General features: G+C 28.5%; 378 protein-coding genes, 4 tRNA genes, 1 other RNA gene, 33 pseudogenes and 1 riboswitch (2 of these 417 cut by a window edge). Of the genes and pseudogenes, 200 read left to right on the plus strand and 216 right to left on the minus strand.

Annotated features, from left to right (window positions below; genetic code table 11):
• Positions 1–790 carry the 5' portion of a serine hydroxymethyltransferase gene (gene glyA, locus N5A56_RS06395; RefSeq protein WP_265724744.1) on the minus strand. The gene continues 485 nt to the left of window position 1, outside the view, so the window shows 790 of its 1,275 coding nt (coding positions 1–790); its start codon is at positions 788–790; its stop codon lies off the left edge, out of view.
• 192 nt (positions 791–982) lie between these two features.
• Between glyA and fahA the strand changes: the two genes are divergently transcribed.
• The 4 genes from fahA to N5A56_RS06415 all read left to right on the plus strand — a co-directional run bounded on the left by fahA (position 983) and on the right by N5A56_RS06415 (position 6,815).
• Positions 983–2,260, plus strand: coding sequence for a fumarylacetoacetase (fahA, locus tag N5A56_RS06400; protein ID WP_265724745.1), 1,278 nt, complete (start codon positions 983–985; stop codon positions 2,258–2,260).
• Between the two features lie 109 nt (positions 2,261–2,369).
• Positions 2,370–3,572, plus strand: a complete 1,203-nt coding sequence (locus N5A56_RS06405) for a hypothetical protein (protein ID WP_274270274.1) — start codon at positions 2,370–2,372, stop codon at positions 3,570–3,572.
• 143 nt (positions 3,573–3,715) lie between these two features.
• A complete protein-coding gene (locus tag N5A56_RS06410) occupies positions 3,716–5,554 on the plus strand; it encodes a WG repeat-containing protein (protein WP_274270275.1) in 1,839 nt (612 codons plus the stop codon).
• A 394-nt stretch (positions 5,555–5,948) separates the two neighbouring features.
• Positions 5,949–6,815, plus strand: coding sequence for a YkgJ family cysteine cluster protein (locus N5A56_RS06415; RefSeq protein ID WP_265724747.1), 867 nt, complete (start codon positions 5,949–5,951; stop codon positions 6,813–6,815).
• Between the two features lie 369 nt (positions 6,816–7,184).
• On the opposite strand, the gene msrA is transcribed toward N5A56_RS06415, so the two are convergent.
• On the minus strand, positions 7,185–7,835 hold the full coding sequence (gene msrA / locus N5A56_RS06420; protein ID WP_265724748.1) for a peptide-methionine (S)-S-oxide reductase MsrA: 651 nt from the start codon (positions 7,833–7,835) through the stop codon (positions 7,185–7,187).
• A 305-nt stretch (positions 7,836–8,140) separates the two neighbouring features.
• On the opposite strand from msrA, the pseudogene dnaX reads away from it, so the two are divergent.
• Positions 8,141–9,666: pseudogene (gene dnaX, locus N5A56_RS06425) on the plus strand (DNA polymerase III subunit gamma/tau); the annotation flags it as partial.
• 176 nt (positions 9,667–9,842) lie between these two features.
• On the opposite strand, the gene N5A56_RS06430 reads toward dnaX, so the two are convergent.
• Positions 9,843–11,657 carry a cation:proton antiporter gene (locus tag N5A56_RS06430; protein WP_265724749.1) on the minus strand — a complete coding sequence of 605 codons (1,815 nt, stop codon included), beginning with the start codon at positions 11,655–11,657 and terminating at the stop codon, positions 9,843–9,845.
• 128 nt (positions 11,658–11,785) lie between these two features.
• Here N5A56_RS06430 and N5A56_RS06435 point away from each other — a divergent pair, with 128 nt between their 5' ends.
• The 4 genes and pseudogenes from N5A56_RS06435 (at position 11,786) to N5A56_RS06450 (ending at position 15,902) form a co-directional block, all read left to right on the plus strand.
• The gene (locus tag N5A56_RS06435) at positions 11,786–12,619 is read left to right on the plus strand and encodes a universal stress protein (RefSeq protein WP_265724750.1); all 834 of its coding nucleotides are present in this window, start codon (positions 11,786–11,788) and stop codon (positions 12,617–12,619) included.
• 2 nt (positions 12,620–12,621) lie between these two features.
• Positions 12,622–14,819, plus strand: a pseudogene (locus N5A56_RS06440) (SulP family inorganic anion transporter).
• Between the two features lie 5 nt (positions 14,820–14,824).
• Positions 14,825–15,406, plus strand: a complete 582-nt coding sequence (locus N5A56_RS06445) for a MiaE family protein (RefSeq protein WP_265724751.1) — start codon at positions 14,825–14,827, stop codon at positions 15,404–15,406.
• 61 nt (positions 15,407–15,467) lie between these two features.
• Positions 15,468–15,902, plus strand: coding sequence for a DUF4268 domain-containing protein (locus N5A56_RS06450; RefSeq protein WP_265724752.1), 435 nt, complete (start codon positions 15,468–15,470; stop codon positions 15,900–15,902).
• Between the two features lie 89 nt (positions 15,903–15,991).
• Here the strand turns inward: N5A56_RS06450 and N5A56_RS06455 are convergent, their stop codons facing one another.
• The gene (locus N5A56_RS06455; protein ID WP_265726100.1) at positions 15,992–16,330 is read right to left on the minus strand and encodes a DUF4870 domain-containing protein; all 339 of its coding nucleotides are present in this window, start codon (positions 16,328–16,330) and stop codon (positions 15,992–15,994) included.
• Between the two features lie 89 nt (positions 16,331–16,419).
• Between N5A56_RS06455 and mnmE the strand changes: the two genes are divergently transcribed.
• The 13 genes from mnmE (at position 16,420) to N5A56_RS06520 (ending at position 26,008) form a co-directional block, all read left to right on the plus strand.
• Positions 16,420–17,814 carry a tRNA uridine-5-carboxymethylaminomethyl(34) synthesis GTPase MnmE gene (gene mnmE / locus N5A56_RS06460; RefSeq protein ID WP_265724753.1) on the plus strand — a complete coding sequence of 465 codons (1,395 nt, stop codon included), beginning with the start codon at positions 16,420–16,422 and terminating at the stop codon, positions 17,812–17,814.
• Between the two features lie 171 nt (positions 17,815–17,985).
• Complete coding sequence (locus tag N5A56_RS06465) at positions 17,986–19,134, plus strand: site-specific integrase (RefSeq protein ID WP_088355045.1); 1,149 nt, start codon at positions 17,986–17,988, stop codon at positions 19,132–19,134.
• 3 nt (positions 19,135–19,137) lie between these two features.
• Positions 19,138–20,115, plus strand: a complete 978-nt coding sequence (locus N5A56_RS06470) for a hypothetical protein (protein ID WP_088355046.1) — start codon at positions 19,138–19,140, stop codon at positions 20,113–20,115.
• 109 nt (positions 20,116–20,224) lie between these two features.
• On the plus strand, positions 20,225–20,581 hold the full coding sequence (locus N5A56_RS06475; RefSeq protein ID WP_088355047.1) for a hypothetical protein: 357 nt from the start codon (positions 20,225–20,227) through the stop codon (positions 20,579–20,581).
• Positions 20,578–20,775, plus strand: coding sequence for a DNA-binding protein (locus N5A56_RS06480; protein ID WP_337994773.1), 198 nt, complete (start codon positions 20,578–20,580; stop codon positions 20,773–20,775). Before N5A56_RS06475 ends, N5A56_RS06480 begins: the two co-directional genes overlap by 4 nt.
• Positions 20,776–20,963: 188 nt before the next feature.
• Entirely contained in the window at positions 20,964–22,121 is a 1,158-nt protein-coding gene (locus tag N5A56_RS06485; protein WP_088355049.1) for a VapE domain-containing protein, read from the plus strand.
• 87 nt (positions 22,122–22,208) lie between these two features.
• The gene (locus N5A56_RS06490) at positions 22,209–22,505 is read left to right on the plus strand and encodes a CHC2 zinc finger domain-containing protein (protein ID WP_274270276.1); all 297 of its coding nucleotides are present in this window, start codon (positions 22,209–22,211) and stop codon (positions 22,503–22,505) included.
• Between the two features lie 167 nt (positions 22,506–22,672).
• A complete protein-coding gene (locus N5A56_RS06495; RefSeq protein ID WP_274270277.1) occupies positions 22,673–23,065 on the plus strand; it encodes a toprim domain-containing protein in 393 nt (130 codons plus the stop codon).
• Between the two features lie 129 nt (positions 23,066–23,194).
• Positions 23,195–23,542 carry a plasmid mobilization protein gene (locus tag N5A56_RS06500; RefSeq protein ID WP_088355051.1) on the plus strand — a complete coding sequence of 116 codons (348 nt, stop codon included), beginning with the start codon at positions 23,195–23,197 and terminating at the stop codon, positions 23,540–23,542.
• On the plus strand, positions 23,543–24,235 hold the full coding sequence (locus tag N5A56_RS06505) for a hypothetical protein (RefSeq protein ID WP_088355052.1): 693 nt from the start codon (positions 23,543–23,545) through the stop codon (positions 24,233–24,235).
• A 145-nt stretch (positions 24,236–24,380) separates the two neighbouring features.
• Positions 24,381–24,902 carry a relaxase/mobilization nuclease domain-containing protein gene (locus tag N5A56_RS06510; protein WP_274270278.1) on the plus strand — a complete coding sequence of 174 codons (522 nt, stop codon included), beginning with the start codon at positions 24,381–24,383 and terminating at the stop codon, positions 24,900–24,902.
• A gap of 245 nt (positions 24,903–25,147) precedes the next feature.
• Positions 25,148–25,738: a ParA family protein gene (locus tag N5A56_RS06515; RefSeq protein ID WP_088355054.1), complete on the plus strand. Its 591-nt coding sequence runs from the start codon at positions 25,148–25,150 to the stop codon at positions 25,736–25,738.
• Positions 25,739–25,780: 42 nt separating this feature from the next.
• The gene (locus tag N5A56_RS06520) at positions 25,781–26,008 is read left to right on the plus strand and encodes a hypothetical protein (protein ID WP_088355055.1); all 228 of its coding nucleotides are present in this window, start codon (positions 25,781–25,783) and stop codon (positions 26,006–26,008) included.
• A 9-nt stretch (positions 26,009–26,017) separates the two neighbouring features.
• Here N5A56_RS06520 and N5A56_RS06525 read toward each other — a convergent pair whose 3' ends face one another.
• From N5A56_RS06525 to N5A56_RS06535, 4 genes are all read right to left on the minus strand, one after another.
• Entirely contained in the window at positions 26,018–26,224 is a 207-nt protein-coding gene (locus tag N5A56_RS06525) for a hypothetical protein (RefSeq protein WP_088355056.1), read from the minus strand.
• Positions 26,225–26,290: 66 nt separating this feature from the next.
• Positions 26,291–26,473 (minus strand): WG repeat-containing protein, encoded by a 183-nt coding sequence (locus N5A56_RS17705; protein WP_420793198.1) that lies wholly within the window; start codon positions 26,471–26,473, stop codon positions 26,291–26,293.
• The gene (locus N5A56_RS06530) at positions 26,470–27,327 is read right to left on the minus strand and encodes a WG repeat-containing protein (protein WP_265724755.1); all 858 of its coding nucleotides are present in this window, start codon (positions 27,325–27,327) and stop codon (positions 26,470–26,472) included. Before N5A56_RS06530 ends, N5A56_RS17705 begins: the two co-directional genes overlap by 4 nt.
• Positions 27,328–28,097: 770 nt before the next feature.
• A complete protein-coding gene (locus N5A56_RS06535) occupies positions 28,098–28,871 on the minus strand; it encodes an XRE family transcriptional regulator (protein WP_088355059.1) in 774 nt (257 codons plus the stop codon).
• 53 nt (positions 28,872–28,924) lie between these two features.
• On the opposite strand from N5A56_RS06535, the gene dinB reads away from it, so the two are divergent.
• From dinB to N5A56_RS06615, 16 genes are all read left to right on the plus strand, one after another.
• Positions 28,925–30,139, plus strand: coding sequence for a DNA polymerase IV (gene dinB, locus N5A56_RS06540; RefSeq protein WP_265724757.1), 1,215 nt, complete (start codon positions 28,925–28,927; stop codon positions 30,137–30,139).
• 6 nt (positions 30,140–30,145) lie between these two features.
• Positions 30,146–33,097: a DNA polymerase III subunit alpha gene (locus N5A56_RS06545; RefSeq protein WP_088355061.1), complete on the plus strand. Its 2,952-nt coding sequence runs from the start codon at positions 30,146–30,148 to the stop codon at positions 33,095–33,097.
• 90 nt (positions 33,098–33,187) lie between these two features.
• Positions 33,188–34,006 (plus strand): hypothetical protein, encoded by an 819-nt coding sequence (locus N5A56_RS06550; RefSeq protein WP_274270279.1) that lies wholly within the window; start codon positions 33,188–33,190, stop codon positions 34,004–34,006.
• Between the two features lie 76 nt (positions 34,007–34,082).
• A complete protein-coding gene (locus tag N5A56_RS06555) occupies positions 34,083–36,563 on the plus strand; it encodes a hypothetical protein (RefSeq protein ID WP_274270280.1) in 2,481 nt (826 codons plus the stop codon).
• Positions 36,564–36,595: 32 nt separating this feature from the next.
• A complete protein-coding gene (locus N5A56_RS06560; protein WP_274270281.1) occupies positions 36,596–36,913 on the plus strand; it encodes a hypothetical protein in 318 nt (105 codons plus the stop codon).
• Positions 36,914–36,953: 40 nt separating this feature from the next.
• Positions 36,954–37,253: a hypothetical protein gene (locus N5A56_RS06565; protein WP_265724758.1), complete on the plus strand. Its 300-nt coding sequence runs from the start codon at positions 36,954–36,956 to the stop codon at positions 37,251–37,253.
• Positions 37,254–37,453: 200 nt separating this feature from the next.
• Positions 37,454–37,816 (plus strand): hypothetical protein, encoded by a 363-nt coding sequence (locus N5A56_RS06570; RefSeq protein ID WP_088355064.1) that lies wholly within the window; start codon positions 37,454–37,456, stop codon positions 37,814–37,816.
• Positions 37,817–37,874: 58 nt separating this feature from the next.
• Positions 37,875–40,259 carry a type I restriction-modification system subunit M gene (locus tag N5A56_RS06575; protein ID WP_088355065.1) on the plus strand — a complete coding sequence of 795 codons (2,385 nt, stop codon included), beginning with the start codon at positions 37,875–37,877 and terminating at the stop codon, positions 40,257–40,259.
• The gene (locus tag N5A56_RS06580) at positions 40,259–41,527 is read left to right on the plus strand and encodes a restriction endonuclease subunit S (RefSeq protein WP_088355066.1); all 1,269 of its coding nucleotides are present in this window, start codon (positions 40,259–40,261) and stop codon (positions 41,525–41,527) included. The genes N5A56_RS06575 and N5A56_RS06580 overlap by 1 nt, the downstream gene beginning before the upstream one ends.
• 1 nt (position 41,528) lies before the next feature.
• Positions 41,529–42,407 (plus strand): hypothetical protein, encoded by an 879-nt coding sequence (locus tag N5A56_RS06585; protein ID WP_088355067.1) that lies wholly within the window; start codon positions 41,529–41,531, stop codon positions 42,405–42,407.
• A 183-nt stretch (positions 42,408–42,590) separates the two neighbouring features.
• Positions 42,591–46,820: a sacsin N-terminal ATP-binding-like domain-containing protein gene (locus N5A56_RS06590; protein WP_265724759.1), complete on the plus strand. Its 4,230-nt coding sequence runs from the start codon at positions 42,591–42,593 to the stop codon at positions 46,818–46,820.
• The gene (locus N5A56_RS06595; RefSeq protein ID WP_265724760.1) at positions 46,799–47,134 is read left to right on the plus strand and encodes a protein NO VEIN domain-containing protein; all 336 of its coding nucleotides are present in this window, start codon (positions 46,799–46,801) and stop codon (positions 47,132–47,134) included. The genes N5A56_RS06590 and N5A56_RS06595 overlap by 22 nt, the downstream gene beginning before the upstream one ends.
• Before the next feature lie 3 nt (positions 47,135–47,137).
• Positions 47,138–50,191: a type I restriction endonuclease subunit R gene (locus tag N5A56_RS06600; protein WP_088355069.1), complete on the plus strand. Its 3,054-nt coding sequence runs from the start codon at positions 47,138–47,140 to the stop codon at positions 50,189–50,191.
• Positions 50,192–50,220: 29 nt separating this feature from the next.
• On the plus strand, positions 50,221–51,804 hold the full coding sequence (locus tag N5A56_RS06605) for a hypothetical protein (RefSeq protein ID WP_088355070.1): 1,584 nt from the start codon (positions 50,221–50,223) through the stop codon (positions 51,802–51,804).
• Entirely contained in the window at positions 51,794–52,411 is a 618-nt protein-coding gene (locus N5A56_RS06610) for a hypothetical protein (RefSeq protein ID WP_274270282.1), read from the plus strand. The genes N5A56_RS06605 and N5A56_RS06610 overlap by 11 nt, the downstream gene beginning before the upstream one ends.
• A gap of 113 nt (positions 52,412–52,524) precedes the next feature.
• A complete protein-coding gene (locus N5A56_RS06615) occupies positions 52,525–54,489 on the plus strand; it encodes a hypothetical protein (RefSeq protein WP_274270283.1) in 1,965 nt (654 codons plus the stop codon).
• Between the two features lie 10 nt (positions 54,490–54,499).
• Here the strand turns inward: N5A56_RS06615 and N5A56_RS06620 are convergent, their stop codons facing one another.
• The 7 genes from N5A56_RS06620 to N5A56_RS06650 form a co-directional block, all read right to left on the minus strand.
• Positions 54,500–55,057, minus strand: coding sequence for a hypothetical protein (locus tag N5A56_RS06620; RefSeq protein WP_088355072.1), 558 nt, complete (start codon positions 55,055–55,057; stop codon positions 54,500–54,502).
• 21 nt (positions 55,058–55,078) lie between these two features.
• Complete coding sequence (locus N5A56_RS06625; RefSeq protein WP_088355073.1) at positions 55,079–56,419, minus strand: DUF2779 domain-containing protein; 1,341 nt, start codon at positions 56,417–56,419, stop codon at positions 55,079–55,081.
• A gap of 48 nt (positions 56,420–56,467) precedes the next feature.
• On the minus strand, positions 56,468–56,653 hold the full coding sequence (locus N5A56_RS06630) for a hypothetical protein (RefSeq protein WP_088355074.1): 186 nt from the start codon (positions 56,651–56,653) through the stop codon (positions 56,468–56,470).
• A 150-nt stretch (positions 56,654–56,803) separates the two neighbouring features.
• Positions 56,804–58,189, minus strand: a complete 1,386-nt coding sequence (locus N5A56_RS06635; protein ID WP_088355075.1) for a PcfJ domain-containing protein — start codon at positions 58,187–58,189, stop codon at positions 56,804–56,806.
• 25 nt (positions 58,190–58,214) lie between these two features.
• Entirely contained in the window at positions 58,215–58,481 is a 267-nt protein-coding gene (locus N5A56_RS06640) for a hypothetical protein (RefSeq protein ID WP_265724764.1), read from the minus strand.
• 20 nt (positions 58,482–58,501) lie between these two features.
• Entirely contained in the window at positions 58,502–60,244 is a 1,743-nt protein-coding gene (locus N5A56_RS06645) for a P-loop NTPase family protein (protein WP_265724765.1), read from the minus strand.
• Positions 60,245–60,556: 312 nt separating this feature from the next.
• Positions 60,557–60,883 carry an HIRAN domain-containing protein gene (locus N5A56_RS06650; RefSeq protein ID WP_088355078.1) on the minus strand — a complete coding sequence of 109 codons (327 nt, stop codon included), beginning with the start codon at positions 60,881–60,883 and terminating at the stop codon, positions 60,557–60,559.
• Positions 60,884–60,980: 97 nt separating this feature from the next.
• On the opposite strand from N5A56_RS06650, the gene N5A56_RS06655 reads away from it, so the two are divergent.
• The gene (locus tag N5A56_RS06655) at positions 60,981–61,889 is read left to right on the plus strand and encodes a helix-turn-helix transcriptional regulator (RefSeq protein WP_088355079.1); all 909 of its coding nucleotides are present in this window, start codon (positions 60,981–60,983) and stop codon (positions 61,887–61,889) included.
• A 237-nt stretch (positions 61,890–62,126) separates the two neighbouring features.
• On the opposite strand, the gene N5A56_RS06660 is transcribed toward N5A56_RS06655, so the two are convergent.
• Together N5A56_RS06660 and N5A56_RS06665 are read right to left on the minus strand one after the other, a co-directional pair.
• Positions 62,127–62,477 carry a hypothetical protein gene (locus N5A56_RS06660; RefSeq protein WP_140422773.1) on the minus strand — a complete coding sequence of 117 codons (351 nt, stop codon included), beginning with the start codon at positions 62,475–62,477 and terminating at the stop codon, positions 62,127–62,129.
• Between the two features lie 10 nt (positions 62,478–62,487).
• The gene (locus tag N5A56_RS06665) at positions 62,488–63,060 is read right to left on the minus strand and encodes a J domain-containing protein (RefSeq protein ID WP_088355081.1); all 573 of its coding nucleotides are present in this window, start codon (positions 63,058–63,060) and stop codon (positions 62,488–62,490) included.
• Positions 63,061–63,802: 742 nt separating this feature from the next.
• On the opposite strand from N5A56_RS06665, the gene N5A56_RS06670 reads away from it, so the two are divergent.
• The 21 genes and pseudogenes from N5A56_RS06670 to N5A56_RS06765 all read left to right on the plus strand — a co-directional run bounded on the left by N5A56_RS06670 (position 63,803) and on the right by N5A56_RS06765 (position 93,304).
• The gene (locus N5A56_RS06670) at positions 63,803–66,727 is read left to right on the plus strand and encodes a SusC/RagA family TonB-linked outer membrane protein (RefSeq protein ID WP_274270569.1); all 2,925 of its coding nucleotides are present in this window, start codon (positions 63,803–63,805) and stop codon (positions 66,725–66,727) included.
• Positions 66,728–66,739: 12 nt separating this feature from the next.
• The gene (locus tag N5A56_RS06675) at positions 66,740–68,170 is read left to right on the plus strand and encodes a RagB/SusD family nutrient uptake outer membrane protein (protein ID WP_088355083.1); all 1,431 of its coding nucleotides are present in this window, start codon (positions 66,740–66,742) and stop codon (positions 68,168–68,170) included.
• Between the two features lie 20 nt (positions 68,171–68,190).
• Positions 68,191–69,555, plus strand: a complete 1,365-nt coding sequence (locus N5A56_RS06680) for a glucoamylase family protein (protein ID WP_088355084.1) — start codon at positions 68,191–68,193, stop codon at positions 69,553–69,555.
• Between the two features lie 34 nt (positions 69,556–69,589).
• Positions 69,590–70,945 (plus strand): glucoamylase family protein, encoded by a 1,356-nt coding sequence (locus tag N5A56_RS06685; protein WP_088355085.1) that lies wholly within the window; start codon positions 69,590–69,592, stop codon positions 70,943–70,945.
• Positions 70,946–70,960: 15 nt separating this feature from the next.
• Complete coding sequence (locus tag N5A56_RS06690; protein WP_265724767.1) at positions 70,961–71,911, plus strand: glycoside hydrolase family 3 protein; 951 nt, start codon at positions 70,961–70,963, stop codon at positions 71,909–71,911.
• Between the two features lie 68 nt (positions 71,912–71,979).
• A pseudogene (locus N5A56_RS06695) lies at positions 71,980–72,737 on the plus strand (glycoside hydrolase family 3 C-terminal domain-containing protein); the annotation flags it as partial.
• A 174-nt stretch (positions 72,738–72,911) separates the two neighbouring features.
• The gene (locus N5A56_RS06700) at positions 72,912–73,145 is read left to right on the plus strand and encodes a fibronectin type III-like domain-contianing protein (protein WP_274270570.1); all 234 of its coding nucleotides are present in this window, start codon (positions 72,912–72,914) and stop codon (positions 73,143–73,145) included.
• A 39-nt stretch (positions 73,146–73,184) separates the two neighbouring features.
• Positions 73,185–75,713, plus strand: coding sequence for a T9SS type A sorting domain-containing protein (locus tag N5A56_RS06705; protein WP_088355086.1), 2,529 nt, complete (start codon positions 73,185–73,187; stop codon positions 75,711–75,713).
• A gap of 27 nt (positions 75,714–75,740) precedes the next feature.
• Positions 75,741–75,920, plus strand: coding sequence for a hypothetical protein (locus N5A56_RS06710; protein WP_088355087.1), 180 nt, complete (start codon positions 75,741–75,743; stop codon positions 75,918–75,920).
• A gap of 560 nt (positions 75,921–76,480) precedes the next feature.
• Positions 76,481–78,781, plus strand: coding sequence for a helix-turn-helix and ligand-binding sensor domain-containing protein (locus N5A56_RS06715; protein ID WP_274270284.1), 2,301 nt, complete (start codon positions 76,481–76,483; stop codon positions 78,779–78,781).
• Between the two features lie 197 nt (positions 78,782–78,978).
• Positions 78,979–79,776, plus strand: a complete 798-nt coding sequence (locus tag N5A56_RS06720; RefSeq protein ID WP_140422774.1) for a T9SS type A sorting domain-containing protein — start codon at positions 78,979–78,981, stop codon at positions 79,774–79,776.
• 6 nt (positions 79,777–79,782) lie between these two features.
• On the plus strand, positions 79,783–81,753 hold the full coding sequence (locus tag N5A56_RS06725; protein WP_140422775.1) for a carbohydrate binding domain-containing protein: 1,971 nt from the start codon (positions 79,783–79,785) through the stop codon (positions 81,751–81,753).
• A gap of 285 nt (positions 81,754–82,038) precedes the next feature.
• Positions 82,039–83,921, plus strand: a pseudogene (locus tag N5A56_RS06730) (MFS transporter).
• A gap of 42 nt (positions 83,922–83,963) precedes the next feature.
• A complete protein-coding gene (locus N5A56_RS06735) occupies positions 83,964–84,158 on the plus strand; it encodes a hypothetical protein (protein WP_265724769.1) in 195 nt (64 codons plus the stop codon).
• Positions 84,152–87,322: a GH36-type glycosyl hydrolase domain-containing protein gene (locus N5A56_RS06740; protein WP_420793199.1), complete on the plus strand. Its 3,171-nt coding sequence runs from the start codon at positions 84,152–84,154 to the stop codon at positions 87,320–87,322. The genes N5A56_RS06735 and N5A56_RS06740 overlap by 7 nt, the downstream gene beginning before the upstream one ends.
• Before the next feature lie 163 nt (positions 87,323–87,485).
• Positions 87,486–87,710, plus strand: a pseudogene (locus N5A56_RS17710) (galactose-binding domain-containing protein); the annotation flags it as partial.
• Between the two features lie 75 nt (positions 87,711–87,785).
• Positions 87,786–90,389: a discoidin domain-containing protein gene (locus N5A56_RS06750; protein WP_274270286.1), complete on the plus strand. Its 2,604-nt coding sequence runs from the start codon at positions 87,786–87,788 to the stop codon at positions 90,387–90,389.
• Between the two features lie 78 nt (positions 90,390–90,467).
• On the plus strand, positions 90,468–91,916 hold the full coding sequence (locus tag N5A56_RS06755; RefSeq protein WP_265724770.1) for a hypothetical protein: 1,449 nt from the start codon (positions 90,468–90,470) through the stop codon (positions 91,914–91,916).
• Positions 91,917–91,928: 12 nt separating this feature from the next.
• Positions 91,929–92,051 (plus strand): annotated as a pseudogene (locus N5A56_RS17715) (T9SS type A sorting domain-containing protein); the annotation flags it as partial.
• An 801-nt stretch (positions 92,052–92,852) separates the two neighbouring features.
• Positions 92,853–93,035 carry a two-component regulator propeller domain-containing protein gene (locus tag N5A56_RS06760; protein WP_265724771.1) on the plus strand — a complete coding sequence of 61 codons (183 nt, stop codon included), beginning with the start codon at positions 92,853–92,855 and terminating at the stop codon, positions 93,033–93,035.
• A 32-nt stretch (positions 93,036–93,067) separates the two neighbouring features.
• A complete protein-coding gene (locus N5A56_RS06765; protein ID WP_265724772.1) occupies positions 93,068–93,304 on the plus strand; it encodes a two-component regulator propeller domain-containing protein in 237 nt (78 codons plus the stop codon).
• A gap of 79 nt (positions 93,305–93,383) precedes the next feature.
• Here the strand turns inward: N5A56_RS06765 and N5A56_RS06770 are convergent, their stop codons facing one another.
• The 19 genes and pseudogenes from N5A56_RS06770 to N5A56_RS06860 all read right to left on the minus strand — a co-directional run bounded on the left by N5A56_RS06770 (position 93,384) and on the right by N5A56_RS06860 (position 111,132).
• Positions 93,384–93,881, minus strand: a complete 498-nt coding sequence (locus N5A56_RS06770; protein ID WP_337994831.1) for a glycerol-3-phosphate dehydrogenase C-terminal domain-containing protein — start codon at positions 93,879–93,881, stop codon at positions 93,384–93,386.
• Complete coding sequence (glpK, locus tag N5A56_RS06775) at positions 93,833–96,601, minus strand: glycerol kinase GlpK (RefSeq protein ID WP_337994832.1); 2,769 nt, start codon at positions 96,599–96,601, stop codon at positions 93,833–93,835. The genes N5A56_RS06770 and glpK overlap by 49 nt, the downstream gene beginning before the upstream one ends.
• A gap of 529 nt (positions 96,602–97,130) precedes the next feature.
• Positions 97,131–97,841, minus strand: a complete 711-nt coding sequence (locus N5A56_RS06780) for a LytR/AlgR family response regulator transcription factor (RefSeq protein WP_265724774.1) — start codon at positions 97,839–97,841, stop codon at positions 97,131–97,133.
• Positions 97,842–97,852: 11 nt separating this feature from the next.
• Entirely contained in the window at positions 97,853–98,170 is a 318-nt protein-coding gene (locus N5A56_RS06785) for an Hpt domain-containing protein (RefSeq protein ID WP_265724775.1), read from the minus strand.
• Between the two features lie 2 nt (positions 98,171–98,172).
• The gene (locus N5A56_RS06790) at positions 98,173–100,155 is read right to left on the minus strand and encodes a PAS domain-containing sensor histidine kinase (protein ID WP_265724776.1); all 1,983 of its coding nucleotides are present in this window, start codon (positions 100,153–100,155) and stop codon (positions 98,173–98,175) included.
• A gap of 6 nt (positions 100,156–100,161) precedes the next feature.
• Positions 100,162–100,694: pseudogene (locus N5A56_RS17390) on the minus strand (heme NO-binding domain-containing protein); the annotation flags it as partial.
• Positions 100,694–101,101, minus strand: coding sequence for a response regulator (locus tag N5A56_RS06800; RefSeq protein ID WP_265724778.1), 408 nt, complete (start codon positions 101,099–101,101; stop codon positions 100,694–100,696). The pseudogene N5A56_RS17390 and the gene N5A56_RS06800, both read right to left, overlap by 1 nt.
• Positions 101,102–101,280: 179 nt before the next feature.
• The gene (gene hisIE / locus N5A56_RS06805; RefSeq protein WP_265724779.1) at positions 101,281–101,880 is read right to left on the minus strand and encodes a bifunctional phosphoribosyl-AMP cyclohydrolase/phosphoribosyl-ATP diphosphatase HisIE; all 600 of its coding nucleotides are present in this window, start codon (positions 101,878–101,880) and stop codon (positions 101,281–101,283) included.
• Positions 101,880–102,341 (minus strand): GNAT family N-acetyltransferase, encoded by a 462-nt coding sequence (locus tag N5A56_RS06810; protein WP_265724780.1) that lies wholly within the window; start codon positions 102,339–102,341, stop codon positions 101,880–101,882. Before N5A56_RS06810 ends, hisIE begins: the two co-directional genes overlap by 1 nt.
• 16 nt (positions 102,342–102,357) lie before the next feature.
• On the minus strand, positions 102,358–103,113 hold the full coding sequence (gene hisF, locus N5A56_RS06815) for an imidazole glycerol phosphate synthase subunit HisF (RefSeq protein WP_265726104.1): 756 nt from the start codon (positions 103,111–103,113) through the stop codon (positions 102,358–102,360).
• Between the two features lie 81 nt (positions 103,114–103,194).
• The gene (gene hisA, locus N5A56_RS06820; RefSeq protein WP_274270288.1) at positions 103,195–103,932 is read right to left on the minus strand and encodes a 1-(5-phosphoribosyl)-5-[(5-phosphoribosylamino)methylideneamino]imidazole-4-carboxamide isomerase; all 738 of its coding nucleotides are present in this window, start codon (positions 103,930–103,932) and stop codon (positions 103,195–103,197) included.
• Positions 103,933–103,975: 43 nt separating this feature from the next.
• Entirely contained in the window at positions 103,976–104,254 is a 279-nt protein-coding gene (locus N5A56_RS06825) for a GIY-YIG nuclease family protein (RefSeq protein WP_265724781.1), read from the minus strand.
• 46 nt (positions 104,255–104,300) lie between these two features.
• Positions 104,301–104,882 carry an imidazole glycerol phosphate synthase subunit HisH gene (hisH, locus tag N5A56_RS06830; RefSeq protein ID WP_265724782.1) on the minus strand — a complete coding sequence of 194 codons (582 nt, stop codon included), beginning with the start codon at positions 104,880–104,882 and terminating at the stop codon, positions 104,301–104,303.
• Positions 104,883–104,960: 78 nt separating this feature from the next.
• A complete protein-coding gene (gene hisB / locus N5A56_RS06835; protein ID WP_265724783.1) occupies positions 104,961–106,097 on the minus strand; it encodes a bifunctional histidinol-phosphatase/imidazoleglycerol-phosphate dehydratase HisB in 1,137 nt (378 codons plus the stop codon).
• A gap of 45 nt (positions 106,098–106,142) precedes the next feature.
• Positions 106,143–106,346, minus strand: a pseudogene (locus tag N5A56_RS06840) (GIY-YIG nuclease family protein); the annotation flags it as partial.
• A 128-nt stretch (positions 106,347–106,474) separates the two neighbouring features.
• Positions 106,475–107,524 (minus strand): histidinol-phosphate transaminase, encoded by a 1,050-nt coding sequence (gene hisC / locus N5A56_RS06845; RefSeq protein WP_265724784.1) that lies wholly within the window; start codon positions 107,522–107,524, stop codon positions 106,475–106,477.
• Positions 107,525–107,686: 162 nt separating this feature from the next.
• A complete protein-coding gene (gene hisD, locus N5A56_RS06850; protein ID WP_265724785.1) occupies positions 107,687–108,967 on the minus strand; it encodes a histidinol dehydrogenase in 1,281 nt (426 codons plus the stop codon).
• A 107-nt stretch (positions 108,968–109,074) separates the two neighbouring features.
• A complete protein-coding gene (hisG, locus tag N5A56_RS06855; RefSeq protein WP_265724786.1) occupies positions 109,075–109,932 on the minus strand; it encodes an ATP phosphoribosyltransferase in 858 nt (285 codons plus the stop codon).
• A gap of 321 nt (positions 109,933–110,253) precedes the next feature.
• Positions 110,254–111,132 (minus strand): FKBP-type peptidyl-prolyl cis-trans isomerase, encoded by an 879-nt coding sequence (locus tag N5A56_RS06860; RefSeq protein WP_265724787.1) that lies wholly within the window; start codon positions 111,130–111,132, stop codon positions 110,254–110,256.
• A gap of 79 nt (positions 111,133–111,211) precedes the next feature.
• On the opposite strand from N5A56_RS06860, the gene N5A56_RS06865 reads away from it, so the two are divergent.
• The gene (locus tag N5A56_RS06865) at positions 111,212–111,592 is read left to right on the plus strand and encodes an RNA-binding S4 domain-containing protein (RefSeq protein WP_265724788.1); all 381 of its coding nucleotides are present in this window, start codon (positions 111,212–111,214) and stop codon (positions 111,590–111,592) included.
• Positions 111,589–112,092 (plus strand): phosphoribosyltransferase domain-containing protein, encoded by a 504-nt coding sequence (locus N5A56_RS06870; protein ID WP_265724789.1) that lies wholly within the window; start codon positions 111,589–111,591, stop codon positions 112,090–112,092. Before N5A56_RS06865 ends, N5A56_RS06870 begins: the two co-directional genes overlap by 4 nt.
• Here the strand turns inward: N5A56_RS06870 and N5A56_RS06875 are convergent.
• Positions 112,084–112,599 (minus strand): shikimate kinase, encoded by a 516-nt coding sequence (locus N5A56_RS06875; protein WP_265724790.1) that lies wholly within the window; start codon positions 112,597–112,599, stop codon positions 112,084–112,086. The genes N5A56_RS06870 and N5A56_RS06875 overlap by 9 nt on opposite strands.
• Positions 112,600–112,693: 94 nt before the next feature.
• Between N5A56_RS06875 and N5A56_RS06880 the strand changes: the two genes are divergently transcribed.
• The 3 genes from N5A56_RS06880 to N5A56_RS06890 all read left to right on the plus strand — a co-directional run bounded on the left by N5A56_RS06880 (position 112,694) and on the right by N5A56_RS06890 (position 113,773).
• A tRNA-Lys gene (locus tag N5A56_RS06880) sits at positions 112,694–112,766 on the plus strand.
• A 46-nt stretch (positions 112,767–112,812) separates the two neighbouring features.
• A tRNA-Leu gene (locus tag N5A56_RS06885) sits at positions 112,813–112,896 on the plus strand.
• A gap of 73 nt (positions 112,897–112,969) precedes the next feature.
• On the plus strand, positions 112,970–113,773 hold the full coding sequence (locus tag N5A56_RS06890; RefSeq protein WP_265724791.1) for a carboxypeptidase-like regulatory domain-containing protein: 804 nt from the start codon (positions 112,970–112,972) through the stop codon (positions 113,771–113,773).
• A gap of 461 nt (positions 113,774–114,234) precedes the next feature.
• Here the strand turns inward: N5A56_RS06890 and guaB are convergent.
• The 13 genes and pseudogenes from guaB to N5A56_RS06955 all read right to left on the minus strand — a co-directional run bounded on the left by guaB (position 114,235) and on the right by N5A56_RS06955 (position 131,827).
• Positions 114,235–115,709 (minus strand): annotated as a pseudogene (gene guaB / locus N5A56_RS06895) (IMP dehydrogenase).
• A 56-nt stretch (positions 115,710–115,765) separates the two neighbouring features.
• Entirely contained in the window at positions 115,766–116,269 is a 504-nt protein-coding gene (locus tag N5A56_RS06900; RefSeq protein WP_274270289.1) for a hypothetical protein, read from the minus strand.
• Positions 116,269–116,805, minus strand: coding sequence for an FMN-binding protein (locus N5A56_RS06905; protein ID WP_265724794.1), 537 nt, complete (start codon positions 116,803–116,805; stop codon positions 116,269–116,271). The genes N5A56_RS06900 and N5A56_RS06905 overlap by 1 nt, the downstream gene beginning before the upstream one ends.
• A gap of 94 nt (positions 116,806–116,899) precedes the next feature.
• On the minus strand, positions 116,900–118,087 hold the full coding sequence (locus tag N5A56_RS06910; RefSeq protein WP_265724795.1) for a porin: 1,188 nt from the start codon (positions 118,085–118,087) through the stop codon (positions 116,900–116,902).
• A gap of 160 nt (positions 118,088–118,247) precedes the next feature.
• Positions 118,248–120,518: an aconitate hydratase gene (locus N5A56_RS06915; RefSeq protein WP_265724796.1), complete on the minus strand. Its 2,271-nt coding sequence runs from the start codon at positions 120,516–120,518 to the stop codon at positions 118,248–118,250.
• Positions 120,519–120,804: 286 nt separating this feature from the next.
• On the minus strand, positions 120,805–123,582 hold the full coding sequence (locus tag N5A56_RS06920; protein WP_265724797.1) for a bifunctional aconitate hydratase 2/2-methylisocitrate dehydratase: 2,778 nt from the start codon (positions 123,580–123,582) through the stop codon (positions 120,805–120,807).
• 232 nt (positions 123,583–123,814) lie between these two features.
• An RNA gene (gene rnpB, locus N5A56_RS06925) (RNase P RNA component class A) lies at positions 123,815–124,122 on the minus strand.
• A gap of 187 nt (positions 124,123–124,309) precedes the next feature.
• Positions 124,310–125,449, minus strand: coding sequence for a molecular chaperone DnaJ (gene dnaJ / locus N5A56_RS06930; protein ID WP_265724798.1), 1,140 nt, complete (start codon positions 125,447–125,449; stop codon positions 124,310–124,312).
• A gap of 65 nt (positions 125,450–125,514) precedes the next feature.
• On the minus strand, positions 125,515–126,060 hold the full coding sequence (locus N5A56_RS06935; protein WP_265724799.1) for a nucleotide exchange factor GrpE: 546 nt from the start codon (positions 126,058–126,060) through the stop codon (positions 125,515–125,517).
• Positions 126,061–126,171: 111 nt separating this feature from the next.
• A complete protein-coding gene (locus N5A56_RS06940) occupies positions 126,172–127,371 on the minus strand; it encodes a hypothetical protein (RefSeq protein WP_274270290.1) in 1,200 nt (399 codons plus the stop codon).
• 42 nt (positions 127,372–127,413) lie between these two features.
• The gene (gene murA, locus N5A56_RS06945; protein WP_265724801.1) at positions 127,414–128,724 is read right to left on the minus strand and encodes a UDP-N-acetylglucosamine 1-carboxyvinyltransferase; all 1,311 of its coding nucleotides are present in this window, start codon (positions 128,722–128,724) and stop codon (positions 127,414–127,416) included.
• Between the two features lie 5 nt (positions 128,725–128,729).
• On the minus strand, positions 128,730–129,383 hold the full coding sequence (locus N5A56_RS06950; protein WP_265724802.1) for a DUF4290 domain-containing protein: 654 nt from the start codon (positions 129,381–129,383) through the stop codon (positions 128,730–128,732).
• A gap of 122 nt (positions 129,384–129,505) precedes the next feature.
• Positions 129,506–131,827, minus strand: coding sequence for an ATP-dependent helicase (locus N5A56_RS06955; RefSeq protein ID WP_265724803.1), 2,322 nt, complete (start codon positions 131,825–131,827; stop codon positions 129,506–129,508).
• A gap of 267 nt (positions 131,828–132,094) precedes the next feature.
• Here N5A56_RS06955 and N5A56_RS06960 point away from each other — a divergent pair, with 267 nt between their 5' ends.
• The 3 genes from N5A56_RS06960 (at position 132,095) to N5A56_RS06970 (ending at position 134,017) form a co-directional block, all read left to right on the plus strand.
• Positions 132,095–132,706, plus strand: a complete 612-nt coding sequence (locus tag N5A56_RS06960; protein WP_265724804.1) for a SatD family protein — start codon at positions 132,095–132,097, stop codon at positions 132,704–132,706.
• A gap of 7 nt (positions 132,707–132,713) precedes the next feature.
• A complete protein-coding gene (locus N5A56_RS06965; protein ID WP_265724805.1) occupies positions 132,714–133,433 on the plus strand; it encodes a DUF3307 domain-containing protein in 720 nt (239 codons plus the stop codon).
• An 86-nt stretch (positions 133,434–133,519) separates the two neighbouring features.
• A complete protein-coding gene (locus N5A56_RS06970; protein WP_476445310.1) occupies positions 133,520–134,017 on the plus strand; it encodes a DUF7935 family protein in 498 nt (165 codons plus the stop codon).
• Here the strand turns inward: N5A56_RS06970 and N5A56_RS06975 are convergent.
• Complete coding sequence (locus tag N5A56_RS06975) at positions 134,014–135,963, minus strand: TonB-dependent receptor plug domain-containing protein (RefSeq protein WP_274270292.1); 1,950 nt, start codon at positions 135,961–135,963, stop codon at positions 134,014–134,016. The two genes, N5A56_RS06970 and N5A56_RS06975, sit on opposite strands and share 4 nt — an antisense overlap.
• Before the next feature lie 81 nt (positions 135,964–136,044).
• Positions 136,045–136,270: riboswitch (cobalamin riboswitch) on the minus strand.
• A 356-nt stretch (positions 136,271–136,626) separates the two neighbouring features.
• On the opposite strand from N5A56_RS06975, the gene N5A56_RS06980 reads away from it, so the two are divergent.
• Positions 136,627–137,457, plus strand: a complete 831-nt coding sequence (locus N5A56_RS06980; RefSeq protein WP_265724807.1) for an ABC transporter substrate-binding protein — start codon at positions 136,627–136,629, stop codon at positions 137,455–137,457.
• A gap of 148 nt (positions 137,458–137,605) precedes the next feature.
• On the opposite strand, the gene N5A56_RS06985 is transcribed toward N5A56_RS06980, so the two are convergent.
• The 5 genes and pseudogenes from N5A56_RS06985 to N5A56_RS07005 all read right to left on the minus strand — a co-directional run bounded on the left by N5A56_RS06985 (position 137,606) and on the right by N5A56_RS07005 (position 144,551).
• Positions 137,606–138,934: a LuxR C-terminal-related transcriptional regulator gene (locus N5A56_RS06985; protein WP_265724808.1), complete on the minus strand. Its 1,329-nt coding sequence runs from the start codon at positions 138,932–138,934 to the stop codon at positions 137,606–137,608.
• Between the two features lie 93 nt (positions 138,935–139,027).
• On the minus strand, positions 139,028–139,540 hold the full coding sequence (locus N5A56_RS06990) for an aspartate/glutamate racemase family protein (RefSeq protein WP_265724809.1): 513 nt from the start codon (positions 139,538–139,540) through the stop codon (positions 139,028–139,030).
• The gene (locus tag N5A56_RS06995; RefSeq protein ID WP_265724810.1) at positions 139,525–139,713 is read right to left on the minus strand and encodes a hypothetical protein; all 189 of its coding nucleotides are present in this window, start codon (positions 139,711–139,713) and stop codon (positions 139,525–139,527) included. The genes N5A56_RS06990 and N5A56_RS06995 overlap by 16 nt, the downstream gene beginning before the upstream one ends.
• Complete coding sequence (locus N5A56_RS07000) at positions 139,710–142,478, minus strand: DNA gyrase/topoisomerase IV subunit A (RefSeq protein WP_265724811.1); 2,769 nt, start codon at positions 142,476–142,478, stop codon at positions 139,710–139,712. The genes N5A56_RS06995 and N5A56_RS07000 overlap by 4 nt, the downstream gene beginning before the upstream one ends.
• A 208-nt stretch (positions 142,479–142,686) precedes the next feature.
• Positions 142,687–144,551, minus strand: a pseudogene (locus N5A56_RS07005) (DNA topoisomerase IV subunit B).
• A gap of 258 nt (positions 144,552–144,809) precedes the next feature.
• Here N5A56_RS07005 and lysA point away from each other — a divergent pair.
• The 8 genes and pseudogenes from lysA (at position 144,810) to N5A56_RS07045 (ending at position 153,260) form a co-directional block, all read left to right on the plus strand.
• Complete coding sequence (gene lysA, locus N5A56_RS07010; protein ID WP_265724813.1) at positions 144,810–146,054, plus strand: diaminopimelate decarboxylase; 1,245 nt, start codon at positions 144,810–144,812, stop codon at positions 146,052–146,054.
• 80 nt (positions 146,055–146,134) lie between these two features.
• On the plus strand, positions 146,135–146,650 hold the full coding sequence (locus N5A56_RS07015; RefSeq protein WP_265724814.1) for a GNAT family N-acetyltransferase: 516 nt from the start codon (positions 146,135–146,137) through the stop codon (positions 146,648–146,650).
• Positions 146,651–146,792: 142 nt separating this feature from the next.
• A pseudogene (locus N5A56_RS07020) lies at positions 146,793–148,915 on the plus strand (Tex family protein).
• Positions 148,916–148,940: 25 nt separating this feature from the next.
• Positions 148,941–149,087 carry a hypothetical protein gene (locus N5A56_RS07025; protein WP_265724815.1) on the plus strand — a complete coding sequence of 49 codons (147 nt, stop codon included), beginning with the start codon at positions 148,941–148,943 and terminating at the stop codon, positions 149,085–149,087.
• Positions 149,088–149,120: 33 nt separating this feature from the next.
• Positions 149,121–149,492 (plus strand): hypothetical protein, encoded by a 372-nt coding sequence (locus tag N5A56_RS07030; RefSeq protein WP_265724816.1) that lies wholly within the window; start codon positions 149,121–149,123, stop codon positions 149,490–149,492.
• Positions 149,489–149,791: a type II toxin-antitoxin system RelE/ParE family toxin gene (locus N5A56_RS07035; protein WP_265724817.1), complete on the plus strand. Its 303-nt coding sequence runs from the start codon at positions 149,489–149,491 to the stop codon at positions 149,789–149,791. Before N5A56_RS07030 ends, N5A56_RS07035 begins: the two co-directional genes overlap by 4 nt.
• Positions 149,792–149,836: 45 nt before the next feature.
• Positions 149,837–152,233, plus strand: coding sequence for a type IA DNA topoisomerase (locus N5A56_RS07040; protein ID WP_265724818.1), 2,397 nt, complete (start codon positions 149,837–149,839; stop codon positions 152,231–152,233).
• Positions 152,234–152,331: 98 nt separating this feature from the next.
• Positions 152,332–153,260 (plus strand): annotated as a pseudogene (locus N5A56_RS07045) (sterol desaturase family protein).
• Positions 153,261–153,518: 258 nt separating this feature from the next.
• Here N5A56_RS07045 and N5A56_RS07050 read toward each other — a convergent pair.
• Complete coding sequence (locus tag N5A56_RS07050) at positions 153,519–153,740, minus strand: VF530 family protein (RefSeq protein ID WP_265724819.1); 222 nt, start codon at positions 153,738–153,740, stop codon at positions 153,519–153,521.
• Positions 153,740–155,366: pseudogene (locus N5A56_RS07055) on the minus strand (aminopeptidase P N-terminal domain-containing protein). Before N5A56_RS07055 ends, N5A56_RS07050 begins: the two are co-directional and overlap by 1 nt.
• 132 nt (positions 155,367–155,498) lie before the next feature.
• On the opposite strand from N5A56_RS07055, the gene gcvT reads away from it, so the two are divergent.
• On the plus strand, positions 155,499–156,584 hold the full coding sequence (gcvT, locus tag N5A56_RS07060; protein WP_265724820.1) for a glycine cleavage system aminomethyltransferase GcvT: 1,086 nt from the start codon (positions 155,499–155,501) through the stop codon (positions 156,582–156,584).
• A gap of 54 nt (positions 156,585–156,638) precedes the next feature.
• Here gcvT and N5A56_RS07065 read toward each other — a convergent pair whose 3' ends face one another.
• From N5A56_RS07065 to N5A56_RS07075, 3 genes are all read right to left on the minus strand, one after another.
• Positions 156,639–158,141 (minus strand): bifunctional metallophosphatase/5'-nucleotidase, encoded by a 1,503-nt coding sequence (locus N5A56_RS07065; protein ID WP_265724821.1) that lies wholly within the window; start codon positions 158,139–158,141, stop codon positions 156,639–156,641.
• Between the two features lie 53 nt (positions 158,142–158,194).
• Positions 158,195–158,701 carry an HNH endonuclease gene (locus N5A56_RS07070; RefSeq protein ID WP_274270293.1) on the minus strand — a complete coding sequence of 169 codons (507 nt, stop codon included), beginning with the start codon at positions 158,699–158,701 and terminating at the stop codon, positions 158,195–158,197.
• Between the two features lie 414 nt (positions 158,702–159,115).
• Entirely contained in the window at positions 159,116–159,973 is an 858-nt protein-coding gene (locus N5A56_RS07075; protein ID WP_265724823.1) for a beta/alpha barrel domain-containing protein, read from the minus strand.
• Positions 159,974–160,056: 83 nt separating this feature from the next.
• Here N5A56_RS07075 and N5A56_RS07080 point away from each other — a divergent pair, with 83 nt between their 5' ends.
• Together N5A56_RS07080 and N5A56_RS07085 are read left to right on the plus strand one after the other, a co-directional pair.
• A complete protein-coding gene (locus N5A56_RS07080; protein ID WP_265724824.1) occupies positions 160,057–161,226 on the plus strand; it encodes an MFS transporter in 1,170 nt (389 codons plus the stop codon).
• Between the two features lie 116 nt (positions 161,227–161,342).
• A complete protein-coding gene (locus N5A56_RS07085) occupies positions 161,343–161,852 on the plus strand; it encodes a DUF3124 domain-containing protein (protein WP_265724825.1) in 510 nt (169 codons plus the stop codon).
• A 4-nt stretch (positions 161,853–161,856) separates the two neighbouring features.
• Here the strand turns inward: N5A56_RS07085 and N5A56_RS07090 are convergent.
• The 3 genes and pseudogenes from N5A56_RS07090 to pheT form a co-directional block, all read right to left on the minus strand.
• Positions 161,857–162,470: pseudogene (locus N5A56_RS07090) on the minus strand (LysE family translocator).
• Positions 162,471–162,542: 72 nt separating this feature from the next.
• Positions 162,543–163,580, minus strand: coding sequence for a quinone-dependent dihydroorotate dehydrogenase (locus tag N5A56_RS07095; protein ID WP_265726106.1), 1,038 nt, complete (start codon positions 163,578–163,580; stop codon positions 162,543–162,545).
• A 43-nt stretch (positions 163,581–163,623) separates the two neighbouring features.
• Entirely contained in the window at positions 163,624–166,050 is a 2,427-nt protein-coding gene (gene pheT, locus N5A56_RS07100) for a phenylalanine--tRNA ligase subunit beta (protein ID WP_265724826.1), read from the minus strand.
• Between the two features lie 134 nt (positions 166,051–166,184).
• Here pheT and N5A56_RS07105 point away from each other — a divergent pair, with 134 nt between their 5' ends.
• Entirely contained in the window at positions 166,185–167,402 is a 1,218-nt protein-coding gene (locus tag N5A56_RS07105) for a peroxiredoxin family protein (RefSeq protein ID WP_265724827.1), read from the plus strand.
• A gap of 25 nt (positions 167,403–167,427) precedes the next feature.
• On the plus strand, positions 167,428–169,422 hold the full coding sequence (locus tag N5A56_RS07110) for an LTA synthase family protein (RefSeq protein WP_265724828.1): 1,995 nt from the start codon (positions 167,428–167,430) through the stop codon (positions 169,420–169,422).
• On the opposite strand, the gene N5A56_RS07115 is transcribed toward N5A56_RS07110, so the two are convergent.
• The 7 genes and pseudogenes from N5A56_RS07115 to N5A56_RS07145 form a co-directional block, all read right to left on the minus strand.
• Positions 169,419–169,979: a phosphatase PAP2 family protein gene (locus N5A56_RS07115; RefSeq protein WP_265724829.1), complete on the minus strand. Its 561-nt coding sequence runs from the start codon at positions 169,977–169,979 to the stop codon at positions 169,419–169,421. The two genes, N5A56_RS07110 and N5A56_RS07115, sit on opposite strands and share 4 nt — an antisense overlap.
• Position 169,980: 1 nt before the next feature.
• Positions 169,981–170,208: pseudogene (locus N5A56_RS07120) on the minus strand (FKBP-type peptidyl-prolyl cis-trans isomerase); the annotation flags it as partial.
• Between the two features lie 50 nt (positions 170,209–170,258).
• On the minus strand, positions 170,259–171,137 hold the full coding sequence (locus N5A56_RS07125) for a peptidylprolyl isomerase (RefSeq protein ID WP_274270294.1): 879 nt from the start codon (positions 171,135–171,137) through the stop codon (positions 170,259–170,261).
• A pseudogene (locus N5A56_RS07130) lies at positions 171,138–171,308 on the minus strand (FKBP-type peptidyl-prolyl cis-trans isomerase); the annotation flags it as partial.
• A 52-nt stretch (positions 171,309–171,360) separates the two neighbouring features.
• Complete coding sequence (locus N5A56_RS07135; protein WP_274270295.1) at positions 171,361–171,846, minus strand: FKBP-type peptidyl-prolyl cis-trans isomerase N-terminal domain-containing protein; 486 nt, start codon at positions 171,844–171,846, stop codon at positions 171,361–171,363.
• A 6-nt stretch (positions 171,847–171,852) separates the two neighbouring features.
• Complete coding sequence (gene gldI, locus N5A56_RS07140) at positions 171,853–172,359, minus strand: gliding motility-associated peptidyl-prolyl isomerase GldI (RefSeq protein WP_274270296.1); 507 nt, start codon at positions 172,357–172,359, stop codon at positions 171,853–171,855.
• Between the two features lie 12 nt (positions 172,360–172,371).
• Positions 172,372–173,400 (minus strand): DHH family phosphoesterase, encoded by a 1,029-nt coding sequence (locus N5A56_RS07145; protein WP_265724832.1) that lies wholly within the window; start codon positions 173,398–173,400, stop codon positions 172,372–172,374.
• Between the two features lie 123 nt (positions 173,401–173,523).
• Here N5A56_RS07145 and N5A56_RS07150 point away from each other — a divergent pair, with 123 nt between their 5' ends.
• On the plus strand, positions 173,524–173,943 hold the full coding sequence (locus tag N5A56_RS07150; protein WP_265724833.1) for a nucleoside-diphosphate kinase: 420 nt from the start codon (positions 173,524–173,526) through the stop codon (positions 173,941–173,943).
• Positions 173,944–174,004: 61 nt separating this feature from the next.
• Here N5A56_RS07150 and N5A56_RS07155 read toward each other — a convergent pair whose 3' ends face one another.
• Entirely contained in the window at positions 174,005–174,301 is a 297-nt protein-coding gene (locus tag N5A56_RS07155; protein WP_265724834.1) for a DciA family protein, read from the minus strand.
• A gap of 38 nt (positions 174,302–174,339) precedes the next feature.
• A pseudogene (gene recF / locus N5A56_RS07160) lies at positions 174,340–175,418 on the minus strand (DNA replication/repair protein RecF).
• Positions 175,419–175,533: 115 nt separating this feature from the next.
• Between recF and N5A56_RS07165 the strand changes: the two are divergent.
• The 7 genes from N5A56_RS07165 to N5A56_RS07195 all read left to right on the plus strand — a co-directional run bounded on the left by N5A56_RS07165 (position 175,534) and on the right by N5A56_RS07195 (position 181,695).
• Positions 175,534–176,298: a tetratricopeptide repeat protein gene (locus N5A56_RS07165; RefSeq protein WP_265724836.1), complete on the plus strand. Its 765-nt coding sequence runs from the start codon at positions 175,534–175,536 to the stop codon at positions 176,296–176,298.
• A gap of 69 nt (positions 176,299–176,367) precedes the next feature.
• Positions 176,368–176,874, plus strand: coding sequence for a 6,7-dimethyl-8-ribityllumazine synthase (gene ribH / locus N5A56_RS07170; protein ID WP_265724837.1), 507 nt, complete (start codon positions 176,368–176,370; stop codon positions 176,872–176,874).
• Between the two features lie 129 nt (positions 176,875–177,003).
• Positions 177,004–177,279, plus strand: coding sequence for a riboflavin synthase subunit beta (locus N5A56_RS07175; RefSeq protein WP_265724838.1), 276 nt, complete (start codon positions 177,004–177,006; stop codon positions 177,277–177,279).
• Positions 177,279–179,087, plus strand: a complete 1,809-nt coding sequence (gene mutL / locus N5A56_RS07180) for a DNA mismatch repair endonuclease MutL (RefSeq protein WP_265724839.1) — start codon at positions 177,279–177,281, stop codon at positions 179,085–179,087. The genes N5A56_RS07175 and mutL overlap by 1 nt, the downstream gene beginning before the upstream one ends.
• Positions 179,088–179,091: 4 nt before the next feature.
• Positions 179,092–179,817 (plus strand): rhomboid family intramembrane serine protease, encoded by a 726-nt coding sequence (locus N5A56_RS07185; RefSeq protein ID WP_265724840.1) that lies wholly within the window; start codon positions 179,092–179,094, stop codon positions 179,815–179,817.
• A gap of 4 nt (positions 179,818–179,821) precedes the next feature.
• Positions 179,822–180,676, plus strand: a complete 855-nt coding sequence (locus N5A56_RS07190) for a rhomboid family protein (protein WP_274270297.1) — start codon at positions 179,822–179,824, stop codon at positions 180,674–180,676.
• Positions 180,677–180,891: 215 nt separating this feature from the next.
• Entirely contained in the window at positions 180,892–181,695 is an 804-nt protein-coding gene (locus N5A56_RS07195) for an endonuclease/exonuclease/phosphatase family protein (protein WP_265724842.1), read from the plus strand.
• Positions 181,696–181,712: 17 nt separating this feature from the next.
• Here the strand turns inward: N5A56_RS07195 and N5A56_RS07200 are convergent, their stop codons facing one another.
• The 3 genes from N5A56_RS07200 to N5A56_RS07210 form a co-directional block, all read right to left on the minus strand.
• The gene (locus tag N5A56_RS07200) at positions 181,713–182,246 is read right to left on the minus strand and encodes a DUF4442 domain-containing protein (RefSeq protein ID WP_265724843.1); all 534 of its coding nucleotides are present in this window, start codon (positions 182,244–182,246) and stop codon (positions 181,713–181,715) included.
• Positions 182,247–182,252: 6 nt separating this feature from the next.
• The gene (locus N5A56_RS07205) at positions 182,253–182,570 is read right to left on the minus strand and encodes an antibiotic biosynthesis monooxygenase family protein (protein WP_265724844.1); all 318 of its coding nucleotides are present in this window, start codon (positions 182,568–182,570) and stop codon (positions 182,253–182,255) included.
• A gap of 124 nt (positions 182,571–182,694) precedes the next feature.
• Positions 182,695–183,063 carry a GNAT family N-acetyltransferase gene (locus N5A56_RS07210; protein ID WP_274270298.1) on the minus strand — a complete coding sequence of 123 codons (369 nt, stop codon included), beginning with the start codon at positions 183,061–183,063 and terminating at the stop codon, positions 182,695–182,697.
• 39 nt (positions 183,064–183,102) lie between these two features.
• Here N5A56_RS07210 and mtaB point away from each other — a divergent pair.
• The 4 genes and pseudogenes from mtaB to N5A56_RS07230 all read left to right on the plus strand — a co-directional run bounded on the left by mtaB (position 183,103) and on the right by N5A56_RS07230 (position 186,819).
• Positions 183,103–184,418, plus strand: a pseudogene (gene mtaB / locus N5A56_RS07215) (tRNA (N(6)-L-threonylcarbamoyladenosine(37)-C(2))-methylthiotransferase MtaB).
• Positions 184,419–184,549: 131 nt separating this feature from the next.
• Positions 184,550–185,149 (plus strand): DUF6438 domain-containing protein, encoded by a 600-nt coding sequence (locus N5A56_RS07220; protein WP_265724847.1) that lies wholly within the window; start codon positions 184,550–184,552, stop codon positions 185,147–185,149.
• A gap of 61 nt (positions 185,150–185,210) precedes the next feature.
• Positions 185,211–185,867: an alpha/beta hydrolase family protein gene (locus N5A56_RS07225; protein ID WP_265724848.1), complete on the plus strand. Its 657-nt coding sequence runs from the start codon at positions 185,211–185,213 to the stop codon at positions 185,865–185,867.
• Positions 185,868–185,916: 49 nt separating this feature from the next.
• On the plus strand, positions 185,917–186,819 hold the full coding sequence (locus N5A56_RS07230; RefSeq protein WP_265724849.1) for a lytic transglycosylase domain-containing protein: 903 nt from the start codon (positions 185,917–185,919) through the stop codon (positions 186,817–186,819).
• Here N5A56_RS07230 and N5A56_RS07235 read toward each other — a convergent pair whose 3' ends face one another.
• The 7 genes from N5A56_RS07235 to N5A56_RS07265 form a co-directional block, all read right to left on the minus strand.
• Positions 186,820–187,017 (minus strand): YwbE family protein, encoded by a 198-nt coding sequence (locus tag N5A56_RS07235; RefSeq protein ID WP_265724850.1) that lies wholly within the window; start codon positions 187,015–187,017, stop codon positions 186,820–186,822.
• A gap of 83 nt (positions 187,018–187,100) precedes the next feature.
• Positions 187,101–187,292: a cold-shock protein gene (locus N5A56_RS07240; RefSeq protein ID WP_265724851.1), complete on the minus strand. Its 192-nt coding sequence runs from the start codon at positions 187,290–187,292 to the stop codon at positions 187,101–187,103.
• A 114-nt stretch (positions 187,293–187,406) separates the two neighbouring features.
• On the minus strand, positions 187,407–188,348 hold the full coding sequence (locus tag N5A56_RS07245) for an NAD(P)H-dependent flavin oxidoreductase (protein WP_265724852.1): 942 nt from the start codon (positions 188,346–188,348) through the stop codon (positions 187,407–187,409).
• Positions 188,349–188,388: 40 nt separating this feature from the next.
• Complete coding sequence (locus tag N5A56_RS07250) at positions 188,389–189,183, minus strand: toxin-antitoxin system YwqK family antitoxin (protein ID WP_265724853.1); 795 nt, start codon at positions 189,181–189,183, stop codon at positions 188,389–188,391.
• Positions 189,184–189,199: 16 nt separating this feature from the next.
• Entirely contained in the window at positions 189,200–190,387 is a 1,188-nt protein-coding gene (gene mnmA / locus N5A56_RS07255; protein WP_265724854.1) for a tRNA 2-thiouridine(34) synthase MnmA, read from the minus strand.
• 79 nt (positions 190,388–190,466) lie between these two features.
• Positions 190,467–190,913: a toxin-antitoxin system YwqK family antitoxin gene (locus N5A56_RS07260; RefSeq protein ID WP_274270299.1), complete on the minus strand. Its 447-nt coding sequence runs from the start codon at positions 190,911–190,913 to the stop codon at positions 190,467–190,469.
• Positions 190,913–191,182 carry a hypothetical protein gene (locus N5A56_RS07265; protein ID WP_274270300.1) on the minus strand — a complete coding sequence of 90 codons (270 nt, stop codon included), beginning with the start codon at positions 191,180–191,182 and terminating at the stop codon, positions 190,913–190,915. Before N5A56_RS07265 ends, N5A56_RS07260 begins: the two co-directional genes overlap by 1 nt.
• Positions 191,183–191,225: 43 nt before the next feature.
• Between N5A56_RS07265 and N5A56_RS07270 the strand changes: the two genes are divergently transcribed.
• The 8 genes from N5A56_RS07270 to N5A56_RS07305 all read left to right on the plus strand — a co-directional run bounded on the left by N5A56_RS07270 (position 191,226) and on the right by N5A56_RS07305 (position 197,883).
• Positions 191,226–191,813: an adenylosuccinate lyase gene (locus N5A56_RS07270; protein WP_265724856.1), complete on the plus strand. Its 588-nt coding sequence runs from the start codon at positions 191,226–191,228 to the stop codon at positions 191,811–191,813.
• A 44-nt stretch (positions 191,814–191,857) separates the two neighbouring features.
• On the plus strand, positions 191,858–193,201 hold the full coding sequence (purB, locus tag N5A56_RS07275; protein ID WP_265724857.1) for an adenylosuccinate lyase: 1,344 nt from the start codon (positions 191,858–191,860) through the stop codon (positions 193,199–193,201).
• Positions 193,201–193,428 carry a hypothetical protein gene (locus tag N5A56_RS07280; RefSeq protein ID WP_274270301.1) on the plus strand — a complete coding sequence of 76 codons (228 nt, stop codon included), beginning with the start codon at positions 193,201–193,203 and terminating at the stop codon, positions 193,426–193,428. Before purB ends, N5A56_RS07280 begins: the two co-directional genes overlap by 1 nt.
• Positions 193,401–193,571, plus strand: coding sequence for a hypothetical protein (locus N5A56_RS07285; RefSeq protein ID WP_274270302.1), 171 nt, complete (start codon positions 193,401–193,403; stop codon positions 193,569–193,571). The genes N5A56_RS07280 and N5A56_RS07285 overlap by 28 nt, the downstream gene beginning before the upstream one ends.
• Position 193,572: 1 nt before the next feature.
• Entirely contained in the window at positions 193,573–194,340 is a 768-nt protein-coding gene (locus N5A56_RS07290) for a TerC family protein (RefSeq protein ID WP_265724859.1), read from the plus strand.
• Between the two features lie 49 nt (positions 194,341–194,389).
• Positions 194,390–194,662: a hypothetical protein gene (locus N5A56_RS07295; protein ID WP_265724860.1), complete on the plus strand. Its 273-nt coding sequence runs from the start codon at positions 194,390–194,392 to the stop codon at positions 194,660–194,662.
• A 107-nt stretch (positions 194,663–194,769) separates the two neighbouring features.
• The gene (locus N5A56_RS07300) at positions 194,770–197,058 is read left to right on the plus strand and encodes a TonB-dependent receptor (protein ID WP_265724861.1); all 2,289 of its coding nucleotides are present in this window, start codon (positions 194,770–194,772) and stop codon (positions 197,056–197,058) included.
• Between the two features lie 90 nt (positions 197,059–197,148).
• On the plus strand, positions 197,149–197,883 hold the full coding sequence (locus N5A56_RS07305; RefSeq protein ID WP_265724862.1) for a hypothetical protein: 735 nt from the start codon (positions 197,149–197,151) through the stop codon (positions 197,881–197,883).
• Between the two features lies 1 nt (position 197,884).
• Here N5A56_RS07305 and N5A56_RS07310 read toward each other — a convergent pair whose 3' ends face one another.
• Both N5A56_RS07310 and N5A56_RS07315 read right to left on the minus strand, forming a co-directional pair.
• Entirely contained in the window at positions 197,885–199,180 is a 1,296-nt protein-coding gene (locus tag N5A56_RS07310; protein WP_265724863.1) for an MFS transporter, read from the minus strand.
• A 66-nt stretch (positions 199,181–199,246) separates the two neighbouring features.
• Positions 199,247–200,071 carry a M48 family metalloprotease gene (locus N5A56_RS07315; protein ID WP_265724864.1) on the minus strand — a complete coding sequence of 275 codons (825 nt, stop codon included), beginning with the start codon at positions 200,069–200,071 and terminating at the stop codon, positions 199,247–199,249.
• Positions 200,072–200,188: 117 nt separating this feature from the next.
• On the opposite strand from N5A56_RS07315, the gene N5A56_RS07320 reads away from it, so the two are divergent.
• The 6 genes and pseudogenes from N5A56_RS07320 to N5A56_RS07340 all read left to right on the plus strand — a co-directional run bounded on the left by N5A56_RS07320 (position 200,189) and on the right by N5A56_RS07340 (position 203,791).
• The gene (locus N5A56_RS07320; RefSeq protein ID WP_274270303.1) at positions 200,189–200,836 is read left to right on the plus strand and encodes an alpha/beta hydrolase; all 648 of its coding nucleotides are present in this window, start codon (positions 200,189–200,191) and stop codon (positions 200,834–200,836) included.
• Positions 200,837–200,895: 59 nt separating this feature from the next.
• The gene (locus N5A56_RS07325) at positions 200,896–201,063 is read left to right on the plus strand and encodes a hypothetical protein (protein WP_265726108.1); all 168 of its coding nucleotides are present in this window, start codon (positions 200,896–200,898) and stop codon (positions 201,061–201,063) included.
• Positions 201,060–201,534: pseudogene (msrB, locus tag N5A56_RS07330) on the plus strand (peptide-methionine (R)-S-oxide reductase MsrB). The gene N5A56_RS07325 and the pseudogene msrB overlap by 4 nt, the downstream one beginning before the upstream one ends.
• A 30-nt stretch (positions 201,535–201,564) precedes the next feature.
• Positions 201,565–202,443, plus strand: a complete 879-nt coding sequence (locus N5A56_RS17395) for an SLC13 family permease (RefSeq protein ID WP_337994774.1) — start codon at positions 201,565–201,567, stop codon at positions 202,441–202,443.
• Between the two features lie 20 nt (positions 202,444–202,463).
• Positions 202,464–203,060, plus strand: coding sequence for a hypothetical protein (locus tag N5A56_RS17400; protein WP_337994833.1), 597 nt, complete (start codon positions 202,464–202,466; stop codon positions 203,058–203,060).
• A 128-nt stretch (positions 203,061–203,188) separates the two neighbouring features.
• On the plus strand, positions 203,189–203,791 hold the full coding sequence (locus N5A56_RS07340) for a hypothetical protein (protein WP_265724867.1): 603 nt from the start codon (positions 203,189–203,191) through the stop codon (positions 203,789–203,791).
• On the opposite strand, the gene N5A56_RS07345 is transcribed toward N5A56_RS07340, so the two are convergent.
• The 8 genes and pseudogenes from N5A56_RS07345 to N5A56_RS07380 all read right to left on the minus strand — a co-directional run bounded on the left by N5A56_RS07345 (position 203,792) and on the right by N5A56_RS07380 (position 208,008).
• The gene (locus N5A56_RS07345) at positions 203,792–204,544 is read right to left on the minus strand and encodes a LytR/AlgR family response regulator transcription factor (protein ID WP_265724868.1); all 753 of its coding nucleotides are present in this window, start codon (positions 204,542–204,544) and stop codon (positions 203,792–203,794) included.
• Between the two features lie 2 nt (positions 204,545–204,546).
• Positions 204,547–204,747 (minus strand): hypothetical protein, encoded by a 201-nt coding sequence (locus N5A56_RS07350; RefSeq protein ID WP_265724869.1) that lies wholly within the window; start codon positions 204,745–204,747, stop codon positions 204,547–204,549.
• A gap of 192 nt (positions 204,748–204,939) precedes the next feature.
• Positions 204,940–205,098: pseudogene (locus N5A56_RS17405) on the minus strand (histidine kinase); the annotation flags it as partial.
• The gene (locus tag N5A56_RS07360; protein ID WP_265724870.1) at positions 205,094–205,567 is read right to left on the minus strand and encodes a hypothetical protein; all 474 of its coding nucleotides are present in this window, start codon (positions 205,565–205,567) and stop codon (positions 205,094–205,096) included. The gene N5A56_RS07360 and the pseudogene N5A56_RS17405, both read right to left, overlap by 5 nt.
• Positions 205,564–206,310, minus strand: coding sequence for a sensor histidine kinase (locus N5A56_RS07365; RefSeq protein ID WP_337994834.1), 747 nt, complete (start codon positions 206,308–206,310; stop codon positions 205,564–205,566). The genes N5A56_RS07360 and N5A56_RS07365 overlap by 4 nt, the downstream gene beginning before the upstream one ends.
• On the minus strand, positions 206,271–206,576 hold the full coding sequence (locus N5A56_RS07370) for a hypothetical protein (protein WP_265724871.1): 306 nt from the start codon (positions 206,574–206,576) through the stop codon (positions 206,271–206,273). Before N5A56_RS07370 ends, N5A56_RS07365 begins: the two co-directional genes overlap by 40 nt.
• Before the next feature lie 89 nt (positions 206,577–206,665).
• The gene (locus N5A56_RS07375) at positions 206,666–207,646 is read right to left on the minus strand and encodes a hypothetical protein (protein WP_265724872.1); all 981 of its coding nucleotides are present in this window, start codon (positions 207,644–207,646) and stop codon (positions 206,666–206,668) included.
• A gap of 59 nt (positions 207,647–207,705) precedes the next feature.
• The gene (locus N5A56_RS07380) at positions 207,706–208,008 is read right to left on the minus strand and encodes a hypothetical protein (protein WP_265724873.1); all 303 of its coding nucleotides are present in this window, start codon (positions 208,006–208,008) and stop codon (positions 207,706–207,708) included.
• A 319-nt stretch (positions 208,009–208,327) separates the two neighbouring features.
• Between N5A56_RS07380 and N5A56_RS07385 the strand changes: the two genes are divergently transcribed.
• The 17 genes from N5A56_RS07385 (at position 208,328) to N5A56_RS07465 (ending at position 222,939) form a co-directional block, all read left to right on the plus strand.
• Positions 208,328–208,849 (plus strand): T9SS type A sorting domain-containing protein, encoded by a 522-nt coding sequence (locus N5A56_RS07385; RefSeq protein WP_265724874.1) that lies wholly within the window; start codon positions 208,328–208,330, stop codon positions 208,847–208,849.
• Between the two features lies 1 nt (position 208,850).
• A complete protein-coding gene (locus tag N5A56_RS07390) occupies positions 208,851–209,537 on the plus strand; it encodes a hypothetical protein (RefSeq protein WP_265724875.1) in 687 nt (228 codons plus the stop codon).
• Positions 209,538–209,548: 11 nt separating this feature from the next.
• Positions 209,549–209,977, plus strand: coding sequence for a hypothetical protein (locus N5A56_RS07395; RefSeq protein ID WP_274270304.1), 429 nt, complete (start codon positions 209,549–209,551; stop codon positions 209,975–209,977).
• Positions 209,910–210,689, plus strand: a complete 780-nt coding sequence (locus N5A56_RS07400; RefSeq protein ID WP_274270305.1) for a hypothetical protein — start codon at positions 209,910–209,912, stop codon at positions 210,687–210,689. Before N5A56_RS07395 ends, N5A56_RS07400 begins: the two co-directional genes overlap by 68 nt.
• 84 nt (positions 210,690–210,773) lie before the next feature.
• Positions 210,774–211,484, plus strand: coding sequence for a hypothetical protein (locus tag N5A56_RS07405; RefSeq protein WP_265724877.1), 711 nt, complete (start codon positions 210,774–210,776; stop codon positions 211,482–211,484).
• Between the two features lie 93 nt (positions 211,485–211,577).
• Entirely contained in the window at positions 211,578–212,477 is a 900-nt protein-coding gene (locus N5A56_RS07410) for a hypothetical protein (RefSeq protein WP_265724878.1), read from the plus strand.
• 4 nt (positions 212,478–212,481) lie between these two features.
• Positions 212,482–214,569: a hypothetical protein gene (locus tag N5A56_RS07415; protein WP_265724879.1), complete on the plus strand. Its 2,088-nt coding sequence runs from the start codon at positions 212,482–212,484 to the stop codon at positions 214,567–214,569.
• 117 nt (positions 214,570–214,686) lie between these two features.
• Positions 214,687–215,211, plus strand: coding sequence for a DinB family protein (locus N5A56_RS07420; protein WP_265724880.1), 525 nt, complete (start codon positions 214,687–214,689; stop codon positions 215,209–215,211).
• Positions 215,212–215,762: 551 nt separating this feature from the next.
• Positions 215,763–217,091, plus strand: coding sequence for a signal recognition particle protein (gene ffh / locus N5A56_RS07425; RefSeq protein ID WP_265724881.1), 1,329 nt, complete (start codon positions 215,763–215,765; stop codon positions 217,089–217,091).
• A gap of 76 nt (positions 217,092–217,167) precedes the next feature.
• Positions 217,168–218,043 (plus strand): bifunctional methylenetetrahydrofolate dehydrogenase/methenyltetrahydrofolate cyclohydrolase FolD, encoded by an 876-nt coding sequence (gene folD / locus N5A56_RS07430; protein WP_265724882.1) that lies wholly within the window; start codon positions 217,168–217,170, stop codon positions 218,041–218,043.
• 9 nt (positions 218,044–218,052) lie between these two features.
• Positions 218,053–218,217: a YitT family protein gene (locus N5A56_RS07435; protein WP_265724883.1), complete on the plus strand. Its 165-nt coding sequence runs from the start codon at positions 218,053–218,055 to the stop codon at positions 218,215–218,217.
• Positions 218,218–218,394: 177 nt separating this feature from the next.
• The gene (locus N5A56_RS07440) at positions 218,395–218,685 is read left to right on the plus strand and encodes a helix-turn-helix domain-containing protein (RefSeq protein ID WP_265724884.1); all 291 of its coding nucleotides are present in this window, start codon (positions 218,395–218,397) and stop codon (positions 218,683–218,685) included.
• A 3-nt stretch (positions 218,686–218,688) separates the two neighbouring features.
• On the plus strand, positions 218,689–219,318 hold the full coding sequence (locus N5A56_RS07445) for a DNA methyltransferase (protein ID WP_265724885.1): 630 nt from the start codon (positions 218,689–218,691) through the stop codon (positions 219,316–219,318).
• A 35-nt stretch (positions 219,319–219,353) separates the two neighbouring features.
• The gene (locus N5A56_RS07450; RefSeq protein ID WP_265724886.1) at positions 219,354–219,746 is read left to right on the plus strand and encodes a hypothetical protein; all 393 of its coding nucleotides are present in this window, start codon (positions 219,354–219,356) and stop codon (positions 219,744–219,746) included.
• Positions 219,739–220,551, plus strand: a complete 813-nt coding sequence (locus N5A56_RS07455) for a DNA-methyltransferase (protein ID WP_265724887.1) — start codon at positions 219,739–219,741, stop codon at positions 220,549–220,551. The genes N5A56_RS07450 and N5A56_RS07455 overlap by 8 nt, the downstream gene beginning before the upstream one ends.
• Positions 220,552–220,565: 14 nt before the next feature.
• Positions 220,566–221,822 (plus strand): hypothetical protein, encoded by a 1,257-nt coding sequence (locus tag N5A56_RS07460; protein WP_265724888.1) that lies wholly within the window; start codon positions 220,566–220,568, stop codon positions 221,820–221,822.
• Positions 221,823–222,180: 358 nt separating this feature from the next.
• Entirely contained in the window at positions 222,181–222,939 is a 759-nt protein-coding gene (locus N5A56_RS07465; RefSeq protein ID WP_265726110.1) for a YitT family protein, read from the plus strand.
• Positions 222,940–222,976: 37 nt separating this feature from the next.
• On the opposite strand, the gene N5A56_RS07470 is transcribed toward N5A56_RS07465, so the two are convergent.
• The 18 genes and pseudogenes from N5A56_RS07470 to N5A56_RS07555 form a co-directional block, all read right to left on the minus strand.
• Positions 222,977–223,543, minus strand: a complete 567-nt coding sequence (locus N5A56_RS07470; protein ID WP_274270306.1) for a hypothetical protein — start codon at positions 223,541–223,543, stop codon at positions 222,977–222,979.
• Positions 223,544–223,651: 108 nt separating this feature from the next.
• Positions 223,652–224,521: a LytR/AlgR family response regulator transcription factor gene (locus tag N5A56_RS07475; protein WP_265724891.1), complete on the minus strand. Its 870-nt coding sequence runs from the start codon at positions 224,519–224,521 to the stop codon at positions 223,652–223,654.
• Between the two features lie 5 nt (positions 224,522–224,526).
• The gene (locus tag N5A56_RS07480; protein ID WP_265724892.1) at positions 224,527–224,892 is read right to left on the minus strand and encodes a cupin domain-containing protein; all 366 of its coding nucleotides are present in this window, start codon (positions 224,890–224,892) and stop codon (positions 224,527–224,529) included.
• Positions 224,889–225,287, minus strand: a complete 399-nt coding sequence (locus N5A56_RS07485) for a hypothetical protein (protein WP_265724893.1) — start codon at positions 225,285–225,287, stop codon at positions 224,889–224,891. The genes N5A56_RS07480 and N5A56_RS07485 overlap by 4 nt, the downstream gene beginning before the upstream one ends.
• Positions 225,288–225,293: 6 nt before the next feature.
• Positions 225,294–225,857, minus strand: coding sequence for a hypothetical protein (locus tag N5A56_RS07490; protein ID WP_265724894.1), 564 nt, complete (start codon positions 225,855–225,857; stop codon positions 225,294–225,296).
• A 46-nt stretch (positions 225,858–225,903) separates the two neighbouring features.
• Positions 225,904–227,453 (minus strand): annotated as a pseudogene (locus N5A56_RS07495) (helicase HerA-like domain-containing protein).
• Positions 227,454–227,530: 77 nt separating this feature from the next.
• A complete protein-coding gene (locus N5A56_RS07500; RefSeq protein WP_265724895.1) occupies positions 227,531–229,579 on the minus strand; it encodes a fibronectin type III domain-containing protein in 2,049 nt (682 codons plus the stop codon).
• A 46-nt stretch (positions 229,580–229,625) separates the two neighbouring features.
• Positions 229,626–230,627 carry a DHH family phosphoesterase gene (locus N5A56_RS07505; protein ID WP_265724896.1) on the minus strand — a complete coding sequence of 334 codons (1,002 nt, stop codon included), beginning with the start codon at positions 230,625–230,627 and terminating at the stop codon, positions 229,626–229,628.
• Positions 230,628–230,880: 253 nt separating this feature from the next.
• Entirely contained in the window at positions 230,881–231,348 is a 468-nt protein-coding gene (locus N5A56_RS07510; RefSeq protein ID WP_265724897.1) for a thioredoxin family protein, read from the minus strand.
• A gap of 122 nt (positions 231,349–231,470) precedes the next feature.
• The gene (locus tag N5A56_RS07515; RefSeq protein WP_265724898.1) at positions 231,471–232,211 is read right to left on the minus strand and encodes a LytR/AlgR family response regulator transcription factor; all 741 of its coding nucleotides are present in this window, start codon (positions 232,209–232,211) and stop codon (positions 231,471–231,473) included.
• On the minus strand, positions 232,211–233,461 hold the full coding sequence (locus tag N5A56_RS07520) for a sensor histidine kinase (protein ID WP_265724899.1): 1,251 nt from the start codon (positions 233,459–233,461) through the stop codon (positions 232,211–232,213). The genes N5A56_RS07515 and N5A56_RS07520 overlap by 1 nt, the downstream gene beginning before the upstream one ends.
• A complete protein-coding gene (locus tag N5A56_RS07525) occupies positions 233,461–233,676 on the minus strand; it encodes a hypothetical protein (RefSeq protein ID WP_265724900.1) in 216 nt (71 codons plus the stop codon). The genes N5A56_RS07520 and N5A56_RS07525 overlap by 1 nt, the downstream gene beginning before the upstream one ends.
• 131 nt (positions 233,677–233,807) lie before the next feature.
• Positions 233,808–234,563 carry a LytR/AlgR family response regulator transcription factor gene (locus N5A56_RS07530; RefSeq protein ID WP_265724901.1) on the minus strand — a complete coding sequence of 252 codons (756 nt, stop codon included), beginning with the start codon at positions 234,561–234,563 and terminating at the stop codon, positions 233,808–233,810.
• A 40-nt stretch (positions 234,564–234,603) separates the two neighbouring features.
• Positions 234,604–235,215, minus strand: coding sequence for a 2TM domain-containing protein (locus N5A56_RS07535; RefSeq protein WP_265724902.1), 612 nt, complete (start codon positions 235,213–235,215; stop codon positions 234,604–234,606).
• Between the two features lie 4 nt (positions 235,216–235,219).
• On the minus strand, positions 235,220–235,543 hold the full coding sequence (locus tag N5A56_RS07540) for a 2TM domain-containing protein (protein WP_265724903.1): 324 nt from the start codon (positions 235,541–235,543) through the stop codon (positions 235,220–235,222).
• An 11-nt stretch (positions 235,544–235,554) separates the two neighbouring features.
• Positions 235,555–235,881 (minus strand): 2TM domain-containing protein, encoded by a 327-nt coding sequence (locus N5A56_RS07545; protein ID WP_265724904.1) that lies wholly within the window; start codon positions 235,879–235,881, stop codon positions 235,555–235,557.
• A gap of 10 nt (positions 235,882–235,891) precedes the next feature.
• Positions 235,892–237,253 carry a 2TM domain-containing protein gene (locus tag N5A56_RS07550; RefSeq protein WP_265724905.1) on the minus strand — a complete coding sequence of 454 codons (1,362 nt, stop codon included), beginning with the start codon at positions 237,251–237,253 and terminating at the stop codon, positions 235,892–235,894.
• A gap of 38 nt (positions 237,254–237,291) precedes the next feature.
• Positions 237,292–237,708, minus strand: coding sequence for a DUF2141 domain-containing protein (locus N5A56_RS07555; protein ID WP_265724906.1), 417 nt, complete (start codon positions 237,706–237,708; stop codon positions 237,292–237,294).
• 607 nt (positions 237,709–238,315) lie between these two features.
• Here N5A56_RS07555 and N5A56_RS07560 point away from each other — a divergent pair.
• The 10 genes from N5A56_RS07560 to N5A56_RS07605 all read left to right on the plus strand — a co-directional run bounded on the left by N5A56_RS07560 (position 238,316) and on the right by N5A56_RS07605 (position 247,893).
• Entirely contained in the window at positions 238,316–238,939 is a 624-nt protein-coding gene (locus tag N5A56_RS07560; protein WP_274270307.1) for a GNAT family N-acetyltransferase, read from the plus strand.
• On the plus strand, positions 238,936–240,114 hold the full coding sequence (locus N5A56_RS07565; protein WP_265724908.1) for an argininosuccinate synthase: 1,179 nt from the start codon (positions 238,936–238,938) through the stop codon (positions 240,112–240,114). The genes N5A56_RS07560 and N5A56_RS07565 overlap by 4 nt, the downstream gene beginning before the upstream one ends.
• Before the next feature lie 2 nt (positions 240,115–240,116).
• Positions 240,117–241,094 carry an N-acetyl-gamma-glutamyl-phosphate reductase gene (gene argC, locus N5A56_RS07570; RefSeq protein WP_265724909.1) on the plus strand — a complete coding sequence of 326 codons (978 nt, stop codon included), beginning with the start codon at positions 240,117–240,119 and terminating at the stop codon, positions 241,092–241,094.
• Between the two features lie 87 nt (positions 241,095–241,181).
• Positions 241,182–241,982 carry a pyrroline-5-carboxylate reductase gene (proC, locus tag N5A56_RS07575; RefSeq protein WP_265724910.1) on the plus strand — a complete coding sequence of 267 codons (801 nt, stop codon included), beginning with the start codon at positions 241,182–241,184 and terminating at the stop codon, positions 241,980–241,982.
• A gap of 97 nt (positions 241,983–242,079) precedes the next feature.
• A complete protein-coding gene (locus N5A56_RS07580; protein ID WP_265724911.1) occupies positions 242,080–243,222 on the plus strand; it encodes an aspartate aminotransferase family protein in 1,143 nt (380 codons plus the stop codon).
• A gap of 66 nt (positions 243,223–243,288) precedes the next feature.
• Complete coding sequence (locus N5A56_RS07585) at positions 243,289–244,227, plus strand: N-acetylornithine carbamoyltransferase (protein ID WP_265724912.1); 939 nt, start codon at positions 243,289–243,291, stop codon at positions 244,225–244,227.
• 72 nt (positions 244,228–244,299) lie between these two features.
• Complete coding sequence (gene argB, locus N5A56_RS07590) at positions 244,300–245,076, plus strand: acetylglutamate kinase (protein WP_265724913.1); 777 nt, start codon at positions 244,300–244,302, stop codon at positions 245,074–245,076.
• A gap of 1 nt (position 245,077) precedes the next feature.
• Positions 245,078–246,145 carry a M20 family metallo-hydrolase gene (locus N5A56_RS07595; protein WP_265724914.1) on the plus strand — a complete coding sequence of 356 codons (1,068 nt, stop codon included), beginning with the start codon at positions 245,078–245,080 and terminating at the stop codon, positions 246,143–246,145.
• 99 nt (positions 246,146–246,244) lie between these two features.
• Positions 246,245–247,522, plus strand: coding sequence for an argininosuccinate lyase (gene argH / locus N5A56_RS07600; RefSeq protein WP_265724915.1), 1,278 nt, complete (start codon positions 246,245–246,247; stop codon positions 247,520–247,522).
• A gap of 146 nt (positions 247,523–247,668) precedes the next feature.
• On the plus strand, positions 247,669–247,893 hold the full coding sequence (locus N5A56_RS07605) for a hypothetical protein (protein WP_274270308.1): 225 nt from the start codon (positions 247,669–247,671) through the stop codon (positions 247,891–247,893).
• A gap of 184 nt (positions 247,894–248,077) precedes the next feature.
• Here the strand turns inward: N5A56_RS07605 and N5A56_RS07610 are convergent, their stop codons facing one another.
• The 9 genes from N5A56_RS07610 to N5A56_RS07650 all read right to left on the minus strand — a co-directional run bounded on the left by N5A56_RS07610 (position 248,078) and on the right by N5A56_RS07650 (position 254,778).
• Entirely contained in the window at positions 248,078–248,674 is a 597-nt protein-coding gene (locus tag N5A56_RS07610) for a hypothetical protein (RefSeq protein WP_265724917.1), read from the minus strand.
• Between the two features lie 6 nt (positions 248,675–248,680).
• Positions 248,681–249,472 carry a metallophosphoesterase family protein gene (locus N5A56_RS07615; RefSeq protein WP_265724918.1) on the minus strand — a complete coding sequence of 264 codons (792 nt, stop codon included), beginning with the start codon at positions 249,470–249,472 and terminating at the stop codon, positions 248,681–248,683.
• A gap of 369 nt (positions 249,473–249,841) precedes the next feature.
• Positions 249,842–250,372: a CIA30 family protein gene (locus N5A56_RS07620; RefSeq protein WP_265724919.1), complete on the minus strand. Its 531-nt coding sequence runs from the start codon at positions 250,370–250,372 to the stop codon at positions 249,842–249,844.
• Between the two features lie 31 nt (positions 250,373–250,403).
• Entirely contained in the window at positions 250,404–250,667 is a 264-nt protein-coding gene (locus N5A56_RS07625; protein WP_265724920.1) for a lycopene cyclase domain-containing protein, read from the minus strand.
• 8 nt (positions 250,668–250,675) lie between these two features.
• Positions 250,676–251,077 carry a lycopene cyclase domain-containing protein gene (locus N5A56_RS07630; RefSeq protein ID WP_265724921.1) on the minus strand — a complete coding sequence of 134 codons (402 nt, stop codon included), beginning with the start codon at positions 251,075–251,077 and terminating at the stop codon, positions 250,676–250,678.
• Positions 251,077–251,526, minus strand: a complete 450-nt coding sequence (locus tag N5A56_RS07635; protein WP_265724922.1) for a sterol desaturase family protein — start codon at positions 251,524–251,526, stop codon at positions 251,077–251,079. Before N5A56_RS07635 ends, N5A56_RS07630 begins: the two co-directional genes overlap by 1 nt.
• Complete coding sequence (locus N5A56_RS07640; protein ID WP_265724923.1) at positions 251,526–252,368, minus strand: phytoene/squalene synthase family protein; 843 nt, start codon at positions 252,366–252,368, stop codon at positions 251,526–251,528. The genes N5A56_RS07635 and N5A56_RS07640 overlap by 1 nt, the downstream gene beginning before the upstream one ends.
• A 1-nt stretch (position 252,369) precedes the next feature.
• Positions 252,370–253,836, minus strand: a complete 1,467-nt coding sequence (locus N5A56_RS07645; protein ID WP_265724924.1) for a phytoene desaturase family protein — start codon at positions 253,834–253,836, stop codon at positions 252,370–252,372.
• 48 nt (positions 253,837–253,884) lie between these two features.
• A complete protein-coding gene (locus tag N5A56_RS07650) occupies positions 253,885–254,778 on the minus strand; it encodes a MerR family transcriptional regulator (RefSeq protein ID WP_265724925.1) in 894 nt (297 codons plus the stop codon).
• 117 nt (positions 254,779–254,895) lie between these two features.
• Between N5A56_RS07650 and N5A56_RS07655 the strand changes: the two genes are divergently transcribed.
• Genes N5A56_RS07655 through N5A56_RS07665 form a run of 3 tightly spaced genes read left to right on the plus strand, consistent with a single transcriptional unit; the run spans position 254,896 to position 256,526 of the window.
• Positions 254,896–255,390 (plus strand): RNA polymerase sigma factor, encoded by a 495-nt coding sequence (locus N5A56_RS07655; protein ID WP_265724926.1) that lies wholly within the window; start codon positions 254,896–254,898, stop codon positions 255,388–255,390.
• Positions 255,391–255,392: 2 nt separating this feature from the next.
• The gene (locus N5A56_RS07660; RefSeq protein ID WP_265724927.1) at positions 255,393–256,034 is read left to right on the plus strand and encodes a hypothetical protein; all 642 of its coding nucleotides are present in this window, start codon (positions 255,393–255,395) and stop codon (positions 256,032–256,034) included.
• Between the two features lie 9 nt (positions 256,035–256,043).
• Positions 256,044–256,526, plus strand: a complete 483-nt coding sequence (locus N5A56_RS07665; protein WP_265724928.1) for a hypothetical protein — start codon at positions 256,044–256,046, stop codon at positions 256,524–256,526.
• On the opposite strand, the pseudogene N5A56_RS07670 reads toward N5A56_RS07665, so the two are convergent.
• Together N5A56_RS07670 and N5A56_RS07675 are read right to left on the minus strand one after the other, a co-directional pair.
• Positions 256,523–257,540: pseudogene (locus tag N5A56_RS07670) on the minus strand (threonine aldolase family protein). The gene N5A56_RS07665 and the pseudogene N5A56_RS07670 sit on opposite strands and share 4 nt — an antisense overlap.
• Positions 257,541–257,557: 17 nt before the next feature.
• Positions 257,558–259,984 (minus strand): zinc-dependent metalloprotease, encoded by a 2,427-nt coding sequence (locus N5A56_RS07675; protein WP_265724929.1) that lies wholly within the window; start codon positions 259,982–259,984, stop codon positions 257,558–257,560.
• An 87-nt stretch (positions 259,985–260,071) separates the two neighbouring features.
• On the opposite strand from N5A56_RS07675, the gene prfB reads away from it, so the two are divergent.
• Entirely contained in the window at positions 260,072–261,175 is a 1,104-nt protein-coding gene (gene prfB, locus N5A56_RS07680; protein ID WP_265724930.1) for a peptide chain release factor 2, read from the plus strand.
• Positions 261,176–261,345: 170 nt separating this feature from the next.
• On the plus strand, positions 261,346–261,687 hold the full coding sequence (arsC, locus tag N5A56_RS07685) for an arsenate reductase (glutaredoxin) (protein ID WP_265724931.1): 342 nt from the start codon (positions 261,346–261,348) through the stop codon (positions 261,685–261,687).
• 66 nt (positions 261,688–261,753) lie between these two features.
• On the opposite strand, the gene N5A56_RS07690 is transcribed toward arsC, so the two are convergent.
• Complete coding sequence (locus tag N5A56_RS07690; RefSeq protein WP_169835736.1) at positions 261,754–261,927, minus strand: hypothetical protein; 174 nt, start codon at positions 261,925–261,927, stop codon at positions 261,754–261,756.
• A 205-nt stretch (positions 261,928–262,132) separates the two neighbouring features.
• Between N5A56_RS07690 and fumC the strand changes: the two genes are divergently transcribed.
• The 8 genes from fumC (at position 262,133) to secA (ending at position 271,266) form a co-directional block, all read left to right on the plus strand.
• Positions 262,133–263,533 (plus strand): class II fumarate hydratase, encoded by a 1,401-nt coding sequence (gene fumC / locus N5A56_RS07695; protein WP_265724932.1) that lies wholly within the window; start codon positions 262,133–262,135, stop codon positions 263,531–263,533.
• A gap of 68 nt (positions 263,534–263,601) precedes the next feature.
• Positions 263,602–264,075 (plus strand): nucleoside deaminase, encoded by a 474-nt coding sequence (locus tag N5A56_RS07700; RefSeq protein WP_265724933.1) that lies wholly within the window; start codon positions 263,602–263,604, stop codon positions 264,073–264,075.
• Between the two features lie 157 nt (positions 264,076–264,232).
• Complete coding sequence (locus N5A56_RS07705; RefSeq protein WP_274270309.1) at positions 264,233–264,625, plus strand: hypothetical protein; 393 nt, start codon at positions 264,233–264,235, stop codon at positions 264,623–264,625.
• 204 nt (positions 264,626–264,829) lie between these two features.
• Complete coding sequence (gene hutI, locus N5A56_RS07710; protein WP_265724935.1) at positions 264,830–266,065, plus strand: imidazolonepropionase; 1,236 nt, start codon at positions 264,830–264,832, stop codon at positions 266,063–266,065.
• Entirely contained in the window at positions 266,065–266,532 is a 468-nt protein-coding gene (locus N5A56_RS07715; protein WP_274270310.1) for a hypothetical protein, read from the plus strand. Before hutI ends, N5A56_RS07715 begins: the two co-directional genes overlap by 1 nt.
• A gap of 284 nt (positions 266,533–266,816) precedes the next feature.
• Positions 266,817–267,389, plus strand: a complete 573-nt coding sequence (locus N5A56_RS07720) for a cob(I)yrinic acid a,c-diamide adenosyltransferase (protein ID WP_265724937.1) — start codon at positions 266,817–266,819, stop codon at positions 267,387–267,389.
• 171 nt (positions 267,390–267,560) lie between these two features.
• Complete coding sequence (locus N5A56_RS07725; RefSeq protein WP_265724938.1) at positions 267,561–267,782, plus strand: DUF2795 domain-containing protein; 222 nt, start codon at positions 267,561–267,563, stop codon at positions 267,780–267,782.
• 145 nt (positions 267,783–267,927) lie between these two features.
• Positions 267,928–271,266: a preprotein translocase subunit SecA gene (gene secA / locus N5A56_RS07730; RefSeq protein ID WP_265724939.1), complete on the plus strand. Its 3,339-nt coding sequence runs from the start codon at positions 267,928–267,930 to the stop codon at positions 271,264–271,266.
• A 98-nt stretch (positions 271,267–271,364) separates the two neighbouring features.
• On the opposite strand, the gene N5A56_RS07735 is transcribed toward secA, so the two are convergent.
• Together N5A56_RS07735 and N5A56_RS07740 are read right to left on the minus strand one after the other, a co-directional pair.
• The gene (locus N5A56_RS07735; protein WP_265724940.1) at positions 271,365–272,180 is read right to left on the minus strand and encodes a lysophospholipid acyltransferase family protein; all 816 of its coding nucleotides are present in this window, start codon (positions 272,178–272,180) and stop codon (positions 271,365–271,367) included.
• Between the two features lie 52 nt (positions 272,181–272,232).
• On the minus strand, positions 272,233–272,862 hold the full coding sequence (locus N5A56_RS07740; protein ID WP_265724941.1) for an NUDIX hydrolase: 630 nt from the start codon (positions 272,860–272,862) through the stop codon (positions 272,233–272,235).
• Positions 272,863–272,954: 92 nt separating this feature from the next.
• Here N5A56_RS07740 and N5A56_RS07745 point away from each other — a divergent pair, with 92 nt between their 5' ends.
• Positions 272,955–273,227 (plus strand): hypothetical protein, encoded by a 273-nt coding sequence (locus N5A56_RS07745; RefSeq protein WP_265724942.1) that lies wholly within the window; start codon positions 272,955–272,957, stop codon positions 273,225–273,227.
• Here N5A56_RS07745 and N5A56_RS07750 read toward each other — a convergent pair.
• The 8 genes and pseudogenes from N5A56_RS07750 to N5A56_RS07785 form a co-directional block, all read right to left on the minus strand.
• Positions 273,224–273,535: a DUF6787 family protein gene (locus tag N5A56_RS07750; RefSeq protein WP_265724943.1), complete on the minus strand. Its 312-nt coding sequence runs from the start codon at positions 273,533–273,535 to the stop codon at positions 273,224–273,226. The two genes, N5A56_RS07745 and N5A56_RS07750, sit on opposite strands and share 4 nt — an antisense overlap.
• Before the next feature lie 9 nt (positions 273,536–273,544).
• Positions 273,545–274,371: pseudogene (lgt, locus tag N5A56_RS07755) on the minus strand (prolipoprotein diacylglyceryl transferase).
• 25 nt (positions 274,372–274,396) lie between these two features.
• Entirely contained in the window at positions 274,397–274,684 is a 288-nt protein-coding gene (gene yidD, locus N5A56_RS07760) for a membrane protein insertion efficiency factor YidD (RefSeq protein ID WP_265724945.1), read from the minus strand.
• A 1-nt stretch (position 274,685) separates the two neighbouring features.
• A complete protein-coding gene (cysS, locus tag N5A56_RS07765) occupies positions 274,686–276,164 on the minus strand; it encodes a cysteine--tRNA ligase (protein ID WP_265724946.1) in 1,479 nt (492 codons plus the stop codon).
• Positions 276,165–276,265: 101 nt separating this feature from the next.
• Complete coding sequence (locus tag N5A56_RS07770; protein WP_265724947.1) at positions 276,266–277,666, minus strand: hypothetical protein; 1,401 nt, start codon at positions 277,664–277,666, stop codon at positions 276,266–276,268.
• On the minus strand, positions 277,647–278,048 hold the full coding sequence (locus N5A56_RS07775) for a hypothetical protein (RefSeq protein ID WP_265724948.1): 402 nt from the start codon (positions 278,046–278,048) through the stop codon (positions 277,647–277,649). Before N5A56_RS07775 ends, N5A56_RS07770 begins: the two co-directional genes overlap by 20 nt.
• A 25-nt stretch (positions 278,049–278,073) precedes the next feature.
• On the minus strand, positions 278,074–278,208 hold the full coding sequence (locus N5A56_RS07780) for a hypothetical protein (protein WP_274270311.1): 135 nt from the start codon (positions 278,206–278,208) through the stop codon (positions 278,074–278,076).
• 24 nt (positions 278,209–278,232) lie between these two features.
• Positions 278,233–278,748: an RNA polymerase sigma factor gene (locus N5A56_RS07785; protein WP_337994777.1), complete on the minus strand. Its 516-nt coding sequence runs from the start codon at positions 278,746–278,748 to the stop codon at positions 278,233–278,235.
• Positions 278,749–278,840: 92 nt separating this feature from the next.
• Here N5A56_RS07785 and meaB point away from each other — a divergent pair, with 92 nt between their 5' ends.
• On the plus strand, positions 278,841–279,908 hold the full coding sequence (gene meaB, locus N5A56_RS07790; RefSeq protein WP_265724950.1) for a methylmalonyl Co-A mutase-associated GTPase MeaB: 1,068 nt from the start codon (positions 278,841–278,843) through the stop codon (positions 279,906–279,908).
• Positions 279,909–279,985: 77 nt separating this feature from the next.
• On the opposite strand, the gene N5A56_RS07795 is transcribed toward meaB, so the two are convergent.
• From N5A56_RS07795 to N5A56_RS07830, 8 genes and pseudogenes are all read right to left on the minus strand, one after another.
• Positions 279,986–281,638, minus strand: a complete 1,653-nt coding sequence (locus tag N5A56_RS07795; protein ID WP_265724951.1) for an alpha-amylase family glycosyl hydrolase — start codon at positions 281,636–281,638, stop codon at positions 279,986–279,988.
• A gap of 12 nt (positions 281,639–281,650) precedes the next feature.
• Positions 281,651–283,525 (minus strand): alpha-amylase family protein, encoded by a 1,875-nt coding sequence (locus N5A56_RS07800; protein WP_265724952.1) that lies wholly within the window; start codon positions 283,523–283,525, stop codon positions 281,651–281,653.
• Positions 283,526–283,635: 110 nt separating this feature from the next.
• Positions 283,636–287,055, minus strand: a complete 3,420-nt coding sequence (locus N5A56_RS07805; protein WP_274270312.1) for a TIM-barrel domain-containing protein — start codon at positions 287,053–287,055, stop codon at positions 283,636–283,638.
• Between the two features lie 2 nt (positions 287,056–287,057).
• Positions 287,058–288,910: pseudogene (locus N5A56_RS07810) on the minus strand (glycoside hydrolase family 13 protein).
• 98 nt (positions 288,911–289,008) lie between these two features.
• Positions 289,009–291,315 (minus strand): glycoside hydrolase family 65 protein, encoded by a 2,307-nt coding sequence (locus tag N5A56_RS07815; protein ID WP_265724954.1) that lies wholly within the window; start codon positions 291,313–291,315, stop codon positions 289,009–289,011.
• A gap of 84 nt (positions 291,316–291,399) precedes the next feature.
• Positions 291,400–292,053, minus strand: a complete 654-nt coding sequence (pgmB, locus tag N5A56_RS07820) for a beta-phosphoglucomutase (RefSeq protein WP_265724955.1) — start codon at positions 292,051–292,053, stop codon at positions 291,400–291,402.
• 12 nt (positions 292,054–292,065) lie between these two features.
• Entirely contained in the window at positions 292,066–293,439 is a 1,374-nt protein-coding gene (locus N5A56_RS07825) for an MFS transporter (protein ID WP_265724956.1), read from the minus strand.
• A 185-nt stretch (positions 293,440–293,624) separates the two neighbouring features.
• The gene (locus N5A56_RS07830; protein ID WP_265724957.1) at positions 293,625–294,647 is read right to left on the minus strand and encodes a LacI family DNA-binding transcriptional regulator; all 1,023 of its coding nucleotides are present in this window, start codon (positions 294,645–294,647) and stop codon (positions 293,625–293,627) included.
• Positions 294,648–294,844: 197 nt separating this feature from the next.
• Between N5A56_RS07830 and N5A56_RS07835 the strand changes: the two genes are divergently transcribed.
• The 6 genes from N5A56_RS07835 (at position 294,845) to N5A56_RS07860 (ending at position 304,819) form a co-directional block, all read left to right on the plus strand.
• The gene (locus tag N5A56_RS07835) at positions 294,845–297,769 is read left to right on the plus strand and encodes a SusC/RagA family TonB-linked outer membrane protein (protein WP_265724958.1); all 2,925 of its coding nucleotides are present in this window, start codon (positions 294,845–294,847) and stop codon (positions 297,767–297,769) included.
• Between the two features lie 11 nt (positions 297,770–297,780).
• Positions 297,781–297,942: a hypothetical protein gene (locus N5A56_RS07840; protein WP_274270313.1), complete on the plus strand. Its 162-nt coding sequence runs from the start codon at positions 297,781–297,783 to the stop codon at positions 297,940–297,942.
• Between the two features lie 5 nt (positions 297,943–297,947).
• Positions 297,948–299,390 (plus strand): RagB/SusD family nutrient uptake outer membrane protein, encoded by a 1,443-nt coding sequence (locus N5A56_RS07845; RefSeq protein WP_274270314.1) that lies wholly within the window; start codon positions 297,948–297,950, stop codon positions 299,388–299,390.
• Positions 299,391–299,409: 19 nt separating this feature from the next.
• Positions 299,410–300,516, plus strand: a complete 1,107-nt coding sequence (locus tag N5A56_RS07850; protein ID WP_265724960.1) for a SusE domain-containing protein — start codon at positions 299,410–299,412, stop codon at positions 300,514–300,516.
• Positions 300,517–300,543: 27 nt separating this feature from the next.
• Positions 300,544–302,223 carry a SusE domain-containing protein gene (locus N5A56_RS07855; RefSeq protein ID WP_265724961.1) on the plus strand — a complete coding sequence of 560 codons (1,680 nt, stop codon included), beginning with the start codon at positions 300,544–300,546 and terminating at the stop codon, positions 302,221–302,223.
• A 67-nt stretch (positions 302,224–302,290) separates the two neighbouring features.
• Entirely contained in the window at positions 302,291–304,819 is a 2,529-nt protein-coding gene (locus tag N5A56_RS07860) for an alpha-amylase family glycosyl hydrolase (protein ID WP_265724962.1), read from the plus strand.
• A gap of 42 nt (positions 304,820–304,861) precedes the next feature.
• Here the strand turns inward: N5A56_RS07860 and N5A56_RS07865 are convergent, their stop codons facing one another.
• The 9 genes and pseudogenes from N5A56_RS07865 to N5A56_RS07900 form a co-directional block, all read right to left on the minus strand.
• A complete protein-coding gene (locus N5A56_RS07865) occupies positions 304,862–305,584 on the minus strand; it encodes a DMT family transporter (protein WP_420793200.1) in 723 nt (240 codons plus the stop codon).
• A gap of 215 nt (positions 305,585–305,799) precedes the next feature.
• Positions 305,800–306,564, minus strand: a pseudogene (locus N5A56_RS07870) (SDR family NAD(P)-dependent oxidoreductase).
• Between the two features lie 45 nt (positions 306,565–306,609).
• Complete coding sequence (locus N5A56_RS07875; protein WP_265724964.1) at positions 306,610–306,903, minus strand: MFS transporter; 294 nt, start codon at positions 306,901–306,903, stop codon at positions 306,610–306,612.
• Positions 306,904–306,917: 14 nt separating this feature from the next.
• Positions 306,918–307,940 (minus strand): MFS transporter, encoded by a 1,023-nt coding sequence (locus tag N5A56_RS07880; RefSeq protein WP_265724965.1) that lies wholly within the window; start codon positions 307,938–307,940, stop codon positions 306,918–306,920.
• A 122-nt stretch (positions 307,941–308,062) separates the two neighbouring features.
• Positions 308,063–308,764, minus strand: coding sequence for a FadR/GntR family transcriptional regulator (locus N5A56_RS07885; RefSeq protein WP_265724966.1), 702 nt, complete (start codon positions 308,762–308,764; stop codon positions 308,063–308,065).
• Between the two features lie 60 nt (positions 308,765–308,824).
• On the minus strand, positions 308,825–309,172 hold the full coding sequence (locus N5A56_RS17410) for a polysaccharide lyase family 7 protein (RefSeq protein ID WP_337994778.1): 348 nt from the start codon (positions 309,170–309,172) through the stop codon (positions 308,825–308,827).
• On the minus strand, positions 309,166–309,669 hold the full coding sequence (locus tag N5A56_RS17415; protein WP_337994779.1) for a polysaccharide lyase family 7 protein: 504 nt from the start codon (positions 309,667–309,669) through the stop codon (positions 309,166–309,168). Before N5A56_RS17415 ends, N5A56_RS17410 begins: the two co-directional genes overlap by 7 nt.
• An 81-nt stretch (positions 309,670–309,750) precedes the next feature.
• Positions 309,751–310,701 carry a PKD domain-containing protein gene (locus N5A56_RS07895; RefSeq protein ID WP_265724967.1) on the minus strand — a complete coding sequence of 317 codons (951 nt, stop codon included), beginning with the start codon at positions 310,699–310,701 and terminating at the stop codon, positions 309,751–309,753.
• On the minus strand, positions 310,679–311,698 hold the full coding sequence (locus tag N5A56_RS07900; protein WP_265724968.1) for a chondroitinase-B domain-containing protein: 1,020 nt from the start codon (positions 311,696–311,698) through the stop codon (positions 310,679–310,681). The genes N5A56_RS07895 and N5A56_RS07900 overlap by 23 nt, the downstream gene beginning before the upstream one ends.
• Before the next feature lie 116 nt (positions 311,699–311,814).
• Between N5A56_RS07900 and N5A56_RS07905 the strand changes: the two genes are divergently transcribed.
• The 3 genes from N5A56_RS07905 (at position 311,815) to N5A56_RS07915 (ending at position 313,298) form a co-directional block, all read left to right on the plus strand.
• Positions 311,815–312,171, plus strand: a complete 357-nt coding sequence (locus N5A56_RS07905) for a hypothetical protein (protein ID WP_265724969.1) — start codon at positions 311,815–311,817, stop codon at positions 312,169–312,171.
• A 2-nt stretch (positions 312,172–312,173) separates the two neighbouring features.
• Positions 312,174–312,539, plus strand: coding sequence for a YchJ family protein (locus tag N5A56_RS07910; protein ID WP_265724970.1), 366 nt, complete (start codon positions 312,174–312,176; stop codon positions 312,537–312,539).
• A gap of 108 nt (positions 312,540–312,647) precedes the next feature.
• Positions 312,648–313,298, plus strand: coding sequence for a peptidoglycan-binding domain-containing protein (locus N5A56_RS07915; RefSeq protein ID WP_265724971.1), 651 nt, complete (start codon positions 312,648–312,650; stop codon positions 313,296–313,298).
• Positions 313,299–313,320: 22 nt separating this feature from the next.
• Here the strand turns inward: N5A56_RS07915 and N5A56_RS07920 are convergent, their stop codons facing one another.
• The 14 genes from N5A56_RS07920 to N5A56_RS07980 all read right to left on the minus strand — a co-directional run bounded on the left by N5A56_RS07920 (position 313,321) and on the right by N5A56_RS07980 (position 324,112).
• The gene (locus tag N5A56_RS07920) at positions 313,321–314,073 is read right to left on the minus strand and encodes an acyl-CoA synthetase family protein (protein ID WP_337994780.1); all 753 of its coding nucleotides are present in this window, start codon (positions 314,071–314,073) and stop codon (positions 313,321–313,323) included.
• Positions 314,048–314,344, minus strand: a complete 297-nt coding sequence (locus N5A56_RS17420) for a hypothetical protein (protein ID WP_337994781.1) — start codon at positions 314,342–314,344, stop codon at positions 314,048–314,050. The genes N5A56_RS07920 and N5A56_RS17420 overlap by 26 nt, the downstream gene beginning before the upstream one ends.
• Complete coding sequence (locus N5A56_RS07925) at positions 314,331–314,630, minus strand: hypothetical protein (RefSeq protein WP_274270315.1); 300 nt, start codon at positions 314,628–314,630, stop codon at positions 314,331–314,333. The genes N5A56_RS17420 and N5A56_RS07925 overlap by 14 nt, the downstream gene beginning before the upstream one ends.
• Positions 314,630–315,307, minus strand: a complete 678-nt coding sequence (locus N5A56_RS07930; RefSeq protein ID WP_274270316.1) for a CPBP family glutamic-type intramembrane protease — start codon at positions 315,305–315,307, stop codon at positions 314,630–314,632. Before N5A56_RS07930 ends, N5A56_RS07925 begins: the two co-directional genes overlap by 1 nt.
• Before the next feature lie 34 nt (positions 315,308–315,341).
• On the minus strand, positions 315,342–316,382 hold the full coding sequence (locus tag N5A56_RS07935) for an o-succinylbenzoate synthase (RefSeq protein WP_265724973.1): 1,041 nt from the start codon (positions 316,380–316,382) through the stop codon (positions 315,342–315,344).
• A 9-nt stretch (positions 316,383–316,391) separates the two neighbouring features.
• Entirely contained in the window at positions 316,392–316,640 is a 249-nt protein-coding gene (locus N5A56_RS07940; RefSeq protein WP_274270317.1) for a hypothetical protein, read from the minus strand.
• A gap of 277 nt (positions 316,641–316,917) precedes the next feature.
• On the minus strand, positions 316,918–317,835 hold the full coding sequence (gene menA / locus N5A56_RS07945; protein ID WP_265724975.1) for a 1,4-dihydroxy-2-naphthoate octaprenyltransferase: 918 nt from the start codon (positions 317,833–317,835) through the stop codon (positions 316,918–316,920).
• A complete protein-coding gene (locus N5A56_RS07950; protein WP_274270318.1) occupies positions 317,826–318,134 on the minus strand; it encodes a PH domain-containing protein in 309 nt (102 codons plus the stop codon). Before N5A56_RS07950 ends, menA begins: the two co-directional genes overlap by 10 nt.
• Positions 318,135–318,340: 206 nt before the next feature.
• Positions 318,341–319,123: a PH domain-containing protein gene (locus N5A56_RS07955; RefSeq protein ID WP_265724976.1), complete on the minus strand. Its 783-nt coding sequence runs from the start codon at positions 319,121–319,123 to the stop codon at positions 318,341–318,343.
• 191 nt (positions 319,124–319,314) lie between these two features.
• A complete protein-coding gene (locus N5A56_RS07960) occupies positions 319,315–319,641 on the minus strand; it encodes a PH domain-containing protein (protein ID WP_274270319.1) in 327 nt (108 codons plus the stop codon).
• Positions 319,642–319,828: 187 nt separating this feature from the next.
• A complete protein-coding gene (locus N5A56_RS07965; RefSeq protein ID WP_265724978.1) occupies positions 319,829–320,608 on the minus strand; it encodes a (Fe-S)-binding protein in 780 nt (259 codons plus the stop codon).
• Between the two features lie 75 nt (positions 320,609–320,683).
• Positions 320,684–322,000 carry a 4Fe-4S dicluster domain-containing protein gene (locus N5A56_RS07970; protein WP_265724979.1) on the minus strand — a complete coding sequence of 439 codons (1,317 nt, stop codon included), beginning with the start codon at positions 321,998–322,000 and terminating at the stop codon, positions 320,684–320,686.
• Positions 322,001–322,031: 31 nt separating this feature from the next.
• Positions 322,032–322,985 (minus strand): MlaD family protein, encoded by a 954-nt coding sequence (locus N5A56_RS07975; protein ID WP_337994835.1) that lies wholly within the window; start codon positions 322,983–322,985, stop codon positions 322,032–322,034.
• A 65-nt stretch (positions 322,986–323,050) separates the two neighbouring features.
• A complete protein-coding gene (locus tag N5A56_RS07980; protein WP_265724980.1) occupies positions 323,051–324,112 on the minus strand; it encodes an N-acetylmuramoyl-L-alanine amidase family protein in 1,062 nt (353 codons plus the stop codon).
• Between the two features lie 181 nt (positions 324,113–324,293).
• On the opposite strand from N5A56_RS07980, the gene N5A56_RS07985 reads away from it, so the two are divergent.
• From N5A56_RS07985 to N5A56_RS07995, 3 genes are all read left to right on the plus strand, one after another.
• Positions 324,294–324,632: a hypothetical protein gene (locus N5A56_RS07985; protein WP_274270320.1), complete on the plus strand. Its 339-nt coding sequence runs from the start codon at positions 324,294–324,296 to the stop codon at positions 324,630–324,632.
• Between the two features lie 131 nt (positions 324,633–324,763).
• Positions 324,764–326,926 carry a putative LPS assembly protein LptD gene (locus tag N5A56_RS07990; protein ID WP_274270321.1) on the plus strand — a complete coding sequence of 721 codons (2,163 nt, stop codon included), beginning with the start codon at positions 324,764–324,766 and terminating at the stop codon, positions 326,924–326,926.
• A 43-nt stretch (positions 326,927–326,969) separates the two neighbouring features.
• The gene (locus N5A56_RS07995; protein WP_265724982.1) at positions 326,970–327,350 is read left to right on the plus strand and encodes a Rid family detoxifying hydrolase; all 381 of its coding nucleotides are present in this window, start codon (positions 326,970–326,972) and stop codon (positions 327,348–327,350) included.
• Here N5A56_RS07995 and N5A56_RS08000 read toward each other — a convergent pair.
• From N5A56_RS08000 to N5A56_RS08025, 6 genes and pseudogenes are all read right to left on the minus strand, one after another.
• Positions 327,343–327,704 (minus strand): annotated as a pseudogene (locus tag N5A56_RS08000) (methylglyoxal synthase). The gene N5A56_RS07995 and the pseudogene N5A56_RS08000 sit on opposite strands and share 8 nt — an antisense overlap.
• An 89-nt stretch (positions 327,705–327,793) precedes the next feature.
• On the minus strand, positions 327,794–328,795 hold the full coding sequence (gene gap / locus N5A56_RS08005) for a type I glyceraldehyde-3-phosphate dehydrogenase (protein ID WP_265724984.1): 1,002 nt from the start codon (positions 328,793–328,795) through the stop codon (positions 327,794–327,796).
• Positions 328,796–328,812: 17 nt separating this feature from the next.
• The gene (pfkA, locus tag N5A56_RS08010; protein WP_265724985.1) at positions 328,813–329,796 is read right to left on the minus strand and encodes a 6-phosphofructokinase; all 984 of its coding nucleotides are present in this window, start codon (positions 329,794–329,796) and stop codon (positions 328,813–328,815) included.
• Between the two features lie 150 nt (positions 329,797–329,946).
• On the minus strand, positions 329,947–332,583 hold the full coding sequence (locus tag N5A56_RS08015) for a translocation/assembly module TamB domain-containing protein (RefSeq protein ID WP_274270322.1): 2,637 nt from the start codon (positions 332,581–332,583) through the stop codon (positions 329,947–329,949).
• 218 nt (positions 332,584–332,801) lie between these two features.
• Positions 332,802–333,491: a hypothetical protein gene (locus tag N5A56_RS08020; protein ID WP_265724988.1), complete on the minus strand. Its 690-nt coding sequence runs from the start codon at positions 333,489–333,491 to the stop codon at positions 332,802–332,804.
• A 164-nt stretch (positions 333,492–333,655) separates the two neighbouring features.
• Complete coding sequence (locus N5A56_RS08025) at positions 333,656–334,342, minus strand: hypothetical protein (protein WP_265724989.1); 687 nt, start codon at positions 334,340–334,342, stop codon at positions 333,656–333,658.
• A gap of 226 nt (positions 334,343–334,568) precedes the next feature.
• Here N5A56_RS08025 and tsaD point away from each other — a divergent pair, with 226 nt between their 5' ends.
• The 3 genes and pseudogenes from tsaD to N5A56_RS08040 all read left to right on the plus strand — a co-directional run bounded on the left by tsaD (position 334,569) and on the right by N5A56_RS08040 (position 338,143).
• Positions 334,569–335,594 carry a tRNA (adenosine(37)-N6)-threonylcarbamoyltransferase complex transferase subunit TsaD gene (gene tsaD, locus N5A56_RS08030; protein ID WP_265724990.1) on the plus strand — a complete coding sequence of 342 codons (1,026 nt, stop codon included), beginning with the start codon at positions 334,569–334,571 and terminating at the stop codon, positions 335,592–335,594.
• 627 nt (positions 335,595–336,221) lie between these two features.
• Positions 336,222–337,453: pseudogene (locus N5A56_RS08035) on the plus strand (LTA synthase family protein).
• A 117-nt stretch (positions 337,454–337,570) separates the two neighbouring features.
• The gene (locus tag N5A56_RS08040; protein WP_265724991.1) at positions 337,571–338,143 is read left to right on the plus strand and encodes a hypothetical protein; all 573 of its coding nucleotides are present in this window, start codon (positions 337,571–337,573) and stop codon (positions 338,141–338,143) included.
• A 117-nt stretch (positions 338,144–338,260) separates the two neighbouring features.
• Here N5A56_RS08040 and N5A56_RS08045 read toward each other — a convergent pair.
• The 3 genes and pseudogenes from N5A56_RS08045 to N5A56_RS08055 form a co-directional block, all read right to left on the minus strand.
• Positions 338,261–338,875 (minus strand): annotated as a pseudogene (locus N5A56_RS08045) (thioredoxin family protein).
• A 6-nt stretch (positions 338,876–338,881) separates the two neighbouring features.
• Positions 338,882–339,310, minus strand: a complete 429-nt coding sequence (locus N5A56_RS08050) for a TlpA disulfide reductase family protein (RefSeq protein ID WP_265724992.1) — start codon at positions 339,308–339,310, stop codon at positions 338,882–338,884.
• A gap of 205 nt (positions 339,311–339,515) precedes the next feature.
• Positions 339,516–340,256 (minus strand): S1/P1 nuclease, encoded by a 741-nt coding sequence (locus tag N5A56_RS08055; protein ID WP_265724993.1) that lies wholly within the window; start codon positions 340,254–340,256, stop codon positions 339,516–339,518.
• Between the two features lie 164 nt (positions 340,257–340,420).
• On the opposite strand from N5A56_RS08055, the gene N5A56_RS08060 reads away from it, so the two are divergent.
• The 9 genes from N5A56_RS08060 to N5A56_RS08100 all read left to right on the plus strand — a co-directional run bounded on the left by N5A56_RS08060 (position 340,421) and on the right by N5A56_RS08100 (position 349,308).
• Positions 340,421–341,281 (plus strand): SPFH domain-containing protein, encoded by an 861-nt coding sequence (locus N5A56_RS08060; protein ID WP_265724994.1) that lies wholly within the window; start codon positions 340,421–340,423, stop codon positions 341,279–341,281.
• A 55-nt stretch (positions 341,282–341,336) separates the two neighbouring features.
• Entirely contained in the window at positions 341,337–341,495 is a 159-nt protein-coding gene (locus N5A56_RS08065; protein WP_265724995.1) for a DUF4177 domain-containing protein, read from the plus strand.
• Positions 341,496–341,996 (plus strand): hypothetical protein, encoded by a 501-nt coding sequence (locus N5A56_RS08070; RefSeq protein WP_265724996.1) that lies wholly within the window; start codon positions 341,496–341,498, stop codon positions 341,994–341,996.
• 2 nt (positions 341,997–341,998) lie between these two features.
• Positions 341,999–342,922: an alpha/beta hydrolase family protein gene (locus tag N5A56_RS08075; protein ID WP_265724997.1), complete on the plus strand. Its 924-nt coding sequence runs from the start codon at positions 341,999–342,001 to the stop codon at positions 342,920–342,922.
• 1 nt (position 342,923) lies between these two features.
• Entirely contained in the window at positions 342,924–343,148 is a 225-nt protein-coding gene (locus N5A56_RS08080) for a type II toxin-antitoxin system antitoxin (RefSeq protein ID WP_265724998.1), read from the plus strand.
• A gap of 213 nt (positions 343,149–343,361) precedes the next feature.
• A complete protein-coding gene (locus N5A56_RS08085) occupies positions 343,362–346,568 on the plus strand; it encodes a WD40/YVTN/BNR-like repeat-containing protein (protein WP_265724999.1) in 3,207 nt (1,068 codons plus the stop codon).
• An 8-nt stretch (positions 346,569–346,576) separates the two neighbouring features.
• The gene (locus N5A56_RS08090; protein ID WP_265725000.1) at positions 346,577–347,251 is read left to right on the plus strand and encodes a DUF2490 domain-containing protein; all 675 of its coding nucleotides are present in this window, start codon (positions 346,577–346,579) and stop codon (positions 347,249–347,251) included.
• Positions 347,252–347,257: 6 nt separating this feature from the next.
• Positions 347,258–348,565 carry a DUF819 family protein gene (locus tag N5A56_RS08095; RefSeq protein WP_265725001.1) on the plus strand — a complete coding sequence of 436 codons (1,308 nt, stop codon included), beginning with the start codon at positions 347,258–347,260 and terminating at the stop codon, positions 348,563–348,565.
• A gap of 38 nt (positions 348,566–348,603) precedes the next feature.
• Positions 348,604–349,308, plus strand: a complete 705-nt coding sequence (locus N5A56_RS08100) for a DUF4369 domain-containing protein (protein WP_265725002.1) — start codon at positions 348,604–348,606, stop codon at positions 349,306–349,308.
• A 5-nt stretch (positions 349,309–349,313) separates the two neighbouring features.
• On the opposite strand, the gene N5A56_RS08105 is transcribed toward N5A56_RS08100, so the two are convergent.
• The 16 genes and pseudogenes from N5A56_RS08105 to N5A56_RS08180 all read right to left on the minus strand — a co-directional run bounded on the left by N5A56_RS08105 (position 349,314) and on the right by N5A56_RS08180 (position 379,356).
• Positions 349,314–351,425 (minus strand): thioredoxin domain-containing protein, encoded by a 2,112-nt coding sequence (locus N5A56_RS08105; protein WP_274270323.1) that lies wholly within the window; start codon positions 351,423–351,425, stop codon positions 349,314–349,316.
• Between the two features lie 135 nt (positions 351,426–351,560).
• Positions 351,561–353,945, minus strand: coding sequence for a T9SS type A sorting domain-containing protein (locus tag N5A56_RS08110; protein WP_265725004.1), 2,385 nt, complete (start codon positions 353,943–353,945; stop codon positions 351,561–351,563).
• A gap of 298 nt (positions 353,946–354,243) precedes the next feature.
• Entirely contained in the window at positions 354,244–355,158 is a 915-nt protein-coding gene (locus N5A56_RS08115) for a glycoside hydrolase family 17 protein (protein WP_265725005.1), read from the minus strand.
• Positions 355,159–355,161: 3 nt separating this feature from the next.
• Positions 355,162–356,589, minus strand: a complete 1,428-nt coding sequence (locus tag N5A56_RS08120; protein ID WP_265725006.1) for an MFS transporter — start codon at positions 356,587–356,589, stop codon at positions 355,162–355,164.
• 32 nt (positions 356,590–356,621) lie between these two features.
• Positions 356,622–358,076 carry a glycoside hydrolase family 30 protein gene (locus tag N5A56_RS08125; protein ID WP_420793201.1) on the minus strand — a complete coding sequence of 485 codons (1,455 nt, stop codon included), beginning with the start codon at positions 358,074–358,076 and terminating at the stop codon, positions 356,622–356,624.
• Between the two features lie 47 nt (positions 358,077–358,123).
• A pseudogene (locus N5A56_RS08130) lies at positions 358,124–359,412 on the minus strand (glycosyl hydrolase family 17 protein).
• Between the two features lie 31 nt (positions 359,413–359,443).
• A complete protein-coding gene (locus N5A56_RS08135; RefSeq protein WP_274270324.1) occupies positions 359,444–361,246 on the minus strand; it encodes a glycoside hydrolase family 3 protein in 1,803 nt (600 codons plus the stop codon).
• Complete coding sequence (locus tag N5A56_RS08140) at positions 361,247–364,705, minus strand: hypothetical protein (RefSeq protein WP_265725010.1); 3,459 nt, start codon at positions 364,703–364,705, stop codon at positions 361,247–361,249.
• Positions 364,706–364,772: 67 nt separating this feature from the next.
• The gene (locus N5A56_RS08145) at positions 364,773–366,074 is read right to left on the minus strand and encodes a glycoside hydrolase family 2 TIM barrel-domain containing protein (protein ID WP_265725011.1); all 1,302 of its coding nucleotides are present in this window, start codon (positions 366,072–366,074) and stop codon (positions 364,773–364,775) included.
• Positions 366,075–366,180: 106 nt separating this feature from the next.
• Complete coding sequence (locus N5A56_RS08150; RefSeq protein WP_265725012.1) at positions 366,181–367,863, minus strand: glycoside hydrolase family 16 protein; 1,683 nt, start codon at positions 367,861–367,863, stop codon at positions 366,181–366,183.
• A gap of 18 nt (positions 367,864–367,881) precedes the next feature.
• The gene (locus tag N5A56_RS08155; RefSeq protein WP_265725013.1) at positions 367,882–369,918 is read right to left on the minus strand and encodes a PKD domain protein; all 2,037 of its coding nucleotides are present in this window, start codon (positions 369,916–369,918) and stop codon (positions 367,882–367,884) included.
• Positions 369,919–369,929: 11 nt separating this feature from the next.
• Positions 369,930–371,360 carry a RagB/SusD family nutrient uptake outer membrane protein gene (locus tag N5A56_RS08160; protein ID WP_420793202.1) on the minus strand — a complete coding sequence of 477 codons (1,431 nt, stop codon included), beginning with the start codon at positions 371,358–371,360 and terminating at the stop codon, positions 369,930–369,932.
• A gap of 61 nt (positions 371,361–371,421) precedes the next feature.
• The gene (locus tag N5A56_RS08165) at positions 371,422–374,424 is read right to left on the minus strand and encodes a SusC/RagA family TonB-linked outer membrane protein (protein WP_265725015.1); all 3,003 of its coding nucleotides are present in this window, start codon (positions 374,422–374,424) and stop codon (positions 371,422–371,424) included.
• A 202-nt stretch (positions 374,425–374,626) separates the two neighbouring features.
• Positions 374,627–377,428 (minus strand): helix-turn-helix and ligand-binding sensor domain-containing protein, encoded by a 2,802-nt coding sequence (locus N5A56_RS08170; protein WP_265725016.1) that lies wholly within the window; start codon positions 377,426–377,428, stop codon positions 374,627–374,629.
• Between the two features lie 234 nt (positions 377,429–377,662).
• Positions 377,663–378,796 carry a cysteine desulfurase family protein gene (locus tag N5A56_RS08175; RefSeq protein WP_265725017.1) on the minus strand — a complete coding sequence of 378 codons (1,134 nt, stop codon included), beginning with the start codon at positions 378,794–378,796 and terminating at the stop codon, positions 377,663–377,665.
• Positions 378,797–378,811: 15 nt separating this feature from the next.
• Positions 378,812–379,356, minus strand: a pseudogene (locus N5A56_RS08180) (Smr/MutS family protein).
• A gap of 60 nt (positions 379,357–379,416) precedes the next feature.
• Here N5A56_RS08180 and N5A56_RS08185 point away from each other — a divergent pair.
• Positions 379,417–380,049, plus strand: a complete 633-nt coding sequence (locus N5A56_RS08185) for a low molecular weight phosphatase family protein (protein ID WP_265725018.1) — start codon at positions 379,417–379,419, stop codon at positions 380,047–380,049.
• On the opposite strand, the gene ppk2 (N5A56_RS08190) is transcribed toward N5A56_RS08185, so the two are convergent.
• A complete protein-coding gene (gene ppk2, locus N5A56_RS08190) occupies positions 380,046–380,831 on the minus strand; it encodes a polyphosphate kinase 2 (RefSeq protein ID WP_265725019.1) in 786 nt (261 codons plus the stop codon). The two genes, N5A56_RS08185 and ppk2 (N5A56_RS08190), sit on opposite strands and share 4 nt — an antisense overlap.
• A gap of 3 nt (positions 380,832–380,834) precedes the next feature.
• A complete protein-coding gene (ppk2, locus tag N5A56_RS08195) occupies positions 380,835–381,695 on the minus strand; it encodes a polyphosphate kinase 2 (RefSeq protein ID WP_265725020.1) in 861 nt (286 codons plus the stop codon).
• Positions 381,696–381,788: 93 nt separating this feature from the next.
• Between ppk2 (N5A56_RS08195) and N5A56_RS08200 the strand changes: the two genes are divergently transcribed.
• The gene (locus N5A56_RS08200) at positions 381,789–382,742 is read left to right on the plus strand and encodes a lipid A deacylase LpxR family protein (protein ID WP_265725021.1); all 954 of its coding nucleotides are present in this window, start codon (positions 381,789–381,791) and stop codon (positions 382,740–382,742) included.
• Here the strand turns inward: N5A56_RS08200 and N5A56_RS08205 are convergent.
• A pseudogene (locus tag N5A56_RS08205) lies at positions 382,732–384,155 on the minus strand (ATP-dependent DNA helicase). The gene N5A56_RS08200 and the pseudogene N5A56_RS08205 overlap by 11 nt on opposite strands.
• Before the next feature lie 106 nt (positions 384,156–384,261).
• On the opposite strand from N5A56_RS08205, the gene N5A56_RS08210 reads away from it, so the two are divergent.
• From N5A56_RS08210 to rsmD, 3 genes are read left to right on the plus strand one after another with little or no spacing between them, the layout of a single operon-like run.
• Positions 384,262–384,996 (plus strand): hypothetical protein, encoded by a 735-nt coding sequence (locus tag N5A56_RS08210; RefSeq protein WP_265725023.1) that lies wholly within the window; start codon positions 384,262–384,264, stop codon positions 384,994–384,996.
• Positions 384,965–385,798: a DUF3822 family protein gene (locus N5A56_RS08215; protein ID WP_265725024.1), complete on the plus strand. Its 834-nt coding sequence runs from the start codon at positions 384,965–384,967 to the stop codon at positions 385,796–385,798. The genes N5A56_RS08210 and N5A56_RS08215 overlap by 32 nt, the downstream gene beginning before the upstream one ends.
• On the plus strand, positions 385,798–386,361 hold the full coding sequence (rsmD, locus tag N5A56_RS08220) for a 16S rRNA (guanine(966)-N(2))-methyltransferase RsmD (protein WP_265725025.1): 564 nt from the start codon (positions 385,798–385,800) through the stop codon (positions 386,359–386,361). Before N5A56_RS08215 ends, rsmD begins: the two co-directional genes overlap by 1 nt.
• Here the strand turns inward: rsmD and N5A56_RS08225 are convergent.
• The 6 genes from N5A56_RS08225 to N5A56_RS08250 are packed head-to-tail and all read right to left on the minus strand — an operon-like array spanning position 386,358 to position 391,430.
• Positions 386,358–387,311 (minus strand): AAA family ATPase, encoded by a 954-nt coding sequence (locus N5A56_RS08225; RefSeq protein WP_265725026.1) that lies wholly within the window; start codon positions 387,309–387,311, stop codon positions 386,358–386,360. The genes rsmD and N5A56_RS08225 overlap by 4 nt on opposite strands.
• Positions 387,312–387,314: 3 nt before the next feature.
• On the minus strand, positions 387,315–388,694 hold the full coding sequence (locus N5A56_RS08230; RefSeq protein WP_265725027.1) for a peptidylprolyl isomerase: 1,380 nt from the start codon (positions 388,692–388,694) through the stop codon (positions 387,315–387,317).
• Positions 388,660–389,508, minus strand: coding sequence for a hypothetical protein (locus N5A56_RS08235; protein WP_274270325.1), 849 nt, complete (start codon positions 389,506–389,508; stop codon positions 388,660–388,662). The genes N5A56_RS08230 and N5A56_RS08235 overlap by 35 nt, the downstream gene beginning before the upstream one ends.
• A complete protein-coding gene (locus N5A56_RS08240) occupies positions 389,508–389,876 on the minus strand; it encodes a hypothetical protein (protein ID WP_274270326.1) in 369 nt (122 codons plus the stop codon). Before N5A56_RS08240 ends, N5A56_RS08235 begins: the two co-directional genes overlap by 1 nt.
• Complete coding sequence (locus N5A56_RS08245) at positions 389,813–391,144, minus strand: peptidylprolyl isomerase (RefSeq protein ID WP_274270327.1); 1,332 nt, start codon at positions 391,142–391,144, stop codon at positions 389,813–389,815. Before N5A56_RS08245 ends, N5A56_RS08240 begins: the two co-directional genes overlap by 64 nt.
• A 4-nt stretch (positions 391,145–391,148) precedes the next feature.
• Positions 391,149–391,430, minus strand: coding sequence for a DUF493 family protein (locus N5A56_RS08250; protein WP_265725030.1), 282 nt, complete (start codon positions 391,428–391,430; stop codon positions 391,149–391,151).
• Between the two features lie 144 nt (positions 391,431–391,574).
• Here N5A56_RS08250 and N5A56_RS08255 point away from each other — a divergent pair, with 144 nt between their 5' ends.
• The 6 genes from N5A56_RS08255 to N5A56_RS08280 all read left to right on the plus strand — a co-directional run bounded on the left by N5A56_RS08255 (position 391,575) and on the right by N5A56_RS08280 (position 396,056).
• Entirely contained in the window at positions 391,575–392,126 is a 552-nt protein-coding gene (locus tag N5A56_RS08255; protein ID WP_265725031.1) for an AAA family ATPase, read from the plus strand.
• Complete coding sequence (locus N5A56_RS08260; protein WP_265725032.1) at positions 392,123–393,718, plus strand: RecQ family ATP-dependent DNA helicase; 1,596 nt, start codon at positions 392,123–392,125, stop codon at positions 393,716–393,718. The genes N5A56_RS08255 and N5A56_RS08260 overlap by 4 nt, the downstream gene beginning before the upstream one ends.
• 54 nt (positions 393,719–393,772) lie before the next feature.
• On the plus strand, positions 393,773–394,009 hold the full coding sequence (locus tag N5A56_RS08265) for a hypothetical protein (RefSeq protein ID WP_265725033.1): 237 nt from the start codon (positions 393,773–393,775) through the stop codon (positions 394,007–394,009).
• A 6-nt stretch (positions 394,010–394,015) separates the two neighbouring features.
• Positions 394,016–394,960 (plus strand): methionyl-tRNA formyltransferase, encoded by a 945-nt coding sequence (gene fmt / locus N5A56_RS08270; RefSeq protein ID WP_265725034.1) that lies wholly within the window; start codon positions 394,016–394,018, stop codon positions 394,958–394,960.
• A 188-nt stretch (positions 394,961–395,148) separates the two neighbouring features.
• Positions 395,149–395,421 (plus strand): HU family DNA-binding protein, encoded by a 273-nt coding sequence (locus N5A56_RS08275; RefSeq protein WP_265725035.1) that lies wholly within the window; start codon positions 395,149–395,151, stop codon positions 395,419–395,421.
• A 77-nt stretch (positions 395,422–395,498) separates the two neighbouring features.
• Positions 395,499–396,056: a YqgE/AlgH family protein gene (locus N5A56_RS08280; protein ID WP_265725036.1), complete on the plus strand. Its 558-nt coding sequence runs from the start codon at positions 395,499–395,501 to the stop codon at positions 396,054–396,056.
• On the opposite strand, the pseudogene N5A56_RS08285 reads toward N5A56_RS08280, so the two are convergent.
• Together N5A56_RS08285 and N5A56_RS08290 are read right to left on the minus strand one after the other, a co-directional pair.
• A pseudogene (locus tag N5A56_RS08285) lies at positions 396,053–396,885 on the minus strand (aminotransferase class IV). The gene N5A56_RS08280 and the pseudogene N5A56_RS08285 sit on opposite strands and share 4 nt — an antisense overlap.
• Positions 396,886–396,988: 103 nt before the next feature.
• Positions 396,989–397,372 carry an START-like domain-containing protein gene (locus N5A56_RS08290; RefSeq protein WP_265725037.1) on the minus strand — a complete coding sequence of 128 codons (384 nt, stop codon included), beginning with the start codon at positions 397,370–397,372 and terminating at the stop codon, positions 396,989–396,991.
• A 108-nt stretch (positions 397,373–397,480) separates the two neighbouring features.
• On the opposite strand from N5A56_RS08290, the gene N5A56_RS08295 reads away from it, so the two are divergent.
• Positions 397,481–397,554 (plus strand) — tRNA-Met (locus N5A56_RS08295).
• A gap of 164 nt (positions 397,555–397,718) precedes the next feature.
• On the opposite strand, the gene N5A56_RS08300 is transcribed toward N5A56_RS08295, so the two are convergent.
• The 5 genes from N5A56_RS08300 to N5A56_RS08320 all read right to left on the minus strand — a co-directional run bounded on the left by N5A56_RS08300 (position 397,719) and on the right by N5A56_RS08320 (position 402,082).
• A complete protein-coding gene (locus N5A56_RS08300) occupies positions 397,719–398,753 on the minus strand; it encodes a DUF2130 domain-containing protein (protein ID WP_274270328.1) in 1,035 nt (344 codons plus the stop codon).
• Entirely contained in the window at positions 398,728–399,090 is a 363-nt protein-coding gene (locus tag N5A56_RS08305; RefSeq protein WP_274270329.1) for a hypothetical protein, read from the minus strand. Before N5A56_RS08305 ends, N5A56_RS08300 begins: the two co-directional genes overlap by 26 nt.
• A gap of 373 nt (positions 399,091–399,463) precedes the next feature.
• The gene (locus tag N5A56_RS08310) at positions 399,464–400,729 is read right to left on the minus strand and encodes a nuclear transport factor 2 family protein (protein ID WP_274270330.1); all 1,266 of its coding nucleotides are present in this window, start codon (positions 400,727–400,729) and stop codon (positions 399,464–399,466) included.
• A gap of 17 nt (positions 400,730–400,746) precedes the next feature.
• Positions 400,747–401,442 carry a LytR/AlgR family response regulator transcription factor gene (locus N5A56_RS08315; RefSeq protein ID WP_265725041.1) on the minus strand — a complete coding sequence of 232 codons (696 nt, stop codon included), beginning with the start codon at positions 401,440–401,442 and terminating at the stop codon, positions 400,747–400,749.
• Positions 401,432–402,082, minus strand: a complete 651-nt coding sequence (locus tag N5A56_RS08320) for a sensor histidine kinase (protein WP_274270331.1) — start codon at positions 402,080–402,082, stop codon at positions 401,432–401,434. Before N5A56_RS08320 ends, N5A56_RS08315 begins: the two co-directional genes overlap by 11 nt.
• A gap of 655 nt (positions 402,083–402,737) precedes the next feature.
• On the opposite strand from N5A56_RS08320, the gene N5A56_RS08325 reads away from it, so the two are divergent.
• The 3 genes from N5A56_RS08325 (at position 402,738) to N5A56_RS08335 (ending at position 404,976) form a co-directional block, all read left to right on the plus strand.
• On the plus strand, positions 402,738–403,646 hold the full coding sequence (locus tag N5A56_RS08325; protein WP_274270332.1) for an alpha/beta hydrolase: 909 nt from the start codon (positions 402,738–402,740) through the stop codon (positions 403,644–403,646).
• Between the two features lie 95 nt (positions 403,647–403,741).
• On the plus strand, positions 403,742–403,960 hold the full coding sequence (locus N5A56_RS08330) for a tetratricopeptide repeat protein (protein ID WP_274270333.1): 219 nt from the start codon (positions 403,742–403,744) through the stop codon (positions 403,958–403,960).
• Positions 403,961–403,980: 20 nt separating this feature from the next.
• Positions 403,981–404,976 (plus strand): DUF6624 domain-containing protein, encoded by a 996-nt coding sequence (locus N5A56_RS08335; protein ID WP_265725044.1) that lies wholly within the window; start codon positions 403,981–403,983, stop codon positions 404,974–404,976.
• A gap of 116 nt (positions 404,977–405,092) precedes the next feature.
• Here N5A56_RS08335 and N5A56_RS08340 read toward each other — a convergent pair whose 3' ends face one another.
• Both N5A56_RS08340 and N5A56_RS08345 read right to left on the minus strand, forming a co-directional pair.
• Positions 405,093–406,679: an AraC family transcriptional regulator gene (locus N5A56_RS08340; RefSeq protein ID WP_274270334.1), complete on the minus strand. Its 1,587-nt coding sequence runs from the start codon at positions 406,677–406,679 to the stop codon at positions 405,093–405,095.
• Positions 406,636–407,094 carry a helix-turn-helix domain-containing protein gene (locus tag N5A56_RS08345; protein ID WP_274270335.1) on the minus strand — a complete coding sequence of 153 codons (459 nt, stop codon included), beginning with the start codon at positions 407,092–407,094 and terminating at the stop codon, positions 406,636–406,638. Before N5A56_RS08345 ends, N5A56_RS08340 begins: the two co-directional genes overlap by 44 nt.
• A gap of 233 nt (positions 407,095–407,327) precedes the next feature.
• Between N5A56_RS08345 and N5A56_RS08350 the strand changes: the two genes are divergently transcribed.
• The 4 genes and pseudogenes from N5A56_RS08350 to N5A56_RS08365 all read left to right on the plus strand — a co-directional run bounded on the left by N5A56_RS08350 (position 407,328) and on the right by N5A56_RS08365 (position 410,700).
• On the plus strand, positions 407,328–407,927 hold the full coding sequence (locus N5A56_RS08350) for an ankyrin repeat domain-containing protein (protein WP_265725046.1): 600 nt from the start codon (positions 407,328–407,330) through the stop codon (positions 407,925–407,927).
• Positions 407,928–407,951: 24 nt separating this feature from the next.
• Positions 407,952–409,040: an acyltransferase family protein gene (locus N5A56_RS08355; protein ID WP_265725047.1), complete on the plus strand. Its 1,089-nt coding sequence runs from the start codon at positions 407,952–407,954 to the stop codon at positions 409,038–409,040.
• The gene (locus tag N5A56_RS08360) at positions 409,037–409,282 is read left to right on the plus strand and encodes a hypothetical protein (RefSeq protein ID WP_265725048.1); all 246 of its coding nucleotides are present in this window, start codon (positions 409,037–409,039) and stop codon (positions 409,280–409,282) included. Before N5A56_RS08355 ends, N5A56_RS08360 begins: the two co-directional genes overlap by 4 nt.
• Positions 409,283–409,681: 399 nt before the next feature.
• A pseudogene (locus tag N5A56_RS08365) lies at positions 409,682–410,700 on the plus strand (serine hydrolase domain-containing protein).
• Between the two features lie 47 nt (positions 410,701–410,747).
• Here the strand turns inward: N5A56_RS08365 and N5A56_RS08370 are convergent.
• The gene (locus tag N5A56_RS08370) at positions 410,748–411,458 is read right to left on the minus strand and encodes an MBL fold metallo-hydrolase (RefSeq protein WP_265725050.1); all 711 of its coding nucleotides are present in this window, start codon (positions 411,456–411,458) and stop codon (positions 410,748–410,750) included.
• A gap of 245 nt (positions 411,459–411,703) precedes the next feature.
• Between N5A56_RS08370 and N5A56_RS08375 the strand changes: the two genes are divergently transcribed.
• Positions 411,704–412,150 carry a GNAT family N-acetyltransferase gene (locus tag N5A56_RS08375; RefSeq protein WP_265725051.1) on the plus strand — a complete coding sequence of 149 codons (447 nt, stop codon included), beginning with the start codon at positions 411,704–411,706 and terminating at the stop codon, positions 412,148–412,150.
• Positions 412,151–412,212: 62 nt separating this feature from the next.
• Positions 412,213–412,285, plus strand: a tRNA-Gly gene (locus N5A56_RS08380).
• A gap of 38 nt (positions 412,286–412,323) precedes the next feature.
• Here the strand turns inward: N5A56_RS08380 and N5A56_RS08385 are convergent.
• On the minus strand, positions 412,324–412,980 hold the full coding sequence (locus N5A56_RS08385) for a rhomboid family intramembrane serine protease (RefSeq protein ID WP_265725052.1): 657 nt from the start codon (positions 412,978–412,980) through the stop codon (positions 412,324–412,326).
• An 82-nt stretch (positions 412,981–413,062) separates the two neighbouring features.
• Here N5A56_RS08385 and N5A56_RS08390 point away from each other — a divergent pair, with 82 nt between their 5' ends.
• The gene (locus N5A56_RS08390) at positions 413,063–413,983 is read left to right on the plus strand and encodes a lysophospholipid acyltransferase family protein (protein ID WP_265725053.1); all 921 of its coding nucleotides are present in this window, start codon (positions 413,063–413,065) and stop codon (positions 413,981–413,983) included.
• Here the strand turns inward: N5A56_RS08390 and N5A56_RS08395 are convergent.
• Genes N5A56_RS08395 through glmM form a run of 3 tightly spaced genes read right to left on the minus strand, consistent with a single transcriptional unit; the run spans position 413,961 to position 417,664 of the window.
• A complete protein-coding gene (locus N5A56_RS08395) occupies positions 413,961–415,463 on the minus strand; it encodes an aminotransferase class V-fold PLP-dependent enzyme (protein WP_265725054.1) in 1,503 nt (500 codons plus the stop codon). The genes N5A56_RS08390 and N5A56_RS08395 overlap by 23 nt on opposite strands.
• The gene (locus N5A56_RS08400) at positions 415,438–416,280 is read right to left on the minus strand and encodes a hypothetical protein (protein WP_274270336.1); all 843 of its coding nucleotides are present in this window, start codon (positions 416,278–416,280) and stop codon (positions 415,438–415,440) included. The genes N5A56_RS08395 and N5A56_RS08400 overlap by 26 nt, the downstream gene beginning before the upstream one ends.
• Positions 416,273–417,664, minus strand: coding sequence for a phosphoglucosamine mutase (glmM, locus tag N5A56_RS08405; RefSeq protein ID WP_265725056.1), 1,392 nt, complete (start codon positions 417,662–417,664; stop codon positions 416,273–416,275). The genes N5A56_RS08400 and glmM overlap by 8 nt, the downstream gene beginning before the upstream one ends.
• Before the next feature lie 215 nt (positions 417,665–417,879).
• Between glmM and N5A56_RS08410 the strand changes: the two genes are divergently transcribed.
• A complete protein-coding gene (locus N5A56_RS08410; RefSeq protein ID WP_265725057.1) occupies positions 417,880–418,656 on the plus strand; it encodes a DUF6090 family protein in 777 nt (258 codons plus the stop codon).
• An 84-nt stretch (positions 418,657–418,740) separates the two neighbouring features.
• On the opposite strand, the gene rpsA is transcribed toward N5A56_RS08410, so the two are convergent.
• On the minus strand, positions 418,741–420,552 hold the full coding sequence (gene rpsA, locus N5A56_RS08415; protein WP_265725058.1) for a 30S ribosomal protein S1: 1,812 nt from the start codon (positions 420,550–420,552) through the stop codon (positions 418,741–418,743).
• Between the two features lie 242 nt (positions 420,553–420,794).
• Here rpsA and N5A56_RS08420 point away from each other — a divergent pair, with 242 nt between their 5' ends.
• Positions 420,795–421,424 carry a 7-carboxy-7-deazaguanine synthase QueE gene (locus N5A56_RS08420; RefSeq protein WP_265725059.1) on the plus strand — a complete coding sequence of 210 codons (630 nt, stop codon included), beginning with the start codon at positions 420,795–420,797 and terminating at the stop codon, positions 421,422–421,424.
• Between the two features lie 196 nt (positions 421,425–421,620).
• On the opposite strand, the gene cmk is transcribed toward N5A56_RS08420, so the two are convergent.
• From cmk to porQ, 3 genes are read right to left on the minus strand one after another with little or no spacing between them, the layout of a single operon-like run.
• Positions 421,621–422,313: a (d)CMP kinase gene (gene cmk, locus N5A56_RS08425; RefSeq protein WP_265725060.1), complete on the minus strand. Its 693-nt coding sequence runs from the start codon at positions 422,311–422,313 to the stop codon at positions 421,621–421,623.
• Positions 422,314–422,326: 13 nt separating this feature from the next.
• Entirely contained in the window at positions 422,327–422,557 is a 231-nt protein-coding gene (locus N5A56_RS08430) for a PorV/PorQ family protein (RefSeq protein ID WP_274270337.1), read from the minus strand.
• 5 nt (positions 422,558–422,562) lie between these two features.
• Positions 422,563–423,348 carry a type IX secretion system protein PorQ gene (porQ, locus tag N5A56_RS08435; protein WP_274270338.1) on the minus strand — a complete coding sequence of 262 codons (786 nt, stop codon included), beginning with the start codon at positions 423,346–423,348 and terminating at the stop codon, positions 422,563–422,565.
• A gap of 175 nt (positions 423,349–423,523) precedes the next feature.
• On the opposite strand from porQ, the gene N5A56_RS08440 reads away from it, so the two are divergent.
• Together N5A56_RS08440 and N5A56_RS08445 are read left to right on the plus strand one after the other, a co-directional pair.
• A complete protein-coding gene (locus N5A56_RS08440; RefSeq protein ID WP_265725062.1) occupies positions 423,524–423,871 on the plus strand; it encodes an ISAon1 family transposase N-terminal region protein in 348 nt (115 codons plus the stop codon).
• A 43-nt stretch (positions 423,872–423,914) separates the two neighbouring features.
• On the plus strand, positions 423,915–423,973 hold the 5' end (the start) of the coding sequence (locus N5A56_RS08445) for an ISAon1 family transposase (protein ID WP_420793184.1). The gene runs 877 nt beyond the window's last position; 59 of the gene's 936 nt are visible here — the first part of the coding sequence; the start codon lies at positions 423,915–423,917; its stop codon lies off the right edge, out of view.

The raw sequence follows: 423,973 nt of genomic DNA on the forward strand, positions 1-423,973 counted from the left end.
GAAAAACTGCCGAGTTAATTAACGTAGACATTTTCTTTAATTTCCCTGATTTTAATTTCAATCCAAACGGATTTTCGAAATCTTTACCAATCATAATCATTCCTCCTCTTGGTCCACGCAACGTTTTGTGAGTTGTAGTAGTAACTATATGACAATGTGGTAAAGGATCGTTTAAAATACCTTTAGCAATTAAACCTGCAGGATGAGAAATATCTGCCATTAAAATTGCACCAACACTATCAGCAATTTCCCTAAATTTTTTAAAATCTATATCTCTAGAATATGCAGAAGCACCAGCAATAATTAACTTAGGTTTGTGTTCCTTAGCTTGTTGCTCTAAATGGTTATAGTCTATTCTCCCAGTTTCCTTTACAACACCATAGAAAACTGGATTGTATAATTTACCAGAAAAATTTACAGGAGAACCATGAGTTAAATGACCCCCATGAGATAAATCAAAACCTAAAACTGTATCTCCAGGATTTAAACAAGCTGCATAAACAGCTGTGTTTGCCTGAGAACCAGAGTGTGGTTGAACATTTACATATTCTGCACCAAATAATTCTTTTGCTCTATCAATTGCTATTTGCTCAATAATATCTACAACTTCACAACCTCCATAATATCTTTTCCCAGGATATCCTTCAGCATATTTATTGGTTAAAACAGAACCTTGAGCTCTCATAACTTGATCACTTACAAAGTTTTCTGAAGCTATTAATTCTAATCCGTTTAATTGTCTTTCGTTTTCTTCCTGTATAAGGTCAAAAATTTGATTATCTAATTGCATAGTTATTATTTTAAAACAAGGTTCAAAAGTAACGAAAAACAATTATCTATATTCTCGTTTTTATAAAAGTTAATAACTTTTTTAGAATTTTATAGTATTAAAAAAAGTGGTGTTAAAATTGAATTTTTCATTGATTTTTTGTTGAAAAGTGGCAAAAAATTATGTACGTTTGAAGAAATATAAAATTATAAAATGATTATAACAGCAAATAATCCTAATAGAAAATCTTGGTTAAAAGTTAATGAAGATTCAGACTTTCCTATACAAAACATTCCTTTTGGTGTTTTTATCACTAGAGATGATATTATTACAATTGGTAGTAGAATCGGTGATTTTGCTATAGATTTAGGCGCTTTCCATCAATTAGGTTATTTTGAAGGTATCCCTTTAACAGATGATATTTTTTTACAAGATAATTTAAATGATTTTATAGCTGATGGTCGTAAAACTTGGCGATTAGTTAGAAATAGAATTGCTGAAGTTTTTGATGTAACAAACGGATCTTTAAGAGATAATGCAAACCATAAAGATAAAATTATCTTTAGAATGGAAGAAGTAGAAATGCTACTACCAGTTTCTGTTGGTGATTATACAGATTTTTATGCAAGTAAAGAGCATGCTACAAATGTAGGATCTTTATTTAGAGATCCAGAAAATGCATTGTTACCAAATTGGTTGCATATACCTATTGGTTACCATGGTAGAAGTTCATCAATAATACCTTCTGGCACACCAATTAGAAGACCTTATGGACAAACAAGACCTGTTGAAGGTAGTAATACTCCAGGATTTGGACCAAGTAAGTTATTAGATTTTGAATTAGAAATGGCATTTATTACAACAGATGCTAATGTTTTAGGCGATAGAATACCTATTGAAGAAACAGAAGAGTATATTTTTGGATTAGTACAATTTAACGATTGGTCGGCTAGAGATATTCAAGCTTGGGAATATGTGCCTTTAGGCCCTTTCTTAGGTAAAAATTTTGCTTCTACTATTTCTCCTTGGATTGTTACTTTAGATGCTTTAGAACCTTTTAGAGTAGATAACCCAAAACAAGTTCACGAACCTTCACCTTATTTAAAACAAGAAGGAAAAGGAAGTTATGATATTCATTTACAAGTTGGAATTCAGCCAGAAAACGGAGAAGAAACTGTTGTAGCAAATTCTAACTTTAAATATATGTATTGGACTATGGCTCAACAATTAGCACATCATACTGTAAATGGTTGTCCGGTTGAAGCTGGAGATATGATGGGTTCTGGTACAATTTCTGGGCCTACAAAAGATAGTTATGGTTCTATGCTAGAATTAACTTGGAGAGGTCAAAATCCAATTAAATTAAAAGATGGTACAGAACGTAAATTTATTAATGATAACGATACTGTAATTATGCGTGCACATTGTAAAAATGATAAAATTCGTATTGGTTTTGGTGAGTGCGTTGGTAAAGTTTTACCAGCAAAATAATTTATTTATACAAAATACAAAGCTTCACAAATTGTGGAGCTTTTTTTGTTAAAAGAAATACCCAAAATTAGTTATTGACTTTTATGTTATAAAAAATTACTTTTATAAGATGAAAAATACAATCCCGTTTCTATTCCTTTTTTTAAGTTTAATAAGTTTTGGACAAGGAAGAATACAGTCAAAATCAATTAATTCAGTTTATATTAATAATAATGTAAGCTGCAACTACTCTACAACTTTTAAATATCAATTAGTAGATGCTGGTTATGGAGAAAGCCCAACTGCACTTAAAATGGGTTTTGTAAATACAACAATTACAGAAATAACCTTTAAAGGATATAAAGCAACAGAAATTTTAAATGAATTAAGTTTCCCCATAAAGGCTAAATTACAGGCTAATGTAAATGGAAGTGTATTTATAAAAAAAGGAAGTATAAATATTTCTACAAACTTTAATGAATCTGCTGTTAGTGATGGAGGTTTAGATACTTTTGATTTTACTAAGAATTTTACACAGCAAATATTTTCTTCTTTTGGAAAAGAAGTAACCTATAATGATGTAACACCAAAAGCTACTAATATTAAACTTTCTAATATTGCTTTAAATAAATTTTGGGACATAAAATTTAAAATGGACACCAAAATTAGAGCGTTAGAAAAAGAGAAAGCAAATAAAAAGAAGAAGCAAAAAAATGAAGTTACTAAAAAAAGATTAGAAAATAAATCTACTTCAAATAGTAAAGTAACTGAAGTATTAGCTACTAATAATAAGAATTCTTTTAAAAATACACCTAGAGAAACAATTTATCAAAAGAAACAACGATTAGCTAAAGAAGCAAGTGATAGAAAGAGAAAAAGAGAGAAAGAAAACTTAGATACCGCAAATAAATTTATTGAAGGGCAAAATAGGAAAATGGAAATAATGGAAAAAGGATTTGATGACTTACAGACTAAGTTAACCAATCAAATTGAAACCATATTTTCAAACATGGAAAAAGAAAGAAACTTTAATTCTAAGATTAGTTCTTTAACTAGTATTAAATCTACATCTATATCATCTATTATTTCGGAAAGCAAAGAAAAAAGTAGGGCAATAAATTCACTATATAATAAAAGATCTAATGAATCTTTAAATGACGTTGCTCAAAAAGGAGCTCAATTAATTGGAAGTTCTAAAAATGAAACTGAATTAGCAATTAGTACTGGAGCAACATTATTGACTTCTGTTTTAACAAAAAATAAAATTGAAAAAGATAAAAGAGAAGCTCAAAAGAGATTAGAAGCAGAAAAAAAGCAAAGATTAATAAATTAGTTACTTTATTTAAAAACAAAATAATACCAGTTAAAAATAAATATAAAAATTTAGCAGCTTATGCAATTTCTGCAGAGAATGAAGAATACTATGTAAAGCAATACAAGTACTATAGTTGTATTATAAATAATGCATATTCGGCAATGCAAAGTAAAGCCGATTGTATAGAACCAAATAAAAAATCAATTAATAGTTATAAGAGCTATACAGGTGTAAATTATTACAATACTTATAAGAGAAAAGCTAAAAGTAATATAGATTTTATAAAACCAAATGCTGAATATTTTTTAGATCTAGCAATAGAAAAAGAGCCTGAAAATGCTGAATGGATTTATGAAAAAGCAAAATTCGCTGAGTTAAGTTTATATAATTATGAAAAAGCAATTATTTTAAAAAAAGCAAATCAAATTGCTCCTAGTAACTTAAAAATTAAAAAAGCTTATGATAATGCTTTTAAAAGAGTTCAGTTTTTTGAAAAAGCAAAAATAATGGCTATTAAAAATCATATTGAAAAAAGGACTGATTATAACTGGAACTCTCACAGTAATTTAATGAGATATAGTTATAACAATAAACAAGTTTTTTTAGATTCTATAGGTAATGTTGTTTTAGATTTAGGAGATAAATATTACTTTTCAAATAATAGGTTTTACAATAATAATGATGAATTTAACAATGGTTTACTAAAAGTTAGAACACAAGTTAATCAAAAGTCAAATAATAACAGAAATGGCACTTCTATAGTTCAATCTAGTTATTATAGTTCAAAAAATTCTAGGTACGGTTTTCTAGATACAAACGGAAAAATGAAAATCGAAAACAAATATCACGATGCTAGTAGTTTTTCTGAAGGTTTAGCTGCCGTAAAAGATCCAATTACTAACAATTGGGGATACATAGACAATAAAGGAAATATTAAAATTCCGTTTACATATAATAAGGCGCAAAAATTTTCTGAAGGTTTAGCATTTATTAAAAAAACAATAAGAGATGAAAAATATATTTTAGGAGGTAATTTACTACGAAAAGGAAAATACAAAGCTGCATACATCAATAAGAATAATGAAGTTATAATTTCTGAAAAATTTGATACAGGTACACCGTTTAAAAATGGATTAGCAAAAGTTACAAAATATGCAACCAATGATTCTTTTATGGGTGGAGGAAGTGATAAAACTTATTATATAGATAATACTGGAAAAAGAATTAATAAGAAAAATTACGATAGAGTAAAACCTTATAACAACAAAGGTTTTGCTGTTGTAGGGAATGAAAAATTAGCAAGAGGAATGAGATGGTTTATAGTAAACCGAAATGGAGAAAAACAACATAAAGGAACTTTTGAAAATGAACCAAAATTTATAAATGGTATCGCAAAAGTTAATATTGGAGGTTTAATTAATAGAAAATATGTAAATATTGATGATACTGGAAAAATAATCATTGAAGAAGAAAAAGATAATATTGAAGATTCTAAAAAAATAATAAAAGAGCTAAGTAAAACACAATCTGTAAGTGAATTAGAAACGTTACTTAAAAGTAATTTTGATATTGTAAATAAATCTGGAAATGGTTATAGGATTAAAAAAGGCGAAAATTATGGTTTTATAAACAATAAAGGTGATATAATTATTCCTGTAGAATATAAAAGACTTGGTTTTTTCCATAACGGTCTTGCTGTTTATACAAAAAAAAGTAAAGGAGCATTTATGAAGTGTGGTTATATTAGTGAGATTGGTAATGTTGTTGTAAAAGAAAAATATGGCGAATGTGGAGATTTTTCAGAAAGTACAGCAGTTGTAGCTAAAGTTAGTCTTCTTGGTAGAAAAGTTGGTTATATAAATATTAATGGAAAAACGATAATACCTTTTAAATTTTATACTGGTACCTCTTTTAAAAATGGAAGAGCCCAAGTAAATGATGGTAATTTCAATAAACCTAATGTGTATTTTATTAACACTAAAGGTCAAAAGATTAATTAATTTGTAATAATTAAAAAATAAATACACCTAAGAAAAAACAAAGATTATATTGATAATTACGGCACTTTCTAAAATAAATTAAGTTATATCAATATATAGTTTCAGAAAGTAATTTTCTAATTCACAGTGTTCATTCATACGAAACATAACTTACTGTTGAATCTAAAATCTTGCTGAAAAATTTTCAAAATGATATTTCTAGTTTTTCTTTATTTAAGTGTATATTATTTTTTATAAAAAATTAAAAAAAACGATAAATATAAAAAAGTAGAATTATCACCTCTTTAAAGTAAAATTAATTTTAAGATTAAAAAAATAATACCTTTACAACTCAATTACACTTTTAGCGTTATAATTATTTTACATAAACTTTATTTATAATTTACCCAAATACATGCAAACTACAAAACTAAGTGACGAAAGCATTTTACCACTTACCTGCTCTAGATCTGGATCTTGTTGTTTTGGTAAAGCTGTTATGCTAAACCCTTGGGAATTGTTATGTTTTAGTAAAGAGAAAAAAATTACAGCTAGAGAATTTAGAGATTTATATACCGATTTTGGTGGTATTCGATTAACTTTTAACGGAAAACCAGATAAAAAAGGACAAAATGCATGCAGCCAATATGTAGATGGTTTTGGTTGTAGTGTACATTTAGGAAGACCTTTAGCATGCAGATTATATCCATTAGGTCGTCAAATACAATTTAATAAAGCTGCATATATCTACGAAGGCAAAACGTTTCCTTGTTTAATAGATTGTGCAGAAGTTTTAGATTTACCTAAAATGAGTGTTGGCGAATATCTAGATGGACAAAAAGCAGGTTCTTTTGAGAATGCACAAGACGAATATTTAATAGTGATGCAAAACATTGCAGATATTGCTTTTGAGTTATTATTAGATGCTGGTTTAGCAGCTTCTGGAGACACAAAAACATTAGCTACTTGGAGAATAATGGGCAACGAACCACCAGAAAAATTAGCAGAAAGAATTGGTACAACTTGGATAGACTATTTAATGCTACCTAAAATAATAGATAAAGCTGAAAACCCACAAACTTTTGCTCAAAAACATAATGATTTTTTACTTTTAAAGGCACAAGAAGCATTTGGTAACATCCAAACTACTGATGAATTACACGAAGCTTGTGTTTTAATTATGGGGCTTGCATTACATTTATCTAGAGGTTTAGGCGCAGATACAAAAGGTATTGCAGAACATTGGATTGAAACAGCAAAAAACCATGGAGCTTTGGAATAGTTTTTATAATCTTAAATAGAGTTTTTCCTCTTTTTTTAGACTCAAAAAAACTAACTTAGTTAAACGTAATGAACTTGTTTCAGTTACAAGAAAATAACTATATCTTGTTTTATTTTCTTAATATGAGTAGAAAAATTACTATATAAGGAGTTGTGCTTAATGTAATAAAAATAGAAGAACAGACACGTGAGTTTCATCATAAGGCAACCCTGATTTTACTTATGTAAAACTCTGTTTTAATAATTTATTAGACACTACTATTAATACTAACTTTTTCCTTTATTCAAAATTCTTCAATAACAAATAGAACTTATACTATTTTAATAAAAGATTATAATAAGTTACTATTTTCAAGCGCAAACTATGTACCTAATGCTCACCACTTTTCAAAAGTTCAGGAAACTTCTTTTTAAATTTATTTAATCTCGGTACAGAAACTGCTTTCACATAACCTTGGTTTGGGTTTCTACGTTCAAAATCTTGATGATACTCTTCTGCCTCATAAAACTTTGTATGTTTTGTAACTTCAGTTACTATTTTACCATTGTACACTTCTTTGTTTAATTTGGCAATTGCGTTTTCTATAATTTTCTTTTCGGTATCATTACTATAAAAAGCAATTGATCTATACTGTGAGCCATAATCTGGATGTTGCCCATTTACAGTTGTAGGATCATGAGAACCATAAAACACATCTACTAAGGTTTTAAAACTTACTTTTTTAGAATTGTAATACACAGCAACGGTTTCTGAATGCCCAGTTCTACCAGTTCCTATAGTTTGGTACGTTGGGTTTTTAGTATGACCACCTGCATAACCAGAAATAGCTTCCTCTACCCCTCTTACACTCTCAAAAATAGCTTCTACACACCAAAAACAACCACTAGCAAAATAAGCTACTTTCGTATCTTTAGAAGGTACAAAAGGTATTTTAGTTATTTCTTCTTTCTTAGAAAAACTCATGCAAGAAATTAATAGAATAACTACGCTTAGTGCAAAAACTGATTTTATATTTTTCATATTTCTAAATATATTTTTGGTTAATTTTAATCTTGATTCATCATAAAATTGACTCAAAATTATTTTGTAATAACAAATTTAAGAAGAACCAACATATAAAAAGAATTTGCACTAAGAAAACCAACTTAATTCTTAGTACAAATTCCCGAACTTTTAACTCGATTAAAAAAATCGAATTACTATAATAGTCGTATCAAATAAGAACTCCATACAATTTGTTTACAACTTTAGCATTTTGTTAAGAAACCAAGTTGTACAAAAGCGATTAGATAATTACTTTTGTTACTCAAAATTTAAAAAATTAAATGGAGCATTTTATAGTTTCTGCACGTAAGTATCGTCCACAAAATTTTGTGGATGTAGTTGGGCAACAAGCCATAACCAATACGTTAGAAAATGCTATAAAAAACAATCATTTAGCACAAGCCTTATTATTTACAGGACCTAGAGGAGTTGGTAAAACTTCTTGTGCAAGAATCTTAGCAAAACAAATTAACCAACAAGGTATTGAAGTTGCAGAAGATGAAGATTTTGCTTTTAATATTTTTGAACTCGATGCAGCTTCTAACAACTCTGTAGATGATATTAGAAGTTTAACAGACCAAGTTCGTATTCCGCCACAAACAGGTAAATACAAAATATATATTATTGATGAGGTGCACATGTTATCTCAAGCAGCTTTTAATGCATTTTTAAAGACTTTAGAAGAGCCGCCTGCACATGCTATTTTTATTTTAGCAACAACAGAAAAGCATAAAATAATACCAACTATTTTATCTCGTTGTCAAATTTTCGACTTTAAAAGAATTGATGTTTTAGATGCTAAAAATTACCTTAAAGTAATTTGCCAAAAAGAAAACATTACTGCAGATGACGATGCATTGCATATTATTGCTCAAAAAGCAGATGGCGCTATGCGAGATGCTTTATCCATTTTTGATAGAGTTGTAAGTTTTTCTGGTAAAACGTTAACACGTGAAGCGGTTACAGAAAATTTGAATGTATTAGATTACGATACGTATTTTAATATGACAGATTTAGTGATAGCAAACAAAATACCTGAAGTTTTAAATGCTTTTAACACCATTTTAGGTAAAGGATTTGAAGGTCATCATTTTATAAACGGATTTGCAAGTCATTGTAGAGATTTATTAGTTGCCAAAGACAAAGTAACTTTAGATTTATTAGAAGTTGGCGATGTTGCAAAAAAGAAATATTTAGAACAAGCAACAAAAACAAGTATTCCGTTTTTAATGCAAGCTATTAATAAAGCAAATGATTGTGATTTAAACTACAGAGCTAGTAAAAATCAACGATTACTGGTGGAATTAACATTAATGCAGATTGCCTCTATCACTTTTGATGGAGAAAAAAAGTCAGCTAACTACATAATTCCTGCTACTTTTTTCCAAGCACTTTCTCCTGCAGTTAAAGAAATTGCAAAACCAATTCAGAAAAAACCAGAGGTTCCTAAACATCAGAAAGCTGAAGAGCAAAAACCAAAACTTGAAAAAACCATATTAAGATCTGCTCATAAACGTACTTCTTCACTATCATTAAAAAGTATACACCTTAAAAAAACAAAAAAAAGACTGAAGTAGAGGAAAATTTTGATAATCATCCTAAAGACCCTTTTGATGAGAAGAAGTTACAACTACTATGGAAAGAATATGTCGCTTTTTTAATTAAAAAAGGGGAAAGAAGTATGGCTTCTATTGTAGGTACAGATGTACCAAAGTTAGGAGAGAATTTTAAAATTCATTTTACGGTTCCTAATAAGTTAATGGAAGATCAGATAAAAAAAGGTAGATTAGGCTTATTAAAATTCTTACGTTCTAAATTAAATAATTACGGAATCGATATTATTGTAACTCTAAATGAAACTATAGAAAAAAAGTTTGCCTACACTCCTAATGAAAAGTTTAATAAACTAAAAGAAAAAATCCTCTTTTAGAAAAATTACGCCAAACTTTTGAATTAGATCTGTAATTTAAGTTAAATAAAGTTTTAAACACTTTTACCTAAGTACATTATTGTGCAATTATCTTTCGTTTCATTGCTGTTTTCAAATTCTGGTATTAAAAATAATTTATTCCCTTTTTTAACAAACAAAGGAATAGATTTTAATTCGTTAAATAATTTAGAAAGCATATTCGTATATGCTTCTTCAGAGGTTATTTCTAATTCATATATTTTAGGATTATCCCTAAATGCTTCACTTAAATTTATATAATCATCTTTAGGTGTAAAAAACTTGTTTTTATCTTCTTGTTTATAATTTACAGCTTCTTTAGAAGTAGCTAACCTATAAGAGCCATGTTCTCCAAATTCATTTGAAAAACTATTTACAGCAAACTCATTAACTTCATCACTTCCTGTCATTGCAATTAAATAACCAACATCATTTAACTCTATATTATCGGTTAAATCATCATCATAAATATTTACAGAAAAAGCCTCTAATCCATCTGTTATAGCTTGTTCTATATATTTTTTATTAGAATCTATTAATACTACTCTCTTTCCTTTTTCTTTTAAGAATTGAGCAATTAATCTTGCAGGGTTTGAAGCTCCAACAATTAAAATGGCATTAGAACTCTTTAAAAACACTCCAATTAACTTTGCAAAAAACCTTGCAGTTGTTGCATTTAAAAGTACTGTACCTAAAACAATCATAAAAACTAAAGGAGTTATATATTCTGCTCCTTCTACTCCCTGTTTTAATAATTTACTTCCAAATAAAGAAGCAATACCAGCTGCAACAATACCTCTTGGACCAACCCAACTAATAAATAGTTTTTCTTTAAACTCTAGGTTAGATTTATACGTACTAGAAAACACTGCTAATGGTCTTATTATAAAAACAACAATAGCAAACAAAACTGCTGTTTTCCATGTATACAACAACATTAAATCTTCTATATTAATATTTGCTGATAGTAAAATAAACAACATCGAAATTAATAAAACACTTAAAGACTCTTTAAAATATAATAATTCTTTTAAGTTTTTTAATTTTCCGTTTCCTAATACCATTCCCATAACCACAACCGCTAAAAGACCAGATTCATGTGCAAAAATTTCTGATAAAACAAAAACAAGTAATACAGAAGAAAGTGAAACTACGTTTAGTAAATAATGTGGAATTAATTTTTTGTTGATTGAAAAAGCCAATGCATGTGCAAAAGTAAAACCGAAGGTAGTACCAAATAATAAAATTTTCCCAAATTCCATTAACGCAGTTTTGGTAAATCCGCCACCACCACCAACACTAATAAACTCAAAAACCAATACTGCTACTAAAGCTCCAATTGGATCTATTAAAATACCCTCCCATTTTAAAACAGTAGAGATATCTCTTTTTAAAGGAATATTTCTTAATATAGGAGTTATAACAGTTGGACCAGTAACAATAATTAAACCCGAGAAAAGCAATGATAAATCCCAACCAAGACCAAAAACAAAGTGGGCTACAATACCTGCCCCAAAAAACGTAATTGCAGAACCTAAAGTTATTAATTTAGTTATAACAGGTCCAACATTTTTAATCTCTTCTCTTTTAAGAGTCAATCCACCTTCAAAAAGAATTATACTAATTGCTAAAGAAACAAAATAATACAATCCATCACCTGGAAATAACCCTTTTGTACCATTCCAGATAGGTTCTATCCATTTTGTACCGTCTTCACTTAAATATTCTGCAGCTATTGGACCTACTAATAAACCGATTAAAATTAATGGTAAAATTGCTGGAATTTTAAATTTCCAAGCAACCCATTGTGCTAATATTCCTAAAATAATAATTCCTGCTAATTCTAACATAAAAAATAATAAACGTTTAATTGTAAATTTAAGGATGTTTACGCATGTTAAAAATTAAATTTATACTTTTTTTCTTTCTTACAAAGTTTCCTATATTGTGCCAATAACCAATTATAAAGACATTACTATTGCAAAAAATAGACAAAATACTTATTGGTATTGCCTTTTCTCCGAACCTAAAACCAAATATTTTTGAAGCTGTAAGATTAGCTAACATGTTTAACGCTGAATTAGTTGGCGTACATGTTGGTGAAAAAAATGATCAAAAAATAGCTGATTTAAATTCGCTTTTAGGTGAAGCAGATACTCTTAACAAGCCAATAAAAACAATTTGGCAAGAAGGTAAACCTGTAGATGTAATTTTACAGACTTGTACAAATGAAAATATAGATTTACTTATTTTAGGAGCATTACAACAAGAAAATATTTTAAAATACTATGTTGGTTCTATTGCAAGAAAAATAACTAGAAAAGCACCTTGTTCTGTACTTTTATTAATTAAACCTTCTATTGAGAGAGTCAATTGTAAACACATAGTAGTTAACGGGTTAAAAGACTCAAAAACTGAAGAAACAATTAAAACATCAATCTTTGTAACAAAAAAGCTCAAATGCAAAAAATTAACCATTGTAGAAGAAGTTACACAAGAAGAATTACACGTTAAAGTTAATGATGATAAATCTTTAAGAAGAGCTAATATTGCCAAAGAAAGAATTAAAAATAGAGAAGACAGACGTGTAAAAAAATTTTTAAAAGATGTTGATTGCTCTAGCTTAACTATACAAACACAGAGTATTTTTGGAAAAAGAGGATATTCCATCGGTCATTATGCAAAAGTAAAAAGAGCAGACTTATTAGTGATGAATGCACCCTCTAAATTAGGTCTTTTGGATCGAATTTTCCCACATGATATAGAATACATCTTATCAGAGTTACCAACCGATGTTTTAATTGTTAGATAATAATGAAGAAGAAAAGTACATTTAAAACATTTTTATCAGAAATTCCACAAAACTTATTTTCTGGTTTCGTAGTATCATTAATAGCACTTCCTTTAGGATTAGGTTTAGCTCTAGCATCTGGAGCACCACCAATTTCTGGAATTATTGCAGCAATTGTGGGTGGAACGGTTGTTTCTATTATTGGAGGCTCTAACGTTACAATTACAGGTCCAGGAAACGGATTGGTTGTGGTAATTCTAGCAGCTATTACTACCCTTGGAAATGGAGATATGCAGCAAGGTTTTTTATATACCTTAGCAGCTATTGTTATTTCTGGAATTATTATGATAATTCTTGGTTTTCTTAGAATGGGGTCTTTGGGCGATTTCTTTCCATCTTCTGCAATACAAGGTATGTTAGCCGCTATTGGAATTGGTATTTTTGCAAAACAAATACATGTTATGTTTGGTAATACTTCTGCTAAAGGAAGTATTATTGAGCTACTTATACAAGTTCCTGAAGGTCTTATAAACCTAATAAAAACAGATAATTCGAGCATGTTCTATGCAGGACTGGTAGGAATTGTAAGTTTGTTAATAATGATTTTTTACAGTAAAATTAGAAATAGATACTTTCAATTAATTCCTGCTCCAATGTGGATTGTTGTTTTAAGTGTTGGAATGTATTATTATTTTGATCTATTTTCTACTACAGATTATCCAATCGATAGAAGTTTACTAATTAATTTACCGAATGATATTTTATCAAATTTTGCATTTCCAGATTTTAGTAAAGTTTATGATTTAAGTTTTATAAATGCAGTAATTGGTATTACTTTAATAGCAAGCATAGAAAGTTTACTTAGCATTAAAGCAGTTGATAAACTAGATCCTTTAAAAAGACGTTCTAACGTTAATAAAGATATTAGAGCCTTAGGTTTAGCTACTGTAATTAGCGGTTTTTTAGGAGGGCTTAATGTTGTTACGGTAATTGCTAGAAGTTCTGTAAATGTTAATAATAAAGGTTCGAACAGGTCTGCCAACTTTTTTCACGCTTCATTTTTAGTTTTATTTATTTTATTATTTGCTTCAGAATTAAGAAAAATCCCTTTACCTGCTTTAGCTGCAATTTTAGTTTTTACAGGATATAAATTAGCTTCACCAGATAATATAGCAAAAGTATTTAAAGTAGGTAAAGAGCAGTTAATAATTTTCTTAGTTACTTTACTAACAACAATTGCTACGAGTTTAATTACAGGTATTTTAGTAGGTATTTTTATCACTTTTGTAATTCATATAATTATTAATAAAAATGCTAGTTTATTCTTTAAAAACATGTTAAAACCAAATGTTTTAATGTTTAAAGAAGATGGTAAATACTATGTTAGTGTAAAGAATTTTTCTAGTTTTTTAAATTATACAAAATTAAAATCAAAATTAAACCAGATTCCAGAATCAGAAGAAGCTATTATAGATTTTTCTATGTGTGATTTTGTTGATGATTCTGTAATGGAAAACTTAAATAATTATGCTGAATCTTTTACTAGAAAAGGTGGTCATTTTGAAGTTATTGGATTAGATGACTCTAAATCTGTAAGTGATCATCCTTTTGCATTACGTAAAATTATACCTAAACAAATAAGCCCTAAAAATCAAAAAAACAAAGCTTTAACAAAAAGACAGAAATCCATAGAAAAAATTAGTCAAGAAATGCATTGGAAATACGATGCATTTTCAATTCAAGAAATGGAAGAATTACCAACTTTTGGTTATTTTAAAACAAAAAAATAAAAAAAGTTTCTAACGTGCTTTCTAATGAAGATTGCACCATTTTTGACGCTCAGTTCTCTGAAGGAGAAATGATAGCAAAACAAGTGGTAAAAGCAACAATGTTGCACATTCATTCTAAACAAGACATTCCTTTTTTTACTTTAGATAAAGAAGGAATTTTTGAATCTATAATGGAACTGGCAGGGTATAAAGATATTAATATAGATAATCATCCAGATTTTAGTAAGCGTTTTTATCTTTTAGGAAAAAATGAAGAAAAAATTAGAGATTTTTTTACAGATGAATTAGTTTTGTTTTTTGAATGTAATAAGCAATATCATATTGAAGCTTCAGAAAATGGCCTTTTAATAATTGGAAACGAAAGATTATCTAGTGTTAAAGAAATGAAAGCTCTCGCCTATTTTGGTATTGGTTTACAAAAAATAATATAATAAGAATGTTAGGTTTACAATTTGAAACAGAAACTTCTTGGGCAGATATTGCTAAAGATAACTTACAACAAATACTCACAGATCATGCTTTTTTAGAACAAAAAGCTGCTTCTAATGCAGTATCCATTATTATTAATTACTCAGAAGAAACAGAGCTTGTAAAAGAAATGAGTAATATTGCTATAGAAGAAATGCAACACTTTAAAATGGTACATTTGCTTATGGTAAAAAGAGGTATGGTTTTAGGACGTGAGCAAAAAAACGATTATGCAATAAAATTGCAAAAATTCTTTAACAAAACAAAAGATAGAACCAATGCTCTGGTACAACGTTTATTAGTTGCTGCATTAATTGAAGCTAGAAGCTGCGAACGTTTTAAAGTATTTTCTGAAAATATGGAAGATGAAGAATTGTCTAAATTCTATAATAATTTAATGATTTCTGAAGCAAATCATTATACCACTTTTTTACAATTTGCACGTAAATACCAAGAAAGAGAAATTGTTGATGCAAAATGGAATGCTCTTGTTGCTTTTGAAGCTGAAATGATGAAAGAACGTGGTAACTTAGCTAAAATTCATGGGTAAAATCATTGAAAAATTACCAATAAACAACTATCATTGAAACTGATAACTGATAACTAAATACATGTTTTCAAAAGACGAAGCGGCACTTTTACGTAAAGAATTCTGGACTAGTTTTGGAAAATCTTTTCCAAGAAAATGGTTATTATACGACACAAAAATAAAGGGGTTTTCTTTTAAATTTGTTGCTGATAGAAAAAAAGCTTTGGTTTGTTTAGATATTGAACACCCAGAAGATATTGCGAGTGAATTATTATACGATCAAATGCTTTCTTTAAAGGTATTATTAGAAACTGAAATACCAGAAGTAATTTTTGATGAAACGTATGAATTAGAAAGCGGAAAAATAATTAGAAGAATTTATGTTCCGTTAGAAGCCAAATTTAGTATTCATAATAAAAATTCTTGGAGAGATTGTTATGAATTCTTTGTAGAAACGATGCCTAAGTTCGAACTCTTCTTCTATGAATATGAAGAATTTATAAATCAGGCTATATAAACAAACACTATATTTAAAAGTAAAAGACGTAAATATTTATAGCAAAAAAATCGCCAAAATATGGCGATTTCACTTCTACTCTTTCTTTTTTATTTTATGATATTAATAGAAAATGGATAACTAGGTGGTTCATTATTACTCGCTTTTATTGCATTTATAATAGGGAAAATTAGGTAAAAAATTCCAATTGCTATTAAACCAATTACACCTAAACCTAGTAACAAAATTAATGGAATACAGATTAAAATGTAAATAAACATAGAAATTCTGAAGTTTAAAATTGCTTTACCGTGAAAATCCATTCCTAAAACTTCATCTTTTTTGGTAAGCCACAGAACTAAAGGTACAATAAAGCCTCCAATACCGGTTATAAAATCTAGTAATTGGCTTAGATGTGTTAGCACTAATAGTTGATTGTCTTCTTTCATTTGGGTGGTTAAGTTTAGTTTCATACTTATTTGACGCAAAATGATTTGTTTTGTTACAAAAAACCTATATATCCTTTTATATTTGCAGCATGATATACAAAGATACAATTATTGCTTTGGCTACTCCTGCTGGTGTAGGTGCTATTTCTGTAATTAGACTTTCTGGTAACAGTGCTATAAGTATTGTTGATGGTTTTTTTAGATCGATTAAGAAAGGAAAAACCTTAAAAAGTCAGCAGTCGCATACCATTCATTTAGGACATATTATACAAAATAATTTATTGTTAGATGAAGTTTTAGTATCTGTTTTTAAAAATCCGAATTCGTATACTGGCGAGAATGTTGTAGAAATTTCTTGTCATGGTTCTAGCTTTATTCAGCAAGAAATTATTAAATTATTCTTACAAAATGGTTGTAGAATGGCAGATAATGGCGAGTTTACCATGCGTGCTTTTTTAAACGGTAAAATGGATTTAAGTCAGGCAGAAGCTGTTGCAGATGTAATTGCTTCTAATTCTGCTGCAAGTCATCAAATGGCAATACAACAAATGCGTGGTGGAATCACTAATGAATTGAAAGATTTACGTATTAAATTATTAGATTTTGCCGCTTTAATTGAGTTGGAACTCGATTTTTCTGGGGAAGATGTTGAGTTTGCTGATAGAACAAAATTTAAAGAATTGGTAGTAAAAATTACATTTGTTTTAAAACGATTAATAGATTCTTTTTCTTTTGGTAACGCTATGAAACATGGAATTCCTGTTGCCATAATAGGTGAACCTAATGTTGGAAAATCTACTTTATTAAACACTCTTTTAAACGAAGAAAAAGCCATAGTTTCTGATATTGCTGGTACAACACGAGATGCAATTGAAGACGAAATTATTATTGATGGTGTTGCTTTTAGATTTATAGATACTGCAGGAATTAGAGAAACGGAAGACGCTGTTGAAAGTATTGGAATTAAAAAGGCGTATGAAAAAGCAGAAAAAGCACAATTAATTATTTTTTTGATTGATGCTTCTAAAAACCTAGAATCTAAAACGAAGAACCAAGAAGAAATTGATAACATTAAAAAGCGTTTTCCGAATAAAAGATTATTAATAATTGCTAATAAAATTGACACACTATCTAAAATTGATGCTACAGCCCTATCCTGTAGTATTGAAAATTTAATTTTATTATCTGCAAAAAATAAAACCGGTATTGAGGAGTTAAAAAACGAGTTGACTTCTTTAGTAAATATAGGTGCTTTAAGTAATAACGAAACTATTGTAACCAATTCTCGTCATTTTGAAGCTTTAAATAATGCTTTAACAGCAATTAATTCTGTGCAACATGGTATAGATTTAGAAATATCTACAGATTTGTTTTCTATTGATATTAGAGAGTGCTTACGCCATTTAGGTAATATTACTGGTGAATATGACGTTGACAAAGACATACTTGGACACATTTTTGGAAATTTCTGTATTGGGAAGTAAAAAAGTAAAACAAAGGTAACTAAAGGAAAACAAAATACTTAAAATCAGTATTTTATCTGTTTTTTCTTTGATTTCATTTTCTTTTAATTTACTTTTGGAGGACAATATTGGACGCTAAAATCCACCTCAAAACTACTAATTTCCATTGAGGTGTAAAAAAATCCACCTTTTATGAAAATTACTCTAAAAAAGAAAAAACTAAATACAGGTAAATATAGCCTCTTCATAGAATACTACAAAGGTACTTTTACTGATGAAAAAGGAAAATCCAAACACAATAGAGAATTTGAATATTTAAAGAAATATTTAATTATTGACCCTAAATCTAAAAAGGAAAAAGACACTAATAAAGAGACTCTTGAACTTGCAGAAAAAATACTTTCAATTAGACAAGCTGATTATTATCAAGGGAAGTTTAAAATTCAAAACGGAAATAAAAGTAAACATAGTTTTCTTCAATTTTATAAATCTAAAAAAGAAGAACGCTATCAATCTGAAAAGAATTATGATAATTGGGAAGCTGCTGGAAAACATATTGAAAAATTTTGTTCTATTAGCACAACCTTTGAAGATGTAAATATAGATTTTGTTAAAAATTTTCAAAAATTTTTACACACTAAAGCTACTGCCAAGTCTGGTGCTCCTTTATCTCAAAACACAAAACACACTTACTACAATAAATTTAAAGCCTGTTTAAGCGCAGCTTTTGAAGAAGGATATCTTAATGAAAATATTGTAAGTAAGGTTAAAAGCATTCCAATGGGTGAAACTCATAGAGAATATTTATCTATTGACGAGCTTCAAAATCTATCTAAAACTGATTGCAAAATCCCAGTTTTGAAATCTGCATTTATATTCAGTTGCTTGAGTGGTATTCGTTGGTCAGATATTAATAAAATGATATGGAGTGAAATTAGAGACGAAGGAAAAGATGAAGACGGAAAAGACATTCATCGATTAGTTTTTTCTCAAAAGAAAACTAATGGAGTTGAATATTTATATCTATCAAAACAAGCCAGAGAATTATTAGGAGAAAGAAAAGATGAAAACGACAGGGTTTTTGTCAATTTACATTATAGCGCACAAATGAACTTGATTCTTTTACGCTGGTGCATGTTTGCAGGTATTACAAAACACATAACTTTTCATTCTGCCCGTCACACCAATGCTGTACTTCTTTTAGAGAATGGAGCAGACATTTATACAGTCTCTAAAAGACTTGGACATAAAGAAATTCGCACCACAGAAATATATGCAAAAATCATTGATAAAAAAATGAAAGAAGCTGCAACTTTAATACCTGAATTAAATATTTTATAGATTATGAGTAATTTCGAATACAACAAAAATAGAAATCTAAATGATAAAGAATTAGAATTACTTATTTCTAAAGGACAATTTGTAGACTTTCAATCAGATTTTAACACCAGATATATTTTAAATGCATTTACAAAATTGAGAAATTTTGATAGAGATGAAATAAAATTTAGAATTTCTGAAACTTCATTAATTCAGTTTATGGGTATAATTTCATCTTTATTGCGAAAAGATCCAGGCTTAATACTTTCCCAAGAAAATTGTAATTTATTTTTTTCATTTGGTGATTATAGAAATTATGAAGATTTTAGATTTAATTGTTCCAATCAAGATCTACATGAAAGTCAAAAAGAAATATGTGAAATTATTATTAATAATTTAATTAAGTCAATAGTACAAGAAAAATTAGAAAAAGAATCTTCAATAAACTTTGAGAGTAATACTTGGAAAAAATTTGAAAACACTAACTCTATATTTAGTAGATCCTCTATTTTAGATTATTTAGAAAATAGTTTAATTTATAAAATTAATAATTGGAAAGGTTTAAAAAAAGAAAATGAAATTTTAATTTCTCAAATAGTAAATCTTGAAAATAATATGGATAATAATAGTTTCAAGTTAAATATATTAGAAGAAGATCTAACAAAATTATATAATGTTTTAAAAATTGATTTTATAAATACCGAAACAACTAAAGTTGAAGACTTTATTAATGTTCTATTAAAGCCTTGGAACGAACATGGTTCTTTGATATATTTAATTATGGACCACTATCAAACTTACATATTTCAGAAATGGTTCTGTAAAAGGTATAAAGTATCATTAACATTAAAAGATATTGAAAAATCAAAACTCTTTAAAAACACGTCTGGTATTAAAGGTTTTTTTACCGCTGGCTCAATTTCAGCATCTCAAAGAAGAGAAAGAACGAATGACAAAAAAGATGAAGATCAATTAATGTACAAATTGTTAAAATCTGTTTAGATATATACAATCTAAACACTTCTACTATTTACTTTCCTTTACTTTGTTTCAGAATTCTTAATCAAGGAAGACAAAAACGTTTTTGTTCAAAATTAATATACAATTAATTATGAATACAATAATAAAAAAGGAATTATCAAAAGATGAACTATCAGACATCTTTTTCCAAACTTTAACAGATTATTCTACCCTAAAACAAAAAGAGGCAGAATTAAATCAGAATGATATCGAAAAATTAAGCCTTTTTTTGGCTTTAATGGATGATGCTAAAATAATTTTTAGTAAAAAAATGCCAGATATTAATGATTTTTTTGAATGGTTTCACCACATATACGTGGAAAGAAATTATGACAAAAACATTGAAAATTGGACATTTATTGAGTCGTTAGAAAATATTATAAAATTTGAAATAGAAGAAATTCAAACTTCTAAAACCATTAATAATCTAAATTCCAAAACATTATGAATATAATAAAATTATATGAAAGATTGGAAAGGATTGAAAGACTTTTACTCTTTAAAAAGAAAGTTTTAAATATTGAAGAAGCCTCTGAAGTAACTGGATACAAAATAAGCTATTTGTATAAATTAACGAGTTTGAAAGAAATTCCTCATAGTAAGCCTAATAAAGGTAGCATTTTTTTGAAAAAGAAAAGTTAGAGTCTTGGATGCTTCAAAATGAAGTTAAATGTAAGCAGGATATAGAATCTGAAGCTCTAACCTATACACTTCAAAACAAAAGAAAAGCATAAAAGAACTGCAATTCTTTTATGCTTTTTGTCTAACAAAATTATAGTCTAACTTAATATTGTATATGCAAATATACAGTTTCCAACTTATCTAATAAAATGGATGAACAAAAACTTTATGTGAACATTAAATTATCTAATAAAACGGTATTTGATTTAATTGATAATTATTTAAAACAAAGATATGATATAGTATTTAATATAATATCTCATGAATATCTTATAAAATTTAAAGATTCTAAAAAATGGAAGGTTCTAAATGAAAATTCATTAAGAATTGAACTAACAAAAAAGAAAATCAAATTTAAAAAAGATGATTTTTATACCTATTTAGGCTCTAATTATATAAAACAATTTAACCCTTTAAAAGAGTACTTCAAGAACCTTAATAAATGGGATGAGATTGACCATATTAAAAAACTAATCTCATATATTCCAACTGATGATAATATCTTTTTTGAATATCATTTAAAAAAGTGGCTTGCAAGAACTGTAAAAACTGCATTGGAAGAAGATTTCTACAACAAACAATGTATTGTATTTGTGCAAGTAGAACAAAATTCTGGAAAAAGCACACTATGTAGGTTTTTATGCCCTCCTGAATTGAAAAAACATATAGCAGAAAACATCAGTGATGATAGAGATGGACTAGTCCAACTATGTAAAAATCTTTTAATCAATTTAGATGAAATAGATAAACTTTCGGCAAAATACATAAACGCCTATAAATCTATGTTTTCAAAAACACATATAAACATTAGGTTACCATATGCAAAACACAACTCTCACCAGACCCGGAATTGCTCCTTTATCGGCTCAACTAACCTTATAAATTTTTTAAAAGACGAAACAGGCAATGTTAGATGGGTCTGCATAGAGCTGATAGGTCAGATTGATTTTAATTACTCAAAAGACATTGATATCAATAAAGTTTGGGAGCAAGCTTTTCATCTAGCCTACAAGGATGAAGCATTTAATTGTGATTTAACTGTAAATGACATAAAAGAAAATGAAAAAAGGAATGCAAACTATAAACAGTCAACTATCGAAGAAGATTTAATAAATCAACTATTTGAAAAATCAGATAATAGAGATCATTTCATGACAACCACAACAATAACAATGATAATTAAGAAAGAGTACTCGTCTGTAAGTCACATAGCGATTGGTAAAGTTTTAAGAAAGTTAAAATTTAAAAGAATCAACAGCAAAATCACAGGAGTAAAAGGATACTTAATCAAGTTACGAAAAAAATAAAAGTTTTCCTTAAATGATCTTACCCATCTTACCTTTTTTATAAAAAAGGTAAGATGGGTAAGATAAAATCACCAAAAGAAAAATAAAATGAATTGTAAAAAAGCAAAACAAATAGACCTAGCTTCATATCTAAAAAAACAAGGATTTAAAACTGGTAAAACTTATACAAAAGATATTTGGTTTTACTCACCTTTTAGAAATAATGAAAAAACGCCATCTTTTAAAATTGATATTAATAAAAATGTTTGGTATGACTTTGGTGAAGGAATCGGAGGAACTATTATAGATTTTATAATGAAATACAATAACTGTTCAATTAAAGAAGCTTTAATAATTTTATCAGAAAATACTTTTCCTGTTCACCAGCAAAAAAAACTGTTATAAATGAAACTATTCCAACTTATTCTATAAAAAAAGTAACAGAACTTAACAATCAGAAATTATTAGATTATGTTTCTAATCGGAAAATCAATTTACAATTTGCTAAACGATTTTGCTTTCAGGTACACTATTCTTTTTCTAATGGTAACGAAATATTTGGAATTGGATTTATGAATGATTCCGGCGGATTAGAAATCACAAACATTATCAGTGAAAATTTTAGAAAAATTTGCCTGGGGAAAAAGGAAATTACAACAATTAATAACAATTCTAAAATTGTTTCAATCTTCGAATCTTGGTCTGACTTCTTATCGTATTTGACAATTAAAAAACAAATCCCAAAAGAAAATTTCATCATTCTTAACTCTACTTCTATGGTAAGTAAAGTAACCAACTTATTAATCGATTACGATACTATAAAATTATTTTTCGATAATGATAACGCAGGAAATAAAGCTACTGCATATTTAAAAATGAAATTCAAAAACTCAATTATAGATAATCGTATACACTATAAAAATTATAATGATCTAAATGAATACTTAACAAATATAAAACAATAGCAACAGTGGCTTTGCCAGGAGTGCATTCAGTTTCCATTTAGTGCCTACTTCGTGCACTAAATAAAAACTGAATACACCTGGCTTATTCACATAAAAAATGTTCATAAGAGTAAAAAAATAAATTTAATTATGATTAAAAAAGATAAGACAAACCCTAAAGTAAAAATGGTTTTCTATATAAATTTAAAAGATAAAGAACTCATAAAAAATCACTGTGAGTTACTACAAATAAAACCATCTTTTTTTATAAGAAATATAGTTTTAGAGAAATTAGGAAGACCAATATTTGAACCTAAAAAAATGAAAATTGAAACAAAACAATACAATTCTCAACTTAATAAAATTGGCGTGAATTTAAATCAGATTGCTAAAAAATTAAATTCTGGATTACAGTTTCAAGTTGGAGATCAAATAGAAGTTTTGAAAAGTATAGAGTTATTAAATGAACATATTTTAGAAATTAAATCTCAATTATAAATGTCAGAAAACGAAAATTACCTTTTAAAATTAATGCAAAATGTGGTTGATAATTTAGATCGTATTTCTAACAAAATTGATCAATTAAATAATGATAATAATGAAGATAAATTAAATAGTATATCTAATAAAATAGACATAGTAAATAATAAAAATCATGGCATTAAATTAGAATCTTTAAATAAAAAAATATTAGAAATATCAGAAGAACTTAAAAGAATCTTTAAAAATTCTAATAACGAAGTTCTGAATAAGAAAAAATTAGAGGTTAGTCTAGAAAAAATATCGAAGAATTTAGAAAAAACTATTCAAAATCATAAAACTCCAATTAATAACTCTATAAAAAAAGAGATTATAATTTTCGGTAAAGATTCACCATTTACTTCAAAATTATTATTAATATCTATAATATGCTTACTTATATTTTCTTATGGTTTTAAATACATCCCTCCTTACTTGAAAGAAAGGAATACTAATCAGTTAGAAATTAAAAACTATCAAAACTTTTACAATTATCTCTATCTTCTCTATTATAAAGATGATGGTAAATTAGATAATCAATACTCTAGACTTCTAAATAAAATTAAACAAAATGATTCTGCAATCACAAAAGAATATAATCAATTATTTAACATGTATAATAAAAGTATTAAAAAGAAAGAATTGGAAAAACAATTAAAAGAACTTGAATGATAATTCAACTAGAAACTATTGATTTTTGCCATAATGCTCTTAATTATTGTCAAAAAGGAGGAGAATTTTTGCATGCTAATGAATGTTTAGGAAATGCAAATCAAATTTATCAGCAAATGAAACAAATCGAGCAGATAAATGAAAGGTGTTTAAAAAAACTTTTCATATTAAAATGAGAATAGCCCCAGAGGATAAAGGAATTTTAAATAATCAAAATTGGATTGACATCTCTAAATCTTACGCAAAAAAAATTGGATTTGAGAATAATTTATATGCTGTATATATACATATGGAAAACACGGACAAAGAACATATACATATTGTTGCTAGTAGAATTAAAAAAAACAATTTAGCTGTAAGAGATAATTACACCCATTATAAAAATATGGATTTTGCAAGAATGGTAGAGCAAAAATATAAATTACGTAAAGTTAAAAGAAGATTAGAAGCTATAAGAAAAGAAGAAGATTTTATTTCTCAAGACAAGCGAACTATATTATTAAAAGACAAAATACTCAAAGCAGTTACATTTTCAGATAACTTAGATGACTTAATTTTTATACTTAAAAATCAAAACATTAAGGTAAAAGTTGGAAGAGGCATTTCATTTACAGATGAAAATGGGATTAAAAAAAGGTTCTGCAATAGACAGAAAACTCTCTCTTAATAATATAAAGCGAATGTTTAGCTATGAAAGTAAGGAGAAAGAACAGCATAAGAACCAAATAATAACAGAATCCTTAAAAAATAATAGCCAAAAATTCATTTCAAATAAGACAAAAAACTCCGCAGATAACTTTATTGATAATTCAGATAGCTTAATAAGTGATGTAGATAGAAATAAGAAGCGAAAAAAGAGAAAAAGATAATGATGAATGCTAAAAAATTAAACCACTTAAAAAAGCAATATAAATGCCTAAAATAATCCTTGTAACCCACCAAAAAGGTGGTGTTGGAAAAACAACACTAACCTTTAATCTTGCCATTTCTTTATCTAAACACGCAAAAATATTAGTCATTGATTTAGATTTACAAGGTAGTTTAATCAGTTTGAAAAAAATGGTTACTGATTTTGAAATTATTACATATCAGAAAGAAATTATAAATATCAAAAAAATGGACTTTGATTTCATTTTGATAGATACTCCACCATATTTATCCAATCAGTTACCAAAATTGATAAGTTTAGCCGATTTAATTTTGATACCAACGAAAGCTGGAATATTAGACTTACTTGCTGTTAAAAGTACAATTGACTTAATTGAAGCAGAAAAAAAGCTCCATAAGGCATTAGTGATATTTAATATGATAAAGGCGAATACCACATTAACATTAGACATTTTAATAGGTTTAGAAGAGTATAATGTACCAATTGCTAAAACACATATTTCTGATTTAGTCGCTTTTACAAGGTCTGTTTTGGTAGGTGGAGTTCAAAAAGATAGAAATGCGCAAAAACAATTAAATAATTTAACAAAAGAGGTGTTAACAAAACTTATATAATTATATAAATCTACATTTATATAAAACTATAATTATACTATTATGGAAAAACAAAATATTAGTGATTTAATAAACAAAGTCAAGTCTAATGAGCAGAACAAGACAACCCAAAAAGTATTGCCAATAGCTGAAAAGAAAGATGATGTTCAATTCTCTTTTTACATTGAAAAGTCTTTATTAAAAAAGTTAAAGCAAAAAGCTTTAAATAATGATGTTAGCATTAAAAGCATAATTATAAATGCAATTGAAAACTCCTTTAAAGCCAATTAATAAAGGTTATTAGACTGGAAATAACGGAATCTGTTCAATAGTATCAGAAGATTTAAAATTTAACCTAAATGCTTTATCTTCCTTGAAATTGGATAAAGCATTTTCGTTGTTATATTCTTCTAAAATTTTAGAATCTATCTTCTCGCTTTTCAAACCCTCAGAATGATTCATTAAAAAATCAATTTCTTCTGAATTTAATTTATTTATGTAACTCATGTTTTTTAATTTTTTATAATAGAATATTATTTACTGTTGCTATGATTGAATAAAGAATTTATTAAATTAAAATTTATTCCTCACTTCTTTCATGATTTTCAGTTCTCCTTTTTTATCTATGTAACCGTAAGTCATTTTTTTATTTTCATTAATAAATTCGACAAGGGCTAAACCTGAATTAAATCTATAAATTCTTCTATATTTTGTTTCAATAATTTCACCTGATTTAATATCTAAAATATAATTTATAGGAAACCCTTTTTTTGATTTATTTTAATTCTAACAACTCCTTCGTTTTCAATAGCATTTATAGATTTTAAACTGTGAAATGTTGCAGGAACTGCATCTTCCAAATCACGAATAATTCTACCATTAACGTCTATAACTCTATAACCGTAATTATACTTTTTTGACTCTTTACTATATTTTTTCTTATGGAGTTTTACCATAGCATAACCATTCACAAAATGCTTTGCTTCTAAAAATTTTGCTTCAATAATTAATCTACCTCTTTTATCTATAAATCCGTATTTTCTATCCTTTGACTTTACTAAAATTCTATTATCATATAAATCTCCTGGTTTATTTGTGTAAATAAAACCAATAGCAGTTTTAAAATTTTCGTCTAAAAAACCCCATTTTCCAGCTCCTTCTTTCTCATTATATCTATAAGCCTTAATAAGTCCATTAACTTCTGGAAGAACACTACTGAAAACTCTTTCTGTAACTTTACCTGTTTTAATGTTTTTTATTTCTGAATATCCATAATTATTTGCTACATATGAGTTATTATTTTTTTGATATCGAATTGCAAAAATTTCATCATTAATTGGAAAAACTTGCTTTTTAGAAGTGTTTTTTTCTTTGTAAATTATTTTCCCGTTTTTATTTATGATAATAAAATCATCTTTTTTGGAGTTTAAATTTGGATTGAGAATAAAATAACCATGAAAGCTTTCTATATTATAGAAAGGTTCGAAAAGAAATTCTCCTTTAGTATTTTTAATACCAGAACCACTTTGCTCTTTAGTGATATAGATATTATTTCCTTGCATTCCATAATCTGTAGAAGTAATATATTGAACGCTTTGATTTACTTTCATTTCAGGTATGATATTCCCTAATTTGTCAATAAATCTTAAATCATTTCCTTTTTTTACAAGTGCATAATTATTAGTAAAGCAGTAAAAGTTCTCTGCATCTACTTTTTTTGAGAGTATATATTTACATAGCACAAAACTACTAACATTAAAATTTTTATTTTTTTCATTTCAATCATTTTTTTTATTTATAAACTATGTAATTTTTCAATGAACTTGTTATTTAGTAGAATAGAAATGTTACGCCTAACTACTTTTGGATTTTTACTTTCATCTTCAAACGTCTCAATTTGTTTAAGTATACTATCTGCATTTTCATCTTCAAAAAAAAGCGGTAAATACATCTTGAATACTAACGAGGTATCAAAATTATATTTGACTTCAAGGAGGTGTAAAATTTTTAATTGTCTTTTGGAAAAGTTATCGTTCATAATTTTGGGCATAAAAAAACGTGGAACTGAATCTTATCGGTCTAAGTGGTCTCGCCAGAAACCTTCCCTCCAAATAAGAACAGCCCACGCAGAACGTGGGCGTCTTAACTTTGAAATTGGAGGGTTGTAAAACTGGCGAGTTTCTTAAAACCAAATCAAAAGCTATTACGCTTTATATGTTAATATTTTAATTCTTTATATAATCATAAATTTATTTGTATCAAATTTAAGGAAACTTTTTATGAAATTAAACTAATTACTAAATTAAACCAAAAGAAAATTGAATAGTATACATTTATATAATTCCTTAAATATATAATTATAGAATATTAGTTTTATAGCTTACTGTACTGCCTTCTTCAAAGCTTCCAACTCCACTCCTAACCCAGTAAACATTTGAATAATACTACTCATTTTTAGTTCGTGTTCCTCGTATTCTTGTGTATTTATACTGCAAGTAAAACTCCAAAGTTCTAAAACTTCAGAAACAGGAATTTCATAAGGTTGGTAAGATGGATTATCTGGTTTTAATAAGAAAGATTGATTCTCTTCAATTTGATTTTCTAATCGCTTATAAGTCAATCCATCATTTTTTGTAATTACGATATAAGAGACGCCACTTTTTGCATTTATGATATCTTCTACAAATTCTGCAACCACATAAGAACCATCTTTCATTGGTAACATAGAATCCCCTTTAATTGGAAAAGCTCTATGTTTTCCAGTTGGTAAAAAAGGTAGTTTTATTTTTTCTAATTGTTCTATAAATTCAGGATCATCATACCCTAATAAATATCCTGCAGATGCTTTTACAGAAACTACTTCTATTAAATTTTCATTATCTACATCAACAGTAATTGGAAATAAAACTCTCTTATCGCCAACTTCTATAAAAGAAACATCTGTAGCTTTGGTCAAATCTTTTTTTACCAAAATATCAATGGGAAGTCTAAAATATTCTGAAAAGTCTATCAAAAACTCTATGGTTGGCGATGATCTATTCTCTTCATAAGAACTTATTCTTGATCTTGTTACAGCCAATTCTTCTGCCAAAACCTCTTGACTAAATCGCTTTAAACCTCTTAAATGTTTGATATTTTTTGCTAAAATTTTCATATTGCTACAATTACAAGCAACAAATGTATGTATTTGTAGCTTAATTTTGTGTTATGAAAAAGAATATTTTACATTTAGATTTAGATACTTTTTTTGTCTCTTGTGAAAGACTGATAGACAGCAAACTAAAAAAGAAACCTTTATTAGTGGGTGGAACTGGAGACAGAGGTGTTGTGGCAGCTTGTAGTTATGAAACCAGACGTTTTGGTGTGCATTCTGGCATGTCTATGAAAATTGCTAGAAAGCTGTGTCCTGAAGCCGTTATTATTCGAGGAAACACAAGTATTTATTCTAAATATTCTGATATTGTTACTGAAATTATCAAAGAAAAAGTACCCATTTTTGAAAAAGCAAGTATTGATGAATTCTATGCTGATTTGTCTGGAATGGATGCTTTTTTTGGAAGTTATAAATATGCATCAGAATTACGCCAACGCATTATCTCTGAAATTGGATTACCCATTTCTTTTGGAATGTCTCAAAACAAAATTGTTTCTAAAGTAGCGACTGGCGAAGCAAAACCAAACAATCAATTATTGATTAATGATGGATTTGAAAAAGCCTTTTTAGCACCTTTATCAATCCGTAAAATTCCTTCTGTTGGAGAAAAAACATATCAAACTTTAAGAAACCTTGGGGTTGACAAAGTTCGTGTAATTCAAGAAATGCCTTTAGAAATGATGATTAGTGTTTTGGGCGCTAATGGAAAAACCATTTGGAAACGTGCAAATGGAATTGACAATCCTCCAATAATTGCTTTTCATGAACGTAAATCTTTATCCACAGAAAGAACATTTAATAAAGATACCATTGATATGGAAAAACTAAAGAATACCATTTTTGCAATGGCAGAAAACTTGTCTTATCAGTTAAGAAAGGGAGATAAATTAGCTTCTACAATTAGTGTGAAAATTCGATATTCGGACTTTAATACGTACAGCAAACAAGTCAAAATCCCCTATACAAGTGCCGATCATATTATCATTCCTGCAGTTTTAGAACTCTTTAAAAAATTATATCAACGTAGATTATTAATTCGATTGGTTGGCGTAAAAATTTCTGATATCGTTAGTGGAAATTATCAAATAAACCTTTTTGATGATACTGAACAAATGTTGCATTTATACAATGCTATGGACAATGTTCGTAATAAATATGGTGAGTTGAGTATTATGAGAGCAGCTTCAATGGGTGCGAAATCTATTGGGCGTTTCAGTAACCCCTTTAATGGCGAACCTCCTTTAGTTTTAGCACATAGAAAACAATAATGCGTTATGTATTTGAATTGTCATTCTTATTATTCTTTACGTTTTGGAACTTTTTCGGAAGTTTCATTGTTAAAACTTGCGCAAGAAAATTCAATTGAGATAATTGCATTAACTGATATTAATAATACTTCTGCTTGTATCAATTTTGTACAACAGGCTAAAAAAGCAAATATTAAGCCAATTATTGGTGTTGATTTTAGAAATGGAAATCAGCAACAATTTGTAGCATTAGCAAAAAATAACAAAGGTTTTGAGAATATCAATCGATATTTATCTCATTTTTTAGAAAATAAAATTCCTTTTCCAGATAAACCGAAAAATTTGGAAGATGTATACATTATTTTCCCTTTTGAAAAAGTTTTAGAGCTGAATCTTTCCACTTTCAAAAGCAATGAGTTTATCGGAGTTTCTGTGGGAGAAATTAAGAAACTTCGTTTTTCCTATTTGAATAATTTTACTGATAAATTAGTCATTCAACAACAAGTAACTATCAGAAATAAAAGAGATTTTAATGCGCACCGGTTATTACGTGCGATAGACAATAATACTTTATTAAGTAAATTGTGTACTTCTGAAGAATGCAAACAAACAGATATAATGTATTCAAATTCTGAAATTTTAAAGCATTTTGAAGAGTTTCCAAACATCGTAGAAAACACAAAAGCAATTCTAAATACTTGTAATATTGATTTCGGTTTTGATGATGAAAGAGTCAATCAGAATCAAAATTTATATTTGAATTCGTTTGAAGAAGATTGTAAAATGCTTTTAGAATTGTGTGATGCTAAAATTTACAATCGCTATAAAAACCCGAGTGAAAAAGTGTTAGCTCGTTTAAAAAAAGAGCTAGATGTTATTGTGGATTTGAAGTTTGTTTCTTTCTTTTTAATCAATTTTGATATTATTAGTTATGCCAAAAGAAACAACTTTTTTCATGTTGGTAGAGGATCTGGAGCAAATAGTATAGTCGCTTATATTCTTGGAATTACAGATGTAGATCCAGTGGAATTAGATTTGTATTTCGAACGATTTATAAATCCATTTAGAGCTTCTCCTCCCGATTTTGATATTGATTTCTCTTGGAAAGACAGAAATACAGTCACTCAATATATATTTAATCGTTTTGATAATGTTGCATTATTAGCGACTTACAATACCTTTAAATACAAAGCTGTTGTTCGTGAACTGGGGAAAGTATTTGGTTTGCCAAAAGAAGAAATTGACAAGTTAAGTAAAGGCGTAAAATCTAATCAATTGGATGATATCTCTAAATTGGTTTTAAAATATGGAGAATTGATTGAAGGTTTTCCAAATTATGTGAGTGTACATTCTGCAGGCGTTTTAATTTTAGACAAACCCATTCATTATTTTTCAGCTACTTCTATGCCTCCAAAAGGATTTCCTACTGTTCAATATGATATGAATATTGCAGACGATGTGGGTATTTTTAAGTTTGATATTTTAGGGCAAAGAGGTTTGGCAAAAATTAAAGATGCTTTAGAAATTATCAAAATAAATAATCCAGATCATCCGCCAATCAATATTACAGATATTGAAAGTTTTAAGAAGGATAAAAAAATAAATAACCTTTTAAAAACTGGTGGCGCAATTGGTGCGTATTATGTGGAATCTCCAGCAATGCGTGGATTGATGCAAAAACTACAAACGCAAGATTATTTAGGTTTGGTTGCAGCAAGTTCTATCATTCGCCCTGGTGTTTCTGGCTCGGGAATGAAAGAAGAATTTATCAAGAGACATCGTTTTCCTGAAAAGCGAAAAGAAGCGCACCCAATTTTATTAGAAATTATGCCTGAAACCTATGGAGTTATGGTATATCAAGAAGATGTGATGAAAGTTGCCAATAAATTTGCAGATTTATCTTTGGGTGAAGCTGATGTTTTAAGACGTGGAATGAGTGGAAAATACAGGTCTTTAGCAGAATTTAAAGGAGTTGAAGATAAATTTATTTCCAACTGCAGAAAAAAAGGGTTTAAAGATGAATTGACATTTGAAGTTTGGAATCAGATTAAATCTTTTGCAGGTTATGCTTTTGCAAAAGGACATTCAGCTTCTTATGCAGTAGAAAGTTATCAGAGTTTATTTTTAAAATGCTACTACCCTATTGAATTTATGGTTGCAGTTTTAAATAACGGTGGTGGCTTCTACTCAACTGAACATTATATTCACGAAGCTAAAATGTGTGGCGCAACCATTGAATTACCTTGCATTAATAAAAGTGATCACGCTAATTCTGTTATTGGAAAAACAATCTTTTTAGGTTTTGGATATTTAAAGAATTTGGAAGATATCACAGTTAAGAAACTCTTAACAGAACGTCAAATCAACGGACTTTTTCTTTCTATAGATAATTTTATAGATCGAATTGCAATTTCTATTGAACAGCTAACGATACTTGTTAAAATTGATGCTTTTCGATTTACAAAGAAAACAAAAACTGAATTATTATGGCACTCAATTTTTAAGACAAATGCCACGAAACAAAAAACGAAACAATCACAATTATTTAAAATAAAAACTACAAAATATGAGATTCCGAAATTAAAATTTCATTGGTTGGAAAATGTGTATGATGAGATGGAATTATTGGGTTTTACAATTCATAATTATTTTAAGTTGGTTACAGAACCTTTTTTACCAAGCGTAAAAGCCAAAGAAATGAATGCTTTTAGCAATAAAAATGTATTGATTTATGGAATGCTTGTAAATACTCGCTACAATAAAACTTCGCAAGGAAAACTAATGCGTTTAAGCACATTTATAGATGAAGATGGACATTATTTTGATGCTGTTCATTTTACAGATGTGGTGCATCAATATCCAATAAACGGAATGGGAATTTATGGTTGTTATGGAAAAATCACCAATAGATATGGGTTTTGTAGTATGAATATAATTCAATCTAAAAAAATGAGTATTGCTGTTGATCCGAGAAATTAATTATATAAACATATAATTATAGAAATCCATAATTATATTTCAACTGGTTTCACTATTTTTATCTAAAAGATATATTTAACTTAACTATTAATGATTCAACTCTCCAGCATTAAAGAAAGACTTAAAAATTTAAATGATACTGAATTCCAAGAATTGTGTGATTCTTTTTTGAGTTTAAGGAATAGAGATTATAAAGCATATTCTCGAAATGGAGCTCATGAGATTAAACAGAAAACTACCAAGGGAACACCAGATTCTTTTATTCAAATGCCCAATGGGCTTTATTTATTTGTAGAATCTACAACAACTGAACATAAAGGAAAAAGATTACTAAATAAGCTGAAAGATGATATTTCTGGATGTTTGAATACTGATAAAACAGATATTCCAATTAATAAAATTCAAGAAATAATTCTATGCTATAATTCAAATTTAAGAGCTGTTGAAATTGAAGAAATTAACAAGGAAGCATTTGAAGTTATGGAAAAACTCCCTATGCATTACAGTCTTGATGCACTTGCAAATGAAATATTTTTTCATCATAAAAACATAGCATCAGATTACTTAAATCTACCATTAGATACAGGACAAGTTGTTTCGTTAGAAAAGTTTGTAGAAGAATACGACAATGGTAAACAGAAACTTGCTACACCTTTAGCTGGTCTGTTTTTACATAGAGATGAAGAACTTAAAAACCTGAAAAGCAAGTTGTTTACTGATGATATTATAATCATTTCTGGTCCTGCAGGTGTTGGCAAATCAAAATTAGCATTACAATCTATTCATGAATTTATTCAATCAAATTTAGATTATAATGCTTTCGCTATTTCTCCAAAAGGAGCAGATTTAATAGGAGATTTAGGAGCTTATTTTAATGGAGATGATAATAGTATTTTATTGGTAGAATGATGTTAATCGTGTTGATAAATTTGATCAAATTTTAGGGTTCTATAAAAGCTTAAATCATAACAATTTAAAACTTATTTTGACAGTACGTGATTATGCTTTAGATAATGTTAGTGAATGGTTATACTTGTATAAAAATTCTATTGTAAAAATTAATGGTTTTAATTTTGAAGAAATTAAAACCATTATAGAAAAAGAGCCTTTTGGTATTTTAAATGGAACATATCAATATAAAATTTATGATTTAGCAAAAGGAAATGCTCGTCTTGCAGTTATGATGGCGATGATAGCAAGAAAAACAAATAATCTTGATTCTTTAAATAATGTAGCCGATTTATTTGAGCAATATTTTGAAACTTTTGTAAGTGACCAAGGCGCATTTAAAGATAAAATAGTACTAAAAGCGTTAGGAATTTTATCCTTTTTTTACACGCTACCTTATAATAACCAAGTATTAGATTCAGTTGCCAATGCGTTTTCAATTCCTGCTGACAAGTTAAGAGAAACTTTTGATAGGTTACATAATTTAGATTTAATAGAACTGAACTATGAGCATGTAAGAATTGGAGAACAGAATCTTTCTACCTATCTTTTTTATAAAGTGTTTGTTAAAGATAAACTATTATCGTTTGAAGCTCTTTGCCACAATTACTTTGAACAACAAGAATATCGTTTTAAGGATACTGTTTACCCAATGCATCAAAATTTTGGAAAAGAATTCATCTCTAAAGAAATAAAACCTGCGCTTATTTCTTATTGGTCCACTATTAAATCTGACAATGAAAAAGCTTTTCGTTTTTTGAAGTTTGCTTGGGAGTTTTTGCCAGACGAAACTTTAATTTATTTAGAAGAGCAAATTAGCTCTATTAATACTTCAGAAAATAAAGAATTAACAACAACATATGAAACGAATGATTTTACCAGTAATTCCAGTCGTGAAAAACATTTAAACTTACTTTCAAATTTTCTAAAAAAACCAACATTCTTTTTAGATGCTCTTGAATTATCATTTCTGTTTGTCAAACAGAATAATCAGCACCTTTCACAATTAATATATAATATAGATAGTAACATAATATTTACAGAAGAAGACTACATAGATCATTTTAAAAGACACTCACAGCTTGTAGATTTTTTAATTGACGAAGCTAAAAATGGAAAATTAGAAGCTCTTGCCTTTTTTGCCATATCAAGAAAATTATTAAAATCTTTGCGTTGGAGCTACGAGAATAAGAAGGAAGCTAAAAAAGATGATTTGAATATAGCTTCTGTTAAAAAATCTCGTATAAAAATTTTAGAAACTCTTTTTACTCTTTATAAGAATTATCCTGAAGAAACATTTTCTGTTGTACTAAACTTTTCAATGGCAGGTGATAACAATAACAAATATACGTTTGCTTTTGATTTAGTTTATCTAATTCCATGGATAGATAAAAATATGAAAGCTAAATCCTTTCGCCATTGTTATTATATTCAAGAAATGATACGCTCTTCAAGAGAAATAAAATATAGTAACCCTGATTTTAAAAGACTCAAAACAACTTTTAAACATCCTACTTACAATTTATTTGAGCTTGTTAATTGGGACAGACGTAGAGGAAAAGAAGAATACGATTTTGAAGATTACGATGAGTTTGAAAAGTTAAAAACTTCTGATATTGCTAAAAAATTAACCTTCAAATCAAAAAAAGAACTTAATTTATTCATAAAACAATATTATAAAATATTGGAATGGAAAGAGGTTAATATGTATTCGCAGTATAACGTTTGCGATAAAGTAATAGAAGCTAATCTTAAAGCAAATAGTGAAATTGGATTGTTAACATTTATAGAACTCGCAAAATTGCAAGATATAAATAAGTCTAACTCTGATTTTTATATATCACGTAAATCAATAGATAACTTAACAAGTTATCCAGAATTAAGAGAAAAATTCTGGAAAGCAATTAGGTTGAAAAAATTAAACGAAATATGGAAATTAGAATTACTTTTTAGCCTTCCTCCCCAAGCCATAACTAAAAAGCATATTAACAGACTTTTTATCGTATTAAATACTATTAAAGTGAATTTTGGAATTAGAATCGAACGAGTAGAAAAATATGAAACTATTGAACCTGAAATTCTTTTTAAAACTCTTCAAATCGTTGTAAAAAGACTTGAAACTGAAAATATAAAAATTTGGTTGTGGAATGAATTTTTAATTTCAGCAGTAAATTCATTTGATAATATAAACCTAATAAAGAAAGCCTATATTCAGCAAGATCAACTTACTAATAGTTTCGATTATTCAGGTAAAGGTTTATTAAACATACTTGAAAAGGATAATAGCTTTTTGTTACAATACACAAAAGTTATTTTTGAAAAAAACACAAGAGAAAGAGCAAAAGATCACAAAGAATTATCGGTAATTTGGAAATTGCCAAGAGTGGAAAATATTTTGGATGAAGTAATCGAATATATGGCTGATAATTTAGATATTTTTTTATTTCAGAGCATTTTGCCAATGCTTTCTTTCAGAGCCCTAATGCCAACACAGAAAGAGCAAATAATTATTTATTAAGATTTATTGAAAAATACAATAAGCAACCAAAAATGATTCTGATTGCATTTGATATAATTCACTGTAATAAAAAGGAGTTATTTAATAAGGCATTTGAGATTTATATTCATAGTAATCAAGAATTAAACTGTTTCAAAAGTATCAAATGGACAGATAATCAAATAACATTTCCAGGAGATGCAATCGTTGGAGCTATTCGAGCTACTAAATGGGAAAAAATATTAAAATTAGTTATTGATATGAAATTGGGTACTAAAACACGAGCGATTCGAAATTATGTTAAATCGAGAAGAGATAGTGAACTCTTGTATGCCGAGCATGAAAAAAGAAGAAAATTTTTACGTAATTAAAATTATTCAACCTTTTATCACCCGTTATAAATCCATAAAAATGAGTGCTTTTAAAAATATAAATTTATTTATTTATTTATTTATTTATTTATGGAAAACTCATAAATACTGGCTACAATACAACATCTCAAAAAATAAATTAGTGAAATTGATTACTTTTATTGACGAAGATGGATATTATTTTGATGCTGTACATTTTACAGATGTAGTGCATCAATACCCAATAAACGGAATGGGAATTTATGGTTGTTATGGTAAAATCACGAATAGATATGGGTTTTGTAGCATGAATATAATTCAATCTAAAAAGATGGGGATTGCTGTTGATCCAAGAAATTAAAATTTACACAAAGTACTTATATTTAAAACTTTATATAATTCTATAATTATAGATTTATATAATTATGGAAATCCATAATTATATATCAAATGGTTTACTTATTTTTAAAGCTCAAAAAAATTGCATTAAATATATTTCTACGTCACTATTTGTCGAACCTATGCTTATATTTTTGTAGAAATGTATAAATATATAATTATATGACTACCATTGAGTACCACTTACAATCTTTCAAAGAACTTAAAGAAAAAGTAAAAGAAGATGATACTAATTTTGACGATACAGAATTCCACTATCTTATTGAAGAAATTGAACAAGAAATAAGTGATGTTTCTGAAAGGGTTTTTGATCATCCAAAATATAATTTAATTCCAACTACAGAAGTTCCTGAATCCATAACACTTGATGCTTTAGAGAAATTAGTAATTGAAATTAAAAGGTTTATAAAGAAAACACAGCCTTTTGATAAGGAAGAAATTTTAGATTATATGTTTCCTAATAGACATGATGACGATTTCGATGAAGATTCCATGAATTACGATAGCGTATTTGGAAAAGATTAAATATTCTGTTCAACAACAGAGTTATATATTACACACTACCCAATTAAGATAAAAATACATGAATAAATCATCCCACAATAAATTAGTATCCTTTATTTGGTCTATTGCAGACGATTGTTTACGAGACGTTTATGTTCGAGGTAAATACAGAGATGTTATTTTGCCAATGATTGTATTACGTAGATTAGATGCACTTTTAGAACCTACAAAAGAAGCTGTTTTAAAAGAATTAGCTTTTCAAAGAGATGAAGCAGGTTTTACAGAATGGGACGAATCTGGTTTGCGAGAAGCATCTGGCTACGTTTTTTATAACACAAGTACCTGGACACTTCAAAAATTAAAAGATACTGCAACCAATAGTCAACAAATATTACAAGCAAATTTTGAAGATTATTTAAACGGTTTTAGCCCGAACGTTAAAGAAATAATAGAGAAGTTTAAATTAAGAAATCAAATTCGTCATATGGCGAATAAAGATGTTTTGTTAGATGTTTTAGAAAAGTTTACATCCTCAAATATCAACTTAACCCCTTTTGAGAAATTAGATCCAGAAGGAAGAAAATTGCCAGCGCTTTCTAATTTAGGAATGGGGTATGTTTTTGAAGAATTAATTCGGAAATTCAACGAAGAAAATAATGAAGAAGCTGGAGAACACTTTACGCCTCGTGAAGTAATCGATTTAATGACACACATTATTTTCGATCCAATAAAAGATAATTTACCACCAGTTATGACTATTTATGATCCTGCTTGTGGTTCTGGTGGAATGTTAACAGAAAGTCAGAATTTTATAAAAGATGAAAAAGGCTTGATAAAAGCAATGGGCGATGTTTATCTTTTTGGGAAAGAAATAAACGACGAAACGTACGCCATTTGTAAAAGTGACATGATGATTAAGGGAAATAATCCCGAAAACATTAAAGTGGGTTCTACCCTATCTACAGATCAATTTGCAGGACAAACGTTTGACTTTATGCTCTCAAATCCGCCTTATGGAAAATCTTGGAGTAGCGAACAAAAATATATTAAAGATGGTAAAGATGTTATAGACCCTCGTTTTCAAATAAAACTGAATAATTATTGGAATGTAGAAGAAGATGCAGATGCAATTCCACGTTCTTCAGATGGACAATTGTTATTCTTAATGGAAATGGTTTCTAAAATGAAATCTTTACAACAAAGTGCTGCAGGAACAAGAATTGCAAGTGTACACAATGGAAGTAGCTTATTTACTGGAGATGCTGGTAGTGGCGAAAGTAATATTAGAAGATATATTATAGAAAACGATTGGTTAGAAGCCGTTGTACAATTACCAAATAATTTATTTTACAACACTGGCATTACAACCTATATCTGGTTATTAAGTAATAATAAACCAACACATAGAAAAGGAAAAGTACAATTGATAGATGCAGGACAATTGTACAGAAGATTACGTAAAAATTTAGGAAATAAAAACTGCGAATTCACTCCAAAACACATTACTAAAATTGTAGAAACCTACACAAAAATGAGTGTAGCCGAAAAAGAAGGCAATCACGAAATCGCAGCTAAAGTTTTTGACAATACCGATTTTGGCTATTACAAAGCAACCATAGAAAGACCCAAAAGATTAAAAGCACAATTTACAGCAGAACGAATAGAAACCTTACGTTTTGATAGAGTTTTACAAGAACCGATGCAATATGCATTTGAAACTTTTGGAGAAGACGTTTACACAGGTATCAATAAACACCAAAAAGAAATTATAGAATGGTGTGAAAAAAACGAATTGAATTTATCTTCTACCAATAAAAAGAAACTGATTAAAATAGATACTTGGCAGAAACATTTACGTTTGGTAAATAGTGCAAAGGCATTACAAAATGTATTTGGAGATAAATTGTACGACAATTTTAATGAATTTAGAAAAGAAGTTGACGATGAAATTAAAGCACAAAAATTAAACATTTCTGCAAGCGATAAAAAAGCCATTTTAAATGCAGTTAGCTGGTACTGTGCAGATGCAGAAAAAGTAATTAAAAAAATAGAAAAACTTTCAGGAGATAAATTATCAAAACTCTTAAAACATTTAGATTGCAAAAAAGAAGATTTAGCCGACTTTGGCTATTTCGGTAAAATTCAAAATGTCACCTTGAGCGCAGTCGAAAGGTCTCTAAAAAAAGACGAATACATTGTTTACGAAACAGAAAGCGATATAAGAGACACCGAAAATGTGCCACTAAAAGATAACATTCATAGTTACTTTTTAAGGGAGGTAAAACCACACGTAAATGAAGCTTGGATAAATTTAAATGCCACCAAAATTGGATACGAAATTAGCTTTAATAAATACTTCTACAAACACAAACCTTTGCGAAATATAGAAGAAGTAACTAAAGATATTATAGATTTAGAAACAAAAAGTGATGGTTTAATTGCAGAAATTTTAAATATTGTATAATGTTTAAAGTAAAAAACAAAACACAACGTTATAAAGGCTACAAGGATTCTGGTGTAGAATGGTTGGGAGAAATCCCTGAACACTGGGAAGCTACTCGTGTAAAGAATATATTTCGATTAGTTGTTGAACCTGCACCAAATAATAATGATTTTGAACTATTATCAGTTTACACAGAAATTGGTGTAAAACCTCGAAAGGAATTAAAAGAAAAGGGAAATAAAGCATCTACTACTGATGGTTATTGGTTAGTTAAAAAAGGAGATATTATTGTAAACAAATTACTTGCTTGGATGGGAGCAATTGGTGTATCAAATTATAATGGTGTCACAAGTCCAGCATATGATATTTTAAGAGCTAAAGTTGATATCGAAAGTAATTTTTATCATTATTTATTTAGAAATTCAGCTTGTATTTCAGAACTCAAAAAACACTCTCGGGGAATTATGGATATGAGGCTTCGATTATACTTTGATAAATTTGGAGATGTTGTAATTCCTTACCCAAGTTTTGATGAACAGAAAATCATTGTAAGCTTTCTTGATGATAAAACAACTAAAATAGAAGATGCAATTGCCATAAAAGAACAACAAATACAATTATTAAAAGAACGTAAACAAATTTTAATACACAAGGCTGTTACTAAAGGTTTAGATAAAAATGTTGCTTTTAAAGATTCTGGTGTAGTTTGGATTGGTAATATTCCAACGCATTGGGAATTAAAACGATTTAAGTTTATAGCTAAAGCGAATAAAGGGAAATTACCTAATAAAATTGTATCAAATCCTTATAATAACTTACCTCCATATATGAGTATGGAATATTTGCGTGGCGGAATAGAAAATCAATGGGTTTCCGATAAAGATGCTATTGTAATAAATTCTGGTGAAACTCTTTTATTGTGGGATGGCTCAAATTCTGGTGAGTTTATAAAAAGTAGAAAAGGAGTAATATCATCTACTGTTGCACATATAATTTTCAAAGGAATTAATGAAAACTTTGCATGGTATTATTCAACGGTTTTAGAAAGGGAAATTAGAGGTAATACTATTGGAATGGGAATACCTCACGTAAACGGAAAATTTTTAAATAATTTATCTGTTTTACTACCAACTATTTCAGAACAAAAAGAAATTTCGGCATATATAGAAAACGCATCACAAAAAATAGAAACTGCTATTGGTTTAAAACAAGAAGAGATTGCCAAGTTAAAAGAATATAAAAGTAGTTTAATAAATGGGGTTGTAACTGGTAAGGTAAAGGTTTGTTAATATGACAGAAGCAGAAAAAAATTTAATAGATTCAGGTAGATGTGAGTTATTCGAAGAAATCGCAAGTAAAGTTTGGAAAAGAATAACTGATGCGCATGATGTAAATGTAAATTTAAGAGAAGAAGGAATTACTTATGATATTTTAGTAGATATTTTAAGATTTAGTAAATATCGAAATGGCAATTTTGATGTCTCTGCTAAACCTGGTTATGACGAGAATAAGTATGGAAGTGATATTGATGTATTTGTAGAAACTACTAAAAACCAATATCGATGGTTTGCATTGCAAGCAAAAATATTAAAAGCAAATAATAGATATAATACATTAAGAGACGGTTATAGTCAAACTAATCCAACATACCAATGGGATAAATTAAAACTTTTAGAAGCTGCCAGCGGTTGCACAGCCTTCTACCTTCTTTATAATGGTAAATACAGATCAGAAGATTATAACTTTAAAAAAAACGATTCTTGTAATAGACCTTACACAGAAGATCAATTAGGTTGTTCATTGGTTTCTGTTCCAATTATTGAGAAATTAGGGTTAACACGTAATGCAAGAGGAACAAGATTTGTAAATCCTACTTATGAAGATATACATCCACATAATAGTGAACCATGGAGAACTTTAGTTTGTTGTATGTTGGATAAAGCAGATGGCACACTATATGCTAAAGCAGAAATAGATAATTACAATTCTAAATTCTTACCTATTTCAGAAGTTTCTTTAGAAGACGATTCTCTAGATATTGAAAAGGACAAAGATTCAAATAAAGATATAGAAATTAATAATGACAATAAAATAGCACTGGCTTCTCAAAAGGCTGGATGGAATCCGACATTTAAAATTATTATAAATAGATCTGATAATATTGATTAAAAAATTATAAACTGATACTCATAAGTCGCAATAAAATAATTTGTTTAGAATTGGGTATTGACTACAGCTATAGTAAAAAGTAAAGTTATTAGAAAAGAAAAAGCAGAAAATTGAAATGTTAAAAAAATATAAAAAAAGAATGAAAAATGGAAAGTTAGTTATTAATGTAAAGTCTTGTTAAGTATGGAAAATACTACAACTTTAAATTATGAAACAAGCATTCTAAAGGATAAGTTAATTAAGCTCCGAACTAAAGTTCTTTCTAATTACAAAGATCCTCAATTAATGTTTAGTGCTTTCAAAACAGAAAGCGACACTAACAAAGGGTATAATGGTAGACAAGTATTAGAATTATTTCAAAACTGTGATGATGAAAATTCACCAGAAGTTCTAATTAAAATTAATAAAGAGCGTAATACTTTTAGTATTTCTAATATTGGAACACCCTTTTCAGAAAAAGGGTATAACTCATTATTTTACGCCAGTTTATCTTCTAAAGTTTCAGGTAAATTTATTGGTAATAAAGGACTTGGTTTTCGTTCTATAATAAATTGGGCAAATGAAATTAATATTTATAGTAATGGTATATGTTTAAAATATGCGCCTCATTTTATTGAAAAAGCGTTTCACACTTTACACCCTTCTAAAGAAAATCGTTTGGCGTTGTTGCAAGAAAGAGGTTTAGTAGAAAATGTTGTACCATTACCCTTACTGTCGTATCCTGATATAACTGAAAAACAGTTGGATAACGGTTACACAACTACCATAGAAATATCTTATAAAGATGGTTTTTATGATAATATTGTGGAGCAAGTAGAAAGTATTACAGAAGAAACTTTATTGTTTTTAAATACAATAGAACACGTAAAGTTTGAAGGTTTCAAGAATCAAAAAGATATTTTAATTAATCAAAAACAGGAATTAGAAATTATTCCTGCTACTGTAGCACCAACCTCTGTAATTACCATAAATAATAAAACTTGGAATATTGTAGAAGAATCAAATCCGTTAGATGATAAATACCAAAATAAACAATCCACTAACAAAGATTTTTATCAACTTAAATTAGCTTTCCAAAATGATTTCTCTGATAATGTAAATAGATTGTTTTCTTATTTTTTAACAGAAGAGCCATTAGCGTTTCCTTTTTTAATACACGGTACCTTTGAATTAGACCAGAACAGGAAAAGAATCTCAAACGATAAAAATGAGAATGGTATCAGTAGAAATGAATTTATTCTAAAAAGATTAGCAACATTAATAATAAATACAGCTAAGCATTTTTCTAAAGAAACAATTAAAGCAAGTTGGAAACCTTTATTGTTTTTAAAACATAATAAAACCAATACGTCGTTAAATGCTTTTTTTGAAATTTTAGAAAGTAAAATTTTATCAGAAAAATTATTTCCTTGCGTCGACAATAACTACTATAAAAAAAGTGATGCTATATACATTAGTGATTCATTTAGTAAAATGATTCAAAGACTGTCTTTAGAGCGTTTCTTCCCTAACCATCTTATCTCTGTTGAAGAAAGGGTGAATTTATTAAGTTATAATCTCAACGGTTCTATTACAAATATTATAACTATTGTTAATACGATTTCAAAGACAAGATTAAGTATTGAAAATAGAGCGCTTTTTATTTATGAAATAGTAAAAGCTTTTCCTTCATTACAATTTGATTTTTTAGTAGATGAAGCTGAAAATCCAATTAAAGCAGACGAATATATTTTTACACCTAAAACGACAGACAAAAATTTAATAAGACCTGACGACACCAAAATTCAATTTTTGAATGAAAAATTGTATCACAAACTTTCAAATTTATTTGGTTACGACGGCAAGAAAAGTTTAGGTAGAAGTCGTTTTGTAATGCAACAACTTAATGATAATTGCAATATAAATGAATATGAACCTAATAGGTTAGCTTTAAAAATTATATCTGAAACTAATAAAAAGTTAAAACTTACTGGAGCAAATAGTTTTTCATTAATTCAGGAAATGAATAGGTGTTTGTACCATAATTTTTTACAAACCGATGACGTAAGTGAATTTAGTCAAGAAGTTTCTGTTCGGACAATTAATAAAACTGGAGATATAGCAATTTGTAAAGACTTGTATTTGTCAGCATATTACCCAAAAGGGAAATTAACCGAAGAAATCTTTGAAAGCATATACGACCAACCAGAGTATATTGCCTCACCAGAAAAATTAGGTATAGCTACTAATGCAGAAGATTTTGATATAAACAAATTTGAAGAGTTTTTGGTATGGTTACAAACTAATATTTATGCAAAATATAACTCACAAGTTTCAATTTCAAGTGGTTTGGATAGCTTTATGCAGTATGTCCAATTCTATAATAACTCAAATATAGATTATAGAGCTTATATTATTTCTTATAAGGAAATAGTAGATTTTGAAAAAATATTAAATCAAATTTCTATAGAAAAATTATTACTGTGGATTAATGTAGATGCTAAGCTCAAGAAACAACTTAACGATGAAGAAAACGAGAATACGTATAAAATAAGAGAAGTTAACTATCGACATTTTTATAGCATACCAAGTAAGCCTTCTTATATTAAATATAAAATATTATCAAATAGTAAATTTCAGTTTCATAATCAACTAATTGAGGATAAAACTGAGTGGCTAAACGATATAAGAGTAAACTACACACATTCTTTATTTACAGAAAATGAAATAAGTAAAACTAAGATTAACAGTAGTTTACTTTTATTAAATGCAAAAGAAGATTTTAATGATTTGTCTATTGAATACGTTACAAATCTCTTTGAAAAATTAAACAAATTTGCCAAAGAAAAAGAAGGTAAAGGAAGTCAGGATTTTTATCAAAAAGTATATAAACATTACAGAAAAAATAATAAAGAATTAACTAAACCAGTAAGTCTATTTGCAAAAAGTAACGGAGTTTATAGTTTATATAAGCAAGAAGAAGTTTACTTTAGTGATAATATAAAGTTACCAGAAAACCTTACGAATAAATACCCTATTTTAAATTACCCGCCTAGATCTGGTGGTGCAACTGCAATAAAGTTATTTAATATAAATGATATTAAAGATTTAGATTCACAATTGGAAGAGGCTATTATAAATAAAAACTTATCGGCTGATTTTAATGAGATTTTTAAAAACCTTAAACCTTTTGTGCTTTCTTTTAGATTAGATAGTTTAAATACACAGAAAAGCAAAGAAGCTGATGCTTCAAAACTAAAAAATATCATCATAGAATTATGCGATAAAATAGAGTGTTCAATTGAGAACAATTTATTTGTAATCGATAATTTTGAGTTTTATTACAAAGGTAATAATCACTATTTAATAGCTGTCAACGGGACAGATATTGATAAAATAATTTCAGAACCTAAATTAGCAGATGTTTTTGCAGAGATATTAGCCAACACCTTTGATACTAATAACGAGAAAGATGATTTTAGATATTTAATAAGAAATACCGAAAATTACAATACTCATTTAATTGAGCAAAAGTTTGGGTTAAGTATACTAGATGAAGCTAAAATTCTATTAGGACAAGCTAATGAAAAGACTAGTTTTTGGAAAAATATCTACGAAATAAGAGACTGGAATTCTTCAGACATAGATAAGAACGATTATTCTCGGATTTTAGAAGTTTTGAACCTAGAGTTATTGCCGAATATTGGTTATTCTTTTATAAATACTATTGAGAATTATAAGATTATTGAAAAATTATTTGACACTATTAATATTGATATAACAACCTACAATAAGAAGGCTTTTGATAAAATTGATTTATATAATTTAAACTATAAAAAAATTGAGCAAGCAATTGAAAAAAAATCTAGTTTAATTAAATCTTCTTTATGGAAATCTTTAGAAAATTTAAGTATCAATGAACAATCGAAGTATTTAAGCTTAATAGGTAAATATAAAAACAAAGATAAATTCACTTCAGAAAAAGCAAATCAGTTGAAATTTCAATTTGATTTTAGTTTGGATGAAATTGTTAAGGAATATATCGAAGAAAAGTATACCAATTTAGAATTAGTTGAAATTTTAAATTTAGACAAAAAAAGAATTTTAAATCTAAAGCATTTTAATTCAGAAGAAGTTAGGTTAATTGAAACTAATTTAAAGCTAATGAGTTTAATATTTTTTGAATCTGCAATAGAAAACATCAAAGTAGAATTAAAAGAAAATCTACGGGTTCAGAAGAGTGAAGAGGATAAAATACTTGAATCAAATTCTTTAGAAGAAAATATTCAACCTACAATTTTAAATAGTAATACCTTAAAATCAAGAGAGGTTTCTGAGTCAAAGAATAAAGGTGGTAGAGGTGTTTACATACCTTCTTTTGATGATGATAAAAAGAAAAAAAGAAAGGTGATGTGGCAGAAAAAGTTGTGTTAGATTATTTTATAAATAACAATTACAAGGATATTGACCCTGTAGCTATATTTGATCCATATTATCATTATGATATTCAGTATACAAATGAAAATGGAGATGTAAAGTATGTTGAAGTAAAATCTTTTGACTTTGGTAGTTTTCATTTATCAAAATCAGAATACGATTTTGGCTTAAGCAAAAAAGAAAATTATGAAATATGGTTAGTAAAAGATAAAAATATCATTATTCCAATTTATGACTTCTTTTCAAATCCAAAATATAAAACAACTGTAAATGAATATTTAGTTCATTTAGAAATCGTTAATAATAAATAAACTATGCATAGCCAAACAAACGAACAAGCATTAGAAGCATATATAGAAAAAATATTAACAGGTACTAATTTAGAAGAATTAAAAGCCCAAAATATTTCTATAGATGCAGTAAATGAAAATGCAGAAATCTACAGAACTGGCAAAGGATATTATATTGGGCAATCTGCTAATTTTAATGCACAGTTTGCGATAGACGAACAATTCTTTTGGTCTTTTTTAGAAAATACGCAGAAAGAAGAATTAGAAAAACTACAAAAACAAAGCGATTGGAAGTTGAAAATTCTAAATCGGTTTGATCGATTGGTAAAGAAATATGGCATTCTCTATTTACTGAAAAAAGGTTTGCAAGTAGATGATGCTCATTTTACATTATTTTACCAATTGCCATTAGCAAGTAGTAGTAAAACTGTAAAAGATAATTTTGAGCAGAACAAATTTAGCGTAACAAGACAATTATGTTATTCAGTAGATAACCCAAGAGAAGAAATAGATTTGGTGTTCTTTTTAAATGGTTTGCCAATAGTTTCTATGGAGTTAAAAAACCATTGGACAGGGCAAAATGCAAGAGTGCATGGGCAACAACAATACAAAACACAAAGAGATAACAAACAACCTTTATTACAATTTGCACGCTGTATTGTTCATTTTGCAGTTGATACAGATGAAGCGTATATGACCACTAAATTAGATGGAAATAAAACTTTTTTTCTTCCATTTAACAAAGGAAATAAACACGGAAAAGGAAATCCAGAAGTTGCAAAAGACGAAATTGGTCACAGAACCAATTATTTGTGGAATGAAGTTTTTACGAGGGAAAGTATTGCGAATATCATTCAGCATTTTGTGCGTTTAGATGGTAAAAAGAAAGACGCTTTACAAAGTAAAACCTTGTTTTTTCCACGTTATCATCAAATGGATGTGGTACGAAAAATTATTAAAGACGCAAGTATAAAAGGAGTTGGAGAAACCTATTTGATTCAACATTCTGCAGGTTCAGGAAAATCGAATTCTATTACTTGGGCTGCTTATCAATTAATAGAAACCTACCCAGCAAACGAAAAAGCAGCAGGAAATAAAGGAAGTACGCAACCATTATTCGATTCTGTAATTGTTGTAACAGACAGACGTTTATTAGACAAACAAATAAGAGATAATATTGCAGATTTTTCTGAAGTAAAAAATATTGTTTCACCAGCATATTCATCCAAAGAATTAAGAGAAAGTTTAGAGCAAGGGAAAAAAATCATTATTACTACGATTCAGAAATTTCCTTTTATCATTGATGGAATTGCCGATTTAAGCGAAAAACGTTTTGCAGTAATTATAGACGAAGCACACAGTAGCCAAAGTGGAACAGCTCATGATAATATGAACAGAGCTATGGGTACAAAAGTAAATGAAGATGAAGAATTAGATGCCCAGGACAAAATAATAAATGCGATGCAGTCTCGAAAAATAAGAGATAATGCAAGTTATTTGGCATTTACAGCAACTCCAAAACCAATTACTTTAGAGAAGTTTGGTACAAAACAAGAAGATGGTACTTTTAAACCTTTTCACTTATATTCTATGAAACAAGCCATAGAAGAAGGTTTTATTTTAGATGTATTAGCAAATTACACCACCTTAAAAAGTTATTACGAGATAGAAAAATCAGTTGATAACAATCCGTTTTTTGACGGTGCAAAAGCACAGAAAAAATTACGAGCTTATGTAGAGCAACATCAGCAAACCATCCATACCAAAGCAGAAATAATTTTAGATCATTTTATTCCGAATATTGTCAATAAGAAAAAGCTAAAAGGAAAGGTAAAAGCGATGGTAATTACCCAAAGTATCGCTTCTGCCATTAAGTATTACAAAGCTTTGCAGAAAATATTAAAAGAGAAAGGAAGTCCTTTTAAAATTGCTATTGCTTTTTCTGGAACAAAAGAAATCAACGGAATTGAATATTCTGAAGCTGAAATGAATGGTTTTCCTGAAAAAGATACCCGCCATAAATTTGATGAAGATGCCTACAGAATTTTGGTTGTTGCTAATAAATACTTAACAGGTTTCGATCAACCAAAATTAACAGCAATGTATGTTGATAAAAAACTACAAGGCGTTTTAGCTGTCCAAACACTATCAAGATTAAACAGAGCTGCAACTAAATTAGGCAAGAAAACAGAAGATGTTTTTGTATTAGACTTTTTTAATTCTTCTGCAGAAATAAAGGCTTCTTTTGATCCATTTTATACAGCAACTTCTTTAAATGAAGCAACAGACGTAAATGTACTCCATGAGTTAAAAGAGGTTTTGGACGATAGAGGTGTTTATGAATGGATAGAAGTAGAAGATTTTAATATAAAATTCTTCAACAAAGAAAAAGCGGAAGTTATTGGTAAAATTATTGAAAGAGCAGCCGAACGCTTTAAACACGAATTGGAATTAGAAGATGATGAAAAAGCTGATTTTAAAATTAAAGCAAAACAGTTTGTAAAAATTTACGGACAAATGGCTTCAATTATTGATTTTGAAGTTTTAAACTGGGAAAAACTATTTTGGTTTTTAAAGTTTTTAATTCCGAAACTTCCAATAAACGATACAGAAATAGATGCTTTAGATGAACTATTAAATTCAGTTGATTTATCTACTTATGGATTAGAAAGAGTTCGCTTAAATGAAGCGATAGAATTAGATGCAGATGAAACCGAAGTAGATCCACAAAACCCAAACCCAAGAGGAGCTCATGGAAATGGAGAGGAACATGATCCATTAGATTTAATTGTAAGTAGCTTTAATGAACGTTGGTTTCAAAATTGGGAAGTTACTCCAGAAGACCAAAGGGTAAAATTTATTACGTTAACAAAATCGATTCAAGCGCATGAAGATTTTCAATCTAAAGTACTTGAAAATGGAGATGAACAAAATAAAAATTTAGCATTCAAAAAAATATTAGACGAAGTAATGTCTAAACAACGTAAACAAGAGTTAGATTTGTACAGATTGTATGCTAAAGATGATGCTTTTTATAAAGCCTTTTTTGATACCATGAAACGAATGTCACAGATATAAGTTTTTTCTAAAAAAAACAGCGATTTATAATGAGTATAAGAGAATTTGAAAAAGAACTTGTAAAAGCACCTTTTTTGGGCAAACCTCACTACCCTATTTCTGGGTTAGATCAGTTAGGTTTAAACTTAACAAGCGAACGTGTTTTTGATTTACTATTACCAGGTTTAAATAACGTTACACAAAGAATAAGATACTATTCTTTTTACTGCTGGTTTTTTGATTGGTACGCAACTTCCATAAGAAATACATCAAAGAAAAATCAAAATAAATTTTTAAGAAGAGCCGAATTTTTATTGGCATTAATTAGTGCCCATAAAAAGCAAAGTGGTGTTCCAGGAATATCTAAAGCATTAACTATTTATGAGTTAAATAATGATGTGATAAATCTAATTGAAGGCACACAAGAGGGAAAAAGTAGTGAAGGTTCTTATTGGAAGAATCCAAGAGGCGTGCTTGGTCAGTATTATATTAGCTCGATTAAAGAACTGGGTATTTTAAGAGATCAAGGAAATATTGAAGGGTTATATATCCGAACAGATTTTAAACACGAAAGCAAAATTTCAGGTAAATTATTAGCAGACTCCTTTAAAAAAAACACCAAAAATACGTTGCCTATTTTTATAGAAGCGATAGAAAGCAATAGTGTATCTAAAAATGATTTAGAAAAATTATCAAACGACTTTAATATGGTTATTGTGCCATTTAATAGTGATGAGCAAGAACTTTTATGGAAATTATTTTCTGGTACAGATAGACCTAAAGAAAAAAAGGATGTTTTTTTTAGAAAGGCTACAATACAACTATTATTAGAAAGCAGTAACTTACAAGAACCTACTGAAAAATTTAATCAATTAGATGTTCCATTAACCATTTATAGCAAAGGTTGGAATGAGGATAAAATACTCGCTGAAAAATTATGGTATTTCTTTATAATGGAACAATTCTGGAGTGTTGCAAATACTGGTTGTTTAGATGCTTTTTTGGAGATTTTAAATGATAAATCTAACAATAGTTGGATAAGTGAAGTAACATTTACAGAAAATTTAATTCAAGAAATAGAGAATTATTTTGAAAAAGAAAATATCGATATAGAAAAAGATCTATTCTTTAAAACTGAATTATCAGACTTAACCATTCAGCATTTAGTAGAGTTGTCAAAAAAAGAAAAAGATGCTTATCAAAAAATTATCTACGCATTATTGGCTATTCAAAAACTATTTGTTGAAAATAATAGTATTCAAGATGAACTTTTAAAAATTTCAAATTCTTTTAATATCCATACGTCTGGCAGTTTTCTTCAAACAATGACAGAGTTTAAAGACAAAGAAAATATTTCAATTAAAAAATTCATTACCTATTTCCTTACCAATAAAATAATCAACAGACACTATTTTGTTGCTTTAAAGAAACTTAATGACACCCAAAATAGCGCAAAATTCTACAGAGATGAAGGTTTAATTCGCTTTGTAGATTCATTTATTTATGATTATTCATCTCCAAGAATTCATACTTTGTATGGTTTTATGCAAGATCTTAATATAATTGAAAAGGAAAAAATTGAGTTAACAGTATTGGGGAAAGAAAAATTAAATTCTTTGACTTATGAGAATTGAAAGAGCTAATATTTTAGAATTAATAGGTACAGGGAAAAACAAATATCATAGCTGTGTAATTACAAGCTATAGTATAGATTTAGTTTTTTTCGAGCATCTAATACTACCTAAATTAAGAAGTGCAGGTGTAACAAATATTAATCTATTTGTAGACGCAACTATGTTAGAGCAATATTTGTCCTCTCATTTGGGCACTTCTCACAAAAAATTTAAAGCTAATTACAGTATAACTCCCATAAAAACATCTGGAGCTTTCCACCCAAAAACACTTTTTTTAGCGGGAAAAGAAAAAGGTTATTTAGCAGTTGGAAGTGGAAATATTACTTCAAGTGGTATGCTTTACAATGATGAAATTTGGTCATCATTCTATTATACTAAAGATAAAAATGATACGAAATCAATTTTTAAATCTGCGTGGAGTTTCATTGAAAATTTAAAAAACTACACTCATGGAATTAATAAATTAAAAATTTCTTGGGTAGTACAACACGCACCTTGGATATTAGACCTAAAAGAAGACACTTCAAAAGATTTCTTTATTAAAGATATTTCTTATTTTTTTCATATACAAACAAAGATGAATCTCTATATAATAGAACGTTTGTAAATTTCCCCAAAAACCCACAATCTATAAAAATCATTGCTCCCTACTATAATTCAGATGGCGCTTTTATAGATAAGTTAATAGAAGAATATAAAACCAATAATATTCATTGCGTTGTGGATTCCGAAAACGGATTACTTCCCTATAATTTCAAAAATAATTTTGTACAATTTTCTGATTGGTCTGATGTACTCGAAAAAAACAATAAAAATAGTATTCAAAGATTACACGCAAAAGCTATACAAATAGAATATGACGAAGAAACCATTTTTATTTTAGGAAGCGCAAACGCTACTTTAGAAGCGTTTGGAATAAGTAAAAGAGCTGTTGTAAATCAAGAAGCTATTATAATTTTAAAATCGAAAAAAAGAACAGATTTTTTTAAAGATTTGGGTATTAATTTTCCGAAAATTGGATTTTTAAAACCAACACAATTTATTAAAAGAACTTTAGAGGATAACGTAAAGCAGTCAAATTCAATAAAAATAAAACACTCCGAATTAGAAGAGGATAACTTAATTATCAACTTAAAGGAAATAAAATCAGAAAAATTTTTATTACAAACCTTCGATAATAATGAAAACATACTAGAGCAAATAAATATTCTAATAGATAAGTCAGTTTTAAAATGTAAACTTAAAAAAGTTGAAACAGTTTTCAAATTTGCCTTTTATGAAATAAATTCACTAAAAAGAGTTTCTAATTTTTCCTTAATTCAAAGAACATCCATTCTCAAAAAATCAAATCCAGATGAGCGGTTAGCAAAATTACAAAGTTTTGAATTTTTAGATATTTTTAATACTCTAAACTATGAACTCGTTTTAGATTTTTTAGATTCTGAAAAAGTGTTTCAGAACCAAAGTAAAACGATGTCAATTCTTCCTTTAAGTGATAATGATGAAGATGATGATGGAGAAGTTATAACTGAATCTGAATATAACACAAATGCTATGTTAGGCATAGATGAATTTGTTACTAAAGATAACATTACATCTATGATAGAAGAGTTTTTAGATGTTTTAAAGATTAGAGATACCCAAATAGATGAATTATCTAACAATAATGAAGAATTAGCTATAGAAGCTGGAGATGATGGACTAAACAGTCAAATTAATTTAGATAACCAGCGTAGAAGCATAAACACCAAAGAAGGTCAAAGAATACAAAATAAAATAGCAAATACCGTAAAATCTGTAACCTGTTTAATTGATGAAAGGTTTCAAAAGAACATTCAGCAAGATGAAAGGTCTATAAAAGCACTTTTTATTGGATTCCACATTCTATTGCATTTTTGGAAAGAAGGCTATTCTGAAGATATTTCTGTGATAAAAATTAAATATAGAAATATTGAAGAATTAAGTGTTTTAGAAAAGAAATTTAGTTTGGTGCGATTGGAATCTCAAATTACTGCGATTAGAAATGAGGTTTTGTATAACATAGAATATTTAAAATTACACTTGTTTGAAGATTTTGTTAAAAATCAGAAACACGTTAATATAACTTCCACTCCTACTGAACCTATTTCTAATTTTAATTCTTTTATCAATGATAAATTTATAAATTCATATTTAGACACTTCTTTAATCGCTTCTTTTCTGAATAAAGGGTTACTCACTATTTTATGGTCGATTAAAACTGAAGAATTAAAGATTAATAAAGAGGAAACTGTTAAACTAATAATCTTAACAAATAAATATTTATCTGAAATTAAAGGAAGTAAACACTTTGTCAATTTTAGGAAACTTATACTACTAAATATGTTTGATTTATTTAATTTAGAAACATTCGAGTTGAATAATGCTTCAGAGGACATGAAAGAAGTTTTAAATAGTGAATTATTTATTTATTATAAAGCTTTCAAAGAGCAATTAAAATTAAAACAAATTATTTCGAAAAAATTAGAATCATACTTAACCAATTCGATAATTTATAGCACTCGATATGGTTTTTGTAGGCTAAAAATGGTTAGAAAAAATTTCTATATAGATATTGAAAATCCTTTAGGTGAATATATTAAACATGGAGATTATTTAGGCAGTTTTAAAGTGTATGTTGGAGAAAACGTAAAAATATTTGGTTAATTTTTTATTACTACTGCTTTCCAATCCAAGGCATTAATTTGTTTCTTAATTTCTTTTCCAGCTCTGTAATAATAAATTGCTTGAGAGTTTTTGGATGATTTTCTAATTCTTTAGGTAATTTCCAATAAGCAAAAGTGATTTCATTCTTATCAAAAAGAGTTCTATCTTTTAACTTTAAACTATATGTCGAAGTTGTCCCTTTATGTGTAAAGTGTTCTGTAATTCTACTACCTAATTTTTCAGATTTACCAATATAAAAAGGATAGACCTCATTAATATTTATGTTTTTGTAGCTGTTAAATCTTGTTTTAGCAACTTTTGGGTAGTTACTGTAACTTGGTTCTCTCCAAGCTGCTAATAAAGAATCATTTGTGAAATTTTCATGAGGTTTAATGAAGAAAACATATACTCCAAAATCATTTTCAATTGTTGTATAATCCTCATTTCTTTCTGATTTTAACTTCAATTCATTTATAATTTTCTCTATTTCGAAGTCAGAAAAAATAGTTTTATCAAACTCTTCCCATAGGTTTTTAAAATCGTCTGCAAATTTTATCAGTTTTTTCATATTTTTTTTAAATTCTTAAGTCTAATTTAAGATTCTATAAAGTTCTAAAACTGCCAAAGTATCCAACTTGCAATACTCTAACATATTCCTTCGAGCTTCTATTAGATCTAATTTCGATAAATCCGAAAGGTTTCTATAAACATCCATTGTTGCCATTCCGTCTTGAATATCTAAATTTTCATAAGAAAATTGAGGTAAAAACGTAGGCAAAACTACTTTTAAAGACCATTTTTTCTGGGTCTGTTCTGTTTTAATATGTTTTCTATAAATAGGTGCTAAATCTACTAATCTATTGGCAATAGCTGTTAATTCATTCTCATATTCAGGAAAATCTCTTATGAGTTCATAAATTCGAGTTCTCTCAAATGTTATCGAATAGACTAAAATAGAACCTTTCTTGCCGAAATTTTTAATCATACTCTTAATTAACTCTTCTCTTGGATCATCAACTCCGTTCCCCAAAAACTCAAAGTGTTCTGGTTCAGTATTAGCATCTTTTTGGAAATGTAAACTGTATTGAAAAGGAATTTGTTGATAAGGGCGAGATTGATTGAATTCAGGAATACCATACATAATGGTTTCAAAATCGAAAGAATAAATTGGGTATGAATGTTGATTTAGAAAATGCTGAATTTCTGTATCATCTTTATAATTTACGTCCGTTGATTTTGGTGTTTGCTCAACATTAATTAAATCTTTATTTTCTTGTAATTGATGGCAATAATTAGCAAACTCACATTCATAAGGTTCTTTACAATGCGCACCAATTAAAACAGTAGGTTCTGCATTTTTATAAACGGCTAAAAAACGATCAATATTTGCAGGAATATCTGCTAAAAAAGGTTGAATTCTATTGATTACACTTTCATAAGTAAATAATTCCTTTGAGTTTAATTCCCCATTTCTAACATAGGTTCTATCAAAATGCATTATAGAAATATCTTCAATTTCAATTCCAGAATTCGTCATTACATAATATTGAATAGCTGCATCTCTAATATGTTCATTTTTTGTTGAATTAGTGCTTTTCACTTCAAAAGCATGCCATTTTCCATCAATTTTATGCAAAATATCTAAAGCAACTAAAGTATTTTTAGCTGCAAATGTAGCTTCGTAAATTGTGGTTTCTCCTGAAGCAATTAATTCTTTAGTTTTTGCAATAGCTTTGGAATCTGGATAATTAGAAACCAAAGCCAGTTGTCCATTTGGGAAATATTGCTGTGCTAAATCGCCAGCAGTATTTCCTTGACTAAATACTCTTTTTGTGCTGTCAGAATAAAAAACTTCTTCTTTTTTAAACTTGTTTAACCACAATGCTTTTGTGCATTTTAATCCTTTTAAATATCTTGATTTTGATAACATACTTTTTCTTTTTCACAATTTACATTAAGTAACTAAAGTTAACCAATTTTAAACATCTAATAAGTGTTTTTTAGTAGGACTATGAGTGCAATGTCTTCCTACGTGAAATGGTTTTCCGCAACAAACACAATTTACACCATCTGTTAATGCTTGATGTTTTTTTGTTGGACTATGCAGGCAGTGGTTTCCTGCTCTAAAATCTTTTCCACAATGCTTACATGTTAGTTTACTCATTTTTTATTTTTAATTGATTATCATGCAAAAGTAAAATCTGGGTACGCCAAATTGTGACGCCTCTTTGATAATTAAGTTTTTTTATAAAACTTAAAGCAATATTGCAAATTAACTACCAAAGTTAATTTGTGTACAAATACTTACTTTTATTTATGCTAACATTTTATAACCAAAATTTGTAGCCCATTCATTTAGAATTATTAATTCTTCTTTTATCGCAATTCTATTATATTTTCCTCTTGCCTGTATAATTTGTTTGTCTTTTAGTTCTATTGTAATACTATGCTTATAGTTAGATTTACAAAATGTTTTTAAGCTAAAAATTCTAATTCTTTTAGAAATACAATCATTTAAATATAAATAAACACAATGTTTTAAAGTAACAGCTTCGTGATAGAGCATATCTGAATCCGAAATTTCATTAATTTGATACTTTATATTTGCTAAATCAAAAACCCATACTTCAATGCTTTCATTTTGCCAAGAAATGGTTTTATTAGGTTTAGAGATATTCTTATGTGAGAAAAAATCCCAGTCCTGTACGATTCCACAAAGTTTTAAGAGAGAACGTTTTTTAATGTGAACAACCTTAAGTTCAGTGTATTTTTTATAAGTAAGATAATCTAAAATATCTCGAATTGAAATATGACCTAATCCATATCTATTATATGTATTTATTTGAGGTTCATTTTGAGTTAAAAATAGATATACTTCTTTCCAATAGACAAAATCTCGAATAAAAAAAATATTAATTTTGTGATCTAAACGCAAACCGTGATAAAAATCTAAAAAAAATTGCTCATCACTATTAATCGAAAGCAATTTAGACAAGTACCACCCTTCTTTAAAAACACCACACTTCATCTTTAAAAAGCGAGGAATTCTATGCAACATAATATCTGCCTGCTTTTTAGAATATTGTAAAGGCATTTCTTTTATTTTTCGAATGCTTTTACCATTTATAATTTTTATAAATATTTTCATGTCGTTAAAGTTCATATATAGAAAATTCTTATATAATATTAAATCACACGAGTTTGAATAAGAACTAAAAAGAGTTCTAAAAAATATAGATTGATTCTCAATATTAGGATAAGGAAGTAACACTTTAGAAGCTTCAATAATAGGAACTTTAATTAATCCATAGAAATAGCTGTAAACAATGCTTGTTTTTAAGAAATAAAACACATCATTCTCATCTTGAAAATGAGTTAAATTTCCTGAAGTAAAAACTAAATGATAAAATTTTTTGCTAATATTAAATTCGTGATTCGTCTGTGAAAACCACTCTTCATCCAAAGACAGTTGAAAAATTGCGTTTACAGTATCATTAAAAAGGCTACGAGTTTGATAATCATTATATTCTGTTTTTGAATCATCAATATTATCAAAAAATAATATCCACTCATAGATTCTTTTTTTATAATTTTCATTAAACAAATCCTTTATTTCTATCCACCATTCTATTAAACATGGATCACATTTATTCACTATAAATATTTCTAAAATAGCATCATTATTTTTTGTTTGAGTCATTAGTTCTAATAAATTAAAAAATAAATTACTCTTTATTTAAACAAATTTGTACCTCGTTTTCTTGGCTATTTGTTGCTGAAATTTGCTTATGTAGTTGTTTTAAATGACTTCTGTAATAAAGATGATCTCCATTCTCTATAAAAACAGTTTTTTCTGTTGCAAAATCTTGAATTAAAAGTTCTAATTTGTTTTTATAAATAACTCTATTATCACTTAAATAATTTGCTAACTCTATTAATAGTTTTTGTTCTTTTTCTAATGTTGATTTTGCCAGTTTAAAGGCTTTCTCCATCAAGGTATTTGCTTCCTTTTCTATAATTCTTTTACTGTGTATATGTAAGTTGGTATTTGGAGAAGGAATTTCATAAGATAAATTTGTGCTTCCAAATCCGCTTTTTTCAACATTGTTAGTATCATCTCTGTTGCTTTTTCAATATCATTTTCTGAACCTGCAGTTTTATTTTCCTCTCCAAAAATGAGTTCTTCAGCAGCAATTCCTCCAAGAATCATTGCAACACGTGGTATTAATTCTTTTTTAGAAAAATACTTCCATTTAAATTGGGTTAATACAAAGCCATTAAAATTATCGTCTACAGAATTTGAATACACATATTTCGGAACAGTTTTCATAAGCAAAGCAGCTAAAATTGCATGTCCGCTTTCGTGCACTGCAACAATGCTTTGCATATCATCTTTTTTGTTCGACTTATTTTTCTGGATATTTAATTCGATGGGAAACTCTTGATGAAATAGAACTGTTTTTTCATACTTGTAATCACATTTTAAAGAATCGGCTTCTTCATAATTTATTTGAATCCTATTTACATCTTTGTTCTGATTAAATATTTCAGAAATAATAACCGAAATTTTACTTTTAATTAGATGATTAATTGTGGTTAAAACAGGTCTAACTCCCATTGTTGGATACACACCTTCATTATATATTAGTTGAATAATTGAAGTACCAAACTCTAATTTGATATCTGTCATTTTTAGAATGTTATCGCTAACTTTTACAAGCTCATTTTCTATGATTTTTTGATATGCCTTTTTATGAAGTGAAGGATAAATAACATGAATATTACCTAATCGTGCAATTTGTTCATCCCTAAATCTTGCTTTTAAAGCTTTCTTTATCTTAAATATTGTAATCTTTTTAGAGCTTTTATAGAAATCATCTGCATCAATATCCATCGCATAATCTCCACTCATTGTAAATGCTTCATCTAAATTTCCTAAAACAAATATTAATGCTTTAGAAAAATCTTTTTTCACAGGTTTTTGCGCATTAGAAACCACTTTTTTCAAAAACTGAATTGTTTCTTCTCCATTCATCTTTAATACTACCTTTTCTACATCCGATTTTAGATGAAACCCCATAACATTTCCTGCTAATTCTATAATAAACTCGTAATTGCTTACGTCTAAAAATAAATTAGATTTACTTTCTTTAGTATCTGTTTCGTCAAAAAATAAGTCCTTGCCATTTGTTACTTTTCCATTTTTCACTGTAATTCCTGCGGCTAAAAGATGCTGTAATTTTTGTGCAGTTTCTTGTAACCTCCAAACACCAAATCGAAACATATCATGTTGAATAATTCCAGAATCTAATAATTCCCAAATAACTCGATTTTTATCCTCTTTCTCTTTTCTAAAAGGCCCTTCTAAAGTTCTTGTGTGCTGGAATTCGTCTAAAGCAATAATAACTGGCGCTGAACTTGAGTTTTCACAAAGATCACTTAAAGAACGTGTTATTGAGTTTTTTCCTTCAGTTTGTCCTAAATCTAATCGATAAAAAATATTTTCTAAATCAATTAATTTTATCAACCTTTTAATAAGAGAAGTTTTTCCTACTCCTGTTAATCCCCATAAATTAATAACCAAAGGTCTTTCTTGAATTTTAGAAAGTGTAAACCAAGAATTCATATTATCTATAATGGCATTTATAGGTTCATCTATGCCAATAAACTCTTGTTTTAAAGTAATTCTTGCGTTTTCTAAAACTGCTGTTTTAGTTTTAAATTCATTTTTAAGTTGTGCTAAATTCGTTTCCATCTTTTATCTATTTTTAAGTTGATACAAAGAACTAAAACAGGTTCGCCATTTAGTGACGTATTAAATAAATTTATAATTTTATCTAAAAATTAGAGATTAGACTTTTCTTTTCTCATAATAGACAACAAAACAAATAAGAAAAATTAAAAAGATTGCAGGAAAATAGAATCCTAAAATAATAAGTGTTATTAAAAGAATTCCTAATAATCCTAAAATGGCTAATACTCCCAAATACAAAAAAACTCTAATTCCTAAAACAATAGTTTTAGGAATTAGAAAAAGTAGTAATAGAAATATGATTACTGTCATGTTTTAACTTTCTTTTTTAGGAGTAAGTAAATACAAAATTACTTCAACTTGAATTTCTGGATGTTCGTTTTCATTTACTTTTTGAACTCTTGCATCAAATTTTACACCTCCGTTTTTAAGAAGTAAAGAAAGATGTCTGTTTTTATCTCTTGGAATGTAACCTAATTTTAAGCCTTTTCTGTACAATGCAACAGCGTGCTTATCATATTTATTTCTAGGCTCTCTTTTCAGTTTTAGCTTTTTACCAATTTTTAATTTGTTGAATGCAATTGCACCTTCGTAATAAGAAAAGCCAGCAATAGCAAATCGTAAAAAATAATCTCTTTTCATTTTATTTTTGTTTTTAAGATTCTTTTACAAAGGTCTAATGTGGGTTCGTCAAAACATGACGTAGTTGGTTTTTAATTTTTATATTTGATAAAAAAAGATGGCTAACTATTTTATTTCCTTAAAAATTCAATTACTAATACAATATGTTTACGATTATAACTTTCCACCCAAAGAACAAATTATAGATTATTTGGCTGATAAAGATTTAGAGGTTTCTTCGAGAACATTAGACAGATATTTTGCAAGAATTAGGGCAGATTTTGGAATTGAAATTTCTTATAATTCTCTGAAGAAAGGGTATTTTATTGATGAAGAAAAAAGTGTAAAAGTAGCGTCTTTCTTTAAGTTTTTAGAGATTATACAAGTGGCGGATATTTTTTCTAATAGCTTAAAGGACAGTAATAAAATTTTAGAATACGTAAGTTTCGATGATTCTACAAACTTTAAAGGAATAGAAAATTTAAAAGATATTTTATTAGCAATTAAGCAAGAGAAAGAAATAGATTTTATTCACGAAAACTACGAAAAAAACTCAAAAAAGAAGTACACAATTACCCCATTAATCTTAAAAGAATATTTGAATAGATGGTATGTTGTTGGCGCTATTAATGAAGGTAATGAAATTAGAACTTTTGGTATCGATAGAATATCAAAAATAGAAATAACCAATTTATCAACCAAAAAAAGAGAAAATTACACAGAAAAATTAGAGAAATTTAAACACACTGTTGGGTTAACTTACTGGGAAGGAGATCCTGTAAATGTAAGTTTGTTAGTAGATGAACTGCATGTAAAATATATGCGAAGTCTTCCTTTGCACCAATCGCAAGTAATCTTACCTAAAAATAAAGATAATAAACACCAAGTAAATTTTTATATTTATCCGAATTACGAATTTATGACTCAAATTTTAAAAATTGGAGCAGAAGTAGAAGTTTTAAGCCCAAAACATTTGAGAGATGAAATTATTAGTATGTTAAAAGCAAGTTTGAAAAATTATAATTAGTTTGTTTTTATTTGCTTTTCTTTGCCAAAATCAACTAAAAGAAGTTAAAATCTTACACCTATACTCCACCCCAACGTCACTAATACCTTTATTTAAAAGGAATAATACATATTGTATTGGCAAATAGATTTGTTTTCCTTTAGTTTCCTTAAGTAGTACTTTCTTTTCTTTTAGAAAATAAACTACTACTTAAGGAAAAAAAGTATAGTCTATTTTAGTATTGTCGTATAAATTTGTCTATTTGAAAAACTCACTCAATAGTTTCACTTGAAAATCTCCAACTACTTTTAAATTAGAACTTGCATTCATCAATACCAATCCATAGCCTAAATGCGATAATTTACAATCTTGAATAATTTCTTGTTGTATGGCACTGTACACAAGTTTAAAATGCTTTCGAATCTCAATTCCTGATGATTTTGCTATTTTAATTGCTAATGTAACTGCTTCGGAAATTTGTGTTGGTGTCAATCCTTTTTGTAAAAAATCACTTGCTAAATGATTCATTTGTAAATTGTAGTAAAAATCCATAAAATTACGTATGCTATTAGCTGTATCATATTCTTTGGTGTATAGAATTAGTTCCATAATAATTGTTTTATTTATTTACAGTTTGCTTTTCCCTTAAAAATTGTAATTTTTTGAATAAATCTTCTTCTTCCTTTGTAATATTTTTTGGAAGATTTATGGTTAGTTTTACTAACAAATCTCCATATTGTAAAGCCTTTCCATAAATTGGCATTCCTTTACCTTTCAGTTTTAAAGTTTTACCTGTTTCACTTTCTTTAGGGACTGTAATTTTCACAATTCCTGTAAGTGTTGGAATCTCAATTTTGCCACCAAGAATAGCTGTGTATAAACCTATAGAAGTTGTGTATAATAGATTGTCGTTTTTTCTTTCAAATCGATTATCTGGTTCCACTTTTAAAATGATATGCAAATCACCTCTGTTTCCGCCTTTAAAACCTGGTTGTCCTTTTCCTTTTATTTTTAATTGTTGTCCATCATAAGAACCAGGTTTTATAGTGATTCTTAAATTATCAGTATTAATTTTAAACGTGCGTTTACTTCCTTCGTAGGCTTCTAAAAGTGTAATTGGCATTTCTGCCTGAATATCTCCTCCAGATTGAGTTCTTTGTTGACCTCTTGCTGATTGCCCACCACCAAACATATTTTCAAAAAAGCTTGAAAAATCTTCTTCAGAACCTTGTTGACCATAAAAGTTGGGTTCGTTTTGATTGTAACGTTTTTACTGATTTTTCTGTTTTGCATATTCCTTCCAATCATCTCCTGTATGCTGATATGCTTTCCAATCTGAACCTAAAGCATCGTACTTTTCTCTTTATTTCGCAACACTTAAAACACTAATTGCTTCATTAATTTCTTTAGATTTTTCTTCAGCACTTTTGTCATCAGGATACAAATTAAAAAAGCTAAAAAGTATCAATAAAACTTTAAAACAAAGAATTTTAATATTTACTGCTCAATATTTAAAAAAGTCAAAAGTCCTACCAATTCAATATTAAATTTATTGACTGTAAATAAATCTATAAGACTTTAATATAATATGCTTAATTGAATGAATTAACTTTGAGTGCAAAATATAATTTTTACATATTTATAATAGTAGTAATCCTTTTTTAGCCTCATATTTATCAAAAACATAATAAAAATACACACATCAATTATACATCAATTTGTTAAATACGAATATAAAATATTTAGTTAAATATCTAAAAATCAAATTATTAAATTAAAAAAATACTTTCCACAAACTACTACACTCTTATTTTTAACATAACAGACTATATTTACAAACACAAATAATATCAAATTATATTTCAATATGAAAATAAAGATTTTTTGCTTGTTTTTTTGTTTAACTATAGGACAAGTTGCTTTAGCTCAAAAAAATAGAAGGAGTTGTTACCGATAAGAATAGCATCCCTTTACCTGGTGCTAGTATTATTGTAAAAGGTACAACAACAGGAGTACAAACCGATTTTGATGGTAATTTTTCTTTAAAAGCTAAAAATGGAGAAGTAATAGTTGTACAATATCTAGGTTACGCCACAAGAGAAGTTCTAATTACTACAGAAACAAAGTATAAAATTATACTTCAAGAAGAACAGAATAGTTTAAGTGAAATTGTTGTAGTTGGTTATGGTACTCGTAAAAAAGCAGTTCTTACTAGTTCTGTTGTAAGCATTAAAGGAGAAGAATTAGCAAATGAACCGGTATTAAATGCTACACAAGCATTACAAGGCAAAGCGGCTGGTGTGCAAATTATTGCTTCTGATGCTCCTGGCCAAGCTTCTAAAGTAATCATTAGAGGATTAGGAACTGTTTTAGGAAATGAAAACCCATTATATGTTGTCGATGGTATTTTAACAGATAATATTAACAATATTAATACATCTGACATTGCTACAATGAATGTATTAAAAGATGCATCTGCCTTGGCTATTTATGGAAATAGAGCTTCAAACGGAGTTTTAATAATTACAACTAAAAAGGGAAAGAAAGGGAAAATTAAACTAACGTTTGACACTTTTACTGGTGCAAGAACTATATTAAGTAACGTGAAGTTAGCGAACTCAAATGAGTTTATTACTTATAGTAACGAAGCTATTTTAAGAGATTTACAAAGAGATGGTGACCCTACCAATGATAACGATAAAAGTGATTTTATTTTATCTGGCCAACCATATAATACAAACTGGCTAGATGCAATAACAAGAGTTGGTAGAGTATCTAATTATAATATATCTGCTTCTGGTGGGTCTGAAAAAATTAGAGGTTTTTTTAGTGCCGGTTTTAATAAAGAAGAAGGTATTTTAAAAGGTAATGATTTTAGTAGACTAACGCTTCGTAGTAATATAGATTATGATCTTAATAGTAAGTTAAAGTTTTCTAATAGTATAAATGTACAGTTAGCGAATTCAGTTCCTAAAAGTTTTGGAGCTTTTACAACGGCTTATAAACAATCTCCAATTGTACCTATTAGAGATGAAAATGGGGCTTATGGTTCTTCTATTGGAATTAATAATGTTGGTAATCCTGTAAAAGATTTAGATTTTCAAGATGAAAAGCAACGTTATTTTAAAGTACAAGGTTCTTTTAAAGTCGACTATAAAATATTAGAATCCTTATCTTATACTTCTGCTTTCTCAATAGAAACAGAATATGCACGTTTTCATAATTTTCAAGATAGACTGGGTTCTTTTTTAGCAAATAACCCATCAAATTCAGAACAACTTTATTTTAACGGAAATGCAGATAGAGAAAAAACATTTTTATCTGTAACACATACTAACTTCTATCATTGGTTTATAGACAATTACTTAACCTACACTAAAACATTTAATGAAGTGCATAATGTAAATGCAACTTTAGGAATGAGTTCAGAAGAAGATAGATCTGAATTTTTATCTGGTAGCGCTGTTAATGTGCCAACAAACAATAGTTTAAGGTATAATTTAAGCACTGGTGATGATAATGAAACAAGATCATCTTCTGGTGGTTTTAGTCCACATAAACGATTAAGCTCCTACTTTGCAAGAGTAAATTACGATTATGATAATAAATATCTCTTAAGTGCTTCTTACAGAAGAGATGGTTCAAGTCAATTTAAAAAAGGTTTTAAGTTTGGTAACTTCTATGCTGTAAGTGCAGGTTGGGTGTTAACAAATGAAGCTTTTATGAAAAACTCTTCTTTCAATAAGTTAAAATTAAGAGCTGGTTATGGAGAATTAGGAAACCAAAATGTGCCTTTACAAATTGTAACTTTATCTACAGGTGCTGGAGGTTTCTATCCTTTTGGGGCTAATCAAAACCTTAATCAAGGTACAACTATATCTTCTACTTTAGCAGAAAATTTAAGTTGGGAAACTACAAAAGAATTGAATTTTGGTGCTGAATTCACTTTATTTGACTACAAGTTAAGTGGAGAAGTAGATTTTTACATCAAAAAAACTTCAAACGCTATACTTCAAATAAAATTACCAGACGTTTTTGGAATAGACCCATATTTAGATCATATAGGTGAAATAGAAAACAAAGGAATAGAAACTACTCTTAATTGGCAAGACGAAATTAATGAAAACTTAAAATATAATGTAGGCTTAAATTTTGCTTTGAATAAAAACAAATTAACAAAGGTTACCAACCCATATTTTAATGAGTCTATTGGAGGAGATTTAGGAAACGGGCAATACACAAAAAGAGTTAGAGTAGACCAACCAATAGGTAGTTTTTTCTTATACGATGTAATAGGAATAGATGATAAGGGAGAATTTGTATATGATGATGTTAATAATAACGGAATTACAGATGAAGGAGACAGAAAGTTTATGGGATCTTTTATTCCTAAATACAATATCGGTTTTAATTTTGGTTTAAACTATAGAAATTTTGACTTGGCAGTGGATACATACACAAGTTTAGGAGCTAAAGTATATAATGGTAAAAAAGCACAACGTTTTGGAAACGAAAACATAGAGCAATCTGTATTTAATAATCGCTGGACTTCTGGTAGACCAAGTAATACTGGATCTAGAGCTTTTAATGAAGTGCCTTTATCTTCTAATTACTATTTAGAATCAGCAGATTTTTTTAGAATCAATAATATAACTTTAGGATATACATTAAAAGAAAATACTACTAATTTCTTTAACAGAGTAAGAATTTACGCTACTGCAAAAAACCCCTTAATTATTAAGAAATTTTCTGGATTTACACCAGAATTACCTGGAGGAGCATTAGGAAACGCTGGTATAGAATTAGGTGCATACCCTACATTAAGATCATTTTTTATAGGAATTAACACATCATTTTAAAAATTAAAAAAAATGAACAATAAAATAAATAAAAATTTAAAATACGTTGCTTTTGCAATCTTATTACTATCATTTTCTTGTAGTGAAGATTTTTTAGATGTTGAAGCAACAGCAGAAACTGAAGAGGCACTAACAGCAGAAAAATCTGTTGAGCTTGTTAATGCAGTTTACAATAGATTTCTGCAATGGCAAATGAGTTCTTTTTCCTGGAATGGTTTAACAAGCATTACTACAGATGATGCAGATAAAGGAAGTAGCACTGGAGACACTGGAACTGATAAAGACATTTTAGATGCAATTGCTTTCGATCCAACAACAATTTCTATTGGAGAAGTTTGGAGTGAACATTACAATGCAAACCAGCGTATTACACAAGCTATAACTCGTATCCCAGAATTTGATATCGATGAAAAACTAAAAACAAGATTAATTGGTGAAGCTAAATTTTTAAGAGCATTAATATATTTTAGATTAGTAAAAACATTTGGCGGAGTACCTTTAATTTCTGATAAATCAGATTTTTCCAGCCCAGATATTTTAAAAAGAGCATCTAAAGAAGATACTTATCTTTTTATAGAAAATGACTTACAAGATGCTATAAACTCATTACCAGAAAAAAATGAATACGCGGCTGCAGATCTCGGTAGAGCAACAAAAGGCGCAGCAAAAGCATTATTAGCTAAAGTAAGCATGTATCAAAATAAATGGCAAGAGGTACTTACATTAACAAATGAAGTTATTACATCAAAACAATACGATTTAACAACCAACTACGAAGATATTTGGAAAGAAATTGGAGAAAATAATACAGAATCTATTTTCGAAATTCAAGCTAAAGGAGGAGATGCTCCTACTGCAGGAGTTCAAGGATATAGTGTAACTCAAGGAGCCAGAGGCGATGGTGGCTGGGGCTGGGGCTTTAATACACCTACAGAAGATTTAGCCAACTCTTATGAACCAAATGATGCCAGAAGAGATGCCACTATTATTTTTAGAGGAGAAACTTTATTTGATGGCAGGTTAGTACCTAATACTGTTACAAATGCAATGTATAATCAAAAAGCATATTCAAGCGCAAATTCAGATGCTTGGGAAACAGGAAAAAACATAAGAATTTTACGTTTTGCAGAAGTTTTATTAATGAATGCTGAAGCCGCTTTAGAAGTTGGTGGAGATGCTGCAACACCTTTAAACAGAGTAAGAAAAAGAGCTGGTTTAGATGACGCTACTGTTGTTGATAAAATGACAGTTTGGAAAGAAAGAAGACATGAATTAGCTTTTGAACACGATCGTTATTTCGATTTAGTTAGACAAGGTCGCGCAGGAGTAATTTTAAGAGCTCACGGAAAGAATTTTATTGATGGGAAACATGAGGTTTTCCCAATACCACAAGAACAAATAGATAAAAGTGGAGGAATTCTAACTCAAAACCCAATGTATTAAAAATTAAAACTGATAAAATCATGAAATTTACAGAAAACATAAAAGTACAATATATAATAAGCTGTTTTTTATTTTTAGCAGTAGCTTTAGGCTGTACAGAAACTGCTATTGATCCACCACCACCAGATGTAGAAGCCATATTTGAGCGTCCTGTAAAAGAAATTCCTTTTGAGGAGTTATTAGATGAAGTACAACAACGTACATTCAATTATTTTTGGGATTTTGCAGAACCAATTAGTGGTTTAGCAAGAGAACGCTCACAAGAAGAAGCTTTAGATGGGGAATCTAAAAGAGTTATTACAATGGGAGGCTCTGGTTTTGGTCTTTCTGCATTTCCAATTGCAGTAGAAAGAGGTTGGCAAACAAAAACTAAAGTAATCGAACGTTTACAAAAAGTGCTTACCTTTTTAGAAGGAGCAGAAAAATACCATGGTGCATTTTCTCACTGGTATTTTGGTGATACTGGTATTACTCGTCCATTTAGCGCACAAGATGATGGAGGAGATCTTGTAGAAACTGCATTTTTAATACAAGGTTTATTAATTAATAGAGAATATTTCTCTGGAAATAATGACGATGAAAAAGATATTAGAGATAGAATTACCGCTATTTGGGAAGGAGTAGAATGGGATTGGTATGCAAGAAATGAAAAAATAATAACATGGCATTGGTCTAAAACTCACGAATTTGCAATTAATTTAAAAGTAAGAGGTTGGAACGAAGGATTAATAGTTTATGTTTTAGCAGCCTCTTCACCTACACATTCAATTGATAAAGAAACATATATAAATGGCTGGGCTTCTAATGGAGCTATGAAAAATGGAAATACTTATTTCGATATAAAACTTCCTTTAGGACCACAAAAAGGAGGGCCTTTATTTTTCTCTCAATATTCTTTTATTGGTCTAAATCCAACAAATTTAACAGATCAGTTTGCTAATTATTTTGAACAAAACAGGGCACATTCATTAATTAATTACAATCACTGCAAAGAAAATCCAAATGGCTACAAAGGTTATGGAGGAGATAGTTGGGGATTAACTGCAAGTGATGATTTTAATGGTTACGCAGTGCATGAACCAGAAAATGACATTGGCGTTATAACACCAACAGCAGCATTATCTGCTTTTCCATACACTCCTGTAGAATCTAAAAAAGCGATAGAATACTTCTATTATAAACAAAATGCAAAACTTTGGGGAGATTATGGTTTTTATGATGCTTTTTCAGAAACCAACTCATGGTATTCAGATGGTTATTTAGCTATTGACCAAGGACCAATTGTTTGTATGATAGAAAACTACAGAACTCAATTACTTTGGAATCTTTTTATGCAAAATCAAGAAATTAAAGATGGTTTAACAAAATTAGGTTTTACATATTAATATTAATCATCATTTAAATTTTAAAACGTAAAATATGATTTTAAGTAAGACTTTCTTTTTTTCAAAATTGAATATTATAATCGTATTTATCGGAATAATATTATCTGTAAGTAGTTGCAAACAAAACGAGAAAAAAAGTGCTGTTAGTCAAAAAATTTCTTTTGAAAACTTATTAGATACTGTTCAAAAGAAAACGTTTAATTATTTCTGGGATTTTGCAGAAGAAAAAAGTGGTCTTGCAAGAGAAAGATCTCATGAAGATGCTTTTGATGGAGAGTCTAAAAACATAGTTACAACTGGTGGTACTGGTTTAGGTATTGCTTCTTTTCCTACTGCAGTTACAAGAGGTTGGATAACAAGAAAAGAAGCTATAAATAGATTAGAGAAAATCTTAACATTTTTAGAAAAGTCAGAAAAATATCATGGCGCATTTTCTCACTGGTATTTTGCAGACTCTAATAAAACACGTCCTTTTAGTGATTTAGATGATGGTGGAGACATTGTGGAAACCGCACTTTTATTGCAAGGGCTTCTTATTAACAGACAATATTTTTCAGAAGAAAATACAACTGAAAACCAAATTAGAAATAGAATTACTGCTATTTGGGAAGCTGTAGAATGGAACTGGTATACACAAGGTAAAAAAAGTATTTCTTGGCATTGGTCTGTAAAAAATGGCTTTAAAGCGAACCTACCTGTGAGTGGATGGAATGAAGCATTAATTGTCTACGTGTTAGCAGCTGCATCCCCAACTCATTCCATAGACAAAGAAACCTATACAAATGGTTGGGCAAGAAACGGAAACATGAAAAACGGAAAATCTTTTTATGACTATAATTTGCCTTTAGGAGAAGATTTTGGAGGCCCACTATTTCTATCTCAATATTCTTTTTTAGGTTTAGACCCGAGAAATTTAAAAGATGATTTCTGTGATAATTATTTCGAGCAAAATAAAACTCATTCATTAATCAATTATGAATATTGTAAAGAGAATCCTAAAAACTTTAAGGGATATAGTGAAAACTCTTGGGGGTTAACAGCCAGTGATAATTACAATGGATATTCTGCACATAGCCCAACAAATGATTTAGGCGTAATTACACCAACTGCAGCTTTATCTTCTTTTCCATACACACCAAACGAATCAAGAAAGGCTTTAGAACATTTTTATTACAATTTAAATGATAAAATTTGGGGTAAATATGGTTTTTATGATGCTTTTTCAGAACAACAAAATTGGTTTTCTAAAGGATATTTGGCCATTGATCAAGGACCAATTGTGGCAATGATAGAAAATTACAGAACACAACAACTTTGGAATTTATTTATGAGTGACACAGATGTAAAATCTGGATTAAAAAAGTTAGGTTTTTCAAGCCCGAAAATTTAAAATCATTTTATTCTAATGACTAAAATCAGCAAAAAAACAGAATCCACCTCTCCTACTTTTATCAATTCTAACATAGAAGAAAAAGTAAAACAACTAATGTCTGAAATGACTTTAGATGAAAAAATAGGGCAAACAGTTATGTATGCTAGTGAAATGGATGTTACAGGACCTGTTTTAGATGCAAATTATTTAGAATATATTAAAAAAGGAGAAGTTGGAGCTGTACTAAATGCTTCAGGAGTTTATTACGTTAGAAAGATTCAAAAATTAGCCGTAGAAAACTCTAGATTACAAATTCCATTACTTTTTGGTTTTGATGTAATTCATGGTTACAAAACTATCTTTCCAATTCCGTTAGCAGAATCTTGTAGTTGGGATTTAGATTTAATGGAAGAAACTGCACAAATAGCAGCTACAGAATCTTCAGCAGCAGGTCTACATTGGACTTTTGCTCCTATGGTTGATATATCTAGAGATGCAAGATGGGGCAGAATTGCAGAAGGAGCTGGAGAAGATGTCTATTTAGGAAGCCTTATAGCAAAAGCAAGAGTTAGAGGTTTTCAAGGAGATTTAGAGTCAACCAATAATATTTTAGCGTGCGCAAAACATTTTGCTGGTTATGGTGCAGCACAAGCTGGTAGAGACTATCATACTGTAGATATGTCTGATATTGAATTAAGAAACACACATTTACCCCCTTTTAAAGCTGCATTAGATGAAGGTGTTGCAACTTTTATGACAGCTTTTAACGAATTAAATGGAGTACCAGCAACAGGAAATAAATATTTGTTAGATACAATTTTAAGAAAAGAATGGAACTTTAAAGGTTTTGTAGTAACAGATTACACCTCTATTACAGAAATGATTGCTCATGGTTATGCAGAAAACTTAAAGCATGCTGGAGAAATAGCAATAAATGCAGGTTCAGATATGGACATGCAAATGGCGCTTATAAAAATCATCTAAAAGAATATTTAAACGAAGAAAAGTTAGATGAAGAGCGATTAAATGAAGCTGTTAAGAGTATTTTAAGAATGAAATTTAAATTGGGTTTATTTGATGATCCATATAGATTTTGTGACGAAAACAAAGAAAAACAACTCATTTTATGTGAAGAACATCTAAAATCGGCTACTGAAGCTGCAAAAAAATCTGTTGTATTATTAAAAAATAAGGACAGGGTTTTACCATTAAAAAAAACTTCTAAAATAGCACTTATTGGCCCTCTTGCAAATGACACACATCATATTTTAGGTACCTGGGCAGCATTTGGTCGAGAAAATAAAAACATCATCAGTATAAAAGAAGAGCTCGAAAATAAAAACATCGACTTTAAATATGCAAAAGGATGTGAGGTTTTAGAGGAAAACAGAGAAGGTTTTCAAAATGCAATTACTATCGCAGAAAAATCTGATGTGGTAGTAATGGTTATGGGAGAAACTGAAAATATGAGCGGAGAAGCTGCTTGTAGAACCAACATAAAACTACCAGGCTTACAGCAAGAATTAATTGCTGAAATAAAAAAACAAGAAAACCTATAATATTAGTTCTAATGAATGGAAGACCATTAGATCTTTCTTGGGAAGATAAAACTGTAGACGCCATTTTAGAAACTTGGTTTTTAGGTACAAACTGCGCTACTGCAATAACAGAAGTACTTTATGGTGCTTACAATCCTTCAGGAAAATTAACCGTTACTTTTCCAAGAAATGTTGGTCAAGTTCCTCTTTTTTACAATCAAAAAAATACTGGTAGACCCACCAATGTTCCAAATGCAGACCCAAGATATACCTCTAAATATTTAGATGTAGCAAACAGCCCCTTATACCCTTTTGGCTATGGATTAAGTTACACAGAATTCACATATAGCAAAGTAACATTAGACTCCAATACTCTTTTTTCTAATTCATCTATAAAAGCATCTGTAACAATTACTAACACTGGTGATTATGATGGAGAAGAAATAGTGCAACTTTATATAAAAGATGTAATTGGTAGTATTACAAGACCTATAAAAGAACTGAAGGGTTTTAAAAAAATAACTTTAAAAAAGGGGGAAGCAAAAACGGTTCAATTTGAAATAACAGCAGAGCTTCTAAAATTTTACAATCAAGAACAAGCTTTTGTTTGTGAAGAGGGTGAATTTCAACTTTTTATTGCAGGAAATTCTGATCATCAATTTACAAATACATTTTTTTAAATAATTAAACTCGAATATTAACCATTAAATTAGATACTTATGAAAAAAATAGTACTTCTATTAGCACTTATTTCTTACAGTGCTTTTAACGCACAATGTGCAGACCCAGTTATTACAAATTTTGAATGCTCACCTCCTTCTTACACATCTTTTGGAGCATTAACTTCTGTAATAAACCCATTTTCTGAAGATATTAATACCAGTGCAAATGTTGGTCAATACACAGATGATGGTACAGCAGCTTTTGATAATTTAACTTTTGATAAAGGAGCTGCCATCGATTTTTCAACAAATAATATCTTAAAATTTAAAATATATTCTACAAAATTAGTTCCATTAGTAGTAAAATTAGAAGGTGGAGCAACTTCAACACCTTTAGAAACACCTATAACAATTGATGTAACTGGTTCTTGGGTAGAATATACCGTAGATTTAAGCAGTCAAAGTGCAGAAGATCATCAAAAAATAGTTTTCTTTTTTAACTTTAATAAAACTGATGGAACTGCTACTGACATTTATTATTTAGATGATATTAGATGGGAAGCAGCTACTACAAGTACAGACCCAATTGTAACAGATTTTGAAAGTACGAAGCCTTCTCAAGGAGGTTTCCCTAACAACAAGTTAACCATAGTATCTAACCATGTTTCATCTGGTATTAATACTACTGCTTCTATTGGTAAATATAAAGATGATGGTACTAATGGTTTTGATGGTTTAATTTTCGACTATGGTTCTGCTATAAATTTAGCTACAAATAATATTTTAAAAATTAAATTATATACTCCTACATCTATTCAAATTTTGGCAAAATTAGAAGGTGGATCAACTGCAAGAGAAATATTTTCTCCTTTCAGTATAGATAATGGGCCTGTTAATTCTTGGATAGAATTTACTTTTGATTTTAGTGCATATGCAAACAACGCAAGTGGAGGCGATGGAAATACAAAAATAGTTTTATTTGTAAACGCAGCTGTAACTAGCGGAACACCTTCAGACATTTATTATTTAGATGATATTATTTGGACTAACAAAACCACTTGGACAGGAACTGCGAGTACAGATTGGTCTTCTCCAGGAAACTGGAATGGAGGTGTACCATCAGCAACATCTGAAGTAGTAATTCCCGATGTAGCAAACGACCCAATTATTGGTGAATTTACTTCTACTGGAGCAGTAACAGGTAACATAACAACTAACAATGTACTAACAATTGCTAGTGGAAGTTCTTTAATTGTAAACGGTATTGCTACAGGAGAAGTAACTTATAAAAGAAATCTTATAACGCCTGCATTAACTGGTGATGCTGCTGCAGATAAATTAGCAGGTTGGCATTTGGTAGGTTCTCCAGTAAACGGACAAGCCTATAATAACTCGTACGCAAATACAAATATTATTGCAACTTCTGGAACAAAAAGAGGTATTGCAACGTATAATAATGCTCTAGCATCAGGTAATTGGTCTTATTTAGAAAATAATGATAGTAATAGTGGAACTTTTGCAACAGCAACTGGTTATACAATGAAAACTACTATGTCTTCAGATGTATCATTTACAGGAACAGTTAATACTGTTGGAGTCGATAAAGGAATTACTGTTGGCGCTGGTACGCCCTTCAATTTATTGAGCAACCCTTTTACTTCTTATATAAATAGTGGTTCTTTTTTGAATTTAACTGCAAATTCAGATAAACTTACAAGCAAAACAATTTGGGTTTGGAATTCTTCAACAAAAAATTATGATGCTAAAGTTTCTGGTGATGCTTTTAAATTAGCTCCAGGGCAAGGATTTTTTGTAAGCAGCTCTGCTACTGGAGATGTAACTTTTGAAAAAAGTATACAAAGTCATGAAAGTACAGGTATATTTTTAAGATCTGAACCTAAACCAAAAGTTGAATTGAATATTACAGATGGAACTCTTAACAGGTATGCAAAAATATACTACAATGCTTTAGCTACTAAAGGTTTTGATAATGGTTTTGATGGCGAAACTTTTGGGGGTGCTAAAAATAAATTTGATGTATTTACACAATTATTAGAAAATAATCTAGGCAAAAATTATCAAATTCAAGCTTTACCTAATACTAATTTAGAATCTAATATAATTCCTGTAGGAATTAAAGCAGAAGCTGGAAAAGAAATTACTTTTTCCGTTAAAGCATTAAGCTTACCTTCTAATATTAAAGTGTTTTTAGAAGACAGAATTACTAATACATTTACACGTTTAGATGAAGATAATAGCAATTACAAAGTTACTTTATCTAATAATTTAAACGGAATTGGTAGGTTTTATGTTCATACAACTCAAAGTGCGTTAAGTGTTGCTAATGTAACTTTAGAAAGTATAAGCATCTATAAATCTGATGCAAGTAATTTAAGAATCGTTGGTTTACCAAAAGGAAATACAAGTATTAAACTGTTTAATATTCTTGGGAAACAAATAATGAATTCTTCATTTGAATCTAATGGAGTAAAAGACATTACTTTACCAAAAACAGCAAATGGAATTTATATTGTTCAGTTATTTACAGAAGCTGGTCAGTTAAACAAAAAAATTATTTTAGAATAATTAACGAGAATTAAAAGACAATATATCATGAAAAAACAAACAGAACTTACACAAGATACAGCTCAAGAAATTACTCGTAAAGATGCTATTAAAAAAATAGGAAATTATGGTAAATATGCTGCTTTAACAGCTTTAGGAACGTATCTAATTTTAAACCCACAAAAAGCACAAGCTGCAAGCCCCGAAGCTCCTGGCACAGGGTTTTAATAAAATAATATTTAATTACTTGAACGCCTCGATTTTATCGAGGCGTTTTATTTTAAAAAAAACTATATATTTATAACTTTCAACAATAAATTTCTTAATTTTTATATGCATAGATACCTTCTATTAATCTCCCAGAAAAATATTTTTTTATTTTACTTCTTTTTTTAAGCTTTTGTACAGTAGCACAAACGTTACATTCAGATGTAACTAATTATTCTATTAACCAATACAATGCAGAGAATCAAAATTGGGGAATAGACATAAACGATAAAGGTGTAATTTTTGCAGCAAATAACAAAGGTCTTTTAAAATACAATGGGCAAATCTGGAAACTTTATCAACTGCCCAATAAAACTATTATTAGATCTGTTCTATGTTCTAATGATAGAATATATACTGGTTCTTATGAAGAATTTGGATTTTGGAAAAAAGATGAATTTGGCGATTACAAGTACACTTCTTTAATTCCTCTTTTTGATAAAAATCATCAATTTGCAAATGATGAATTTTGGCAAATTATAAATTATAAAAACAATATTATTTTTTGGTCATTTAGTGGTTTGTACATTTATGATGGAGAAAAAATAATTACAATTAATGATAGTGAAAACATTTTAAACTCTGTTGTATACAAAGGCAAACTAATTGTTACGAGCTTGCAAAAAGGATTAAGAGAATTAAAAGGAAATAAGCTAATACCACATAAATTATCTGATGATTATAAAAAAATAAATCAGTTAGCTACAATTAACGATAAGTTGTTTTTATATGATGAAGATAAAGGAGCTGTAATATATGCTTCTAATAAAAAAACAAACATCTCTAAAGAGTTGAATAACCTATTAGAAACATCTGTTTTAAATAAAGTTTCTTTTATAAATAGTAATCAACTTTTATTGGGTACTATAAAAAATGGAGCACTACTCTACTCTATTAATGACCAAAATATTGAGGTAATAAATGTAAAATCTGGCTTACAAAACAATACAATTCTAAATCAAAAAGTAAGAAAAAATAATATCTGGTTGGCATTAGATAATGGTATTGCCAAAATTAAAGTGAAAAATTCTAATAAATTCTATAAAGATTTTTCAGGCACAATAGGTACTGTTTATGATATGGCATACCTTAAAAGTAAATTATATATAGCAAGTAATACTGGTCTCTATACTTTTGTTGATAATAAGTTAGAATTGGTAAAAAAAACAGAGGGGCATATATGGGATTTATTTATTGTTGATGATTACTTAATTTGCTCACATAACTTTGGAACATTTATATTTAAAGATGAAAAATTAGTTTTCAGAAATTCTAACAATGGAGGTATTTATACTTCCAAAAAGGCAAAAAAAATTAAAAATGCATTTCTTCAAGGCACATATATTGGGCTAAATCTCTTAAAAAAAGAAAATAATATTTGGAGTTCTCAAATTGTTAAAGACATATCATTCCCTGTTGAAAATATCGAATTTGAATCCGATTCGATAATCTGGGCAACACACCCATATAAAGGAATTTTCAGAATTAAATTAAATAACGATTATAGTGCTGTTACTAATATTGAATCGTTTGGGGAAAATGAAAATTTTAAAGATTATAAAACAAAAATTTTTACAATTCATAATACTATTGCCTTCTATAATAATAAGAAGTGGTTTACTTACTCTAAAGAAAATAATAGTATAGAAGAGTTTAAAGAACTACAACAATTCAATGGTAAAAACTTTATTGGCAATGACAAAAATGGTTTATGGTTTATAGACCAAAACAAAGATGTTTTATACATAAATAAAGACAATAAAAGAGTTTCTTATATTAATTCTTCTCAAATAAAGGAAAGACTACTTATTAATTATGAAAAAATAATTATAAGAAACGATTCTTTAAGATTAATTAATTTGAATGATGGTTTTACGCAATTCAATTTAAAAAATTACAGTACCAAAAAAGAGGAAATAGAGATACCAGAAATAGAGAGAATATATACTCAAAAAAATAGTTTTTCCACTCAAGATAGTATTTTAAAAATTCCTTACAAAGAAGCAAAAATTATTTCTTTAGATTTTTTTACACCTAATTCTTATGAGAATAAGAACTCTTTTTCTGTTACTGGGAGAATTAATTCTAATGGAACTGTAGATAATGGGCAAATTAAGCTTCAAAATTTAAAATATGGTAATTATACCATCAATATAATAAATGAAAATAGTGATAGTACTAATGACAATCAGAAATCAAGAAAAATATTTTTAGAAGTTTTACCTCCTTGGTATTTGTCTATTTGGATGAAACTTTTATACTTTTCATTATTAATAGCTTCTTACTTTATTTTTAGAAAAGTAAATAATTTAAAATTTAGAAAAAAACAAATTAAAATTCAAAAAGAACTTGTAAGAGATACACAAAAGAAGATTCATAAAATTGAAAAAGAGAATCTTAAAAAAGAAGTAAATAGTAAAAAAAGAGTATTGGCAGCAATAACAGCTTCAATTATAAAAAAGAACGAAATTATTATTATTTTAAGAAATGAACTAAATAGATTATCGAAAACATTCCCAGATCAATATATATCAAAAAAGTTATTAAAAGTAGCAAATGAATCTATCAGCAACAACAGAGATTGGAAAATGTTTGAAGACAGTTTTAATGAATTACATGAAGATTTCTTTAAAAAATTAGTTTCAGAATACCCTAAACTAACAAGTAAAGATTTAAAACTTTGTGCATACATTAAAACTGGGCATACTTCTAAAGAAATTGCTCCTTTAATGGGAATTAGTTTAAGAGGTGTAGAATTGCATAGATATCGATTGCGAAAAAAATTAACCTTACAAAAAGTAAAAGCATTTTTGATTTTCTAATTACCATCTAAAAGCTAAAAAAACAACGTATTTACAACACATCAACAATACATCATTATGTTAAAAATAAAATAATTACTATTTTTAAAACACTGTGAAACAGTGTTTTAGATACTATTTTTATTTACAACCAAGTACTACAGTTTAATTTTAAAACACTTACTATAAATTTACGAGATAATTTAAAAACTCATCTCATGAAAAAAATTTTACTTATAGTTCTATTCATTTCTTATAATACTTTTGCACAATGTGTAGACCCTACTCTTACAGATTTTGAATGTTCTGGCCCATCTCATGGAGCCTACCCAACAACTTTAACCAAGGTAGCAAACCCATCTGCAACAGGAATTAATACTAGTGCAAATGTTGGTAGATATGTAGATAATGGAACAGAAGGTTTTGACGCTTTAGTTTTCGATTATGGAACTGCTATAGATTTATCTACAAATAACTTTTTAAAAATAAAACTTCATACTCCTAAATCTATTCAAATTTTGGCAAAATTAGAAGGTGGCACATCTGCAAGAGAAGTTTGGTCTCCATTTAGTATAGATGAAGGTCCATTAAATTCTTGGATAGAATTTACTTTCGATTTTAGTGGTTTTTCAGATAATTCTACTGGAGGAGATGCTAACACAAAATTAGTATTATTTATAAATGCTGGAAAATCTGACGGAACAACTTCAGATATTTATTTTTTAGATGATATACAATGGACTTCATCTGCAACAGCTGGCATTAACGATATTGCTTTAGAAAAAGAAATAGTAGCATTTCCAACAATTACAAAAGATCTAGTGAACATTAAAACAACTGGTAATAACATTCAAAATGTTAATGTATATAATATCAGTGGTCAAAAAGTAATTCAAAATAAAAACATTAACAAACAAGAATATTTATTAGATGTTTCTAAATTAAGTAAAGGTATCTACTTTGTTAAAGTAAAATCTAATAACAATGTTAAAGACATTAAAATAATTAAACAATAACAATTTATGAAAAACGTACTGTTGCACCTTAAAAAATATACTGTTTTATTGTTAATAGTATTTAGTTACTCTTCTTGTGAAAATGAATTAGAGAAATTTCCAACAATTACCTTTACACCATGTGAAGATACTAATGTTGTTGTAAACCCTAATATTATTAATGACTTCGAGTGTCAGTCTAATATTGTGTTAGCAAACGTAGAAGTTGTTAGAAACCCTGCTGAAATTCAAATAAACAAAAGTCTTTTTGTAGGTAAGTATGTAGATTCTGATGTTGTAGGTGAAGATATTTCTATAGATTTAGGTACAGCAATAGATTTTGCAAATTTTGCTATTTTTAAAATTAAAATTAGAACAAAAGAAGAAAGTAAAATTAATGTAAGATTAGAAGGTGGTAAAACAGGCGCAACTAGCCTAGAACAAAATATCAATGCAGATAACGGCTGGCATGAATATACATTCGATTTTAGTGCTTTTTCTAAAGAAGAACATAATAAATTAACTTTAAGTTTTAACGCAACCAATAATGCTGCAGTTTACTATTTAGATGATTTATTTTTAGACACCTCAAAAAATATTTGTGAAGGTGTAGATAAAGATAAAAGTATTGTTAACGATTTCGATTGCCAAAAAAATGTAGCTATTCCAGAAGTAGAAAAGATATTAACACCTAACAAATCTACAGTAAATGAAAGTGATTTTAGTGGGAAATATGTAGATGAACTTGGTGCTTGGGATGCAGTAATAATAGATTACGAAGAAGCGATTGATTTATCTACAAACAACATCTTTAGCATAAAAGTATATGCACCTCTTGCTGGAACCTTAAAAGTAAAATTAGAGGGAGGAACATCTGGCGCAGTTGAAAAAGACCAACAAGTTGTTGCTGGAGAATGGAAAGAATATACATTTAACTTTTTAGATCAAGCAACAGAAAATCATACTAAAATAGTACTGTTTTTTAATGCTGGTGTAGATACAAATGGTACAGATGAATACTTTATAGACGATTTAAGGTTTACAGAAGATCCTTGTGCGAATACAATTTCAGATGCATCAATTTTAAATGATTTTGATTGTCAAATTAATAGAAACCCTGAAGGTAATGTAACAACAAAAGTTGTAGAAAACCCAAATAACAACGCCAATAACAAGAGTTTAAACGTTCTTAAAGTAATAGATGATGGAACAGCTCCTTTCGATTTTTTAATTTTTGATAATACAGAAGCAATAGACTTAACATCAAAAAATATCTTGAAAATTAAAGTTCATTCATCTAAAGCTGTCCCATTATTAGCTAAATTAGAAGGAGGAACTTCTGCAGCAAGCGAAATTTGGGGAACAATAGATGTTGTTGGAGATTGGAAAGAATATAGCTTCGATTTTAGTAGCCAAGCAAACAAGAAACATAACAAAGTAGTTTTCTTTTTTAATGGAGGACAAAATGATGGAACAACAGAAGATATTTATTTTATAGATGATGTAAAATTTGTAGAAGCAAATACAATATCTTGTACTGGTGTTGTTGCAGATGAAACAATTGTAAGCGACGCAGAATGCCAGCAAAATTATTCTATTGAAGGTAACGCTGCAACTATAGCTGTAGATAACCCAAACAAATCTGGAATTAATAACAGCGCAGCCGTTTTAGAAGTAAGAGATGATGGTACAAATGCTTGGGATCATTTATTATTTAACTTCGGTAAATCTATAGATTTATCTACAAAGAACATTTTAAAAATTAAAGTCTTATCAACCAAAAACGTGCCTCTTTTGGCAAAATTAGAAGGTGGTACTTCTGATGTAAACGAAATTTGGGGTGCAATAAATACAACAGGAGTTTGGACAGAATATACTTTCGATTTTAGTTCACAAGCATCAAAAGATCATCAAAAAATAGTTTTCTTTTTCAATGGAGGAGAAGCAAATGGAGCCAACCCAGATATTTATTATGTAGACGATATCAGATGGGAGTAAAACCATTGCCCTTATAATACAACCATTACATAACTTTTAATTAAAACAAGTTTTTACTTATCTACAATAAGATAAAGCGATGTAATGGTTTATTATACCCAAAAGAAAACAAGTTTAGATACAAAAAACATAAAAATGAGTAGTTCTCCACAAAATCATCAACCTGTAAAAAAAGATAGCAAAATTCCTTTTTTACAATTAGCAGCTTATGGTTTTGGCGGAATTATACCCATAGCATTATTTAACATTGCAGGGCAGTTAATGGGGCTTATTGGAAACATTAGCATGGGTTTAAGTGCTCTTTGGCTTGGAGTTATTCTAATTATACCTCGTTTATGGGATGCTATTTCAGACCCAATTGTTGGGCATTTTTCAGATAATATTAGAACACGCTGGGGAAGAAGAAGACCTTTTTATTAGTCGGTGGAATTGCAGTTGCCATTAGTTTTGTATTAATGTGGTGGATTCCTGATGGTGAATTGGTTCATGAATGGTTTCCTACAGATGAGAGTTTTAAATGGTTTCAATTAGGTTATATCCTTTTTTGGCTTTTAATATTTTTTACAGCTTGTACAATTTTTGAAATTCCTCATGGTGCTTTAGGTATGGAAATGTCTAATGATTACCATGAAAGAACACGGTTATTTAGCGCAAAAAGTTTTTTAGGAAACCTTTTTGCAATGAGTACTCCTTGGCTTTTTGCATTAGCAAATATGGAGTATTTTAAAGGTGCTGATGGAAATGAAGCAGATGGAATGAAATATGTTTCTATGTTAGTAGCTGTTATCTTAATTCCGCTTTCTTTTTGGTGGTTTTTTACTGTAAAAGAACCTGGATTTAAAAAAGTTGAAAAACAAAAAAAGACGCCATTTTGGGGAGATATTAAGCATACCTTTAAAAATAAAACATTTATTAGATTAGTAGCTATTGTTTTTACCTTGGCAATGGGTTTTAATTTTGTGAATTTACTCGGCTATTATATTCCTATTTATTACATTTTTGATGGAAACAAAGAAGTAGCTGCTACCCTATTAGGAATCAATGGAACTGTATGGGCAATTACAGGTTTACTTGCAGTTTTTCCTTTAAATTGGTTAAGTCCTAAAGTAGGTAAAAGAAAAACATTACTGATTGCAATTGGTTTAATGTTTTTGGCTCAATTGTCTAAAATTGTGTGCTACAACCACGAATTTCCTTATTTAATAGTAATTCCAACCATTTTATTATCTATTGGAATGTTGTTCTTTTTTACTTTAGGTTCTTCTATGGTAGGTGATATTTGTGACGAAGATTATTTGAAAACAAATAGAAAATCTGAAGGTAGTTATTATTCCATTTTTTGGTGGTTTATAAAAATGGGAACTGCATTAGCAAGTTTTGTGGCAGGTTTATTAATTGTTTTTACTCAATTTGATGAAACACAAGTGATAAAAGTAGATGATTTTAAAGGTTCCATTAATAAGATTGAAAAAAATATCGCATTCGTTAAAGAATCTCAAGATTTAACTTTTTTAGAATATCAGAAAAACTTAAATACACTTTACAATGAAAATTTAACTGATGTTGATGATTATCTAATAACTCTAAATAATTTAGAAAATAAAATAGCAGAAAATCCAGAAGCAAGTAAAAGCGAAAAGAACTTCAAAAAAGACCTTTATGTAAATGCTTCAAAAGATATAGTAAAAATAAAAACTACTTTAGAAAACCAGCATTCTATTTTAGATTATAAAGAAGTAAATTCAGAATTTAAAAGGGTTGCTAATCAAAATATTTCATCTTTTTCAAAAATTGAGCTTACCAAAGCCAAATTAAATGGTGCATTATTATTAGACCATTTAGAGAAAGAAGCTACAACAAATAAAAATAGTACAGAACACTATAAAAATCTGGTTACTAATTTATCAGAAATTAATCATCAACTTAAAAATTTACAAACAACCAATTTAGATGAGTTTTACGCAGCAATTAAAGATATAAAACTGCAAGTAATGCCTCTAAACCAACAATCTCCTTACACACTTTTAATGATGAGAGCTGTAGAAATTGGGTTGCCTTTAATTCTTTGTATTATTTCATTCTTATTCACTTTAAAGTACCCATTAACAGAAGAAAAGTCTTTTGAAATTAAAGCTGCAATAGAGAAAAGAGAGCTCGAACAAGAATAAATGAACATCTAACTTTAAAAAAAATACACAACAATACAGGTTATGGCTTTAAATAATTATTTAAATATAGAAAACTCAAAAGGTCTTTCTTTTCAGTTTTTAGAGAACGGTTTAGTTAAAAGTGTAAAAGCGGCTCCCATAAGAATTAGCTTGAAAGAAACATCATTATTTTCTAAAGCTGGCGCAAATTTATATTTAAGAAAAAAACAAACGGTTATTCATATAAAGCAATTTTAGGACCAGAAAGCAATAGTACTTTTACCATAAATGAGAACACTTTTATTGCGGAAGGTACTTGGGATACTATTTCTTATAAATGTACTTTACAATTATCTTCTAAAAGCTTAAGCTGGCAGTGGTCTTTAGAAACTAAAAACACTTCTAACACAGTTTTAGAATTAGATGTAATTTACATTCAAGATGTGGGTTTAAAAGAAGTATCTGATGCTTTGGTAAACGAATATTATGTTAGTCAATATTTAGAAAGACGTATTTTAGAAGACACTAATTATGGCACTGTTGTTTGTTGTCGACAAAACTTTAAAGCAAGCACAGAAACGCCTTGGTTACTCTTAACCTGTAAAAATACTGCAGAATCTGCAAGTACAGATGGTATTCAGTTTTACGGAAAAAGCTACAGAGAAACTGGTATTCCTGAAAGTTTATTGAAAGAAAAATTAGACGGAGAATGTTCTGGAGAATTAGCTATTGTTGCTTTACAAGAAAAACCATTTCTGTTAAAAAAGGATGAAACTCACCATAGTGTTTTTGTTGGTAAATATGTTTCAAATCACCCAGAATCTACAACCGAAAAAGATTTAGATCTTTTATCTGATGTTATAAATGAGTTTGAAGAGAATACCATTCATCAAGAAAAAGAGGGTTCTTTTAAACCCAGCAAAAATATTTTTAATGCGGCTACTTTTTTACCTGTTCATAATTTAGATTTAGAGGAATTAGACCACTATTTTAGTAAAGAAAAACGTCATTTAGAATATAAAGGTGATCAATTGCTGTCTTTTTTCTATGAAGAAAATAATCATGTTGTATTAAAAGAAAAAGAAATTTTAGTAGATCGACCTCATGGACATATAATGCAAGCAAAAGCTGGTTATACTCCAGATGAAAGTATCGTTTCTACAACTTCTTATGCATGTGGTGTTTTCAACTCTCATATAACGCAAGGAAACACAAATTTTAATCGTTTTTTATCTCTTTCTTCGAGTCAATTTAATTTAGAAGTAGAAACCGGACAAAGGATTTTTATAGAAATTGAAGATAAAAAATATCTTTTAGGCATTCCTTCTGCCTTTGAAATGGGCTTAAATTATTGTAGATGGATTTATAAATTTAAAGAGCATTGTTTTCAAATAAGAACTTGGACGTCTAAAGATGCTCCACAAGTAAATATGGACTTTAAAGTTCTGAATGGTTCAAAAGTAAATATATTAGTTACCAACAATTTAGACGAAGCTATAGATTGGAAAATTCAGGAACTGAATCCACAAGAATTTGTAGCAAAACCAAATAAAGAAAGCCAAATAGCTAATAAATTTCCAAGCTCTCAATTTAGAATTCGCCTACAAAGTAACGAAGTAAATTATAAAATTACTGGTAATGAAACGCTGTATGATGATGGAAAAAAACATGGTGGTTCTTTCTTTAATATTTCAGTAAAAGAAACTTCGAATTTTTGCATTAGTTTTTTAGGTGAAGTTGTTAAAGGTTCTAACTTTGTTGCAATAAAAAACACAGATATACAATTTGCTTTAGATTGTAAAAACGCTAAAGAAGATTGGAATCATTTATCTTCTAACCTTTCTCTAAAAGGAAATGACAAAGATATTTCTGTACTACAAGAAATTTTACCTTGGTATGGAGTTAATGCACTTACACATTTATTAACACCACATGGTTTAGAGCAATTTGACGGTGCTGCTTGGGGAACAAGAGACACAACACAAGGGCCTTTTGAATTGCTTTTATGTACAGAAAAATACGATGAAGCAAAAGAAATATTAAAAATTATATTCTCTAATCAAAATACAGATGGTGGTTGGCCACAATGGTGGATGTTTGATAGTTTTTCTGAAATTAGAGCAGGTTCTTCTCATGGAGATATTCATCATTGGTGTATTATTGCTTTAGGAAACTATATTAAAGCAACAGGAGATGCAGAAATTTTATCAGAAATACTTCCTTATTATAATGAAAAAGGGACAGAAACTGTTGAAAAAACATCACTTTTAGAACATATAGAAAGGCTTATAGATATGCTGGTAGATTCCTTTATTCCTAATACTTCTTTTGTGCCTTTTGGTGGTGGAGATTGGAATGATTCTATGCAACCTGCAAGCAAAGATTTGGCAGAAAAACTAATTTCTAGTTGGACAGTTGAATTGAATTATCAAGCATTTTCAAACTTTACAGAAGTATATCAATTAATTGGAGACCACAAAAAGGAAACACGTTTAAAAAATATTTGCGCTAATATAAAAGCAGATTTTAATAAATACTTAATTAAAGATAATATTGTTGCTGGTCATGGTTTAATAGAAGATGATAATAGCATTAGTTTATTATTACATCCTTCAGACACAAAAACGAATATTCAATATCGTTTGTTACCAATGATTAGAGGAATTATCAGTGGTATTTTTACAAAAGAACAAGCTCAATTTCATTTGAATTTGATTGAAAAACATTTAAAAGGACCAGATGGCGCACGTTTAATGAATCGTCCTCCGAAATACAATGGAGGAATTCAAACCATATTTCAAAGAGCAGAAAGTAGTAGCTTTTTTGGTAGAGAAATAGGTATTATGTACATGCACGCACATTTACGTTATGCAGAAACTCAAGCAAGAGTTGGTAATGCTACAGCATTTGTAAAAGCTTTAAGACAAGCAAACCCAATTGCTTATAATGAAATTGTTACTTGTGGAGATTTTAGACAATCTAATTGTTATTATAGTAGTTCGGATGTTACGTTTAAAAACAGGTATGAAGCTGATGAGCGTTATGAAGAACTAAAAGAAGGTAAAATAACTTTAAAAGGTGGTTGGCGAATTTATTCGAGCGGACCAGGAATTTATATGGGCCTTTTAGTTTGGCATTTATTAGGTCTTCGAACTGAATATGGAAAAACAATTATAGACCCTGTAATTCCTAAAAACTTTGACGGATTATCTGCCTCTATTCAGTACAAAGGATATCCTTTAACTATTCATTTTTCTGTAAAAGAAGAGGAATATCATCCAAAGAAAATAACAGTAAATGGTAAAAATATTGATATTATTTATCAAGAAAATCAATATAGAAAAGGTGGTGTATTAATTAATACTTCTAAATTTATAGAACTACTAAAACAAGATAAAAACGATATAAACATTCAGCTTTAACCTTAAAAAATGTCATCAACAAAAACCAATTTCTACTTTAGACTATTATTGTTACTATGTATTATTTGGGGTTGTAAAACAAAAGAAAATCCACCTCAAAAAGATCAATGGACTGTTACAGCTGTCTTCTTCACAAGAAGAAAGGTTTAAGCCATCTAATGCAATCGATGAAGACAAATCTTCACGCTGGGGATCTAATTGGAGTGATGAACAATGGTTAGAAATAAATACACACGAGAATTTTATTTTTACAGGATTACAAATTATTTGGGAATCTGCGTATGCAAAATCTTTTGAAATTTTAACCTCTGTTGATGGAGATAAATGGGAAAAAGGATATGCTACAGAACAAGGTGAAGGTGGCATACAAGATATTTTTACAACTCCCAGAAAAGCAAAGTATATTAAAATAAATCTGCATACAAGAGCAACTGGTTGGGGTTTTTCTATTCTTGATATCAGTTTGAAAGGAACATCAGAAGTACCTATAATAATAGAAAATGATGTAGTTGTTAAGGACGCTATTAATTTGTTAGATGGCAATAGTAATACTGAATGGAGTTCGAGTTCTGAAAATGAATCTGAATTAGTTTTAAACTTTTTAAAACCAATAGAAATTGGTGGAATTCGTTTAGATTGGGCTGCTAATTATGCTCAAGATTTAGACTATTTTACTTCTTTAGATGGTAAAGATTGGGCAAAAACATCAGAAATAAAAGAAGGATTAGGAAGTTTTGAGATATTAAAACATCAAAAAAAGAAATTACAATACGTAAAATTAGTTTTAAAGAATCCTATCACAAAAAACATAGGTTTTACTATTAAAGATATTACACTTTACGGACCTAATAAGCAACTTTCTAATTTAGTAAAGTATGAAATTTTAGCTCAAAAAATGCCTTTGGGTTTATACCCAACTCAACTTAAAAACAGGCAAGTTTACTGGACGCTTTTAGGTGTACCTAATGACACAGAAGAATCTCTTTTTGATGAATATGGAAATATAGAACCTTATGCTGGAGCTCCAACATTAATGCCTGTTTTAAAAATAAATGGCAAATTGTTAACAGCTTTAGATGCTATAAAAATAGAAAACGATTTGGCTGAAGGTTATCTGCCTTTACCTTCTGTAAAATGGATTTTTAAAGATTTTGATGTATCGATAAACGGTTTGTCTTATGGAAAAACTCAAAAATCGGTAAGCGAAGTTTCTTACAGTTTAGAAAATAAAACTTCAAAAAAATTAGATGCTACATTATTTTTTGTGATACATCCTGTTCAAATTAATCCGAAATGGCAACATGGTGGTTTGTCTCTAATTCATAAATTAAAAATAGACAATACTCATCAACCTAAAATATATGTAAATGATAAAGCTTTGTATATTCTTAATAAAAAGGGAGTAAAAGTAGGAGCTACAACATTAAATGAAGGTACAATTATTCAACAATTATATAAAAATAGATTTCCTTCTAATTCTTCTTCTGAAAGTGAAGATGGTCTTGCTTCTGGAGCTATTGAATATCAACTTTCTGTTGCCCCAAATAAAAATCAAGAAATTAGAGTTGGTGTGCCTTTACACGAAAATATCACGGATGTAAACTTCAATAAAAGTTTTAAAGAATTAAAGGATGAACAAATTCAATTATGGAAAAACAAAATTGATAAAGTTGGATTTTCACTTGGAAATGTTGAAGTAGAAAACACCGTAAAATCTCAAATTGGTTATATTTTATTGAATCAAGATGGAATTGTAATTCAACCTGGTTCAAGAAACTACAATAGAACTTGGATTAGAGATGGCGCTATGACGTGTTCTGCTTTAATGAGAATGGGCTTGTTAAGTGAAGCTAAAGATTATATGGAATGGTATGCAGAAAGAGTAAGAGAAAATGGACAAGTACCACCAATTTTATCTAACAAAGGAGAAAATTTTACAGGTTATGGAGCTGATATAGAATATGATGCGCAAGGTGAGTTTATCTATGGAATGATGGAGTATTATCGATTTACAAAAGACAAAAAATTTCTTAAAAAGCATTTTAAAACCATCAAAAAAGCGATGGATTATATGATAACATTAAGAAATGTTACTTTAGAAGATGGTTATATGAGTAAAGAAAATAACAGCGAGCGTTTTCGCGGAATAATTCCAGCATCTATTAGCCATGAAGGTTATGATATTCCAAGACATTCTTATTGGGATGATTTTTGGGCATTAAGAGGCTGGTTAGATGGCGAATATGCTTCTAATGAACTTCATGAAGTTGATATTGCAAATTGGGCAAATGAAAATCATAAAATATTTGCTTCGAGTTTAAAAAAATCGATAGAATTAACTGTTGACCATTTTAAGATAGACTATTTACCTTCTTCTGCAGATTTAGGAGACCCAGACCCAACATCAATTGCTATTGCTTTATTTCCTTGTGAATCTACTTCTATACTTCCAGAAAAATTATTAAAAAACACATTTACATCTTATATAACATCTGTAAAAGACAGAGTTTCTAACGGAAAAACCTATAGTTACACTCCTTATGAAAATAGAAATATTTTGGCATTGGCTAAATTAGGAATGAGAAAAGAAGCACAAGAATTACACGAAATGATGTTTAATGATAAAAGACCTTTAAAATGGAATCATTGGGGAGAAGTAGTACACAGTAGACCTCGTTTAGGCAGTTATATTGGCGATATGCCACATACTTGGGTTGGTTCTGGTTATGTAAATTCAGTTAGAGGTTTAATAATTTTAGAAAACGATGCCGAGAAAAGAATAGAATTATTGAATGGAGCACCTTTAGATTGGTTAAAAAATGGTGGTATTTCTTTAACAGATTTTCCTACACATTTTGGGGATGCAACTATTAAGATGAAGTATCAAGATAAAAAATTATCAGTATTAATTAATGGAAAATTTGAAGATCTAAAAGAAATAAAATTGTTTTGGCCAACTGACAGTATGCCTAAAAACGTACTTATAGATGGTGTTAAAGTTGAAAAATACACTAATGACAGTATTCTATTAAAAGCCAATACTAAAAAAATTGTAGCTTTTTGGTAGTGTAAAATTATTGCTTTAGTAATGTATTGAAGTAAGATCGTAACTTTTAAAAAATAACTAAACTTAAATATTAAAATTATGAAAACATCATTCTACAGTAAAGTTTTAATTATCGTTATACTACAATTTTTATTATCAAATCAAAATTCACAATCACAAATTACAACTGACCAATTATTAGAAAACACATATACGCTATACGAATCTATGAGGTTATCAAATGGAATGTATAGAGATGCAAAAATCATAAAAACTGGCTGGTCTGATTACCATCCAATTTCTGCTGCAAATGTAGGGACTGGACTTATTGCATTGTGTATTGCAGACAAAGCAGGTTATATTACAGATGCAGAAACAAAAGTTATAGAAACATTAAAAACAATTTTAGGATATACCACAGGTTTTACTCCAGATAGAAACAATAAAGGTTATTATAGGCATTTTTTAGATATAAGTTCAGGTGCACAAGCTTGGAATTCTGAATATAGCACAATTGACACTGCATTATTAACAACAGGTACTTTATTTGCAAAGAAGTATTTTAGTAATAATACACAAATTGCTGCTTATGCTGATGAACTTTTTTTATCTGTAGATTGGGTTTCTGCTATAGACAATCCTACAACTGGTTCTATTTGGTTAGAGCAAAATGCATTAGGAAATGGGCAAGGTTCTTCTGCTAAACCATTTAATGAATATATGATTGTAGCCTATTTAGCAAAAAAATCAGAAGGAAACACTCCAGGAAATGGAACAACTGCTTGGAATGTTTGGACTCAATTAAATAATTTTGCATATGCTAATTATTGGGGATACCAAATATTATCAGATTACAACTCAACAAATAGTTTTCGTTCAAATTTCGTAATTCAGTTTCCTTTTTATTTAGTTCCTTGGGCACATAACAGTACTTTATACAAAACCTACATGTCTAATACTTTGGCAGCAGATAAACTATATTATACAAACATTCAAAGTTCTTACCCTACAGGTCACATTAGCAGTTATGAATGGGGATTAGGCGCTGGAAGTTCTCCTACAACAATTGGTAATACATTTTATACAACTATTGGTTATCATGCAGATGACATAAATAATCACCCAGCAAGAGTAGTTTCTCCTCATATTATTGCAGGCTTTTTACCAACAGATGCAACTGTGAAAAATGATTTAATTCAAATGCTATCTGGCACAAGAGGTTTATACAATTTACCAACAGGTGAAACTCTTTTATGGAGATATAGTTTGGACGAAACAACTTGGAAACCTAACGAAATTCAAGGAGTAGATTATTCATCTATGTTATTTGGTTTGGCTGCCAACAAATTTGGAAGCACATTTTTCTCTACCTATAACAATTATGATTTTCCAGCAGCTACTAATACAGCCAATAAGGTAAATGTTCTAAATACTGAAACTAAAATAGGAATCAGTAATTTTAATTTATATCCTAATCCAGTATCTGCAAACTTAACTTTGGTACTACCTAAAAATAGATCAAACACGTCTGTGAAAGTTTATAATTAATTAGGAAAATTAGTTATTGAAAAAGATTTAAATAACTCTAATAAAATAGAAGTAAAAAACTTACCAAAAGGAGTTTACCTTTTAAAACTTAAAGTTGATGATAAAATTTACATCAAAAAGTTTGTAAAGAAATAATTATAATTATCTAAAAGGGTGAACATTTTGTTCATCCTTTATTCTGTTGAATATTTAAAAAAATATTTTATTCCCAAGATAAATATACACAAGTAGAATTAAACTACGTAAATATGCTTTTAGCTTGTTTTGGAAATGATGGTCCCTAAAACGATTACAAACTTGTGATAAAAAAAGAAATTTAAACTTAACTTATTCGTTAAATAATCTACCAATAAAGATTGAAGAATTGATCAAGTATAAAACATCTATTTAAAATTAAAGCTCAAGTTTTGAATAGTTGGAATTTTTATAGAAGTTTTAAATCCAAAGCTTTTAAGTGATAATATTTTTAGAATATTGAAAGTAAGTTTGAAAAATTATAATTGATTTGTTTTTATTTGCCAAAATCAACTAAAAGAAGTTAAAATCTTACACCTATACTCCACCTCAACTGCCTTAAACCCTTTGTTTAAAATAAAAATTACATATTGTATTGGGAAGTAGATTTGTTTTCATTTGATTGCCTTAAACAAAAGAAAATTGAATTAAAAAAAGAGCAATGAATAAAATACAATTCTGAAAATAATTGTTTTAAACCTGGTTAAGTTCCAAATAAATTATTTAGCAACAAAAGATTAAATTCTAAAAACAAATGAGTTTAAATTAAGCATAAATGGTTTTTTATTAGGTAAAACAAAGTACATTAATTAATATTGGATGAAATCTAATTTTATAAATTCATTTTACAGTATGTGTTCAAATATTTTAATTTTTTGGAAAGCAATTATCTTTATACTAATAATTGGATTTTATCAAAATTTGATAAGTCAAAATTCTATAATTTTTGATCAAATATCAACAAAAGACGGCTTATCTCAAGGTGATGTTAACTCTATATACCAAGATAATAAAGGGTTTATGTGGTTTGGAACTCATGATGGTTTGAATAAATATAATGGTTATGTATTCCTAATAACCCAAAAAGTATTAATAGTAATTTAATTTATACAATTACAGGTGATAATAGTGGGAATTTGTGGATAGGAACTACCGGAAACGGTTTAAATTATTACAACAAAGCTACTGGAGATTTTAAACATTACACTCATAATAAAAAAGACAGTAATTCTTTAATCAACAATCATATAAATATTCTTTTTAAAGATAAAAAAGAAATGCTTTGGATTGGTACTTCTAACGGTCTTGACCTAGTAGATTTAAAGAAAACCAACCAAAAGAAAGAAAAAGACTACACCACTACTCGACCTTAACATACCTAAACTACTATTAAATAAAGAAAAGTTAGATATTGTATTCGAAAATAGAATTATTATCCTTTTTTATAGTAATTTACTTAAACTCTTCTGAATAATAAGTAGTTGCATCAGCTAATAATAAATTCATTTTTTTTGTTTCTAGTTGACCCCTTTTATCGTCCCAGTCTAAATACTTTATAAAATCATTTAAAATAATATCGAAATATAAAGTTATACTAGAAATATTAAAATACAATCTACCTGTTCTACGTACAAAGAAATCTGTTAAACTATTTGTCATCTCATGATGTATACAATACCAAAGTTCTGCTCTAATTAAATTTTCTATTGGTGTTCCTTTTATAAAAAAGTCCATTTTATCAACTATTAAATCTGCTTTTTTACCGTAAGTAGTTGCTAAATACCAAGCATAATACTCCTCAGAAATTCCTTTGGTTATTAGCTTCTTATCAACTTCCTCGAAATAAAGTTCTACTTGATAAGAAGAATGTAAAGTTGGTGTAACTAAATAAATTTCTTCTGTTATCGATTTTTTAAACTTCTTTTTCCTTTTTCTGGTAATGTTTTTAATACAGTATCAATAACTCTATGTGCCATTTTTCTATAACCTGTTAATTTACCACCTGCAATAGAAATTAAGCCACTATCAGAAATAAAAATCTCGTCCTTTCTAGATAATTCTGATGGATCTTTTTCTTCTTCATGAATTAAAGGACGTAATCCAGCCCAATTAGACTCTACATCTTCCAAGGTTAAATTTACATTTGGAAATGTATTATTTGCTGCTTTTATTAAATACTCAGCATCTTCTTTTGTAGCAACAACTCTATTTAAATCTCCACTATAATTTGTATCTGTTGTACCTACATACGTACATCTTCCTCTAGGAATTGCAAAAATCATTCTACCATCTTCTACATCAAAATAAACAGATTGCTGAATTGGTAATTTCTCATGAGGAAAAACAATATGAACACCTTTGGTTAAATGCAAATATTTATGATTGATGGAATTGTCTTTCTTTCTAATTTTATCTACCCATGGTCCTGCAGCAGAAACATAATTTCTACCTCTTATATTTATTTTTTTACCAGTATTATGTTCTAAACAATTTAAACTTTCAATTTTACTATTACTATCATAGATTATAGATTCCATTTCGCAATAATTAATAATTGTTGCACCAAATTCTGCCGCTTTTTTTAATAACTCAATCGTTAATCTAGCATCATCTGTTCTATACTCTGCATAATATCCACTTCCTAAAACTGTTTTCTTGTCTAACAAAGGTTCTTTTTCAAATGTATCTGCTTTATTTAGCATTCTCCTTTTATCGACTCCACCAACATTGGCTAGCATATCATAGACTTTTAAACCAATAGAAGTCATCATTTTACCATAAGTTCCTCCTTCAATTAAAGGCAGTAACATTTTTTCTGGCAATACTAAATGAGGCGCTAATTTATGTACAATTGCTCTTTCTGAACCTGATTCTCTAACCAAACCTATTTCTAGTTGTTTTAAATATCTTAAACCTCCATGAATTAGTTTTGTAGATTTATTACTTGTGCCAGAAGCAAAATCATTTTTATCTATTAAACAAACTTTTAAACCTCTAGACGAGGCATCTAAAGCAATACCTGCACCAGTAACTCCACCTCCAATTACAATTAAATCGAACTTTTTAGAAGTTATTTTTTTAAGTTGTTTATTTCTATCTAAAACAGAAAAACGAAGTGTTTTATCAATCAGTTTAGTTTTGCTTGTTGTTTTGGTTTTATCAACAGCATTTAACCAACCTTTATATTTTTTATTTCTTACTTTCGGCTTCATTTCCGATTTAAAAATAGTATCAACTTTTCTTAAATTTTCAACATTTTCTTTGGTCCAAAAGTTAGCTTTAATTCCGGCTAAAAGTGCCGCTCCAAAAGCAGTAACTTCAATCATTTTTGGTCTATCTACCTCAACATTTAAAATGTCTGATTGAAATTGCATTAAATAATTATTTGCACTTGCACCACCATCAACTTTTAAAGTTTTCATTTCTTTACCAGAATCTTCTATCATTGCACCAATTACATCTCTTGTTTGATATGCTAATGCTTCTACAGTTGCCTTAATTAACTCATTTTTTCCTGTATCTAAAGTCATTCCATAAATACTTCCTTTGGCTTTAGAATCCCAATAAGGAGCTCCTAAACCAGCAAAAGCTGGTACTACATAAATATCTTTTAAAGGCGGAATGCTTTTACAAATTTCTTCTGTGTCTGAAGCTTTTTCTATCAACTGCATATTATCTCTTAACCATTTTATAGAAGCACCTCCAACAAAAACACTTCCTTCTAAAGCATAATTTATTGGTTCGTTTTCTAAGCTACAAGTAAGTGTTGTTAATAGTCCTTTTTTAGATACAACTTGCTCTTTACCTATATTTAATAGCATAAAGCAACCAGTTCCATAAGTGTTTTTGGCTATTCCTGATTTAAATCCTCCTTGACCAAATAAAGAAGCTTGCTGATCTCCTGCAACACCATAAATTGGAATTTCTACTCCATTATACGTTATATTACCAAAATTAGAAGAAGATTGCTGTACAGAAGGCAATATACTTTTAGGAATATCTAATGCTTTTAATAGCGTTTCGTCCCAGTCTAAATTTTTAATATTATAAATTAAAGTTCTAGAAGCATTTGTATGATCTGTTACATGTTTTTTGCCATTTGTAAACTTATAAATTAACCAACTATCTATGGTTCCAAAGCATAGTTGGTTTGCAGTAGCTTTTTCTCTAGCTCCTTCTACGTTGTCTAGAATCCATTTTAATTTTGTTCCAGAAAAATAGGCATCAATTACCAAGCCTGTATTTTCTTTTACGTAATTCGTAAGTCCTTTTTGTTTTAGATCTTCACAAATTTCTGTAGTACGTTTATCTAACCAAACAATAGCATTATGAATTGGTTTTCCTGTATTTCTATCCCAAACAACAGTAGTTTCTCTTTGGTTTGTAATACCTATAGAAACAATTTCTTCAGGATGAATTTTAGAGTCTTCTAAAACTTTATGGAAAGTTTCTAGTTGATCATTATAAATATCTTCTGCATTATGTTCTACCCAACCAGACTGAGGATAATGCTGTGTTAATTCTTTTTGAGAAATGTTTACAATTTCACCTTCATGATCGAAAATAATTGTTCTTGTACTTGTTGTACCTTGATCGAATGCAATTACATATTTTTTTCCATGACTATAAACTCTTTTATTATTATTTAAAAAATTAAATAAATACTTAATACAAAATAGAAATAATTAAATACTTTTTGCATTACTAAATAGTGCTTCTATATTACGAAAATAATATTATTTTTTAATGAGAATAATAAAATTTTTAAAACCAAATTACGGACTAAATACAGTTCTGAAAAAATAGAATTATATTAAAAATTTCTGATACACTATAAAGAAAAATAACCTGAATAGTTAAATAATTCTTTTAATGTAAATAAAAAAGGCAAAAGAATTCTCTTTTGCCTTACAGATTAATTAGGTAATTTTAAATAAATATTAAATCTTAATAATCTTAAAATCAGAGTTAATAACTTATTTTCAAATTAAAATTGAGTTATTTGTTGATTATCTAGTATCGATTATATCATACTAGCAGCATCTTTATGTTTTGTTTTCGGCAAGGTACTATTGAGTAATGACGATTACCATTCGTCAATATTAGATAAAAGCAATCTATAGTTAAGAGGTAAAATAAAACCCCATATTAAATAAATAATATGGGGTTTTAATTCCTTTTGCTTAGCAAAACTGTTTACTACAATAAATCCAATCTACGTTTTAGTTCGTTTCTGTTAGATCTACTAACCGGAATAACATCTTGCTTAATTAATATACTATTATCTTCAATATCTACAATTTTATTAAGGTTTATGATGTAAGATCTATGAACCTTTAAAAAAGTATCTGTAGGTAATTTTTCTTCTATCTTTTTTAAAGGACAATGAACTACATGATTTTTATCATCTGTTTTAATCTTAACATAATCACCTCTTGCCTCAACTACATATATACTAGGAATATCTATTTTAACTAATCTTCTATCTATATTTACATAAAAAGAATCTTTAGATTGTTCTACGTTTGGTTTTTGTTGTGAAGTTGAATCAGAAGTTAATGCAAAAGATTTCACTTTATCAATTGCTTTTTCAAAACGATCTAACTCTAAAGGTTTTACTAAGTAATCTACAACAAATTTATATTCAAAAGCTTCTACTGCAAAATTTCTATCTGAAGTAGTTAGAACAATTTTTGGTGGTTCTTTTAAACTATCAATAAAATCAAACCCCGTAAAATCGGGCATATGAATATCTAAAAAAATAACATCAACTTTATTTTTATTTAAAAACTTAATAGCCTGCATTGCGTTAGAAAAATCACCAACAATATTTAAATCATTAACATCTTCAATTATCTTTCTAATAATAATTCTAGCAGTAATTTCATCATCAACTATTATACAATCCATCTTTTAATTTTTTATAATGTTTTTATAAAATTTACCATAATTGGTAACATGCTTTCAAAATACGCTCTATTTTCTAAACTATTTTCTCGTAAATTATTTTCATAATCATTAGTAATTTCGTAACTTTTTACAAGTCCTAAAATACTCATTTTATGTTTTATCTTATGAACGTTTTCTTTCGTTTTTTTTAAATTATTCTCTTTTATATAGAAATGATAATTTTTGATATCATCTAATAAATCTTCTTTAACAACTTGAATAAAACTTTTTTCAAAATCTTTATCTCCTTTAGATATCTTAGTTATATATGATAAATTTGGTTGTTCCATAATTATTTTTTAATTGTAAAATAAAATGTTGTTCCTTTATTAATTTCAGATTCAAGCCAAATTTCACCTTTATATAAGCTAACAATCTTTTTAACTATTGATAATCCTATTCCGCTAGAGTTTTTTGCTTTTTTAAGAGATTGAAAAATTTTGAAAATCTTATCAAAATGCTTTTTTTCAATTCCCATTCCATTATCGGATACAGAAAACTCATAAAAAGAAGAGCGTTCATTTACCTTTATATTTATAATTCCTTTTTCTTTATTATTAAATTTAATTGCATTACTAATTAAATTTTGAAATAATTGTTGAAACTTAACCTTATCTCCTTTTATAACTGGTAAAGTGTTTAAAATATTAACAGAAATATTTTCAGGTATATACAATACTGTTTTTAATTCTTTAATTAAAAAATTAAAGTCCACTTCCTCATTAACTTCCTCATTACCAGATGTTATACTTGAATATTCTAAAATACTAGAAATTAAATTATCCATAACTTCTAAGGTATTTTCTATATCATCAAAGTTTTGCAAACTAAAATCGTCAAACTTTTCTTTGTTATCTGTTTTAATCCAATTGGTTAATGCAGAAATACTTCTTAATGGAGATTTTAAATCGTGAGATACTATATGAGCATATTCTTGAAGTTCACTATTACTTTTTTCTAATTTATTTAATAAATTACCTTTTTGTATTTCTAAATTTTTTAAATCTGTTATGTCTAAGTAAATTTCTACAGCTCCAGTAATCTTTCCGTTTACATTATAGTTAGATGCTCTACTCACTAACCAAAACCTTTTTTCACCTTTTTTTGTTTTTGCAGTAATTTCAAATGATTTCGATTCTTCATTAACTTTCATTAACTGCTCTTGCTTTACCCTTTTTTCCAAAACATTTAAAGGAAATAGTTTAATCGCTTTTTCACCTATTAATTCTTTTTCACTATAACCAGACATAGCACTAAAACTCTGGTTTACTAAAAGAATTTCTCCCTCATTATTTACTTCCAATAAACCTAGGTTCATATTCGCAATAATATCGCCGTACTTTTGCTTTTGGGCTTCTATATTTCTATAAAAATTTCTTTCTAAAGTTACATCGTTAAAACTCCATAACTGACCTTTAAAAACTCCATTTTTATAAACAGGTATGTAGTTTCTCTCAAGAATTTTACCATCTGCCATCCTTATTTCTTCTCCTAAAACAACTTCTCTTTTTTCAATAATTTCTTCATATCGAATTACAAATTCATTTGGGTTTTCAAAAAGAAGTTTACTTTGCTCAGCTCCATTTGACATATCTTGTCCAATGTACTGCTCTGGTGATTCTGGCATATAAAATAAATCACATAATTTTTTATTTACTAAAAGTGCAACTCTATTTTCATCTTCTAAAAAAATAGCGTTATTAAGGTTTAAAATTAAATTTTTTAGTCTATTCTCAGATTCTAATAGTTTGTTTTTATCTACGTTTTCAATAGTAATATCTCTTGCTATTCCTTGAATAGCGAAAACATCACCTTCGTCGTTTATTACTAAACTTGCATTTATATTGAGATCTTTAATAATATTGTCCCTAGATATTATTTGAATTTTAAAATCTTTAAGTTCCCCTTTTTCTTTAATTAAAAGAAAATCACTTAAAACTTCATTTATATTTGATTGAAATAAAAAATCTTTTAAGTTTAGTTCTTCTTCATCATTATTGCACCCTAAAAGTTGAATAGTAGAGTCATTCATTTCAAGAATTTTTCCTGAAAAATCTATAATACAATAAGCATCATTTATATTTTTAAAAACACCTTTTAATTGAGAAGTTTTCTCTACCAAAAGGTGTTCTAGTTTTGTATTGGCTTTTTCTAACTGTATTGTTGTGTTAAATAATTCTAACGATTTTACTTCAAGAATTTTTTCAGCTTGTTTTCTCGCTTTTCGTTCTCTTAAAAGAGCTCTTTCTAATATGTTTACTTTCTCTTTATCCACTAATTCTTTATTGATAAAAAATCTTACTTCTGTACCGTTTTCATTAATTTTTTCTAATACTATTTCTGCAGAACTATTAAAGTGTTCAAATGTTTTATTCATTAAACCCAACCCAAAATGATGCATAGCTCTATTAGATTTATAAACCATTATTAATGAGTTTTCATTTTTATGCTCTACAATAAAAGTGGGCAACTCTGCATCTGGATATATTTTTCTAACTTCAACATGAATATGATCTTCAATTGAAGCTAACATTTCTATTGGGTCTTTATAAGTTTCTAATAAACCTGGATAACTATCTCTTAAAACCGAAAAAAATGTTCTGCATAAATTAATAATAAATTATCAATTGAAATTTCTGTATTTGAACTTAAGTTCTGAAGTAACTGTAACATTTCTGAGAAACTATAAGTTCCTATAGAAGTATAAGCTCCTTCTGAATCTAAATTAGATTGCATAATTATTTTATCAACCATTTCAATTCCAAATTTGTCTTCGACTAAATCTAAAAACTCTGTAAAAACTATTCCTTTCATTATAATATTTTAAATTCGCTTAAACTCCAATATTTTAATATTATTGCTATTTTCTCCTCATAATCTTCATATTTCAAAGGTTTAAGATAATATCCTGCAATTCCTATTTTATAGCATTCAGAAATATCATTATTGTTATTAGAAGTAGTTAAAACGATAGTTGGTATGTGTTTTAAACTTTCATTGTTTTTTAAAATAGATAAAAACTCTATCCCATTAGTATCGGGCATATTTAAATCTAATAAAATAATATTCGGCTGATAATTTTTTAAAAGGTCTAATGCTTCAGAACCATTTTGAGCAATAGTTATAGAATGATTACTTTCTGGCCCCAAAGCCCTGTTAAGTTTCATCACTTCAATTCTATCATCATCTATTAGTAAAATTTCTAACTCTTTTGTCAACATAATAAACTATTACTGTTGAGTAAATTTACTATTATAATGTTTTATTGTTAAAAAATTATATTCAATAGCTTTTTTCTACCGACGAACAGTAATTTAATATAGATGAATTGGTTAATTATTAAAAACAAAGAATTATAGTTAATAATTATAGAGAATTATTAACTAAAAAGTTAAGGTAATTATTTCTGCCTTTTCTTTAATTCTGCTTCAATATCTTTTAAAGTGAACCCTTTTGCTTGTAACAACATTAAATAATGAAATAATAAATCTGCCGATTCATATAAAAACAGCTCGTCGTTATTATCCATGGCTTCGATTACAGTTTCAACTGCTTCCTCTCCTACTTTTTGTGCTACTTTATTAATTCCTTTTGCAAATAAACTTGCTACATAAGATTTTTGAGTGCCTTTATTGGCAACTCTTTCTGTAATTACATTTTCTAAAGTAGAAAAGAAACCGAAATTTGAATTGTTTTCTTCATTCCAGCAAGTGTCTGTTCCTTTATGACATGTTGGCCCATTAGGATTTACAGAAATCAATAAAGTATCATTATCGCAATCTAATTTAATATCAACTAAATTTAATACATTTCCACTTTCTTCGCCTTTAGTCCACAAACGTTTTTTAGTTCTAGAAAAGAAAGTAACTAACTTTGTTTCTTGAGTTTTTTTGAATGCTTCCTCATTCATATACCCTAACATCAATACATTTTTTGTTGTTGCATCTTGAATGATTGCTGGCACTAATCCGTCGTTATTTTTATTGAAATCTATTGTCATTATTTTAATTTTAACTCCATTTTTACATCAGCAGATTCAAAATGTACATCTACTATTTCTACATGTTTAAAACCTAACTTTTCGTATAATTTTAAAGCGCTTTCTAACTTACTACTAGATTCTAATGTAAGTATTTCTATATTTTTCTCTTTACAAATATCAATACAAGTTTGCATTAATTTATTTCCTATGCCTAAACCTTTATATCCATCTACAACACCTAATTTCAGAATTTCAAAGGTAGTATCATTAACAGGAACTAAACTGATTGTTCCAACAATTTTAGAATTAAAATGTGCTAAAAAGATAAAACTTCCTTTATCTAAAAATTTTTGAGGATTATCTAATAAATCATCATCTGCTTTTTCATACAAATTGTGTGCATGCAACCAATTTAAAGAAATCTCTTTAAATTGCTGATGGTATTTATCTTCGTAGCTTTTAATTAGTAATTCTTTCATATCTTATTATTTAATACTAAAGTCTAACAAGAATATTCTGCTTTTTCAACTCTTTTTTCAACTCTAAAATTTGTATTTCTCCAAAGTGAAAAACACTTGCTGCTAAAGCTGCATCCGACTTTCCTGTTTCGAAAGTATCTATAAAATGTTGAACTGTTCCTGCGCCACCAGAAGCTATAATTGGTATATTTAATTCTATTGATAATTTAGCTAAAGCTTCATTTGCAAAACCTGCTTTTGTTCCATCATTATTCATGGATGTAAATAAAATTTCTCCTGCACCACGTTTTTCAACTTCTTTTGCCCAATCAAATAGATTTAATTCTGTTGGAATTGTTCCACCTGCTAAATGCACAATCCATTCTCCATCTATTTGTTTTGCATCTATAGCTACCACTACACATTGATTTCCAAATTTTTCTGCTAATTCATTCACCAACTCGGGTCTTTTTATAGCAGAAGAATTTATTGAAACTTTATCTGCACCAGATTTTAATAATAAATCTACATCAGCAACAGAAGAAATTCCGCCACCAACTGTAAACGGAATATTAACTTGTTCTGCAACCTTTAAAACCATTTCTAACATGGTTTTTCTTCCTTCTAAAGTAGCTGAAATATCTAGGAAAACCAATTCATCTGCACCTAATTCAGCGTATTGTTTTGCTAAAACTACTGGATCTCCAGCATCAATTAAATTAACGAAATTTACACCTTTTACAGTTCTTCCGTTTTTAATATCTAAACAAGGTATAATTCTTTTTGTTAACATTTTTTTATTTGTCTTCGTCATTGCGAGGTACAAAGCAATCTCTTTATAAGTAGCAGATTGCTTCGTACCTCGCAATGACATTTAATTATTTATTATAAATTGTTCTAATTGTTTTAAGCTGATTTTATTCTCATAAATAGCCTTCCCGATAATAACACCTTCACAACCATTTTCTGCCAACTTTGGCAATTCATCAAACGTTGAAATTCCACCTGAAGCTATTAGTTTTAGAGGTTTTATTTCTGATAAAATAGTATTATAAGTATCAAAACTTGGTCCTTGTAACATTCCGTCTTTAGAAATATCTGTGCAAATTACATATTGAATTCCCTTTTGCTGATAATCAGAAATAAAAGGAATTAATTCTAAAGTACTTTCTTCTTGCCAACCATTTGTAGCAATTTTCCCACCAGAATTATCTGGGTAAAAATCTGCTCCTAAAATAATTTTTTCTGAACCATATCTTGAAATCCAACTTTCGAAGATTTCGCTATTTTTTACAGCGATACTACCACCAGTAATTTGATTTGCTCCAGAATTAAAAGCAATTTCTAAATCTTTATCAGATTTTAAACCACCACCAAAATCAATTTTTAAATTGGTTTTAGAAGCAATTAGCTCTAATACTTTATAGTTGATAATTTGGCTTGCTTTTGCTCCATCTAAATCTACAACATGTAAATACTCGATTCCTGCTGCTTCAAATTCTTTGGCAACTTCTAACGGATTTTCGTTATAAATTTTCTTTGTGTTATAATCTCCTTTTGTTAAACGAACACATTTTCCGTCTATAATATCTATTGCTGGTATTATTCTCATTGATTAATTTATTAATCAACCCTGAACTTGTTTCAGGGTCTTTTTATTCAATTTCTAATGTTATTAAGTTTGGATTAGACTTTTTTATTAAATTCCATTTCCATTCTTTATGCCAATTCTTTAATTGTTTTTCTCTTTTTCTTGCATCCTTTAAATCTTCAAATTCTTCAAAATATAATAATTCACAAACACTATACTTTTTTGTAAATAATGCTCCTTTACCTTTTTTATGTTCAGAAACTCTTCTACTTAAATTTTCTGTATATCCTACATATAATACAGTTCTGTTTTTATTTGATAATATGTAACAATAGTAATTCATGGTAAAATTAAAATTTAAAAAATTCTGAAACAAGTTCAGAATGGAGTTATAGGTTCAAAAAATTCTCAAGAATTTTTGAACCTATAACTCCACTTTTCTCTGGATGAAATTGAACTCCATAGAAATTATCTTTTTGTAATGCAGATGCGTACTCAATTTCATAATCTGTTGTTGCAATAGATTCATAACACTTTTCTGCATAAAAACTATGCACTAAATACATGAATTCGTTTTCTTTTATTCCATTGAATAAATCTGATTTTAAATCAGAAATAACATTCCAACCCATTTGCGGAACTTTAACAGAATTTGAAAATCGTTTTATAGCAACATCAAAAATCCCCAATCCTTTTGTGTTTCCTTCTTCTGACGAATTACACATTAATTGCATTCCTAAACAGATACCTAAAACGGGTTGTTTTAAAGTCGGAATTACTTTATCTAATCCGCTTTCTTGCAACATTTTCATTGCAGAACTTGCTTCACCTACTCCAGGAAAAATTACTTTATCAGCCGCTTTTATTTCATCAATCTTATTTGATAAAACAGCATCAACACCTAATCTTTTAAAGGCAAATTGAATACTTTTAATGTTTCCTGCTCCGTAATCTATAATTATGAGTTTCATAATTCAGTTGTTAGTGTTAAGTTATTAGTGTTTAGTTCGATTCACTCAAAACTAAAAATTAAACATTCAAAATTTAAGTTAAAGCATTCCTTTTGTTGATGGTAAAAACATCTTATTAGCATCTCTTTTTACAGCCATTTTCATTGCTTTTGCAAATGCTTTAAAAATACCTTCAATTTTATGATGTTCGTTTATTCCTTCAGCTTTAATATTTAAGTTGCATTTTGCACCATCTGTAAACGATTTAAACAGGTGGAAAAACATTTCTGTTGGCATGTCACCAATTTTTTCTCTTTTAAATTCTGCAGCCCATTCTAACCAATTTCTTCCTCCAAAATCAACAGCAACTTGCGCCAAACAATCATCCATTGGTAAACAAAAACCATAACGTTCTATTCCTAGTTTATTTCCTAATGCTTTGTTGAATAATTCACCCAAAGCAATCATTGTATCTTCCACAGTGTGGTGTTCATCTACATTTAAATCACCATTTACCTTAATTGTTAAATCCATGTTTCCATGTCTTCCAATTTGGTCTAACATATGATCGAAAAATGATAAACCTGTATCAATATCATTTTTACCAGAACCATCTAAATTTAGTTTGATGTAAATTTTGGTTTCATTGGTGTTTCTAGTAATTTCAGAAACTCTATCTTCTAATTTTAAAAACTCATAAATAGTTTTCCAATCTGTAGAAGTTAATGCAATTGAATTTAAAATTTCTTGTTTAGAAGTTTCAATTTCATCAGCACCTAATTCTGGATCTTCAGATAAATAAATACCTTTTGCACCTAAATTCTTGGCTAATTCCATATCTGTAATTCTATCGCCTAAAACAAACGAGTTTTCTAAATCATAATCTTCAGAAAAATACTTCGTTAATAAACCTGTTCTTGGTTTACGAGTTTCAGCATTTTGATGCGGAAACGTTTTATCTATATGAACTTCTGTAAAAACAACACCTTCTTTTTCGAAAGCAGACATCACTTTATTCTGTGCAGGCCAAAAAGTATCTTCAGGAAAAGAATCTGTTCCCAATCCGTCTTGATTTGTAACCATTACCAATTCGTAATCCAATTCTGAAGCAATTTTTGCCATATATTGAAACACTTTTGGATAAAACTCTAACTTCTCTAAACTATCTAACTGATAATCTACTGGTGGCTCTAAAACCAAGGTTCCGTCTCGGTCGATAAATAATACTTTCTTCATGATTAACTTGTTAATCAACCCTGAACTTGATTCAGGATCTGTTTATTAAATTTCTAAAATCTTTAAATCAGGATTATTTTCTTTTACTAAATCCCATTTCCAATCTTTTCTCCAGTTCTTTAACTGTAATTCTCTCTTTTTTGCTACTTTTTTCTCATTAAAACATTCAAAATAGACTAATTCAATTGCATTATACTTTTTCGTAAATAACGCACCATTTCCACTTGCATGTTGAGTAATTCTTCTCTTTAAATTATCTGTTTAACCAATATGTAATACTGTTCTGTTTTTATTACTTAAAAAATAACAATAGTATTTTTGATTACTTTCCATATTCTAACTTTGTATTAAAAGTTCCTGAATCAAGTTCAGTATTTCTAAATTGATAAAAGTTCTTTTATCAATTTCTCATTTTCCAATTCAATTCCAACTGTAAAACGCAAACAATTTTCGCACAAAGGTTGTGTTGTTCTATTTCTAATAACAATTCCTTTTTCGATTAATTGGTTGTAACGTTTTGTTGCATCATCAACTTTTACGAGTACAAAATTACAATCTGTTGGATAAATATTTTCAATAAATGAAACCGCTTTTAAACTTTCAATTAACAATTGTCTTTGATTGATAATTTCTGTAACTTCCGATTGAACTTCATTTATTTTAGACAATCTTTCAATTGCTTTTTGCTGCGTTAATTCGTTTACGTTATAAGGTGGTTTTATTCGGTTTAAAATTGAAATTATTTCTTTTGAAGAATAACAAACCCCTAATCTAATCCCAGCTAAACCATAAGCTTTTGATAAAGTTTGTGTTATTACTAAATTCGGAAAATCTGCTAACTTATCTAACCAACTTTTTTGTTCAGAAAAATCAATATATGCTTCATCAATTACAACCAAACCATTGAATTTATTTAATAATTCTTCTACAATTTCTACCGAAAAACTATTTCCAGATGGATTATTAGGTGAACATAAAAATAAGATTTTACTATTTTTATCTACAGCATCTAAAATCTGATTTACTTTTGGCTGAAAGCTCTCGGTTAAAAGAACTTTTTTGTTCTCAATGGCATTGATATTCGCTAACACATCATACATTCCGTATGTTGGTGGTAATGTGATTATATTATCTTTATTTGGTTCACAAAACGCCCTAAAAATTAAATCTAAAACTTCATCACTTCCATTTCCTAATAAAATGTTTTCTTTTGAAACTCCTTTTATGTTGGACAACAAATCTTTAACTGAGTTTTGTTGTGGATCTGGATATCGATTTACACCATTTTCAAACGGATTCTCATTCGCATCCAAAAAAACCATTTCATCTGTAGTTGCGTCTTTATATTCATCTCTCGCTGATGAATATGGCTTTAAAGACTTAATGTTTTCTCTTACGAGATTATTTATATTGAAATTTGTTTTCATTTTCTATTTGTCATGCTAAATTTATTTCAGCATCTTTTTTGTCATTTCGAAATGAGCATTTTTCGGCGATTGGGAAATCTTATTATGAGATTCCTCCTCATTCTTCGTTCGGAATGATATTTAGTTGTTTTTATAGGTGCTGAATCAAGTTCAGCACAGTAACTATAAGTCTTTTAGCCTTATAGTTACTGCATTTTTGTGAGCATCTAGACCTTCTGCTGCTGCCATTAATTCAATAGATTTTCCAATTGATTTAATTCCTTCTTTAGATATTTTCTGAAACGTTATACTTTTAGTAAAACTATCTAAATTAACTCCAGAATATGATTTTGAAAATCCGTTTGTTGGTAAAGTATGATTGGTTCCAGAAGCATAATCTCCTGCACTTTCTGGCGTATATTCTCCAATAAAAACTGATCCTGCATTTTCTATATTATCAACGAAAAAAGCATCATTTTTAGTTGAAATAATTAAATGTTCAGGTCCATAATTGTTGATTAAATTGAATGCTTCATCTACATCTTCTATTAAAATTGCTTTCGAATTTGCTAATGCTTTTTTAGCAATTTCTTTTCTTGGCAAGTCTAAGACCTGTTTTTTTATCTCACTTGTAACGGATTCGATAAAATTAATTGAATCTGAAACCAAAATTACTTGGCTGTCCGCTCCGTGTTCTGCCTGACTTAATAAATCTGAAGCAACATAACTTGCATTTGCAGAATTATCTGCAACTACTAATAATTCACTTGGTCCAGCTGGCATATCAATTGCAACACCGTGTTTTGTTGCAATTTGTTTTGCAACAGTAACAAACTGATTTCCTGGTCCGAATATTTTATAAACTTGCGGAATTGATTCCGTTCCAAAAGTCATACCTGCAATTGCTTGAATTCCTCCGACTTTAATAATTTTAGTAACGCCACATAAATTTGCGGCATATAAAATAGCTGGATTTATTTTCCCTTCTTTATTGGGTGGAGAACACAATACAATTTCTTTACAACCAGCAATATTTGCAGGAATTGCCAACATTAATACTGTTGAAAATAAAGGTGCTGTTCCACCAGGAATATACAAACCAACTTTAGAAATTGGTCTTTTTTCTTGCCAACATTCAACACCATTTGTAGTTTCTACAAATACCTTTTCGGTTTTTTGTGCTGCATGAAATTTTGTAATATTTTCTTTAGCAACTGAAATAGCGGTTTTTAAATCATTAGAAACTAAATTAATGGCTTCTTTTATTTCTTTTTCTGAAACAATTGTATTTTCTAAAGAAACACCATCAAACTTTGTTGTGTATTTAGCAATTGCAGCATCTCCATTTTGTTGAATATCTGCAAAAACCTCATTTACGATACCTTCTATATCATCAACCGTTTTTGTTGGTCTTTGAAGAATTTGAGTCCAGTCTTTTCTTGATGGATTATTTATAATTTTCATTGATTAACTTGTTAATCAATCCTGAACTTGATTCAGGATCTTATATTTTATAATTTAAATGAAGCTGAATCAAGTTCAGTATGCTTTAATAGATTTTTAAAAATCTATTAAAGCACCATTTTTTCAATTGGACACACTAAAATTCCTTCTGCTCCATTTGCTTTTAATTCATCAATAATTTCCCAAAAATCGTTTTTGTTAATTACTGTGTGAACCGAACTCCAACCTTTTTCTGCTAAAGGTAAAACCGTTGGACTTCTCATTCCTGGTAATAAATTTAAAATTGCATCTAATTTATCGTTGGGTGCATTTAACAACACATACTTAGAATTTCTTCCTTTTAAAACAGACTGAATTCTGAACTGAATTTTCTTTAAAATTGCCATTCTTTCATCAGTAATTGCTGGTGAAACTGCTAAAACTGCTTCTGACTTTAACAAAACTTCAATCTCTTTTAAACCGTTTTTAAATAATGTTGAACCACTAGAAACTATATCGCAAATTCCGTCTGCCAAACCAATATTTGGTGCAATTTCTACAGAACCATTAATTTGGTGTAATTGAGCTTTAATATTTTGTTCTTTTAAAAATTTCTGAACCGTTTTTGGATACGAAGTAGCAATTCTTTTACCGCTTAAATCTTTTAAGGAATTAGCATCAGAGTCTTTAGGAACTGCAATTGAAACTTTACATTTAGAGAATCCTAAACGTTCTATAAACTCAATATCAGCTCCTTTTTCAATTAAAACATTTTCTCCAATAATGGCTGCATCTACTACTCCATCTTTTAAATATTGAGGAATATCTCCATTTCTTAAATAGAAAACTTCTACAGGAAAGTCTCTTGCAGATGCTTTTAACTGATCTTTTCCATTGTCTATAGAAATACCAATGTCTTTTAAGATTCTCATTGAATCTTCATTTAATCTTCCTGATTTTTGTACTGCAATTCTTAATTTACTCATTTTAGTTTTTTTTATTTTAATTATTCTTACAAATATTAGAACAATCAAACTTGTTTTTTAAGATTCTGAATTTCTTCAGAATTATTTATAATTTTCATTTAAAATTATAAATAAAAAAACCCGTTTGATTTGCTCAAACGGGTTTTTAAATATCTTGATTTTATTCAATACATTTTTAAATCGCTTGACTGCAATTGTAAAAATGATGATGATGTTTTTGAATAAAGTTCATGTCTTTTTTTTGATATGCAAATATTCTAAAATTATTTTTAATTAACCAAATAAAATGATAAAATTAATTATTTATCAAATTTTAAATATTTATTTAATATCCGGGTTTAAATAATCTGCTAAAGTTGGATTATTGGGATCACTAAAATCATTAGCAGGATTTCCGTCTCCATTAGCATCTTCATCTTTCGTTAAAACTCCATCTCCATCATCATCAGAATCGAAAAAATTTGGGACTCCATTAGAATCAGTATCATCATCTCTAGGGTCATTATTATCGTTAGGGTCTTCATTAATAGACGCTATCCCATCATTATCATGATCTGTATCTTCAACAACATCAAATAAATTAATATAAAACATTAAATTTTCATTAGCCAAAATATTTCCATTTCCTACATTTCTATAAGCAATTCCAGAAGGGATAAATAAAATACCTTTACCTCCATTTTCATAAGTAATAGGCCCGTTATTTGTAATATTTTTTCCTCCTTTAAATTTTGTAAATCCATAAGACCAACCTCTGATTACATTATTCAAACCAAACCAGCTTCCGTTTACATTACTATCAAAAGATGGACTTATACTATCTGTATCAATAATTCTTTGCCCATAATATTTTACATAAACAGAATCCATAACGGTAGGATGCCCTTTAGCAGGATTTGGATTACCTACACTATTTACATAATAATATAATGTATAATCAATTTCATTTTCTGTAACAACCATTGAGTTTAAATTATTGTCTTCAAAAAGTGGTGTTTCTCCTAAGGCTAGAGCTTTAACAGAATCTAATGAAGTATTGTAATAATGGTTCTTTAAAAACTTGATTAAAGAATCGCTATCTATTAAAGCCTGACCTTCGTGGTCAAAATTATCGACTATAATACCATTATTATTATCGTCACAAGAGTAAATTAGCATTGTAAAGATTACAATTGCAACTAAATTTTTTATTTTAATCATTTATGCATAAATTTTGAGCGCGCAATTTACCAATTTTATACCTTTGTAAAAAGACAATAGTTATATTTTAACTTTTTTTATGAGAATTGATAAATATTTATGGTGTATTCGTGTTTTTAAAACAAGAAATATTGCTACTACTGCATGTAAGAAAGGGCAAGTTAAAATTGAGAACTCAAATGTTAAACCCTCAAAAGATATTTATGGAAATGAACTTATTACTGTTCGAAAAAATCAAATAAATTATCAAATAAAAGTTTTAGATTTACCAGAAAGTAGAGTTGGTGCTAAAATAGTAGATTTATATAGAAAAGATATAACACCAAAAGAAGCTTTTGAGAAGAATGAACTTTTAAAATTTGCGAAAGATTATTATCGCAAAAAAGGAACAGGAAGACCTACAAAAAAAGACAGAAGAGATATAGAAGGCTATCAAGAAGATACAACAGAAAACTTATGACAACAGAAAACAATATTATACTAGATACAATTCAGATTAATCAAAAAATTAAAAGAATTGCTTATCAAATCTATGAAAGTAATAGCAGCGAAAAAGAAGTTATTATAGCTGGTATTGTAGGTAATGGTTATATTTTTGCTGAAAAATTAGTTAATACTTTAAATGAAATTTCTTTATTAAATGTTACTCTTTGTAAGGTAAACATTAACAAGAAAAAGCCTTTAGAAAAAATTACCACTTCTATTAATGTTAAAGAGTATAAAAATAAATCTTTAGTTTTAGTTGACGATGTTTTAAATTCTGGTACAACTTTAATTTATGGTGTTAAACATTTTTTAGATGTACCTTTAAAAAGATTTAAAACTGCTGTTTTAGTAAATAGAAACCATAAAAAATATCCAGTAAAAGCAGATTTTAAGGGCATTTCTTTATCTACTTCTATTAAAGAACATATACAAATTGATTTTTTTGAAAAAGAAGCTAAAGCTTATTTAGTTTAAGAGAATTTGTAACTCTTTAGTTACTTCTTTTTTCGTTTTATTATCAATTTTAACTTTCATTTTTGCTTGTTCATAGTAAGGACGTCTTTCAAATAGATGTTTTGCTACAAATTCTGGAATTTTATCATCTGATAAAGAAGCTATTAAAGGTCTTTTTGCCTTTTTTCTTATTAAACGTTCAATCATTGTAGCAGTGTTTCCTTCTAAATAAATAGAAATCGTGTTTTCTTTGTTAATTTCTTCCATGTTATTTGCATAACAAGGCGTTCCTCCTCCTAAAGAAAGGATAAAATTTTCATTATTTTTTAAAATTTCTATCAAATATTTGTTTTCTATCAACCTAAAATACACTTCTCCTTTAAATTTAAAAATATCAGAAATAGACATTTTTTCCTTGTCAATAATATAGTCATCTAGATCTATAAATTTAAAAGACAGCTTTTTAGAAAGTCTTTTTCCTATACTAGATTTACCAGATGCCATATAGCCTAATAATACAATTTTCACTTTTTTTGATTTTCTACAAATATCGATAAAAATTATTCATTTTTTTGTGTCTAATTTAAATGATTGATAGTATATTTGCACCTCAATTAATTTTGACCTGGTAGCTCAGTTGGTAGAGCATCTCCCTTTTAAGGAGAGGGTCCTGGGTTCGAGCCCCAGCCCGGTCACAAAGAAAGTTAAGCATTTTGCTTAACTTTTTTTTAATTCTATTAAGCGCGTATGGCGGAATTGGTAGACGCGCAGGCTTGAGGGGCTTGTGTTCGTAAGAACGTGCTGGTTCGACTCCAGTTACGCGCACTTTTTTAGAATTATTTGACTTCTTCACAAAATATTAACCTTTCTATACTGTTTTATACTTAATTTTGCATTTATGCAAAGAAATCTATTTATTCTGTGTTTATTCTTAAGTTTAAGCACATTTTCTCAAAAAGACAGTATTAGATCTACTATATTAAAAGGTCAGATTATACATGCCGAAAATAAACGCGTTTTAAGTGCTGCTCACGTTTTAAACTTAAACTCAGTTCAAGGAACTATAACAAATGATAAAGGTTATTTTGAATTGGCTACAAAAGCTAATGATACTATTTTAGTCTCTTATTTAGGTTATTCTTCCATTAAATTAAAAATAACAAACGATTTATTAAAAGGAAATGAATTAGAGATTGCTCTTTACGAAAAACCTGAAGAAATAAAGGAAGTGGTTATAAAGTCGACCAAATTGATTGGAGTTTTAGAAATTGATATAAAGCAAGTTCCTAAAGATAGATTTACTAGAATTCATATAAATGGATTACCACAAACTTATGAAGTAGGTAAACCTAAGAGTAAAAACTTCTCCTCACCTATTGCTGCTTTATTTCAGCCTGTAGATTTTTTATACAGTATGTTTGGTAAAAAACCAAAACAACTTAAAAAACTTCAAAAACTAAAAAAAGAAGATGATTTACGTAAAATGTTAGCAGGTAAATTTGATAGAGAAGTAATGATGGAATACCTAGATATGGATAGACAAGAGTTAACAGAACTTTTAACAGATTGTAATTATTCTGAATATTTTATAAAAAAAGCATCAGATTTACAAATGATTGAGGCCATTTTAGATTGTTATGAAAATTATAAGGCTCTTAAAAAAGGTAAAATTGAGAGAGATAAAATTCCTGTAAAAAACTAACAATTCTTAAAATTGAAAAGAGCCAAAAACAAATTGCTTTTGGCTCTAATCAACTATTAAAAACTAACTAATTTCTAACTATTTACCTTTTCTGATATTCTAGTTATATAATTGTAAGACGCACATCTTTTATTTTAGTTACAATTTATTTAAGTCTTTAACATAATTTTAAGTAAAGTTTTTTTATTAAGGATATTTTATGAAAATTATATTCTATTTCTCACTGATTTTTTTTCTGTAAATCAATATTTTACACAAAAGGAATTGCAACTAACAAAACTTAAGAATAATAAACTGATAAAACTTTTGAATAATTCTTAACTTATATCAAAAAATAGAAATGAAAACTTATAAATCAAAAAAACTGAACAATGATGTCATTGTTCAGTTTTGATTATTAAATTTAATCCTTTATTAATCTGTATCAATTATTCAGAACTAGACAATAGAATTTAAATTACTTACCTTCTACTATAATTTGGTGCTTCTTTAGTAATTGCCACATCATGTGGATGACTTTCATTAATTCCGCTAGCAGTAATTCTTACAAATTTACCTGTTTCTTTTAAAGTTTCCACATCTTTTGCTCCACAATATCCCATTCCTGCGCGTAAACCTCCAATAAATTGGTGAATACTTTCAAATAATTCACCTTTATAAGGTACACGACCTACAATCCCTTCTGGAACTAATTTTTTAATATCATCTTCTACATCCTGAAAATAACGATCTTTAGACCCTTTTTTCATAGCTTCTACAGACCCCATACCTCTATATGACTTAAATTTTCTTCCTTCATATATAATCGTTTCACCTGGAGATTCTTTAGTTCCTGCTAAAAGAGAACCTAACATAACAGAATCTGCACCCGCTGCAATTGCTTTAGGAATATCACCTGTATAACGAATTCCTCCGTCTGCAATTACTGGTACACCACTTCCTTTAATTGCTGCAGCCACTTCTAAAACAGCAGAAAACTGAGGAAAACCAACACCAGCCACAACTCTCGTTGTACATATTGATCCAGGGCCAATACCTACTTTTACAGCATCTGCTCCAGCTTCCACTAAGTATTTTGCGGCTTCCGCAGTAGCAATATTACCTACAACAACATCTAATTCAGGAAATTTATTCTTAACTATTTTAAGAACTTCTACAACACCTTTAGTATGACCATGTGCAGTATCTATAATTACAGCATCTACTCCTGCTTTTACTAAAGCTTCTGCTCTTTCAACCGCATCTCCAGTAACTCCTAAAGCGGCAGCAACTCTTAATCTACCAAAAGAATCTTTATTAGCAATAGGTTTTTGTGTAACTTTAGTAATATCTCTAAATGTTATTAAACCTTTTAATTTATAATCTTTATCTACAATTAAAAGTTTTTCAATTTTATAATTTTGAAGAATCTTTTCAGCATCGCTTAACGATGTTCCAACATCAGCAGTAACTAAGTTTTCACTTGTCATTACTTCAATAATTGGCCTATTATTATCATGTTCAAAACGAAGATCTCTATTGGTTACTATACCTTTTAGAATTCCATCTTCATCAACAATTGGTATACCACCAATACTATGTTCTTTCATAAACGCCTTAGCATCTATAACTACTGCTGTTAAAGGTAAAGTTACTGGATCTAGAATCATTCCACTTTCTGCACGTTTTACACGTCTTACTTCATGAGCTTGTTGTTCTATAGTCATGTTTTTATGTAAAACCCCAATACCACCTTCCCTTGCAATAGCAATAGCCAGTGCAGATTCTGTAACGGTATCCATAGCTGCAGAAGCTATTGGTACATTTATAGTAATATTTCTAGTAAATTTTGTTTGAATACTTACTTCTCTTGGAAGTACTTCGGAAAAGCTGGAACTAATAAAACATCATCATATGTTAATCCTTCTCCTAAAATTTTGTTGTTGTGTGCTGTCATGTTGCAATTAAGGTATAATTGCGTGCAAATTTACAATTAATATATGAAATTACATATTAAATGAATGCTAGTTTTTTTGAAACTAAAACCTGCTTGAAAATTATAAATATCGATATGGTATATGACATCGTCATTAAAAAACCTGAAATCATAATTATATATTTCATCCAATGTATTTCTTTCCATAAAAAATAAATACCTCCGAAAGTTAAAACTAGAGAAATAAAAGGTTCAACCATTAAAAAAAGTTTTAATTTTTGATTAATTTCTGTTGTAGATAATATTATAGCAATTAAAAAGAAAACAACAGAAAGCGATAGAATATGGCTATGCACAGTAGTCATAATTTCGCCTTCAGATTTTTTAAACATCATTTTTGTAGCGCTTTCATCTTCTTCGTTACCTAAATAACGCTGTTCAATTCCTGTAGGATTTGCGTTAGTTGTAGATTTTACAAAAGAAATTCCACTATAAAAACCAATACTTAATGTACAAACAAAAGCAATAATTAGAAATTTTATTTCTTTTGGGAATTGATAAATAACACCAGAAAAATCCATTATATAGCATTGTTTTTATGTAAAATGGCTAAATCAATTAAAAAAGAATTAACAGATTTGGTCATAGATAGTGCAGAAATAGTTGCTCCAGAAATAGCAATAATATCTTTTTCATATTTTAATTTATCAGAAGAACTTTTACCTATAAATTGCTTTAACCAACGTTTGCTGCCTATTTCTCCTCCATAATCTTCTCTATATATTAAGATTTTTGTTTTAGCAATAATTAAGTTTCTATCCAATAGAATTAAATAATCAAATTCATCCGTTTTACTAGGAGCTTTGTCAACAAAAGCGTAACCAATAATAGAGTTGTCTTTTTCTATTTTATAAAGATGATCTATTTTTGTAGTTTTAGATAATTTTTTTAATATAGAATCATTTACAGAAACTAATTTTAGTTTAAAGTCCTTTATATCAAAAGTTTTTTCAATTTCTTTATTTACTTTTTTTAATATTTTATCTGGTAAAGTAAATGATAGAAAAAGGAAACATAGAGCTATAATTGAAAAAGAGAAACATCGTTTTAAAATCATATTGCAAAAATAATTAGAATTAGTCTAAATAAAAAGAAAAGTCGATTCAAATTAATATTGAACCGACTTTACTCAAGTTAACAAATAATATTTTTTAAAACCAAACTCCTAAACCTAAGTTTAATTGGTTTACAGTAGAAGCTCCTACTACAGCATTATTTTTAATCTGATAATCTCCTTTGATAACTGCTCCAGGTGCAATTTTATAGCTTAAGCCTAAAGTCCATTCTTGTCTATCATAGCTTAAGTCTTTTGTTAAATTACCATCTACAGATGCATGAGTATCAAAATCTTCATATCTAACAAAACCAAAAAGTTGTTGTCTTTTATTTTGAGGTAATAAATTATAAGTAGCTTCTAAATAATAACCTTGTAAAGCACTTCCTAATTTAGAATTAGTAGCATTATTATAAGCTTCTGTATCTGTTAAACTACCATGAATAAATTGTCCTCTAGCAGTAAATCTTTGATAAGCATAACGTGCATCTACACCAAGCATAGATAATCCTACATCTGCTCCAGCTACATCCTCTATGTCTGCAGGTGATTGAGTTCTTCCAAAATACCCAGACAAACCTAAACGAAGTCCAGGTAAACCATAATAATCTAGTTTACCAGAAAAATTAAGATTATTCATAGTAGACTTAGCTCCTTTTTGCCTTCCGCCTCTTAAACCTTTACTTCCTCCAATTTTACCTCCAGTAATATTTCCGTTTCCATCTGAAGTTGAAGATAAGAAACCATTAAATATATATGCTTGATAACGTAAAGAAGCCTCATTATATCTACCAGAAACACCTACTCCTAATTCTCTCCATGTAGTTGGAATAATAGAACCATCTACACTTGGTCTTTCTACTCCATTAAAAGTAGTAGGTTCATGATATTCATTTACGATTCCCATAGGAACTAACATTAAACCAGCTCTTAAATTTACATTATCGCTAACTGAATATTGTAAAAAAGCTTGTTCTACATATACTTCTTTTACATGTTCAAATTCAACTTCAGTAATAAATTGTGTTCTTTCATCAAACTTATATCCAAATAATAAAACTAAACGTTGTACATCTACTTCTGCATTTTCTCCATTTTTTCTATTATAAGTTAATTCTCCATAACCTCCAACTGTAACACCTTTTGTGTTTATATTTCCGTTTAAAATACGTTGAGCAGTATTTACTTGGTTATTTGGATTATTAATTGAATCTCTTTGACTGTTTTGTGCTGAAAAACTTATAGTTGAAGCTACAGCAATTGCAAAAGTTAAAAATTTTCTCATTTTAAATTAATTTAGATTTAATATAAATAGTTTGTAATTCGGGTGCAAATATACACTCTAAAATAAACTAAACAAGTTTATTTAGATTAAATTTAAATAAAATAATTTATTAGTATAAAAAAAGGATAGAATTTTAGTTCTATCCTTGGAAATTATTAAATTAAATAACGTTTTCTTTTTTTATTAGATTTAAAGCAGAACCCTCATTATACCATTCTATCTGACTAATATTATAAGTATGATTAGCTATTACAATGTCTTTGTTTCCGTTAGAATGAACTACTTCAATCGTTAATGGAGTATCTGGACTAAAATCATTTAAATCAACAAAATTAAAAGTATCATCTTCTTGTATCAAGTCATAATCAGATTCATTTGCAAAAGTTAAACCTAACATTCCCTGCTTTTTAAGATTAGTTTCATGAATTCTAGCAAAAGACTTTACTAAAACTGCTGCTACACCTAAATGACGTGGTTCCATTGCTGCATGTTCTCGAGATGATCCCTCGCCATAATTATGATCTCCAACTACTATAGTGTTAATTCCAGCGGCTTTGTATGCTCTTGCTGTTTTTGGTACTGCGTCATATTCTCCATTCAACTGACTTTTAACAAAGTTCGTTTTCATATTAAAAGCATTTACTGCTCCAATTAACATATTGTTAGAAATATTATCTAAATGCCCACGATAACGCAACCATGGCCCTGCCATAGAAATATGATCTGTTGTACATTTTCCATGTGCTTTTATTAATAATTTAACTTCAGATAATTTATTTCCTAAAGGTTTAAATGGAGTTAATAATTCTAATCTTTCTGAATTTGGATTCACTATAATTTCAACATTACTTCCATCTTCTTCTGGTGCTAAATATCCATCGTCTTTAACTTCAAAACCTTTTGGAGGTAACTCCCAACCGGTTGGCTCATCTAACATTACTTCAATTCCATCTTTATTTATTAGTTTATCCGTCATTGGGTTAAAATCTAAACGACCAGCTATAGTTACAGCAGCAACTATTTCTGGTGATGCAACAAAAGCGTGCGTATTGGGGTTTCCGTCTGCACGTTTTGCAAAGTTTCTATTAAATGAATGAATTATAGAGTTTTTAGGAGCATTCTTAGGATCATCATAACGAGCCCATTGACCTATACAAGGGCCACAAGCATTTGTAAATATTGTAGCATCTAAATCTTCAAATACTTTTAAAATTCCATCTCTATCTGCCGTATATCTAACTTTTTCAGAACCTGGATTAATTCCAAACTCTGCTTTTGTGCTTAATCCTTTATCAATTGCTTGTTGTGCAATAGAAGCGGAACGAGATAAATCTTCATAAGAAGAATTTGTACAAGAACCTATCAATCCCCATTCAACTTTTAAAGGCCAATCATTTTTATTAGCGATATCTGTCATATCAGAACCTACTTTAGTAGATAAATCTGGTGTAAATGGCCCGTTTAATAACGGACTTAATTCTGATAAATTAATCTCAATAACCTGATCAAAATATTGCTCTGGATTTGTATACACTTCATCATCTCCAGTTAAATATTCTTTTACTTTATTTGCCGCATCGGCAACATCTGCTCTATCTGTGGCACGTAGGTAACGCTCCATAGATTCGTCATAACCAAAAGTAGAAGTTGTTGCTCCAATTTCTGCTCCCATGTTACAAATGGTACCTTTACCTGTACAAGACATATTTTTTGCTCCTTCACCAAAATATTCTACTATGGCTCCTGTACCTCCTTTTGCTGTAACAATTCCGGCTACTTTTAAAATAACATCTTTTGGTGCTGTCCAACCAGAAAGTTTTCCTGTTAACTTTACTCCTATTAACTTTGGAAATTTAAGTTCCCAAGGCATTCCAGCCATTACATCTACTGCATCTGCTCCACCAACTCCAATTGCCACCATTCCTAATCCACCTGCATTTACGGTGTGAGAATCGGTACCAATCATCATTCCTCCTGGAAAAGCATAATTTTCTAATACTACTTGATGAATAATTCCTGCTCCTGGTTTCCAAAAACCTAATCCGTATTTATTTGAAACCGATTCTAGAAAATTAAAAACCTCATTACTGGTATTTAATGCAGTTTGCAAATCTGTACTTGCACCATTTTTTGCTTGAATTAAATGATCACAATGTGTTGTTGTTGGAACTGCTACTTTATTTTTACCCGCTTGCATAAATTGCAATAAAGCCATTTGTGCAGTTGCATCTTGTAATGCAATTCGATCTGGCGCAAAATCTACATAATCTTTGCCTCTAGTAAAAGCTGTTGTTGCTTTACCGTCCCAAAGGTGATTGTATAAAATTTTCTCTGAAAGTGTTAATGGTTTACCAACGACTTCACGAGCAGCATCTACACGTTCTGCCATTTGGCTGTAAACTTTCTTAATCATGTCAATATCGAATGCCATACTTTTTTTGTTTTAAAATTTTAATTTTATTTATCCTAATATACAAAATATGGCATGATTATAAAAGTATTTCCCTAAGTGATTTATATATAATACGATTTGTTACTTGCATGCTGCGTTAGGGATTGTAGTGGAAATCCTTTTTGTGAGGCACGAGCAAAAAGATTGGGAACGTAAAGCCCGACCCTTGTGGTAACGCCCAAATTAATTTTTAAAAAAATGTTATGGTATAAAAAAGCCCGAGTAGAAAACTCAGGCTTTTTAATATAATTATGATATCTATATATTATCCTACTAATTGTTTTGTTGAAGGTTTAAACTTTGTTAAAACAATACCTTCTACTGCTGCTTGATATTCCTCTAAAGTTGGAGTTCTACCTAAAATAGTTGATAAAACTACTACTGGAGTTGATGATAATAAAGATTCTCCTTTTTTCTCATCGGTATCTCTAACAACTCTTCCTTGGAATAAACGTGTTGAAGTTGCCATTACAGTATCTCCTGCTTCTGCTTTTTCTTGATTACCCATACATAAACTACAACCTGGACGTTCTAAATACAACATGTTTTCATATTTAACACGAGCCGCTGCTTTAGGCGCTTTATCATCGAATTCAAAACCTGAATATCTTACTAAAACTTCCCAATCTCCTTCTGCATTTAACTCATCTACAATATTATATGTTGGTGGTGCAACAACTAAAGGTGCTTTAAATTCAACTTTACCGTGTTGTTTCTCAATGTTTTTAAGCATTTGAGCTAAAATTTTCATATCTCCTTTATGAACCATACAAGATCCTACGAAACCTAAATCTACTTTTTTAGTTCCTCCGTAAAAAGATAATGGTTGAATATTATCGTGCGTATAACGCTTAGATACATCTTCATTATTTACATCTGGATCCGCAATCATTGGTTCAACAATCTTATCTAAATCGATAACAACTTCTTGATAGTATTTAGCGTCTGCATCTGGTCTTAATGCCGATTTAATTCCTGTTTTTATTTCTGTGATACGGTTATTTGCTTTATCAACTAACCCTTTAAGATCTTGTTTAGGATTATCCATCCCTTTATCAATCATAATTTGAATACGATCTCTTGATATTTCTAACGACTCAATTAACGTATCATCTTCAGAAATACAGATAGATGCTTTTGCTTTCATCTCTGCAGTCCAATCTGTAAATGTAAAGGCTTGATCTGAAGTTAATGTACCAATATGTACTTCTATAATTTTTCCTTGAAAAACATTCTCTCCTTCAAATTGATCTAACATTTGAGATTGTGTAGCATGTACCACATCACGGAAATCCATATAAGGTTTCATTTCTCCTTTAAAAGTAACTTTTACAGATTCAGGAATTGGCATTGTAGCCTCACCTGTAGCTAATGCTAAGGCAACGGTACCAGAATCTGCTCCAAAAGCAACTCCTTTTGCCATACGTGTGTGAGAGTCTCCACCTATAATTACATCCCAATCATCTACTGCAATATCGTTTAATACTTTATGGATAACATCTGTCATTGCATGGTATTTTCCTTCTGGGTGACGTGCAGTAACTAATCCGAAGTCGTTCATGAACTTCATTAATCTTGGAATATTAGCTTTTGACTTATCATCCCATACTGAAGCGGTATGACATCCTGATTGGTAACCTGTATCTACAATTGGAGAAATAACTGTAGCAGCCATCATCTCTAATTCTTGAGAGGTCATTAAACCTGTAGTATCTTGAGAACCTACAATGTTTACTTCAACCCTTACGTTAGAACCAGCATGTAAAATTTTACCAGGAGTTGATCCTACCGCGTTTTTGTTAAATATTTTTTCTACAGCAGTTAAACCTTGTCCTTCAATAGAAACTTCTTTTGCTACTGCATACACTTGAGGAACATCGATTCCTAAAACTTTACAAGCAAAAGTTTGTAATTTCTTACCGAAAACAACAGCGTAAGAACCTCCTGCTTTAATAAATTCTTGTTTTGGTGGTGTTAAAGCTGTAGAAATATCTTTTACTGCTTTACCGTCTCTTAATAATTCTTTTGTTTTTGTATTTATAGTAAATACAGTACCTGTAGCTACAGAATACTCTTCTTTTAATATAGCATCACCTTCTGCATCAACAATAGTGTTACCGTTAGCATCTTTTTGCTTTACCCAGTTTTTTAAGTCAATACCAATACCACCTGTTACACCAACTGTTGTTAAGAAAATTGGTGCGATACCGTTTGTACCAGCAATTACTGGAGCAATATTAATAAATGGTACATAAGGACTTGAAGAAATACCTGTCCACAACGCAACGTTGTTTACACCAGACATTCTTGAAGATCCAACTCCCATTGTTCCTTTATCGGCAATTAACATTACACGCTTATTAGGATGTTTTTCCTTTAAAGCCAATAATTCTTTTTGCATTTCTTTATTATGCTCAAACATAGATTGACCATGTAACTCACGATCTGATCTTGAATGTGCATCTGCACCAGGAGATAATAAATCTGTAGAGATATCACCAATACCAGCTACAAAAGTTACGATTTCGATTTCTTCATCGATCTCTGGTAATTTTGTAAAGAATTCTGCTTGCGCATAACTCTCTATTAATTCTTTAGCAATTACATTTCCAGCTTTATATGCTTTTTCTAATTGCTCTGTATCTGCTTCATATAAAAAAACTTGAGTTTTTAATACTTTTACAGCTTCATTAGCTAAAGCAGCATCACTACCTAAAGCAATATCTAAAAGAACTTCTACAGAAGGTCCTCCCTTCATGTGCGATAATTGTTCGAAAGCGAAGGCAGGAGTAATTTCTTTAACTACTGCTTCACCTAAAATAATTTCCTTTAAAAAATTTGCTTTTACACCAGCAGCACTTGTTGTTCCTGGTAAAACATTATAGATAAAAAAGTTTAAAGATTGCTCTCTGTACTCATTATCTACATCTTTAATTTGGGCAATAATTGCACTTGTTAATTCAGCGCCATCAATTGGTTTAGGATGAAGACCTAATTCTTTTCTATCTTCAATCTCTTTTAGGTAATCTTTATATATGCTCATGAAAGAATTCTTTATATACAATTGATAAATGACCAATTAAAAGACCAAAAAATAAATTGTATTTTTTTGTTAATTATTAGTTTGACAAAATTACATTTTTTATCTTAAAATTAAAAGATAAATAATAGATTGCTCAAATTTCTGAATAAAAAAAGTTATTTGATTTTTTATTGAATATTATTCAACATAAAAGGGGTAATTGTAAATTTTAATGAAGACTTCGTAATAAAATAAAAAAAGCAGACTAATAAGCCGAATCCTGTACCTAAAAAAAGGCTCTTATCATTTATCTAGTTCTAAAATTACTCTTAGAATCTATCTGCCTACCCTTTAGAATCGAGCGAGTAGCTCTCAAGCTCTAATTTACATGGCATTGCACCTCATAGAGTTTACCCGGTTTCACTACAGCCGAACTGTACTTGCTTTCTGTTGCACTTGTCCTCAACTTACGTTGGACGGATGTTATCCGCTATGAATACTCTTTGGTGTCCGGACTTTCCTCTTTATAATTAATATAAAGCGATAAGATAAGTCTGCTAATATTATTTTATCTTTTATCTCTTTTATTTAGAAAACCCACTCAAAATAAATCTTGAGTGGGAAAAATTGCTATGAAAAAGAAAAAGTGTTATTGATTAATCAATAACACTTCAAATATATATTAAAATGTTTTACAAAAGACATTTTTTTAAAATAAATTTTATCTTTTTATTATTATAAAATAATATTAAGAAAACATATCTTTTACTTTTTCAAAAAATGATTTATCAGATGTATTTGGATTAGGTGAAAAATTTTCGTCATCTGTCATTTTTTCAAAAAACTGTTTCTGTTCTTTATTTAATTCTTGAGGAGTCCAAACATTAATATGAATTAAGAAATCACCAGTACCATATCTCTCTATGCTTGGTAATCCTTTTCCTTTTAACCTTAAAATTTTACCAGATTGTGTACCTGCTTCAATTTTAATTTTAACTTTACCTGTAACAGTTTCAACTTCTTTACTAGTACCTAAAACCGCTTCAGAAAAGTTAACATATAAATCATAATGAATATTAGTTCCTTCTCTTTTTAATGTTTCATGTTGTATTTCTTCTATCAATACTAATAAATCACCCGAAATAGAATTTTTACCAGGAGCATCGTTCCCTTTTCCTCCAACTTTTAGTTGAACTCCTTCTGTTACACCTGCAGGTATATTAATAGGTACAGTTTCTTCTTTTATTATTAAACCTTGAGCATCTGCTCCATTTGGTTTACTACTAATTGTTTCTCCAGCACCAGAACAAGAACTACAAGTTGTTGCTGTCTGCATTCTACCTAATATAGTATTAGTTACACGCATTTGCTGACCAGAACCATTACAAGTTGAACAGGTTTTGTATTTTACGCCATCTGCTTGTACTTTTCTTCTAACTTTAACCTTTTTTTCTACTCCATTCGCAATCTCTTCTAAAGTAAGTTTTACACGAATTCGCATATTACTACCTTTAACTCTAGCTTGTCTTTGACCGCCTCCGCCACCAAAACCGCCAAAGCCGCCACCGAAGCCGCCGCCGCCGCCAAAAATATCTCCAAACTGGCTAAATATGTCATCCATATTCATTCCACCACCGCCGAAGCCGCCGCCACCTTGAGGTCCATCAAAAGCTGCATGACCATATTGATCATAACGTGCTTTTTTATTTTCATCGCTTAAAATTTCATAAGCTTCTGCAGCTTTTTTAAAACTCTCTTCAGCTCCTTTATCATCTGGATTTTTATCTGGATGATATTTAATTGCCATTTTTCTATATCCCTTCTTAATTTCTGCTTGAGAAGCTGATTTAGAAATCCCTAATACCTCGTAATAGTCTTGTTTTGCCATTTTTGTTCAATTATCAATTAACAGTAATCAATGATCATTGGTAATTGTGTATTGTTAATTGTAATTTACTGTCCTATAACTACTTTTGGATAACGTATAATCTTATCACCAAGTTTATAACCTTTTTCTACACAGTCAATTACTTTTCCTTTTAAATCTTCTGTAGGAGCCGGAATTTGTGTTATAGCTTCATGAATTTCAGCATCAAATATATCTCCAGAATTAACTTCTATTGGTGTTAATCCTTTTTGAGTTAATGTATTTTTTAATTTATCATTAATTAATTGCATCCCAGTAATAGACTCGTTGTCTTCGGTTTTCTTCATTTCTGCCAAACCTCTATCAAAATCATCCATAATTGGCAGTAAAGATGTCATTAATTCTTGACCTGCAGTTTTAAACAATTCGATTCTTTCTCTTGTTGTTCTCTTTTTATAGTTTTCAAACTCTGCAAAAAGACGTAAAAACTTATCTTTCTCTATTTGAATTAATTCTTCTGCTGTTGGTTCTTCTTTAACAACTTCAGCTTCAACCTCTTGATTTTCTTCAACTTGAATATTTTCTTGTTCGTTGTTAATTTCTTCTTCTTTTATATCTTCTTTATTACTCATTATCTTGTAATCGTTAAATTGTCTACAATTTATTGGCAAAAATGTTGCCAACAAAAAAATAGTGTCAAACTGACACTATTTTTTTTATTATTGCCTAAAACCTGCCGTATTTTAGAGCTTAACCACAGATTTATCTAGTTTATATAAATATGGAATATTTACACCTTTTTCTGAAATAAATTTTATTAAATCTCCACTTTCAAGTTTAATAGAATGATTAATTCTAGCGTAAATAGTTTTTAATAGTTTACCGTCTTTGTATAATTTCACCTTTGGTTTTTCATGAACAACACTTAATTTTAAGGAAATTATTTTTTCATTCCTATTTGTTCTTGGTAATAATTTTTGAACTATAATTTGATCAAATTCTATTTCTTCATCTACTTTTAAATATTTCCCTTTTTTTATAAATACACTTTCATATAAAAAATTACCTACTGTATCGAATCGATTATTTGTAGTAATTTTAAATTGATTTGAAATATTTTCATCTCTAAATAAATTATCGATATTTAATGTATAATTATTAAAAATACTAGAGTTCTGATATAATTTACGATGATACATTTTTGCCTTATCAAAATCTTTTAAAAGAATACTAATAGAGGTAAGGCTAGAGTATATTAGTCTATTTTTGTGCTTTTGTTTTAATTTTTTTCCTAAATCTATCTTTTTGTGATTTTCCCAAAATACTAATGCTTCTTTTAAAACTTCTTCTGAAGGGGTATTTCTTAGTTTATCAATAAAAATTTTAGATTCTCTGGAATAATTAATAGCATTTATATTTTTTCCTTTAGATAAAATACCAAATGGTAATTTATAGGATTTTACTGTAAAGAGAAAACTAATTTCATCAATATACTTTTGAACATTCTTAGTTAAGACAATTGCTCTTTCTTTGTTTAAATTAGATAAAAAACTAGATGAATCTGGATAATCATCAATATCTATATTAATTTCTTTTTCATAAATCAAAGAATCTTTATTGGTTAAGAAAACAATTTTCCCAGTACCTCTATGAAAATCTTTATCATTTTCATTAACATCTTTTCCTAAATAGCCAACAATAATTTTTAAATCAGCATTTTCTTTTACTGGTTTTAAATTATTAATAAAAATTCCTTTTGTAAAAGATTCTAAAGTAGGAAACTTATCTTTATTCTTATTATGATTCCAATAATCACCGTCATCTTGAATTTGATAGCTATATGTCGTTATATTTTTAAAAACATCTAGGTTTCTGATATCAATATCAAAACTAAAATTTTTAACTTTTACTTTTTGAGCAAAATTTATTACTGACAAAAACATAAAAAATAAAAAAATATTTTTTTCATAATCAGAATTCTATTATTACCTCTCTATTCTTTCAATTTTTGCGCCAATAGATTTTAAACGAGCTTCTATGTTTTCATAACCTCTATCTATTTGCTCTATATTATTAATAACACTTGTTCCATTAGCAGAAAGTGCAGCTATTAATAAAGAAATACCAGCTCTAATATCAGGAGAAGTCATCTTTGTAGCTTTTAATGCACTTTCAAAATTATGACCTATAACTGTTGCTCTGTGTGGATCGCATAAAATAACTTTTGCGCCCATATCTATTAATTTATCAACAAAAAACAACCGGCTTTCAAACATTTTTTGATGAATTAAAACAGTTCCTTTGGCTTGTGTTGCAATAACTAATACTATACTTAAAAGATCTGGTGTAAATCCTGGCCAAGGAGCATCTGACACTGTTAAAACAGAGCCATCTATATAATTTTGAATTTCATAAGATTCTTGTTCAGGAATATAAATATCATCTCCCCTTTTCTCAAACTTAATTCCTAACTTTCTAAATACGTTTGGTATTTGCCCTAAGTTTTCCCAACTAACATCTTTTATTGTTAACTCAGAACGCGTCATTACAGCAACACCTATCCAAGAACCGATTTCTATCATATCTGGTAAAACTCTATGCTCGCAACCTCCTAAGTTTTTTACACCTTCTATAATTAATAAATTAGAACCAACTCCAGAAATTTTTGCCCCCATTGAATTCAACATTTTACATAATTGTTGAATATAAGGTTCACAAGCTGCATTATAAATACTTGTAGTACCTGTAGCTAGAACAGAAGCCATTAAAATATTAGCCGTACCAGTAACAGAAGCTTCATCTAACAACATATCTGTACCAAACAACTCATCTGCCTCTACACCATAAAAATACTCTTCTTTATTATACCTAAACTTAGCTCCAAGTCTAATAAAACCTTCGAAATGTGTATCTAATCTTCTTCTACCTATTTTATCTCCGCCTGGTCTTGGAATATAACCTTTACCAAAACGTGCCAATAATGGCCCAACAATCATAATTGAACCACGTAATGAGCTTCCGTCTCTTTTAAAATCTTCTGATTCTAAATATTCTAAATTAAGGTCATCTGCTTGAAAAGAATAAGAATTTTTACTTAATTTTTCTACTTTAACACCTAATTCTCCTAAAATAAAAATTAATTTATTTACATCTATAATATCTGGAACGTTGTTTACTATTACTTTTTCTGGAGTTAATAATACTGCACAAAGTATTTGTAAAACTTCATTTTTTGCTCCTTGTGGTGTAATTGTTCCGTTTAATTTATGTCCTCCTTCAATTTTAAATGATGCCATTAATTTTATCTTTTTCTATTTTTATGTTGATTGTTATGGTGGGGTTTCTTGTAATTATTTTTTGAATTATTTTGCCCCTGAGTTCTTGGTTTTCTCAACAAATTTTTACTTTCTGAAAGTACTTCTTCAGACTCTCTTAAATCTATCTTACCATCTGAAAGATTGAATAAATGTGTAAAAATAACCTTATCATCTACCGTGTCTTTATTCCAATTTAGATAACACTTTTTCATATGATTCGCTATCGTAAAAACCAATGCTTCTTTTTTATCGCCTTCTTCCCAACTTAAAGCAATATCTATCATGGTTTGAATATTGTTACCATAATAACGGTATCTTGATGCCGATTTTGGATATGCTAATCCTTCTGGTTTTTCTTGTAATTCTTCTTTGGAAGGAACTGGATAAGGAGATTCTACATCTAATTTAAAATCTGCCATTATGTATAATTGATCCCATAATTTATGCTTAAAGTCTGGAACATCTCGTAAATGTGGCTGTAAATTACCCATAACATCTACTATGGCTTTTGCCATTTCATCTCTTTCTTCTTTTGTTTCAAGCGCCAAACAATGATCTACTAATTTTTGAATATGTCTACCATATTCTGGAATTATCATTAGCGGTCTTTCTGAATTATATTCTAAATCGAATGTCATCTGTGTATTTTTGAAGTATCTTGATAAAAATCAAGGTTTAAACTATATTCTATTGAAGTTTTTTAACGTTGCAAAATAAATAATTATTGCCAATTATAGATTACTTATTGAAATTTAATTTTTTATCCAATAACTTTTAATTTTGCAAATTGTAGTAATAACTTCTTTTTACCAACTGTACCAAATTTAATTTCTGCTTTTTTATTAGGTCCACTTCCTTCTAAAGCCAATACTTCTCCTTTACCAAATCTATTGTGTTCAACAAAATTACCAACAACAATATTACCATCAAATAAATTTGATTTAGAGCTAGTTTGAGAAACTTTCTTTAAATTTTTAGGAATAATTATTTCTTTCTTTTTAACCAAATTACGTTCCATTTTTTTACGCTGAATTGGTTTCTGAAAACGTATTCCTTTCGGTGCATCATCAAAAATACTCTTATCAACAAAGTTATTTATCGACGGATTTGTACTTTTTGGTGTAATGTAATTTAAATATTGATCGTCTATTTCTTCTAAGAATCTACTAGGTTCTGCATCTACTAATTTCCCCCATCTATAACGCGTTTGTGCATAGGTTAAATAGGCTACTTTTTCTGCTCTTGTTAACGCAACATAAAATAATCTTCTCTCTTCTTCTAATTCACTTCTTGTATTCATACTCATAGCAGAAGGAAATAAATTTTCTTCTAAACCTACCACATATACGTACATATACTCCAACCCTTTAGATTGGTGAATTGTCATTAAAGAAACACTTGGCTTGTTTTCTTCTTTATCAGAATCAAAGTCGGTTGCTAGAGCAACATCTTCTAAAAAAGTTGTTAATGATGCATCTGCACCTTCTTCTATCTTATCTGTTATAAAATCTTTTATTCCGTTTAAAAGTTCTTGTACGTTTTCTACTTTACTAACAGCTTCTGGTGTACCGTCTTTTTCTAAATCTTTAATTAATAAAGTCTTTTTAACTACAATTTCTGCTATTTCAAATGCATTTTTTGTTTGCGATTCTATTTGCAAACTTTGCATCATATTCATAAAATTCTGAAGTTTATTCTTGGTTCCAGAATTTATTTTTAAATCAATTTTATCAATATATTTAATTATATCAAAAATTGATTTTTTATAATGGTTTGCTGCTATTGTTAATTTATCTATAGTAGTAGCACCTATTCCTCGAGCCGGATAATTAATTATTCTTTTTAAAGCTTCTTCATCATTTGGGTTGATTAAAATTCTTAAATAAGATAAAAGATCTTTAATTTCTTTTCTTTGATAAAAAGACATTCCACCATAGATTTTATAATCTATTCCTTTTTTACGTAGTGCGTCTTCAATTGCTCTTGATTGTGAGTTTGTTCTATATAAAACACAAAAATCATCTGAACTTAATTGATGATTCATTTGATTTTCCCAGATAGATTGTGCAACAAACCTACCCTCTTCTCCATCAGAAATTGTTCGCATTACATTTATTGCTTCTCCTGGATCATTAGAGGTCCAAACTTCTTTATCTAACTTTGTTTTGTTTCTTGCTATTACAGAATTTGCCGCGTTTACTATATTACTTGTAGACCTGTAATTTTGCTCAAGTTTAAATGTTTTTACGTCTGGATAATCCTTTTGAAAATTTAATATGTTCTGAATATTTGCTCCTCTAAAGCTATAAATACTTTGCGAATCATCTCCAACAACACAAATGTTCCCAAATTTATCTGCTAATGCTCTCACAATAATGTATTGAGAGTGATTTGTATCTTGATACTCATCAACCATAATATATCTAAAACGATCTTGATATTTTGCTAAAACATCTGGAAAGCGAGCTAATAATTCGTTTGTTCTTAATAATAAATCATCAAAATCCATAGCTCCAGCTTTAAAACATCGATCTACATATTCTTTATAAATTTCACCTACTTTTGGCCTACTTGCTTCTGTATCTTGTTTTAAATATTCTGGATTATTATGGTAAGCTCTAACCGTAACTAAACTATTTTTAAAAGACGATATTCTTCCTAAAATTTGTTTCGGTTTATAACGCTCTTTATCTAAACCTAATTCTTTTATTATTGAAGAAATTAAACGAACCGAATCTTGAGAGTCGTAAATTGTAAAGTTTGTTGGAAACCCTAACTTATCTGCTTCCGATCTTAAAATTCTTGCAAAAACAGAATGGAAAGTTCCCATCCATAGATTTTTTGACTCACTATCTCCTACAACACCACCAATTCTAGCTTTCATTTCTTTTGCAGCTTTATTGGTAAAAGTTAATGACAGTATATTAAATGAATCTACACCTTGTTGCATTAAATGTGCAATTCTATATGTTAAAACACGTGTTTTACCAGAACCTGCACCAGCAATTATAATCATAGGTCCATCTTTTTGTAAGACAGCTTGCTTTTGAGCTTCGTTTAAAGTATTTAAGTAAGTATTCAATAGTTTGTTTTAAAAGAATTTAAAAACGTGAAATTAGCCAAACTATTCGTTTTTATTATAGAAGATGATTATTTTTTATTCACAAGTTATCCATTATTAACCTTTTTCATATTCATCTGTAAAAGAGATCTTAAATTATCTGCCTATAAGCAGATAAACATAAATATCTGCTCTTAACCCTATATTACAACTTATCTGCTCTTAACCCGATAATTCTGTAATTTGATAAATAAAAATACTATATTTGTTAAAACAGATTCAATTATAATGACAAGTATATTAACAGCAGATATTATAAATTCTAGAAGTACTAAAGATGTATCTTGGCTAATAAATAACCTTAAAAAAATATTAAGTTTTTATGGTGAATCTCCAAAAAATTGGGAAATATACAGAGGAGATAGTTTTCAGTTAGAAATAAATAATTCTGAGAATGCTTTTTTTACAGCTTTACAAATAAAATCAGCATTAAAATCAATTGAAAATATTGATGTTAGAATTGGCATAGGAATAGGTAAAAAAGAATTTAGTACTTCTAAAATTACAGAATCTAATGGTGAAGCTTTTATAAATTCTGGTTTTGCTTTTGATAACTATCTTAAAAGGCAAAATTTAGCAATTAAAACTCCATGGAAAGAAGTTGATGAAGAATTAAATATTGCTTTTAATTTAGCTTTATTAACCATAGATTCTTGGACACAAAACTCTGCAGAAGTTTTTAAGCTTTCATTAGAAAATATAGGTGCTACACAAAGAGAAATTTCTAAAATTTTAGGCATATCGCAAAGTAGTGTTAGCGAAAGACAAAAACGAGCTGGTTTTGAACCTATTATGAAATTAGAAAAGCGTTTTAGAAAATTAATTTTGCAGAAAATGTAATAATAAAATGATCTTATTTTTAAAATTATTATTGGCTCATATTTTAGGTGATTTTGTTTTTCAACCAGAAAAATGGGTAAAAAACAAAGAAGAAAAGAAAGTAAAATCGATAAAATTATACTTTCACATTGGTTTACATGTACTATTTTTAGTACTAGTACTTAAATTTAGTTTAAAAGAATATTGGCAAGGGTTTCTGTTTATTATAGGTTCTCATTATATAATAGATTTACTAAAATTATACCTTCAAACAAAAAACACAAAACGAATTTGGTTTTTTATAGACCAAATTTCTCACCTCCTAATATTAGCTATTGTCGCTTTTTTTTATGCAAATTTTTATTTTTCAATAGAAAACTTTATAACAGATCAAATTTTATTGCTAATTATCTTTTTATTGCTGGTTATTTTTGTTTCTGCTATAGTTATTAAAATAATTATTACCCAATGGAACCCAGAAAATAAAAAGGAAAATGATGAATCTTTAGCAAAAGCAGGAAGATATATTGGTATTTTAGAACGTTTATTCGTTTTTACCTTTGTAATTACCAATCACTGGGAAGCTATAGGTTTTTTACTAGCAGCAAAATCTGTTTTTAGATTTGGAGATTTAACATCATCTAAAGATCGAAAACTTACAGAATATATTTTAATTGGCACTTTGTTAAGTTTTGGTTTTGCTATCTTTTTAGGAGTATTATATTTACACTTATTAAGTTTACTATAATATATGGAAGATAAATTACTAGAAAGTATAGCATATGTATTACCTGCTGTTGTTACAGGGTTTGTAGCATACTATATGTTTAATGGATTTACAAAACAACAAAACGTAGAAAAAAATTAACCCTTTTAGCACAGAAGAGAAAAGAATCTTTACCAATTAAATTACAAGCTTACGAACGAATGTTATTATTCTGTGAACGAATTAACCCGGTAAAGATGTTGGTTAGAATTAAACCTATTTCTGATACTACAGATGATTATTTGAAATTATTAATTGCAAATATAGATCAAGAATTTGAACATAATTTAGTACAACAAATTTATATTTCTGATGAATCTTGGACCGCTATAGTTGCTACTAAAAACGGAATAATAAACAAATTAAAACATGTTGCCGAAAAATCTAAAACAGCAAGTGAGTTAAGGGAAACTGTATTAATAGATTATACTGCAAAATTACCTCCAACAGAAACTGCAATTGCTTTTATAAAGAATGAAGTAAAAAAATATTATAATAATAATAATAAAGACCATCTATTAAGATGGTCTTTTTCCTTTTTCTTTATAACAACATTCCCTAATTAAAACTGTAATCTTAGTCCTACTTTAAAGTTTCTTCCACGTGTAGAATATCCTAAAATATCATCATAATCCTCATTAAGTATATTTGTTACAGCTCCAAAAAATGTAACCGTTTCATTTAAAACTTTATAATTTACAGCAAAATCTAATACTTGATAACTTGGTAAAATAATATCACCTCCAAAATTACCAAAAGAACCGTATCTATCAAAATAAGTTCTCTCTCCAACACTTCTATACGTAAAGTTAAAATATGCATTTTCTAATGCAGTAATATCTAAGCCAGCAACGAATTTATTAGCAGGAATATAATCGTTAAAATCTTCTAAATTATCCTTATCAACATAAGTATAAGATGCGTTAATTGCTAGAAAATCTGTTGGTATAATTTTTGTATTAACTTCAAAACCATTTGCGTCAGAAGAGCCATTTGCATATTTATAAGTAGTATTACTATAAATTATAGCATCTTCTTCTTTTCTACTAAAATAAACAACATCTAACTGTAACCAATCTTGGTAAGTAGCATCAAAACCAGCTTCAAAAGTTTTATTAGATTCTGGTTTTAAATCTAAATTCCCAGAAAAACCATCGTATAATTGATATAAACTTGGAGCAATAAATGCAGTACTATAAGACGTTAATAATTTAACAGAAATATCTTCACTCTTTAAAGCTGAATAAGCTAAATTTCCGTCGTAAACAAAATGATTTCCATACACATTGTGTATATTTAACCTACCACCAACATTAACACTTAAACCATAGTCTGAAATATAAACTACACTTGCATAAGGATCTACAGTGTTAAAATTAGCAACCCCTTTTTCTATTAAAGCAAAAGGAGTAACAGTATTATTACTATGTATTTGATAATTTACACCTATAATTAACTGTATATTATTTTCTTTAAAATCATACTTATTTACTAAATCTAAATTTACACTTCTACCAACAAATTCATAACTATCTAAAGTACCTGCAAAAGAATTAAATTGTTTTAAATCTCTTTCAACAACATTAGCTGAAGCTAATAAATATATCAAACCATTTTTATAACTATATGTAGGTTTAAATCCAACTCTAAATTGCTCTTGATTACCTTTATTTACATCACTATCTAAAGAAGCTCCACCATCAAAATCATAATTAAATTCATCATAATTTAAAAATGTTTCAACACTAAAATTTTCATTTAATTTATATCCTAATTTTAACAATCCGTTTTTAGAATAAAAGGCATCGTTTTCAAACTTAGAAGCTGTGTTGCTTTTTGCAGAAGACATACCATCTACTCCTGTTAAACTAAAAGATCCTAAAAAATTAACTTTCCCTAAGGTTCCATTTACAGTTACATTTTGATTCTTGTCAGATAAACCACTACCAGTTTCGTTAGCAGTATTATTTGTACCTACACTTGTTTCAAAAGAACCAGAAATTTTATCTTTAGAAGCTTTCTTTAAAATTACATTAATTACTGCTGTTGCAGCACCAGAACCATAAAGTGTAGAAGAAGCACCCTTTAAAATTTCGATAGATTCAATTTGATTTACTGCCAATAAACGTAAATCAAACTCCTGATTAATTGCAGATTGATCTGTTACAGGAACTCCATCAATTAATACTAACACTTGCCTAGTTCTTCCACCTCTAATATTAATACCTCTTGGCTCAGAAGCATTAGAATTTACACCTCTTACATCTATACCTGCAATGGTATTTAAGATTTCGATAACAGTTTTACCTGCATTTTGTTTTAAGTCTGCTTGAGTAATCTTGTGGATTACTTTACCAGTATTTTCCTTTTTAAGATTAAATTTTGTTGCTGTTACAACAACTTCATTTAATGTTTCAATTTTCTCTTTCTGCGTTTTATTTTTTTGTGCAGAAAGATTTGTGCTGACTAAACTACAAGCCAAAACACCAACAATTAATAATTGTTTTTTCATTTTAATAAATTTGATTTACAATAAATCAGGTAAATTTTGTGTACAGAATTGATTAGTACATAAACTTTTATCCCGAAAGTTTTTAACTCGTGATTAATGGCAGGTCTCCTGACTTGTTTTTAAGTTACTATACCTTCCCAACAAAATGTCAGTGGTTAAAGAGTTAATAACTTCCTCTAAAGAGGTATTGAATAAAATTCAACATTAAACTTACAGTTGCGGGAACAGTTCTGGATTTAAACCAGATTCCCTTTTAATTTGATGTAAAAATGAAAATTACATCAAAACCGAAAATCGGCACAAATGTAGTTTATAAATTGATATTACAAAACAATTTTGTAATCTTGTTCTCAAATTATTTAAGATGAATAAATCAATATTTATAACTATACTTTCTATTTCAGCATTTTTTTCTCTTGTAAAAAAGATATAAATCAAATTGAAAAAAAGGAGAAAATAAAAAGCATTATAAAATATGCAAAAGGTTTTGATATTATTAATGAAAATGGAGATAAAAAATTAATAATTAAGTCTGCTTATAAAGATTCTGATGAAACTTTTAAATACATCATTAAAAGCAATAAAAATTCTATTGATAAATCGACAAATACTATTTATACTCCTATAAAAAGAATTGTTGTTACTTCTACTACTCATATTCCTATGGTAGAACTATTAAAAGAAGAGGCTTCTATAATAGGTTTTCCGTTTTCAAAATACATTTCTTCAGAAAAAACTAGAACTTTAATAGATGGCGGTAATATTAAAGAAATTGGCAAAGAAAACTCACTGAATACAGAAATACTACTAGACTTACAGCCTCAGTTGGTAGTTGGATATAGTGTTTCATCTGCAGTCAAAAGCCTAACTACAATTAAAAATGCTGGTATAAATGTAATTTATAATGGAGATTGGCTCGAAGAAACTCCATTAGGTAGAGCAGAGTGGATTAAATTTTTTGGTGTATTATTTAATAAAGAAAAGCAAGCTGATAGTATTTTTAATGTAATTGAAGCAAACTATATAGAAGCTAAAAACATAGCTTTAAAATCCTCTAATAAAGCTACAATTTTATCTGGTGCTATAATGAGTAAAGATATTTGGAATCTACCAGCTGGAGAAAGCTTTGTAGCTCAGTTTTTAAAAGATGCAAATGTTAATTATTTATGGAAAGATTCTAAAGGAACAGGAAGCTTATCTTTAAGTTTTGAAAGTGTTTTTGATAAAGCTCAGAGTGCCAAATTCTGGATAGCTCCAGGTTATTTTTCTTCTAAAGAACAAATGTTAAAGAGTAATAAAATCTATTCAAAATTTAATGCTTTTAGAGAAAATAAAATTTTTACTCCAGCTACAAAAAAAGGAAAAACTGGAGGTATTATATATTATGAACTAGCTACTACAAGACCAGATCTAGTTTTAAAAGACATCATTAAAATTACGAATCCAAAATTAGTACCAAATTATAACCTTACTTTTTTTGAAGTAATGAAATAAAAAAACCTTCATCTAAAAAAAGATAAAGGTTTATAAGAAATAAATTGGGGAATTTATATAAGTACAAAAATAGCAATATTAAACAGTAAAATAATTATTAAAAAGGGTAGTTTTAGGGTAGTTTTTAGGTAGTGCGCCATTAACAAACTCAATGTTTAAGGCTGTTTTTAATTATTAACACTTCTTTTCTATTTTTTATATTTAATTTCCCATATATTTTTTTTACATGATATTTTACTGTGTTTACAGAGATATTTACTTCGCTTGCAATTTGTTTGTTAGACTTACCTACAACAATTAAATTAAATACTTCTCTTTCTCGAAGACTTAAATTTTCTATACTTTCATTTTTAGGCTCTAAATTTTTCTCATTTGTAAGTTCTTCTATTTCTTTAGAGAATTTTATAATTTCATTTTTCATAAAAAAATTATACTTTCTTAAACTTTTTTCTCTAAATAAAACAGCAAATGATAAAGCAATTATCTGTACAAAACCTCCAACTTTAATTGTAGATGAATTACTTTCAAATAATGAAATTCCAAAATTCTTAAACACAAAAAAATCTAATCCACTAAAAAGGAGAATTACATATCCTATAGTAAATATTTTATTATGAACACTTTTTTTAAATAATAGAACACTGATAAAATAATACATAAATAAAATAGTAAAGACTAAAATATTTAGAATAATATATAACTCATTACTCCTAAAGATTAAATATAAAATAACAAATAAAATAATTCCTAAGCCCAATACATAAGCATACCTTTTTACTTTAGGAAAATAGTTATCTACAAGAAGAAATTTATTTGAAAATTTAGACGAGCAAAAAGCTAAAAATATATAATCAAATAGAATTAAAGTTTCTATAATTTTATCATCAACATTAAAATAAGTTAACATACCGTCTGTAATAACAAAACTAAAAGTTAAACTCATTAATAAAAAAGCATAATACAAAAAAGCTTTATCTTTAAAAAAATAGAAATAATTAATACTAAAAAGAATAACCAAAAAAGCAATACCATAATAAAACCCGTTTATTAGGTATTTAAAATTTTCTTTATAAAAAGATTCTTCAACCGTCTTTAGTTCAATAGGGAAATGTGGACTTAAATTTGATTTTAATTTTACGTAAGTTGGGTGTTTTCTAGAAAATTTAAATGAAGAATAACGTTGAAAACCTAACTTCTTTAATTCTCTATTATAATTGTAAGCTATAGCATTATTAGCTCTAATTGAGTTAATTCTAAAAACATACCTTAACTTTGTTGTACTATCTGCTGGTATTTTAAACCAAATTGTAGAATTCGTATATTTTTCTAGAACTCTTTTCTTTACAAGAATAAACTCTTTGTTTTTTACAGTTTCTAATGTTAAGTTATTAGTAGTATCTTTAAAATAATAAACATCTGATTGCGCAAAAATATTACTAACAAAAAATAAAAGAATAAAAAGAAGCTTATTTTTCATTTTACTAAATTTTTATAGCAATTTTCATCACTTTATAAAAACAAAAAAAATGAAACTTTAACAAACTCTTCATAACTCAAAGTTAATAAAAACTTATTTAACTAATTCAAAAGCAGCATTTGCATGAATTTTAGTTGTATCAAATACAGGTACAGAAACATCTCTTTGTTGAATTAATAAAGGAATCTCTGTGCAACCAAGAATAATACCTTCCGCTCCACTTTTAATTAATTTATCAATTATTATTAAATATTTCTCTTTAGAAATAGAATCAATAATTCCAGAAGCCAATTCATTATAAATTACGTTATGAATTAAATCTCTTTCTTCTTGTTCTGGAATAATTGTTTCTATTCCAAACGAAGTTAAAATATCAATAAAAAAATCTTTTTCCATTGTATATTTTGTTCCTAATAAAGCAACCTTTTTAATGTTTTTTTCTAGAATACTATTAGAAGTAGCTTCAGCAATATGAATTACAGGAATATTAACCACTTTTTTAACCGCATCTATACACAAATGCATTGTGTTTGCACAAATTAAAATACAAGTTGCGCCAGCATCTGCTAAATTTTCACCTGCTTCAGCCATTAATTTATCAAGCAAATCCCATCTCCCTTTTTTTGAAGGTTAGCAATTTCTCCAAAATCAAAAGAATTCATAATAATTTTAGTAGAATGAGGTGCTCCTAAAAGATTAGAATTTAATTGGTTTAAAATTCTGTAATACAAAATGGTAGACTCTGGTGTTATTCCGCCAATTAATCCTATTTTTTTCATCTATTAATATTAAAACAATTTTGTCTGACTTTCATCATCTCTTTTTTCTCTTCTGCTTTCTTTTTCGCTATTGATTTTTGTAATGCATTTTTAGCTTTTTCTTCTGCAGATAATTCCTTCAAAATAGGTTTCTTGGTTTCTATTTCTGGTACTTCAATTGGCAATTTATCATTAATTATTTCCTCTTCTATCACTTCAATTTCTTCAGAAGGTTTTTCCTCTGGTTCTTCAAAAGGTAAAGATTCTAATAAATTTACATTTTTTATTTTATCTGTAGTTAATTGATTTCCTTGTGCTTTTATACCCTTTACAGCAATAAACTCTTCAAAATTTACCTCTTCATTTTCTAAACTTCGTTTAGAGTATTGTATTTCTGCAATTGGTCTATAATCTGTTGCTACAATTTCTAATTGACTCTTTGGATGATCAGAAATAAAAACCTCTTCTTTTTCTGATGTTTCAATTAGAAAACGTTTTACATAATAACGCTCTTTCTCTCCATCAAAATAAATAGCAGAAATTGGTTTATTTGGTTTCCACTTTTCTAAAACAATCATATCATCTTCAAAATGCATTGCTAAATTTGGTTTTACCGCCTTTGCTTTTCCACTTTGTGTAACAATTAATAATTTATCTTCTGCTCTAAATTCCCCAAGCAACTCACCTCTTTCGTCAACGTTTAAACGTTGAACGGTATCATCAAACCAAATTTTACGTGGTTTTAATGTAGAAACTCCTTCAGATTTAAAATCTACAGATTTTATGGAATACTTTGTAATCGTATTACCTCTTACCGCTCTACCTTTTACTGCTAAATCTGCAAAATCTATATCCCATTTTAGTTTTTTAACACTACCTATAGCTCTTAAGCTTATGGTAACAACCTCAGCTTCTCCATTTGGATTAGCTGTAAAATATAAGACTTTAGACCCTTTATTTCCGTTTGCTAAATCATACTCTTTATCTCTTGTAACAGATGTTACGTTAAATCTTTTCATGTAAGAAGCTCCTCGAGTACCATCTTTATACATAAAATTATAAACTGTTCTTTTATCTTTCTTTTTAAAAATAGCAACATGTATAATATCTTTTCCTACAAAAGTTTTAGAATCGATTTTTGTAACCATCATACCACCATCTCTTCTAAAAATAATAACATTATCTATATCTGAACACTCAGTAACAAATTCATCTCTTTTTAATGAAGTTCCAATAAAACCTTCTTCTCTATTTACATACAATTTAGCGTTGTTCATTGCTACTTTAGAAGCAACGATATCATCAAATATTCTAATTTCTGTTTTACGCTCTTTTCCTTTTCCATACGTTTCTTTTAAACGTTTGAAATAATTAATAGCAAACTCAATTAAATTAGCTAGATGATCTTTAACGATTGCTATTTTCTCTTCTAAACCTTCTATAAATTGTTTTGCTTTATCTATATCAAATTTTGATATTTTCTTAATTCTAATTTCTGTTAAACGTGTTATATCATCTACAGTAATAGCACGTTTTAAATGTTTAATATAGGGTTTTAAACCACTGTCTATTGCATCAATTACACCTTGCCAAGTTTCTTCTTCTTCAATATCTCTATAAATTCTGTTTTCTATAAAAATACGCTCTAATGAAGAAAAGTGCCATTGTTCTTCTAACTCATTTAATTGAATTTCTAACTCTTGTTTTAACAAATCAACCGTTAAATCTGTAGAATGTTTTAGCATTTCAGACACACCAACAAAAACAGGTTTGTTATCTTCAATTGTACATGCTAATGGCGAAATAGAAGTTTCGCAATTTGTAAAAGCATACAAAGCATCTATAGATTTATCAGGAGAAACATTTGGTGGTAAATGCACTAATATTTCTACCTCAGCAGCAGTATTATCTTCAATCTTTTTTATTTTAATTTTACCTTTATCATTGGCTTTTAAAATGCTATCAATTAAAGAAGTTGTTGTGGTAGAAAACGGAATTTCATTAATCACCAACGTTTTTTTATCCAATTGAGAAATTTTAGCTCTCACTCTAACTTTACCTCCTCTTTTACCATCATTATAATTTGTAAAATCGGCAATTCCGCCAGTTAAAAAATCAGGAACTATTTTAAAACTTCTTCCTTTTAAATATTTAATAGAAGCATCTATTAATTCAATAAAGTTATGTGGTAATATTTTGGTTGATAAACCAACTGCAATCCCTTCTGCTCCTTGAGCTAATAAAAGCGGAAACTTTACCGGTAAATCTATCGGTTCTTTTCTACGTCCGTCATAAGACATTTTCCACTCTGTCGTCTTCGGATTAAAAACAACATCCAAAGCAAACTTAGATAAACGAGCTTCAATATACCTAGATGCTGCTGCCCTATCTCCTGTTAGAATGTTTCCCCAGTTTCCTTGCATATCAATCAGTAATTCTTTCTGACCAATTTGCACCATTGCATCAGCAATAGAAGCATCTCCATGAGGGTGATATTGCATTGTATGACCAACAATGTTTGCTACTTTATTGTAACGCCCATCGTCTAAATCTTTCATAGAATGCATAATTCTACGCTGTACAGGTTTTAAACCATCTTCTAAAGAAGGCACTGCTCTTTCTAGAATTACATAAGAAGCATAGTCTAAAAACCACTCCTTGTACATGCCAGTAACTTTGGTAATAGTCTCTTCTTGGACGGAGTCCGTCTGATAATCTGAATCTAACTGTTCACCTTCGTTTGTTAATTCTTCTTCGTGTTCGTTATCGTTTGTTTCTTCACTCATTTAAAAAAACGTTTATTTGTTTAAGCGTTTATTTCTTTATTATTTGGGCGTTTTAACGGGCTTTTCATTATATCTTTTTTATAAAAAATAAAAAAGGATGCCATTTCAATCCCTAACGCAAGCCTATTTTCCAACTAATTACTTATATATTTTTTCAATTATTAACTAGTATTATAAACTAACCAAAGTCCTTTTCTTTGGAAAGGATTTAGGATAAGCTTTCCTTTTCAACATAATCCAATTCAACCTTTAAATTCTCAATAATAAATTTTTGTCTATCTGGTGTATTTTTACCCATATAAAATTGCAACATTTGCTCAATAGACATTTCTTTATCTAACATTACAGGATCTAATCTGATATCATCACCAATAAAATGTACAAATTCATTTGGCGAAATCTCCCCCAAACCTTTAAATCGAGTTATTTCTGGCTTACCTCTTAATTTATCTATTGCATCTCGTTTTTCTTCATCAGAATAACAATAAAAAGTTTGTTTCTTATTTCTAACTCTAAATAATGGCGTTTCAAGTATAAACAAATGACCTTCTTTTATCAATTCTGGAAAGAACTGTAAGAAGAACGTAATTAAAAGTAAACGAATGTGCATACCATCTACATCGGCATCTGTTGCAATTACAATGTTATTATAACGCAAATCTTCTAAACCATCTTCTATATTTAATGCTGCTTGCAATAAATTGAATTCCTCATTCTCATAAACTATCTTCTTACTTAACCCGTAAGAATTTAAAGGTTTTCCTTTTAAACTAAAAACGGCTTGTGTATTAACATTTCTAGATTTTGTAATAGAACCAGATGCAGAATCTCCCTCTGTAATAAACAATGTCGTTTCAAGGTAGTTTTCTTTTTTTATATCACCTAAATGAATTCTACAATCTCTTAATTTTTTATTATGCAAACTGGCTTTTTTAGCTCTATCTTTAGCTAATTTTCTAATACCAGAAAGTTCTTTACGCTCTTTCTCTGCTTGTACTATTTTTTTATGAAGTTTTTCTGCAACCTCTGTATTTCGATGTAAAAAATTATCAAGTTTTGTTTTTACAAAATCATTTATATAGGTTCTAACTGTTGGTAAACTCCCTCCCATTTCTGTAGAACCTAACTTTGTTTTGGTTTGACTTTCGAAAACAGGTTCCATTACTTTGATTGCAACTGCAGATATAATAGATTTTCTAACATCTGAAGCTTCAAAATTTTTACCATAAAACTCACGAATTGTTTTTACAATAGATTCTCTAAATGCTGCTTGATGTGTTCCTCCTTGTGTTGTATGTTGCCCGTTTACAAAAGAATGATATTCTTCTGAATATTGTGTTCTACTATGAGTAATTGCCACTTCTATATCATCTCCTTTTAAATGAATTATTGGGTACAACATATCTTCTTTGTTATTGTTGTCTTCCAATAAATCTTTTAAACCATTTTCTGAAAAGAACTTTTCTCCATTAAAAATTATGGTTAAACCTGGATTTAAATACACGTAATTTTTAAGCATTTTTGCTACATATTCATTTCTGAATTTGTATTTCTTAAAAATACTTTCATCTGGAATAAAAGAAACTTTAGTTCCTTTTCTTCGAGACGACTCCTCTAAAAACTCTTCTTTTTCTAAATTTCCTTTACTAAACTCAGCAGAAGCAGATTTACCCTCTCTAGAAGATTCAACTCTAAAAAAGAAGAAAGTGCATTTACTGCTTTTGTACCAACACCATTTAAACCAACAGATTTTTTAAACGCCTTGGAATCGTATTTACCTCCTGTATTCATTTTAGAAACTACGTCAACTACTTTTCCTAACGGAATTCCACGACCGTAATCTCTAACAATAACTTTGCTTCCTTGTATAGATATTTCTATAGTTTTACCAGCTCCCATCACATACTCATCAATCGAATTATCTAATACCTCTTTAACAAGTATATAAATTCCATCATCTGCAGAAGAACCATCTCCTAATTTACCAATGTACATTCCAGGACGCATTCTAATATGCTCTTTCCAATCTAAAGACCTGATATTATCTTCTGTATATTTTGTTTCTTTACTCATGAAATGTCTTACTGTTGTTAGGTTTGAAGCCTTGCTAAAATAACATTAAACTTGATAAAATGAAATAGTCAAATGAATTAGTTATTAACAGGATTTCAACCATATTTCTTCCTTTTTTTAACACTAAATACCTATTTAAAAATAATCGTTTTTAATGTAAAAATCACAATAAAAAACAATTTGTTGTATTTTTAAACAAATCTGTTTTTATTCAACAATTAAGTTACTTTTGAACTTCAGTAATTAAATTAAATAACAGTGAATACTACACAACTTTTAGAAATAGCAAACAAATATGGGAGTCCTGTATATGTTTACGATACAGATAAAATAGAATTTCAATACAACCGATTAACGAATGCCTTTAATGGTGTTAAAAACTTAAAACTAAATTATGCTGTTAAGGCATTATCGAACATTAATATTTTAAAGCTCTTTAAAAACCTAGGTGCAGGCTTAGATACGGTTTCAATTCAAGAAGTTCAATTGTGTTTAACTACAGGAATTGATCCTAAGAAAATAATATATACGCCAAATGGTGTTTCTTTAGCAGAAATTGAAGAAGTAGCAAATTTAGGAGTTCAAATTAATATTGATAACCTTTCTATTTTAGAACAATTTGGACAGAAACATCCAAACATTCCTGTTTGTGTACGTATAAATCCACATATAATGGCTGGTGGAAATTCTAAAATTTCAGTTGGTCATATCGATTCTAAATTCGGAATTTCAATTCACCAAGTACCACATATTAAACGTGTTGTAGAAAATACAGGCATGAATATTAACGGAATTCATATGCACACTGGTTCAGATATTTTAGATATCGACACCTTTTTACGTGCTTCAGATGTTCTTTTTGATGTAGCTAAACAATTTGAAAATATCGATTTTATTGATTTTGGTAGCGGATTTAAAGTACCTTATAAAGAAGGAGATATTTCTACAGATATAGAGCAATTAGGTGTTCAATTATCAGAAAGATTCAATGAGTTTTGTACTAATTATGGTAAAGACATAACATTAATGTTTGAACCTGGTAAATTTTTAGTTTCGGAAGCAGGTTCATTTTTAGCAAAAGTAAATGTTGTTAAACAAACAACTTCTACAGTTTTTGCTCATGTAGATTCTGGTTTTAATCATTTGGTAAGACCAATGATGTACGATTCTTATCATCATATTACAAACATTTCTAACCCAGAAGGTAGAGATCGTTATTACTCTGTTGTAGGTTATATCTGTGAAACAGACACCTTTGCTTCTAACAGAAGAATTGCAGAAATTTCTGAAGAAGATGTTTTATGTTTTCATAATGCTGGTGCATATTGTTTCTCTATGGCTTCAAACTATAATTCGCGTTATATACCTGCAGAAGTAATGGTACATAAAGGAAAAGATTACCTAATAAGAAAAAGGCAAACAATTGAAGATATTTTACACAATCAAGTAATTGTTGATTTTTCTAAAAACAAAGTAACAAAAGAAGAGGTAATTACGGTATAAAAAACTAAAATTAATTATTTTAGCCACGAATTCTCGAATTTTTATATTTGTGAATTCGTGGCTTTTAATTTATACTAAAAATGAAAATAAGACTTTCTACTTTTGATGATGTTCCACAAATTGAAGTAATAATTAATGATGCTAAAACGTATTTAGCTTCTTTAAGTATTGATCAATGGCAAAATGGTTACCCAAATGCAGAACAAGTTAAAAGTGACATTGAAAAAGGTGAAAGTTATGTTGTTGTAAATGATGATAATATTGTGATGGCAACTTCTATGTTTACACTAAGGAAAGAACCAACTTACAAAGAAGTAATTGATGGAAATTGGTTAATTTCTGAAGATAAAATTTATGGCGTAATCCATAGAATGGCAATCAAAAAAGAATTTAGAAAATTAGGTTTGGCTACTTTTTTGTTTGATGAATTTCATCAGCAATTAAAAGACAAAAAAATAGAAAGTTTAAAGATTGATACACATGAAGACAACATCGGAATGCAATCTTTAATTAAAAAATTAGGCTACTCTTATTGTGGAATTATTTACACAGATTATGGTGCGAAAAGAGTGGCTTTTGAGAAAGTAATTTCTTAAAAATCACAAATATCAGTTCGAGTGCAGTCGAGAACTTTTAACCTTTCGACTGCGCTCAAGGAGACAAAAATCTACTATATTTACAACCTCATAAATTCATTTTTATGAGGTTTCTTTTTTCTTATAAAATTTAAATAAAAAAATGCAATTACTTTCATATATAATTCGGCAAACACAACTTTCTGCTAAATCTGTAGAAAACACCATTTCATTATTAAATGAAGATGCTACAATTCCTTTTATCAGTAGATATAGAAAGGAAATGACTGGTAATTTAGATGAAGTTCAAATTGGAGAAATTGTTAAGTTTAAAGAACTTTTTGAAGCTTTAGAAAAGCGTAAAAAAGCCATTTTAAAAACGCTTGAAGAACAAGGTGTTTTAACACCCGAATTAACTCAAAAAGTAACAAACTCTAAAGATTTAATTTCTTTAGAAGATTTGTATTTACCGTTTAAGAAAAAAGAAAAACCAAAGCAGAAACCGCTCGTTTACAAGGTTTAGAACCGTTAGCAAAAATGATAATGAGTCAGCGTGTAAATGACTTAGAATATACTGCTTCAAAATACACATCCAACGAAGTTAAAACCATAGAAGATGCTTTAGAAGGTGCTCGTTTTATTATTGCAGAATGGATTAATGAACGTACAGATATACGTGGAAACATTAGAAGGGAACTAGAAAGACATGCTACAATTTCATCTAAAGTTGTAAAAACGAAAAAAGATGATGAAAAAGCTCAAAAATTTAAAGATTATTTTGATTGGAGCGAGTCTTTAAGTAGAATACCATCACACCGTTTTTTAGCAATTTTAAGAGCAGAAAGTGAAGGTTTTATCAGAGTTAAAATAGAAATTGACACAGAAAGGATTCTTGAGAGAATGGAAAATAGAATTATCCGTTCTCAAAACGAATGTTCAAAACAAATTGAATTGGCTATAAAAGATGCTTTTAAACGTTTATTATATCCTTCTTTATCCAATGAAAGATTATCAATTGCAAAAGAAAAAGCCGATGAAGCAGCTATAACCGTATTTTCTAAAAATCTGAAACAGCTACTTTTAGGCGCTCCTTTGGGAGAAAAAAGAGTTTTAGCAATCGATCCTGGATTTAGATCAGGCTGTAAAGTTGTTTGTTTAAATGAACAAGGCGAATTAGAACATAACGAAACTATTTTTCCGCATGCGCCACAAAATCAATCGATTGAGGCTATTAAAAAAATAAGTTCTTTAGCAGAATCTCATCAAATTGAGGCCATTGCTATTGGAAACGGAACTGCATCAAGAGAAACGGAACAATTAGTGCAAAAAATTCAGTTTAAAAATAAGGTTGCTATTTTTGTGGTAAGTGAAGCTGGTGCTTCTATTTATTCGGCTTCAAAAATTGCCAGAGATGAATTCCCTAATTACGATGTTACCGTTCGTGGTTCCGTTTCTATCGGAAGAAGATTGCAAGATCCTTTGGCAGAATTGGTAAAGATTGATGCAAAATCGATTGGAGTTGGGCAATATCAGCATGATGTTGATCAAACTAAGTTGAAAAAATCTTTAGACACCACTGTAGAAAGTTGTGTAAATACCATTGGTGTAAACATAAATACTGCAAGTGAATCTTTATTGAGTTACGTTTCTGGAATTGGTCCAAAACTGGCAGAAAACATTGTAAACTATAGAAATGAAAATGGTTCTTTTTCTTCTAGAACTGCCATTAAAAAAGTGCCTCGTTTAGGCGGAAAAGCATATGAACAAGCTGCAGGTTTTTTAAGAATTAAGAATGGAAAAAATCTGTTAGACGATTCTGGTGTGCATCCAGAAAGCTATAATTTGGTTGATAAAATTGCCAAAGACAACAACATTAAAGTTGCTGAATTTATTGGTAATTCAGAATTGATAAAACAAATCAATCTTAAAAACTATATTACAGAAACCATTGGTTTACCTACGTTAGAAGACATTGTTAAAGAGTTAGAAAAACCAGGTTTAGATCCAAGACAAAAAGCAAAAGTCTTTTCTTTTGATAAAAACATAAAATCAATTTCCGATTTAAGAATCGGACAATTATTACCCGGAATTGTAAATAACATTACCAATTTTGGTTGTTTTGTTGATGTTGGAATTAAAGAAAGTGGATTAATTCATGTTTCTAACTTGTCGGATACTTTTGTTAAAGATGTAAATGCTATTGTTACTTTACAACAACAAATTATTATAAAAGTATTAGAAGTTGATGTAGTTAGAAAGCGAATTCAATTGGCTTTGGTGAAATAAATTAATAATTTCTTATCTTTATAAAATGAGTACTAAAACAGAAAAAAATGATTCTTGGGATGACTTAAGTGATTCTCAAAAGAATGAAATACAACAAGAGGTTAGCGAATCAAACAAAAAGAAAAAGACAACTTGGGAAGATGTTAAAAAAGAACTTTCTAAATTGAAATGATAATTTCGTCCCTTTATAAAAAAGAAAAATAAAATGGATATTCATACACAAAAACTAGCATTGATAAAAGAAATTTTGGATATTGATAATCCAGTAACTCTTTTAAAAATAAGAAAACTATTAGATGAATCTAATTTTGATTCAGAGGTTGTTAATGAAGAAAACATAAATTATGATACTCTAAAATCTTCTCAAGAAAAGAGAAAACTAACGTTTATTAATGATTTTATCAATTTAAAAAACGAAGAAACCATTTCTAAACTTGAAAATTTACTTTGGAAAAATAATGATTTTTGGAATGATTTAAGTTTTTCTGAAAAGGAAGAAATTGAAAGAGCAGATATAGAAATAATTAAAGGCGAAACTTCAGATTATGAAGCTTTTATAGCTCCTCACATAAAATGATTAGAAGTATAACTATTTCTAAAACTGCTAAAAGAAAAATTGAAAAATTATTTGGTTATTTAGTAAAAAATTGGAACTTAAAAGTAAAATTTGATTTTGTAAAAAAACTAAATAGAAGTATAAAAGTAATTCAATTAAATCCTGAACTTTTTCCAGAATCTAACATTAAAAAGGGTTTACATAAATGTGTAATTACAAAACAAACTACTTTATTTTATAGGTTCAATTCTAAAAAAATAATAATTGTTGCAATCTTCGACACTAGACAAAACCCTAATAAGTTAAATAAAGATTTATAAAACTTCTCAAGAATTTCCTTACTTTCGAGCTTGAAAAAATAACCAATGAAAGTCTGTATTGCCGAGAAACCAAGTGTAGCAAGAGAAATTGCTAGTATTCTAGGAGCCAACACAAAGCGTGATGGTTTTTATGAAGGAAACGGTTATGCGGTTACTTATACGTTTGGGCATTTATGCACACTTTTAGAACCTAAAGACTACAAACCACATTGGAAAAGTTGGGATTTAAACAACTTACCAATGTTACCAGAACGCTTTGACACGAAAGTTACTGGAGATGCAGGAATAAAAAAACAATTCAATATTGTAAAAAGTCTTTTTGAAAAAGCAGATGTAATCATTAATTGTGGGGATGCGGGAACAGAAGGAGAACTCATTCAGCGTTGGGTAATTAACCAATGTAATTACAAAGGAGAAGTACAACGCTTATGGATTTCTTCGCTTACCGAAGAAGCTATTAAAGAAGGTTTTAAGAACTTAAAACCTGCTGAACAATATGACAACTTATATTACGCGGGATTCTCTAGAGCAATTGGAGATTGGCTTTTAGGCTTAAACGCAACACGTTTATATACTGTAAAATTTGGTGGTTATAAACAAGTTTTATCCGTTGGTAGAGTACAAACTCCTACCCTAGCAATGTTGGTAAATCGTTTTAAAGAAATAGAAAATTTTAAACCACAACCTTATTGGGAATTACAAACAACGTACAGAAATACACTTTTTAATTACGAAGATGGTCGTTTTCTAAAACAAGATGATGGACAAGTTTTAGCTGATAAAGTTGCTCAATCTGACTTTGAAATTGTTTCTGTTACTAAAAAGAAAGGAAAAGAATACGCACCTAAACTATTCGATTTAACAGGTTTACAGGTTTATTGTAATAATAAATTTGGTTTTTCTGCGGATGAAACCTTAAAAATGGTTCAGAAGTTATACGAAATGAAAGTTGTTACGTATCCTAGAGTTGATACTACTTTTTTACCAAATGATGTATATCCTAAAATTGCAGGAATCTTATCAAAATTAACCAATTATAGCGAATTAACGCAACCTCTTTTAGGAAGTAAAATAAAGAAATCGAAACGTGTTTTTGATGACAAAAAAGTAACGGATCACCACGCAATTATTCCAACAGGAATTCAAGGTAACCTACAATACAATCAGCAACAAGTTTACGATATCATTACAAAACGTTTTATTGGTGTTTTTTATCCAGATTCTGATGTTTCTAACACTTCAGTTATTGGAAAAGCAGCTGATGTTCCTTTTAAAACAACCGGAAAAGAAATTATAAACAAAGGTTGGAAAGTAGTATTTGAATCAAAAAGCGATAAAGATGAGACTCTGAAACAAGTTCAGAGTGACAAAGGAAGTTTACCTTCCTTTGTCAAAGGTGAAAAAGGATTGCACGAACCTTCGTTTTTAGAAAAAGAAACCAAACCACCTAGAAATTTTACAGAAGCAAGTTTATTGCGCGCTATGGAAACTGCTGGCAAGCAAGTTGATGATGATGAAATGCGCGAGTTGATGAAAGAAAACGGAATTGGAAGACCGTCTACAAGAGCGAGTATTATTGAAACTTTATTCAGAAGAAAGTATATAGAACGTAAGAAAAAACTAGTTTTACCAACACAAACTGGTATCGATTTAATTAATATTATTGACAACGAATTATTAAAATCGGCAGAATTAACAGGACGTTGGGAAAAACGTTTAAAAGAAATTGAACGAGGAGATTTTAATGCTGGAACATTTATCAATAATATGAAAAAAATGGTTGATGAATTGGTTTATGAAGTCCGTTCTAATACTTCTAAGAAACGAATTTCATCAAACGTCATTGCGAGTAAAACGAAGCAATCTGCTAATAAAAATGAGATTACTTCGTCGAAAAGTCCTCGTAATGACAAAAAAACCAAAAAACAAGTTGCAGGTAAAACATGTCCGAAATGTAAAAAAGGACAAATATTAAAAGGTTCTTCTGCTTTTGGGTGTTCTGAGTATAAGAATAATTGTGATTTAAAAATTCCGTTTGAAATCTATGGAAAAAAGGTTTCTGAAAATCAGATTATAAGATTGATTGACAAAGGTTGTACAACCAATTTAAAAGGATTTACTACAGAAACTGGTAAAGTTGAAGGGTTAATAAGGTTTGATGAAAATTTTAAACTGAAATTAGAGCCAAAAGTCATTGCGAGTAAAACGAAGCAATCTGTTGATAAAAATGAGATTACTTCGTCGAAAACTCCTCGTAATGACAGTGAGAAAATATCTTGCCCAAAGTGTAAAAAAGGTACAGTTTTAAAAGGGAAATCTGCTTATGGCTGTTCTGACTATAAAGCAGGTTGTAATTTTGTTTTTACTTTTGACAACATCAAAAAAATAGCCAACGGAAAACCATTAACTAAAGATTTGGTTTTAAAAATTATAAGTAACTAATTTTTAAAACTATAATATATTTTTTTTTTAAAACTTATTTAAAAACCATTTGTTTTTCTCTTATTTTACCTTAGTTTTATCAAAATATAAAATTGTAAATGGATTTTACGAACCCACTAGTTTACGGAGTACCTTGCTTTTTAGCTCTTATTTTAGTAGAATTAACTTATAGTAAAAGTCATAAAAAAGAAAAAAATCGGAAACTTTATAAATGGAAAGATTTAGCTGCAAGCCTAACTATGGGTATTGGCTCTACAATTTTAGCTCCTTTAACTAAAACAATAGCAGCCATTGTACTTTTTAACTTTGTATTCGATTTTTTTAACCCAATTATAGATGGTGTTCGTACTAATATAATGGGGTATGAATCTTTTGGTTATGCTTGGTATGTTTGGCTAATATGTCAGTTATTAGACGATTTTAGTTACTATTGGTTTCATAGACAAAACCATAATATTCGTTTTCTTTGGGCAGCACATATTGTACATCATTCATCAGACAATTTTAATTTAGGTACTGCTGTTAGAAATGGTTGGTTTACTATTTTTTATAAACCTTTTTTTATATGTGGATTCCTGCAATTGGTTTTCCCCCAGAAATGTTGGTAGTTTGTTTGGGAATAGAGGCTTTATGGCAATTTCAATTACATTCTGTTTACGTTCCAAAGTTAGGTATTATTGAAAAAATTTTTAATACACATACTATGCATCAAGTTCATCATGCACAGAACTTAGAATATATGGATAAAAATCATGGAGGTTTCTTAAATATTTTTGATAAGATTTTTGGTACTTGGAAAGAATTAGATGAAAGTATTGATATAAAATATGGCGTTACACATGCTCCTAATTCATACAATCCGCTTGTAATTTTAACACATGAATATAAAGATATTTGGATTGATATGAAAAAATCTAAAAACTGGTATCATAAATTTATGTATGCATTTGCAGCTCCTGGTTGGAGTCATGACGGAAGTACGTTAACCATAAAACAATTAAGAAAAAGTATGAATAAAAACGATTAACATTTAAATACTTTTAACTTCATAAAAAAATTAGGTTCAAACTTCAGAAATTGAAATTTGAACCTATTTTTTTTTTAGATATTATTTTTTAAAATGCTGTTTTTTTTAATCAGTTACTAGAAAGCGAAGAACTAATTTTAAGTTCTCTATATTTAGAAGTGTAAAAGCACTTATTACAATTTTAGCCCTGATTGAAACGGCATCCTTTTTTTCTTTTAAAAAAAGATATAGTAGAAAGCAGGAAACAGCTTTTAAAAATTAATCAATCATATTTTTTAAGTAAAAATTTTCTACCTTTTCTCTAGCCCATGGTGTCGTTCTTAAAAACTTTAAACTAGATTTATATGTAGGATTATTTTTAAATGCATTTATATTTAAGGCATCTCCTAGTTCTTCCCAACCATATTCTAGAAACAATTGTTCTAACATGGTTGCTAATTTTATTCCGTGTAACGGATTGTTTGGTTGTTCTTTGCTCATTATTTATCTAAGTCTGGTAAAACAAATTCATCTAAAACAGATTTCTTAGCCATCATCTTTTCAATTTCGTCAGATTTTCTTGGTGCTTCTCCAGAAAGGTTTCACCGGTCCGTTTTCTGTAATTAAAATATCATCTTCAATTCTTACTGCAATTCCCCACCATTTTTTATCGCAATTACTACCTTCAGGAATATAAATTCCAGGTTCTACAGTAATTACAGAGTTTGCTGCAAATGGTTTATACGTTCCGGGATCGTGCACATCTAAACCTAAATAATGAGAAACACCATGAGGTAAATAAGGGTGTCTTTCATCTACAGATTTAATAATTCCTAATTTAAACAACCCCTCGTTTATTACTTTTTTACACGCAACATTAGGATCATTAAATGAACCACCAACAACGGTTGCTTTTATACCTGCTTCTTGAGACGCATACACAATATCGTAAATAGCTTTTTGCTCTGGAGAAAATTTACCGTTTGCAGGTATTGTACGTGTAACATCTGCACTGTAACCTCTATATTCTGCTCCTAAATCCATTAAAACTAAATCGTTACCAACTTTTGTTCTATTGTTTTCTATATAATGTAAAATACAACCATTGCTACCTGCACCTACAATTGAGGGATAACCTTCATACTCTGCTCCGTACTTTTTATACACAAATTCATGAATACCTTGTAACTCTGTTTCAGACATGTGAGATTTCATCGCTTTCATTACTTCTATTTGACCAACTGCAGAAATACGAACTGCTTTTGTTAATAGTTTTAATTCTTCGGCAGTTTTAATTTCTCTCATAGCTCCTAAACTTCTAGCTAAAAAAGTAAGATCTATATTTGTTTTAGGCTTTAATGCTAAGGTAATTTTTTGCTTTACCTCATTTTTTAAGACATCAGAATCTGCAGATTTGTATTGCCCTATTAAGTTATCATCTTTTATTTCTGCGAAACGACCTTCTATTTGACTTATCATTTTAACAACATTAGCACTACTCTCAATTGGAGTTTCTGCAATGTTCTTATACACATATTGTTTTGCTCTAGATAAATAAATACTAGGATCGTAACCGGCTTTCTTTTTAAAGGTTTTTACTAAATCAAAAATATCTTCAGATCCGTTTAAATCTCTATAATCATCTTTAAATTTTACAATAAATACTTTGTCAAAGCTTTTAAAATTAACATTCGATTTTACAAATTCCTCTGCATTCATAGCATTTACAAAACCTAATTCTGTTTTTGCACCTTCAACACCCAAACGTTTTCCGTTCCATTGTTCTGCGCTTTTATTACGTTTTTGTACATATAAAATTTCATTATAAGTAGTTCCGTCTTCATTTGTTTGATCTTCTGAAAACAATACTAAAACCGCATTTGGCTCTCTATAACCTGTTAAATAATAAAAATTTGGATCTTGATGAAAAACATAATCTACATCATTTGCTCTGTTTCTAATTGGGTTAGCAAAAACTACAGATACAGAATTTGCTGGCATTTTAGAACGTAAAACATCTCGTCTATCTTTATGGAATTCTTTTGATAAATAATCTGTTGGTGTTTGCGAAAATCCATTGAAAGTAAAAGCTAATAAAGCTACAAATAGAAATTTAAAAATCTTCATTACAATAAGTTTATTGGTTGTTATATCAAATGTAACGTTAATTCTTTTTTGATAAAAAATATTAACAAAATATTAGTGATTGATTATTGCAGATTTTTCAATAATTTAGCCAAAATTTAAAGAAATCTACAAATGAAGAATATAGCACTACATTCAATTCACGAAAGTTTAGGAGCAAAAATGGTACCTTTTGCAGGTTATAACATGCCTGTACAATATGAAGGTGTTACTGCAGAACACCTTACTGTAAGAGACTCTGTAGGAGTTTTTGATGTAAGTCATATGGGAGAATTTTTAGTTAGCGGAGAAAATGCTTTAGCATTAATTCAAAAAGTAACTTCTAATGATGCTTCTAAATTAGAAATTGGCGATGCACAGTACAGTTGTTTCCCAAATGAAGAAAACGGAATTGTAGATGATTTAATTTGTTACAGAATTAAAGAGAACACTTATTTATTGGTTGTTAACGCTTCTAATATTGAAAAAGATTGGAATTGGATTTCTAAATTTAATGCAGATTTTAATGCAGATTTAAGAGATTTATCTGACGATTACTCTTTATTAGCCATACAAGGCCCAAAAGCTGTTGAAGCAATGCAATCTTTATCTTCTTTAGATTTAGCAGACATTCCTTTTTATAAATTTAAAATTGGTGATTTTGCAGGCATCGAAAATGTAATTATTTCTGCAACTGGTTATACTGGTTCTGGCGGATTTGAGATTTACTGTAAAAATGATGAAGTAGCACAAATTTGGAATAAAGTTTTTGAAGCTGGTGCAGATTTTGGTATAAAACCTATTGGTTTAGCGGCAAGAGATACTTTACGTTTAGAAATGGGTTATTGTTTATACGGAAACGATATTAACGACACAACATCACCAATTGAAGCAGGTTTAAGTTGGATTACAAAATTTACAAAGGATTTTGTAAACCATGAAGCATTAGCGAAACAAAAAGAACAAAAACCAGAAAGACGTTTAGTTGCTTTTGAATTGGACGAAAGAGGAATTCCTAGACAAGGTTATGACATTGTAGATGGTAACGGAAACATAATTGGAAACGTAACTTCTGGTACAATGAGTCCTTGTTTACAAAAAGGAATTGGAATGGGCTATGTACCTAGAATTTTATCTAAATCAGGAACGCAAATACACATTCAGGTTCGTAAAAAAGCAATACCTGCTACAATTGTAAAACTACCTTTCTATAAAGGATAATCGTTTACTGGATTAAAATAATAATATTATAAAAACCTTACGAGAGTAAGGTTTTTATTGTTTTAAGTAAGCAACAACGGCTTTTCTAATATCGAAAGCCAATTCGTTTTCTTTAGGCTTATAAACAGCAATTACTTCTTTATTTTCTGATGATAAAAAAGGAATATCGAATCCTTTTAAAAGGTAATCAGAAAAAGCAACGGTATATATTTTATTGTTATTTAATTCTTTGTTTTTAAGCATCCATTTGTCATTTACTTTTTCAGCATTAAAGCGTTGTAAATAAGCGCCAGTTCCTGCAGCTAAAAGGCCATAATCTAATACACGTTTTAGTAATCTTCCTTTAATTTTTACTTTTAAAATAGCGCCTCCGTATGGTAAAACTCTAAAAATATCTACCGCATTAATATCTCCCGCTAATTGATCGTCTATACGAATAGAACCACCGTTTACCAAAGCACAATCTACCGAATCGTCAAAAGAAAAAGACATCGATTTTGTAATAATTTCTCCTAAATTTGTTTGTACACTTCTTATTGGTGTATCTCTACCGTCTAAAGGAATTTTAGCTGTGTAAATTACTTCATTCGGGTTTTTAATAATGTCTTTTATTTTTGATGTTAAAATAGTTTGCCATTTATCTACAATTGCGCCTACTTTTTCATCAGTTTTTATAGATGAATTTATTTCTTTTAATTCTGATGTTACTATTGCCTTTTTTGTTTTTTTATCAAAAGAAACTCTATGAATATAAGCCGTTTTTGCATTTGCATCTGCTTTAGCAATCAACACCTCACCTACTTTGTCATAAGAATTTGTATGCTCATGACCACCCATAATTAATGGTAAATTGGGTATTAATTTGGCAATTCTTTTATCATTCGTAAGTTTTACATGTGTTAAACCAAAAACAACATCTACAGAATCTTTTATGGCTGCATAAGATGTTCTTGCTTTTACAAACATATTACCATATTCTACAAATTCTTTTGGGTTAGATGGTATACAAACACTTATAAAACCTACTTTAATTTTTGTACCATCTTCGTCGGAAAATTCTTTGATAAAAGTTTCTTCTAAGGGTATTTGTTTTCCTTCTTTCTCTTTGTAAAAAGGAATCGACTTCTCTTTTGTTTTTAATTTAACATTGGCAGAAATCCAAGGAAAATTACTTTCATTTAATCGTTTTTGTAAATCGTTTTTAGAAACATCAAACTCATGATTACCAAAAGCAACCAAATCTGTGTTCATAGCATTTAGCACTTCTACCATTTGTTTACCACGAACTCTTTCTCCATCAACTTTAATGGTTCCTAATAAAGACGGATTTAAAAAATCACCAGCTAAAACCAACATTGTGTTTTTATTCTCTTTTAATAAATCTTGATGTACCGTTTCTACTCTTGCCATTCCTCCAAATTCTCCTCCTTGGATTGGAGCAATCTCATAAACATCGTTAATTTGTAAAAATGTAAAATCTATTTTTCCATCATCTTTGTTACAAGAAAATAAAAGTGTGATTGATAAAATGTATAAAAGTGATTTTGTTAATTTCATTTCTGAATTATTTTTATTTTTTAATAATTAAAGAGTAATTTATTTTGTGATTTTTAATTATTTTGATATTCAAATTTTAATCTATGATGAGTCATATAAGACTCCATTTTTTCTGTATATCTATTTAATTTAATACCTGTTTCAATTCTTAATGACTTTTTAGTTTCAATACTTAATTTATTTGAAATCACAAGATCTCCTTCAGAATCAAAAGTAATAAGATAATTATCGAAAAGTTTATGCAAACAAGATGTTAGAATTATCCCATTATTTAAATCATAGTATTCAGTAAATTCACATTCACTAAACGGTTTTATATGACAAGCCTCAAGTAGTTCTGTTTGTGTAATTTTTGATATACCACATTTAAATAACCAAATTTCAAGTAGCTTGTTTCTAAAACTAGATTGTTGAGTTCTAATTTTAGTTAAAATCATCTTATATGATTCTTTATTAGCTAAATTAATACTGTTTTCTTTTACTTGTTCTTCAAATTCATTTGATTTATTAAGATGAATTAAAGGAACACTTATTTTTAACTCAAATTTTTCAATAAACAATATTTGAAATAAGTCAAGAATATCTTTAAACGAAGTAAGTTTTATACTTAATTCTTTATTAGATTTTATTTGTTCTATTACTTAATTTAAACCTTTGTTTAAAATCTTCATTTATAATCAAAAAACAGTTTTTTCTAAAATAAAATAATAAATCTTCATTATTAATAATATAAGAAAATGGAACTTCAAATATTGAGCTAAATTGTAATTCCTGTTTAAGTTTTCTGTCAATTATTTTAATATTAACTTTAGATTTTGAATTTTCATATTTTTTTGATTCATACGAAAATTCATTGTTTATAAATTTAAAAGATTTGAAAAAATTTGATAAAATTAATCCTTTTTTCATTTTTTTAAAACACGTTATATTATAATCTTGTTTACAAATATTCTTAAAAAAAGAAAATCTAAACTTTAAACAAAAACCTCTAATGCTTTATTATAAGCACTCTCAAAACTCATCGGTTTAATATTTGTATTTGCTTTTTCTGTAGTAAAATAGCTTAATAATTTTTCCGTTGGCATATTACCAGTTAAATCGTCTTTTGCCATTGGACAACCACCATACCCTTTTATAGCACCATCAAAACGATTGCAACCAGCTTTAAAAGCTGCGTTTACTTTTTCGTGCCATTTATCTGGAGTAGTATGTAAATGTGCTCCAAATTCAATTTCTGGATATAACGGAATTAAGTTAGAAAACAAATAATCAATAACATCTGGTGTAGAGCTACCAACAGTATCTGAAAGCGATAGAATTTTTACACCCATTTTAGATAATTTCTCTGTCCAGTTACCAACAATATCTACATTCCAAGGATCTCCATAAGGATTTCCAAAGCCCATAGATAAATATGCAACAACTTCTTTATTTGTTTTATCAGCAATGTTCAAAATTTCGTCTAATGCAGTAATAGATTCCGCAATTGTTTTGTGTGTATTACGCATTTGAAAATTCTCTGAAATAGAAAAAGGATATCCTAAATAATCTATTTCTTCAAACTGAGAAGCATCATTTGCGCCTCTTACATTTGCAATAATTGCCAATAATTTACTTTCTGTTTTAGACAAGTCTAATTTTGCTAAAACATCTGCTGTGTCTCGCATTTGAGGAATTGCTTTTGGCGATACAAAGCTCCCAAAATCAATGGTATCAAAACCAACTTTTAATAAAGAATTTATATACAATGCCTTTTTTTCTGTGGATATAAAATGAGATTTTATTCCTTGCATTGCGTCTCTTGGACATTCTATAATTTTGACATTTTTCATCAATTCAAATATAGAGAAAGTAAAGTAGTTCTAAAATTATTTTTAATGATTATTATTCTCTTTTTGGTAGATTTGTTTTCTAAATGAATAAGACAAAAATAATATTACCTACCATTGTAATTTCTCAGTTTTTCTGTACCTCGTTATGGTTTGCAGGAAACGGAGTAATGAGTAATCTTGTAGAAATTTTTAACCTACAAGAAAATGCTTTAGGTCATTTAACTTCTGCTGTTCAGTTTGGCTTTATTTTAGGAACCTTAGTTTTTGCTTTATTCACAATTGCAGATCGGTTTTCGCCTTCTAAAGTATTTTGTTTTAGCGCAATACTTGGTGCTATTTTTAATGTTGCATTGGTTTTTGAGAATCAAACATTATTTAGCTTACTAGGTTTACGTTTTTTAACAGGCTTTTTTCTGGCAGGAATTTATCCTGTAGGAATGAAAATTGCTACAGATTATTTTCAAAAAGGTTTAGGAAAGTCTTTAGGATTTTTAGTTGGCGCTTTGGTTTTAGGTACTGCTTTACCTCATTTATTAAAAGATATATTAGTTAATTATTCTTGGAAAAGTGTTTTAATTACAACTTCTTCATTGGCTGTTTTTGGCGGATTATTAATGTTTTTATTAGTAAAAAATGGTCCTTATAGAAAAGAAAACACGACTTTAAACTTAGCCGCTTGTTTTAATGTTTTTAAAAACATTGATTTTAGAAAAGCCGCTTTTGGATATTTTGGTCATATGTGGGAATTGTATACTTTTTGGGTATTTACACCAATATTGCTCTTAAAATACCAAGAATTACATTCAGAAGTTTTTTTTAATATTCCCATATTATCTTTTATAATTATTGCCGCAGGTAGTTTTTCTTGTGTTTTAGGTGGTTATATTTCGCAAATTTTAGGTGTTAAAAAAACTGCTTTTAGTTTTCTTTTAGCATCCTGTTTGTGCTGTATTATATCACCTTTTATATTTAATTTTTCTAATGAATATCTTTTTATAGCCTTCTTAGTTTTCTGGGGAATGGTTGTAATTGCAGACTCTCCTTTATTCTCTACTTTAATTGCTAGAAACGCACCTTCTAAAGACAAAGGAACTGCTTTAACCATTGTAAATTGTATCGGTTTTTCAATTACAATTATTAGCATTCAACTTGTTAATAGCTTTATGAATTTAACAGATTCTAATTTCATTTTTATGATTTTAGCTGTTGGTCCTTTTTTTGGATTGATTAGTTTGAAAGAAAAACGCAACTAAAAATTGTTATTAAACAATACTTCTAATTACGAAAAATAGTAATTAACCAATAGAATTAACTTGATTTTCAGTCCTTTTTATAGTAAATTCGTTATAATATGTAAAAAAGTTAAAAAATGAAGAGATTTGTGTTTTTTTTAATTGTTAGTGTATTTATTTTTGGTTGTCAAAAAGGAAAAGAAATTAGCTCTTTTAACTCAGAGAACTGGTCTAAACGATTCATAAATATTGATGCTAAAGATTCTCTAGAATATGGTAAATCTTATCTATCTGTTTATTCTCAAATTTATAGTGTTTCTGAGCATAAAACGCACAATTTAACTGCAATGATAAGCATGCGAAATACAAGCGATTTAGATACCATCTATTTACTAAAATCAAAATATTATGATACGCATGGTAAATTGGTTCGCACCTATTTTGATACACCTGTTTTTTTAGCGCCTATGGAAACTACAGAAATTATTATTGATGAAGTAGATGTAGAAGGCGGAACGGGTTCTAATTTTATTATTGAATGGAAAATACCTGCAAATTGCCCAGAACCTTTGTTTGAAGGCATTATGAATTCTACAGTTGGGCAACAAGGTTTATCGTTTTCTACACAATCTAAAAGAATACAGTAATTTTTTATAGTAATATTAAAGCTGCAATGGCAACAAAAACAACTATTTGCATCCATTTTAAATAGATTGCTGCTTTTTTATTTTGTCTGATATAAATAGAAATACTACCCGCTAAAAAAGCAATTGAAGAGAATATTACAAAAGACGTAAGTATAAATAAACCTCCTAAAATGTAAAACTGAGCAATCGTAGAAATTGTATCAGAAAATAAAAACTGAGGAAAAAAGCTAGAAAGAAAATAGTAACTTTCGGATTTAAAACATTCATCCAAAAACCTGTTTTAAATAATTCTACAGTAGATTTCTTTTCTACATTACTTGTAGAAAATGTAATTTCTGCATCACTTTTATACACTTTATAAGCAAGATAAAGTAAATACAACGCTCCAAACAGTTTAATAATAAAGAATACAGAAGGATTCTCTTTTATAATTGTAGAAACCCCAAAAGCGACTAAAGTAGTATGAATAATACAACCAGACATTAAGCCAAATACAGTTGCTAAACCATATTTTTTTCCATTTACAATACTTTGTACTAAAACAAAAATATTATCTGGCCCTGGCGAAAAAGCCAATACACAAGTTGCCAGTATAAAAGAAATTAGAGTTTCTAACATTATTTATTTAGTTATTAGGAATATAGTGAAGTAATCTAATGGTTAAAAAAGAGATTACTTTGTCTTTTTTACTTATAATGAATCTGCTAAAATCGCTTTGTTTATTCGTTTTACCAAACTTGGTCCTTCATAAATAAAACCAGTATAAATTTGTACTAAATCTGCACCTGCTTCTATTTTTTCTAAAGCATCTTTTTCTGAATGAACACCTCCTACTCCTATTATTGGGAACGATTTATTAGAATTGTCTGCTAAATATTTAATAACCTTAGTGCTTTGATTTTTAATTGGCAGACCGCTAACACCACCATTTCCAATTTCTTCTAATCGTTCTTTAGAAGCTTTTAAATTACTTCTAGTTGTAGATGTATTAGATGCAATTACACCATCAATTTTAGTTTCTGCAACTAATTCTATAATTTCATCTAATTGTGCATTATTTAAATCTGGAGCAATTTTTAATAAAATAGGCTTTTGTTTTTGCTCTAAGTTATTTAATTCCTGACAAGCAGAAATCAATTCTATTAAATAACTTTTGTCATTCAGTTTTGCATGACTACCAACATTAGGGCAACTTACATTCAATACAAAATAATCTACATATGGATGCAAACCTTTAAAACACTCTTTATAATCTTCTGTATAATTTTCTGGTGCTGTTTGTGTATTCTTACCAATATTACCACCAATTAATACGTTGCCTTTGTTCTTTTTTAATTGCTCTATGGCAATTTGCAAACCTTCGTTATTAAAACCCATTCTATTGATAATCCCTTGATCATCTTTTAAACGAAATAATCTTTTCTTAGGATTACCAACTTGTCCTTTTGGAGTTACAGTACCAATTTCTATAAATCCGAAACCAAAATTGGCTAATTCATTATACAAAACAGCATTTTTATCGAAACCAGCTGCTAAACCAACAGGGTTTTTAAAGGTTAGCCCAAATAAATTACGTTCTAATTTTTTATCATTTACTTGATAAATACCTCTAAATATACTAGAAACTAAAGGAATTTTACACATAAATTTTACCAATGAAAATGTAAAATAATGAATCTTCTCTGGATCGAAAAGGAAAAATATTGGTCTTATTATAAGTTTGTACATCATTTAATAAATATAAAAAAAGCTCCATAAAGGAGCTTTTAGATTATCTTAAAACAGCATCTAAGTTTTTCTCAAAACTTTGCTGTAATTTTTGCATTATTTTATCTATTTGTTTGTCTGCTAAAGTTTTAGTTTCATCTTGTAATACAAAACTTACTGCATAAGATTTTTTACCTTCTGGTAATTTATCACCTTCATACACATCAAATAAATCTACTTCTTTTAAAAGTTTTCTTTCTGATTGAAAAGCCAAATTATACACTTCTTTAAATTCAGTTTTACTATCAATTAACAAAGCTAAATCTCTTTTTACAGAAGGGAATTTTGACAAATCTGATACTTTAATATTTTTTTTGCTTGATAGTTTTAAAACATTATCCCAATTAAAATCTGCAAATAAAACTTCTTGCTTAATCCCGAATTCTTTTAAAATAGAACGTTTTACAACTCCAAAATCTACCAATTTAATTTTACCTAAACTTAAAGTAATTCCTTCAGAGAAAACATCATTTTTAGTTGGTGTACTTTTTAAGTTATTTATTCCTAATCTTTCTAATACAGCAGTAATTATTCCTTTTAAATAAAAGAAATCTGAAGTAGTAGCATTTGTTTTCCAAGACTCTTTTGTTCTGTTACCAGTAACAAATAATGTTAAGTGTTTATCTTCTTGATATTTCTCATTGTATTTATGATATGTTTTACCAAATTCATAAAATTTTAATGAATTATTTTTTCTATTTAAATTATAAGAAACAGACTCTAAACCACTAAATAACAATGATTGACGCATTACACCTAAATCATTACTTAAAGGATTTAACATAGCAACATCTGCATCGCTATTTATGTTTTCAGACAAAGCAGTATAAGATGCTTTTGTTAATGAATTTGCCATTGTTTCATTAAATCCTAAAGAACTTAATTGGTCTGCAACAACGTTTTCAATCTTTGTTTGCTTGTTAGAATCGAAAGAAATTGAGGTATTTAATTTATGAGAAAACTCAATATTATTGTAACCATACACACGTAAAATTTCTTCAATAATATCGGCTTCACGTTGTACATCTGTTCTATAAGATGGAATTGTTAAACCTAAACCACCTTCTGTTTCGCTACTAATTTTAATCTCTAAAGAAGCTAAAATATTCTTAATTGTTTCTTTTGGTATTTCTTGTCCAATTAAACGATAAGCACTTTCGTAAGAGAAAAACACTTGAAAATCTTCTACTTTAACAGGATAAAAATCAGAAACATCAGAAGCCATTTTTCCGCCAGCATATTCTTCTATTAACAAAGCAGCTCTTTTTAAAGCATATTCTGTCATGTTTATATCAATTCCTCTTTCAAAACGGAAAGAAGCATCTGTATTTAAAGCGTGTCTTTTAGCGGTCTTTCTTACAGAAACAGGATTAAAATAAGCACTTTCTAAAAATATAGAAGTTGTATTTTCAGTTACACCAGATTGCAATCCTCCAAAAACCCCACCAATACAAAGCGGTGTAGATTCTGCATCACAAATCATTATATCATCAGCAGATAGTGTTCTTTCTACTTCGTCTAAAGTTGTAAACTTAGTACCTTCTTTTAAAGTTTTAACAATAATTTTATTTCCTTTAATTTTCTGAGCATCAAAAGCATGTAACGGTTGCCCTAACTCATGTAAAACATAATTTGTAATATCTACAATATTGTTTTTTGGTGTTAAACCTATTCCTTTTAATTTATTTTGAATCCATTCTGGAGAATCTTTTACAGTTATATCTGTAATTGCAATTCCGCAATAACGAGGTACTAAATCTTTGTTTTCTACTTCAACATCAAAACGTAACGTTCTTTCATCTACATGAAAATCACTAACAGATGGAGAAATTAATTCTAATTTAAGATCTTGCTGCATTAAACCCGCTCTTAAATCTCTTGCAACACCATAATGGCTCATTGCATCAGATCTATTAGGTGTTAATCCTATTTCGAAAATAGCATCTGTTTCTATATTAAAAACTTCTGCAGCTGGCGTTCCTTCTTTTAATTTATCTTCTAAAACTAGAATTCCATCATGTCCTTTACCAAGACCTAATTCGTCTTCGGCACAAATCATTCCATGACTTTCTTCACCTCTAATTTTACCTTTTTTAATTTTAAAACTATCTCCTTTATCATCATACAAAACAGTACCAACAGTAGCTACAGGTACTTTTTGACCAGCTGCAACATTTGGAGCACCACATACTATTTGTATAGGATTTCCATCTCCTAAATCTACAGTTGTAACTTTTAAACGATCTGCATTAGGATGCTGAATACACGTTAAAACTTTACCTACAACAATACCTTTTAAACTTCCTTTTATAGACTCTTTGGTTTCAATTCCTTCTACCTCTAAACCTAAATCAGTTAAAAGTTCACCTGTTTTAGTAGGTTCCCAATCTATCTGTAAAAATTGCTGTAACCAATTGTATGATATTTTCATATACTCTTTTTGAATATTTTAATGACGGCAAATTTAACATTTAAAAAGATTTTTATCAACTTATTTAGCACAAAAAACTATTTAAAAATGTTAGTAATTTATTGTAAATTCGATTATAATTTAAAAATTAAAAAATGAAATATCTTATACTGATTATCAGTGTTTTATTTTTATTTTCTTGCCATAAAGAAACAATTAAAACACTAGAAAAAGGTAGTTATAGAGCCGTTTTAAAAGTACAAGACAACCAAGAGTTGCCTTTTCTTTTTGAAGTTAAGAATGATTCTTTGTTAACCATTTTTAATGCTAATGAAATTATAACTGTAGATGAGATTACTTACAAAAACGATTCTGTAAGAATACAAACACCTTTTTTTGAAGGATATATTATTGCTAAAATAGAAGACGAAACCATAAACGGAAGTTTTATAAAATCCAGTTTAGATAGAATTGTACCCTTTAAAGCGGTAAAAAGTAACAATCGATTTTCTTCAAATACAGCTTCAACCCAAAATATTACTGGAAATTGGGAAACCGTTTTTAGTAAAGGATCTGGTTATGACGAATATTTAGCAAAAGGGATTTTTAATCAAAAAGGAAACAATGTAACAGGTACTTTTAGAACTACTACCGGAGATTATAGGTATTTAGAAGGCATTGTAGATGGAGATTCTTTAAAACTTTCTACTTTTGATGGCGCACATGCTTTTCTTTTTAAAGCAAAAGTTACAGATTCTACAATGAATGGTTTTTTCTATTCTGGAAACCATTGGAAAGAACCTTTTACTGCTAAATTAAATAATAAGTACGAGCTACCAAATGAAGAGAATTTAACTCAGATTAAAAAAGGATATGAAGAATTCGATTTCTCTTTTCCTGATACTAGAGGAAGAATTATTTCTTTAAGTGATCCTGAATTTAAAAACAAAATTGTTATAATTCAGATTATGGGAACTTGGTGTCCTAATTGTTTAGATGAAAGTAAGTTTTTAGTAAATTATTTAAAGGAAAATCCGAACAAAGACATTAAAATTATTGCGCTTGCTTTTGAAGTTGCAAAAACTAGAGCAATAGCTTTTAATAGAATTAAGCGTTTAAAGAATAGAATTGGTAATACATATCCTATTTTATTGGCGCAATTTGGTAACTCTGCAGATAAACATTTAGCACAACAAAAATTACCAATGCTAAATAACTTTATCTCTTATCCTACAACAATTTTTATTGATAAAAAAGGGAGTGTAAGAAAAGTGCATACAGGTTTTAATGGACCTGCAACAGGAGAAAAATACATGAATTTTAAAAAAGAATTTGAATCTTTTATAGATACTCTTGTAAACGAAAAAGAATAATATTTTTACAATTTAATTAAAAATAATGCTGAAAAAAATACCTAATTACATAAAATATATTTTTAGCAATTTCCTACTACTAATTGTTTTTAATTTTATTTTTAGAGTACTCTTTTATTCTTTTTTTGCTGAATTAAATACGGCAATTTCATCCGAAATTCAAAGAGCTTTTTGGTTGGGTTTACGTTTTGATATTAAACTTGCTTCCATAGCCATTTTTCCTTTAGCTTTTTTAATACTAATAATAAACAGACGGTTTTTTGAATATAATTTTTATAAAAAATTAGCGAACACTTATTTAGTGATTGCGTATATAGCTTTAACACTTGTATATTTAATCGATTTTGGATACTATGATTACTTATCTATTAGATTAGATGCAGCTTCTCTTCGATTTTTAGAAGACTTAAAAATATCATCGCAAGTTTTATTGGAGAGTTATCCTGTTTTTAAAGGTTTACTTGGTCTAATTATTCTTGCTTTTTTAGTTTTTAAACTTTCAAAACTTGTCTATTTAAAATTTAAAAACTCTCAAAAACAAATTTCTAAAAAATTAAAAGCAGTTTATTTTATAACCGCATTTTTAATATTAGCTTTTAGTATTTATAATAGTTTTACTCATTACCCTTTAAGGTGGAGTGAAGCTTTTTTCTCAAAAAACAACAAGGTAAATCAGTTTGCATTAAACCCTGTTTTATACTTTTTTGATAGTTTTAAATTTAGAAGTGAAGGTGTAAATATGGATGAGTTTAAAAAATACTATCCGGTTATTGCCGAGGAATTAAACTTACCTAAAGACAAAATTTCTTTTGAAAGAAAAACAGTTTTTAAAGACTCATTACAAAGCAAACCAAATGTAGTTTTTGTAATGCTAGAATCTGTGGGTGTTAAACCTTTAAGTTATTATGGAAATGCTATAAATAGCTCTCCTAAAATAGACTCTTTAATTCCAAAAAGTTTAAGTTTTTCTAACTTTTATGTTCATAAATCTGGAACAGCAGCAAGTGTTTTTGCAAGTGTAACAGGTTTACCAGATATAGATGATGTAAAAACAGCTTCTAGAAACCCAATGATTATAGATCAGCGTATTTTGTTTGATCAATTTAATGGTTATAAAAAATTATATTTTTTAGGAGGAAGTGCAAATTGGGCAAACATTAGAGGGATTTTTCAAGCAAATATAAAGGGCTTAAAAATATTTGAAGAAGGAAGTTATAACACAGAAAATAGAGCAGATGTTTGGGGTATTGATGATTATGAACTTTTTAAGGAATCTGATAAGGAACTAAAAAAGTTACATCAACAAAACAAACCTTTTGTAGCTTATATACAAACCGCATCTAACCATATACCTTTTACAGTTCCTGATAAAAAAGAAAGCTTTACTCCTCTTTCTAAAGATGCAATTTCAGAATCTTTATTAGAAAAATCTGGTTTTAAATCTGTTTCTCAATTAAATGCTTTGCGATATTTAGACTTTAATGTAGGTCGTTTTTTAGAAAGAGCAAAAACTGCAGGATATTATGACAACACTGTATTTGTTTTTTTTGGCGATCATAATACAGCTATGAATAGAACCGATAAATATACAAATGAATATGATTTAAACATTCAATTACAACATGTTCCTCTCTTAATACATGCACCAAAATTTGTAAAACCAAATGTAATTGCTAAAAACGGTAAATTAATAGATCTATTTCCTACTGTTATGAGTTTGCTTAAAATGAATCATACAAATTATACTTTAGGTAATAACCTTTTAGATTCACTAAAAACTAAAAATTCATCCTTTGTTTATCTTAAAATAAAAGGAGAACCTGCAGTGGGTTTATTACAAGATAGTTTATACTACTCGCAAACAAACCTTACCAAAATAAAAGGTTTATATAATTTAAATAGTGATAAAATTATTGATATAAAAAAAGAATACCCTAAGAAAGCATCTGAAATGGACAGTCTTTTAAATGCTTATTATCATGCAACAAAATATTTATACTTTAACAATAAAAAACATTAAGAAAAAAGTTTATTATCTAACTTTTTAAATAAGTAATAATAAATTTTAGCTAAGACAACACCTGTTAAGATACCTACAGATATATCTAACGGAAAGTGTACACCTAAATACAACCTACTATATGCAAAAATTAAAGGAAACAATAAGATAAAGTAAGTATACTTATATTTTTCTCTTAATAAAAGAATTACAAATACAGAGAAAAATGTAGATGTTGTTGCATGACCAGAAATAAAACTATGACTTTGCGGATTTATTAACGTTCTTAATAAATGCTTAATTTCTAAATCATTATTTGGTCTAAGTCTTCCAACAGTGTCTTTAATTAGATTTGTGAACTGATCTGAAAAAGCTACTAATAAAATTAGAGCAAAAATCACAAATCCACCACGTTTCCAACCAAAACTTTTAATTACAAGATAGAAAACAAAAAGAAACAATGGGCTCCAATAAAATTGATTGGTAATTACCAACCAAAATGAATCCCATTGCTCATTTCCTAAATTATTTAAGAAAACTAATAACTCTTTGTCTTTTTGTATTATTGAATCGAACAAATTATTTTGCTATTTCTAAAATTTCTACTTCAAAAACTAAATCAGATTTTGCAGGAAAAGGGCCATATTTTGTTTCTCCAAAACCAATATAATAAGGTATAAATAACCTTGCTTTTTCTCCAACTCTTAACGTTGCTGCACCTTCTTTAAAACCAGTAATCATAGGTCTCTTAGCATCATCTAACTGAAAAACAAATGGCTGACTACTATCTTCTGTAGATTGTATTCTATTACCATCTGCAGTATATAAAGTAAAATGAGATTTTACAGGTTTATTTGCTACAACTTTTTTACCTGAAGGATTTTTTTAAGCATTAAAATTCGCAAACCGGAATCTGTTTTAACAGCTTTAGATTCGTCCATTTTATTTAAAAATATAGTTTTATCTTTTAAGTATTTAGAATACCTAGCTTCTTCTTCTAATGCCGCTTTCTTCTTTAATTCTTTTTCCGTTTCACTAGATTTTAATAATTCAGATTCAAAAACCTTAGAAGCATTAAACGCTTTCGCTTTAGCTCCTATTCTAATAATTTTAACAGTATTAATAGTATCACTTTTTCGAATACTATTAACCGCTACCATTCTTATAGAATCGATTGCCTTAACTAACTTTAAAGAATCTTTAATTTTAGTTTTTAATGCTGTCAATTGTAATGAATTTACAACCGTTTTTCCAAAAACAGTGTGTTTTGCATCTAAATAAGGTATTTCTTTATGCGTGATAAAAAACTGACTCCCATTTGCATTCGGACCAGGATTTGCCATAGATAAAACACCTGCGTCATCATGACTGTTAATCAACTTACCGTTCTCGTCTTTAACAAATTCATCTGCAAATGTAAATCCCGGACTACCTGTACCAGTTGCCGTAGGATCACCACCTTGAATAATAAAATTATCTACAACTCTATGAAAAGTTAAACCATCATAGTATTTTACGCCTTTAAACTCTTCAGAAACCTTGGTATTCGTTCCTTCTGCTAAAGAAACAAAACTAGCAACCGTCATAGGAACTTCTTCTACAAAAAGCTCTAATAAAATATCGCCTTTATCTGTAACTATTTCTGCATATAAACCCTCTTCTAAATTTTTATATTTAGCAGGTGTACAAGCTATTAAAAGCGTAAAAGCGATTAAAACGAAAACATTTTTCTTCATCTACTTTTTTGTAATCTCTAAAATTTCTACTTCAAAAATTAAAGCCGAATAAGGTTTAATTAATTGACCTCTTTGTTGAACTCCATAACCTAATTCTTGAGGAATAAATAATCTATATTTAGCACCCTTATTCATTAATGTTAATCCTTCATTAAATCCTTTAATAAATTGATTTGCATTAGACTCATAAGGTTTATTTTTTTCAACAGTACTATCAAAAACCTTACCATCTCATAGTAGTACCATGATAATGAATTTTAATTTTATCTGTTGGTAAAACTTTATCTCCTTTACCTTCTTTTAAAACGATATATTGTAAACCACTATCTGTAGTTACTACACCTTCTTTCACTCCGTTTTCAGCTAAAAAATCTTTTCCTGCTTTTTTAATATCTCCAAATTTAGCCTCAGCATCTTTAGTTCTTTTTGCTGTTTGTTGTCTTTGGAAAAAACCTCTTAGAAAAGTATTTAATTCTTTTTGATCAATTAATAAATTAGTAGAATCAGTTCCGTTTCTATAACCTTGTAAAAACAAATCAGTATTAGCGTTTTCTAAATTAGCTTTTACCTTAATAGCCATATCCATTCCTAAAGCATAACTTGCAGAATCTATTTCCGTTTCTAATGATTTAACATCTGCTTTTTGATTTCCACATGAAATCATTGTTGCTGTAACTGCGAAAATTGCTAACGTTTTTAATACTCTCATTTTTAATTATTTAATATTTATTAATGTTACTGTACTCTTTATTGATTTGTTAATTCCAATCTTATTACCATCTCCAGTTATACCAAAAGCACTGTACGAAGGTATCACAAAGGTAATTGTTTCTCCTGTTTTCATCAACTTTATTCCTTTCTGTAAACCAGAAATAAAATCTTCTTTATCTACTAAGTACTTTTTTATACCTAAACTTTGTTTACTATATATAACAGAATCGTTTAAATCTGTAATATTATATTCTATTGTTACTTCATTTCCTTTTACAGGGTTTTGCAACTCGTTTTCTACTTTATGTTTGTATGTATACCAAAATCCATTTGAAGATTGTATATAAACATTTGTAGAGTCTTTTTTAATTAATTCAATAATTTTATTGTCTTCAACTTTATTTAAAGCAATAGATTCTTTAATAGTTTCCTTATAGAGTGTTGTAGATGTTTTAGGGTTAATTGGTCTTCTAGGTTCTATTTTAGAACAAGAAAAACAAATAACTAACAAAAAAACAAACAACTATTTCTCATAAGACACTTCTAATTCAGTTTTATAAGTTGGTAATAAACTTGTAAATCTTGTTATTGTTTCTTCCATTGATAAATTAGACTTTCCGCCAGCAGCATTATCATGTCCTCCTCCATTAAAATGATTTCTAGAAAACTTATTTACAGAAAACTCTCCTTTAGATCTAAAAGAAATTTTAATTATATCTTGATCATTGTCCTCAATAAAAATAGCAGCAAAAATAATTCCTTTTAAAGAAAGTGCATAATTTACAACCCCTTCTGTGTCTCCTTTTTGAAAATCAAATTGCTTTTTTTCTTTGTCTGATAAAGTAATAAAAGCTGTTTTATACTCTGGTAGAATTTGTAAATTACTTAATGCTTGTCCTAATAATAAAAGTCTATTATAAGAATTAGCATCATAAACATTATTATGAATTCTATCGTTTTGAGCACCTTTATCTATTAAATCTGCTATAATTCTATGTGTTGTACTCGATGTAGATCTAAATCTAAAAGAACCGGTATCTGTCATTATACCTGTATATAAACAAGTTGCAATATCAGCGTCTATTAAATCTAAATCATTATTTAATTCTATAAACTGATACACCATTTGACAAGTAGAGCAAATAGTAACATCAGAATACATATATTTTACTTCATCTGGTTGTTGATGATGATCTATCATGGCAAAATCATTAGGGTATTTTTCTAAAGTATTTTGCATATCATTACCTACTCTGTGTAGTGCATTAAAATCTAACAGAAATATAATATCTGAATTTCGAATAGCTTTTTGAGATTGATTATTTTGCCAATCGAACCTATAAGTAGTCTCAGAACCTGGTAACCAATGTAAAAAATCTGGATACTCATTTGGTACAACAACAGTGCACGCATGTCCTTTTTTATCTAAATAATGCTTTAAAGCCAATGTAGAACCCATAGCATCACCATCAGGATTTCTATGCCCAATTATAACTATGTTTTTAGGTTTTTCTAAAAAACCTTTTAATTCTTCAAATCCTTTTAAAATCATAATTGGCGAATATACAATTTAATTAAAAAAATTATGTAATTTCGCGCCGAATTTGTGAAACGCTTTTATTCTTAAAAGTTAATTTATAAAGTTTAAATAATAAAATTTAAAAATCAAAAAAAGATGGCAACAAATAGAACATTTACAATGCTTAAACCAGATGCAGTAGAAAACGGGCATACTGGAGCAATATTAGAAAAAATGAACGCTGCAGGATTTAGAATTGTAGCTTTAAAGAAAACTCAAATGACTAAAGCTGATGCTGAAACTTTTTATGCTGTGCATAATGAGCGTCCGTTTTTTGGTGAATTAGTTGAGTTTATGACTCGTGGACCAATTGTTGCTGCAATTTTAGAAAAAGATAATGCTGTAGAAGATTTTAGAACTTTAATTGGTGCTACAAACCCAGCTGATGCTGCAGAAGGAACTATTAGAAAATTATATGCTACTTCTATGGGAGAAAATGCTGTACATGGTTCTGATTCTGACGAAAATGCGGAAATTGAAGGAAATTTTCACTTTTCTGGTAGAGAGCAGTTTTAAGAATTCTTAAAAGAAATATATAAAAAACTCATAACTTATTTGTTATGAGTTTTTTAGTTTATTAGACTAACATTATTTTATTTATCAACTTATCTCCCATTTCTTCATTCATCATTTTAATTATTTTATCTTTACCATAACTTAATTCTTCTCTTAAAACAGAAGATTTTAATTGAATAATTAAAGTCTTGTTATGTAACTTTACAGAAGTTGTATGCGTTGCTACTCCTGGCCCCATCATTTTTGCCCAAGTTTCTTCAACTTTTATTTTCTGCATTCCTTTACTCAAGTTATTTTGCTTGATAAAAGTTTTCATTAAGTCTTCTATTGAAAAAGAATCATTTTCTCTCTTTGCCATTTATATTTAGCTTTTCTGTAATGGATTACTAAGTAAGTTTATAACTTAAAAATCTGATAAGGGTTATTACTTTGTTTTACTATATTTTCTGTTCTCTCTGAGTGTGTATCTGTTATAAAAATTTGACCAAACTCATTTTTATTTACCAATTCAATAATTTGTAAAACTCTACTTTCATCTAGTTTATCAAAAATATCATCTAATAATAATATGGGAGTAACTTTAGATTGCTGTTTTATAAATTGAAATTGTGCCAATTTTAAAGCGATTAAATAGGATTTTTGCTGTCCTTGAGAACCAAATTTTTTAATTGGATAGTTTTGAATTTCAAAACTTAAATCGTCTTTATGTATACCAGTTGTTGTGTATTGTATAATTTTATCTTTTTCTAATGATTTCTGCAATAAATCTATTATAGAAGCATCATGTAATTGACTTTTATATTTTAAATTAACACTTTCTTTATCACCAGAAATAATTTGATACTTCTGGTTAAAAATAGGAATAAACTCTTCTAAAAAAGACTTTCTAATCTCAAATATTCTAGTTCCATATTCTGCTAGTTGATCATCATAAACACTTAAATTTAAAGCATCAAAAGTTCTATTAGCTGCAAAATATTTTAACAAAGCATTTCTTTGACTTAATACTTTATTATATGAAATTAAATCTTGTAAATATTTTTTGTTCTGTTGAGATATAACTCCGTCTATAAATTTTCTACGAGTATCACTCCCTTCTGTTACTAAATCTCTATCTGCAGGAGATATAATTACCAAAGGTATTTGACCTATATGCTCAGAAAATTTATCGTAACTCTTTCCATTTCTTTTTAAAACTTTTTTTGTCCTTTTTTTAAACTACAAACTATTTTCTCATTTCTATCATTTAAAACATAATCTCCCTCCACCATAAAAAAGGATTCACCATGTTTTATATTCTGAACAGCTATAGAATTAAAGTAACTTTTAGCAAAAGATAAATAATATATTGCATCTAAAACATTGGTTTTACCAACACCATTATTACCTACAAAGCAATTAATTTTCTGCTGAAAATCAAAAGATTGCGATTCTATATTTTTAAAATTGACTAAAGAAATTTTTTGTAAATACATGAATTAAACCCAAGTTTGAAAATGAATTGCAAATTATTGAAAATTTAGCGAATTAACCGCTTTTAAAATCCAATTAAAAAAACTATTTTTGTCGCCACTAATTTTTAAGGAAAATATGGCAACATACAAGAAAAAATATAAACCAGAAGGTAAAAAAGCAGAACAACAAGTTGAAGAGTTAGAAAGCACAACGGCTGAAGTATTTAATACTTTAGATGAAACTGCTTCTAAATCTGAACAATGGATAGAAAAAAACAGTAAGCCTTTATTTACCGCATTAGTGGCTGTTGTAGTAATATTTTTAGCTTTTTTAGGGTATAACAAATATGTTTCTGAACCAAACGAATTAGAAGCATCTAATGAATTAGCTTTTCCTAGAAAATATTTTGATGAGGCTGCAAATGCTGGATCTGGAATAGATTCTCTTTTAAATTTAGGTTTAGAAGGAGCAGATGGTAAATACGGTTTTTTAGACATTGCTAACTCTTACAGTGGAACAGATGCTGGAAACTTAGCTAACTATTACGCTGGTGTTTCATATTTACAAATGAAACAGTATGACAAAGCAATAGAATTTTTAAGTAAATTTAATTCTGATGATGAAATTTTAGCTCCTGTATCTTTAGGCGCTATTGGTGATGCTTTTTCTGACATTGACCAACAAGAAGATGCTTTAGACTATTACGAAAAAGCTGCCAACAAAAAAGCTAATGACTATACCACTCCTTTATTTTTATTTAAAGCAGGACAAACAGCCTTAAGTTTAAAAAAATATAGTAAAGCTGAACAATTATTTACTCAGATAAAAGAAAATTATTCTAAATCTGACCAAGGTAAAGACATTGAAAAATTTATTAACGCTGCCAAATACGCAAATTAGGAATTAGTGTACAGGTTTTAGGAATTAGTAAAACCTAACTACTAAATAACTATCACTAAAAACTAAAAAATGGCTACAACCAATTTATCTTATTACGATAAAACAACAATCCCAAATGCGAAGACTTTTCGATTTGGGATTGTTGTTTCTGAATGGAATCCTGAGATTACTCAAAACTTAAAAAAGGGAGCAATAGAAACATTCTTAGACTGTGGTGCTTCGAAAGAAAACATCATTTCTTGGGACGTACCTGGGAGTTTTGAATTAGTATATGGATGTAAAAAAATGATTGAATCTCAAAAATTAGACGCAATTATTGCTATTGGTAATGTAATACAAGGAGAAACTAAACATTTCGATTTTGTTTGTGAAGGGGTTACTCAAGGAATTATTGATTTGAATGTGAATTATGATGTACCTGTAATATTTTGTGTTTTAACAGATAATACAAAACAACAATCTATTGATAGATCTGGTGGTAAATTAGGTAACAAAGGTATTGAATGCGCTGTTGCTGCAATTAAAATGGCTGCTATTAAAAATTTAGACAGAACATCAGAAAGTATTGGTTTTTAATAAGAATTTAAGAATTCTTTTAACATCAATCTTTGATGTATTCCATTAAATTCTTTAAATTTGAATTCCTTAAAATTGGTATAATAATTGATTTTATAGATTATTATTCATCAATTCATTTCTAAAACTATGGGATTCTTAAAAAGAACAAACAAAAAATTTGATTATCAGCCTCGTTATTATAAAGGAGAAGGAAATCCTTTTAAAATAGAGCATAAATTAGATCAGTTTAGAACTACAGCAGGAAAAAACAAAGGTTTAAAGTCTAAATTTTCTGACGCTATTGATGAGTTAAAAACCTCTGATAAAGGCGTTAATAAAACAATTTTATATATAATATTTATTCTTGTTTTTATCTTCTTGTATATTATTGATTTTGATTTATCAATATTCTTAAGTAAATAATGTCAGACATCATTCAACTTTTACCAGATCATGTAGCAAATCAAATAGCTGCAGGAGAAGTCGTACAACGACCAGCTTCTGTTGTTAAAGAATTATTAGAAAACGCTATAGATGCAGGTGCTACAAGTATAAAATTATTATTAAAAGATGCCGGAAAAACATTAATACAAGTTATTGATGATGGTAAAGGTATGAGTGCAACAGATGCTAGAATGAGCTTTGAAAGACATGCTACATCTAAAATTCAAAAAGCTGAAGACTTATTTAACCTTTCTACAAAAGGTTTTAGAGGCGAAGCTTTAGCTTCTATTGCAGCAATTGCACATGTAGAGTTAAAAACAAAACAAGAAAACGAGGAATTAGGTACTTCAATAAAGATTGAAGGAAGTAAAATAGTTTCTCAAGATTTTATTTCTACTTCCAAAGGAACAAGTATTGCAGTTAAAAACTTGTTTTACAATATCCCAGCAAGAAGAAATTTTTTAAAATCTGATACTGTAGAAACAAGACATATTATAGATGAATTTCAAAGAGTAGCATTGGCACACCCAACGATTTCTTTTTTATTACATCACAATAATAACGAAGTTTATAATTTACGAGACGGTAATTTAAGACAACGAATTGTAGCTGTATTTGGTTCTAAAATGAACGAAAAACTGGTTCCAATTAACGAGCATACAGATATTTTAAATATTCAAGGTTTTATAGCTAAACCAGAGTTTTCTAAAAGAAAACGAGGAGAACAATTCTTTTTTGTGAATGATCGTTTTATTAAAAGTTCATACTTAAATCATGCTGTTGTAAATGCTTTTGATGGTTTATTAGAACAAGGCTCACATCCTTCTTACTTTTTATACTTAAAAGTACCTGCAAGTACAATAGATATTAACATCCACCCTACAAAGACAGAAATTAAGTTTGATAACGAAAAGGCTTTATACGCCATGTTAAGAGCTACTGTAAAACACAGTTTAGGGCAATACAATGTTGCTCCTGTTTTAGATTTTAATAGAGATGCTAATTTAGATACACCTTATCATTTTAATAAAAGCGCAGTAAAAGGATCTGTTCCAAAAATTACGGTAGATCCAGATTTTAATCCTTTTAAAGAAGCTTCTAATAAGGAAGTTACATTACCCTATAAAAGAGAACAAAATACTCAAAGTTGGAAATCTTTATATACCTCTGTTTCAGATGAAGTAAATCAAGAAGAATTATTTGATCATCAGCAAGAAACAAAAACACAAAAAACGTTTCAAATTCAGCGCAAATATGTAATGAGTTTAATAAAGTCTGGTGTGGTATTGATACATCAAACTTCTGCGCATCAACGAATTTTATATGAAGAGTTTTTAGAAAGTATTACTGTAAAAGAAGCCAATAGCCAACAATTATTATTTCCTGTAAAAATTTCTTTTACTTCACAAGAGATCGAAATGATTTACACAATGAAATCTGAATTAGAAAATGCTGGTTTTTCTTTTGATGAATTCACTAAAGACAGTGTTACCATAAAAGGAATACCCGTTTCTGTAACAGAAAGTAAAATTACCATTATATTAGAAGAGCTTTTAAACGATATTAATTTAGAAGTACCAGATGCCAGTTTTAGTCATTTTGATGTAATGGCAAAATCTTTTGCAAAAACATTATCTTTAAAAACAGGAACTAAACTTTCTGAAAAAGAACAAGAAAGTTTAGTAAATAATTTATTTTCGTGTAAAGAACCAACAATTTCTCCTTTTGGAAAAGCAACTTTTAAAACGTTGACTTTAAACGAAATTGACAATCTGTTTAATAGTTAAAAAAATGAATAAACTCACAGATGCCATAAAACATCTTATAATTATTAATATAATTTTATTTGTTGCTCCGCAGTTACTAAAATTAGATTTAACAAATATATTAGCTTTACATTTTCCTAAAAACGAACACTTTGGTTTTTGGCAATATGTTACGCATATTTTTATGCATGGTAGTTTTTCTCATATTTTATTTAATATGTATGGTTTATACGCTTTTGGAACTCCATTAGAGCAAATGTGGGGAAAAAAGAAGTTTATTTTCTTCTATTTTTCTGCCGGAATTGGCGCTGGGTTAATCTATTCTTTGGTAAATTATTATCAATTTAATGGCATATTTGAGCTTTTTATAAACGCAGGTTTAACAGATTCAGAAACTTTATCTATCTTAAAAACCGGGAGTACAAATGATGCTAGAGTAATAACTGCAATAACACAAGAACAATTTAATAAGATAACATCTCTTTATAGTACTCCTGCTGTTGGAGCTTCTGGAGCTGTTTATGGTGTTTTAGTAGCGTTTGGACTTTATTTTAAAGATGCCAAATTAGCACTAATATTTTTCCCAGTTCCAATAGCTGCTAAATACTTTATTCCTGTAATGATTTTAGGGGATTTATTCTTTGGTATGACTAAATATTCAGTTGGTAACATTGCTCATTTTGCTCATATTGGTGGCGCACTAATTGGTTTTATTATAGCTTGGTATTGGAAAAAAATCAATTTAAAATAAGCTAATGAGTTTTATTAACGAAATAAGAACAAGATATGCAAACGGGAACATTGTAGAAAAATTAATCTATATAAATATTGCTGTATTTGTATTAACATTGCTAATTAATGTATTACAAGGTTTATATGAAGGTCAGATTAATTGGCTAATGGATTGGTTTTCTTTAGATAATGAAATAAATACTCTTTTCACAAAACCCTGGTCTATAATTTCTTATGGCTTTTTACATGCAGATTTTTTACATATCCTTATGAACTTGATGGTTTTGTATTTTATCGGAAATTTATTTATCCAATATTTTACGCAAAAACAGCTTCTTAGTTTTTATATACTAGGTACAATATCTGGAGGTTTATTATATTTATTTAGTCAGAATTACTTCCCTTTATTTGAAGGAAAAACCTCATTATTAGTTGGTGCTTCTGCTGGAATTTCTGCAATTTTAATTGGTATAACTACATACATGCCTAATTATCAATTAAAATTAAGATTTATAGGCTTTGTAAAACTATGGCACATAGCTCTTTTTTGGATAGGTTTAGACATTATTAGCCTTGTTGGAAACAATGCTGGAGGACATTTTGCGCATTTAGGAGGTGCTTTATTTGGTTTTCTTTATGTTACAAAAGCAAGTAATAAAAAAATAGAGTTTGTTAGTAAGGTTTTAGCTTTCTTTAAAACTAAAAAATCACCTTTAAAAACAGTACATAAATCTAAAAATAAGCAAACTAAATCTGTAAAAAAAACTGATATTACACAGCAACAAGTAGATACTATTTTAGATAAAATTAGTAAGTCTGGTTATGATACTTTAACAAAATCGGAAAAGGATTTTTTATTTAAACAAGGAAAAAAATAACATTCATATTGAAAAAATTATCCCTCTCTAATAAAATAATATATTTTCTAAACGCTATTTTAGCTACATTATTATTACTTTCTTATTTACTACCTTTTGTTTCTCCAAGGTCATTATCTTCATTTGCTATACTTAGTTTATTTGTACCAATTTTAGTTATTATAAATATTTTATTTGTTATTTATTGGATTTTAAAACTAAAAAAACAATTTTTAATGTCTTTAATAATTTTATTTTTAGGTTGGTTTTTTTCAACTCCTATTTATAAGTTAACTGAAAATAAATCATCTTTAAATGATGATTTAAAAGTAATGAGCTATAATGTAAGAATGTTTAATCACTGGAAATGGCTTGAAGTAAAAGATGTTTCAAACAAAATAAAGAATTTTGTGTCTGAAAAATCTCCAGATGTTTTATTATTTCAAGAATTTTACACTTTAGAAAAACAACAGTTTTCTTTCCCCTACAAATACATTAAAACTAAAAATGAAAAAGCAAAACTAGGTTTAGCTATTTTTTCTAAATTTCCTATTATAAATAAAGGTTCTTTAAATTTAAAAAATACTTCTAACAATATCATTTTTGCTGATATTCTAAAAAATAAAGACACAATTAGAGTTTATAATTTACACTTACAGTCTTTACAACTTAGTACAGATAAGGAAAATTTTGGTCAAGAAAATTCAGAAAAATTAATTGCCAGATTAAAACAAGGCTTTACAAAACAAGCAGAACAAATAGAAGTCTTTTTAGATCATGAGGCAAAATGGAAAGGAAAAAAAATAATTGCAGGAGATTTTAATAATACAGCATATTCTTGGACTTATAATCAAATATCAAAAAACAAAAAGGATGCTTTTATTGAATCTGGTAAAGGCTTTGGTAAAACTTTTAATTATTGGTTTCCTATGCGAATAGATTTTATTTTAACAGATGAAAATGCAATTATTAACAAGTTTACGTCCTATTCAAAAAAATTATCTGACCACTTCCCTATTCAAGCTAAAATTAACTGGTAATTTTTTATTATAAAAAGTTAAATAGAAGCCATTTTTAGCTTTTTAAGTTTACTTTTTTCTTTGTAAAAAGATTTATCCGCCACATAAATTGTTTTAGAAACTTCGGCAAAAACTATTGTTTCGTCTTTATTTGTAATTTTTATATTCTTAATTAAATCTATTTCATTTTTAGCTTTAACATCAATTTTAATTTTTCCTATTTCTTCTTTTGAAAAAACAAAATTCACAAAACAATTTTCTCTTGCAGGCTTTTTAAACTTTATAGTTGCTGCTTTATCCCAAACAACATAATTACTATCTAAGATATTCATTAACTGAATCATAAATATTGGATCTGTGGCAGAAAATAAACTACCTCCAAAAATAGACCCTACATAATTACTATTTTTATAAGATAATTTCAACTTTACTTTTACAGTTAATAAATCGTCTGAAACTTCATAAATTCTACCTGTAGATCTTCTATACATTGGAGATAAGTTAAAGCCATATTTATAAATACTGCTTTTACTCATAAATTTTTGTAATATTTTTGAAATAGTTGCGTACATTATTTTTTAATTTTTAAAATCATATTCTCTTTCTACTTTGCAAATTCTTAATTGGTATTGTTTATACCATTTTTGCCTTCCTAAATTTCTAGCCTCTATATGTTCTAAATTATTTTTCCAAGCTATAATGGCTTCTAAATCTTGCCAATAAGAAACAGTAATACCAACTTCACTCCTAGCCGATTCAATACCTAAATATCCTTTTTGAAGTTTTGCTAATTCTTCCATCCTCTCTGCTGTTTCTTTATAACCATCTAAATTTTCTGTTACAATGGTTGTAAAAATTACAGCATAATAAGGAGTTTTCAAATTTTCTACTATCATAAAATTAATTCGTATTTAGTTTCTGGCAATTGTATATCATCACTTATAAATCTATTTACAACTTTAAAATTATACTTTTCTAAAATCTTAGAAGAAGCAATGTTTTGGTCTATAACATAGCCAATTATTTTTTTATTCCTATTTGTTTGCAATATAAAATTAAAGCCTCACATATTTCTGAAGCATAACCTAATTTCCAAAACTCTTCAATAAAACGGTATCCAATTTCATCCTCTAATTTATCTTTTACCAAAGCAACAGTGCCAATAAACATTTTATCCGATTTTCTTTCTATAGCATAAATCCAAAAATCATTATTTAAAACGAAGTATTTAGCAATTAAATTATTTAATTCCTTTTCATTTTCTTCTAAAGATTTTATTTCTCCTGTAGCATACTTTAATACATTCGGATTACTCTCTAAGTTATGAAAAGCTTGTAAATCAGCTAAAATCAACTTTCTAACAATTAATCTTTGTGTTTCAAAAATCATGAATAATATTGTAAATTTGCAGTCCTTAAATGTACATGAATGATTGCAGATAAAAAAGTGGCTTTTTATACTTTAGGATGTAAGCTAAACTTCTCTGAAACATCTACTATTGCTCGTAATTTTGTGAGTGAAGGTTTTGAACGCGTAGAATTTGAAGAAAAAGCAGATGTATATGTTATTAATACATGCTCTGTTACTGATAATGCTGATAAACGTTTTAAATCGATCGTAAAAAATGCTTTAAAAAAAATGATGATGCTTTTTTAATTGCAGTTGGGTGTTATGCCCAATTAAAACCAGAAGAATTGGCAGCTGTAGATGGTGTAGATTTGGTTTTAGGAGCTACAGAAAAATTTAATGTTACTAGCTATATTAATGATTTAACAAAAAATGAAGTTGGCGAAGTGCATTCTTGTGAAATTTCTGATGCAGATTTTTATGTTGGTTCTTATTCTATTGGTGATCGAACTCGTGCTTTTTTAAAGGTACAAGATGGTTGCGATTATAAATGTACATATTGTACAATACCTCTTGCAAGAGGTATTTCTAGAAGTGATACCTTACAAAATGTTTTAGATAATGCTATAGAGATTTCTTCTAAAGGAATTAAAGAAATTGTTTTAACAGGTGTTAATATTGGTGATTATGGAAAAGGAGAATTTGGTAATAAAAAACATGAACATACTTTTTTAGAGTTAGTTAAAGAATTAGATAAAGTTGAAGGAATTCACCGTTTAAGAATTTCATCTATAGAACCAAATTTATTAAAAGATGAAACAATTGAGTTTGTTTCAAAATCAAATACTTTTGTACCTCATTTTCATATTCCTCTTCAATCTGGAAGTGATGAGTTACTTAAGAAAATGAAACGTAGATATTTATCTGATACATATACCAATAGAGTTTCTAAAATTAAAAAAGTAATGCCAAATGCTTGTATTGGTGTAGATGTTATTGTTGGTTTCCCTGGTGAAACGGATGAATTATTTTTAGAAACATATAATTATTTAAACGAATTAGATATTTCCTATTTACACGTTTTTACGTATTCTGAAAGACCAAATACAGAAGCTGTAGATTTTGATGGTGTAGTCCCTAAAAAAGTACGAGCTAAACGTAGTAAGATGTTACGTGGTTTATCTGCAAAGAAAAGACGTTCTTTTTATGAAGCTCAATTAGGAAATACACTAACTGTTTTATTCGAAAGTGAAAATAAAGAAGGTTATATAAATGGATTTACTGAAAACTACGTAAAAGTAAAAACACCTTGGAATCCTGAGTTAATAAACACTTTACATACAATTACTCTTACTGAAATTGATAAAGATGGCTTAGTTAGATTTAATTTTTCTTAACCTAGTTGTTTTTATAGAACTTGGCATTAAAATTGCTTTCATCTTAATAAATCTATTATAATGAAATATTTTTTTAAGCCTTATCTTTTTGGCGGTAAACTATATTTAAATAAAATTTTAAGAATAAAGAGTTGAAAAAAACTATAGAAAATACTACCAAAATAATTAAAAATAAAAATATATATGCAAAATTTATTGCTGTTATAAAAGATGTGTCCAATTTAGAAGACACTAAATCATATATTGTAAATAGTGGTTTAATATGGGATAAATTAATTTTAGATACAGTTGTTTTAAAAGTTGTATATATTAAAGTTCTTATAGATAATAAAGATTTCTGGCTTAAAAGATTACAACAATCTAATGTTTTTTCTTTTGTAGCAATTAATAGTAAAGATGCTTTAGGAAACATAAAATATATTACAGAAAATACAATTGTAAAATTAAGAAAAACTCATTGTCATGGACTTTGTGCTGTATATGATGTTATTTTTTTAAAAGACGGAAAAGTAATTTTTAATGGTATAGAAAATGTTTTAGTTAAAGGAAATAAAGAATTTAAAATTACAAAAAGACAAATAGAAAAACTTAATTGTTTATTTAAAAAAACTTCTTTTAAAAATTATAGTAATGCTTTTAAAAGTAGATCTATTGTGGATTTACCAAGCACATTTATAACTTATAAAAACAAACAAATTGAAATTAAGCTTTGGAAAAAATGTTCCAGATGAATTAACATCTGTCATCAAATATTTAGAAAAGCTTTTAATAGAACAAAAACTAATTGAATAAATGACAAAAATCCCTATATACTTTATGCCAGGTTTAGCTGCTGGACCAAAAATATTTGAAAATTTAGACCTTTCTAAGGAGCATTACGAATTGTTTTATTTAGAATGGAAAAAACCATTGGCTATAGAAGAATCTATTACTAATTATGCAATGAGGATGTCTGAAGACATAAATCATAAAAATCCAGTACTGGTTGGTGTATCATTTGGAGGTATAATAGTACAAGAAATAAGCAAGTTTATAGAAACAAGAAAAGTAATAATTATTTCTAGTGTAAAAACAAAACACGAACTACCAACTAGGTTTAAAATTTCAAGTATGAGTAAGTTATACAAGCTTTTCCCAACAAAAATTGTAAACAATTTTGAATCTTATGCCAAGTTCTTCTTAGGAAAATCTCTTAAAAAAAGAGCTGATATTTATAAAAAATATTTATCAGTTAGAGGTACAAAATATTTAAAATGGTCTATCCATAATGTACTGCATTGGTCTCAAGAAAAACCTTTAACAGATATAATACATATTCATGGTACAGAAGATCACGTTTTCCCTTATAAAAACATTAAAAACCCCATCAAAATTGAAGAAGGTACTCATGTAATGATTTTAACTAAAGCTAAAAAAATATCTCAAATTATTCACGAAAGTTTAACTTAATTAAAGTTTTTTATTGTTTACTTTTAAGGCCTAAAAAAATGAATTAGCTATGAATAAATCTTTACGTTTTTTATCTTTTCTATCTGTAGTTTTTATTACACTTTTATTTATAAATGCAGTAAATAAAGCAGATGTAGACCCTAAAACAAACACACATAAAAATTATAAAGTAAAAGCTCTAAGCTTGCCTAAAAATTTAAATTTAGCAGGAGAAAGAGTTCCATTAGAAATTGCTGATGTTAGAGAAAGAATGGACAGAGAGTTATTAGTAAATACTTATTGGCAATCTAATGGGTTATTACTTATAAAACGAACCAATAAGTACTTCCCTATTTTAGAACCTTTATTAAAAAAATACGGATTACCAGACGACTTTAAATATTTAGCTCTAGCAGAAAGTGGTTTTACTGATGAAACTTCTACAGTTGGTGCTGCAGGAATGTGGCATTTTATGAAAGCTACTGGAAAAGAATATGGATTAGAAATTAATAGTAACGTAGATGAAAGGTATAATATTGAGTTAGCTACAAAAGTTGCTGCTCAATATTTAAAAAAATCTAAAGATCGCTTTGGATCTTGGACTTTAGCTGCTGCTGCTTATAATGCAGGTAACTACGGAGTTTCAAGAAGATTAAAATCTCAAAAAGTTGATAATTATTATGATGCAAAATTAGCAGATGAAACGGAGAGATACGTATTTAGAATATTAGCCTTAAAAGAAATAATTAGCAACTCAGAAAAATATGGTTTTGTTTTTAAGAAAGAAGATCTTTATAAAACACAAAAAACTTATACTATTAAAGTAGATAGTGCAATTGCTAATATTACAGATTTTGCAAGAGGTTACGGAATGAATTATAAGGAATTTAAAATTTATAACCCTTGGTTAAGAGAAAATAAATTGAATAATAAAAGTAGAAAAATTTACGAAATTCAAATTCCAATTAAATAGTTAATCTAATATTGTTTTTACCCTACCTACAATTCCACTTTCTAAAAGAACTTTTATTCCATGAGGATGATTTGATGATTTAGTTAAAAGTCTGGCTATTATACCTTCTGTTAATTCTCCCGTTCTTTGATGTGGTTTTTGAATAACTTCAACTAATAAACCAATTTTTACATTTTTTCTTTGCCTTCCATCTTTCATATTATATATTTAAAAAATAAAAAAAGCCTATCAAATTATTTTGATAGGCTTTTCTTAAAAAATTAACTAGTAATAGATATATATTATAATACTCTTACGTTTACTGCGTTTAATCCTTTTCTTCCATCTTGTAAGTCAAATTCAACTTCATCGTTTTCACGAATTTCATCAATTAATCCTGACACGTGTACAAAATGTTCTGTGTTTGATCCTTCTTCAGTGATAAATCCAAATCCTTTAGATTCATTGAAAAATTTTACGGTACCTTTATTCATTATAAAAATTATTGTGTTGTTAAATTCATTCCTAACAACGTTTATTAAAATACAAAGATAGTGCCATTAATTCAAAATGACTCAAAAACATTCATTTTCTTTAAAACAAAATCATTAAACACTAACAATCAATCGTTTAACATCATTAAATTCTTCAATTATTTCATTTAAAACAGTTTTAGCAGGTTTTATTTCATGAATTAGTCCTGCAATTTGACCAATTTCTAACTCACCATTCTCTAAATCTCCTTCAAACATTCCTTTTTTTGCTCTTGCCCTACCAAGTAATTCTTTAATATCTTCTATTGATGGATTTTTCTGATATAACTCTTGAACTTCATTAAAAAACTTATTTTTAATCAATCTTACAGGTGCTAATTCTTTTAATGTAAGTTGCGTATCGCCATCTTTTACATCAACAATTGTGTTTTTAAAATTAATGTGGGCAGAAGATTCTTTAGTTGCAGCAAATCTACTTCCAATCTGAACTCCATCTGCTCCTAAAACCATTGCTGCAAGCATTCCTCTTCCTGTTCCAATTCCTCCTGCAGATATAACAGGTATTTTAACTTGTTCTTTTACCATTGGTATTAAAGCAAAAGTTGTTGTTTCTTCTCGCCCGTTATGACCACCTGCTTCAAAACCTTCACAAACAACTGCATCTACACCAGCAGCTTCAGCTTTTAGAGCGAATTTTACAGAACTTACAACATGTACAACTGTAATTCCTTTTTCTTTTAAATATGAAGTCCATGTTTTAGGATTACCAGCAGATGTAAAAACAATTTTTACCCCTTCCTTAATAATTATATCCATAATTTTTTCAATATCTGGATATAACATTGGCACGTTTACCCCAAAAGGTTTATCCGTAGCTATTTTACATTTTTGAATATGCTCTCTTAAAACATCTGGGTACATAGAACCTGCGCCAATTAAACCTAAACCTCCTGCATTTGAAACTGCAGAAGCTAATTTATAACCAGAAACCCAAATCATTCCTCCTTGTATAATTGGGTATTTAATATTAAAAAGTTGTGTTATTTTATTTGTCATTTTTTTATCTTTAAAATAAAATCGATACGAATCAAAAAAATCAGTTAAAAATAAATGGTAACTCCAAAGGAAATTTAACCTTCATATTTGCAATAATCCCTGGTTGCATACCATCAAATTTTAGAAAATAAGATATAATTTTTTCTTTGTATTGATCTCCAATATTTGGAGTTATTGATATATCTTCTACTTTACCCTCTTTACTAATTGAACACTTTAAAAGAAAATTGGTATTTAAACCTTCATTTTTTAAACCCTTTACCAATTCTTTATTTAATCTAGTTCTTAGGCTCTTATTTCCTTTTTTATAATGAGGACTTCTAGATATTATTAATTTCTCTTTTATAGTAATCCCTTCTTCATTCCAAAGATTATAATCTAAAATATTTCCTTTTTTATATACAATTCTTGCTCTACTCTTTAAGTTATTATCTAGGTATTTCCAAACTCCTTCTTTTTTCCCATTTAAAAAATAACCTTTAGTTATAAGTGCTCCTTTAGTATTAAAATAAGAGTATCTTCCATTTTTTTTACCTTTAGAGTTGTAGTTTTGAGTAGATTTTAAATTTCCACTCTCATCATATACCTTAAAAACTCCAACTCTAGTTTTTAATTTTTTATTTTTAAAATTTCCTTGAAATTTTACTTTTCCATTTCCAAAATAAACAGTTGCCAGCCATAAAGAATCTTTCTTAACAATAGTTTGAATATAAGTAGCTTGTTCTTTTATTACTTTCTTATAATGTCTATCTAAATAATTTACAACAGAATCTTTCTGTGAAAAACACGAGAATGAAAGGAAAAAAGTAAATACAATTAAAAAAATATTTTTCATTAAAATAAAAGAATATTTATGAGATTACGCCAGAGCCTAAAAGTTCTTCATTTTTATACCAAGCAACAAATTGCCCTTCTTGTATAGCAGATTGATTATTCTCAAAAGCTACATATAAACCTGATTCTACTTTATGTAATGTTGCCTTTTCTAATACTTGTCTATACCTAATTCTAGCATCTACTTGCATCGTTTCTCCTACTTTTAACGTTAAATCTTCACGTATCCAATGAATTTCTTCATTAGAAACAAATAAAACTTTTCTGTATAAACCTTGGTGATTTTTACCTTCTCCAGTATAAATAACATTTTCTACAACATCTGTTTCTATAACATATAAAGCTTCTTTTGTACCACCAACATTTAAGCCTTTACGTTGCCCTTTAGTAAAATAATGTGCTCCTTGATGTTTACCTACAGTTTTACCATCTTCTTTTGTATAATAAAACTTCGTAGACAAGAATTTTAGTTCTGCTTCTTTGTTTTCGAATTTTGGAAGAGAGTTTGTATACTGCTTATAATCTGAAGGAATTGTTACAATTTCACCTTCTTTTGGTTGTAATTTTTGTTGTAAGAACTCTGGTAATCTAACTTTACCAATAAAACATAAACCCTGAGAATCTTTTTTCTCAGCTGTAATTAAATCTGCTTTTTTTGCAATCTCTCTAACTTCAGGTTTTGTTAATTCACCTATAGGAAATAATGCTTTCGTTAATTGTTCTTGAGATAATTGACATAAAAAATAAGATTGATCTTTATTATTATCTAAACCTCCTAATAATTTATAAACAGGTTTACCATCTATAATTTCTTCTCCTTTTCTACAATAATGACCCGTTGCTACATAATCTGCACCTAATTTTAGGGCAATGTCCATAAAAACATCAAACTTAATTTCTCGGTTACAAAGAACATCTGGGTTTGGAGTTCTACCTTTAGAATATTCATCAAACATATAATCTACTATACGTTCTTTGTATTGCTCACTTAAATCTACAACCTGAAATGGAATTTCTAATTTTTCTGCAACAATCATTGCATCATTACTATCTTCTAACCACGGACATTCATTAGATATTGTTACAGAATCATCATGCCAATTTTTCATAAAAAGACCGATAACTTCATACCCTTGTTCTTTTAATAAATATGCAGTTACACTAGAATCTACACCACCTGAAAGACCTACTACTACTCGTTTCATTTTTTAATTTTGAGGATGCAAAGTTACAACTTTGATACTGATTTTTTGATTGAAAAAATTGATGAATAGATTGGCTAAATTAATTCTTTTTAGGTTTACTAAAAGTAGCTTTCTTTTTCTTGAAATCATTATCTGTAGCAACCTCTCCATCTAAATAATATTCCCATTCTCCTATTCTTTTACCATCTTTATACGATCCTGTTTCTTTTATCATACCATTAAGTTCAAAATATTTAGCAATACCGTTTTGTTTACCGTTTCTAAAAGTAATTTCTTCTATTAATACTCCTTTACTAGAATATTTTTTTGATAAACCTTCTTTTAACCCCTCTTTATAAACAGAAACTTCAGTAGGTTTTCCATTAGGATAGTAATTAATAAGATTTCCGTTTAACTTACCATCTTTATAATATTCTTCTGACCTTAATTTGCCATTCTCAAAATAATAAATCCAATGCCCTATTCTTTTTCTACCCAAGTAATATCCTCTACTTTGTAAAACGCCGCCAATAGAATAAAACTTCACTAAAAAGGCATCGTTTTTTTTGAATAGGTTTTTACAATTATTGGATGTTTAGAACTAGAAATGTCATAAAATTTAAAAACTCCAATTTCTTTTCCCTTTTCAAATGTACCTGTATAACGAACTTTATTATTTGCATGGTACTTTATCCAAATACCAGTTCGTTTTTTATTCTCATCAAACTGATTGATTTTTTGAGCATAAAAAAATGAACTCGAAAAAAAACAAACAAAAAAGGTAAAAACAAAAAACAGTCTTTTTATATTTATCATTCTAAAACAATTTTAAGGTAAATATACATTAATCGATCTAAAAATGAGTATACTTTATTTAACAGAGCAACTTAATAATATGGAAAATCCTAAAAGGGAAAACCGACAAAGAGTTGCTAATGTTATATTAGAAAATAAAAAATTATTTAAAGATTTAGTTTCCATTACTTTTGATGTTGAAAATAAAGTTTCTATAAAAGCTGCTTGGATTTTAGAATGGATTTGTACACATCATCATTTGAATTGGATAATTCCTCACTTAGATGAATTTACAGAAAAAATTTCTAAAGTAACTTTTGATAGTGCTACAAGACCTTGTGCAAAAATTTGTGAGCACATAGCAACTGCGTATTATTCTAAGAAAGAAAATCATATTAAAAAAAACTTAACTGTACAACAAATAGATAACATTGTAGAAACTGGTTTCGATTGGTTAATTACGCCACAAAAAATTGCTGTAAGAGCATATACAATGAATGCTTTATATTTTTTTGGTTTAGAGAAAGATTGGATTCATCCAGAATTAAAACACTTAATTGAGACTAAAATTATTCATGAAAGTAAAGGTTGTAAAGCAAGAGGTAAATTCATTTTAGAATTGATAGAAAAACATAAAAAATCTACTTTATAAATCTGTTGAATTGCCTATTTTTGCAATTAACAACAGAACTAAAAATGGAATTAACACAATTAAATGCTATTTCTCCTATTGATGGGCGTTATAGAGGTAAAATATCAAAACTTGCAAACTATTTTTCTGAAGAAGCTCTTATAAAATATAGAGTTCGTGTAGAAATTGAATATTTTATTGCTTTGTGCGAAATTCCTTTGCCACAATTAGCAGATTTTAATTCAGACTTATTTGACGATTTGCGTAAAATTTATACAGATTTTACTGCTGATGATGCCCAAAAAATAAAAGATATTGAAAAAGTTACTAATCATGATGTAAAAGCGGTTGAGTACTTTATCAAAGAAAAATTTGACAAGCTAAGCTTGACTAAGTATAAGGAATTTATCCACTTTGGGTTAACTTCTCAAGACATAAATAACACTGCAGTTCCTTTATCTATTAAAGAAGCTATGAATGATGTTTATGTACCACAATATTTTGAAGTTTTAGAAAAACTACAAGAATTAGTTATTGAATGGAAAGATATTTCTATGTTGGCTAGAACTCATGGTCAGCCAGCATCGCCAACAAGATTAGGTAAAGAAATAGATGTTTATGTAGTACGTTTAAAAGAACAATTTAGTTTATTAAATGATATACCAAGCGCTGCTAAATTTGGTGGAGCAACTGGTAACTTTAATGCTCACAAAGTTGCGTACCCAACAATTGATTGGAAAGATTTTGGAAGTAAGTTTGTACAAGAAAAATTAGGTTTGTACCACTCATTTCCAACAACTCAAATAGAACATTACGACCATCTTGCAGCCTTATTTGATACTTTAAAACGTATTAATACTATAATTATAGATTTAGACAGAGATTTCTGGACCTATGTTTCTATGGATTACTTTAAACAAAAAATTAAAGCTGGTGAAGTAGGTTCTTCTGCAATGCCACATAAAGTTAATCCAATCGACTTTGAAAATTCTGAAGGAAATTTAGGAATAGCAAATGCAATTTTTGAGCATCTTTCTGCAAAATTACCTATTTCTCGTTTACAACGTGATTTAACAGACAGTACAGTTTTACGTAATGTTGGTGTACCTTTTGGTCATACAATTATTGCTTTTACATCAACATTAAAAGGTTTAAATAAATTATTACTAAACAAACAAAAGTTTGAAGATGATTTAGAAAATAATTGGGCAGTTGTTGCAGAAGCTATTCAAACAATTTTAAGACGTGAAGCTTACCCAAATCCTTATGAAGCTTTAAAAGGATTAACAAGAACTAACGAAAAAATTAACCAAAACTTAATTGCTAATTTTATTGATACTTTAGAAGTATCAGCAGAAATTAAAACTGAATTAAAAGCAATTACTCCATCAAATTATACAGGAATTTAATGAAAAAAGTACTCTTTATTTTAGCAGGAATTTTACTATTTACTTCTTGTAAAACTGATTTTGAAGATAATTCAGATCGTTTTAAAGTTGGTGTTTTTAAAATTCCTGCTGGTAAAGGCTTTGTAGAAGAAACCATTATTAGAAAAGATAGTATTCAAATTAGTAAACATGGTAATCATGTAGATACTTTGTCTATTAAATGGAAAAACAACTTTTTTACACCTTAAAATATATCAACCCAAAAACAGAATTACAGAAAGATCCAATGTTTATTCAAATTAATAAGATTCATAAAGAATCTTATGATTTTACTGTAAAGATTGGTTTCTCTAAATTCTCTAAAAAAGCAACTATTTTTAAAGTAGAATAATATGGAAATATTTTTACACTTTGATACTTGGGTTGCACTTTTAACATTAACTTTTTTAGAAATAATTTTAGGGATAGATAATGTTATTTTTATTTCTATATCTGCAAATAAACTACCTGAAGATAAGGTTAGAAAAGCTACTTTATTAGGTTTAGCTTTAGCAATGATTACAAGAATACTATTATTGTTTAGTGTGTCTTACTTAATTGCTTTAAAAGAACCTTTTTTAACCTTAGATATTGGCTGGTTTAAAACAGCTATTACAGGACAAAGTATTATTTTACTATTAGGAGGCATTTTTTTACTCTACAAAAGTACTAATGAAATTAGGCAAAAAGTAGAAAACACAAATGAAGAACAAGTATTAAAAACACCAAAAGTAATTTCGTTTAAAAGTGTAATTATTCAAATTATATTAATTGATATCGTCTTTTCTTTTGATAGTATTTTAACTGCTGTTGGTATGACAAATGGTGTAGACGGAGCTTTATTAATTATGATATTTGCCGTTATTATTTCTATCATAATTATGATGATATTTTCTAAACCTATTAGTAATTACGTAAACAACAATCCTACAATACAAATGTTGGCATTGTCTTTTTTAATCTTAATAGGTTTTATGTTAATTACAGAAGGAGCACATTTATCGCATACCGAAATTTTTAACAAAACTGTGGGAGTTATTCCTAAAGGATATTTGTACTTTGCCATCGCTTTTTCTTTAAGTGTAGAAATGATTAATTTAAGAGTTAGAAAGAAAAAATAATATCGAATATTTAAAAAAACATATAAGTTTATTTTTCTTAATTCTATTGATGTTACCTACATCTATAGAAATTATTCATGATTTAGAAAATCATGAACACATTGTATGTTCTTCTCAAAACGATCATCATATACATATTGAAGATTTAGATTGTAACGAATTTCATAAGCAAATAACTTTCTTTTCTTTAGATTTTCCTGCCAATTTAGATGTAATACCAAAGCGTTTTTATACTTCGTTATTTATTGATAAGCCTCAAATAGAAAAAGAGATTTATCAATCTATAAAAACTACAAGAGGTCCTCCTCATTTTACTGTATAACTTAACATAGTCATTAATAATATAAAGTTATCTATTTAAAAGAATAGGTACGTTTTCTATTATATAAAAGAATGGCAAATATTTAATAAAACAGTAAAACTATTTCAATGAAAAATTTTATAAAACTGCTATTTTTTATAGCAGCATTTTCTATGAATGCACAAAATAGCATTTCAGGAAAAATTACAGATACAAACAACAACCCTTTACCACAAGTAGAAATTTATGCACAAGAAATTCATAAAGGAACAATTTCTAATGAAGATGGGTTATATATTTTAAATAATATTCCTAACGGAAAGATAAAGTTAACTTTTAACTACTTAGGTTATCAAACAATTACAAAACAGATAGTTGTAAATTCTAAAGAATTAATTATTAATATTCAATTACAAGAATCTTCTTTTGAAATTGATGAAATAATAATTTCTACACCATTTAATAAATTACAATCAGAAAATGTAATGAAAATAGAAAGACTGTCTGCTAAATCTTTACAAAAAACTGGAGCTTCTACATTATCTGAAGGGATTACCAATATTGCAGGAGTATCGCAAATATCTACAGGTAGTTCTATTGGAAAACCTGTAATCAGAGGCTTAAGTGGCAATAGAGTTCTTGTATATACACAAGGAATAAGGTTAGAAAATCAGCAATTTGGAGGTGAACACGGTTTAGGTATTAATGATGCAGGAATTAGCAGTATTGAAGTAATTAAAGGGCCAGCTTCTCTATTATATGGGTCTGATGCTCTTGGAGGTGTTTTATACTTAAATCCAGAAAAATTTGCTATTGAAAACAATAATGAATTAAGTCTTAATCAGCGTTACTATAGCAATACGCTAGGTAGTAATACTTCTGTGGGGTTAAAATCATCTAAAGAAAATTGGAAGTTTTTAGCAAGAGGAACTTTTTCTTCTCATTCTGATTATAAAATTCCAACTGACCAAAGAATAACAAACACAAGATTTAAAGAAAAGGATTTTAAAACCGGTATAGCATTTTCTAAGAATATATTTACCTCAGAAATTAGATATAATTTTAATAATTCTGAATTAGGATTAACCGAAGGGATAAATGAGCAATCAAGAAGCACATCACTTTTAGAACCTTACCAATCTATAGATAATCATATTATAAGCGCTCATAATCATCTATTTTTAGGAAATTCTAAATTAGATATAGATTTAGGCTACACTGTAAATGATAGAAAAGAATTTGAAGAACACGAAGAACACCATGAAGATGAACATGATGATGATGATGAACACGAAGATGAGCATGAAGACGAGCATGATGAAGCAGCCTTAAGAATGAAATTAAAAACATTTACTTATAATGCAAAGTTTCATTTCCCTAAAGTAGGAAACTTAGAAGTTTTATCAGGAATTCAAGGTTTACATCAAACAAACACAAATTATGGAGACGAATTATTGATTCCTAATGCTAAAATAAATGATTTTGGAATTTTTACAACCGCAAATTATAGTTGGAATAATAATAATAATAATAATACGTTGCAAGCAGGAATCCGTTTTGATAACAGAAATATTATAACAGAAAGACATGAAGTTGCGCATGAAGACGAAGTACATATTTTTAATGCAATAGATAAAACATATAATAGTTTTACAACATCATTAGGTTTTAAAACTTCAATATCAGAATCTATTACTTCTAGAATAAATTTTGCTTCAGGTTTTAGAGCTCCAAATTTAGCAGAATTAACATCGAACGGAGTACATCATGGAACAAATCGTTTTGAAGAGGGAAATAATTATTTAACCAATGAAAAAAACTCTCAAATAGATATTTCTCTAGAATATAAGACTGATCATTTTGAACTTTTTACGAACGGGTTTTATAATCATTTAAATGATTATATATATTTAACTCCTACCGGTGAAATTGAAGACGGAAGTCCTGTTTATACTTATATACAAGAAGATGCAAAATTATATGGTGGAGAATTTGGTTTTCATTTACACCCTCATCCATTAGATTGGTTACACTTAGAGAGTACTTTTGAAACTGTTATTGGAAAACAAAATAATGGTAATTATTTACCTTTAATTCCTGCTAATACTTGGAAAAACACATTTAGAACAGAATTCCAAATCAATAATTGGCTACAACATGGTTATTCATCTATAAGCTTACAAAGTACCTTTTCTCAGAAAAAAATTAGTCAATTTGAAACAGAAAGCCCTTCTTATAATTTATTAAATTTAGGTTTTGGTGGCGATATAAAATTAGGAACAACAAAATTCTCAACATCTGTTTCTGTAAATAACTTATTAAATAAAAAATACATAAATCACTTATCTCGTTTAAAAGCAGATGGTCTTTTAAATCAAGGTAGAAATATTGTTTTAGGTATAAATTTTATTTTATAAAAGTAAATCATAATTAAAAGCAACTATTTAAAATAGTTGCTTTTTAATTTAAAGTCTTATTTTTATAATATAATTCGATTTAAAAATTAAATGACAAGAAACAAAGTTTTAAATGAAATAATTTTAGGTTATAGAAATGTTATTGAAGAAAGGTATCAATATAATATTTTAATAAAAAAATACAAGCTTCCTAATGCTATTGATGATAAAACGATAAATGACATTAAAATTTACTTTTTAAATTATGTTTATCCAGATTTAGAACAGAGAGCTGAATTAGATGATGCTTTTAGCACTTTAGATGGTTTTGTAAAACAACCAGAAAAACTTTTAAATCTTGTACTAAAATCTTTTAAATTAATTTTTTCTCATGGTAAACACCTGCCTAAAATTTTTGGCGCAGGTTTAAAAGCAATGAAATCTTTTAGAGGAGCTACAAAATTCGAAAATAGACTTGTGGATATGGCTTTAGAGAAAAAAATAACTTACCCTTATACTACCAACAAAATAAACACTTTAACAAAACTACTTCCTTACTCAGAAATTGAAGATTTTATTAAAAATACAGAGTCTTTTTTTAACATTATTCATGATAAGAAATTAGTAATAAATGTAAAAGAAATTATATCATTTCTAATTGATAAAATGGAAAACAAACCAAAAATTTATACAATAAAAGAAATTTCTGGTTTAGCATTAGCACTAAAAACTATTAGTAAAGGTGAAGAAATGCTGGATAAATTATCAGAAGAAAATCAAAAAATTTTAATAGATTATGTTGTTAAAATTGAAAAAGACAACTTAATTGAAATCTTTTCAAGATAATTTATTGCACATATTTTGTCTTTTTAAGTGTATTTAAAATAATAAATGAAGCTAAAAAGAATATAGCTAAACATAATACAGACCATTGCATAGAATCTGTAATTGCATATAACAAGCCATAGACAAACGTTCCAAGAACAATCGCTATTTTCTCTGTAACATCATAAAAACTAAAATACGTTGCATGATCTTCCGTTTCTGGTAACAGTTTAGAATAAGTAGAACGTGTTAAAGATTGAATTGCTCCTTGTACAAACCCTAATAAAACTCCCAATCCGTAAAAATAATATTCTACATTTTCTTGACTTTTATCTAATAAAAATGCTGTAAAACAAACTACCATCCAAGTTACTATAGTAACTTTAAGTGCTTTAATATTTCCCCATTTTTCTGACAATCTAGAAAACACAAAAGCACCTACAATAGCTACAATTTGAACAAGTAAAATGGTAACTATTAAATTCATAGCAGGTAAACCTAACTCCGTTGAGCCAAAAATTGCTGCCATTAAAATAATTGTTTGCACACCAATACTTAACAAGAAAAAAGAAATTAAAAACTTTTTTAATGTTGGGTAATTCATTACCTCTTTAGCTACAATTTTTAATTCTCTAAAACCTTTCCATATATAATCATTATCGGGTTGTTTATTATAAATATCATTTGGTAAACGTTTAAAGGTTATTTGTGCAAAACCAATCCACCAAATCCCAACCAAAACAAAAGAAATTCTTGAAGCCATAGAAGCATCAATACCAAACAAATCTGGTTTCTGAATCATAATTAAGTTAATAATTAACAAAATTACAGATCCTGCATATCCATAAATAAATCCTTTTGCACTTGCTCTATCTTGTTGTTCTGGATGTGCAACTTCTGGTAAATAAGCATTGTAAAAAACTAAACTTGCCCAAAAGCCAATACTTGCTAAAATGGTAAATAAAATACCAATCCAAACAGTATCTACTCCATCAAAAAAGTATAAACTAGTTACTGATAAACCACCCATCCAACAGAAAAATCTCATAAACTTTTTCTTACTTCCCGTATAATCTGCAATACCAGATAATATAGGCGATATAAAAGCTACAATCAAAAAAGAAAACGATAAAGCATAACTATATAAACTATCTGGGTGCTCCCATTCCATTCCTAAAAAACGAACAATTTTGCCATCTGTAACAGCACTATAATACAAAGGAAAAACAGCTGTACTAATTACTAAAGAGTAAACTGAATTAGCCCAATCATAAAATGCCCAACCATTAATTAATTTTTTATCTCCAATTTTTAACATAAAAGTATATTTAAAAAAATGCCATTCAATTTCTTGAATGGCACACAATATAGGAAAACTATTCCTTTATTTTTTCATTTGAGCATTAGCTTGCGTATTAAACTTCTTTGCTAAAACTTTAGCTTCTGGTAAATAAGCTCTTAGAGTTTGTATTCTGCTTTGGTTAGATGGGTGTGTACTTAAAAACTCTGGCCCTTGTTTACCATTAGATTTTTTACTCATTCTTACCCAAACTTCTGCAGCTTCTCTACCATCATAACCTGCCATTATCATAAAAACCAAGCCAAGTTTATCTGCTTCGGTTTCATGAGTTCTACTAAAAGCTAACATTCCAACTTGTGAACCAGCTCCATAAGCTAAATTCCAAATTTGAGAAGTTTTAGGGTCTTTATTAGAAGTTCCTAAAGCTACAGCTAAACCTCCAATTTGTTGTAATTGACCAGAAGACATTCTTTCTTGACCATGTTTAGCAAATGCATGAGCAACCTCATGCCCCATTACAGCCGCTACACCATTTTCATTTTCACAAATTGGCATAATCCCTGTATAGAAAACAACTTTTCCTCCTGGTAAGCACCATGCATTAACCGTTTTATCCTCAACTAAATTAAACTCCCATTTATAAGATTCTGCTTCTGTAACCATATTATTAGCACGCATAAATCTATCTACAGCAGCAGCTACATTTTTACCAACATTCTTAATTTGATTAGACATTTCTCTATTAGAAGAAAGCTTATTTTCTGCTAAAAACCCTTTGTATTGAGCAAAACTTGCTGGTAAAACTTGGGCATCGCTTACAAAGTTTACACGCTTTCTACCCGTAATAGGAACAGTACTACATTCAGAAAAAAGGAAAACTGCAACTATTAAAACTATTATTTTTTTCATTTTATTACTTTTTGGTTCTTTTTATAAGACACTAAACACGTAATTTAGTCACTTATAAATTGATATCAAATTTTTATTAAAATTACATATTCTATAATTATTAAAAAAATATTTTTAATGCAGTTTTTTTCTAAAAATAAGTTATTTCCTACTAGTTTAAAAATCCCCAGATTTGTAAAGTGGTTTATACAGATAATTCACTTTTTTTCTACCCGACTTACTCTTTTTATTACTTCAAAAATTTTTGCTACTCCACCTCGCTTTACAACACCTAAAGCAGAAAAAGGAATGGAAAATAGCTCACAAGCTAAAACCCTAATGGTAAAAGCTATTAACAAAGAAGTACATGTGCTAACTTATGGCTATTCCGATAAAAAAGTATTGCTATGTCATGGTTGGGCTGGAAGAAGCACGCAACTTTACATGATTGCAAATAAACTTTTAGAAAATGGTTATATGGTGGTTTCTTTTGATGGACCTGCTCATGGAAAATCTACCGGTAAAGAAACAAACTTAATAGGCTTTATAGAAACTATAAAAAAAATTAATGAAGAATTCGGACCTTTTGAAGCCGCAGTTGGTCATTCTTTTGGTGCAATGGCTGTTATAAATACGCAAGCTGAAAAAGAAATTTTTAAATGTATTGTTACTGTAGGTTCTGGAGATAAAATTTCTGATGTTTTAATCAACTTTTCTAACAATTTAGGTCTAAAAAATAAATTTGGTAAAAGAATAATTGATTTTTTTGAAAAAAATGGAACTTAAATTTTAAAAACTACGATGCAAATAGAGCTGCTAGAAAGGTTAAAACCCCAGCTTTAATTATACATGATGTAAATGATGGAGATGTACTTGTAAGTTGTGCTATTAATATTCGTCAAAATTTAGAGAAAGGTTCACTTTTAATTACTAACGGATTAGGGCACACAAAAATTTTACGTGATAAAAGTATTGTGAACAAAATAATAAATTTTATAAAACAACACACATGAAAAAATTAGCAACAACACTTGTTTTATTATTGATGATAAGTTGTACTACTAAAGCACAAAATACATCCGAAGAAAAAAACATATAAAGTTGAGAAAACAAAAAACGAATGGAAAAAATTACTTTCTCCAATACAATATAATGTTTTAAGAGAAGCAGGAACAGAAAGAGCTTTTACAAGTGAATTAAATAAGAATTATAAAAAAGGTACTTATGTTTGTGCAGCTTGCAATACTGCTTTATATAAATCTGAACATAAATTTGATTCTGGTTCTGGTTGGCCTTCTTTTGATAGAGCTATAAAAGAAAATGTAGAATTAGATGTTGATTTTAAAATTGGTTATGCAAGAACGGAATTAAAATGCAATACATGTGGTAGTCATTTAGGGCATTCTTTTAATGATGGCCCAAAAACTACAGGAAAACGTCATTGTATTAATGGAGTTGCATTAAAGTTTATCCCCGAAAAATAGTATCTTTAAATTCTATTACAGATTTTAAAAATGAAAAAAATAAAATTTCCAAGCGCACAAACTGTATTGCTTATTATAGCTGCATTTGTAGCGCTTTTAACTTGGTATATTCCTTCTGGACAATACGATAGATTATCTTACAATAAAGACAACAATACTTTTGTAAAAACGAGTAAAGACAGTTCTATAATTTTGGAAGCTTCACAAAAAACATTAGATGATTTACAAGTTAAAATTCCTATTGAAAACTTTACATCTGGGGCAATTTACAAAGCCATTAGTATACCCGGAACTTATCAAAAATTAGAATCTAAACCTCAAGGTTTTAAAGAGTTTATTTTAGCGCCATTAAAAGGTATAATTGCGGTTTCTGATATTATTATTTTAGTCCTATTTATTGGAGGTTTAGTAGCAATTGTAAACTACACAGGTGCTTTTGAAGCGGGTATTACAAGACTTTCTGTTCTCTTAAAAGGAAAAGAATTTATTTTAATTATTGCAGTAACTTCTTTAATTGCATTAGGAGGTACTACTTTTGGATTAGCAGAAGAAACAATTGCCTTCTACCCTATTTTAATTCCTATTTTTATTGCTGCAAAATACGATGCAATAGTTGCATTAGCTTGCATTTATATAGGTTCTAGTATTGGTACAATGATTTCTATAACAAATCCGTTTAGCACAATAATTGCTTCAAACTCTGCTGGTATAAATTGGACAACCGGAATTGAAGGAAGAATCATAATGCTTTTAGTTGGACTAATAATTTCTATACTATATATAATTAGATATGCTCAAAAGGTAAAAAATGACCCAAGTAAATCTATTATTTTTGATCAAAAAGAAAGTATAGAAAAATTATTTTCTTTTCAAAACTCTACAAAAAAATCAATTTTTCTCTTAGATTAAAATTAGTTCTTAGCATTTTTATAATTTGTTTTATTGTAATGGTTTATGGAGTAATTAATTTAGATTGGTGGTTTTTAGAAATGACTGCAGTATTTTTTGTTGGTGCTCTAGTAATAGGTTTTATATATAAAATAAATGAAACTGTTTTTGTTGAAACTTTTATAAAAGGCGCTAATGAGCTATTAAGTGTGGCTTTTATTATAGGTTTAGCTCGTGGTGTAACCATTTTAATGGAAGATGGTTTAATTAGTGATACACTTTTATTTTACGCAAGTTCATTTACAGAAGGAATGCATAAAGGTCTTTTTATAAATGCTATGATGTTTGTTTATAGTGGTCTTACTTTTTTTATACCATCTTCTTCTGGTATGGCAGTATTAACAATGCCAATTATGTCTCCTTTAGCGGATACAGTGTCTTTAGGTAGAGAACATGTAGTAAATGCCTATCTTTTAGGTATAGGTCTTTTTAACTTTATAAACCCTACTGGTTTAATTTTAGCTTCTTTAGCAATGATTAAAGTTGGTTACGATAAATGGTTAAAATTTGTAATTCCGTTAGTTCTAATTCTTACTTTACTTTCTATAATTTTCTTAACAATTTCAGTTTATTTATAATGGATAATTCTTATTTAAAAAGTACTAGAGAAAAAAGGAGTTCATTTTACAAAAGATTTATAACTTTAAGTAACAATATTAAATTTGTTTCGTCATAAAAGTGAGTAAATTAATGAAACCAACTTTAAATGAAACAAAAAACTTTGCCACAATTATTTGTTATTTACCTTAGGTATTTAATTGGTTTTGCATTTATTTTTGCAAGTTTAGTAAAAATACAAGGGTTACGTTTTACTTCAGAAAGTGGTGCAGAAAACCCTATAAATTCTGCTTGGCATTTTTTTGAAACGTTATATGAATCTGGTATTTATTGGCGTTTTCTAGGAATTGCACAATTTATAACTGGCTCTCTTTTAGTAACACAACGTTTTGCAAAATTAGGCGCAATTCTATTTTTACCAATAATTGTAAATGTTTTTGTAATTACAATTTCTTACGATTTTAAAGGAACACCAATTATAACATTTCTTATGTTATTATCAACTTTATTTTTAATTTATTGGGATTGGGATTCTCTAAAAATATTGATTAATAAAACACCTACAAACTCTACTAAAAAAAGGTTAGAAAACGATAATATTTGGATGTATATAGGTTTATCTTTTATAATAATTACAACCATTACAAAACTATTTATCTTTAATCAATACATTGTATTTGCATTTTTATTAATGGCAATAATTGGCTTTGTAGGATTGATTATTGCGTATAGAAAAAGGAAATTATATTAATTACACACCTTCTAACCAAGTTTTAAAAGCATTCACTTTTTCTCTACTTACAATTATTTCTTTTTCTAAAACCATCGTAGGAATCACTTTTAACCGACTGTTAGAATACACTATAACATCTTTAAATGCATTAATGTTAATAATAAACGAACGATTAACTCTAAAGAATAATGATGCACTTAAAACTTTGTGCACATCTTCTAATTTAAAATCTATTATATATTTTTTGTTTTCTTTTGTAACTAAATACACGGTTCTTCCTTCTGCATAAAACAAGGCTATTTCTTCTGTTTTAATAGAATGAATATGATTGCCCAAACGTACTAAAAACCGATCTTTTTCTTTCTTTATTTTAATTTTATCTACAACTTTAGAAACAGTTTCTGCATTAAAAATTGTTTCCATAATTTTTAATTTATTCATTGCCTTAGATACATCTGTAAACGTAATAGGTTTTAAAATATAATCTATACTATTAACTTTAAAAGCATCTACAGCAAATTCATCAAAAGCAGTAGCAAATATTACTGGTTTGTTAATTTTAACATGATTAAATATTTCGAAACTTAAACCATCTGTTAGTTGAATATCCATAAAAATAACGTCGTAATTTTGGTTACATTCAAACCAATTTATACTTTCAGAAATACTAGACAATACTTTTAAAATTTTAATATTAGTATCAAATTTTAATAAATATCTTTCTAGTTTTTCAGCTGCTAAATGTTCATCTTCAATAATAACAATGTTCATAATTATGATATTATATTTAATTTAGGAATTATAATTTTTCTACTTCTTTCAGTTTCATCAACTTTAATTTTTGTTGAACTGTAAACATTATAACTTCTTACAATTTCTTTGATTTTATCTAAATTAAACTGAGTGGTTATTTTATCATTTTTATGGTAAGAAATATCTAAACACTCATCTGTTTCGTTTAAGTTAATTTGCAATATCGATTCTGAAGTTACAATACTCGTTCGTACTATTTGTTCTATTATAAAAAGTAAGCTTCCAGGAACTATTAAAAATGTGCTTGTACAATTATTTTTGAAAGAAACATTTCTAAAAGCTAAATAATTAAAAAGGTCTACTAATTCTTTAACAACAATAATTTCTTCTTTAAAAGAAATTAATTCTTTTTCTTGACCTGATAAAATATACCTATAAATTGTAGCTAAATGATCTATAAAATCATCTGATTTGTCTTTATCCTTTTTTATCAGAATTAATAATGATTCTAAACTTTCAAATAATAAATTAGGATTTATTTCTCTTTTAAATCGCTTAAAAACGTGTTCAATATTTTTTTATTAATGCCTCTTGTAGTAATTTTTCAGAATTGATTTTAAATAAATATTGATGACTTAAATAGAGTACAATATAAATAAAAGTAACACCACAAAATATCGTATCAAAAACATAAATTTCTTCAATAGAAGCAGAAAAATTTAATAAATATTTAAAATATAAATTAATTGCAACTGTAGAAATAACTAGACATAAAGCCATAGAAATAACAACTTGTAAAAAGATATTAAACCTAGATAATTTATTAAATAAAGTTTTTTTAAATAATAATAAAAGTCCTCTAGAAAATTCTTGAATTAAGTAACTTAATGCAATACAAAAATATAATTCTTCGTTAAAAAACTGTTCTTGAATTTGCTCTACATTATTGTTTAATAGTAAAACCAATAAATATATAATTACACCACTAATGATAGGGCTTAAAAGTCGAAAAAGTGGTTGATGTATAAATAACTTTTTCATCTAATTAAAGGTAATTTAACTATGAATTTTTCGTCCTTTATTATAGAAACGGTTTTATCAGCAATCAATAAATATCGTGCTTCAATATTTTTTAATCCGATGTTAAAAGAGGTAATATTTTTTGGTCCTTTAGTAATGTTGTTTTCTACAATTACCTCAAAACCATTAGATTTAATACTGATAAGCAATGGTGTATTAATAGCCATTTGATTATGTTTTACTGCATTTTCTACTAACATTTGTAAAGTTAAAGGTGGAATTTTCGTTTCTAACACATCATCTTCAATAGAAATAATACATGAAAACTTATCTTTAAAACGAGTTTGTATTAAATAGATATAAGCATTTACAAAATCAATTTCTTCTTGTAAAGTAATTAGTTTTTGATGATAACTTTTTAAAGTAAAATCATACATTTTTGCTAGTCTTCTAATAAAAACCTCAGCACTACTTTCGTCCTTATAAATTAAAGAAGAAATTGTATTTAAACTATTAAATAAAAAATGTGGGCTTAATTGAGATTTTAATGCATTTAATTGTAATTCTATTTGCTTTCTTTCTTGTTTAACTGTTTCAATTTGAAGTTTTGAATATGAATAATAAGAATAAAATGCGAAGTAAATTACTTCAAAAACAATTGTTAAAATCAGTAAAATGATACCTAATTTAATAATTGAAGAATAATAGATTTTTATGAAATTTTTTATCTCAAAAAAATAAACTTTGTATAAATAGAAAAAAATACAGTTATAAAAAAAGAAATAATAAAATGAGTAAGAACTCCTATAAAAAGTCTAGTTCCAGTTTTCTTTTGATAAGATAATATTTTGTTTAAAATTTTAACTGTTTTAGAAATAACAACAGTAATAAAAACACCTAATAATGATGCTAGTAAAGCATCCTTTATAAGATAATTAGTATATTCTACTTGTTCACTAAAAATTAAAAAATAATTAATAGAAACACCTAACAAAACACCTAATAAAGATAAAATTATATATTTTTTCAAGAAAATAATGTTTGTTAATTTTTCTACTAAATGCATAATAGCAAGGTAACAATTCTAAATTTTAGTATTGCTACCTAATTTTTCTTATTTTAATAAATAGCTTTCATTGCTCTTCCAAAATAAGTTTCAGAATTAATTGATTTTGCTGTTTTCGTATACGCTTCTTTAACTTTACTTGAAGCATTTTTTACTTTGGGTGCAAATGTTATTAACACTTGCGATAATTCGTGACTAGATTCTATAGACGCTACAGCATTTAAAAGGTTTATTAATTGTGTTTCATTTAAGTCTTTATTTTTAGCAATTCCCTTATAAATTGTTGCTGCGTAATGACTAGAACTTATATTTTTTGTTATAATCTCTAGAACATTATTAAAATTCTCATTGTCCAACTTATTCTTAACTAATTCCTTAATTACTTCTGATGCATAATGATCTGAATTAATATCATTTAAAGAATTCATAAAACTATTGTAAGCTTGTTTAGATAAATTTTTATTTCTTAATGCTTTTTTAAGGGTATTTGTTTTGTAATGATCTGAACCTATATTTTTAGATAGCTTCATCACTTGTTCCATATTATTCTCGTTAAGTTTTCTCTCATCCATAATATTTCCTAAAACCTCACTCAAATAGTGGTCTGAATTTATATTTTCGGAAATTGTTAAAAGACTAGCTAATTGAGTATCATTTATTTCTTTGTTAGATATAATTGATTTTAAAATTTGAGTTAAATAATGATCTGAACCAACTGTTTTTGCCGCAGAAATATAAGCATCAATTGAGCTTGAATTTTTCAAAAATAATTCTTGATTTTTTCTTAAAATATTAGCTAAATAATGGTCTGAGCTAATTACTTTCCCAACAATTTTTAAGGTATTTGCTACTTCTTTAGAAGATAATGGTTTCTTTAAAAGCAATTTAAAATATGCACTTTGCACATAATCACTTTCCATTTTTTTTATTTCATTTAAAACATCATTAGCACCACCTTTTTTATAAAAACGATCTACTCTACTCTCTGCTCCAATTGTTGTAGACCTTAGAATTTCTGGTAAAACATCAGACAACCACTGTTTCCCTCCAGGGTAATAATCTTTTTCACTCCAACCTATATAAAATTTTCGAATTAACTTACTACCTTCTTTTTGTATAATAATTTTTCTTTTTTTCCAAAACTAGATTTTTTAATTTCAATATATCCTCCTCTAGATATATCTATAATATCTGTATCTGTTTCGTTTAGTGTAATTTCTCCTTCATATTCAATTTTAAAATCATTTTTATTATTACTAATACTTATTTTACTTCTTCCATTATTACTATTAAAAGAAATTGAATTTTGAGCAAAATAATTTATCGGACTAAAAATAAATAAGATTAATAATATAGTTAGTAAAGATCTTTTCTTGTTTATATTTGATGTTCTCATTATGTGTAAAAGTTTAAAATATTTGTATAATTATTTATTGATACAACAAATGTATGTTCGTAATATCATTCAAAAAAATGAAATGTAATGAACTGTATAAACAATGTATTGAACTGTAAAAACAAAATAAACTAATAATAAAAAAAATGTGACTTATAAATCTTAAATGGTGTCTAAAAGAATAAGTTAGTATATCAAGTAATCTTTTTGTTTAAAATTTTAAACAAAAAAAACAAGAAAATAAATTAAAATGCATATATTAGTACATAATATTTTATTAACGAAATTAAATTTTCAGAACTAACCCCCCATTAGTAAATTGAAAAAAATAATTATAATATTTATACTAGTATATCAGTGTTTTGCTTTTTCTCAGCAATCAACAAATAAATATACTGTACTAAAATCTACAATAACTTCTGTAGGTTCATCTACCATTTATACTTCTAATAATAAATATAGTATTCAACAAAGTGTTGGTCAATCTAGTATTATTGGTCAAAAAGAAATAAACGCTATTACTGTACAACAGGGTTTCTTAACAAGTAATATTAGTTTTAAAATTAACAATTCTAACAATAATAATTTTAAAGAAGATTTAGAATTTGTAATTTCTCCAAACCCTTTTATAGATCATATTAAAATTGATTTTTCTAAAAAAACAATTTATGATATCTATATTAAAATTTATGATATAAACGGTAAAGTTTATACAATACAAAAATATCCGCCTTCTATTAAACTTATTATTCCCATGCGAAGATTTAGTATAGGAACTTATTTAATTCAGATTACGAGCGGAAAAACGATAAGTACTAATAAAATTATAAAAATAAAATAGAATGTTATATAAACAAGTAACATATAGCTTCTTAATGTTTTTCACAATTTTATCAACTGTGGCAAAAGCTCAACAATTATACATAGAATCTGGGGTAGAAAGTGCTTTCTTTAAAGATTATGTAAATAATCGAGGAGAAAATTCTTTAGACTTAAGTTACCCTAAATCTCAAGAGTTTTTTATTGAAAGTGGACTTCGTTTAAATATTTATAAAGAAAGATTAAAATTGAATTTAGGAGGCAGTTATAACACATATAAGATAAATACCGGATTTTTTTCGGGAGAATCAAGTATACCTTTAACTTATAATTTAACTTATGTTAGTATTAAATCTGGTTTTATTTTTAACATAATAAATGAGCCTAGATTTAAATTTCAAGCACATACACACCTCTCTTACGATTGGCTTTATAAAGGCACAAGTACTTTTAGAGGAGTTGTTAATGATTTATATAATGATAATACATACGATAAAACTCTAATTCGTTTTCATAAAGGTTTAAGCGTAGAATACAATATATCAAATAAAATAGCAACTTATATTAGTTATAATATAACAGATAGTTTTAGAGAAAAAAATGAAGATAGTAACATCGAAGAGAGTTATGTATTTCATACAAATGCAATTTCCATGGGTATGATTTTTAATATTCTTAGTCGAAGAGAAATTTGTTACGGAGGATTTTAAATAACAAGAGTATGAAACTTAAACATAAAATATGTTTTTTCTTTTTATTATTGACCAGTGCGATAGCATTAGGTCAAACTCCTGGTTTTAACTATCAAGCACTTATTTTAAATAATGAAGAAGTACAGATTCCGGGAACAGATGTTACAGAAAATAAAATTCCGTTAAGTTCAGAAGATATAATTCTACGTTTTACTATAACTAATGAAGCTGGCATAGAGTATACAGAAGAACATAAAATTACAACCGAAGAAAATGGAATGGTTTCTATTATTGTTGGTGAAGGAACGCCTATAAATTTTAGGTTTGAAGATATTTTATGGGATGGAAAACTAAAGTATTTAAATGTAGAATTAAATATTCTTAGTAATAATGATGGTTTTGTTTTTAGATACTCAAAAGATACTTTACATTCCTCACCCAACAAATGGAACAGGTAACGTAAATATTGTAAATACTTTAGAAGAATTAACTCCACCATATACAACTGGAGATTTAATTTGGATTACAAGTTATGGTGAGAATAATAATACTTCATTATTAATTTGGAATGGTAATAGTTGGGTACCTGTAAATGAAGATTTTGATCCAACAAACGAATTAGGTCTTATAGTAGTTTCAAGTAATATTGATCGTGATACGCAATTTACTAACCCAAAAAACGGAGATCAAGTTTGGAATAAAGAATGTAAATGCATACAAGTTTTTGACGATACTATTTGGGAATCTATAAACTCAAAAGCAATTAATGGACTTCATACTAATAATAATACCATAAAATTAGGAGGAGAACTAATAGAACCTACTACAATAACAGTAAATGAATTAAATACTCTTGCCATTAAAGGTTTAGAAACAAGTTTAAATGATGATGATAAAATTATAGTTGTAGATAAAGACACAGGTGTTTTAATGCAAAAAACTTTACCTGCTATTACTTCAACTTCACAAAAAACTGAAGTTGTTATTTATGCAATTGATGGTCAAATAGAATTTAAAACCCCATTAAATATTACTAATGTAGAAAAAATCAATGTTTTTAGAAATGGAGTAAATATTAGCTTTACAGCGTTAAATGATAAAACAATAAAATTAGAGCCAGAAGCAGTATGCTATGAAAATGATAAAATAAGAATTGTTCAATTATACTAATACTACCCCCCTAAATAAAATTATAAAATGAGAAAAACTAACAGTAAAATCAAATTATTAACACAACTATTAAAATTAAAAAAAATGAAAAATAATTATTTAAAATTAGCCGTTTTAGGCCTTATGATGTTTGCAGGATCTGCAATTAATGCGCAAACATCAGACACAACAGATGCAAACTTAAATAAAGGTGCTGGAGATGGTGTTTCAGTAAGAGTTATAGACAATAAAGGTACTATAAAGTATTTACAAACTAATAATGGTATTACTTCTATTACTTCAACTTCTGCATCAAATAGAACAACTACTACATGGCAGTTAGGAGGTACACTTACAGATAGTACATATATAGATGTAAGCAATAGAATATTTGCTTTAGATGGAATAAAACTATTAACTCCTACTCTTTCAGCTGGAGATGCAACAACAGCAGCAATAGCATCTACAGCCTCAAATGCATCTTCACATGGAGGCACAGGAACTGGTTGGACTGTTTTAATTAGAGATGAAGAAACTGGTGAAACAAAAAAATTGTTAGCAACAAACTTAATTACAGCTGGACGACAAGAATTCCCAATAGTCACAGATGGTGATACTGCAATAACTGCTACTGGTTTAGCAATGGGAACATCAATTAATAAAATATCTGTTTATAGAAATGGGGCAAAATTGAGAGCTGGAATAGATTATACACTTACTGCAGATGATACAATCACTTTAGACATTTCTGCTGCTGATCCTAATGATTGGACAACTTATGCTGGTGATATTATAGAGGTTCAATGGATTTATTAAATTTATAATATTGTTTAGAGAGTTGAAATTAAAAGAAATCAACTCTCTAAACAATTAAGAATTAAAACATATCTTTTAAGAAAGAATTAATTAATGTTTTATAAAGGGCTCATAAAATTATTATTATTTACATTTTTTGCAAATTGCATACAACATACTATTGCTCAAGAGATTAGAGTTATAGATAATAAAGGAACCTTAAAAATAGCAAATAACAATAGTGTAACTTCCTCAAATACATCCCCATTATTACCTTTAGAAAACGATATTTGGTACGATACAACTTCAAACCCTACTTTAATCAAAATTTATAATGATGGTAATTGGGTAAATTTATCTAAAACAGGTATAGAAGGATCTATTTTTTTTGCAGGTGCAGATGGCACACTTACAGAAGATAATGCTCAATTATTTTGGAATACAACTAATAACAGACTTGGTGTAGGAACAGATGATCCTCAAACAAAATTTCATGTAACAGGAGGTGTTAGAGCAGAAGGAGTATTAAACTCTGCAGGAACTTTTGGTATACCTGCATATCGATTTAGTGGTGATATTGATACTGGTATTTTTAATCCTTCAGCAGATTATATGGGTTTTAGTGCTGGCGGAATTGAGGCTTTTAATATTAGTGAGATAACTAATACAACAACTGTAAATATTAAAGAAACGTTAAAGTTAGATGGTCAAATATTAGATGAATTAGGAGTTGCAGGTACCGTTGGACAAGTTTTAACCGCAACAGCTACCGGTACAAAATGGGAAGTTGTTATTAATGATGTTGATGATGAATTAATTTTTGACGGTAATGATGATGGGATAAATACTAATGATAATTTCTTATATGTTTCCTTAATAGTAAATGGAGCTTGGAAAGTAATTAGATATAACAAAACAGATGTAAACGTAGAGGATACAGCTACTGTTTTAACAAACTCAGGACAAGTAGCACAACCAACAACCTTAGCAGAATGTACCGCATTAACATTTTAATTAAATGAAAAAAGCAATACTTATTTTTTTATTTTTAACATTTACAATTTATGTACATGCAACATTTACTTTATCTGGTTCTACAATAACACAAACAAATACAGACACCGATTTATCAGGAATTATAGGAATAGCAGGTGTAACAACTGTTCAAGTAGGCGTTGGAACGGATAGGGAATATATAGTTTATGATATTGGTAACTTACAATTAGTAATAAATGGAAATTTAACTATTGATGCTTCTAAAGAAATGTTGCTTATTGGTATTTCTTCTCCTTCAAATGTAATTTCTGTAAACGGAACTTTAAATGTTCAAGATCAAGAAATAAGAAACGGATTTACTTCTTATCAGCAAAGAACAGCAATTAGAACTTCTTATAATATCGTTAATTGTTGTGGTAATTTTTCAATAGATGTTACTAATTCTGGCACACTTAATATGCAAGGTGGAGGTATCGAAAGTTCTTCTTCAATTCAATTTCAAACAAATTCAACAATTAATATACAAGATGGTAGAATCGAACTTTTATCAACTCCAGATCCAGAATACCAAATTCGACAATTCTCTAATAATTTAACTGCTATAAATTTTAATTTAGTAAAATACGCTATGACTATGGTTGGTACTCCAATTAAATTTGAAGGATACAAACCAACGCATGCAGAAAATGGAATTAGCTTTAGTAGTTCTTCTGCTAGTACACAATATGATTTTAGAGACTATTCTGGGGGTGGTCGAGGAAATAGATTAGATCTAGGTTTATGGGCAAGCAAAAAAGGAAAAGTTATCAATTCTTCGGATGGAACAAATGTAATTATAGAAAGGCATAAATCTGGAGATATTAGCTCTCAAGGAACTTGGCAAATTACAAAAGAAATTGAACCTAGAATAGTAGATGAAGATGGTGTTCCATTACAAAATACCAAAATGTTTATTAGAGATAACGATAACGGAAATCGAGTTGATGGAAATGGTTACACTTTTTCTAATGATTTTACTTATTTCAATACCTCAAATGCCAGTGGTCTTATTCCAATAACAGAAGTTCTTACAGGTGCCGTTAATCATTTTAATGGTTCTATTGCTACAGTATTTGATAGAAGAAGCAAAAACGATAATACAGATGATGAGTTCGATATTCATTTTTATCATTATAATAAAGTAATTACTAGATCTATTCAAAAATTAAAAGGTGTTGGAGTTTTAAATTTTGATTGGACAATGTTTGATGATACCAATATAACTGAATCCGACCCTACAATTGTAGCTGCATATACCACTTTAGACAATTTAGGGCAACTTTATGATTATGCTAAATATTGGAAACAATTAAATCAAACTAATTTAGAAATTCCTAGTATTAACGAACTATTAATAGATACCGAAAACTCTTTATTAAACCTTGGTGATTATAATTTAATAGTAGATGCTACTGCTGCTGCTGTTTTTGCAATTGACACAAACACCAAAACAATTACTATAAAATCTACTACACTCCTAACTTCCACAAAATTTATTGGAATTAAAACAACAGCTAGTATTACTTTAAATAATGGTGCAACTTTAGAGCATGGTTATATAGATAATACTGGAACTAACAAATTTGTGCATTTAAAATGGAACTTAGGAACTACAAATGATGTAAAAATTGTAAACCAAGATGATTTATCTGTAATTTCATATACATCACCAGTTAATAGTGTTTTTAAAGGGCATATTTTAGTTCCTAATCCTGTACCAACAAATGGAATTGAAGTTCAGGTTAACTTTTTATCTTATGGACCCAACCTCTTTAAAGAATTAATTCCTGAAGAAGATATAAATTTTGTTAGATTAGATATAGATTTGATTGACGTTGGTACAGAAATAAATCAAATGAAAATGCTTCAAATATCAGAAAGACTCTTAGTTAAAATTGAAGCTATTAATAATGCAATGAATAATTCTGTAACACCTACATTAACTATAAACCAAACTGTTACAAATACTTTTGATGACGGAACACTTCAAAATCAAGAAGCTATTTTAGTTATTTTAAAAAGATTATTAAGTAAAGTTAGTGCTGCTAGAGAGGCTTTAAAGAAAGATTAAAAAAGAAAAGATAAAGTAACTTAAAATAATACTCAATTACACTCTTTAAAATCCTTATCAGATTAAATATATTACCTTTAATTTTCTTACATTTAAAACCTGAAAATTAGTATTAATATGAAGAAGGAGAAAATTGTAGATTTACTAGAAGAAAAGCATTCCAATTTATTTAAATGGTTAGAAGAGCAACCTAAAGAGAATTGGGAAAAAGGACCTGTAGAGAAATGGTCTACAAGTCAACATATTTTACATTTAGTAAATAGTTTACAATTATTAAATAAAGTATTAAGCTACCCTAAATTCTTATTAAAATATAAATTTGGAATTTGTAATCGTAAACCAAGAGATTATGAGGCTGTAGTAAAAAATTATCAGCAAAAACTATTAAAAAATCAAGAGAAGGCAAAAATATTTAATCAAAGTTTAAAAATGCCAACTTTAAAAGAAAGAAAAAGGTTAATTATTAAATATCAAATACAACAAAAGAAACTACAGTATAAAACAAAAAAACTAGATGATAAGAATTTAGACACTTTATTAATTCCTCACCCTTTAATGGGTAAAATGACTATTAGAGAAATTATTATGTGGACTGCTTATCATACAGAACACCATACAGTAACTTTAAAAAAGAATTATTAATTGAAAACTATAATTAAAAAACCGCATCTATTTTTTTTAGTATTGTACCAATTTTTATCATTGTTGGTTTTATTAAAAGAAATGAAATTATTGATGTAGCTCTATACGATACTCTTTTTGCAGTTAAAGTTCATTTTTGGTGTTATTTTTCTGCGGTATTCTCAGGTATAATAGGCTTAAATTATTATTTAATTCATTGGCTTCAAAAACCACTTGTACAAATATTATCACTTTTTCATGTAATTTTTCAAATTGCAGCAATCGTTCCTTTTATATTTTGCATTTTTTTTATTAATGAAAAAAGAAGCTATAATTACGATTCCTTTTTAAATGGTGTAGACTTATATAGCGTTTTATCTACCTCTTTTTTATTATTTTTAGTTTCATTTTTATTACATTTATTAAACTTTTTTATTAGTTTAATTTCAAAAAAATAAACTCATTCTTAATATACTTTTTTTAAAGTCTAATTTTAAAACATAATAAGTATTTTATCTTTTATAAGCGAACTGTAATTTTTATATTTGTAGTTCCAAAAAAGAATACAAATTATGTTTAATAATTTAAGCGATAAATTAGATAAAGCCTTACATACTCTAAAAGGGCATGGTAAAATTACAGAAGTTAATGTTGCCGAGACTTTAAAAGAAGTTCGTAGAGCACTTTTAGATGCCGATGTTAACTTTAAAATTGCCAAAGAATTCACTAAAAAAGTTCAAACTGAAGCTTTAGGACAAGATGTATTAACTACATTAAATCCTGGGCAATTAATGGTTAAATTGGTAAAAGATCAATTAACTGAGTTAATGGGAGGTGAAACTGTTGGTGTAAATCTTGGTGGCTCTCCAACTGTAATTTTAATGTCTGGTTTACAAGGTTCTGGTAAAACAACATTTTCTGGTAAACTTGCCAACTTTTTAAAGACTAAAAAATCTAAACAAGTTTTATTAGTTGGTTGTGATGTTTACAGACCCGCAGCAATAAATCAATTACAAGTTGTTGGAGAACAAATTGGGGTAGAAGTTTACGCAGAAGTAGGTAATAATAATCCTGTAGAAATATCTGAAAACGCTATTAAACATGCAAAAGCAACAGGAAAAAACGTAGTTATTATTGATACCGCTGGTCGTTTAGCAGTAGATCAAGAATTGATGATCGAAATTTCAAATATTCATAAATCTGTTAATCCGCAAGAAACTTTATTTGTTGTAGATTCTATGACGGGGCAAGACGCAGTAAATACTGCTAAAGCTTTTAATGATATTTTAAATTTTGATGGAGTTGTTCTTACTAAATTAGATGGTGATACTCGTGGTGGAGCTGCATTGTCTATTAAATCTGTTGTAGATAAGCCAATTAAGTTTATTGGTACTGGTGAAAAAATGGATGCGATTGATGTTTTCCATCCAGATAGAATGGCAGACCGTATTCTTGGAATGGGAGATGTTATATCTCTTGTAGAGCGAGCTCAAGATCAGTACGATGAAGAAGAAGCTAGAAAACTACAAAAGAAAATTGCTAAAAATCAATTTGGTTTTGACGACTTTTTAAGTCAAATTCAGCAAATCAAAAAGATGGGAAGCATGAAAGATTTAGTGGGTATGATTCCTGGAGCTGGTAAAGCAATGAAAGATGTAGATATTGATGACGATGCTTTTAAAGGTATAGAAGCTATTATACACTCTATGACTCCTTCAGAAAGAAGCACTCCTACTTCTATAAATGCAAGTAGAAAAAAGAGGATTGCAAAAGGTTCTGGAACAAGTATTCAAGAAGTAAACCAATTGATGAAGCAATTTAATCAAATGAGTAAAATGATGAAAATGATGCAAGGTGGCGGCGGCAAAAAGATGATGCAAATGATGAAAGGAATGCAATAAAAGTTTAAAAAAGAGGTAGACAATGTTTATCTCTTTTTTATTTATCAAAATACAACAATACAACAACACAAATTAAATGATTTTATTAGACGGTAAAAAAACTTCAGCAGATATTAAAGAAGAAATTGCTTTAGATGTAAGAGAATTAAAAAATAGAGGAAACAAAACACCCCACTTAGCAGCAGTTATAGTTGGTAACGATGGTGCAAGTATTACATATGTTAACGCAAAAGTAAAAGCATGCGAAAGAGTTGGATTTGAATCTACTTTAATAAGATTACCCGAAGAAACAACTGAAGAAGATTTACTAAATGAAATTGCTGTTTTAAATGTTGATAAAGATATTGATGGCTTTATAGTACAATTACCTTTACCAAAACATATTAATGAGCAAAAAATATTAATGGCTGTAGATCCAGAAAAAGATGTAGATGGTTTTCATCCTACTAATGTTGGTAAAATGGCTTTAAACTTACCTACCTTTATCTCTGCAACACCGTTTGGTATTTTAGAATTATTAGACAGATATAATGTAGAAACTTCTGGAAAACATGTAGTAGTTTTGGGTAGAAGTCATATAGTGGGTAGCCCAATGAGTATTCTTTTATCACAGAAAAGAAAAGTTGGGAATGCTACAGTAACAATGTGCCATAGTAGAACGCAAAACTTAAAAGAAATTACCTTACAAGCAGATATAATTGTAGCCGCTATTGGAATACCAGAGTTTTTAAAAGCAGATATGGTAAAAGATAACGTTACAGTAATAGATGTTGGTATTACTCGTTTAGCAGATTCTTCTAAGAAAAGTGGTTATAGATTAGTAGGTGATGTTGCTTTTGAAGAAGTGTCTAAAAAATCTGATTTTATTACGCCAGTTCCTGGAGGTGTTGGCCCTATGACTATAGCAATGTTACTAAAAAACACACTGTTAGCCTGCCAAAGAAAAAACTAAAACAACTTTATGGAGGGTAAAAAAGTTACTAGTTATTTTTCTGAATACTTTCAAATTTTTGTAGGTATCGTGCTTACTAGTCTTGGATTAAAAGCTTTTTTACTTCCAAATGGTTTTTTAGATGGTGGTGTTACTGGTATTGCTTTGTTGTGCATAATGCGGAAATCGAGCTAAAATTGAACATTTGAACTAAAAAAGCCAACCGCATATTTTAGCACATTCGGTTTTTGCCTACGCCTACTTCCAACGCTCTAAAAACCAAAAGAGCTAAAATTTCCCACCGCAAAAAATTGTATTTCAAATTAAATTAATTACATTTGACCATAATTAGTCAAGTCTAAATTTGGTAAAATGACACTTGGACAGAAAATCAAGGAATTAAGAGAATCGAATGGAATGTTTCAGAGGCAACTTGCTTCAATACTTGAAATCGGAGATGGTTTTTTAAGTAAGGTTGAAAGCGACCAGAAACCTTTAAAACGAGAACACTTAAAAACAATTAGTGAAACTTTCAATTGTTCGTTTTCGGAATTAGAAGCTTTGTGGATTGGCTCAAAGGTTTATGACATAGTTAAAGACGAAAAAGAAGGAATGAATGCCTTAAAAGTTGCAGAAGAACAAATGAAATACGAGAAAAAATAATTGATGAAATACCAACTATATAAAAAAGATAGAAAAGAAGTTGTTCCTGTAGAAGAAACCAAACTGAACAAACTTGCAAAAACTAAACTGAACGAGATTTTTGAAAAGAGAGTTGAGTTAAGAATACCAAGTAGATTTATTGAAGATTGGGAAAAAGTTGCATTATTTCATTCAAAAGGAGATGTTGAAAAAGCAAACGCCATTCTTTTTCCAAACGAGAAATCAGCTTTTGCTTTGAATAATAACTTAAATGATTTAACAGCAAAAGAATGGTTGCCAGAAACTATTACAGTATTTAGTCAAAAAGGATTAGGTGCTGGAAATAAAAATGCACAAATTGAAAAACAACATCCAGCACCTTTTTCATTTCAAGATGTTGGGAGACTTATTCAATTCTTTTCTAAAGAAAATGACAAAGTTCTCGACCCATTTTCAGGAGTAGCTTCAACTGTAAAAGCTTGTGCATTCAATAATAGATATGGTTACGGAATTGAATTAAATTCTAAATACCACGATTTGGGCTTACAACGAATTAAATTGGAAGTTCCTGACGATTTCCCTTTAAAAACCGAACAAAATTTAATAAATGGAAATAGTCAGAAAGAAATTAAAAAGTTCAAAAAAACGAAATAGATTTTATTGCAACAAGTCCACCATATTGGAACATATTGGAAACTGTTGACCATAAAGGAAAAGAAAGAATTGACAATGATTTAGACCATAAGTATAGTGAGAACAATGAAGATTTGGCAAATATTGAAGATTATGACAAATTCCTTTCAACACTTGCAAAGTTTTTCAATGACTGTTCCAAACCATTAAAGTCTGGAAAGTATATGTGTGTAATTGTAAGCGACTTTAGAAAAAAAGAAAAATACTACACTTTTCACGCTGATTTAGCGAATGCGTTGGAGAAAAAAGGGAATTTTGTGTTAAAAGGAATTAAAATATTATACCAAAGACACAAAAGTATTTATCCTTACGGTTATCCTTTTTCATTCGTTCCAAATATGCACCATCAAAATGTTTTAATATTCCAAAATATCAAAAAAGATGATTGAGACAAACAAAATATATTACGGAGACTGTATTAAGCAAATGCAGAAATTAGAAAATGAATCAGTCGATTTAATTATAGCTGACCCACCATACAATTTGAACAAGGATTTTGGAAAATCAACCAATAATTGGAATGATGCAGACGAATGGATAAAATGGTCAAAAAAATGGCTTGATGTTGCAATTACAAAATTAAAACCAACAGGTTCAATTTTCATTTATGGAATTCACCATTATTTATGTCATCTTCACGTTTATCTTTATCAAAAAGATTTAAAATACAGAAGGCAAATAATCTGGCATTATGAAAACAGTTTTTCAGGTTATAAAAATTCGCCTTCAGCAAATTACGAACCTATACTTTGGTTTTCAAAAACTGATGATTACACTTATCATCAAATAAGAGAGCCATATAAAAGTACCGAAAGATTAAAAAACAAGATAACTAAAAACGGAAAAGTTTGGACACCACATCCAGATGGAAAACACGCTGGAGATGTATGGAATATTCCCATTTTGGCAGGCAGACGTTTTGCAGATGAAAAAGTTGACCATCCAACACAAAAACCATTAGCAATCTGTGATAGAATAATTAAACACTTCTCAAATGAAAATGATTTAGTTCTTGTTCCTTTTGGTGGTTCTGGAAGTGAATGCGTTAGTGCAGTAAAAAACAACAGAGATTTTATAGCTTTCGAGAAAAATAGAGATTACATCAAAATTGCTAATAATCGATTGAAAGAATTAAATGTCAATAATCAAATTGAGATAGAAATTAATACAAATGGTATATTAGCAGAAATTTAATTTCTGCTGATTCAATGAAAAATATACCACATCAATTTGTACAATTAAATAAGTTCTATAGAGCTCTTGTAACTGTCAGAGAGCTTATTGAGGAAGAAATACCTTTAAGAGATGAAAATTTAGGCGAAAGACTTTTAAGAAATCAAGTCATCTTTCCTCGGACTCAAGGACAGTCAATTGAAGATTATTTAATTGAGCAAAGTGCTAATACACCATCAAATCGAGGTTATTATACAGCAGCTAGAGAGACTAGAAGATTTTTTCAATTACTTGGGTTATTAACTGTTGCAGCAGATAAATCAGCATACTTAAGTCATTCAGCGATTAGACTACTTTCAACTGATAGCGAAGCTTCAAGATTACCACTTTGGCGAAGTGCCATTCTGCAAATGGGTGTTGAAGGTGCTGATGGAGAAATTAGTTACCCTTATTCTATTTTATTAAATTTAGTAAGAGACAATCCAGGGTTAGAAACACGCAAATTAATGCTCGCATTAGATGCAGAAAATAATTCTGATGAAGAATATCAGAGAATTTTGGATTTATCTAATACAGAGTTTAATGATATATTACAAGTTTTAAATTTAACAGAACATAAGGCAAGAAATGCAGTCAAAATATTACCATCATTAGCAGAGCAATTAGGAGATATTGAAAGACGTGGTAATAATTCTTTTCCAATAGGCCAACTCAGTGTAACAGAAGATGAAATCTCGACAGAAATTCCGCCAGAATCCGCTAATCAAGATGGTATTCTATATTCACAATTCCGACCAGTAACAGCAGGTACAATTGCAGTAGACCCAATTTTCAATACGGTTTCAGGAGTAACTATTGACCTTACTCAATCAATATTAATTAGACAAGAAAGATTATCGCAACATCAAGAAATTGTAAGGCAACTTGGACTGTTCTGTGAGGAAAGAGCATTTGAGCTTTATGAAGGAAAGTTCGATTGTTTGTCTACAATGGAAGAAACAGCTTTAGTTTTTGAAATTAAAACAATTTTGAGTTCAATGTCTGACCAAGAAAAACAAACAATTAAAGGAGTTGGACAGCTTAAATACTATAAGTTTTCAATCGTAAACCGACAAATGGAATACGAGGACATTAAAGAATTTTTGGTCTATTCTCAAAAACCACAAGTCAGTTTAATTGAATTTTGTACAGCGGAAAATATTAAAGTAGTTTGGTTAGAAGAAGGAATATTTAAAATTTACGATTCTGTTTCAAATGAGGATATTGATTTTGAACCATTAGATTTTGTATAAAAAGCCAACACTCAAAGCCATACACATTCGCAATTCGCTACAGCCATTGCTACGCCAAAAATTGCAAAAGAGTATGTCTTGCCAACGCTCACTTCCGAACTAAATAACAAACATCGGAAAACCAAGCTGAACGTGAAAAGCACTATGCACAACAACGTGTATAAAACATAGCTATTATAGGCTTTCCGAGAGGTTTTTGTATATTTACAAAGTACGCCAAATTTTTTATTTGGTTATAGTTTTAAAAGAAAATTAAACATAAAAATAAAAAATTCGGCTCGTGCTAAATCCGAAAAGTTAGCGTCTTTTTACACGCTACGTTTCATACACAAGACCGTTAGTAAGAACTCAAGTAGACATAAATATGTCTTACTTATTAATAATTTTTAGTATCCCTTTTTTAATACTCGGTTATTTTACTGTTACTAAAAGAATCGTTTTAAAATCTGTTGTAAGTATTCTTGGAGTTGCACTTTTTATTCATTTTGAAAACTTTCAAACCATTACAAATGATAAATTATTAATTTCAATTTTTGGTGGGTTACTTGTTGGGTCTGGTATAGGAATAGCTATTAGAAACGGTTCTGTTTTAGACGGATCAGAAATATTAGGTGTTTATTTAAATGATAAATTTGGAGTTAGTATTGGTAAAATTGTTTTAATTTTTAATATCATTTTATTTACTATTACTGCTTTCATCATTTCAACAGAAATTGCTCTTTACTCAATTTTAACATACATTGTTGCAGCAAAAGTTACCGATACTGTTATTGAAGGTTTTGAAGATTTTATTGGTGTTACTATTGTTTCTAAAAAATATGATAAAATTAAAATTGCCATTCTAGAAGAACTAGGAACTGGTTTAACTGTTTATAAAGGTTCATCTGGTTTTGGTAGTAAAGGAGAAGCAGAAGATTTTGATATTATACACTCTATTATAAATAGAATAGATATTAAAAAAATGTACCGATTAATTAAAGAAATAGATACAGAAGCATTTATAGTAGAGTTTGATGTTAATAGTGTAAAAGGAGGTGTTTTAAGACATTATATTGATAAGAAAAAGAATAAAAACTTAGAAGTTTTTAAAAACTCAATTTCAAATAGTAAAAAGTAACTTGTATTTTTTACTATTTGAAATTAATTCATATACTTTATTCTCTTTTGCATTCAATTTTCCAGGTTGGATAAACAATTTTTTCATTTAAATCAGTCCACTCACCAATCCATTTATACCCATTTTTTGTAATATCATAAAAAGTAAGTCTAAAAAATCCATCTGTCCCATTTGGAGCTTTATGATTTTTATAAAGAACTATATTTCCTTTTTTATTTTTATTACCATTCCAAACAGAGAGTGTTTGAGAAAGTTTAGAAGAAGAGTAATAATGTACGTTCCATTGTTTTTTAATGCTATCATATTGACGTATACTGCCAGAATGATTACCGTCTTCTTTAAGAGTTTCATCTTGAACTGCTTTTCCGTTCATAATGTATTTCCATCTCCAAATCATTTTTACAGGTTTTGCCCAACTACCATCAGGTTTTCTAGACTCAGAAGTACAACTACATTCGCCAATTAACTGTTTATAATCTTGTATTTCTTTTGCTGCTTTTGGATTCATTTTTCCAAAAGGGTATTCTTTTGATGTATCAAAATTAAATTGACCAAAAAAAGAAATTGAGGATAATAGTATTATTACTGATAGAGTTTGCTTCATAATGATAGTTTAAGTGTTAAACAAATCAACAACAAAAAAGCTTTTAAAATTAATAAATGCAGTAAGGTGATTCTTTTTTGCAGTAAAGTTCGTTAAAATTAATACAAATTAATTACTTAAATAATCTTTCACTTTTTTTAAGTTACTTTTAGATACTAATACTTGTTTATTATTTTCTAATATAAGATTAGGGTTGCGATTTAAATTTAGTTCTTTAACTTTTTTCATGTTTACAATAGATTTTCTATGCACTCTTAAAAAATGATTATCAAGTATATTTTCTAAAGATTTTAAAGAAATTCTCATAGAATACGAGGGCAAATCAATTGAATGTACCATAACGCAGTAATCATCTGCCTCTAACCAAGTTATTTTATCTATAGGTATAATTTTTAAATTATTACCAACTTTTACTTTTAACACTTTAGCTCTATCTGTATTTGATTTTTTTAATTTTTCATATAGATTTCTATTAGTAGCTTTTACGTTAATTAGCTTTTGTACTTCAATTTCAAGTAATTCTTTAGAGTAATTTAAAAATAAAATAATAGAAATTGCTATATAACCTAATATATATATAGGCGACTTTTGAAATAGATAAAACAAAAAATATTCTTGAAAAAATCTTGAAATTGAATTAGTATCACTATTTATAAAAAAAGAAAGTAAAGAAATAAATAAAATATTAATTAAAACAAGTGCTAAAATTATCCCTAAATATTTTAAAATAATTTTAGTATTTATTTTTTTATCAACATCTTTTTTAATGCTAAAAAGTAAAATAAAACCTATAAAAAACCAAATTATCCATCTGTAAATTTGATTTTTAAAAAGTTCTAAAAATGCTACATCATTATATAAGTTAAACCTTTTTATGTAAAATATTTGCTGAAAAGTTTCAAAACAAATTGCTATTAATAAAACAATCGAAATTATTAAAATGTTTTTCTTTAGTAATAATTTCGAATCTATTTTCATTTCTATTAAGCTTCTTCTCTATGCACTAAATCAATAGAAAAAGCAGGTAAACAAATAGCTATATATTGGCAAGTTTCTTTAAAAGGATTAGAATATTGTACTCGTGTATTCTTATCAATTTTTATTGATTGTCCTGCTTCTAATACAATTGTTTCTTCTTCAATAATAAATTGTTTTTTTCCTTTAATTATATATGTATACTCATCAAATTCAGGAACTTGAAAAGGTTCACTCCATTTTGGTGGAGCTTCCATGTATGCAATACTTATTTCGTTGTTTTTATCTGTTGCATTTCCAAAATGCTCTTTAATTAATTTTCCGTCTGTTGTAGGTACTACAAATGGAGAATTTTGAATGGTATATTTTTTCATAAATTAAAAAAGTAATAATTAAACTCCCTATTAACAACTTTTTCTATATTAGTAAAATTATCAAAATCTTTATCTATAGAATAAAATTTATCTGCTTTTTTAAGCTCATCAGCATTAAAATACATTTTTGCTGTTTCAGAAAGTTTTTTATTAGATTTATTTTTAGAACCAATTGCTAACCTTAATGTGTTTATATAACTTTTATCATTTAGCAAACATCCAATTATACCTATAGATTCTGGTTCGGAAACAGTACATTTATTAAGAATATTTCTTTCTACATTATTTATAGAAATATCATTATCTAAATAATATTGTAGAATTATACGTCTTTCAAATTCAGAATTTGGTTTTAAAATATCTTGTTCACTATTTTCTATAGAATACTTCTTCAAAATATGTTAATTAAACCAAACAACAAAAGATTTTATTTTAGCTAAATCTGGAATCTGCTCCAAAGAAACTTTCTGAGAGCTAAAGTTTTTTAACCCTAATTCTTCTTTATCAATTGTAATTGTTGCATTTAAAGCATCTAAAAATAACGTAACAGATTGCAAAGTAGATTCTGGCCTTAAATTATTATAAGCACTAATTTCTAAAAAAGTAGAACTTAAACAAATATCATCTTCTGTTTTAAATCTTCGATCATGTATTTCTATACTTTTAATTGTAGAGGTAGAATCTAATTGTTCTTTAGGTACAATAGTTAATAAATGCTTACCTCCTTTTTCGAATATTAAATATTCATCATCATCTTGAAAATAATCATCACCTAAAGCCCCTTCGCTTAAGTTTTTTACAATAGAATCGTTTTTAAAAATATTTTCTAAATCTTGTACGGTTGTTTTACCAGTAATTAAACCAACTTTTCCTTTTTCTATCTTAAACTTACTGTTATTATTACAGCTTACAATAAATAAAGATATAGCTAATAAAATTAATGGTAATGAGTTCTTTTTGGTCATTTTTTATAGTTTGATACGTTCTTTAAACGTAAAATTATGATTTTTGTTATTTAATTACTTTTTTTAAAATTCCAAATACCGCTCTTATAAAAGTTGCGCTTGTTAATACTTTTACTATTGGGTTTTGTCTTGTACTTCTTCTAGAATAAGATTTAGCCGATTTTTTTCTCTTTCTCTAATCTCCTTTGCTCTCTTTTTCTGTTCTGCTTCTTCTTTTATAGCTTTCTCTTCTGCCTTATTAATTTTATCAATTTTACTGTTTAGCAATTCGTAAGCGCTTTCTCTATCTAATTCTTGATTGTATTTATGCATTAATCTAGAATTGCCTATAACTTGTTTTAGTTCTTTGTCAGTTAAAACATCCATTCTACTCATTGGAGCACGTAACATGGTTCTAGCTAAAGGAGTAGGAATTCCTTTTTCGTTTAAAACTGATACAAAAGCTTCACCAATTCCTAATTGAGTTAAAACATCTTTAGTGTCATAATATTTAGAATCTGGGTAATTCTCTGCTGCTAATTTAATAGCTTTCCTATCTTTTGCTGTAAAAGCTCTTAAAGCATGTTGCACTTTTAAACCCAATTGTGCTAAAATATCTTCTGGTACATCTTTAGGATTTTGAGTTACAAAGTATAAACCAATACCTTTAGAACGTATTAACTTAACAATACTTTCTATTTGATTTAATAATGCTTTAGATGCTTCTTCAAATACTAAATGAGCTTCATCTATAAATATAATTAACTCTGGTCTACCACTATCTCCTTGTTCTGGAAATGTTTCATAAACCTCTGCTAATAATTGTAACATAAATGTAGAAAACAATTTTGGTTTATCTTGAATATCTGTTAAACGTAAAACAGAAATCATACCTCTACCATTTTCATCTATTCTAGTTAAATCTTCTACTTCAAAAGATTTTTCTCCAAAAAACAAATCGCCTCCTTGTTGTTCTATTTCTACAATTTTACGCAAAATTGCGCCTGTACTAGCAGTAGAAATTCTACCATATTCGTTTTGTATTTCTTCTTTTCCTTCTTGCGTTACATATTGTAACACTTTCTTAAAATCTTTTATATCTAATAATGGTAATTTATTATCATCACAATATTTAAAAATAATGGCTAAAATACCCGATTGTGTTTCTGTTAAATCTAAAATTCTAGAAAGTAAAACGGGTCCAAATTCAGAAACTGTTGCACGCATTTTAGTTCCATCTTGTTCAGAAATTGTTAAAATCTCTACAGGAAATTTTTTAGCCTCAAACGGAAAACCAATTTTTGCGTGTCGTTCATCAATTTTTGCATGTCCAGGACTTGGTTGAGCCAAACCAGATAAATCTCCTTTTATATCCATTAACAAAACAGGAATTCCTTGTTCTGATAAATTTTCTGCTAAAACTTGAAGTGTTTTAGTTTTACCCGTACCAGTTGCACCAGCAATTAAACCGTGTCTATTTAAGGTTTTAAGCGGAACTTTTACTAAAGCATTAGTAACTGTTTCTTCTCCTAACATTGCAGCTCCAATTTCTATAAACTCTCCTTTGGTTTTGTAACCATCGTTTATAAACTTAAAGAATTCTTCTTTCTGAGTCATTTACTTAAATTTTGATAAAAATAATTAAAGTTTATTGCGTTAAAAAATTATTTGAATATTATGTAGCTTTAAATTTTCTATTTTACAATTTCTACAAAAATACCAGAAGACTTATAAATGTAGAAACCATAACTACTAGTACTAGGAAAAGCTGTTGATAAACTAACTATATTTCCTAAACTATCTTCCATTACAAAAACAGGATATCCTTTTGTTGCTTTAACAACAGTAGTTTTACTCTGAATATCATATACAATGAGTTCTTTTTTATAATCTTTTCCTGGATTGGTTAAACTTACTTCATTATTTGTTCCTAAAATTTTTGTTCCTAAATTATTAAAGTTTAAAGTTTTTTTAGGAATTGAATAATTTAAATATTCCGAAAAATCTGTAGAAGAATAAACAGTATTTCTTAATTTATTTAAAATTAAATGCTGCTTGCTATTTACTGTAACATCGCTATTGTATTCAAATTTTAAAGGAACTTCTTTTGTACCATTATCTGTAATTTCTCCTATATTATTAATAGTAAAATGAATTGCTCTACCTTCGTTATTATGACTTAAAAGTATATTGTTCTTATCTATTTTTGTTATTTCGTAATTCATACTTCCTTGATGATCTGTAAAATGTGGCTTCTCATCAATTTTAATAAGTTTATCTAATTCTCTTTTGTAAGTGTAAACATTATCACTATCAGAAACAATCCAAATATTATTACCTAAATAATTAAAACTACCAGAAGATAAATAATCAGGATTTAAAGAATATTTAAAATTTAAAGTTTCGCTATTATAAACCCATAAGTCTCCAGCTTGCGCAAAAATAAGTTCTTTGCCTTCTTCAGAAGTAATCAGTTTCATTTCTATTTCTGTAGAAGAAGTAGGAATCTTATAGGCTTCTGCGGTAATATTATTTTCTAAATAATTATATTTTATCAATCTATAATTATTTTCTTCTGTTTTTAAATAGAAGAAAAAAGACTGGCTTTCTGAATCAAAACTTAAAAACCGAATCTGATTAAAGTCAAAAACTTCTGGTCTTATAAAACTAATTTCAATCATATTAAATTGTGTATCTAGATTACTAATATTCCCAAACTTATTATGTACATAAATTGTATAAATAGGATTGTTTACAAAAGGAGGATTTTCGTCTGTAAATGATGTTGTATTTATATCAGTAATAATTTTAATACTTTCTACATTGGGATTAGAATTATCATTTTGATCTTGAACTCTAATTTCATAATGTGAAAAATAATAACCCGAATACTTTTCCCAAGATAAGGTTACTGAATTGCTGTTAGTTTCTGCATTAATAAAATTTACATTTTTTGGAAAGATAAATTCTGGATTTATATATCTAGGATCACTTTCGCCTAAAAGCCCCTTATTGGTGTAAATTTTAAGAAAATAACAGGCTTCACTATCAGTTATAGGGTTTTCTTCTATAAAAGAATTTACATTTATATCTGTAATTATTTTTAGTAATGTAGCAGTATTTATATTACAATCTTTACCACTTCTATAAATTTCATACTTTTCAAAACTGTTGTAACCTTTGTATTTATCCCAACCAAATTCTATATGATTTAAGAAAGGATCTTCTTCTTTTCTCTGAAAAGTTTCGCTATAAATATCTACTTCATTTGGAGGTAAATATCTATATGCTGTAAATGTAAATTGTTCCTTAATATTGTCTCCATCTAAATCTAATTCTGCAATAAAAACAAAATTATCTTTACTAACATTTTTTACTTTTAACGTTTCGTACTCAGAATTAACTAAAGAGCTTAAAGTTATAATTCCATTATTTAAACTCCATTTTAATTTATTTTGAACTGGTAAACAAGTAGCATTTTCTTGAAAAAGAAACTCTTCATACATACCAGATTCATTGTAAATAAAAAAATCTCTTCCACATTCTTCAAAATTAGCAGGAACAGCAGCTTCATTTCCATTATTGGCTACTTTAAAAATAGACCAAATGCCAACTAAATCTTCTATTTTAGCATCAGTTTGAATGTTAGACTCTTCTTCAAAAATTTCATCATCTTCACTATTGCATGAAATAGTAATAAATAAGAAAGAAACCACTAAAAAATAAAAAAACTTTTTTAACATCGATTTTAGATTATGAGTATAAAAATACTTAAAATAAATTTTCTCTTTAATTTGAAAAATACAGAGGAATCAATCCTTTTAATTTTACTAATGTTTTATCTACAGTTAAATCACTCATTCCGCCAGAAGCATTTGCATGACCTCCACCATTAAAATGTTCTTTTGCTAATAAATTTACAGGATTTTCTGCTCCTTTAGATCTGAAAGAAATTTTCATTATTCCATCTCGTTCTGTAAAAACAATAGCTGCTCGCATTCCTTTTATAGATAAAACTAAATTTGCTAAACTATCTGTATCTCCTTTTTTATATTGATATTTTGCTAATTCTTCTTTAGACAAAGAAATTATAGCAACATTATAATCGTATAAAATTTCTAATTTTTCACTCATTGCATACCCTTGTAATCGCAAACGAGTTTCTGTATTATTATCACTTAGTTTTTCATGAATTAAATGATGCTCAACTCCTGCAGCTAATAATTTTGCTAAGACCTCATGTGTTCTCGGTTTTACAGAATTAAATCTAAAACTCCCAGTATCAGTTAAAATACCTAAATATAAAGGCGTTCCTATTTTTTTGTCTAACAATTCTAAATTATCAGATTCTTCTATTAAATCTACAATTAGTTGTGATGTTGAAGATGCTGTTGTTTCAGAAACTGTAATTGCAGGAAATTCTTCAGGATTTAAATGATGATCAATCATTATTTTCTTACCATTTGCTGCTTCTAACAAAACTTGCATTTCTGGTCCTACTCTATTAATGGCATTATAATCTAAACAAAAAATTAAATCTGCTTTATTAATTTCTGCCTCTACATCTTCAGGGTTTTCTTCCATTAAAAGAATAGCAGAAGTATCTAACCAATATAAAAAATCTGGTGCTTTGTCTGGGTGACAAATAACCGCTTTTTTTCCTAATTTTTCTATAAAGTATAATAATCCTAAAGAAGAACCTATAGAATCTCCATCTGCAGATTTATGCGCTGTAATAACAATATTTGAAGCTGCTTTAATCTCTGTTTCTATTTGCTTATAAATATTCATGAATTGTATTTTTCAATTGCAAATAAACATAGCAATTGCTTTTTTTATCAGGTCGCGAAGTTAAGTTTATTATTGATGTAAGAAAGGGAGTTTTTGAAGTTTAATTGCTAAAAATAATCGCTATTTAATTTTAAAAGCTTTCGAGATGTTTATATAGCCTAAATAAAAATTTTAGCTCACATCTTATCTTCAATACGAACTAAAATTTTTAAAAATTGCAATTATATTTATATACTAATTTGCTTCTATTAAATTAAAGTTTATTAAGCATTTCTAGAAATTTATTTTTGTCTATTTTACCTACAACATAATCAATTACTTTTCCTTCAGAATCTGTAATAATTGTTGTTGGTGTTGCAGAAACAGTAAAATGCTTTACGAGGTCTTTTGTTTCTGGTTTATCAATATCTATAATTACCGGTATAATTTGCGAATTGATGATTTTTGAAACTTCTTTATCCGCGAATACTTCTCGTTTCATAACTCTACAAGGAGCACACCATTTACCAGTAAAAAATAACAGTGTTTTTTTATCAGAATTATTGCTTATTTTCTCGACAGAAGTAATATTTTCTGCCCATTTTACATCGTTAGATGGTACGTAAAAAGAATACCAAGCATAAGCTAGAGAAACGACAAGAAAAGTAAGCCAAAACCATTGCCAAAATGGATGAGATTTAGTTTTAGGTGATTTAGAAGAACTATTATTTACTGTTTTCATTATTATATTTTTTTTACTGATGCAAAATTCAGTAATAAAAATGATTAAGTTTAGTTTAACATACTCAATTGTTGTTTTTAAGTGATGAGTTGTTAAAAACCGACCTCTTTGTGACTTTGTTATTAATCTATCCAACTCTTAAAATCCTTTACACGCTCTCTACTTAAAATAATTTCGCTATCAGAATAAGACTGTAAAACTAATTTTAAACGCGAATTAGAATACGTAATAATATCTTTTATGGCGTTTATGTGTACTATAAAAGTTCTATTAACTCTAAAGAAATACTTAGGGTTTAAATCGTATTCTAAATTAGTTAAAGAGTTATTTATAATATAATTCCCTTCTTTTGTTTTTAAATAAGTTGCGTTCTCATAACTATAAAAGCAAGCTACTTCATCTATTTTTAAAATTTTTATCTTCTTCCCTACTTTTACAGTAAAAGAATTTTTATAATCCTCAATTTTATAATTACTGATTAACTTTTTAAACTGTTCTAAATCCGTCTCTTTTTGATAAACTTCTTTCGCTTTTTTTATAGCTTCTTCTAGCTTCTCTTTATCAATAGGCTTTAATAAATAAGAAATACTATTATAATCAAAAGCTTTTATACTATAATTACTAAATGCAGTTGTAAATATTATTTTAGAAGTAATTTTTACTTGTTTAAAAATTTCAAAACATAAACCATCTGATAATTGCACGTCTAAAAAAATAATATCTGGATGTTCGTTTTTTTGAAACCACAGTACAGAAGATTTTACAGCGTTTAATTTATAAATTATCTCAATTTCAAAATCTTGCAACAACCGTTCTAAACGTCTTGCAGATGGCAATTCGTCTTCTATTATAATTGCCTTCATTAAATTGTATTTAAAATTGGTAATTCGATAATAAAACTTTCTTTTGTATTTTTAATTATTACTTTTTCATCAGTAAAAAAAGCAACTCTCTTTTTTATATTCTCAATTCCTTTTTTAGAGTTTTGTTCTGTTTCTATTTTTGGATTCTTATTATTTTCTATAATTAAATAATTTTCTTTAGATATTATTTTCAACTCAACAATATCAATTTCATTAACTGTATTGTGTTTTACAACATTCTCTAAAACTTGTTGTAAAATGGTAGCAACAATATACTTTTCGTTAAGTTTTTTATCAATATTTATACTAAATATTAAACCAACTTCAAACCTATCTTTTAATAATTCTAAATAACTTTTTGCAAATTTTATTTCCTCTTTTACCAAAACAACATCTTGTTTTTCTTGTTCTAAAAAGTATCGATAAATGTGAGATAAGTTTTCTGAAAAGCGAACCGCTTTTTTAGGATTCTCTTCAATTAAACTGGTTAAAACATTAATATTATTAAACAAAAAATGCGGACTTATTTGATTTTTTAATTGTTGATAGTTTAACTGCGATTCTAAAGATTGTTGTTTTAAAACACTCTTTTCTTGTTTATTTATTAAGCTTAAAAAGTAAAAATGTGTAAGAATAAGTACATATAAAAAGAAAGGACTGTATAAACCTATTGAAGGCAACAAGAAAGCTCTATCAAGCATTGCTCCTAAACCATCTTTTACAATTCTAAAATTATTAAAAGAAATGATAATCCAAAAAACGAGAGCAGAAATTGAAACTACATAATAACTTACTATATAATAGATCCTATTAGAGTGTTCATATTTTGAAAAAATATAATTTAAAACATGAATACTTAATAGCGAAAAAATAAATCCTATTGGTAAAAATTTATAAAATAATAATGTAATATCATATCCATCAAAACGATCTAGTATAATAATAAAGGCATATATGAGAATACCAGATAATGGAATTAATAATAGCTTTATAAATGAATAATTTAGTTCTTTAAAATTATAAATCCTTACAACCCTAGATTTGATTTTTATTGACTGAAATAAAGAAAATGCAAAAACTATAAATAAAGAAAATAGAGAAGCAAATAGGGTCGTAAATTCAAATAAAGAATACTCATCTTCATTTTTTAAATATCTAAAAAATAAAAAAGTAATTGTAAAAACTATAATACTTGATATTAATCCTGGTTTTAAAACATTAAAAGAAATCTTCTTTTTAGAATCAAACATTAGGTTAAAACATTAAAAGAAATCTTCTTTTTAGAATCAAACATTAGGTATGATAAAAATGTAGGTATAAACGTAATTAAAGATGTTAATCTTAAATAATCAAAAAAGTTTTTTACATCAAAACTATCAGTAAAATATAAAGCTACAATTAAAAATAGATGTATAATAAATACAAATGTTACAGCTTTTAATATGGATGTGGTTAATTTGCTCATAATATTTAATTTTCATCAAAAATGAGACTAATCAAAATTAATAAAAAAAGAAATATAGTGAATTGTTATTTTATACTAGTGAAACGTTAGACATAAAATAATTTATAGACAAAAAAAGACTGTTTTCCTCGTTAATCTATCCAACTCTTAAAATCCTTTACACGCTCTCTACTTACAATAATTTCGGTATCGGAATAAGACTGTAAAACTAATTTTAAACGCGAATTAGAATACGCAATAATATCTTTTATGGCGTTTATGTGTACTATAAAAGTTCTATTAACTCTATAAAAATGCTCTGGGTTTAATTGCTCTTGCCAATGCTCTAAAGAATGATCTATTAAATAACTTCTACCCGAGTTTGTGTGAATATAAGTTGCTTTATTTTCGCTATAAAAACACTCTATTTCATCTACATGAATAATTTTTATATGCTGACCAATTTTAATCGTAAAGCGTTTTTTAAACTTTCTATCTAACGGGTTTATTAAAAGCTTTCTAATATCATCTATATTAACTTGTATATCTGTAGTTTTAGATTTATTTAGCCTATATTTATCTACAGCTATCTTTAATTCTTCATCATCTAAAGGCTTTAATAAGTAATCTATAGAATTTAACTTAAAAGCTTTTAGAGCATATTCATCAAAAGCAGTTGTAAAAATTATAGCAGACTTTACTTCTATTTCTTCAAAAATTTCAAAAGACAAACCATCTGATAATTGAATATCTAAAAATATTAAATCTGGGTGCTCGTTTTGCTGAAACCAATTTATAGATTCTTCTACAGAATGTAACATTGTTTGAGCTTCAATATCTAACTCTAACAACATTCTATTTAACCTTCTTGCTGCTGGTTTTTCGTCTTCTATAATTATAACATTCATTCTTTCACTAAATTTTAAGTTAGAATAATAAAGCTATTTGCTAAATATCTTCCTCCATTATTTTTTTAATTTTTCTCTCTTCCCAATTTTTACCAAGACCTAATAAATTAAATCCGAATACTTTTAACCAATGAAAGAACAAACCTATTCCCCAGCCTATTGCTGAAAACCAAAACCAATGAAAATGTGGTTCGAACCTTAAATTTACAAAAACAATTATAGATATTATTATACAATAAATTGTTAAGTGCGTATAAAATCCTTTGATCGCTTTTACTCTTTGTTGAGCTTTAAGAAACCTTTGTTCTTGAGTAAAATTAGATTCCATTTTTTTATTATTATTTTCTTCTTCTTTTAAATATTCTTTAATCTTACGATCTTCCCAATCTTTATTAAATAAATTAGGAAAACCAAATACTTTTGCTGCATGAAAAATTAAAAATATTCCCCACCAAAAGAAAAATCCATAGTTATTTAAATCTGTAAAAGCTTCTATAACCGAATCTCCATAAGAGATATCTTTATAAATTCTTCTACCTATAAATATAAAGTTAATGATTAAATAAAAAACTAAGTGCTTATAAAACTTTTTTATTTCTTCCACTCTCTTTTGAGCTCTTTCGTATCTTTCTGATATATGATTTTGTTCCATAATTTTAATGCTTTTTATTCATTAACTCTTCTAACTTACTTTTTTCCCATTTATCTATAAAACCTATTTTATATCTAAAAGCTACAAAACCATGAATAACTAATCCAATAAACCATAGCAATGCGTTTATCCAAATATTTGCTTTTATCCATGCTAAAGAATTAATGTTATCTACGTGGTTTTCAAAGAAACCTATTATACTCTTTGAAAAAAGTAAAAGAACTAGCATCATTATTACAAATATTTGTAAATGATTGTAAAAATTCTTAATCCTTTTTACTCTTTTTTCTGCTTCTTTAAAAGCTATATTTTGATCATTTAATTTCATTACAAATAAATTTAAAATTGATTATCATTCATATACTTTTCAATTTTCTTTTTCTCCCAATCTTTACCAAAAAATAAATTAGTTCCAAAAACACCTAACCAGTGAAAAGCAATTCCTATTCCCCAGAAAAACCAGGTTACATAAGTACCAAAATGAGTAATTGCACCCGCAAAAGAATATTCATTATCGCTATCATTTGTTAATCCAAAAATTATAATAGCAGAGATAAAAATATTTACGATAACATAAACTGCTAAGTGAATGTAAAATCCTTTAATCTTCTCTACCCTTTTTTTAGCTAGTAAATACTTGTGCTCTTCATTATATTCTCTTTCCATCTTATTTTTTTTAATTGTATTTGTTATTTTTATCATCATTCATCATCTCCTTAATCTTACGATCTTCCCAATTTTTACCTAAGAAAATGTTATAGTTATTAACTTCTAAAAAATGAAATATTAAACCAATTCCCCACCCAAAAATTGGAAACCAAAACCAATGAAACCCTGGAGAAAATCTTAAATTGATAAATATTAAAAAAGGTATTACAATACAATAAGATGCTAAATTTTGATAAAACTCTTTTAGTTTTTCTACTCGTTCTACAGCTCTTACATATTTGCTATTTTCTAAATCATTTGAATTAAATGTCATATTATTTGTTTTAGTTAAGAGAGGTAAACTCACCTTAAATGTTTTGTTATTATTATCTACTATTACTCTTCTATTTGTAATTAAACTGTATCTTTCTACAATATTTCTTAATCCTACTTTAGTACTTTTACCTATTGTTTCTTTAGGATTAATATTGTTTTCTATATGCAAAAAACCCTCTTTTTCATAAATAATTATTTCTAATGGTTTTTTAGAAGAAACAACATTATGTTTCACTGCATTTTCTAAAAGCAATTGTAAAGAAAGTGGTACAATTTTAAGCTCTTTATTGCTAACAGTGTTTGGTATATTAAATTTTACAGCATCTTCAAAACGCATTCCTAACAACTCCATATATGTTCTTGCAAATTTTAATTCTTCTGTAAGTGTTGTTAAATCTTTGTTTCTTTGTTCTAAAACATATCTATACACTTTAGATAATTTGGTTGTAAATTTTTCTGCTTGTAAAGGGTTTTCGCCAATTAAACTCGTTAATACATTTAAACTATTAAATAAAAAATGTGGATCTATTTGACTTTTTAAAGATTCAAACTTTGCTGTTTCTGTTTTTGCTACTATTTCTTGTTTTGTAGATTCTTTTGTTACAGAAGCTTTCCAGTTTGTCATAAACCCTCTTGCATGTAAAAAAGTAGAAATACCTAAAGAAAGAACAATATAAAACAGATGAACCCATAAAAAATCTCCTTTAAAAAAATTCTCTCCGCTGTTATTATTTATAATTACAAAAACTACATAATCTATTGCTAAAACCATAGGAACAGTATATATTAGAGTTCCTATAATTCCTGCCCAAACTCTTTGATTTGTTTGGGTAATCCAATCCCATTTTTCTGATAAATAATTATTAATAATACCATTACCAAAAGCCAATCCAAAACAATACAATCCTGAGATTCCAAAAGAGACAGCAATACCGTATAAAGTTGTTTGTTTAAAAATAACACTAAATATTACGCCAAATAAGATTGTTAATTTTAAGCTTAATAAGGCTCCTTTTTTTAAACTTCTAATTGTAAAAACTTCTTGGTTATCCATCTTTTTATTTGGCTTAAAATTTTAAGTTGTCTAATCTACTAAAATCTAATGTTTATTTTAAGATTTTTATCGGTAACTGCAAATTTTGCATCATCATACTGTGGAAATCCAAAACCCAATGTATTGTTAGACGCTCCATAATCTTCTTCTGGTCTTCCTTGTGGAGAAAAATCCATTTTACCATTTTCGTTCATATCATGAAGACATATGATTGCATATTCTCCCGCAGCTACATTTTCGAAAACTACTTTACTTTTACCGTCTATAATTTTACTATGTTTTGATTGTAATGGTATTGCCATAAAAGTTTTCTTATTATACAAAGAGAAACCTACGATTCCTTTACTGGACGATACGTTATCTACAGACGCTGTAATCGATATTTTTTCTTGGGCATTTATTTTACTTGAAATAAAAAAGGCTGTCGATATTAAAATTGCTACTACTAATTTCATGATTTTTATATTTAATGGTTAATTACACTACAAAGATGCAACACAAGTACAGTTTTTTAAATTAAAGAATACCGAACTGTATTTTTTTTAGGATGAAATGTAAATTTCACCTTTTACCAAAACTATTTAATATAGAAACTTCAAAATTCATGATTACTCATATTATCATAATTTTATTTTTAACTCCATATTTTAATAATTATTTAACTCAAAGCATAAATATGTTTAAAATTCATAAAACTTATAAAAAAGTGATAAACTTATGATAATTAGTTTTAAAAAAGATATACTTTAGCCATATGATTACTTCAAGAATAAATAAATTATGTACTACAATAGTTCCCAGTTTGCGTTTACGCAACCGCCGTCGCTAATATTCTTTTTAGCAACTAACTTATCTATTATAGTAATTAACCATTTATTTTTTTATCGTGAAAATTTCTTACAAAACTTACAATCTATACTCCGTTATTCTTATAAATAACAATCTACTTCGCAATATTACTTTTCGCCCATAGGCGTTAAAGATATTTATGGAATTTTGGTGAGTCCGGTTCTAAATTAAAAAAATAAAAAAACAACTTTACAAAACATAAAACTCAATACAATGGAAATTGTTATTGCAAATAAATCACATACAGTTTACGCAGAAATTATCTGTAAAACCATAGAAGAAGCTTCTAAAGTAAGAGGAACTGGTATTGCTAAAAGAAAACCAGAATATGTTGCCACTAAAATGGAAAACGGTAATGCTGTAATTGCTTTAGATAACGACAAATTTGCTGGATTTTGCTATATAGAAAAATGGGGACATGGAAAATTTGTTGCCAATTCTGGTTTAATTGTGCATCCAGATTTTAGAAATATCGGTTTAGCAAAAAAGATTAAACAAGTTATTTTTAATCATTCTAGAACCAAGTTTCCAGATGCAAAAGTGTTTAGTATTACAACGGGTTTGGCTGTAATGAAAATGAATAGCGACCTTGGTTACAAACCTGTAACTTTTTCTGAGTTAACCGACGATCAATCTTTTTGGAATGGTTGCCAAACCTGTAAAAATTATGATGTTTTAACAAGGACAGAACAAAAAATGTGTTTGTGTACAGGAATGTTATACGATCCTGCTAAAAAAGAAAAAGGGAAAACTGAAACCAACAAACATGATAAAAAAGTGTGGACAAGATTAAAAAACATCAAACAATCTATGTTCCTAAAAAAAGATAAAAAATGAAAAAATTAGTAATAGCTTATAGTGGTGGTTTAGACACTTCTTTTTGTGCAGTAAGTTTATCAAAAGAATATGATGTGCATGCAGTTAGTGTAAATACAGGCGGTTTTACAACTAAGGAGATTAAACATATAGAAAGCAACGCTTATAAAATGGGCGTTACAACTTATAAAAATATTGATGCGGTTGCTACTTTTTATAACAAAGTTGTAAAATATTTAATTTTTGGTAACGTATTAAAAAACAGTACATATCCGCTTTCGGTTAGTGCAGAAAGAATTATACAAGCCATAGAAATTATAGAATACGCTAAAAGTATAGATGCAGAATATATTGCACACGGAAGTACTGGCGCAGGAAACGACCAAGTGCGATTTGATATGATTTTTCAAACATTGGCACCTAATATTAAAATTATTACTCCAATTAGAGATCAAAAACTAGCAAGACAAGAGGAAATAGATTACTTAAAGTCTGAAGGAATTGACATGAATTGGGAAAAATCGAAGTATTCTGTAAACAAAGGGCTTTGGGGAACAAGTGTTGGTGGAGTTGAAACTTTAAAGTCTGAAAAGCCTTTACCTAACGAAGCGTATCCTTCTCAATTAGAAAAAGAAGGTGAAGAAAAAGTAACATTGACATTTAAAAATGGCGAATTTGTTGCTTTAAACGGACAAGAAAATAAACCAGAAGTAAATATTGAAAACCTAAATAATATTGCTTCAAAATTTGCAATTGGTAGAGATATTCATGTAGGTGATACAATTGTAGGTACAAAAGGTAGAGTTGGTTTTGAAGCTGCAGCTGCTTTAATTACTGTAAAAGCGCATCATTTATTAGAGAAACACACCTTAACTAAATGGCAATTACAACACAAAGAATACTTGTCTAGTTTTTACGGAATGCATTTGCACGAAGGACAATATTTAGATCCTGTAATGAGAGATACCGAAGCGTTTTTACAAAGTTCTCAAAAAATGGTTTCTGGGAATGTTGTGGTTTCTTTAAAACCGTATCATTTTTCTTTAGACGGAATTATTTCTGACCACGATTTAATGTCGAGTGCTTTTAGTACATATGGTGAAGAAAATAAAGCTTGGACCGCAGATGATGCAAAAGGGTTTATCAAGATTTTAGGAAATCAGAATAAAATTTATAGACAAGTAAATAACTCATAACTATGTTACAAGTAGGAATTATAGGAGGCGCAGGTTATACAGCTGGTGAATTAATCAGGTTGTTATTAAATCACCCGGAAACAAATATCAATTTTGTATTTAGTACTTCTAATGCTGGCAACAAATTGTATAAAGTACATCAAGATTTGGTGGGTTCTACGGAAATTAGTTTTACAAATGAAATAAATGCAGATGTAGATGTTTTATTCTTGTGTTTAGGACATGGAAATTCAACTGCTTTTTTACAAAAAAATAGCTTTTCTGACCATACAAAAATCATTGATTTAAGTAACGATTTTAGATTACTAACTGACAAGAATTTTGAAGGAAAGGACTTTGTGTATGGTTTACCAGAATTAGATAAAGAAGCCATTAAAACGGCAAAATATATTGCAAATCCTGGTTGTTTTGCAACTGCTTTGCAATTGGCAATTTTACCTTTAGCAGCAAATGGTTTGTTAAAAGATAATGTTCATATTAATGCAGTAACTGGTGCAACTGGAGCAGGAACTTCACTTTCTGCAACTACTCATTTTACGTGGAGAGATAATAATTTTTCTCATTATAAAGCATTCAACCACCAGCATTTAGGGGAAATTAATCAGACTGTAAATCAATTACAAAACGATTTTAATTCCGAAATTAATTTTATGCCAAATCGTGGTGATTTTTCTAGAGGAATTTTTGCAACTACGTACACAAAATTTGAAGGTTCTCTTGAAGATGCCAAAAAAATATATAAAGATTATTATAAAGATGCTGCTTTTACATTTGTTTCTGATGAAAGTATCTTTTTAAAGCAAGTTGTAAACACCAACAAATGTTTGGTTCAACTAGAAAAACACGGAAATAAATTATTAATAACAAGTACAATTGACAACCTTTTAAAAGGAGCTTCTGGTGCCGCAATTCAGAATATGAATTTGATGTACGGTTTTGAAGAAACGTTAGGTTTAAATTTAAAGGCAAATTACTTTTAATGCATAGTCATTACGAGGAACGAAGCAATCTGTTTAAAGAGATTACTTCAGTCATTCTTCCTTCGTAATGACATAAAAATAGTTATTATGAAAATAGCAATTATAGGAACAGGAAATTTAGGAAAATCTATTGCAAAGGGTTTGATTACCAACAACGCAATTACTAGTTTATACTTAACCAAAAGAGATTTGGAGGGAATAAAAGAGTTTGATGGTTATAAAAATGTGCATTTAACTACAGATAATATTGAGGCTGTTAAACAATCTGACATTATTATTTTTGCTATTCAACCTGCTCATTTTGAAGGAATTTTAAATGATGTTAAGCCTTTTTTAACCGAAAAACATGTTTTAATTTCTACAATTACAGGGTTTTTAATTCCTAAAATTGAAGGAATAGTTGGTAAAGACAAATTTATTATTAGAGCGATGCCAAATACAGCAATTGCTGTGGGTAAATCGATGACGTGTTTGTGTAGTAATGAACAAGGTGAAAAACGCATTAAGATTGCGGAAGCTATTTTTAATCGTTTAGGACATTCTTTGAGTATTCCTGAGAGTCAAATGCAAGCTGCAACGGTGGTTTGTGCTAGTGGAATTGCCTTTTGGATGCGCTTAATTAGAGCAACTACGCAAGCGGCAATTCAGTTAGGTTTTGACGCCAAAGAAGCACAAGAATTAGCAATGTTTACAAGTGAAGGAGCTGCTAATTTGTTGATAACAAACGGAAATCACCCAGAAGAAGAAATTGATAGAGTTACTACGCCACAAGGTTGTACAATTGAAGGTTTAAATGAAATGGAACACAAAGGATTGAGTTCTTCTTTAATTCAAGGAATGGTTGCTTCATTTCATAAAATTAATAACATCAAAAAAGAACAGATTTAAAGTTGAAATCTGTCATTTAGAGCATAGCGGAGATTCTTAAAATTGTAGATTCTTCGGTTATTCTTCCCTCTGAATGACAAACAAAAAAAGAACAAATATGAGTTTATTTAATGTATATCCACTTTTCGATATCACTCCTGTAAAAGCAGAAGATGTGTATGTTTTTGATGAAAATAATACCAAATATTTAGATTTATATGGCGGACATGCTGTAATTTCTATTGGGCATTCACATCCTAAATATGTAAAACACATTAGTGAGCAAGTTAGTAAATTAGGTTTTTATAGTAATTCTATTCAGAATCCGCTACAGGTTGATTTAGCAACTAAACTTGGCAAATTATCTGGCTGTAAAGAATATCAATTATTTTTATGTAATTCTGGTGCAGAAGCCAATGAAAATGGGTTAAAACTAGCTTCTTTTCATAACGGAAAGAAAAAGGTGATTGCTTTTAAAAACGGTTTTCATGGTAGAACTTCTGCTGCTGTTGCTGCAACAGATAATGCTAAAATTGTTGCGCCAATTAACGCACAACAAGAGGTAGAAATTTTAGAATTAGGAGATTTAGTTGCTCTTGAAAAATCTTTAGCTAAAAACGATGTTTGCGCTGTAATTATAGAGTTTATACAAGGTGTTGGTGGTTTAGATGAAAGTACCGCAGAATTTTACGAAGCAATAAACACGCTTTGTAAAAAGTACAATACGTGTTTTATTGCCGATGAAGTGCAGTCTGGTTTTGGAAGAACTGGCGATTTCTTTGCCTTTCAAAAATACAATGTTACTCCAGATATTATCTCTATTGCCAAAGGAATGGGAAATGGTTTCCCAGTTGGCGGAATTTTAATTCATCCAGATATTAAAGCTTCTTTTGGTTTATTAGGAACCACTTTTGGCGGAAATCATTTAGCTTGTGTAGCTTCTTCAACCGTTTTAGAAGTTATTGAGGAAGAAAAATTAATGCAAAATGCAACAAAAATTTCTGCTTATTTTATTGAAAAAGCGAAAGAAATTTCAGAGATAAAAAACATAAAAGGACGTGGTTTAATGTTAGGATTGGAATTTGATTTTCCTATTGCAGAGCTTCGTAAAAAATTGATTTTCAATCAAAAAATATTTACAGGAAGTGCAAAAAATCCTAATTTATTAAGAATTCTTCCGCCTTTAACCCTCAAAAAAGAACATGTTGATACCTTTTTTGATGCTTTAGAAAAAGAGTTAGCAGTAGGCAGTTTTCAGTAGCAGTTTTCAGTAAATAATACACATGTACAACAGCATAGAGTTTTAACCCTGTGTAAAAATAAAATTATGAAACATTACACCTCAATTAATGATATTGACGATATCAATTCTTGGATTGAAGAAGCCAAAAAACTAAAAGCAACTCCTTTAAAAAATATTGATTTAGGACAATATAAAACCTTGGGATTATTATTTTTTAATTCAAGCTTACGCACGCGTTTAAGTACTCAAAAAGCTGCTTTAAATTTAGGAATGAATCCGATTGTGATGAATGTTTCTGGTGATGCTTGGGGAATTGAATTTGAAGATGGAACTGTAATGAACGGAACTACAGCAGAACATATTAAAGAAGCTGCAGCAGTGGTTTCTCAATATTGTGATGTTATTGCTGTAAGAGCTTTCCCTGGTTTAACAGACAAAGAGAAAGACGAATCTGAACATGTAATTAAATCTTTTGTAAAATATGCCTCTGTACCAATTGTAAGTATGGAAAGTGCAACAGAACACCCTTTGCAAGGTTTTACAGATGCACTTACAATTGCAGAAAATGCCACAAAAAAGAGACCAAAAGTAGTTTTAAGTTGGGCGCCACATATTAAAGCTTTACCGCATGCAGTTGCAAATAGTTTTACACAAGCAATGCAAAAAATGGATGTTGAGTTTGTTATTGCAAATCCGGAAGGTTATAATTTAAGTAAAGAAATTACAAAAGATACAAAAATTTATCACAATCAAAAGGAAGCTTTTAAAGATGCCGATTTTGTGTACACCAAAAACTGGAGTTCTTATGATGAGTATGGACAAGTTTTAAAAACTGATTCCGATTGGTTAATTACAAAAGAAAAAATTGGTGAAGCAAAGTTTATGCATTGTTTACCAGTTAGAAGAAATGTGGTGGTAGAAGATGCTGTTTTAGATTCTGATGCTTCTTTGGTAATTGAACAAGCAAATAACAGAACTTTTGCAGCGCAATTGGTTTTGAAAAAAATATTAGAAGACTTGTAAAGTTTTCGTAATTCTGAACTTGATTCAGAATCTAACAATAAACAAAAAGATACTGAAACAAGTTCAGCACTTATGGAGAAACTATCAATCATAAAAATTGGCGGAAATATTATCGAAGATGAAACTTCTTTAAATGCTTTCTTAAAATTATTTTCTAACCTAGAAGGAAATAAAATTCTCGTTCATGGAGGTGGAAAACGTGCTACTCATATTTCGTCTAAATTAGGTATTGAATCTAAAATGGTAAATGGTAGACGTATTACTGATGCAGAAACTTTAGAGGTTATTACCATGGTTTATGGAGGTTTAGTCAACAAAAATGTAGTTGCTAAATTACAAGCTTTAAACATTGATGCAATTGGTTTAACAGGAGCAGATATTAATAGTATTCAATCAGAAAAAAGACCTGTAAAAGAAGTCGATTTTGGTTTTGTTGGTGATGTTAAAAAAGTTGCATCTAATTCAATAGAAAAACTAATTAAAGCCGATTTCACACCTGTTTTTTGTGCAATTACGCATGATGGAAACGGACAATTATTAAACACAAACGCCGATACTATTGCAAGTACAATTGGTGTTGGAATGAGTAAAATCTACGACACTTCAATATACTATTGTTTTGAATTGAATGGTGTTTTAAAGGATTTTAATGATAAAAATTCGGTTATAAAAACTATAAATGCTGACACCTACAAAGAATTATTAACTACTGAAATTATTACTGACGGAATGATTCCGAAAATAGATAATTGCTTTGATGCTTTAAATAATGGAGTATCAAAAGTACACATTGGAAATACCGCCATGTTAACTAAAGAAAACGACAATTTTACAACTATTACATTATAAAATGAATATCGAAAAATTAACAGAAAACGCAATTTCACTTTTAAAGAATTTGATTGAAACACAATCATTTTCTTCCGAAGAAGAAAATACAGCCAAACTTATTGAAGCTTGGTTTCTAGAGAACGAAATTCCGTTTAAAAGAACTAAAAATAACGTTTGGGCAACCAACAAACATTTTGATAAAAGTAAACCAACATTATTATTAAACTCTCACCACGATACTGTTAAACCAAATTCTGCTTATACAAACGATCCTTTAAAAGCGATTGTTGAAGACGGTAAATTGTATGGTTTAGGTTCAAATGATGCTGGTGGTTGTTTGGTTTCTTTAATTGCAACTTTCACCAACTTTTATGCGCAAGAAAACCTAAAGTATAATTTAGTAATTGTGGCTTCTGCAGAAGAAGAAAGTAGTGGTCCAGACGGATTAAACAGTATGCTTTCTATAATTCCACACATAGATGTTGCCATTGTTGGAGAACCTACTTTAATGAACTTAGCAGTTGCAGAAAAAGGTTTGGTAGTTTTTGATGCAGTTGTAGAAGGAACTCCAAGTCATGCTGCACATCCAAATAACAACAATTCAATCTATAATACTATTGAAGTTTTACAATGGTTTAAAGATTTTAAGTTTGAGAAAACTTCAGAAGCTTTAGGTGATGTAAAAATGACAGTAACTCAAATTAACGCTGGTAAACAGCATAATGTTGTTCCAGCACATGTAGATTTGGTTGTGGATGTTCGAGTAAATGATGCATATTCTAATCAAGAAATTGCAGACTTGTTACAAGAAAAATCACCTTGCACCAAAATAACACCTAGAAGTTTACGATTAAATTCGTCTTCTATTTCAACCAATCACGATTTAGTAAAAGCAGGAATTGAAATGGGAAGAGAAACATACGGTTCTCCAACCTTATCAGATCAATCTGTGTTAACTTGTCAATCTTTAAAATTAGGTCCTGGAGACAGTACACGTTCACATTCTGCAAATGAATTTATTTATTTAGCTGAAATTGAAGAAGGAATTAAAATATACGTTGAATTGTTAAATCGTGTAATTGTATAAAATTAAATAATCGTCATAACGAGGAAGTATGACGAAGTTATCTCTTCATGAATTACGAGATTGCTTCATACCTCGCAATGACATCAAAAAACAGAAATTATGAAGTTGTGGGATAAAGGATTTTCAATAGACAAACAAATAGAAAACTTTACAGTTGGTAATGATAGAGAAATTGATATTCACATTGCAAAATATGATGTTCAAGCTTCTTTAGCGCACGCAATAATGCTAGAATCTATTGGTATTATTACTGATGATGAATTAAAAGATTTAAAAAGAGGTTTGCAAGAATTAGCTTTTGACATTGAGAACGGAACTTTTGTAATTGAAGCTTCTTTTGAGGATGTACATTCTAAAATTGAATGGGAGTTAACAAATAAATTAGGTGAAGTTGGAAAGAAAATTCACACTGCTCGTTCTAGAAACGATCAAGTTTTAGTGGCTTTACAATTGTATTACAAAGACAACTTAAAGTTGATTAATTCAAAAACAAAAGTTCTTTTTGAAACTTTACTTAATCTTGCTGAAACACATAAAGAAAGTTTATTACCTGGTTACACGCATTTACAAGTTGCAATGCCATCTTCTTTTGGATTATGGTTTTCTGCATACGCAGAATTATTAATTGATGACGTATATATGTTGAATGCTGTTTCTAGAGTTGTAGACCAAAATCCTTTAGGTTCTGCTGCTGGTTATGGTTCTTCTTTTCCAATTGATAGAGAATTAACCACCAAAGAATTAAATTTTGCAACATTAAAATACAATGTGGTTGCTGCACAATTAAGTAGAGGAAAAAGTGAACGTTCAATCGCCTCAGCTTTAGGCGGATTGTGTAATACCATGTCTCGTTTTGCAATGGATGTTTGTTTGTATATGAGTCAGAATTTTAATTTTATTTCTTTTCCAGATGAATTAACTACAGGAAGTAGTATTATGCCACACAAGAAAAACCCTGATGTTTTTGAATTAATTCGCGGAAAATGTAATAAAATACAAGCATTACATACAGAAATGGTGCTAATTACCAATAATTTACCAACGGGTTATCACAGAGATTTTCAATTGTTAAAAGAAAACATTATAGCTGCTTTTGAAGATGTAAAAGATATTTTAGACATCTTTAATTATTCAATTCAGCAAGTAATTGTAAAAGATATTGATTTGAATGATAAAAAATATCAATATTTATTTACAGTAGATAGCATCAATAATTTAGTAGTTGAAGGAATGAGTTTTAGAGAAGCCTATCAACAAATTGGCGGACAAGTTCAAGCAGGAACTTACAAACCAGATTTAGGGAAACAACACTCTCATGTTGGTAGTATTCATAATTTGAGTTTGAATAAAATTCGTGAGAAATATCCGAAAAAGTAATAATTAAAACTTAAATTTATTAAATCATTATTTTTATAAGCTTAAAATATGTTATTAACAGTTTTTTTGTGAAATTTTATCAATTCTATCTTTTTTGTTTTTTATCTTTGAAAAGTAAAAGAATTAGAGTATTTAGATTAAACATTATGAAACTAATAATATTATTTATAATTTTAATTGGCTCAAGTGCTAATGCTCAAACTTCAAAAAATACTACTGGCCCTAGAGTTAAGAATAATAAAGTTTGGAAAAATAAAAAAACTTCAACTTTAGTATTAGTTAATAATTACAAAAAGAATTCATTGTTTGGCGGAAAGTTTAAAAACCAAAAACAATGGAATAAAAAAAATCTGATAATAATTTTATTTTGAAAACAAGAAAAAAAGAGGATATAATTGGTCCAAGAGCAAAAAACGCTAAACCTTGGAAAAGAACTAAAAACTCTTTATAAAAAACTTTAAAAATTTTCTAATTGTTATTTTGAAATAAAAAATAAAGCCTAGTTTATAATTAGTAAACAAGGCTTTTAAAATTTTAAGAATTTCCTTATATCATTTAAAAATAAAAGTTAACACCAATACTTGAGCTAAACGAATCATTTAAAGTTACTTCTTTAGAAGTAATTGCATACCATAAATAAGATTCTACAGTACCTACTTCTGCATAAAAATCTATTCCGCTAAAAATTTTTGTTTTCTTAAATTCTTTATGAACTAAAGCACCCGCAAATAATGTAAAATGAAATGCATTTGGCACATAATATCCCTTAGGGTATATACTTGGTAGTGTTGTAAACGAATTTGTTCCAATATCTATACTTGTTGTAAAACCTGCAATGGGAGTTATCACTAAATTTTCTCCAATTTCTTTTCTATAAATTGGAAAAGTATTTTTAATTGTGATTAAATGTATTCTATTTGCTTTTGATTCTGACTCTGGCACATAACCATATAATAATTCTGTATTTAACACCTTATTGAATAACTGATAACCAGCTCCTAAAGATACAAAACCAATGTTTCCTGCAAATTGAACTTTTACATAATCGGGAACATACCAAGCTTTTTCTTTAGCTAAAGTACTTTCTTGTGCATATGATTTTGAAAAAAATAATACGAACAATACGAATATAAAAATGTTTTTATTTTTCATTATTTTCTATAATTCTATAAGTTCGGAATTAAAATTTTTATCTTGAATATGAATAATACTATATGTTGGATCTTTTAGCGCAGGCACAATTAAGTAATCTACCTCTCCCTCTTCATAAAAATAACTATGAGTATGACCATGAACTGAAAGTGAAACGTTATTATTAGCCATTAAAGATCTATACGTCTGTTTCATTTCTGGAGTTAAATCATCACTTACAACAGTAGGAATATGTGCAAAAGCGAATACCTGATTGTAGTTTGCATGATCACTTAAAGTTGTTGCTAACCAATCAAAATCTGGATCTTTTTCACTTTCCCATATAATATCGTCAAACAGTACAAATTTGTTATTGTTAAATACAAAAGAGTAATTATAATCACCAAACATTTGTTTGTAAATAAAACTACCATTTAAATTATAATCGTGATTGCCAATAACTGTAAAATATGGTTTTTTAAGTTTGGTCATTATATCGTAAAAAATCTCATACTCTTTTAATAATGCCTGATCTGCAATATCACCACCAAAAACTACGAACAAAACATCGTCTCTTTTATTAATATCATCAACTACTTTACCAAGGTTGTCATAAGAATAATGCACATCTGTAATAAATGCAAATTTAAAATCTTGTGAATCTATTTTAATATCCTCAAGTAATGCTAAATTTTTTGCAGTATTATTTTTCTGAGAAGATTTTACACTTGCAACATATACGCTATATTCAAAAAAATTATCGCATGTAGTTAGTGTAAATACTATTGTAATAAGCAGTAAGTTTCTTATAAATTTCATTTATTTTTATCTCTATTTTATAAATTAATTTCAATATGTAATTAATAGACGACAAAAATATTAAACCTTACAAAAATAACATCTATTGTTATATTATATTAATAGACAAAAAAGTTGAAGATAAAATTTCTAGTTTTATGGAATTGATAATTTAAAATCAAAACCACAATTAAACTAAAAATGAACATACAAATATTACAATTTTAGCTATTGATATTGTAATTATTTGTAGCAAAATAATAACTCTAGATTTTTAAATTATGAAGATTGAGAACCTTTAATAATAAAACATACATTATATTGGTTGTAATGAAAATTATCTAGCATTTTAAGAAACAGATATAAGCGATATACCTAAAAAAATCAAACTTATTTTAGAACTATTTTATCCAAAACGAGTTTAAATTTTTCATTTTTTTTGTTTCCAATCAGAAATCTAATTTCCTCAATGTAATCTCCAGAAAAATTAGGTTGATTAATTCTCCTTCCTCTAAACGAAGGATACATGTCTTTTAGTGGAATTTCTATTTCTTGCCATTCTTCTGAAGTTGAAAAAGTTGCTATATAAGGATAATAATCACTAGAATTAGATTTAATTCTAAATTGATATTTCTTGCCATCACCTTTTAGCTTAATAACAATTTTTGAATACGCTTTTGTATTTATTTTCAGCAATCTATAGCGTACAGAAGAAAAACCACCATTATTATCTAAAGAAATTTCTCCTGCAAATACACCATTGCCATCAGCATTCAATTTAAATGTACTTGTAGACTTTCCTCCCATTACAACATCATTTACAATTACCCAATTTTGGATGTTTGTAGTTTTATTAAAATCAAATATTGTTTTAGAAATTATCATAGAAAATAAAATTATTGTAATAAATAAGTACTTCATATCATTCTATTTTAACAAATTACATTGTAAACTATTTCTTAAATTGTTCTATCAATAAAACATTACTAAAAATTAACGTAAACGCATAACCTACATCTTCAATAGGTATTGTTAATAAACGAATGCCAAGGTTTTCTGCATTGTTATACCAAACTACAGGTTCTACCAAACCTGTGCCTGTAAGAACACCATTTACTATAAAAAAAGGCACTAAAATAATCAAGAAAGAAATATAAAATCTTTGCAAGTATTTTACTCCAAAGAGTAAACCTATCCATAAAACAAAAACAAGCAAACTATAATTTATAAAAGTATATGCTTTATCATAATTAAAAAAATCACAGGAAATAAAATTAATATAAGAATTCCCGTAATTAACTTTGTATTTTTTTCTGATATTAATAAGTTAGGTTTAAAATAAGCTAATGAATAATGAATAAATATACTCGCATACGGGATGCAGAAAAAGAACATCCATTCTTCAATAGGCATTCCAAAAAGCAATATGTTTAGATGATAATCCGTATTAAAACCCCAAACTCCATTGGCAGTAAAAATAGCATCCCAAATTAAAAAAACTACAGAAACTATTGTTAATGATAACAAAACAGCTTTCAAATGCTTTATAAAACGCATTTTTTTCTCGAAAGAATATAGCAAAGGAATACTTAAGGAACCAATATTTAAAAGTAGGTATAAAAACACTATAATTTTGGTTTTTTAAAATACTTTAAAGGAACAAACAACATACCAAAACACTCTCCTTCTTCCTTTCCTAAATGCTTATGATGAATTTTATGTGCTTTTCTTAATCCTTTTAAATATCTATTATTTGTACGTTTAAACCATTTAAAACGTTGATGAATTAAAACATCATGCACCATAAAATATGCTAAACCATAAAATAAAATACCTAAACCAATATAAAATAAGAATGTATGTTCCGTATAAGTACCAAAATAAAATAAAGCAATACTTGGTATGGCAAAAACAACAAAAAAAGCATCATTTTTTTCAAAAACTCCTTGGTATTTTGGTTGGTGATGATCTTCGTGTAAATACCATCCAAAACCATGCATAACAAATTTGTGCGTTAACCAAGTAACACACTCCATCAATAAAAAAACACCTAAAGTAATCAAAACAAAAACCATTAAATAATATTTAATTTATACTTTACATAACTTCTTGCTAATAGGTTTATTTTCATAGGATCAGAAATTCGTATTCTAGTATCCATAATTTTTTCTGAAGGAACATTACTCAATTTCTTAAGTAATCTTTTATAATACCTAAAAGCCATATACACACCAAATTTTGCTTCTACTGGCAATTTAAGAATCCCTTTTTTGTAAGCAAATTCAAAATCGTCCTCTATTTCTTTGATAATTAAATGTTTTGAAGCTGCATCTAGCTTTCCTAAATCTATATTAGGAAAATAAGATCTATTTAAAACTTCATAATCATCTTTTAAATCACGTAAAAAATTCACTTTCTGAAAAGCAGAACCTAAACGCATTGCAGCATCCTTTAACTCTTCAAATCTTTTATCATCTCCATCTACAAAAACTTTTAAACACATTAAACCAACTACATCTGCAGAACCGTATATATATGCGTCGTATTCTTCTTTTGTTTGATATTCTGTTTTAAATAAATCTGCTTTCATACTTTTTAAGAAAGCTTGTACCATTTCATCGGGAATTTTATACCTATTTACTGTTTGCTGAAAAGAATTTAAAATAGGGTTTAAACTAATTCCTTGTTCTTTTGCCAGATAATAATCTCTTTCAAAATGTTCCATCAACAACTCCTTATCATACTCATGAAAAGTGTCTACAATTTCATCAGCAAAACGAACAAAACCATAAATATTATAAATATCCGTTCTAATCTTTGGTGATAACATTTTTACAGCCAAAGAAAATGAAGTACTATACTTCTTTGTAACTAACTTACTACAATCATTAGAAACGCTATCAAATAATTCTTTCATACTATTTTTGATTTTTAATGATTAATTCTGATACTATTTTCCCTGAAATTAATGCTGGCGGAACTCCAGGTCCTGGAACAGTTAATTGTCCTGTAAAATACAAATTTTTTACTTTACTACTTTTAAGATTTGGTCTTAAAAATGCGGTTTGCAAAAGTGTGTTTGCCATTCCGTATGCATTTCCTTTATAAGAGTTGTATTCTTTTTTAAAGTCTTTAACACAAAACGACTTACTAAATAATACGTGTTTTTTAACCTCTTGGTTTGTTAGTTTCTCAAATCTATCTAATATTTTATGAAAATACTTTTCTCTTAATGCTTCTGTATCTTCTATTCCTGGTGCTAACGGAATTAAGAAAAAACCTGCTTCTTTACCATCTGGAGCAGATGTTTTATCTGTTATAGATGTAAAATTCGCATAAAACAAAGGATCTGTTGGCCATTTAGGATGATCGTAAATTTCTTCTGCATGTAAGTTAAAATCTGTATCAAAAAATAAAGTATGATGACTTACATTTTTAATTTTCTTATCAAAACCGATGTAAAACAAAAGTGAAGATGGCGCAAAAGTTTTTTTACTCCAATATTTTTCAGAATATTGTTTTACATTTTTATCGAGCAACGTTTCTGTATGATGATAATCTGCTCCACTTAAAACTAGCGATGTTTTAATTTTTTCACCATTAACAGTTAAGCCAATAATAGCATTTGAAGCATCTGTTTCAATTTTATCTACATTAGCATTTGTTTTAAAAACAACATCTAAGCTTTCGGCTAATGAAACCATACCTTTAACAACATTATACATTCCTCCTCTTGGATGCCAAGTGCCTAAACCAAAATCTGCATAATTCATAAAATTATAAAAAGCAGGAGTATCACTTGGTTTAGCGCCTAAAAACAAAACAGGGAATTCTAATATTTTAATTAATTTCTGACTTTTTATATTTTTTCTAACTTGCTTACTTATTGTAGAAAAAAACTGAGAAACTCTTGCTACTGTTTTTGTAGTAACCAATTCTAATGGAGAAATACCGGGTCTGTAAACTAAATCTTTTATAGCAGTATCATAATTAGATTTTGCAGAATTTAAAAACGCTTTTAAATGTTTACTACTTCCTTTTTCTTCATTTTCAAAAAGTTGATATATCTCCTCTAATTTACTTGAAATTTTTACTGAAGAATCTTTTCCAAAATAAACTTCATATCCTGGATTTAATTTATCTAAAATGTAGAAATCTGAAGATTTTTTACCAAAATCATTAAAAAAACGCTCAAAAACATCTGGCATCCAATACCAAGAAGGACCAATATCAAAAGTGAAACCATCTTTTTTAAATTGTCTTGCTCTACCACCTAAAGTATCATTCTTCTCTAAAACAGTAACATGATAACCTGCTTTAGCTAAATAACATGATGCAGATAAAGAAGAAAAACCAGAACCGATTATATAAATGTTTTTACTCATATTTTATTTTGTTCAACAAAGATACGTATTTATTAAACAAAATAAAAATTATATTACATTTAACAAATCTGTAATTGAATTGTATAGCTGAATATTAGCATTAAACTTAAGATGCTTAACTTTTTCTACTTTTCTACCAGCTGCAATAAATTGATTATTAGTATTATGCATTACTTCGTTAATATCATTAAAATAAGCTTCAATTTTATCATCGTAAGGTTTAACTGTTAAAGATGTAATAAAACAAATTTCTCTATCTAATTCTAAAAAATAATTTAAATTATTAAGAGGTAAACTCTGACCGAGATAAATTGTATGAAACCCCCTTAAGACTAATTCGTAATTTAAATATAAAAGACCTAATTCATGAATTTCGTTTTCTGGCAAAAACAAAACAAATGTTTTACTAGTGTTGGTAATATTATATTGTAAATTCTCTGTGTTTAATTGAATTTTTTGAGAAATTAAATTTGATATAAAATGCTCATGAGCAGGTAATAATGTTTCTGTTTGCCAAAGTAAACCTACATGATCTAAAAAAGGAATAAAAACGTCCTTAAAAATATCTCTAAATGCTTTTTTCTGCAACAATATATTGTAAGCATTATTAAAAAGAATCTTATCAAACTGAAACATAGATACTTTTAATGCATTTATTGCTTCATCATTTACAGCAGAACTTAATGCTAACTCTCTAGATTTTATTATTATATCTTCATCAGAAAGTGCAGCAATTTTAGAAATTTTATAATTATTATTGTTTAATAAAACAATATTTAAAAGCTTTTGTAAATTTTCTGAACTATAAAATCGAATATTTGTTTCCGTTCTTTTTGGTTGCAATAAATTGTAACGCTTTTCCCATATCCTTATAGTATGCGCTTTAATACCAGAAATATTTTCAAGGTCTTTAATTGTAAAATCCTGCTTAATATTGTTCAATTTATTCTATTTTGTGTTCAACAAATTTAGTGATTTTTTTAAACATAAATATTTCTTAAAATAATTTGTAACATTTTATACTTTTACACTACTTATAGTTAACTAACTAATTTACAAGTGCAGAAAGATTTAGAGACTAAATTTTTATCGGACTTTGAACAAAATCAAAATATAGCTCATAAAATTTGTAGAATTTATACTACAAACCAAGATGCTCATAACGATTTGTTTCAAGAAATCACCATTCAGCTTTGGAAAAATTATTCCAGATTTAGAGGTGATTCAAAGTTTAGTACTTGGATGTATAGAGTTGCCCTAAACACAGCTATTTCTTTGTATAGAAAATCTACAAGAACTGTAAAAACGCAAGATTTTAGTGATTTTGCTTACAAAATTAAAGCTACAACTTACGATAATACAGAAGAGTTGCAGTTAAAAGCATTATATAAAGCAATACATAAGTTAAATGACATTGATAAAGCTTTAATTTTCTTGTATTTAGAAGATAAACCATATAAAGAAATTTCTGAAACCCTTGGTATAACTAGTGTTAATGCTAGGGTAAAAATGAATAGAGCAAAAGAAAAATTAAAAAATATTTTAAACCCATAATTATGGATTTATTAGATAAATATAAAAAGACTTGGGAAAGTCAACCAGAAGAATCAAAAAAATTTTCTAAGGTTGAAATCTACAAATTGGCGCATTCTAAATCTTCATCTATTGTAAAATGGATTTTTATTGTTGGTCTTTTAGAACTTGCTTTTTGGTTAACTATTAATATGTTAATACCAGATAGCTTTTATAAAGTATATGAAGATTTAAATTTAGAAAATCAAGTTAACTTCTTTATGATATTACATTATCTTGTAATTATTGTTTTCTTGTATTTCTTTTATTTAAATTATAAAAAAATATCTGCAGTAGATAACACTAAAAAACTAATTCATAAAATTTTAAAAATTAGAAATACAGTAAAATACTATGTTTACTATAATTTAGCTATTGTCTTTTTATCAAGTTTTATACTCAACAGTGTATTAATGAGTGATTCTGATAAGTTGATGAAAATTATGAATCCAGATAATTTATCGGTAGATATTAACCAACTAATAACTGTTACTATTATTAGCCAAATAATTGCAGTTTTAATATTTATGGTTCTTTTGTGGCTCTTTTATAAATTAATTTATGGATATTTATTAAAAAAATTAAACAAAAACCATAAAGAATTAATTAAATTAGAAGAATTATAATCAATTTTTATGAAAAAATTCATCTTACTTTTAAGTTTAAGTTTTACTATAACTAGTTTTTCTCAGCAATCTAATTTTTGGGAGAACGTGCGTTATGGTGGTGGTTTTACTATGAGTTTTGGAAATCAAACAACAATTGGTATTTCTCCTAGTGCAGTTTATGATTTTCAAAATGGGTTTTCTTTAGGTACAGGTTTAACCTATATTTATAGTGAAATTGGCGCTTCTACAACAAATGTTTATGCTGGAAGTTTAATTTCTTTATATCAAGTACCCAAAGTAGGAATTCAACTTTCTGGAGAATTTGAACAATCATTTGCAAAACAAACAGCAAACTCCATTAACACAAATACAAGTTTTCCTGCTTTATACTTAGGAGCTGCTTATAATAAAGGTAGGTTCGCTTTTGGTTTTAGGTATGATGTTTTGTATGACGATAACAAAAGCGTTTATGCTTCTCCGTTTTCACCAATTGTTCGTTTTTACTTTTAAAAATTTTTTAACTCGTTTAATAAAATTTCGTGCATTTCATCTGTATAATCTAAATGTGTAACAATTCTTATTTTTCCTTCTCCCATTGGAGTTAAAAGAATGTTTTTTGTTGCCATTTTCTCTATAAAATTATCAGCTCCAATTTTATCATCCACATAAAAAATAAGAATATTAGTTTCTACAGGCTCTATTTTAGTAATGTAATTACAGGTTTCTAAAACAGCTGCAATTTCTTTGGCTTTTTTATGATCTTCTGCCAACCTTTCTACATTATTATCTATAGCATAAATACCAGCAGCAGCTAAAAAACCAACTTGCCTCATACCACCGCCTAACATTTTTCTAAGCCTTAATGCGTAAGCGATATCTTTTTTAGAACCCAATAAAAGAGAACCTATTGGCGCTCCTAAACCTTTAGATAAGCATATAGAAATGGTATCAAAAAGTTCGCCATATTGTTTTGGAGTTTCGTTTTTTGCTACCATTGCATTAAACAATCTTGCTCCATCTAAATGATATGCCAAATTATTTTTTTGCCACTTGTTTAATTTTTTCTAATTCAGAAAAATCCCAACAAGCTCCACCTCCTTTATTTGTAGTGTTTTCTACACAAATCATCTTGGTAAAGGGTAAATAAATCTGTGGTTTTACAGCTGCAAATTCTTCAATTTGTTTTGCGGTAAACATACCTCTATTACCATCTATTAACTTACAAGTAACCCCAGAATTAAATGCTACTCCACCACTCTCATAATTATAAATATGAGCATATTTATCTGCAATAATTAAATCTCCTGGTTGTGTATGTAATTTTATGGCAGTTTGGTTTGCCATTGTACCTGATGGAAAAAATAGAGCATCTTCCATACCAAACATTTTTGCAGCTTTTTGCTCTAATGCATTTACAGTAGGATCCATTTTAAAAACGTCGTCACCAACTTTAGCACTCATCATAGCATCCAACATTCCTTTTGTTGGTTTGGTTACTGTATCAGAAATTAAATCAATTATCATTTAATAAATTATTTTTTTTAATGTTTATAATCACTCCCAATTGGCGAGCCGTCAGGTATTTTAGGCGCATACGTTTTCTTAAATAAAGTCGGATTTTTAATAAAATCGTCAATCATTTTAATCAATGTAATATTGTATATTTTTTGAACTCCATCATCATTTTTATTTTTTAATAAAGTTTTTATTTCTCCTAATTTAAAAAACACAATTGCATTTACCTGTTTGTATTGATTTTTGTTAGCTGCTAAAACAAATAACTGCTCTAAAACTTTAGTATTTATTACATTTTGTAATTCTTGAAAATAGGAATCTTTATGCACTTTTTTAATCGTTTTAGAAATTAACTCATCTATTAACTCATCTAAACCTAATTGTCTTTTTTCTAAACTCTTATGAGCTATTAATCTTGATGCTCTTTGCGAATTTAACAATAAATTTAAGGTCATTTCAGCAGCAGTTTCTACAGCACCAAAAGCATCAAACTCTACACCTAAATCACTATTAAAAGACTCTCTACTTCTACCATAACCCATAGCTCTAGGCGGAAATAATGCTAATTTCTCTTTAGGGATTGCAATTTCATCTACCGCAATTGTTTTTAAAACTGCTTGTAAAGCAATTCTTTCAGTTGTACCAGAAACACGTTTTACAATTGTTTGGTTATCTCCTTTAACAGCATAAGAATAATCTAAACCTCCAATTAATTTTACTGTTGCTTCAGTTTGAAAACGATGAAAAAAATACAAAGGCACAAACACATCTTCTAAAACAGAATAAGGCTGATTTGCTTTTATATTATCCGTAGAAAAATTATTTATTGCCGATTTTCTAATTTTTAAAACGGTGTACAACTCATCATATATATTTCCTCCATTATCCCATAAATGTGCCGTAGAACTCGCACTTCCTTGAGATCTTGCATCTTGATCAGACAAATACTTTAAGCCATTTTTGCCGGCATTTTCTAAAATCAATTTTAATTCGTTTTCTTCGTTTTTATTATCAGCAAAATCTTGGTAAAAATAATTTACTACAACTTTGTCCCAAGCTCCTATTTTAGAATCGTATGCGTTAGAAAAATCGATTTTATCATTTTTCATCGTAAACTTTGGATGCGGATAATCCATTACAGAAGCTCTACCATTTGTACTTGCAGCAAAATTATGAGCAAAACCTAAAGTATGCCCAATTTCGTGTGCAGATAATTGTCTAATTCTTGCAATTGCCATCTGCAAGGCAAAATCATCATCAACTTTATTATTTTTATAAGGAGCTTGTAACGCTTGTGCAATTAAAAAATCTTGTCGAATTCTTAAACTTCCTAAACTTACATGACCTTTAATAATTTCGCCTGTTCTTGGATCGGAAATACTTCCACCATAACTCCAACCACGAGTAGAACGATGAACCCATTGTACCATATTATAACGAATATCTAAAGGATCTGCGCCTTCTGGTAACATTTTCATTTGAAAAGCATTTTTATAACCTGCAGCTTCAAAGGCTTGATTCCACCAACGTCCACCTTCTAATAATGCAGAACGAACTGGTTCTGGTGTTCCTCTATCCAAATAGTAAATTATGGGATCTTTAGCTTCAGAAATTTTAGCATTCGGATTTTTCTTTTCCAATCGATGTCTATAAATAAATCTCTTTTTTATTGATTGATTAACGGGTGTTGCATAATCTAAATAAGACATTGCGTAACCTCCAGAACGCGTATCAAATTTTCTTGGCTTGTACTTATTATCTGGTAAAGCAACAAAAGAATGATGCTGATTTACACTAACCAAACTCGCATTTGGTGTTACACTTCTTATATTATATCCTTTAGGAGAACCTTTAAAAGTTAGCAATACATCAAATTCAACATTTTTAGGAAACGCTTTTGTTCTTTCTAAATTAAAAGCAGATTTACTCTTATCTAAACTATAACTCCCTTGTTTGTTTCTTGCTAAAGTTGATGCAACACCATGTGCATCTCTCATAAAAAAAGAGGTTGCATCCACTAAAAACTTTCCATTTTTCTTTTCTTTGATAATAAAACCATGTAAAACCGATTTTGCGAAGGCCTCTTTAACAGATTGTTTTTCTTCCTTATTATCGGTAATTGCTCTAAAGTTTTGATTTGGCTGAACTAGTAATAATTTATTCCCTGCTTTTTTAAAATACACTACTACTCCATCTCCTAATTGACCTCTATCTAAACCAATATCGTTAGAACCAACACCTTCCGAAAGTGAACGCACGTAAAGAAAATCGATTTCCAAATCATCTATTTGAAGAAATATTTTATCAGAATGATCATCATAATAAAAAGTAAAATAACCTTCATATTTTGAAATTCCTTTTTGTAGTTTTTTACCTGATTTCTCAATAAAAAATTGAGAAAAACCAGCTTTTGAAAAAGCAATAAAAAACAAAATAAATAGTAATTTTTTCATGATTGATATATTTTCTATAAATCTATAAAATAACTATCGTCTTTAAAAAGAAGTATTCTTAAAATTTCATTTATTTTTGTACAGCTTATGATTACACAAGACCAACTTAAAGATATTGCTACAAGAATAGAGAAATTGAAATCTTATTTAGAGATTGATAAAAAACTCATTGAAATAGCCAATGAAGAAGAGAAAACAGTAGATCCTGATTTTTGGAACGATCCAAAAGCAGCAGAAATACTAATGAAAGAATTACGTTTTAAGAAAAAATGGGTAGAAGATTACAACAAAACGATTTCTCTAAACGAAGATGTAACTGTTTTATATGACTTTTATAAAGAAGGAGAAGTTGAAGAAACAGAAGTAATAGAGCAGTTCGAAAAAGCGAGCACCTTTTTAGAAGATTTAGAATTTAGAAACATGCTATCTGAAGAAGGAGATTCTCTTTCTGCAACCATACAAATAAATGCTGGCGCTGGCGGAACAGAAAGTTGCGACTGGGTAGAAATGTTATCTAGAATGTACACAATGTGGGCAGAAAAACAAGGTTTTAAACTTAAAACATTAAACTATCAAGCCGGTGATGTCGCTGGTTTAAAAACAATAACAATAGAAATTGAGGGTGATTATGCCTTTGGTTGGTTAAAAGGAGAAAATGGTGTGCATCGTTTAGTTCGTATTTCACCTTTCGATTCTAATGGTAAACGACATACAACTTTTGGTTCTGTTTATGTTTTTCCGGTTGCAGACGACTCTATAGAAATAGAAATAAATTCGGCAGATGTTGAGATTGTAACTGCACGTTCTAGTGGTGCTGGTGGACAAAATGTAAACAAAGTAGAAACTAAAGTTCAGTTAACACACAAACCAACCGGAATTCAAATTTCGTGTTCTAACTCTCGCTCTCAACACGATAATAGAGCAACTGCAATGAAAATGCTAAAGTCTCAATTGTATGAAATTGAATTAAAAAAACAACAAGCTACAAGAGACGAAATTGAATCTGGAAAACTAAAAACTGAATGGGGAAGTCAGATTCGTAATTATGTAATGCATCCTTATAAATTAGTAAAAGACGTAAGAACTGCACACGAAACTGGTAATGTAGATAATGTTATGAATGGTGATTTAGATCCCTTTTTAAAAGCATATTTAATGTTAAATGGACAGAAATCAGTTAGCAGTATTTAGCACTCAGTATTTAGTATTCAGTATTCAGTATTCAGTATTCAGTATTCAGTATTCAGTATTCAGTATTCAGTATTCAGTATTCAAAACTAAAAAAACTTTGAGACTTTGAAACTTTGAAACTTTGAAACTTTGAAACTTTGAAACTTTGAAACTTTGAAACATAAATAAAAATGATAAAAATATACCACAATAACAGATGCAGTAAATCTCGCTGCGGAATAGAACTTTTAGAAAACTCTGGAAAAGAGTTTGAGGTTGTAAAATATTTAGAAGAAATACCTACAGAAAAAGAATTGGCAGAGATTGTTAAATTATTAGGTATTACTCCTATTCAATTAGTACGTAAAACAGAAAAAATTTGGAAAGAAGAATTTAAAGGAAAAGAACTCTCCGATTCAGAAATTATTGCTGCAATGGTTAATAATCCTAAATTAATTGAACGTCCAATTGTAATAAATGGAAACAAAGCAGTTATCGGCAGACCAACAGAAAATATTTTAAACATTATATAAATAAACGGATAAAAAAACTCATTCATAAATTATGAATGAGTTTTTTTATTGAATATTATATAAAAACTACTTTCCTTCAGCAGCTTTTTTTGCTTCTCTTTTTAATTTCATGTTTTCCCAAATTGTACCACCAATCCAATAAGGCACTACAAATGTTAATAGGAATATTAACAACCAAAATCCAGCTGTAAAAATAAACATGAATAAAACTAAACCTGAAAATTCTGAAAAATCTAACATTTGTATGTATTTGTAATAGTAAAATGGTTATAAATGCAAAAATAATATATATTTTCAAATATCAACATCAAAATTTAAAAATTTTTAAGATTTATAATAAATAGAATATTTTTCACTTTGTTAAATTACAAGATAAAATAAAAAAGAGTCTACAATATTCATCTTTCTTTTTTGTAAATTTGTCTTCTCTTAAATTACATTTAAAATGACAAAGTACAGAATTGAAAAAGATACAATGGGTAATGTAAATGTGCCTGCAGATAAATATTGGGGAGCTCAAACTGAGCGCTCTAGAAACAACTTTAAAATAGGACCTTCTGGTTCTATGCCTTTAGAAGTAGTTTACGGTTTTGCTTATCTTAAAAAAGCAGCAGCATACACAAATTGTGAGTTAAGTGTTTTAACTGAAGAAAAAAGAGATTTAATTGCACAAGTTTGTGATGAAATTTTAGCAGGTAAACACGATAATCAATTCCCTTTAGTAATTTGGCAAACTGGTTCTGGTACGCAATCAAATATGAATGTAAATGAAGTAATTGCTAATAGAGCACACGAAATTGCAGGTAATATTATTGGTGAAGGTGACAAAACCATTCAACCAAATGATGATGTAAATAAATCACAATCATCTAATGATACTTTTCCTACAGGAATGCATATTGCTGCATACAAGAAAATTGTAGAAAATACTATTCCTGGTATTACGCAGTTAAGAGATACTTTAAAAGCAAAATCTGAAGCATTTAAAGATGTTGTAAAAATTGGTAGAACACATTTAATGGATGCTACTCCACTTACACTAGGTCAAGAATTTTCTGGCTATGTTGCTCAATTAAACTTTGGTTTAAAAGCATTAAACAATACTTTAGAGCACTTATCTCAATTAGCTTTAGGAGGAACTGCTGTTGGTACAGGTCTAAATACTCCTGCAGGGTATGATGTTTTAGTTGCAAAATATATTGCTGAGTTTACAGAATTACCTTTTGTAACTGCAGAAAATAAATTTGAAGCTTTAGCGGCGCATGATGCTTTAGTAGAAACGCACGGAGCATTAAAACAAATTGCAGTTTCTTTAAATAAAATTGCAAACGATATTCGTTTAATGGCTTCAGGACCTAGATCTGGTATTGGAGAACTTATAATACCTGCAAACGAACCAGGTTCATCTATAATGCCTGGTAAAGTAAACCCTACACAAGCAGAAGCGATGACAATGGTTTGTGCACAAGTTATGGGTAATGATGTTGCTGTTACTGTTGGTGGTACGCAAGGTCATTATGAATTAAACGTTTTTAAACCAATGATGGCTGCTAACGTTTTACAATCTGCTCAATTAATTGGAGATGCTTGTGTTTCTTTTGATGAAAACTGTGCTGCAGGCATAGAACCTAACAGAACTAGAATTACTGAATTAGTAAATAACTCTTTAATGCTAGTTACAGCTTTAAATACCAAAATTGGATATTACAAAGCGGCTGAAATTGCGAATACTGCTCACCAAAACGGTACAACTTTAAAAGTTGAAGCTGTACGTTTAGGATATGTTACTCCAGAACAATATGACGAATGGGTAAAACCAGAAGAAATGATTGGAGCACTTAAATAACTAAAAGAATAAATTTTAAAAGCTGTAATTTATTTTACAGCTTTTTTTAGCCCTAAAAACGAAATAAAATGACGAATCACGAAGAATTTATGAGTCAAGCTGTAAAAGCTGCTTTAAAAGGAATGAGTAATAACGAAGGTGGTCCTTTTGGATGTATTGTTGTTAAAGATGGAGAAATTGTTGGACGTGGAAACAATAAAGTTACTTCTACTAATGACCCTACAGCACATGCAGAAGTTACAGCAATTAGAGATGCTTGTAAAAATTTAGAATCTTTTCAATTAGATGGCTGTATTGTTTACACCTCTTGCGAACCTTGCCCAATGTGTTTAGGTGCAATTTATTGGGCAAGACCAGATAAAGTTTTCTATGGAAGCAACCAACAAGATGCTGCTAATATTGGTTTTGACGATGAATTTATTTACAAAGAAATTCCTCTTCCTTATGAAAAAAGAAGCATCCCTTTTGAGCAAGTTGGAAGAGAAATTGCTTTAGAGCCTTTTAACAAATGGTCTGAGAAACAAGATAAAATTGAATATTAAATTCCTATAAAACCTAAACGAAAGTTTAGGTTTTTTTATACAGTTAAGTTTGGTTTGTTTCTAAGCTCATTTTTAGTTAAATTCGCTAACTACGAATATAGAACATTAAAAATGTCACTTATTCATTTTAACGGTGGTTAACATTAAGCAATACCTCATGAAAAAAAGAAAGACAAATGCATTATTCCTTTTAATTATAGGAATTAGTCTAAGTATTGCTTTTATAATGAAAATTGAATTTACTAAAGGTTTAGAAGCATATTTTAAAAGAGAATATTATAATCAATTTGGTCCTTTAGCAATAAGTGTTGAGTTATTAATTGCAAGTTATTACTTATTTATTAAACATAAAAAGACAAATTTTACTTTAGCTCTTTTTGGTTTTACTGCTTTGCTAGACCCCTTTTTTAATCAAATAGGGATTTTCAATAGCATAGTACCATTATATGGAACTATAATTTTATCAATTTGTGGTCTAATTTCTCTATGGTTAGCATTTACAAACACATATAAATTAAAACAGCTTATCCAATTTAGAAACCTTCTTTAGTATTTTGCTTAGTGTAATTGTAGAATTATTCTTCAATTACCTATGATAAACGTTAGCAAACATTCTGTATATTTAATTACTAGTTCTTACGGATTTTATATCTGTGTTTTTATTACTTATTTAGGTCTTTAAAAAACGTAACAAAAAATGTAAAATACATTAGTAAAATCAACTTAAACCATCAACAATTTCCTTAAAAAATAAATGACAACATTATTCATCAACATAAAAGAATTAATTCAAATTAGAGAAGCTAAAACAAAAAAAGTATCTGGTAAAGAAATGAGTATTTTGCCAACAATTAAAAATGCTTTTTTAATTGTTAAAGACGGATTACTTTTTGATTACGGAAAAATGGACAATCTATTAGAATGCAACTATGATAAAAAAATAAATTGTTCTGGTAAAATGATACTTCCAACCTGGGTAGATTCTCATACTCATATTGTTTTTGCTGGCAATAGAGAGCAAGAATTTGTAGACAGAATTAATGGACTTTCTTATGAAGAAATTGCCAAAAATGGAGGTGGCATTTTAAACTCTGCAAAGAAATTACAAGTTACTTCTTTTGATGATTTATATAATCAATCTGCAAAACGTTTAGAAGAAGTTATTGCTTTAGGTACAGGTGCTGTAGAAATAAAATCGGGTTATGGATTGACAGTTGATGCTGAATTAAAAATGCTAAGAGTAATTAAAAAGCTCAAAGAAAATTACAACATCCCTATCAAAGCAACTTTTTTAGGAGCACATGCAATTCCTTCTGAATTTAAAAATAAAAAAGAAGGTTACATTAATTTAATTATAGATGAAATGTTACCTAAAATTACTGAAGAAAATTTAGCTGATTTTATAGACGTATTTTGTGAAAAAGGCTATTTCTCAGTTTCAGATACAGATAAGATTCTAACAGCTGCTAAAAAACACGATTTAATACCTAAAGTACATGTAAATCAGTTTAATGCAATTGGAGGAATTGAAATTTCAACCAAACACAAAGCATTGTCTGTAGATCATTTAGAAGTTTTAACTGATGCAGATGTAGAAAGTTTAAAAAACGCTGAAACAATGCCAGTAGCACTTCCCTCCTGTTCTTTTTTCTTGAGTATTCCTTACACACCTGCTAGAAAAATAATTGATAATGGATTGCCTTTAGCTTTAGCAACAGATTACAATCCAGGTTCTACACCATCAGGAAACATGAATTTTGTAGTAGCAACAGCCTGTATAAAAATGAAAATGACTCCAGAAGAAGCAATAAATGCTGCAACCATAAATGGTGCATATGCCATGAACTTATCTGACAATGTTGGAAGTATTACCAAAGGTAAATTAGCCAATTTTATAATCACTAAAGAAATACCTTCTTATGGATTTATTCCTTATAATTTCGGCTCTAATTTAATTGATTCAGTTTATATAAAAGGAAATAAAATTTAATGTTATTTATAGCTATATCTTACTTAAAATTTTTATTAAAATCAACAAATCAACATGGAGTTCATTCTCCTTTTGTTTATGATTTTGTAACAAAAGGGTTATATAAAAAAATAACAGAAACAAACATTTTAAATATAAATTCTGAATTTAAAAACCTATCAAAAAAAGAACAAAAAATTCTTTCTAAAATAATTACTTATTTCAATATTAATAAAGAAAATTTAGATTTCTCTATTTTAAAAAACAAAAATAACTCACTATATACCAATAATATAAATGAATTTAATTTCATTAAATCAAATTCATTTATTATTTTTCATGGCATTCATCAGGATAAAAAAGCTTATTTAAAATGGCAAGAAATTATTAAAAACAAAGATGCAACAGTAACTATCGATTTATTTTATTTTGGATTGATTTTCTTCAGAAAAGAGCAAGTAAAAGAACATTTTAATATTAGAGTTTAATCCTTAAAAATATAGCTATCCAAATTATGACTTCTACTAATTACTTAACTTTATTCTTTTGCTTTATATATCTTTTACTTGTCATTATTGTAATTAGTAAATCAAAAAAGGAAAACCCAAATTTAAAGATTAAAGAATATTTATTAAGTGAATCTTTATTTATACCAGGTTTTCTACTTTTTCTCTATATGTTCATAAAATTTCTATACAAAGTATTTTGGATATAATTACAACTTAAAAACTTTGTAACTTTGTTACTTCACAAACTTTGCAACTAAATTAAAATGAAAATATATACTAAAACTGGAGATAAAGGAACCACTGCTTTATTTGGAGGGACAAGAGTAAAAAAATATAATTTGCGTATAGATAGTTATGGAACTGTAGACGAATTAAACTCTTATATTGGCTTAATTAAAGATCAAAAAATAAGTGAAGAAATTAAAGTTTCTCTTCTAAAAATTCAAAACGAATTATTTACTTTAGGAGCAATGCTAGCTACTCCTCCAGAAAAAGAAACTTTAAAGAATGGAAAAGAAAGATTAAACATTCCTAAGGTTGAGGTAAATTCAATTCAGTTTTTAGAAAATGAAATTGATAAAATGGATTCAGAACTTCCTCAAATGACTCATTTTATATTACCAGGTGGTCATCAAGCTGTGTCATTCTGTCACATTGCTAGATGTGTCTGCAGACGAGCAGAACGTTTATCTGTGGAATTAAACGATGAAGAAAACATAAATGACGACATTTTAAAGTACTTAAACCGACTTTCTGACTACCTTTTTGTATTGGCACGAAAATTGTCTAAAGACTTATCAGTAGCAGAAATCAAATGGATTCCTACAAAAAATTAATAAGTTCTTTTTTTATCGATTTGAAGGAAATTAAAATTTCCCACATTCAATTTAAATAACTGATTTTAAGTTGATAACGAAATTAAAAATTTCCTTCACAATAAATTTCTTAAAAAAGACTTGCATAATTCAGCAAAAAAATTATTTTTGCACAAAATTAAACATTAAGAAATGTATTGGACATTAGAATTAGCATCATATTTAGCAGATGCACCTTGGCCAGCAACCAAAGATGAGTTAATAGATTACGCTATTAGAACTGGAGCTCCTTTAGAAGTAGTAGAAAACCTACAAGATATAGAAGATGAAGGTGATTCGTATGACTCAATTGTTGAAATTTGGCCAGATTACCCAACTGAAGATGATTATCTTTGGAATGAGGATGAATACTAAATAATAACAATAAAATATAAAAAGTCTCTAAAGAGGCTTTTTTTTGTTTTCTTATAACCAAGAAAGCTACTTTTTAAGGTTTTTTAAAAACCTGATTTACAACGAAATAATACAGCTTTTTTTAGCTGATAAAATCATATATATCATGAGTATTTTAAATTCTGTAATTAAACTTTTTGTAGGTGATAAACAGCAAAAAGATTTGAAAATTTTACAGCCTGTTGTTGAGGATGTAAAAAAATTTAAAGCAGCCGTTGCTAACCTTTCTAACGATGACTTAAGAGCTAAAACACTTGAGTTTAAAAGCAAAATTGAAGCTGCAACTAAAGAACTTAATGATAAAATATCTACATTAGAAATTGAAGCTAAAAGTGCTGATATTGACAGACAGGAAGACATATACACAGAAATAGATTCTTTAAAAGATGAAGCCTATAAAATATCTGAAGATACTTTAATGCAGATTATGCCAGAAGCATTTGCTGTTATTAAGGAAACTGCAAAACGGTTTGTTGAAAATGAAGAGATTGAAGTAACTGCTACTGCTTTTGATAGAGAATTATCTGGAGAAAACGAGCATATTTCCTTAGAAGGCGACAAAGCATTTTGGGCTAATTCTTGGGATGCAGCAGGTAAACCAGTTACTTGGGACATGATTCATTATGATGTTCAATTAATTGGTGGTTCTGTTTTACATCAAGGTAAAATTGCAGAAATGATGACCGGTGAAGGGAAAACACTTGTTTCTACTTTACCAGTTTATTTAAATGCATTAACAGGAAATGGTGTACATGTAGTTACAGTAAATGATTACTTAGCAAAACGTGATAAGGCGTGGATGGCTCCTATTTTTGAATTTCATGGTCTTTCTACCGATTGTATCGATTATCATCAACCTAACTCAGACGAAAGAAGAAAGGCATATAACGCAGATATTACTTACGGTACAAATAACGAATTCGGTTTCGATTACTTACGTGATAATATGGCTAGTTCTAAAGACGACTTAGTACAAAGAGCTCCAAACTACGCAATTATTGATGAAGTAGATTCTGTTTTAATTGACGATGCTAGAACACCTTTAATTATCTCTGGTCCAGTACCGCAAGGAGACAGACACGAGTTTACAGAATTAAAACCTTTAGTGGCAGATATTGTTGCTCTTCAAAAACAACATTTAGTAAGTGTTTTAGCAGAAGCTAAAAAATTAATTTCTGAAGGTAATACTAAAGACGGTGGTTTCTCATTATTAAGAGTTTATAGAGGTTTGCCTAAAAATAAAGCTTTAATTAAATTTTTATCGCAAGAAGGTAATAAGCAAATTTTACAAAAAACTGAAAATTTTTATATGGCAGACAACAATAAGTTGATGCCAGAAATTGATGAAGATTTATGGTTTGTTGTTGAAGAAAAAAACAATCAGATTGATTTAACAGATAAAGGTATTGCTCATTTATCAGAAAAAACTGATAATGACAGTTTCTTTGTTTTACCAGATATTGGAGTAAAAATTGGTCAAATTGATGTTTCTAACGCATCTGCAGAAGAAAAAGCTTCACAAAAAGAAGAATTATATAAAGATTTTAGCATAAAAAGTGAACGTATACATACAATGAATCAACTTTTAAAAGCATTTACTGTTTTTGAAAAAGATGTTGAATATGTTGTTATGGAAAATAAAGTAATGATTGTTGATGAACAGACTGGACGTATTATGGACGGTCGTCGTTACTCTGATGGATTGCATCAAGCTATAGAAGCAAAAGAAAATGTAAAGATTGAAGATGCTACTCAAACTTTTGCAACTGTAACTTTACAAAACTATTTTAGAATGTATCGCAAATTGTCTGGTATGACAGGTACAGCTATCACAGAAGCAGGTGAATTATGGGAAATATACAAATTAGATGTTGTAGAAATACCAACAAATAAGCCTATTCAAAGAGATGATAAAGAAGATTTAGTATATAAAACTGCTCGTGAAAAATACAATGCAGTTATAGAAGATGTTGTAAAATTAGTTGAACAAAAAAGACCAGTTTTAGTTGGTACAACTTCTGTAGAAATATCTGAACTATTAGGTAGAATGTTACAAATGCGTAAAATTCCACATAATATTTTAAATGCAAAATTACACAAACGTGAAGCAGATGTTGTTGCTGAAGCTGGAAAACCTGGTGTGGTTACTATTGCAACTAACATGGCAGGACGTGGTACCGATATTAAATTATCTGATGAAGTAAAAGAAGCTGGCGGTTTAGCAATTGTTGGTACAGAAAGGCACGATTCTAGACGTGTTGATAGACAGTTAAGAGGTCGTGCAGGAAGACAAGGTGATGTTGGATCAACTCAGTTTTATGTAGCTTTAGACGATAACTTAATGCGTTTATTTGGTTCTGACAGAATTGCCAAAATGATGGATAGAATGGGATTAAAAGAAGGTGAAGTAATTCAGCATTCTATGATTACCAAATCTATTGAAAGAGCACAAAAGAAAGTAGAAGAAAATAACTTTGGTATTCGTAAACGTTTATTAGAATATGATGATATTATGAACTCTCAACGTGAGTTTGTATATAAAAGAAGACGTAATGCGTTAGATGGAAAACGTTTGCAAGTAGATATTGCAAATATGATTTATGATACATGTGAATCTATCATCAACAGTAATAAAGCTGTTAAAGATTTTCAGAACTTTGAATTTGAATTGATTAAGTTTTCTTCAATGACCTCTCCTTTTTCTGAAGCTGAGTTTAATAAGTTATCTGAAAAAGAATTAACAGATAAATTATATGATATTGTAACAGAACATTACAAATCTAAAATTGAGAGAAATGCAGTTTTAGCTTTTCCAGTAATTAAAGATGTTTTTGAGAACGAAGGTGATAGATATGAAAGAATTGTAGTACCTTTTACAGACGGAATTAAATCACTACAAGTTGTTACCAACTTAAAAGAAGCTTATGAAAGCGATGGAAAAAGCTTAATTACAGATTTCGAAAAGAATATTACTTTAGCTATTATAGATGAAAACTGGAAAGATCATTTACGTAAAATGGATGAGTTAAAACAATCTGTACAAAATGCATCTTACGAGCAAAAAGATCCTTTATTAATTTACAAGTTTGAAGCTTTTGAATTATTTAAGAAAACAGTGGACGAAATTAACAAAGAAGTTTTATCATTTTTGTTTAAAGGTGAATTACCAGCACAAGATAGAAATCAAATTTCTGAAGCTAGAAATCAAAAAAGAGAACGTTTAAACACTAGTAAAGCAGATGTGCAAAACTCTACTGAACAAGCTATTCAAAATTCTCGCCAAGATAAACCTGAGCCTGTAGAAACAATTGTAAGAGATCAACCAAAAATTGGCAGAAACGAACGTGTAACTATTAAAAATGTTATGAGCGGTGAAGAAAAAGAAGTAAAGTTTAAACAAGCTATTCCATTAATAGAAAAAGGAGAATGGGTATTGGTTAATTAATACAACCACGAATTAAACATCTATTTTTAACATCATAAAAAAACCGTTTAGAAATTTTCTAAACGGTTTTTTTAATATCTATTATTTTTAATAAAATATTAACTCCAGAACTTCCTTTTCTTATTTAAAGCAGACTCTTCTGCTTTTAAGTCTTCTATTTCCTTTACAGATAAAACTTTTAAAAAAGATGGATGTTGCTCAATGGCATACTCAATCTTAGTTACAATATCTGCAATTTCTTCGTTTTCATAATCTATTTCTAACGGCTCTTTTATCACCATAGATTGCAAAACATTACGCTTCTTAATATTTAATCCTTTTTTATCGAAAGAGCGTCTAAAACCATCTATAACAATTGGTACAACAATTGGCTTATAGGTTTTAATTATATGAGCTGTTCCTCTTCTAATAGGTTTAAAAGGAGTTGTTGTTCCTTGCGGAAATGTAACTACCCAACCATCATCAATTGCTTTACCAATATTTGAAATATCAGTATTTTTAACTTGTCTTTTTACGTCTTTACCAGCACTTCTCCAAGTTCTATCAATAGAAACAGAACCTGCATAAGCAAATAATTTTGGTAAAAAACCAGAACGCATAGTTTCGCCAGCAGCAACAAAATAAAAATTTAATTTAGGTTGCCAGATATATCCGATATTTTTAATTGAATTCTCTCTCCCACTCAAAGAAGCATTAAAAACATGAAACATAGCAGCTACATCTGCAAAATAGGTTTGATGGTTAGAAATAAACAAGACTTTCCTATCTGGTAAATCTCTTAATATTTGTGAGCCTTCAATTTGAAGGTTGTTGAATTTTCTATATCTACCGTGAGAAATTACTCCAAAAATTCGAATAATCCACTTTTTTAAAAATAAATGATGGCCAAAAGGATTCCTTTTAAATAAAGGCATTTATAGTTGATTTTACTTGGTTTCTAAACAAAATTACAAAACAAATTAGGAACTAACTATTTATGAGTTCTTTAATTTCTGAAAGCATCATTCCGGTTGCTCCCCAAATTATATTATTACCAATTTTAAAACAAGGTACATCTATATTTTTCATATATGAAGTAGTTAAATTTACTGATGTAATATTGTCTTCATTTAATAATTCACTAACCAAAACTTCTATGGTTTTATCAACTTCATAGTTTAAATTAAATTTTGGTTTTTTATCTACATACCCAATAAAAGGAGTTGCTAAAAAATTACTAGGAGGAATATATACGTCTGTTAATTCTCTAATAATATTTACTGTTGAAGAAAGAACACCTACTTCTTCTTCTGTTTCCCTTAGAGCTGTATTTTTTAAACTAAGATCAGATTTCTCAATTTTTCCTCCAGGAAAACTAATTTGCGCAGAATGTGTTCCTTTATAACTAGCTCTTTTGGTTAAGAGAAAACAAGTTTCTTTATCTTTATTTGGATAAAACAATGCTAACACAGCTGCTTTTCTTGGATTATTTGCTAGAATTTTATCTTGATCATACTTTAAGCGAAGCTTAGGAGCCATTTTAAATTGAGCATCTAAGCCTCCAAGCTTAACAAGCTTAAAAGAATCAATTTTATTAGTAAAGTCTTTAAAATTCATTTTGAATAGTTACTTTTAACAAACTTATAATTTTCTTAAACAAGTTTCATTTTTTTGGCAAGAATTTTGATTTATATAAAACAAATAAATTTATGAGTAATAAATATAAAAAATTAACTTTAAGTATCTTACTAGATTTAGTCGGCTTTATTCCTTTTATAGACCTTTTATGGGCGCCTTTATCTGGTTATATAATGACAAGAATGTACACAGGAAACAAAGGTAAAGTAGCTGGTATTATTAGTTTTGTTGAAGAAATCATTCCTTTTTCAGATTTTATTCCAACTTTTACAATTATGTGGTTTTACACACATGTTTTTAATAACGAAGAAAATAAGAATGATGATATAGTTATTGAAGTTTAACTATTTTCTTTAAACAAAAAACCTAAACCTAGTCTACTCAAAAACTTTTTTTCAAAAGCCCAGAAAAACTTAAATTGACCAAATATCCAACCTACAATTGGTAGTGTAAGTTGATAAATTGGAAATATTAACAATATTCTTAATGGCCAATAAATCCAACTAGAAACTGTTTCTGGCGATAATCCTAAAAAACTAGTTATCGGTTTTGCAACCCAAGCAGCAAAAGATCCATTAATAGCAAAAACTATAAAAATTGCAATTACAGCCCAATTACTTTCAATATTCCAACGTTTTTTTAATTTTTCCATGCTATATTCTTAAGCCTTTTTAAATCTTCCAATCATTAACCATAATCCTATTAAAACTAAAGGAACACTTAAAATTTGCCCTGTATTTAAAGAGTTTAAAACCCAATCTTCTCTCCCATCAACTTGTGCTTCTTTTAAAAATTCTATAAAGAACCTTAAAGACCATAAAACAACCATAAACAAACCAAATAAGAACCCTTCTTGTAGTTTTTTATCTGTTTTCCAATACAAATACCACATTACAAAAAACAATGCTAAATAACTAAATGCTTCATATAACTGAGTTGGATGTCTTGCAGTTGTTTCTCCTGCAGCTTTAAAAATAACCCCAAAATTAGAACCCGTTTCTTTTCCATAAATTTCAGAATTAAAAAAATTACCTGTTCTAATAAAGAAACCAGCCAAAGCAACCATAATTCCTAATCTATCTAAAATAAATAACCACGTTTTTTTAAATGCTTTTTAGCATAAAAATACATTGTTAAAGTTATACTAATTGCAGCGCCATGACTAGCAAAACCTGTAAAACCTGTAAATTTCCATGAGCCACCAACTTCTTTAAATGGCAAGATTATTTCTAATAAGTGATTCTGATAATAATCCCAACTATAAAAGAAAACATCACCCAAACGCATACCAACTAACATTGATATAAATGTGTACATAAATAATGTATCTAATTTTTCTACTGGAATTTCATCATTAATGTAAATCTTTTTCATTAAATGCAAACCCAATAAAAAAGCTGTTACAAACATTAAACTGTACCAGCGAACTACAAAAAAACCTAAATCTATACCTAATGAAGGGTTCCACTCTATTGCTAAAAAACTCATATTTCTTTATTAAAAGTTTAAAAGATTAAATTATTAAAAGACTCTTTATTGAAACTTTTAATTCTTCAATTTTAATATTATTACTCTTTTTTTCTGGAACAGGATCATAACCCATTCCTCCCCAAGGATGACAACTAAATATTCTTTTAATTGCTAACCAACCTCCAGAAAACAAACCATGCTTTTGTAAAGCTTCAACTGTGTAATGAGAACAAGTTGGAGAATACCTACAAGTAGCTGGTGTATAGGGAGAAATTGCTGTTTGATAAAAACGTACAAGCAATATAAACGGATATGATAATACTTTTTTCAAATTAATTTATTGAAAAACTAGTACCATCCTTACCATCTTTTAACTGAATCCCTAATGCAATTAGTTCATCTCTTATTTGATCTGACAAAGCCCAGTCTTTATTTTCTCTAGCTTCTTTTCTTAATTTAATCAACAACTCTACAACTCCTTTAATTTTTTCAGAATTATCTTGAGAATTTTCATTCATCAACCCTAAAACATCAAAAACAAATCCGTTTATTGTAGTTTTTAAGTCCAATAAATCTGCTGCTATTAAACTTGCTTTTTGTTCTTTAATTTGATTGATAACTTTAACAGCTTCAAATAAGTGAGATATTAAAATTGGTGTATTTAAATCGTCGTTCATCGCAGCATAACAAGATTTTTTCCAATTTTTAACATCAAAAGTAGATATTTTACCTGCTTCTACTTTTTCTAAAAAGTTTACAGCTTCCATTAATTTTGCATGTCCTTTTTCTGAAGCTTCTAGCGCATCACCAGAAAAGTCTAAAATACTTCTATAATTTGCCTGCATATTAAAGAAACGTACAACACTTGCAGAAAATGGTTTTGGTAAGATGTTATTTTCTCCGGATAAAATTTCATTTGGTAAAATAAAATTTCCAGTAGATTTTGCCATTCTCTGACCATTTAAAGAAAGCATATTTGTGTGCATCCAATAATTTACTGGAGTTACACCGCTACAGGTTTTAGATTGTGCAATTTCACATTCGTGATGCGGGAATTTTAAATCCATTCCGCCACCATGTATATCAAAACTTTCTCCTAAATATTTAGTACTCATCACAGAACATTCTAAATGCCAACCAGGAAAACCATCAGACCATGGAGAAGGCCAACGCATAATATGCTTTTCGTCAGCTTTTTTCCAGAGTGCAAAATCTTGTGGATTTTTCTTGTCAGTTTGCCCGTCTAAAGTTCTAGTATTATTTAATAAGTCTTCTACTTTTCTACCAGAAAGAATTCCGTAATTTTCATTTTTATTGTACTCATGTACATCAAAATAAACAGACCCATTTACTTCATAAGCAAAACCTTTTTCTATGATTTCTTTAATCATTTCTATCTGCTCAACAATATGACCTGTTGCAGTTGGCTCTATACTTGGTGGTAAAAAGTTGTAATTTTTTAAAACATCGTGAAAATCTACAGTATAACGTTGTACAACCTCCATTGGTTCAATTTGTTCTAAACGTGCTTTTCTAGCAATTTTATCTTCGCCTTCATCTGCATCGTTTTCTAGATGACCTGCATCGGTAATATTACGCACATAACGTACTTTGTAGCCAAGGTGTAGTAAATACCTGTAAACCACATCAAAAAACATAAAAGTTCTTACGTTTCCTAAATGTGCATTACTATAAACCGTTGGACCACAAACGTACATACCTACATATCCGTCTGTTATAGGTTTAAAATCCTCTTTTTTCTTGCTAAGAGAATTGTATATTTTAAGTTGATTTTCTTTGTAGAGTTCCATTAAATAAGTGACTATTTACAATCGATAAAGATAGGCACTTTAAGTAGAATAGAGAAATGGAATTTGTTAGAAGTTTGGTAAATTTATATGTAGTGTTAAATCTATAAATTCTCTTTTATTATCGTTAATTTACTATTTTCTCCTTCAATTCTAAACGTATTATCATTACTATGCGCTCTTATATGTCCATTAAAAACTGAAGATTTTTTATGATCTGATATTTTTTTAGGTAGCATTATACTAGATGACATGAATTTTAGTTTTTCATTGGCAGTAGATAAATTTAGCTTAGCATCAGAATTGTCTAATATTAGATGAAACATTTTATAATTTGGAATTATGTTTTGAATAATCAACTCACCAAATCTATCTGATATTTCTACATTTTGATTTATTTTCTCAATATTTACTCTAGAAGAATTATTAGACAATTTAGTATTTGTAATCGATGCTATTTTAGCATCGATTACATTATTTAAGAATAAATTACTTGTACTTAGATTATTAATTAAAACTGGTGAATAATTAATAGTTAACTTACCTCCATTTAAACTATTTGCGTTAAAAGCTCCATAATTAACATTACCAGACGCTACTGTACTTGGTAACTTAACTTTACAATGACGCGTGTTTAAATCGAATGTAGCATTTTTTGGAACTTTGATTTCTAATCTCTTTTTAATTTTAACTTTCTTACCATCAATAATTAAATTTTTAGAATCTGAAGAAAAATTTAACTTTAACTTCTGTAATTCTTCTTTTGCTTTTAAAAGTTCAGCTTTTATTTTCTCTTTATCAATTTTCTTTATTTCTAATTTAGCTTTTGCCAATTCTTTTTTCATTTGCTCTTTAGATTCGGCAAACTCTTTTTTCATTTTTGCTTTATCTATAGTCAACTTCTTTTTTAATTCTTTATACTTTTTAGTTTTCTTAAAAGCTTCCCAATCCTTTTTAGAGTTAATATTTATATTCGTATCACCATCATTCCATTGAAAAGAATACTTACCATCTTTTCCAACTATTTCGTCTAAATTATCCATCCCTTCTAAAATACCATTTAAGTCAAAATCGAAATCAAAATTCATTTCTGGTAAAACAATTGTTTTAATATTAGGAAAAATGATTGAATCAAACTTAGGAATTTGAATATCCATATCATTAAATACTAAAAAATCATTTTTAAATAAAGAAGAACTGTTTCCTTTAGAAGTTATTTGTACTTTATTCTTATTTCCTAAAGCTTCAAAATTCCAGTTTTTAAAATATTTTTCAGCTTCTTCTTTAGAAACTCCCTGTACTTCTATAAAAGCGGTTATTATTACTTCGTTTTTGTTCCAAGTTGTTACATTAATATCTGTATTAGAAGCATTAATAGCAACTTCTACATTTTTATTTACTTTAAAATTTTCCGTATATTTTTTATCAAATTTTTGCGCATATGTTGTGCTTATCATACAGATAGCAAAAAAATAGAAAATAGATTTATATAATTTGAGTTTCATTTTGTTTTGTTTTTAAATTTTTAAGTTCTTTTAACTGTTTTTTCAACCGTTGCAACAGTTGTAAACGTAATTGTAAGTTACGTATCAATGCATCTATAGTAGCATCATTAACTCCATTTGTATTGAGCTCTTTTGTTAATGATTTGTATTCTTTTGTTAATTCTGCAATCTTTAATAAATATCCATCTACAATATCCTTGTGTTCATCAGATAAATCTAACTCACTAATTTCTAGATTAATACTATTTGTATAATAGCTTTCAATTGTATTAAATTCTGGAGAGATATTTCCTAAAGTTATTTCTTTATTTGTTTTTATTGAAGGAAGTTCTTTTATAACTTTTGATGGATAAAATTTAATTCCTAAACTTAACAATAGCATTATTGACGCTGCAATTGATAACCATTTATAACTCTTTTTTTGTTTTTTGTTGATTTAATTCTGACTGTAATAATGCTTCAAATTTAGTTACATGATTTGCAGATAATTCAATATTTTTATCTTTATAACCTTTTAATTTCTCTCTAATATCCTTCTGCATAACTCGTATTTTTTAACTGTTCTTTCAATATTTTTTTCCTCTTAATAAATGCGTTCTAGAAGTATTTGTGGTAATGTTCAAAATTTCTGATATTTCTTGATGATCGTATCCTTCTAGCAAATACATTGTTAAAACCAATCTATACTTCTCTTTTAATGTATTTATTTCCTCTATAATTAAATCGATAGAAATATCATTTTCAACTTTCCAATCTTCACTTTCAGTGTTTGCAATTACTTCTTCATTTATGGAAACCAATTCTAGTTTATTTTTCTTTAATTGATCTATGCTTTGGTTAATAACAATCTTTTTTAACCAAGCTCCAAAAGCAACCTCATTTTTATAACTTTTAATATTTTTAAATGCTTTAATAAAAGCATCTTGCATAACATCTTCTGCAATAAAGCTATCATTTACATACCTAAATGCTACCAAAAACATGGTTTTACAATACAAATTATACAACTGCATTTGTGCTTTTGCATTGTTATTTTTGCATTGATCAATGATAGGTTGATGTAGTTGTTTGGTTGATTTCATTGAAACTTTCTTACTCTATAGACGATACATTTTTAGCTCTGTTGCAAAATTTATAAATTAATTATCTTTAAATTTACATATTAACTTTTACAATGAATAAAAAAACATCTGCATTACATGAAAAAGAGGGAGTTTCTAAACCAGAAACAACCAATAAAGTAAGTGCAGAAAAAATAAAATTTAATCGAGCAAAACAAAATTCTGTTAACGATTTTGTTACAAATATATTAGACGGTAATATTACCTTTTTAAGTAGAGCAATTACATTAATTGAAAGTACAAATGTAAAACATCAGCAAAAAGCAAATGAAATTTTAGATTGCTGCTTACCCTACGCTAATAATTCTGTAAGAATTGGTATTACAGGAGTTCCTGGTGTAGGTAAAAGTACATTTATAGAGTCTTTTGGAAAACACCTAACTTCTAAAGGTAAAAAAGTTGCAGTTTTAGCAGTTGACCCAAGTAGCTCTATAAACAAAGGTTCTATTTTAGGTGATAAAACCAGAATGGAAGAATTAGTAACTGATAAAAATGCTTTTATTAGACCTTCTCCTTCGGGCACATCTTTAGGTGGTGTTGCTCAAAAAACACGTGAATCTATTATTCTTTGTGAAGCTGCTGGATTTGATACTATAATTATTGAAACTGTTGGTGTTGGTCAATCTGAAACTGTTGTACATTCTATGGTAGATTTCTTTTTGTTATTAAAACTTGCTGGTGCTGGTGATGAATTACAAGGTATTAAACGCGGAATTATAGAAATGGCAGATGCAATAGTAATTAACAAAGCTGATGGTGAAAACGAGAAAAATGCAAAAATTGCCAAAGTTGAATTTAACAGAGCATTACATTTATACCCTATCAAAGAAAGTAAATGGCTACCAAAAGTTTTAACCGCAAGTGCTTTGCATAATTTAGGAATTGAGAAAATTGATACAATGATTTCTGATTACATTTCTTTAACCAAAGAAAACAAATACTTCAACAACAAAAGAAACGAACAAAATAAATATTGGCTTTTATCAACTATAGAACAGCAATTAAAAGACAACTTTTATCAAAATCCTAAAATTAAAAATGCCTTAGCTACAGAAATTAATAATTTAGAAAAAGGAAGCACAACTCCTTTTAATGCAGCTAAAAGATTATTGAAGTTATAAAATGGCTTAAAAAATAATACGCATTACTAAATTACAAATCGTTAAAACTAAAATCTAGAATATAACTGTTAATAGCACTAGTTCGACTCAAGTAAAACAATATCAAATTCAGAATTTAAGCTTACAATACCATTTTTAACTTCAATAGTTTGGTTTGAGTAAGAGTCTAATAATTTTTCACCATTTTTAAAAATGGTAGAAACATTAATTTCTTTATTTCCTTTTGGTAAGTTAATACCAATAATTACTTTATCATTTTTTCTAACTCTAGAAAAAACCAATCCGGTTTCTTCAGAAATTAAAGCATGTATTCCTGCTCCAACAGCCATATGATTTGCTCTAAATTGCCCTAATTTTCTCCAATGAAGTAGAACTCTTCTTGTATAATAATCTTCCTGAACATCTACCCAATTCATATTAGAACGTAAAGTTGCATCACCAACTGTTCCTTCAATTGTTAAATCTCTTGCAGATTCATCTCCATAATAAACTTGTGCTGTTCCTGGAGTTAAAAACAACATAGTAGCTGTTTTTAATGGCATTTCTCTTTCTTTATCAAAAGGTTGTCCATCATCATGAGAAGTCATATAATTTAAAATTCCATAACCTTTTAACCCATTGTTTAAAATAGAATCGTATTTATAAAACACATCCTTTTCTGCCATTTGTTTTAAATTCCATTTTAATTCAAAGTTGATTAAACTATTAAATGCTTTATCAAAATAATTTACTTTTTTATCCCCAAAATTAAATGCTTTACCATGAGAAATAGCATAATTATACACTTCACCTACTAAATAAAAATCGTTATTATCTAATACTTTATCTGCATTCTTTTTCTTGTATTCAGCAAAAGCAACATCACATTCTTGCTTAAATTCTTGCCAAACAAACTCTTCTGTATGCTTAACTGTATCAACTCTATAACCGTCAATTCCGAATTCAGTTATATAATCTGTAAGCCATTTCATAATATAAAAACGTGGTGCTCTTGGATGTCCTGTTCTTGCAAAAAACGCGTCTAATTCTTTTACTTCTTGTTCGTAACGTCCTTCAGATTTCCATTTTGCAACCAATTGTGGAGGCAAATCTACAGCTTCATTACTTTCTGTTTTAATATCTGGTAAATTCTTAACCAACGTACAAGAAATTGTATTCTCATAGTTATTATATTTACATTGCGGATCAGTTCTAACCCAATCACTTGGCCAAACTGAATCCTTTTCTGTAACAGGACCTGTGTGATTAATTACAGCATCTAACAAAACACGAATTCCGTTTTTATGCGCCAAAGCAACCAATTCTTTTAAATCTTCTTTTGTGCCAAAATTAGGGTCTATTTTTGTCCAATCTTTTGTCCAATAACCATGAAAACCATAAGACAAACCAGTTCCTTCATCAGTTCCTCCATGAATTTGCTCTACAATTGGTGTCATCCAAATTGCATTAATTCCTAGTTTTGTAAAGTAACCTTCCTTTATTTTTTGTGTAATTCCTTTGATATCTCCACCTTCAAAACCACGTAACTTCCCGGTTTCTTTGGTTCTTTCAAAATTTACATCATTTGAAGTATCTCCGTTATTAAAACGATCTGTTAAAAGAAAATAAATATTTGCTCCTTCCCAAACAAATTCTTTTTGAGCTATTTTGTTTTCGTTTGTTTTTTCTGAAACTTTTTCTTTACAACTAAAAACAGCTGCTAAAAGGAATACTACAAGTATATTTTTCATAATGAAATATTTTTATTGAAGTTGTAGAATGTAAGATTCTAATGGGTTTACTATAAGACTTATTGTTCCATGAAAATTAACAACTTCTAAATTGAACGTTTTAGAATTGTATAATTTATCTTTAAGTTGATAAGTTCCATCCTTTAAATTCCAATTTTTTATAATTTCTGATGGAATTTTTAATTGGAATTCACTTGTTTTTTCAGCATCAAAATTAGATACAATTATTAGTTTTTCGTTTTCAGAATAACGTACAAAAGACAATAATTTAGTGGTATAATTTGCAGTATTTTCTCTGTTAAATTTATGAATATCTTCATATTCTCCCATTAAAGCATCACTTTTAATAGTGAAATTTAATAAGCGTTTGTAAAAATCTCTTAAAGCTGTTTCTTCTTTGGTAGATTTTCCACCATCAAAATTCTTTTCATTTACCCATCTTTGAAGTGAAGGAACACCTACATAATCAAAAATTGAAGTTCTACTTGGAGCTCCAAAACCAGCATTTTCAGAACCATCTTCACCAAATTCTTGTCCGAAATAAACCATTGTAGGTGCAGTAGAAATTGTAGTTGAAACAACCATTGCTGGCTTCCCTTTTAATGCATTACCAGCAAATTCTGGGCTTGCAATTCTTTGCTCATCATGGTTTTCTAAAAAATGCAACATATTATGTTCTATATCTTTTAAATCTTCTTGAATTGGCGGAATATTATCTGTTAATCCATGACCTTGCATTACATGTTTTATAGTATCATACAAAGCTACTTTGTCATACAAATAATCCATTTTTCCATTTTTAATATAATCTCTATACATCTTAGGATTATATACTTCGGCCAATAAAAATGCGTTAGGATTTTTCATCTTAATAGCAGAATTCATAAAACTCCAAAATTCTACTGGTACCATTTCTGCCATGTCATACCTAAAACCATCTACGCCTTTTGCGGTCCAATACAAAGCAATATCTCTAAACTTAATCCAAGAATTTGGTACGGTTTTATCTTGCCAAAACTCGAAGTGTTTTTTATAATCTTCGTTTTCAAAACCTGCTGGTAATTCATCAAAATCTTTTTTTCCTTCCGGAGAAACACCATAATTTACTTTTACAGTTTCATACCAATCGTAAAAACTTGGTTTTACTGAACGAGAACCATTTCCTGTCCATTTTGCAGGATTTTCCTCGAATTTATGGTCTGATAACGGATAGTTTTCTCCACCTAAAGGTTGATAATTATTTAAAAAATCTGGAACTTGAAACGCTTCATTTGGTGTGTAATAGAAGTTATTATTTACATCATAAACAACATCTTTATTATCATCTACACCAAAATCTTTTGTGCCTTTTGGGTTTGATAAACTCTGGTAATTTCTGGCAACATGATTGGGTACAATATCAATAATAACTTTTAACCCGTTTTTATGAGAACGCTCTATTAAAGCTTCAAATTCTTGTAATCTATTTGCTACATTAACCGCTAAATCCGGATTTACATTATAATAATCTTTAACAGCATAAGGAGAACCTGCTCTACCTTTTACAACATCAGGATCGTCATTAGAAATGCCGAATGCTGTATAATCTCGAATTACATCATGATGCGGAACACCTGTATACCAAATATGTGTAACACCTAAATCTTTAATTTCTGTTAAAGCTTTATCTGTAAAATCGTTAAACTTACCAACACCATTTTCTTCAATAGTTCCCCAAGGTTTGTTGGTTGTATTTGTATTTCCAAACAAACGCGTAAAAACCTGATAAACCACCGTTTTTTTCTTGCCATTTTTACTCATCACCTTAACTTCTGGTACTTTTTCTGTTGAACAACCTACTACGATTGATACAATTAAAACCGCTAAAACATTATTTAGTTTTTTCATGATTGACATACTATTTTAAAGGTATTGTTACTTTTAATTCTTTTTTTGTATTCCATTTTAAAGGAATTTCTAGGCTATTAATTTTTGATGATATTCTTTTTCTTTTACCATCAACTTTTTATCTTTTTAGGAACTGAATTTAAATTGTGAATTATTAAACTAATTTCTTTTTTTGATGATTTCCAATTCGCTCCTAATTCTGCTTCAAAATCAATCTCTAAATATTCTTTAGATATTTTAGCTTCGAATTCTAAAAGCTCGTATTTTCCTTTTTCAAAAGCATTTGCAGTTAAACCGTCATCATTATAAAACGTTCTTTTGCTTTCTTTTTTTGATGCATTAAAATAATAATGCAATTCGAGTTTATCTGCTTTATAATTGTCTGTAGTTTGTACAATTTCAGTCATTAAAATAAAGGTTCCATTTCTTACATACGTAGGAATTGAATTTTCTTCAACTTTTACAGTTTTAGTTATTCCTCCTTCAATTTTTTCATCCGTATAAAAATTTACCCAACTTGCAGTTTTAGGAAAATAGATTTCTTTTGTTTTTACAGAATCTTTTAAAATTGGTGTGATTAAAAAATCTTTTCCCCACAAATACGAAGCTGAATTTGTCATCAATTTTACATCGTCTTCTTCATAGAAAATAGGGCGCATTAATGGAGTTCCTTTCTGATTATTTTCAAAAGCTAAATTGTAGTTATAAGGCAACAATTTATAACGTAACTCAATCGCTTTTTTAGCCAATCGCTTCGATTTTTCACTTCTAAAAACAGGTTCACTTGGCACTTCTTCTTGTGCATGTGGCCTAAATACAGGTTGAAAAACGCCATATTGCAACCAACGTGTATATAAGTTATCATCTAAATTATTACCTGCAAAACCACCTAAATCAGAATGCATATAACCCAAACCTTGCATTCCCATTTGTAAGGCAATTTCTGGTTGACTTTGCAAACCTCCCCAAGTTCTGTTTACATCTCCAGACCAAGGAATCATTCCAAAACGTTGTGATCCTGCTGCTCCTGCACGCATTAAAATAAAAGGTCTTTCATTAGGGTATTCTTCTTTGTAACCTTCATAAATTAAACGTGCCCAATCGTGTCCATAAATATTATGAATTTCATCTGCAGAACCTGTTGCATGTTGCACCCAATTTGGATGTACTTCTGGTTCTCCTAAATCTCCCCAAAGTCCTTTTGCACCAAGATTTAAAATGTCTTTATAAATATTCCAAAACCATTGTTTTCCTTCTTTTTTGTAGATATCTACAATACCGGTGTTTCCAAAATAGAAATCATATTTTGCTGAATTCCCAATAGAATCTTTGGCTAAAATATCTTTTTCTACTGCTTCATTCCACTTTTTAGAATTCGATAAAATAAAAGGTTCTGTAATTAAAACGGTTTTTACTCCTTTGTTTTTTAAACCAGAAATCATTCCTTTCATATCCGGAAAAGAATCTTTGTAAACCTCTAAATTCCCCATGGTTCCTTTTAGCGTTTTACCAAACCAGTATAAATCTAAAATTACAGCATCCACGGGTATTTCTTCCTGTTTAAACTTGGTAATTGTTGCCTCTGTTTCTTGTTGAGAATGATACCCAAATCTACTAGAAAAATTACCTAAAGTCCATCTTGCAGGCAAAGGTTGTTTTCCTGTTAAATTGGTATAATTTTCAATTAAATTTTGCCAAGAATTACCCACAATTACTTGATATGTTTTACGCCCAGAAATAGTTTCATAAGTTAAAGAGTTCTCTTTATTACTGTCTAAATCTAAATATCCAATAGGAGCATTATCAAAATGAAGCATGTATTTTTTTGATGAAATTACAATTGGCAGCGTAAAATTCATCAATTCAGAATGCGATTCATAACCATAATGTGCTCTGTTATAAAGTGGCAACCTATAACCTCTTCTATTCATTCCTAAAGCTCTAGATCCAGCTCCAAAAAGTACTTCTTCAGATGATAAGTTAAATTGAATTTTCTCTGTATTATCTGCTATAATATTACTTTTCACCAAATCTAATGGCTCATGCATCGATTTGTAATAGCCTCTTTTTTCTGAAGTAATTTCTTCATCCTTATAAAAATAAGAGATTTTAAAAGGTTGCTTATTTATTTTTACTGTAATTCCTGCTGATGAAAAAACTAAATTATTAGAATTCTCTATATATTTTACCTCATTAAAAACTGTATTTAAAACAACTGCATGTGAATCTTTTTTAAAAACTTCTCCTTTTGGTATAAATGAAGTTTCTATAATTTCTGGTTGATAAAAATGCATTTTGCAAACTCCATCAGAAACGTTAATTTCTAGTTGATTTTCTACAAACTTTGCATTCATAAAAGATCTTTCTTTTAAAGCGTCTTTAAATAACCATAAAATAGTTTCTTCAAAATTTGTACTCCAAAGTTTCTCATTGTGTTTGCCTTCTGCAACTACTTTAGATTTAATATTATCTTTTGTAAAACCACTGTTTTTTAATTCAGAAATTACTGAATTCATATCTGTAACAGTTTTACTAATTTCATTATAAGCAACATTAGTTCCTTCTTTTCCTCCTGCTAAAAAATACATTTTAGTATCTTTTAAATTCCCGTTTTCAATAGAATATTTATTTATTTTAGGCGAAAACCAAAAAGAAGGAGAATACACACCTACTTTACCAAAAACTTTTGGGTATTTTAAAGCTGCATAATGAGAAATTAATCCGCCCATTGAGCTACCCATAATTCCTGTATTTTTTTTATCTGATAAAGTTCTATAATTAGCATCTATATGTGGTTTTAAAGTATTGACAACAAAATCTAAATAAGCATCTCCTTTACCTCCACCATATTTTTCGTTTTTAAAAGGCGAATACTCATTTAAACGTTCAGAACCTCCATGATCTACACCAACTACAATCAGTTTTAAGCCTTTTTCTCTATATAATTTATCTAATGTCTCATCTACATTCCACTCTCCATAACCAGAGGTACTTTTATCAAATAAATTTTGACCATCGTGCATATAAACAACTGCATATTTTTCTTTTGATGCTGCATAGTCTGTTGGCAGATACAACCAAACTCTACGTTTCGCATTTAATTGAGGAATGTAAAAATCTGTTTTTAAAATGCTTACATTTTTAGAAGCTGTAGATGTAGTTTTTACTTTTTTAAACAAATGAGACCAATTTGCAATTGCAACTTTTAAAGTGTCATTTTCTTTATTAAAAACATACGTTCTATTACCTAAACTCAATCCTTTTTTATCACTTTCTACAGAAGACCAAGAACCTTGAGTAAACTTAAAATTGATATTATTTCCTGTTTTTGGCAGTGCAATACTATACTTATTTCCTGTTTTTTGTAATTGATATTCTTTTTTTCCTCCAGACCAGCCTTCAAAATCTCCAGAAATAAAAATTGGTGATTCTTTAGAGGATTCTTTAGGATACTCTTCTACAACAATTGTTACTTGACCGTAAAAATTGAATCCAATAAATAATATTAAAATGTGTAAAATGTTTTTCATTTTCAAAAAATACTTTTTGTAGTTAAAATAATACTACCTTTTTCTTTTAAATTGATTTTATCTTCCCAAATAAAATCTTCACCAGTAATAATATTTTTAAGTTTCTTTCCATTTAAACCAACTTCTTTATAGCGTTTTAAATCGATAGTAATTGGTTTGTCATTCTTATTGATGATGTGTACTACAGTTTCATTTTCTATACTTCTAAATAAAAAATAAGTATTCATAAATGGCGCAAAATGTTTTGTTTTCCCTTCTTGAATTGCATCACTATTTTTACGATAATTTAAAACTTTACTTACAAAGTTTTGCATTGATTTTTGATTGTCAGATAAACCTTCTTGAGTAAAAGCATTTATTTTACCACCTTTAAAACCACCAGGAAAATCGGTTCTAATTAAACCATGATCTCCAGGATTAGCAGTATCATCCATTAAAATTTCTGTTCCGTAATAAATTTGAGGAATCCTTGGTAGCATCAATAGATAACTTAAAGCCATTTTTGCTTTTACAACGTCTTCATTAAGCGCTGTAAACATTCTGTTTTCATCGTGATTGTCTAAAAAAACCATAATGTCTTTTGGAGTTGCATAATGAAAATCATTTGCTAAACCTTCGTATATTTTAACCAAACCTGTACCCCAAGTTTCTTCTTCATTAATACCTTCTATAATGGCTTTTTGCATCGGAAAATCCATTGTCGATTTTAAGTTAGACTTATATCCATCTTTATTTTTAGCGCCTTTTTGCCAATAACCAACTAATAACGGATTGTAACTCCATTCTTCTCCAACAATAGAAAAATTAGGATATTCTTTCATTATAGAACCTGCCCAATTTGCCATAAAATCTTTATCAGGATACGGATATGTATCTTGTCGTATTCCGCCTAAACCTAAAGTTTCTATCCACCAAATACTATTCTGAATGATGTATTTTGCCATAAACGGATTTCGTTGATTTAAATCTGGCATTGTTGCTACAAACCAACCTTCATTATTTCCTTTTCTATCAACTTTTGAAGCATACAAATCTTGGTTTGTAGTTCTTCTATGATTAGAATTGATATTGGTTTTATAGTCCCAATTATTAATATTTTCTTCGTAATTTTTTTGATTGTTTACCCAATCATCAAAAGGTAAATCTTTCATCCACCAATGTTCTAAACCACAATGATTGGCCACTTGGTCCATGATTAATTTCATTCCTTTTTGGTGTAGTTTTTTTGCTAAATTTTTATAATCAGCCAAAGTTCCAAAACGTGGATCTACTTCGTAATAATCTGTTATTGCATAACCATGATAAGAACCATTATACATGTCATTTGTTAACACTGGAGTTGGCCAAACTGTAGTAAAACCTAAATCAGAAATATAATCTAAATGATTCATAATTCCTTGTAAATCGCCTCCATGACGTTTGTAACCATGATTTCTATTAATGGTTGTTTCTTTTAATTTTTTGTTGATGTCATTGCTTTCATCAGCATTTGAAAAACGGTCTGGAGTAATTAAATAAATGGCATCAGAACTATTAAAACCTACATAATCATCTGCAGATTTTTCTCTAGATTTTAGTTCATACGTATGTGTTTTTTTGTTCCATCATCAAAATTAAAGATGATGTCAAATTTTCCTGGCTTTGTAGTTTTATCAATCTTTAAATCGATAAATAAATAGTTTTTACTTCTTGCTTTGTTTACTTTTTCTATGGTAACACCAGTATAAGAAATGGATGGATTAGAGTTGCCGATATTTTCTTCTTTCACTAATAATTGTAGCGAATTATCTTTAAAATTTACCCACCAATTTATTGGTTCTACTCTTTCTAAACTTGTATTAGAAATAGAAACCACAGAAACATTTTTATTACTTTCTGTATTGTTACATGAAAAAAAGCGATGATAATTACACCTAAAAAAATGTTTCTGATAGATTCCATTATTTCCGTTTTTTAAACAGTTAGTAAATTATTTGGTAAAACTTTTACCGATTCTCCATTTACTAAAATATTGATTTCTTTATTACCTTCTAACTCAAAATTTGCACCATTTTGATTAACGTTTACAGTAATAACTTGCTGTCTAAAATTAACTTTAAACGAGTAAGAACTCCATTCTTTTGGTATTTTTGGTGAAAAAGAAAGTGTATTATTTAGTACTCTCATTCCTCCAAAACCTTCTACAATACTCATCCAAGTTCCTGCCATAGAAGTGGTATGTAAGCCTTCTTCTACTTCATGATTGTAATCGTCTAAATCTAAACGAGAAGTTCTTAAATAAAACTCGTAAGCTTGCTCCATTCTACCTAATTTTGCAGCCTGTATACTATGTACGCAAGGGGAAAGTGAACTTTCGTGTACCGTAAATGGTTCATAAAAATCGAAATGACGCTCTAATTCTTCTGTAGAAAAATCATTTTCAAACATGTAAAAACCTTGTAAAGTGTCTGCTTGTTTTATATATGGAGAACGTAAAATTCTGTCCCAACTCCATTTCTGGTTAATTGGTCTTTGACTTTTATCTAAATTAGCAACTGTAATTAATTCTTTGTCTAAAAAACCATCTTGTTGTAAGAAAATATTATGCTTCTCTGAATATGGAAAATACATATTATCAGCAACATTTTTCATCGCTTTTAATTCTTCATCAGAGAAATTTACTTTTTCTTTAATTCTGATATAATCTGAAATATGATCATTTTTTACAATATCAATATTTTCTAAAGCATAATTTATACACCATTTCGCAATGTAATTTGTGTACCAATTATTGTTGATGTTATTCTCATATTCATTTGGACCGGTTACCCCCAAAATCATAAACTTTTCTTTATCCGAAGAAAAAGTAGCTCTTTGTTGCCAAAAACGTGCAATACCAATTAAAACTTCCAATCCTTTTTCTGGAATGTAAGAGTAATCTTCCGTAAACCTGTAATAGTTAAAGATAGCAAAAGCGATTGCTCCATTTCTATGAATTTCTTCGAAGGTAATTTCCCATTCGTTATGGCATTCTTCACCATTCATAGTAACCATTGGATATAACGCAGCTCCGTTTGTAAAACCAAGTTTTGCAGCATTTTCAATCGCTTTTTCTAAATGCTCATATCTGTATTCTAGCAAAGTTCTTGCAACAGATTGATCTTTGGTTGCCATATAAAAAGGAATACAATATGCTTCTGTATCCCAATACGTACTTCCTCCGTATTTTTCTCCTGTAAAACCTTTTGGACCAATATTTAAAGACGCATCTGTACCTAAATAGGTTTGATTTAGTTGAAAAATATTAAATCGAATTCCTTGTTGTGCTTTTACATCACCTTCAATAGAAATGTCAGACATTTTCCAGATTTTTGCCCAAGATTGCTTTTGCATTTCTAATAAAGCATCAAAACCAAAACTAACTGCTTTGTCTAAAGTTTCTTTTGCTGCAGCAACTAATGCTTCTTTTTTATGGTTTCTATCAACTACATAACCTCCAAATTTATGAATGGTAAATGTTTGATTTTGTTTTATTTCTTGTTGGTAATTGCAAGAAATAAAATTGGTAGTTTGCTCGTTATTACAACCTGTAATCACCTCATCATTATCTATAAACAAACGAGATTCCATAAACGTACACGTATAAAAATGTGTTTTCATGGTTCTTGCCTCTATAAACGATTGTTGATTGTTTTGAGAAACATTTAAAACATCCCAAAACTGGTCATCCCAATTGGTGTCTTCGTTCGTAATACCTGCATCTATATAAGGAATATAGGTGATTTTTACAGCTGAATTTAATGGAGTTACATTATAGCTTATTGCACCAACCTCATCTAATTCTAAACTTAAAAAACGTTTTGTATCTACTTTAATTTTTACATTATTTAGTAAAACTGCTTCAAAACTTCTAGACAACCAACCTTCTTGCATGTTCAGTTCTCTTTTAAATTTTGAAACTTCTTTACAGCTATGTAAATCTAGTTTATCACCATTAATTAGAACGTTTATCCCAATCCAATTTGGTGCATTTAATACTTTTGCAAAATACTCTGGGTAACCGTTTTTCCACCAACCAACACGAGTTTTATCAGGATAATAAACTCCTGCAATATAACTTCCTTGAAAAGTTGGGCCTGTATAAGTTTCTTCGAAATTAGCTCTTTGTCCCATGGCGCCATTACCAATGCTAAATAAGCTTTCTGAAGATTTTACTTTTTCTGAATTAAAGCCTTCTTCTATGATAGACCATTCATTAGGTTTTATGTAATCTTGATTCATTTTTTTCTTTTAAGAGAAAAGAATAGAGATTAAAGAATAAAAAAACTAGTGCCTTCTCTTTTCTTATTTCTATCTTCTCGTTTCTTACTTTTCTATTAAATCTTTAATAAAATTAGTGCTGATTTCTGTAAAATCAGTAAAAATAATTTGTGCTTCTGCAAGCACATTTTTATCACCAATACCAATACTCATCATTTCTGCGGCATTTGCAGCTTGTACACCAGCAACAGCATCTTCAAACACTACACATTCTTCTGCTTTAACATTTAATTGTGCTGCTGCAAGCAGAAAAACTTCTGGATCTGGTTTTGCTTTGGTAACATTATTACCATCTACAATGGCATCAAAATAATGTAACAAACCAACTTTTTCTAGAATAGGTTGCGCATTTTTACTTGCAGATCCTAAAGCAATTGGAATGTTATTTTCTTTTAAAAACTCTAAAACTCTTGGCACATCAGGTAAAATTTCTGATGCATCCATATTTTCTATATACTTTAAATAGTCAACATTTTTTTCAACCATCCAAGTATCAAACTCTTCTTGTGTTGCTTCTCTGTTTCCTATTTCTAACAAAATTTCTAAACAGCGTTTTCTACTAACACCTTTAAAAAGTTCATTCTGTTCTTTTGTAAATTCGAAACCTAATTGGTTTGCTAAATTTTTCCACGCTAAATAATGATACTTGGCAGTGTCTACGATTACACCATCCAAATCGAATATAAATCCTCTTTTCATTTAAATTTTAGTTTAATTTTCTTCAGTTTGATACGTTATTGCATTTTTGTCTGTAATTAAAAAATTACAAAGACCTGCAATTATCAAACTTAAACCTGCAACAAGCATTGCATTAATTGCTTTTTCACCTATTAATCCCGTCACAAAATTAATACCACCAAGAGCAGCAATAATTTGCGGAATAACAATAAACATGTTAAAAATCCCCATAAAAACACCCATTTTCTTCGGATCTACAGAACTCGATAACATTGCATAAGGCATAGAAAGAATACTTCCCCAAGCAAAACCTATTAAAACAAAACTATATTTTAAGGTTTCTGGTGAAGCATAATACATAGATATAAAACCTAATCCTCCTAAAATTAAAGATACCATATGAACAAACTTTCTATTGATTCTCCTTTTTGCAGTATACAATACTAGCAACAAAGCAAAAACCATAGAAGACAAACCGTAAATACCCATAGAAGAACCTACAAGGTTAGATGATTTTTGAAAAGCTGTGTTTGCAACATTAAAAGCTTCTTTTTGGACAATATTTGCCATATCGAAACTAGCTTCAATTGGAGCTGGAGTTTGAAAAACATGTTCTGTTAAAGCAGGATTTGCCATAGACCACATTGTAAAAAATGCAAACCAACTAAAGAATTGTACAACTCCTAATCTTTTCATTGTACTTGGCATATTGCCAATGTTCTCTACAATATCAGAAACAAATCTGTTCTTTTTGGCTTTCTCTTTTTCGAAAGCCTCCATATCTTCTGGCGGATATTCTTTTGTAGTAAAAACTGTATAAAAAATACTTACTAAAAAAACAAGTGCTCCAATTGCAAAAGCAACTTTAACAGACATTGGAACAACACCAGATGCTGCAGCATCGCTAACTCCAAATTGAGAAACCATCCAAGGTAAACTACTTGCAACCCAAGTACCAACACCTATAATAAGTGTTTGCATAACAAAACCATAAGAACGTTGAGAATCTGGCAACTTATCTGCTACCAAAGCTCTAAAAGGTTCCATAGAAATGTTAATAGATGCATCTAAAATCCAAAGAAATCCGGCTGCAATCCATAAAGTAGGCGAATGTGGCATTATTAATAATGTAATAGAACTTAAAATGGCGCCAATTAAAAAATAAGGTCTTCTTCTACCCCATCTTGGACTCCACGTTCTATCACTCATATAACCAATTATGGGTTGCACAATTAAACCTGTTAAAGGCGCTGCTACCCAAAGAATTGGAATATCATCAATCTCTGCTCCTAATGTTTGAAAAATTCTTGACATGAAACCACCTGTTAAGGCCATTCCGAATTGAATTCCTAAAAAACCGAAACTCATGTTCCAGATTTCTAAAAAACTTAATTTTTGTTTATTCATTATCGTAATTATTTAGAATGCTTACGATAAGTACTTTGACTTATCAATTAATAAATTTTGTGGAAAGTAATTTATTGATAAATCCTAATATGACATCAAAGATATGCATATATTATGAAATTGATAAAAAAACCATCATTTTTTTACGACGACGGTTTCGTAGATTTAAAAATCACTACTAAAAGTTACGACGACGGTTTCGTAGATTCTCTAAGTTTTAAATCACTGGAAATCACAATCTTTTTAGGTTTATAAACCTCAGACTCTTTTTCAATTCTTTCTATTAAAACTTCAACTGCTTGTTGTCCCATTGTAAAACCGTGCTGTGCAATAGTTGTAATAGAAGGTGATGAATATTCAGATATCAATCCATCTGTAAAACCTATTATAGAAATATCATTTGGTATAGACAAATCTTTCTCTTTTGCTATTCTCATTGAGTTTGCAGCATAAATTTCATTTACAGCAAACACAGCATCTATATCTTGTTCAAAAACTTTTTCAATTTGTTTTTTAATGTCTTTAGTCTCGTCTATTTCTACAATTAAACTTTTATCTGTTTTAATATACTCTTCTATTAATGCTTTCTCGTAACCTTGTCTTCTAAGTGCACCGACATTAACATGATTTGGAGTCGTTATTAAAGCTATCTTTTTTCTTCCGTTTTCCAATAAATGTTTAGTAGCTTTAAAGCCTGCTCCTACATCATCTACTACAACTTTATCACATAAAATTTCATCTACAACTCTATCAAATAAAACAAAAGGAATCTCTTCTGAAACCAATTCTTTAAAATGATTAAAATCCTTATTCTCTAAGGTTTCACTAGCAACAGACATAATAATACCGTCTACACTTCCGTTAGATAATACCTTTAATGTTTCTACTTCCTTTTTATAAGATTCATTAGAAAAACAAACCATAATGTTATACCCTTTTTTATTTGCTCCTTCTTCTATTCCCATGATAACAGTAGAGAAAAAATGATGTACTATTTTTGGTAAAATAACGCCTATAACTTTGGTCTTTTGATTACGTAATTGAAGTGCTAAATGATTAGGTTTGTAATTATATAAATTTGCATAAGCTTGAATTTTCTTTTTTGTTTCATTACTTATTTCATGACTATCCTTTAAAGCCTTTGAAACAGTAGAAGTAGAAACTCCCAATTCTTTTGCAATTGTTTTTATGGTGATTTTTTGTTTCATTCTTTAAGTATAAGACAAATTTAGTTACTACTTATTGTTAATTTAATGATAATTAGAAGAAAAAGTTGTTAACACGAAACCGTTTTCGTGAGTTTCGTAATATTGAAAACATGCTTTACATCTCTATATTTACAATGTGGAATGTTAATTTATTGTTAACCAAATCAAATTTACAGTTATTATTTAACAAATTATACATGAAAAAATTTAAATTATTGTTAATTGGAATTCTTTTATCTACATCATTTACAATGTTTGCACAACAAACTGTAAAAGGTGTTGTAAAAGAAAAATCATCAGGAGAACCTCTTCCTGGTGTAAGTATCATAGTAAAAGGTACAACCTCTGGCTCTCAAACAGACTTTGATGGTAACTTTACTATAGAAAAAGTTAAACCCGGAGATATTCTTGTTTTTAACTATTTAGGATATACAGCAAAAGAAATTGTTATTGGTACAGTTTTTAATTTATCTGTAGAATTAGAAGAATCTTCTGAAGAATTAGACGAAATTATTGTTGTAGGTTATGGTACAACCACAGTAAAAGACGCTACAGGTTCTGTAGAAGCAATTACATCTAAAGGTTTTACAAAAGGAAATATTGTAACTCCAGAAAATTTATTAAGTGGTCGTGTTGCAGGTGTAAATATTGTTACTAGTGGTGCTCCTGGTTCAGGATCTCAAATTACAATTCGTGGGGGTTCTTCATTAAACGCATCTAATAACCCTTTAATTGTTATTGATGGATTACCAATGGCGGGAACAGCTGGTGGGTCTAGAGGTGTTTTGGCTAGTATAAACCCTAACGATATTGAATCTTTCTCAGTTTTAAAAGATGCATCTGCTACTGCTATTTATGGTTCTAGAGGTGCAAATGGTGTAATTATTATTACAACTAAAAAAGGTAGAAAAGAATATACTTTAGATTATGATTTTCAAATGGGTTTTGGTGAAATAAAAGACAGAATAAATGTTTTTGATGGAGATGCTTTTAGAAATATTGTAAACCAACAACAACCCGGTTTAATTAGCTTATTAGGAAATGCTAATACGAATTGGCAAAATGAAATTTATCAAAATTCTGTTTCAACACAACATAATATGACTGTTAAAGGTCAAATTTTTGGAGCTATACCTACTAGATTATCTTTAGGTTTTGCAGGTATAGAAGGTAATATTTTAACTTCTCAATATGATAGAGCTACTATTTCGCTTTCTATGAATCCATCATTTTTTGATGATCATTTTAAAGTAAGCTTAAACTACAACAGAGCTTTTGAAGACAATAGATTTGCCGATTCAGGACAAGTTGGTGCTGCTTTACGTTACGACCCTACACAATCTGTGTACGATAATTCTTCTCCTTTTGGTGGATTTTATCAGCACATTACTGGAACTCCTGGTAAATATTTAGTAAGTAACGGAACTAGAAACCCTGTTGCTGCTTTACTTCAAAACAATAATGTTTCTGATGTTTTTAGACATTATGGAAATTTAAAACTTGATTATAAATTTCACTTCTTACCAGAATTAACGGCTACTGCAAATGCAGGTTTTGATAAATCTACAGCAGAAGGTACAAGTGCAAACCCATTAAATAGTCCGGCAAATTATACAGACTTATTTATAGGTAACGACTCTGCATACACTAATAAAGTTGAAAATGAATCTTTTGACGCTTATTTAAATTACATAAATACTTTTGGTAAAGTTAAAACAGACGTTATGGCTGGTTATTCTTACCAATCTTTTGATGGATCTGGTAATAGTACCGGTAATACAAGAAACTCTAATGATGCTGGTTATACTTCTTACGTTTCTACCCCAGTTGTTTTAGTTGGTTTCTTAGCAAGAGCAAATTTAACTTTTAATGAAAAATATCTTTTAACATTAAACTACAGAAGAGATGGTACCTCTAGATTTGGACCAGAAAACAGATGGGGAGATTTTGGTGGAGCTGCTTTAGCTTGGAGAATGAGTGATGAAGATTTCTTAAAAAACAATAAAGTAATATCTGACTTAAAATTACGTGCTAGTTATGGTATTAATGGTCAACAAGACGGTATTGCTGGAGATTTATATTTAGATAAATATCGTTTTGGAAATCAAAACTCACAATATATATTTGGAGGAACTCCTATTCAATCTACAATTCCTTCTGAAAGAAGTAATTTAAAATGGGAAAGAACAGCAACAATAGAATTAGGTATAGATTATGGTTTATTCGATAATAAAATTACAGGTTCTATAAATGCTTTTCAAAAAAATTCAACAGATTTATTATCTGATGCACCAGTAGCTGATGCTTCTAATTTTACAAATAGAGTATTACAAAATATTGGAGATTTACAAGTAAATGGTTTAGAATTTACTGTAAACGCAGATATTATTAAAAAGGACGATTTAGATTGGAGCGTAAATTTTAATGCCACATATTTAGATAGAGAAATTAAAGAATTAGCTTTAGGACAAGATATAACAACTGGAGGTATTGCAGGTGGTACAGGTAACTTTATACAATTATTTAGAGAAGGTTATGCTCCTAATTCATTTTATGTTTATAAACAATTATACAATACTGCAGGAAAACCAATTGAAGGTGCTTATGCAGATTTAAATGGAGATGGTATTATAAATACACAAGACAGATATTTAAAAGGAAACCCTCAAGCAGATTTTACTTTTGGTTTTCAATCTAACCTTAATTACAAAAATTTCGATTTAGCATTTAATCTTAGAGCTAGTTTAGGTAACTATGTGTATAATAACGTAAACTCTTCTTCTGCACAATATGATTTATTACAAGACAATGCAGTTTTAGGAAACATACCAACGTCTGTTTTAAATACAAACTTTAATAGCACTTCAGATGTTATTCTTTCTGACATTTATCTAGAAAATGCTTCATTTTTAAGAATGGATAACGTAACATTAGGTTATACTTTTGATAGACCTTTAAAACAATTCTCTTCGAACAGTATTCGTTTATGGGCAGGTATGCAAAATGTATTTACAATTACTAACTACTCTGGTTTAGATCCAGAATTAGCAAGTAACGGTATAGATAATACAAATTACCCAAGACCAAGAACTTTCTTAATTGGTGCTAATATTAAATTTTAATTAATAAAAAGATGAAAAAAATATTTAAAATCGAAAGAATAGCAACCGTATTTCTTATCATGGTTATTGCTTTGTCTTCTTGTACTAAAGACTTAGACATTACTCCAAAAGATGATCAAGATTTATTAGGTGAAGACTTTTTGCAAACGAAACTGCTTATAAAGAATTATTAGCAGGTGTGTATGCAAACTTATCTTTAACAGGTGTAGATGGACCAGGTTCATCAAACATAGATGGTTTAGACGCAGGAACAAGCCAGTTTGGTAGAGTATTATTATACTTACAAACTTTATCTGCAGATCAAATGATTTGGTCTTATGAAAACGATCCAGGAACAAGAGAAATTCAACGAAATATTTGGAATGCAGATGATCCTATTATTTTAGGAATGTTTGGTAGAAGCCATGTTACTATTGCATTTGCAAACAACTTTTTAAGAGAAACTACAGATGCAAAATTAACAGAGCGTAATGTTTCTGCAAATACAAAAGCAGAAATAGCAAACTACAGAGCAGAAGCTAGATTGTTAAGAGCAATGTCTTATTATTATATGATGGATTTATTTGGACAAGCAAATTTTGCTACAGAAGAAGATGCCATTAACGCACAACCACAAGCTTACGATAGAAAACAATTATTTGATTTTGTAGAAGCTGAGTTAATTGCAATTGAGTCTGATTTAAAAGATCCAATGCAAAACGAACATGGTAGAGCTGATAAAGGAGTTTCTTGGATGATTTTAGCTAAAATGTATTTAAATGCTGAAGTGTATATAGGTGAAGCAAAATATACTGAAAGTTTAGAAGCATGTAAAAAAATTATTGCTGGTGGTTATGCTTTAGCTACAGAATATAGTCATAATTTTATGGCAGATAATGATGTAAATTCAGCGAATTCTGAAATCATTTTTCCTTTAATTTCTGATGGAACTTATACACAAAATTATGGTCCTACAACTGTAATGATAAATGGTGAAGTTGGTAGTATAGAAGAAAACGGTGCTGCACTTGGTGTTGGTGCTGGTGGTTGGGGTGGAGCTCTAAGAGTTAGAAAACAATTTGCAGAATTGTTTAACGATGGAATCTATTCTAACGACACTAGAAACACTTTAATATCTGGAACTAGAAGTATAGAAATTACAGATATCTCAGATAAAGACCAAGGTTATGTTATAGAAAAATATTCTAATGCAAAATCTACTGGTAGTTTTGGTGTAGATCAAACATTTGTAGATACAGATTTTCCTTTATTTAGATTGGCAGATGTATACTTAATGTATGTAGAAGCTCAGTTAAGAGGAGCATCAGGAGCATCAGAAACAGATGGAATTAACTATATTAACTCTTTAAGAACAAGAGCAAATAATCCTCAGAATAATTTAAGCTTTTCTGATTTAAGTTTAGATTTTATTTTAGATGAAAGGTCTAGAGAATTACATTGGGAAGCTCATAGAAGACAAGATTTAATTAGATACGGAAAGTTTACAGGGGGTTCTTATAATTGGGCTTGGAAAGGAAATGGTACAAATGGAATTGCTTTACCTGCACATATGGACTTATACCCTATTCCTTCTGCTAGTATTGCCTCTAATCCTAATTTAACTCAAAATGCTGGTTATTAATTTTAAAAATAATATACAAATGATGAAAAATATAAAAAGATTTTCAGCAATAACAGTAATTGGAATTCTATTACTAGTTTTCAATTCTTGCGATGATAATTCTGAATTATTTACTATTTCAGCACCAACAGCTCCAGTTTTAATAGAACTTGGTTTTACAGATTTAGAACTAGATGCGGTTAATACAAATAACCCAGCGGTTACATTAAACTGGAATGAAGCAGATTACGGGCAACAAGCATCTGTTACATATGCTATAGAATTTTCTAGCGATGAAGCTTTTACAGCTCCAGTTACTGCTGCAACTGTAACAGGTCAAAACACTATTACTTTATCTGTAAATGAGGTAAATGCTGCTGCTGGTAATGCTGGTTTAAACCCTTTTGAATGGAAAGCACTATTTACAAGAGTAGTTTCTACCATTGGTTCACAAAGTAGTGAACAAACAATATCTAACGCTATACAATTTAATGTATACCCTTACTTTAATTATGTTTTTAACGATTATTACTTAGTTGGTGACGCAACTGCTCCAGGTTGGAACAACAATAACAATAACCCAGCTTTATTTAGAGATGCTAATGACAGTAACATATTTTCTTATACTGGTTTTTGGGCAGATAATGGTCATTTTAAAGTTATAGAGACAAAAGGTTTATGGCATCCGCAAAATGGTACAGACGATGGTGTTACCTTTTGGGGTACAACAGCAACGAGCTCATCACCAGAACCAGAAAGACTACCTTATGGTGGAGGTAACGGTATACCGGCAGGTTATTATACATTTAAAATGAATTTCGCAAGCAAAACATTTAGTTTTGAAGCCTTTAATGCTTCGGGTATTACAAGTCCAACTACTTTAACTTTAAAGGGAACAAGTACTACTGACATTACAATGATTCCTTTAGCTTTTGATGGGCATATTTGGTATGCAAATAATGTTAAATTACTTCCTGGTAATGTAGATTTTGTAACTGATTCTGGTGCTAATTGGGGAAGTACTACTTCTTTTTCAGGTGTAGCAACAGATGGTGGTGGTTCTATACCAGTAATTGTAGAAGATGATTATGACGTGTGGTTTAATGACCTAACAGGTCAGTATATTTTAATCCCATTAAATTTATAATATCAATTTAATTTTAAAAGTTAAAAAATGAAAAATTATATAAAAAACTTAAGCTACTTGTTACTTTCATTTACCTTATTACTAGGTTCTTGTGAGGTAGAAGATAGCTTAACAGTAACAAGTCCAGATGCTACATTTACATTAAACACACCTGGAATTAGTAGTGTATTTTTAAATTTTGCTCTACCAGATAATCCTGCTTTTACAATAAATTGGGTAGACCCATTAAGTTCTGGTACAGATTATACTGTAGAAATGGCTACAGACGCAGATTTTACAACTCCTATAGCTTTGGGTAGTACAGAAAATAGCAATTTCTCTATGTCTGTAACAGACTTTAATGATGCCATAAATAATGCAGGCGTAACTAGCTTTAGAGATGTTGCCATTTATTTAAGAGTTAAAAATGCAGATAAACTTACAAACAGTATTTTATTATTAGTAACTACTTATCCTGTTAATTCACCAACTTTTAGTGGTGTTGCAGATGGCGATTCTTTTGTACTTTCTTTAGATAATAACGATGCTGTTGCTATAACTGTTGGTTGGAATGATCCTATTTTAGACTCTTCATTAAATATTGATATAGATTATTATTTAGAAGCTGCATTAGACGGTACAGACTTCGCTATGCCAATTGAAGCAGGAAGTGTTAAAAATGAAAGTTCTATAACATTAACAAATGCACAACTAAATTCTATTGCTATTCAAGCAGGTATTCCTGTTGATACAGAAGGTAAATTACAATTAAGAGTTAGATCTGTAATAAAAGATACTGCTTCTAATTCAGTTTTAGAAAGAATTGCAACTCCAATAACTATTAATGTTACAACTTATTTAACCGTTTTAGATTTATCTACAACTTGGGGTATTGTTGGTTCTGCAGCAAATGATTGGGGAGCAACTCCAGATCTACCACTTTTTAAAACTGATGTAGATGGAGTTCTTAACGCATACGTTAATCTTACAGATGGTGAGTTTAAATTTAGAGAAAACAATGATTGGGCTAATAATTATGGTAGTGATTCTTCAAATGGTGGTTCTTTAACTTCTGGAGGAGGTAACATGACGGTTTCAGCTGGTTCTTATAAAATTGTTATGGATCTAAATAACCTAACATATACTATTGAGTCTTTTTCTCTTGGTATTGTTGGTGGAGCTTATAACGATTGGGGAGCAAGTCCAGATTTTATGTTAGAATACGATCAATATTCAGATGTTTTTAGAGGTATTGTAACTCTTATTGATGGTGAAATGAAATTTAGAATGAACAATGATTGGGGAACTAACTACGGAGATGATGGTGCAGATGGAACATTGGAAGATGGTGGAGCTAACATTGTTGTAACAGCTGGTATTTATATTGCTACAGTAGATTTGAATGACAAAACCTATTCACTAGAAAAAATAGAACATGTTTGGGGTTTAGTTGGTGGCGCTTATAACGACTGGGGTGCAACTCCAGATGCTCAATTTAAAAGAGATTGGTCTAAACCTTTTAACGAAGTATGGATTTTAGAAAACGTAACACTAATAGATGGTGAATACAAGTTTAGATCTAACAACGATTGGGGTACTAATTATGGAGACGATGGCGCAGATGGTGTTTTAGAAAATGGGGGTGCTAATTTATCAACTGCCGCAGGAACTTATACATTCTCTTTAGATTTCTCAGACCCAAATAATATTACTTATACAAAAAACTAAGTTTTCATTAAACTTACAAGAGCTATCTAATTAATTAGATAGCTCTTGTTTTTTAAAAACTAATCTTATGAGAAAAATTACTTTAATATTTATCTTAATTACATCTTTAACATATAGTCAAACACAAAATGTTGAGTTCTCTACTTCTCCAACAACTTTTAATGAAGATGATGCAATAACAATTACAGTTTCTAACGTAAACACATCTATTTGGGGAGTATCTGATATTTATTTATGGTCTTGGTCTTATGATTTAGATGATTTAAATAGCCAAGATTCTCCAACAAATGGTTCATGGACAAATTCTGATGAAGCTCAAAAATTAACCAATAATAACGACGGTACTTTCTCTATAACCATTACTCCTTCTAATTTTTATAATAGAACAGGTATTGGTAGTATTGGTATGTTAATTAAAGCCAAAAATGGAGATGGAGATAAAAAATCTCAAGATATTATCTATCAAGTTGGTGATGAACCTGATGCTCCTAATGTTATTGAAGCAGCTGTACCAAACGGAATGTTAGATGGTATTAACTATCATGAAAATAATGATACTAAAGTAACTTTGGTTTTATATGCTCCAGAAAAAGAATATGTTCATCTAATAGGTAGTTTTAACGATTGGAAAAGAGATAATGATAATTATTTATTAAAAAAAGATAGTGATAAAAAACGCTTTTGGATAGAATTAACAGGCTTAACTGCAAAAACAAATTATTCTTATCAATATTTGATAGATGGTCAAATAAGAATTGCAGACCCTTATTCTACTCAAATTTTAGATCCAAATGATGATCAATATATTAATGAAACTACCTATCCAAACTTACCTGTTTATCCTTCAGGAAAAACAGATCACTTAGTAACATTGTTAAGAACAGGTGATGGTGAATTTAATTGGCAAATAACAAACTTTCAAAAACCAGCAAAAACAGATTTAGTAATTTATGAATTGTTAATTAGAGATTTTGATGAGTTACATAGTTTCGATGCCGTTAAAGAACGTTTAAATTACTTACAAGGTTTAGGAATTAATGCCATAGAATTAATGCCAATAAATGAGTTTGATGGTAATCTTTCTTGGGGTTACAATCCTTCTTATCATATGGCAATAGACAAATATTATGGTTCTCCAACTTCTTTTAAACAATTAGTAGATGAATGTCATAAACGTGGAATTGCAATAATTTTAGATGTTGTTTACAACCATGCAACAGGTCAAAATCCATTTTACAGAATGTGGAATAGCAGTAATGGTGGAACTGGCGGACAAGCAAATGCAAATAGTCCTTTCTTTAATCAAACAGCAACACATAGTTATAGTGTTTTTAACGACTTTAACCATAGTAAACAAGCGGTACAAGATTATGTAAAAAGAACCACTCAATATTTAATTGATGAATATAAAATTGATGGTTTTAGATGGGATTTAACTAAAGGTTTTACGCAAAACTGTTCTTCTAGTGATGAAGGTTGTACGGGAAATTATCAGCAAGATAGAGTAGATATTTTAAAAGAGTATGCAGATTATCAATGGGAAAAAGACCCTAATTTTTATGTTATTTTTGAGCATTTAGGTGGTAATGCTGAAGAAACTGAATGGATAAATTATAGGTTAGGAGAAGGAAAAGGGATTATGATGTGGGGAAATCACAATTATAATTATTCTTCTGCTACAAGAGGAAAACATTCTGGTAGTTATTCTTCAGATTTTTCTTGGGCTTCTTACAAAAACAGAGGTTGGTCTGTTCCTGCAAATGTGAGTTATATGGAAAGCCATGATGAAGAGAGATTAATGTATGAGAATATTTCTGACGGAAATTCTAATGGTTCTTATGATGTAAAAACCATTAATACTGCTTTACAAAGAATTGAATTAGCGGGTGCTTTTTATTTTACAATTCCTGGACCAAAAATGATTTGGCAATTTGGAGAATTAGGTTACGATATAAGTATTAATGAAAACGGAAGAACTGGAAACAAACCTATTAAATGGGAATATTTTGATGATGAAAATAGAAAAAGCATTTATAACACATGGAATAAATTAATTCAATTAAAACAAAAGTACGCTATTTTTAAAACTGATAATTTTACAATAGACGCTTCTAATTCTAACGGATTAAAGAGAATTCAATTAACAAACACTTCAACATCAGATATTCAGCATATAAACATTATAGGTAATTTTGGTGTTACTACACAAAATATAAATCCTGTTTTTCAAAAAACGGGTACTTGGTATAATTTGTTAAATGATAATGAAGCATTAAACGTTACCAATACAAATTCGCTAATTACTTTAGCTCCTGGTGAGTTTAAAGTTTACGGAGATAATATGGCTGCATTAGCTGTAGAAAACATCTCAATAATTGATGAAGTAATAATGTACCCAAATCCAACAAATGATTATTTTAAACTGAATATTAAAACAAATTCTATTAAACTTTTTGATATTAGTGGTAAAAAAATTAAAGAATATATTGGTTCTTTTAATGCTTATAAACCATTCTCTATAAAGGATTTAGTAAAAGGAATTTATTTCATAAAAATTGATAAAAGCAATCAATCTTTAAAGTTGATAAAAAACTAAATAAAACTTAAATTCAGGGTTTAATTTCTTTTAAAGATGGAATTAGCCCTGTTTTTTCTTCAAGTAAATATTATAAAATAGCCCTAGAAGAATTAAAAATATACCTAATAAAGTCCAAAGGTTATAAATTTCTCCAAACCAAGTTGCCCCTATTATTATCATAAATACTACTTCTAAATACTTTAAAGGCGCAATAATACTAGTTTCTTGCGACTGGAATGCTTTTGTCATATACAATTGACCAACATAACCAAAAACTCCTAAACTTAAAAGAAGAATCCATTCAGTTAAATCAGGTGTTTTCCAGTTATTAATAGACATAAAACCACCAAACACAAAAGCCATTAACATAAAATAATTTATAATAACTAAAGGGTTTTCTTTACTTCCCATTTTACGTATTATAACAAAAATTAAACCTAAAGTAATTGCTGAACAAAAAATAAGTGATAAACCAATCGTATTAACATCAACACCAAATCCTTTTATTATTACAACACCAATAAATGCAATTGCAAAAAGTAACCATTGTATTGGTTTAATTTTTTCTTTTAGAAAAAACATAGCAAAAACTGCAGCAAAAATTGGAGAAGTATATCTTAAGGAAACTGCTGTTCCTACAGCTAAATAGTTTAAAGAATTAAAAAAACAAGTTATAGAAATTACACCAACAAAACCTCTTAGAAAAAGTAGCTTCTTATTATTTCCCCAAAAAGGAATTTTATATTTTAAAACTAAAGGTATTGTAAATGCTAAAGTACCTATAGATCTAAAAAAACTACCTGATACACATTAAAAATGGTTAGATACTTAACTACAGCATTCATAAGTGCAAATGCAATAACACTAAGAATCATAAAAAAAATAGGCTTATTCTTCTTCATTAAAATGTTTTTTAACTTCAAAACAAAATTAAAAATAAAAGTCGTTTTGTATACAACAAAACGACTTTTATCAATTTAAATAAAAAATTTTATTTATTAAATACCTAAAGCTTGTCCACCTCCTACTTGGATAGTTTCTGCTGTAATAAAAGCAGCATCTTTACTTGCTAAAAATGATACAACTCCAGCAACATCTTCTGGTTGACCTAATCTCCCTAACATAATGTTGTTTGCCCAAGAAGCAAATACTTCTGGTTTTGTTGCTTTTATTTGTGCATGAAATGGCGTATCAATTGTTCCTGGTGATACCGCATTTACTCTAATGCTGTATTCTGCTAAATCTTTAGCTAAAGCTCTGGTTATTGCATGAACCCCTGCTTTTGATGTTCCATAGATTCCTGCTCCTGGTCCTCCAGCATTCCAACCTGCATTAGATGTATAGTTAATGATAGAAGCATTATCACTTTTCTTTTAAAATGGAATCGCGGCTCTTGATGCAAAAAATGCCGAATCTAAGTTTAATGCCATTACAAATCTGTAAAATTCTGTAGTCATTTCTTCAAAACGAGATCTTCCTCCCAATCCTCCTGCATTGTTTACAAGAACATCAATTTTACCATATTTCTCTCCAATCTTTGTTATGTTTTCTGTTACTGCTTCATCTTGAGTTACATCAAATCCGTAATATTCTGCTGTAATTCCTTCTGCTGTTAATTCTGCAACTCGTGCTGCGCCAGCTTCATGATCTATACCATTTAAAATTACTGTATATCCGTCTTTTCCTAATCTCTTTGCTACTGCAAAACCTATTCCGCCTGTAGCTCCTGTTATAACAGCAACTTTTCCTTCTATTTTACTCATCTTATTATTTTTATAACTCTTTATGTATTTTACTCTTCTTTATTCTTAAATATTTTTTCTTACGGGCTCTATCTTTCTAATCAATACAAAAATTGATAAAACACCTAGTAAAACTGATATTGTAATTGCAATAAATGCTGGTGTATAAGATCCGCCTCCGGTTATCTTTCCTATAAACCAGTTCATAATCATTGGAGATACTGCTGCAACTGTTCCTGCTAGTCCTGCTAAAGTTCCTACAGATGGACCTCTAAATAAATCACTAGAAATCGTCTGAACATTACCAATAGCAAATTGAAATCCAAACAGTACTAGACCTGCTAAGTAAATAAAGGTCATAAAATTGTTTTCCCCTACAAACTGAACGATACTATAAATACTAACAACCCTCCTACTGAAATTGTAATCTTTCTTGCTGCATCTACTGATTTTGATTTCATAAGAAGTCCAGTAAACCAACCTCCAATAATACTTCCGGCTGCTGCCATTAAATAGGAAATCCACATTGTAGCTGCTATTTCTTCAAGACTTAATCCAAATGTTTTGTTTAAGTAAATTGGCATCCATCCTGCAAAAAACCACCAAATTGGCTCCATAAAAAACCTGCATAATAAAACTCCCCAAGATTGTTTGTAGCTTAATATTTTTCCTACTGATAAACTTTTTGACTTTTCTTTTGAGACATCTTCTTCTTTATCAATTCTATCTGATAAAATTAAATCTCTTTCTTCTTGCGTTACCCAAGGGTGCTTCTCTGGTGTAGATTTGTTTAAAAATAACCATGGAATAACCCATAAAACTCCTACTCCTCCTAATATAATATATGTAGTCTTCCAACCAAATTGTGTATATAAATAAACAATGATAAAAGGGGCAATTACATTACCTATTGATGCTCCTGAATTAAAAATACCTTGGGCTGTAGCTCTCTCTTTTATAGGAAACCATTCGCCATTACTTTTAACCGCTCCTGGCCAATTACCAGCTTCTCCTAAACCTAATAATCCTCTTACAATAGATAATGATATTAATCCTTTGGTAAAGGCATGAAGTAATGAGGCTAAAGACCAAACAACTATAGAAACTGTAAACCCTAATCGTGTTCCTATTTTATCATACAACTTCCCTGAAAGAAATTTTCCTGCTGCATAACAAGCCATAAATATATTTAACATAATAGCATAATCGGAATTATCCATCCCTAAATCTTTTCCCATCTCTGGCCACAACAATGCAAATGCGGTTCTATCTACATAATTTATTACCGTAGCGATAAATATCAACACGATAATCCACCATCTAAGTCCTTTTATTTTCATTTTAAATTTTAGTTTTTTAACGTAGAATATTGCAATAACAATAGTTGTTATTGTCATTATTAAACTTATTTTAATAAAGTGAATGAAATTGCTAGAAAAGCAAAAAAATTACTTAATTATATATTAATGTAATTAGATAATAATATCTCTAAAAAAAGAATTATAACTTTTTTAAAAAATTATATATTATAACAATATTGGTATAAAGTTTTAAAATGAACTTTCATTTTTTCCTTTGCCAATTTTGGTTCTTGATTTAAAATTGCATCATAAATATCTTGATGCTCTTTTATACCTTCATGAGCTAAACCTTTATCGCAAACATGATATTTTTCGAAATTTGTAATTATTTCTGGAGTAATAATTAACATAAAAGTGTTCATAGTACTATTTCCGCTTGCTTTTGCTATTGCAAGATGAAATAACAAATCTTCTTGAACTGCATCTTCACCATTTAAAACTTTACTTTTATAAGCTTCTAATGCTTTTTTTATTTCTATTAAATCTTCTTCAGTTCTTTGTATGGAAGCTAATCTCGCTGTTTTTAATTCTAATAAAATTCTAGTTTCTACTAAAGATTTAAAATCTGGTTCTTCTAATCTTAAAATATCTTCAATCATACCATTTAAGGCAATTACTCCAATATTTGCTACAAAAGTTCCACTTTGTGGTCTTGATTTTAATAATCCATAAAACTCTAACTTACCAATAGCTTCTCGAACATTAGATCTACTTACTTCAAACTTCTCCGAAAGCATACGCTCTGAAGGTAACTTATCTCCAGGTTCTAAATTTTTATAATTAATAAGATCTCTAATTCCTTTAATTATTAAATTTTGAACTTGTTGATTTTCGTTTTTTGTAAGTACTTCTATCTTCATAGTTTTATAAAATTAAGCTACTAATTCGTAAAATTATTATTCCGTTTAGGTATTAATAATTTAATGAGATACTTCTAACTCATAAAATCTAACCTTAGAGAAAGATCCTTTATCTCGAGATTGAAAATAGTTACCAGCTTTAAAATAGTTTTCAAAAACATTCCATTTTCTAATATGAATACTTTCATAGACTTTATATTCGCTTTTATTTAAAATAATAACCATTTTACCATCAGAAACTTTCACTTCTAAAGTAATTTTTCTAAAACCTACTTTTTCTTTAAAATTAAAACCTTTATCATTATTCCAAGCATCTTCATGTAAGATTTCTGGAATATTAGCCTCTAAGTTTTTAAGTGTTTTCGTTTTAACTCTAATTTTACCATTGTCCCAATATATTTTTAACATTGGGGTGCATTATTGTCATCTTCTCCTATTAAATCTCTTTGTTCATTGGTTAAACGTCCATGTATTTGCATAATAATAGTTCTATGATATTTTCCATCACTATCTTTTGATGTTTTTTCCATAGCTATTTTACCTCTCATGTAAGCTCCATCTTTAAATGTCCAGTTTTTGTTATTATTTCCTGGCTCCATTTGTTCTCTTAACTCAGACCTTGTATACTTAGTATTTCTAGTTTTAGAGTTGGTAGGCATTGCATGAAAAACAATAGCACCTCTTGTAGAATCTATATACATGTAAGGTTTTGCAATTTCGTTATTAGCGAAATCAGATATTTGTGGAGGGCTAATTTCATAAGGTTTCCCTTTCTCATTAGCAACAGGTAAAGTAACTTTCCAATGACTTAAATCTATTTTTGGAAGTTTTACTTTCTTTCTTTTTTTCTTACGTTTTTTTTCTTTTTTTCTTCTCGATTTTAACTCCCGAATATGAAACGCCAATTGACTTACTTTGACAAGTAGCGTTTACAGATAGAAATACTATTAATAAAGAAGTTAATAATTTTCTTTGGAAGTTTATCATTAATTTACAGCTTCAATAGTTAAAGAATCTACTTGAATTTCTTCATCACCATTATTAAAGATTGTATTGAAGTTTTGTACTTTAGAATCATTAGAAGTATCGTCTCCACCTACTCCTCTCATGTATAACGCAACACTCGTGTTATTTCCAACATTAAAAGTATAAGTATAAGAATTATAGTTTTTGTCTCCTGGATGACTTAGTTCTTTAATATATAAATTATTAGCTGCAGTTTCTACTTGTGCAACAGATGAATATCCATAACCATCTTGAGGCATTGAAATTGCATCTGGGTAATAAGTAGGTGTATAACCACTATCATACCCTGAACCTGCTAATATTCTTAACTCTAAGTTACTTGGAAAAGAACCTCCTGCAGATTCATCAAAACCAACAACAATAGTTATTTTATAATCAGCATTTGGAGTTACTTCAAATTCTTGATAAGTAGCATCTGGCTCATCATTATCAAACTTTACAACATTATCTGAACCTCCGTTTCCAGAAGTAGATTCTCCTTGACTACCAATACTTTTATTAATCCAACCAGAACATGCACAATTAGAACCAGAAGATTTTGCTTGTTTAGTAAAATCTGTATTAATTAAAACTGGGTCTGCAACAGCAGGAGCTGGTGGTTCTTCTACAGTTATCATTTGTGTAAATGTACTTTCTACGTCTAACCCATCTTTAGCAGTTAAAGAAACTGTCCAAGTTCCTTCTCCTGAATATGTATGTATTGGTTCAAAATCTGTTGATGAGTTTCCATCTCCAAAATCCCAAGAATAGCTTATAGCACTTGAAGACTGATTCGAAAAACTATATGTTTTCCAGATATCTCCTGCACCTGCTCCTTGAGTTGCAGAAAAATTTGCTTGTGGTGGTGTTACATCTGGTAAAGATCCGGTTTCTGGTAGAACATTATCTTCACAAGAAGAAAATGCAACCATAGAAACTAATACTAAAGAGTATCCTATATTCTGGAGATTTAGGAATTCCGTTCATAATCGCAATCGGGCTTCTAAAATTCTTTCCTTTTATTTTGTAAAAAAGATTATTTGTTACCCAATGCCCCGTATTTATAATTCTTATTCCACCAAATTGGTCGTTAACTCCATCACCAATAAAATAATTACCATCTACAGTTACATAATTACCATGTCTTGTTACAACAGAACCTTCACTTTTATAAAAAACATTATTCTTAATAACATTAAAGTTCGTTTTACTAGAAATAATTTCTACCTCACCATTACACTCTTCAAACAAGTTATTTGCAATTGTAGTATTACTAGGAGACATAGAAGTAAAACTACTTCCTAATTGTATTGTTTCTCCTCTTGCACCACCTTTTCTAGGTCTTGGTCCAAAATGGTTATTAATAATTTTGTGATAATTTCTAATGCTCTGATTTCCTTTTAAATCTACTCTTACCGTTGGACCTCCATTGGTTTTACCTGCTATATAACAGTTTTTTAAAGTATTGTACTTTCCGTAAAACTGAACCCATAAATTATCTTGATCTCTTTCTGCGTTATTATAATCTAAAATAACACAATTAGAAACAGTACTATTATTTGCAACTTTACTTTTACTTGTTCTAAATGCAATTACATTTTGAGTTGGAGAATGCCCGTTTCTAAAAAATAAACCGCTTACTTTTAAATAATTACCACTTATTTCTAAATTAGATTCTCCTTCAATAAAAACCTCTCCAGGAGTTTCTGCCATAATAGAAATAGGATTTTCTTTTGTTCCCTCTCCAATAAACTTAATTTTAAGATCTTTATAAATACCGTTTTTAAATACGATATTATCTCCAGGTTTGGCGTTATCAATTGCAATATTTAATTCATTTGCGTTTGATACAACAATATTATTAATATCATTTTCACATGAGAAAAAGACACCTGTAAGTAGTAATAAAAATAAAATTTTAAGTTTCATAAATATGTATTTATAATTGGTTTACCAAATTGGTTTACCAAGTGTAATGATTTTTAATTAATTTAGCTCTATAAAAAAAAGGAAAATATTACATTTACACTAAGATAAAAAAATTAATGAATGTTATAGATTTAACAGGTAGATATCAAATTATTGGGTCAAACCAAGATAATACAGAAAAAACTTACAAAGGAATACTTACTCTAACGTTAGACTTTAATAATAGAATTACTGCTAAATGGTTAATTAATAAAAATCAAGAACAAATAGGAAAAGGTTTTTTTAAAGACAATATATTGGTTATCAATTTTCAATATCAAGGAGATGAAAACAATATCTATAAAGGCGTAGTAGTTTATAGATGTATTAATAATGATATATTAGATGGTTTTTGGTCTGAAGAATATGGAAATCCGTTATTTTTAGGTGAAGAACGATGTTTTAGAATTAAAGAAAATGAAACTATAAATTAAATATGAAATGCCCTTGTAACCCAACAGAACTCTATAAAAACTGTTGCCAAAAAGCACATAAAAATATTTATAGTGTTTCTTCTGCTGAACAATTAATGAGATCTAGATATAGTGCTTTTGTATTGGCAGATATTAAATACCTACATAAGAGTCATCATAGCTCTACAAGGCTCTCAAAAAAAGAATATAAGGAATTAGAAAAGTGGACTAAATCTGTAAAATGGATAAACTTAGAAATAGTAAATGCATCAGAAAAAAATGTAGCTTTTAAAGCTTATTTTATGGAAAACGGAGTAATTGATACAATTATTGAAGATTCAAATTTCTGCTTAGAAAATAATTATTGGGTGTATTTAAATGCAAAATAAAATTTTTTAACACTAAAAAAAACACTTTTTAAGTATGAGTAGTAAGTAACAACTAAAATTTTTAAAAGTTTTACTTACATTTGTTTTACTACAACTTTACCCTTATTTATGAAACAAATTATTATTTTTTTATTATTAATAATCGTATTATTAATTGGATACGGAAAATACAATCAATATAAAAGGTACAACACTTCTGAAGTTAATTACAAAACTGATAGAAAGATAGATTTAGAGTATCATAATAAAACCCTTTTACTAAATTATTACGAAGCAATTGAACGTGTAAATAATTTTACAAAACTACAATGGACTGCTAATAATATTGATGTAAGAACTCCTGAAAATGATGATATAGAAACAGTTAGTGCTATTGAAAAGTATTCTACTAAAATAGGAAAAGTTAAATATTACGAAGCAATTTTAGAAAATTCTTTAAATTTAAAAAAACAGGGGTTTACTAATAAAGAAATTCAATTTTTAGAAGAGAAAGGTATCGACTTAAAAACATTTAATAAGAAGAAAAAATTTGAACAAATTAAAAATTTATACGATCCAAAGATAAATTTATATAAAGGAGAAAAAAATGCTATTATATTTGAAGTTCAAAAAAGATTAAATGAACTTGATTATTCTATAAAAGTTGATGGTGTTTATAGAATAGAAACCTTAAAAGCAATTAAAGATTTTGAACAAAAAAATAATCTTTTAGTAGACGGTTTTATAGATGCACTTACATTAGAACTGATGTTCAATTAGATTTTTTTAATTTAAAATGAAATTAAATCCAATGTTTTCTTACGTTGAATTTTTTTGTCTCAGTTTCTAAAAAATTATTTATAAAGTACGTTGCTTTCGGCACCTCAAACTTAGATAAATTAGATTTTTCATAATTAATATCTTGTTTTAAACCTTCAATTATTAAAATTAACTTTTCACCTAATTTTTTATCAGGAATTCCTGCTACAAAAAAACGTTTAGTAATAATTTTAGAAAGTTTATCTTCTATTTTTTCGGGATGTAATTTTATACCTCCAGAATTAATTACATTATCAAAACGACCTAACCATTCAAATTCTGTGTTAGAAATTAATTGAACAACATCATTTGTTTTTACTACTTCATCCGATACTTTAGAGGCTTTAATTACCAAACAATTTCTATCATCTATATAAATAGTTACATTTGGTAATGTTTGATAAAAACTAGGCTTGTAATCTATTTTATTAACATTTTTTACAGCTATATGTGTAATTGTCTCTGTCATACCATAAGTAGCAAGAACAGAAGTAGAAATATTTTTTACTTTATCTACTAGATCATTTGACATCACACCACCACCAACAATTAATTTTTTAATTAAATGTATTTTAGAAAGTGAATTTTCTAACTGCAAAGGAACCATCGCAGAAAAATCATATTCTTTATCGATGTTTTTTAAAGGAAAAGAATTAGAAGTAACCACATCTAATTTCCACCCCAAAACAATAGCTCTAACTAACATTAATTTACCAGCAATATATTTGATTGGCAAACATAATAAAGCAGTTGTATTCTCTTTTAAAAAAATAACTACCTGTAGCTTTAGCAGAATTAATTATAAATTCCTTTTTTAATAATATTGATTTTGGTTTTCCGGTAGAACCCGATGTTAACACAGATATATGGTTATCATTAGAAAACCAACTTTTTAAAAATTGATAAATTTCATCAGAAAAGTTCTTAGAAAAATCAAGAATTTCATCAACTGAAGAAAAAGATTTTCCGTTTAACTGAAAATTTCTATGATATTTATTCTGCTCCAATATCTTCTAATATTCTATAGTTTTCTGTTAAGTTAACCGGTTTATCTATTCTACCTGTTAATTTCTCTAACCAATTCGTCCATTTGTACTTTTTTGCAAATAACAATAACATTAAAGGATATAGAACCAAAACTGGCACAAACATTTCCCAAGTTACAGATGGCTCGGAAGTATCTACAAATAATGCATCAGTTTGAAAAACCATCCAATCTGTAGTTATTAAAAATGCAGCCAACATATTATTTGCTGCGTGTAAACCTAAAGCTATTTCCGTTCCTTCATCCATTAAAGTAGTAACTCCGTAAAAAAACCAGTTCCAATATAAAAAACCATTGTAATATAACCTAGTTTTTCTACTTCTGGATTAGCACCATGTAACAAACCAAAACAAACTGAAGTAATAATTAAAGGAATCCATCTGTTTTTAGCTAATACTCCAATACCTTGCATAAAATAGCCTCTAAATAACAATTCTTCTAAACTTGTTTGTAAAGGAATTATTAAAACTGAAATAGTAACTAAAATAAAAAATGGTTTTGCATTAAAATTAAATGTATAATCTTCTGGGGCTAATAAAATACCTAAAAAAGAAAGAATAACTACAAGAGTACCCCAACTTAAAAAACCAAACCAAAAACGTTTCCAATCAATTTTTCTTCTACTAGTTACAATAGAATTTATTGCTCTTTTATGAACATATTTAATTCCGATTAGTAAAAAAGCTAAACCTACAGCAAACATAAAGAGCATTAAAAACAAAAATAAATTTTTGTTAATTCCTAAACTCATAAAATTATCTTCTGCCGCTTTTGCAAATTCTGTTAAATTTTCTGAGTAAGCAGCTGCAGCCATAATTAATGGAATTGCTCCAATAATTTGCCAACCAATAAAAACTAAAACAATAGTTAATACCCAATGATACCACTCATTATTTCCTTTAAACGCTTGTTGTATATAATTCATTTTTATAAAATGTGATTCTGAAAAAAAATCAGGATTACGATAAATTAAAATTCCATTTTAAATTAGGATTGTATCCTAAATTTCCTTTTTTAACTTCTAATGGGCTATCAAAATTATTGGTAAATAATCCGCCAGTTCCTAACCCTTGTGGCAAATCATTTTTTAAAGAATGTGTAAATTGAGCAATTGCATTTAAACCAATATTACTCTCCAAGGCAGATGTAATCCACCATTTACAATTAATTTCTTCAGCAAATTTAACCCATTCTTTACTACCAGCAAAACCTCCAATTAAACTTGGTTTTAAAATTATATATTGAGGGCTAATGGTTGTTAATAATTGTTTTCTTTTATAGGATGAAAACACACCTATTAACTCTTCATCTAAAGCTATTGGCAATGGAGTTTTTAAGCATAAATTAGCCATTTCATCTACTTGACCTTGTTTAATAGGTTGTTCTATAGAATGAATACCTAATTTAGATAATCTTTGTAGTTTATTTAAAGCGTTTTTGGGGTTGAAAGCACCATTTGCATCTACTCTTAATTCTATTTCATCTGCTGAAAATTCATTTCTAATAGATTTAAGCAACTCTATTTCAGTTTCGAAGTCTATGGCTCCAATTTTCATTTTAATACAAGAAAAACCAGACTTCAACTTGTCTTTAATTTGATTTTTCATAAACTGCTTCTCTCCCATCCAAATTAAACCATTAATTGCAATTTCTTTATTTCCTTTTGTAAATTCTGAAGGGAATAATTCAAACTTATTATTACTTAATAGTGATAAAAAAGCTTGTTCTAATCCAAATTGAATTGACGGAAACTCAGAGAGTTCTTTTAATAGAAAATCTAATCCTAAATTAATATTATTACAAACCCAAATTAGTTTTTGTTCATAATTAACAACATCATCAAAACTTAAGCCTCTAAATAAGCCCGTTTCTCCAATTCCAATTTTAGAATTTTCTTTTAAAATAATAAACCAGGTTTCTTTTGTTTTTAAGATTCCTCGTGATGTTCCACTTGGATTCTTAAAATTAAGAATGTATTTTTTATAGTTCGCTTTTATCAAAAGAATTGTTTATTGTTTTTCTATATAAGTTTTAAAATTATTTAAATACGTTTGATCTTGTTCTTTAAACGTTCCTTTAAAATAAGGAAACATACAAGCCATAATAAAAGAATCACTTTGGCAGCTAGAATTTAAAGTTATAATTGTTTTTCCGTCTTTTTCTGTAAAAACATAATCGTCTGTTTTTAACATATTTTCTGCATCAAAAAACAGGGTTACTTTTTCATTGGGTACAAATGCCATTACTTTTTCTGTCATGGTAATTTCTTGTCCTTGGGCATCAATTACTATTTTATAAACATTTCCTGTTATTCCAATATTCTTATTTACAATATCAAAAGATTTAATTTCTGGAATCCATTTTTTTATATTTCCAGGATTATTAAATGCTTTAAAAGTTTTCTCTACAGACTTGTTTATTGTAATTTCAGTTTTATAATTTGTTTCTTTAATTATTAAACCAGTAGCAAAAAAACAAGTACTAAAGCTGTAATAATTCCTAAAATTATTTTTATAGTTTTCATAAAATATTATTTTAAATAAATGTATTTGTTATTCCGAATAGCAGTGCAAATAAAAATGTACTTAAGGCTACTTTTTTTAGTTCACTATCTAATTCTGCAGGAATTCTATTGTCTGAAACCGTTTTAAGGTTTTTAAACAATGGAATAAAAGCTACTAAAAAAGTAAACTGATAGATAGTTTTAAACTCTAAAAAAACAAAAAGTAATGCAGATATTAATGCGCTAATTATTAAAAAATAATGGTATTTTTTTGCTTTATCATTACCTAGTTTTACAACTAACGTATTTTTATTGTTCTTTTTATCTTCTTCCCTATCTCTTAAATTATTTAAATTTAAAACTGCAGTACTTAATAAGCCCAAAGAAATAGCGGGTAAAAATATATTAAAATTAATTTGCTTAGTAAATAAAAAATAAGAACCTACAACACTTAATAATCCAAAAAACAGAAAAACAAAAACATCTCCAAATCCACTATAACCATAAGCAGAATTTCCTACTGTGTATTTAATAGCAGCAACTATTGAAGCAATTCCTAGTCCTAAAAACAATAAAGAAAATCCAAAATTTTCACTACCAAAAGCTACAAATATTAAAAATAAAGCAACTACTAGAGTAATTATTGTTGTAATAACCATTGCTACTTTCATTTGTTTTGGAGTTATTACTCCTGACGAAACCATTCTAGCTTCTCCTGTTCTATTTTTATCTGATCCTTTAACTCCATCTCCATAATCATTTGCAAAATTAGATAATACCTGAAAACCGATAGTTGTACAAATAGCTAACCAAAAAACTGGAGATAATAAAATCGATTTCGAGCCTCCAAAAACTGCATAATTCCCCAAAATGGATCCCACAATAATACCAGAAATAGATAAAGGTAGCGTTCTTAAACGAGCAGCCTTTATAAAACTTTTTACATCCATGAAATCTTACTTGTTTCTACTTTAAATAATGTATAATTATAAATTTTTATTGCATCTTCAAAATTAATTGAAGGAATTTTAATTTTTCCAGAAGCAGTTTGCAATATTAAATCTGCTACTTTATTTCTTTCTTGAAAAATATTTTGCTTCATTTTTATATTCTGAACTTTAAATATCTCTAAATATGTATGATGCGTTTCAAATAAACCTTTACTAACCATCAACATATCATCAGTAATTTTATAAAACCTTTTATTTACTTTTTTAAATATTAAGAAAATTAGAAGAGGAACTACCAAAATAATTGAATAAAAAATTTCTTCCTTTTTTAAAAATAAATAAAGTGTAATATATAAAATTGTTAATACTAAAAAGGAAGTAAATAATAATCTTCTTTTATAATAGCTATTAGAAAATTTCTTTTTAGCTTTTTCTAATTCCTCAAAATTAAATAGACTATTTTTTATCGTTTCAACTTGATTTTTTTTACAACCAACTATACGTATTAATTTATTTTTTTCTTATTAATTTCTCCGCTAACAGTCTGTTTAAAGGTAATATAAGATATACCTACCATTTTTTTAAAAGGGTTTGTAGATATTGTTATATTCTGTACTTTTTGCTTTTTTAGTACAATTGTTTTTTTTGTGAATAAGCCTTGGTTTATTTCAAATGCATCTTCTTTTAAATATGCCGATAAATTAAAATGGACTAAAAAAATTCTTACAAAAGAACTTAAAAAGGCAATAAGAATTAATGAGAAAAGCAATATAATAATAAACAAAAAGCTTGTAGATACTGTATTAGTTCTAGCTTCTATAAAGCCATCTAAAGAAGATGCTTTCCCAAAACTATCTATAATTTGTTCTATTTGTTGAAAAAAACCAAGTAGAACTGCAAAAAATAAGAATAAATTTTGAAGATGATTTTCTGTTAAACTTACTTTAAAAAGTTCTAAAAAACCTATTCTTACAAATGGTTTAGAGTTTTCATTGGTTAGAATTTCACTATCAAACTCGGCATTATTTGTAATAATTTCTTTTAAAGCTTTTGCTTTTTCTAAAGACAATGCTTTAATTGCTATTTCTGTATTACTAGAACCTGCTGTTTCTATACTTACTTCGAAAACACCTATAATTTGTTGAATTATATTTTGTTTAAAATTGATATTTTGAATTCGGTGAAATGCTATAGATGTATTTGTTTTATTTAAAATTCCACTTTTTAAAATAAAATGATTTTTATCTATTTTAAATTGAAAATTTTTATAAACTAGATAAGCTCTCACTAAGAAAAAAATAAAAAAAACCTAATCCTAAATAAAAATATGAGACACCTAAAGCTTTAATTTTAGAAAAATCTTTTATAATTAAAAAGAGAAAAAACCACGTAAATTTTATACTCTTAATTAAAATATTAAAATAGATTACAAAAATCCCTTTTGGAGATTGTTTGGTGAAATTCGAAAAATCAAAAGAATTATTCATTAATTTTAAAGCTAATGAATTCTTTAATTTTTAGAGCCGTTTCTCTTGTAATTCCATTAATTTCGAGATCATCACTACTATCTCCTGCTGTATAAACGCTTAATGATGCTAAACCAAATAATCTAGAAATAGGTTTTTCATCTGTTTCTACATGTTGAATTCTAGAAAAAGGAACTGTAGTCATTTTTTTTACCCAAAGACCCGATTTGTAAGAAATATCTTTTTCTCTTATTGCATACATTCTTTTAGGCAAACCAAATAATAAATGTAGGAGTCCATAAATAAAAAGCACAACAAAACCTAAGTAAATATAAATCATATTCGCTTTTATTTCTTCAGAAAAAACAAACAGATCTAATAAAATTAATCCTACTAAAAGAGGAATAAATATCAAAAAAAACTGATAAGAATTACTTTTAAATAATTTTTATCAATTTTTTTAAATTCAATATTGGTAATATTAGGTAAATCTATAATTAAATCATTTGTAAATTGATTCATAAATATTATAGGTTATTTGCCTCTGCAATTAATTCTGCTATATCTTTTACTAAAACTTCTGCTTCTTTTTCTTTAAATTTTATACCATCAGTCATCATTGTATTACAATAAGGACATCCTGTAGCAATAATATTAGGTTTTGTAGCTAAAGCATCTTCTGTTCTTAAAACATTAATATCTTTATCTCCTTTTTCTGGTTCTTTAAACATTTGTGCTCCACCAGCTCCACAACATAAAGCTGTAGATTTATTACGTTTCATTTCTGTTAAATTAACACCTAATCTTTTTATTAAATCTCTTGGAGATTCATAAACTTCATTAGCACGACCTAAATAACAAGGATCGTGAAAAGTTACTTTTTTACCTTTTAAAGTAGAATTATTAATTTTTAATCGACCTTCAGAAATTAAATTTTGAATAAATTGTGTATGATGATACACTTCATATTTACCACCTAAAGATGGATACTCATTTTTTAATGTGTTAAAGGAATGTGGATCGCAAGTAACAATCTTCTTAACCTCATAACCATTTAAGACTTCAATATTCATCATTGCCTGCATTTGAAACAAAAATTCGTTTCCAGATCTTTTTGCAGCATCTCCTGTAGAAGATTCTTCGGTTCCTAAAACTGCAAAATCTACTTTAGCTTCATGTAAAATCTTAACAAATGCTCTTGATATTTTTTTGGCTCTATCATCATAACTTCCTGCTGCTCCAACCCAAAACAATACTTCTGGTTGTTTTCCTTGAGCCATCATATCTGCCATTGTAGGTACTATCATAAATTATAAATTTTGAATTATGAATTATGAATTATTACAATTCGTAATTGATAATTATTAATTAAAAAATTATTTTTACTCTTCATTTGCCCAATTCAATCTATCTTGTTGATTGTATTGCCATGGAGCACCATTGTTTTCGATGTTTGTCATCATCATATTTAATTCTTGTGGAGCTGCACTTTCTTCCATCACTAAATATCTTCTCATATCCATAATAATAGATAATGGATCAATATTTACTGGGCATTCTTCTACACAAGCATTACAACTAGTACAAGCCCATAATTCTTCCGGAGAAATATAATCGTTTAATAATTGTTTTCCATCATCAACAAAAACACCTTTATTTTCATCTATATTTTTACCAACCTCTTCTAAACGATCACGAGTTTTCATCATGATATTTCTAGGTGATAATTCTTTACCTGTTAAGTTTGCAGGACAAGAAGATGTACATCTTCCACATTCTGTACAAGTATATGCGTTTAATAATTGTACCCAATTTAAATCTGTAACATCAGAAGCTCCAAACTTTTCTGGTACAGCATCTTCAGCTCCTTCTGCAGGTGCTGCATAAGGATCTGCATCTGGATCCATCATTAATTTAACCTCTGTAGTAACTGCCTCTAAATTATTAAACTGCCCTTTTGGGTTTAAATTTGCAAAATAGGTATTTGGAAATGCTAAAAGAATATGCAAATGTTTCGAATAGTATAAGTAATTTAAGAAAACTAAGATTCCTAAAATATGAATCCACCAAGAAGTTCTTTCTATTGTATGCAATGCATCTGGAGAAAAACCATCAAACAAAGGCACAATAAACTGACTTATTGTATTACCTACTCCTGCTTCTTGAAAATGAACATCTGCTGCATTCATAATTAAAAATAAAGACATTAATACCATTTCGAAATAAAGAATATTGTTACCATCATTTTTGGGCCAACCTTTCATTTCTTTACTTAAAAACCTTTTTATATTTGATGCATTTCTACGAAACCAAAAAATAACTACTGCTACAAATACTAGTGCTGCTAAAATTTCGAAAGTTCCAATTAAAAAACCGTAAAAATTATCTCCTAAAAGGCCACTAAAAACTCTATGTGTACCAAATAGCCCGTCAATTATTATTTCTAAAACCTCGATATTAATAATAATAAAACCTACATAAACAATAATATGCAAAAATCCAGATATTGGTCTTTTTACCATTTTAGATTGCCCAAGAGCTATCATCATCATGTTTTTTAATCGCTCAGATTTATTATCTGTTCTGTTTACATCTTTTCCTAATTTGATATTTCTAGACAACTTGCGAATATTAATCACAAAAAATCCAATTCCTGCTATTAAAGCAATTGCAAAAAATAGGTTTGGTAAGTATTGCATAGTAAATTAAAGGTATTTTATTAATCGAATATTATTTATTCGTTTGGTTATTCTTATTATTCTCAGCGTTATAAGATTTTGCTCTTTTTCCAAATAATGAAAAGTGAACAAACCTCTTAGGGTTTAATTTCATTTCTCTTAATAACTCTTCTAATTCTTTAGATACGTTGGTTAAGTTGGTATACATTGCATCATCATTTACAAATTTACCTATAGATCCTTTACCTTTATCAATACCATCTAATAAAGAATTTACAGATGTTAATGTCATTTCTGCTTTTCTCATTATATCTCCTATATTAGAGTTGGCTAGTGTATCTGTTATTTTAGTTAAATTACCTGTTATCAATTTAGTGTTTTCTAAAGTTTCTTTAAAACTTACAGAACTAGAATCTAACATAGTATTTACAGACCCTAATGTTTTTCTAATATAAATAATTGTTAGCTCTAAACCTTTAACTGATCTTTTTATACTCTCTGAAGTTTTCTTGTCTAAAACATTATTTATTCTTTGAAAAAGTGTATCTGCGCTTACAATTACATTTTCCATTTTAGTTTGAATTGGATCTAATTTTTCGCCAATTGAAGTAAACAAACTAGATTCTATTTCTCCTTTTAAATAATCTCCAGAAACAGCATGTTCTCCATCATAACTTGGTATAATAGCTAAATTTGAACCCGATAATGGGTTTGGAGAATATATTTTAACAATACTGCTTTTAGAAAATTCAATATCATTATCCATAGAAAACTTAACTACAAGTTGCCCTCTTTTTTCTGGTGTATCTATAAAATCAATATCATCTACCTGACCAACTTTTAAACCATTTATAGTTACTAGACTTGCTTCTGTTAACCCACCAACATTAGTATATTCTACCTTAAAGTATCTACTACTTGGTTTAAAAATATCGTGCCCTTTTAAAAAGTTAAAACTCCAAAAAAAGCAATTATGATTAAAATTAAAACAATTCCTGTTTTTAATTCTTTAGACATGAATAGAAATTTAACAACAAAATTACTAATAATTTTTCTTAGAAACTATGAAAACTACTGCATTTTACGAGCTTCTTTAACAGAGATTTTTTCTCCATTTTTAAAAGCAGTTATAAATGCAGATTTATATCCTTTCTGTTTCGTTAATTTTAAAGACTCTAAAACCTTAGAGTATTTATTAGAAACTCCATAATAGTATTTATAAAAATTTCCAATTTTTACTCTTGTTACATTATCTAAACCTTTAAAATTGTATGCTTTTGTAGGTAGATAATTTCTACTTGAAGAAATCTGAACTTTAAATTCAATATCGGTTTTTACCTCATCTTTTTCTTCTACAATATTTACTACCGTATTTAACTTTAAGTGATTTACATAACTTTTAACTGCATCTGCTACAGCTGTTCCCATTTGTAATTGCCCTTTTTTAGAGTTTAAATATCTTCCTTCGTATTTATTTGTTAAAAAGCCTAACTCAACTAATACACTTGGCATAATCGTTTCTCGTAATACTTGAAAATTATCTTGTTTTACTTTTCTATCTAATCTTTTTAATTTTTTTGTAAAATTAGCTTGTATTAAACTCGCAATTTCTAAACTTTTATCTAAATTTTCTTCTTGTAAAAGAGACAATCCAATAACAGATTCTGCAGAATTAGGATCAAATCCTTTATACTTGTCTTTATAATTATCTTCCAATAAAATTACAGCATTCTCTCTTTTTGCTATTTCAAGATTCTTTTTATTACCCCTTAAACCAAGAACAAATGTACCAGCACCATAAGCGTTAGAGGTATGAGAATCGCAATGAATAGATACAAATAAATCTGCTTTTGCAGTGTTTGCAATGTCACCCCTTTTCCAAAGGTCTATAAATGTATTCGTTTTTCTGGTATAAATTACTTTTATGTCTTTTATTTTAGCTAAATTTTTACCTACTATTAAAGCTACTTTTAAAGCAATATCTTTTTCTTTGTATCCGTTTCCTAAATTACCTGGATCTTTACCACCATGTCCTGCATCTATAACTATAGTGTAATTTCTTTGTCCGAAAACATGTGCAGATGAAGATAAGAATATTGAGAAAATAAATATTAAAAAAAATAGGTTTTTCACTTTGGTATTAAATTTGTGGATTAGTAGAAAAATGATCAATAAAATTTAACTAATTTTGGCATCTTAAATTTGGTGTTCCAAATATTGAGCCATACTTTTACTTTGTACAAAAATAGTATTTATAGCATTGCAAACAAACCTATCATACATACTTTTATTTTGCAGCTTCTTTTTTATAAAGATGAGTTTTGGGCAAGATATTAAGACTTCTAAAAAAACTATAGTTCCTTTAGTTAAAAGAGATTCTATAACCTCTAAGAAAAAAGACTCTCTTTATAAAACTAAAAAAGACAGCTTACTACTTAAAAATATAGATACAATTGCTAAAGATTCTATAAAACCTAAAGAAAGTGTTGAAGATATTATTACACATATAGCAAAAGATTATACGATTCAAAATGCAAAAGACAAAACTGTTACTTTATATAACGAAGCAAATATTACGTATACAGATATCGATTTAAAAGCTGGTATAATTATTATCGATTATAAAAAAACACTCTTTTTGCTAAAGGAATAAAGGATAGTACAGGATATGCTCAAAGACCAATTTTTAAACAAGGTGGGCAAGAATCTGAACAAGATTCTATACTTTATAACTTTAAAAGTAAAAGGGCTTTAATTTATGGCTTAAAAACTAAACAAGGCGAAATGTTTACTTACGGTGAAAAAACCAAACGTGTAAACGACTCTACAATTTATGTACGTAAAATTAGATTTACAACTTCAGAAAAAGAAAATCCTGATTATTACATTGCTACAGATAAAGCCAAATTGGTTCCTGGTAAAAAAATAATTGTAGGTTTAAGTAATTTAGTTTTAGCTGATGTGCCAACTCCTCTTTTCTTACCTTTTGCATATTTCCCTATGAGTGAAACAAGTGTATCTGGTTTTTTAATTCCTGCTTTTGATACTGGAAGTAGTAATAGAGGAATCGGTTTTCAAAATGGGGGATATTACTTTGCTTTAAGTGACTATGCCGATTTAACAGTTTTAGGTGATGCATATTCTAACGGGAGTTGGGGTACAAGAATATCTTCTAACTATAGAAGTCGTTATAAATACAGTGGAATTTTTAGTCTTAATTTCGAAAATATTATTAATGGAATTAGAGGATTTGAAGATTATAGTAAATCTAACAATTTTAACATTAGATGGTCTCACAGTCAGGATGCAAAAGCTAGTCCTAACTCAAGGTTTACAGCTTCTGTAAATGTAGGTAGTAGTAGCTTTTTTAGAGAATCTTTAAATCAACTAAATGTATCTCAAACCCAAAACAACACATTTAATTCTTCTATAAATTATAGTAAAACATTTGTTGGAACACCTTTTAACATGGCTGTTACCGCATCTCATCAACAAAATACAAATACAGAAAGTATAACAATGACTTTACCTTCTTTAACTCTAAATATGAATAGAGTATATCCTTTTGCTGGTGAAGGTGGTGTTAAAAAGAACCCAATTCAAAAACTTGGCTTTAACTATAACATGCAAGGTCAGTATTTAATAAACACTACAGATGACGAGTTTTTTACTAGTAAAATGTTTAAAACTGCAAAATCTGGAGTTCAACATAAAACAAGTACAAATACTAACATAAAGGCCTTTAAATATTTTACTTTATCACCAAATGCTAGTTACCAAGAAAATTGGAATTTCAACCATATTTCAAAAGAATATGATCCTATAAATAACGAAGTAGTAACCGATACTTTAACAGGTTTTAAAACATATAGAACTTACAACGCTGGAGTTAGTTTAACTACTAATATCTATGGTACTTTTAATTTTAAAAAAGGAAGATTAAAAGCTATAAGACACACATTTAGACCCTCAATTTCGTATTCTTACAGACCCGATTTTGGTACTAAATTTATTAAAGAAGTTCAGCAAAGTGCAGACCCTTTAGACCTACAAAATTATACGATTTTCGATCAAAGTTTATACAGAGCTCCTTCAACAGGAGTAAGTAACTCTATTGGTATAGCATTAAATAATGTTTTAGAAGCAAAAGTTGCACCTAAAGATCCTGATAGTGATGAAGAAGATGAAAAAATAATGCTCTTAAACAATTTAAATTTTAACGCTTCTTATAATATTGCGGCAGATAGTTTACGTTGGTCTAATGTTGCCTTTAGCACCGGTACAAGATTATTTAAGGATAAATTAGCTTTAAATTTTAGCGGATCTTTAAACCCTTATCAAGTAAACGATAATGGTCAAAGAATAAATAAATTTAATTCAAACCTTTTTAGATTAGAAAGAGCTTCATTAACAGCAAACTACTCCTTATCTAGCGCTGATTTTGATAAAAGCTCTCAAAATGATAATAAAGATAATCGAAATGGAAATGGAGCAAACAACCCAACAGATGTAATGGGAGCAGAAATTGACCCTACCAATAATAGGTTTGGAAGACAAAGCAACAACAATACAAAAAACAAAACAACAAAAACAAATTTATATAGAGCTAAAATACCATGGTCTTTAAGCCTGGTATACGCAGCAACATACGGCAACAATGGTATAGACCCTGGTGAAGTAAGTATTCATACAGTTGGCTTTAGTGGTAATTTAGAATTAACTCCAAAATGGAAAGTTGGTTATTCTTCTGGTTATGATGTTAAAAATGGAGCTTTTTCTTTCTCTAGGTTTAATTTTTCTAGAGATTTAGATAGTTGGCAATTCAATTTTAATTGGGTACCATTTGGTAGAGTATCTTCATACACATTTTTTATTGGTGTAAAATCTTCTACGCTTTCAGATTTAAAATGGGATAAAAACAAACCACCAGATAGAAGGTTATTTTAAACCTATAAAAATTAATAACATCAAACTTTTAAGTCTAAATAAAATGAAAAAAATAATAACTACAACTAAAGCTCCTGCTCCTATTGGACCATACAATCAAGCAGTTTTAAGTGGTAACACTTTATATACTTCTGGTCAAATTGCCTTAGACCCTAATACGGGTGAACTTATATTAGATTCTATCGAAATAGAAACTAAACAGGTAATGGAAAACATGAAAGAAGTTTTAGCAGCAGCAAAAATGACTTTTGAAAATGTAGTAAAAACATCAATCTTTATTTCTGACATGAATCAGTTTGCAGATATTAATAAAGTTTATGGCAGTTACTTTAACGAAGAAACTGCTCCTGCAAGAGAAACTGTAGAAGTTGCTAATTTACCTAAATTTGTTAACGTAGAAATTAGCATGATTGCTATTAAATAGCTCTCATTAATAAATCTGCAGTGGCAGGATTTGTAGCTAAAGGCACATTGTGTACATCGCAAATTCTTAATAACATAATAATATCGGGTTCATGAGGATGTTTTGCATGTGGATCTCTAAAAACAAAACCATATTACATTTACGTTCTGCTACTCTACTAGCAATTTGAGCATCTCCTCCAATAGGTCCGGATAAAAATTTAGTAACAGTAAAGCCCGCTTTTTCTGCTTTAGCACCTGTTGTTCCTGTAGAAATTAATTGTATGTTTTTATTCTTTAAAGTAGCTTTGTGTTCATTTAAAAACTGAACCATTTCTGCTTTTTTGCCATCATGAGCAATAATTGCAATTTCCATAAATTATCTTTTAAAATTAAGTCTAAAAATAATTAAAGCCTGATAGAACTTGTCCTATCAGGCTTTATTATTATGTTAAGATTATTTAACTACAATGTTGCAGCATATTCAATTAAATCTACAATTTTAGTGGAGTACCCCATTTCATTATCATACCAAGAAACAACCTTTACAAAGTTATCGTTTAAAGCAATACCTGCTTTGGCATCAAAAATAGAAGTTCTTGTATCTCCTACAAAATCTTGAGAAACTACTAAATCTTCTGTATAGCCTAAAACACCTTTCATTTCTTCGCTTTCTGAAGCAGTTTTCATAGCCGCACAAATTTCTTCATAAGAAGCCGACTTTTCTAACTTTACAGTTAAATCTACAACTGAAACATCCATTGTAGGAATTCTAAAAGCCATTCCTGTTAATTTTCCGTTCATAGCAGGAATTACTTTCCCAACTGCTTTAGCAGCCCCTGTAGAAGAAGGAATTACGTTTCCTATAGCAGAACGTCCACCTCTCCAATCTTTCATAGAAGGACCATCTACAGTCTTTTGTGTTGCAGTAGCAGCATGTACAGTTGTCATTAACCCTTCTGCAATACCAAAGTTATCATTTAAAACTTTGGTAATTGGAGCTAAACAATTAGTAGTACAAGAAGCATTAGAAAAAATCTTCTGATCTGCTTTTAACTCAGTATTATTTACCCCCATAACAAACATAGGAGTATGATCTTTAGAAGGAGCAGATAAAACCACTTTTTTAGCTCCAGCCTCTAAATGCTTACCTGCTAATTCTTCTGTTAAGAAAAACCCAGTAGATTCAATTACATATTCTGCACCAACTTCATCCCATTTTAAGTTCGAAGGATCTCTTTCTGCAGTAATTCTAATTTCGTTACCGTTTACAATTAATTTACCGTCTTTAACATCTACAGTTCCTTTAAAAGCCCCATGAACTGAATCGTATTTTAACATGTATGCCAAATAATCTACATCTAATAAATCATTAATTGCAACTACTTGTACATTATCTCTTAACACTGAAGATCTAAATGCTAATCTACCAATTCTACCAAATCCGTTTATTCCTACTTTAATCATTTTGTTCTTATTGTTTATTATACAGACATAATGTCTGAAACTCTAATTAATTCCTTATTTATTTTAGATTGCCCTTTAATCGCTCTTTCTAAAGGTGTAACAGTAATTTTATCATTCATTAAACCAACCATTAGATTAGATTTACCGTCTAATAAACTTTCTACTGCTTTTACTCCCATTCTACTTGCTAAAACACGATCGAAACATGAAGGCGAACCACCTCTTTGCATATGCCCTAAAACAGATACTCTAACCTCATATTCTGGCAAGTGTTCTTCTACATAATCTTTTAACTCAAAAACATTTTTACCTGTTTTATCTCCTTCAGCAACAATTACTATACTTGAAGACTTACCAGACTCTTTACTTCTTCTTAGAGACTCTAACAGTCTTTCTAAACCTAAATCTTCTTCTGGTATTAAAATTTCTTCTGCTCCAGCTCCAACTCCAGCATTTAATGCTATATGGCCAACATCTCTACCCATTACCTCCACAAAAAATAATCTATTGTGAGATGAGGCTGTATCTCTAATTTTATCTATAACATCTACAACAGTATTTAAAGTAGTATCGTATCCTAAAGTGTGCGAAGTTCCTGCTATATCATTATCTATAGTGCCAGGAATTCCCATTACCGGAAAGTTAAATTCTTGATTAAAGACTAAACCTCCAGTAAAACTACCATCTCCACCAATAACCACTAAAGCATCAATATTTGCTTTTTTTAATTGATTGTAAGCTGCTTGCCTTCCTTCTTTAGTTCTAAATGCTTTTGATCTAGCAGATTTTAAAAAAGTTCCTCCTTTATTTATAATTCCTTTTACACTACGTGCATTTAAATCAATAAAATCGCCTTCTATCATACCTTCATAACCACGGTAAATACCAGCACATTCAATTTTATAAAACGCACATGTTCTTACAACAGATCTTATTGCTGCATTCATTCCTGGTGAATCTCCACCAGACGTCATTACTCCTATTTTTTTAATTTCTTTCATAAATATTGTGATGTAAAATTACTGATTTTAAGTGATTCAAAATAAAAAAACTACGAAATCGTTATAGCGCTAAACCCCTAATTTTAAAAGAGAAATAGAAAAATAAGTTCGAAAACGTTTTCGTTATTTTTGGTATAAAAACAAAATCAATTAATTCCCTTCAAAATTAATTAACTTCTTAGATTTAAGTTTTAATGTGTCTTTCTTTTTAGCTTTCTTAAGCTTCTTTTTCGGCTTCCTTTTTAAACCAATTTTAGAAAGTAAACCAGATAAATTATTAAAATTTACTTGATAAGATAAACCTACGCCTTGAGTGTAACCTTCTTCTTCTGTAGAATACTGTATCTCGTTTTGTCTATTAAAAATGGTTCCTCTAAAGTTACCCTCTTTATTTAATAAAACTTCTATCTTAACCTCTCCAACCACACTAGACTGGGTTTGTGCTCCTACTGGAACACCTACTTTTCCGTTTATAATAACTCGATCACTAACTTGAGTACTTACAGATAAATCTACTTGATTATCTATATTTAGCCTATCAATATCATTACCACTATCTCCCTGTTGATAATCTACCCCTAATTGAAACTTACTATCTGGGCTATTTAATAAACTAGAAAATGCTGCCGCAATTGCACTAGATGCAGTACCAGTTAGAGTATTATTAACATCAAAATTTACTTTATCCGGATTTCTAAAAGTTCCAAATGCTAATAAAGAAATAAACTGAGTTGTTTTTTCATTTACGTTATTATCATTTAAAATAAATTCCAACTCACTTGCTATAGTAGGATCAACATTTGTTAATTGAATATCTAATTCTTGCTTAGAACTAAATAACCCTCCTGTAATTCTTGTTACAAGGTCTATTTCTTCTTTTCTATTTGAATTAAAATTTTCCAATAAAACACCTGGGTTTGCTTTTGCTTTATAAACAGCAGTAACATCTAAATTAGCTTCATAAGGGTTACCATTCCAAGAAACAGTACCTCCTTTTTGAATTACAAAAGGTTTATTTATTATTCCACCATATTTAAAATCATACACTCCACTGCTTATGGTATAATCTCCAAACATATTAAATTTACTTCGAGTATCTATTCTAACTTGAAGATTACCAGATCCTCTACCGGTTAACTGACTTCCATTAACCTCATCAATTACCACTTGTGCTTCAGCTTCTTTAGTTACCTCTAAATCAATCTTTAAAGTCAATCCTTTTATAGCTTCTTCTGCTATTTCTCTTTGCCTATCTTCTACTAGAGTTTCATCAGATTTAAAATGAATTAATTTATAATTATCAACAGTTTCAATATCTTTTAAAGGAACTACAAATTTAGTTCCAGCATTTGTTTTTGCATTAATATCAATTGTCAACTGGTCAGTTAAACCACTTATACTAACACTTCCGTCCATAAAAGCGGTTCCGTAATATTTAGCTTCTTCTGTATCTTTTGTATCTAATACTAATAAATTATTAGTATCTATTTCTAAGTCTAAAAACCATTGATCAAAATTCTGATGAGATATATTTCCTAAAAACCTACCTTTTGTATTATGCTTAGTATCTCTTAATTTAATATCTTCTAATATAAACGATTGCTCTCTTAACGAAATTACAGATTCACCTTCAAAATCATAATCAACATTTAAGTATGGGAATTTTAATCCAGCATTTTTTAAACGTAAACTGCCTTCCATATCTGGATTCCCAAGAAAACCTTTTAAATTAAATATACCAGAAACACTTCCTCTTAAAGAAGAAATTACATCTTTTCCCAAAGGACTAAATGCTTCTAAGTTGTATTCTTCTAAAAAAACTTCCAAATCAATTAATGGTCTTCTTCGAGAAAAATCTAAAGCTCCTGTTGCTGCAATACTTTTTACCTTTTCATTATTTATAGATAAGTCTACATTATATTTTTCATAAGAATTATCTCCAATAATATTTATAGACAAGTCTCCTTGTTTAAACTCATTAACCTCAAAACCTTTAATTACTAAAACAGCTTCGGGACTATATATATTTGCTTTCTGTACAAAATCTAAATTACCAGATACTTTCCCTTTTAAATTTAAACTATCTATTTCTGGTAAAAAACTTTGGAGTTTTACTTTTGTAAAATCAGCCAGCAAAACTTTCTCAGTATCTCCTATTAAGTTACCTGTAAACTCTACCTTTTGTTCTCCTGAAACTAATTTAAATTGACTAAATACGAATTCGTTGTTCTTTAAATCGAAAGTAATTTTATCTGCATTTTCATTTTCTGGATTGATATTCCAAGCAGTATCTTTTAAAACAAAAGTAGATTTCTCGAAACCTATAACCGATTTTTCTTCTGGATTAATTGTATAGAAAAAGTCTAAATTAAATTCTTCGTTCTTCTTCTTTCCTCCATTAAAAACCGATTTAAAATACAATGTATCATTTTGTGTTAAATTAAGTAGGTTTAATTTAGACACATTATAATACTTAGTATTTACTTCAGAAGCTGTAAGATGTGAGTTATAAAGTGGATTTTGATTATCTGTTCTTAACAAAATATCTTTAACTTCATTTCCATAAGCATCTACTCTAGGAGAAGAAAACGTAAGCTTTAATTGATTTTTATTCGATTTAATTTTTCCTTTAATTTTTGTGTTATCATCGATTGATACTTCAGGAAAAAACACATTTACAATTTGATTGTACACCGTAAAATTAAAATCTAAAAACTGATTTGGTGCAACTTCAAAAGGCTTATAATTGGTATAAATACTACCTAATGCATTTTGGGCAACAGGCAATAACTCAGAAAATGTAAATTTTCCAGAAAAATAACCTTCTGCAATATCTTTAGAGACAACATCAATCTTTTTAATACTGTCTTTTACAGAAGAGGTTACTTTAAACTCTTTAAAACTGAACTCCTTTTTTTGATTGGTGTAAAAAACATTTTTAAAAGTAGCGTTTCCAACAATATCATCAAACGTGTTACCTTCAATATCTATTTCAACATTTCCTTTTAGTTCTGCAATACTATCTCTTGTAAAAAGATTAGTTTTTTTAAGTTTAAGTAAACAATATCAGACTTAAAATCGAATTTATTAACTGTAGTAGATAAATCTGCTAAACCATTAAATTTCATTTTAAAATTCTCGTCTTCAATATTTAATTCTCCATCAAACTTATTATTTTGATATTGACCATTAGCAGTAATATTTTTATAACTATATTTTTTAAATTGAAGCTCAGAAACACTACCAATAAAAGAAGTATTAATATTATCTAATTTAAAACCACTACCATTTACATCACCTTTTAAAGAGATTAGACCAAATAAAGGATCATTAAAAAAGACACCTATATCAAAATCATTTAACTCTATATCTCCAGTATATTCTGCAAAATCGATATCATCTATACTTGTAATTTCCAAATCTGAAGTAGTAGACCCTATTTCTGAATCTACATTAACACTTGCCTGCATTTGGTCTGGTGTAACTTTTACTTTTCCTTTTAAAACGAACTTACCAAGTTTCTCGAATTCTGTAGGTAGAGACTTCCCTAAAACGTTAGGTAATATATTTTTTAACTCATTATATGTAGCAGTTAAGTTTTTTAAATCTCCATCAAAAACAAAACCTCTTTTGGTGTCTACCACATTTACAAAAGCTAAGTCTCCTTGAACTTTAATTCCGTTTCTTGAAGACAAGTTTAACTTCTTTAAAACAAAATTATTTAATTTACCTTTTAAGCTTCCATTAAAATCTAATACATCATTACCACTTAATTCTCTATAAAAATTTTTAATATCTTTTACTGCTACTTTACTTTTTCTAAAATTTGCTTGAATGTTAACCCTATCATTAAAGTAAGCTAAATCTTCTCTTTTGTATTTAAAAAAATATCTGCATTTATATCTGTTATTCTAGTTTGCAATTTTGTGTTTTTAAATACCATTGCTGTGGTAGAATAAGAAAAATCTGTTGTTAAATTTGATACTTTTAAGCCATAATAATCTGTAAAATATAAACCTCTAATTTTGGTAGAAAAGTCTGGACCAACAATTGCTAAATCTTGTAAATTACCACCAGCATTATAAACAGCATAATTAACAGGTTCTTTTTTATTAGCATTAATTAATTTAAAATTAAGTTTATTTACATAAACATTAGAAGTTTTTAATACAAACGGATTCGTTAAAGAATCTCTTGGCTTTCCATCATCAAAAGCATCAATAAAAACTGATAAATTATCGTTTTTTTCACCTTTGTAGGTTTTCATATAAAAATCTACACCATCTAAAGATATATTTTTTAAAGTTACTTCATTCTCAATTATTCTTTTTGCGTTTAGTAATGAAGTGCTTAATTTTTGAACAAAAATTAAAGTATCTTTATGATGATCTCTAATTTTTACTCCTTTTAACTTAACACTCCCCAAAAGAGAAAAATCTACTTTTTCAATGGTTAAATTTGTATTATAATCTTCATTAATAGTATTGGTTAAATAACTTCCAATTTTAGTTTGTACAACTGGTATAGAAAGTATAATACTAAGCAACAACAAAAAGAGCACAAAGTACCCTAGCCATTTTAGTATTTTTCTCCCTATTTTTTTGATGATAATCTAATTTATAGTAGTTGTAATTTATTAACTAATGCAATCAAAAATGTTGCCATTTATTACAAATAACGTGCAAATTTAACAAACATTTAAATTTCTATTCTTAAAAAGATGAAGCATAGATAAAATTATACTTAATTTTGCATTAAAATAAGTTTTTTTGATGGATAAACCAGTATATATTTTAGGAATCGAATCTTCTTGTGACGATACAAGTGCATCAGTTATTTGCAATGCTAAAGTTTTAAGTAATGTTGTTGCAAACCAAGAAGTACACGCTAAATATGGTGGTGTGGTTCCAGAATTAGCTTCTAGAGCGCATCAACAAAATATTGTACCTGTTGTGCAACAAGCTTTAGAACAAGCAAATATTACTAAAGATCAATTATCTGCAATCGCTTTTACAAAAGGTCCTGGTTTAATGGGTTCTTTATTAGTTGGTACTTCTTTTGCAAAGTCTTTGGCTATGGGTTTACAAATTCCTTTAATTGATGTAAACCATATGCAAGGTCATATTTTAGCACATTTTATAGATGAAACCGATTGTAAAATTCCAACCTTTCCTTTTATATGTTTAACCATTAGTGGCGGTCATACTCAAATAGTAAAAGTTTCTAATCATTTTGAAATGGAAATTTTAGGCGAAACTATTGATGATGCTGTTGGTGAAGCTTTTGATAAATCTGCTAAAATATTAGGTTTACCTTATCCTGGTGGACCTTTAATTGATAAACATGCTAAATTAGGAAACCCAAAAGCGTATAAATTTACCAAACCAAAAGTTGGCGATTTAGACTTTAGCTTTAGCGGATTAAAAACTGGTATTCTTTATTTTATTCAAAAACAAGAGCGAATGAATCCTAATTTTATCAAGGAAAATTTAAATGATATTTGCGCGTCTATACAAGGTACCATTGTAGAAATTTTAATGGATAAATTAAAAAATGCTGTAAAACAAACGGGTATTAAAAACATTGCAATTGCTGGTGGAGTTTCAGCAAATTCTGAGATTAGAAGTAGATTGCTTTTAGCTGAAAAACATTTTGGATGGAACACTTATATTCCTAAATTTGAATACACCACAGATAATGCTGCAATGATTGCAATTACAGGTTACTTAAAATATTTAAATAACGATTATGCAGATGTATCTGTTACTGCAAAAGCTCGTTTAAAAGTTACTGAATAAAAAATGAAGGATTTTAAAAATAGACTTTTATTTAACATCCATTATTTTCTTTTTTGGGTTGGCTACTTTGTTTTTGCTCGTATATTTTTTCTTATTTATTATTTTAATAAAACACAAGAACTAGATTTTTATACCATTATTAATACATTTATTTATGGTTTACAATTAGATATTGCGTTTACTGGGTATTTAAGTGCAATTCCTTTTTTACTAATTATATTTTCTACGTTTATAAACCCAAAAGTGATTTTAAAAATTATAAAATGGTATACAATTCCAATTATATTTTTTATTACTTTATTACTATTAATTGATGCTGGATTATACCATGCTTGGGGAGTTCGTTTAGATACTTCACTCCTACCGTATTTGAACACGCCAGAATTAATGGTTTCTTCTGCTTCTACTTTTCAGTTGATAACAGGCATATTTTCATGGATTATTATTTCTTTTATTTTCTTAAAATTATACAATAAAATTCACCTTATAAACAGTAAAAAACTCAACTTTGGCGGTTGGTTAGAAATTCCGCTTTTTTTGGTGATGACAGCCGCTTTAATTATACCAATTAGAGGCGGATTCCAAACAATACCTGTAAACCAAAGTAATGTTTATTTTTCTAGTAAAATGTTCGCAAATCATGCAGCAGTTAATTTTATCTGGAATTTCTTTAACACAATTACACACAAAGAAAACGATACGAATCCTTATATCGCTTTTGATGATAATACTGCGTTAAACATCATCAATAAAACAAAAAATCAACTTTTAAAATCTGATACAGATTCTATTTTAAATACTTCTAAACCTAATGTAATTTTAATTCTTTGGGAAAGTTTACCTGCAAAAATAGTTGGCTCTTTAGGTGGCGAACCCAATGTAACACCTAATTTAAATAGACTTTCTAAAGAAGGAATATTGTTTACCAATTTTTATGCAAACGGAGACCGAACGGACAAAGGAATTCCTGCTGTTTTAAGTGGTTATTATCCGCAACCTATTAAGAGAATTATGAGAATGCCTAATAAAACTAGAAGTTTGCCAATGTTACCTAAAAAGATGATAGATTTAGGGTATAAAACTTCTTTTTATTATGGTGGCGATTTAAATTTTGGCAACATGAATACCTATTTACATAATGCAGGAATTACAGATTTTGTGGATGGTAGCGATTTTGATAAAAGTGATTGGAACTCTAAATGGGGTGCTTATGACGATGTTTTTATGAAACGTTTCGCTAAAGATTTATCCGAAGAAAAGGAACAACCTTTTTTAAAATTGCACTTACATTAACAAGTCATGAACCTTACGAAATAAAAGGAGAATACAAGTTTGGAAAAGATACAGAAGACAATCAATTTAGAAGCGCTCACTATTATACAGATAAAGTTATTGGCGATTTTATAGTTGCTGCCAAAAAACAAGAATGGTACAAAAACACCTTAATTGTTATTATGTCTGACCACGGACACAGTTCTCCTAAACACGAAGGGCCTTATTTTTCTCCTAAGAAATTTAGAATACCTATGCTGTGGTTAGGTGGCGCAGTTAATAAAAATAAAACTGAAATACACACAATTGCTAGTCAAGTAGATTTCTCTTATACTTTATTAGATTTGCTAAAAGCAGATAACAGCGATTTTGTTTTTAGTAAACATCTTTTTAATACTTCAGATAATCAATTTGCACATTATACATTTAACAAAGGTTTTGGAACACTTAATAAAGAGGGTGTATTTTTATACGATTACATTAGTAAAAAACCAATTTTAGAAACTGGTAAAAACACAAAAAAACTAGACTCTTTAGGAAAAGCAATTACTCAAAATTCTTATAATGATTTTTTAAGTAGAAAATAATTTCGTTTGCTTCTAAACTAAAAAAAACAGAAATTCGCTATTGTTGAATACCTAACATCGAAACGTTATATATTCTTAGACACATTGCCTACAAGCTGAAAAAAAAACGAACGTAAAATGAAAATTGAGTTTAATGAAGAACAAAAATTTACACAATGGTGGTTATGGCTGATTTTAATCGGAATCGGAATTTTACCGATTTTCGGAATTTATAAACAATTTATTCTCGGAGAAAAATTTGGAGACAAACCAATGTCTGACTTCGGACTTATAATTTTCTGTGTTTTTATTTTTGGTTTAATAGCAATGTTTTGGTTTATGCGACTGAAAACCGAAATTGACCAAAATGAAATCCGAATGATTTTCTTCCCTTTCGTTAAAAAACAAGTAAATTGGAATGAAATAAAATCCGCTGAAATAGTGAATTACGGATTTGTTGGAGGATGGGGAATTAGACCTTGGACAAAATACGGAACTGTATATAATATGAAAGGAAATAAAGGTTTAGCGATTGAGATTCTTAATGGAAAAAAATTTCTTATCGGAACTCAAAAAGAAACTGAATTAAATAAATTAGTGGAAAAAGCCAGTTGGCAACAAAGTATAAAATTAATGGCTAGTTCTAGCTTGCTTACGAAAAATCCTCGCGGATTTTCTATTCGACTTGTATTTGCTAAATTAGTGGTTTAAACACGCCACTAATCATACACCAAACGTTAGCGAAATGCAAAAATTTAGGTAAAAAAATCCCAAGTTAAAACTTGGGATTTTTATTCATAAAAACTAAAAAGCGAAGTCTATTAAATATTAACCTCTATCAACTTTAATAGAACAACCTATAGCTCTTGTTTCTGTTTTAGTTGGTTTTTCACCTGCTAATAAAGCATCTACAGCGTTTTCTACATATTTTTCTGAAACACTTTCTGGGTTTCTAGAGCTATTATCAATTGCGCCAATATATTCAACTTTCATGGTAGCTTTACTTACAATATACACATGAGGCGTTTTTGTTGCTCCAAACTCTGGATACACTTTTTGACCTTCATCAAATAAATAAGGAAACGTAAAACCTTTTTCCTTTGCTCTCACTTTCATATCTTCAAAACTATCTCCTCTAGAAGCATTTGGGTCGTTTGGATTAATTGCAATTACAGGAAATCCTTTAGATTTATATTTTGCATCTAAAGCATTAATTCTATCTTCATTTGCAACAGAATAAGGACACATATTACATGTAAAAACAATAATAAAACCTTTTGCTTACTTATAATCTGATAAAGAAACCATTTTATCATCATTGTTTTTAAGGCTAAAATCGGTAATTGTATCACCAACCTTATAACCGTCTGCAGTTTTTACTGTAAAGGCAACCGTAGAAATTCCTATAATTGCTAGCATTAATATTGTTTTAAATGTTTTCATTGTCTTTTATTTTATAAAGGTTTTTAATTCGTTCTCTAAAGTTTTATAATCAAATGATTGCTCGTAAAATTTTCTATTACTACTATTGTAAATAATAGTTGCAGGTATTGCTCCACTCCAACTTTCATCAATTGCTTTTATCCAAACATCTTCGTTTACATCATCTAATAAAATAACTTCAGATTGTAATTTTTTCTTATTGATAAAAGGAATTAATTTCTTTTCTACCTGTTTAGGAAAATCTAAACTTACTAATAAAACTTCTACATTATTATCTGCATATTCTTCTTTAATTTTTTCAAAATAAGGCAATTCTTTTACACAAGGTGCGCACCAAGTTGCCCAAAAATTAATTACATAAGTTTTACCGTCTTCTTTTTCTAACAATGGTTTTAACTCATTGTAAGTAACCGTTTTTACTGCAGAAACTTGCAAAACTTCTTGTTTTACTACTGTTTCTTTAGCAACTTCTTTTTTACAAGAGATAAAAGCAATAGAAACTAACAGTAAAAAAAATATTTTTTTATCATTTTATAAATTTACATATTTAAAATTTGCACTAAAAATAATTAACTGATTCTTAACAAAAAACCTCATAAAAATAACTTTATGAGGTTTTATTGTATTGTTTTACAAATAGTTAATCGTAAATTTCGTTTAAAATTTTTGCTAAACGAATTCCTCCTTTTTGCAATTGAGATCTTACAGTTCCAAAATGATTATAAGAATATCTGTAACGCAAATTCTCTCCTTTTTTAACAGAGTTATAAACTTTATTTGTTAGTTTATGTACTTCATTAACCCATTCTACAACTGTACCTTTTTCAATTGCTTCTATTTGCTTTTTTGATAAATCATCTGCATTATCAGCTAATTCAATATAGCTCATTTCCCAATCGTCTATCATTTTACTATCCCAAACACTATGCAAGTTAGTTCCTTTACCAAACCATTGCACTTGTATATCATTTGCTCCTTTATCTTCTTTTCTACCAATATGTAATGGTTGATGTAAATCGCCCACAAAATGAACTAACATTTTTAAATGAAAATTCTTTTCTTCTTCTGTACTTTTTTTATCTTTTAAAACTTTAATACAAGTATTTATACCTGTAACTAAATCGCCTTTAGGATTTTTTTCTGCCTCTTCATAGGTTTCATCTAAATCCATATTTACATAATGCCACGAATAGTATTTATTAAAACTTCTATCCGATTTTATTTCATCTGCAAAAGTAGAAACAAAGGCTAAACTCTGCCCTTTCAATATTTTATCTATGCATTTTTTAGCTTTTCTAGTTAAATGCTTTTCAGCTATTTTACCAGTTGCTCTATGACCATTTTTTCCCCAAAAAAATACTTCATCAGAAGAAGATTTCATAAAAAAAGAAACGGAATTAATAACAGTAGTTTAAATTTCATCAGAATAATTTATAATTAATTTTTAGCTAAAGTATAAAAATATTTACTCAAAAATTTGTTAAATCGTAAAAAAATAGTATATCTTTGTGATATCATTTTAATATCATAAAAAATCTAACATATATGGAAGCAGAAAAAATTATTAAACCAGCAAATGGTTATTTAATGTTACTAGTAGTTTTAACATTATTCTTTGGCGGAATTACAATGTCTATAATACAACAAACACCTCTTTACATACCTTTAATTATTATTGGTTTTATTGGTTTCTTTGGTTTTATTTTGGTAAACCCAAACACTTCTAAAGTAATTTTACTTTTTGGTAAATACGTTGGTACTATTAAAGACAATGGTTTGTATTGGGCAAATCCTTTTTACACAAAAAAGAAAATATCATTAAGAGCTAGTAATTTTGATAGTGAACGATTAAAAGTAAATGACAAACTAGGTAATCCAGTAATGATTTCTACTATTTTAGTTTGGAGAGTTACAAACACTTACAAAGCTGCTTTTGATGTAGACAATTACGAAAATTTTGTACGTGTACAAACAGATGCTGCAGTTAGAAAACTAGCAAGTATGTATCCTTATGATAATTTTGCTGATGAAGGTCATGCAGAAGACATAACATTACGATCTAGTGTAAATGAAGTTTCTGAAGCTTTAGAAAAAGAATTGGAAGAGCGTTTATCTATTGCTGGTATTGAAGTTTTAGAAGCTAGAATTGGTTATTTAGCCTATGCACAAGAAATTGCATCTGCAATGTTAAAAAGACAACAAGCAACAGCTATAGTAGCCGCAAGACATAAAATTGTACAAGGTGCTGTAGATATGGTAGAAATGGCTATAGATGAATTAAATAAAAAGCAAATAGTAGAATTAGACGAAGAACGTAAAGCTGCTATGGTTAGTAATCTATTAGTTATTTTATGTGGTGATAAAGAAGCTTCACCAGTTGTAAATACCGGTACTTTAAGTCATTAATATAAAGAATATAATAAAACATAATTATCTTATAGAAACAAAAAAAAGAACAAAAATGAAAGAATATAAAGTAGTACAACCCAAAATAGGTTTTAGAAATAGGATTGAAAAATATGAAGACTTTTTAAATCAATATGCCAGAGAGGGTTGGGTTTTAAAAAATATAAATATAAATACGGGCACGGTAATTTTTGAGAGAGAAAAAAACAGATAAATGAAAATTTTTAAAGAAGTACAACGTTTTACTCAAACTTGGTTAGTTGTTCTTATAATAATTAGTGGAATTGTACCTATTGCAATAATAGTAAAAGAATATTTTGAAGAAAATACAACAATGTCTACTAATGAATTTATTCTCACTTTAGTTGGTATAACAGTTTCATTAACATTTATTCTGTTCTTTAAACTAAAGACAAGAATCGATGAAAAAGGAATCCATTATCAATTTTTTCCTTTTCACTTTTCTTTAAAAACAATTTTATGGTCAGAAATTAAATCTGCCAAAGTAAGAACATATGATCCTATTGGAGAATTTGGTGGTTGGGGTTTAAAAGGTGGTGCTTTCTGGAACTCTGGAAAAGGAAAAGCAATTAACGTTTCTGGAGATATTGGTATTCAACTAGAGTTAAAAAATAATAAAAAATTATTAATAGGAACCCAAAAAGAATCTGAAGTAAAAAGAGTTTTAAAAACTTATAAACTAAAAATCAACTAATTATGACACGAGTTATTATTTATTTAATTATTTCGATTTTCGGTATTGCTGTTTCATTAGCTCAAGTAAAATCTGAAGAAATTACAATTAAAAATAACGAAATAGAACTTCCAGGTACTTTAACCTACTCTCAAGAAAAATCTCCTTTAATAATTTGGGTACATGGTTCTGGTAACGTAGATAGAGATGGGAATCAAGAGCCAATGATAAAGGCTAATTACATAAAACAATTTAGAGATAGTATTACTAAAAACGGCGTTTCTTTTTTTAGTTACGATAAAAGAACTGCCAATAAAAAAAACATGCCTAGTCTATTAAAAGGTGTACATTTTAGTGATTATGTTTCTGATGTAAAAAAAGTAATTAATCATTTTAAAGATGATAAACGATTTACAAAAATAGTTTTATTGGGGCATAGTCAAGGTTCGTTAGTAGCAATGTTAGCTTCTAAAAACACTCAAAAATTTATATCTGTTGCAGGGCCTAGTTTAAGTGCAGACAAAGCAATTATAAAACAAATTCATGACAAAGCGCCTTTTTTAGACTCAATTACAAAAGCACACTTTAAAGAGCTTTCTAAAACAGGAAAAGTTGAAACCATAAACCCAATGTTACTGTCTGTATTTGCGAAACCTAATCAATCTTTTCTAAAATCGTGGATTCAATACAATCCTACAGAAGAAATTAATAAATTAAATATCCCTGTTTTAATTATTAATGGTGATAAAGATTTACAGGTAAAAACAGAAGAAGCTTTGGCATTGAATTCTGCAAATTCAAAATCTAAATTGGTAATTATAGAAAACATGAACCATGTTTTAAAAGACATTCAGAAAGATGAAAACAATATGAATTCTTATTATTCCGCAGAATTCCCGCTTTCAAAAAAATTAATTAAAACCATTGTTTCATTTGTAAAAAAATAAAATGGCTAAGAAAAAAGCTTTCGCATTGCGAGTTAATGAAGATATGATTAAAGCCATCGAAAAATGGGCTGCAGACGAATTTCGTTCTACAAACGGACAAATAGAATGGATGTTAATGCAAGCTCTAAAAGAAGCTAAACGTGAGCCTAAAAAAAGGAAGAATAATTTTCGGGGCGTTACCTTTCAGGTCGCGCTTTCACTACTCGCTTTTTTATCGTTCCTCTAAAAAGAGCTCAAACAAACCGTTCAATCGCTAACGCAGGCTAATCCGCAAAGGTCATTGCGAGGAACGAAGCAATCTCTTAATTAACTAACAGATAGCTTCGTCATTTTCTTGGTAATGAAAATTTACAAATATGTTAAAAAACGCTCAATTTATATTCAGCGTTTTCTATTTTGTATATTGTTCCCATCAAACTTAATTCAAACAAACTTTAAGATGAAAAAATTATTTACACTACTTTTTTTATGCACAACTACGCTCCTATTTTCTCAAGAATTTTCTATGGAAATGGTAAAAAACATGAAACCTAGAAATATTGGTCCTGGCGGAATGTCTGGTCGTGTAACTTCTATTGATGTTGTAGAAACGAATCCAGAAATTATGTACGTTGGTACAGCTTCTGGTGGTATTTGGAAATCTACTTCTGGTGGTGTAAAATGGAAACCTATTTTCGAAAAAGAATTAACAGCTTCAATTGGTGCAGTTGCCATTCAACAATCTAACCCAAGTGTAATTTGGGCAGGAACAGGAGAAGGAAATCCAAGAAATAGTTTAAATGGTGGTTTTGGTATTTATAAATCTTTAGACGCTGGTAAAACTTGGAAAGCGATGGGTTTAGAAAAAACGCGTCATATTCATAGAGTTATTATTCATCCTACAAATCCAGATATTGTGTATGTTGGCGCAATTGGTTCGCCTTGGGGAGAACATAAAGAACGTGGTGTTTATAAAACAACTGATGGCGGAAAAACTTGGAAACAAATTTTATATAACAATATAAAAACAGGTGCTGCAGATTTAATTATGGACCCTAAAAATCCTAATAAATTAATAGCTTCTATGTGGGAACACAAACGTGATCCTTGGTTTTTTAAATCTGGTGGAAAAGGAAGTGGTGTTTATATTACACACGATGGTGGAGAAAACTGGAAACAAATCACCGAAAAAGAAGGTTTTCCAAAAGGTGAATTAGGTAGAATTGGGGTTGCAATTGCACCTAACAATCCTGATGTGATTTACGCTTTAGTTGAAGCCAAAAAAAATGCATTGTACAAGAGTGAAGATGGCGGATTTAAATGGAAAAAAATTAACGATAAACCGGGTATTGGAAACCGTCCTTTTTACTATTCAGAAATTTATGTAGATCCGCAGAATGAAAATAGGTTGTATACCGTTTTTACTTATATAAATGTTTCGGAAGATGGTGGTAAATCTTTTAAACAATTAATGCCTGCGTATGGTGTAGATAATGGTGTGCATCCAGATCATCATGCTTGGTGGATTCATCCTAAAAACGGAAAATTCATGATTGATGGTAATGATGGCGGATTAAACATTACCAAAGATGGTGGTAAATCTTGGCGATTTATTGGTAATATTCCCGTTGCACAATTTTATCACATAAATGTGGATAATGAATATCCTTATAACGTGTATGGCGGAATGCAAGATAATGGTTCTTGGCGTGGTCCAGCATATGTTTGGAAAGCACAAGGAATTAGAAATTCTTATTGGCAAGAAATTAGCTTTGGTGATGGTTTTGATGTTGTCCCAGATAAAGACGATGCTCGTTACGGATGGACAATGAGCCAGCAAGGTTCTGTTTCTAGATTTGATTATTTAACGGGTAATAATTACAACGTAAAACCTACACATAAAGATGCAAACGTAAAATTACGTTTTAATTGGAATGCTGCTATTAATATTGATCCTTTTGATAATTCAACCTTATATTTTGGAAGTCAGTTTGTACATAAATCAACAGATAAAGGATTAACTTGGAATGTTATTTCTCCTGATTTATCTACCAATAATCCAGAAAAATTAAAACAAGCAGAAAGCGGTGGTTTAACAATGGATGCAACAGGTGCAGAAAACCATTGTACAATTTTGGTAATAGAACCAACTGTTTTAGAAAAAGATGTTTTGTGGGCAGCTACAGATGATGGACAAGTACATATTACTAAAAATGGTGGCGCAGTTTGGACCAATGTTGCAAAAAACATAAAAGGATTACCAGAAAATAGTTGGATTACTCAAATTAAAGCATCTAACAAAAACAAAGGAGAAGCCTTATTAATTGCCAATGATTATAGACGTTTTAATTATACTCCTTATGCTTATAGAACTAAAAATTACGGAAAATCTTGGGAACGTATTGTTGATGAAAACGATGTACAAAGCTATACTTTGTGTATTATAGAAGATCCTGAAAATGAAAACTTACTATTTTTAGGTACTGATGATGGATTGTACGTTTCTATAAACGCAGGAAACAAATGGACAAAATGGACAGAAGGTTTCCCAACGGTTCCTGTTAAAGATTTAGTAATTCATCCAAGAGAAAACGATTTAATTATTGGAACTTTTGGTAGAGCTGCTTGGGTTTTAGATGATATTCGCCCATTAAGAGCTATTGCGAATGGTGCTATTACTTCTAAAAAACTTGCATTATTTGCTCCTCCTGTAGCGTATCAAACAGCATCGCAACAACCAACAGGAAGTAGATTTGGTGCAGATGCAATGTATCAAGGAGAAAACAGAAAACGCGGTGCACAAATTTCTTTTTATATTAATAAACCGAAAGTTGAGAAAAAAGAAGCAAGAGGAAAGAAACAAGATAAGACTCTAAAACAAATTCAGAGTGACACTAAAACCAGTGTCAAATATGATTCTATAAAACTAGAAGTCTTTGATGGAAATAGGAAAATTAGAACTCTAAAATTTAAAACTCCTAAAGAAAACGGAGTTCATAAAACAACTTGGTATTTAAGAGAAAAAGGAGTTGCAAGAGCTTCTAGAAGTATTAGAAAATCGAAAAGGGAACCAAGCGGAGTTACAGTAAAACCAGGAACATATCGTTTAAAAATGACTTTTGGAAACGACGTTTCTGAACAAAATATAAAAGTTGAATTTGACCCTAGACTTCAAATTTCTGAACAAGCGATTACTCAAAAATACAATGCTAGAAAAGAGCTTGAAAAATACCAAGAAAAAATTGCAAACATTGTAAAACAATTGGTAGAAAGCAAAAATACTGCAACATCTTTAAAATCTAAATTAAGTAAAGGAGACAAGAAAAAATATAAAAATGAGATTAAGTCTTCAACTAAAATCATCAAAAAAATAGATACTTTAATTGCTATTTATCTAGGTACAATTGATAAAAGACAAGGAATTACTAGAAATCCAGAAGTTACTGTTAATAATCGTTTTGGAACTGCAAGTTGGTATGTAAGCTCTCGTTTTGGAGAACAAACAGCCACAGAAACGCAGTTGATAAATCAATTTAAAAATGCTTTTAAAGATGCAGTCTCTAAGACAAATTCATTTTTTAATAAAGAATGGATAAATTATAAATCATTAACAGAAAAGATATATATTTCGCCTTTTAAAGAAACTAAAATTTATTCAACAAACTAAATAAAATTATGAATAAAGTAATTATCATTTTATTTTTAAGTCTATTCTCATTTACAATTTACGCTCAAAAATCTGCAGAAAATAAATTAGGTACATGGTATATGTATAATGGTTCTCATAAGGTTTCAGAAAAATTCGCCTTAAAAACAATGGCACATTTTAGGTATTTTGAAGCTGCTAGTGAGTTTCAGCAAGAAATTTATAGATTAGGAGTAAATTATTCATTTAACCCTAAAACAAATGTTACGGTTGGTGTAAGTTATGCAACTGCAGACATAGCTTATGATACGCCCTCTAATAATTTATATGAATATCGTTTTTATGAAGATTTAAATTTAAAATCTAAATGGGGAAAGTTTAATGCTGGTCATAGAATTAGATTAGAACACCGCTTTATTCATAAAAATATTACTGAAGAAACTACTCAAAGTTGGATTCGCTATAACCTTAACATTGGTTATCCGCTTTCAAAAAATTGGAGCGCATATGTTTTTAATGAATTGTTTTTAAATTTAGATAGAGGCAAAAGATTTGCTCAAAACTGGACTGGTGGTGGATTTATTCATAAACTAAACAATAGTATTAAATTTAAAATGGGATATTTTCAAATAAAATCTCCAAATAATGTTTTAAAAAGATTGCAATTAGGTGTTATTTTAAACACGAACCTCACAAAAAAATAAAATATAATGACTGTACCCATTTTTACAAACGATGCTATAGTATTTGGTATTCTAATGCTTTCTTTAGGCTTTGTTTTTTATACAGAAAGTTTAAAATCTGGGTTTTGGCCTAAATTTTACAAAATTGTTCCTGGTTTATTTATGGCCTATTTTATTCCAGCCATTTTTACAACTGTAGGTGTAATATCTCCAGAATGGGAAACAACCAATTCTGTAGGGGAAATTGTAAGTGGTAAATCTCAATTATATTATGTGTCTAGTCGTTTTTTACTACCAGCGGCCTTGGTTTTAATGACATTGAGTATCGATTTAAAAGCCATCTTTAATTTAGGTTCTAAAGCCTTAATTATGTTTTTTACCGGAACTGTTGGTATTATAATTGGTGGTCCTATTGCTATTTTATTGATATCAATATTTTCTCCAGAAACTGTTGGTGGTGCAGATTTTGATGCTGTTTGGAGAGGGCTTTCTACGCTTGCTGGAAGTTGGATTGGAGGTGGAGCAAACCAAACTGCAATGTTAGAAATTTATCAATACAATCCTCAAAAATATGGAGGAATGGTTTTTGTTGATATTGTTGTAGCCAATATTTGGATGGCAATTTTATTAATAGGAATTGGTAAAAAAGATAAAATTGATAAGTGGTTAGGTGCAGATACTTCTGCTATTGAAGAACTAAAAGATAAAGTATCTAAATTTACACAAGGAGTAAAAAGAAACCCAACATTAACCGATTTTATGATAATGCTAGCAATTGCATTTGGTACTGTTGGTTTTGGTCATTTTACATCTTCTTTTTTAAGTTCATTTTTTAATGGTTTAGTAGCAAGTATAGCTTCTGAAACTTGGAGAAATATATTTACATTTTTAGGTTCTGGTTTCTTTTGGTTGATAAGTATTTCTACAATTGTCGCAATTATTTTATCATTTACAAAGGCAAAAAATTATGAAGGTGCTGGCGCAAGTAAATTAGGTAGTATTTTTATTTACATTTTAGTAGCAACCATTGGTATGAAAATGGATTTAGCAATGATTTTTGACAATCTGGGCTTAATTGCTATTGGTATTGTTTGGATGTCTATTCATGCAGGTTTACTAATTTTAGTTGCTAAATTAATTAAAGCTCCTTATTTCTTTTTAGCTGTTGGAAGTCAAGCAAACGTTGGTGGTGCAGCCTCTGCTCCTATTGTTGCACAAGCTTTTCACCCATCATTAGCAACTGTTGGAGTTCTTTTAGCTGTATTTGGTTATGCCATTGGAACTGTAGGTGCAATTTTATGTACTATTTTAATGGAATTATCTGCTACTTTATAAAAAAAACAGCATATTTGCATTCGAAAATTTCAATCAAAATGAGAAAAATTACTGCGGTTTTAGCTTTATCAATATTACTTTTTGCATGTTCTTCTAAAAAAGAAGGAAACATGATTGTTCAAGGGCAAATTAAAGGCCTTAAAAAAGGGACTTTATATCTTCAGAAAATGCAAGATAGTTTGCTAGTTTCTATTGATTCTGTAGCATTATTAGGTAAAGACACTTTTACATTAACAGATTATGTAGAAGAACCGGTAATGTATTATTTAACTTTTGATGGAAATACAACAGATAAGAGAATTTTATTTTTTGGTGAAGAAGCAACAATTACAATTAATGATAAAGTAGACCAATTTGGTTTTGCTCCCGAAATTTCTGGATCTAAAAATCAAGAAATATTAGATAAATATAATGTAGTTAGTCGCAGGTTTCAAGATCAACGTTTAGAATTCATTAAAAAAGATTTTGAAGCTAAACGAGCAAATGACCCAAGTTTAGTAAAAAAAGTAGAAGAGGATTATAATAGATTAGTGAAAAGAAGAGTTCTTTTTACAACCAATTTTGCACTTAACAATGCTAATTTTGAAGTTGCACCGTATATTGCTTTAACAGAAATGTATGATGCTAGCTTAAAAATGTTAGATACTGTTAATTTTTCTTTATCTCCTAAAGTTAAAAAATCTATTTACGGTAAACGTTTTCAAGAATATTTAAATAATATAAAAAATAGCGAGAATAAATAATCGAATTACTTATCGATACTATTTTTTGCTTTTTCTATATCTGTTACAGGTAATTTACAAGTTCCATTTACACATACATAAATTAAGGTTTTATCTTCATTAAATTTATATGCCAACAATGGTAATGTAGTATTATCTTTAACTGTACCTGCTATAATAACATTTGGTATATAACTATTGAATAAATTCTTATTTACTAAATTGGCATTTTTGCCAGCAACAACTACCTCGTAAAAAGGTTTTGTAAAATTGGTCATTAAATTTAACCAATTACTATAATTCGCAGGGTTTTTTAGAATATCTTCTTTTAAATTATTCAACATTTGTTCTGACGTTTTTAAAAATTTAGTATCAGAATAATAATGTCCTAACTTAAATAGAGAGTTTGCAATTATAGAGTTTGAAGCAGGTATTACACCATCAATTATTTCGTGTTTTCTGGCAATTAAAATTTCGTCTTCTTTTGACGTAAAGTAGAACATCTGTGTATTATCATCAAAGAAGTTGATAAACAAATAATTCATTAATTTTTTTGATGTTGATAACCATTTTTCATCTAAAGTAACTTCATACAAAGAAATAAAAGATTTTATAACAGCTGCATAATCTTCAGAGTACCCATTTATATTACTTGTTCCGTCTTTAAAATTTCTATTTAAGCCATTGTCATTTCTTAATTGATTTTCAATTAAAAAATTAGCGTTTTTTAAAGCTATATTCAAATATTCTTCATCTTCAAAAGCCCTATAAGCATCAATATAACCTTGTAGCATTAAAGCATTCCATGAAGTTAATACTTTATCATCTAAATGTGGTTTACTTCTATTTTCTCTAACTTTTTTAAGTACGGTTTTCCAACTTAAGATTTTAATATTTAAAGATTCTAAAGAAATATTTTTCTCTTTAGCAAAATCAATTTTGGTTTTATTTCTAATTAGCACATATTGATCTTTTTCCCAGAAACCATAATCATTAACATTATAAAACTCTTTAAAAAGATTAAAATCGTTTTTAAGTAATTTCTTTAATTCTGATAATCTCCATTTATAAAAAGCACCTTCTTCACTTTCTCCTTTATCATTTTTACTATCTGCATCTAATGAGGAATAAAACGCCCCGTTTTTAGCTGTTAACTCTTCTTTAATAAAGTTTAAGGTTTCGACTACTGTACTTTTATATAAATTGTTATTATCGTTTAAATATGCTTTAGAATACAAACTCACAAGTTGCGCATTATCATATAACATTTTCTCGAAATGTGGAATGTGCCATTTCTCATCTACAGAATATCTAGAGAAACCACCATAAACTTGATCGTAAATTCCACCAAAAGCCATTTTAGTTAAACTCTTTTTTAAATAAGAATTTACAGAAGCATCTTTAAACTGATAATTATATCTTAATAAAAAATCTAAAGAAGTTGGCATTGGAAATTTAGGAGTTCCTTTAAACCCGCCAAAAACAGTATCCATTTGCTCTTTTATCAAATTAACAGAAGTTAAAATTTCTTTATTTGTAAAACTAGGCTTCTCTTTTTTTAAAGTTATTAATTGACTCTCTTGCATTCCTTTTGTTAGATTTTCTGCAAATTCAATCGCTTTTTTAGGATTTTCTTTATACAACTTAGATATTCCTTTTAAAACTTCTGACCATTGCTTTTTTGTAAAATAAGTTCCTCCAAAAACAGGTCTTCCATCTGGTAACGTTATACAATTTAATGGCCAACCTCCACTACCAGTCATTAACTGTACAGCATTCATATATACTTTATCTACATCGGGTCTTTCTTCTCTATCAACTTTAATATTAATAAAATTTTCATTCATTAATTTGGCTATTGAATCGTTTTCAAAACTTTCCTCTTCCATTACATGGCACCAATGACAAGCAGAATAACCAACAGAAACTATAATTAACTTATTTTCCTTTTTTGCTAATTCTAATGTTTCTGAATTCCACGCCTTCCAATTTACTGGGTTATATGCGTGTTGCAATAAATACGGACTTGTTTCATGTATTAAGTCATTACTTATTTTATCAGAAGCTATTTCCTTATTAGAACAACCGAAAAGAGCAAAGAATAGAAGAACTGTTAAATATTTAATATGAGTTTTCAATTAAGAGTTTAATTTTATTTCTATAAAGATATTAATTTCCTTTTATGTGCTTTATTAAATTCTAAAAAAAGAGCATAAAAAAAAACGCTCAAAATAAAATTTTGAGCGTTTAAATTTAAAAAATATAAAATGTATTTACTTCTTAATAAATTTTACTGTTCCAACTGCTTTATCAATAGTATATTTAATTAAGTAAACACCTTTTGATAAACCAGAAACATCTATAGTTTCGTTATTTTTATTAATGTTTAAACTCATAACTTGTTTACCTAACATATTATAAACAACTGTATTCTTAATAGTACTTTGAGAAGAAATATATAATCTATTCGAAGTAGGATTTGGGTAAATAGAGACATTTAATAGTACATTATCATTTATACTCGCAGTTGCTCCGTTAGAAAAATAAAAGTTATCTATATAAACAGGATTTGTTGCTCCAGTTGCACTTAATACTAATTGACCTAAATCGTTAAACATAATAGCTGTATCTGCTGATGAAAATTCAGTTAAAGCAATACTAACTCTTTCCCAAGATCCTGTTGTTATTGCTTTGGTAATTTCTACTTCTGTATTATCACTTCCCCAAGCGCCATCTCCTTTATAATCTACTAACTTAATTTTTAATTCTGTAGCATCACTTGTCCAATAATCAACATTTATGTGAGTCATAGATGAAGCATCTATTGTTGAACCTGTTGGTTCTACTCCAGAAAATGTAAAACTAGAATATTTTTTAACCGCATTTCCTGCAATTGTAACATCCTCTAAAACTGTAGATTGACCCCAAGAAGGATTCCAAGTTGCTTCTACATCTGTATAAGCATCACTAAAAAGTGAAATTGAATTTTCTGCTGTAGTTGTTGGTGCTTCTGGCGCTGTAGTTGGTAATGTTACCGCAGCTGTTGAACCATTAGAAAAGTAAAAATTATCTATGTAAACAGGATTTGTTGCTCCAGTTGCACTTAATACTAATTGACCTAAATCGTTAAACATAATAGCTGTATCTGCTGATGAAAATTCAGTTAAAGCAATACTAACTGTTCCCCAAGATCCTGTTGTTATTGCTTTGGTAATTTCTACTTCTGTATTATCACTTCCCCAAGCGCCATCTCCTTTATAATCTACTAACTTAATTTTTAATTCTGTAGCATCACTTGTCCAATAATCAACATTTATGTGAGTCATAGATGAAGCATCTATTGTTGAACCTGTTGGTTCTACTCCAGAAAATGTAAAACTAGAATATTTTTTAACCGCATTTCCTGCAATTGTAACATCCTCTAAAACTGTAGATTGACCCCAAGAAGGATTCCAAGTTGCTTCTACATCTGTATAAGCATCACTAAAAAGTGAAATTGAATTTTCTGCTGTAGTTGTTGGTGCTTCTGGCGCTGTAGTTGGTACTGTTACCGCAGTAGTTGAACCATTAGAAAAGTAAAAATTATCTATGTAAACAGGATTTGTTGCTCCAGTTGCACTTAATACTAATTGACCTAAATCGTTAAACATAATAGCTGTATCTGCTGATGAAAATTCAGTTAAAGCAATACTAACTGTTCCCCAAGATCCTGTTGTTATTGCCTTGGTAATTTCTACTTCTGTATTATCACTTCCCCAAGCGCCATCTCCTTTATAATCTACTAACTTAATTTTTAATTCTGTAGCATCACTTGTCCAATAATCAACATTTATGTGAGTCATAGATGAAGCATCTATTGTTGACCCTGTTGGTTCTACTCCAGAAAATGTAAAACTAGAATATTTTTTAACCGCATTTCCTGCAATTGTAACATCCTCTAAAACTGTAGATTGACCCCAAGAAGGGTTCCAAGTTGCTTCTACATCTGTATAAGCATCACTAAAAAGTGAAATTGAATTTTCTGCTGTAGTTGTTGGTGCTTCTGGTGCTGTAGTTGGCGCAGCAGCATCATTACTATTATCATTCCCAGCAGATTTTGTTCTATTTGCACTCCATTGTACATTATCAAAATAAGTTATATTATCTGTTGTTCGTTCTGACCATTCAGGAAAAATTACTAATTGATCAATATTGTGGTTTTCACCGCTAGCTATAAAGCTAGAAATATCATAAGTCAAAGTTTCCCAAGCATTGATTGTAGCATTCGCTTGTTTTAATTCGAAAACTGTTCCACTTGTTGAGTTAACAAATTTAACACCAACATCACTAATAACTGTTTTATGAACCATTATTGATATTGTATTATTCCCAGATTCTAAAATCCATTCACCTAAACCTCCATGACTGGTTTCTGCTCCTGCCCAAGGTTTTCCTGATTGCAATGAAGTAAATTTTGCGACTTTATCTGATGTATTGTTTCCTGTAGTATTTGGATTAGTAACAATTTCGACTCCTGGATTAGTATCGTTCTCAAAAGTATTCCATATAGAAGCTAAACTTCCATCTGTATCAGTTTCAAAACTGACAACAAATGTTTCTTGTTGTGCATACCCTATTGATGCAGCAAGTAATAAAAGTAAAAGAGTAATTTTTTTCATAATTATAAATAATTTAAAACGTTGTGAACAATATTAATCATAAACTAGACTATATTAATATTTTACACCACTACAAAAAACATACAGATTTAAAAAAACCTTTATTTAACAGGAAAAAACGAATGATAACAATAATTTTATTACTATTTTTCCTTTAAAAGAAAAAACAATTTATATCTAATGTTTTATATTTGTATGGGTAATGTATAGGTAATTTAAACACCTGATTTCTAAAAATTTATTAAAAATAAAAAAAGGGCTTCTTAAAACAGAAACCCTTTTTGAATATTAATATTTTTTAATACTTTAATTTTTCGTATTTATCCCATAAACCCCAATAAGCTCCAACATCTCCCTCTGCCCCAACTTTCCAAGATTCATCAAAAGAAGAAAAATAAAACATCTCTACATCATCTACCTCAGACCACACTTGTGAGTTTACAAAATATTTCATAGCGTTTGCAACTCCAGAATGTGCACCTCCTAAACTACTACCTTCACTTGGCCAACCAGTTTCTGTAATGATTACTTTTTTACCATTAGCGGCATCTTTTGCTTGGTTGTACATCTGCTGCATGTGATTTAAAGAATATTCTATACTACAACCTTCCCAATAGGGATAACAATTTGCCAAAATAACATCGCAAACTTCCGTAATTGCTGGTCTTTTAGAAAACTCATAATACGCATCTACATAACCAACTTCTATATTTGGAATTGCTTTTTTAACTCTATTTATATATGCCAATAATTCTTCTTCTGTTAACTCTTTACGATATAAAACTTCATTCCCAACTGCTGCAATATCTACATAGCCTTCTTTAGCAAGTTGAATTAATCCTTCTATTTCAATTTCGTTTTTTTCTAAATCATCACCTAACCAAGCTCCAACCAATGTTTTAATCCCTTGTTTTTTAGCAATTTTAGGAATATTTTCATTGCCCTCAATACAAGAAAAAGAACGAATCCATTTTGTATAAGGTTTTAAAATTTTTATTCTTCTTTCTACTTGTTCTTCTGTAATAGTATCTCCTGGTTCTTGTCCATCTTCATATATACTAAAACAAATACCATGCATTCCACTATCTAAAGTTTCTCTCCACAGTTTTTTTAAATCTTCTTCTTTATACTGATTAAATTCAACTCCTATATTTTCTTTATATAAAGACTTTGCTTTACTAACTGAAAGATGTTGTTCTTTTCTATAAGACATTTTCTATTTAATATTTTGTTTTCTTTCTTGTAATTGTAACCTTATTTCATTTGCTCGTTTTTCATCAATATCATAATCCCACATAATATACATTGCTAAAACAGTACCTAGAACTGGGAAAAAACAAAAGAAAGTATGTAAACCATCTACTGCAACTTGCTGATCTACTGTTGCAAGATCTGGGTTAAAACCTACAATAGCAATTATAACACCACTTAAAGCACCTGCAATAGCAAAACCTACTTTAACCATCCACCAATAAATAGCACCAAATATTCCTTCTCTCCTTTTTCCTGTATTTAGTTCGTCAATATCAATTATATCTGCTGTCATAGACATCATAATTGTAAATAAACTTCCAATACCAAAAGAGAAGAATGGTAACGCAATTATATACATCCAAGGTTTACCAGGTACAAATAAAAACCACAACATTAAGTAACCAATAATAGATATTCCTTGTGCTACTAAAAAAGCTGTTTTTTTGCCCCAAATCTTAGACATATAGGTAATAATTGGTATTACTAAAAATGTTGTACCTAATGCTCCTAAACAACCAAATAAAGAAACCCAAATACCACTTTCTGCTGCATCTCCATTAAATAATTTGTAGACAATTACAAAAAATGTTAAAGCTGCAACTGTATTAAAAGCATTGTAAATTAAAAATGTAGCTCCACATAATTTTCTAAATACTTTTATTCTAAAGGCTTCTTTAAAACTAGTAAATATCTTTGTTAAACTACCTCCAATATTTGCTGTATTTAAAGGCTCGTAATCTTTATCTAAGGTAGATTCACTTTTAATAAAAATAGCAGGAACTATAGCACAAATTGCACAGGGTATAGCTACCCAAATAGATAATTCTCTTACTGCTATTTCTGCTGATGGAAACCATTCTGGATCATACATAATAATCCAAAACCATGGTGCAATAACCCAAGCCCATTGACCAATCCATTGTGCAATAGCCATAATACTTGTACGTTCATGAAAATCATCACTCATTTCATAACCCATAGCTACATATGGAACACTAAAAAAAGTTAATCCTAAATAGAAGATAATAGACCATAAGAAAAAATACCAAAAGTTAAATTGTAAAGAATTTTCTTTAAAAAGTTGCCACATAAAAATGTAAGCAATTCCCATTATAATTCCGCCAATTACAACATATTGTCTACGTCTTCCCCATTTAGATTTCGTATTATCAGAAATAAAACCCATTATTGGATCTGTAATAGAATCAAAAATTCTTGGAAAAAAATAGATTAAAGACCACATCCAACCTGGAAAGCCTAAATCTTGAACCAAAACAACCATAAATATCCCTAAAATAGCAGGAAACATCTGATTCGCAAACATGCCTATACCAAAGGCAATTTTTTGTCCCATTGGTACTTTTGCTTTTATTGTTATATTTTTTGACATACTTTGTTTTGTTTTAGTTTGGTTAGCAATTTTTAATTTGGAACAACAATTGTTTGAATTGCTTGCCCTTGAATTGAGATTGCTATATTCTTTTCATTTAAGACCAAGTTTAACGTTTTAGCTTTTGTTCCTTCATTAAATGCAACAATTGCAATTGTACCATCAGGATTTTGAGCTGCTGTTACCATTAACTCGTTATCTGAATTTTCTAAACCAATAACTTTAGCTTCCGGTCTAATAAATTTGCTAAAATGTGAAAGTGTGTAATAAAGAGGTGTTAAATAAACTTCATCTTTAGCTGGATCTACAATTACTGGAGCAACACACCAATTCTCGAACCAATTTGGACCTCCTTTGGTATCTAAAACCATATTCCAATCAATCCAACCATCAACATAATTATTTAAACAACCAATAATATCTCTTGCGTATCTGTTTACTGGAGCATATTTAGGATGCAAATGTTTGTCTTTTTCAGGAGCCCAATCCCAACCCCAATCTGTTGCTTCTTTTCTCCAATACCAAGCATCATCTTGCCATTTTGGAATTTCTGAATCTACACAGGCTTCTGACTGAATTAAGTATTTGTTAGGTGCTTTGTTGTGAGCATATTGTAATTCTTTTGGAAAAACCTCATAAGTACTTGCATACCAATGAATGGCTGTTCCATCAAAATACTTAGAAGTTGCTTCGTTTTTAAATTGAGAATCTACCCATTCGTTTAAGTGTTCTCTGTTTTGATCGTAACCTAAAATTTTAGCTTTATGACCATCTGCTTCTAGTTTGGGGCCTAAATGATTTTGCACAAAATTGGTCATTTCATCAGGAGAATAATGCATACTTTCCCAATTATTACCATTTCCTAGAGGTTCATTTTCTACAGTAAAACCCCAAATATCTATTCCTTCTGCTTTGTAAGCATCAATATATTTAGAGAAAAATAACGCCCAAGTATCATAATATTCTGGCAATAATTTACCTCCAACCCATTTTTTGTTATCCTTCATCCAAGGTGAAGCTGTCCAAGGAGATGATAAGATTTTAAAACCGTCTTTAGATACTTTCATAGCATCTTTTATCATTGGTATAATATCATCTTTATCTTCTTCTATCGTAAAATGTTTTAACTCTTTATCTCCTTCAACTGGCGCATAAGAATACTGACTGATAGAAAAATCACATGAATTCATATGTGTTCTTGTTAAAGAATATTTTGCTCCAGTTTCTCCAAAATAAGCTTCAATAATAAAATCTCTTTTTTCTTTGCTTAACTGGTTCAATAAAGAAGCAGAAGATTCTGTAAAAGAACCTCCAAAACCTGTTATAGTTTGTCTTTTTTGTGCTGGCAATAATTTTACTTGTATTAAATTTTCATCGTTTTTATCTGAAGAAAAGTTTTCTAATTTTGTTAAACTATTTCCACTTGCTGAAGTTTCATACACTTCTACAATTAATTTATCTTGTTTTGTTTGACAACTTAAAATCATAAAGGATAGCAAAAAGTACAGTAAGTAGTTTATTTTTTTCATATTTTTTATCTAGGATATTCTGTATTAGGCACTAAAACAGTTTTCATTAATGCTGTTTTATTTCCGTTAAAAGTTTTGATAATTTTATTTCCACCCTTTTTAAATCTTTAAAAGCACCTTTATCTACTAAATTCCAAAGAGGATATTTAGCTTCACCTTTTAAAGTAAATAAACCAAAGTGATTTTCTGAACCTTCAGGATTTTGTGCATCTTTCCACTATTCGTCAAAGGCCTCAAAATAGAAACAAGAAATACCCTCTTTTTTAGTCCAATCTCTTAAGTGATTATAATACAACCCTTGTTTATATTCATCTGTTGCTCTAGAACCATTTACTCCATAATGACCACTTGAAACTGTTGCCCATCCTGTTTCTCCAATATGAATCGTTTTGTTAGAATCTATACTTTTAACATAATCAGAAACATCTTTATATTGCCTTTTTGCAAAGTCTAAAGCACGTATCATGGCTTTGTCTATCTTTTCTTTATCAGATAAATGCTGTTCATTATCTGGTACTTTCCAAAATCCAGGGTTATAATGTGAGTTATGGTATGCATAAGTATGCATAGAAACATAATCTACCGCTTTTATTAAATCTTCTAAATCTTTAACTCTATAACTTGGGTCTCCACCACCCCAAGAAGCAAAATCGTCTGAACAAGTAATCCATAAATCCTTAGAAAGTTTGCCTTCTTTTTTTAAGTTCTGTAAATAGTTTACATATTTTAAAATTATATTAGGTCTTACAAAATAACTAGTTGCCCAACGAATCATAGCTTCATTACCAACTGCAATTACTTTTACTATGTCTGGGTATTTATTAGCCAAAACAACTGCTCTTTCAATTTCCCCTTCATTTTGGTCGCTTTCAACTTCATGATTTGGTTCTTTATCTGTCCAAGCATTTAAACAATCTATCCAAGCGCCTAACATTACATACATTTTAAAAGTTGCATCTTCTTTTTTAAGTTGATGAATAGCTTCTAAAATATTTGCAGCATGTGGTAATTCTGGTTGTACATTATAGGTTCTAATAATTCGAATTCCCATGGCATGCATCAACTTTAAATCTTCTTTAAGTTCTGGAATTGTAGGCTGATTATCTTCTCTTGATTTCTCTCTATATCCTCCATAAGAAATTGCTAAATAATCTGGATTTCCTAAAATTTTGGCTGCTGTCATTTCTTCTTTAATTTCTTCCTTTTTGTTTTCTTTACTAGAACTACATCCAAAACCAATAATAGATACTAATACAAGTATTGTTACTTTTAAGTTTGATTTTACCTTTTTCATTTTTAAAATGATTGTTCTTATTCTTTTATTTTTAATAGGTTAAACCAAATCCGTAAGGAAATAATGGTTTTATTGTTTTATCCCAAAAATTAGGGCCATATTTTCCTTTAAAATCTTCTACAGATTTTGGCCAAGAATGAGGTAACTTACCAGAGAAATTAGAATCGCCAAAAAGCACTTCTGCAACTCCATCTCCTTCAGAACCTAATAACCAAGCTGCTACAAAAGCATCTGATTTTTCTATCTGATTTGTTACCACTAATGGTCTACCTGAAACTAAAACAACAACCGTTTTAACTCCTTTTTCTTGATAGATTTTTATATATTTCTGATGAGTTTCTGATAAGGTTAATTTCAGTTGATTAGATTCATGACCAACATCTCCCATAAATTCTGCATACGGTGTTTCTCCAACCATAATAATGGCAACATCAGCATCAAAGTGATTTTGAGTTGCTGTAGAATCATAGACAACTTCTCCTTTTGCTTGCTGTTTTATTCCGTCTAAAATGGTAGTTGCTCCTTTGTAGCTTTCTTTAGTTCCTTGCCAATTAATTGTCCAACCACCAGATTGTAAACCACTATTATTTGCATGCTCACCAACTACAACAATTTTCTTTGTTTCTTTTGATAAAGGCAAAGTTTTATCCTTATTCTTTAATAAAACCAAAGATTCTCTTACCGCTTGTTTTGCTATTTTTCGATGCTCTTTACTACCTACTTTTGTTACTAAACTTGTATCGGGAAAAGGATTTTTAAACAAGCCTAATCTATATTTTTGACGTAATATTCTTTTTACTGCATCATCAATTCTAGCAATAGAAACTGTGCTATCTTTAACGCCGTTTTTTAAACCGTTTTGAAAAAATTCTAAATCTCCATCAACAGCCATAATCATATCTACACCTGCATTTACAATATCATTTCCTCCAAATCTAGAATAGCCTTTCCAATCAGAAACTACAATACCATTAAAGTTCATACCAACTTTTAGAGTGTCTGTAATTAATGCTTTATTAGCATGCATAGAAACATTGCCTATTTTATTAAATGAAGCCATTACTGCACCAATACCTTCGTTTACAGCAACTCTATAAGGTGCAAGAAGTCTATCATTTATTTCAGCTGCATTTAAAGAAGTATTACCACCTTCTACCCCAAAATCTGTTGCACCATCACCTATAAAATGTTTAGCGGTTGCCATAACAGTTGTAGGATCTTTTAAATTTCCTTGATGACCTTTAATAGATGCTTTTGTTAGTTTTGTTGTAAACTCTGTACTTTCTGAAAATGCCTCATAAACTCTACCCCATTTTTCATTAAAAGGAATTGCAACACAAGGAGAAAACACCCAATTAAAACCAGTTGCTTGACTTTCTATTGCAGTAATTCTTGCAATATTTTCAACCAATTTTTCGTTTCTAGTAGCGCCTAAACCTATATTATGAGGAAAAATAGTGGCGCCTTCATAAGTGTTTTGCCCATGAACAGCATCAACAGCAAATAACAAAGGAATACCCAATCTTGTAGAAAGTGCTTTCTTTTGAAGTGCTATAAATTTGTTTTGCCATTCTAAAGCAGTTTCTCCAGGAAGTGGACCTTGTGTATGAATAATAGAACCTAAAAATTTAGACGTAACAGATTCTTCAGCAGATTTTTCAAAATGAATAATTTGAGTCATCTGACCAATTTTCTCTTCTAAAGTCATTAACTTTAAAAGAGAATCTATTTTTTGTTCTACAAGTGGCTTGCTACTACTTTTCATATCATTACAACAGATAATGCATATCAATACTAAACAACAAACCACATATGCAATATCTATTCTTTTCATCTATTTACTTAATACAGATACTTTAATGTGATTAATTTCGCCTGTTCTATCAAACATTTTTTCGCTAATTTGTTTATCTATAGTTAAACTATCAAAACCTATTTTCTTATCATCATTAAAAATAATTTCAATAGAATTTACATCTGATAAACTATAAATAATTGGTACTTGACAATACGTAAAACACAATTGGTTTTTACTAATATTTAAATGCTGTTTTTTACTATTAACATCTATATAGTTAAATACTTGCGAAGCACTTAAAAACTCAGATTTTTTTAATAAACGAGGATTAAAAACAACTTTACCATCTTTAACAAAAACACCTAGCTCACCAAATCTACTTAACAAGTCTTCTTTTACTTGACCTGTCATACCTGGTTGTTGTGCTCCTTTTGTTGCTGGTGTATGAGAATATGCATCCGTAGGAAAAGCACCATATAATTCTGGTGATTTATGCACACCAATTCCTGCATTTATTTCGTAATAATGATCAAATAATAACCCAATTACAGTTTCACTTTCTCCAGATTTTACTGCTAATAAACAGTTTTCTTGCACAGCCAATAATAACTTAGAAACCATGTGCCAATAAATAGAACCTAAACCTTCATAACCAAAGAAAGTTCCAGAACGACCTGTAAAAGATTTATGATCAAAAATTTCTTCGAAAATTGCTAAAATTGATTCAGAATCTTCAGTAACTAAATCTTTATAATTAGCAGATAAACTTTCTAATGCGTCTTTTACGCTGTTTGCATTATTAAAATTTCCGTTAAAGTGATAATTTCCTAAAACGTCTTTTTCAATAATTTCTTTATTATTGTCATTTACTAATTGTTGTAATAATTTTGAACTTTCAACTTTATTAGGAGCAATATTATTTTTATCAGTAAATCTTGGTAAATTTTTATTCGGATATAAGATATAACTGTATTGATCTTCTCTAAACAAGGCAGAAGCTTTTAAGCCATCTAACAAAGCTAAAGCCTCTTTTGGCGATAAATAACCAGAACTTAAAGCAGCAACTTGCCCTTCTAACATTTCTGATAAATACGAAACAGAAACTTCTTCAGAATTTTCTATCGTCATTAAATTATATGCATGATACATATTATCAGAACGTTTATTAGCTCTAATACTATGCTCTAAATAATTATTTGTGACTGCAAAAAAGTCTAATAATGTTTCTTTTGTAACTACTGTTTTATTTGTAGAAAATCCGTTTTCATAAATAAACGCTCTATAATTACTTGCAGGATTTCCTAAACCATCTAAAACTGTTTTTCTAGATTTATCAGAAACTTTACCCTCTAAAATAGATTTGTTTGTATTTAATGTTTTTAAAATTTCATTAAACAATGAGGCTACTTCATCAGAAATTTGAATTTCATTTACATCAGAATTTTTTACTATACCTTCAAAGAAATTAATAAATCTTCTTAGGTAATTTAAAGTTACCATAGAAACTCCATTACCAACTAAAGCGTTGTTAGCATCGTTCCATTCTGGTCTTTGTGTATTTAACCAAATTCCGCCTTCAGGAATAAAATTAGATACTTTAGCCAACACAGTAACTAACAGTTTTTCTATTAAATTTACTTTATAAGGATTGTTATTTTTATCTCTTAACAAAGAACCATCTGCACCAACTTTAGCTCTTCTATCTTCGATTTCTATTTGTAATTTATGATCAAAATCGATAGTATCTTTAGAGTTTTTTAAAATATCTGAGTACGATTTTATAACATAAGGCACATTTGCATACACAAAAACTTCATCTGTAAACAATTCTGATAATTTTGCTGGATAATGCTTTTCTATAAATTCTAAGAATTTTAAAAGGTAAATTATTTGATGATCTCCCCAATAACCAATGTAAGACCAAGGATCGTGTTCTTCTATAACTTCCCAATCGAAACCACCTTTTGTAACTCTATAAGGATTGTAACCTTCAAAAGTAGTTGCGTTTAAAAATTTATGAATCATGCTCTCAATAAATTGAGGATATGAATGCGCTAACGTTTCCCAGTTTTGAAAAATATCTCTCCAGTTACCTTCGTAATCTAAAATTTTAGAACCGTCAATTTCACTTTTTGTATTGATAGAAAACTTGTTCCAAGGTCTACTTGGATCTCCATGTCTTCTACTAAATTTTAAAGGTAAATATTCTAAACAAAGTCTTTTAAAATCTTTGTTGTCATCGTTTTCTGCTATGTTCTTAATAAAGTTTAAAGTAAATTTATTTGGCAAATCATGCAATAAACCTTCTTTAACTGCAAACAACTGTTTGTTAGCTTTTGATAAATAAGTTACAAAATCATCTTTTTCAATCGTGTAATTATCATCAAAAATACCACCTCTCATAATATTAAAAAGGGTATTAGAAAAGTGTCTTGTATTTATTAACGGATCATTTGAAAGTTGTAATCCGTCTGAAGCTGCTACTAAATTGATTAGGTTTTTTGTACCATCTTCAATATTCTCTTGTAACAATGCTTCTAAATTAGAATCATTTTTTATCAACTCAGAAATACGAATTACATCTGAAACTGTTTGATTTACATTTGCAACTTGCAACCATTTTTGTTCTTCGCCAGCAACTAAAGAAATTTCTGCATTTACAAAATATGCTCCTTTTTCTGCTTTTATATCTACTTCTTGCTCTAATTGAATACCTCTTCTAAAATTATTTAGTTGAGTAGAAGACAATAAATAAGTAGGATTATCTAAACCTAAAGACCAAACTAAATTTGCTTTTAAAGCTTCACTTGGTTCTGCTTTATCAACAATTATGGCACTTAAAGCGTAAATTCCTAAACCAGAATTTGCCTCTAATTCGCATTTTTTATAAGCATCAACTAAATTACTTCTAATACCTTGTATATCTGAACCAACTCCATAAGGAATAACATCTTGAAAACCGTCTAAAATTGAAATATCTAAATTTTCATCAGAATTATTAGATAAAGTCGCTTTTCTAACAAACCCAAACTGATCGCTAGAATTCCATTGATATTTAAAAGTTACTCCTAAATCTTCATTAATTTCTTCAAAAATAACTTTGTTTCCAAATTCATTTTTATAAACATTTCTAACGATATTATAAATACCTGCTTGTCTTTCAGAAAATGGTTCCCACAAAAGTGTTTTACCGTTTTTATTTATTCTAAAGATTGATTTACAACCTGTAGTTTCTGCTAGTTCTGTTATTTTATCATCTGTGTAATAAGGAAAAATAGCGTATTCAGCATTTTTTCTACCAGCAGTTAAACCTCCATTACTAGAAATAAACATCCAATGATTAGAGTCTGATACGATGGTCATAAAAAAAGGACGCATTGTATGACTATTAGAAATCTTATAATAAGATTCATTTTCTATTGTAACTATATCTCCAGAAATTTTATTTGAAGAATTTATTTTTATGCCTTCTTTATAAGAAACTGTTGTACTCATTAATTTTTTCTTAATTATATTTTTATTCTAATGTTGATATTATTAACACCCAACATTAATTTATGATCTATTTAAAATCAACTTTGTTTTTAGCTGATAATCTTAAAGCGTCATCAATATTAATTTTATTGAAATAATTTGCCACAAAAGCTGTTGTAACTTCTTTTTTATATGGATTTAGCTTATGGACTTCTTTTAATGCATAATACGCAGCTCTTGGATACAATTTATATGTTCCGTTTGACTTAGTTGCATCTTTTGCGCAAACACCAAACCATTCTTCATTCATATTATTTGTTCCTTTTTCAAAATCTAACTTATAACCTCCATTTGCCCAAGAAGAACCTTTATCATGTACGTTTAAATTTTTTGTTTGACCTAGTTTCCACCAACCATCACTAAATTGAAATGTAAATCCACCAATAGAATTATTTGCCTTTCCAAGACCTGCTGCATTTAGATAAATTTCTTTCCAATTCTCTTTCATATAATAAGCTTGCATTTTTTGATCTTCTAAATTAGTTTGCGAGTTAAATGCATCTGCTCCGAACTCTGTAAATAATATTGGCATCTTCAATTGCATTTTCACTTTAGTAAAAACATCTCCAAACGAAGCTCCTCTATACATATTTGTTCCAAAAATGTCTACATCAGGGCATTCATCAGCTATCATATCTAGAAACAATAAATCTCCATTACAAATTGCTACTGGGTGATTTGCATCTATTAATTTCATTTGTTTAGCTGCTTCATTAAACAGCTTATACATTGGTCTACCTCTTTCTTCTCCTAATTTTCTTTTTTGATTTTCATCATCTGGAAAGTCTTCAGTTTCTGCACCAGCCCAAAAAAGTCCATAATTATTCTCATTCCCAAGAAGGAATAAAAGTAATCCTGGAGTATTTTTATAAGTCTTAGCCATTTGTGTAACTTCTGATAATAAAACCTTTTGAACCTCTAGGTTTCTGTAATCTGTAATAGGTGTCCAACTACCATTTAAAGCAACACCATATCTACCAAAAGAATGATTGAGCATTGTGTAAATTCCGTAATTTTCGTAGATATAAGTAATCCATTTTGGTTGTATACCTGCATAAACACGAATAGTGTTTACCCCCATGTTTTTGAGCAAAGTCATTTCTTCATCTAAAGCAAGTTTTATAAACTCATCAGACTGTTTCCAAAGGCTATATTCAAAATTAGTTCCTACAGGAAAATAATCCCAATTCATTCCATTAATCATAAAACCTTCTCCGTTTACAACTAACTTTATTCCTTGTGCATTGTTTAATACAGTTACTTTATGCTCTTGCTTACAAGAACCTAAAATAAATATAGCAAGCATTAACCCTAAGATAATGTTCTTCATTATTAGATAAATTTATAATTATAAAATTCAGTAAAGATTATTAAAAATAAGATCAGGCAAGTTTAATAAACCTGACCTTATTAGTTAATTCAAATAAAGTTACTATCTATTGAAATACTTTTACATAATCTATTTCCATTGAATCTTCTGTAAATGCAGGATCAATAGTTCCTCCTAAAGAACCACCCATTGCTACATTAAGAATTAAGAAAAAATCTGCATTAAAAGGTAAGTCTGCATTATTAGTTAATTCGTAAAACTTAACATCGTCTACATAAATTTTAATTGCAGTATCGGTCCATTCTAAAGTATATAAATGAAATTCTGAAGAAGCATTTGAAACTGATGTAGTTTCGCCATAATCAGCTTTTGTTCCACTAGCAGTATCAAACCAATGACAAGTACCTAGTGTTGTATTTTTATCAGCTCCTGTTTGTTCCATGATATCTATTTCACCAGATTGAGGCCAACCAACAGTAGGGAAATTAGAACCTAACATCCAAATTGCTGGCCAAGTGCCTTGAGCAGCAGGTAATTTAGCTTTAACTTCTACTCTACCATAAGTAAACTTATACAATCCTTGAGATTTTAATCTTGAAGAAGTATAATTACCACTAGCATCTTTCTTTGCTGTAATTTTTAAAGAACCACCTTCAACAACTGCATTTTCAGTTTTGTAGTCTTGTAATTCTCCATTTCCCCAGCCACCTGCACCAAGGTCATTTGTCCATTTTGTAGCATCAGGAGCTCCATCTGTATTAAAATCATCTTCCCAAACTAAATTATTGTAGGTATAATTAGCTCCCTGAGTAGGCTTTGTTGATGTAAATTTATGATACCAAGCAGCGCCACTTCCCGAAGCTGGATCTTCAATAACTCTAACAATTAATTCATCATTAGTAATTGAAATAATATCGTAAGTACTTGCTCCAACATACCATCCCATAAAGCCTCCATCTGAAATTTTGAATGAAGTTCCTTTATAAGGTTCATTATTATACGAACCTACTGTTGCAGCTTTTGAGGTTGATGGTGCAAACGAAACATTTTTTACTCCAAACATTGTTGTAGCCACATTATCATCATGACATTGATCTCCGCCAACTCCAATATGACCAGCATAAGTACCAGGAATAAAAGCAGGTCCAATTGTTTGCTCAAAAGTTAAACCATCTGCAGTTTTAGTAAAAACAAACTCATTATCATACATACATCCTTTTTCTGCATCCCAAGCTTTAATACCATTCCACCATGCTTCGTAAGCAAATTCTCCATTTCCATAATCATCTTCCACTGGTCCTAAACCAACATGAACATCTTTGTCTGCTTGCCAATACCATTTTTTACTATCTCCAATATTAGAACCACTTAAAAAATTTTCTGAATCTGGGTCTGAAAAAGCACTATATACTTCAATATTAATTGAAGCTGTAGAAGAAGCTCCACCTGTACCATTAGCTTTAACCACAACAGTATAAGTGTTTATACCAGATTTAGATAAAACTTTGTTATTATATATACCAGAAGGTCCATTATCAGTATCAACAACTCCATCAAAATAATACACAAAAGAAGAGGCATTAGTAGCTGAAGCTGTAAAATTTACTTTTCCACTACCATCACCATATACTAAAGCAGGATCATTAACATCTTGCCCAACAATTTCTGCAGTGATTACTATATTTGAAGGAGTTACAATATCTCCAAAACTACTATCATTTTCCTGACATCCGTAAAAGGCTATCAACATAGAAAATAATACTATATAAATATTTTTAAAATTTTTCATATTATAAAACTTTATTTATTAATTAGTTAATGCTAATTCATCATAATAATAGATAGAATCATCACCTGAAACATCCCAATCAAAGAAAATTACAATTCTATCATAAGTAATTGCTGGTAAAGCACTAGATATATCAAAAGTTAACTCTTCCCAAGCATTTGCTGTTGTAGTAACTGCATCTACTTCTACAAATTGAGTATTATCTGCTGCATTTTCTATTTTAAACCTCACAGTAATTCCAGACTTTGGAGAATAGGTTTTAACAACTACTTTACCATAATTTGCAACATCTAAAGAAGACGGCATATCAAAAAATGCACCTGCCCAAGTTTCAGAACCGCTACTTTTAACAAATTTAGCAACCATACTCGTTGTATTAGCTCCAGAAGTATCTGGATTTACAACAATTTCTATGGGTGCCATATTTCCAAAATCTGTAAATGCAGGAGCTGTTCCTTCAAAATCTTGAAATAATACTGGAGTTGCTGCACCAACATCATTTACTAAAGTAATCTCATCATAATAATATACAGAATCATCACCTGAAACATCCCAATCAAAGAAAATTACAATTCTATCATAAGTTACTCCTGGCGCTGCACTAGACATATCAAAAGTTAACTCTTCCCACTCATTAGTTTTAGATGCTGTTGCATCAACTTCTACAAACTGTGTATTATCTGCTGAATTTTCTACTTTAAATCTTACAGTAATTCCAGCTTTTGGAGACCATGTTTTAACAGTCATTTTATTATTGTTTGCAAAATCTAACGAAGTAGGAATATCAAAAAATGCACCTGCCCAAGTTTCAGAACCATTTGATTTAACAAATTTTGCAACATTACTTGTTGTATTTAAACCAGATACATCTGGGTTAGCAACTACTTCTATTGGCGCCATGTTTCCAAAATCTGTAAACGTAGGAGCAGTTCCTTCAAAACCCTCTACAACAGTAGATACACTACCTGAAGGAGCTTTATAGAAATATAAGTTATCTATAAAAACTGAACCTGAACCAACAAATTTAAATTGATGTAAATCGTTAACAGATAAACCTTGATCTGTAAAATCTGAAATAGGTATATCTATACTTGTCCAAGCATCTTTAGTTAATGTTGATTTTACTAATTTTTCTCCACTAGCAATACTAATTAAAAAAGTTTCAAGCTCTGTAGCATCTGCAGTCCAAACATCTAAGTGTAAATATTCCATTGTAGAAACATCTTGAGTAGACCCTATTTGAATACCTTGATAGTTTAAATTACTATATTGAATTATTGCATCTCCATTTAAATCGAAAGGTGTATAAATAGTAGATTGCCCCCAATTTGGGTTAAAATCTGTACCCGCAACATCTGTATAAGAATCACTAAAAATAGAAATTACATCTGTATCGTTTCTAGATGGAGCTGCTGCTGCTGAAGCAATTGGTGCTAAAATTTCTGTTACTTCAAAATCTGCTGTGAATTCTGTTGTTTCAATAGCACCACCTTTTGCAATTACTTTATAAGTATAAATTCCTGCATTTGCATAAGCATAAGAAATTGATTCTCCAATATTACCAGACATTACTGGTTGAGTAACGCCATCTTCTCCTGAATAAAACTCAAAAGTAACAGCAAAATCTGCATCGGCTAAAACATTAACTTGTTTTGATATTGCTGCATCATTATTTATAGTTACAACTAAATTTTGAGGAGCTTTAAAAGAAACAAATAAATCTTGTGTTGCTTCTGCAGTATCCCCATTAGTATTGTATGCTACAACTTTTACTTGATAAGTTCCTTCTGCATATTTATGCTGAATATTCTTACCAGATTCTACATTTTCTGGAGTTGTAGTTGCATCTCCAAAATAAACATCAAATGAAATAGCTCCATCTGCTGTTGGTGTAATTGTTACCAAACCTGTATTATCTTGCGTAATATTATATATTGCAGAAACATTTGAAGGTACTGATACTGTGTCTAAAAAATCTAAACTTCTTTCGTCTGTACAAGCAATTATTACAAAAAGTATAAGTAATGCTTTATAAATTGTTTTTATTTTTTTCATATTTCTATGTTTTAGTAATTAGAATTTTGTGACCAATTACCTTGAGAAAATTGAATTTCTTCTAATGGAATTGGGAATACTTCGTTTTTACCAGATGTAAAACCAGTAATTTGAGTACCTCTGCCAGTTCTTACTAAATCGAAAAACTGATGCCCTTCTCCAACTAGTTCAACTCTTCGTTCATGATAAATTGCACTTGTTAAATTAGAACCAGAAGAAGTAACATCGTTCGCTGCTCCAAAAGCTCTTGCTCTTACCCTATTTAAATACACTTTAGCAATACCATCATCTGGATTTGATCTTCTATTAAAAGCTTCTGCTGCCATTAATAATACATCTGCAAAACGAATTGCCCTGTAATTATTAGGATTTGTAAGATTTAAATCTCCAGCTGCCTCTGTGCTTCTTTTTCTTGGAATGTATTTTCTATTGAAAAAACCTGTATGCTCGTATCCTGTTGTAAAAGATGCTCCTGTAGAAGCTGCCCAAGCATCAATATCTAAAATAGCTACATCTTTACGGTTATCTCCCGGCTCAAACTCATCTACCATTTCTTGAGTTGGTACATTAAAACTAAAGCCTGATGTAAATAAATCTCCGTCATAACCTCTAACTCCTTGGAAACCTACTGCTACATTACCTTCACTACACTGTAAACACCCAAATCCTGCTCCTTGAATATCTGTATACTGAACTTCGAATACTGATTCTACTCCATTTTCACCAGCATCTTCAAATATTGAATTGTAATCAGTTACTAAATCATAAGGTCCAAAATCAATTAAATTTTTAAGTACAGTTGAAGCTTCTTGAAATTTATCTTGATATAAATAGACTTTACCTAATAATGCTTCTGCAGAACCTTTTGTTGCTCTACCAACTTGTGGTGCTACATAAGTAAGGTTTGCTACTGCGTATTTTAAATCTGCTTCTATTAAAGCGTAAACTTCTGCTTTTGGAGATCTTGGTATTGATTTTTCATCACCAAAAACGAAACGTCCTTCTGGTTTAATAGGAATATCTCCAAACCATTTTACTAATTCAAAATTATAATATGCTCTTAAAAAACGTGCTTCTGCAATGATAACTTCTTTACCTACAAAATCTGTTTTATCTTGAAATTCGATAATGTAAGCAGCTCTATTTACACCACCAAACATCCAACTCCATAGGTTTTGAAGTTGCGAATTTACTGGTGAATGGGTCATATCATCTACTTGTTGGTATCCTGGAACATCAGTTGCACTTTCTCCACCACATAATGTGTTGTTTGATGCAATTTCTCCCATTAAAACATTTATAAATGTAGATTGCAAAGGATCGTATGCTGCAACAAGTGCATTATAATAATCTGTTTCTGAATTAAAGAACGATTCTGTATCTATTGCGTAGATTTTTGAATTATCTAAATATTCATCTGCACAAGAGTTTAACAACAACATACTTGCTACAAAGATGAATCCTAATTTTATTTTTTGATTATATCTTTTCATCTTTTATTTTTTAAAATTCAACATTTAAACCTAAAATAAACTGTCTTGCGGATGGGTAATTACCAGAGTCTATACCTGCTCCTATTGCTCCACCGTTAATTGTAGGATCATAACCAGAATAATCTGTAATAGTAAAAACATTATTTACAGTTGTATATAATCTTAATTTAGATAAACCTACTTTTTCTAAAACATCTGTTGAGAAATTATACCCAACTTGTACATTTTGCATTCTTATGAATGAACCATCTTCTACAAAAAAATCTGAGAACAATTTATTATTTGTAGCGTCATTTGTTAACCTTGGCACAGAGTTACTTGTTCCTGCTCCTGTCCATCTATCTAAATAATAAGCTGGCTTGTTAACATTAGGTAAAAAACGTTCGTAATTTCTTACAATCTCTTTTCCCAATTCTGAATATAAATAAGTACTAAAGTCCCAATTTTTGTATTTTGCTGATATATTGAATCCCATATAGAAATCTGCTTGAGGTTTTCCTATGTTTGTTCTATCATCAAAATCTACAACACCATCTCCGTTTACATCTTTATATCTAATATCTCCTGGTGCAGTAATACTAGCACCTAAATCTGATTGAGAAGGGTGCGCATCTACTTCTGCTTGTGTTTGAAAAATACCATCTGTTTGTAATCCGTAGAAATAACCTATTGGTTGCCCTACTTCCATTCTAGACGGAGGTAAATTACCAATTGCAAAATCACCACCTCTAACTATTGCATCATCTAATACTTCTGTAACATTATTCTTTACATAAGTAACGTTGTAAGATAAGTTTAAAGATGCATTATCAGATTCATAAGCCGTATAACCAATTGCTAATTCTGCACCTGTATTTTTAGATGTACCAGCATTTACTGTTGGACTTGAGCTTCCTGGAGAAGCAATACCTAACAAACCTGATACTGGAAAATCTTGAATTAATAAATCTTTTCTTGTTTCTTCAAAATAATCTGCAACTATAGTTAATTTATCATCAAAGAAATTAATATCTAAACCAATATCTAATTTTTCTGCTGTTTCCCATGTTGCAATTGCATTTGAAAGTCTACCTTGAGCTTCACCAGAAACTAAAGCACCATCAAAAACATATTCTGCTTCACCATTTAATAATGATCTATATAAATTGTCTCCAACTAGGTTACCTAAAGTACCATAACTTGCTCTTAATTTTAAAAAGCTAATAGTTTCATTATCTTTTAAGAAATCTTCTTCTGATGCTTTCCAACCTGTAGTTACAGACCAAAAGTTATCAATTCTTTGATCTGCAGCAAAAACTGATGCCCCATCTCTTCTTAATAAACCAGAAAATAAATATTTACCTTTATAATCATATTGAACTCTTCCGAAATAAGAAGTAAGTCTAACATCTCCATTACCTGTATTTAAACTTCTCTGTAAACTTTGAGAGTTTGTTAAACTAATATCTGCAAATTCATAAGAATTGTTAGGTACATCAAAACCTGTAGTATAAATACCGTCAAATAAATCATTCTGAACACTAGTTCCTAGCGTAAAAGCAGTATTATGATTTTCTCCAAAAGTTTTTTCATAAGTTGCAAACGTTTCCCAATTTACTCTTGTAGAAGTAGCTTTAAATTGATAAACAGAACTTTGTGTTTGATTATATACTTTAGAGTTTCCGTAGCTCTGAATTGGCGTAAAACTTCTTTGTTTTTCGTTATAAATTTTATATCCTAGACGAGATGTTACTGTTAAACCATCTATAGGTTTGTAACTTAATTTAAAGTTACCTTCTAATCCGTTTCCATTATTCTCTCCAAAAGTATTTTTTAATAATGATAAAGGATTTACAACTTCAATTCCTAAAAAGTTAGTTGCATCATCTTCATTAACTCCAAAAGTAGGAGCATAATTTAATCCATTAAATAATAATGAACCTGTAAAACTTTGTGAAGCGCTTGTATAATAGTTAGCAATTACAGAAAAATTTAGTTTATCACTAATATCAACACCTAAATTCATTTTGATATTATTTCTAATAAAATTAGATTTCTCTTTTGCAATAATACCATCTTGCTCTGTTCGAGAAGCACTAATAAAATATTTTACATTTTCTCCACCACCAGATAAACTAATATTATGATTAATTAAAAAAGCATCGTTAAATAATTGATCTTGCCAATCTGTACCTCTACCTAGCGAAGATACATTTGTAAACGGTAAAGATTGCCCACTTGCCGAATACGCCTCATTTAAAACCAATGCATACTCAGTAGCATTTAAATAATCTAATCTACGAGTAGTTTGCTGTATTGCTGCATAAGTATCGTATTTAACTGTAGGAACTTTGTTCTTTTTACCAATTTTAGTAGTTACCAAAACTACACCATTTGCTCCTTTTATACCATATATTGCAGCTTGTGCATCTTTTAATACGGTAATAGATTCAATATCGTTTGGATTAATACTATTTAAATCCCCTTCATAACCATCTACAATTGTTAAAGGTTGATTATTTGTATTTGAACTTACCCCTCTTATTAAGATATTAGCTTTAGCACCTGGAGCTCCAGATGATAAATTTACCGCTACACCTGAAGTTGTACCTTGTAAAGCTGTTGTTGCATCTATAGGTTTTAAAGCTTCTAAAGTTTTTTCACCAACTAAAGAAACAGAACCCGTAACATCTTTTCTTTTTTGTTTACCATAACCTACAACTACTATTTCATCTAATGACTCAGCAGACTCTTCTAATGAAACATTAATTTCAGAAAAACTAACTGTAACTTCTTTAGTTTTCATACCTAAATAGTTAAAAACTAAAATAGCACCTTTTTTTACATTTGATAAATTGTAAATACCATCAAAATCAGTTTCGGTACCTGTTGTAGTACCTTTAACAACAACACTAACTCCTGGCAAAGTATCACCGGTAGTTGCGTCTTTTACAACTCCTTTTACATTTATTGTTTGAGCTGTAAAGCAAAAACTTGCAAACATAAATAGCAGTAATGTAATCTTTTTTCTCATAAATTATGTTTTAATTAATATTATTGTAAAACTAAGGTACATTTATTAGTAAATCACTAAAAAGCACCTCAACAAAAAACATACATAACAATAAAAAAGCTTTAAAACCCCATTATCACTAATGTTAGAGAACTGTTAATTTTTTTTCAAAAAAACAAATGTTGTGGTATTGTATGGGTGTTTTACACCTATGTTGTAGCAACTATATTTCCAAAATATAACTTGTTAAGTTCTTATCGTGTAACAAGTTCATCTTTTTCCTTAACCTATACCTTTTTACCTCAACACTTCTTGGAGATATATTTAATAGTGGTGCTATTTCTTTTGAAGATAAGTTTAATCTAAGGTAAGCACATAATCTTAAATCGTTTGGAGTTAACTCTGGATGTTTAGATTTAATTTTCTTTAAGAATTTTTTATCAGCATTATTAAATGCTTCTTGAAACATTTTCCAATCATCTGTATTGTTTAGGTTTTTATCAATAATCTTAACAACATTAGCTAGACTTTGTTTTCCTCCTTCTGCTAATTCATTTTTAATGGAACTTAAGAACTCATTCTTTTTAATAATACTCATTGTAGATGTAGCTAATTCTCTATTTTTACTAGCAATATCGCTTCTTAACTTATCATTATTAAGTTTAATTATTTTTTGCGAACTCTCTAATTCTTTTAATTCTAATTCCTTTTGCGCTTTTTCAAGTAACTTTTCTCTTTGATTTCTGTAATAATTTCGATGTAAAACATTTGTTACATAACCTAATATTAAAAAACCAAGGATATAAATAACCATCATAAAATTACTTATATACCATGGTTTAGCTATATTAAAAGAGTATTCAGCTATATTACTGCTTAACTTATTATCCATGGTAGCTCTAACTTTAAAGGTGTACTCTCCAAAAGATAAATTTTTAAACAAAAGTGAGTTCGAATTCGAAAATTTACTCCATTTTTCATTCAATCCCTCCAATTGATATTGATACTTTACAGAAGAAGTACTATTATAATTGGGAACACTGTAAAAGAATTCTAAATTATTTTCATTACTATTAAAAAAAGCATTGTCTAATAAACTCATCATTTTATGCTCACTGTCAAGAACATTATTATAAACCTTGTTTATATTTACTTTAAAATCATTTGGTTCCTTTAAATTATTTAAATCAACAACCAAATAACCATCTCTAGCACCAATAAGGTATTTTTCTTCACTTAAATACACTATATTTTCATAACCTGAAGCTCCTTTATGAACAGATCCTTTAATAGGAATTATTTCTAAATCTGGTTTATTACTTAACTTACCAGGAGTAAAAAAACGAATATCATCTTCAGTAAAAGACCATAATTTATTATTAGTGTTATCAGAAAGTAGTTTTGCAGAAAGAAACTTTTCTGATGGTATTAATTTACTGTAAACGGTATCTATTTTAAAATCATTTATTTCTTCATTGTATTTGTAAACTCCTTTTTTACTAGAATAATAAATATCACCTTGATAATTAATTAAACTTGAATGAATTCCTTTTTCAATAGATTCATATTTATGAATCTTTAAAACTTTAGTAAAATCTTTATCTACATCTAATTTAAAAACGCCTTTATATTCATGATTAACAAAAATTTCAGTTTCTCCTTTTAATACAAAGTATCTACTGGACGTTGAAAACCCTTTTATTTTATTTCTTACACTCCAAGTATTACCTTTTTTTGAAAACACTATTAAACCATGGTAATTTCCTTGTATTAAGGTATTTTTATCTTTTTCAACCATTCCCCAAGCACCTCTAATATTGCTAATATTATTGGCTTTATCCTTATTTATAATAAAAGTTCCGGTATCATGCCCGCAAAATAAAACGTTATTTATTACTTGTAAATTCCAAACTTGACCTTGTGTGTTTTTAATAAACTTAAAAACATCTCCAGAATTATTTTTTCTATAATATAAGCCCTGATTTGTACCTAAATACAAATAATCATTAAAAACAATTGATGCATAAATAGTTCCCCAAAAATTATTTTTCTCCACATAAAGACCAAATGGAGAAGAAAGGTTTATAGAATTAATACCGTTATCCAACCCTAACCATATGTTATTATCTATATCTTCAAAAGTACTTAAAACGGTGTTATTACTTAGCCCTAAACTTTGAGTTATCTGATAATTAAATTCACCTTTACTATTTAGAACAATTATACCATTTGAAATTGTACCAAGTAAAATATCGTTGTTTTTTAATTGTTTAGCACTGTAAACTGTTTTATTAGATAAAAATTCATCAGATGTTATTTTCCAAGGGTTTAAAATAGCATCTTCTAAAATATAAAAACCTGCTTTTTGTGTTAAAAACAACAATTTATTGTTCTTTTTAAATATTTCTACAATAATATTCTCTTTTAAAACTTTATCTTCAGAAATTAATTTTGGAACTCCATTTTCAATCCTATAAACACCCTTATTATTTTCTTGAAAGTAAATTACACCATCAACTTTTGATAATTTATGAATTCTGTATTCTGCGTTTATAATTTTTATTTCATCTTTTTTTAAATTATATAGATAAATTCTTTCTAGTGATTTAAAAATCATCCAACCGTCTAACTCTTCAATTTCCCAGATTTGTTCATCTTCAAGCATTTTAATTTTATTAGTATCTGCAATAGACACATATTTTAAAACACCAAATTCGTCTTTTTTCCAATATCCAAAATCCATGTAAAAACCTGTATAGACCTTATTATCAAAGTTTTTAACAGACCTCATAATCGATTCATTTGGAGTAGGATACAATTGCCAGCTAGAACCATTATACTCTAATAAACCTTCATTGTTAGCTACATAAATAAATTTATTATTTCCTTGAGAAATAGCCCAATTTTGATTTTCTGCTCCGTAATCTTCTGTGGAAAAAATATTTATTGGAGGAACTTCTTGAGAAAAACAAGAAACCGTAAATAAATAAATAAAAAAGAAACTGTAAAGTAAATTATTACGCATATACATGAATGTTTGGGTAACAATATAATGCAAATAACTTAAAATTAGCTTATTAAAATATATTAGTATGGGAGTTTAATAGATAATACTTCTTCTACAAAAGAGATAATAACTTTACATTTAACATTTTAAATAAAAAAATAAAGCTTATAAATAAAAAATGTATTATTTAAAATAAATAGAAAAGTTAAATTCAAATACTAAAATTTATTAATAACTTACAAATAAAATAAACTATAAAAGCTCTCTTAATTTAGCAACAGTAAAATCTATTTCTTCTATTGTAGTAAACTTCGAAAATGAAAATCGAATTGAAGTTTTATCAGCTTCTTTATCAAGTAAAATTTCAGAAAGTACATGTGAACCTTTGTTACTTCCGCTCTGACATGCAGAACCTCCAGAAACAGCTACACCAAGCATATCTAAACTAAACAATAACATATCATTATTCACAGGAAAACGCACACTTAAAATTGTATAACTACTTTTCTCTAAGTCTGAAGACACGCCATTAAACCTTATTCCATTAGATATTTTTTTTAATTCCGAAATAAAATACTGTTTAAGATTTATTAAATTCTCTTTATCAATTAATATATTATCTGAAGCAATTTCTAGTGCCTTTTCCATACCAAGAATAGAATGTACATTTTCTGTACTAGAACGCGCACCTCTTTCTTGATCTCCTCCATAAAACATAGGTAAGACACCAAAACCTTTCTTAAAATAAGCAAAACCTACTCCTTTTGGCCCATGAAATTTATGTGCACTTGCTGCAATAAAATCGATTTGAGTTTTCTTTAAATCTAAATTATAATGTCCTATTGCTTGTACAGTATCTGAATGAAAAAGAGCATTATATTGTTTACATAAAACGACCACTTCGTTAACATTTAAAATATTACCTATTTCGTTATTAATAAACATTAAGCTAACTAAAGTTTTAGCTTCGTTTTTAGATAATAGAAATTCTAAATGCTTAAAATCTATATCGCCAAATTCATTAACTTTAACATATTCTACATCAATATTATACATTTTTTTTAAAAACTCACAAGTATGAAGAATCGCATGATGTTCTATTTTTGAAGTAATAATTCTTCGAACACCTAAATTTAAAACGGCGTTATTTAAAACTAAATTATCTGCTTCTGTACCTCCAGCAGTAAAAACAATTTCGCTAGCTGTAACATTAAAATGTTTAGCTATATTTTTTCTTGCAGTTTCAACAGCTGTTTTTGCTTTCCTACCAATTTGATGTATTGAAGATGGATTACCAAAGTTTTCTTGCATTGATAAATTCATTAATTCTAAAACATCAAAATCAATTTTGGTAGTTGCAGCGTTGTCTAAATATATAGCTTTCATATAGCAAAAATACAACTAATTAGAGTTCTGATAAACATAAACTTCAGTTGCTCCTAACCCGTATTTCTTATATGAAGCGTCATAATACTTTACTGAGTATTTATTTAATAAACTTTGTAATTCAGATTTTAAAACCCCTTCGCCTACTCCATGAATAAAAACTATTTTAGGTATCTTTTTACTTATTGCATAATCTACTTTTCTCTTTGCAGTATCTAATTGAATATTCAACATATCGTAATTATCTAACCCTTTTACAGACTTAACTAATTTATTTATATGTAAATCCACTTCTAGTATTATTTCGTTTTTTTCTTTTTTAAAAAGACTTTTTTAGATTTATTTAAATTTGTTTTCTCTTTTAATAACGGGTTATTAATATCGGAAAACTTCGTTAGTTCATGCTGTTCTTTCTCAATTTTAACTAATTCTGAAGCTGTAAAATTAAAAATCATTCCGTCTAATGTTTCAACAGAAATTAAGTTGTCTTTAATATTGACAACAACTCCTTTTAAAACATCATCTAAAACAGCAACTTTATCACCAATTTCTAAACGCATTCTTAACTTTTTAATAATTTACAAAAGTACTTTAATTAGTTAACTTGCAAAAAAACTCAAATGCTTAAAACTCCAACTATTACAACAAAAAAATTTTTTGAACATGTTTGTAAAAACTCATTTATTAATAATGAAAGAAAAAGCATCTTGCTTAAAGTTTCTAAAGCCATAATAAATGAATTAAGAAAAAATGGAGTTGTAAATATTAATTTTATTTGTACTAATAACTCTAGAAGAAGCCAGTTTGGACAGATTTGGAGTTATTTTATTGCAGAATATTATAATTTAAATATTAATTCTTTTTCTGGAGGGATAGATGTTACTGCTTTGCATAGAAATACAATTAAAACTTTACAAAAAGCGGGATTTACCTTTCAATTAACAGATTTTTCGCATCAAAACCCAAAATACCAAATCACTTTTGAGGGTAGTAAAGAATCTATTATTGGTTTTTCTAAATTATACTACAACCCAATTAATAACGAGCCTTTTATAGCCATAACTACGAGCAATAGCGCTAATAAAAATTGTCCTTTAATACCTAAAGCAAACTATAGGTTTCATTTACCATTTATAGATCCTAAGAGTTCTGATAGAACAAAACTTCAAAAAGAAACGTATTTAAATACAAGTAAACAAATAGCAGCTGAAATTAATTTTATCTTTTTTGAAGTTAAAAAGATGCTTTTTTAAATTTCTAAGCTTTTATCGTAAGGTATACTTTTTAAAATATGATTGATTACATTAATTCTAGCTTCAGTTTTTCTATTTGCTCTTATAATTTTCCACGGAGAATTTTCCTTATGAGTTCTATCGAACATCGCTTTCTTGTAAACTGTGTATTGATCCCATAAGGCTTGTGCCTTTTCATCTAGTTTTGTCATCTTCCATTGCTTTAATGGATCACTTTTAATATCTGCAAATCTTTTGGCTTGTTCTTTCTTTGAAATTGACATATAAATTTTAACCAAATGAATTCCAGACTCTAGAATCATTCTTTCAAAGTCATTTACTTGGTTCATAAAAATCTCGTACTCTTCTTGAGTACAAAAACCATTTACAGGTTCTACGACTGCTCTATTATACCAGCTTCTATCAAAAAAAACCATTTCTCCTGCTTTAGGAAATTGCTCTACATACCTTTGAAAATACCATTGTGATCTTTCATCTTCGTTAGGCTTAGGCAATGCAACAATTCTCATATGCCTTGGATTAATTCTCTCTGTAACTCTTCTTATTGCACCTCCTTTTCCTGCAGCATCTCTACCTTGAAAAACTACAATTATACGTTCGTCATTATTAATAGCCCAAGTTTGTAATCTAATTAACTCAATTTGTAACTTCTCTAGTTTTTTTTCATAATCTACAAATCTTAATGCTCTCTCAATATTTAAAGGTTCTTTAGACAACAAAGCCAACATCCCTTTTTTAGAGTTCAATTTTTTTACTTCAGATTCTGTTAATTTTTTCTCCATTACTTAATCTATTTCATTATTAATTGAACGATAATAACGCATTACAATATTTGGATCTGGGTTTAAAATTGTACCAGCTTCAGATTTACCCTCATAATCGAACTGAGATAAAACATGCCTTATAGCTTCTAATCTTGCAATTTTCTTATTATTAGTTTTTACAATCATCCATGGACTGTAAGTTGTATGAGTTTTAGAATACATTTCTGACTTATAGTGCGTGTATTTATCCCATAAATTCTGACCTTGCCTATCAACCGGACTAAATTTCCATCTTTTTAAAGGGTCTTCATTTCTACCCTCAAACCGTTTTAACTGCTCTTCTTTTGTTATTGATAACCAAAACTTAATAATTATTACACCATCTTCATACATCATATGTTCAAACTCTGGTACTTGAAGTAAAAAATCTTTATATTGTCTATCAGAACAAAAACCCATTACTGGCTCTACAACTGCTCTATTATACCAACTTCTATCAAAAAAAACTATTTCTCCAGGATTAGGTAACTCCTTAATATATCTTTGAAAATACCACTGACCTTTCTCTACATCTGTTGGTTTATTTAAAGCCACCAATCTACTAGATCTCGGATTTAAATGCTCCATAAACCTACGAATATTACCTCCTTTACCAGCTGCGTCTCTACCCTCAAAAATTATAGCAACTCTTTTCTTTTGGCTAGAAACATAACGCTGTAATTTAACCAACTCTATTTGCAACAAACGTAGTTCATTATTATACGACAGAGTTCTTTTTACTTTATTATATGAAATGTTTTTTTTATCTAATAAAGAGCGTAAATCTTGATTGCTTGTTAAGCTTTCAAAATCTTCTGCAGTTATTGTTACTTTTTTATTCATAGAGGTAATTTAATTTGACTAAAATAAAACCTTTTTCTGATAAATCTTAGAAAAAAATACCATTTTAAATTAGTTCATTTATATTTGTTAATTATGAAATATAAATTCTTCTTTTTTCTTTTATTTATTAGTGTTCACCTCACTTCACAAGAAAAATACTCTAAAGAAATTAGCTTTAAAAACGATAACGACTTATATGTTTCTACATTTAAAGATAGCTATTACACAAATGGAATGTTTTTAAGTTATAAATATATTTCAAAATTCAAAAGTAAAAATCAAGAAAAAAAGATATTAGAATGGAAAATTGGTCACGAAATGTTTACTCCATATAAATCTATTGTACAAAGTATAGTTGAGCACGATAGACCTTTTGCTGGTTATTTATTTGGTAGTTTTGGAATTAATCGAGTTTATGAAAACAATACTACGTTAAAAACAGCGATACAAATTGGTGTTATTGGCCCTAATTCATTTAGTGAGGAATTACAAGATTTTATTCATGATATTTATGGTTTCAAAAAAGCTGTTGGATGGAAACATCAAATAAGAAACGCATTTGGGCTAAATTTTAATGCAAATTATAATAAATACATTACTAAAATTAGTTCTAATTATTTTGATACTCATTGGGTAAATCAAACTAAATTAGGTACAATTTACACAAACATTTCTTCTGGTTTTTATACTAGAATAGGATTTAAACCGCTTCAAAAAATTATTAACACTATAGCATTTAACACAAATTTAAACAACAAAAACACTAACGGTGTAAGAGAAATTGAAAACTTTATGTACCTAAAACCAACTTTAACCTATGCTATTTATGACGCCACTTTACAAGGAAGTTTTTTAAACACAACTAGCGAGGTTACTAAAGAATTAAATCCAATTATTTTTGCTTTAGAAGTTGGTTTAAAATTTACGGCAAACAGATTTAATTTTGGCTACACATATAATTACAACACAAACAAGACTGATAATTTAAGATTTAGAAATGGTCATAAATATGGAACAATAATAATTAATTATTTAATTAGTGATTAAAAAAATCATCTTTAAAACCTATTAAATACAATTTTTCTTGTGCTCGAGTGATTGCCGTGTATAACCATCTAAAATACTCTTTAGAAACACCATCTGGCAAATATGGTTGTTCTATAAAAACAGTTTTCCATTGTCCTCCTTGAGATTTATGACAAGTCATCGCATAAGAAAACTTTACTTGTAAAGCATTAAAGTATTTATTTTTTTTAATTGCTAAAAACTGTTTATACTTAGATTTTTCATGTGTATAATCCTCTTTTACGGCCTGATACAATTTATTTGATTCTTCATAACTTAAAGAAGGACTTTCGCTAGTTATTGTATCTAACAACAAAACGGTTTCGAAAGGTTGCATCTCTGGATAATCAATCATTCTTAGTTCTACTTCTGCAAACTTAAACCCATACAAATCCTTTATAGAAAAAATTCTTAAAACCTCACAAATATCTCCATTGGCAATGAACCCGGCTTCTGAAGATTCCTTTAACCAAAAATAATTATTTTTAACTGCCATAACAAAGTCTCCTGGTGAAATTTCATTTTCTTGCCCACGAATTTGCATTCTTATTTGTTGATTATATTGATTGGCTCTTTTATTCGACCTTACTATAAATGCAGTATCCTCTACACCATCATTATCATAGGCAGAAACAAGAGCATCTTCAATATCGTAACCATCTATTAATCTTTTAATATCGGGATAATTTAAATCGAATTTAAAATCCTTATTTGCGTTTTGAATTAAGAATCTTAATTGAGTTGCATTTGCCAAAACACCAGAACTTTCATGCTGTCGCATAACTTCATCTAACTCAATTTCTATAACATTTTTAAGATAATCATAGGTTAGAGTATCTGCCTCTAAAGCCGGACTTACATCTAACTTTACAGGTGGTAATTGTGCAGTATCACCAATAAAAACTAATTTACAATTCGTTCCAGAATACACGTAAGACAATAAATCGTCTAATAATGAAGTAGAATCAAAAAACTTTTGATTTTGTCTACCATCGGGTATCATAGAGGCTTCATCAACTAAAAAAATGGTGTTTTTATGCTTATTAGGTTGTAAAACAAAATCGACAGAACCATTTGTTTGTTTTTTGGAAAATATATTTTTTTATGAATTGTAAAAGCAGGTCTTTTAGAATAAACAGAAATAACCTTAGCAGCTCTACCTGTTGGAGCTAATAATACTGCTTTTTTTCCAATAGAAGATAAAGCATTAACAAATGTACTTATTGTAGTTGTTTTACCTGTACCAGCATATCCTTTTAATAAAAATAAGTTATTTTTATCATTATCAAAAACAAAATCACTTAATAATTTTAATAATTGACTTTGTTTATTTGTAGGACTATGTGGAAACTTTTTTTGAAGTTCTTTGTAAAAATCAACAGGTAATTTTATCATATATAAATTAAAACATCAAAGATACATTGAATTGTAAATAAAAATTTTTATCATTGTAAAAAAATTGTAGATTTGCGTTAACACTATTAAAAAAAACAAATTAAAAATGAATTTATTACTAATGATTTTAGGAGCTGTTTTAGCATCAGTTCTTGTAGCCTTTATTATAGTTAAATATTTACCTTTAAAGTTAAGATGGATTCCTTCTATACTTTTATTGGTTTTAGCAGTGTTTTTAGGCTCTAAGATTTACAATGGAATTATGGAACCAATAAAGTTCAGTAAAGAAAAAATTGAAAAATTTGCTCCAGTAATTTCTAGTTTAAAAATTATTAGAGATGCAGAAGTTAAATTTTTTGAAGCTAATGGTAAATATACTAAAGACAAATCTGCTTTAATTCAATTTATTGATACTGCTCAATTGGCTTTAACTGAAACAAAAACTATTGTAGAAAAAGTTAATAAAGGTGGAGGTATTATTGTTGATGAAGAGAAAAGAGTTACAGATACAATTGGTTACGAACCTGTTTTAAAATATTTTAAAGACAGAGACTATAAAAACATGTTTAAAGTACCTAGTTTAACTGGAACAGAATTTGAATTAGAAGTTGGTGAGGTTGAAAAAGTACAAGGCTTATTAGTACCTACTTTTAGAGCAAGAACTCCTAAAAAAGATGTTTTAAAAGGAATGAATGAGTCTTTAGTTAAGATAGAAATAGAAGCTATTGAAACAGATCAAATTAAAGGCGAGTTTATTTCTGTAGGATCTTTAGAAGAAGTTAGTACTGGTGGAAATTGGCCTCCTTCTTATGATAAAAGAGACAGTGCAAAAAAAGAATAACAACATTTCTTTAAAGAATACAAAAGATAGAGAATTATCCATCCAATTTAGTTTGGATGGATTTTCTTTTTGTGTTTTAGATATAAACACTAAAAGAAATGTTTACTTTAAAGAATACCTTTTTGAAGAAACAAAGAAAACACCCGAAGATTTATTAAGTGAAATTGAGTCTATTTTTAACAGAGACCCAAATTTACAGCTAGAATTTTCTTCTGTAACTGCTATTCATCAAAATGAATTATCATCTCTTGTTCCTACTAAATACTTTGACAAAAACTCATTATTAGCATATCTAAATTTTAATATAAAAACATTAAAAACAGATTTTATAACTTTTGATGAAATAAAGAATATTGAAGCCAAAACAGTATATGTTCCTTATGTGAATATAAATAATTATCTATTTCAAAATTTTGGTGAATTTAATTACAAACATCACAGCACAGTATTATTAGAAAAACTACTAAGTATTGAAAGCTCCCCTAGAAAAACAATGTATGTAAATGTAGATAAACATACATTTAACATTGTAGTTTTAGAGAACAAAAAATTAATTTTCTCTAATACTTTTTCTTATTATACCAAAGAAGATTTTATCTATTATATTTTATTTACTGCAGAACAGATGCAATTAAAAACAGAAAAATTTAATTTATTTTTTATGGGAAAAATTGATCAAAATTCTGAAATTTATAAAATATCATATACTTACATTAAAAACATCTATTTTCTTAAAAGTAGAAATCCATTATTTAAAGAATTAGAAATTGCTAATCACTCTAATTATATATTATTAGGCTAATGAGAATTATATCTGGAAAACTAAAGGGAAGACGTTTAAGAGCTCCTAAAAACCTACCTGTTCGCCCAACTACAGACATGGCTAAAGAAGCCTTATTTAACATATTAAACAACCTATACTATTTAGATGGTATAGCTGTTATAGATTTATTTGCTGGTACTGGTAATATAAGTTATGAATTTGCTTCTAGAGGAACCAAAAGCATTTATGCTATTGACGCAGATTACAATTGCATAAAATATATAAATAATACTTCTAAAGAACTAGAACTAGACATAAACACATATAAAAATGATGTTTATAAATTTTTAGAGAAAACTTCATTAAATGCAGATGTAATTTTCGCCGACCCTCCTTATGATTTTACTACTGAAAAATTTTTAGAAATTGCAGATACAGTTTTTACAAAAAACATGCTAAAAGATGATGGTGTTTTAATTATTGAACATTCCAAACACACTAATTTAACTACCCATAAAAACCACAGCTACGATAAACGTTATGGAGGCAATGTATTTAGTTTTTTTGAACACACTACTTTAGAAGAAAATGATGAAAATTAAAGTAAAGAATTTATAATATCTGAAATAGAAACACCTTCTGCTTCTGCTTTATAATTTTTAACGATTCTATGCGATAATATTGGTATAGCTACAGCTTTTACATCCTCTATATCAGGAGAATATTTACCATGAACTGCAGCATGAGCTTTTGCAGCTAAAATTAAATTCTGAGAAGCTCTTGGTCCTGCTCCCCAATCTAAATAGTTTTTTACCAACTCTGTAGCTTCGTTAGATTTTGGTCTTGTTTTACCAACTAAACCAACAGCATACTCAATAACATTATCTGTAACCGGAATTTTACGAATTAACTTCTGAATTGCTACAATCTCTTCACCAGAAAAAATTGCATCTACAGTTTGCTGAATGCTACTTGTAGTAGCTTTTACAACTTGTACTTCTTCTTTAAAAGTTGGATATTCTAAATTAATAGAAAACATAAATCTATCTAATTGAGCTTCTGGCAATGGATAAGTTCCTTCTTGCTCAATTGGGTTTTGTGTAGCTAAAACAAAAAATGGTAATTCTAATTTATAATGATTTCCTGAAACCGTAACAGAACGTTCTTGCATTGCTTCTAATAAAGCTGCTTGTGTTTTTGGCGGAGTTCTATTTATCTCATCAGCAAGAATTATATTAGAAAATATTGGTCCTTTTATAAACTTAAACTGTCTATTTTGATCTAAAATTTCACTACCTAAAATATCTGAAGGCATTAAATCTGGCGTAAATTGAATACGTTTAAAGTTTAACCCTAACGCATTAGAAACGGTATTTACAAGTAATGTTTTTGCTAAACCCGGTACTCCAATAAGTAATGAATGGCCTCCACAAAAAACAGACAAAAGTGTAAAATTTACAGCTTCTTCTTGACCAATAATTACTTTTCCTATTTCAGATTTTAATGAGTTGTATTGATTTACTAACTCATTTACAGCTTTAACATCAGACATTTTTTATTTTGTTTCCTTTTTCCAATTTTTATTAAAAGTACACTTACTATGTGTAGCAGACATTTTAATATATGTATCTTTTATTTTTTCTTTAGACCACTTTGTAATGGTTTCTTCTTTCTTTTTTTGTAAAGCTAATTGCTGGATTTTAACATAATCTTGAACCAACTCAGCTGTATGAGTATCTGTCCTATCATTCATTAGAATAAACTTATACATTTTTGCTCCTCCACGAGTCTCATCATAAAAAACATCGGTAAACTCACCTTTTTTAAGATCATTTACCCTTGCATATAATGCTGGGTCCATTCTAGTTAAATCAAACTTAGACTCACCTGTATAACCGTTAACAATTAAGCCTCCATTATTTTTAGTATCCTTATCTTCAGAATACTTTTTTACAGCTTCTTTAAAAGTAATAGTTCCTTCTTTTATCTCTTTTAAAATTTTTTCAACTTTTTCTTTTGTTGTCTTTAAAGTAGCTTCAGGAATAACAGATTGCATTAAAATATGAGATGCAACTCTAGTATTACCCTTAATCTCATGCAATTGCATTAAATGATATCCAAATTGCGATTTGAAAGGCTTAGAAATCTGGCCAACATCTAAACTAAAAGCCATTTCTTTAAATTCTTTTATAAATTGAGATTCTTTTGTTACTGTATATTTTCCTCCATTTTGAGTTACACCAGGATCTTCTGAATTAATAATAGCTTTCATTTTAAAACTAGCTCCTTCTTCAATTTGCTTTTTTAAATCATTTAATTTGTTTACAATTCTTTCATCTTCTTCTGCAGAAGGTTCAGCATTAATAACAAGTTGCGCTAATTCTATTTCTGCAGGAAATTCTGGCAAGTCTCCTTTTTCTTTTAAACCATTAAAATACAAACGTACTTCTTCTGGCGTTACATTAATCTTCTCTGTTATCTTAGCTTGTTCTTTTTCTATTAAAACATTTTCTGTCTGAACAGTAAATAACTCTTTCTTTAAATCATCTAAATCATTAAAACCATAAGCTTTAATAACCTTATCTACACTACCATATTGTTTTGTAAAATAGCTAACACTTTTATCTACCCTACTTGTAATCTCAGGATCTGTTACAATTACACTATCAATTATAGCATGATGAGCAAGAAGTTTTTGCTGCATTAATTCTTCTAGCATTTCACAATCTGAAATTGTAACTTTACCTTCTGACCTTACCTCTACTTCTTGTTTAAATTTTTCTATATCAGAATCTAAAACAATATTTTTTCCTATAACTACTGCAACACCATCTATTTTCACTTTTTGTGCAAAAGTTGAAATACTCATCAACCCAAAAAAAGCTGTTATAACAGTTAATTTAGTATACTTTAAAATTGTTGTTCTTTGTTGCATCTTTTACTAATATTTTTTCTATATCTCTAATTAATTCAATTTTACGTTTATGTAAAATCATTTGTTTTATCTTAGGTTTAATATAACTTAAAGGCGCTGTATCATTCCTAATTAAAACATCTTTTATAGCCACCAAATATAAACCTATTGAATCTTGTTTTTGAAGTAATTTTGTTTTTTTTAACAGATTTTCCTTAGAAAAAGGCAGTTTTAACAAAACCTTATCTAATTGGGTCCAAATAGAGTCGTTTAAATGATGAAACTTAAAACTTAATTGCTGTTTTTCTAAAGCTTCTAGGTCTTCTATATCGTAAGACTTAAATAAATTTTCTAATTCTTTTTTATTAATAATATTGTTATCAAAATGAAGGTATTTAATTTTAACTAACTCTTCATTTAATCTAAAATTATCTTTACTTTTTAAATAAAAATCTTCTATCTCAAAATCATTAATTACTGTATCTAACTGCTGTTTAATCAGCATTTCTTTGTAATTATTAATTAGTAAACTCTCTTTATAATCTTTTACAAGCGTATTAATTTCACTTACTTCTTCTAAAGTACTATTATTTTCTGCTTTTTTTAATAACAATTGTTTTATTGCCCAATCATTTATATAACTTCTTACCAATACTACACTATCTTCTTTACTTATATTTGTTGGTAAAGCACTTTTTAAATCTTCTTTAAATAATTTTTCTGTATTAACAATAGCTACAATTTCTGATGTTTTTTCAACTTTCTCTTGAACATTAAAATAGTTGCATGAAGAAAGACTTAAAGCAATAAAAAGTAGAATTGAAAATTGTTTCATTATTTCTTTTTATAATATTTAACTAATTTCTTTAATTGCTTCTTATTTACTTCGATAGTACTCTTTCTCTTTAAATCTGCAATCCAATTTTTCTCCAAGAAAAGCTGATAATCATTCATTACTTCTCCTTTTATTTTTTTTAATTCTTTAGTTTTATAAGAATTTAGATTAGCTTCAAAAAAGTTTTTTAACCCTAAAGTATCTTTAGAAGATTGGTTCCATATTTTTTGTTGCATTAATTCAAATAACAACAGACCGTCTTTATACTCTTGTAATGTGTAGGCAAATTCTGGTTCAACTTTTTCTAAATTATCTTTATAGTACGATAAAATTTCTTTGTCTTTAAATTCTTCAAAAAGCTGAAACACAGGAATATTTTTTTCCTTTGAATAAAATGAACAAATTCTTCTTGAGTACTGTTTTGGCCATTAATTGTTAAAATTATAGCCTTAAGAGAATCTTTTGGCATTACTCTTATATCTTTTCTACTAAAAATGCTCTTAGCATTTTCATTTTCTGTAATTACATATTTCTTTTTTAATTTATCTATAACTACTTTTTGAGACAATTGTGCTCTTTCACTAGATCTTACTTTATTCTTTAATTCTCTTTCCAATTCTTCAAAAGATTGAACAGGATATTTTTTGATCAACTGAACAATATGCCAACCAAAACGAGTTTTAAATGGCTTAGAGTAAGCTCCTTCTTTCTGCAAACTAAAAGCTACATCATCAAAAGATTTTACCATAACTCCACTCCCAAACTTCCTTAACTTACCTCCTTTAGATTTAGAACTTACGTCTGTAGAATATTTTCTAGCCAAAGCTTTAAACTGCTCATCACTTTCTAGTTTTTGATAAACTGTATTAATTAATTCTTCACCTTTAGCAGTTTTATCATTTATTAAAATATGTGCAACTTCCACTTCACCTCTAGAAAGTCTAAAAGCATCTACTTTTAAAATATGATACCCAAAACGTGACTTAAATGGCTTAGAAATCTCACCTACTTTTGTTTTGTAAGCATTATCTTCAAAAGCGTAAACCATTCTAAAAGCAGAAAAATATCCTAAATTACCTTTATTACCAGGTCTTCTTGTTTTTGGATTGTCTCTAGCAGAAGGATCTTCAGAAACTTCTACAGCAATTTTTTCAAAATCCTCACCAGCTACAATTCTTTTTCTAATTTGCACTATTTTATTATATGCCTCTAAAGTATCTTTTGGCGTTGCTTCTTTTGGTGTTCTAATTAAAATATGCTTTGCTTTTACCTCATTTTTTGTTCTAAAATAAGCATCTTTTACCAATTTATTAATAAATGAAGAATCTTGCATATATGGTGCAGAAAGTTGATTTCTATAACCTTCCATCTCTCTTTTATAAGATAAAAGCGTATCCAACTTTATTTTATATGCTTCTTTAACTTTTAATTTATAACTAATAAAAAGTTCTAGATTTTTCTCTACATCTTTTGCTTCATCATTATCTAGAGCATCTAAATTTTTTTCATAAACTCTTTTAAATTCTGAAACCGTTGTTTTTTCATCATCTATAGTTAATAAAACTTTACTCTTTTTTTGCGAAAAAAGAGAACTTACACTACATAAAACTACTAATAATAATAATAACTTTTTCATAAACTTATAATGATATAATTCCTTTAATTTTTTCAGCTTTTTTATAATATTCAATAACCGAACTTGCACTATCAATTTTTAAAACAATAGAAATACTAACATATTTACCTGTTTTAGATTTCTTCGTTTTAATTACTGCTCCTGTGTTATTAAATAGATTTTGTACTTCATTTACCTGATTTTCGTCTGAAGGTACAATAAACTTATACATATAATCTGCAGGAAAACTAGTTGTGTCTTCTAACTGAACTTTTAATTTACTATAAAAAGCATTTTTATCACTCATAATAATTGAATATCTTTTTTACTATTTTAAATAGCAAGCTACAAAATTACATTAAAAATTAGTTTTATAAAGCGAATGATTTATTTTTGTGATTTGCTTTACAAAACACTTAAGCAAAATTATAATAACTCTAAGACAAAGTACTTGCAAAAAAATCAGCAAAAAATCGTTTTAATCGGTGGCCCTGGAACAGGGAAAACAACTATTATTAATAATTTGAAAAAGAAAAATTTTTTCTGTTTCGATGAAGTATCTAGAGAAGTAATTTCTAAAGCACAAGAAAAAGGTATTGAACAATTATTTTTAACTGAACCTTTATTATTTAGCGAAATGCTACTTGAAGGTAGAGAAGAACAATTTTTAAACGCCGATAAAACTAAGGAAAATATTGTTTTCTTTGATAGAGGAATTCCAGATGTTCATGCTTATATGAATTATTTTAAAACCAAATACCCTAGTTTATTTATAGAAAAAAGTTTAAAATACAAATACGATCTAATTTTTCATTTCTCTCCTTGGAAAGAGATACATGTAACAGATAAAGAACGTTATGAAACTTTTGAAGAATCTACTATTATAGATGAATTTCTAACAAAGGCTTATACAGAATTAGGTTATAAAATAATAAATGTTCCTTTTGGTTCTATAGATGAAAGAACCAACTTTATTCTTAATTCGCTTTCTTGCGAAATATGACTACTCCAAAAGAAATATTAAAAGAGTATTGGAATTTTTCTTCATTTCGAAGTCCACAAGAAGAAATTATTAACGCTGTTTTACAAAATAAAGATACAATAGCACTTTTACCAACTGGAGGAGGAAAATCTATATGTTTTCAGGTTCCTGCACTAATAAAAGATGGCGTTTGCATTGTTATATCTCCACTAATAGCATTAATGCAAGATCAGGTAGAAAGCTTAAACAAAAAACATATAAAAGCAACAACCATAAAATCTGGTTCTTCTCAAGATGAGATTATTACACTTTTTGACAACATTAAGTTTGGGAACTTTAAGTTTTTATATATTTCTCCCGAAAGACTACAATCTACTTTTATTCAACAAAAAATTAAAGAATTAAACATTTCTTTTGTAGCTATAGATGAAGCACATTGCATATCTGAATGGGGACACGACTTTAGACCCTCTTTTAGAAACATTAAAATATTAAGAGAACTTATTCCTAATCTTAATTTTATAGCGCTTACCGCAACTGCAAACAATAGAGTTTTAGAAGACATTTCTAAAAACCTTGAATTAGAAAACCCTTCAGTTTTTAGAAAATCTTTTGAAAGAGAAAATTTAGCATATCAAGTTTTTTCTGTTGAAGATAAATTATTGCGGTTAGAACAAATTTTTACGAAGACAAAAACACCAGCTATTGTTTATGTAAACTCAAGAAAAAAAACAGTAGAAATTTCTAGTTTTTTGAATTCAAGAAAATTTAAAAGCAGTTTTTATCATGGAGGATTAACGTCTAAAGAAAAGCAGAATTCTTTTAAAAATTGGATGACAGAAAAAACACCAATCATGATTTCTACAAATGCATTTGGAATGGGAATTGACAAATCGAATGTTGGAATTGTTGTCCATTATGACCTTCCTTTAAGTATAGAAAATTACATACAAGAATCTGGAAGAGCTGGCAGAAATAATAAAAAATCTTTTGCTGTATTATTAAAAAATGAAAACGATATTTTTGTTTATAAAAAACAGGTAGAAAAATCATTACCAAGTATCATAGAAATTAAAGAGGTGCACAAAAAATTGTATCAATATTTTAGAATCTCTAACGGAGAAATTACAGAAAAATTCTACGCTTTTAACATTTTAGAATTCTCAAAAATATATGGTTTTTCAGTTTTAAAGGTAGATGCAATTTTAAAAATACTATCCAACAACGGCATCATAGAACTAACAAATACTTATAATCAAAAATCTACAGTATTTTTTAAAGCAACTAGTAAAAATGTTGTTTTACACGCCATAAGAAATATCTATACAAAGACATTTATAAACTCACTACTAAGAACTTACACAGGTCTATTTAAACAAGAAGTTAAAGTAGATGAATTTCTACTTGCTAAGAAATGTAACATCACTTCAAAGCAAGTAATTGCAAATTTAGAGCGTTTAGACCAAGAAGAAATACTAACCTACAAGAGAGTAAAAACAGATTTAGAAATTTGTTTTCTAGAACCAAGAGAAGATGATAAAACCATCAATAGATATTCTAAAGAAATTATAAAGTTTCTAAAACAGAAAGAAAAAAATCAAGCGATTTCTTAGAATATATTCAGAACAAATTCACTTGCAGAAACATTCAAATATTAGAATATTTTGATGAAAAATCAACAAAAAAATGTGGCATTTGCGATGTATGTTTATCCCAAAAGAGAAAAAAATGAAGACATTTCTTTTAAGATTATATCACTTTTAAAACTTAAAAAAAGTTGTAATTCTCAAGAAATAAATCAGCATTTAGAAGCAAATGAAAAAGACATTTTAATACATTTGCGTAAACTTTTATCTGAAGATAAAATAGAAATCAACAACCAAAACAAGTACCAACTTAAATAAAAAAACATGAAAGATTTACGTATTATTTTTATGGGAACACCAGATTTTGCTGTTACCATTTTAAAACATTTAGTAGATAATAATTACAATGTAGTTGGTGTAATAACTGCTGCAGATAAACCAGCAGGAAGAGGAAGAAAACTAAATGAATCTGCAGTAAAAAAATACGCTTTATCAGAAAACCTACCAATTCTTCAACCTACAAATTTAAAAAGCGTAGCGTTTCACAAAGAATTAAATGCACTCAAAGCCGACTTACAAATTGTTGTTGCTTTTAGAATGTTACCTAAAGCTGTTTGGAAAATGCCTGCTTTTGGTACTTTTAATCTGCACGCTTCGTTATTACCAGAGTATAGAGGAGCTGCTCCTATTCATTGGGCAATTATAAATGGAGAAACTAAAACAGGAGTTACTACTTTTTTTATTGATGATAAAATAGATACCGGTGAGATTATATTACAAAAAGAAATACAAATTAATGATATAGAAACTGTAGGTTCTTTGCACGATAAATTAATGTATTTAGGTGCAGATTTAGTTGAAGAAACTGTAAATTTAATTTCTAATGGAGATGTAAAAACTAAAAAACAGCCGGAATTAGAAGAAAAATCTGCCCCAAAATTAAACCCAGACAATACAAAAATAGACTGGAACGATTCTTTAGATAATATTTATAATAAAGTTAGAGGGCTAAATCCATTTCCTACAGCTTGGACTGTCATAAAAAATGATACGGAAGAAATAACAGCCAAAATCTATGCATTAACAAAAGAGAATAATGATCATAAATTTAGTGTAGGAAAAATAATTACCACTAAGAAAGAAATGAAAGTTGCCGTAAATGGAGGATTTATTTTTATAAATGAAATTAAGCTTTCTGGTAAGAAAAAAATGGACATTAAAAGCTTACTAAATGGTTATACTTTCTCTTTAGATTCAGAAATGCTATAAACCCTTTATTGGTAAGGATTTTAGAGTTTTTTGATTTATCACCCTACCTTTATCAACAATTTGAGCCTATTTATTAACAAAAACATACTTTTTAGGGTGTCAAATTTGCGTGAGCCCTTAATCCGTCTATATTTGTTAAGCTTAATAGCAAAAAAATAATATTCAATTAATTTTAAAATCTATTTATTATGAACAAGTCAGATTTAATCGACGCAATGGCTGCTGATGCAGGAATATCTAAAGTAGCTGCTAAAGCATGTTTAGAATCTTTTACAGGAAATGTAACTTCTGCTTTAAAAGGTGGTGGTAAAGTTGCTTTAGTTGGTTTTGGAACTTTTTCAGTTTCTAACAGAGCTGCAAGAACTGGTAGAAACCCACAAACAGGAAAAACTATCCAAATTGCTGCTAAAAATGTAGCTAAATTTAAAGCTGGAGCTGGATTAAGCGACGCTGTAAACTAAAACATATAGTTTAAAGTATTTAAAAACTCTCTTTTTAAGAGAGTTTTTTTATTCCTATATTTTCTTTATATTTACTTATGCCCCATTTAAAACCTCTTAAAGGAAGATTATTAATTGCTGAACCTTCTATTTTAAATGATAGTTCTTTTAATAGAGCAATTATTTTAATAACTGAGCATACAGACAGCAACTCTATTGGCTTTATATTAAATAGGCCACTAGAATATACTATTCAAGATTTATTACCTGAAATAGAATGTAATTTTAGAGTTTACCAAGGAGGTCCAGTAGAACAAGACAACCTATACTTTGTTCATAAAGTACCAAACCTTATACCAGATAGTATTGAAGTTGATAATGGTATTTTTTGGGGAGGTAATTTCGAATCTTTAAAATTTTTACTAAACAATGGCACGTTAGAAAAAACTGACATTCGCTTTTTTCTTGGATATTCTGGCTGGAGCAAGCATCAACTTGAAGATGAAATAAACATAAACTCATGGTTTGTTTCTGAAAACGACATAGAAAATACTTTTTCAGAAGAAAACTCTACACTTTGGAAAAATAAAATACTTCAAAAAGGTGGAGATTACAAACTTTGGGCAAATGCACCAAGTGATGTTAATTTAAATTAGACAGAAGTAACCTCTAACACTTTAAGACTTTTTGCAATTTTAGCAGAAAAATCAGTTTTAAAAGACTTCTTTTTATAATTAGTAACACCTTGCACTCCAATTATTGCATTAGATATAAAAACTTCATCTGCTTTTTGGATTTCGAAAGGCGAAATATTTGTTTCCTCTAAAGTAAAATTTTCATTTTTAGAAATTATATCTATCACCTTACCTCTAACAATACCTTTTATACAGCCTTCTGCTAAAGCTGGAGTTTTTACAACATTACCTTTTAAAATAAAAATATTTGCATTTGTTACTTCTACAACTCCTTTTTTTCATTGATTAGAACACAATTATCCAAATCGTTTTCTTTAGCATAAATACTTGCCAAAGTATTTACCATCCTATTATTTGTTTTAATAGTAGATAATAAACCCGAATAATTATAAAAATCTTTAAAAACATCAACCGTATACTTTTCTTTTTCTTTATAAGTATTGGCTTTTACATCTACCAAATAATCAATTTCATTTGTTTTAGGTGTATATAAACCTCCATCTTTTCTATAAACATTTAATCTAACACGAAAAGAATCCGATTTATCTTGAATAGCTACAGTTTTTAAAATTTCTTGCTCTAAAAACTCTAAAGTAAATTGCATTGGTATTTTCATACGCAACATTCTCATAGAAGCCATTAATCTAAAATAATGATCTTCCCAAAAAACAACTTTACCACTATTAACTTTTACAGTTTCAAAAATTGCATCTCCATATTTAAAACCTCTATTTTCTATAGTTAAGTTTATGTTTTCTTCCAGCAATAATTCCCCATTAAAATTAATCATACATATGTTTTTAGAAATGCAAAATTACTATATTTATAAGATTTTTAGCATAAAAAAACTCAGCAAATTGCTGAGTTTTATATATTTTTTAAACTTTAACCTATTAAGCTCCAATTGTATGTTTTAATTCATCAATTTGGTTCTCCCAAAGTTGTTTAGCTTCGTCTACCTCATCTTCATCATCTGCAAAATCGGTAACTATTAAAGAAACATCTTTAGTTAAAGCATCTACTTGAATTTTTATTTCAAAAAAACTATCATCATCTTCGCTTTCTAACCATTTAAATCTAACTCTTTCACCAGATTTTTTTGTGATTAACTCTGCCTCTTCTTCCTCTCCATCCCATGAAAAAGAAAAAATTTTACCTCTTGAGTTAACTTTATCTGCAAACCATTCTTGTAAATTAGAGGGTGATGAAATGTACTGATACAGCATATTTGGTGATGCATGTATAGGAACTTCTATTTCGTATTTTACTTTATCCATTGTTAAAAAACTTAAGCCGACAATATAGGTATTAATTCTATTTAAAAAAATTAAACACTCAACTTGCTAGTTTGTAAAAATCGATTATATTTGCAGCCTCTAACAAATGGCGAGGTAGCTCAGTTGGTTAGAGCGCAGGATTCATAACCCTGAGGTCACGGGTTCAAATCCCGTTCTCGCTACAAATTCAAATTACTTTAAAACAACAGTTTAGTTAGCTCTAAACTGTTTTTTTATGCTTAAAAAGAAAGAATCTACTATCTTAATCTCTAAATTAAACATCATTTAGAAAACAAAATGAATATTTGTTATTCTTATCACTTATAATTCTATTACAAACTTAAATCTAATTCAAATCATTAAACTTTGCTTTCATAGTAGGGTTATTATAAGTGAGTTTTTTTATTGTTAAACTTTCTGTCTTATTATTAGCTAAACGCAAGTTATTTACAGATGAATTAAGAGCTTCTTTTACTTTTTCTAAATGTTTAATAGTGGCATCTATTTCTGTAATTGCTGTTTTAAATTGTCTGCTCGCTAAATCATAATTTCTAGCAAAACCCGTTTTAAAATCGTTTATTTTATCTTCGAAAGTAGATATATCTACATTTTGATTACGCATTAAAGTTAACTCATGTTTATATTCTAAAGATTTCATTCCGGCATTTCTTAACAGTGTAATAATTGGAATAAAAAATTGAGGGCGGATTACATACATTTTTGGATATTTGTAAGATACATCTACAATACCTGTATTATAAAACTCATTATCGGTTTCTAATAAAGAAACTAAAACTGCATATTCACAACCTTTGTCTTTACGGTCTTTATCTAATTTTGCAAAAAAATCTTCATTTTTCTTTTTACTTGCTGTAGTATCGTTTTCGTTTTTCATTTCAAACATAATCGATACTATTTCATTTTTATTCGTATCAGATTCTTTGAAAATATAATCGCCTTTAGTACCACGAGAAGCATCGTTGTCTTTTTCAAAATATGCATTTTGAAAAGCGGTAGCTCTTAATTTATTAAACTCTATTTCGCAATGTTGCTCTAAAGACTCTCCCAACATTTTTGTTGATAGTTTTTGCTTAAAGTCTTTTAAACGCTCTATTTCTTCTTCTTTTAACTTTATAGCTTCCTCTTTGTGTTGTAATTTATTTTTAAATTGCTCGTTCAAAGATTTCTCTAATAATTCTTTTTCTGTGTCCTTGTTTTTTAAGTCATTAACTAGTTGATCTCTTTCTTTTTCGATTCCTCTAACAGAATTAGACAGCGATAATTCGTACTGAGTATCTGCTCTTTCAATTTTAGATTTTAATTGGTTTATTTCTTGGTTTTTTTCATCTTTTAAATTATTTAGAGCAACTTGTAAAGCCATTTTTTTCGGTTTCTACCAAACGCAACCTAGCTTCTAAATCTTTTATAGTTGTTTCTTTTTTAGAAACTTCTTGTATTAAATCTGTTTTACTTTTTGCTTTTAGTAAATCTATTTCTCTTTGTTTTTCTGTAAGTTGTTTTTGAAAAGAAATATTTAACTCAGATTCTTTAAGTTGTAATGCAGATTTTTTTTCTTTACTAGCATTTTCTAATCGACTCTTTAATTCCTCTTGAAATTGTTGATCTCTAACTTGCTTAACAATATCTGTATAAACACTTTCATCTACTTTAAAAACTTCGTTACAATTGGGGCAATTTACTGTTGTATTCTTATTCATTTTCTAATTTTAATTTTTAAACAAAGTTTAATAACTATATTAAACAGAAAAGAAACTAAATTTAAAGCTTAGTTTCTTTTCTGTTTATGTAAATTTAAAATAAAATTCCCAATAAGCTTTATCATTTTTAAACTTCTATATATTATTTACAACTTTCTAATATAGGTTTATAAATAAATATCTAGAAATAGAATTAATAATTTTAGTTAATGAATTCCCTTTCTTCAGGTATTTATAAATCTTCAGTCTCTGAAATTTCTGTTTTTAAATCTCATACTTTTTAGGACTTGATTTTCTTACCTCTTAAATACTAATATTTTTAGGGCTTCGATAAAACTTTCTAACTTTCAGCTTCAATTTTTTATCCTAATAATTATTCTTTTGGATACATACCAATGTCTTTATGTTGCCATAATAGATTAATAATACTCCACTTTCCATCAAGTTTTATCAATTGTAAATATTCTACCCAATTATCTGATACTAATCTAACATTGGCTATTCGATTATAAATATCTAAGATTTTAACTTGATTATTAGGCTTTACAGGGAATTTGGTGTTCGATTTATTCCATGATGTAGCATTTTCGATCATTCGTTTTTTAGAAATTGCTCTAGCAAATTCCTTTCTAGAATTTCTATCCCAACCTATAGTTATTTTATTTAAACTATCATTCATAACCTCTTTCATAAGGCTTGGTTTTAGATCTTGTAACGCAATTAAATACCCTAAAGATATTCTTTTAATTTCTGTAGAATCTGCTTTAGTAGCTCTAGAGGCAAGTTCTATTTTAATATTAGTTGGCACTTTTCTGCCTCTAATTCTTTTTTTATTGGTATCAAATTGCACTAAACCGATTTGATTACCAATACTATCATATTCTTTTTCTCCGTATGCAAATCCCCATTGGTTTGTAACTAAATTACCTTTTTCATTATGGTAACTATAAGTAACATGATTTCCCATAACATCATAAATATCTTGATAAGAAGCGGTTCCTTTATCGTTTACTACAACTTGTAATTTATCATTTAAATTATAATGAGCTTTTGGAAATCCTTTTTTATTTAGCAAAATTCCTGTAGTTCCAAACTTAAAATAAGGCGATAATGATACTGTTTCTTTCTTTAAATTATATCTCTTTTCAATAATTAGCTTTTTATGTTTACTCCAGCTATACTCTGCAATTCCCCAATTAGATTCCATAGGTTTATCATCCAAATTAAAAAATTGCATTTTATTTTTAAAGCCTTTTATATTAAAAGAATAAACTTCTTTTAATACATTTCTGTCATTAACAATACGTTTACCGTTTTTATCAAAAAAGGTTCTAGTTTCTTTATTGTTATTGTAATCAATTTTCACTTTATAAACACCTAAAGAAGCTAACGGGTGTTGTTTTTCGGTATGATAATGGTTATTAATAATCTCTATTATTCTTTCGTTATTATCATATTTAAAAATATAATGCGAAGTAGCGTCTGCTTTTAATTTATCTAAAGGATAAGTTCCTGCTAAATTTAAAAATGGCGAAACATGATTGTACCTTAAATGTCTAAAATATTTAGTGTTAATAGTACTTTGTGCTAAAGTTGATGTACTAATTAATAGTAATATGATTAATTTAAATGCTTTCATAAGGTGTTTTTAATAATTTATAGAAGGTTTTTTAATGCGTTTTTCTTGTAAAAATCTCCAATAGGAATTTCAATTTTTCCAATTTCAATATCATGTTTGGTATAAGCAGTAACATTATCTTTATTTACTAGATAAGACCTGTGTACTCTTAAAAAACGTTTATCTAATTTTGTCTCAAAAGCTGTAATACCATGCTTAAGAATTATAGTTGATGCATCTCTTAAATGAATTCTTATATAATCTTTTATACTTTCGATATAGTTAACCTCATCAAATAAAACTTTTATGTTCTTTTTATTACTTTGAACATAAATAAAATTATCTTCTAATGGTTTTTCTTTATTTTGAGGTAGTGGTTTTACACTTTCCATAAATTTTTCTATCGCTTTAAAAAAGCGTTCAAAAACTATTGGTTTTAATAAATAATCTACTGCACTTAGCTCAAAACCTTCTATAGCGTAATCTCTATAGGCGGTTGTAAAAATTACTTTAGGTTTTCTAGTTAAATTTTTAAAAAAATCGGTTCCTTTTAAAACTGGCATTTCAATATCTAAAAAAAGTAAGTCTACAGTTTCGTTTTGTAAAATTTTATGGGCTTGAATAGCAGATGAACAAGAAGCAACTATTTCAAAATTATCTAATTGAGAAACATGTGTTTCTATAAGTTCTCTTGCTAAATCTTCATCATCAATTATAAGGCATTTATATTTCATCTTTACTAACTTTTAACCTAACTGAATAATTCTCTTTTGTGTTTTCAATATCTAACTTATATTTATTTGGATACAATAAATTGAGTTGTTTTTTAATATTTTGTAAACCTATAGAATTACGATCTTCTGAGTTTTCAAAAGCATAAACATTAGGCTTTGTATTTGATATTTTGAATTCTACAAAAGTTGAATCTCCAAATATTGAAATATTAATAATTGCTGTATTAATTTCCTGACTAACACCATGTTTAAAAGCGTTTTCTAAAAAAGTAAGCAATAACAAAGGTGCTATTTCTGCTGCTTCATTTATAGTTTCTTTAAATACAACTTCTACTCTATTTCCATATCTAACTTTTTCTAAAGCTATATAATTATGTAACAAGGTTACTTCGTTTTTTAAAGAAACATAGTTGCTTTGGCACCTATATAAAATGTAGTCTAAAATATCTGAAAGTTTTGAAATAACTTCTGGAGTTTTATCAGACTTTTTTAAAGCTAAGGCATATAAATTATTTAATGTATTAAATAGAAAGTGAGGGTTTAATTGATTTCTTAGCGCATCTAATTCTGTTGTTTTCTTTTGTTCTAACAAGCTCGCTGTCTCTTTCTCTTTCTTGTAATAATTAAAGGCAGACAACATTATAGACGGAGCTAAATCTATTGGAAAGGTTCTAACAAAAGAATAAAAATCGGTAATTCTTTCTAAGAAAACTAACGGAGGTCTGTTTTTATAAACTTCTTTAAATTCTTCTGCTAAATAGAAACATTTATAAGTATAATGGGCAAAATAAAAAACATAGATTATTATAACAATTGAAATAAAAAAAGCACTTTTTTATTCTTGTTTAATAATTTAGGAATTAGAATTTCTATTATAATATATGTTAAAGCTACTTGAAATAATATATCTACTGTTACTGCATATAATAAATAAGACTTATTATCTTCAAAAGGGTATGACATACTTAAATAATAAACAAAAACAAGACTCCAAAATAACAGATGTTGAAGTACTGTTTTGTTAAAAATTCTAAATCTATTTTCGCCTTCAGTCATTAAAATTACATATATAAATAAATTAAGTTTGTAAAGCTACAAATTAAACTTTAGCAGTTAAAAAAAAGAGACGAACACTCTAATTATAAATATAAACACTCTATAACTGAGTTTAAACCATCTATTTACCCAAAATAACTTTCTATATACTAAAACTTAGAGTCTATCTATTTTTTTATTACTACTTAGTAAACTAACTAATTTTGATAAAAACACTAAAGGATAAATTTCAATACTCTATGCACTTTAAAATCAAATTTTCATTATCTGTACTTATTATAGTAAGTTATTTCTCGTATGCTCAAATTCATCAAGATAACAACAATGTAATTACAGACAGTATTTATTCTACTATTTTAAAAGAAAATAGAGATATTTATATAAAACTACCAGAAAGTTACTCTACTAATAGTAACAAAAAATATCCTGTTATTTATATTCTAGATGGTGAGTTATTATTAAGTACTTTAAATCTTGTACATAGTTATTATAGTGGAGGTTTTATGCCAGAAATGGTTTTGGTGGGTATTTCTAACACCAATAATCGTTCTAGAGATTTAACAACATCATTTGTATCCTCTTTTTATCAGAAAAATGGTGAAGCAGAAAATTTCACTTCTTTTTTTAAAAAAGAACTAATTCCATATATAGAAAAAACATATCCTGTTACAAATTACAGATCTTTAATTGGGCATTCTTATGGTGGTCTTTTTACAGTTAACACTTTACTAAATCATTCAGATTTGTTTAGCAATTACTTAGCAATAGATCCTAGTTTAGATTGGGACAATCAAAAATTACTAAAACAAGCTAAAGAAGTTTTAGCACATAAAAATTATACAGGAAAGTCTTTGTTTATATCATTAGGAAGTCAATTACACATGTCTAACCCAAAAATTACGATAGATAATGTTATGAAAGATACTACAAGCTTTACAATCTTTCCTAGATCTAACATGTCATTTTTTGAGCAAACTAAAAAAAATGCTAAAAACGGACTTATTACTACTTGGAAATACTATCCTGATGATTTGCATGGTACAGTTCCTTTACCTTCTATAAAAGATGGTCTACTATCGTTATTTAATTGGTATCAATGGGAAAACACAAGTGCGTTTAACAACCCAAATACTTCCGTAAAAAAATAAAAAGTTTTATTAAATACAGAGAAAATAAGTTAAAAAAACATTTTGGATATACAGAACCTCCTTATGGAGAAGATATTTTTAATATGATGGGTTATATGAATATAGATTTAAATCAATTAGAAAAATCTTTAATGTATTTTAAAATGGCTACTTATTATTATCCCAAAAGCGCTAATGCATTTGATTCACTTGCAGAATTCTACTTTAAGCAAAAAGATTATAAAAAAGCATTAAAAAACATAACTAGAGCTTACAGTTTAAGTGGAAAAGAATCTCATAAAAAGAAAATAGAAATTTATAAAAATAACCAATAAACACATTAAAAACTATATCTATGAAACAATTAGCTATTATGTTCTTTACTTTTATATTAACCTTTAAAGTGTATTCTCAAAATACGGATAACGAATACTCACAATTAATTAAAGAAGGTTGGAAACTTTGCTTAAGTAAAGATTATAAAAGTTCAGCAAAATTATACAAGAATGCTTTTGATTTAAATAAAAAAGTACCACTTACAGATCGTTATAATGCTTCTTGCATTAATGCTTTAGCAGGCAATAAAGATGACGCATTCAAAAACTTATTTATTGCTGCCAATGAATTAAAATGGGATGACATAAATCACTTAAAAAATGATTCAGATTTAAAATCTTTACACTCAGATAATCGTTGGAAAATACTCGTTTCTAGCATCACAAAAAACAAAGAAGAAAAAGAAAAACATTTTGATAAGAGTTTAACAAAAATTCTAGATAAAATCTATTTTGATGATCAAAGTACAAGAAACCAAATAAGAACAAAGGAAAAAAAGTATGGTAGAAACTCGAAAGAAATGGATGCTTTTTGGCAATTGATACTTAAAAACGATTCTATAAACTTAATTAAAGTAAGTAAGATTTTAGATTCTAGAGGTTGGCCAGATAAAAAATTAATTGGTTCTAGAGGCTCTTCAACACTATTTTTAGTTATTCAACACGCAAATAAAGAAACTCAAGAAAAATACTTACCCATGGTTTTAAAAGCTGTTGAACATAACAATTTACCTAAGAGGCAATTTGCTATGTTTTACGATCGGTTAGTTTTAAGAAGAGGAGAAAGACAAGTTTATGGAACTCAATTAGCAATTAACAACGAAAGTAAAAAGCCATATGTTTTACCCCTAAAAGATCCAAAAAACGTAGATAAACGTAGAATTAAAATGGGATTGAATACTATGCAAGAAAACATGAATAGATGGAATCTGATTTGGGATATTGAAAAATATATAAAAGATTTACCTGCAATAGAAGCAAGAGAAAAAGAGCTAAATAAAAAGCTAAAAAAATAATATTTGGTTTGAAGCGGAAAATCTAGACTGATTAAAAAGAAGAAAAATCTTTTAAATTAATTCTTTTTCTTTAAGTGATTTCTTCAAATTAGTCTGATTTTCCCAAAACCGATCTTTTATTTTTTTAAAACTTTAGCAAATCTAGGATCTTTTTTTAAGGGATTCATTACAGGATCTATTTCCATAAATACTAAAATCCAATATTGATAATTACTTTCAGTAGCAAAAATTTGTAACTGGTTAATTGCCTTTTCTACATCGCCTTCATAAGCATACTTTACTGCCAAACTTGCACTTTTGTATATAGATGTATCATCTTCGCAATATTTTGAATAAGATTTTATAAAACTATCAGCTTCTTTATTTAAGCCCATTTCCTTATAAACAAATCCTATTTTTATATCTTCATGAGAATATATATTTAATCCGTATTTTTCTTTTATTTCAACAAATCTCTTAAAGTAAAAATAAGATTTTTCAAAATTCCCTTGGTAATAGTAGAAATTTGCAACTTCTTGCATTACATCCATTCTTGTAGAATCTTTTTCCAATTCAAGTTCCAATAAACTCGTAGTTTCTTTTATATCTTTATCTCTTGCATATAAAATTAAGGTTTTTAAATACGGAGCATAATAATTCTTTGGGTTAAACTCTAAAGATTTATTAACATAAGATAATGCTTTTTCTGTAAAACCATTTTGTATAAGAGCGCTACTTAAACTTAAATATCTATAACTTTTACCAATAGAATCATTAGCTCCAACATCTAATTTAATACCCATTAATGCGTATTTTAAATGTTTACCAGTATTAGGAATGTTATTAGAATACAATAAAGAGAGTACTTGTACAACAGCAGATGAATTAGGATTGTATTCGAGCGCTTTTTCTAAATGCGGTACAGCCAACCTGTATTCCTCATTATACATATAATACAAAGCTTTTGCAATTAAACTTACATCCGATTTTGAGTCGTACAACAATGCTTTATCTGCATAATTGTTAATTTGTTGCATGTATTTTTTCTGCTTCTGATAGATATCTAAATAATAATACGAAATAGATAAATTAGCGAAAGCAAGCGCAAACTCTGGATCATTTTCTATCGCTTTTTCAAATAACGGAATTGCTTTTTTATACCCTTCTTTAGTTCTATTATAAAAAGGTTCTAAAGCTTGTAGGTAAAAATCATAGGCTAAAAGGTTTTCTGTAGGCTTCTTATCTATCAATTTTAATTCAGCAGGAGTAATAACAGCCTTAATTGCATTGGCAATTTTCTTTGAAACTTCATTCTGTAGCGCAAAAACATCACCTACTTCCCTACTATATTGTTCTGCCCAAATTGGTGTATTGGTAGATGCATTAATCAATTGTATATTAAGTAATATTTGATTTCCTATTCGTTGTCCACTTCCTTCAACTAAATAATTTACATTCAAATCTTCAGCAATCTCAGGTATTCCTTTACTCGTATTTCTATATTTTTCTACTGATGTTCTACTTATAACTCTTAAATCTTCAATTCGTTGAAGATTGTTAGATGTAGATTCCATTAAACCATTAACAAAATATAGATTTAAAGAATCGTTACTTTCGTTTTTAAAAGGCAAAACAGCAATCGTTTTTTCTAATTCTTCATCAACAACTTCCGCTTTTTGATTAGTATAAAAATAAAAAGCAGATAAAAGCACTAATACACCCAAGAATGAAAATAGATATTTTTTTACTGATTAAAAACGAAGAAGAATTATCTATACTTTCTTCAACTACTTCAGTTTCTATTTTTTTACCAAGTTCACCAGGAGGATAACCGTAATATTCTCTAAAACATTTTATAAAATAAGAAGAACTACCAAAACCAACTTGGTAAGAAATTTCTGAAATTGTTAAATCTTTATCCTCTAACAATTCTTTACTTTTTATAAGACGTACTTTACTTATAAACTTACTTGCAGAAAGTGTAGTTTCCTTTTTTATTTTCCTTAACAAATTAGAACGACTCATATGCATCAAATCTGCCAATTGAGAAACTCCAAATTGTTCATTAGAAATATTTTCTAGAACAATTAATTCTGCTTTTTCAATAAAGTTAGATTTTATATTAGAAGTTTCTGACATGCTAATTTGTATTAATGCGAAAATAAATAATTTTTACGAATGAATCCTAAAAACTAATTCTCTGAATTGATAAAACAAGACAATTGCGTCATAATTTATATCTCTGCGTCATAATTTTTATCTCCTTCTCAAACTTAATATCTATTGCTGCATAAGGTTTATATGAGAATTACATGCTTAACGCATCTTTGTAACATCAAATAAATAAACATTAAATATTAAAATTAAGAATTATGAAATTACCAAAAATGAACTCTATTAAAATGTTAGTAAGCTTTTCTTTAAGCATAATATTACTTGCTAGTTCTTGCGCACAATCAAACAAGAATAAAAATACTGATACAGAAAAGAGTACTACAGTAAAAGAAAAAGTAGAAACTCCAACAATAGGCATTCATGCAGCAGTTATGTCTAACAACCTAGAAGCTGTAAAACAACACATAGCTGCAGGAACAGACATTAACATAAAAGACCAAATGAGCGGATCTACACCTTTAATTTCTGCTGCAACTTTTGGAAAAACTACAATTGTTAAAGCTTTAATAGATGGTAAAGCAGATTTATCAATTAAAAATAATGATGGATCTACAGCTTTACATACTGCTGCTTTCTTTTGTCATGTAGAAATTGTTCAATTATTTATTGATGCTAAGGCAGATAAATCAATAAAAAATAATTTTCAGGCAACTGCGAGAGAAAGCATTTTAGCTCCTTTTGAGCAAATGAAACCAGTTTACAAAATGTTACAACAGCAATTAAGTCCTCTTGGATTAAAAATTGATTTAGCAGAGATTGAAAAAAATCGTCCTGTAATTGCGATGATGTTACAATAATTAATTTAATAAAACTATAGTGTAATGAAATTAGAGAGAAGATACGATATTGATTGGTTAAGAGTTATTGCCATTGGTTTATTATTAATATACCATATAGCAATTGTTTTTCAGCCTTGGGCCTTATTTATAGGCTTTATAAAAAGCAACGACTCTATCGAAGCTTTATGGAAACCTATGACAATGCTAAATGTATGGCGAATTCCATTACTTTTTTATGTATCTGGTATGGGACTTTTTTTTGCAATGCGTAAAAGAAACTGGAAACAATTACTTTTAGAAAGAACAAAACGAATTTTGTTACCTTTTCTTTTTGGTATTGTTGCTATAACTCCTATACATATGTATATTTTTCAAATACACTATAGTTTTCCTTTTGATTACGTACCACATCAAGGTCATTTATGGTTTTTAAGAAATATTTTTATCTACGTTTTATTACTTACTCCTCTTTTTTATTATTTAAAAAAACATGAAAATGGTAAGGTTAAAAAAGTAATATCAAGTATAATGAGTCATCCATTAGTTCCAATAATAGTCTCAATCTTTTTTGTTATTGAAGTACTTTTAGTAAAACCGCAAATGTTTGCTTTATACGCACTTACTTGGCATGGTTTCTTAAATGGTTTTTTAGCATTCTTATTTGGCTTTTTACTAATGTATAGTGGAGATAAGTTTTGGAAAACTGTTAATAAATGGAAGTGGATGTATTTAGGTTTAGCTGCGGTACTTTTTGCTATTAGATATACACAATTTAATACAGAATCTCCAGGATATCTTATGGCAATTGAATCTAATCTGTGGATTTTTGGCGTTTTTGGTTTAGGATTTAAATACTTAAACCGACAAAGTAAAACTTTAAGCTACTTAAGTCAAGCAGCATATCCTGTGTACATCATTCATATGTTTGTTTTATATGCAGGTACAATATTAATATTACCCTTAGAAATTTCAATCATTTTAAAATTTATATGCATTGTAATGTTTACAATTTTAGGTTGCTATTTTATATATGAAGTTATTATTAGAAGAATTAACTTTTTAAGACCTCTATTTGGTTTAAAGCCCAAAGTAAAATTGAATAATAAAACAATAAACTCTATTAAAAAATGAAAATCTTAAACTTACACTTTACGAAATTACTGTTTTATTTAAGCGTTTCTATAACCATTCAAATTTGTAATAAAATTGAAGAAAATTCAACAAAAGAAACAACTTTAATTGATAAAACTGAATTTAATACTCAAGATAAAAATTTAGTTAAAAATGATTCTTTTTTTACTGATAAAAATGAAACTATTTCTACCGTAGATAACTATATTTTTTTAGGCATCGTAGAAGGTTTATTTTATTAACTATAACCCTCTTCAATTACTAGTAAAAAAGGAATACAAAACCCAAAACATCAGGTTGTTTGACAATTTAAACCTAAGTGATTCAATTTCTGAAACATATAAAACTTTTAATCCAATAAAAAGATTTAAAACTCTATATTACAAAGAAATAACTTCTTTTTATGAGCTTTTTTAATGCCAAATGTAAGTTTTAGAAACATGAATAAATCATTAAAAAATTATGCTAAATTTGTTTATTTCGAAAATATGATTTTATCAAGAGTCTTAATAATAAGACAAAATCAAGTAGCTTATCATAAGTCAATCAAATCTTTAAAAGAATTAAAGAAAACATTAGAAAAAATAGATTAACAACTAATTATCAACTAAAAATAATATCATTTTGAAAAAAATAAAACCATGTTAAATATATTTAGAATTATACTACTTCTTGGAACACTTTTTTCATTAACCAAAGTACCTTGGCCAATTGTTAAAGCATGGGCAAAACCTTTACCAAAAACAGTACAAGAGCAAGTTAATGATGCTTTAGATTATGGTTTTGATGGGATGATTGTTTATATCGATAAAAAAGGAAAGCCACCTGTTTTTTATAGTGGAGGTTATAAAGATAGAGACAAAAAAATACCAGCAGATCCAAAATCGTTATTCAAAATTGCAAGTATTAGTAAATTATATGTTGCAGTTTCTATAGCAAAGTTAGCAAATAACAAACGTTTATCGTTAGAGAGTACATTAGCAGATTACTTTCCAGAATTGGTTGGTAGAATTGAAAATGCAGAAAAAATTACTTTAAAACTGATGGTGCAACATCGAAGCGGTATTCCCAACTTTACTAATAACCCAGCCTTTTGGGAAAATGAGCAAGAAAATAGTAAAAAAGCACTCGATTTTGCTTTAGATCTTCCTGCAAGTTTTAAACCAGATAAAAAATATGAATATTCAAACACAAATTATTTGTTGCTTAGAAGAATTTTAGATAAAGTATTAGGCTATAATCATCATTTATATATAAAAGAAGAAATATTAAAACCATTAAACCTTAACAACACTTTTTTTCACTTAAAGAAGTTAATTTAGAAAACGTGATGAGTGGTTACTATGTTGGTGAAACATCAGACTTTAAAACAAATGAAAACGGTATGTTAGCTACAGCAGAAGATGTGGGTGTTTTTTTACGTGCATTAAATGATGGTTCTGTATTTAACAAAGGAGAAAAAGAAATATACTCCTCAATTTACGTATATGACCATGGAGGTTTGGTTCCTGGTTATCAAAGTCTTGCAGAGTATCATAAAGATATAGATACTGTTGTAATTCAATTTATAAATACAACCGATTTTGAAGGTTATGAATGGAATTTGTCTGAAATTTCTATCAACAGAATTGTTAAAATATTAAAAAGACAATATAAATAATCACTTATTGTACAGCTTCCTAAATATAAATTTAGGAGGTTGTAAAACTATTTTTTTAAACTTTTATAAATAGCTGTTTTAATTTTTTCTTCATTAATCCAACCATTAAAAGATTTATAACTTTCCGTAATTGTTTTATTTACTATTACTTCTTGTAAAGTAGCTTTATTATCAATTTCTATTTGAATATTGCTTTTAATAGTATTTAACATTTTTAAATAACTTTTTAAATCTGATCTTTTAGCCACATTACCATGTCCTGGAATAATCTTAGTCTCGTTATTAGATAATAAGATTGCCTTTTCTATACCTGCAATATATCCATTTATAGAACCACCAGACGCTAAATCAATATAAGGAAACTTGCCTTGAAAATAAGTATCTCCCATATGCAAAACATTGTTTTTAGTAAAGTATATTATAGCATCTCCATCGGTATGAGCATTATGAATATGAGTAATAAGAACATCATCATTATTAAAGTACATCATCATATCATCTGTAAATGTTATAACTGGTAAAGCACTTTCTGGTGATGCTTTTTTGGTTTTACCTCTTACAACTTGATCAACACTCATTCTTTTTCGAACATTATTATGAGCTACAATTAATGCACCTTCTTTTTCAATGTTCACATTTCCTCCGGTATGATCTCCATGCCAATGAGTATTTATTAAGTACTTAATGGGTTTACTAGTTATTTTCTTAATTGCTATTAATATCTTTGGAGTTAATGGAGCAAATTGATCATCAATCATAAAAACACCATCTTGTCCTATAAATAAACCAATATTACCTCCTTTACCTTTTAATGCATATAATTGATCTGTTAATTTTATAAATTCAATTTTTACCTCTTTTTTTGACCTTTAATATTAGTTGATATAAAAAAAAGTAATAATAATATTTTTAAAGATTTCATTTCTAAACATATTTTCTTGAAAGTTACAACTTATGCTTTGTATATAAAACAGCAAAGTATATTTTTACAAAAAATATATGTATGCAAATAATAATTGAAGTTATAAAAACGAAGGATATACTATCAATTATTCCTTTACTTTCAAAAATTAATACTAAAACACAACCAGAATTACTAAAAGAACGTGTTTTAGAAATGGCAAGTTTACCTCATTATGAATGCGTAGGTTTATTTATTGATGATAAATTATCCGGAATTTCGGGACTTTGGTATTCAACTAGACATTATATTGGTAAAACTGTAGAACCAGATCATGTAATTATAGATGAAACCTTAAGAGGTAAAAAAATAGGCGAACAATTTTTTAAATGGATAGATAAACATGTGATTTCTAAAGGTTGTGAGGCAATCGAATTAAATAGCTACGTAAGTAATCCTAAATCACATAAATTCTATTATAATCAAGGATATGAAATTTTTGGATTTCACTTTTTAAAAGTATTAAGAAAAGATAAAAAATTTTATTAATTTCTTTAAAAAAATTGCAGATGTTAAAAAACATTGTATATTTGCAACCGCTTACCAATAACGCGAAAGTAGCTCAGTTGGTAGAGCGTCAGCCTTCCAAGCTGAATGTCGCCAGTTCGAACCTGGTCTTTCGCTCAAAAAAGACTTTACTTAATTGTAAAGTCTTTTTTATTTTATAAACTTTTCAATTTATCACCAAAAAGCAATAATAAAATAATAGGAACAGCCAACATAATTACAAAAATTGTGTTCGTAGTAAATAAAATAGGATTTAAAATAAGAGTTAAAACAAAACCACCAATTGCACCACCTAAATGGGCTGCATGACCAATATTACCTAATTGTTTTTTCATTCCGTAAATCGAATATAATAAATAACCAACTCCAAAAATATAACCTGGTATAGGTATTGGGATAAAAAATAAAAATAATTCCATTCCTGGATAAAGTAATATAGAAGAGTAAACAATACCTGAAACTGCTCCAGAAGCTCCTACTGCACTATAGTAAGGTTCATTTTTATGATAATGTAGAGTATAAAAACTCCCAGCTAATAGACTTCCGAAATAAATTATTAAAAAAGAAATTGGTCCTAAAATAGTAGATACAAATCCGCCGAACATATACAATGCATACATATTAAAACCAAGATGCATCCAATCTACATGTAAAAAACCAGAAGTTAACATTCTTAATTTCTCGTTTCCAAGAACTCTACCAACTTGAAACTTATATTTATCTAAAAAAACATAATCATCAAAACCTTTTATAGAAAATAAAACATTCGTAATAATTATTATTAAAATAATAGGGTCTATACCTTCTAGCATCTTACAAACATAACAAAATCTCTTTATTATAACTATTTCTAATTAAATATAAATACTGATATTTGCATTAAAAATAAAACTTATGCAATTTTTAGTTTTTGCACTTACCTACCCTTTTATTTGGTTATTTTCTAGATTACCTATGAGGGTTTTATATATAAAATCTGATGTATTTTTCTTTTTAATATATTATGTTTTTAAATACCGAAAAAAAGTAGTTTTAGAAAATTTACAATTAGCTTTTCCAAAAAAATCTGATGAAGAGAGAGTAAAAATTGCGAAACGTTTTTTTAAGCATTTTACAGATTTATTTATGGAAAGCGTAAAAGCTTTTTCTATATCTGAAAAAGAAATTTTAAAACGTTATAAATACAAAAACCCAGAGCTTATTAACGACTTAGTTAAACAAGGTAAAAGCATTGCATTAGTTGGTGCACATCAAGCAAATTGGGAATGGTCTATTAGTTTACCATTAGTTTTAGATGGTGTTATTAATGGAGCCTATACTAAAATTGGTAATAAATATTTTGATAAAGAAGTTAAAGAATCAAGAGAAAAATTTGGTGTTGTTGGTTATAAAACTTCAGATACTGTAAAAGCAATGCAAAGAAATTTTACAGAAAAAAAACAAGGTTTATATATTTTACTAAGTGATCAATCTCCTCAATTACCAAAAACCTTTTATTGGAGTAATTTTTTTGGTGTAAAAGTACCAGTTCATACAGGTGCAGAAATGTTAGCAAAAAAGTTTGACTTAGTAGTTGTAAACTACATTACTACCAAAACAAAAAGAGGATATTTTGAAACTGAATTTCAATTGGTAGCAGAAAACCCTAAGGAGTATGATGATTATCAAATAACGGATAAGTATCTTCAAATTACAGAAGAGAACATAAAAAAGCAGCCTGAACTATATTTATGGTCTCATAAAAGATTTAAACATAGAGATAAATTCGAAGAATGGAAAAAATTAAAAGTTTCTAAACCGAAAACCAAGAAGTAACTAATTCTTTCTCTATTGGTGTTACAAATTTATGTACATAATCATTCTTTAAAGAATCATATTCATAATCTTTAGACCAATCTTCTATATTTTCTGTTAACTCATTTAATGATTTACAAATAAAATCTAACTCACTATTTGTAATTGTTGGGTGTAAAGACAAACGAATCCATCCTGGTTTTTGAGTATTACAACCATGTAAAATTTCGTCCTTTATTCTATTTGATGTAATTTGATCTACATTTAATAAAAAGTGTCCATAAGTACCAGCACAAGAGCATCCTCCTCTAGTTTGTATTCCAAATCGATCGTTTAATATTTTTACAACTAGGTTAAAATGGTATTTCTCAAAATAAAATGAAAAAATACTTAATCGTTCTTTATGATTAGGAGCTAATATTTGAACACCATTCAAATTTTCTAAAGTGTTAAACATCACTTTATTTATTTCTTCTTCTCTCAGATGTATATTATCTGTACCCATTTTGTCTTTCAATTGTATCGAAAGCGCAATTTTTATTGTTTGTAAAAACCCTGGTGTTCCACCATCTTCTCTAGTTTCAACATCATCAAAATAATCATGTTGTCCCCAAGGATTAGTATAACTTACTGTTCCTCCTCCAGGATTATCTGGTATGGTATTCTTATATAATTTCTTATTAAAAATCAAAACTCCAGAACTTCCTGGACCTCCCAAAAATTTATGAGGAGAAAAGAAAATAGCATCTAAATACTCTTCTTCAATTTCTGGATGCATATTAATATCTACATAAGGTGCACAACAAGCAAAATCAATAAAACACAAACCATTATATTTATGAATTAGTTTCGCTACTTTAAGATATTCTGTTTTAATACCAGTTACATTAGAACAAGCAGTAATTGAAGCAATTTTAATTTTTCTATGTTCATACTTCTGAATGCATTTTTCAAAACTTTTTAAACACACCAATCCAGCATCATTACAAGGCACAACTTCTACATCTGCAATAGTTTCTAACCAAGAAGTCTGATTAGAATGATGCTCCATATGCGAAACAAAAACAATCGGTTTTAAATATTCAGGTACATTTGTATAATCTTTTAAATTCTCTGCTACTTTTAACCCTAATATTCGTTGAAATTTATTTACAACACCGGTCATACCAGAACCTGTTGTTATTAAAACATCATTCTCATTTGCATTTACATGGCGTTTAATAATATTTCTTGCTTCATGATAAGCAAGTGTCATTGCAGCACCAGAAGTTGATGTTTCTGTATGTGTGTTTGCTACAAAAGGGCCAAATTCATTACAAATTTTTTCTTCAATTGGCCTATAAAGCCTACCACTTGCAGTCCAATCTGCATAGATTAAATTTTGTACGCCATAAGGCGATCTAAAAGTTTGGTCTGCTCCAATAATTTGGTCTCTAAACTGAGAAAAAACTGCTCTAAATTCATAACTTAAAATATTAAAATAATCTAAATCTACCTCCAATTAAAATATTATTCTGTAAAAAGAAAAAATCTTGTGAAGCACCGTCTAATGAACTTGTACTTATTTTTACATTTGGCATATTTATATAACCTCCTTTTAAATCTGCTTGGATAAAAAAGTGCTTTAAAAAAGTGATATTTAAACCAGCACCAATCGAAAGTCCATAACCAGAAATATGAAAATCATCATGTCTTTCTTTCTCCAATAAAGTGGTATCTGTTTTTGGATATAAAAAACCAAAACCAACACCTTCTGTAACATTTATCTGAAGGTTTTCCGAATCTAAACCAAACCAACTACTTACATCATCAAAACGATATAATTGTACATTAATATAATTCAATCCATCTGTATGTTCTAGTCGTAAAAAATCTTCTGTTAATTGAATTTCTTCACCATTATAAACACCATCATATTTTGTGTTTCCAATATTAATGTTTCCGTTAATATCTACAAATTGATCGTTATTAACAACATATTTCATATGATCTACACCAATTGAAATTGTATAGTTTTCTTTAAAAAAATAACCTATTCGGGCATTTGTTTGTGGTTTAGTAAGACTCGTAATTCCAAAATAGTTTTTAAAAGAAAATTTTGTTGGAGTATCACTCGCTTTTACATTTTGTAATGTAAAATCATAATTTTCACCTTTAAACCGAATATCAGAATTAGAATAACTTGCCCAATTCCATCCCCAATAAGCAAAAAACTTTCCTTTATTAGAAACTTTTTTTGTTGATTTTCTTGTGCATTTACAGAAAATGCTATTAAAATAGCTATTAAAAAAATATTTTTTTATAAAACATTTATGCAATTATTTCTTTAATTTCTTTAATAAACCTAACAGCTAAAGCATCTGCTGCATCTTGTGATTTTGCTTCGGTATAAATTCTAATAATTGGCTCTGTATTAGATTTTCTTAAATGAATCCATTCATCAGCAAAATCAATTTTTACACCATCAATAGTATTTACATCTTCGGTAGCATAAGTAGAAGCCATTGTTTCTAAAATCTCATCTACATTTATTTCTGGTGTTAATTGTATTTTATTCTTACTCATAAAATAACTTGGATACGAATCTCTCAATTCTTTACAAGGCATTTTTTTATGTGCTAAATGAGATAAAAACAAAGCGACACCAACTAAAGAATCTCTACCATAATGAGATGCAGGATATATAATTCCTCCATTTCCTTCTCCACCAATTACTGTATTGGTTTCTTTCATTTTTATAACCACATTTACTTCACCTACAGCACTTGCAGTATAAGTTCCGCCATGTTTTTGTGTAACATCTCTTAATGCTCTAGAAGAAGATAAGTTAGAAACTGTGTTTCCACCACCAAGTCTACCTAAAACATAATCTGCACAAGCAACTAAAGTGTACTCTTCTCCAAACATAGATCCGTCTTCAGAAACTAAAGCTAATCTATCTACATCAGGGTCTACAACAATACCTAAATCTGCCTTTTCTTTTACTACTAACTCAGAAATGTCTGTTAAATTTTCTTTTAATGGCTCTGGATTATGAGGAAACTGTCCATTTGGTGTACAATATAATTCTACACACTCAACATTTAACTCTTTTAATAAAGCCGGAATAAAAATTCCTCCTGTAGAATTTACCCCATCTACAACAACTTTAAAATTGGCTTTTCTAATTGCATCTGCATCTACCAATTCTAAGTTTAATACTTCTTGAATATGCTTTTCTAAATATGTATTATCTTTAGAGTAAACACCTAAATCATCAACTTCTGCAAAAGAGAAATCTTCACTTTCTGCTAAAGCAAGTATTTTTTCTCCTTCTTCTCCATTTAAAAACTCACCTTTTTCGTTTAACAACTTTAAAGCATTCCATTGTTTAGGATTATGAGAGGCTGTTAAAATAATACCTCCATCTGCTTTTTCTAAAGGAACTGCAACTTCAACTGTAGGTGTAGTAGATAAACCTAAATCAACAACATTTATACCTAAACCTACTAAAGTATTAGCTACTAAACTAGATATCATTTTACCAGAAATACGAGCATCTCTACCAACTACAACTGTTATTTTTTCTTTGTTAGGGTTTCTACTTATAATGAAAGCTCCGTATGCTGATGCAAATTTAACTGCGTCTATTGGTGTTAAATTATCTGCAGTTTTCCCTCCAATTGTACCTCTTATTCCTGATATAGATTTTATTAATGTCATTGTCTTTATTTTGTCTTACAAATATAAATTATTGATTTGTAAAAGCCATTATTAGTTAACTAAAAGTTGACAAATAGGATGCGTTAAGGATTGTAGTGAAAATCCTTTTTTGAAAGAATGAAAAAAAGATTGAAACGTAAAGCCTGACCTTTAGGGAACGCCCAAAAACTTAAGCCTGTTCTTATTTTTGTATCTTTAAAAACCTAACCGAACTTATGATACACTTATTTAGAAAAACAAGACAGTTGCTTATAACGGATAAACGTTTTAAAAAATACCTACTTTATGCTGCTGGCGAAGTATTTTTAGTGGTTGTTGGTATTTTACTTGCATTACAATTTAATAATTGGAATATTGAAAAAGAAAATGCAAAGAAAGAAGAATGGTATTTAACAAATATTATAGAGGACATTGAATATCAGAAAGTTATTTTAAAAGATATGCAGAGACATTCTTTAGAGTCTATTGAGGTTGGTAAATCAATCATTAAAGATTTCAATGAATACAAAAGTTTTTCTAAAATTGATAGCCTAAATGAAAAATTAAATTTTTTGATAGAAATTTATAATTTTCCAAACACTAATAACACATATTCTGAACTTGTTTCATCTGGTCAACTAAATCTTATTACAAATAAAGCCTTAAGTATAGATATAATAAACTATTATCTAGCCTCACAAGGAAGTTATGATGATGTTAGAAACAATATTGATAATATCTTTTATCCAGAAGTTTATCCAACAATAAAAAATCTTTGTCAGATAACAATGTATGATGAAGATGTTGGTGAAGGCGAAAAGTATTTATTGGAAAATTATGAAGGTCTAAATTCTTTTATCAATAATAAACTTAAATCTTTTGAAACAAAACTAAACTTATTAAATGCTATTAAAATAAGGATTCAGATTTTAAGTGTGCATTTATATATGATTAAGGATACATTAGAAATTGGAGAAGAATTAATTAAATCAATTGATGAAGATTTAGGCTAGGTTACTAAAGAAGGCAATACTTCTAAATAAAAAAAGCCGATACAAATTGTATCGGCTTTTAAAATATATTAGAATTGTAAATAATTATTTACCTTCTTCCATTTTTTTCTTTAATGCTGCAAGTCCACCAATGTCTCCTAAGGTAGTTTTTTCTGCTTCTGCTGCTTTTTTAACTGCTGCTTTCACATTTCTTTTTTCTTGCTCTTTAAAGATAGATGTATGAGAAACAACTACTCTTCTGTACTCTTTAGAAAATTCTAAAACTACAAATTTAAGTGTTTCACCTTTATCTAATTTAGTACCATCTTCTTTTTCTAAGAATCTACTTGGTGCAAAACCTTCAACTCCATCAGAAAAAGTTACAACAGCTCCTTTATCATTCTTTTCTTTTACAAGACCTTCATGAGTAGAACCAATTGCATATGTAGCTTCATGAGCATCCCAAGGATTATCTTGAGTTTGCTTATGACCTAAGTTTAATTTTCTGTTTTCAACATCTAATTCTAAAACCTGAACTTCTAATTTATCACCAACAGTAACAAAATCTGATGGATGCTTAATTTTCTTAGTCCAAGATAAATCAGAGATATAAACTAAACCATCAATACCTTCTTCTAACTCAACAAAAACACCAAAATTAGTGTAATTTCTTACTGTACCAGTATGAGTAGAACCTACAGGATATTTAGTTGTAATATCTGTCCAAGGATCTGGGTGTAATTGTTTAATACCTAAAGACATTTTACGGTCTTCTCTATCTAAAGTTAAAATTTGAGCTTCAACTTTATCTCCAACTTTTACGAAATCTTGTGCAGAACGTAAGTGAGTTGACCAAGACATTTCAGAAACGTGAATTAACCCTTCTACTCCTTGTTCTACTTCTACAAACGCACCATAATCAGCTAAAACAACAACTTCACCAGTTACTTTATCACCAATTTTTAAATCAGTATTTAAAGCTTCCCAAGGGTGAGCAGATAATTGTTTTAAACCTAATTGAATTCTAGATTTGTTATCATCAAAGTCTAAAATTACAACGTTTAATTTTTGATCTAATTCAACAACCTCATTTGGATGGTTGATTCTAGACCAAGATAAATCAGTAATGTGTACTAATCCGTCTACACCACCTAAATCAACAAAGACACCATAAGAAGTAATGTTTTTAACAACACCTTCTAATACTTGTCCTTTTTCTAATTGACCAATAATTTCTTTTTTCTGTAATTCAATATCAGCTTCAATAAGAGCTTTATGAGATACAACAACGTTTTTAAATTCGTGGTTGATTTTAACAACTTTAAATTCCATTGTTTTCTCAACATATTGATCGTAATCTCTAATTGGCTTAACATCAATTTGAGATCCTGGTAAAAATGCTTCGATTCCGAAAACATCTACAATCATACCACCTCTAGTTCTACATTTAACAAAACCGTTAACTACTTCACCAGTTTCATGAGCATTGTTTACACGTTCCCATGCTTTAATAACTCTTGCTTTTTTGTGTGATAATACTAACTGACCAGAAGAATCTTCTCTTTTATCAACTAACACTTCAACTTTATCTCCTTCTGCTAAACCTTGGTTGTAACGGAATTCGTTTAAAGAAATAACTCCTTCAGATTTAGAATTGATATCGATAATTGCATCTCTATCAGTAATTCTGATTACGGTTCCTTCAATTACATCACGTTCGTTTACGAAACCTACAGTTCCTTCTAACGCTTTTTCAAATTCAACTAATTTTTGCTCATCAACTTCATCAATACCTTCTTCGTATCTATGCCAGTTAAAATCTGCTAAAAATTGTTTTGGATCTACAGCTGGAGTCGCTGTTGCTTGTACTTCAGTAGCAACTACTTGCTCTTCAGTGTTTTTTGTTTCTTCAGACATGCCTGAAAATAATTTTGTATCTTATTGCTTACCAGATTTTTAACGAAAAAAACGCAAAGAGTTGTTTTTATAAATTGTTTTATATAATCCTTTTATAAATCTGTTATCGTAAAAAGGAGTGCAAATTTACAAAATTCATTTGATTTTTAACACTTTAGAATTAAATTATTATTCTTTTTATTCTTGATAGACAAAAAACTACCTTTGCATTTTTAAAACCTTTTTGGTTGATTTTAATGTAGATGGATAAAAAGACAAAAGATTTAGTAAACAAAGGGATAATGCTTCCTCTGATGGAAGAGTTTTATACAATTCAAGGAGAAGGTTCTCATACAGGAACTGCAGCTTATTTTATCAGAGTAGGTGGTTGCGATGTAGGTTGCCATTGGTGCGATGTTAAAGAAAGTTGGAACGCTGATTTACACCCACCAACTTTAGCCGATACTATTGTAGATAATGTTAAAAAATACACTAATACTGTTGTTATAACTGGTGGTGAACCTTTAATGTGGTCTATGGATTATATTACAAAACTACTACAAAAAAATAATATTAAAACACATATAGAAACTTCTGGTGCTTATTCTTTTTCTGGAAAATGGGATTGGTTTTGCCTTTCTCCTAAGAAAACAAAGTTGCCTTTAAATGAGTGTTATCTTGAAGCAGATGAGTTAAAAATGATAATTCATAATAAATCTGACTTTGAATTTGCAAAAGAACAAGCAGCAAAAGTTGGAGAGAAATGTCAGCTTTATTTACAACCAGAATGGAGTAAAAAAGAAAAAATGACAGAATTAATTGTAGATTATGTTATGAAGAATCCTAAATGGAAAATTTCTTTACAAACACATAAATATCTGAATATTCCATAATATTCAGATATTTAATACTCCTTTTTATTTGAAGCTATTTCCTGCTTTTTACTATATCTTTTTATAGTTTTCATTGCTAATAAAGCATATTCTACTTAATGTGGAATCTCATTATAATAGATTATTACTTCAATTAAAAAAGCTATAAAAAGGATACCGTTTCAATCAGGGCTAAGAGTATTTGCAGGTTTAAGAATTATTCTATCAATTTTCTGTCAACTAATGTACAAATTCTCTCAAATTGTTCATCAATTCCCATATCCGAATTATCAAAACCAATAGCATCTTCTGCCTGAACTAATGGTGAATCTTCTCTAGTTGAATCTATTCTATCTCGTTCTTGAACATTAAATAAAATTTCTTCAAAACTTACATCATCTCCTTTTTCTAATAATTCTTTATAACGTCTAGTAGCTCTTTTGTCAGCAGAAGCTGTCATAAATAGTTTTAATTCTGCATCTGGAAAAACTACGGTTCCAATATCTCTTCCATCCATTACAATACCTCCTTCTTTTCCCATTAATTGCTGTTCAGCAACCAACTTTTTCCTAACTTCAGATATAGTTGCAACTTTACTAACTAGTTGAGAAACTTCTAGTGTTCTTATTTCACTTTCTACATTAATATTATTTAAAAACATTTCAGCAAAACCCAAAGCTTCATTAAATATAAAAGAAAGAGAAATTTTATCTAAATTAGATACAAGTTTTTCTGAATCCAAAAAATCCACTCCAACAAAGTTATTATTTTTAGCAAACAAACTAACAGCCCTATACATAGCTCCAGTATCTACATAAATATAATTATATTTTTTTGCTAATAATTTAGCAATCGTACTTTTCCCTGTAGATGAAAATCCATCAATTGCTATTGTAATTTTTTTATTCATTATTTATTATCTATTATCTATTATCTAAATCTATTTGTAAACTAAAAGTACTAGCATTTGCTGCAGTATGAAATTTTGAATAAGCATAATTGAATTTGAGATTATTCATTTTTATACCAAAACCAAATGAAACACCTCCAAAAGTTCTAACACTTTGCAATTTTAATTCTGATGCTCTTCTAAAATTATAGCCAATTCTTAAGTTAATTGCGCTTTCAGGGAATAACTCTGCACCTATAACCATATGTCTTAGAGCATTACTAAAAAAGTTATTTTCTCATCTGTAACATTACCTTCTAAATCTGATGTTTGTTCAGAAGGATTTGCAACAGAAATATCCCAATTTTGTAAATTATCAATAGTTGCATACCATTTTAAAGGTACATGATCTAACTTAAATGAAGCACCTAAAGCAACTTTTAACGGTAATTTCTCAATAGTCCCATTAAATGATTTGATTTGAGTACCAATATTTCTTGCTACAAGAGTAAAACTATAAGGTTTATAAGGGCTATAATACAGAAAACTTAAATCAGTAGCGAAACCAATAGAAGTATAATTACTAATATTAGAATTTATAGCTTTAATATTTGCACCAATAAATAAGTTTGTCCAAGGCAAATTAGAGGCATACCCAATAGATATTGAAATATCATTTGCATTAAAATTTCCCGTTTCATTACCTTGTTCATCAGCACCTATAATAGTACCATAATCAAGGTACTTGATACTACCATGTAGGGTTCCAAATCTTCTAGATACAAGTCTAGCATAAGAAAAAGAGCCAATGTTTACTCCAGCCAAATGACTTGTATAATTAACAGAAATTTTATTATCCATATCTGGATTAATTACAGATGGATTCCATATTGGTTGATTTACATCATCAATTAAAGTCAATATTTCACCACCAAGTGCAACTTGTCTGGCAGAAGTAGATAAATTTAAAAATTGATATACATTTTCACCTCCAACTTGAGATTTTACACTCAAAGAAAATAAAAAAATAAAAAATAAAAAATAATTAAACTTCATTTATTAATTAATAAAAATACTATAAAATCATTAACGAAAATATAACAGAATATTACATCAACAAAGTAATAATAAATGTTTTTATTAAAGATATCACAAATTAAAGTGAATCAACACAAAAAGTTGTGGAGCATTCAAAAAAAGAAGAACTTTGTTTTTCTAAATTAGATTCATTTTGAGTAGACTATTAGATATTGCTAAATTATTATTGCCAGAAGTTCTTGTTGATAATTTTAAACTCACAAAACACGAGATTAAACAAGATGAGCTTCATTTTTATTTCACAGAACTAAATAATGTTCCAATAGAATATAAAGCAGTTAAGTTAAGCTCTAAAGGCTTTTTTCCAGAAGCTACTGTTCAAGATTTTCCTATACGTGGTAAGAATGTTTACTTACACATAATAAGACGACGTTGGCTAAATGAATCTACAAAGAAAGTCATTACTCGAGATTGGCAATTAGTAGCAAAAGGCACTAGAATCACTAGTGAGTTTGCTACTTTTTTAAAAGATATCAGTTAGTAACAATCCTAGCAGTACTACAATTATAGCGAACTTTTACGGAGTGAATTCAAGAAACCTGCAAAGACAATATAAGGATCATTTAAGTGATTTTAAACAATG

This window comes from Polaribacter ponticola (genome assembly GCF_026191475.2).
Classification (GTDB): domain Bacteria; phylum Bacteroidota; class Bacteroidia; order Flavobacteriales; family Flavobacteriaceae; genus Polaribacter; species Polaribacter ponticola.

What these genes read in the sequence shown, in the direction of transcription:
- fahA (WP_265724745.1), top strand. Translation starts at nt 983, where the DNA reads ATGATTATAACAGCAAATAATCCTAATAGAAAATCTTGGTTAAAAGTT.
- N5A56_RS06405 (WP_274270274.1), top strand. Translation starts at nt 2,370, where the DNA reads ATGAAAAATACAATCCCGTTTCTATTCCTTTTTTTAAGTTTAATAAGT.
- N5A56_RS06410 (WP_274270275.1), top strand. Translation starts at nt 3,716, where the DNA reads ATGCAAAGTAAAGCCGATTGTATAGAACCAAATAAAAAATCAATTAAT.
- N5A56_RS06415 (WP_265724747.1), top strand. Translation starts at nt 5,949, where the DNA reads ATGCAAACTACAAAACTAAGTGACGAAAGCATTTTACCACTTACCTGC.
- msrA (WP_265724748.1), bottom strand. Translation starts at nt 7,835, where the DNA reads ATGAAAAATATAAAATCAGTTTTTGCACTAAGCGTAGTTATTCTATTA.
- N5A56_RS06430 (WP_265724749.1), bottom strand. Translation starts at nt 11,657, where the DNA reads ATGTTAGAATTAGCAGGAATTATTATTTTAGGAATATTAGCACAATGG.
- N5A56_RS06445 (WP_265724751.1), top strand. Translation starts at nt 14,825, where the DNA reads ATGTTAGGTTTACAATTTGAAACAGAAACTTCTTGGGCAGATATTGCT.
- N5A56_RS06450 (WP_265724752.1), top strand. Translation starts at nt 15,468, where the DNA reads ATGTTTTCAAAAGACGAAGCGGCACTTTTACGTAAAGAATTCTGGACT.
- N5A56_RS06455 (WP_265726100.1), bottom strand. Translation starts at nt 16,330, where the DNA reads ATGAAAGAAGACAATCAACTATTAGTGCTAACACATCTAAGCCAATTA.
- mnmE (WP_265724753.1), top strand. Translation starts at nt 16,420, where the DNA reads ATGATATACAAAGATACAATTATTGCTTTGGCTACTCCTGCTGGTGTA.
- N5A56_RS06465 (WP_088355045.1), top strand. Translation starts at nt 17,986, where the DNA reads ATGAAAATTACTCTAAAAAAGAAAAAACTAAATACAGGTAAATATAGC.
- N5A56_RS06470 (WP_088355046.1), top strand. Translation starts at nt 19,138, where the DNA reads ATGAGTAATTTCGAATACAACAAAAATAGAAATCTAAATGATAAAGAA.
- N5A56_RS06475 (WP_088355047.1), top strand. Translation starts at nt 20,225, where the DNA reads ATGAATACAATAATAAAAAAGGAATTATCAAAAGATGAACTATCAGAC.
- N5A56_RS06480 (WP_337994773.1), top strand. Translation starts at nt 20,578, where the DNA reads ATGAATATAATAAAATTATATGAAAGATTGGAAAGGATTGAAAGACTT.
- N5A56_RS06485 (WP_088355049.1), top strand. Translation starts at nt 20,964, where the DNA reads ATGGATGAACAAAAACTTTATGTGAACATTAAATTATCTAATAAAACG.
- N5A56_RS06490 (WP_274270276.1), top strand. Translation starts at nt 22,209, where the DNA reads ATGAATTGTAAAAAAGCAAAACAAATAGACCTAGCTTCATATCTAAAA.
- N5A56_RS06495 (WP_274270277.1), top strand. Translation starts at nt 22,673, where the DNA reads ATGAATGATTCCGGCGGATTAGAAATCACAAACATTATCAGTGAAAAT.
- N5A56_RS06500 (WP_088355051.1), top strand. Translation starts at nt 23,195, where the DNA reads ATGATTAAAAAAGATAAGACAAACCCTAAAGTAAAAATGGTTTTCTAT.
- N5A56_RS06505 (WP_088355052.1), top strand. Translation starts at nt 23,543, where the DNA reads ATGTCAGAAAACGAAAATTACCTTTTAAAATTAATGCAAAATGTGGTT.
- N5A56_RS06515 (WP_088355054.1), top strand. Translation starts at nt 25,148, where the DNA reads ATGCCTAAAATAATCCTTGTAACCCACCAAAAAGGTGGTGTTGGAAAA.
- N5A56_RS06520 (WP_088355055.1), top strand. Translation starts at nt 25,781, where the DNA reads ATGGAAAAACAAAATATTAGTGATTTAATAAACAAAGTCAAGTCTAAT.
- N5A56_RS06525 (WP_088355056.1), bottom strand. Translation starts at nt 26,224, where the DNA reads ATGAGTTACATAAATAAATTAAATTCAGAAGAAATTGATTTTTTAATG.
- N5A56_RS06530 (WP_265724755.1), bottom strand. Translation starts at nt 27,327, where the DNA reads ATGAAAGTAAATCAAAGCGTTCAATATATTACTTCTACAGATTATGGA.
- N5A56_RS06535 (WP_088355059.1), bottom strand. Translation starts at nt 28,871, where the DNA reads ATGAAAATTTTAGCAAAAAATATCAAACATTTAAGAGGTTTAAAGCGA.
- dinB (WP_265724757.1), top strand. Translation starts at nt 28,925, where the DNA reads ATGAAAAAGAATATTTTACATTTAGATTTAGATACTTTTTTTGTCTCT.
- N5A56_RS06545 (WP_088355061.1), top strand. Translation starts at nt 30,146, where the DNA reads ATGTATTTGAATTGTCATTCTTATTATTCTTTACGTTTTGGAACTTTT.
- N5A56_RS06550 (WP_274270279.1), top strand. Translation starts at nt 33,188, where the DNA reads ATGATTCAACTCTCCAGCATTAAAGAAAGACTTAAAAATTTAAATGAT.
- N5A56_RS06560 (WP_274270281.1), top strand. Translation starts at nt 36,596, where the DNA reads ATGATTCTGATTGCATTTGATATAATTCACTGTAATAAAAAGGAGTTA.
- N5A56_RS06565 (WP_265724758.1), top strand. Translation starts at nt 36,954, where the DNA reads ATGAGTGCTTTTAAAAATATAAATTTATTTATTTATTTATTTATTTAT.
- N5A56_RS06570 (WP_088355064.1), top strand. Translation starts at nt 37,454, where the DNA reads ATGACTACCATTGAGTACCACTTACAATCTTTCAAAGAACTTAAAGAA.
- N5A56_RS06575 (WP_088355065.1), top strand. Translation starts at nt 37,875, where the DNA reads ATGAATAAATCATCCCACAATAAATTAGTATCCTTTATTTGGTCTATT.
- N5A56_RS06580 (WP_088355066.1), top strand. Translation starts at nt 40,259, where the DNA reads ATGTTTAAAGTAAAAAACAAAACACAACGTTATAAAGGCTACAAGGAT.
- N5A56_RS06585 (WP_088355067.1), top strand. Translation starts at nt 41,529, where the DNA reads ATGACAGAAGCAGAAAAAAATTTAATAGATTCAGGTAGATGTGAGTTA.
- N5A56_RS06590 (WP_265724759.1), top strand. Translation starts at nt 42,591, where the DNA reads ATGGAAAATACTACAACTTTAAATTATGAAACAAGCATTCTAAAGGAT.
- N5A56_RS06600 (WP_088355069.1), top strand. Translation starts at nt 47,138, where the DNA reads ATGCATAGCCAAACAAACGAACAAGCATTAGAAGCATATATAGAAAAA.
- N5A56_RS06605 (WP_088355070.1), top strand. Translation starts at nt 50,221, where the DNA reads ATGAGTATAAGAGAATTTGAAAAAGAACTTGTAAAAGCACCTTTTTTG.
- N5A56_RS06610 (WP_274270282.1), top strand. Translation starts at nt 51,794, where the DNA reads ATGAGAATTGAAAGAGCTAATATTTTAGAATTAATAGGTACAGGGAAA.
- N5A56_RS06620 (WP_088355072.1), bottom strand. Translation starts at nt 55,057, where the DNA reads ATGAAAAAACTGATAAAATTTGCAGACGATTTTAAAAACCTATGGGAA.
- N5A56_RS06625 (WP_088355073.1), bottom strand. Translation starts at nt 56,419, where the DNA reads ATGTTATCAAAATCAAGATATTTAAAAGGATTAAAATGCACAAAAGCA.
- N5A56_RS06630 (WP_088355074.1), bottom strand. Translation starts at nt 56,653, where the DNA reads ATGAGTAAACTAACATGTAAGCATTGTGGAAAAGATTTTAGAGCAGGA.
- N5A56_RS06635 (WP_088355075.1), bottom strand. Translation starts at nt 58,189, where the DNA reads ATGACTCAAACAAAAAATAATGATGCTATTTTAGAAATATTTATAGTG.
- N5A56_RS06640 (WP_265724764.1), bottom strand. Translation starts at nt 58,481, where the DNA reads ATGGAGAAAGCCTTTAAACTGGCAAAATCAACATTAGAAAAAGAACAA.
- N5A56_RS06645 (WP_265724765.1), bottom strand. Translation starts at nt 60,244, where the DNA reads ATGGAAACGAATTTAGCACAACTTAAAAATGAATTTAAAACTAAAACA.
- N5A56_RS06650 (WP_088355078.1), bottom strand. Translation starts at nt 60,883, where the DNA reads ATGAAAAGAGATTATTTTTTACGATTTGCTATTGCTGGCTTTTCTTAT.
- N5A56_RS06655 (WP_088355079.1), top strand. Translation starts at nt 60,981, where the DNA reads ATGGCTAACTATTTTATTTCCTTAAAAATTCAATTACTAATACAATAT.
- N5A56_RS06660 (WP_140422773.1), bottom strand. Translation starts at nt 62,477, where the DNA reads ATGGAACTAATTCTATACACCAAAGAATATGATACAGCTAATAGCATA.
- N5A56_RS06665 (WP_088355081.1), bottom strand. Translation starts at nt 63,060, where the DNA reads ATGTTTGGTGGTGGGCAATCAGCAAGAGGTCAACAAAGAACTCAATCT.
- N5A56_RS06675 (WP_088355083.1), top strand. Translation starts at nt 66,740, where the DNA reads ATGAACAATAAAATAAATAAAAATTTAAAATACGTTGCTTTTGCAATC.
- N5A56_RS06680 (WP_088355084.1), top strand. Translation starts at nt 68,191, where the DNA reads ATGAAATTTACAGAAAACATAAAAGTACAATATATAATAAGCTGTTTT.
- N5A56_RS06685 (WP_088355085.1), top strand. Translation starts at nt 69,590, where the DNA reads ATGATTTTAAGTAAGACTTTCTTTTTTTCAAAATTGAATATTATAATC.
- N5A56_RS06690 (WP_265724767.1), top strand. Translation starts at nt 70,961, where the DNA reads ATGACTAAAATCAGCAAAAAAACAGAATCCACCTCTCCTACTTTTATC.
- N5A56_RS06705 (WP_088355086.1), top strand. Translation starts at nt 73,185, where the DNA reads ATGAAAAAAATAGTACTTCTATTAGCACTTATTTCTTACAGTGCTTTT.
- N5A56_RS06710 (WP_088355087.1), top strand. Translation starts at nt 75,741, where the DNA reads ATGAAAAAACAAACAGAACTTACACAAGATACAGCTCAAGAAATTACT.
- N5A56_RS06720 (WP_140422774.1), top strand. Translation starts at nt 78,979, where the DNA reads ATGAAAAAAATTTTACTTATAGTTCTATTCATTTCTTATAATACTTTT.
- N5A56_RS06725 (WP_140422775.1), top strand. Translation starts at nt 79,783, where the DNA reads ATGAAAAACGTACTGTTGCACCTTAAAAAATATACTGTTTTATTGTTA.
- N5A56_RS06735 (WP_265724769.1), top strand. Translation starts at nt 83,964, where the DNA reads ATGGCTTTAAATAATTATTTAAATATAGAAAACTCAAAAGGTCTTTCT.
- N5A56_RS06755 (WP_265724770.1), top strand. Translation starts at nt 90,468, where the DNA reads ATGAAAACATCATTCTACAGTAAAGTTTTAATTATCGTTATACTACAA.
- N5A56_RS06780 (WP_265724774.1), bottom strand. Translation starts at nt 97,841, where the DNA reads ATGGATTGTATAATAGTTGATGATGAAATTACTGCTAGAATTATTATT.
- N5A56_RS06785 (WP_265724775.1), bottom strand. Translation starts at nt 98,170, where the DNA reads ATGGAACAACCAAATTTATCATATATAACTAAGATATCTAAAGGAGAT.
- N5A56_RS06800 (WP_265724778.1), bottom strand. Translation starts at nt 101,101, where the DNA reads ATGTTGACAAAAGAGTTAGAAATTTTACTAATAGATGATGATAGAATT.
- hisIE (WP_265724779.1), bottom strand. Translation starts at nt 101,880, where the DNA reads ATGACAATAGATTTCAATAAAAATAACGACGGATTAGTGCCAGCAATC.
- N5A56_RS06810 (WP_265724780.1), bottom strand. Translation starts at nt 102,341, where the DNA reads ATGAAAGAATTACTAATTAAAAGCTACGAAGATAAATACCATCAGCAA.
- hisF (WP_265726104.1), bottom strand. Translation starts at nt 103,113, where the DNA reads ATGTTAACAAAAAGAATTATACCTTGTTTAGATATTAAAAACGGAAGA.
- hisA (WP_274270288.1), bottom strand. Translation starts at nt 103,932, where the DNA reads ATGAGAATAATACCAGCAATAGATATTATAGACGGAAAATGTGTTCGT.
- N5A56_RS06825 (WP_265724781.1), bottom strand. Translation starts at nt 104,254, where the DNA reads ATGAATTACTATTGTTACATATTATCAAATAAAAACAGAACTGTATTA.
- hisH (WP_265724782.1), bottom strand. Translation starts at nt 104,882, where the DNA reads ATGAAACTCATAATTATAGATTACGGAGCAGGAAACATTAAAAGTATT.
- hisB (WP_265724783.1), bottom strand. Translation starts at nt 106,097, where the DNA reads ATGAAGAAAGTATTATTTATCGACCGAGACGGAACCTTGGTTTTAGAG.
- hisC (WP_265724784.1), bottom strand. Translation starts at nt 107,524, where the DNA reads ATGAAAACAAATTTCAATATAAATAATCTCGTAAGAGAAAACATTAAG.
- hisD (WP_265724785.1), bottom strand. Translation starts at nt 108,967, where the DNA reads ATGAAAATTATAAATAATCCATCAAGAAAAGACTGGACTCAAATTCTT.
- hisG (WP_265724786.1), bottom strand. Translation starts at nt 109,932, where the DNA reads ATGAGTAAATTAAGAATTGCAGTACAAAAATCAGGAAGATTAAATGAA.
- N5A56_RS06860 (WP_265724787.1), bottom strand. Translation starts at nt 111,132, where the DNA reads ATGATTAAAATAAAAAATTTAGTTGCAATTGTAATCTTTACAATGCTA.
- N5A56_RS06865 (WP_265724788.1), top strand. Translation starts at nt 111,212, where the DNA reads ATGAGAATTGATAAATATTTATGGTGTATTCGTGTTTTTAAAACAAGA.
- N5A56_RS06870 (WP_265724789.1), top strand. Translation starts at nt 111,589, where the DNA reads ATGACAACAGAAAACAATATTATACTAGATACAATTCAGATTAATCAA.
- N5A56_RS06890 (WP_265724791.1), top strand. Translation starts at nt 112,970, where the DNA reads ATGCAAAGAAATCTATTTATTCTGTGTTTATTCTTAAGTTTAAGCACA.
- N5A56_RS06900 (WP_274270289.1), bottom strand. Translation starts at nt 116,269, where the DNA reads ATGGATTTTTCTGGTGTTATTTATCAATTCCCAAAAGAAATAAAATTT.
- N5A56_RS06905 (WP_265724794.1), bottom strand. Translation starts at nt 116,805, where the DNA reads ATGATTTTAAAACGATGTTTCTCTTTTTCAATTATAGCTCTATGTTTC.
- N5A56_RS06910 (WP_265724795.1), bottom strand. Translation starts at nt 118,087, where the DNA reads ATGAGAAAATTTTTAACTTTTGCAATTGCTGTAGCTTCAACTATAAGT.
- N5A56_RS06915 (WP_265724796.1), bottom strand. Translation starts at nt 120,518, where the DNA reads ATGGCATTCGATATTGACATGATTAAGAAAGTTTACAGCCAAATGGCA.
- N5A56_RS06920 (WP_265724797.1), bottom strand. Translation starts at nt 123,582, where the DNA reads ATGAGCATATATAAAGATTACCTAAAAGAGATTGAAGATAGAAAAGAA.
- dnaJ (WP_265724798.1), bottom strand. Translation starts at nt 125,449, where the DNA reads ATGGCAAAACAAGACTATTACGAGGTATTAGGGATTTCTAAATCAGCT.
- N5A56_RS06935 (WP_265724799.1), bottom strand. Translation starts at nt 126,060, where the DNA reads ATGAGTAATAAAGAAGATATAAAAGAAGAAGAAATTAACAACGAACAA.
- N5A56_RS06940 (WP_274270290.1), bottom strand. Translation starts at nt 127,371, where the DNA reads ATGTTTTTGTCAGTAATAAATTTTGCTCAAAAAGTAAAAGTTAAAAAT.
- murA (WP_265724801.1), bottom strand. Translation starts at nt 128,724, where the DNA reads ATGGCATCATTTAAAATTGAAGGAGGACATAAATTAAACGGAACAATT.
- N5A56_RS06950 (WP_265724802.1), bottom strand. Translation starts at nt 129,383, where the DNA reads ATGACATTCGATTTAGAATATAATTCAGAAAGACCGCTAATGATAATT.
- N5A56_RS06960 (WP_265724804.1), top strand. Translation starts at nt 132,095, where the DNA reads ATGACAAGTATATTAACAGCAGATATTATAAATTCTAGAAGTACTAAA.
- N5A56_RS06965 (WP_265724805.1), top strand. Translation starts at nt 132,714, where the DNA reads ATGATCTTATTTTTAAAATTATTATTGGCTCATATTTTAGGTGATTTT.
- N5A56_RS06975 (WP_274270292.1), bottom strand. Translation starts at nt 135,963, where the DNA reads ATGAAAAAACAATTATTAATTGTTGGTGTTTTGGCTTGTAGTTTAGTC.
- N5A56_RS06980 (WP_265724807.1), top strand. Translation starts at nt 136,627, where the DNA reads ATGGTAGAACTATTAAAAGAAGAGGCTTCTATAATAGGTTTTCCGTTT.
- N5A56_RS06985 (WP_265724808.1), bottom strand. Translation starts at nt 138,934, where the DNA reads ATGAAAAATAAGCTTCTTTTTATTCTTTTATTTTTTGTTAGTAATATT.
- N5A56_RS06995 (WP_265724810.1), bottom strand. Translation starts at nt 139,713, where the DNA reads ATGAAAAAAATAGGATTAATTGGCGGAATAACACCAGAGTCTACCATT.
- N5A56_RS07000 (WP_265724811.1), bottom strand. Translation starts at nt 142,478, where the DNA reads ATGAGTGAAGAAACAAACGATAACGAACACGAAGAAGAATTAACAAAC.
- N5A56_RS07015 (WP_265724814.1), top strand. Translation starts at nt 146,135, where the DNA reads ATGAAAATAAGACTTTCTACTTTTGATGATGTTCCACAAATTGAAGTA.
- N5A56_RS07025 (WP_265724815.1), top strand. Translation starts at nt 148,941, where the DNA reads ATGAGTACTAAAACAGAAAAAAATGATTCTTGGGATGACTTAAGTGAT.
- N5A56_RS07030 (WP_265724816.1), top strand. Translation starts at nt 149,121, where the DNA reads ATGGATATTCATACACAAAAACTAGCATTGATAAAAGAAATTTTGGAT.
- N5A56_RS07035 (WP_265724817.1), top strand. Translation starts at nt 149,489, where the DNA reads ATGATTAGAAGTATAACTATTTCTAAAACTGCTAAAAGAAAAATTGAA.
- N5A56_RS07040 (WP_265724818.1), top strand. Translation starts at nt 149,837, where the DNA reads ATGAAAGTCTGTATTGCCGAGAAACCAAGTGTAGCAAGAGAAATTGCT.
- N5A56_RS07050 (WP_265724819.1), bottom strand. Translation starts at nt 153,740, where the DNA reads ATGAGCAAAGAACAACCAAACAATCCGTTACACGGAATAAAATTAGCA.
- gcvT (WP_265724820.1), top strand. Translation starts at nt 155,499, where the DNA reads ATGAAGAATATAGCACTACATTCAATTCACGAAAGTTTAGGAGCAAAA.
- N5A56_RS07065 (WP_265724821.1), bottom strand. Translation starts at nt 158,141, where the DNA reads ATGAAATTAACAAAATCACTTTTATACATTTTATCAATCACACTTTTA.
- N5A56_RS07075 (WP_265724823.1), bottom strand. Translation starts at nt 159,973, where the DNA reads ATGAAAAATGTCAAAATTATAGAATGTCCAAGAGACGCAATGCAAGGA.
- N5A56_RS07080 (WP_265724824.1), top strand. Translation starts at nt 160,057, where the DNA reads ATGAATAAGACAAAAATAATATTACCTACCATTGTAATTTCTCAGTTT.
- N5A56_RS07085 (WP_265724825.1), top strand. Translation starts at nt 161,343, where the DNA reads ATGAAGAGATTTGTGTTTTTTTTAATTGTTAGTGTATTTATTTTTGGT.
- N5A56_RS07095 (WP_265726106.1), bottom strand. Translation starts at nt 163,580, where the DNA reads ATGTACAAACTTATAATAAGACCAATATTTTTCCTTTTCGATCCAGAG.
- pheT (WP_265724826.1), bottom strand. Translation starts at nt 166,050, where the DNA reads ATGAAAATATCATACAATTGGTTACAGCAATTTTTACAGATAGATTGG.
- N5A56_RS07105 (WP_265724827.1), top strand. Translation starts at nt 166,185, where the DNA reads ATGAAATATCTTATACTGATTATCAGTGTTTTATTTTTATTTTCTTGC.
- N5A56_RS07110 (WP_265724828.1), top strand. Translation starts at nt 167,428, where the DNA reads ATGCTGAAAAAAATACCTAATTACATAAAATATATTTTTAGCAATTTC.
- N5A56_RS07125 (WP_274270294.1), bottom strand. Translation starts at nt 171,137, where the DNA reads ATGAAGAAAAATGTTTTCGTTTTAATCGCTTTTACGCTTTTAATAGCT.
- N5A56_RS07135 (WP_274270295.1), bottom strand. Translation starts at nt 171,846, where the DNA reads ATGAGAGTATTAAAAACGTTAGCAATTTTCGCAGTTACAGCAACAATG.
- N5A56_RS07145 (WP_265724832.1), bottom strand. Translation starts at nt 173,400, where the DNA reads ATGATTTTAAAAGGATTTGAAGAATTAAAAGGTTTTTTAGAAAAACCT.
- N5A56_RS07150 (WP_265724833.1), top strand. Translation starts at nt 173,524, where the DNA reads ATGGCAACAAATAGAACATTTACAATGCTTAAACCAGATGCAGTAGAA.
- N5A56_RS07155 (WP_265724834.1), bottom strand. Translation starts at nt 174,301, where the DNA reads ATGGCAAAGAGAGAAAATGATTCTTTTTCAATAGAAGACTTAATGAAA.
- N5A56_RS07165 (WP_265724836.1), top strand. Translation starts at nt 175,534, where the DNA reads ATGGCAACATACAAGAAAAAATATAAACCAGAAGGTAAAAAAGCAGAA.
- ribH (WP_265724837.1), top strand. Translation starts at nt 176,368, where the DNA reads ATGGCTACAACCAATTTATCTTATTACGATAAAACAACAATCCCAAAT.
- N5A56_RS07175 (WP_265724838.1), top strand. Translation starts at nt 177,004, where the DNA reads ATGGGATTCTTAAAAAGAACAAACAAAAAATTTGATTATCAGCCTCGT.
- mutL (WP_265724839.1), top strand. Translation starts at nt 177,279, where the DNA reads ATGTCAGACATCATTCAACTTTTACCAGATCATGTAGCAAATCAAATA.
- N5A56_RS07185 (WP_265724840.1), top strand. Translation starts at nt 179,092, where the DNA reads ATGAATAAACTCACAGATGCCATAAAACATCTTATAATTATTAATATA.
- N5A56_RS07190 (WP_274270297.1), top strand. Translation starts at nt 179,822, where the DNA reads ATGAGTTTTATTAACGAAATAAGAACAAGATATGCAAACGGGAACATT.
- N5A56_RS07195 (WP_265724842.1), top strand. Translation starts at nt 180,892, where the DNA reads ATGTCTTTAATAATTTTATTTTTAGGTTGGTTTTTTTCAACTCCTATT.
- N5A56_RS07200 (WP_265724843.1), bottom strand. Translation starts at nt 182,246, where the DNA reads ATGTACGCAACTATTTCAAAAATATTACAAAAATTTATGAGTAAAAGC.
- N5A56_RS07205 (WP_265724844.1), bottom strand. Translation starts at nt 182,570, where the DNA reads ATGATAGTAGAAAATTTGAAAACTCCTTATTATGCTGTAATTTTTACA.
- N5A56_RS07210 (WP_274270298.1), bottom strand. Translation starts at nt 183,063, where the DNA reads ATGATTTTTGAAACACAAAGATTAATTGTTAGAAAGTTGATTTTAGCT.
- N5A56_RS07225 (WP_265724848.1), top strand. Translation starts at nt 185,211, where the DNA reads ATGACAAAAATCCCTATATACTTTATGCCAGGTTTAGCTGCTGGACCA.
- N5A56_RS07230 (WP_265724849.1), top strand. Translation starts at nt 185,917, where the DNA reads ATGAATAAATCTTTACGTTTTTTATCTTTTCTATCTGTAGTTTTTATT.
- N5A56_RS07235 (WP_265724850.1), bottom strand. Translation starts at nt 187,017, where the DNA reads ATGAAAGATGGAAGGCAAAGAAAAAATGTAAAAATTGGTTTATTAGTT.
- N5A56_RS07240 (WP_265724851.1), bottom strand. Translation starts at nt 187,292, where the DNA reads ATGAATAAAGGTACCGTAAAATTTTTCAATGAATCTAAAGGATTTGGA.
- N5A56_RS07245 (WP_265724852.1), bottom strand. Translation starts at nt 188,348, where the DNA reads ATGACAAATAAAATAACACAACTTTTTAATATTAAATACCCAATTATA.
- N5A56_RS07250 (WP_265724853.1), bottom strand. Translation starts at nt 189,183, where the DNA reads ATGAAAAATATTTTTTTAATTGTATTTACTTTTTTCCTTTCATTCTCG.
- mnmA (WP_265724854.1), bottom strand. Translation starts at nt 190,387, where the DNA reads ATGAAACGAGTAGTAGTAGGTCTTTCAGGTGGTGTAGATTCTAGTGTA.
- N5A56_RS07265 (WP_274270300.1), bottom strand. Translation starts at nt 191,182, where the DNA reads ATGATAAATATAAAAAGACTGTTTTTTGTTTTTACCTTTTTTGTTTGT.
- N5A56_RS07270 (WP_265724856.1), top strand. Translation starts at nt 191,226, where the DNA reads ATGAGTATACTTTATTTAACAGAGCAACTTAATAATATGGAAAATCCT.
- purB (WP_265724857.1), top strand. Translation starts at nt 191,858, where the DNA reads ATGGAATTAACACAATTAAATGCTATTTCTCCTATTGATGGGCGTTAT.
- N5A56_RS07280 (WP_274270301.1), top strand. Translation starts at nt 193,201, where the DNA reads ATGAAAAAAGTACTCTTTATTTTAGCAGGAATTTTACTATTTACTTCT.
- N5A56_RS07285 (WP_274270302.1), top strand. Translation starts at nt 193,401, where the DNA reads ATGGAAAAACAACTTTTTTACACCTTAAAATATATCAACCCAAAAACA.
- N5A56_RS07290 (WP_265724859.1), top strand. Translation starts at nt 193,573, where the DNA reads ATGGAAATATTTTTACACTTTGATACTTGGGTTGCACTTTTAACATTA.
- N5A56_RS07295 (WP_265724860.1), top strand. Translation starts at nt 194,390, where the DNA reads ATGTTACCTACATCTATAGAAATTATTCATGATTTAGAAAATCATGAA.
- N5A56_RS07300 (WP_265724861.1), top strand. Translation starts at nt 194,770, where the DNA reads ATGAAAAATTTTATAAAACTGCTATTTTTTATAGCAGCATTTTCTATG.
- N5A56_RS07305 (WP_265724862.1), top strand. Translation starts at nt 197,149, where the DNA reads ATGACAAGAAACAAAGTTTTAAATGAAATAATTTTAGGTTATAGAAAT.
- N5A56_RS07310 (WP_265724863.1), bottom strand. Translation starts at nt 199,180, where the DNA reads ATGTTAAAAATTGGAGATAAAAAATTAATTAATGGTTGGGCATTTTAT.
- N5A56_RS07315 (WP_265724864.1), bottom strand. Translation starts at nt 200,071, where the DNA reads ATGAAAAAAATAATAGTTTTAATAGTTGCAGTTTTCCTTTTTTCTGAA.
- N5A56_RS07320 (WP_274270303.1), top strand. Translation starts at nt 200,189, where the DNA reads ATGCAGTTTTTTTCTAAAAATAAGTTATTTCCTACTAGTTTAAAAATC.
- N5A56_RS17395 (WP_337994774.1), top strand. Translation starts at nt 201,565, where the DNA reads ATGAAAAAAATAAAATTTCCAAGCGCACAAACTGTATTGCTTATTATA.
- N5A56_RS07340 (WP_265724867.1), top strand. Translation starts at nt 203,189, where the DNA reads ATGAAACAAAAAACTTTGCCACAATTATTTGTTATTTACCTTAGGTAT.
- N5A56_RS07345 (WP_265724868.1), bottom strand. Translation starts at nt 204,544, where the DNA reads ATGAACATTGTTATTATTGAAGATGAACATTTAGCAGCTGAAAAACTA.
- N5A56_RS07360 (WP_265724870.1), bottom strand. Translation starts at nt 205,567, where the DNA reads ATGAAAAAGTTATTTATACATCAACCACTTTTTCGACTTTTAAGCCCT.
- N5A56_RS07380 (WP_265724873.1), bottom strand. Translation starts at nt 208,008, where the DNA reads ATGAGAACATCAAATATAAACAAGAAAAGATCTTTACTAACTATATTA.
- N5A56_RS07390 (WP_265724875.1), top strand. Translation starts at nt 208,851, where the DNA reads ATGTTATATAAACAAGTAACATATAGCTTCTTAATGTTTTTCACAATT.
- N5A56_RS07395 (WP_274270304.1), top strand. Translation starts at nt 209,549, where the DNA reads ATGAAACTTAAACATAAAATATGTTTTTTCTTTTTATTATTGACCAGT.
- N5A56_RS07400 (WP_274270305.1), top strand. Translation starts at nt 209,910, where the DNA reads ATGATGGTTTTGTTTTTAGATACTCAAAAGATACTTTACATTCCTCAC.
- N5A56_RS07405 (WP_265724877.1), top strand. Translation starts at nt 210,774, where the DNA reads ATGAAAAATAATTATTTAAAATTAGCCGTTTTAGGCCTTATGATGTTT.
- N5A56_RS07410 (WP_265724878.1), top strand. Translation starts at nt 211,578, where the DNA reads ATGTTTTATAAAGGGCTCATAAAATTATTATTATTTACATTTTTTGCA.
- N5A56_RS07415 (WP_265724879.1), top strand. Translation starts at nt 212,482, where the DNA reads ATGAAAAAAGCAATACTTATTTTTTTATTTTTAACATTTACAATTTAT.
- N5A56_RS07420 (WP_265724880.1), top strand. Translation starts at nt 214,687, where the DNA reads ATGAAGAAGGAGAAAATTGTAGATTTACTAGAAGAAAAGCATTCCAAT.
- ffh (WP_265724881.1), top strand. Translation starts at nt 215,763, where the DNA reads ATGTTTAATAATTTAAGCGATAAATTAGATAAAGCCTTACATACTCTA.
- folD (WP_265724882.1), top strand. Translation starts at nt 217,168, where the DNA reads ATGATTTTATTAGACGGTAAAAAAACTTCAGCAGATATTAAAGAAGAA.
- N5A56_RS07435 (WP_265724883.1), top strand. Translation starts at nt 218,053, where the DNA reads ATGGAGGGTAAAAAAGTTACTAGTTATTTTTCTGAATACTTTCAAATT.
- N5A56_RS07440 (WP_265724884.1), top strand. Translation starts at nt 218,395, where the DNA reads ATGACACTTGGACAGAAAATCAAGGAATTAAGAGAATCGAATGGAATG.
- N5A56_RS07445 (WP_265724885.1), top strand. Translation starts at nt 218,689, where the DNA reads ATGAAATACCAACTATATAAAAAAGATAGAAAAGAAGTTGTTCCTGTA.
- N5A56_RS07455 (WP_265724887.1), top strand. Translation starts at nt 219,739, where the DNA reads ATGATTGAGACAAACAAAATATATTACGGAGACTGTATTAAGCAAATG.
- N5A56_RS07460 (WP_265724888.1), top strand. Translation starts at nt 220,566, where the DNA reads ATGAAAAATATACCACATCAATTTGTACAATTAAATAAGTTCTATAGA.
- N5A56_RS07470 (WP_274270306.1), bottom strand. Translation starts at nt 223,543, where the DNA reads ATGAAGCAAACTCTATCAGTAATAATACTATTATCCTCAATTTCTTTT.
- N5A56_RS07475 (WP_265724891.1), bottom strand. Translation starts at nt 224,521, where the DNA reads ATGAAAATAGATTCGAAATTATTACTAAAGAAAAACATTTTAATAATT.
- N5A56_RS07480 (WP_265724892.1), bottom strand. Translation starts at nt 224,892, where the DNA reads ATGAAAAAATATACCATTCAAAATTCTCCATTTGTAGTACCTACAACA.
- N5A56_RS07490 (WP_265724894.1), bottom strand. Translation starts at nt 225,857, where the DNA reads ATGACCAAAAAGAACTCATTACCATTAATTTTATTAGCTATATCTTTA.
- N5A56_RS07500 (WP_265724895.1), bottom strand. Translation starts at nt 229,579, where the DNA reads ATGTTAAAAAAGTTTTTTTATTTTTTAGTGGTTTCTTTCTTATTTATT.
- N5A56_RS07505 (WP_265724896.1), bottom strand. Translation starts at nt 230,627, where the DNA reads ATGAATATTTATAAGCAAATAGAAACAGAGATTAAAGCAGCTTCAAAT.
- N5A56_RS07510 (WP_265724897.1), bottom strand. Translation starts at nt 231,348, where the DNA reads ATGAAAACAGTAAATAATAGTTCTTCTAAATCACCTAAAACTAAATCT.
- N5A56_RS07515 (WP_265724898.1), bottom strand. Translation starts at nt 232,211, where the DNA reads ATGAAGGCAATTATAATAGAAGACGAATTGCCATCTGCAAGACGTTTA.
- N5A56_RS07520 (WP_265724899.1), bottom strand. Translation starts at nt 233,461, where the DNA reads ATGTTTGATTCTAAAAAGAAGATTTCTTTTAATGTTTTAAAACCAGGA.
- N5A56_RS07525 (WP_265724900.1), bottom strand. Translation starts at nt 233,676, where the DNA reads ATGAGCAAATTAACCACATCCATATTAAAAGCTGTAACATTTGTATTT.
- N5A56_RS07530 (WP_265724901.1), bottom strand. Translation starts at nt 234,563, where the DNA reads ATGAATGTTATAATTATAGAAGACGAAAAACCAGCAGCAAGAAGGTTA.
- N5A56_RS07535 (WP_265724902.1), bottom strand. Translation starts at nt 235,215, where the DNA reads ATGGAACAAAATCATATATCAGAAAGATACGAAAGAGCTCAAAAGAGA.
- N5A56_RS07540 (WP_265724903.1), bottom strand. Translation starts at nt 235,543, where the DNA reads ATGAAATTAAATGATCAAAATATAGCTTTTAAAGAAGCAGAAAAAAGA.
- N5A56_RS07545 (WP_265724904.1), bottom strand. Translation starts at nt 235,881, where the DNA reads ATGGAAAGAGAATATAATGAAGAGCACAAGTATTTACTAGCTAAAAAA.
- N5A56_RS07550 (WP_265724905.1), bottom strand. Translation starts at nt 237,253, where the DNA reads ATGGATAACCAAGAAGTTTTTACAATTAGAAGTTTAAAAAAAGGAGCC.
- N5A56_RS07555 (WP_265724906.1), bottom strand. Translation starts at nt 237,708, where the DNA reads ATGAAATTAGTAGTAGCAATTTTAATATCGACAGCCTTTTTTATTTCA.
- N5A56_RS07560 (WP_274270307.1), top strand. Translation starts at nt 238,316, where the DNA reads ATGGAAATTGTTATTGCAAATAAATCACATACAGTTTACGCAGAAATT.
- N5A56_RS07565 (WP_265724908.1), top strand. Translation starts at nt 238,936, where the DNA reads ATGAAAAAATTAGTAATAGCTTATAGTGGTGGTTTAGACACTTCTTTT.
- argC (WP_265724909.1), top strand. Translation starts at nt 240,117, where the DNA reads ATGTTACAAGTAGGAATTATAGGAGGCGCAGGTTATACAGCTGGTGAA.
- proC (WP_265724910.1), top strand. Translation starts at nt 241,182, where the DNA reads ATGAAAATAGCAATTATAGGAACAGGAAATTTAGGAAAATCTATTGCA.
- N5A56_RS07580 (WP_265724911.1), top strand. Translation starts at nt 242,080, where the DNA reads ATGAGTTTATTTAATGTATATCCACTTTTCGATATCACTCCTGTAAAA.
- N5A56_RS07585 (WP_265724912.1), top strand. Translation starts at nt 243,289, where the DNA reads ATGAAACATTACACCTCAATTAATGATATTGACGATATCAATTCTTGG.
- argB (WP_265724913.1), top strand. Translation starts at nt 244,300, where the DNA reads ATGGAGAAACTATCAATCATAAAAATTGGCGGAAATATTATCGAAGAT.
- N5A56_RS07595 (WP_265724914.1), top strand. Translation starts at nt 245,078, where the DNA reads ATGAATATCGAAAAATTAACAGAAAACGCAATTTCACTTTTAAAGAAT.
- argH (WP_265724915.1), top strand. Translation starts at nt 246,245, where the DNA reads ATGAAGTTGTGGGATAAAGGATTTTCAATAGACAAACAAATAGAAAAC.
- N5A56_RS07605 (WP_274270308.1), top strand. Translation starts at nt 247,669, where the DNA reads ATGAAACTAATAATATTATTTATAATTTTAATTGGCTCAAGTGCTAAT.
- N5A56_RS07610 (WP_265724917.1), bottom strand. Translation starts at nt 248,674, where the DNA reads ATGAAAAATAAAAACATTTTTATATTCGTATTGTTCGTATTATTTTTT.
- N5A56_RS07615 (WP_265724918.1), bottom strand. Translation starts at nt 249,472, where the DNA reads ATGAAATTTATAAGAAACTTACTGCTTATTACAATAGTATTTACACTA.
- N5A56_RS07620 (WP_265724919.1), bottom strand. Translation starts at nt 250,372, where the DNA reads ATGAAGTACTTATTTATTACAATAATTTTATTTTCTATGATAATTTCT.
- N5A56_RS07635 (WP_265724922.1), bottom strand. Translation starts at nt 251,526, where the DNA reads ATGGTTTTTGTTTTGATTACTTTAGGTGTTTTTTTATTGATGGAGTGT.
- N5A56_RS07640 (WP_265724923.1), bottom strand. Translation starts at nt 252,368, where the DNA reads ATGAAAGAATTATTTGATAGCGTTTCTAATGATTGTAGTAAGTTAGTT.
- N5A56_RS07645 (WP_265724924.1), bottom strand. Translation starts at nt 253,836, where the DNA reads ATGAGTAAAAACATTTATATAATCGGTTCTGGTTTTTCTTCTTTATCT.
- N5A56_RS07660 (WP_265724927.1), top strand. Translation starts at nt 255,393, where the DNA reads ATGGATTTATTAGATAAATATAAAAAGACTTGGGAAAGTCAACCAGAA.
- N5A56_RS07665 (WP_265724928.1), top strand. Translation starts at nt 256,044, where the DNA reads ATGAAAAAATTCATCTTACTTTTAAGTTTAAGTTTTACTATAACTAGT.
- N5A56_RS07675 (WP_265724929.1), bottom strand. Translation starts at nt 259,984, where the DNA reads ATGAAAAAATTACTATTTATTTTGTTTTTTATTGCTTTTTCAAAAGCT.
- prfB (WP_265724930.1), top strand. Translation starts at nt 260,072, where the DNA reads ATGATTACACAAGACCAACTTAAAGATATTGCTACAAGAATAGAGAAA.
- arsC (WP_265724931.1), top strand. Translation starts at nt 261,346, where the DNA reads ATGATAAAAATATACCACAATAACAGATGCAGTAAATCTCGCTGCGGA.
- N5A56_RS07690 (WP_169835736.1), bottom strand. Translation starts at nt 261,927, where the DNA reads ATGTTAGATTTTTCAGAATTTTCAGGTTTAGTTTTATTCATGTTTATT.
- fumC (WP_265724932.1), top strand. Translation starts at nt 262,133, where the DNA reads ATGACAAAGTACAGAATTGAAAAAGATACAATGGGTAATGTAAATGTG.
- N5A56_RS07700 (WP_265724933.1), top strand. Translation starts at nt 263,602, where the DNA reads ATGACGAATCACGAAGAATTTATGAGTCAAGCTGTAAAAGCTGCTTTA.
- N5A56_RS07705 (WP_274270309.1), top strand. Translation starts at nt 264,233, where the DNA reads ATGAAAAAAAGAAAGACAAATGCATTATTCCTTTTAATTATAGGAATT.
- hutI (WP_265724935.1), top strand. Translation starts at nt 264,830, where the DNA reads ATGACAACATTATTCATCAACATAAAAGAATTAATTCAAATTAGAGAA.
- N5A56_RS07715 (WP_274270310.1), top strand. Translation starts at nt 266,065, where the DNA reads ATGTTATTTATAGCTATATCTTACTTAAAATTTTTATTAAAATCAACA.
- N5A56_RS07720 (WP_265724937.1), top strand. Translation starts at nt 266,817, where the DNA reads ATGAAAATATATACTAAAACTGGAGATAAAGGAACCACTGCTTTATTT.
- N5A56_RS07725 (WP_265724938.1), top strand. Translation starts at nt 267,561, where the DNA reads ATGTATTGGACATTAGAATTAGCATCATATTTAGCAGATGCACCTTGG.
- secA (WP_265724939.1), top strand. Translation starts at nt 267,928, where the DNA reads ATGAGTATTTTAAATTCTGTAATTAAACTTTTTGTAGGTGATAAACAG.
- N5A56_RS07735 (WP_265724940.1), bottom strand. Translation starts at nt 272,180, where the DNA reads ATGCCTTTATTTAAAAGGAATCCTTTTGGCCATCATTTATTTTTAAAA.
- N5A56_RS07740 (WP_265724941.1), bottom strand. Translation starts at nt 272,862, where the DNA reads ATGAATTTTAAAGACTTTACTAATAAAATTGATTCTTTTAAGCTTGTT.
- N5A56_RS07745 (WP_265724942.1), top strand. Translation starts at nt 272,955, where the DNA reads ATGAGTAATAAATATAAAAAATTAACTTTAAGTATCTTACTAGATTTA.
- N5A56_RS07750 (WP_265724943.1), bottom strand. Translation starts at nt 273,535, where the DNA reads ATGGAAAAATTAAAAAAACGTTGGAATATTGAAAGTAATTGGGCTGTA.
- cysS (WP_265724946.1), bottom strand. Translation starts at nt 276,164, where the DNA reads ATGGAACTCTACAAAGAAAATCAACTTAAAATATACAATTCTCTTAGC.
- N5A56_RS07770 (WP_265724947.1), bottom strand. Translation starts at nt 277,666, where the DNA reads ATGAAACTCAAATTATATAAATCTATTTTCTATTTTTTTGCTATCTGT.
- N5A56_RS07775 (WP_265724948.1), bottom strand. Translation starts at nt 278,048, where the DNA reads ATGCTATTGTTAAGTTTAGGAATTAAATTTTATCCATCAAAAGTTATA.
- N5A56_RS07780 (WP_274270311.1), bottom strand. Translation starts at nt 278,208, where the DNA reads ATGCAGAAGGATATTAGAGAGAAATTAAAAGGTTATAAAGATAAAAAT.
- N5A56_RS07785 (WP_337994777.1), bottom strand. Translation starts at nt 278,748, where the DNA reads ATGAAATCAACCAAACAACTACATCAACCTATCATTGATCAATGCAAA.
- meaB (WP_265724950.1), top strand. Translation starts at nt 278,841, where the DNA reads ATGAATAAAAAAACATCTGCATTACATGAAAAAGAGGGAGTTTCTAAA.
- N5A56_RS07795 (WP_265724951.1), bottom strand. Translation starts at nt 281,638, where the DNA reads ATGAAAAATATACTTGTAGTATTCCTTTTAGCAGCTGTTTTTAGTTGT.
- N5A56_RS07800 (WP_265724952.1), bottom strand. Translation starts at nt 283,525, where the DNA reads ATGAAAAAACTAAATAATGTTTTAGCGGTTTTAATTGTATCAATCGTA.
- N5A56_RS07805 (WP_274270312.1), bottom strand. Translation starts at nt 287,055, where the DNA reads ATGAAAAACATTTTACACATTTTAATATTATTTATTGGATTCAATTTT.
- N5A56_RS07815 (WP_265724954.1), bottom strand. Translation starts at nt 291,315, where the DNA reads ATGAATCAAGATTACATAAAACCTAATGAATGGTCTATCATAGAAGAA.
- pgmB (WP_265724955.1), bottom strand. Translation starts at nt 292,053, where the DNA reads ATGAAAAGAGGATTTATATTCGATTTGGATGGTGTAATCGTAGACACT.
- N5A56_RS07825 (WP_265724956.1), bottom strand. Translation starts at nt 293,439, where the DNA reads ATGAATAAACAAAAATTAAGTTTTTTAGAAATCTGGAACATGAGTTTC.
- N5A56_RS07830 (WP_265724957.1), bottom strand. Translation starts at nt 294,647, where the DNA reads ATGAAACAAAAAATCACCATAAAAACAATTGCAAAAGAATTGGGAGTT.
- N5A56_RS07835 (WP_265724958.1), top strand. Translation starts at nt 294,845, where the DNA reads ATGAAAAAATTTAAATTATTGTTAATTGGAATTCTTTTATCTACATCA.
- N5A56_RS07840 (WP_274270313.1), top strand. Translation starts at nt 297,781, where the DNA reads ATGAAAAAAATATTTAAAATCGAAAGAATAGCAACCGTATTTCTTATC.
- N5A56_RS07850 (WP_265724960.1), top strand. Translation starts at nt 299,410, where the DNA reads ATGATGAAAAATATAAAAAGATTTTCAGCAATAACAGTAATTGGAATT.
- N5A56_RS07855 (WP_265724961.1), top strand. Translation starts at nt 300,544, where the DNA reads ATGAAAAATTATATAAAAAACTTAAGCTACTTGTTACTTTCATTTACC.
- N5A56_RS07860 (WP_265724962.1), top strand. Translation starts at nt 302,291, where the DNA reads ATGAGAAAAATTACTTTAATATTTATCTTAATTACATCTTTAACATAT.
- N5A56_RS07875 (WP_265724964.1), bottom strand. Translation starts at nt 306,903, where the DNA reads ATGACCTTTATTTACTTAGCAGGTCTAGTACTGTTTGGATTTCAATTT.
- N5A56_RS07880 (WP_265724965.1), bottom strand. Translation starts at nt 307,940, where the DNA reads ATGACAATAACAACTATTGTTATTGCAATATTCTACGTTAAAAAACTA.
- N5A56_RS07885 (WP_265724966.1), bottom strand. Translation starts at nt 308,764, where the DNA reads ATGAAGATAGAAGTACTTACAAAAAACGAAAATCAACAAGTTCAAAAT.
- N5A56_RS17410 (WP_337994778.1), bottom strand. Translation starts at nt 309,172, where the DNA reads ATGTTAAAAATATATTGGGACAATGGTAAAATTAGAGTTAAAACGAAA.
- N5A56_RS07895 (WP_265724967.1), bottom strand. Translation starts at nt 310,701, where the DNA reads ATGGTTGCATTTTCTTCTTGTGAAGATAATGTTCTACCAGAAACCGGA.
- N5A56_RS07900 (WP_265724968.1), bottom strand. Translation starts at nt 311,698, where the DNA reads ATGAAACTTAAAATTTTATTTTTATTACTACTTACAGGTGTCTTTTTC.
- N5A56_RS07905 (WP_265724969.1), top strand. Translation starts at nt 311,815, where the DNA reads ATGAATGTTATAGATTTAACAGGTAGATATCAAATTATTGGGTCAAAC.
- N5A56_RS07910 (WP_265724970.1), top strand. Translation starts at nt 312,174, where the DNA reads ATGAAATGCCCTTGTAACCCAACAGAACTCTATAAAAACTGTTGCCAA.
- N5A56_RS07915 (WP_265724971.1), top strand. Translation starts at nt 312,648, where the DNA reads ATGAAACAAATTATTATTTTTTTATTATTAATAATCGTATTATTAATT.
- N5A56_RS07925 (WP_274270315.1), bottom strand. Translation starts at nt 314,630, where the DNA reads ATGGATGAAGGAACGGAAATAGCTTTAGGTTTACACGCAGCAAATAAT.
- N5A56_RS07930 (WP_274270316.1), bottom strand. Translation starts at nt 315,307, where the DNA reads ATGAATTATATACAACAAGCGTTTAAAGGAAATAATGAGTGGTATCAT.
- N5A56_RS07940 (WP_274270317.1), bottom strand. Translation starts at nt 316,640, where the DNA reads ATGACAGAAAAAGTAATGGCATTTGTACCCAATGAAAAAGTAACCCTG.
- menA (WP_265724975.1), bottom strand. Translation starts at nt 317,835, where the DNA reads ATGGATGTAAAAAGTTTTATAAAGGCTGCTCGTTTAAGAACGCTACCT.
- N5A56_RS07960 (WP_274270319.1), bottom strand. Translation starts at nt 319,641, where the DNA reads ATGATTTATATTTACTTAGGTTTTGTTGTGCTTTTTATTTATGGACTC.
- N5A56_RS07965 (WP_265724978.1), bottom strand. Translation starts at nt 320,608, where the DNA reads ATGATAGTACCTACAATGGCAGATATGATGGCTCAAGGAAAACAACCA.
- N5A56_RS07970 (WP_265724979.1), bottom strand. Translation starts at nt 322,000, where the DNA reads ATGCAATACTTACCAAACCTATTTTTTGCAATTGCTTTAATAGCAGGA.
- N5A56_RS07985 (WP_274270320.1), top strand. Translation starts at nt 324,294, where the DNA reads ATGAGTTTTGGGCAAGATATTAAGACTTCTAAAAAAACTATAGTTCCT.
- N5A56_RS07990 (WP_274270321.1), top strand. Translation starts at nt 324,764, where the DNA reads ATGTTTACTTACGGTGAAAAAACCAAACGTGTAAACGACTCTACAATT.
- N5A56_RS07995 (WP_265724982.1), top strand. Translation starts at nt 326,970, where the DNA reads ATGAAAAAAATAATAACTACAACTAAAGCTCCTGCTCCTATTGGACCA.
- gap (WP_265724984.1), bottom strand. Translation starts at nt 328,795, where the DNA reads ATGATTAAAGTAGGAATAAACGGATTTGGTAGAATTGGTAGATTAGCA.
- pfkA (WP_265724985.1), bottom strand. Translation starts at nt 329,796, where the DNA reads ATGAAAGAAATTAAAAAAATAGGAGTAATGACGTCTGGTGGAGATTCA.
- tsaD (WP_265724990.1), top strand. Translation starts at nt 334,569, where the DNA reads ATGGATAAACCAGTATATATTTTAGGAATCGAATCTTCTTGTGACGAT.
- N5A56_RS08040 (WP_265724991.1), top strand. Translation starts at nt 337,571, where the DNA reads ATGAAAATTGAGTTTAATGAAGAACAAAAATTTACACAATGGTGGTTA.
- N5A56_RS08055 (WP_265724993.1), bottom strand. Translation starts at nt 340,256, where the DNA reads ATGAAATCTTCTTCTGATGAAGTATTTTTTTGGGGAAAAAATGGTCAT.
- N5A56_RS08060 (WP_265724994.1), top strand. Translation starts at nt 340,421, where the DNA reads ATGGAAGCAGAAAAAATTATTAAACCAGCAAATGGTTATTTAATGTTA.
- N5A56_RS08065 (WP_265724995.1), top strand. Translation starts at nt 341,337, where the DNA reads ATGAAAGAATATAAAGTAGTACAACCCAAAATAGGTTTTAGAAATAGG.
- N5A56_RS08070 (WP_265724996.1), top strand. Translation starts at nt 341,496, where the DNA reads ATGAAAATTTTTAAAGAAGTACAACGTTTTACTCAAACTTGGTTAGTT.
- N5A56_RS08075 (WP_265724997.1), top strand. Translation starts at nt 341,999, where the DNA reads ATGACACGAGTTATTATTTATTTAATTATTTCGATTTTCGGTATTGCT.
- N5A56_RS08080 (WP_265724998.1), top strand. Translation starts at nt 342,924, where the DNA reads ATGGCTAAGAAAAAAGCTTTCGCATTGCGAGTTAATGAAGATATGATT.
- N5A56_RS08085 (WP_265724999.1), top strand. Translation starts at nt 343,362, where the DNA reads ATGAAAAAATTATTTACACTACTTTTTTTATGCACAACTACGCTCCTA.
- N5A56_RS08090 (WP_265725000.1), top strand. Translation starts at nt 346,577, where the DNA reads ATGAATAAAGTAATTATCATTTTATTTTTAAGTCTATTCTCATTTACA.
- N5A56_RS08095 (WP_265725001.1), top strand. Translation starts at nt 347,258, where the DNA reads ATGACTGTACCCATTTTTACAAACGATGCTATAGTATTTGGTATTCTA.
- N5A56_RS08100 (WP_265725002.1), top strand. Translation starts at nt 348,604, where the DNA reads ATGAGAAAAATTACTGCGGTTTTAGCTTTATCAATATTACTTTTTGCA.
- N5A56_RS08110 (WP_265725004.1), bottom strand. Translation starts at nt 353,945, where the DNA reads ATGAAAAAAATTACTCTTTTACTTTTATTACTTGCTGCATCAATAGGG.
- N5A56_RS08115 (WP_265725005.1), bottom strand. Translation starts at nt 355,158, where the DNA reads ATGTCTTATAGAAAAGAACAACATCTTTCAGTTAGTAAAGCAAAGTCT.
- N5A56_RS08120 (WP_265725006.1), bottom strand. Translation starts at nt 356,589, where the DNA reads ATGTCAAAAAATATAACAATAAAAGCAAAAGTACCAATGGGACAAAAA.
- N5A56_RS08125 (WP_420793201.1), bottom strand. Translation starts at nt 358,076, where the DNA reads ATGATTTTAAGTTGTCAAACAAAACAAGATAAATTAATTGTAGAAGTG.
- N5A56_RS08135 (WP_274270324.1), bottom strand. Translation starts at nt 361,246, where the DNA reads ATGAAAAGAATAGATATTGCATATGTGGTTTGTTGTTTAGTATTGATA.
- N5A56_RS08140 (WP_265725010.1), bottom strand. Translation starts at nt 364,705, where the DNA reads ATGAGTACAACAGTTTCTTATAAAGAAGGCATAAAAATAAATTCTTCA.
- N5A56_RS08145 (WP_265725011.1), bottom strand. Translation starts at nt 366,074, where the DNA reads ATGAAGAACATTATCTTAGGGTTAATGCTTGCTATATTTATTTTAGGT.
- N5A56_RS08150 (WP_265725012.1), bottom strand. Translation starts at nt 367,863, where the DNA reads ATGAAAAATTTTAAAAATATTTATATAGTATTATTTTCTATGTTGATA.
- N5A56_RS08155 (WP_265725013.1), bottom strand. Translation starts at nt 369,918, where the DNA reads ATGAAAAAAATAAAAACAATTTATAAAGCATTACTTATACTTTTTGTA.
- N5A56_RS08160 (WP_420793202.1), bottom strand. Translation starts at nt 371,360, where the DNA reads ATGTTGTTGTTAAACTCTTGTGCAGATGAATATTTAGATAATTCAAAA.
- N5A56_RS08165 (WP_265725015.1), bottom strand. Translation starts at nt 374,424, where the DNA reads ATGAGAAAAAAGATTACATTACTGCTATTTATGTTTGCAAGTTTTTGC.
- N5A56_RS08170 (WP_265725016.1), bottom strand. Translation starts at nt 377,428, where the DNA reads ATGCGTAATAATTTACTTTACAGTTTCTTTTTTATTTATTTATTTACG.
- N5A56_RS08175 (WP_265725017.1), bottom strand. Translation starts at nt 378,796, where the DNA reads ATGAAAGCTATATATTTAGACAACGCTGCAACTACCAAAATTGATTTT.
- N5A56_RS08185 (WP_265725018.1), top strand. Translation starts at nt 379,417, where the DNA reads ATGCTTAAAACTCCAACTATTACAACAAAAAAATTTTTTGAACATGTT.
- ppk2 (WP_265725019.1), bottom strand. Translation starts at nt 380,831, where the DNA reads ATGGAGAAAAAATTAACAGAATCTGAAGTAAAAAAATTGAACTCTAAA.
- ppk2 (WP_265725020.1), bottom strand. Translation starts at nt 381,695, where the DNA reads ATGAATAAAAAAGTAACAATAACTGCAGAAGATTTTGAAAGCTTAACA.
- N5A56_RS08200 (WP_265725021.1), top strand. Translation starts at nt 381,789, where the DNA reads ATGAAATATAAATTCTTCTTTTTTCTTTTATTTATTAGTGTTCACCTC.
- N5A56_RS08210 (WP_265725023.1), top strand. Translation starts at nt 384,262, where the DNA reads ATGAATTTATTACTAATGATTTTAGGAGCTGTTTTAGCATCAGTTCTT.
- N5A56_RS08215 (WP_265725024.1), top strand. Translation starts at nt 384,965, where the DNA reads ATGATAAAAGAGACAGTGCAAAAAAAGAATAACAACATTTCTTTAAAG.
- rsmD (WP_265725025.1), top strand. Translation starts at nt 385,798, where the DNA reads ATGAGAATTATATCTGGAAAACTAAAGGGAAGACGTTTAAGAGCTCCT.
- N5A56_RS08225 (WP_265725026.1), bottom strand. Translation starts at nt 387,311, where the DNA reads ATGTCTGATGTTAAAGCTGTAAATGAGTTAGTAAATCAATACAACTCA.
- N5A56_RS08230 (WP_265725027.1), bottom strand. Translation starts at nt 388,694, where the DNA reads ATGCAACAAAGAACAACAATTTTAAAGTATACTAAATTAACTGTTATA.
- N5A56_RS08235 (WP_274270325.1), bottom strand. Translation starts at nt 389,508, where the DNA reads ATGAAACAATTTTCAATTCTACTTTTTATTGCTTTAAGTCTTTCTTCA.
- N5A56_RS08245 (WP_274270327.1), bottom strand. Translation starts at nt 391,144, where the DNA reads ATGAAAAAGTTATTATTATTATTAGTAGTTTTATGTAGTGTAAGTTCT.
- N5A56_RS08250 (WP_265725030.1), bottom strand. Translation starts at nt 391,430, where the DNA reads ATGAGTGATAAAAATGCTTTTTATAGTAAATTAAAAGTTCAGTTAGAA.
- N5A56_RS08260 (WP_265725032.1), top strand. Translation starts at nt 392,123, where the DNA reads ATGACTACTCCAAAAGAAATATTAAAAGAGTATTGGAATTTTTCTTCA.
- N5A56_RS08265 (WP_265725033.1), top strand. Translation starts at nt 393,773, where the DNA reads ATGAAAAATCAACAAAAAAATGTGGCATTTGCGATGTATGTTTATCCC.
- fmt (WP_265725034.1), top strand. Translation starts at nt 394,016, where the DNA reads ATGAAAGATTTACGTATTATTTTTATGGGAACACCAGATTTTGCTGTT.
- N5A56_RS08275 (WP_265725035.1), top strand. Translation starts at nt 395,149, where the DNA reads ATGAACAAGTCAGATTTAATCGACGCAATGGCTGCTGATGCAGGAATA.
- N5A56_RS08280 (WP_265725036.1), top strand. Translation starts at nt 395,499, where the DNA reads ATGCCCCATTTAAAACCTCTTAAAGGAAGATTATTAATTGCTGAACCT.
- N5A56_RS08290 (WP_265725037.1), bottom strand. Translation starts at nt 397,372, where the DNA reads ATGGATAAAGTAAAATACGAAATAGAAGTTCCTATACATGCATCACCA.
- N5A56_RS08300 (WP_274270328.1), bottom strand. Translation starts at nt 398,753, where the DNA reads ATGGCTTTACAAGTTGCTCTAAATAATTTAAAAGATGAAAAAAACCAA.
- N5A56_RS08305 (WP_274270329.1), bottom strand. Translation starts at nt 399,090, where the DNA reads ATGAATAAGAATACAACAGTAAATTGCCCCAATTGTAACGAAGTTTTT.
- N5A56_RS08310 (WP_274270330.1), bottom strand. Translation starts at nt 400,729, where the DNA reads ATGAAAGCATTTAAATTAATCATATTACTATTAATTAGTACATCAACT.
- N5A56_RS08315 (WP_265725041.1), bottom strand. Translation starts at nt 401,442, where the DNA reads ATGAAATATAAATGCCTTATAATTGATGATGAAGATTTAGCAAGAGAA.
- N5A56_RS08320 (WP_274270331.1), bottom strand. Translation starts at nt 402,082, where the DNA reads ATGTTGTCTGCCTTTAATTATTACAAGAAAGAGAAAGAGACAGCGAGC.
- N5A56_RS08325 (WP_274270332.1), top strand. Translation starts at nt 402,738, where the DNA reads ATGCACTTTAAAATCAAATTTTCATTATCTGTACTTATTATAGTAAGT.
- N5A56_RS08330 (WP_274270333.1), top strand. Translation starts at nt 403,742, where the DNA reads ATGAATATAGATTTAAATCAATTAGAAAAATCTTTAATGTATTTTAAA.
- N5A56_RS08335 (WP_265725044.1), top strand. Translation starts at nt 403,981, where the DNA reads ATGAAACAATTAGCTATTATGTTCTTTACTTTTATATTAACCTTTAAA.
- N5A56_RS08345 (WP_274270335.1), bottom strand. Translation starts at nt 407,094, where the DNA reads ATGTCAGAAACTTCTAATATAAAATCTAACTTTATTGAAAAAGCAGAA.
- N5A56_RS08350 (WP_265725046.1), top strand. Translation starts at nt 407,328, where the DNA reads ATGAAATTACCAAAAATGAACTCTATTAAAATGTTAGTAAGCTTTTCT.
- N5A56_RS08355 (WP_265725047.1), top strand. Translation starts at nt 407,952, where the DNA reads ATGAAATTAGAGAGAAGATACGATATTGATTGGTTAAGAGTTATTGCC.
- N5A56_RS08360 (WP_265725048.1), top strand. Translation starts at nt 409,037, where the DNA reads ATGAAAATCTTAAACTTACACTTTACGAAATTACTGTTTTATTTAAGC.
- N5A56_RS08370 (WP_265725050.1), bottom strand. Translation starts at nt 411,458, where the DNA reads ATGATTGATGATCAATTTGCTCCATTAACTCCAAAGATATTAATAGCA.
- N5A56_RS08375 (WP_265725051.1), top strand. Translation starts at nt 411,704, where the DNA reads ATGCAAATAATAATTGAAGTTATAAAAACGAAGGATATACTATCAATT.
- N5A56_RS08385 (WP_265725052.1), bottom strand. Translation starts at nt 412,980, where the DNA reads ATGCTAGAAGGTATAGACCCTATTATTTTAATAATAATTATTACGAAT.
- N5A56_RS08390 (WP_265725053.1), top strand. Translation starts at nt 413,063, where the DNA reads ATGCAATTTTTAGTTTTTGCACTTACCTACCCTTTTATTTGGTTATTT.
- glmM (WP_265725056.1), bottom strand. Translation starts at nt 417,664, where the DNA reads ATGACATTAATAAAATCTATATCAGGAATAAGAGGTACAATTGGAGGG.
- N5A56_RS08410 (WP_265725057.1), top strand. Translation starts at nt 417,880, where the DNA reads ATGATACACTTATTTAGAAAAACAAGACAGTTGCTTATAACGGATAAA.
- rpsA (WP_265725058.1), bottom strand. Translation starts at nt 420,552, where the DNA reads ATGTCTGAAGAAACAAAAAACACTGAAGAGCAAGTAGTTGCTACTGAA.
- N5A56_RS08420 (WP_265725059.1), top strand. Translation starts at nt 420,795, where the DNA reads ATGGATAAAAAGACAAAAGATTTAGTAAACAAAGGGATAATGCTTCCT.
- cmk (WP_265725060.1), bottom strand. Translation starts at nt 422,313, where the DNA reads ATGAATAAAAAAATTACAATAGCAATTGATGGATTTTCATCTACAGGG.
- N5A56_RS08430 (WP_274270337.1), bottom strand. Translation starts at nt 422,557, where the DNA reads ATGGTTATAGGTGCAGAGTTATTCCCTGAAAGCGCAATTAACTTAAGA.
- porQ (WP_274270338.1), bottom strand. Translation starts at nt 423,348, where the DNA reads ATGAAGTTTAATTATTTTTTATTTTTTATTTTTTTATTTTCTTTGAGT.